Origin of the sequence: Hymenobacter daecheongensis DSM 21074 (assembly GCF_900141805.1) — a bacterium.
Classification (GTDB): domain Bacteria; phylum Bacteroidota; class Bacteroidia; order Cytophagales; family Hymenobacteraceae; genus Hymenobacter; species Hymenobacter daecheongensis.
Genome location: NZ_FQYN01000004.1, coordinates 115,344 through 562,990, shown reverse-complemented (window position 1 = coordinate 562,990; position 447,647 = coordinate 115,344). Strand labels below are relative to the sequence as shown.

Genomic DNA, 447,647 nt, shown 5'->3' with positions numbered 1-447,647 from the left:
CCCGCTATGACAAAACCGTCGTTTCCTTTCTCGCCTTTTGGCATGTTGCCGCTGCCATCGACTGGCTCCGGTAATAATTGTCCTCACACTCTAGCGCTGGGAACATTATTGAAGCTGCATCTGCCTCGGCATCAGTGTAATCACAACCAAGCCTTATTTTCCTTGAAATCAACCGGGTACATGTTGATGTACTGCACGATGCGCGGGTAGGTGCCGCGGTTGGGGCTGCTGCCGTGGGGCAGCAAGTGGTGCCAGATTACGAAGTCGCCGGCCTGGGCGGCAATGGGCACGGCCCGCGCGTCGAGGTTCACCCGGCGCGGGTCGGTGCCGGCGGGCAGGGCGGCCAGCCAGCCTTCCAGCTCGCGGTGGAAGCCGGGCACGCAGCAGAACGCGCCCTGCTCGGCGGAGGTGTCGCAGAGGTAGAGCAGGCCTTGGGTGCCGAAGTGGAAAGGCGGTTCCAGACTCACATCCCAGTGCAGATGGGGGCCCTGGAAAGGAAGATTTCGAGTTTCGGGCGGGTTGAAGCTGGTGCGGTCAGTGGTCGTCCACAGGTCGGCCGTTTGCCAGAGCTGAGCAAAGGCCTTCTGAATACGGGCCGCCTGACGGTTGGCCCGCAGGGTAGGGTGGTGGTAGAAGTTCATCATGATGCCCTGGCCAATGGGCTGTTCGTACCAGGTTGCCGGCTCGTGCGGGTCCATGCCCAGCTCGTTCCACACGGCCTGCTCCGTAGCCTGCGCCTGTTCCCGCGGTACTGCCCCGCGCACGATGACGTAGCCGTTTTCGGCCCAAAACCGCAGGTCGTCGGGGCTCAGCACGTCGGCGCTGGTTTCCAGAATGCGCAAATGCTCCCGAAGCGCGGGGCTGTAGGGCTGCCCGGTGAAGAGACTGTTAAGCCGTTCCACCTGGTGCGGGTCGAGCCAGCCGCTATTCCTAGCCAGAATCCATTGCTCAAACTCCTCGAAGCTGGGGGTGACCTGCAACAGGTAGCGTAGCGTTTCTTGCAGCGGTAGGCCCAGCCCGTTCAGCAGAATATTATCGAAGCGCCAGTCGGTTTCGGCGGGCTCAGTAGCCTGTCCGGCCCGCTGGGCTAGTTGCTGCGCCCAGAAGCGCTTCAGGTGCCGGACACCAAGCTGACCCGTTTCTGCGGAGCTGACGGGAGTGGAAAGGAGGAATTCGCCCATTGGCTTTTCGTAGGAGTGGTTGCAGGCTGAGGCGGGGTGCTTCGGCAGAGCAAGTTATTGAAATATGGGCGTCGAAAGCTTGTTTGCTGAGTGTTGGAGCCTGTTTTTTCGGCGTGAATAGAGCCCTGGCGCTGGGGCTGGCTTGTGGCTGGTCTTGGGACTAAAAATTCGGCTGGCCACCGACCCGCAGTCTCCCGGCCACCGGCAGAAACAGCCGTTGCAGTCCGGCCTGACCGTTTGGCTAGGCAGCCAACAAGTGGGCAGGCTGAGCGGCTCTGGCGGCAGTAGTGAGCGGAAAAGCAGGAAATTCCTAGGTTGCGGCCCCGGTACGCTCTCTTGGCTGTCAGGCCCGCCGGAGTGGTGTTCTTCCCTTATCTCATGACCAAGTTACTCGCTGTGTGGCTGCGTTTGGCAATGCTCGGGCTGCTCTGCGGCCTGCTGGGGCGGCCCGGTGCGGTAGCCCAGCCCGCTCCCACGCTCACGTTTCGCACGCTTTCCAGCGCCCACGGACTATCGGAAAACAGCGTGCACTGCATGGCGCAGGACCGGCGCGGCTTTCTGTGGCTGGGCACCCAGGATGGCCTGAGCCGCTACGACGGCACCCAATTTCGCGTATTCCGCCACGATCCGCAGCAGCTGGGCAGCCTGAGCAGCAACTACGTTCTGGCCCTGGCCCTCGACCAGCAGGGGCGGCTGTGGGTGGGCACCGGTGGCGGCCTGGGCTGCTATAATCCCCTCACCGAACGCTTCCGCACCTTTCTGCACCACCCCGACAGCAGCGGCAGCCTCGCCGATAACTTCGTGCGGGCCGTATTCGGCGACCGGCAGGGGCGGCTGTGGGTAGGCACCGAAGGCGGCCTGCAGCGTTTCGACCCCCAGACCGGCCGGTTTCAGCTTTTCCGCCCCCGGCCCGCTCCCCCGCAGGACGCCCACCTCAACTCCATCCGCGCCATTGCCCAGGACCGGCAGGGGCGGCTGTGGGTGGGTACGGGGGCGGGCCAGCTCAGTCAGGTGAACCCGGCCGCGGGCACCCTGGAGCCCGCGGCCCGCTGGGTGGCCGGCAGTGCCATCACGGCGCTGTGCGCCGATACCCGCGGCGGCTTGTTGTGGGTGGGCACCGAAGCCCACGGCCTCGCCCTGCTGCCCGCCGACGGCGGTGCGCCGCGCTTTTTTCGGCCCCAGCCCCAGGTGCCGGCGAGTTTGCCCGGCAACATGGTGCGGGCCATCTGGCAGGATGCGCGGGGCCGGCTCTGGGTGGGCACCAACAACGGGTTGGCCCGCTATGAGCCCGTTACGGCTTCTTTCTATACTAGTCGGCACCAGCCTGGTGTGCCCCAGTCGCTGGCCGACGACGTGGTGCTGAGCCTGTTTCAGGACCGCTCGGGGCTGCTGTGGGCGGGCACCGAAGGCGGCCTGAGCACCTTTGAGGGCCGGCCCGGCGCTTTCCGGCCAGTGCCCGGCGCTGGCCCCGCGGCCGGCCCGGTGTGGGCGGTGAGCGAAGACCGGCAGGGCCGCGTGTGGGTGGGCACCGAAACCGCCGGGCTGGTGTGCTACGACCCGGCCACCAACCGCAGCACCCGGTTTCGGCACGACCCGCAAGACCCCGGTAGCCTGAGCGAAGACTTCGTGCGGGCGCTGTGCTTCGATGCGCGGGGCCGCCTCTGGATTGGCACCCAAAGTCAGGGCCTCGACTGCCTGGAGCCTGGGGCCAGCCGCTTCCGCCACTACCGGCACGCGGCCGGCCAGCCCAGCTCCCTCGCCGACGACTTCATCCGCTCCATTTCCTCCGACCGTCAGGGCCACCTCTGGATTGGCACCGAAGGCGGCCTGACGCGCCTGGAGCCCGACGCGGGGCGCTTCACCACGTTTCGGCAGCGGCCCAACGACCCGCGCAGCCTCAGCAACAACTTCGTGCGGGCCGTGCTCCAGGACCGGCGCGGGCAACTGTGGGTAGGCACCGGCGGCGGCGGGCTCTGCCGCTTCAATCCCGTTACCGGCCGGTTCACCACGTTCCGGGCCGATGCCCGCGTGCCTGGCGGCCTGAGCAGCAACTTTGTGCGCTGCCTGCTGGAAGACCACGCGGGCCGGCTCTGGGTGGGCACCGAGGGCGGCGGCCTGTGCCGCCTCGATGATGCCGCGGCCGGCCGCTTCACCACGTTCCGCGAGACCCAGGGCTTGCCCAACGACGTGGTGTATGGCATTGTGGAAGATGAGCAGCATACGCTGTGGCTTTCCACCAACGAGGGCCTGGCCCGCTTCCGGCCCGCCACTGGCCAGTTTCACACCTTCGACGTGCGCGACGGCCTGCCCCACAACGAGTTCAATGCCGGCGCGTACGGCCGGGGCCACGACGGGCAGCTGTATTTTGGGGGGCAGATGGGGCTGGTGCGCTTCTGGCCCGCGGCCGTGCGCACCAATGCCGTGCCGCCGGTGGTAGTGCTCACCGGGTTTCGCAAGTTCAACCAGCCCGTGGCCCTGGATACCAGCATCACGGAGCGGCGCAGCGTGGTGCTGGGGCCCAAAGACTACTTCTTCTCGCTCCAGTTTGCGGCGCTCGATTTTCGGCTGCCCGACAAGAACCGCTACGCCTATAGGCTCGAAAACTTCGACCCTGACTGGGTGCAGGCCGGGGCCCGGCACGAGGCCACCTACACCAACCTCGACCCCGGCACCTACACGTTTCGGGTGCGGGCCGCCAACAACGACGGCGTATGGAACCCGCGCGGGGCGGCGCTGGTGGTGGTGGTGCAGCCGCCGTGGTATGGCACCTGGTGGTTCCGCATATTGGCCAGTTGGACGGTGTTTGGGGTACTGTTTCTGCTGTACCAGCTGCGCATCCGGCAGGTGCTGGCCCTGGAGCAGGTGCGTCACAACATTGCCCGCGACCTGCACGACGACATGGGCTCCACGCTCAGCAGCATTTCCATTCTGAGCCAGATTGCCCGCAACCACCAGCGCCAGCACCGCCCCGAGCAGGCCGCGGCCGTGCTGGAGCAGATCGGGGAAAGCTCGCACCGAATGCTGGATGCCATGGACGACATCGTGTGGACCATCAATCCCGCTCACGACTCGCTGGCCGACGTGATGGCCCGCATGCGCGGCTTTGCCTCCGATGTGCTCGAAGTCCGCGGCATCGACCTGCACTTCCGCACCGACCCCTCGGTGGCGGGCCTGAAGCTGACGATGCGGGCCCGCCGGGAGTTTTTTCTGCTGTTTAAAGAAGCCGTGAATAACCTCGCCAAATACGCGCAGTGCCAGCAGGCCACCATTGCCCTGACCTACGAGCAGCGCCGCCTCGTGCTGCTGGTGCAGGACGACGGCATCGGCTTCGACCCTGCCGGCCCGGCCCAGGGCGGGGGCAATGGCCTGACCAACATGCACGCCCGCGCCGCCGCCCTGCACGGGCAGCTCACCATTTGCACCGCGCCCGGTCAGGGCACCACGCTACGCCTGAGCATTCCGCTGAAAAGCTAGCCCGTGGGCCTGTAGATCGGTTTTTTCGCCCTGCCAACCGCGCTGCTCCCCTTGGCCGCGTCACATCATCATGTGACGTTAGGCGGCCGGATAAACCCGTAACTTAAAGCGTTTTACCGGCCTTTTATTCTGCTTATGCCCACTCCGACGCGCGTGCTGCTGTATGAAGACAACCCGGACCTGCGCGCCAGCCTGAGCCAGCTGCTGGCCGGCTCGCCGGACTTGCAGGTGGTAGGAGCGCTGGGGCATTGCCGGCAGGCCGTGGCCGATGTGGAGCGCCTCGCGCCCGATGTCATTCTGATGGATATCGACATGCCCGGCATGACGGGTATTGAGGGCTTGCGCCGCATCAAAGCCGTTGCGCCCCAGGTAAATGTGGTGATGCTGACTGTGTTCGAGGACAATGACCGGGTGTTTGAGGCCATCTGCGCCGGGGCCGATGGCTACCTGCTCAAGAAAACGTCGCCCATCCGGCTGCTCGATGCCATTGGGGAAGTGCGGCTGGGCGGGGCCCCCATGACCCCCGGTATTGCCCGGCAGGTGTTGCGCCTGTTTCCGCGCTCCAAAGCCCCAGTGCTGGCCAATGAAGAGCCCGTGGGCCACCTGAGCGCCCGCGAGCAGGAAGTATTGGGCCTGCTGGTGGAGGGCTACAGCTACAAGATGATTGCTGCCGACCGCGGTATCAGCATCGACACGGTGCGCTCCCACATCAAAAAAATCTACGAGAAGCTGCACGTGCGCTCCATGACCGAAGCCGTGTCCAAAGCGCTGCGCCAGGGCCTCACCTGAGGTACGGTTGAGATTGTCACATCATCATGTGATTGTGCCAGCCCGGATAAAAGCGCACCTTTAGTACGACCAATGACCCCGGCGGCTCCGCTTCGGCGGACGGTATCCGGAGTCACTGGATTTCCCGCCAATCGTCTGTCGCCATGCCCAAGCCGCGCCGCCAATTGCTCTTGATGATGATGGGACTCTGGCTCACCGGCCGTCCGGCCCTGGCCTGAGCCCGTCGCTCTCAGCCCTGCCGCTGCTCCGCAATTTCCGCGTACGCGCTGCCCCGGTATTGCCCGACAGGCACTCCGCCCGCCCCCGGCCCGCATAGGCCGAAGGCGGGCGGTTTTTTGGACTAACCCGACGGTTATCCTTCGCAGGCGTACGCCAGATGAAGGATGACCGTCGGGGAAATTTAGTGCCCTCTCCCGCCTCCTAAGCCTTTGAATAGTCTATCTTCGGTTTCTGAAGACCGATTACACTGCCGCGCTATGCAGATTCTGCACAAAACTCCCCTCGATCAGCTTTTCGTACTCGACATTGAAACGGTGCCCTGCGTGGGCTGCCACGATGAGCTGAACGACATGCTGCGGCTGCTGTGGGAGCACAAATGCCACGCGCTGCGCCGCGAAAAAGGCTGGACTTCCAACCGCACCGACGTGGAAGAAATGCCTTCGTATCTGGAAGCCGCCACGCTGTTTGAGCAGGCCGGTATTTATGCCGAATTTGGCCGCGTGGTGTGTATTTCGGTGGGTTGCTTCACCTTCGATAAGCAGGAGGAGCAGTGGCGCTTCCGGGTAAAAAGCTTCGCCGACCACGACGAGCCGACCATGCTGCGCGAGTTTTCGGCGCTGCTGGCTCGCAAGCCCAACTTCCTGCTCTGCGCCCACAACGGCAAGGAATTCGACTTCCCGTACCTGGGCCGCCGTCTGCTCATCAACGGCCTGCCGCTGCCCCCGCAGCTCGATATTGCCGGCCGCAAGCCCTGGGAAGTAGCCCACATCGACACGATGGAGCTGTGGAAATTCGGCGACCGGAAATCGTACACGTCACTGTCACTTCTGGCAGCCATGTTCAACATTCCGACCCCCAAAGACGACATCACTGGTGCCGACGTGGCGCGAGTATATTACACGGATAAGGATCTGCCCCGCATCGTCCACTATTGCCAGAAAGATATTATCACCACGGCCCGGCTGGTGCAGAAATTCCGGGGCGAAGTGCCGTTTGGCGATGACGCGGTGATTTATTCCGATGCGGTAGGGGCCATGATGCGGCGGGTGTAGAGCCGACTTGATAACTCCAATTGCGTAGTAGAAGAGGCGAGCCCCAGCGGGGCGGCATATCGGTAGATAATCGGGAGCAAGCAAGGCCCAAAGCCCCAGCGGGGCGACACAATCTGTCCAACGATTGGTGTCGCCTCGCTGGAGCTTTCGCATGAATTATCTACTTCTTCCTACCGATATGTCGCCCCGCTGGGGGTTTGGGCCTCGCTTGTTCCTGGTTGAGGTTTGCTAAACAGCCTCACAAGCTCCCGGAAGCTGGCCAGCCAGCCACTGCTTCGGCCACTTGGGTTGGCTATGGTGTTGGCTGTCATCTGTTTCTATTGCAAGAAATAATCTGTGGCCTATTTCGAATCATATTATTATTTATTTAAAAATTAGTATTATTACTTAAACGTACACGTGTAAACCTTACAGATATGCAAGAGAACCTGCTGGAAGAAGTTGAAACGTACTTTACGGCTGATACCGTAAGTCAGGCTAGCGCCGTGGTGGGAGAGAATGAGCGGGGAGTTGGGAGAGCTTTGGCTAAGATCATTCCGCTGGTTCTGAGCACTTTCATCGACCGGGCCGAGCGGCCGGGCGGCGTGGAAGCCCTCTGGACGCTGGCTGACGAAGCCACCGATTACGGCGGCTTCCAGGAGCTGCTCACCGCCGACCGCCTCAAGCGCCGCACCGAGCTGATGCGCGGGCTGCTGGGCGAAGACTACGCGCCTACCGTGCGCCGCCTCGCCGAGGCGGCCCGACTGAAATCATCGTCGGTGGAGAGCTTGCTCAGCATGGCGGCGCAGGCCGTATTGCAGAGCCTGGGCACCTACGCCCACGAAAAAGCCCTGAGTGCCGACGACCTGTTTGCGTGGCTGGAAGGGCAGAAAGCCAGCATCATGAGTGCGCTGGCGCTGAATACTGCTCCGGCCGCGGTTCCTGGGCCCGCCCCGGTGCCGTCGCCCTTTGTTCGCCCGGCTGGGCCTGTGCCGCCCGCGGCGGCCGCGCCCGCGCCTGCCCCCGTGCCCGCCACCGACTGGGCCAGCACCACGGGAGCTAATCCGTATTATCCGCCGGCGGCGGGCTCAGCTTACCCAACCGTAACGCTACGGTGGATGCTGCTGCTGCTGCTCATCATGGCCGGAGCCGTGCTGGAGTATCTTTTCGTGCGAAACCGCCTGAGCAACAACGCCGCGGAAACCCCCGCGGCGGCACTAGCCGCGCCGGCTCCGGCCGCGCCCCGGCCCGTGCCTACCGCCGGCGCGGGCACCGAGGGCCGCTACGATGCCAGCAGCGGCAACTACATCTACGACCCCGGCCGGCCCATCAACCTCACGCTCATCGATGGCACCACCCAAACGGTAGGCGTAAACTCGACCGAAAATCGGCTATATACCTTCCTAGCCGATCAGTCCATCCAGGTTGATTCCATCAACCGCACCAAGGGCTGGATTAACTTCGACCGGGTGTACTTCGATGCCAAAAAAGCTACGCTCACCGATGAGTCGCGCAGCCAACTGCGCAACGTGGCCAGCATTCTGAAAAGCTTCCCGACGGCCCGCGTCAAGATCGGGGGCTACACGGATATTACGGGCAATGTGCTGGCTAATCTGAAGCTGAGCGAAGCCCGCGCCAACGCCGCTATGGCCGAGCTGGTGGCCATGGGCATCGACCTGAACCGCGTGGAAGCCAAAGGCTACGGCGGCAAGCACGGCGTAGCCGACAACGCCACGCCCGTGGGCCGCGCCCTGAACCGCCGCATCAGCATCCGCGTGACGCGAAAGTGAGCTGTTGGGGCGTTTTCCTGGTGAAAACCTGGTAAACCCGGTCATGCTGAGCAAAGTCGAAGCATCTCTACCGCTTCGTGAAGTTACTAATCAGCCGAAGCGGTAGAGATGCTTCGACAAGCTCAGTAGGACGTGCCTACATTCTATTGAAAACGAAGAAAGAGCGGCTTGCGGGCCGCTCTTTCTTCGTTTATCAGGTTTTGGCCAGTGCCTACATCACCTCGCTCAGCAGGCCCGGCATGATGCCCAGCACGAACGTCAGCACGGCCAGCACTACCAGAATGAACGACTGGAACGGACTGACGGCAACCGGCTCCGTCATGTCTTCTTCCGCTGGGCGCATGTACATGGCAATGACGGGGCGCAGGTAGTAATAAATGCTCACCATCGACATGAGCAGAGCGAAAATCACCAGGCCGGTGTAGCCCTTGTCCATGGCCGCGCCGAAGATGAAGAACTTGCCGAAGAAACCCCCGGTGAGCGGAATACCCGCCAGCGAGAGCATGGCTACCGTAAACACGAAAGCCAGCAGCGGATTGGTCTTAGCCAGGCCGTTGAAGCTGGCGTAGTCCTCGCGCTGGCGCTGGTCTGATACCAATTTTAGCACCCCAAAAGCGGCCACGGTAGCCACCGAGTAGGCCAGGGAGTAGAAGAAGATGCCGTTGGCGGATAGCTTGCCGTTCAGGGCCACCAGGCCGATGAACAGGTAGCCGGCGTGGGAGATGCTGGAATAAGCCAGCATCCGCTTGATGCTAGTCTGGGCCACCGCGCCCACGTTGCCGACGAGCAGCGTGAGCACCGTAATGGCCATAATGGTCGGAATCCAGAAGCTTTCGGCCCCGCCAAAAGCCACCATCAGCAGCTTGAAGAAAGCGGCGAAACCGGCGGTTTTCACCACCGTGCTCATGAAGGCGGTGAAGAACGTGGGCGTGCCCTCGTACACGTCGGGCGTCCAGTAGTGGAAGGGCGCGGCCGATACTTTGAAGCTGATGCCGATGAACATCAGCAGCATGCCGATGTAGAGCATAGGGCGGAAGGAGGCGTTGGCGGGCTGCACCACGGCCCCGGCAATGTCGATCAGGCTAAACGCGCCGGTAGCGCCATACACTAGAGCGATGCCGAAAAGCAGGATGCCGGTGGCGAAGGAGCCCATCAGGAAGTACTTCAGCGCGGCCTCGTTGGAGCGCACGTTGCGCTTGTCGGAGCCGGCCACCACGTACATCGACACGCTCAGGATTTCGATACCCACGAACAGCATCAGCAGGTTGTCGTAGCTAACCATCATGATGGCGCCCACGAGCGAGAACAGCAGCAGGGAGTAGTACTCGGCCAGGTTTTCCTGGCCGTCGCGCACGTATTTCTGGGAGAAGGGAATCAGCAGCAGCGTCGTCAGGGTCACGATGCCGGTGAAGGCCACCGAGTACCGGTCGATGGTGAGCATGTTGCTGAAGTAGGAGTGTGGGGCGGCATTCCAGTCGTAAAGGTTGGCCCCGAACACGAGGGCCAGGATGACCATGGCGGCCGGCAGCAGAATCTTGTTGGAGCGCAGAAAGCCCAGGAACAGATTGATGATACCAAAGACGGAGAGCAGAATGATAGAAGTCATGTTCTGGGTGACCCCTCCCCCCGGCCCCCTCCCCAAAAGGGAGGGGGAGCCAGACGAATGTGGGCGTTAGATTAGGTATCTAAGCTCTTGCTTGATGAGCTGCTTTGCAGCTAGGACCAGGAAAGAGACAGGCAGGAGTGGTAATCTAAGCCCCTCCCTTTTGGGGAGGGGTTGGGGAGGGGTTTTTAACGGTTGACTATCGTCATGATCTGCATGATGGCCGGCTCGGAGATGCGCAGGAACGTGCCGGGGAACAGGCCGATCCAGAACACCATCAGAATGAGAGGCACCAGCACGGCCAGCTCGGAGCCGGTCAGATCCTTGATGGTGGCGGTGAACTGGGTGTCGGGGCCGAGCATCACGCGCTGGAACATGCGCAGCAGGTACACCGCGCCCAGGATGATGGTGACACCGGCCACGGCGCCCATCCAGTGGTTGTACTGGTACACGCCGCCCAGCAGCAGGAACTCACCCACGAACCCGGCCGTGAGAGGCAGGGCCACGGTGCTGAGCAACAGCACCAGGAAGGTGACGGACAGGGCCGGCGTGTTTTTGGTCAGGCCGCCCAGCTCGGAGATGTCGCGGGTGCCGGTGCGGCGCTGGATGATGTCGGCAATGAAGAACATGCCCACCACGTTCACGCCGTGGGCCAGCATCTGAATCACGGTGCCCTGCAGGCCCATCATCGTGAGGGAGAACACGCCGGCCGCCATCAGTCCCACGTGGGAGAGGGAGGAGTAGGCAATCAGGCGCTTCACGTCGCGCTGGCGGATGGCGATGATAGCGCCGTAGATGATGCCGATAATGCAGAGCACCATCACCAGCGGGCCCCAGTGGCTCACGCCTTTCGGCACGATGGGCAAGAGCCAGCGCAGGCAGCCGTAGATGCCCATTTTCAGCATGATACCCGAGAGCAGCATCGTAGCCGGCGTCGGCGACTCGGTGTAGGTGTCGGGCTGCCAGGTGTGGAAGGGGAAGATGGGCATCTTCACGGCGAAGGCCGCGAAAATCAGCCAGAACACCCAGGCCTGCTGGTCGGAGCTGAGCGTGAGGTTGTAGAAGGCGATGATGTCGGAGGAGCGGACCGCGCCGTGGATGCCGGTCTGGAAGTAGAGGTACACGAAGGCGGCCAGCATGAACAGCGAGCCGATGATGGTGTACAGGAAGAACTTAAACGTGACGGCAATGCGGCGCTCCGAGCCCCAGACGCCGGCCAGGAAGTAAATCGGAATCAGGGCCACTTCCCAGAAGAAGTAGAACAGGAAGGCGTCCAGCGACACGAATACGCCAATCAGGCCGGTCTGCATAAACAGAATCAGGGCGTAGAAGGCCGAGGCGTTGGGGTAGTCGTGGCGGAAGGAAGCCAGGATGATGAGCGGTACCAGGAAGGCCGTCAGCAGCACCAGCACCAGGCTCAGCCCGTCCATGCCGACGTGGAAGTTGATACCCGCCGAGGCCACCCAGGGCAGGTTGACTTCGAACTGCGTCTGCGCGGTGACCTGCGACAGGACGGCGGCGTACACCGCCACCACGAATTCGACCAGCGCCGCGCCCAGGGCCATTACGCGGGCCGCATTGCCCTTGGCAAAGTGCAGCAGCAGGGCCGCCGCGACGGGAAAGAGTAGGAGAAAGACAGTCAGCATGTAGAAAATCTAGTTGCACGCGAGCCAGGATGCTGCGGGCACTGCAGAGTGGCCCGTAACGGCCGGGTTATTTTTCGATTACGATGACCTTAGGGCCGGCCAGCTCCTTTTGCCGGTCGGCAAACGGCATTCCGTTGGTGGTGACAAAGTCTGAAACGGCCTGCTCATTCAGGGTGCCATTGGCGAAGAGTTGCCCTTTCGCGACTTTCCGCGCCACATCGATGGCCCTCAGGTGCAGCGTGGTAGGAAAAGGCGTTTCCGCTTTGGTGCCGGAGGCCAAGAACACGTACTGCAGATACAACACGCGGCCATCAGGATGGGAGGCGCTCATTTCGGCCGGGTCCACGAACTCTAGCTGTTTCACAGCCACCTGCCGCTTACCGTCCAAGGACTTGAGGTAGTATACGCACTGCGTATCCATGATGCGGCAGCCGTCCTGCTCAATCAGTGCGTATTTGGCACCGTCCAGCAGAACGGCCTCATCCTTCACCTCGATTTTCTGCTTCTGCGCGAGGACAGTGTTGGTCAATGCTAGCAGTAACAGCAGCGTAAGAAAGCTTTTCATAAGTCAAGTATTACAGCCACACCAGATTCAACCCCAGAATCAGCACGATGCCGACGACCATCAGGATCAGGTAGAGGCCGACGTAGCCGGTTTGCACGTAGCGCAACAGCTGCCCGCCGCCGAGCGTGACGCGGCCGAAGCCGTTCACGATTGGGTCGATGATGCCCTGCTCCACGAAGCGGTACAAACCCGTCGAGAGCCACATGACGGGGCGCACGAACAGGGCGTTGTACAGTTCGTCGATGTAGTATTTGTGGTACACCAGGCTTTCGGGGGCGGAGCGTTGGGCGTCGTCCGCGGCCGGGCGCACCTTGCGGCTCACGTACTGCACGTAGGCGAACAGAATGCCCAGCACGCCGGCCGCTACCGACAGGCCGATGAGCATCAGCTCGGTGCCGTGGTCCAGCTCGGTTTTAAAGGCCTCGGGGTTCAGGCGCTGGGAGTAGGTGAAGAGCGGGGCGAGGTAGTCGGCCAAGTAGTGCTTGCCCACGAACATCGGCGCACCCATGAAGCCGCCCACGGCCGCCAGAATGGCCAGCACAATCAGCGGCAGCGTCATGCTAGCCGGCGACTCGTGCAGGTGGTGCTGCTGCTCCTCGGTGCCCCGAAACTCGCCGAAGAAGGTCAGGAACAGCAGGCGGAACATGTAGAAGGCCGTCAGGAAGGCCGTCAGCAGGCCCATGCCCCAGAGAATCTTGTTGTGCTGGAAGGCGTGCTCCAGGATTTCATCCTTGGAAAAGAAGCCCGAAAACGGCGGGATGCCCGAAATGGCCAGGCAGCCGATGAGGAACGTGAGGAAGGTAATCGGCAGCGCCTTGCGCAGGCCGCCCATGCGGCGGATGTCCTGCTCGTTGCTCATGGCGTGGATTACGGAACCCGCGCCCAGGAACATCAGGGCCTTGAAGAAGGCGTGGGTGAGTACGTGAAACAGCGAAGTGCTGTAGCCCATCACGCCCAAAGCCAGGAACATGTAACCGAGTTGGGATACCGTGGAGTAGGCCAGTACTTTCTTAATGTCGTTCTGGGCGAGGCCGATGGTGGCGGCAAACAGGGCGGTGATGCCGCCAATCCAGGCTACCACGTTCAGCGTGTCGGGGGCCAGGGTGAAGAGTACGTTGGCGCGCAGCACCATGTAGATACCGGCCGTTACCATCGTCGCGGCGTGAATCAGGGCCGAAACCGGGGTGGGGCCGGCCATGGCGTCGGGCAGCCAGGTGTAGAGCGGCAGCTGGGCCGACTTGCCCATCGCGCCCACGAACAGCAACAGGGTAATGGCCGTCACCACGCCCGTCCCGATCTGCAGGGTGCTGGCCTTGTGGAACACCTCGGCGTACTGCACCGAATCAAAAGTCAGGTAGATCAGGAAGATGCCCAGCAGGAAGCCCAGGTCGCCGACGCGGTTGATGATGAAGGCTTTCTTGGCGGCGTTGTTATTGCCGTGGTCCTTGTTCCAGAACCCGATGAGCAGGTAGGAGCACAGCCCCACGCCTTCCCAGCCGATGAACAGAATCACGAAGTTGGCCCCCAGCACCAGCACCAGCATGCTGAACACGAACAGGTTCAGGAAGGCGAAGAACTTGCCCACGTTCTCGTCGTGGTGCATGTAGCCGATGCTGTAGACGTGAATCAGGAAGCCCACGCCCGTGACCAGCAGCAGCATAATCAGGCTGAGCTGGTCAATCTGGTAGGAGAAGGGAATCTGCAGGGTGCCGACCGAAATCCAGTCGAACAGGTGGACTGTGTACTGGTACTGGAAGGTGGCGAACAGGTACACCGAAATCAGGAAGGAGCCCAGCACCATCAGCGAGCCGATGGCCCCGGCCACGGTGCCGGAGAGCTTCTTGTTGAGCAGCCCGTTGAGCAGGAAGCCCAGAAACGGCAGCAGCGGAATCAGGACGTACAGCAGCGTGGAGTAAGGGGCGCTGGCCGCGGGGATTACAGTTTCTTGCATAGAGAGTATGCTAAAAGAAAGCCGTCTGTCATCCTGAGCTTGCGAAGGACCTTATCGCGCAGGAACGAGTCGTTGTTACGTCCGTCGTTCTACTGGGATAAGGTCCTTCGCTTTGCTCAGGACGACAAACGAGTTATCATTACCACTTAAGGCGGTTGAGCAGGTTGACGTCGGTGTTCTGGAAGTTGCGGTAAATCATCACGATGATGCCCAGACCGACCGACACTTCGGCGGCGGCCACGGCCATGATGAAGAACACGAAAATCTGCCCGTTGGGGTCGGAGCGGTAGGCCGAGAAGGCCGTCAGCAGCACGTTCACTGCGTTGAGCATCAGCTCCACGCACATGAAGATGATGATGGCGTTGCGCCGGGTCAGCACGCCCGTGACGCCGATGGCAAATAGCGCCGTGGCGAAGTACACGTAATACTCCAGCGGGACGGTGCGAATGACTTCCGGGATGGTCTGTTCCATGCAGTGGGGTCAGCGGACAAGGCAAAGACGCCCAACCAAAGGTTTGGCTGGCGTTTATTAGCTGGCAAAGGTAGCCAGACTATCGGGAAATCCATACCCGCAGCCTCACCCCCGGCCCCTCTCCGTGGGAGAGGGGCGCCGGACACTCCGCCAGCGCGCGAAGCTTGGGCTTCGCGCTTACCGCTTTGGCAATGAATTGCGCTAGAAAAACCTGTTATCGACACGGCTGTGGATGCGGTAAGCAAGCCCTAGGCTTGCGCCGGAAATCGTCAGGCTCCCCTTTCCTTGGGAGAGGGGCCGGGGGTGAGGCCCCACCGAAAATATTTTAAAGTATTTTTCGGCCTTCCGCGTCTGGTTATCCAGAATGGAAGCACTTGCATTACCCACCTTACCCTTAGGCTCGATGCGCGGACAGGACCAGCAGATTCAAGCCGCCGTGCAGGAACAGCGCGGCCGGCTGCTGGCCTTCATCCGCCGCCGCGTGCCCGACCCCGCCGACGCCGAAGACATTCTGCAGGATGTGTTCGGGGAGCTGGTCGAAAGTTACCGGATGCTCAAGCCCGTGGAAAAAGTGGCCTCCTGGCTATTCCGCGTGGCCCGCAACCGCATCACCGACCTCTACCGCAAGAAGAAGACGGCCTCGCTGGAGGAAGAAATGCTCCGCTACGCCGACGACAACGAGGAAGGCGCCCTGCTGCTGGCCGACGTGCTGCCCGCCGCCGACGACGCCCCCGAAAACCGCCTGCTCCGCGAAACCCTCATGGAAGCCCTGGCCGAAGCGCTGGAGGAACTGCCCAAAAACCAGCGCGACGTGTTCGTGTGGCACGAGCTGGAGGGCAAGACGTTCAAGGAACTGGCCGAGGAAACCGGGGTGCCGCTCAAAACCCTGATTTCGCGCAAGCACTACGCCGTCCAGCACCTGCGCCAGCGCCTGCAAGTGCTCTACAACAACCTGTTCACGGACTAAAGGTCGTTGCGAGCAAAGCGAATAAAGCAGAGACGAAGCAATCCGTCCTCTGAAATGTGAATAGCTTCCTTTCCGCACCAAGCCCTAACGTTGGCGCTTACCAAGTACACAACCTTCAGCTCATTGTCCAGGACGGATTGCTTCGGCTTACGCCTCGCAATGACCTGTTAATATCTCAACGACATGAATCCTAAACCCTGGCCGCTGCGCGTCCTCAAATTCCTTCTCCTCGGTATCCTGTTCGTGGCCGTCATGGGCTTCGTCACGATGCGCCTGTGGAACTGGCTGGTGCCCGACCTGTTCCACGGCCCCGTCCTCACCTTCTGGCAGACCCTGGGTTTGCTGCTGCTCACCCGCCTGCTCACCGGCTTCCGCGGGGGTGGGGGGCGCCCGGGCTTCAGCCGCAAGTGGCAACAGCACAAAAACGACTGGAAGCAGCGCATGGAATCCCGCCTGGCCGGCATGACACCGGAGGAGCAGGAGAAATTTCGCCAGAAGATGCGCGCCAGCTGCGGCCCGCCCTGGATGCGGCGCTCAGCCCCCGAAACGGCTTTTAACACGCAAGCCGAGTAAAACGAGAAGCGGCTCCTGAAGAATCAGGAGCCGCTTTTTAGTTGAGCTTCTATCTGGTCAATAATCGTCGGGTCAGGGGAAGTTATTAGTGCCCGGCCATCCGACGCGCTATCAGGAACGGCCAACTCCAGGTTCCAACCAAAATTATCCAACGCTCGGTAGCGGGCGGTGGGGACCAAATCGGTAGCCTTGAATTTTAGGGTTGCCGACTTATGAAAAACAGCGTAGCAGCCCTGGCTGTCCCAGAGGTCAATCAGGTCGAGGAAGTCGGCCCTGGTGGTGGTGAAGTCCAGTCGAAACGATTTTAGCACAAGAGGCTTGACAAGTGGCCCAGACTGTACTGTCGCCTGGATTGACTCAGGGTTGCGGTAGTGCGTGAAGTTTTCAACCGTCACGTTGTCAAAGCCCAGGCTGGCAGCCAACCGGATGGTTTCCCGCGGGCACTCGAATACCTCCAGAGTAAAGTAGCGGCCGGCAATAGTGTTCTGAATCATTTTCTATGGCTGATTGGTGAGGCCCTGAGGTAATGCAAAGAACAAAAAAAGCGGCGCCTGATGCTTCAGACGCCGCTTTCGGTACTATGGGAAGTTGCCGGAGGCTAGAAGTTCCGCTCCCCGGTTTCGCGCTTGGCCAGCATCACCGCGCCGACCATGGCGGCCAGGAACAGCACCGAGGCCAGCTCGAAGGGCAGCAGGTACTTGGTGTAGAGAATCATCCCTAGCTGGCTGACCATCCCGATCTGCGAGTCGAAGGCCGGGGCGTTGTAGGTGGTGCCGGGGTGCACGTCGCGCAGGGCGGCCACCATCACCAGCAGCAGGGAACCCCCGGCCACGGCCGCGGCTACCTTGGCCAGCATCGGCTTGTGGGGCTCCGTGTCGGCGTTCAGGTTCAGGAACATGATGACGAACAGGAACAGCACCATGATGGCCCCGGCGTAGACGATGATGTTGACGGCGGCCAGAAACTGGGCGTTCAGAATCAGGTAGTGCCCCGAGAGCGAGAAGAACGTCAGGATCAGGAACAGCACGCTGTGCACCGGGTTTTTGGCCAGCACCACGCCCAGGGCCGCAAACAGCGCCACGAACGACAGGAAGAAAAACAGGGAAGGAGAAGAAGCCATTGGCGGAAAGCTAAGAAAGCTGGGTGAGCTAGAAAACTAGTTCCCCTCCTTCTTTAAGGAGGGGAGTTGACGGGCTACTTAAAATCAGGCTGGGCCATGCGCTGGGCCAGGGCCGCGGCCTGCTCGGGGGTGAGCTGGATGCCGCGCTTAGAGCGGGCGTCGGGCGACACGGGCTCCACGAGGCGGTCTTTGCCGTAGATGAACTCGTCGCGCTCGAAGCGGGGCGGGGCCATCTTGTCGGCCTGCAGGTACACGGCTGCTTTCGGGCAGGCTTCTTCGCAGAGGCCGCAGAAGATGCAGCGCAGCATGTTGATTTCGTAGCTGACGGCGTATTTCTCCTCGCGGTACAGGTTTTCCTCGCCTTTTTTCCGCTCGCCGGCCACCATCGTAATGGCTTCGGCGGGGCAGGCCACGGCGCAGAGGCCGCAGGCGGTGCACCGCTCCCGGCCTATTTCGTCGCGCTTGAGCACGTGCAGGCCGCGGAAGATGGGGGAGAAGGGCCGCTGTTCCTCGGGGTAGCGCACAGTCACCTGCTTCTTGGTCGCGGCCCGGAAGAAGTGTCGCATGGTGATGCTCAGACCCTGGAAAATGGCCGGCAGGTAGGCCCGCTCGGCCAGCGTCATGGGCTTGGCCTCCAGCTTTTTCGCTCTATTGCTTAAGGACTGCATATGTTCTGTTACTTAATGATACCGCCCAGAATCAGGCCGCCGGTGAGCAGGATGTTGAAGATGGCCAGCGGAATCAGGATGGTCCAGCCCAGGCGCATCAGCTGGTCGTAGCGGAAGCGGGGCAGGGTCCAGCGCACCCACATAAAGAAGAAGATGAAGGCGAAGATTTTGCCGAACAAGCCCAGCAGGCCGAGTACGGAAATCAGGTTCTGGGCCGACATCAGCTCCCAGCCCTGGCTGTTCACGAACCAGTCGCGCAGCTCGTACTGAAAGGGAAAGTTGAAGCCGCCGAAGTACAGCACGCTCATCACGGCCGAGGCCACGAACACGTTGACGTACTCGGCGAACAAGTACAAACCCATCTTCATGGAGCTGTACTCGGTGTGGTAGCCGCCCACCAGCTCGGTTTCGCACTCGGGCAAATCGAAGGGCGTGCGGTTGGTTTCGGCGAAGGCGCAGACCAGGAAGATGATAAAGCCCAGGGGCTGCTTGACGATGTTCCAGAAGTGCCACTCGCCCGCGGCCGACTGCTGCAAGGTGATTTCGCGTAGGCTCAGCGTGCCCGAAATCATCAGCACGGCAATCAGGGCCAGGCCCATGGCCAGCTCGTAGCTGATGTTCTGGGAGCCGGCCCGGATGGCGCCGAGCAGGGAGAACTTGTTGTTGGAAGCCCAGCCGCCAATCATCACCCCGTACACGCCCAGCGACACGATGCCGAACACCCACAGCATGCCGATGTTGACCTCGATGCCCTGCAGGTTGAACACGTTGTTGCCGAACTGAATCACGTTGCCGAACGGAATTACTGCCGACGACATCAGGGCCGTAATCATGGCCAGGCAGGGGCCCATAATGAACAGGGCCTTGTTGGCTCCGGCCGGAAAGAATTCTTCTTTGGTAAACAGCTTCACGGCATCGGCCAGCGGCTGGAGCAGGCCAAAGGGCCCGGCCCGGTCCGGCCCCACGCGGTCCTGCAGAAAGGCGGCAATGACGCGCTCCGCGTAGGTGCAATAGGTCGCAATCAGCAGGGAAACGCCGAACACGACGAGGATAACAATGGATTGCCAGCCGAGGGTTGGTAGTTCTATCATTTGAGTTGTCAGTTGCGAGTTGCCAGTTGCCAGTATTCAACGAGAGGCGTTGCCTAACTGGCAACTGGCAACTCGCAACTGGCAACTGAAACTAATTGCCGAGGCGCATGGGAGGGTTCTGTTCCAGGTCGCGGACCGAGCTTTCGGGCAGGTCGGCAATAACCTGGGCGTTGAGCACGGGCAGCTCGTAGTGGTTGGCCGAGATGACCGAGGAACGGTCGATGTGGGCGGGGCCTTCGATGGTCCAGTCGGCGGTTTCCTTCTTGTCGAAGCGGCAGGTGTTGCAGATCCACTCCTTTACCTCGCCGTACTGGTCCTTGCGGGCCGTCACGCGCATCACGTCCTTGCCCTTGTACCAGAGCACCACCTTGCCGCAGCACTTCGGGTTCTCGCACTGGCGGTGGGCGTTAACGGGCTTGGTAAACCACACCCGCTGCTTGAAGCGGAAGGTTTTATCGGTCAGCGCGCCCACCGGGCACACGTCGATGACGTTGCCGCTAAACTCGTTGTCGATGATATTCTCGATGTAGGTGCCGATTTCGGCGGCGTCGCCGCGGCCCAGCACGCCGTGCACGCGCTGCTCGGTGAGCTGGTCGGCGGTGTACACGCAGCGGTAGCACAGGATGCAGCGCGTCATGTGCAGTTGAATCAGCGGCCCGATGTCGATTTTGTCGAAGGTGCGGCGCTCCTCCTCGTAGCGGGTAGTGCTCACCCCGTGCTCGAAGGCGAAGTTCTGCAAATCACACTCCCCGGCCTGGTCGCACACGGGGCAGTCCAGGGGGTGGTTGATGAGCAGCATCTCCACGATGCCCTTGCGCACGTCGAGCACCTGCTGGGAAGTCGTATTCTCGACCACCATGCCGTCCTGCACCGGCGTCACGCACGAGGCCACGAGCTTGGGCATGGGGCGCGGGTCTTTGGCCGAGCCGGCCGCCACGCGCACCAGGCAGGCGCGGCACTTGCCGCCCGAGCCTTTCAGCGGCGTGTAATAGCACATGGCCGGGGGCACGATGCTGCCGCCGATGGTGCGGGCCGCGTTGAGGATGGTGGTTCCGTCCGGAACTTCCACCTCGATGCCGTCGAAAGTTATTTTAGCCATTTAGGTTTTGCTCTTTAATGTCGTCTGTCATGCTGAGCGAAGCCGAAGCATCTCGCGTGCTGACGTATGGTTAGTAATCTGACGAGGCCAAGCGAGATGCTTCGGCTTCGCTTTGCTACGCTCAGCATGACGTTCTTTTTACAAAACGGTCTGCCGCTAGGCCAGCACTGCTTTGCCCGGATACACTGCGCCGGGGCGGGTGGCTTCCTGGGGGTGGCGGATGTGCCATTCGAACTCGTCGCGGAAGTGGCGGATGGCGGCTGAGACGGGCCAGGCGGCCGCTTCGCCCAGCGGGCAGATGGTGTTGCCCTCGATCTGCTTGGCCACGCTGGCCAGCACGTCGATGTCGCGCTCCGTGCCGTGGCCGTGCTCGATGCGGTGCAGGATTTTCTCCAGCCAGCCCGTGCCCTCGCGGCAGGGCGAGCATTGCCCGCACGACTCGTGGTGGTAGAAGCGGGAGAAGTTCCAGGTGTTGCGCACGATGCAGGTCGTCTCGTCCATGGCAATGAAGCCGCCGGAGCCCAGCATGGTACCAGTTACGAACCCGCCGTCCGACAACGACTCGTAGGTCATCAGGCGAGGCTCGCCGGCGGCAGTTTTCAGGATCAATTCCTTGGGCAGAATCGGCACCGAGGAACCACCGGCTACTACGGCTTTCAGGTCGCGGCCCTTCCAGATGCCGCCGCAGTACTCATCGGAGTAGATGAACTCCTCGACCGGCACGCCCAACTCGATTTCGTAGATGCCGGGCTTATTGAGGTGGCCGCAGGCCGAAATCAGCTTGGTGCCGGTGCTCTTGCCCACGCCAATCTTGGCGTACTCGTCGCCGCCGTCGTTGACGATAACCGGCACGGCCGCAATAGACTCGACGTTGTTCACTACTGTGGGGCGGGCGTAGAGGCCCGACACGGCGGGGAACGGGGGCTTGTTGCGCGGGTTGCCGCGCTTGCCTTCCAGGGATTCCAGCAGGGCGGTTTCCTCGCCGCAGATGTAGGCGCCGCCGCCGGGGTGCACGTACAGATCCAGGTCGTAGCCCGAGCCCAGGATGTTCTTACCCAGGAAACCGGCCGCGTACGCCTCCGCAATGGCCTTTTCCAGGATGCGCAGCACGTAGAGCAGCTCGCCGCGGATGTAGATGTACGAGGTATTCGCGCCCAGCGCGTAGGAGCTCGTAATCATGCCCTCGATGAGCAGGTGGGGCAGCTTCGACATCAACTGCCGGTCCTTGAAGGTGCCCGGCTCCGACTCGTCGGCGTTGCAGACTAGATAGCGCGGCACGCCCTCGGGCTTGGCCAGGAAGCTCCACTTCAGGCCCGTGGGGAAGCCGGCGCCGCCGCGGCCCCGCAGGCCCGACTTCTTCACCTCTTCCACCACCTCGTCGGGGGTCATGGTTTTGATGGCCTTCTCCACCGAGCGGTAGCCGCCGTGCTTGCGGTACACCTCGATGGTGTCGATGCCTTCAACGTTGATATGTTCGGTCAGCAGTTTGCGTCCCATAGTGTCTGAGCGGTTAGCTGGTGGCGTTAGCCGTTGTATTTAGCTTCCAGTTCGGCGAGGCGCCGTTCAAAGTCAGCGTTAGTCTGCTGTTGCTGCCCCAGCGTCTTGTTAAGCGAGTAGGTCATCAGCTGCCGATCCTCCTGGCTTTCCCGACGCATGTCTGTCATCAGGGAAGTCATGAATTCCATGTTTTTCCGGCTTTCGTCCTGCAGGGTGTTGAACATGCTGTTCACGTGCTCCTGTTGTTTAACAACAACTGAAGCAACCCGAGTCAGCGTTTGATTCATCTGACGAATGTCTTCTTTCATCTCGTGCATCTCAATGAGAATTTCCGAGACAATCAGCGGCAGGTCCTTGTTCCGGTCTTCCATGGCAGCAACAGCAAGCGGTTAATTGTTGGCTAGGGCGTTGGGCAGGCCGGTTTCCTCCCAGGGCAGGGCGGGCCGGTGCACCATGTTGCGCAGCTCCGAGAGCATGGCATTCACCGATTCCTCGGTGTCGAGCTGCTCGTAGTATTTCTCGCGCACCTGCACCACGGGGGCGAAGCCGCAAGCGGCCAGGCATTCCACCTCTTTCAGGGTGAACAGGCCGTCGGCCGAAGGACCTTCGCCGACTTTGGCGCCGGTGATGCGCTCCAGCTCCAGGGTCAGCTCGTCGGAACCGCGCAGCTGGCAGGGCCCCGTGCGGCAGATTTCCAGCACGTGCTTGCCCACCGGCTTGAGGTTGAACATAGTGTAGAAGGTCGAAACCTCGTACACCTCGATGGGCTTCACGCCCAGCACCTCGGCCACCAGGTCCTGCACCTCGGGCGCCACCCAGCCGCCGAATTCGGCCTGGGCAATGTGCAGCACCGGCAGCATGGCCGACTTGCGGCGCTCCGCCGGGTACTGCTTACAGATACGGTCTATTTCAGCCTTGGCCGCCTCCGAGAACTGCGGTTTCTGAATCGATTCGGTTGGTAGGCTCATAGAGCAGAGGAATTTAAAAGTTGCCGCAGCCGCTCGCGCAAAACGGGAACGTCCTGGCGGATGACCTGCCACAAGGCTTTTTCGTCAATCATGTCGTAGTCATGCACGAGAATGTGCCGCAGCCCAATAATCTTTCGCCACTCAATCCCGGTTTGCTCCTGGCGAAACGCCGGCGTGAGCTTGCTGGCAGCTTCGCCAATAATCTCAGCGAGCTTTATGAAGGCAAATAAGCGAAAGTCGCCATCCGGCAGCATACCGCCGGGCAGCGACTGGTAAGCTTGGATTATCTGGTCGGCGGCGTCCAGCATATGCTCCAGCCGCTGTCGGTCGCTAAGCGGCTTTCTCATAGATGGGGTGTAAGTCAGATTGAATTTCGCGGGCAAAGCGGCTGGTGGGCTTCAGGCCAGATACTACGTCCACTTTCTTGCCTAAAAGCTCAGCCAGATATTCGCGCCAGAGATAAAAATCCAGGGCATCGAGCTTCTCATAATCCAGCTCCACCAGCAAATCTACGTCACTTGCCTCATCAGCCTCGCCGCGGGCGTAGGAGCCAAAAAGGTACGCTTTCAGCACGGGCTGCGTGCTGAAAAACGTCCGGATGGCTTCTAGTTCCTGGTCGGTGAGGTACATGGTTGACTACGGATTACGCGTCCAGCTCGCCGGCAATAACATTCATCGACGACAGGGTTACGATGGCGTCGGAGAGGCTGCTGCCCACCACCATTTCGGGGTAGGCCTGGTAGTAGATGAAGCAGGGACGGCGGAAATGCAGGCGGTAGGGCGTGCGGCCCCCGTCCGAGACGAGGTAGAAGCCCAGCTCGCCATTGCCGCCCTCCACGGAGTGGTACACTTCACCTACCGGCGCTTCAATCTCCCCCATGATGATCTTGAAGTGGTAGATCAGGGCCTCCATGTTCTTGTACACGGCCTGCTTGGGGGGCAGGTAGTAGTGCGGGGCATCGGCGTGGAAGGGGCCCTCGGGCAGGTTTTCCAGGGCCTGGTTGATAATGCGCAGGCTCTGCCAGATTTCCTCGTTGCGCACCATGAACCTGTCGTAGGTGTCGCCCTTGGTGCCCACGGGGATTTCAAACTCGAAGTCCTCGTAGCTGGAGTAGGGGTTCATGGCCCGCACATCGTAGTCGACGCCGGCGGCGCGCAGGTTGGGGCCGGTGAAGCCGTAGTTCAGGGCTTTTTCCGCCGTAATCGGGCCCACGTTCACCACGCGGTCCATGAAGATGCGGTTGCGGTTGAACATCGACTCAAACTCCTTCATCACCGCGGGGAAGGTTTTGAGCCAGTCGCGCAGCTTCTGGATGGCAACATCCGAAAAGTCGCGCTCCATGCCGCCCACGCGGCCCATGTTGGTGGTGAGGCGGGCGCCGCAGATTTCCTCGTAAATCTCGTAGACCTTCTCGCGCTCCTGGAACACGTAGAGGAAGCCGGTGAAGGCTCCGGTGTCCACGCCCAGAATCGAGTTGCAGATCAGATGGTCGGTGATGCGGGCCAACTCCATGGCAATGACACGCATGTACTGGGCACGCTTGGGCACGGTCACACCGAGCAGCTTCTCCACCGTCATGTGCCAGCCCATGTTGTTGATGGGACTGGAACAGTAGTTCATCCGGTCCGTCAGGGGCGTAATCTGGTAGAAGGGCCGGCGCTCGGCAATCTTCTCGAAGGCCCGGTGGATGTAGCCGATGGTGGGCACGCCGGAAATGATCCGCTCCCCGTCCATTTGCAGGATGTTCTGGAAAATGCCGTGCGTGGCCGGGTGCGTCGGGCCCAGGTTCAGGGTCGTCAGCTCCTGCGAGAAGTCGTTGAGCGTCGGAATCAGGCCGCTGTGCTGCTGCTGCTCCTTCGCCTCCTGAACGATTTTGTGGGTGCCTTCCAGCGTGTCGTTTACTGCCATATCAGTGTTGTCATCCTGAGCTTGCGAAGGACCTTATCACGTCCGCGCCGCATCGATTAGAGAATCTGACAAAAGCAGCGGTGATAAGGTGCTTCCTTCGTCAGCATGACAAATAGTTATCGTCCGAAGAAAAGGTCGGTTTTGTCTTCGCGGGTACCGTCTTCCAGCGCATATTCGCGGCGCATGGGGTGGTAGTCCATGTCCTCCACATTCAGAATGCGGATCAGGTTGGGGTGGCCCGTGAAGATGATGCCGTAGAAGTCGTAGGCCTCGCGCTCCATCCAGTTGGCGGTGGCGTAGAGGTCCGTCAGCGTGGGCACCACCGGGTCGGCAATGGGGAAGAAGATCTTCAGGCGCAGGCGCAGGTTGTGTACCATGCTGTGCAGATGGTACACCATGCCCAGCTCCTGGCCCTCGTTTTCGGGGTAATGGATACCGCACATCGTGGTCAGAAAATTGAGCTGCAGCTCCTGATCCTGCTGCAGGCCGGCGATGATGTCGTGCAGCCGCTCCCGGGTAGTGGTGGCCGTCAGCAGGCCGTAAGGCTCCTCCACGTCGGTAAACGCGTCGGTGCCGAACAGGCGGTGCAGCAGCGCGAGCAGCTGGGCGTTCTTGGCCGCCTGCGGGTCCTGGATGGCGGCCGTTTCCTGCGCGGCAGCCGATTCTTCGGTGTTTTCAGCCATTCTTTTTGGAGGAGCTAGGAGCTAGAAGCTGGGAGTTAGAATGAAAAGGATGGCAGAACAAATTCTAACTCCCAGCTTCTAGCTCCTAGCTCCTTACTTAATGTTGTAAGAAGCCAGCAGCGCCTGGTACTCGGGGGCGTTGCGGCGGCGGATGGATTCGGTGCGGGCCAGATCCTGCACGCGCATCAGGCCGTCGAGCACCTGCTCGGGGCGGGGCGGGCAGCCGGGCACGTACACATCCACCGGGATGATCCGGTCGATGCCCTGCAGCACGGAGTAGGAGTCGAAGATGCCGCCGGAGCAGGCGCAGGCGCCCATGGCCAGCACCCAGCGGGGCTCGGCCATCTGCTCGTACACCTGCTTCACGATGGGCGCCATCTTCTTGGCGATGGTGCCCATCACCATCAGTAGGTCTGCCTGCCGGGGCGAGAAGCTGGGGCGCTCGGAGCCGAAGCGGGAAATGTCGTAGTGGGAGCCCATGGTGGCCATGAACTCGATGCCGCAGCAGGAGGTAGCAAACGGCAGGGGCCAGAGCGAGTTGGCCCGGGCCATGCCCACCACCGACTCCAGGGAAGTGGCAAAGAAGCCCGCGCCTTCCACGCCGTCGGGCGCGTCCACCATCTTTATTTCAGGAACACGAATATCACTCATCGGAAGTAGCAGTTTGGAGGGGAGAAAGTCCCCGATTCCGAACACCGGCCAGCCGGCAAAGGTTTGGGCAATTTGAACTTAGGCGTGGGTGCCGGTCCACTTCAGAATGCCCTTTTTGATGACGTAGGCGAAACCCGCCATCAGTAGGGTCAGGAACACAATCATCTGCACGAAGCCGTCCCAGCCCAGGGTGCGGAAGTTCACGGCCCAAGGATACATGAAGATGACCTCCACGTCGAAAAGCACGAACAGAATGGCGGTCAGGAAGTATTTAATCGAAATCGGGGTGCGGGCGTTGCCCACCGACTCGATACCGCACTCAAACGAGGCGTCCTTCACCGTGCTCTGCCGCTTGGGGCCCACGAGGTGGGACACAATCATGGCGAAGGCAACGAAGGCAATGGCCAAGCCGAACTGGACTACAATGGGCAGAAAATCAACCGGCTGGTAATTGGTGGCTACGGCGAGAAGCATACGATTCAGCAGTTAAGAGCCCATTGGAATGGGCATTGACGGGCAAAGGTAGCGCCTGTGGGGTTGGGAACAAAGGTTACGAGCGGTAGGGGGCGTAATGGCGTATATTTGGACAAATTAGCTTTTGGCCCTATGTCGCAGACCCAATCGCCGCCCCGGCTTTATACCGTCGAAGAGTACCAGGCTTTGGAGGAAGCATCCGAGCAGCGCCACGAGTATTTCGAGGGCGAAGTTTTCGCCATGTCGGGGGCTTCCGCCACGCACCATACCATCCGGCAGAATTGCGTCATCAGCCTTCGGACTTCTCTACGAGGCCGGGGTTGCAAAGTGTATGACGAGGGAATGCAGCTGGCTGTGGCAGAAGGTCGCTACTACACTTATCCGGACGTAATGGTGACCTGCCACCCGGAGGACGTGAATGAGGAGCGCATCATGCGCCATCCGGTACTCATCATCGAAATTCTGTCGCCGTCTACGGCCGACCACGACCGGAGCTGGAAGTTCAACCAGTACAAGCAGTTACCTTCGTTGCAGCACTACGTGCTGGTGTCGCAGCACACCTGCTTGGTGGAGTGGTTCCGGCGGGAGCCCAGCGGCGTGTGGTCCTTCACCCCGCTGGGGGAGCTGACGGATACGCTGGAAATTCCGGAACTAGCTATTTCACTGCGGGTAGCGGATGTTTATGATGAAATCAGCATCACGCCGATGCGGGCACAGCCGCCGGGGGAGTTGTAGCAAAATTGGCCGTCATGCTGCATCTACCGTCTGCCTGATGAAGTATTTATACAGTTGAAATTATGATTTACACGAAAAGACGTTTTGCTGCTGAATTGCTAGCAGAACTTGAGCGTGACTTGGCAGAGGCAGAGCCGCCGTTTTCGGTTGTGAGGTTAGCGCGCTGGGCGTCAACAAAATTTCTCAATTACCAGGGACGCTGTGAAAAGGACTTGGAGGATAAGATAATGACCATCGAACTGATGGAAGAAGGTCCCGAGTTCGAGCTTACTATAGATGAAATAAGGCAGCTTGCTAAAGAAATGTTGTGATGAAAATTATCATCGAAGGTAACTTAATCAACACCATTGATGATTTCTACGGCCAGATTGAGAAACACCTCATTATAGGTGAATGTCCTTGGGGCCGAAATCTGGATTCGTTAGATGAAATTGTACTGTATAGCTTCAACTATACAGATGACCCAAGCTTAAATGTGACCGAAATTCTGTGGTCAGATTCTGCTCTGTCGGCACAAAGGCTAAATCGAGGAGAACAGCACAATCTATTCTATATTTTAACTGAAATGCTAAGTAGTAATGAGGAAATCAAGCTCATTTTGGAGTAGCAGGAATCGGCTGATTCCAACGAAGCGGTAGAGATGCTTCGGCAAGCTCAGCATGACGTTCTGTTTGAAATAAAAAAGCCGCCCCGGAATCCCGGAGCGGCCTTTTCGTTCATGCGGCGCGGACGAGCCGCGAAGCGGAGCTTCGCGTTACAGGCCCTTGTCCCGGTTCAGATCCTCGGCCGGAGCCGAGCCCAGGAAGGGGTAGCGGTAGTCCGTGACGGGCACGAAGGTTTCCTTGATGGCGCGCGGCGACACCCAGCGCAGCAGGTTCAGCATCGAGCCGGCCTTGTCGTTGGTGCCGGAGGCCCGGGCCCCGCCGAAGGGCTGCTGGCCGACCACGGCGCCGGTGGGCTTGTCGTTGATGTAGAAGTTGCCGGCCGCGTGCACCAGCGCCTTGGAGGCCTGGTCGATGGCGTAGCGGTCCTGGGCGAAGATGGCACCAGTCAGGGCGTAGGGCGAGGTCGTGTCCACCAGGGTCAGCACCTCGTCGAACTTGGCGGCGTCGTAGATGTGGACCGTGACGACGGGGCCGAACAGCTCCTCGCACATGGTCACGTACTTCGGGTCCTTGGCCACGATGACGGTGGGCTCGATGAAGTAGCCCTTCGACTTGTCGTAGCCGCCGCCGGCCACGATTTCGGCGTTCGGGTCAGCCTTGGCTTCGTCGATGTACTTGGCCAGCTTGTCGAAGGATTTCTCGTCGATAACGGCGTTGATGAAGTTGGAGAAGTCCTCCACGTCGCCCATCTTGAACGAGGCCAGGTCTTCCTTCACGTAGCCCAGTATTTCGTCGGCCAGGTTGCTGGGCAGGTACACCCGTGAGGCGGCCGAGCATTTCTGGCCCTGGTACTCAAACGCGCCCCGGCTGATGCCCACGGCCACGGCCTTGGCGTGGGCCGAGGGGTGAGCCAGGATGAAGTCCTTGCCGCCGGTTTCGCCCACGATGCGCGGGTAGCTCTTATAGGAGGAAATGTTGTCGCCGATGGCTTTCCAGATACCATTGAACACGCCCGTGGAGCCGGTGAAGTGGATGCCGGCAAAGTCGCGGTGCCGGAAGATAACGTCGCCGGCGGTGGGGCCGCTGACATATACCAGGTTGATAACGCCATCAGGTACGCCGGCCTCCTTGAACAGCTCCATCAGCACCTGGGCCGAGTAGATCTGGGTGTTGGAGGGCTTCCATACCACCACGTTGCCCATCATGGCGGCCGAGGAGGGCAGGTTGCCGGCAATGGAGGTGAAGTTGAAGGGCGTGAGGGCAAATACGAAGCCTTCCAGCGGGCGGTGCTCCAGGCGGTTCCACATGCCGGGCAGGCTTTCGGGCTGCTGCTGGTAGATCTGCTGCATGAAGTGCACGTTGAACCGGAAGAAGTCGATCAGCTCGCAGGCCGCGTCGATTTCGGCCTGGAAGCAGTTCTTGCTCTGGCCCAGCATGGTGGCCGCGTTGATCCGGGCGCGGTAGGGGCCGGCCAGCAGGTCGGCGGCTTTCAGGAAGATGGCCGCACGGTGCTCCCAGGGCATTTCGGCCCAGAGTGGGCGGGCGGCCAGGGCCGCGTCGATGGCCTGCTGCACATGGCTGGCGTCGCCCTCATGAAACTGGCCCAGCACGTGCTGGTGGTCGTGGGGCGGGGTGATGTTCTTTTTCTTGCCGGTGCGGATTTCCTGCCCACCGATGTGCATCGGAATGTCGCGCTGCTGCTGCTTCAGTTCCTTGAGCATCTTGTGCAGCCCCACCCGCTCGGGCGAGTTGGGCGCGTAGCCCTTCACGGGCTCGTTGATCGGGGCGGGGACGTTGAAAAAGCCGTTAGCCATGAGTTGGGTTTTGGGTGTTGGTTTTTCGTTTTTGGGAGGGGGTAGGGCAAAGGTATCGACCAGATTCGGGAATGATGCCGCTAATGGGTTAATATAGAGTATTCGTCTCTGCCAACAGGTGCCCTACCGCTGTTAGGGTGCTTGTCGTCTCCGCCGACAGGTACCCTAACAGCGGTAGGGTAGCATGCAACTCCGTCGACAGGCACCCTAACACAGGTAAGGCAGCATGCAGCTCCGTCGACAGGCACCCTAACAGCGGTAAGGCAGCATGCGCCTCCGCCCACAGGCACTCTACCTCCATTAGGGTGCCTTACCGGCAACAGTAAGGGGCGGGTCACGACAGCCCCGCCAGCAGCGTCCGCACCTGCTGCTCCAACTCGGCGCGGGAGCCGCGGTTGTGCAGCACGGCCGCGAACTGCTCGTAGGTATCCATCACGGTTTCGCTGGGGTGGGTGTCGTCGCGGGTGCCGTCGCCCTGCTGCTTCAGCGGGTCGCCTTCCACGCGCAGCATCAGCCCGCCCCGGTTCAGGATGGGCTGGGCTTCGTTGGGGAAGCGCACATCGGGAATGATAACGAACTGATCCGGCGGCAGGCGGGCGAAAAAGGCCTGCACCCAGATTTCGTAGTTCCAGGCCCGTAGCGCCGCGCCCACCTGTTGCAGCATCTCGCCGCGCGTGCGGCCAAAGGCGGGCAGCAACTCAGTTTTGCCGGCCTGGGTGTAGTAAGGAGCCACAGCCTCGCCGGCCAGTGTGGCGCACACGGCTTTTATGGCATCGCCGAAGGACATAATCTGCCAGTGGCGCTCAGGCTGCAGCTGCTGAATGAGGCGGGCCACCGTGTCTTTGCCGCTGCCGCGCTTACCAGAAATGCCGAGTAGTTGAATCATAGTCGGGCAAAGGTCGGCAGATGCGGGAATGCGTGCGCCAGCCTGCGCGAATATTTTAGAACGCTACAAAAACGCCTTCAGCTCGCTCAAACAGCTGATTTCGTACGTCACGTCGGCGAAGTGGCGGCGCTTGTCGGGGTTAAAGTACACCTGGTCGATGCCGGCGTTGTAGGCACCCAGCACGTCGCATTCGAGGTTGTCGCCGATCATCAGGCTCTCGTCGGCGTTGGCGCCGGTGCAGCGCAGGGCGTGCTCAAACATGCGCCGGTCGGGCTTTAAAAAGCCGCTGTGCTCGGAGGTAATGACTTCCTGGAAGTAGTCGGTGAGGTTGGAGGATGTGAGCTTGATGTGCTGAACATCCTGAAAGCCGTTGGTGATGAGGTGCAGCGTGTACCGCTCGCGCAGATAGGCCAGCACCTCGTGGGTAAAGGGAAATACGGCCGACTTGCGGGGCAAAATAGCGGTAAAATCCTCCGAAATGGTGGCCGGTACTTCACTTTCGGGCACGCCCAGCTTGGCCAGCGTGCGCACAAACCGCACCTCGCGCAGCTGCCGCTGGCTGATTTTGTTGGCCTGATACAGCCGCCACAGCGCATGATTGATACGGCTGTACACGCCAATGAACTCATCGGCCGTGAAGGTACCGTGGCGCCCCAGCGTGTGCTGCTCAAACAGGTGGCGTAGCGTCTCATCGGCGTTCTTCTCGAAATCCCACAGGGTATGGTCGAGGTCGAAGAAGAGGTGGCGGTAGGTTTTCAATTAAAAATTGAGAATTAAGAATTAAAAATTCGATTGTGGCGGTGGTCCACGAAGCAGTGGCTACCTAAACTGACAACTGACACCTCACAGCGCCAGCCGCTCCACCACGCGGCCCGCGCCGATGTGCTCCTGCACCAGCTCGGCGGCATCGGCGGGCTTCACTTTGCCATAAAACGTGCCTTCGGGATAGATGACCAGCGCCGCGCCGGGGCCTTTTTTGCAGTGTTTGCACACATCCAGGCAGTTGCAGGTCTGCACGCGGGCCTGGTGCTTTTTGCCGCCCGTCACGAAGTTTTTCAGGCCCTGCTTTTTCAGGGCAATTTTCAGCGCTTTGGCTACGTCGCTGCCCACTTCGGTTTTCTGATTGTTGCAAACGAAAATGTGGTAGGCAAGCGGCATGGCAGGCACAAGAAGAAAGCGCCTCAGGCGAGGCCAGTGAAACAAAGCAGCGGCCGGTGCCGCCTTAGCGCGACGGATTAGGGCTGCCGGTCCAGCGGCGATTCTGGAGCTTATAGGCCGCTAACTCCCGATTCGACCACAGGGTTTGGTAAATCTGCTGGTCGCGCACCAGCTGCGGGTCTTTTTCCATCAGGCTCAGCAGTTGCTGCACCAGGTCCAGGGCTTCGTCCTTCAGGTAGTAAAACATCCAGTTGTCGAGGCGGCGGAAGTTCACCAGCCCGGCATTTTTCAAGTACAATAATTGCCGGGAGGTTTTTGTTTGGGTGAAATCGAGCACCTGCTCCAGGTCGGAGATGCACATTTCCTGGTTGCGCCACAGCAGATGCAGGATGCGCACGCGCGACTCATCGCCGAACGCTTTGAATAATTGCTGACCAAATGCAACGGTGAAGTGTTTTAGGCGCATCTGTTGTCTGGAAGGCGGGGGCGAGGGTGCTGGCCGCAACAAATTTACACCAAGCCGGGCTTCAGCCCCCAAAGTGCCGTATTATTGTCATCTGTAATGCTCCGTATGCCTGTCAATCTTCGTTTTCGCCCCTTTTGGCTGCCGCTGCTGGTGCTTGTTGTCGGTTGGCTGAGCAGCGGACCTGCGGCCCACGCCCAGGGCCAGCGCCGGGTGGTGCAGTTCACCGGCATCGTGGCCACCGGCGACAGCCTGCTGGGCGTGCCGGGAGCCACCATCTTCGTGCCCAAAGCCGGCCGCGGCACCGCCACCAATGCCTACGGCTACTTCTCGCTGCCCGTGCTCACCGGCGACAGCATCGTGATTCGCTCCTTGGGCTACCGCAACCAGACCGTGGTGATTCCGGCCGCCTACCCGCGCCAGAGCTACTCCGTAATTGTGCAGCTAAAGGAAGATGCCACGGTGCTGCCCGAAGTGCGCATTTTCCCCTACATGACCGAAAAGGCCTTCAAGCAGGCCTTTCTGGCCCTGCGCCTGCCCACCGAGCGCGGCTCCAGCGCCGCTGAAAACCTGAGCGGGGACATCATGCGCCGCATGTTCCACAACCTGCCCGTGACCAGCATGGGCAACTACCGCCAGACCATGCAAAACCAACAATACAACCAGGACCGCCGCATGGGCACTGCCCCCACGCCCCAAACCAACAACCCGCTGCTAAACCCCTTCAGCTGGCTACAGCTGATAAATCAGGTGAAAAGCGGCGAGTTTAAGAAGAAAGAAGGCGTGGATTATTAAGAAACCCGCTGTCATTGCGAGGACGAAGGACGAAGCAATCCGTCCTCTGAAATGTAAAAAGCTCTGTTGACCTAAAAAGCCCTGACGTATGCCCTGCGTCAGGGCTTTCTGGTTAATCAGGGCTCAGCTCATTGTCCAAGACGGATTGCTTCGGCTTACGCCTCGCAAGGACAGGACCGCTTTTGCTACCCAATGCCGAAAGATTCGTACCAGTCAACATTCAGCCTTTAACCCTCAACATTCCCTCAGAATGGATACGAATCTTCCGGTTTCCGCGCAGCCGCGCGTCGTGATTGTGGGCTGCGGCTTTGGCGGGCTGCGGCTGGCCAAGGCCCTGCGCCACGCGCCGGTGCAGGTCGTGGTCATCGACCGCAATAATTACCATAATTTCCAGCCCCTGCTATACCAGGTGGCTACCGGAGCCCTGGAGGCCGACAGCATTGCCTACCCCATCCGCAAGATTTTTGCCGGCCAGCCGAATTTCTTCTACCGCATGGCCGACGTGCAGCGCGTAGACACGGCCCGCAACACGGTGCACACCAGCGTGGGCGACATTCGCTACGACCATCTGGTGCTGGCCACCGGCTCGCTCACCAATTTCTTCGGCATAGAGAGCCTGGAGAAAAACGCCATGCAGATTAAGAGCATCCCGAACTCGCTAAACCTGCGCAGCTTCATCTTCCAGAATTTTGAAAAAGCCCTGCTCACCGCCGACCCCGCCGAAAAGCAGGCGCTGCTGAACATTGTGGTAGTCGGCGGCGGCCCGACGGGCGTGGAAATCAGCGGCTCGCTGGCTGAGATGCGAAAGCACGTTTTGCCCAAAGACTACCCCGAGCTGGACCTGCGCCAGATGAAAATTATTCTGGTGGAAGCGGGCAAGGAATTGCTCGGGCCCATGTCGGTGAAGTCGCAGCAGGATGCTTTGCGCTACATGCAGGAGCTGGGCGTGGAGGTGCGGCTGAATACGTCCATCAAGCGGTTTGAGAACTGCCGGGCGTATTATTCGGATACTGAGTTCATTCCGACCGAAAACCTGATCTGGGCGGCCGGTGTGAACGGGGCCGAGGTGCCCGGCCTGCCCACCGAAGTGGTGGCCCGCAACAAGCGCATCACCGTGAATGCCTGGAACCAGGTGGAAGGCCTGCCCAACGTGTTTGCCATCGGCGACGTGGCCAACATGGTGACCGAAGAAATGCCCCGCGGTCTGCCCATGCTGGCGCCCGTGGCCCAGCAGCAGGCCGATTTGTTGGCCAAAAACCTGCAGCGCCTACTCCAGGGCCAGCCGCCCGAGCCCTTCGTGTACAACAACAAGGGCGTGATGGCCATCGTGAGCCGCAACAAGGCCGTAGTCGATTTGCCGGGCAACGTGCATTTCAACGGCTTCTTCGGCTGGCTCACCTGGCTGTTTGTGCACCTGATGACGCTGGTGGGCTTCCGCAACAAAGTGGTGGCCTTCATCGACTGGGCCTTCAGCTACTTCAGCTCCGATCAGGCCCTGCGCCTCATCATCCGCCCCTTCAGCCGCCGCGACGTGAAAGACGACCAGGGCAAAAAGAAAGCCGAGCACAACACGGCCACGCCGGAGTACAACCCCACGCCGCCGGCTATACAAGTGAGATAGTGAAATGGTGAGATAGTGAGTTTGATGTTCGATCTGCGCATCTGGCGCAAGCGGCGCAGATCGAACATCAAACTCACTATCTCACCATTTCACTATCTCACTTAAAGCGCATACTCCGCCAGCGCCTTGCCGATATCGTGGATGCTTTGGTTGTCGCGGAAGGTTTTGCTGAGGGGCTCGGTCTGGCCGCGCACCCAGATTTTCAGCTCCGCGTCGAGGTCGAAGTGGCCGGTGGTTTCCATGCTGAACCGCTCGATGCTACGGTACGGAATGCTCAGGATTTCCTTCTTGCTGCCCGTCAGGCCCTGCTTATCCACCAGAATCAGGCGCTTGGTGGTGAAGATGATCTGGTCGCGGAGGATGGCGTAGGCTTTTTCCACCCGCTCATCGGCGGCCAGCAGGCGCGCCAAGTCGTTTTGCGTTTCCTGAATGTCGTTGGCGGAAGCATTGCCGAGAAGTGCGTCGAGGAGGCCCATGGGATGCAGGTGTGAGTGAGGAGCCAAGCTACGGAAATCTATTCTGGCAGAAATGCCGAACAGGACGATACACTCGAAGCTCCTTGCTGAAGGTATCGGGGGGCCTCGTAGGCTAAGGCAGAAGGCGAGCAGGCCACCGGAATTTCAGTAGATCCGGGCTGATACTGGAAATAAAATAGCTGTCCTCGCTTCTCGGCCGGCAATATCGCCGCATACAGGATAACGACGTTTCGGTAGGTTCTGAATTTAATTGCTGAGCCAGTAAGTGCCGGGCCGGCATCGCCCCGAAAGTCAACCGGCTTTCCGATAGCCTGCTGGGAAGTCGTATCAACCTGCACCAAATAAGCCCCGTCGCAGGTGGTGCCCAGCAGGGTTCCGCTCACACAGGGCAGGGTGGGTAGCTGAGCTTTTTTGCAGCCGGCGAACCCGACACTAAGCAGTAACGAAATCAGCAGTAATTTTTTCATACGAGAGAAACGAATAGGTGTGTTATGTCAAAGGTAGAGTCGGCCCCATTGACTTGCGTTGCAAGGTGCCTTATAAAAAAAACAGCCGGACCAACGGGCCCGGCTGTTCCAATATAGATATACCCCCTGCTTTAGTTTGTGCCGCCGCCTACGCTGCTGCCGGACTTCTGCTCCTGCTTCTGCACGGCGCTTTGCTGCTGCATAGGGTTGGGCTGGGGCTGCTGCTGGCGCTCAAACAACTCGAAGCGCGAGGGCGCGGGCCGCTGCGGGTAGGCATTGTTGGAGAGGTCCGTGTCGGCCGTTTCCAGGTAGGGGTCCAGCACAAAGCTCACCACAGGCTGCTCGGTGATGAACACTTTGGTGACGCGCTCATTGTTTTTGCGCCAGATTTCGGCCGGAATGTTCACCACTTCCTGCTTGCCGTCGGCGTAAGTCATCTGCACCACCACGGGCATTACCAGGCCGCCCACGTTGCGCAGGTTCATTTCGTAGAAGTTCAGGCCGGCCTTCAGGCGCTGCTGCTGGGTGGGCGTGAGCTTGCTCACGTACTGCTGGTAGCGGGCCTTGTCGGCGTCGGTAGTGGCGGTGGGGTCGTACGTGTTGTAGAAGTCCTTCAGGTCGGGCTTCACGTCCACCAGGGTTTTCTGGATGTCCTGCAGATTGCGCTGCTGCGAGAGGGTTTTGGGCTCGGCGTTCAGCATTTCGCGCTTGCGGGCGTTTTCAATTTCGGGGTTCTTCGAGTCCACGGAGTACCATTTCATGCCTTCGATGCTGAGGTCGGAGCGGTCGGTGGTGTAGAACCAGCCGCGCCAGAACCAGTCAAGGTCGGTGCCGGAGGCATCTTCCATCGTGCGGAAAAAGTCGGCGGGCTCGGGGTGCTTGTAGGCCCAGCGCTGGGCGTAGGTTTTGAAGGCGTGGTCGAAAAGCTGGCGGCCCAGAATGGTTTCGCGCAGGATGTTCAGGCCGGTGGCGGGCTTGGAATACGCATTGGGCCCAAACTGCAGCACCGACTCCGAGTTGGTCATAATCGGGGTCTGCAGGCTCTTGTCGGTCTTCATATAGTCCACGATGTTCTTGGGCTCCCCGCGCTGGGAAGGGTAGCCCCGCTCCCACTCCTGCTCGGTGAGGTACTGCACGAAGGTGTTCAGGCCCTCATCCATCCACGACCACTGCCGCTCGTCGGAGTTGATGATCATGGGGAAGAAGTTGTGGCCCACCTCGTGGATAATCACCGAAATCATCCCGTATTTCCGGTCGGCCGAGTAGGTGCCGTCCTTCTCGGGCCGGCCGCCGTTGAAGCACAGCATCGGGTATTCCATGCCGCCCACCGGCCCGTGCACCGAAATGGCCACGGGGTAGGCGTAGGGAATCGTGAACTTGGAGTAGGTCTTGATGGTGTGGGCCACCACTTCGGTCGAATACTTGCCCCAGAGCGGGTTGCCCTCTTTGGGGTAGTAACTCATACACAGCACCGGCACGCCGCTCTGCTTGATGCCCATGGCATCCCAGATAAATTTGCGCGACGAGGCCCAGGCGAAGTCGCGCACGTTTTTGGCGGCGTAAGTCCAGGTTTTGGTGCCCTTGGCGCGGCTTTTCTCAGCCTGCTCGGCTTCCTGCTGGGTCACGATGAGCACGGGCTTGTTGGCCCCGTCGGCCTGGGCCAGGCGCTTGCGCTGGGTGGCCGTCAGCACTTGGTCGGGGTTCTGCAGGGTGCCGGTAGCGCCCACGATATGGTCGGCGGGGGCGGTGATGCTCACACGGTAGTCGCCGAAGGGCAGGGTGAACTCGCCGGTGCCCAGAAACTGCTTGTGCTGCCAGCCCTGGTTGTCGGAGTACACCGCCATGCGGGGATAGAACTGCGCGATTTCGTAGAGGTAATTCTTGTCGTCGGGGAAAAACTCGTAGCCCGAGCGCTGGTTGATTTTGAGCTGGTCGTTGATGTTGTAGTGCCAGGCAATGCTGAACGTGACGGCCTGCTTTGGCCGCAGCGGCGTGGGCAAATCAATGCGCATCATGGTGTGGTTCACCACGTAGGGCAAGGCCTTGCCGCCCTTCATGCTCACCTTCTCAATCTTGAAGCCGCCATCGAAGTCGGAATTCATCAGGAAATCCAGGGCCTGAAAGGTCATTTTCTCCTGCAGGGAGTTCACCTTCGTGGCCGTGGTGATGGAGTTTTTGTCGAGAATATTCTGGTCGAGCTGCACCCAGAGGTAGGTCAGCACGTCGGGCGAGAGGTTGGTGTAGGTGATGTCCTCGGAGCCCGTAATGGCCTGCTTCTCGTCATCCAGCTTCACGCGGATGTTGTAGTCGGCGCGCTGCTGCCAGTAGTCGGACCCGGGAGCACCGGAGGCCGTGCGGTAGGAGTTGGGCGTGGGCAGCGTGGTGCCGAGCTGGGCAAATTTGTCGGTGCCGGAATTCGTGGTTTGGGCCCGCAGCGGCGCGGCGGCCATTCCCACGAGGCCCGCGGCCAGGAGAAGATGTTTCAGCATATCGAAAGGAAAGTAAGAAGCAAAGCAGACAGCCGGCAATTTACACAATGCCCGGCTGCCGGAAACCAGGGACACGAACAAGCCCGCAACGCTGCACGCGGCCGCGTAATTCCTCAGCCCGCCGTAAGATTTTGCAGCAGCAAGACCGCCGCAATGCCCCCGGCGGCCCCGCTCATCACCAGCACCCAGCTGCGGCGCGTGGCTCCCAGCAGCCGCAGCACCCCGAAGCCAGTGAGCAGAATAAAGGCCACAATCAGTAGCTGACCCAGCTCTACGCCCACATTGAAGGCCAGCAACTCCAGCACCGGCCGGCTCTGGCGCCCCAGCAACTCGCGCAGGTAGCTGGAAAAGCCCAGCCCATGAATCAGCCCAAAGCCGGCCGCCAGCAGATTGGGGCCGGTCAGTACCAGCGTTGGCCGTTTCGGCTCGGCTTCGGGCTGGCCGGCCCGGCGCAGGTTGAGGCCCGCGGTGAGCAGGATGGTAATGGGAATCAGCACCTCAATCAGCGCCGGGCTGTAGTGCACCACGCCCAGCGTGGCCAGCGCCAGCGTGAGTGAGTGGCCCACCGTGAAGCTGGTGACCAGTGCCACAACCCGCCGCCAGTCGGAGGCCACGTAGGGCGCGCACAGGGCCAGCAGAAACACGAGGTGGTCGTAGGCCTGCAGGTTGAAGATGTGGAAGAAGCCGAGCTGGAGGTAGATCTGAAAAACGGACATGGGGCAAAGCTACCCAGAGCCGGGAGAAGTATATTGCGGTCTAAACCGTGCGCTACTTACTGCTGCCCTTATGCCCCGATTTATCCTCTGCTGCGGCCTGCTGCTAAGCCTGGCCGGCGTTTGCCGCGCCCAGACCGCCCCGGTTCCCGCCGCCAGCCTTCCGGCCGCCCCCGCCGCCCCCGTCTACACCCGCGCTGATTCGCTGGATGCCGTTTCGGCTCTGTTTGCTATGAAACGGGCGGGTGGCCGCTGGCCGCTGCTGCTGGCCCTGCCCGGTCTGCGCCTCATGGCCGGCACCCAGCGCGACTACAACGTGTATACCGGTCATTGGGAGGAAACACCGGCATCCGGGGCCGCCGTGGCCGCCGGCCTGGGCCTGATGTGCGCAGGCCTCACGTTCATGCTGGTGCGCAACAGCACCTACAGTATGCTCACGCTGCTGGATTTGCAAACGGCCCACGCGGATGGAAAATCATTACCGCCGGCCTACCGGGCGCAGCTACGCCCGAGGCATTTTGCCAAAGCAGCTAAGTGGCGCGGGAAATATACCCGCAAAGCCGCCCGCTACTCCCGCTAAAGACGACGCCAGCATTTACCTGAGCCAATCAGAATTTGGCCCGCACGATGGCAAACCGCGGCGCGGTGCTTTGGTACGGATACAGCACGTACGCATCGGAAGCTCGGCGGGTGATGGTGGTCGGGCTCACGGCTCCGGTGGCGAAGCTGCCCGTGGCGCTGGCGCTAACCCAAGCCGTGGTGGTGGCCAGCCGGAACACCGTGCTCTGGCTGCCCGAAACCACTAGCAGCGTCTGCGGATCGAGCAGCAGTAACCCATCGGCCCCCACCAGGCTTTGGGCGATGGTCACGGTGGTGAAGCCGGTGGGGTTGCTCAGGGGTACTTTGAACAGGGTGCCGTCGTTGGATTTGGCCACCAGCAGGTAGCCATCGGGGTGAAACACGATGCCGTTCAGCCCGAAGCCCGTGCCGCCACTGAGCCGCGGGTCTTCCAGAAATACCGTAGCCGTACCCTGCGCATCCACTTTGTAAATAATGGGCGAAAGGCTGTCGGTGATGTAGCAGTTGCCTTGCGCATCCACGGCAATGTCGTTGGCGAAATGGTTCAGGCCGGGTCGCAGTCCGCCCAGGTCGATGTAGGAGGTCAGGCTGCCGGTGGTTGGGTTGAAAATGGCCAGCGCGGCCAGCTTGCGCAGGGTAGCCGGGGTGGTGCGGCTGGCATTGGCCCCGTTGTCCGACACGGCCGCCAGCAGGCGGTTGCGCGTGGCATCGAGGTTCAGGCCAACGGTGGAAACCAGGCGCGGGTCGTCGGGAAAGGCAGTGTAAGTGCTGTCGTCCTGCACCGTGCCAAGGCGCCCGCGGGTGCGGGAGCTGACTATAAACCGCTTATTGGCCTCATCGTACTGAATGCCTTCGGGGTGCAGGGCCGCCTGCGGAACTGTGATTTTTTCGGGCAGCGTCACGGGCGGCGCGGCTGGGTCGTCATTGTCATCGGAGCAACTGGAGAGCAAGCTGGCCGTGGCCAGCAGTGCCAGGCAGACAAAGCGGCCCAAGCGGGACGGTAAAGGTTGAGCGTTAGGAGCGTAGCACATGGTCGGAGAGATTTTAGATGATCGTAGTGCGCGAATCAAGAAATACGCGCCGCCGCCGGAATAGATTGAAAGCGAGAGGATGGGGGTGGTGTAACATTATGGCACTTCGCCGGTGGCTTCCAGGCGGATGCCGGTCTCGTGCAGGCGCTGCTGAAGCTGGATACCTATGCTACGGTATGAGCACTCTTTTGGGTAAACGGCGTTATCTTGCTGTACCCTTAACCAGCGTACTGCCATGTCATCTGCTTCTTCGTGCCAGCCCACCAAACTCAATCCCATCCAAGTCAGCCTGCTTCACCTGTTTGAGCGTGGCATGAGTGAGGAAGAAACTTTGCAGCTGAAACGACTTATGGTCAAGTCCTATTTAGAAATTATGCGCCAGGAAGCGGGGCGCATCGACGATGAGCGGGGCTACACTGCCGAAGATTACGAGCAGATGCTGAACGAGCCGTCCTGATGCGGCGGGCTGTCATCGACACCCATTGTCTGGTGGCTTCAGTTGGCCCCAACAGTCCCTTTCGGGCGCTCTATGACTTATTCGCTGCCGAGGCATTCGAGTGGGTAGTCAGCAATGAGATTTTAACGGAGTACGACGAAATCATGACGCGCCGCTATTCGCCGCTCACCGCCGCTCACCGCCGCGGCCGTGCTCAATGTCCTGGCTTTTGCGCCCAACACGTACCGACAGGAAGCCTACTACAAGTGGCAGCTGGTGACCGAAGACCCCGACGACAATAAGTTTGTGGGCGTAGCCGTCGCGGCGGGTGCCGATTTTTTGGTTTCTAATGACCGTCACTTTCAACTCTTGCACGAATTGCCGTTTCCCAGAGTGCCGCTCGTCAGTTTTCAGGAGTTTTTAGCTTCCTTCTAGCTTTCGCTGATAACAAAAAAGCCCCGTCGGCACAACGCCAGCGGGGCTTTCCTATTATCATTAGGGTCCCCTCTCCCCAAGGAGAGGGGCCGGGGGTGAGGTCACCCCACGGCCGGAATCTCCACGTTATTAAACCGAATACCGCCGTTTTCCAGTACAGCTTCCACCACCGCATCCTTACTCACGCGGCCCGACAGAATGTCCTTGCTCAGCTCGTTGAGCACCAGGCGCTGAATGACGCGCTTCAGGGGCCGGGCGCCGAACTGCGGGTCGAAGCCCTGCTCGCCGAGGAAGTCGAGCACCTCGTCGGTGGCTTCCAGGCGGATGCCGGCTTCTTCCAGCCGCTGCTGAATCTGGCGGAACTGGATGTCCACGATCTTGCGGATTTCCTTGCGCTTGAGGGGCTGGAACATCACGATTTCGTCGATGCGGTTCAGGAACTCGGGGCGCATGTGCTGCTTGAGCCGCTCGATGACTTCCTCGCGGGTGCGGTCCACCACTTCGTCGTGGTTGTATTCATTCAGCTCCTTGAAGTTCTTTTGAATGATGTCGGCCCCGGTGTTGGAGGTCATGATGATGATGGTGTTCTTGAAGTTGGCCACCCGACCCTTGTTGTCGGTGAGGCGGCCGTCGTCGAGCACCTGGAGCAGGATGTTGAACACGTCGGGGTGGGCCTTCTCGATTTCATCGAGCAGAATCACCGAGTAAGGCTTGCGGCGCACGGCCTCGGTCAGCTGCCCGCCCTCGTCGTAGCCCACGTAGCCGGGAGGCGCCCCAATCAAGCGCGACACGGCGTGGCGCTCCTGGTACTCGCTCATGTCGATGCGGACCATGCTGTTCTCGTCGTTGAACAGGTACTCGGCCAGGGCCTTGGCCAGCTCGGTTTTGCCCACGCCGGTGGTGCCCAGGAAGATAAACGAGCCTATCGGCCGCTTGGGGTCCTGCAGCCCGGCTCGGGAACGGCGCACGGCATCCGAAATGGCCGCAATGGCTTCACTCTGCCCGGCCACGCGCTTACCCAGCTCTTGCTCCAAATTCAGCAGCTTCTCGCGGTCCGACTGCAACATCTTGCTCACCGGAATGCCGGTCCACTTGGCCACCACTTCGGCAATGCTTTCGGCCGTCACCACTTCTTGGAGCATGGTGCCGCCCGCCTCGTTGGCGTTGGCCTCGTCCTGAAGCTGCTTCAGCTTCGCCTCGGCTTCCTGAATCTTGCCGTAGCGCAATTCGGCTACGCGGCCATAGTCGCCCTGGCGCTCGGCCTGCTCGGCTTCGAGCTTGAACTTCTCGATGGCCTCCTTCTGCTCCTGAATGCCGGTGAGCACCGATTTCTCGTTTTCCCACTGGGCCTTGAGCGTGTCGCGCTTAGCGGTCAGCTCACTCAGGTCTTTGGTCAGCACATTTTCGCGCTCGTGGTTTTCCTCCCGGCGGATGGCCTCGCGCTCAATCTCCAGCTGCATGATGCGGCGCTGGATTTCGTCCAGCTCCACGGGCATGGAGTTCAACTCGATGCGCAGCTTGGCCGCCGCCTCGTCCATTAGGTCGATAGCCTTGTCAGGCAAAAACCGGTCGGTGATGTAGCGGCTGCTCAGCTCCACGGCGGCAATTACGGCGTCGTCGGTGATACGCACGCCGTGGTGCAGCTCGTACTTCTCCTTGATGCCGCGCATGATGCTGATGGCGTCCTCGATGCTGGGCTCATCCACCATCACGGCCTGAAAGCGGCGCTCCAGGGCCTTGTCCTTCTCGATGTACTTCTGGTACTCCTTGAGCGTGGTGGCGCCGATGGCGTGCAGCTCACCCCGGGCCAGGGCGGGCTTAAGCAGGTTGGCCGCGTCCATGGCGCCCTCGCCGCCGCCGCCGGCCCCAATGAGCGTGTGCATCTCGTCGATGAACAGAATGATCTGACCTTCGGAGTCGGTGACTTCCTTGATAACGGACTTGAGGCGCTCCTCAAACTCGCCCTTGTACTTGGCCCCGGCAATGAGCAGGCCCATGTCGAGCGACATAATGATCTTGTCCTTGAGGTTTTCGGGCACGTCGCCGGTCACGATGCGCTGGGCCAGGCCCTCCACAATGGCAGTTTTGCCCACGCCGGGCTCGCCGAGCAGGACGGGGTTGTTCTTAGTGCGCCGGGAGAGAATCTGCAGGACGCGACGGATTTCCTCGTCGCGGCCGATAACCGGGTCCATCTTGCCGGTGCGCACCTGCTCGTTGAGGTTGCGGGCGTAGCGGTTGAGGCTCTGGTACTGGTCCTCAGCAGTCTGGCTCGTGACTTTGCGGCCCCCGCGCAGCTCCTTGATGGCAGCTTTCAGGTCCTTCTCGTTGAAGCCGGTGTCCTTGAGCAGCGTGCCCACGGCGTCCTTGCCGCCGAGCAGCCCGAGCAGCAGGTGCTCTACCGACACATACTCGTCCTCAAACTCCTTGAGGAAGTTGTTAGCCCGCTGCAGGGCCGCGTTGGCGTCGTTGGAAAGATATGGGGAGCCCCCGCTCACCTTGGGGTAAGCCGCGACAATAGAATCGAGGCGGGGCGTAAGGATGTTGAGGTTGACGCCGAGCTTGTTGGCCAGAAACGACAGCACGTTCTCGTCGCTCTGGAAGAGGCCCTTGAGCAGGTGGCCCGTTTCGATGGCCTGCTGCTGGTTGGCGCCGGCAATTTCAGTGGCCTTTTGCACGGCCTCCTGCGCCTTGATGGTGAAATTATTAAAGTTCATAGCTGCTAAGTCTTGAGTGAGCCTTCGGGTTAGGAGGGTCTACGCAAGGCACAGCAAACGGGGTGCGAGAGGGGATTTGCTGACGTTTTGGCGGTATATGCGGGATTTAATCAGCTTTTTATGCTATTATGTCAATAAATAGCTGGTGTTATGAAGTGCATTTTTACAACTCTTTTGCTGGTATGGCTTCGTCGAATGTCACAGATTTCAAGAATCGATTCCGATCTTGGACTGTATCAACTGTTTCAGGAAGACGGTATGCACATGCCAGCAAGTAAATATTGTCTCCGCGCCAGAGATAAATGAAATCTAAGTAAGCAGGCTGATTTCGTACTTCGTCAACGAAACTGAAGCGCACCGCCCGAGCAGGGGCATTAGCAAAAAGAGTATTGCTCTGGGCTATTAATTTCATGTCAAAGCCCTTTAACGCTTTTGTTTGAGAACGTAGAATGCGGTTAAATGATTTATTAAGAGATTCTACAGTAACGGTATTAGTGGATGAGTATTTAGGCGAGTAACGTAGATCGACGCTGCCAACTACTAATACAATGTTTTCTGTTTCGGTTGTAAATATTTTTGTTCCAGGATCCTTCTTGTCTAATTCAGGCGATGTTTTGTAAGGTAACTGCACTAGTAACTGGTCATCAATGCGCGTATTGACCCATTGGGTAATTGCCCACTGAGCAGTGCTAAGGAATGGGGTTGTCCATAGTAATATGAACAATAGCAGTCGAGGGAGGAACATATAGTCTTTAACTAAAACGCTAAACGTACTCTGTTTGCTTCAACCAACGCGAGCTTGTAGTTCGTGACCAGCGATGAGGCGTACCTCCACTGAGGCGAAGTGACAAGCTACGGAAGAACAAGTTTGGCTGCAAGCGGCGCATATGTTGGTAAGCAGGAGTTTTCATCAAGTATAGTGCGCTAAACTCGCACCAAGACTATTTCCAGCCTCGGCGGCGAATTAATACAGTTCTCCAACTGAACACTGCTTCGCTCCGTGAGTTACGCGGAATACGGATGAAAAGCGCTGCTGCAAGCCGGCAAGTCCGCACTCAAACCGCCCCCGCCATTGTCTGCCGCAGCCACTGATACAGTCGGTCCACGTCGGCTTTCTTGAACAGCTCCGTACCGGGATTCATGGTGGCCGCTGTGCCGCAGGCCACGCCCAGCCGGGCCATTTCGCGGATGGCGAAGCCCGTAGACAGGCCGTAGACCATGCCCGCCACCATACTGTCGCCGGCTCCTACGGTACTACGCTTTTTCACGGCCGGGGCCGGCACGTAGTCCGTCAGCTCTTTGGTGACCACGCACGCGCCCCGCGGCCCCAATGACACCACCACGATTTCGGCCTGGCCCTGCTGCACCAGTTGCCGGGCTGCCTGGGTGGCGCCCGCCGTGTCCAGCTCCTCGGCGCCGGTCAGCTTGCTTAGCTCACCCACGTTGGGCTTGGCCAGATACACGCCTTCGGCCAGCACCTGCTGCAGAGCCGGCCCCGAGGTATCGATGATGACCTTCGTGCCGGCGGCTTTGGCGGCCCGCACCACCTGCACCAGAAAATCAGGCTCGACGCCGGGCGGCAGGCTGCCGCTGATGACGAGGAAATCGGGGGCGGTGGGCAGGCTTTGTAGCGTACTTAGCACCTGCTGCTGCTCCTGGTCCGAGAGTGGCGTGCCGGGCATCCCGAAGCGGTATTGCTGGCCGTTGGAGGCATCGACCACGATGAAGTTCTCACGGGTGTGGCCCGCGGTTTCTACCGCGCGCTGCGCAATGTGCTCCTGCGTGAGCAGCTCACGCAGCAAAGTTCCGGCAGGTCCGCCGGCCGGAAAAATAGCCAGCGAATCGGCCCCCATCCGCTTCAGCGCCCTGGATACGTTGATGCCCCCGCCGCCGGGCTCGAACTTGGGAGCCGCGCACCGCAGCTTCTGATCGGGAATGATCTGGTCGGCGGTGGTGCTTTTATCAACGGCCGGGTTCAGCGTGAGCGTGACTATCGTCTTCATGGAGCAAAAGCAGGAGAGAGGAACTGACACACTACGCAGGGCCGGCCTATTGCGGCATCTACTGCTTTGCTACTTTCTGCGCATACACCTTGCCGTTCATTTCCGTGCGCAGTAGATAGATACCCGCTGCCCACGCCCCGGTGGGGATGTAGAAACTGCCGCCGCCGGCCGCCTGCACCACCACCGGCATCCGGCGGCCGCGGGCATCGGTCACGCTCAGATGGCCGGGCCGCAGGTTGGTGCCAGCTGGCAGCATCAGGCGAGTAGTGAAGGGGTTCGGGTAGCTGGCCGGCGTGATGGTCGGCGTGGCACTGGCCGTAGCCAGCGGCGTGCTGAGGCGGCTAAGGCGGAAGCGCCGCACAAAGCGCCACACTTCGCGGCTGGCGCTGATGTCGCGGTTGGTGACGCCGGTGGTGAAGGCCGAGCCGGGCCAAGTGTGGCCGCCCCCGATGATGCGGTAGTGTTCTACCACGCTGCCATTGCGCCCACCACTCCACACCGACCGCTCGGCCGTGCTGCCGTCGGTGGTGTTGGTATCGGGCACCGGCGTGACCACCGGGGTGGGCAGGCAGCCGTTGAACTGCACCCAGTAGTTGAGTACCGTTGGGATGGGCAGAAACAGGAAGTTGCCGTTGTAGGGAACGGTGCCATCGGCGGTGCCATGAATTTCGAGGATGGGCATAGGGTGCTGGGGCGCGAAGGCATTCAGCCGGCTCTGCACGATGCTGCCCGTGACCGAGGCCACCGCCGCGATGCGCCCGCTCAGCCGCCCGGCCAGCTCGTAGCTCATGAAGCCGCCATTGCTCATGCCGGTGCTATAAATTCGGTCATTATCGATGTTGTACGTCAGCTTCAGGCTGTCGATGAGAGCCGAGAGAAAGGCGACGTCGTCGATACCCGGACCGGGAGGCGCAAACGTGTTCCAGGACCGGGTTCCACTACCATCTGCCACGCCATTCGGGTGCACTACGAGGAAGTTGGCCGTGTCGGCAATGGCGCGAAAGTCGCCGTAGTTTTCCTGCTCCAGGTTATTGGAGCCGTAGCCATGCAGGTTGAACAGCAGCGGCACGGCGGTAGTGGGGCGGTAGGCCGCCGGCACATACAGCCGGTAGTCGCGGCGCAGCCCGCCACTCCGGATGCTGCCCTGCACGGTGGTCTGGGCCTGGGTCTGCGGCCCGCAAAGCGTGAGCAGGGCAAAAAGAGCCAGGGTGGTTCGGAGCCAGGTAGTCATGGGCGTTTGGTAAGAGGTGAGGCAACAGCGCCGCAAAGTAGCAGTTAGTGGCTATACGGTTTGGAAGTGGTGGCTCGAAAGGGTGGCACCCGCAAAAAAGGGCTTCCGGCCAGCGTGGCGGAAGCCCTTTCAGGAAATGCAAAACATGGCCGCAAGGCCGCTGGCCAAGCTATTGCTTCGAGTACTGCTCGTAGCGTACGGGGGTCTTTTTCTTGTCCTTTTTGCGGCCAATCACGGCCCCGGCGGCGGCTCCGGTTACGCCACCGATTACCGCGCCTTTCGTGCCGCCTATTACGGCTCCGCCCACAGCCCCCACGCCGGTGCCGATGGCCGCGCCTTTGGCTTTGCCGCTCCAGCCTTTCTTAGCCGGCTGGGTAGTCTGGGCCTGAGCAGTTTCGGGGGCTAGGGTAGCGCTGAGCAGCAAAACCGTGGAAAACAGGGCTACATATCCTTTGAGCGTTTTCATAACGTCTGAGTTTAGAATGAAAAAAACAGGGAGTTGGGATTTTAACGCAGGACAAATCCGGTAGGTTGTAAGCAAGAGCAACCTAGTTGCCGGGGCTCCGACATAGTACAACTAGGGCAGCGTGGCATGGGCCAAAAAAAGCGGCCAGCTATGGAGCTGGCCGCTTTCTGAAGTACTGACCCGAAGGTCAATGGGTTACTTTCTCCGTACCGGAGCCTTTTTCACCGGGGCTTTCTTCACCGGAGCTGCTTTCACGGGGGCGGCAGGAATTTCCGGGGCTGGGCCATACTTGGTTTCGGCAGGGTTCGGGTCACCGGGCAGGTACACGTCGAACTCTACGCGGCGGTTGATGGCGCGACCCGACTCCTTGGCGTTGTCGGCAATCGGCTTGGTTTCGCCGTAGCCATGCGACACAATCCGGTCGGCGGGGATACCTTTGCTGAGCATGTAGGTGCGGGCCGAGGCGGCGCGGGCATCCGACAGACGCAGGTTGTACGCATCGTCGCCTTTGTTATCGGCGTGGGCCGAAATACCCAGCGAGTAGTCAGGATAGGCGTTCAGAATCTCTACCAGACCATTCAGCGTCGGGAACGAAATCGGCTTCAGCGTCGCTTTATCGAATTCGAACTGGATGTATTTGGTGGCTTCCTGGAGCTTCTTCTTCTCCTCCACTTTCATTTCGGGGCAGCCTTTGTTCGAGGCTGGGCCGGCACGATCTGGGCAGCGGTCCTGGTAATCTGGAACACCATCACCGTCACGGTCGAGTGGGCAGCCGCTGGCATCTACCGAAACACCAGCCGGGGTGCCGGGGCACTTGTCGTTGGCATCGGTCACGCCATCGTTATCAGCATCTGGGCAGCCTTTCAGCTCCGCCTTGCCGGGGGTATCGGGGCAGGCGTCGTCGCCGTCGCGCACACCATCACCGTCGCGGTCGGGGCAGCCTTCCAGCGCCGCCAGGCCTTTCTCGGTGGGGCACTTATCCTGATAATCCGGAACACCGTCGGCGTCGCCATCAAGTGGGCAGCCATTGGCATCTACGGCTACGCCCGTGGGGGTGCCGGGGCATTTGTCCTTTTTATCACTTACACCGTCGCCGTCGGTATCAATGGTTTTACCCAAGTTGAAGGTAAGACCGGCCGAATGTTGCAGGTAGCGGTCGTTGATGTTGCCTTTTTCCGTGATGCCGTCCACTTGGTCGGTGGTGGCATAGTGCTGGCTGGTTTCTACGAAAACAGCCACGGCTGGCGAAAACTGGAACGTGATACCGGCCGCGCCTTTCAGATCCCAGGCGTACAGGTCACGGTTGTCGGGCGCACCGCCACCCACTTTGAAGCGGTCGGTGCTGGCGAAGAATACGCCGGGGGTCAGGCTCAGGTAAGGAGCAATGACGGCGTCCTCTTTAAAGGCCCAGCCGTTGTTCAGCTTCAGCTTCACGGGAATGCCGATGTTCACCACATTGGCCCGGAAGCCGCTGAAGTTGAAATCCGTGTTTTTGGGTGGATTGCCCGAGAAGGCCATTTCGCCGTAGCTCATGTCCAGACCCAAATCGACGCCCGGCGTCACGTAGCGGTTTATGCGCAGGCCGGCACCGAACTCAATCTTGTCGCTCTTGAACCATTCGGAACCCAGGTCGCCGTGGTACTGCCAGGTAGTACCATAGAGGCTGATGCCCGTTTTTCGCTCGGAGCTTTGTGCTTGCCCCGTGTGGGGCAGGGCAGCCACCAACGCCAGCCCGAGCCCGAGGGCCTTCGTAGCGGATGTAAGAGGTAGTTTCATATGGAACGGGGGTTAAAAGTTTGACTCAATCCGTATTGAATCGAGCCTATATACCTTGCCCCGTACTATAAGGTTGTTGTGAAATGAGGGTTCGGCAGCAATACCCGGCCGGCCCAGGAACTTTTTCACCCGACCTGTTCCGCTAGGCTAATGCGCAGGGAATCGGACGTGAAATGCCTGCCTTGCGCAGTATTTATTTGTGGATAATAGTGTGAATGATAATGCCTTAGTGGCAAACACGGCGGGCTTTGAAAATATGAATTTTGCTTTTCGCGCTCCTGTCGAGCTAGGGTAAGCGGGCCGAAATCAGGTAGGCTTTATAGCCCAGCTCAAGCGCGGAAATAAGGTGTATCAAGTTCCGGTTTCCGACTGAAAAAGCGTTTCAGCTGGAGGTTTTTCAGCACCAGCCAGCCGAGGTATGTCGCCACGGCACGGCCAAAAAAAGAAGCCTTTCCGGATCCGGAAAGGCTTCTGACGGCTAAGCTACCGGCCACCCGGACTCCGACTAACCGAAAAAGTAGTTAAGCAGGCAGCTGCTCGTGAAACGCAATTTCCGCCACCGGCTTGCGCTGTCGGGCGGCCTTTTCCCGGCTCAGAAACGGCTCTTCCAGCTGCTCGGCCTCGCCCTGGTAGCCCAGCGCAATCATCACGACGGGCTGCAGGCTTGCGGGCAAATCGAAAGCTGCCTGGGCTTTGGCGCGGTCGAAGCCGCCGATGAAGTGGCCGTGCAGGCCCAGGGCCGTGGCTTCCAGAATCAGGTTGCCGTTGGCCAGGCCCAGGTCGTGGAGGGCCGCCCCGTTGGGGGTGCCGTTGTCGTAGTGGGTTTTGGCCAAGGCCAGCACCAGCACGGCGGCGTTGCGGGCCCAGGGCTGGTTGCCGGGCATTAGGCAATCGACTAGTTTTTGGAAGGCTTCGGTGTCGGTGCGGTGGGCGTAGAGGTAGCGCCAGGGCTGCTCGTTCATGGCGCTGGCGGCCCAGGAAGCGGCTTCAAAAAGCTGACTCACCGCTTCGGGCGCTACGGGCGTGGGCGCAAAGGAGCGCGGGCTCCAGCGGCTGCGAATCAGGTCGTGGACGGGGTAGGTAGTGGGGGCGGTTTTCATCAAGCGCTGCTTTTACTGCATTAGGGCCGCCGGTTTGGCCCGGCGAAAATGTGCGGGCTACGGTCGGCGGTGGTAGTTGATATATGTACATACATTGATAGCGCTGAAAAGTTCAAACATGCCTTCCCACTAGGGCTGAGAAGCTGGCCCAGCATGCGTGGCCGGAGGGCGGGTAGCAAGCAACATTGGCCGCCAAAGCCCGTCAGTTGACACACTCGGCCAGATCCCGCGCCGGCCAATAGCAACCAATGCGTAATTTGCCCTTCCTTTCACTCTCTTCTCCCCATTAAAAGTTGTTTATGCTCAGAATTCTCACGCGGAAAATGGCCGCGGCGGTCGTGCTTTTCCAGCTGCTATTCGTGGGGGCCGCCTCCGCCCAGTTCGGGCCCGGCACCCAATGGACCAAAGACGGCAACGGCTACATGAAGGCCGACAACGACGAAATCGTACAGCTCGACGCCCGTGATGGCACCAAGCGCACGGTGCTGGTCAGCAAGGCCCAGCTGACGCCCCAGGGCCAAACCGCACCGCTGGAAGTGCGCCGCTTCTCGCTCTCCGACGACGGCCAGAAAGTCCTCATTCATACCAACACCAAAAAAGTATGGCGCTACGACACCCGCGGCGACTACTGGGTGTATGACACGGCCGCCAAAACCCTGAAGCAGCTCGGCAAGGGCCGCCCGGAATCGTCGCTGATGTTCGCCAAATTCTCGCCCAACGGCCAGCAGGTGGCCTACGTGAGCGAGCATAATATTTACGTGGAAGACCTGGCCGGCAGCACCATCCGGCCCCTGACCACCGATGGCACCCGCACGCTCATCAACGGTACCTTCGACTGGGTATATGAGGAGGAGCTGGACTGCCGCGACGGTTTCCGCTGGGCCCCCAATGGCCAGAGCATTGCCTACTGGCAGCTCGATGCGGCTAAAACCAAAAACTACCTCATGCTGAACACCACCGACTCGCTGTACCCGTTCACGGTGCCGGTAGAGTACCCCGTGGTGGGCGAGGACCCCAGCATGGCCCGCATCGGGGTGGTGCCCGTGCAGGGCGGCGCTACCACTTGGATGAAGATTCCGGGGGATGCCGTGCAGCACTACCTGCCCCGTATGGAGTGGGCCAACAACTCCTCGGAGCTGATTGTGCAGCAGCTGAACCGCCGCCAGAACGAAAGCAAAATCATGCTTTGCACCGCCGCTACCGGCGAGGTGAAGCCTGTGCACAGCGAAACGGAGAAGGCCTGGATTGATGCCAAAAGCGAAGCTGTGGGCTGGGACTGGATTGAGGGCGGCAAGCGCTTTATCTGGCTTAGCGAGAAAGACGGCTGGCGCCACATTTACACCATCGACCGCAAGGGCCAGGAGAAGCTGCTCACCAAGGGCAACTACGACGTAATCAGCGTAAGCCTGATTGACGAGAAGAACGGCACGATTTACTTCATGGCCTCGCCGGACAATGCCACCCAGAGCTACCTCTACAAAGTGGCCCTGAAAGGCGGCAAAGCCGAGCGCGTGACACCGAAAGAGCTGGCCGGCTCGCACAGCTACGACATTTCGCCCAACGGCCGCCTGGCCCTGCACAACTTCTCCAACAGCACCACTTACCCGGTGGCCGATGTGGTGTCGTTGCCCGAGCATAAGCGCCTGAGCGGCGGCGAGGTGTCGGAGCGGGCCAAGAGCATCAAGCTGCCCAAGCCGGAGTTCTTCCAGGTGAAAACTGAGGACGGTATTACGATGGACGGCTGGATGGTGAAGCCCACCAACTTCGACCCCGCCAAGAAATACCCCATCGTGTTCTACGTGTACGGCGAGCCCGCCAGCCAGACGGTGGTAGACCGTTTCGGCACGGGCTTCAACCGCCTGTATGCGGGCAGCATGGCCGATGACGGCTACATCTACGCCTCCGTGGAAGGTCGTGGCGCGCCCGCCCCGAAAGGCCGCGAGTGGCGCAAATCCATCTACCACAACATCGGCAAAATCAACATCCGCGACCAGGCGATGGCGGCCAAGGAGCTGCTGAAGCGCCATGCCTTCATCGACACCAGCCGCGTGGCCGTGTGGGGCTGGAGCGGCGGCGGGTCCAGCACGCTGAACCTGCTGTTTCAGTACCCGCAGATCTACAAAACCGGCGTTTCCATTGCCGCCGTCGACAATCAGCTCAACTACGACAACATCTACCAGGAGCGCTACATGGGGCTGCTGCCCGAAGACAAGCACCACTTTGTGGATAACTCGCCCCTGAACTACGCCAAAAACCTGCGCGGCAACCTGCTGCTCATCCACGGCACCGGCGACGACAACGTGCACTACAACAACGCCGAGCAGATGATCAATGAGCTTGTCAAGCACAACAAGCCCTTCCAGATGATGGCCTACCCGAACCGTACGCACAGCATCTCGGAAGGCGAAGGTACCAGCCGCCACCTGGCCACCACCTTCACCCAATTCCTAAAAGAGCACTGCCCACCCGGCGCCCGCTAAAATATCAGTGAATTAAGAGAAAAAGCCCTTCGGAATGCTCCGAAGGGCTTTTTCTCTTAATTCACTGATACAAGACTTACGCAAAAGGTCGGTTTTTAAGCCCCAGCGGGGCGGCATGTCGGTAGTAGCCAAAGCCGCTGAAAGACCAGAGCCCCAGCGGGACGGCACCTATCGTTGAACGAAGGTGTCGCCCCGCTGGGGCTTCGACCGCTTTTGCCCGTTACTGCTACCGATATGCCGCCCCGCTGGGGCTAGCTTTTGCCGCGGTTGCGTAAATGCTATAATAAAAGAAACTCGCGGGTTCCTACTGCTTCACCACCCGGCGCACGGCCAGCACGCGGCTTTCAGCGCTCAGCCAGTGCAGCAGATACAGCCCGGCGGGCAGCTCCGCTACGGACATCGAGGCTTCGCCGGCTACCACCAACTCCCGCACCACGCGGCCGGTGGCATCGAGCAGGCACAGCCGGCGGGCAGCCGGCACGGCGGAAACGGTTAGGGTCTGCGTGGCCGGGTTAGGAAAAACCTGGGCGGCGGCCTGGGCAATGGCGTTTTGGGTGGCCAGCGGGCGGCACTGCATAGCGGCCATCAGGTAGCGCCAGAGTTCGGTGTCGAAGGAGGAAACGGCCAGGCGCGGACTATCGGCCGAATTGCCCTGGCGCACCACCACCAGCCCCAGGCTGGGCACCACGTAGATTTTCTGGTCGTTTTTGCCCAGCGCGGCAACAAGGTCGGCGGGGGCGGTGGGAATGAGCGGGCCGGAAAAAACGGTTTGCTGGGGGCCAGGCAGCTGGTAGGAGCTTTGGCCATTGAGCCACCACAGGTAGCCGTAGCTGCGGTTCAGCGGCTGCGAAGGCGTGGTCATCTGCCGGAAATATGCCGTGTCGCGCAGAATGGCGGCACCGTTCCAGGTGCCACGGGCCAGGGCCAGCAGGCCAAAGCGGGCCATGTCGCGGGCCCGGCTGTAGTAGATGCCGTTGGCCCACGCCCCGCTCATACCAATGCGGGAGGCCAGGCGCTGGTTGGTGAACTGATTGATGGCGAGGCCACTGGCCTGGGCCACCACATCCAGCAACCGCCGGTAGGGACCGGTGTGGTAAGCCCAGCGGGTGCCGGCATCGGTGCGGTAGAGCAGGCAGCCGGGGGAGGTGCTTTCGTTGTCGCAGGGCGCGGGCGGCGTGTCGTCGAGGCCGGTGGTCATGGTGAGCTGGTGGCGCAGCGTGATGCGGCCTTCCTTGCGCGCGGGGGCCGAAGTCCAGCCCCGGCCCAGCGTGCGCGAGGTGCTGTCGGTGAGGCTGAGCAGGCTTTCCTGCTGCGCAATGCCCACCAACATGGCCGTCAGTGATTTGCCCGCTGAAGCCCAGTAATGCACCGAATCTTGGGTGTAGGTGCCGTAGTAGCGCTCCAGCACCAGCCGGCCATCTTTGAGCACGATAAACGACTTGGTGTGCTTGCGGCCCAGAAAATTATAGAGCGAATCGAGCTGAGGCTGGCACCAACCCAGACTCTGGGGCGTGGTGGTGGCCCAGGTGCCGACCGCCGGCGGGGGCGGAAAATACAGCGTTTGCTGGGCTTGGGCAGTGCCTGCCAATAGCCCAGCCAGCAACAGAAAGGAAAGTAGAGCGTGTTTCATGGAGCCGCAAAGTAAGGAGGTGCTGGCTTGGACTACGGCCGGGCCTCGGCGTTTAATCCGGCCGCTGGAACAGTGGTGTGTAGAGCCATTCCGCGTGTGTTTTTCGCACGGTTGATGCGGCCGTAGTACCTTGCGGCCGTCGTTGCCATGAGCCAGTCTGCCTCTCCCATCATCTCCCGCCTCGCGCCCACGCCCAGCGGCTTTCTGCACTTGGGCAATGCCGTCAACTTTGTATTGACCTGGCTGCTCACCCGCCGCGCCCACGGCAAGCTACACCTGCGCATCGACGACCTGGACCGCGCCCGCCTGCGCCCGCAGTACCTGGAAAACATCTTCCGCACCATCGAATGGCTCGGCCTCGACTACGACCACGGCCCCGCCGGCCCCGCCGATTTTGAGCAAAACTATTCGCAGCTCCACCACCTGCCCGCGTACGAACTGGCGCTCCAACGGCTGGCCCAGGTGCCCGGCCTGCTCTACGCCAGCACCCGCTCCCGCACCAGCCCCGCCGAAACCGAAGTGCCCTTCGATACGCCCGGTGCCGCCTGGCGCGCGCGGGTGCCGCCGGCCCTGGAAATTCGCTTCCTGGATGCCTGGCAGGGCGAAACTGTAGTGCCGCTGGGCCAGCAAATGCCTGATTTTGTGGTGCGCAAAAAGGACGGCATTGCCGCCTATCAGTTGGCTTCTATCATCGACGATTTGCGCCTGGGCACTACGCTCATCGTGCGCGGCCTCGACCTGCAGGCCAGCACCGCCGCCCAGCTCTGGCTGGCCCGGCAACTCCCCGAAACCGCCGCGTTCAATGCCCACCGCATCCGCTTCCATCACCATCCGCTGCTCACCGGTCCCGATGGCCTGAAGCTTTCCAAGTCGCAGCAGCAGCCATTGGCGCGGGGTATCATGGGCGATGCGGCTTCGCCCCGGCCGGTGTATGCTGCGGTGGCGCGGCTGCTAGGGCTGCCCGCGGCGGCGGGCGAGTCGTTGGGGGCGCTGCGCGAGGCGTTTGAGGCGGTGAATCAGTAGAAAGAAGGTGTCATGCTGAGCTTGTCGAAGCATCTCGCGTGCTGATGTCAGATTAGTAATCCGAAGTCAGCACGCGAGATGCTTCGACAAGCTCAGCATGACGTTCTTTTTCAAAGCGCTAATGCACATTACCGTAGCTCCTTTTTGAATTCCTCGGCCCAATGATCGGCCAAGCGGGTGGGCTCGGGCAGCTTGTAGCCGCGCAGGCAGGCCAGCGTGAGGCGGGTGGCCGTGGCTTGGTCGCAGCGGTGGCCGGGACTCACGAACAGCGGCAGCACCTTGTCTTTCGAGCGAATGACTTCGCCCAGCACCTCGCCGCTTTTATCCAAAAGCAAGCTGGTGCTGCCTTTGGCATGGCCCGGCTCCTGATACGCGCCGGTCAGCTTCTGCTTGGCCACGCCGAAGGTGGGCATATCGAGCAGTACGCCTATGTGGGCGGCAATGCCCATGCGCCGCGGATGCGCGATGCCGTGCCCGTCTACCATGATAATATCGGGCTTCTGCCGGAGCTTTTCGTAGGCTTTCAGCACATTCGGCGCTTCGCGAAACGAGAGCAGGCCCGGAATGTAGGGCACCTCCACCGGCCCTGCGTGCCACACCTTCTCCACCACTTCCAGCGACGGAAACCGCAGTAGCACCACCACCGATAGAATGGTTTCGGGCGTCGGAAACGACGAGTCGCAGCCGGCAATGAAGGCCGGCTCGTGGCCCAGCGGCAGCAGGCGCACGTGGCTGCGCATTTCCTGCTGCACCTGGGTCAGCTCGCGCACGATCAGCGGATCGGCCGGCGGGTGGTAGGGGCGGTACATAAGTGAGATGGTGAGATAGTGAAATGGTGAGTTGATGTTCGGGCGGCGCGAGCGGGGCACAAAAAAGCCTCGCCGCCTGCTATACGGGCAGGGGCGAGGCTTTGCGATACGGAAAGACGAACGGCTTAGGCTATTTCGGTCGGGGCAAGCTGAGCTGATTCGGCCGCTGCTGCCTGCAGCCGCGCCCGCCACCGCGGATACAGCAGCAATTGCGCCTGAATAACGGCCCAGGCCAGAATCATCGGTACTGCCTTGAGCTTGTACACGTCGAAATAGGCGTGGCGGAGGGCGGGCGGGTTCAGGTCGGTGGCGGAGAGAGTGGTGAAGATGAGCACCAGCGCAAACAGGGCCCAGCCCAGCCGCGTGCCGCGCCCGTACCAAATAAACCAGAACATGAACCCCGCCACGGCAATAATAAACGTGGGTGACTCGGCCATCTGATTGAATATCACTACAAAAATCAGGATGGAGGCCACGTAGAGGCGGCGGTAGTCGGCCTCGCGCCAGAAGCGGAACCAGACCAGCGGAGCCAGCAGCAGCAACATTCCAATTGCCTGCACCACGCCCTTAGCCGTGGGAGCCACCCCAAACCAGCTTTCGAGCACGCCCATCAGCGAGAGCTGAATGCCCGTGGCCGACTCGCGCACCACGGCCAACCAGTCCTGGTAAATCATCCGGAAATTCGGCCACGACACCACCAGCAGCGGCGTGAAAGCCAGCAGCGCCAGCCAGGCAAAGGCCACCGCGCCGTTGCGGATGGGCTGCGGGTAAAACAGGAAAATCAGCCCGATGCCGATGCCGTAGATTTTGATGAGCGCCGCCAGGGCCACGCACAGCCCGGCCCAGCTATATTTCTCGTTTTCCAGATTGATGTAGGTCCACAGCATCAGGCCCACCAATAGGCAGTTGGCCTGGCTGTTGTGCAGGGCCGTCATCATATCGATGAGGCAGAGCAGCAGAAACAGCAGCTGCCGGCGCACATCCGGAAACAGGCGACGCGCGGCGGTGTAGAACACGACATTGTTCAGCGCATTCCAGAGCAGCAGGCCCAGCCAGTCGGGCAACACGGCAAACGGGGCCATAAACAGCGCGAAAGCCGGGCTGTACTTATAGATTTCGTTGAAGTTGTCGGGCATCGGCTGATAGAGCGTTTGGCCCTTCAGCAGCAGGAAAAATGGGTCAACGAACGTGCGGTAGTTGTGGTAGGAAAACTGGCCCTTGAAGTAGTGCTGAAACGAGACAACGATGGTAAGCACCACGTACAACCCCAGCACCAGGCGCGGGTTGAGCAGAATTCGCTGAATTCGGGGGGAAAGCATAGGCGGAAAGCAGGCAAGGATAAATTCGGACCGAAAGTACGCGGAAAAATGGCCGGCTCACGTACCGGCTCCGTACCGGCGCTAACCCCGCGTCGGGTGCCTGCGTTAGCAGCAGCAGTCCTTTCCTCGCTACGCTACCCACCCCGGCCCGCCGCTATGAAAAAACCCGAACAGCCCGCCGCCACCGGCGCCGGCCCCCTTTTTGAGCGCATCTACTGTATCGATATTGCCGCGCCGCGCCTCACGGCCCGGCAGCTGATGCAGCACATCAAATGCAACGTAGAGCACTACTCGCCTGATCTGCTGGCCGAGTTTGAGAAGACCAAGGGCCACCCCAATGGCCTGGAGAAAGGCGACGAGTTCAGCATCAAAATTCTGGGCCCCTGGAACGGCACCGTGCGCGTGACCGAAACCGCCGACGACCACTTCGAGTTGATTACGCTCGAAAACCACCCCGAAGCCGGCCGCATCCGCTTCAGCCTGCGCGAGCTGCCGGCCGGCGAGAAAGGCCGCCTGCGCTTCGAGATTCACTCTTGGGCCCGCTCCCGCGACGGCCTGGTGGCCTTCACCTACGACACGCTGGGCATTGGCAAAACCGTGCAACAGCAGACCTGGGAGCTATTTTGTGCCAAAGTGGCCGAAGAAAGCGGCGGCCAGGCCGTAGGGCCGGTAAGTGTGGAAACCATAAAGCACGACGATGCCAATCCCGACCAGTAGCCCGCTACCCGTCGCCGCCACGGCGCCGCCGCTCTGGGAAGTGCAGAAGGCCCGCCTCGAAGCCTTCGGCAAGGCCAAGGTTAATTTCGACCTGGAGCGCGTGAGTGAGTACACCGCCGAAACCGGCTGGCGCATCGACGACTACGACACCGAGCTGCCCGCCGAAGCCCCCGGCCCGCCCGCCGAAAACGGCCCCTGGCGGGCCGCCCAGCAGATTTTGCGGGCCTACACCTTCCCGCCTTCCGATCTGATAACCGGCATTTTCGTGCCCGACGCGCCCCTAGAGGAGCGCACCATGGTGCTGCGGGCGCAGTTTCTGTTCTTCACCTTCTGGTTCGGCGTGCGCATCGGCGGCGTGACGGATGAGACGCGCCGTCTGCCCGACGGCACCCAGGAGCAGGTGTGGGGCTACAACTACCGCACCCTCGAAGGCCACTTCGAGCGGGGCCAGATTGAGTTTACGGTGCACAAAAACCTAGGCACCGGCCGGGTCACGTTTCACATTCACGCTTTTTCGCAGGTGGGCCGCATCCGCAACCCGTTCTACTGGCTGGGCTTCAAGCTGTTTGGGCGCATTCTGCAGCGCCGCTTCGCCCACCAGTCATTGGAGCGGATGCGGGCGCAGGTAGAGGCGGCGCTACGCACCGGCACGCCGCCCCCGCCGGCCGCCGCAAACCTTCGGGCCGAGGCTGGGTTATCCTGATTCGCTTTCTTTTTACCTAACACCCCTGACCATGATTCCAGCCAAAGGCTACGCGGCCCCCGCCGTGCACGCGCCCCTCGAACCCTTTTCCTTCGAGCGCCGCGACGTGGGCCCGCACGATGTTCAGATCGAAATTCTGTTTTGCGGCGTGTGCCATTCCGACCTGCACCAGGTGCGCGACGAATGGGGCGGCGCCATGTTCCCGATGGTGCCCGGCCACGAAATAGTAGGCCGCGTGGTGCGCGTCGGCAACCATGTGAAGAGCTTCCAGGCCGGCGAGCTGGCCGGCGTGGGCTGCATGGTCGACTCTTGCCGCACCTGCCCCAGCTGCCAGGAAAACCTGGAGCAGTACTGCGAAGTGGGCTTTACGGGCACCTACGCGGGCATCGAGAAAGAAACCGGCAAGTCCACGCAGGGCGGCTATTCCAACCAGATTGTGGTAAACGAGCATTTCGTGCTCAAAATATCGGAGAAGCTGGCTTTGGAGCGGGTGGCACCGCTGCTGTGCGCCGGCATCACCACCTACTCGCCGCTGCGGCAGTGGAAAGTGGGCGCCGGCGACCGGGTAGCAGTGATGGGCCTGGGTGGCCTGGGCCACATGGCCGTGAAGCTGGCCGCCGCCATGGGTGCCGAAGTAACCGTGCTCAGCACCTCGCCTAATAAGGAAGCCGATGCCAAAAAGCTGGGGGCCCACAAGTTTGTGGTGACCAAAGACGAGGCCCAGCTGAAAAGCGTGACCAACTACTTCGACTTCATCATCAACACCGTATCGGCCCCGCTGGACCTGGGCCTGTATGTGAACCTGCTCCGCCGCGACGGCACCATGATTCTGCTCGGTGTGCCGCCCGAAGCCCCGCAGCTGCACGCCTTCAACCTGATTGCCAAGCGCCGCCGCGTGGCCGGCTCGCTCATCGGTGGCATAGAGGAAACCCAGGAAATGCTGGATTTCTGCGCCGAGCACAACATCATGTCCGACGTGGAAGTTATTCCGATCAGCCAAATCAACGAGGCGTATGAGCGGATGCTGAAAGGCGACGTGCACTACCGTTTCGTGATTGATATGGCCACGCTGTAGCCTCACCCCCGGCCCCTCTCCTCGGGAGAGGGGCCGGGGGTGAGGCTCCGTTACTCCTCCTCATACGGAAAGCTGAACGCGCCCGTCATCGTAAACCGCCGCGCCCCGCGGCCCGATTCGCAGACCTGGCAGTGGTAGGAGCCGGTCAGCACTTTGCGCACGGTGTCCACGGCCGTTATTTTCACCAGACCGGGGTTGTCGGGGCACGATTTGGAGTAGGCCGCCACCTGCTGGTAGCGGTAAGAGGCGTCGCGGTTGTGGCCGCTCAGGATTTCCTGGAAGGCGTAGGTGCCGGGGGTTAGCGGAAACCGGTCGATGAGGATGGTGAGGCCTTCACCGTCGGGGTCGTTGGCCCGGATGATGTTCAGACGCAACGTGTGGTTGGTGCCCACGAAAATGCGCGAGCCCAGCGTGTCGGTAGCAATGGGCAAACCGTTGATGCGCAGCGAAATAGTAGCCGGCGGCGAAGCAGGGCGCGGGCCCGCGCTAAAGCCCAGCAGGGCCGTCAGCAGCAGCCCGAAAAAAAGAGCGGAGACAAGGAAACGGGCAGGCATGGCGGAGAAAACAGGAAAGCGTGAGGTGAATGCCGGAGCCGCCTAAAAATCAGGCCGAAAAATCTTCCCGACAGTACTCCGGCTTACCGCCGAATTTACCGCCATTCTTTCAAACAAAAAACCGCCCGGACTGCTGGTCCGGGCGGTTTTTTGTTTGAAATGACGACCACCGAAATTTACCGCCGGCTGAACACGTACGGGTCTTGTTCCACGTAGTCGTTGGCCTGCAGCTGCACGGAGGTTACCTTGCCGCCTTCCACTTTGAACACGGCCGGCTGCACCCCAAACACGAGGTTGGAATAGGTGCAGCGGAACTCGTTGCCGTCCATGTAGTCGAGCGTGGCGGTGAGGCCGGGATGGGTGGGGAAGCGCACCAGGAGCTGCTGCTTGTTTTTGGGCGCGATGATGATGGAGCCAAACAATGCATTTTCAAAGTTGCCGGTGTAGGCTTCAGGCTTCATTGGCAGCTTGGCTTTCTTGCTCACCCGCGCGTCCAGCTTCTTGGTGGGGTTGTCGACGAGGCGGGCGGCTTTGGCCCGCTTCAGGAAAAACGCGCTGCGGTCGGCGTAGGGCACGCCCAGATAGCTGTCCAGAATCTGGTAGCGCAGGGCCTCGAAGAAGCTCTGGTTGTCGTTGTTGGTCAGAATGGCGATGCCCAGGCCTTCTTCGGGCACAAAGCACACGTTGCTGACCTGCCCGGAGGCCCCACCGGTGTGCCAGAATACCTGCTTGCCGTTGTAGTCGGTGCTGAGCACGCCCAGGCCGTAGGTGGTGAAGTGCGTGGGCAGCACCGGCGACTTGCGGGCGCTGAGTACGGTGTTGGCGTCGCGGGTTTTGCGCAGCACACTCCACGGCAGCACGCGCTGGCCCTGGTAGCGACCCGAATCGAGCTGAAACTGCAGCCACTTGGCCAGATCCGTCACGTTGGAGGTCATGCTGGCGCAGGGGCCCATGTTGTCCCAGTTGTCGAAGGGCACCGGGGCCAGCGGGCCGAAGGTATTGGAGTAAGCCAGCGCGTGGTTGGGCTGCTGCTCAAAGCCCTGCGAGTTCATGCTCGTGCTGCTCATGCCCAGCGGCCGCAGAATGTTCTGGCGCACATATTCTTCCCAGCTGGTGCCGCCCGTAGCGGCCGGAATCACCTGGCCGGCGGCCACGAAACCGGAGTTGCAGTAGCCGTACTCGCGGCGAAACTGGCCGCCGGGCTTCATCAGCCGCATCCGGTAGATGATGTCTTCGCGGCTCAGATTGGAGTTGAAAAAGGAAAAGTCGCCTTGGAAGGTTTTGAAGCCGAAGTGGTGGCCCATCAGGTCGCGCACCGTCACGAGGCGGGAGGCGGCCGAGTCGTAGAGCTGGAAGCCGGGCAGGTACTTGCTGGCCCGCTCGTCGAGCGAAATCTTCTTTTGCTCGTCGAGGTGGGCCAGGGCGGTGCCGGTGAAGAGCTTGGTGTTGGAGGCAATCATGAACAGCGTGTTGGCATCCACGGGCTCGGGCTTGCCCACGGCCCGCACGCCGTAGCCCTTGCTGACCACCACTTTGCCGTTTTTGACCACCACAATGGCCAGACCAGGCACTTCCCATTGCCGCAGGCCGCGCTGCACGTAGCTGTCGAGGCTATCGGTGAGGAAGCGGTTGGGGGTGGCCGCCGTTTGCGCCGCCGCCGGCTGGGCCAGCGCCAGCAGCAAGCCGCCCAGGCCGCCGGCCGATTTCAGTAAAAAAGAACGCATTTATCAGGAAAAAAATGTGGGAAACGGAATAGTTGAAGCTGTTTGGAGAGTCAAAAAATCTGTCATCCTTCATCTAGCGTACGCTTGCGAAGGACCTTATAACGCCATAGCGAGTTGTATCAACCAGTTGTCGTTCTTTCTACCGTGATAAGGCCCTGCGCAAGCGTACGCCAGATGAAGGATGACAAAAGGGCGCACTAGTCGCCCCCATTTATCATATCCGATACGATGCCTTTGTTTTTGGTAGACTCGGCCCACACCACGCCCGCCACATGCAGCACGATGAAGGCAATAATCAGGTACATGGTGAAGTTGTGCACTTCTTCCACCGTGTGCTCCAGCTTTTCCAGTACTTCAAAATCATCGGCATACACCAGCATCAGGCCCGTGGTCACCATCACCGTCAGCATCAGGTAGAAAGCCAGGTAAGAATACTTCACTACCAGCGAGTGGCGCACGTCGCGCAGGTCGGTGCCCTGCTGGCGAAACAGCTGCCGCGCCGTGCGCAGCTTGACGGAAAAGCGCTGCCGCCCGCGCTGAAAAAATTCCAGCACCACCCGATACAGCAGCAGAAACGCCAGCGTGACGCCCAGGTAAATGTGCCAGTCCCAGATGCGGTGCGAGATGATGCGCGTGAGGCCGCGCACCTGCTCCCGGCTCATCGTTACGCCTTCTTTCTGCAGCACCTGCTGAAACTCCGGCCCCACGGTCTTCATCTTCAGAATCACGAACAGAAACAGAATGGTGATGAGCAGACCCGAAATAACGGCCGCGCTGCCCCAGTGCCAGAGGCGCAGGCTGAGCGAGTTTTTGCGGTCGGCGCGGTCGGCGGCGGCGGTGACGGGGGCAGTCGGGGAGGGCATGGCCAGAAGGATATTTCGGGTTTAGAACAGGAAGAAGAATCAGACGCGCGGCAAGTTACGGCAGTGGTTTCTACTACTCACTGTTCGCTATGCGGTGCGCCCTGGGTACTGCCCCAACGCCCGTTCCAGGCAATCCATGGCTTTATGCAGCTCATCGGCGTTGCGCACGTAGGCCAGGCGCGCTTCCTGCCGGCCCAGGCCAGGCGTGGCATAGAAGCCGGCGGCAGGCGAAATCATCAGCGTCTGGCCCTCGTGCTGAAACGCTTCCAGCAGCCACTGCGCGAAGCGGGCTGTATCGTCCACGGGCAGGCGCACCATCACGTAGAAGGCCCCGCTGGGCACCGGGCACGTCACGCCGGGCATGGCTTGCAGCCGCGCCACCAGCACGTTGCGGCGGTGCAGGTATTCAGCCTTGGTGCCGTCGAAATAGGTGGCGGGCAGCGCGGTGGCGGCCTCGCCCAGCAGCTGCGCCAGCCCCGGCGGACTCACCCGCATCTGGGCAAACTTCAGCGCCGCTTCCTGCACGGCCTTATTCCTGGTCACCAACGCCCCGATGCGGGCCCCGCAGGCGCTGTAGCGCTTCGAGATGGTGTCCAGCAGCACCACATGCTGCTCCAGTCCGGCCAGGTGCAGGGCACTCACGTAGGGCGCATCGTAGCAAAACTCCCGGTAGGCCTCATCCGAGAGCAGAAACAGCTGGCGGCGCAGGCACAGGTCGCGCAGCTGCTCCAGCTCGGCGCGGCTATATACGTAGCCGGTCGGGTTGTTGGGGTTGCAGATCAGAATGGCCTTGGTGCGCGGCGTCAGCAGGCGCTCCATCTCGGCAATGGGCGGCAGCGCGTAGCCCTGTTCAATATGCGATGTGATGGGCACGATGTGCACGCCCGCGGCCACCGCAAACGACGGATACGCGCCGTAGAACGGCTCCGGCACCAGCACCTCGTCGCCGGGGTTGAGGCAGGAAAGCAGGGCAAACAGGATGGCCTCGCTGCCGCCCGCCGTCACCAGAATATCCTCGGCCACCACGTCGATACCCACGCCCTGGTAGTAGCCGGCCAGCTTGCGGCGGTAGGAGTCGTGGCCGGCGCTAGGACTGTATTCCAGCACCCGGATATCGGCCTGCTGCACGGCAGCCAGCACCGAAGGCGGCGTTTCGATATCGGGCTGGCCGATGTTGAGGTGATGCACGATAACGCCGCGCCGCTTGGCCGCATCGGCAAAAGGAGTGAGCTTACGAAAAGGCGACCAGGGCATAGCTTGCCCGCGCCGGGATGCTTCTAACATAACGCGCAAGATACGCCCAAGCGGGCCAGCGAAGCCCTTTTAAGCGGCGTTATTTGTCTGCACCCCGCCAACAACTCCCCATCCGCCCGGTTTTCAGCCCATGACCCCAACTTATCCTGACCTCCCCGAAGTATGGCTGCGCGGCCCGCTGCCCGACTATTCGCCGCTGCTGCTGCCCGTGGCCCACGCTCTGCTGCAGGCCCGCGAAGAGCTGACGGCACTGCTGGCTGACTTTCCCGACCACCTGCTCTGGCATAAGCCCGCCGGGCTGGCCTCGCCCGGCTTTCACCTGCAGCACCTCACCGGCGTGCTCGACCGCCTAACCACCTACGCCCGCGCCGAAAGCCTGACACCCGCCCAGATCGAATATCTGCGGGCCGAAGGGCAGGGCAGCACCGCGCCCGGCACTACGGCCGCGCTGGTGCAGGCCTTCCACCAGCAGGTAGAGCGCACCCTGGGCCAGTTGCGCCAAACACCCAAAGCCACCCTCACCGAGCGGCGCGGCGTGGGTCGGGCGCAGCTACCTTCTACCGTGCTGGGGCTGCTGGTGCACGCCGCCGAACACACCATGCGCCACCTCGGCCAGCTCCTCGTGACGGTGCGCGTGCTGCGGGCAGAAGCAGACCGTTACGCCTGAAACAGCTTCTTCTCGGCCCAGAACGTGCCAAACGGCACCACCGATACTACCAGCGCCAGCAGCGCCTTGCGCCACGACCAGCCCAGCTCCAGACTCACCTGCACCACCAGCAGCACATACAGGACGAACAAGACCCCGTGCGCCATGCCCACCACGCGCACCGCTTCCGGCAGGCCGGCTGCGTACTTCAGCGGCATGGCAATGCCCAGCAGGACCAGAAACGACACTCCTTCCAGAAACCCGACGGCCCGCAGGCGACCCAAAGAAGTGCGGAGCAAAGTAGCAAGCATAAAAACGGAGCTAAATGAAGCCGCAAGATACGGCCCTGCCGACCCATTATCTGCGTTTCGGATGGGGGCGGGTCCAAGCTCAGCCTAACACTACGGCTCATGTCGCCGTAAACCCCGCCAGAATTCACTTAACCTGTTCTATCTCATGAATCAACCACAGCAACCTACCCGCCCCACGCAGGAAGACAACTACGGTCAGTCCTACACTTCTTCCACTACTGAAAACGGCTCCCTGTTGAACAAAGCCGGCCAGCTGCTCAGCAAAGGCAGCATGGGCGACCTGCTCGGCAAGCTCAGCACCACCCAGAAAGTACTCGGCGGCGCCCTGCTCGTATTTGGCGTGAGCAAGCTGCTCAGTGGCAACAAAGCCGGCAAAGCGGCCAAAGCCAGCAACGGCCAGCAGGCTGACACCCTCAACGAGCTGCTCTACTTCGTGAATGACCGGGTAGAGGGCTACCAGCGCGCCGCGGCCGAAAGCAAAGATCCCCAGCTCAGCGGCTACTACAAGCAGCTGGTGAGCCAGAGCCAGCAGTTCGCCAACGAGCTGAACGGCTACCTGCGCCAGCAGGGCCACGAGCGCCAGACCAGCACCACCGCCAAAGGCAAGCTCTACCGCGGCTGGATGGATGCCAAAGCCGCCATCACCGGCTTCGACGAAAGCGCCATCCTGGGCTCCAATATCTACGGCGAGGAGTGGGCCCTGAAAGCCTACGAAGACGCCCTCGACGACCATACCCTCACCGGCGCCATGCGCCAGGCCGTGGAGCGCCAGTCTGCGCAGTCGCAGAAAACCTACCGCGAGCTGCAGAAGCTACAAGCCAAACAGCCCGCTTAAGCAGCGCCAGGCTAATCGATACAAAAACAGGGCACCCGCAGCCGGGTGCCCTGTTTTTGTGTTCTGGCGGAGCCAATTAGGCGCTATTCCGCGTTCAGGCCCTGCAGGCGGTTGGCATCATCATACAGCGGCAATGCCCCCGATACGCGCCCCAGCATTTTGCTGCGCCACTGCTGGCCCAGCGCCGGGCACGCGGCCAGCGCGGCCGAGAGCGTCAGGTCGTCGCGCAGCTCATATTTCACGCTGTTAGCCCGCGCTACCGGCCATTCCGGGTAGGGCCGCTGCGTAAGCTGCAGGCTGTCGGTGGGGGCTACGTGGCCGGGCTGCAGCACGCGCATATACCAGCCGGTACGGCCCGAATCCTGCAGCCACTTGGGTAGCAGCGGCTGCTGCCAGCGCAGCCCCAGTTGGTAGCAGGGCGAGCGGGGCTGCGTGATTTGCACCACCGCTTCGCCCAGCCGGAATACGTCGCCGATGCAGACATCGTGCTCCGTAGCGGGGCCGGCCAGGGTCAGATTTTCGCCGAAGCTGCCGGGCGGCAGTGCGTGCCCCAGGCGTTCGGCCCAGTGCGGATAATGCCCGCCCGGATACACGCACAGCGCCTGATCGGGTCCGCCGTGCACTTTCGGGTGGGCCTGCGCATCACCTTCCAGATTCAGCGCATCCAGCCAGATGGCATCCTGCACGGCGGTTTTGCGAATGGCCGATACCCACGTCCGGGCCAGCTGGGTAGGCGCGTCGGGCGTGCCCAATGATTCGGGGCGGCCTACCAGCAGGGCAGCCAGGGGCAGCGTGAGCGCAGGGACAGAAGTCATGGTGGCGAAAAGGAAAGTTGCGAAGCGGATAAGCAGTTAGGCGGCGCGGCACCCGCGTCCACTGTTTTATTGTAGCACTAGCGCCCGCTCATCGGCGACTGGGCCAAGCTGCACTACACGCGCGTCCACTGTTTTATTGTAGCATCAGCGCGGGCCCGGTGCGCTCCAGCAGCACGGCCGGCTCGCCGTGGTAGGTGGTACGGGCATACTCGCGGTAGCCAAACTTCTCGGCCACGCGGCGGGAGGCCGCGTTTTCGGGATTCATCAGGCACACGGTGCGGGCTCCCTGAAAATGCGCGTCGCCCCAGGTCAGTACGGCCGTCACGGCCTCGGTGGCGTAGCCCTGCCCGTGGGTGGCCGCATCCAGTACCCAGCCAATTTCGGGCGCTTCGCCAATGGGCGGCTCTATGGTGCGCTTGCGGTCTACGAAGCCCACGGAGCCGATGTAGCGACCGGTGGCTTTTTCCTCCACGGCCCAGAAGCCGAAGCCCCGCAGCGTCCAGTGGCCGGCGCTACGCATCAGCGTGGCCCACACGTCCTCCTCGCTCAGGGGCTTGCCGGTGAGGTAGCGGTAGAACTCGGGCTGCTGAAACATGGCCACGAAGGCGGGCATATCCGCGGGCGAGTAGCCGCGCAGCCACAGGCGGGCGGTTTCGAGCACGGGCACGGGGTAGTTTGGGGTAGGGGTGGGGGCCGACATTGGATAACCGCAAAAGGAAGAAAGCGGAAAGTAACGGATAGAAAGAATAAGGTGGCGCGCTGATGCCTCCGGGGGGCCGGTTCTTTTCTTTAATTTTAGGCGGTAAGCTATTTCCCGCCCCTCGCTATGCCTGATTTCCACGCCGTGGCGGCCGCTACGCTCGCCGACTACAAGCCCTTTCTGCGCAAGTTTCACGACACCGCCGACAGCGTGTATGAGCTGCTGTTTGCCGAGCTGCAGCCGGTAAGCTACCAGAAAGGCGAGCTGATTGTGCGCGAAGGCAGCGTGGAGCGCGACCTGTACTTTGTATACGAAGGGGTGCAGATTGCCTACTTCAACAATGATGGCAAGGAGCACGTGGTGTCGTTTTCGTACCCGCCGTCGCTGGCCGGGATTCCGGATTCGTTTCTCAACCAGAACCCGTCGCAGTACGCCATTCGGGCCCTGACGGCGAGCCGGCTGGGGTGCGTATCGTTTCAGCGGCTAAACGAGTTGTTCGACCAGTCGCAGCAGCTCGAGCGCCTGTTTCGCAAGATGGTGGAAGCTAAGTTTGTAGGGCTGGCCGAGCGGCACCGCGAGTTTCACGCGTGCAGCATCGATGAGCGCTTTATCCGGTTCACGCAGCGCAGTGCCCCTTTATTTCAGCTTGTGCCGCACAAATACATTGCAAGCTACCTGCACATCGACCCCACCAATTTCAGCAAGCTGTATAACTCTATCCGCATCTGAAAACTTGGTGTGAACCAACTTTTGATCGGGCGGCGGTGGCTTGATTTGCACCATGAAAACCGCCGTGTCCGTTGCCGCTCCTTATTGTTCCGAGTTTAAAGATCCGGCCCGGGCCGAGGCATTCTTGGGGCGTTGGGTGCAGCAGGTGGAGGCCTTGAACGGCTGCCAGTATGGGCGCCTGACGGTGCCCTCGCTGCTGGGCCCAACGGTGGTGTGGACTCTGAATGCTGAGCAGACCGACTGGCCGGCAGTGGTAATATTTCCCGGCTTCCGCACCGTGAGCCTGTTTTGGGACCTGGACAACAATCTGGCCCCGCTGAAGCAGAAGTACCGGCTTTTTCTGATTGACGTGAACGGGCAGCCCTGCCTGAGCCACGGCGCCACGCCCGCCGTGAAAGGCGACGGCTACGGCCACTGGGCCGCCGACCTGCTGCGCCAGCTGGGGCTGGCAAAGGCGCACGTTCTGGGTGCCTCGTTTGGCGGCTTGCTGGCACTAAAGCTAAGCCAGGTAGCGCCCGAGCTGGTCGATAAGGTGGTGCTGCTGAATCCGGGGTGTCTGCAGTCTTTTTCGCTGGGGTGGCGCAACCTCTACTACAATCTGCTGCCCCTGCTACGGCCTACCATGGGCCACGTGCTGACCTTCCTGGACGCGGCCGTATTCTGCCCGCCTCACCACCAGCTTTCCGCGCCCGCCCGGCAGCTGCTGGCCGACTTCGAGCTGTTTGCCATCCGCGAATACCGCGACCGGACCCCAAAACCCTACGCTATGCCTCCCGCGGAGCTGGCGCGGGTGACGGCGGCGGTGTATCTATTGGTAGGCGAGCATGACTTGCTGTTTCCCTACCAAAAGTCGGTGGCCGTGGCGCGGCAGCACTTGCGGGGGCTGCGCGGTGTCCAGACATTTCCCCACACCGGCCACGGCATTGAAACGTCGCGGGAGGCGCTTATGGCGGTGGCAGCGCTACTGGAGTAGCGGCCTGCACCGGCCCGCGGCTGGCGCGCCAGCACCACTTTTGGGCCGCGCAAGCAGCCCGGCTGCCCACTACGCAGCCAGTAGCGGCGGCTCGCACCTGTCTTTGCGAAGCCACAATGCCGCTGCTTTTGTCCCTGCTTTGGTATACTATTTGGGAAAAGCGCGGCTACTCCTTCCATCCTTGCCGCCTTATTTCATGAAGCACCCGCTACGCCTGTCCATCTTCGCCGCTGCCGCATTGCTGGCCTCCTGCACCCGTAAAAACGAAGACCTGCCCGCGCCGGCGCCGGCTCCCGATCAGGGCTACGTCCGTATCGTGAATACGCTGTCGGTGGGGCCGTCGGCTACCCTGCAGCAGGGCGATATCCGGCTGGTACTGGCCGATAAGGAAGTGGGGCCGGCCGCCGCGCCCGGCACGGCGGCTCCCTATCAGGCCATCACGGTGGGCACTTATTTTACCAAGATTATGCTGCCTTACCCGCCGAGCCTGGGCACGAACTGGGTGCAGCTTCCCCAATTCAGTGTTGCTAAAAACCAGCGGTATTCCTTGTTCACCTACGGCTCGGGCTTTATGAGCACGTCGGTGCGGGTAGTGCCCGAGCTGCCCGCGCTGCCGGCGGCCGTGGCCGGCAAAGCATCAGTGCGGGTGCTCAATATCGCCGCTCAAGCCACGGACCTGCGCGTGGCGGAGGGGCAGCCCGCCGCGCCACTGTTCGCGGCCGTCGCCTGGGGCGCCATCACGGACTATCAGGCCGTAGAGGCCCGTGCCTACACGCTGCAGGCCACCCGCACCAACGGCAATCAGGCCCAGCTGTTCACCCAGACGGTTGCCTTGCAGCCCGGCAAAGCCTACACGCTGGTGCTGCGCGGCAGCTCCGACCCCGACGCCGTAGCGCCCGAGAAAGTAGCGTTCGACGTAGTCCTCGACCAATAACCTCGCCCCCGCGCCCGGCAGCGGAGTTGGCGCCAACCCGCCCCACGGCTGGCCGCAGCTGTGCCGCGCACCAGCACGAGCCGAATGGGGCTAACCCCAGGCCACTAGCAGTCCTCGCAGGGCAAAACCAGATGGTTTTAGGCTGCGAGGCGCCGGAACAGAGCAAAAGCATTTGGTTTTGCCCTGCGGGAATGCCCCGGAGCTCAAAAACATTTGTTTCCAAGCTCCGGGGAGTTCCACCCGGCCCAAAAACAATTGGTTTTAGGCTGAATAGAACTCCCCGGAGCTTGGAAACCATTGGTTCTAAGCAGATGCGACAGTAGCCGCGGCAGTATTCGTCCGGTTGCCGGCTATCGGGGGCTGGCGCGAGTTTAGCGCCGCGTAACTCGTGCCGGTTCCTGCCGGGAGGCTGCGCCTCCCCCGCCCGAACGATAACGCCGCCCGGATTTCTCCAGGCGGAGCGGTTTCATGTTTGCTGCGTTGCGGCAGTAGAGGTACAACCTCCACCTCACGGCTGGTCACGAGTTACGGCTGCGCCCAAACTCGCGCCAGTTGGGGGCGGGGCAGAAGGGCCGGCGGCGCGGGGACTCGCGGGCAATACGCTTGAGAATGGATATGAGGCGCTTTGTCTATATATTATGAGCGGATATTTCGCTCGTCGCTATGGCCAAACAAAAGAACGGAGAAACCCAGGCTGCGCTGTCGCTGGAAGAGTTGGAGAAAACCAAGCTGGCCGCTGAAATCAGCAAGCTGGAAGCCGAGCGTCGAAAGCTGGACGCCGACAACCAGGAAGTGCAGAAGCGGCTCGATGCGGCGTGGTATGCCAACCTGGGGTTTCTGCAAACTCTCATCTCGGGGGTGTTGGGACTGGGCGCTTTTCTGGGCTTGTTTAAGTTGGTGCTGGAGCCGGTTTTCAGAACCGAGAATATTGAGGCCACCCTGCAGATTGCGGAGAAAAAGCGGGAGAACCATAAAAAAACGCTGGAAATAGATTCGCTTACCAAAAACATCAAGCAGGCAAAAATCAATCTGCTACTATTGGAGAAAAAAATCACGAATCAGAGGGCGGAGCTGGGTGCAATAAGCAGGTCGCTGGCCACCGAAAAGGACAATCTGCTGATCAGTGAAAAAAGAGCCACTGTTATTGATGGCAATCTAAAGCTGAAGCAGCAGCAGCTAAAGCAGAAGGAAGTAGATCTGAAGGTGCTGAAAAGCGGTTTTGACCATGATATAAATCTCCTGACTGATATGCTGGTCTACATGACTGGAAATAGTAATATCAGGACAGTTGATTCTGATTTTCAACTGCGGTTTGGTACCGTATTCTTTGAATATGATAAGAAAAATATACCAATGCAAGAGGTGCCAAAGTTACAAGCCCTGCTGCGGATACTGCAGGATAATCCCTCGTTCAAGGTACAGCTGAAAGCTTCATTCGCCCAAGGCGTTACGAAAGAGTATGCGCAGAATATATCAGAAGTTTTAGCTGAATCAATTAAGAAGTATTTGTCAGCAAAAGGCATAGAGCGGGACAGGATTGTTAGCATAAGCTATGGATCAAGCTCCGCGTTCTTCGATTTCAGCAACTACCGGATCGTGAAGCCTAGCCAGCTATTGCCCTTCAATCGTAGCGTTGAGCTTTTAATCGTGCTGCCGTAGCTCCGTGCAGTTGCTCGGCTGTGCCGAGTGACTTTCTACGAGGAGCGGCTGCGCCGCGAGCATCCCACGCCGTTTGGATTCGTTCACGCGGCGCGGTTCAATTCGTAGCGCAGCTGCTCAAAGCGTAGGTGTCACTCGGCACAGCCGAGCGACTGCGGGGGACATGGCTTTATATGTTGTCTAGTAATTGTTGAAGCTCGGAATACTCGGGTTTATCAAGAATATCTAAATCATTGTTCGTAGACAGCTTGATAAGTTCTCTGCATTTCCTAACTCTGTTCACCATAGGAATAATAATGCTATTGCTATGGTTGATAAACTGATAAATATCTGAAACGCTTGTAGGTAACTTATACCCTTTGTCACCACTACTGCTACTGGCTACTAAGACGCCTGCATCACGCAATTTTCCAACAATAGAAGTTCTGAAATATAGTTCGGTTAGTCGAGGTTCCCTGCCAGCATTCAAATGGTTGATAAGTTCTTTTGTAGGTACAAAACCTTGTTTAAGATAAGACCTTTGATAGAATAATAATAGTTTGAGAAACGAAATTTGTTCGCTGTCACCCGGGTTAGTTATCTGCTTATTTTCGATAAAGTCTATGGCATATCTTAGACTTAAATTGGCGATATTTTCATCAAATACTTTCTTTTCGTCTTCTTCAATGGGATAGTATTTTAAATCTTTATAGCTTGGTGGGAATTCGTTAATACTCGATATTTGATGTCTTATAGAACTAAGGAAGACAGATGTGTCGAATCCTTTATTAGCATACCTTTTCTTCTGATTCTCGTCGTAGTGGTGTCCTATTGTGCCAGCTATAAAGTCAGCTATTTGTATCATTATATTTTGCTCACTGTTTTCAAGGTCGAAATAAGACCCATGAAATAGGTCGCGAATATGATTTTTCTTTACATACTCCTTGAACTCTCTCATGTAGTCATTAGACCCGTGTTCATCTACAACCAATGTCAAATTAGGTAATGTTCTGTATAACTCTTTATAGACAAGGCCATTTATAAATTTGTGGAATGATGCTTTATGTTTGAATCCTTCACTATATAAAGTTCTTTTGTCAACAGCAACAGCAAATATTTGAATATCCATTCTGCCTATCTCATCTAGGATGAGAAGGCGGCGCTTGTAATTAGTAGCAACATTCTTAGACTTTATTTCGCCTGTCTGAAAGTGCTTTCTCCTTATCTCTTCTGCTTGTACTTCCAATAAGCCAAGATCATGCTTATTGACAATGATGCTAGCAACAATGAAATGCGTACTCTGTCTCTCAAAGTCAAACGAAGTGTTTCCGTATTCGTCTGCGAAGGCTATCGGTTGTTTCATAATATTGTAGGTTAGAAAAGCAAAACCCCGCGCCAGCCAAAGCCAACGCGGGGTTTCCGTTGATTAAGCAACCACCAAGCTACTACATCCGGGCGATAACCTCATCCCCGAACTCCGAGCATTTCAGCAGCGTGGCGCCTTCCATCTGGCGCTCGAAGTCGTAGGTGACGCGCTTGGCGGCGATGGCGGCTTCGATGCCTTTGTAGATCAGGTCGGCGGCTTCCTGCCAGCCCAGGTGCTCCAGCATCATGGCGCCGGAGAGAATCACCGAGCCGGGGTTTACCTTGTCCTGATTGGCGTACTTGGGCGCGGTGCCGTGGGTGGCCTCGAATATGGCGTGGCCGGTGAGGTAGTTGATGTTGGCCCCCGGCGCGATGCCGATACCGCCCACAATGGCGGCCAGCGCGTCGGAGATGTAGTCGCCGTTCAGGTTCAGGGTGGCTACCACCGAGTACTCGGCGGGGCGGAGCAGAATCTGCTGCAGGAAGGCATCGGCAATGCTGTCCTTGATGAGCAGCTTGCCGCCGTCGAGGGCCGCCTTTTGCTGGGCATCGGCCACTTCCTGGCCCTGCTTGGCCAGCGTGCGGTCATACTGGCTCCAGGTGTACACTTTGTCGCCAAACTCGCGCTCGGCCAGCTCGTAGCCCCAGGTTTTGAAGGCCCCTTCGGTGAACTTCATGATGTTGCCCTTGTGCACGATGGTCACCGAGGGCTTCTTGTGCAGCAGCGCATACTTGATAGCCGCGCGAATCAGCCGCTCGGTGCCTTCCTTGCTCACCGGCTTAATGCCGAACGAAGACGACTCGGGGAAGCGGATTTTCTTCACGCCCATCTCATCCTGCAGGAATTCGAGCATTTTCTGAGCCTGCGGCGTACCGTTCATGTACTCGATGCCGGCGTAGATATCCTCCGTGTTTTCGCGGAAGATGACCATATCCGTCAGGTCGGGGCGCTTCACGGGCGAGGGCACACCCTCGAACCAGCGCACGGGGCGCACGCAGGCATACAGGTCCAGCTCCTGGCGCAGGGCCACGTTCAGGCTCCGGATGCCGCCGCCCACAGGCGTAGTCAGGGGGCCTTTGATGCCCACCAGGTACTCGCGGAAGGCTTCCAAGGTATCATTGGGCAGCCAGTTGCCGGTCTGCTTATAGGACTTTTCGCCGGCCATCACCTCTTTCCACATCAGTTTCCGCTGCCCGCCGTAGGCCTTGGCCACGGCAGCATCGAATACGCGCACGGAAGCCGCCCAAATATCCGGCCCCGTCCCATCGCCTTCAATGAAAGGAATTACGGGCGTATTCGGCACACTCAGCTTGCCGTTCTTGATGGTGATTTTCTGTTCTGCCATTGTTAAAAAGGTGCCAGTGGTTAGTTGACAGTTATTAGTGTTTGGGTTGATTTTGAAGGATTGTTCTGCCGGTCGCCTCACCCCCTAGCCCCCTCTCCTAAGGAGAGGGGGAACTAGTTCTAGACTTCTCTAGAAGTGGTTTTTCTAGTTTTTAGAACTAGTCCCCCCTCTCCCAAGGAGAGGGGGTTAGGGGGTGAGGTCCTTCGTTGAACATTTAATAGCCGAAAATCTCTTTCAGCGTGAGTTGGCGGAGCTGGCCGTACTTGGCCAGCTCCTTGAAATTAAGACGGTCTTTGGAGCCGATAACCAGAATCGTCTGGTTCTGGCCCTTGATTTTGGCCTGCTGAAACTGGCGCAGCTGGTCGAAGGTGAGGTTGGGGGCCTGCTCATACACATCCTTGCGCAGGTCGTAGTCGAGGCCGAGGCGACGGGCGCGCTCGTAGCTGAAGAGAATATCGGCCTTGGTGATGCGCTCGGTGGCAATGCTGTTGCGGATGGCATCCTTGGCAATCTGCAGGTTGGCCTCGGCCACGGGCATATCCGTGAGCAGGGCCGTCATGCCGGCCATCGCCTCGGGCACCTTATCACTCTGCGCCCCGATGTAGGACAGGATGTAGTTGGAGCGGCCCAGCTTGCTGGCATTGGCGTAGCTGGAGGAAACCGCATACGCCAGCGCCTTCGACTCGCGCAACTCCTGAAACACGATACCGCCCATGCCGCTGCCGAAATACTCGTTATACACGCTCACCGTGGGCACCAGCTTCCGGTCATACACATCGCCCTTGGTCAGAAACAGGATTTCGGCCTGCACCATGTTGTAGTCCACCCAATACACCTGGCGGGAGTTGATGGGCTGCTCGGCGAAGTCCTTGTCGGCGGGCACGGGCAGCAGTTGGGCGGGGGCGCGGTGGTTGGTGTTGAGCACCGTTGTCAGGCCATCCGTGGGGCGCGGGCCATAGTACAGCACGCGGTGCTGGTAGCTGGTCAGCTTTTTGGTGAGGGCGGTGAGGTCCTGGGGCTTTAGCTCTTTGAGCTGCTTCTCGCTCAGCTGGCTGGTGAGGGGATTTTTGGGGCCGTACTTGGCGTAGTTCACCATTGCCTGCTGCAGGATTACCTGCTTGTTGAGCTTGGCATCCTGGCGGGCTTTGAGCGTACCGGCCACCATGTCTTTCAGGGCGGCGGCATCCGGCTTGGGGTTGGCCAGCAGGCTTTCAAACAACTGCAGAGCCGGCTCGAAATTCTGGTCCAGCCCGCTCAGGCTCACGAATATCCGGTCGGGCCCGCTGCTCACACCGAAGGAGCAGCCCAGCTTGTAGAACTCCTGCTGAAGCTGCGCGGCCGTGTACTTATCGGTGCCCAGATACTGCAGGTAGTCGGCGGCCAGGCCCAGCTTGGGGTCGTTGTTCGTGCCCATATCGAGCACGTAGTACAGGTTGAAGAGCTTATTTTCGGTGTTCTGGGTGTAGAAAACCGGCACGCCGGAAGCCAGCTTCAGCTCCTGAATATCCTTCTTGTAATCGACGAACACCGGCTGCAGCTCGGGCGCTTTCCGGCTGGTTACTTCCTTGTAGAAGGTCGAGGCCGCGTCGCGGTTCACGGGCACCGGCGTAATGGCGGGCTTCACCACCTTGGCGGCCGTCAGGTCTTTGCCGGTGCGCTTGTAGACGAGGGCGTAGTTCGGGCCGTAGTTTTTGCGGGCAAAATCCACCACTTCGGCCTTCGTAATCTTGCCGAACTCCTCGTACTGGCCCAAAAAGTCCCGCCAGTTTTCGCGGGCCACGAAGGCGGCCACAAATGCGCCGGCGCGGGCCTCGTTGCTCTCGTAGCTTTTGGTGCGCTGCAGCTGCTCGTTGTTGATGATGGCCGGAATCAGCCAATCAGGAAACCTGCCCTGCTTGATTTCCTCCAGCTGAGCCAGCAGCAAATCGCGCACCTGCGCCAGGCTCTGGCCCTGGCGGGCCGTGCCATACAGCACGTGCGTGGAGTAGTCGTTGTTGACATCAGCGAAGCTGGTGGCCTGCAGCACCTTCTGCTGCTGGTTCAGGTTCAGATCGATCAGCCCAGCCTGGCCGTTGGTCAGGATCTTGTCGATCATGCGCACCAGCAGCGCCTCGTGGGTGGTGGTGCCCGGAAAGCGGAAGCCCAGCAGCACATTCTCCGCATCCGGCCCCAACACTTCCTTCACGATGGGCGCCGTGATGGGGGCTTCCTGCGGGGGCGTAAACGCGGGCACCGGCCGGCTGGGCAGCTGGCCAAAATACCGGTCGATAACGCGGATGGTCTGGTCGTAGTCCAGGTCGCCGCTCAGGCACAGGGCCACATTGTTGGGCCCGTAGTACTGCTGGAAGTACTTTTTAATCTCCGTGATGGACGGATTCTGCAGGTGCGGAATCGTGCCGATGGTGGTCTGGGTGCCGTAGGGGTGCCGCGGGTAGAGGCTGGCATTCAGCGCCTCGTAGGCTTTGCTGAAGTCGCTGTCGAGGGTGCGGTTTTTTTCCTCATACACCGCTTCCAGCTCGGTATGAAACAGGCGCGGCACCAACTCGCCCAGTCGCTCGCTCTGCACGGCAGCCCACTTTTCCAGTTGGTTGGCCGGAATATCTTCCTGATACACCGTCTGCTCCACCGAAGTGTAGGCGTTGGAGCCCTTGCCCCCGATGGCGCCCATCAGCTTATCGTACTCGTTAGCCACCGCATACTTAGCGGCCACGCCCGAAATGGAGTCAATCTGGTGGTAGAGCCGCTTGCGCTCGGTCAGGTCGGTTTTGCTGCGGTATACTTCGTAGAGCGCCTCAATCTTGTCCAGCTCGGGCTTTTCGGCGGCCCAATTCTGGGTTCCCAGCCGCGAGGTGCCCTTGAACACCATGTGCTCCAGATAGTGCGCCAGGCCGGTGGCCGTGGCCGGGTCGTTTTTGGAGCCCGCCCGCACGGCCAAATATGTTTGGATGCGCGGCGCGTCCTTGTAGTCAGACAGATAAACCGTCAGGCCGTTGGCAAGGGTATAAATCCGGGCCTTGAGCGGGTCGCCGGCCACGGTTTCGTACTTGTATTCCTTGGGCTGAGTGGGAGCCACCGTGGTGCCCGGAGCAGCGGCAGTGCCCGAAACCGCAGGCTTGCTGGTCTGACACTGGGTAAGGCTGAATACTGCCAACGCCGGAAATAAAAGCAGAAATGGTTTTTTCACGGGAGGTCCGGGCGGCATTCAGAGCGAGGCAATAAGGACCAAAGATAGGCGGCTGGTATGGCAATAAAAAACGCCGCCGGCCCCGTTTGACCCCGGTTCCGGCGCGAAGTGGAAAATTTTCTTTATAGGAGGGCCGGAAAGCCGGCAGTCAGCGACCAGAACGTCATTGCGAGCCTGTCGAGGAATCTCGCGTGCAGTCGTTGCTAAGGTATCTGTCATCCTGAGCTTGCGAAGGACCTTATGCCAGTTGAACGGCCATCATGACAGCGATTCGCGCTATCGTGATAAGGTCCTTCGCAAGCTCAGGATGACAGTCACTTTGGTAGCGAAGCGGGAAAGATGCTTCGACAAGCGGACGCCAGATTGAGCATGACGCTCTTTTTGGCAATGGTGCAGCCCCTAATCAGTATCCAATCCCAACTGCTGCTTCATCACCGCGAGCATCGGGAATTTCTCCATCAGGTACTCCATCTTGTCGGAGGAAGTGTAGAGCTTGCGGCCGGTATCGATGCGCTCCACCACTTCGGCCTGCACATTGAGGCGGGGGTAGCCGGTGCGGCGGCGCAGCTCGCCGAGAAAACCCGCCCGGAACTCGTTGAACTGGTCTTCCTGAATCGGGTTGTCCACGCGCAGCACAATCAGGTGCTGCTCGTTGGCCTGGAAGGGGCGGTTCAGGATGGTGTACTCGCTCAGGCTGTGGTCTTTGCGCTCCTGGGTCAGCTCAGCCCAAACGCGTTGCAGCAGGGCCTCATCGATGGCGGGCAGGCCGGTGGCGGGGCCGCTGGATTCGGCTTCGGCCGGGGCTTTGCCGGCGGCGGCCTGCTGCTCGCGCTGGGCCTGCATCTCCTTCAGACTGCCCAGCCCCGGCAGCTTGGTGCCCAGGCTGATGGGCTTGGGCGCGGCTATGCCCGGGCGGGGCGGCAGCGGCGCGGCCGTCACGGCGGGCTGGCCCGGCTCGTGCCCGGCAATGCTGGGCCTTCCGATTTCGACGTGCGGCACCGTGTCGCGCATTTGCCGGGTGGTGGGCACTTCCGTAGAGGCCTCATCCTCAATGCTGGGCGTGTCGTGCAGCTCTTCTACACCGCTTTCGATGGGCACAATTGGCTCCGGGTCGGCGGGAGCGGAGGAAATGCTAAGTTTTGAAGGTTGAATGTTGGATGGGACGGGAGTCTGGGCCGCCGCGCTGCCGCCATTTGGCCCGTAAGCTGCCGCAGCCTCCGCGGTGCCGTTGGTGCTGAGCAGGCCGTTGGCAGCCGGGGCAGTGGCTCCGTTGGGGGCGGCGGCCGGCGCTACACTAGTTTTTTTTTTCGCCTCGCCGTTGCTGGTCGAGGCGGCGGGGCCGGCGGTCAGGTCGCGGGCAAACTGCACGGCCCCGTTCAGGTAGGCCAGCTTCATCAGCATCAGCTCGACGTGCAGGCGCTGGTTTTTGGCCTGCTTGAATTCCCGGTCGCACTGGCTGACCAGGTTCAGGGCCGAGAGCAGGAAGGCCAACGGCGCGGCCTGGGCCTGCTGCACGTAGCGCGCCCGGATGCCATCCGACACTTCCAGCAGCTGCACCGTAATCGGGTCTTTGCACACCAGCAGGCCGCGCAGGTGCTCGGCGGCGCCCACCACGAAGTTGTGCAGGTCGAAGCCGTTCTGCATCACTTCATCCAGCAGCAGCAGCGTGGCGCTCAGGTTTTCGCTGAGCAGCGCGTCAATCAGGCGGAAATAGTACTCGTAGTCCAGAATATGCAGGTTCTGCACTACGTCCTTGTAGGTCAGATTGTGGCCCGAGAAGGTCACCATCTGGTCGAACATGCTCAGCGCGTCGCGCAGGCCGCCGTCGGCCTTCTGGGCCAGCAGGTGCAGCGCGTCGTCTTCGGCCCCTATTTTCTCCTGCGTCGCTACAAAGCGCAGGTGCCCCCGAATGTCGTCGACCCGAATCCGGTTGAAGTCGAAAATCTGGCAGCGGGAGAGAATGGTGGGGATAATCTTGTGCCGCTCGGTGGTAGCCAGAATAAAGATGGCGTAGGACGGCGGCTCTTCCAGCGTCTTGAGAAAGGCGTTGAAGGCCGCATTCGAGAGCATGTGCACCTCGTCGATGATATACACCTTGAAGCGGCCCTGCTGCGGGGCGTAGCGCACCTGCTCCACCAGGCTGCGGATGTCCTCCACCGAGTTGTTGGAGGCCGCATCCAGCTCATGCACGTTGAAGGAGGCGTTTTCCTGAAAGGCTCGGCAGGAGCTGCACTGCCCGCAGGCTTCCAGTTCGAAGGGCGTGTTATCGGGGTCCGGGGCCTGGTGCAGGGCGGCGGGCACGATGTCGGGCCGGGCTTGCAGCAGCTCCGACACCTTGCGGCCTTGGCGCACGTGCTCCTCCACGAACTCGCAGTTGATGGTTTTGGCCAGAATGCGGGCGCAGGTGGTTTTGCCCACCCCGCGCGGGCCGCAAAACAGGAAGGCCTGGGCCAGGTGCTTGCTGACAATGGCGTTTTGCAGCGTGGTAGTCACGTGCTGCTGCCCCACCACGCTCCGGAACGTGGCAGGACGGTATTTGCGGGCCGAAACGACGAAATTTTCCATACTCCTTCCGGCAAAGATACCCCGAAAAGCCGGGCTTTGGAAGGGAACAAACCCGGGGTTTCCGAACGTTATTGCCCCGGATTGCGTACATTCGCACCCCGCCGCCGCTGGCAGCGGGAATCGTTCTTTACCATTTGGGGCTGACCGGAATTGACAGCTTGCGCAAGTCGCGAGTAAGCGTGCCAGGAGTTGAGTGGATCTCCTGTAAAAAAATCATTCGAACAATAACTGGCGAGTATAGCTACGCCATGGCTGCCTAGTCTAGGTACTAAGCACTGTCATCGTCCCGCATCCGTTCTCTTTTACACGGGTGAGCACGGGGCGTCGTAAGTAGAAGATAGTCAGTGAGGAGGTGTGACTCGCTGGCGAAACCCAACTGCATCTAAGGGGACTCTACGGGCCTGATGCGCGCCCGGAGTACCATGAAAATTCAAGCGTAGATACGCACGTAGAAGGCTCGTCGGTTTCCTTGTCTGGACCAGGGTTCGAATCCCTGCAGCTCCACTTTTTACCTTTTCAAAACCCCGTCTGGCTTCGCGCCGGGCGGGGTTTTGTTTTTTTAGGCTGGTTGTTGAGCTGATTGATTTTCAAGATTTTACAGGTGTTCTGTGCTTTAATAAGAACGTCCTGCTAAGCTTGTCGAAGCATCTCTACCACGCTGTTTGAGTAGTAACCTAACGAAGCGGTAGAGATGCTTCGAATGCGCTCAGCAGGACGTTCTTATTTCTGGGGGCATCCTGAAACCCTCCGCTGCACAGGGCAAAAAGCACAGCGGCCAAAACCAACGCTACATCGTTCGGTTTGCATATTCGTCTGCCTTACCTCTCTTCCCCATTCTATGTTTTTTCGATTTACCCTCCTGCTGGGCTTGTGGCTGAGCAGTGCGGCGGCGCTGGCGCAGGCCACGGGCAGCATCACCGGCATCGTGCGCGACCGGGCCACCCAGCAAACCCTGCCCGGCGTGACGGTGGTGCTGGAAGGTACGCAGCTGGGCACCGGTACCGATGCCACCGGCCGCTACCGCCTCACGGGCATCCCCACGGGCAGCTACAACCTGCGGGCCAGCTTCATTGGCTACGCGCCGCTGCTGCGGGCCAACGTACAGGTAAACAGCGGCAACGCCAACATCATCGACCTGGAGCTGAGCGCCGACGCGCAGCAGCTGGGCGAGGTGCAGGTGACGGCCAACCGCGCCACCCGCGTGGCCACGGCCGAAACGCCCCTGAGCGTGCAGCGCATCAATACCGAGGAAATAAAGAGCAACCCCGGCGGCAACTTCGACATCTCGAAGGTGATACAGACGCTGCCCGGCGTGGGCGGCGGCGGCACGGGCGGCACCTCCGGCTTCCGCAACGACATTATCATTCGGGGCGGGGCGCCTAATGAAAACGTGTACTACCTCGACGGCATCGAGGTGCCCATCATCAACCACTTCCAGACCCAGGGCAGCGCGGGCGGGCCCACGGGCATTCTGAACGTGAGCTTCATTGAGGACGTGACGCTAAGCACTTCGGCCTTCAATGCCCGCTACGACAATGCCCTGAGTTCGGTGCTGCAGTTCCGGCAGCGCGAGGGCAACCCCGACCGGCTGCAGGGCAACCTGCGCACCTCGGCTACCGAAGTGGCCGGCACGCTGGAAGGCCCGCTCACCAAAAACACCACCTTTCTGGCCTCGGCCCGGCGCTCGTATCTGCAGCTTCTGTTCAAGGCCCTCGACCTGCCTATCCGGCCCGACTACTGGGATTTTCAGTACAAAACCACCACCCGGCTCGGGGCCAAAACCACTCTTACCAGCCTGGGCATCGGGGCCATCGACCACTTTGAGGTGGGCGTGCCCAAAAAGTCGTCGCCCGAAAAGGAGATTATTCTGCGCCAGAACCCCACCGTCGATCAGTGGAACTACACCGTGGGCGTAGCGCTGCGCCGGCTGCTGGGACAGGGCTTTCTGAATGTGGCCCTGAGCCGCACGCAGCTGTACAACAAGCTAGATCAGTTTCAGGACGGTGTGGCCGGCGACGAGAGCCGGCGCATTCTGCTCACCCGCTCGGGCGAGACGGAAAACAAGCTGCGCGCCGACGTGAACGGCACCCAGGGCCGCTGGCAGTACAGCTACGGCGCGGTGGGCCAGTACGTGCAATATGACAACCGTTTCTTCAACCGCGTACGCCGGCCCGTGCTCGATACCCAGGGCCAGGTGTTGCAGCCCGGTGTGGATGTGCGCTTCCAGAGTGACCTCGATTTCTTCCGCTTCGGCGCGTTTGGGCAGCTCACCCGCGCCTTTCTGCCCGGCGACCGGCTGACGCTCTCGGCCGGCCTGCGCACCGATGGCAACTCCTTCACTGAGGGCGGGGCCAACCTGGCCCGCACGTTGTCGCCGCGCGTGTCGGCTTCGTATGCGCTGCTGCCCGAGGTGAACTTGAACGCCTCGGTGGGCCGCTACTACAAGATTCCGCCCAGCACGCTACTTGGCTTCCGCGACGAGGCCGGCAACCCGGTCAATCAGGGCAACCGCTACATCCGCTCCGACCACTATGTGGCGGGTGTGGAGTGGCTGCCGCTGCCGGCCACGCGCTTCACCCTGGAAGGTTTCTACAAGAAATACGCCCATTACCCCGTGTCGGTGCGCGACGGGCTGAGCCTGGCCAACCTAGGCGGCGATTTCGCGGCCCTCGGCAATGAGGCTGTGACCAGTACGGGCCGGGGCCGGGCCTATGGGCTGGAGTTCTTTTTTCAGCAGAAGCTGACCCGCAAAGTATTCGCGGTGGCGTCGCTTACGGGCTTTCGCTCCGAGTTTACGGGGCGCACCGGGCAGTACCGGCCGTCGGCCTGGGATTCGCGCCTGCTGGCCTCGGCGCTGCTGGGGCGCAAGTTCAATCGGGGCTGGGAAATGGGCTTCAAATACCGCTTAGCCGGCGGCTCGCCCTACACGCCCTACAACCTGGCCGCCTCTCAGGCCAGCTACCTCACCACGGGTCGCGGCGTGCTCGATTTTGAGCAGCTGAACACGCGGCGCTTGGGCAGCTTTCAGCAATTCGACTTCCGCCTGGATAAGCGCCTGAACTGGCGGCGACTGTCATTGGATCTGTTTCTGGACGTGCAGAATGCCTTCGTGCTACGCAACCCCGCCCTGCCCGAGTACACCTTCCAGCGCCTGCCCGACAACTCCGGCTTTGCCACCACCGACGGCCAGCCCATCCGCCCCGACGGGGTCAACGCCGTGCCGGTGCTGCTCGATAACAATGACCCCAGCGTGACCCCGACGATTGGGTTTATTCTGGAATTCTGACCGCGGCCGTCCTGGGATGCCTCTGGGTGAGCCTGGATCTGGTGGTCCGGCCTCTCGCGCCAACCCTACGCCCCGCGTGGGCGGTGCCGCCGGGCTGCCAGCGACCAGATGCCGCCCGCCAGCACCGCCAGCGCTACCCCAATCACCGCGGCTTTCGGTACGGTTGGGGCCGCCGCTTTTCGTGGCTCGCGTCGGGCAATGTCGGCATCGGTGAAGGCGTGGCGGCCGGTAGCGGCCAGAATCAGGCGCGTGGCTTCTTCGGGTTGGTCCCACTGCGGAAAGTGGCCGCAGTTTTCGAACCAGTACAGACGCGCATCGGGAAATTTTTTCAGCGCCAGCTTCGCCTGGCCGGGCAGACACACGCGGTCCTGCCGCCCCCAGCCGATAACCAGCGGCTCGCGGATGCTGCCTTTGGGCGCGGGCTTCTGCACCTCGCCGTGGGCCAGCCGGTCCAGCAGCTCCTCGAAAACCGGGGTGGTGCCAAACGTGCGCATTTCCTCCACCGCCTGCGCCGAATCGACGGCCCAGGGCCGGGCCGAAAACTGCGGCAGCAGCACCGTGCGGCCCACTGCCGAGCCGGCCAGCGCGGGCATCACGGGCTGCAGGGCCTTCACGAGCTTCTCCGAAACGGCCACGGAATGGTAGAAAAACGGAATTTCCCAGCCTTGCCAGAAGCCGCCGGGGTCCAGCGATACCACCGCGCCGAGCACGCCGCCGCGCCGGGCCAGCTCCAGTACCAGCCGCGCGCCCATGGAGCTGCCTACGGCATCGATGCCAAGCAAATCGTGCTGGGTGAGAAAGGCGGTGAGGGCATCGGCGAAGGTGCCGATGGAGTTTTCGCCGGGCAGCGGCGGCGTGGCCCCGTGGCCGGGCAAATCGATGGCTACCACGTCGCGCTCGGCGGCCAGCGCGTCGATAACAGTATTCCAGGAGCGCCAGCTGCCGCCGATGCCGTGTACGAGCAGGAGGGGGCGGCCGGTGCCGCGGCGGACGTGGTGCAGATTCATAGACCGAGGGTTGGTAATTGACAGGGACAGAATCAACGTACGCTAAAGGATGAAATCTGGCTGGTAATCTGAGCGGGTATTGAGCTGCCGCCAACGGCCTTAACTCCGCATACCGTATTTTCGGGCCTTCCGCACTTTCGCCCGCTACCTGCTATTGCTTATGAACTACCCTCGTCTCGCCACCGGGCTGCTGCTGGCTTCTTCGCTGCTTAGCGCCTGCAAAACGCAGAAAATGCCGGCTTCTACTGATTCCGCTTCCGCTCCCGCTCTCGCGCCGCTGGTGTGGCAGTCGGGGGCCTATAGCGTGTACCGCGACAGTGTGGTGCAGGGCCGCTACGTGGCCCGCGCCCGGTCGCGCACGCACCTCACTTCAAACTACCAGAGCCCGGCCAACGAGTTTCAGAGCCCGCAGGTGAGCTTCAAGTTCAGCCTCAACGGCAAGGACAACGAGATGCAGCCCGGCCAGGACCACGTATTCGTGGCCCTGCCCCAGGACGGCCAGCCGCTCGAAACGTCGGTTATCGTATTCGGGCAGCAGTATGTGGATAAAACCCCGGTGCCGGCCAATACCTACCTGGCCCCGAACACGCCGCTGCGCATCCGGCTGGATTTGCGGCCCGTGCTGGCGGCGTTTAAGGCCAAGGGCTTTTACCAGCTCTACAATGGTCAGAAGCTCTACAAAGACGACTTCAAGCACGTTTTTGTGGCCGGCAACACCACACCGCTGAGCTGGGATTTTGACAACCTCATCAACAAGCCCCAGCTAGAGCTGAAAGACCCCGACGGCGACGGAATCTACGAGGCCACGGTAGTGCTCAATGCTCATTCGGACCAGAAAACTACCCTGGGCGAGTGGCAGGCCAGCCTGGATGTGGCAGACCTGCCCCAGCTGGCGTCGGATTTTCCGATGCTTGATGCGCTGTATAATCTGGCGCTGGAAGAAGCCAAGCGGGCCGTGGAGCCCGATGGCACCTTCCGTACCGGCAAGGAGTGGGCTGGCGTCTGGACGCGCGACATCAGCTACAGCATCATTCTGGCCCAGGCCCTGCTGCAGCCCGAAGCGGCTAAAACCAGCCTGCTGCGCAAGGTGAGCCCGGCTGGCCGCATCGTGCAGGATACCGGCACCGGCGGCGCGTATCCGTGCTCCACCGACCGCATCATCTGGGCTACGGCGGCCTGGGAAATCTACCTGACCACCGGCGACGAGCAGTGGCTGCGCAAGGTGTTCCCGATCATCAAAGCGTCTATTGAGGATGATGAGCACAACGCCTACGATGCCACCACCGGCCTGGTGCGCGGCGAATCGTCGTTTCTGGACTGGCGCGAGCAGACCTACCCGAAGTGGATGCAGCCTGCCGATATTTACCAGAGCCAGAACCTGGGCACCAATGCCGCCCACTATCAGGGCAACTGCGTGCTGGCCCTAATGGCCGCGCAGCTGGGCGAGGCCGCCGTGGCCCGCCAGGCCCAAACCCGCGCCAACCGCATCAAGGCCGGCATCAACCAGCACCTGTGGCTCGAAGAAAAGGGCTACTACGCCCAATACCGCTACGGCCGCCTGTTTCCGGTGCTTTCGCCCAAGAGCGAGGCCCTGGGCGAGGCGCTTACGGTGCTGTTTGGCGCTACCGAAGGCACCCGCGCCCAGACGGTGGTAGCCCGCACGCCCGTCATGGACTTCGGCATTCCCTGCATCTACCCGCAGATTTCGGGCATTCCGCCCTACCATAATAACGCCGTGTGGCCCTTTGTGCAGAGCTACTGGGGGCTGGCGGCCGCCAAAGTCGGCAATGAAACGGCCTTTATGGAGAGCCTGATGGCCGTGGCCCGCCCGGCGGCGCTGTTCCTCACCGACAAGGAAAACTTCGTGGCCTCCAACGGCGACTTCGCCGGCACCCAGATCAACAGTAGCAACATGCTCTGGAGCCTTTCGGGCACGCTGGGGCTGGTGTATAAGGGGCTGTTCGGGATGGATTTTCAGGCCGACCGGCTCGTGTTTCAGCCCTTCGTGCCGCAGGCTTTGCGAGGCCCCCGCACGCTCAGCAACTTCCGGTATCGGCAGGCCGTGCTCAGCATCGAAATGACTGGTTTCGGCCACGGCATCCGCCGCATCACGCTCGATGGCCAGGTGCTGCCCGAGGCCGCCGTGCCCGCTACGCTCACCGGCCCGCACAGCATCCGCATCGAGTTGAGCAATGACGTGCCGGCGGCGGCCGCGCAAAACAAAGTGGCCCACCACGTAGCCCCCATGACGCCAGCCGTGCGCTACGCCGCCGACCGCCTGAGCTGGGCCGCCGTGGAGGGGGCCAAAGCCTACCAGGTGCTGCGCAATGGCCAGTTTGCGGCCCGCACCACCGAAACCAGCTACGCCGTGCCCGCGCCCACCGCCTACACCGAATACCAGGTGCTGGCCCTGGACACTGAGGGCTACGAAAGCTTTGCCAGTGAGCCCCTGCCCATGCTGGCCGAGCCGTTTCAGTTGACTTACGAGCTGGAAAAAGCCGCGCCCAAATCCGGCAAGCCCTACAAAGGCTACACCGGCGCGGGCTTCGTCGAAATCAGCAAAACGCTGAACCGCACCATTGCGCTGAAAGTGCAGGTGCCCGCGGCCGGCCTCTACGCCCTCGATTTTCGCTACGCCAACGGCAACGGCCCCATCAACACCAGCAACAAGTGCGCCCTGCGCACACTGCGGCGCGGGGCGGAAGTGCTGGGCTCCGTGGTGCTGCCCCAGCGCGGCGTGGACGAGTGGTCGGACTGGGGCTTCTCCAACCCGATTCTGACCCGCTTGGAAAAAGGCTCTCAGACGCTGCAGCTGACTTTTGACGCTGAAAACGAGAACATGAACGGCGACGTGAACCAGGCCATGCTCGACTACCTGCGCCTGACGCGGGTGCAGTAGCCGAGTCCTGCGTTCAGGTAGTACCTTTAGGCCAACCCACGGCGCTATCAGCGGCGGGCGCTTGTAGTCTGGCCGATAACTCCCAAATTCGCTTTCCAGAACCCACCCTTCATTCCTTTCTATGTCAGCACCAACCCTTACCGGCCTGCGCGCCGGCGTCCTGCACGGCGACGAAGTTCAATCCCTGTTCCGGTACGCCAAGGCCAACGCCTTTGCCCTGCCCGCCGTGAACGTGACGGGCACCAACACCGTGAATGCGGTGCTCGAAACGGCCAAGGCCGTGAACTCGCCGGTGATGATTCAGTTCTCCAACGGCGGGGCGCAGTTCTACGCCGGTAAGTCGCTGCCCAACGACAAGCAGCAGGCCAGCATCGCCGGCGCTATTTCCGGGGCCCAGCACGTGCACCTCATGGCCGAGCTGTACGATGTGCCCGTGGTGCTGCACACCGACCACGCCGCCAAGAAGCTGCTGCCCTGGATTGATGGCCTGCTCGATGCCGGCGAGAAGCACTTCGCCCAATACGGCCAGCCGCTCTACAGCTCCCACATGCTCGACCTCTCGGAGGAGCCGATTGAGGAGAACATCGAAATCTGCAAGCGCTACCTGGAGCGCATGGCCAAAATCGGCATGACGCTGGAAATCGAGCTGGGCGTGACCGGCGGCGAGGAAGACGGCGTGGACAACTCCGATGTGGACAGCTCCAAGCTCTACACCCAGCCCGAGGAAGTGGCTTACGCCTACGAGCAACTCAGCGCCATCAGCCCGCGCTTTACCATTGCGGCGGCCTTCGGCAACGTGCACGGCGTGTACAAGCCCGGCAACGTGAAGCTGCAGCCCAAGATTCTGCACAACTCCCAGGAGTTCCTGCGCCAGAAGCACAATATCCAGGAGGCGCTGCCCATCGACTTCGTGTTCCACGGCGGCTCGGGCTCTTCGCAGGAAGAAATCCGCGAGGCTATTTCGTACGGGGCCATCAAGATGAACCTCGATACCGACCTGCAGTGGGCCTTCTGGCAGGGCATCAAGGATAATTACGTGAAAAACGAAGGCTTCCTGCAAGGCCAGATCGGCAACCCCACCGGCGCCGACTCGCCCAACAAGAAGTACTACGACCCGCGCGTGTGGCTGCGCAAGGGCGAGGAAACCTTCGTGGCGCGCCTCAAGCAGGCCTTCGAAGACCTCAATGCCGTGAACCGCCGGCCCTAATCCGGGAGAGTTGATTTTAAACAAGAAGCCCGCTTACAGCTCTGTAAGCGGGCTTCTTGTTTAAAATATTGTTCCTATTCGACTTTGGGGCGGCCAGCGCCGTATAAAGCGCTGGTTTGCAATAATTTCATTTTTTCACTTCATTTTACAATCCAGGCTATGAAAACGAAAATCAAGCTGCTCGCTGTTCTGCTTTTCGCCGCTGGTGCCGCTCAGGCCCAAACCACGCCCACCTCGCCCCAGCAGTCCGGCAGCATGAACCAGACCACCGTGCCGCCCACCAACCCCACCACGACTACCAATCCCGGCACCATCAATCAGCGCCCCACCGAGCAGGGCACGATGAACCAAGGCACGAATCAGGGCACAATGAACCAGGGAACCATGGATCAGTCGACCCGCGAGCCGCGCAGCACCACGGACATGAGCACGACGCAAACCCAAACCACGGAGCGCAGAACCGTGGGCCAGGGCACCGAGCGCCGGAAGATGAACACCACCAACCGCACCACCCGCAAGCGCAACACCCAGCGGACCACCACCACGCCGAGCCCGCGCTAGGTAACGCATTCATCAATCCATAAAAAAACCGCCTGCAGCTATGCAGGCGGTTTTTTTATGGATTATAGAGTCGGCCGACTACTTGCCTTTGACAGCCTGCAAATCGCCAGCGAGGCGCAGGAGCAGGTCGCCGAGGGCACGGAGGGCTTTCTGCTGGTCGGCGGGCGCCTGGAAGGCGTGCTGATTGGTCTGGGTGCCCAGCAGGCTGAGCGAGGAGCCGATGGCCGGCCCGTTGAGCTTGCTTGCCGTGAGCAGCGACTGCAGCGTGCCAATTTCGCGGGCAATATCCTGCAGGCCCGGAATGCCGCTCTGCAGAAACTCCTGCTGCCAGGCTTCGGTGTTATCCATTGCCGCGCTCAGGGGCAGGGCCGTGAGGCCGTTCTGCAGGGCTTTCACGGTTTCGTTCAGGCGGTCAACGCCGGTGGTTTCAGTTGCCATTAGGAAAGAAAAAGGGTGATGATGGAAGAGGAATCAGGAAAGGGAAGCGGCTTCGGCGGCCACCAGCTGCAGCTCGCGCAGCACCCCAATGGCGCGGCAAGCGCTGGCCTCCTTGTCTTTTATTTCGAGCATGATATCTACGTCGAGGCCGTGCAGGTGGGTGAGAAACTCGCGGAACAGGGTTTCTTCCAGCGTGCTGGTGTGCTTACCTTTCCGCTCGCCGGGCTGCTGCGAGCTGTAGTCCATCATCAGCACGCCGTCGTGAGTGGGGTGCCAGGTGGCGGCGGCCTGGCGCAGGGCCTCGGCCATCGGCTCGCCGTGGTTCAGGCATTCGTGGTGAAAGTTGTCGAACAGCACGGGGATGCCCACTGCTTCGTGCACGCGCCGGCAGTCGTGCAGGCTGAAGAGGCGGTCATCGTTTTCAATCACCAGCCGGCGGCGCACGGCTTCGGGCAAGGTGTGGTAGGTGGCAATGAAGCGGGCAATGGCCGCGTCCCGGTCGCCATACAGCCCGCCCACATGGATCTGCAGCTTGGCCGTGCTGTCCATCTCCATCAGATCGAGCATGGTGCCTTGGTAAATCAGCTCCTCTATACTGCGCTGCACGATATCCGGGTTGGGCGAGTTCAGCACCACAAACTGGTCGGGGTGCAACGACACGCGCATATTCTCGGCCCGGATGTAGTCGCCGATGGCCCGGAACTCCGCCGCGAAGCGCGTCTGCCAGGGAAAGGTATTGATGGGGTGCGAGCCGAAGGGCACGATGCCGGAGCCGATGCGGAAGAAGCGCAGCCCGTGGGCCACATTGTATTCCAGAATGCGCTGCAGGCAGGCCAGGTTGCCAGCCACGGTAGTCTCAACCCGCTCCGCCGAGTAGGAAGCCAGCCGAAACGTGGAAGCAGCAGAACAGTCGAGCGACTCGTTGACGCAGGGATAGCCAATTTTCATGCTCCCGCTTACGGAAAAAAAGGTGATTTAGTGACTTAGTGATTTAGTGAGTTTGGTGTTTTGCTAGCGCAAGTGGCGCAAACAGAACGTCAAACTCACTAAATCGCTAAGTCACTAAATCACTCATAGCCCTTGTTGTCCTTGAAGTTGCGGTTGTATTTGCGGCGGGCTTTTTCGGCTTCCAGGGCTTTATTTTCGGCTTCAATCTCGGCCATCTTGCGGCGCTCCTGGCCGGCGCGCGAAAACTGCTCGTAGATCAGGCTGAGTGGGCTGGCCAGTGTGGGCACGGGTAGTCGCGGGGCAATGGTATCGATGGGGAACAGCGGCCTGGGTGCGGGCGGCCGGCGCACCACGTTGGCAGAAGGAGCCGGCCGCCGCATGTTGCGCAGGGCGCGGTTTATCTGGGTGCGGTCGGGACGGTCTTCCTGAATGCGCACTTCACCCAGCTGAATACTGTCGCGCACCATATAAATCTGCACGATGATTTGGGAAAGGCCCGTGCGGTTCAGGGGCAGGCGCTGGGGCTTGAAGCCCACGGCCCGGAACATAAGCGTGTCGGTATTGGCCACGTCGATGGTGAAGTCGCCCTCGCTGTTGGCCATCGTGCCTCTGGGGGTGCCCTGCACCAGCACCGCCGCGCCGGCAATGGGCCGGCGGCCCGCCAGCGTAGAAATAGTGCCCGATACGCGCACCTGCGCGGAGGCCACCGCCGTGGGCAGCAACAGCGCCAGCACAAAGAAAAACCGGAAAAAAACGGAACGGGACCCGGAAAGAGACAAACCAATCATCAGAGGAAAACTAAACGCCGCGGCGTGCAAGGTAGCCAACTCTTGAGCCAAAAAAAGCCCACACCGTTGCAGGCGCGGGCTCTTTCCTAATGCATTGGCCGAATTTAGAAGCGCTTCACCGTCCGCTCGCCGTCGGCATCAATCTTCACCTTGGTGCCGTCGGCCCGCTTGATTTTGATGTCGCCGTCTTTCTCCACTTTCCGCTTCGAGCCGTCGGTGTACTTCACTTTGTGGCTGTCGTCGTCGTTTTCCAGCTTTTTCACCGCTTTGCGCGGGCCGCTGGTGCGCACGCGGCTCACAGGGGCCGGCGCGGCCGTAGTGGTGGTCGTCGTCGTGACCGTCACGGGCTCGGGGTCGCCGCTCACGTAGCGCTCATCGGCGTAGTTGAGGCGGTTGGTTTCGTACTGGCGGTACTTGTCGGGGCTGTTCAGGGCGGTGCGCAGGTCGTTATCGGCCTGCACGTTCACGGCGCGGGCGGCGGCGTAGCGGCCGGCCGTGTCGGTGGCATACTGCTGGTTGAGGTTGCCCAGGTTGCGGGCGCGGTTGTAATACACGGTGCGTACTTTGGTCACCACCACCGAGTCGGTCAGGCTCATGTCGTTGGCAAAGCGGTTGGCAATGCGGTCAGCGCGGTCCTGGTAGTCGGCATCGGCATTGTTCACCACGATGGCCGTGTCGCCGGCCGTGGGGGCCGTAGTAGTCGTGGTGGTGGTTTCGACTTTTTTATCCTGGGTGCACGCGGCGGTAGTCAGGGCACCGGCAGCGGCGGTCAGCAGAATCAGGGGGAAGTTTTTCATTGAAAAAAGAAAATAGGTGCGGCCGGATATAGACTTCCGGCAATGACCCCTATACGGCGCGGCTCCGGCTGCGGTTATCGGACCCCGGAGGCAATAAAAAGCCCGTTTCCGAAAGGAAACGGGCTTTTTTAATCAGCTTACGGCGAAGCCGGAATACCTATTCCGTCTTCGACTTATTGCCCTCGGCATCTTTGACTTTCGTCTTGCCGTTGTCTTTCATCTTGATTTTGCTGCCGTCTTCGGCTTTGGCTTTCATCTTGGTCACGCCGGCATCGGTGCCGCTGGCCATGTTCGAGTTGTCCGACGAGGTCATGTTATCCGAAGAGCTCATGCCCGACGACGAGCCCATGCTGCCAGTGCTATCCATACCTGAAGTAGACGACGACATGGCGTCGTTGTCCAAGTAGCGGTCCTCGTAGTAATCCTGGCGGCTCGACTCGTAGGCCGAATACTGGGTGGGGTCGGTGAAAACGGTTTTCAGCTCTTTGTCCGTATCCATGTACACGGTGCGCATGGCGGCGGCGCGGCCGGTGGTGTCGGTAGCGTATTTGCTTTGCAGATCGCCGAAGCGCTTTTCGCGGTTGTAGTACACGGTGCGCACCTTGGTGCGGGTGGCATCGTCGAGCTTCATTTTGGCGGCCATATCGGCGGCAATCCGGTCGGCGCGGCTGTTGTAGGCCTCATCGGTATAGGCCGGCGTGGTGGTGGTCGTGGTGGTCGTGGTGGTGGTCATGCCGCCGTCGGTGGTGGTATCGACGGTTTTTTCCTGCGAGCAGGAAGCCATAGCCAGCGTAGCCGCACAGGACAGAAACAGGAGGGAAGTTTTCATGGTCAGGGGGATGGTTGAAAGAGGAAATACTCCAAAAATCAATGATGGCGCATATACGGGTCTGATATTATTGCGGTTACCTTTTGCTCTGCATCGAATGCAAAAAGCCTTTCCATTGTGCAATGGAAAGGCTTTTTAGGAAAAGGCAAAAACGGCGCGCCTAGGCCCGGCGCAGCTCAAAAACGGTGATTTCGGGCAGGAAGCCCACCCGCCCCGGATAGCCGATAAAGCCCAGGCCGGTATTCACGTACAAGTGCTGTCGGCCCTGCTGATACAGGCCGGCCCACTGCTTGTATACATACTGCACGGGGCTCCACTTAAAGCCCGGCAGATTCACGCCGAACTGCATGCCGTGGGTGTGCCCCGAGAGCGTAAGGTCAATATCCGGGTATTCCAGCACCTGCGCCTCCCAGTGCGAAGGGTCGTGCGAGAGCAGGATTTTGAAGGCCGCGTCGCCGCTGCCGGCGTGGGCCTGGGCCAGGTTGCCATACTTTGGAAAGCGCATCTGCGCGCCCCAGTTCTGCACGCCCAGCACCGCTATCCGGTCGCCGTTGCGCTCAATGTGGTGGCTTTCATCCAGCAGCAATTGCCAGCCTATTTTGGCGTGGTTCTGCTTCAGGCGGTCCAGGTTGGCGGTTTTGGCCGCCGCGCCGCCCTGGGCGCTCCAGTCCACATAGTCGGCGTAGTCGTGGTTGCCCAGAATGGAATAAATCGGATGCTTCGACCGGATTTTGGCCAGCGTCTCGATGTGCGGCTCCACTTCGGTGGCAATGTTGTTGACCAAGTCGCCGGTCATAAACACCACGTCGGCGTTCTGCTTGTTGATGAGCGCCACGGCACGTTCCAGGGGCTCGGGGTTGGCATTGAAAGAGCCGGTATGCAGGTCCGAAATCTGGAGCAGCTTGAAGCCGTCGAAGGAAGCGGGCAGGTTCGGGAATTTCAGCACCACGCGCTTCACTTGGTAGTCGGTAGCGCCCTTGGCCATGCCCCAGAGCAGCGAGGTGAAGGGAATGGCGGCCATGGCCAGCCCCAGCCGGCTAATGAACTGACTGCGCGAAATGCCGGGGCTGCCGTCGGAGCCGACGGGCGCGGGCTGGTCGCCAAATTTGCTGATGGCATAGCGCACCAATCGCCCCGCGTCATCCAGCAGCAGAAACAACACCACCACCAGCTTCGACACAAACAGCACCAGGATGGCGCTGGTGAGGTAGGTGCGTAACGCCGTGGGCGGCGTGCCGCGCGACACGGCCATCCAGGCAATGCCCAGCAGCGAAATGAGGGTGAGCAGCCAGTAGCCGCCCGAAATGAAGCGTTGGATGGTAGCCGAAGCGCCCTGGCTAACGGTGCGCACGGCCTGAAACACGTACCAATCGATGCCTAACAAAAGCGCCACAAACACGGCGCTGGTGATGATTCTTTGCATAACTAGGGAAGAAACTACTCCGGCGGGCGTAAGTTTTGGTCGCCGCCGGCTACTTTACCAGACGAACAGCGCCCGGCTTTACTTTATCCGCTACGCCCTGCAACACCAATACCAGATGAAATCGTTTGACAATCTGTCCGAAGAATTACCGGTTCCTACGCCTTATCAAACCCCTGCCAGCTTCAGCATCAAGAGCTGGGCTGAGGAGGACCGGCCCCGCGAAAAGCTGATGCAGAAGGGCCGCACCGCCCTTTCTGAGGCCGAGCTGCTGGCCATTCTGCTGGGCTCGGGCACCGCCAAGCTCTCCGCCGTAGATGTGGCCAAGCTGATTCTGGCCGCCGTGCAGAACGACCTCAACGAGCTGGCCCGCCTCTCGCTCAAAGATCTGATGCGCCACAAAGGCATCGGCGAGGCCAAAGCCATTACCATTATCGCAGCGCTGGAACTGGGCCGCCGCCGTAAGGAAACCGCCGCCGCCGCCCGCGTCACCATCACCTGCTCCCGCGACATTTATAGCGCCGTGCGCCCGCACTTGCAGGATTTGCCCCACGAGGAGTTCTGGGTGATTTTGCTGAACCGCGCCAACGTGGTGATGCGCAAAGTCAGCATCAGCAGCGGCGGCGTAGCCGGCACCGTGGCCGACCCGAAGCTGATTTTTAAAGAAGCCCTGGAACAGCTGGCCAGCAGCATTATTCTGGTGCACAACCACCCCAGCGGCAACCGCAGCCCCTCGGCCGCCGATATTGCCCTCACCCGCAAGCTCAAGGAAGCCGGCCAGTTCCTGGATCTGCCGGTGCTCGACCACCTGATCTATACCGACCTGGGCTACTACAGCTTCGCCGACGAAGGCATTCTGTAGAAATGTTGAATTTTGAGGGTTGAATCGTTTGTCATCCTGAGCTTGCGAAGGACCTTATGGAATTAGAACGGGATTTGTAACAACGACTCGTTCTAATCCCATAAGGTCCTTCGCAAGCTCAGGATGACAAACGATTCACCATTTAACATCCAACATTTAACATTCCCCAAGTTGCGTATCAACCCCAAGCTTCTCCTCGCTTTCGGCCTTTTGGTCATTTTCGGCTACTTCCTGCAAGATCTGGTGCTGGGCAACAACCAGTTTGCCGCCGGCATCAACAAGATCCGCAAGGAGAAAAACGACTCGTTTCGCCGCGCCAAAAATTCGCCCCTCACCGCCGAGCAGCGCGACCAGTTCGACAGCCTGCGCTACTTCCTGCCCGACAAAAGCTACGTGGTAGATGCCCGGCTGGAGCGCTCCACCAAGGGCGAAACCGTTCAGATTCCGCTCACCGACGGCAAAACCGAAACCTACCTGCGCTGGGGCCAGGCCAGATTTGAGCTGAACGGCACTCCGCAGCAGCTCACCGTATTGCTCAAGCTCGACGACCAGGACGGCAAGCTCTTCCTGGCCTTCACCGACAAAACCAACGGCTTCGCTACTTACGGCGGCGGCCGTTACCTCGACGTGGCCCCGCCGCCGCCCGGCGAAGACGAGGTAACGCTGGACTTCAACCAGGCCTATAACCCTTATTGCGCCTACGGGGGCAGCTTCGCCTGCCCCGTGCCCCCCCAGGAAAACCGCCTAGCTGTGGAAGTGAAAGCCGGTGAGAAAAGCTTCCCCGAAACCGACCACACCGGGCACAAGCATTAAGGGCGCTGGCCTGACCAATCGGACCGTCATGCCGGGCGCCGCCAGAGTATGGAGGTTCGATTGATATATGGGCTCAGGTCGTCGTTTTCGCCGCCCGCCCGATTCCGTACCTTTGTTTCCTCTGCCGGCCATGCTGCTGGCAATCTGCAACTGGCAACTCAACCATGAAAATATCCCTCGACTGGCTCCGCACGCTTATTCCTGCCCACCAACCCGCCGAGGAAATCGGTAAGCTGCTCACCGGCTCGGGGCTGGAAGTGGAAGGCATTGAGGAGCTGGAAAGCATCCGCGGCGGTCTGCGCGGCCTGGTGCTGGGCACCGTGCTGACCTGCGAAAAGCACCCCGACGCCGACAAGCTCAGCCTGACCACTGTGGATGTGGGCGACGGCACGCCCCGCCAGATTGTGTGCGGCGCCGCCAATGTGCGGGCCGGCCTGAAAGTAGTAGTGGCTCTGGAAGGCGCGCAGCTCTACCCCGCGCAGGGCGAGCCGTTCAAGATCAAGAAGTCCAAAATCCGGGGCGCAGCGTCGGAGGGCATGATCTGCGCCGAGGACGAAATCGGGCTGGGCACCTCGCACGCCGGCATTATGGAGCTGGACACCGACCTGCCCAACGGCACCCCCGCCGCCGACTACTTCGGCCTGGGCTCCGATTCGGTCTTCGAAATCGGCCTCACGCCCAACCGCGCCGACGCGGCCTCCCACTACGGCGTGGCCCGCGAGCTGCGCGCCCTGCTGCGCCAGCCCTGCCACCTGCCCGACATCAGTCACTTCCACGCTCCGGCCACGGCGGAGCGGAATATTGCCGTTGAGATTCAGGACCAGGAAGCCAACCCGCGCTACGCCGGTCTGCTGCTCGAAAACGTGCAAGTGGGCCCGTCGCCGGAGTGGCTGCAGCGCCGCCTGCGCAGCATCGGCCTGTCGCCCATCAACAACGTGGTGGACGCAACCAACTTCGTGCTTCACGAGCTGGGGCAGCCCCTGCACGCCTTCGACGCCGACCAGATTACGGGCCAGAAGATTATCGTGAAGCGGGCCGCGGAAGGGGAGAAGTTCACCACCCTCGACGGCACCGAGCGCACCCTGAAAGCCGCCGATTTGGTTATTGCCGACGCGAATGGCACGCCGATGGCCTTGGCCGGCGTGTTCGGCGGCCAGACCTCGGGCGTAACGGATGCCACCACGCGCGTGTTTCTGGAAAGCGCCTACTTCCAGCCCGCCACCGTGCGCAAGTCGGCGCAGGTGCACCAGCTCAAAACTGACGCTTCCTTCCGCTTCGAGCGCGGCACCGACCCGCACATGGTGCCCGTGGCCCTGAAGCGCGCCGCTTTGCTGCTGCAGGAAGTAGCCGGCGCTGTTGCGGCTGCGCCTATCGTTGATGAGTACCCGAACCACATTGGCCACACGGCCGTGCGGCTGCGCCTGCCCCGCGTCGAGCGGCTGGTGGGCCAGTTCATTGCCCCGGAGCGCATCCGCCAGATTCTCACCGACCTCGACATTCTTATTTCGGAGGAAAACGAGGACGCAGCCGGCCACGCCGAATGGATTTTGTCTGTTCCGCCCCACAAGGTGGACGTGACCCGCGAGGCCGATGTGATTGAGGAAATCCTGCGCATTTACGGCTACAACCACGTGGCTCTGCGCCCCCACAACTCGGCTTCGTATCTGGCCAAGTTCCCAAACCCCGACCCGGAAGTGGTGCGCCAGAACACGGCCCGCCTGCTCAGCGGCCAGGGCTTCTCCGAAATCATTACCAACTCCCTTACCAACTCGCTCTACTTCGAGAAGGCCGGCGAGAAAAACGAGGAGCTGGTGCCGATTCTGAACTACAACAGCGCCGACCTGAATGTCATGCGCCCCACCATGCTGCATTCGGGTCTGGAGGTGATTCGCTACAACGTGAACCGCCGCCAGCGCGACCTGAGGCTCTACGAGTTCGGCAAAACCTACCACCGCGCCGCTGACGGTAAGTACTCGGAGAAGAATAAGCTCGTCCTCTACCTCACCGGCAACACCGCCCCCGAAACCTGGCAGCAGAAATCCGATAAGGCGACCTACCACCAGCTGGCCGGGGCCGTGCAGCAGGTGCTGGCCTCGCTGGGTTTCCCGCAACCGATGTCGCAGCCGGTGCAGCACGCCTACCTGGCCGGCGGCCTCACGCTGCTGGCCCAGAATCAGCCCGTAGCGCAGCTCGGGGCCGTGTCTGGGGCCGTGCTCAAGCGCCTCGACGTAAGCCAGCCCGTGTGGTACGCCGAGCTGGACTGGGACTGGCTGGTGAAGAAGTACAAAAACACCCTCACGGCCCGCGAGCTGCCCAAGTTCCCCGAGGTGCGCCGCGACCTGTCACTGGTCGTCGATAAAACCGTCACCTTCGACCAGCTCCGCCAGATTGCCCAGCGCACCGAGAAAAAGCTGCTGCAAAGCCTGAACGTATTCGACGTGTACGAGGGCGAAAACCTGGGCGCGGGCAAGAAGTCCTACTCCGTGAGCTTCACCCTCCAGGATGCCACCCAAACCCTCACCGAGCAGGCCATCGACTCGGTGATGCAGCGCCTGATCCAGCAGTTCGAGCAGCAGGCCGGGGCGGTTATTCGGCGGTAGTCCAAAGGAATCTGTCATCCTGAGCTTGCGAAGGACCTTATCACGTTCGAACGAGTCGTTCGAACGTGATAAGGTCCTTCGCAAGCTCAGGATGACAGATCATGTCCAGCGAGGTGCCTCAGTCCCTGGCTTGATGCGCCACATGCTCGGAATGACATTCAACGGAAGGCAATCTGCATTCCGCCCCCGGAAGGTTAAAGCGCAACTTTAAGCGCGAAGTACTATAGCCCGTAACTTCGTCTTACATTAGCCTCAAAATATTTCCTCTCCGATGGCCTCTTCCCAGCAGCTTGCCCAACTAGACCGTCTCGAACGACAAGTCACGTCGTTAGTGGCTGCCTATCAGGGGCTGCGCGAGGATTTGGCCGATGCCAACACCACCATTCAGCAGCTGCGCGCCGACGTGCGCGACCGGGAGCGGCAGCTCAAGGATTTCCAGAATCAGGAGAATATCGCTAAACTTGTCAATACCATAGCAGGGGAACCTGCCAACGCAAACGAGCTGAAACTTCGCCTCAACGAATATATCCGCGAAATAGATAAGTGCCTTGCCTATTTGAGAGAATAGCCACCATCAACCCTTACGACACCTGCTCCGATGAGCGAACTTTCCATCAAAATCCGCATTGCCGACCGGGATTACCCGATGCGGGTGGCCCCGCAGGAGGAGGAGCGCCTGCGCCTGGCGGGCCGCCTGCTGGGCGAGCGGATCAAGGAATTTCGCGAGCAGTACGGCATTCAGGACAAGCAGGATCTGCTGGCCATGATTGCCTTGTCCACCATGGCTGACGGCCTGAAGGTCAGCAAGGAAAAGGACGGCACCGATGCCGCGCTGACCGAACGCCTCGCGCGTTTGGACGAGCTGCTTTCGGGGGTGGTGCTCGGCTAAGGCGCCGGGCGCTGGCATAGGTTTCAGACTCGAATCGGGTGGGGCAAGCGGCTCCGTCCTTCGTTCGTCGTCGGCAAAATTCCCGTGTTATGGTTTCTTCCCCACCTTCAAAAACCATAGCTCATGCCCGACATTTTGTATATCATCCTGGCCGCCGTGCTTGCCCTTGGGGTTGGCATTGTGGTGGGGCGCCGGCTGGCCGGCAAGGTCAACCTTGACCACGAATCCGACGCCAAAGCCCGCGCCCAACTCATCCTCCAGGAGGCCGAAGCCCAGGCCACCCGCACCCGCGACGAGCGGATTCAGCAGTCGAAAGACAAGTTTCGCCAGCTCAAAAACGAATTTGAGCAGGACAGCAAGCGCCAGAAACAGGAGCTCGACGCCGAGTTGACCCAGCGCCGCCAGGGCGTGGTAGAGCAGGAGCAGAGCATCAAGCAGCTCACCCTCACCACCCAGCGCCAGCTGGAGCAGCTCCAGAAAAAGGAGCAGGACCTCGACGCCCTGCGCGAAAAGCTCCAGAACGACTCGGCCCAGCAGCGCGAGCGGCTCGATGCCCAGGAAGAAAAGCGCCGAGCCACTCTGGAAACCCAGTTGGCTAAGCTTCAGCAACGCGAGCAGGAAGTAGAAGAGGAGCTGGAAAGCACCCGCGAGGCCCTTCACGCCCAGCTCAGCCAGGTGCAGCACCAGCTCGAAACAATTTCGGGCCTGACCGCCGCCGAAGCCCGCGAGCAGTTGGTGGAGTCGCTCAAGAACGAAGCCCAGATTCAGGCCTCATCCTACATCAAGGACGTGGTGGCCCAGGCCAAGCTTTCGGCCACCAAGGACGCCAAGAAAGTGGTGCTCGAAACCATTCAGCGCACCGCCGCCGAGCATGCCATCGAAAACTGCGTGTCGATTTTCAACATTGAATCCGACGACGTAAAAGGCAAGATTATTGGCCGTGAGGGTCGCAACATCCGCGCCCTGGAAGCCGCTACCGGCGTCGAAATCATTGTGGACGATACACCTGAGGCCATCATCATCTCCGGCTTCGACCCGGTGCGCCGCGAGGTGGCGCGTTTGTCGCTGCACCTGCTGGTGAAGGACGGCCGCATTCACCCGGCCCGCATCGAGGAAATCGTGGCCAAAACCCGCAAGAACATCGACGAGGAAATCGTCGAAATCGGCGAGCGGACCATCATTGACCTGGGCATTCACGGCCTGCACCCCGAGCTGATTAAGATGGTGGGCCGGATGCGCTTCCGCTCCTCCTACGGCCAGAACCTGCTCCAGCACTCGCGCGAAGTAGCTAATCTCTGCGCCACGATGGCCGCCGAAATGGGCCTCGACGTGAAGAAAGCCAAGCGCGCCGGCTTGCTCCACGACATCGGCAAGGTGAGCACCGAGGAGCCCGAGCTTCCCCACGCCATCCTGGGCATGGAGATGGCCAAGAAGTATAAGGAGCACCCCGACGTGGTCAACGCCATCGGCGCCCACCACGACGAAATTGAGATGACGGCCATGATTTCGCCGCTCGTGCAGGCCTGCGACGCCATTTCGGGCTCCCGCCCCGGTGCCCGCCGCGAGATGATGGAAAGCTACATCAAGCGCCTCAAGCAGCTCGAAGAAACCGCCGTGGGCTTTGCCGGCGTGCTGCAGTGCTACGCCATCCAGGCCGGCCGCGAGCTGCGCGTGATGGTGAATGCCGACAACGTAACCGACGAGCGCGCCCAGGAGCTGAGCTACGAAATCTCGCAGAAAATCGAGAAGGAAATGCAGTATCCCGGCCAGATTAAAATTACCGTGATTCGCGAAATGCGGGCGGTGGCCTACGCGAAGTAAGCGCCTGTATTCGGAATTCAAACAGCCCCCGCAATGGAAGTTGCGGGGGCTGTTTGCGTTTATTTCGGGATGTTGCTGGCGCGAGTTTAGCGCAGCGTAACTCGTGCCTTTTCATGCCATGAGGATGCGCCTAATCCGCTGTAACGATACAGTTGTTAACTATTGGCGCGGCTCCAGTTTGCCGCATTGCGGCAATGGAGGTACACACTTTATATAATAGCTGGTCACGAGTTATGCTGCGCTAGACTCGCGCCAGTTAGCCATTTTTCTATTCATTAATGTCTTCAAATATTAACTTATTTTCTGTTTTGCTTATTGATATTCTTCTAAATGTAGGTGCGTAACCTTGTCGCCCGCTTGGTTTAAAGTATTCTCTAATGTATGATTTGTCGGTTTCATAAATTTGAACAATTTTTGGCCCGAAATACCTATTGTCGTTCTGGTAAAGCAGGTCTTCGATGGAGTTGTTTTTGGATTTATGGCTTTTCGATTTTTTAATCTCATTTATTATTTGTTGCCTATCACGCGCCGATATTTTTAACGTAAAGGTATGGTAGTAATCACCTATCGCGAACATCGATTCGTTTTCCACTAAAGTAAATTCATCTATCAACTTAACTTCTTGTTCTTCTACCAATTTTCTGGCGTCGTTCTTTGTGAAAAATTGGTCTTCAAATACGATAAAAAATGTAATAGCTAGTGCTGATATTGCATAAATTGCTGTTAAATATTTTGCTGTTTTTGGATATCCAAGCTTTTTCGGAATGAAATAAGTCAACACCGCGGGTGTTATTGCTATTGCGAGAAAAATAATTATTAAAATTCCTATAAACGTGAGTGCTTCCAATGCCTTTCGGTTAATGTGATTTTGTCCTGAAATGCCCTATAGTATCAGCGTTTTGTCTATTAAAAACAGAAGCAAAATTCCATTAATTCATCATTATTGCGTTAATAAACGGTAGCAATACAATCACTATTAGCCTTGCTGTCATTAATGCTCAAAACAAATAAAAAAGCCCTGGGGCCTGTGCCCTTTTACTTCTTTAGTTCCACCCCTGGTCGTCCCAAGATACTATCCTCGTCGTCGCTGCAGACTGGTTTTAACGAGAACTCACCCCTTCACCCACCGCGCCTGCCGCCACGCCTGCTGCTGCTCGGCATCCAGAAACGTCCAGGCCACGAAGCGGCTTTTCTTCTGGCCCTGGGCCATGTCGATGGTGCGTACTTCGTAGGCTTTGGCCCATTGCAGTTCTTTGTAGATGCCGGGCAGGGTGGTTTTCTTCGAGATGAGCGAGGTGAACCAGAAGCCCTGGGTCGGAATCTGGGCGCTTTCCTGCACCATGCGGCGCACGAAGGCTTCCTCGCCGCCGGGATACCACAGCTCGCCGGGCTGGCCGCCGAAGTTCAGGTTGGGCGCCGGCTTGGTGCCGTGCTTTACGCCCAGGTTGTGCTGCTTGCGGCGGTTGTCGGCCGAGGCTTCGGCCAGCGAGGCGTAGAAGGGCGGGTTGCAGAGCGTGAGGTCGAACTGCTCGCGGGGCTTTAGGATGCCGTGCAGAATGTGGCGCGAGTCGGGCTGCTGGCGCAGGTCGATGTTGCCGGTCAGGGCCGGGTTGGCTCCCACAATGGCTTTGGCGGTGCGCAGCGCCACCGCATCGGTATCGGAGCCCACGAAGTGCCAGCCGTACTGCTGGTGGCCGATGATGGGGTAGATGCAGTTGGCCCCCACGCCCACATCGAGCACGCGCACGGACTTGCCGCGCGGCACCTGGCCTTCATTTACGGAGGCCAATAAATCGGCGAGGTAGTGGATGTAGTCGGCGCGGCCGGGGATGGGCGGGCAGAGGTAGTTGGCCGGAATATCCCAGTGCTCGATGCCGTAGAACTGCTTCAGCAGCGCCCGGTTTAGCATCCGCACCGCGGCCGGGTCGCCGAAATCTACCGATTCGGTGCCGTAGGCGTTGGGAGCCACGAAGGGCTTCAGCGCCGGCAGGGCCTGCACCAGCTGCGCGAAATCGTAGCGGCCCTGGTGGGCGTTGCGCGGGTGCAGAGTGGAGTTTTCGGGGGCGGTATCCGGGGTTTTGGCAGTCATGGCGCGGGAAATGGGCGAAGCGAAATACAAACATAGCGGAAGCCCGCCGAAGCGGCTTCGGCAGCGGGCGCGGCGGGGCCGTATCTTGCGCCCGGCGGCCAGGGTGCCGCTTTCTTTTCGCTTCTATTTGGTTGGCATGAGCTTACTCACCGTTTCCGGTATCCAGTTGCAGGAAAAAGGCCGCGTGGTGCTGCACGACATCAGCTTTGCGCAGCAGCCGGGCCAAAAGCTGGCCCTGGCCGCCGAAACCGGCGCCGGCAAAAGCACGCTGCTGCAAATAATAGCCGGCCTTATCCAGCCCGACAGCGGCGAAGTGCGCTTTGCGGGGGCGCGGGTAAAAGGACCGCAGGAGCAGCTGGTGCCGGGCCACGCGGGCATTGCCTACCTCTCGCAGCACTTCGAGCTGCCGAAGTTTCTGCGTGTGGAGCAGGTGCTGCACTACGCCAACCGCCAAGCGGACGACGAGGCGAGGCGCGTGTATGAAGTGTGCCGCATCGGCCACCTGGGTGCACGCCGCACCGATCAGCTTTCCGGCGGCGAGCGGCAGCGCATTGCCCTGGCCCGCCTGCTGCTGGCCGGCCCGCGCCTGCTGCTGCTCGACGAGCCCTACTCCAACCTGGACCGGGTGCACCGGCAACTGCTCAAATCGGTGGTGCGCGACCTGGGCGAGCAGCTGGCCATCACCTGCCTGCTGGTGTCGCACGACCCGGCCGACACGCTTTCCTGGGCCGATGAGATTCTGGTGCTCAAGCAAGGCCGGCTCATCCAGCAGGATACGCCCGAGCGCATCTACCGCCACCCGACGGATGCCTACACGGCTGGCCTGTTCGGCGACTACTCGGTGCTGAAAGGCGCTGATGCGAAGGCGCTGGCCAAAGCCGCCGGCCGGAAGCTACAAGGCCCCGAAATGCTGGTGCGGCCGGAAGAATTTCGCCTGAACTTTGATGGCGAAGGCCGGGCCGGCCGGGTTAAGGAAGTGCGGTTTTTAGGGAGTTATTACGAGGTAGATGTGGCCCTTGCTCACAGCCAGATTACGGCCCGCATCAGCAGCGCCGCTGGGTTGGTGCGGGGCGCGAAGGTGGCGGTTTCGCTTACTGATACTAATATAGTTCTGTCATCCTGAGCAAAGCGAAGGACCTTATGGAAGTTGAACGGTCATTGTAACAACGTCTCGTTCTACTCCCATAAGGTCCTTCGCTTTGCTCAGGATGACAGGTAGCTTGGCAACGTCAGCACGCGAGATTCCTCGGCTTTGCTCGGAATGACGTTCTGTTGCACCCTACTCCGGCTCTTGCAGCTTCGCAAACACGTTGTTTATACCCTCGGCCCAGGTCGGGTGGGCGATAATCATGTTTTGCAACTGCGGATATTTCAGCCGGCCCATCATAATCAGCTGGAACATCGTCATCAGCTCCCCGCCCTCGGCGCAGAAGATGGCGGCCCCCAGAATCCGGTCCTGGCTGTCGACGAGCACTTTCCAGAAGCCGGTGGTGCGGCCCGTTTCCCGCGCCCGCCCGATGGTGCGCACCGGCATTTTGGCCACGCGGTACGGGATTTTCTGCGCCTGGGCCTGCTCCTCGCTCAGTCCGATGCGGCCCAGCTGCGGGTCGGTGAAAACGGTGTAGGGCAGGGGGCGCTGCCGGGCCGAGCGGCGCTTGCCGTGCAGCAGCGCGTCGCGCACCACGCGGTAGTCGTCGTAGCTGAGGTGGGTGAACTGCGGGCCGGCGTGCACGTCGCCGAGGGCGTAGATGCCGCGCACGTTGGTTTCTAAGCTGCTGTTTACCCGGATATAGCCTTTTTCGTCGGTTTTGATGCCGGCTTTGCTCAGGTCCAGCTTGTCGGAATTGGGGGTGCGGCCGGTGGCGATGAGCAGGTGGGAGCCGTGCAGCCGCCGCTCGCCAGCCGGCGTGTGGGCCGATATGGTAAGCTGCCCGGCCGCATTCCGCGACACGCGCCGCGCCTCAGCTCCCAGCACCAGCTCCACGCCCTCGGCCGCCAACACTTCCTGCATGGCGGCGCACACGTCGTCGTCCTCGCGCTCCAGCAGCTTTTTTCCCGACTCAATGATAGTGACGCGGCTGCCGAATCGCCGGAACATCTGCCCGAACTCCATCCCGATGTAGCCGCCGCCCAGAATGAGCAGGTGCTCGGGCAGTTCTTGCAGGTCGAGCAGCTCGGTGGTGGTGAGGTAGGGCACGGCCTCCAGCCCCGCTAGCGGCGGAATGGCCGGGCGCGTGCCGGTATTGATGAAGATGAGCGGCGCTTCAATCTCCCGCTCGTCGCCTTCCACCAAGGTCACACGCACCGAGTGCGGGCCGGTGAAGGCGGCGTGGCCGTGCAGCACCGTGATGCCGGGGTGCTCCTGGGTGAGGTTGCTGCGCACGCCGGCGCGGGAATGCTGCACCAAAGCTTCCTTGCGGGCAATGATGGCCGGAAAATCAACTTCCGGCTCCTGGGCGCGGATGCCGTACTCGGCGGCGGTGCGGATGTGGTGGGCCCGCTCGGCGGCGGCCAGCAGGGCCTTGGTGGGCGAGCAGCCGTAGTTGACGCAGGAACCGCCCAAGTGGTTTTCTTCCACCAGCACCACCCGCCGGCCCGCATCGGCCAGGGCCGTGGCCAGTGGGTTTCCGGCCTGGCCGGAGCCAATAATCAGCGCATCGTAGGAAAAAGTAGGCATAAAAAGCAGAAATTGGCGGGGGAAGCAGAGTTGGGCGGGTTGCTGGTGAAGGCTCGTCCAAGACTGAACATCATGCTTCGACTTAGCGCAGCATGAGGGTGCATACGGCCGGCTTACGCGGGCGGCTGTCCACTAAAACGGTTCTGCTTTCGTTTTGCCCCTACACTTTTCCCCGGCTGCTGCCTATGCGAGTTCTGGTTCGCCTTGTTCTGCTTCCTTTTTTGCCGGCGCTGGCGGGCTGCGCGTCGCTGTATTTTCCGCCGCCGCCCCAGGCCCCGCTGCTCACTCAGAAGGGCGAGTTCAGCGGCGGCCTGCACACCAATTTCAGCAGCAATACGGCCCTGCAGGGCGCCTACGCCCTCGGCGACCATGTGGGCGTGCTGGGCAGCGCCTCGTTTCTACACTCCAATAAAAAGCAGTCCTTCTTCGGCAAGAAAACCAACCGCGAGTTCGTTGACCACGACTTTGGCGAGCTGGGCATGGGCTACTTCACCCGGCTGAAGGACCAGCGCGTTATCGAGTTCTATGGCGGCTACGGCCTGGGCCACACCAAGCGCACCGAAAGCAGCGAAAACGTGACCACCCAAACGCTGGAAGGCAACCTGGAAAAGTATTTCTTCCAGGTAAACTACAGCAAGAAGGAAAGCAAAACTCTGCACCTGTTCGGCCGCGACTTCCCCATGTCGTATGGCGCGGCCATGCGGGCCAGTTACGTGCAGCTCTACAATTTCACCCTCAACGGCCAGCCCCACGCCCCGGAAAGCAACATCTTTTTCGAGCCCATTACCTTCACCCGCATTCAGGCCCTGGGACCCATTCAGCTGCAGTTCATCAGCGGCAGCAATTTCGGCCTGCGCCATCGCAAGTATCTGAAAGCCGCCAACTCAGTATTCCAGTTCGGCATTGTGGTGAACCTGGGCGGGCAGGAGGGCAGGCGGTAAGGGGGAAGGCCAAAGCTAGACACCAGAACGGGGTCATGCTGAGCTTGTCGAAGCATCTCTCCCGCTTCGTTGCAACCTCACCCCCGACCCCTCTCCATAAGAGAGGGGAGCCGGACGAAGCGGGCGAGATGCTTCGACAGGCTCAGCATGACCTAGTTCTTTTAGTTCTCTAAAAGCCCCTACACAAAGAAAGCCCCGACGCATGTCGGGGCTTTCTTTGTGTAAAGCAGCGGCCCACCGAAAAAGAGCCGCGCCGCGTTTAGGCGCTTATTCCAGTACCACCTTGCGCGACAGCACGCTGCCGTTGGCCTCCACCTGCACGGTGTAGAGGCCGGCGGCCAGCCCGCGGGTGCTCAGGGTCAGCTCCGCGTTCTGGGCGGAAAGCGGCTGCTGCCGGATCAGCTGGCCCATCGTATTCAGCAGGCGCACCTGGCCGCTGGTGCCCTGGGGCAGGCGCACCGTGAGCTGGCCCGTGTGGCTGGGCGACGGGAACACCGACCACTCGGGCGCGGTGATGGCAGCGGCCGCGCCGGTGGTCACACTGGTGTTGGTGGCGCAGATGCTGAACAGGCCCAGCGCATCATTGGGCTGGTAGGTGTGCACGCGCACGTAGTAGGTGGTTGAAGGTGTCAGGCTGGTCAGGTCAAGGGCGGGGGCTGCCACGTTGGAAGTATTGCCCACGCAGCGGATGTTGATAAATGGCCCGCTGCAGGTGCCCGATGTGCTGCGCATGCCCTGCACGATGCTGGCCGCGCCGCCACTCACCAGGATTCGGACGGCCGTGCTGGTCGGCCCCGTAGCGGCGGTCGTGATGCTATACCACACGTCGCGCGGCGAGATATTGGCCCCGAAGCAGGCGCTGGCCGATACGGCCGGGTTAGCCACGGTAGCGCCGTAGCTGCTGGCCGCTATGGCCCGGCAAGCCGTTGGGTTCACCGTCAGGACCTGAGCCGTGCACGGCTCGTCGTTAGACGGCACGGTGGTGAAGGCAATCGGGCCCACGTTCGGGCTCAGGCCGGTGCCGGTGCAGTTCTGCTGCACGTAGAACTGGTAGAGCGTGGCCGGGGTCAGGTTCGTCAGCGAAACCGGCGAAGTGGCGTTGGTGATGGTCGTGCCGCCGGTGGCGGGGTTGAAGCCGTCGGGGCCATAGATGAGCGTGACCGGGCCGGTTCCATTGGCCGTGAACGACAGCGTGGCGGTGGTGCTGGTGATGGCCGTAGCGGTGAGGCCGCTCGGGGCCGGGCAGGCCGAAGGAGCCGCGATGGTGATGGTGAAGTCCTTGGTTTCGCCCAGGCCAAACGTAGTGCAGGCATCGCCGGAGCCATTGTTGGAGCCCGAGGAGCGGCTGCGCAGGCGCATGGTGGTAGTGCCCAGCAGGGCCGTGGCCTGAATGGGCACGTTTACGGTGCTCGGCACGCCGCCCGTGGCGCTGGTGGTCACCTGCGTCCACTCCGAGGCATCGAACACAAAATCTTGGTTAAAGTCAATCCAGACCGAAACGCTGGTGCTGCCGGCGGCGCTCACGCTGAGCGGGTAGGTGCTGCCGCGCTGTACGGTGCCGGTGTTGCTGCCCGTGGCCGGATAGCTGGTGTAGGCGTTGCCGCCCGTCACGGTGCAGGTCAGGCCGGTGGCGTTCAGGCTGGTGCCCTGCACATTCACGGCCGTGAAGCCATTGGTGCCGCAGCTGCCGCCCAGCGTGCTCACGCAGTAGCCCGAAAGCGTGGTGAAGGAAGCCGTGGCCGCCGCCGAAGTCTGGCTGCCGCAGCTGGCCGTCACCGATACGCTGTAGGCGCTGCCCGTCTGCAAACCCGTGAGGATGGTAGAAGTAGCCGGCGCAGTCACATTCACCGTCTGCGCCGCGCCGCCGGTGCGCTGATACGTGACGGTATAGCCAGTGGTATTCACGCGGCCCTGAAAGCTGATCTGAGCCGAGTTGGCGCTGATGTTGCTGACGGTGAGGCTGGTGGGCGGCTCGCAGGTGCTCGTGGTGGGCGGGGCGAAGGTGTACGTCTGGCCCGCCGCGGGCATCGTGACGATGTTGGTGGTTTCGGTGGTGCTGCTGGCCGTGGGAGACGCCGAGAGGTTGTTCAGGCTCAGAAATGGCGACGGCGTGGTGCCGGAAACGCTGCCGGCCAGCCCGACGGAGGCCCCCAGGCTGGGGCCGGCCGCCGGCGCGGCGGCAGTAGGCTGGTAGATATACTCCACGCGGTTGGAGCCCTCATACAGCTTCACCTGGAAGGAAAGGCTGGGACTACCGGCCTGGAAGCTCCATTTCCAGTCTTTCCACTCGAAGGTGAACACGCGGTTCGGGGCCGTGCCACTGGTTTCGTAACTGGCCCGCGAGGTAGCCGCGTCGCCCGAAAGGTCGTCCCAGAGCGGGGCCAGCAGGGGCTTTTCGGAAGCGCCCGCCGTGGTAGCCAGCGTGTTGCCCACGTTGTAGGTAGCGCTGGGGTTAAACGACAGAAAGCCGTTGGAGCAGGCTTTCACGCTCGTATAGGTCATGCCATCGAACACGAACGTGAAGCCCAGCGGCAGCATCGTAGGCGAGACGGCATCGTCGGTGCGCAGCGCCGCTACGTTGGTGGCCGTGGCGGGCAGCGGCACGAACGTGCCGGCCGAAGGCGCAAAGGTGTAGGCCGAAATCTGGGCCTGCACCGGGCCAGCCAGCAGCCAGCCGCCCAGCAGCGGCAGCACCGCCCGCGACACGCGTTGGCAGGAGCGAGTGAGTAAAGAAGGAAGCATAGGCGGAAAAAGGTGGAAAAGGTGGAAAGGAAACGGGTACGTAAAAATACAATTTCCTTTCGATCTGTGCCGCCTTCTTCCTCAAATGCCGTCTTGTCTGAAATAGGTCGGCTCCAGTGCCTCCAACGCGCCCCCGGCGGCGCGGATACGCCGGCTTTTTGGGCTGCTTCCTGCCCGAGGCAGAAGCGCCCGTTTCATCTGCTGCTATTGGCCCCGTGCCTAGTTTTCCAGTTCCAGCAGTACCACCGTATCAAAAGCCTGCACGGAGCGGCCCTGAAAAGCGTGGACTCCTTCGCGCTTGTAAGGAAAATGCGGGGCCCAGCGCATCCAGGTATTGGCCACGTAGCCGGCCGGACTCTGGCGCAGCTTGGGAAACTCGTCGTAGGGAGTCCAGATAGTCGTTGTGTCAGTTCCTCTGCGAGTCAGAATGTATGGTTTTGCAACTGTAGTGCCGTCCTTTTTCGTTTTGCGGCGCTGCACGAAGCGGTGTTTTAAAAAGACCTCATCCGCTAGAGTGGTCATTCCTTCAATGACCACATACACGCCGGCCTTCGGTAGCTGAAGCTGCTCCGGCCGCAAATTGAGGCGCAGTTGAGTCCGGCGCTTCGGGATAGAATCGGGTGGGGAGATGAGCAGCGGCCGCGCCGCCAGGGCCGGGCCCAGCAGTTCGGTCCCTCGCCCGGCCGCGTGCAGGCTGATCTGCAGGCGGCCGGCCGTGAAGCGCCGGTGCAGCGGTATGGTCAGCGCCTTGAGCGTGTATTCTCTGGCTGTATCAGGCGAAGCCAACCAGATTACGCAACGCACGCCAGGAGTCAGTGGCCGGACCCCGGAAATATATTTTCCATGGAAAGTGCCAATTATCTGGGTGCTGACCCGACCATGAACAGCTACTTCCGGCAGGGCCACCACCCGGGGCGCAGGCCCCGGCGCTTGCTGCGCCTGGCTCCTCAACGACAGCAGCAGGCCCAGGACGAAAGAAGATAAATGTCTCATCAGAGGTAGAGTGGAAATAAAGCAACCCAGAAAATTGAAAGAGCGCCTGGAAGCGGTTTAAATCAGCGCCGGGCAATAGCGGGCCGAAATAGCAACTTAAAAAGGCGACCCCCACCATCGGGAGCCGCCTTTCAAAAGAGTAGCGCAAAAGCGTTGGAATCACTTGCCGCCCAGCACGCGCAGCATGGTTTCGCCAATCTCGGCGGGCGAATCCACTACGTGGATGCCGCACTCGCGCATGATAGCCATTTTGGTCACAAACATGTCATTGCTAATCTAGATATGTAATTAGGAAACTCCCGAATCAGGTAAGGAGGAGGGCTGTATGGTAGGAACTGAGACACTTGATGTCTGCTTTTGAAGCAAGGCATTGATGTGTACTGTCACGTAAGAGCGGGATGGGAACAAACCCATACGCGCCCAGGCTCGCTGCACACCATGGTTCTGAATTTGAGTAGTGGCTCGTACTTTTTTCAGACCTCGGTCCCACATATATTGCTTAGTATGATTAAGTAGGTCTACGTATATATTTTTTGCTGCAATATTTGGGCGCGCTCCAAATATAATTCCCTCTCCGTAAGTGGAATGTACTTGGTTAGTCGTGTAGGCAACAGCTTGGCCATCGAGATAAAATAGAAAGCAGATTCGCTCGTCGCTGGGCTCTAAGCAGCTAAGTGCCCATTCTTTGTATCCTGCAAGCACTAACTCAGGGTCAAACAAAGGGTTGCTATTGTAATGAGAGCGGTAGTCTTTGAAACTAAGGTTAATTAATTCATCCAGCACTTCTGTATCAGCGAAGGTGGCACGGTGTATCTCGAGGCGAGTGTTTCGAAGCGGTTGGGCTGGATATTCTCGCAGGTCACCGTCAAATGAAACTAGCGTGTCGGCTACTACCACAGGAAACGGAAGCATGCTTAACTGATGCAACTGATGTTGCTGACTCGTAGGTAACCGGAAGATAGCAACATCTGCTTTCTCTTCTACGATGGTGCGAAGTACTTCATAAGGTTCTAGTTTAGTGAAGGAGCCACGAAGAATGCGTAGATTAAATCGAGAGCTCTCTAAGGGGCTGTATTCTAGGGACATGCAGAGGAAAAAAAGAGCAGAAAAAGAAATAAGTTTATTTGCAAAGCACAAGTATATATGTTTCTAGTCATAAATCAAACTACTGGTAAGTAAAAAGAATACTATTAATTCCTATCTTTTATATCATCTATTTTGAAGTGTTGGCACCGGTTTCTTCTCGTATTATGTAAAGCGGCCTATTCTTAACTCCATCGAATGTTCGACTAACATACAAGCCAACCAGACCCATTGCGCCCAATAGCAGCCCTCCCAACAGCCATATGCTAAGCAGCGTAAACTTCATTAGCCACAAAGTAGAGTTGCTAGTACCAAACACTTGCCCATATAATAGCCCAGTTGTACCCAACAGCGCTCCTACCACAATGACTCCGCCCAACTTTACCAACAGACGGAGAGGCTTGTCACTGTATGATAAGATAACCATGAAAGCTAACCGTAACAACTGGCCGAAGCTATAGCTACTCTGGCCTCGCTCACGGGCCGCATGCTGCACATTTAGGCTTCCTTGCCGAAAGCCCAGCCATCGTACCTGTAGAGGAAAAGCCCGAATTGGTTCGCGGAGCAACTGTAAAGCGACCACTACCCGGTGGTGAAAGATCCCAAAGTTGCCTGTAGTTGGGTCATGTTGTGGCCCTCCGAGCCAAGCCAACGCGCGGTGAAAAACTCTACCGGTCAGTTGTTTGGTAGCTGTATCCTGCCGATTAACGCGCCGGCCGAAAACTATATCCAACTCGTGAGACTGGGCGTAAGCGTACAGATTCGGTATTTCCTCGGGGACATCCTGCAGGTCACAGTCCATTACTACTACCCACTCACCCACAGCCCGGTCCAAACCTGCGGTAATAGCTGCGTGCTGTCCGAAGTTACGGCTCAGATTCAATCCCAGCACTTGCGAATCGGTAGCAGCTAACGACTCTATCACTGTCCAACTCCCGTCAGGGCTATTATCGTTTACAAGAATAAGCTGGTAGTTACTCGTCAAATTGGCAAGGGCTGTAGTAAGCCGTTGATGTAGCGTCGTTAAAGTCCCAACACAGCCGTAAACTGGTATTACAACCGATATATGAGGCAAGCTATTGGTGGGTGAGCTGCACATTGGCAAGATATTCATTGGGCTATTAGCAAAAAGAGCCCCGTCTAGGTGGCGGGGCTCTTTTTCGGAAAGCTAAAAATAAACGCGTTGGAATTACTTGCCGCCTAGCACGCGCAGCATGGTTTCGCCAATCTCGGCGGGCGAATCCACTACGTGGATGCCGCACTCGCGCATAATGGCCATTTTGGCTGCCGCCGTGTCGTCGGCACCACCTACGATGGCACCGGCGTGGCCCATGCGGCGGCCGGGAGGGGCCGTCTGACCAGCGATGAAGCCGACAACGGGCTTCTTGTTGCCGGTTTCCTTGATCCAGCGGGCTGCTTCGGCTTCCATGCCGCCGCCGATTTCACCGATCATTACAATGCCCTCGGTTTCGGGGTCGTTCATGAGCAGCTCCACGGCTTCCTTGGTGGTCGTCCCGATGATAGGGTCGCCGCCGATGCCGATGGCCGTGGTCTGGCCCAGGCCGGCTTTGGTGAGCTGGTCTACGGCCTCATACGTCAGCGTGCCCGACTTGGAAACGATGCCGATTTTGCCTTTGGTGAAGATGAAGCCGGGCATGATGCCCACTTTGCACTCGCCGGCAGTCATCACGCCGGGGCAGTTCGGCCCGATCATGCGCACACCTTCGCGGCCTTTCAGGTATTCCTTCACCGCAATCATATCCTTGGTCGGAATGCCTTCGGTGATGGTGATGATGACTTTGATACCGGCATCAGCGGCTTCCATAATGGCATCGGCGGCGAAGGCCGGCGGCACGAAAATGATGCTGGTGTCGGCCCCGGCCTGCTCTACGGCCTCGGCCACGGTGTTGAATACGGGGCGCTCCAGGTGCTGGGTGCCGCCTTTGCCGGGCGTTACGCCGCCCACCACGTTGGTGCCGTACTCAATCATCTGCTGGGCGTGAAACGAGCCTTCGGAGCCCGTAAAACCCTGCACAATCACTTTGGAATCCTTGTTGACCAGAACGCTCATTCGGGGAGAGATTAGAGGATATTATCGGTTTGGGGTGGGAGTCAGTGGGCCTCAGGGGCTACCGGTGTGCAAAAGTAGGGTTTTTTGGGGCGCGGGCAAGGTGCGGCCGAAGCCGCACCCCCGGCCCCTCTCCGAAGGGAGAGGGGAGCCACGGCAGCGCAGACGTTGCGGGGGCGTCGGCTTTTGCCTCCGACCCCGCCCCTGGTGGCGGAGTGTGAAAATGCTCCAGAAGACAAAAGCTAACGGCGGCAAATCCGTCGGCTTTTATTTGTTCGCGCCAACAGGCTCCTCTCTCCCTTCGGAGAGGGGGCGGAAGTGAGGCGCGTGGGGCAGGGCTGAGGCCAAATCCGTATCTTTGCGGTCCTCTTACCCAAACATTACCTTCTCTCTCATGTATCTGAACAACATCGTTGAGGCCATTGGCAACACTCCGCTGGTGAAGCTCAACAAGGTCGCGGACGGCATCAAAGGCACCGTGCTGGCCAAGGTGGAATATTTCAACCCCGGCAACTCGGTGAAGGACCGGATGGCCCTGAAGATGATTGAAGATGCCGAAAAAGCGGGTCTGCTGAAGCCCGGCGGCACCATCATCGAAGGCACCAGCGGCAACACGGGCATGGGCCTGGCGCTGGGTGCCATTGCCAAAGGCTATAAGTGCATCTTCGTTATCAGCGACAAGCAGAGCAAGGAGAAGTGCGACATTCTGCGGGCCGTGGGCGCGCAGGTGGTGGTGTGCCCCGTCGATGTGGCGCCCGAAGATCCGCGCTCTTATTATTCGGTGGCCAAGCGCCTGAGCGAGGAAACACCTAACTCGTTCTATCCCAATCAGTACGACAATATGTCGAACACGGCGGCGCACTACGAGGGCACCGGCCCCGAAATCTGGAAGCAGACCGAGGGAACCATCACGCATTTGGCCTGCGGCGTGGGCACCGGCGGCACCATCTGTGGCACCGCCAAGTATCTGAAAGAGCAGAACCCGAACGTGTTTTCGCTGGGCTTGGATACCTACGGCTCCGTTTTCAAGAAGTATAAGGAGACGGGCATTTTCGACGAGAATGAAATCTATCCTTATAAAACTGAGGGGATTGGAGAGGACATTCTGCCGAAAAATGTTAATTTTGACCTCATCGATTTGTTCATTAAAGTAACTGACCAGGATGCGGCCGTGATGACGCGGCGGCTGGCCAAAGAAGAAGGTCTGTTCGTGGGCTGGTCATGCGGCTCGGCGGTGCATGGCGCTCTGGAATACGCCAAAGAACACCTGAAAGAGGAAGACGTGATGGTCATTATTCTGCCCGACCACGGCACGCGCTACCTCGGCAAAATTTATAACGACGACTGGATGCGCGAGCAGGGCTGGCTCTAGCATTTTCGTCTCCGGCCCCGCAAGGCCATCTTTACGCCTCTTAACTGACCCTGACTATGTCCAAGAAGCTGCGCAACGTGGTGCTGGTGGATGACAACGAAACCACCAGTTTCCTCAACAATCGTCTGCTGAGCCGCCTGGACGTGGCCGACCGGGTATACACGTTCACCCGCGCCGAGCAGGCCTACGATTTTCTGTGGGGCAGTGGCGACAACGAAGGCTCGATGGCCCTGGATGTGCCCCAGCTGGTGTTCGTGGATCTGAAAATGCCCGGCATGGATGGCTTCGAGTTTCTGGAGCAATACAGCCAGCTGCCCGAAACAGTGAAGGAAAAAACCGTGCTGGCCGTACTCACAACCTCCATGCACTCGGCCGATACAGCCCGCGTGGCCAAGTTTGCCGGTGTGGAATACCTGGCCAAGCCGCTGACGGAAGAGAAGATGCAGAAGCTGCTGAAGAAGCGTTTTGTGGAAAACTGAGTTGAATCCTGAGTTTCAGGCAAAAAGCCCGTTGCAAATGCTTGCAGCGGGCTTTCTTGTGTTTTGAGCACTACCAAAACACCTGTCATCCTGAGCAAAGCGAAGGACCTTCTTCACTTAGGTGACGAATGCTTTTCAATGAGCAAAGCCCTTTGCCGCTGCTATGGCAAAAGAGCGTTATGCGTTGAACGGAGGTCGCAGTAAACTATTAGGAAGGTCCTTCGCAAGCTCAGGATGACAGATAAGTAGTTGAAGCTTACACTACCGCGTCCACGAACTGAAACGCTTCGCCGTCGAACAGGCCTTTGTCGCTCAGCTTCAGGCTTGGAATAACGAGCAGAGCCATGAAGGAAAGCGTCATGAAGGGCGCGCCGAGCGGGCTGCCCAGGTGCTTAGCCAGGGCATCGGCGGCGGCGTAGGCTTCGGCCACGTGGTAGCCGGGCTGATCCGACATGAGGCCCGCCACGGGCAGCGGCAGCAGAATTTCCTCGCCGTTAGCGCCCACGGCGGCCAGTCCGCCTTTAGCCTCTATCACCAGGTTCACGGCGCGGGCCAGGCTCGCGTCGTCGCAGCCCACGGCGGTTATGTTGTGCGAATCGTGGCCTACGCTGCTGGCCAATGCTCCCACTTGCAGCCCAAAGCCCTGGATGAAGGCCACGGCCGGCGCGGCTGCCGCGTAGCGGTTTACTACCGTGAGCTTAAGTATATCCTGCGTCACATTGGGCACCACGAGGCCGTTTTCGATGGTAGCCGGCAAATCGTGGCGAGCGGTGATGAGCTGGCCGTCGAAGCACTCGATGACGCGCACGGTAGCCGTGGCGTTTGGTGCTTTTAGCTCGAAATCCTGGGCCGCCACGGGCCGGGCGTGGAAGTTATTGATGACCGGGCAGGGCACCGACGGAATGCGGGTTTCGCCGTTTTCAGCCACCAGCACACCATCGAGGTAGGTCTGGCGCACCCGGAAATCCTGGAGGTTATCTACCACGATGAAGTCGGCGGGGTCGCCTTCGCGCAGCAGGCCCACGGGCAGCTTATAGTGCAGCACCGGGTTCAGGCAGGCCACGCGCAGCACTTTCAGCACGTCTTGGCCCCGACCCACGGCCCGCTGCACCAGCTGGTTGATGTGGCCCAGCACCAGCGTATCGGGGTGCTTGTCGTCGGAGCAGAACATCAGATGTTCATAGTGCTCGGGCAGCAGGTCGATGAGGGCGTCGAAGTTGCGGGCCGCGGAGCCTTCCCGGATCAGGATTTGCATGCCCACGGCCAGCTTGTCGAGGGCTTCTTCGGCCGTGAAGCACTCGTGGTCGGTGCTGATGCCAGCTTCGGCGTAGCGCCGGGCATCGGCGCCGCGCAGGCCGGGGGCGTGACCATCTACGGGGCGGCCGTAACGCTGGGCCAGGGCAATTTTCTCCATCACTTCTGCGTCGCGGTGCAGCACGCCGGGCCAGTTCATCATCTCGGCCAAGTAGCCGATGGTCGGGTTTTGAAACAGCTGCTCGATATCCTGGGCCGAAATGGTGGCCCCGGCGGTTTCAAACGGGGTGGCCGGCACGCACGAGGGCGCCCCAAAGCAGAACTTAAACGGCACGCTCCGGCCGCTTTCCAGCATGTACTCCACGCCCGCCACGCCCAGCACGTTCCCAATTTCGTGCGGATCGGACACGGTAGCCACGGTGCCGTGCGTCACGGCCAGCCGGGCAAACTCGGCGGGCACCAGCAACGAGCTTTCCACGTGCACGTGCGCATCCACGAAGCCGGGCAGGGCGTAGGGCAGGGTGGGGTCGGGGGCGGTGGTTTTATCAAGCTCGACCGTACGAATCCGGCCCGCTGCCACGTGGATCGTGCCGGGGGTTATGGTGTTGGCAAACAGATTGATAACATTGGCGCGCAGGCTGAATTCGGCGGGCATGAGGCAAAGGGAAAGAAGGCGAAAGGTTGAGATTGGTCGGGTGCGAACGGGTAAAGAACCGTATATTTGCCGAAAATCTGAGCCGGTGAGAAAGATTATGACCTTGCTATTGGCCACCCTGATAGCCGGCTCCGGCCTGGCCTCTACGGGCTGTGCGCGGCGGACGGCCCAGCAGAAAAAAACGACTTCCTATAAGCGCAAAGCCAAATTCGGGAAAGCGCCCTGCCCCTGCGACAGCCACTAAGCCCGGCTACCGCTTTTTTTCCTGTTTTCTCTTTCGCTTCGCCTGCTCTGCCCGTTTGTGAACTACTGCCGCGCCGCTGCCTCCGTATTCTGCCCTTGCCTGCTGGCCGCGCTGCTGCTGCTGGCCGGGCGCGGCGTCGGGCAGGGGCGGGCCGCGTTCATCGCGCCGGGCTCTTATGATAAGTACACCCGCGACCCTACGCTGCGCTACGAGCCCGGCAGCCACCCCGGCACCTTCCGCGGCCTCGATGGGCAGTGGCACCCGGTGCAGATAGCCGGCTGGCTCACCGACCGGGTATATATGAATGAAACCGGCGACTACTACCGTGCCTTTTCGCCCGAGGACATGACCGCCTTCGTGGACAGCTACGCCGATACGGTAGTCACCGTGGCCGGGCTGCCGCCGGGTAAGCTGGGCCGCTTTTCGGCGGTTTTTGGGCGGCAGAAGTTCCGCGGGGCCGGCATGCAGCTGGTGGATGTGACCGATGAAGCCCGCTCTTTGCTTGACCTGCTCATCATGCCGCACCGCCTCGTGATTCGCAAAGATGCCGCCGGCTGGCTGCTGGTGCCCCGGCAGAAAGCCGCTTTCCGGCAGTTGATGCTGGTATTGCTGGCCGACGACCCCGCGCTGGTGGCCGAGCTGCGGGCTGGCCGCACGGGCCGCCGCCACCTGCCGCGCCTGCTGGCCCAATACGCCGATACGCGCACCACGCGCTTTCTTCAAACCGCCGCCCAACCGCGCCCCTGACCGACCGTTCGCCTATGGCTCCTGAAAATCCTCTTGCCGCCCTGCGCGCCGCCGCCGAAGCCGTGCGCCACCAGCTGCAGGTAAACAGCTACGATGCCGCCGCCGTGCAGCGGCTCGATGACCTTATCGAAGCCCAGCGCCCCGCCATTACGGATGCCGAGCGCGAGGGTGTGATTAAGGCGCTGGGCTGCTTTCTGGGCCAGTGTATGGTGGAAACGTACCAGGGCACCTGGGCCGCCGGGCCCGATGGCACCACCGGCATCGGCATTCGGGGCGACCATTTTTTCAATCCGTTCTACCGCGTGTCGCAGCAGCTGGCGCAGGGGCCGGCGGAGTCGGTGGCGGCGTTTTTTGCGAGTATTCCTGCCCGGCTGGCCTCGGAGCCCCGGCGTAAAACCTGGATCTAGTGTCTGCTTCGAGCCCTTCTGCGCCCTCCCAGTTTGCTATGAGAAAAATCGTCATTGCCATCGACGGCTACTCTTCGTGCGGCAAGAGCACTACGGCCAAAGCCGTGGCCGCCGAGCTGGGCTACGCCTACATCGACACCGGGGCCATGTACCGGGCCGTGACGCTGTACTTATTGGAGCGCGACATTGCCTTCGACGACTTGCCCCGCATCGAGCAGGCCCTGCACGACATTCACATTGCCTTCAAGCGCAACCGCAAAACCGGCCGCAACGAGCTGTGCCTCGACGGCGTGATTCGGGAGGATGAAATTCGGCAGATGCGCATTTCCAACTCCGTGAGCGAGGTTTCCGTGATTCCGGCCGTGCGCCACACGCTGGTGCGCCAGCAGCAGCGTATGGGCCGCAAGCGCGGCGTGGTGATGGACGGCCGCGACATCGGCACCACCGTGTTTCCCGATGCCGAGGTGAAGGTGTTCATGACCGCCGACGTGCTCACCCGCGCCCAGCGCCGGCAGCAGGAGCTGGCCCTGAAAAATGAGCACTTCGAGCTGGAGGAAATAGCCGAAAACCTGCGCAAGCGCGACTACATCGACTCGACGCGCACCGAAAGCCCATTGCGCCGCGCCCCCGACGCGGTGCTGCTCGACACCACCCACATGGTGATTGACGAGCAGGTCGATTTTGTACTGGAGCGGGTTTCGGCCAGTTTATTTTCGCTGGCGGCGCTGGGCAATGACCAGAATGGCAGTGAGGCGGTTGTATAAGAATCAGGGCGCGAAACTTGCTGTCGGCTTCGCGTTCCGTTTGTTGAGAAAGAGCCCATGAACGTCACTATCGATAAGAATTCCGGCTATTGCTTCGGCGTCGAGTTTGCCATTCAGATGGCAGAAGACGAGCTGGCGCAGGATGAAACCCTGTACTGCCTCGGCGACATTGTGCACAACCGCATGGAAGTGGAGCGCCTGCACGCCCAGGGCCTGCGCATCATTGACCGCGCGCAGCTGGAAACCCTGCACGACTGCAAGGTGCTGATTCGGGCGCACGGCGAGCCGCCGGAAACCTACGCGCTGGCCCTGCGCAACAACATTGAGCTGATTGATGCCTCGTGCCCGGTGGTGCTCAAGCTCCAGAACCGCGTGAAGCACGCCTTCGATGCCAGCCAACGCCAGAATGGCCAGATCGTCATTTATGGGCAGCCCGGCCACGCCGAAGTGGCCGGCCTCACGGGCCAGACCGGCAACCGCGCCATCATTGTGATGACCGAGGCCGACCTGGACCAGATCGACTTCAGCCGGCCCGTCACGCTATTCAGTCAGACCACCAAAAGTACCGCCGGCTTTTACCACATGAAGCAGGTGATAGAGGAGCGCATTGCTGCCGCCGGGGGCGAGCTGGCTTCGTTTGATGCCAACGACAGCATCTGCCGGCAGGTGAGCAACCGCGAGCCGGCCCTGGCCAAATTTGCCGTGCTGCACGATGTCATCATCTTCGTGAGCGGGCGCAAAAGCTCCAACGGCAAAGCCCTGTTCACTGTGGTAAATCAGCACAACTCGCGCAGCTACTTTATTGAAAACGAGGAGGAGCTGCAGGACGAGTGGTTCGAAAACGCTGCCAGCGTGGGCATTTGCGGCGCCACCAGCACGCCCATGTGGCTCATGCAGCGCGTCGCCGACCGCATTGAGCAGGTGCCGGCCGGGGCGTAGCGCCGGCTCCGGGCGTAGGACCGCACCCCCGAATATTCGTTATTTGCCCGGCCGGTTTCGGCCGGGCATTCTTTTTGGCTTTTTCGGTGATGCGCAAGGTTTTCAACTACTTTCTCAGCGGCTTTCTGGTGGTGGCTCCCGCCGGCCTCACGGTCTACATTCTGTTTGCCTTCGTTAGCTGGCTCGATAATCTGTTTGATCTGCAGCTCAATGGCAGCCATATTCCCGGCCTGGGCCTGCTGCTGGTGGCCCTCATGGTGACGATGGTGGGCTTCATCACCAAGTCGTTTATGGTGCGGCCCTTCCTGATTCTGGCCGAGCGGGTGCTGCACCGCACGCCGCTGGTCAGCATCATCTATTCCAGCATCAAAGACCTGTTCGATGCCTTCGTGGGCGACAATCAGAAGTTCAACCGGCCCGTGCTGGTGCGCCTCAATGCCGCCGACCAGTGCTACAAGATGGGCTTCGTGACCCAAAGCTCAATGCCCACCATTCCGCGCGCCGCCCTCATGGCTGTGTACTTTCCGCACTCCTACAATTTCTCCGGCGAGCTGCTGTTGGTGCCCGAAGAAAACGTCACGTTCCTGGAGCTGCCCAGCAGCGAGGTAATGAAGTTCATCGTGTCAGGCGGCGTGTCGAAGCTGTAGGGTAGGGGTTGTCTGATTGGAGCTGTCATCCTGAGCTTGCGGAGGACCTCTTTCGCTTCGTTGTGAAGAAAAGAACGGGTCATGCTGAGCTTGTCGAAGCATCTCTGCCGCTTCGTTGCAATGCCAATCAAACGGCGTGGTAGAGATGCTTCGACAAGCTCAGCATGACAATACTCTGGCAGTAGAGGTCCTTCACTTCGCTCAGTAGAACAGATGACACAACGATGCCCCACCCGATGAAAACCCAGCTCCACTACCGCCGCTACGGCACCGGCCCTCGCGTTATCCTCGCGTTTCACGGCTACGGGCAGAGCGAAAGCCACTGGCGCGGGCTGGCGGCCGGCCTGGGGGCCAACGAAGTCAGCCTCTACGCCTTCGACCTGTTTTACCACGGCCATAGCAAGCTGGCCAAAGCCGATGCGCCGCTAAGCAAAAAGCGGCTGAGCGAGCTTATACAGGCGTTTTTGGCTGAGCACGACATCCCCACGTTCAGCCTGCTGGCCTTCAGCATGGGAGCCAAGTTTGCCCTCACGGCGGCCGAGCAGCTGTCGGAGTGCGTGGAGCGGCTCTGGCTGATTGCGCCCGACGGAATCCGCACCCAGTTCTGGTATTCGCTGGCGACTTATCCGCCCTGGATGCGCGGGGTGCTGGGGCGGGCCGTGCTGCGCCCCCAGCGCCTGCTGCGCTTTATCGACACGCTGGCCCGCCGCCGCCTCGTGGATGCCGGGCTGGTGCGCTTCGCCCAGTGGCAGCTCGACAGCCGCGAAAAGCGCCTGCGCGTGTACCGCAGCTGGGTCGGCTTCCGCCACCTGATCTTTGATTTGCGCAAACTGGCCGCCGCCCTGAACCGCCGCCCCACGCCGGTTACGTTTTTTCTGGGCAAATACGACCGGGTAATCCCCCACGCGGGCCTGCAGGAGTTTATCGGCTCCCTGAAAAACGCCCAAACCATACTGCTGGAAGCCGGCCACGCCGGCCTGATTCAGGAAGTAGCCGCGTATCTGCGGCAGCACCCGGCAAAGATGCGGGAGTAACAGCCTGTCATTGCGAGGACGAAGGACGAAGCAATCCGTCCTCTGAAATGTAGAAAGCCCTATTGACATACAAAGCCCTGACGCACGCATATGTCAGGGCTTTTCTGTTTACAAAGTTTGGCTCATTGTCCGGGACAGCTTGCTTCGTCCTTCGTCCTCGCAATGACAGGCTGCATGGCGCATTTGCCGCCGCTTCATCCTGCCTATTGAACGCTTCACCCGCAAAGGTTGCAGCTTGGGAATATTAGGCTTGGGAAATGTAATAGCTTGCTTTACTTTTAACCATTGCCAACCCCCAAACACCCAACCCCATGGAAGCTGCCAGCACCAACCGCGACCCGGAGCTGTGGCGCACGGCCAAAGCCCGCGCCAAGTTTAAATCGCACCTGTTCACTTATCTCGCCGTCAATACCCTGCTGTGGGTTATCTGGGCCCTTACCAACAGCTACACCGGCTGGCAAGGCCACGGCCGCCACATCAACATTCCCTGGCCCATCTGGCCGACAGTATTCTGGGGCTTCGGGGTGCTGATGAACGGCATTCGGGTGTACAGCAGCTTCGGCAGCCAGCTGTCGGAGCGCGAATATGAGCGCCTGGTGCGCGAGCGGGACGGCCGCTGAGTTTCAAAGAGTTTATGCTCAACAGCACGACAGCTATTCCTGCGTTGTGGGCATGTTATGAAACCTGAATGGCAGAACAGCCGCGTAGCAGCGACAGACTTGTAGCATCCAAAGACGGAAAAAGAACAAAGCCGCGTAGCGGTGACAGCGCCGTTCGAGCGTTTCTGTCACCGCTACGCGGCTTTTGAATCAGTTCATGCGCGATTCTCTACAAACCTGTCGCCGCTACGCGGCTGTTCTGCCATTTGCGTTATGCGGCAAAAGCTACCGCCACCACGGCACCTGCGGCAGCGGCCCGGCGGCCAGCATGACGGGCTGCCCGAGTTGGGGCGTAGTCATGGGGAGGCGGAGGCGGGCGGCTTCGGCGGTGGCACGCCGGATGGGGTCGTCCCAGGCATGGTTGGCCTCCGTGAAAGCGCCCCAGTGCACCGGCAGCAACACTTTGGCCCGCACATCGAGGCTGGCCTGCACGGTTTGCTCAGGCATCATATGGATTTCGGCCCACTGGCGGTCGTACTGGCCGCACTCCATCAGGGCCAGGTCGAAGGGGCCGTGGCGCTGGCCGATGGTGCTAAAGTGCGGCCCGTAGCCGCCGTCGCCGCTGTAGAAAATGCGCTTGGTGGCCGATTTTATTACCCACGAACTCCAGGAAGTGGAATTGCGGTTGGTGAGGCCCCGCCCGGAAAAGTGCCGCGCCGGGGTGCTGATGATGGTTAGGCCCGGCAATTGTACTGAGTCGTTCCAGTCCAGCTCGTGTACTTTTTCGGGGGCCACGCCCCAGGCCAGCAGGTGCGCCCCCACGCCCAACGGCACGTAGAAATTAGCCGTTTTATCCTTCAGCCGCCGGATGCTTTGGTAGTCGAGGTGGTCGTAGTGGTCGTGCGAAATCAGCACCGCATCAATAGGCGGCAGCTTTTCGGCCGTAATGGGCAATACGGGATTGTAGCGGTTGGGCGTGAGCCAGGAAATGGGGCCCATATCCACGCTTAGCATGGGGTCGAGCAGGATATTGCGGCCGGCAATTTCGACCAGGCTAGCCGAATGGCCGAACCACGTTACGCGCACCAGATCGGCGGTTTTCCGGGTGATGGTCAGGGAATCGAGAGGCTGCATGGGCAGGGGCGCGGCGGGATTTTTATGCGGCACTTTCTCGAACAGAAAGCGCCACAATGCGGCCACGGTGCTGCCGCCGGTCATGAGAGTGGTGGGCACCAGGTTCCGGAACTCGCCATCCTCGTAATGGCCTGAGCGGGCGTAGGCCAGCTTCTGCGCTTTGGTGGGTTTGCCGCCCAATTCCGGGCTCAGGTTGGCAAAGGCCACGCCCGCTACCAGCACCAGAGCCAGCAGGCTAAGGGCCAGCCGGCCCACGATTTTGAGTGATGTGCGCATAATAAGTGAAGATGAGGGCGAAACCGCCGCTGGCTACCCAGACGAACTGATACGGCAAATATTTTAGGCCGTGCGAGCTGTAGCGCGAAAACCCGTTTCGCAACGAGCAAAGCGAGTATCCGGACCAGTGTAGTTCCAACTACTCGCTTTGCTCGTCGCGAAACGGACTTTCGCGCTACGGGGCACGCAACCTTCAACCCGCGGGCCGGGTTTGAGGCAGTATGATGCGCCGTCTCGTTCCCCTCGCTTTTCTCGCGCCGCTGGCGTTCGGTTTCACCACCGAAACCCCGCTGGCCGCCGCCGATGCCAATCTGAGCAAAATCAAGTTGCCCGCCGGCTTCACCATCAGCTACTTCGCCCAGGGCGTGAAAAGTGCCCGCGCGCTGGCCGTGGGGCCCGATGGCACCGTGTACGTGGGCACCAAAGACGACAAAGTATACGCCTTGCCCGACCGCAATAAGGACGGCCGCGCGGATGAGGTCGTCACCCTGGCCACCGGCCTGAAAGCGCCTAATGGCGTGGCCTTGCGCAACGGGGCGCTATACGTGGCCGAGATAAATCGCATCATCCGCTACGATAACATTGCTCAGCGCCTGCGACAGAAGCCCAAGCCCGTAGTGGTGTATGATAAGCTGCCCAATAAGGACTGGCACGGCTACCGCTACATTGCCTTCGGCCCCGATGGCAAGCTCTACGTGCCGGTGGGCGCGCCCTGCAACTCCTGCGAGCCCGAAGAGCCGATTTTCGGCACCATCAACCGCCTGAATGCCGATGGCAGCGGCTTTGAAACCATTGCCAAAGGCGTGCGCAACACCGTGGGCTTCGACTGGAGCCCCGTGGATAAGGCTCTTTGGTTCACCGACAACGGCCGCGACATGCTCGGCGACAACCTGCCTGCCGACGAGCTGAACCGCCTGCCCGCGCCCGGCCTGCACTTTGGCTTCCCGTATTTCTTCGCCGGCGACGTGGCCGATCCGCAGCTCAGCCAGGGCAAAGACGCCGCCACCTACACCCGGCCCGCCCGCAAGCTGGGCCCGCACGTGGCGGCGCTGGGCATGAAATTCTACACCGGCCGGCAGTTTCCGGCGCAGTACCGCAACCAGATTTTCATTCCCGAGCATGGCTCCTGGAACCGCAGCAGCAAAATCGGCTACCGCATCATGCTCGTGAAGCTTGATGCCAGCGGCAAGCAGGCCACCAGCTACGAAACCTTCGCCGAGGGCTGGCTGCAGGGCCAGAAAAGCTGGGGCCGCCCCGTGTGCCTGCTCCAGCTCCCCGACGGCTCCCTGCTCGTCTCCGACGACCAGAACGACGCCGTGTATAGGATTAGTTACAAAGGGTAGCCTGTCATTGCGAGGACGAAGGACGAAGCAATCCGTCCTCTGAAATGTAAAAAGCCCTTTTTTACTGCAAAGCCCTGACGTATGCGTTATGTCGGGGCTTTCTGTTTAACCAAGGCTCAACTCATTGTCCAGGACGGATTGCTTCGCCTTGCTCGCAATGACAGTTGTCCTCCTATATTGCCTGCTATAATGAAAAAACAGCGTATTCCGAAGCGGGTAGTGGGGCGGCGCGAGCTGGTGGATTTTCCGCAGCTCAACCTGTGGGGCGTGGAGGCGAAGGTGGATACCGGCGCTTTCACGGGGGCCCTGCACTGCTCCAATATTCATGTGGAGGCGCTGCCCGATGGGCGAAGCGTGCTGCGCGTGCTGCTGCTCGATGAGGAGCACCCCAAATTCGACGGCTGCCCGTTGGAATTTGCCGAATTCACGTTGCGCGACATCAAAAGCTCCAACGGCGAGGTGCAGGAACGCTACGTTATCCGCACCGTTATCCGGCTGTTCGGCGAAGACTTCGACACCGAATTTTCCCTCTCCGACCGCTCCGATATGCGCTACCCGGTGCTCATCGGGCGGCTGCTGCTGCGGCGCGGGCGGTTTGTGGTCGATGTGAGCCGGCGCAACGCTTCCTACCGTTTTTTGAACGCGCCCCGGCCGCGGCCTTAGCCGCATTGCGTACTTTTACCCCGCACTGCTGCTCCTCACCCTCCACCACTCCAAGCACCCCTTTCCATGAAACTGGCGATTTTGTCGCGTGAGCCGAAGCTGTATTCCACTTCCCGCCTGGTGGAGGCGGCCCGGCTGCGGGGCCACGATGTGGTGGTCATCGACCATCTGAAATGCAACCTGGTGCTCGAAAAGGGCTCCCCCGGCATCGTGTATCAGGATGCCCGGCTGGGGCCGGTTGATGCCATTATTCCGCGCATCGGGGCCTCGGCCACGTTCTACGGCACGGCCGTGGTGCGGCAGTTTGAGATGATGAAGGTGAAAACGGCCGTCGAAAGCCAGGCCATCATCCGCTCGCGCGACAAGCTGCGCTCGATGCAGATTCTGAGCCGCGCCGGCGTGGGCATGCCCAAAACGGCCTTCACCAACTACTCCAACGAGGTGACGGAGCTGATTGACCTGGTGGGTGGCGCGCCCGTCATCATCAAGCTGCTCGAAGGCACGCAGGGTCTGGGCGTGGTGCTGGCCGAGTCGGCCAAGGCCGCGCAGTCGGTGATTGAGGCGTTTCACAACCTGAAAGCCCGCATCATCGTGCAGGAATTCATTGCCGAGAGCAAAGGAGCCGACCTGCGGGCCTTTGTGGTGAACGGCGAAGTGGTGGGGGCCATGAAGCGGCAGGGCAAGGAGGGCGAGTTTCGCTCGAACCTGCACCGCGGCGGCAGCGGCACCCTCGTCAAGCTAAGCCGGGCCGAAAAAGCCGCCGCCCTGCTGGCCACCAAAGCCCTGGGCCTGGGCATTGCGGGCGTGGATATGCTGCAGAGCAAGCGCGGCCCGCTGGTGCTGGAAGTAAATTCGTCGCCGGGCCTGGAGGGCATCGAGAAGGCCACCGGGCTGGACATTGCCGGCAAAATAATCGAGTATACCGAGCAGCTCACCAAGCGCAAATCGAAGCCAGCCGGGGCCGCCACGGTGCCGGCCGCCGCTCCCATGCCCGATAGCCAGTCGGATGTGCCGTCGTAGCGCAAGCCCGGCCGGCCTGGGGTGGGCAGCTTTTCTTCGCTAATCATTCGTTTGCCGGGGTTGGCCTTAGCTACCTGGCAACGGGCTTTTCTTACGGTTTTCCTTTTTTGCTCTGCTGTTAATGCTTGCAATTCGTCGCATTCTAAGTTTGCTGCTGTTTGCCGCTCCCGTAGTGGCCGCGGCGCAGCCGGCGGCTCCCGCCCTGGCCCCAGTAGCGTCTTTGTCGCTGGCCGAGCAGGTCAGCGAGTTTTTCACCCACCTGCTCGACCCCACCGGGTTTCCGGCCCGCTGGCACTGCGGGCGCTGGACCGATTTTCACGGCTGGCTCTACATCGGGTCCGACTTCGCCATCTGGGCCGCCTACTTCATCATCCCGCTGCTGCTGATCTACTTCATCCGGCAGCGCGGCGACGTGCCCTTCAACCGCCTGTTCTGGCTGTTTGGGCTGTTCATTGCGGCCTGCGGCGCCACGCACCTGCTCGATGCCGTTATCTTCTGGGTGCCGCTGTACCGGCTCAGCGGGCTGGTGCGCCTAATTACGGCGGTGGCCTCGTGGGGCACCGTGCTGGCCCTCTACCGGGTGCTGCCCCAGGCGCTGCTGCTGCGCACGCCCACTCAGCTCGAAGAAGTGGTGCGGCAGCGCACCCAGGCGCTGGCTGAAGTGAATGAGCAGCTGCAGAGTGCCTACAACGACCTGGAGGCCAAAATCTCTTTCCGCACCCTCGATTTGGAGCACGAAGTACAGGCGCTGCGCCTGGAAAATGAGCGTCTGCGGCAGCAGGCCGGCTAGTTGGCTTTTGCCGCTTACCTTCATTAACCGTCTGACTAGTAACCTGCCCGTGGCCGACGATCCGCAATTGTACGACGTGAACCTGCTCGACTGCCCGGACGGGTGGTTTGGCGGCGCGTGGCAGGTGCGGACCCGCAGCCTGGGCCCGCCCACCATTTTCAGCCAGGCGGCCGAGCTGCACCTGCACCCCAACCCCGCCCGCCTGGAGCTGCTCGATCAGGCCAGACACCAGCACTCCGGGCACTGGGCCGTGGAGCGCGACCCAATACTGAAGCGGCCTTACCTGACCCTGGAGGCCGCCGGCGAGCAGACCCGCGCCCTGATTACCCGGCTGCGCCGCTCGTCGCAGGGCCAGTACGCCAGCCTGACGCTCTATCTGCAAAGTGGCACCGAGCTGATTCTGGATCTGCTGCCCACGCCGTAGCTTAGTCTGGGTTGCTCCCGGCGCAGTCAGGTGCCGGCGTTGCATTTCAAGGTTTCACCCAAAACTGCCGCCTGTTCTCATGCCCCACGCCAGCCCTACCGACATCTGCCTGAACGGCCTGACCATCCGGCCCGGCGAGCGGGTGCTCACGCGGCTGGTGATTTCGCGGCTGCCCTCCGGCACCGTCATTGATGTGCCGGTGCACGTATTTCGCTCCACTCAGCCCGGCCCCACGGTGCTGTTGCTGGCCGGCATGCACGGCGACGAGGTGAACGGCATTGAAACGATCCGGCGCATGGTGCGGCGCAACTTGTTGCAGCCCCTGCGCGGCACCATCATCGCCATTCCCATTCTCAACATCTACGGCTTTCTCAATTTCAGCCGCGAGGTGCCCGATGGCAAAGACGTAAACCGCAGCTTTCCGGGTCACCCGCGCGGCTCGCTGGCCAGCCGCGTGGCCCACCGCTTCATGCGCGAAATAATGCCGCTGGTTGATTGTGGCATCGATTTTCATACCGGCGGCGCGGCCCGCTCCAACATGCCCCAGGTGCGCTGCCTGCTCGGCCACCCCGATACCGACGCGCTGGCCCAGGCGTTCGGGGCTCCGTTTACGCTGCACGCGGCGCTGCGGCCCGGCTCGTTGCGCGAGGCGGCTTTTCAGCAGCAGAAAACCATTATCGTGTACGAGGCCGGCGAGTCGTTGCGGCTGGATGAGGCGGGCATTGAAATGGCCATTGCGGGCACGTTTCGGGTGCTGCACCACCTGCAGATGGTGGCCGAGGCGGCCCCGCCCGCCCGGCCCACCATTGTGTGCCTGCGCCATACGTGGTTGCGGGCCAAGTTCGCGGGCATCTTCCGCAGCCACGTCCAGAACGGCGACTTTCTGGAAAAGGGCCAGGTGTATGGCAGCGTAGCCGACCCCTACGGCGAGCACGCCGTGCGGCTGGAGTCGCCGGTGTCGGGCTACATCATCGGGCTAAACCACATGCCGGTGGTGAACCAGGGCGACGCGCTGCTGCACGTGGGCCTCACCGACCCCAAGCCCGCGCGCGTAGAGCGCAGCCCGCCGTTTCAGGAGAAGCCCGGCGGCCCCCCGGAGGCTGACCTCGACGAGCAAGTGGAGGACGACGACCCGCAGCCGTAAGATATTGCACGCGGTAAAGACGCGAAGGGTCGCGTCTTTACCGCGTTCTGAGCAGTTTGCTGGGTCGGAACTATCCGCCTGCCAATAGGTAGGCATCCCTGAAAAAAGCAGGAAGGGTGCCTATCCAGTTAGGTAGGCACCCCTGGCAAAAGTAAGAGGACTGCCTACCTGTCGGGCTGAGTTCCTGCTGCGACGCGCGCCGTTCGGTGGGGCCTCTCGCTGCACGGTGTGGAGACGCATAGTTGCGTCTCGTCGTCCGCACCGTTCAATGGGTTCGTTCAACGACGAGACGCAACTATGCGTCTCTACCTCGTGCAATTGACCATTGCCTTAACTACCCCAGGCCATGCCCGAAACCTTCCTGATCGAAACGCCGCGGCTGCGGCTGCGCACGTTCCAGCTTGCCGATGTGGCAGCGTTTGCGGCGTACCGGGCCGCGCCGGAAGTAGCCCGGTTTCAGAGCTGGGAGCCGTACTCGTATGCCCAGGCCGCCGACTTCGTGGCGGCGCAGGCTGGCCAGCCTATTCCGGCCCCGCCGGGCACCTGGGTACAGATCGGCATTGCCCTGGCCGCTACCAACGAGCTGGTGGGCGACTGCGCCCTGTGCCTGGCCGCCGATGAGCCGCGGCAGGGCGAAATCGGCATCACGCTGGCCCCGGCCTGGCAGGGGAGGGGCTACGCGGCCGAAGCCTTGCGCGGGCTATTCGCTCACTGCTTCGAGACGCTGGGGCTGCATCGGCTAATAGCCGTTACTGATTGCGAGAATGTGGCCTCGGTGCGGCTGCTGGGCAGCGTGGGGATGCGGCGGGAGGCCCACTTTCGGCAGAATATCTGGTTTAAAGGTGCCTGGGGCGACGAATATGTGTATGCGCTGCTGCGCGAAGAATGGCCGATAAAATAGCGGCAAAACCACCGTGCCGGCCAATAGCCTGCCGCTTTTTGCGTTTCTTTGGCCCGCCCTTGCCGGGCGGTTTCTCTTTTCTCTCTTTTTCCTTCGAATGAACAATCCCCTGCGCCTGATCATCGACGCGGTACTCGTGGTGGCCGTGGCCGTCCTGTTTTACCTGCATTTTTCTTCCCGCCCCGCCGTTGCGCCCGCCGCCGTGGCGCGGCCCGTGGTGGTGAAAGCCGCCACCGACACCACCGAGGCCGAGCTGGCCGCTCCGGAAACCGCCGTAGCCGTGGCCGACACCGACAAAGTGGCTTACGTGGAATCGGGCAAGCTGCTGGATGGCTACAAGGGCATGCAGGCCGCCCGCCGCGCCTTCGAGGCCAAAGCCAAAGGTTGGGAGCAGCAGAACAACAACCTAGTGCGCAGCTTCCAGACGGCCGTGCAGCAGTACCAGAAGCAGGCCGAAAGCATGAGCCCCGAGCAGCGCGCCGCCACCGAGCAGAAGCTGCAGGCCCAGCAGCAGCAGTCGGGCCAGGCCCAGGAAAAGCTGCAGCGCCAGGCCCAGGAAGAAGAAGCCAAAATGACCCAGCAGGTGCTGGAGCGCATCAATAAGCAGGTGGAAGCCTACGGCAAAGCCAACGGCTACAAGCTGATTCTGATTGCTGCGCCCAGCGGCACCATCGCCTATGGCCGCAAGGATATCGACATCACCGGCCGGGTGCTGAAGCACCTGAACGACGAGTATAGTGCCAAAAAGTAAGCCTGCGGGCGCGTGAAAACCGGAAAGCCGGCCGTTTTGGAAAACGGTCGGCTTTTTTGTGGCCGGCCGGGCGGGAGCAGCCAACCTTTTCCGGAACTTGCGCCTCTTTAGAGGCGACATACCAAACCCCGGCCGGCCGGCGTTGGGGCATAGCTTTCAACTACTTCCCTGCCTGATTTCTCTCTCCAATTTCCCTTTATATGATTCGATGTTTCCGCGCTTTTTTATTCGGGAGTCTGCTGCTGGCGGCCTCGGCGGGCCGGGCCCAGCAGGCCGGTAAGTTCACCATCAGCGGCTACGTGCGCGACCAGGCCACCGGCGAAAACCTGATTGGCGTGGCCGTGGTGAACCCCGGCACGGGCCAGGGCACGGCCACCAACACCTACGGCTTCTACACCCTCACGCTGCCCGCTTCCGCCGATTCGGTGCGGCTGCTGGTGTCGTATCTGGGCTACGAGCGGGCCCGCCTCGCGGTGAAGGCGGAGCGCAACGTGAGCCACACATTCCAATTGCGGGCCAGCAGCAGTGAGCTGGGCAACGTGGAAATAGTGGGCAGCAAAGAGGAAAAAATTGCCCAGAGCACCCGCATGGGCACCATCAACGTGCCCATCACCCAGATAAAGCTGCTGCCCGCCCTGCTCGGCGAAACCGACGTGCTGAAGGTGCTGCAGCTGTTGCCCGGCGTGCAGAGCGGCGGCGAGGGCCAGAGCGGCCTCTACGTGCGCGGCGGCTCGCCCGACCAGAACCTGGTGCTGCTCGACGGCACGCCCGTGTACAACGCCGCCCACCTGTTCGGCTTCTTCTCGGTGTTCAATGCCGATGCCATCAACAACGTGGAGCTGATAAAAGGCGGCTTTCCGGCGCGGTACGGTGGGCGGCTGTCGTCGGTGCTGGATATTTCGATGAAGGAGGGCAACATGAAGGAATTTCACGGCGAGGGCGCCGTGGGCATTGTGGCCTCCAAGCTGACTTTGGAAGGTCCTATCAAGAAGGATACCGCCTCGTTCATCATCTCGGCCCGCCGCACCTACCTCGATATTCTGGCCCGCCCGCTGATTGCCGCCGCCGCCGCTTCGGAAGGGGCGGAGGCCACCATCGGCTACTTTTTTCATGACCTGAACGGTAAGCTGAACTGGAAGCTCGGCAGCCGCGACCGGCTCTACCTGAGCGCCTACACCGGCTACGACAAGTTCTACGCCCGCACCAAAGACAACTTCAACGATGACGAGTACAGCAAGCTGAACTCGGGCCTGGGCTGGGGCAACCTGACCTCGGCGCTGCGCTGGAACCACGTGGTGAACGACCAGCTGTTTATGAACACGCACTTCACCTACAGCAAGTACCAGTTCAACGTGGGCATCACGCAGGAAGACCGCCGCCGCGACGGCGGCCCCAACGGCCAGCTGCGCACGGATAAGTTTGACCTGCGCTACCTGTCCAACATCCGCGACCTGAGCCTGAAAACCGATCTGGACTACGTGCCCTCGCCCGACCACTACATCCGGTTTGGCGGCCAATACATTCTGCACTCGTTCCGGCCCGGTGCCTTGCAGGCCAAAGACAACAGCAACCCCGAAAACGACCTGAAATCGGGGGAGCAGAAGCTGGGCAGCGAGGCCGGGCTCTACGCCGAAGACGACTACCGTCTCACCGACCGCCTGAAGGTGAACGGCGGCCTGCGCCTGAACGGCTTCTTGGTCGATAATAAGCTGTATCCGTCGCTGGAGCCGCGGCTGGCGGCCCGCTACCTGCTCACGGAGGACTGGTCGCTGAAAGCCGCTTACGCCCGCACCACGCAGTATATTCACCTGCTCACCAATAGCGGCATCGGCCTGCCCACCGACCTGTGGGTGCCCGCCACGGCCAAGGTGAAGCCGCAGCGGGCCCAGCAGATCAGCATTGGGGCGGCCCGCAATCTGCGCTTCAAAGATGAGGACTATGAGCTGAGCTTCGAGAGCTACTACAAGCCCATGCAGAACCTGATTGAGTACCGCGAGGGCGCCAGCTTCCTGGGCACTACCGACAATAAGTGGGAAGACAAGGTGACCAGCGGCAAAGGCTGGGCCTACGGGGCCGAGCTGTTTTTGCAAAAGAAATCGGGTCGCACCACGGGCTGGGTGGGCTACACGCTGGCCTGGAGCAAGCGCCGCTTCCCCGAGCTGAATCAGGGCCGTATCTACCCCTACAAATACGACCGGCGCCACGATATGTCGGTGGTGGTCATTCACACCTTCACGCCCACCATCACGCTGTCGGGCACCTGGGTATACGGCACCGGCAATGCCACCACGCTTTCGGAAGGGCGCTTCAACCTGGGCCAGGGCGGCCAGTATGAGGACTACGGCCCGCGCAACAGCTACCGCATGCGCGCCTACCACCGCCTCGACCTCGACCTGAGCCACACCAAGAAAAAGCGCTGGGGCGAAGTGGTGAACAGCTTCAGCCTGTATAATGCCTACAGCCGCCGCAACCCCTACTACCTCTACTTCCAGCAGGGCTATCAGGACTCGAATGGCAACGTGCAGCAGAAACCCAGCTACCGGCAGGTGTCGCTGTTTCCGATTATCCCTTCGTTCAGCAAGAGCTTCAAATTCTAGCCTATGAAAACGCCTACATATCTGTACCCGAAGGTGAAAAGCCTGCTGGCCCTGCTGCCGGCGCTGGCGCTGCTGCCCGGCTGCGAAACCGTGGTAGACCTACCCGAGCCGCCCCACACGCCGCGCATTGCCCTGCAATACACGCTCAGCAACACGCCGCCACCGCCCGCCAACCCGAACCCCAACGGGTCGTCGTACTACTACGATATCACCACCAGCCGGCAGCTGTTTGTGAGCAACAGCCAGCGCATCTTTGATACCAAATATCTGGAGGGCCGCGACGATGCCACGGTGGAAATCCGGAATGAGCAGGGCGCGGTGGTGGAGCGCTTCAAGCCCGCCGACCGGAATCAGGTGCAATCCTACGGGCCCGGCTCGTACGTGCCCACCATGGGCCTGCTGGGCCAGCCGGGCAAAACCTACACCCTGCGGGCCGCGCTGCCGGGCTTCGAAACCGTGGAAAGCACTCTCACCATGCCCGCCGCCCCGGTGATAGAAAGCGCCACCTTCGCGCCCCGCACCAGCGGCAGCGGCCAGTCGAACCAGACGCGGGGCCGCCTGCTGGTGACGCTGACCGACAACCCCGCCACCACCGACTACTACCTGGCCTTCGCCCGCGTGCTCGACAAGCAGGGCCGGCCCGGCAACTGGTCGCCGGTGCAGCTGGACTACGAAAGCGAAACCAGCGACTTTGAGGTGGGTACGTTTCAACTCTCCAACACCGGCTCCTACCGCGGCTACGAAATTTACCCCTACGCCGACACAAACGTGAACGGGCAGCGCTTCTCGCTCAACTCCAACGTGAGCTTCTACGCGCAGTCTTATTGCCCGCCGAACCAGTCCAACTGCCCGGAGGTGGGTTACCTGGAAGTTTTCATCAGCGCCATCACTGCCGATGCGTACAACTTCTACCAGTCGCAGCGGCGCTACAACGATGCCGACGGCAACCCCTTCGCCGAGCCCGCGCCGCTGTCGTCCAACATCAAGCCCGGCTACGGTCTGTTTGGCGGGGCCACGGATGCCACGTACCGCATCAAGCTGTTTTAGGGGCAACGCGGCGCGTTGTCAGCTCTGCAAAAGTCTTTCTCACGGGTGCGTCCACGTATTCCAAGCAGACAAAGAAAAACCCGGCCAGTCGGCCGGGTTTTTCTTTGTTCGCCTCATACGGAGCCTACTCCCGCACTAGGCGTTTTACCACGGTGCCTTCTGCCGCCCGCACCCGCATGGAGTAGACGCCTACCGGCAGCTTGCTCATGTCAAGCTGCTGGCGGAGAACTCCCCGGCGTGGCCGGCCGCTCAGCTCCTGCACCGCCTGGCCCAGCGTATTGTGCACGGTGATCTGCACGGCTTCCTGCTCCCGTAGGCCCGTCAGCTCCAGCGTGGCCGTATGGGTGGTGGGGTTCGGATACAGCTTGGCCGCGGCATCCAGCGCACTGCCCGCGGTGGCCGTAGGGCGGCTCACAATTCGGAGGTAGAAGCGCTGGCCGGTGTAGCTGGGCACCATCTGGAAGGCGTAAACCGAATCCACCAGCAGATTCTGCTGCTGCCTCAGCACCCGGTCTTCCAGAAATACCTCCGTGCCGGCGGGCAGATTGAGCATCTGGCCCGCGTTGAGCGTGTGCTGCCCGGCTTTGCTCACACGCACTCCCAGCGGAATACTGGCTGCCGCCGCCAGGCTGGGCAGGCCGTTGATGCTCAGGCCATCGGCATCGGCAATGCTCCACAGCGAGGGAATGCCGCTGCCGTTGAGCTGCACCTTGTAGGCATCGTGGTTGGGGCGGAAGTCGAGGCCGGCGTTCGGGTCGAAGTACAGCACCGTCTCATCGCCCTGGCCGAGGTCGTTGCGCACGTGCAGCCGCACGATGGGCCGCACCGCCGCCGTTGCGCGACCATTGCTGCCCCGGTTGAAAACCGGGCTGATGTAGGTGGTGTGCCGTACGTCGTTGGTCATGCTCAGAGTGGCCGTGGGCGCAGTGGCGCGCAGGAAAAAGCCCTGCATGGGGGCCAGGTCCTTGGTGCCGCCGTTCTGCCCGATGCCGTCGATGTAGCTGCTGTAGGTGCCGGTATATTTGCCCGAGGGCACGAACACATACAGTGCCTTATCGACTCCCGCTGCCGCGGGCACCTTGTCCCAGTCGATGGGGGCGGGGTAGGGGTTGCCGGCCAGGTTCCAGCCCGAGCCGGTTTGCCCGCCCCTGGTCATGGCGAAGCTGACCGCGCCGTTGCCCAGCGTGCCGCTCACGTCCACCGTCGTGGTCGGCTCGGTCTGAACGGTGTAGCCCTGGCCCGGCACCAGATTGTCGGTGGCCAGCGGCACCATCCAGCCCTGGCTGAACAGGTTCGTTGCCGTCGAGTTCAGGCGGCTTTCGTCGTACTTGAAGAACGTGGGAAAGGGCGTCACGGTATTGCCCTGGGTGTTGTAGTCCGGGTTCAGGTTGAAGCCGGAAACATCATCGGCAAACTCCTGCACGGTGGCCGTGCCCAGCTGCATCGGCGACGAATAGTGCCGGTAGCCCTGCGTGCCGGCCCCGGTGATGAACCGCTCCATGGTGCTGCGGCCCGTCACGGTGCCGCCCCCGATGGGGTTCACCACCATGGCCGTGCCGGTCGCATCCGAGAGCAGCGTCAGGTTGCCGTTGGAAGCCAGATTGCCGCTGGTCAGCGTGAGCAGGTGCCGCAGGCGCAGCGGGGTCTGGAGCGTTACGCCGGCGGGGTTGCTCACCGTCAGATCGAAGAGGCGGAAGGATGAGCCGCTGACGGTTTGGGCCGTGCTGCCGGAGCAGAGCAGCGTGCCATTGTTGGCGTTCAGGGTGCCGTTGTTCACCAGGTTGCCCAGCAGCGTCAGCGAGCCATTCAGCGTGCAGGTTGCCCCGTTGGCTATGGTCAGGTGGAGGGCCGTGGGCACGGGGCCACCAACTCCGAGCACCGGATACGTCGTCATGCCGGCCGGAATCAGAATGCTGCTCGCGCTGGTCGGTACGGTGCCGCAGCTCCAGTTGGCGGGGTCAAACCAGCTGTTGTTTACAGCGCCGCTCCAGGTGAAGGTGCCGGCCGCCGTCAGCACCAGATCGGTCCCGTTGTCGGTTCCGATGGTAGCGGGCCCACTGCCCACCACCCGAATCCGGTAGCCGGTGCCGGCCGCGGTGCCGGCCGGAATAAGCGCCGCAATGGTGCCGGTGGTGGTGCCCGTAAGGGTGCCGATGCTGACCGGGCTGCCGCTAAACACGCCCGTGGCCGAGGAAAGCTGGGCCGTGAAGACGTTGCCGGCCGTGAAGCCGGTAGCGGTGAAGGGCACACTCAGCGCGGTGCCCGCGCAGTAGCTGCCCGCCAGGCTACCCGTCTGAATACTGGCCACCGTCACCGGCGGGTTCACCACTACTGTAGTAATGACCGTGGTAGTGCAGCCATTCAGCGTAATTGTTACCTGATAGTCGCCCGCGTTGGCCGCCGTGGCCCCGCTGATGGTCTGGTTCGGCCCGGTAGCCGAGTAGTTGTTCGGTCCGGTCCAGGCGTAGGTCGCGCCGCTGATGCCGGTGGCCGTCAGCGAGATGCTGGACCCCGTAGCAACGGGCGAGTTGGAGCCGGCGGAGGCCGTAGTCAGGTTCGTGACGACCAGAGCCCCGCTGCTGTTGCTTACCAGCACCGGATTGCTGCTCACCAGCTGAATGCGGTAGCCGCTGCCGGCCGGCGTGGTGGCCGGAATGGTTGCGCTCAGCGTGCCAGCAACCGCCGCCGTCACGCTGACAGAGCCGATGACGGGGCTGCCGGCCGAAAACGCGCCATTAGCATCCGAAAGCACCGCCGAAATGGTATTGCCCGCATTGAAGGCCGGGCCGGCCGCCGTGTAGCTGAGCTGGTAGCTGGTTCCCGCGCACAGCGGCCCGCTCACCGGACTCAAGTTCAGCGTCGTAACCGGGGCTACCGGCGTGACGAGCACCCGTACCGAGGCAGAATCCGTGCAGCCCGCCGCGTTGGTAATGAAGAGCCGGTAGCGGCCCGACTGCGTCGTTTGGGCGTTGGTCAGCTGGGGGTTCTGCTGGGTGCTGATGGTGCCGGTGAAGCCGCCCGGGGGCGTAAAGGTCCAGGCATAGCTGTTGCCGGCCACGGCCGGGCCGCCCTGCAGCTGAATGGTGCTGCCGGCCGTCACCGGCGAGTTGCTGCCTACCGTTACCGTAGGCAGGGCATTCACCGTCAGGTCGGAGCCGTTGTCGTTGCTGACGATGGTGGCCGGGTTGGAGCCTACCAGCCGGATGCGGTAGCCGGCTCCCACTGCCGTGGTGCGCGGCAAGGTAGCCGTTACGGCCCCGCTGCCCAGGCCGCTGAAGCTCGCCGTGCCCAATAGCTCAGGGCTGGCAAAGGAGCCGCTGGCATCCGAAAGCTGGGCGCTGATGACGTTGCCGGCCGGAAAAGCATTGCCCGATACGCTGAACGACAGCGACCGGGGCGTGGCCGGACACAGCGGCCCCGTCAGCGGCTGCAGCGTCAGCAGCGGGTCGGTCGAAGGCTGCACCGTAACGTCCACAAAGCTCGAATACGAGCAGCTGCCCAGCGTTACGGTCACGTTGAAGCGGTTCACGCCGGGGTTGGTGGCGCTGGCCAGGGTCGGGCTCTGCTGCGTCGAGCTGAAGCCGAGCGGCCCGCTCCAGCTATAGGTAGCTCTCGCGTAGATTGGTGCCACCGTCAGGTTAATCGGGCTGCCATTAGCCACCGTAGCCGGGCCGGTGGCCTGACTTACCGGGGTCGTGTTGATAGTCAGGTTCACGCCGTTGTCGGCTCCTGTTACGGCCGGGTTCGAGGCTACCACCCGCACCCGGTAGCCGGTGCCGGCCGGCGTATTGAGCGGAATAGTGCCGCTCAGCGTGCCGCCATTGGCAGTAGAGCCGCTCAGCGTGCCCAGCAAGGGGGCGTTGGCCGCAAAAACCCCGCTGGCATCCGAGAGCTGGAAGTTGAACACGTTGCCGGTGCCAAAGTCCGCTACCCGGGTGCTGAAGGGCACCGTCATGGTCTGGCCAGCGCAGATGGTGCTCTGCGCTACGGTGCCCGTGGCAATGGCCGACGGATAGTTGTAGCTCTGCGCCGAGCAGGCCGTGCCGCCGGGCGTCGTCACGCAGATCTGGCCCGACGAGCCCCCAGCCGGGGCCGCTACGGTCAGGCTGGTGGGTGTGTTGTTGGTAATGGCCCCCGCGGCCACGCCGTTGAAGCGCACCAGCGTCGCCCCGTTCAGATCGGTGCCCGTGATGGTGACTGCCGTGCCGGCCGGGCCGCCCGCGGGCGTGAAGCTGGTGATGGTGGGGCCCATGCAGTTGAAATAGAACACCCCGGCATTGGTCATCTGAATGCCCTGCGAAATGGTGGGCAGCCGCAGCCGAAGCCGGATGCCGCGCACGTTGTTCTGCACCGTGGCCAAGGTGCGGGTCACGAGCACCGGAGCCGTCTGGTTGGCTGCCAGCGTGGCCTGGAAGTTATCTATCCTGGTCCAGGTAGTCAGGTTGCCCGAGGTTTCAATCTCCAGCGTGTAGTTCACGGCCGTGCCGTTCACATTCCGCAGGTTGAGCTGCACTTCGGAGATGGGCAGCAGCGCCGACCCCAGATCGGCCTGGGCGTAGTAATTATCCAGGAAGGTGGAGGAGCCGCTGGTGCCCACCACGCCGCCGTTGAAAATAGCTTCCGACACGCCGCCGCCCAGGCCGCTGCCGGTGTATCTGGTGGCGGGCAGGCCGGCGGCCATATTGGTGGCGCTGGCGCAGCCGCTTTTCGTGAAGCTGCGGTTCAGCACCTGGCTCCAGCCCCCGGTTGCGCTGCGCACGCGAACAAACAGCCGGTGCGGACCATCCGTAAGGCCGCTCAGATCAGCCAGCATATTCAGGCTGGGCAGGCTGGTCGCCGGAGTCGCAATCGGAATGTCGGTGGCGCTGCCGTAGCCGGGGTCGGTATCCACGTAATACTCCGCCTTGTTCAGGTTCGGAATGGTTGCCACCGTCGGGTCGTCCACGTAGAAAATGCGGCTCTGGGTATGGCTCCACCGGCCATTCACGTCGCGGGAGCGGTAGAACAGCGTATGGAAGCCCACCGGCAACGAGCCCAGGCCTACGGCGAAGGTTACGCCCGTGGCATTGGTAACGCTGCCCCCGATTGCCACGCTGGTGCCATTGCCGTAGCCAGGGTCGGTATCGACGAAATATTCTACCGCGGCCAGGTTGGCGGGTGGGGTGATAGTCGTCGCGGCCGGTTCTACATAGAAAATCTGGCGGTAGGTATGGCTCCACCGCCCGTTCACGTCGCGGGAGCGAACGGAAAGGGTGTGAAACCCGGCGGGCACGCTGCCCAAATTTGCGGTGAAGGCCACGCCGGCGGCGTTGGTACTGCCCCCGGTGATGGCCACGGCCGTTCCGCCGCCGTAGCCGGGGTCCCCATCGATGAAGTATTCGGCCCCGGCCAGGGCCGGTACCGGCCCGGTCGTTGTCGCGGCCGGCTCCTTGTACAGAATCTGGCGGTAGGTATGGCTCCAGTTGTTGGCCCCCGCCCTGGAGCGGATGGAGATGGTGTGGAAGCCCGGCGTAAGCGGGTCCAGCGAAGCCGTGAAGGCCAGGCTGCTGAGCGTGGTGCCCGGCGTGGCCGACAGCGTCAGGGCCGTGCCCTGGCCGTAGCCGGGGTCAGCGTCGAAGAAATACTCCACCCGGTCGAAATTGGGTGGAACCTGGGCGTAGAGCGGCACGAGCGGTGCCGCCACGGCTGCTATCAGCATCACCAGCATAAGCCGGCAACGCTGCATTAGGCGCGGGAAGTCCATCAGAAAAAAGGAAGGAAGCCGGAGCCCACCCTAATTATTGGACCGGGTGCTGATGGTGGCGTTGAGCGTATTGCCCGACACCGACTGGTTGAACTGGTAAATGGTCGGCACGCTCGGAATGCCCGCAATGCGGTAAGGATTCGGCCCGCCAAAAGCTCCCAGGCTCGCGCCATTATCGCCGGTACCGATGGCCGGGTTCGGGGCCGCTTTCAGCTGGAAAGCCCCATCTGTGGAGGCCGTGCCGCCCACGAACATGGCGCTGGGCGAGATGTTCTGCTGGTTGCCGTTGGCAGTGCCAAATGCGGCATTGCCGCTGATGTTGTAGCTGTAGGAGTTGTTGCGCGGGTTGAAGTTGGCACCAGTGCTAGTGTAGGTCATTATATTGTTCTTGATAACGGCGTTATCAAGATTGATACCCGAGAAACTGTTGCCCGCCAAGTTGCCAATGACATTATGAGCGATGATGATGTCGCTCATACCAGTATACTGACCTGAAGAGCCAAGGCCACCGATAATGATGTTATTGGAGATGTTGACGTTGCTGACGGTATTGGGGCTGCTAGGGTAGATGTTCAGACTGGCTTCAAAATAGTTATGCCTGATTATGGTGTTGCTGATCGTAGCAGTAGCTCCCGTCTGACCATTATAGCCGATGTAGGTAGTCGATATTCTGTTACGCTCTACTATCACGTCATTCGCTACCACGGAAAGGGTGCTATTGATATAACAGCCCATAATGCGCGAGCTGGCGCTGCCGGTATTGAAGGTAACCACCCCTGTTATTGATTCCTTGTCGGTCAGCTGCAGCCCCGGATTCTGGTCCAGGAAATAGCCACTGCCGATAATAGTCAGCCGCTTGGTACAATTCAGGTTGCCATACGTAAGGTCCGTCGGCTCCAGGTAGATAAAGTCGCCGTTGCTGGCTGCATCGTGGGCAGCCTGCAGGGTGGTATAGATGTTGGCCCCGGTGATACCGGAATTGTTGCAGCGGCGGGTGGTCTGGGCCTGGGTGGTGAGGGCCGTAGCGCCCATGAGCAGCAGAGCGAGCAGGGAACAGAAGAGGTTTTTCATAGATGCTGGCAGAAAAGGTTGAAGAGGAAAGCCGAAAGAGTAGGGGGTAGGGCGCGCTATCAGCGCCGGCGCAGGCGGCGCAAACCATAAGCCGCGCCCGCCGCCAAAAGCAGCGAGACACCGCCATCGATGGGCACGTTTTCCGCGTTGGGGCCGGGGCCGCCGTCGCCGGGGGCCTGCGCCTGGGCCAGGCCGGCCGCACCCAGACACAGAGCGGCCAACACCACAGCTCGTCGGCACTGCCGAGCAAACTGCGGGAGCAGTAGATGATTTTTCATGCGTTGGGAGGGTTAGGTGAAAAAGCGGAACTCCGGCAGGCTCATTTCTTGGAGCAGGCAGGCTAAGCACAGTATAAAATATAACGATTGCAATATTAAATTTGACTATTATTAATAATGGTGCAAATTCAGTGGTAGCACTTAGTAGTTGGGCCGTTGCCATCCGTACTGGCCCGTAGTGGTGCATCCGTACCAGCACGGACGAAAAAAAGCCCGGCCGGAGCATCGCTCCAGCCGGGCCTAAGAAGAAGTAGTAAGGAAGTAGCCGGATAGTGGTCCGGCCAGAATGAAATTCGTTAGAACGTGAAGCGCAGGCTCACGGCAGCATCGTTGTAGAAGCCGGTGTAGCCGTTAAACACTTCGAAGAAAGGCTTGTAATCGACGCCTACCACGAAAGGCAGGTCCTGCAGCTTGTACTCCAGGCCCAGAATCAGGTCGGCCCCTACGGCAATGTAGGATTCCTCGTCGTAGCGGTAGTCGCGGATGACGTAGATGTCGCCCTTGCGGCCTTTGTAGTAGTAGCGCTGATCGGCGAAGTAGTAGCGGCCCTGATAGGAACCCGCGTGGAAGCCGGCCCCGTAGTAGAACTGCAGGCCTTTCACGTCGGCCACGCTCTTATGCTTCTCGCCCAGCAGGGTGAGGCGCACACCTTTGGCTTTGTACTCCGTCGTGACCAGGGCTTCCAGCGCCACGCCGTTTTTGCCGCTCAAAAAGTGCTTGATGGTAAGCCCCGAGGAGTAGCCGCCGCCGCGCAGACCAATGCCCGTGCCGTAGCCCGAACTGCTGCCACCGCCGCCACTGCTCTTCTTTTTAGATTGGGCGTTAGCCGCCAGGCCTGGCAGCAGGAGGAGCAAAAAGAGAAAAGGAAAACAAAAACGCTTCATAAGCCAACTGCTGGTAAGAGAAATGAGAAGTAGGACAAAAGTAAGCAACTCCCACTAAACCTTGCGCATCGGCGCGTGGGCCGCCGCTATTTCATCGGACAAATGCACGCGCACGCCGCCGCCATCGTCTTCGGCAGCCAGCAGCATGGCGCGGGCCACCGTGGCGGCCGGCACCGCCCGGTATTTGCGCAGCGGCCCCACCAGCACGGGGTTCAGCAGCCGCAGCAAAACGGCGGCAAACTGCTCGCCGCTCCGCTTTTCGCCCCGCTCGCCGAGCAGCAGCGACGGCCGAAAAATATGGATGGCCCGAAACGGTGTCTGGCGCACGGCCTTTTCCATCTCGCCCTTCACATGGTTGTAATAGATGCGCGAGTCCGAATCGGCCCCCATCGACGACACGACCATGAACTGCGCCGCGAAGTTGGCGGCCGTCACGGCGGCCAGCTTCACCACATATAAGTAATCGACCTTGTAAAAAGCCGTTTTGGAGCCCGCCTGCCGCATGGTAGTGCCCAGGCAGCAAAACACGTCGTCGGCAATCAAAGACAGGCGGTGCTCCTCCAGGCAGTCCAGCTCCAGCACGCGCTGCTCCAGCTTGGGGTGCACGTGCGGCACGGGGCGGCGGCCTACGGCAATGACTTTGGAATAGCGGTCGGAAGCCAGGAGCAGGGGCAGCAGCTGGCTGCCAATCAGGCCGCTGGCTCCGGCAATGAGAGCGGTTTTGTTGAGTTTCATAGGTGCGCTGGTGCGGAGTAGGCGGGCCGGCCGAAAAGCAGCCAGCCCGACAGTTGCATACGCAGGAATGCCGCCCAGGAATGAAACCGGAGCCCAAGAATTCAGTTTGGGCTATTCTCCGCTCAGCAGCCGCGTTTCGGTAGGCAGCAGCTGCACCAGACCGCGCTTGTAGAGCGTGCCCAAGGCCTTTTTGAACACTTTCTTGCTCATGCCCAGGCGGCGGTAAATATCGTCCGGCTCGCTTTTGTCAGAAAGCGGGAGCGTGCCGCCGCCGGTGCGCAGGGCCGCTAGCAGCGTGTCGGCGGCATCGAGAGCTTCGTCGTAGCCGGCCTTCTGCAGGCTGATGTCGAGCTTGCCATCGGGGCGCACCTGACGCACGTAGCCGGTGGGCGTGTCGCCCAGGCGCAGCGGCCGGAATACTTCGTTATGGTACAGCAAACCCTGGTACAGGCCATCCACAATCACCTTGTAGCCCAGGTCGGTTTCATCGGCCACAAACAGGGCCACCGCGTCGCCGGCCTGGCCGGGAAAGGGGGCATCGGGCAGATACCGCTCCCACTTGGCGCTGGCCACGATGCGGTCGGAGGTGTCGTCGAGATACACGAAAATCGTCACGCGCTGGCCGGGGCGCAGGTCGCGGTGCTGGTTGCGGTAGGGCAGCAGCAGGTCTTTTTCCAGCCCCCACTCCAGAAAAGCGCCCACCTGCGACACATCGCGCACGGTGAGGGCGGCAAACTGGTTTACGCGGGCCAGCGGCTCCAGGGTGGTGGCAATGAGGCGGTCTTCGGAATCACGGTACACGAACACGCGCAGCCGGTCGCCGATCTGGGTGCCTTCAGGCACGTATTTGCCCGGCAGCAGCAGGTCGCCGTCATCGGAGGTGAGGTAGAGGCCGAAGTCCACCGCGCGGGCTACTTCCAGTTCGTTAAAATCGCCGAGCGCAAGCATGAGGTGAAGTTGTGAGATTGTAAAATTGTGATTTGGGACAGGCAAAGGTAACCTTAAAGCCAGCCTGTCCTGCTACGCTCGGCGAAGGACCTCCTCCACTTCGTTGTCAACATAATTGCCATTGCAGTAGAGGTCCTTCGCTGAGCGCAGGAGTACAGCCAACTTCACCCTTCACAATTTCACCACCCTACTCATACCGCGCCGTGCCGGGCTGGTCGAAGCTGAAGTCGCTGAAATCATAGTAAGGGCGGGCGCTTTCGAAGATGCGGATGCCGTTGGGCGAGTTCTGGCCGCGCGGATAGAAGCCCAGCAGAATCTGCACCGTGCGGATGGCGGTGTACTCGTTGCGGAAGCGCAGGCCCAGGCCCACGCCGCTGTAGGGCGTTTGGCGGAAGGGCAGCTCGCGACCGGGCCTGGTGGCCAGCCAGGCCGCATCCAGAAAGCCCACGGCCGCCATGCGGAAGCCCAGCAGCGACACAGGCGTAAACACGGTGGCCTCGTAGTTAATCACAAACCGGCTGGTGCCGCGCAGGTCGGTTTCGGGCTGAAAGCCGCGCAGGCCCCGCTCGCCATCAATGGCCAGCAGCTGCTCGCCGGGGCGCCGGTTGAAGCCGATGACGGAGCGGTTCCAGAAGAAGTGCCGCCACTGCCAGTTGCCGGTGTGGTAGAGGCGGGTGAAGTAGAGCAGCTCGGTGCGCAGCAGGCCCTGCTGCCAGTCGTTGTCGCGGGTGCGCACGTAGCTGCCAAACTCGCCGCTGAGGTACAGGTAGCCGCTGCGCACGCTGTAGCCGGCCGTGGAGGCCCGCAGGGCGTAGTAGCGGCGGTTGTCTAAGGAGTTGCGCTCGTAGCCGGCCGTCAGGCTCAGGAGCGAGCCGGCGGGCACGTCTTCGGTGCGGCCGAAGCCGAACAAATATTTGTCTTTGTAGTAGCGGCGCACGCTGTAGCCCACGGTGCCCAGCATCAGCATATTATCGACAAAGCCCGGGTCGGGGCGCACCAGAAAATCGGTGTTGATGGTGCGGGCCGACACGATGAGGCGCCCGGGGTTTTCGTAGCCCAGGTCGTAGCTGCGCAGGTGCAGGGCGCGGCCCACCCACACATCCTGCACGTTGTAGCGCAGGGGCTCAAACACGTAGGGCTCGCCGGGGGCGGGCACGGCAATGGTTATGCCCCTATCAATCATGTTGAAGGAGGCCGCGCCGGCGTATTTGGTATTCACCGAATAAAACCCGCGTGCCGCCGACAGGCCGGTTTCGCGGTACTGGTACGTGTTGCGGTAGGTGGCCTGGGCATTCACGAAGTGGCGAAACGGCACCACGTAGCTGCCTTCGTAGCTCCAGCTCTGGGGCTCGGTGCGGCCGTATTCCAGGCGGTTGCGAAACTGGTGGCCCTGGCCCAGAAAGTTCACGTCGCGCAGGGCCACCACGCCGGCTCCCACATCGCGCAGCTGAATGGAGCCGCCGATGCTGAACAGGTCTTTGGTAATGATCTGAATATCGACGCTGTCCTGGTTGGTGGTGGCCTCGTTCACAAACACGCGGGCATCCAGAATCTCAGGCGTTTGGCGCAGCAGACGCTCCGACTCGGCCAGGGCCTGGGGCTGCAGCTCCTCGCCCAGCCGAAACAGCAGCACCTGCCGCACCCGCGTGCGCACGGTTTTGATGTGCAGGGCGTTGGCGCTCTTTTCCAGGATGTTTTTGGGCTGCCGTAGCGGGTCGCTGATGCTGTAGCCGAAAGCATCGAGCGTGCTGATGCTGATGGTTCGGATGACCTTGTAGTTGTGCTGGTCGAACTGCCGGTCGAGTAGCTGGGCATCGAGGCCGGCGCGGTCTTCGCTGCGGGCCGTGAAGTTGAAGATGGCCGAAGCGGCCTTGCCGGCAATGGTTTTGCGGCGGGTATAGTTTTTCAGGCCCAGCAGCACTTTTTCCTCATCGAAGCGGCGGCGCAGCGAGTCGCGGCGCGTTTCGGGCTGGGTGCGGGCCGAGTCGGTGATGACGGGCCGGGTAGGCTGCTGCGCCCGCGCCGCGCCGGCCATGCATAGCAGCGCGGCTACCAGCCGGCAGCAGCGTCGGAGCAACGAAGCAGGACCAAGGCGAAACATCATCAAAAATACCCAACACAACGGCCACGCGGCAAGTGCAACCACGGCGGCCGGAACGATAAGCCGCAAGGTACGATTTGCCGGCCCGCAGCCGCAAGCGCTGGTAGGGCGCTTGCCTGTCATCCTGAGCAGAGCGAAGGACCTTCCGCACAGTTTACTGCTCCTGTCTTTCAACGCACAAAGCCCTTTGCCACGCGAGATAGTAAAGGGCTCTGCTCATTTCAAAAGGTTTGTTACCTAACGGAGGAAGGTCCTTCGCTCTGCTCAGGATGACAGTTCTTTTGGCGACACCATTTTACGGCGACTCAACCAAATATCTCATCCGCACAAGAAACTTTTCCTAAAAAAATTAGCTTAACAATAGGTTGCTAAATCCAAACCAGGCAACTATTTTTAAGCCGTAAACAGCGCCAGATGAACGAGCGGATTCAGGAAAAGCTAAGTATATTAGCCGATGCGGCCAAGTACGACGTGTCGTGCTCGAGCAGCGGGGGCAAGCGCAAAAACGAGAACCGCGGCCTGGGCAATGCCGAGGGCATGGGCATCTGCCACAGCTACACCGAAGACGGCCGCTGCGTGAGTCTGCTCAAGATTCTGCTTACCAACCACTGCATCTTCGACTGCGCCTACTGCGTGTCGCGCCGCTCCAATGACGTGAAGCGCGCCGCCTTCACCGTGGACGAAGTAGTGGACCTGACCATGAACTTCTACCGCCGTAACTACATCGAGGGCCTGTTCCTGAGCAGCGGCATCTTCTCCTCGCCTGACTACACGATGGAGCGCCTGGTGCGCATTGTGAAAAAGCTGCGCACCGAGCACAAATTCAACGGCTACATTCACGTGAAAGCTATTCCGGGTGCTTCCGAGGAGCTGATTTCGGAGGCCGCGCTGTATGCCGACCGCCTGAGCGTGAACATTGAGCTGCCCTCGGAAATGGCGCTGCAGAACCTCGCGCCCGAGAAAAACTACCAGGAGATTCTGACCCCGATGGCCCAGATTCGAGACGGAATCCGGCAGAATAAGGAGGAAAAGGCATTGTTCAAGAAAGTGCCGCAGTTTGCCACCGCCGGCCAGAGCACCCAGCTGATTGTAGGCGCTTCGGCGGAAACTGACCACCAGATCATCCAGCTCACGGACTCGCTCTACAAAGGCTACGGACTGAAGCGTGTGTACTACTCCGGCTACATTCCCATCACCGACGATGCCCGCCTGCCCCAGCTCACGCAGCCGCCCATCATCCGGGAGCACCGCCTCTACCAGACCGATTGGCTCATGCGCTTCTACGGCTTCGAGGCCGACGAAATCCTGGACCCCGCGCATCCCTACCTCGACCTCGAAATTGACCCCAAGCTGGCCTGGGCCCTGCGCAACCGCCACGTTTTCCCGGTCGACGTGAATACTGCCGACTACGAGATGATTCTGCGTATTCCCGGCGTGGGGGCGCGGTCGGCCAAGCGCATTGTGGCGGCCCGGCGCTTCACCACGCTCACCCTGGATCATCTGCACAAGTTCGGGGTGGTGCTGAAACGGGCCAAGTTCTTCCTCACCTGCCGCGGTCAGGCCCTCGAAGCCCGTGACCTCGACGAGCAGGCCATCCGCCGCCAGATTCTGTTCGGCGCGGGCTCCGTCCGCTCCGCCCTCGTCACCCAGCAGCTCGATTTATTCGCCCAAGCGGGGTGATGTGCTGATGTGCTGGTGAGATGATGTGTCAATGGACACACCGCCGCTCTGAGATTGAACCAGAAGCCCACTAAAGCACCAGCCGAAAGCCAACAATAGCACATTACCCCATCAGCACATAAGCACATCAAAAAATCAACACATCGATCTTATGAACATCTCTCATCGCGCCGCCGACGCGCCGGCCGCTTCTGCTGAAACGAACAAATCCGGGAAGGTGGCCCGCATGGCATGCTGCTGCAAGCTGGCCGATCTGCTGCCGCTGGTGCAGCTGATGCATGCTGCCGCTCGCGCCGAAGCAGAAGCGCGGCAGCGGCGGGCGGCTTAGCGCCGCAGGTCGGGTAAAAGGGCCGGCCAGGAGCAGCGAGTTGCGTACCTAATGGCGCGCTTATTAGCGGGGCCTGTTGCTGCCGCGGAAGCGGGAGAAGGGCCGCCTTTTTTGGCGGGGGTGGGGTGGTGAAAGTGAGTGTAAGAAAAGTGGTTGCTCCTGCCGAATCGGTGGGTGAGCAACCACTTTTTTTTGCGCCTTTTCAGGCCGTGCCGAAGAGCAAAACAGGTGACCGGTGAGCGTACTGTCGGGCTCAAGAGCGGATTTACACTACTTTGTTTAGGGCATCAAATAGGCCACCCGGCTGGGCTGGCGCAGGTGTATACACTTACGGCACACGGTTTCAAAAAGGCTTCTGAGAGGTTACAAATCAATTAAATAAGCTTTGCTCTGCCGCTGAGATGTACTGGCTGCCGAATCGGCTATACGGTATGCACACAACAATCGGAGGCCGGAGCGGTGGCTTCCTGCTGCCGGGCCGGCTGCTTCGCTGACGGTGCAGCGAGAGAGCCGCGAGGCGGTGCCCGCTTTTTTTTCCTCGACCCAATTTTTTTTCTCACCCTTATTTTTTCCTCCCCAATCCATGAAAAAAAACAGCTACAATTTCCTGCCGTGCGCTGCCGCCGCCCGGGGCCTGTGGGCCCTGCTGGCGCTGCTGCTTTTCGGCAGCCCGCTGTGGGCTGCTGCCCCCGTCCGCCAGCTGCCGGCCGGCGTACTGGCCGACTACTGCTTCAACACGCCGAACTACTCCTTCAAGGCCGAAACCACCGGGCCCAATGTGACCTTCACCTTCAGTCCGGTGGGGGCGACAGCGGGCGGCAACCTGGCAATTATCTACATCCGCGAGGGCTCGGCCGGGGCTTACGCCGGCTACAATATGGTGAAGAATGCCGTCGGCGACTTCGTGCTCACCAGAGCCATTGCCACCGGAGTCGTGCTGAGCGTGTATTTTACGTATGAAGTAGGAGCCGGCGGGCCGCAGCAAAACTCGGCCGCTACTCCGCACAGCTACACGGTGGGCACCAACTGTCTGGTATCGGCCTCCAACGTGCCTCCCACGGTGAGCATGACCGCGCCGACGGCCAGCGGGGCAGTTTTCGCCGCGCCGGCCACCATCGTCCTCGCGGCCAATGCCGCCGACTCGGATGGCACGATTGCCAAAGTGGAATTTTTCCAGGGCACCACGCTGCTGGGGCAGGACCTCACGGCACCTTACACCTATACTTGGACGGGCGTGATAGGCGATACGTACTCGCTGACGGCCAAAGCCACCGACAATGGCAACGCCAACACCACCTCGACCCCGGTTTCGGTGCTGGTGCAGAGCGCCGACGGCTACTGCGCCACCCGCCCCGACTACGCCTATTCGGCCGTCACGACAGGCGCTAACGTGACCTTCACCTTTCACCCGATTGGCGCCACTGCCGGCGGCAATCTGGCCATTGTGTTCATTCGCGAAGGTTCCATTGGGGCTTATCCGGGCTACACGATGGTGAAAAACGCGGTGGGCGACTTCACGTTCACCAAAGCCATCGGCAGCGGCACCATCACGAGCGTGTATTTCACCTACGAGATTGGCCCCGGCGGACCGCAGCAAACCTCGGTGAGCAACCCGCACAGCTACACCGTGGGCACCAGCTGCCGCATTTCCGGCACCACTGCCACGGCCGGCCCCATGCTCACCACGCCGCTAAGCCTTGCGCCCAACCCCGGCCAAGACCGCACCCAGATCCGGTTTGCACCCACCATGGCCGGCCCTTATCAGGTCACGCTTTCCGATGTGAGGGGCCGTCAGGTTGCGGTTGTGGGAGCGGGCAAGGCCAGTGCGGGGCAGCAGCTTGTGCTCCCGCTGAGCCTGCAGCAGCTGGCCAACGGAATCTACCTCGTGCAGCTCCTGACCGGCCAGGGCGTAGCCACGCAGCGGCTGGTCGTTAATCGGTAAGATTACCGCAGCAAAACGCCGGCAGGGCTCCTGCCGGCGTTTTTGGGGTTCGGCTGCAGCCTGCGGGCCGGAGCGGGCAAAGCGTGCCCGAACTCCGACGGCGGCCGTGCGTATCGAATGGTTGTTTTGCTTCCGTATGAAACCAATTCGTCGCCCGGCCAGCTCCGTGGGTGCTGCTGCCCACCGCCCGGCTGCCCCGTTGCTCACCGCGCCCCCACTCGACTACACCTACGACGGCTCTTTTGAGGGGCTGCTGTCGGTGCTGTTTGCCGTGTACGACCGCCGGGCCGCGCCCAACAGTATTCAGCCAGTAGGCGCGGCGCAGGGTGGCTTGTTTGCGCAGCCCGTATTCATCGATACCCACGAAGCCACCGCCGCCCGCGTGTGGGAGGGCCTGCTGCGCCACCTCGACGAGGAAGCCCGTACGCGGCTGTTTCACACGTTTCTGAGTGAGGATGCCGACCGGGAAATGCTCATTTTCCGCTACGCCGATCTGGCCATGCGCTCGGCTCAGGATATTTCGGAAAACTACGCCGACGATACCGTGCGTCGCATTCAGCGCCTAGCCCAGCAGATGTACCGCGAAAAGCACCGCATGGAAGCCTTCGTGCGCTTCGAGAAAACCCAGGACGGCCTGTTTCACGCCACCATCGAGCCCGATTTCGACGTGCTGCCGCTTATCGCGCCGCACTTCACCAAGCGCTATGCTGACCAGCGCTGGCTGATCTTCGACAAGCGCCGCCGCTACGGCCTGTACTACGACCTGACGCGCACCGACGTAGTGCAGTTTGAAGCCAACACGCCGCAGCGCAATACCGATATATCCGCCACCGTGCTCGACGAGCGGGAGCCGCTGTTTCGGCTGCTCTGGCAGTCGTATTTCGACCACGTAAACATCCCGGAGCGCAAAAACATAAAGCTGCACCGTCGCCACATGCCGCTGCGCTATTGGAAGTATCTGAGCGAAAAGCAGCCCCGGGAGCAGCGGTTCGAGCCCATCAAAAACAAGCGGCCGGTGCGGCCGGAGGGGCCGCTGCTGCCGCCAGCCGGCGCGGCCGATGCGGAAACCGAAGCCGGAAATGGCTAATTTGCGGCCATACATTCCTCTTCCCTTTTCTGCTTTCTATGGGTACGACACTCGTTTTCGGTGGGGCCGGCCAGCTGGGCCAATGCCTGCAGCACGTTGCGCAGGAGCGCCAGCTTACCAGCCTCGTTTTTCTGCCCGAAGCGCAGGCCAATATCCTGAACGTAGACACGCTGACGGCCGTTTTTGCCCGGCACCAACCCACCTACGTTATCAACTGCGCCGCCTACACGGCCGTGGATAAGGCCGAAGACGAAGTGGACCTAGCCCGGGGCGTAAACCGCGACGGCGTGGAAAACCTAGCGCGGCTATGCGCCGCCCACGGCAGCACGCTCATCCATATTTCCACCGATTTCGTGTTTGCGGGCACCGGCAACCAGCCCCTGGTAGAAACCGACGAGGCCGCGCCCATCAGCATCTACGGCCTCACCAAGCTGGAAGGTGAACAGGTGATTCCGGCCCATACGAGCCGTTTTTTCATTCTGCGCACCAGCTGGCTGTATTCCGAATACGCCAACAACTTCGTGAAAACGATGCTCCGGTTTGGCAAGGAGCGAGAGGAACTGCGCGTCATCTGGGACCAGCTTGGTACGCCCACCTACGCCATCGACTTGGCCGGCTGTATCCTGACCATCATCGAAAGCCAGAATCAGGCATTTGGCCTCTATCACTATAGCAACGAAGGCGTTACGTCGTGGTACGATTTCGCCAAGGCCATCTTCGAGCTGAGCCATACGCCGGTACGCACGCTGCCCATCCGCACCGCCGAATATCCCACCAAAGCCACCCGCCCCGCCTTCTCGGTGATGGACAAAACCAAAGCTAAAACCAAGCTCCAGGTAGCCATTCCGCACTGGCGCGACAGTTTGCAGGTGTGCCTGGGGCGGTTGGAAGCGTAGTGCGCCTGCTTCCCTGGTTTAGGATAGCCGACAGCGCGCAGGCCTGCCTTTAGTTTTCAGGGCTGGGCTGGCGGGCCTCATTGCCGGGGGCCTGCTGGCCATCCGACGCCCGAAGCTCGTTGGGCTTATCGGCAGTATCGTTGGCTCCGCCAAGGCCAGCGGCATACTGGAACCCGATGACACTCTTCTCAGCGACTGGGTTTTCGGGGCTGTTGCCGGGCGCGGCGGGTGCCGGAACGCTGCTGGCGGGCTGGGCCAGAGGGTTAGCCGGTTGGAGCGGAGCACTGACGGATATTTCTATTGGAATAGATAACGTCAGCGTCGTTGGATTCTCAGGCGTGGTTGCAGCGGCCACGCTGCCGGGTTGCGCGTGGGTGGGTTGAATAGCGGCAGCGGTTGGCGCAGGCCCGGCGGCAGCAACGGGAATGGTGATGACGGCCGCAATCGGGGCTGCCTGGGCAGTCGGAAGCGGAGCGGCGGCGGCAACCGGAGCTGGCTGTGCGGCCGCAATGGGGGCGGGTGCAGCGGCTGCCGTGGGAGCCGGGTTAGCCTGCGCAGCCGGGATGGCACCAGCCTCAGCGGTTGGCGCAGGATTGGAGGCGGCAATCGGCTCCTGATTTGGATTTTGGTCCTGGGGAGCCTGATTGTCAGCCAGCGGCGTAGAAGAAGATTGCGTATTCATTGGGAAGGGGGGGGAAGGATGAAAAACAAACGGGCCAAGCCCGACCGTACTGTTCTCGATACATCAAGCGCAAACAGCTGTTGCTGTCTCTGGTAGCACGCACGAGGCATTTTCACCAACCCCGTTACCTTCTGGTCCTTATTCGGTCAACATTCCGCCAACACCCTCCAACACCCTCCCTTCGCCTACCGGGCAGAATATCTATTTAGTATATATAAAGATATATAAATCGGTTAATAAAAGTTTCTTTTTCAGATTTGGGTCAGTGTCAAAAACGGTTGAGCCGTTACGGCACCAAGCCAGCGTCTGCGTCACTATTGCGCCAACGCTTGTAATGGTCTGGCATGTGCTCGTGAGTCAGCGGTGGGCTCCGGGTGTCGGCACGAAGGGGCAAGCGTAGTGGAAAGAACGACAGTAGCGGGCCGCAATGGCCGGCTTCCGCCGCTGCTTTCAGCGAGGCAAGCTAATGGGGCCGCAGGCACTGCCGCCGCGCTACCCTGCCGCGTACTGCTTTTTATACAGTCCCGGCGTCACGCCTTCGTATTGCTTGAACAGCTTCTGAAAATAAGCCGTGTTGTTGAAGCCGGCCCGAAAACATACGTCGGCCACGGTGCTGAGCGGATGGCGCAGTAGGCGCTTGGCTTCCGTGAGGCGCTCCTGAATGATGTATTCGATGGGCGTGAGGCCCAGCTCGCGCTTGAAGACCCGGAAGAATGTGGCCTTGCTCATGCAGGCCAGCTCCGAGAGCTTTTCCACGGTGAGCTGCTCGGTGAGGTGCTGCTTGATGTAGTGCACCACGTGCGCGAAGCGGTGGGAGGTGAGGTGCTGCTGGTAGTTATGGAAAATGAGTTGTCGGGCCTGCGTCTGCATGAGGCGCACCAGCATTTCCTGAATGGTGAAGTTGGCCAGCACATCCTTCACGCGGCCCGTGTCGCGGGAGAGCTGCACGAGGCGCTCCAGCGTGCCGGTCAGCTCGGGTGTGTTCTGGAAGTGGGCGTGGTCGGTGGTGGTGTCCAGGTGCCAGGGCAGGTGCTCTTCGGCGCGGGGCTGCTGCTCGTTGAGCAGGTCAATGGTCTGGCGGATGGTATCGGTGGGAATGGCCACGGCCAGGCACTGCGTGGGGTTGGTGGCATCGGCCTCGGGGAAGTCGATAACCATCGTTTGGTCCTGCCCCACTATCACCGACTCGCCCGGCAGATATGCAAAGGCCGGGCGGCCGGGTAGGTGCATCACTTTTTTGCCGCGCAGCATGGTGGTCAGCACCAGATTGCCCATACTGAGCGGCACCTGATGGGCCATTTGGTGCGTTTCAAACACATTCAGCTCAAAGGCTTCTAGGCTGTATACCGTACGGTTTTCGACCAGCGTGGAAAGCTGGGCCGGAGCGTGCAGGGGCAGCGCAGTGGGCAGATGAGCGGCTGGCATGGGCGGTAGGTTTGGGCGGCGAGGATAGGCAGGGACGAAAAGCCTGTTCATAAGGTAGTAAGTACTCACCAAAGTTGCGACAATAGGCTGCTTTTGTGCGACGATAAGAGAGCTGTTGAACGTGGGAAGGAGCCTAGCTTGGGCTAGTCAAAACGTCTGTATTTCCCACCTTCAAACTACCCTTCATGGAAACCCTGGAAAGCACCTCTACGCTGGTAGCCCGGCCCAAATTCAAGTCGCACTACGACAACTTTATCGGGGGCAAGTGGGTGGCTCCGGTGAAGGGCCAGTACTTCGAAAACCCTTCACCTATTGATGGCAAGGCGTTTTGCAAAGTGGCCCGCAGTACCAAGGAAGACATTGAGCTGGCCCTCGATGCCGCCCACGAAGCCTTCAAAACCTGGGGCAAAGCCTCGGCCACCACGCGCAGCAACGTGCTGCTGAAAATTGCCGACATCATGGAGGCCAACCTGGCCCACTTGGCGGCCGTCGAAACGGTGGAAAACGGCAAAGCCATCCGCGAAACCATGGCCGCCGACCTGCCGCTGGCCATCGACCACTTCCGGTACTTCGCCGGCGTGATTCGGGCCGAGGAAGGCTCGGCCACCGAGCTGAACGAAACCACTTTATCCTTGGTGATTCAGGAGCCGCTGGGCGTGGTGGGGCAGATTATTCCGTGGAACTTCCCGCTGCTGATGGCCACCTGGAAAATGGCTCCCGCCTTGGCCGCCGGCTGCTGCATCGTGGTGAAGCCGGCCGAGCAAACGCCCGCCAGCATCATGGTTCTCATGGAGATGATTCAGGACATTGTGCCCGCCGGTGTGATTAACGTGGTGAATGGCTTCGGGCTGGAAGCCGGCAAGCCGCTGGCCAGCAACAAGCGCGTGCAGAAAGTGGCCTTCACCGGCGAAACCACCACCGGCCGCCTCATTCTGCAATACGCCGCCGAAAATATCATCCCCGTGACGATGGAGCTGGGCGGCAAATCGCCCAATATCTTCACCAAATCGGTGATGGACCACGACGACGATTTCCTGGATAAGTGTCTGGAAGGCGCAGCTATGTTTGCCCTGAACCAAGGCGAAATCTGCACCTGCCCCTCGCGCCTGCTCATTCATGAGGATATCTACGATGCCTTTATGCCCCGCCTGATTGAGCGGGTGAAAGCCATCAAGCTCGGCCACCCCCTCGACCCCAGCACCATGATGGGGGCGCAGGCCAGCAACGACCAGTACGAGAAAATTCTGAGCTACCTGGAAATCGGGAAGGCCGAAGGCGCCGAGGTGCTGACCGGCGGCGAAGCGCACCGCGACCATGAGCATGACGAGCTGACCGACGGCTACTACATTCAGCCTACCATCTTCCGGGGGCACAACAAAATGCGGATTTTCCAGGAGGAAATTTTCGGCCCGGTGCTGTCGGTCACTACGTTCAAAGACAACGAGGAGGCCATTGAGCTGGCCAATGACACGCTTTACGGCCTCGGGGCCGGCCTCTGGAGCCGCGACGCCCACGAGCTGTACACGATGCCTCGCGCCATTCAGGCCGGCCGCGTGTGGGTGAACTGCTACCACGACTACCCCGCCGGGGCTCCGTTCGGCGGCTACAAAGCCTCCGGCTTTGGCCGCGAAAACCACAAGATGATGCTGGCCCACTACCGCCAGACCAAAAACATGCTCATTAGCTACAGCCAGCAGAAACTGGGCTTTTTTTAGGCAAGTGGTGAAGTTGTAAAAAAACGCCTGTCATCCTGAGCTTGCGAAGGACCTTGTGCCAGCTGAACGACCATCGTTGTCACGACCCGTTCTTGCCTGATAAGGTCCTTCGCAAGCTCAGGATGACAGGCGTTTTTTTACAACTCCACAACCCCACAACCTCACAACTTCACCATCTCACCTATGCCCACTCCCCGCGTCCTCGCCACGCCCGCCGCCGAAGCCACCATCGACCTGCTGCGCGATGAAAACGGCCCGCTCATGTTCCATCAGAGCGGGGGCTGCTGCGACGGGTCGTCGCCGATGTGCTTTGCTAAGGGCGAGTTTCGTATTGGCGGCAACGACGTGTGGCTGGGCCAGATCCACGGCTGCGACTTTTTTATGAGCACCTCGCAGTTTGAGTACTGGCAGCACACCCAGCTCACCGTAGACGTAACCAAGGGTCGGGGAGCCAGCTTTTCGCTGGAAATCCCACTCGGCGTGCGGTTCCTGATTCGCTCCCGGCTCTTTACGGAGGCTGAATCCAAAGACATGGCACCGGTGATGCAGGGCGAGGAGTATCTGGAGCAGCAGGCGTAGCAGTATTTTAGGGCGTCCTGCTGAGCTTGTCGAAGCATCTCTCCCGCTTCGATAAGTTACCATTGCAACGAAGCGGGAGAGATGCTTCGACAAGCTCAGCAGGACATTCGTAATTAATTCAGACAGCTTCTAAGAGGCGCAGTATGCCGTGCCGCCTCGCCCCGTGTTTGGCCGTACTGCCTGCTATGCTCACTACTCCGCTACTACAAGTGAAAGACAGCTTCAGCCTGACCGGCCTGGGCGTGCTGTTGCTAGCCGAAGTAACCACGGCTGCCCTGGCACGGCTCGATTTGCATACCGTATGGCCCGTGCGGCTGGTATTGCCCGATGGCCGGCAGGAAAACGCCACGGCCAGCGTGGAGGAAATAACCCGGCCCACCGAGGTTGGCGCGGCTGATACCCCGGCGCGGGCGTTGCTGCTCACGCATGAGGGTGCGGCGCTGGTGCCGGCCGGCACCCAGGTGTTTCTAGTGCCACCAGCGGAAACGTAAAAGCCCGGCACGCGGGAGGCGCACCGGGCTTTTAGCAAGCAAAAGCAGCGTATCTGATTATCTCACCCGCACCGGTAGCCCTTCGAGCTGGGCGTAGCTGAGTTTCCAGACACCTTTGGGGTTTTTCTTCCAGAGTAAGATGAAGTTGCCTTCACCCTGGCCCATGGGCACGCCGGGCGAAGTCGGAATCACGTCCACGTTGTAGGTACCGCCTTCGTAGGCCGTCTGGGCATCGGTGGCGGAGCTGGCCACGTTCAGGCGCAGGTTGGAGATGGTGCCCATCGTTTCGCGCACCCAGCGGTTCGATACTTCCGAGCGGCCCTGAAAATGGGTGGCACCCTGCAGAAAATGCACGTCGTCGGCAAACATGGTATCGAGCTGGATGGCGTTTTTGCTGTTCCAGGCACTGATAAACTGCTGATTGAGCGCCTGCGCCGTCACCGTTGGAGTGGCCGGGTCGGCGGTCTTGGTGCAGGAAGTGGCAAGGGCGGCTGAAAGAGGCAAAATCCAGAGGAAGGACTTCATAGAACCAGGTTTTGGTGAACGATGGAAAAGAATTTCGCCGACCCCGGCGCAGGGCTGGAGTCGGCGAAAGTAAGAGAAATCCGGACTTACCAGCTTTTTCTACGCACTTCCGAAGTGCCGTAGGCACTGTTCCGGTCGCCATACGACTCGTTGGGCAGGTAGCCGGCGGCTACGGGGCCATTGCTGGCGGTCAGCATCATCGGGGTGGTGGTGGCGGCAAAGCCATTGGCCATCATTGGGTATTGTTGCTGCTGCTTGGCCTGGGCCAGCTCTGCTTTACGCTCGGCGGCCGCTACGCGGCGGGCCAAAGCAGCCCGCTCAGCCCGCTCATTCGCGGCCCGGTTGGCGGCAGCCCGCTCAATGGCCGCCAGACGGGCGGCTTCCTTGCGGCGGTTATCAGTGCGCTTGCCAATGGCATAGCCTACGCCCGCCCCAGCCACGCCGCCTACCACGCCACCCACGGCGCGGTTGCGCTTATGAATGAGGGCTCCGGCCGCCGCGCCGCCCAGGCCCCCAATCAGGGTGCCTTTGGCCTGCGGGCTCCACTTCTTTCTTTCCTGAGCCTGGGCCACATCACCGAAAACGGCGGTGAAAATCATAACCAACGCGAGAATCCAACTGAACTTTTTCATGGCTAAATCTTTAGGGTTTAAGCTACTGGATGGTCAGTGATACGGGGATATTGGCAAGCACCGTGCCAACCCAGCCCCACCGGCAGCGCGGTGTGGCCAGCATATACGGGTTTTGCTATGCAGAAAGTTCCGCGCTACGGGTAGCGCCCGGCTTTTGACAGGTGGTTCACTAACAGGTTTTTAGTGCTTTCAGCCAGGCCAGGCCAAGTTGGTTTGCCTTGGCCGACGTAGCGGCTGCGCGGGTTGCTGAAATAGCAAATACGCTGCTGGCACCCGCGTGGGCCGCTACAGCTCCGTTACTGTCACCCGCACATCGGTGTTGCGGCCGTGGTCGTCGGCGCAGGATATTTTGAGTTGGCCGGGTGGTGGCCGGAAGAAAATCCGCTCAGTAGCTGGTGCCACCCGCAGAAAACGGTCATTAACGTACCAATACACCTGGCGCACTTCGCCGTCGGTGGTGCAGCTGAGCAGGAGTTGCTGCTGCTCGCCCTTATTGAGCACGTATTCCGCATTAGCCAGCGGCGAAGTGATGCCTGGGGCCTGCTCCCGCCCGCCCCGCACCCGCTGGCACGCCGGATTGTGCGGTGGCCGCTGCCGATACGGAATCCCTTGCGCCGCCCTGAACGCCACTACCTCGGGCAGCAGCTCCGGGTACAGCGCCCGCCGAAACCCCGCGGCCGGCGCACAGGCCCGGCAAAACGCAAACTGCCCGTCGGCCGAAAGCAGCACCTCGCGCTGGTGCTGGCAGCGCTGGGCGGTAGAAATGCCGGGCAGGAAATAGTCGATGAGCTGATTGGGGCAGTTTTCGCCGGGCGGCAAGCCGGTTTCAGTGCACACCAGTCGGAAATCGAGGCTGGCCGGGGGCTGAAACCAGTTGTTGGGCGAGTTGTAGGCCAGCGTATTGAACAGGTCGAAGAGCAGGGGCGTAGCCACATCGGAGCCAGTGAGGGCGGGGCTGCCCTGCCCGCTGAAATTGCCCACCCACACGCCGATAGTGTACTCCTTATTATATCCGATGCTCCAGGCATCGCGGCGGCCATAGCTGGTGCCGGTTTTCCAGGCTATTTTGGGCAGCCGGATGCTGGTTTCGTAGCCCACCGGCAAATCGGGGCGGGTGAGTTGGGCCAGGATGTCGGTGATGAGAAAAGCGGAAGCCTCGGAAAATAGCTGTGAATCCTGAATTGATTCTACCGGCTGCTTTTGCTTCCGATTTTCAGAGCGGACTCCATTCTCACTTCTCAAGTCTTCATTTTTACCTGCGAAGCGCAGCGGCGCGTATTGGCCGCCAGCGGCCAGCGTCACATATAGGTTGGTCAGCTCTTCCAGCGTAGCCCCGCAGCCGCCCAGGATGGTGCTCAGGCCCAGACGGGGCGCGTCGCGGGCTACGCGCCGGAAGCCGGCCGCCCGCAGCTTATCCGTGAAGGTAGGCACGCCCAGCTCCGACAGCACCCGCACGGCCGGAATGTTGAGCGAATAGGCTAGGGCACGGTCCAGAGGCACTTCGCCGTGGCAGCGCTTGTCGAAATTTTCGGGTTGGTAGCCGGCAAAGTTGGTGGGCACATCGGGCAGCAGCCTCTTGGGCGTCACGAGGCCCTTATCCAGCGCCAGCGCGTAGAGCAGCGGCTTGAGCGTGCTGCCCGGCGAGCGTACGGCCCGGATGCCATCGTTCTGGCCCTTATTCAGCGCATCCCGGAAATCAGCGGAGCCCACGTACGCTTCCACGGCTCGGGTGCGGTTATTAATTACCAGCACGGCAGCGTTGCTGATGCCCAGCGGCTGCAGACGGCGCACGTAGTTGCGGGTCAGGTCTTCGGCCTTGGCCTGCTTGCCGCGCTGCAGCGTGGAGGCGATGATGGCCTGACCCGGAAACTGCCGCACCAGCCGCCGGGCCAGGTGCGGGGCCAGCGCGGGGGCCGCTTGGCGGCGCGCGGCCAGGGGCTCGAGCAGCGCATCGGCAATGGCCTGCCGCGAAAAAGCCCCCTGCTGCCCCAGCCGCCGCAGCCAGCGGTTCCGCTCGCGCACGATAGCCGCGTTGTGCTGCCCCAGCACCAGCCCCCGCGGCCGGTTCGGGATGATGGCCAGCGTCACGGTCTGGGCTAGGGATAGGTAATCGGGTGGCTGCTGGAAATACAGCAGCGCCGCCGACTTCACCCCTTCGATATTGCCTCCGTAAGGCACCAGATTCAGGTATAGCTGCAGAATCTCAGCTTTGCTGTAGTGGGCCTCCAATTGCACCGCTCGCAGCATTTCCAGCAGCTTATTGGGCCAGGTGCGCTCTTTGGGTTCCAGCAGCCGCGCCACCTGCATGGTAATAGTGCTGGCTCCGGTGGTGCGGCCCGCGCCAAAAGCATTGCGGCCCGCCGCCTTGAGAATAGCCAGCGGATTGATGCCGAAATGGTAGTAGAAGTAGCGGTCTTCCTTGGCAAGGATGATCTGGCGTAGTGCGGGCGTTATTTCGCGCAACTCCGTTTTCATCCGCCACTTCTGCGTCGGGTTCAGAAAAGTGTGCAGCACCGTGCCATCGGCCGCCAGCACGATAGGGGAGTAGCGCGGCGCGGGCGGCAGCGGAAAAAGCCGATCCAACAGGCCGCCCAAGCCACCAAGCAGCAATACCAGCCAGAGGAAAGGCGCAAGGCGACGCATGGCAGAAAGAGAAAGTCGGGACGCTGAGAAAGTCAGCTTGGGGGTGCCGCAAGGTACATATTCGGTACTGCCAGTTTTAGCATCCTCATGTTAGCTAATGTATCTCAATGACCGATGAGGCATAACGGCAGCGTTGTGACTCAGTTGCTGAGATGGCTCGTGGATACAGTGTTCAAGTAAGCAGAACGGTAATTATAGAACAACCTTTTGCTCACAAGGTGGTTGACATATATCGATTTAGGCTATTGCATTATAGCTCCTCAAAGCTCACGGCTATTTATATGTTGCATACTCATTTGTTAAAAATGTTTTAAAAAAAGACAGTTTTTTTGTTCTATCTGGTTTTATGAATAATACACCTCTTTGTTATAAATTGCCCTCAGACTTTCACCTTTTTCATTACCAACCCCATTCTGCATGAAAAAAATCGTACTCATGAGTTTCTTACTCATGCTCACTCTGCTGCAGCAGGTGACAGCCCAAAACCGGAACATCTCCGGGCGGGTAACAGACCGCCAGTCGGGCGATGGCCTGCCAGGGGTTACGGTCTTGTTGAAAGGCACAACTAATGGCGTGTCAACTAATTCGGACGGCAGCTTTACTTTGAGCGCCCCTGCCGAAGGCGGTACACTCGTGTTCAGCTCCGTAGGTTACTTGCCTTCAGAGCGGCAGATTGGCAACGAAACCCAGATTAATATTGGGTTGTCGACTGATTCCAAACAGCTTAGCGAAGTTGTCGTGACGGCTTTTGGTCGTGAGCAGGAGAAAAAAGCCTTGGGCTTCTCCGTGTCGGAAGTGAAATCGCAGGAGCTGACGCAGGCGCGCTCGACCAACGTGGTAAACTCGCTGACGGCGAAAGTGGCTGGCGTGCGCGTGCAGGGTTCTAGCGGTATGGTGGGTGCCTCGTCCAACATCTTCATCCGCGGCATGACGACTTTCACGGGCAGCAACCAGCCCTTGTTCGTGGTAGATGGTATTCCAATTGACAACGGTGGGGGCACCAATGCACTGCAACAAGGCGTCGCCAACTCCAACCGGGCCATCGACCTGAACCAGGATGACATTGAATCGGTGTCTATTCTGAAAGGCCCTGCCGCCGCCGTGCTGTATGGCTCGCGGGCTGCTTCGGGCGCTGTGGTTATCACCACCAAGAAGGGAGCTACCCTGGGGACCAAAAAACAGTCGATTACCTTCAGCTCCAACTATAACATCGTTAAAGTTGGTCGTACGCCGGACTATCAGAACGAATTTGCCCAGGGCAACTCGGGCGTATTCGGGCCGATAACCCAGATGTCGTGGGGACCCCGCGTAACGGGCCAGACGGTGAAAAACTTCCGTGGCGAGGATGAGGTGCTGAGCATCAATCCTGACAACGTAACCAGCATCTTCAAAACCGGCTCAAACTTCCAGAACAACGTGTCGCTGTCGGGCGCTACCGAGCGCACCCGTTACTATGCTTCCTATGGCAACCTGCACGAAGTTGGCATTCTGGACAACAACGACCTGAAGCGCAACACGGTTACCTTCAACGGCAACGCCCAACTGACCAACAAGCTGCGCACGGGCACCAACGTCATTTTTTCGAACAGCGTATCGAAGCGCACCATTCAGGGCAACTCGCTGGCAAACCCGTTCTTCCACTCGTGGGTGCTGCCCCGCTCGTTCGATGTATTCAAATATCCGTTTGAGCAGCCGAGCGGCGGCCAGCAGAACGCCCAGGTGGTTGGTACATTCACTACAAACAACACGTTCTTCGGGGCCAGCGACAACCCGTTGTGGTCGATCAAAAACAACACCTATGACGACGAGACAAACCGTATCGTAGGCAACGTCAGCATTGGCTACGACTTCACCGACTGGCTCTCGCTGGATTACAAGCTCGGCACGGATACCTATTCACAGCAGTTTAAGTATGTGAATGCCCGCGACAGCCGCGGCATCACCGTAACGTATGGCGGGGGCGGCTCCTTTGTAGGCAACATCCAGGATGAAACCTACAACCGCCGCGAAATCAGCTCCTACCTCACGCTGAATATCCGGCGCGATATTTCGGAAAACTTCAACGCGCGCCTGTTGCTGGGCAACGAAATCAACCAGCGCCGCACCGACGGGCTGGTAGTAGTGGGCTCCGATATTCAGGTACGCGGCTTCAACAACATTTCGAACACGAAAAACTACACGCCGTTCGCCGAAAAAACCTCCCGTCGCCTGATTGGGGTATATGGTGATCTGCAGCTGGGCTTCAAAAACTTCGCCTTCCTGAACCTGTCGGGTCGGAATGACTATTCCTCTACCTTCAGCAAAAACAAGCGCAGCTACTTCTACCCCGGTGCTTCGGCCAGCATCGTTCTTAGCGACGCTATTCCTATGCTGAAGGAAAACAGCGTGCTGGATCAGTTCAAAATTCGGGCAGCTGCTGCCCAGGTAGGCCGCGAAGCCCCAGTATATGGCACCAACACGACTTACCAGACCACGAGCGTGACCGATGGTTTCGGCCCGGCCATCAACTACCCGTTCCTGAACCAAGTCGGTCTGACCTACAACAACGTGGGGGGTAACATTGACCTCGGACCCGAATTTACGACCAGCTACGAAGCCGGCGCCGATCTGAATTTCTTCAAAGGCCGCTTGGGCATTGAGGCTACCTATTACGTTCAGAAGAGCAAGGATATCATTTTCGCCGTGCCCTTCTCGGCCACGTCGGGTTTCACCAGTGTGAACCGCAACATCGGTACTGCCGAAGCGCGCGGTATTGAGCTGATGATCAGCAGCACCCCCATCAAGGCGGGTAGCTTCACCTACAGCAACTCCTTCAACTACTCGCGCGTGCGCAACAAAGTGTTGGAGCTGGCTCCCGGTGTCACCTTCATTCAGCTCGGTGGCTTCACCACGCCCGGCACGCGCCTGATTGCCGGCCAGCCCTACGGTGTACTGTTCGGCTCGAAATTCCTGCGTCAGAACGGCGACTCCGGTCCCCTGCTGCTGAACGCACAGGGCCGTACGCAGCAACAGCCGGATAACGGCGTTATCGGGGATCCTAACCCGGACTGGACGGGTGGTATTACCAACAACTTTGCCTACAAAGGTTTGACGCTGAGCACGCTGCTGGATGTTCGCGTAGGCGGAGACATCGTATCGCGCAATGTGTTCGACTTGCGCCGCAACGGGGCAGCAAAGGAAACCGGCGACCGGACCCGTACCTACATCATTGATGGCGTAATCAAGCAGGCCGACGGCACCTTCGCTCCTAACAACGTGCAGGTGACGGCCGAAAACTACTTCACCGATCTGTGGGGCTCGGGCCCTTACGAATTCGCTGTGTTCGACGGCTCCTGGTTGCGTCTGCGCGAAGTGGCGCTGAACTACTCTTTGCCCAAGACGCTCACCGACAAAACTTTCTTCGGTGCCGTAGAATTGGGTCTGAATGCCCGCAACCTCTTCCTGTATGCCCCCAACATTCCGCACATCGATCCGGAAGTAAATACCACAGGCGTCAGCAACTCGCAAGGGTTTGAGTTCAACTCCCTGCCCCAGTCGAAGATGTACGGCGGCTCTATTCGCCTTACTTTCTAATACCTTTAGTTCTTTAACTGAATGAAGACTTTTCGTTTTGCAAAATACATCGTCCTGACCAGCGCCCTGGGCCTTCTAGGTTCCTGCGACAGCTTCCTGGACGTGAACGACAACCCTAACGCCGTGGTGTCGGCTCCTGCGAGCAATGCGCTGGTGGCCTCTCAAACGGCGCTGGGGTTCCTGTCCGGCTCCGACCTGCACCGCTATAGCTCCATCATCGTCCAGCAGTTTTCGGGGCAGGGCGGCAGCGCCAACCAGGTGGTGCAGTATGACCGCGGCGTGATTACGGGCACAGACGTGAACAACGTATTCCGTACCACCATCTACGCGGCGGCGTTGGCAGACATGCAGCAGCTGATCAACGTGAATCAGGCGAGTAGCCCGGTTTACGCCGGCATCGCCAAAATCATGCAGGGCTATCTGTATGGCATTACCGTAGACTGCTTCGGCGATATCCCTTATACCGAAGCGCTGAAGTTTGCCGCCAACGGCAGCCCGAAATATGACAAGTCGGAGGACGTGTACAAAAGCCTAATCGTGCTGATTGACGCTGGTATCGACGACCTGAAGAAGCCGAGTGCGCTGGTGCCCGGCGCCGATGACCTAATCTACGGTGGCAACTTGGCACGGTGGGAGCAGTTTGCCAACACGCTGAAAATGCGCCTGTATGTGCATTATTACCCCAAGTTTCCGCAGGAGGCTACCAAAGGCATTGGCGACCTGCTGACGGCCAAGGCGCCCGTTATGACGAGCATTGCCGACAACTTCCAGCTGCGTTTTGAGACGGTCGTGGGCAAAACCAATCCTATCGACCAATTCGAACGGTCGCGTCCCAACCAGATATTCCCAAGCGCTACGCTGGTAAGTATCATGAATACTAAGGTGGACCCTCGCCGGCCTTCCTACTTCACCGAGTTTGGGGGCGCCGGCCAATACACCGGTGCGGCCAGCGGAACCGGCGGAACCGGGGCTCCCAGCACGAGTTTCTCGCGCATGAATACCTATATCCGCGGGGCCCGCACAGGTACCGGTCTGCAGGATTACGACGGTTCGGCTCCCATCCGCATGGTTACCTATGCGGAATACCAGTTCATCCTAGCCGAGTATTATGGCCGCACCGGCAACCTGGCTAGTGCCAAGACCGCCTTCGAGGCCGGTATCACGGCTTCCATGGACATGGCAGGGGTAGCCGCCGCTGCCCGCACGGCCTACATCGCCGCCCGCCCCGCGCTGACGGCTTCCAACTACCTGCAGCAGATTATTGAGGAAAAATATGTAGCCAGCCTTGGCGTAGTTGCTGAGCCTTGGACGGACTATCGTCGCACCGGCTTCCCGCAGCTGCCCTTGCCCTCTACCAGTCAGGTATCGGCCATTTTGCGCATCCTACCCTATTCTGATGCCGACCGGGCCGCTAATCCTGCCAACACGCCCCTGCGTGCTGACCTGACCGTTCCATCCGTGTTCTGGGATCCGGGCAAGTAAGGTGTTTCATTCGCGGCAAGCAGCGCGTCATGCGGTGCCCTTGCCCGGTTTTCTCTTTGTTTTAACAATTCTCCATGAAAAAGACTCTTTCTCATTTCCTGCTACTTTTCGTCGTCGTGCTGCTGATGGCTGGCTGCAAGAAGGATGAGCCGGAATATACCGTAGCCCCAAAGTCATCAATCATCTTCGATGACAATATTGACAAGGTCACGGCTGACTACAAAAAGGCGGGTAATCTGGTGCTTAAAGTTGGCATCAATGGCCCGGCCACCAGTGTGCGCATCACCAGCTCATATAGCGTAGGCTCTACCCCCAAAACCAAGGATCTGAACTCTTTCCCAGTAGTAGATGGGGCTGCAACCGTAAACATTCCTGCGGTCAGCGTGCGCAACACGGCGGATGGCGAACTGGTGGGAGCTACCTCCAACGCTACTACGCGCCCTCCCAATACCTACGTTCTCATCGTTGACGCCGTGAACCCAGATGGCAGCACCGATCGGCGCTATTTCACGACTGTTATCGTGCAATAAGTGGTAAGTGCCCCCGAACCTGTTTCGGGAAAACGTAAAATATCCCGGCTGCTGTAGCAGCCGGGATATTTTTTTGTAATCTGAGCAGTGGCTTCTACTTCACTTGCTTCACCGCACCCGCACCACGCCGGCCCCCGAATACGAATGGTAATCCGCGTTATACATAGCATCCGCACTCACCGGGCCCAGGCGGAAGGTGCCTTTCGACACGGCCCGGGCCACGTAGTAGAACGACTTGGGCGCGATGGTGGCGGTGGTGAACAGGTTGAGACGGTCGTCGCGCAGGTCGAGGTAGTCGGGGGTGGCGGCGTCTTTGGCCCAGGTCAGGTCGCGGACGGCCCCGATGCGCGGGTTTTCGATTTCGAGGCCGGCGGGGAGCAGGTCGGTGATGGCCACGTTCTTTACGTCCCCGGCCGCGTCGGCGCTCTGGATAGTGATTTTGACCACTACCAGGTCGTTTTGGCGGAACGTGGGGGAGCCGACGGAGTTGCCGTTGCGGTTGAGAAACTGGCGGCGCACGCGCAGGAAGCTGTCTTCCTCGCGCACGGTGTTGACGGGCGAAACGCCCTCGGTTTCCCAGAAGTAGTAGAGGCTGCCGGTGCCGGCCGTACGCAGGGCTAGCCGGCGGTTGGCTACGTTGTTTACCGTGAGGTCTTTGCCTAAGAAGTCGCCGATTTTCTGCGCGTCGGCTATGATGCCGGCCGTGACGGTGCTGCCGGCATTCTGGCGGGCTACTTTGCCCAGGGCCAGGAGCGAAAAGGCCCGCTCCTGGGTGTTGAGCCAGCGGGCGGCTTTCACCTGACGGCTGAGCTGGCGGGCCATGCGGGGCACCAGGGGGCTAGCGGGGTCGGCTTCGAGCAGGGCGTTCAGCGCCAGGGCCAGGTCGCGGACGGGGGAGGAGAACGAGCCGTCGAAGGCGCGGCGAGCGGCGGTTTCGGTGAAGGTGGTGGGCAGCAGGTCGCGGAAGCCGCGCTGGTTGCCGCCCACGGCCTGGGCGGCGGCCAGCAGGAACCTAGAATCCTGGGCCAGCAGCTGGCGGTTGGCCTTGTAGTAGTTCAGGGCCACGGCATCCTGGCGGCCGGCCAGGGCCAGCACGTACACCGAGTAGGCAATTTCCTTCTTGGCAATGACCTTGCGGCGGGCCAGGTTATTCACGTCGAAGTAGTCGTATTCCTCGGTTTCGCGGCGGCGGGTGCGGGCCTGCAGGTATTGCAGGGTTTTGTCGAGGGTACTCTTGTTCACCTCGAAGCCGGCGCGTTGGGCTTCGAGCAGGAAGTGGGCGGCGTAGGCAGTGGCCCACCAGTTGTCGTAATCACCGCCGGGCCAGTAGCTCAGGCTGCCGTTGTAGAGCTGCTGGGCCTCGATTTTACGGATGGCCTCCTGCACGTTGTAGTTGGGGTTGTATCTGGTGCTTAGTGCCTGGTGCCTGGTGCCTGGACTTTTTTGCTGCAGGGTGAAAGCTAAATCACCGTAGTAGAGCTGGGGGAAGGCGGCCGATACGGTTTGCTCCAGGCAGCCGTAGGGGTACTGGAGCAGGTAGCGCAGATCTTTGGCAAACTCCGTCATCGGCGAGCGGCTCACCACCAGCTGGCTGCGCAGGGTGGCGGGCAGGAAGTCGGTTTTCAGGTTCAGGCTCTGGGCGCTTCCGCCTTTCACTACGCCCGAGCCGGTGACTTTTTGCAGGGGAGAGGCCGGGCGAACGGGTATCTCGATGGTTTCGGTGAAGACTTCAAAAGCCTGACTGCCTTCGTCTGCGGGATTAAAAGCAGCAACTTTGACATTGATAGTAGCATTCCCAATTTGCTGTTTGGCCTTGAACCGTAAACGAATTTGTCCTTCTGTATTCGGGCTAAGAGTTACTGTGGGAACAATTTCTGCAGTGTGGCCGCCCACTATAATTGTCTTGGCAATTGATTCTAATGATCCGTCAACCAAGGGCTTCACATCTAATCTTATCCTTTTCCCCGTTGTATTCGTCAGCGTCACAGGTACGTCAATCGTGTCGCCGGGGCTGAGGAAGCGAGGGAGGCTGGTGCTGATGACCACCGGGTCAGCCACGCGCATGGTTTGCTCAGCGCTGCCGAAAGCGTCGCCTTTGTAGGCCACAGCCATCACGCGCACGGCCCCGCTGAACTGCGGAATCCGCACCCGGTAGCGCACTTTGCCGTTGGCGTCGGCGCGGAGCACGCCGCTCCATTTGGCCAGCAGCTGCACCCGGCGCGAAGGCACGGGCGTGGTGCGGCGGGCGAGGTCGGCACCGTCGCCGCCGGAGGAGCTGGTGCCCAACTCGGGCAGCAGGAAAGGGTACACGTCGTAGGCCGTCACTTCCAGGGCGCGCTTCTGGTAGAAGTAGCCGTAGGGGTCGGGCGTGCGGTAGTCCTTCATCTGCAGAATGCCCTCATCTACCATAGCGAAGGTGACCGACGCGCCGGGCGCGGTGCTGGCCTCGATGGTCTGCCAGGTCTGGGAGCGGCTCTGAGCGGGCACCTTCAGCGCGAGGGGCAGGCGGGTGCCGGGCTTTTCCACCGTCAGCGGCACGAAGCCCCGCGCCACGGTGAGCGGCAGGCGGTTGTCGGTGATGGCGCGAATGGCGGTGGCCGTCACGTAGGTGGTGGGGACATGATTCCCGCGAATCGGAATGCTCACCCGCGCCGACTTCTGGTCAGTGGTCACATAGAAATGGTCGAGCACCTTATCCCGCTCCACCGTGATGAGCACGCGGCCGGGGAAGGGCGTTTTGAGCAGCAGGTGGGCCACGTCGCCGGGCTGGTACTTCGCCTTGTCGGCCTCAATGGTGACTTCGCCTTCGTTGTTCACCTCGAAGGCATTGCTTGGCGTGTCGCCGTAGCCGTAGGCGTAGAAGCGGCCGGCCACGTAGGTGGCCGCGCCCGGCCGGGCCACGCGCACCTCGTACTCGCCGGAGGAAGCGGGCGTGAAATCCAGGCTGGTTTCAGTACCGATGGTGCGGCGCTGGGTAAGAATCAGTTGCTCGCGCTTCTGCGAGTTGTACACGTAGCGGCCGCCCTGGCGCTCAATCACGGTTTCCCACAGCAGGCGTACCACCTTGATTTCGGCGCTGGCGCTGGTGGGCTGGCCGTTCGGGGTGAGGGCCACGACGCGCAGGGGCAGGGACTGACGGGTGCTCACCAGCTCGGGCAGGCGCTGTAGGCCGAACAGTACCGGCTGGGTTTGCACCTCAAAGGTGGCGAGGCGGTTTACGGGTCGGCCGCTTTCATCGAATACGGTGGCGAAGGCTGCACCTTCCAGCGTGCCCAGATCCTGGTAGTCGGGTACGGCGTAGGTGGCGGTGCCGCGGCCGGTGGCGTCGGTGGTGCCCTCGCGGGTGGTTTTCTCGAAGCGGTCGGCCAGGGAAGTAGCTTCTTCCGCGCCGTAGGTCCGGGGGCGGTTGTCGCCGCTGCTGATGCGAAAGTCGTAGCCGGGGTAGTTTTTGGGGTTGAAAGGCTTTTCCTTGAGCGAGAATTCCACCTCAAACTTCCGGTCGGCGGCGGGCGGGCCGAACAGGTTCAGGGCCGTGATAGTCGCGGAAACCACGCCGCCGGGGCGCACCACGGCGGGCGCGGCCTTCACCGTCACCTTCAGGCGGTCGGGGATAAACTCCTCCACCGAGATTTTGCGCGAAGTCAGCAGCACGTCGTTGCCGGTCAGCACTTCCAGGGTGTAGAGGCCAGTCATCACGGCGGGCGGCAGAATAAAGCGCGACTCAAACGCGCCTTCGGCGGAAAGCTGCCGACGCAGGCTGGCGTATTCCTTGCCGGTGGGCAGCAGCAGGCGGATTTTCACCGGCAGCCCGGCCGGCGGAGCCTGCCAGCTTTCGGTGCGCACCACGGTGTTGGTCCGGATCGTGTCGCCGGGGCGGTATAGGTCCCGGTCGCCGTAGAGGAAAGCCTGGTAGCGGGCGGCATTGCTCTGTAGCCCGCCCACGTCGAAGCGCGAGGTTTCGACCCGGCTGGTGGGCAGGTTCAGGAAGGTGAAGTCGGCTTCATGCTGGGCCGTGACCATACTCAGGCGGAAGCGGCTGGTGGCGGCGGTGCTGTCGAACACGGCCACGCCGGCGCGGTTGGTGGTGCCGCTGCTGATTACCTGGTTGTTAGCGCTGACGAAGCGCACGTTCACCCCGGCCAGCGGCTGAGCGGTGCGAATCGAGTTGGCAAATACCAGCGTGCGGCCGGCCTGGCCCTGCTTCACGATCAGGCCGATGTCAGACACCGCCACGAGCTTGCTCACCTGCAGCCACTGCCGCTCGGTGTCCTGCACTTTCACCACGTAAAGGCCCTTCATCGGGCCGGTGAACTCCAGGTCTTTCAAACTCAGGTTCAGCAGGCGCAGGCCGTTTTCCTTGGGCAAACCGGCCACGGAATACGTGCGCTCAGTCAGCACGCTGCCGAGCTGCTCCACATCGTAGTAGCGGTACGACTTGTCCTCGTACTCGCCCCCGTCGCCTTCGCCGCCTTCCTCACCGTCGGCATCGTAGCCGTACTGCTGGCCGCCGCGCAGCAGCTGCTGGATGTTGTTGGCGTAGACTTTGGCGATGGTGACCTGCACCTTTTCGACCTCGGCGATGCGCACGCCCAGGTTGCGGGTGCCCAGCGCGTCGAGGTACAGGGCCTTGTCGCCGTTGGCAAAGCTGATGGTGGGCCGCTCGTCCACGAAGGAGGCGGTCTGGGTGAAGGGCTCGGCCAGGCTGCCGCCCAAGGTGCCCCGCAGCCCGCCGCGCAAACTGATCTGGTATGTCTTGTCCACGTTGAAGCCGCCTTTAAGCACAAAGCCGCTTTCCAGGGCCTCCACCGCGTAGTCCACGGCCGGCGACACGGTGAGCAGGGCCGGAATTTCGGCAGCCGATACGGGCTGGTTGGTGAGCACCGTAATCACCGGGTTGCCCTCAACGATGGCGGCCACCACCTCGCGCACCAGCAGGGTCTGCTGGTCGGGCACGGCTACCTGGGCGGTAAGGGGGCGGGTGGTTGCCTGGCCGGAGCCGGCCGGGCGCAGGCCGGGAGCCAGCTCCAGCGTGATGGGGGAGCCGGGGCGCACGTCCTGGGTAAGGGCCACGCCCACGATACTGTCGGCTTCGGCCCCAACGACCTCAAAAGCTACGGGTCGGCCGTCCTGGGTTACGCGCAGCAGGGGCTGCACGTCGGCGGGCTTCACGGCGTAGTTGAACAGCAGGTTGGCCTGCAGCTCGGCCGAGCCCGCTACCCGCCGGCTCTGGCTCCAGAACAATTGCGGGTCATGCATCCGCAGGGCCGGGGTGTGAAACTTGGGTTTACTCAGCTTCGGCTCACTTTTCAGCTTCAGGGCGGCCAGTGCCACCGGCTGCCACTGTGCCCGAAACGCCGTGGCGGGCCGGAAGGGCTCGACCGGGGAGAAGGTCAGCTCCCGCTCACTGGTCCATTTAAACTTGCCACGCACGGCGGGCTCAAAGCGCACGTACTGCAGCGTATCCCAGCGGCTGACCCGGCCCGCGCCCACGGGCTCGTCGAAGGCAAACGTGATGTTCTGGTAGGGGCTGATTTCCTCGCCGTCCGCAGAGTCGGAGCCAGCGTTGTCGGACCGGGAGCAGGCGCCTAGCAGTGTCAGCAGCACCAGCAGGGGCAGGCGGGATAAGCGGAACGATATCATACAGCTAGGCAGGAAGAGGAGGTATTCCGGAAGGTATGGAAAAAGGGAATTGCCGCCGAACTCCGGCCGGTAGAACCGCTCGGCAGTAATCGGAACAATGTCGCGCCGGCATCGAATTAGCACCGCGCACCATTAAGGCTCCAGTTAATTCCCTTGCCAGGCTACCAGCAGATTTTTCGTGAGACTTGATGGTGTCCATTTCTACTGTTGAGCTACTGCGTATCCTACTACAGCAACGGAATAATGAAAGCGGCTGAAAATAAGCTGATTGACAAATAGTCATATTAAAAAAATTATAATCATAGAGTATTGAAAAATAGCAAGACGGTATAATGTTTATAAAAGAAAACAAGTATACTAAGGGTGTCTAATCTCGCTTCTATCGTCTTAAAATGGATATTTATCGAAAAAACTTGTAAAGCAGTAAGGAGCTGGCGTACTTTGCGGATAAGGTGTTTTCCTGATTTCTTAATATTTCCTATTCTTTGCTAACAGCATGAAAAAACTGCGACTTTTCTCTCTGCTTATTTTGCTGGTTTGCGGCTTTGCGCCTACCCAAAGTCGGGCGCAGACCAACGAGCTGGCGGCCGTTACCGGCACCATTCTGACGGAGCAAGGTACCCCGCTGGCGGGCGCTTCCATGGCGGCCATTCACCTGCCCACCGGTGTGCGCCGCATAGCCCTCACCGACGCCCTGGGGCACTTCGACCTCAATACTCTGCTCACGGGCGGGCCCTACGTGCTGCAGATCACGCAGGCCGGGTTTCGCTCCCAAGTCGTGAGCAACATGTTTTTGAAAGCCGGCCAGCCGGTGAACCTCAACTTCGCGCTGGTGCCCGACGTGGTGGCCGTAGGTACGCGCCGTGCCGACCGCACCGAGCAGGATGCCGTGGCTCCCGTGGATGTAATTGACATGCGCGAGCTGGCCCTCACGGCCCCGCGCACCGACAACACCCAGCTGCTGAACTACGTGGTGCCCTCCTTCAACTCGAACCGCGAAACCTCGGCCGACGGCGGCGACCATGTGGACGGCTTCAACCTGCGCGGCCTGGGCATCGACCAGGTGCTGGTGCTCGTGAATGGCCACCGCCGCCATGCCTCGGGGCTGATAAACCTGCTCGGTAGCCGCGGCCTGGGCAGCTCGCCCACCGATCTGAATACGATTTCTGCCAATGCCCTCGACCGGGCAGAGATTCTGCGCGACGGCGCGGCGGCCCAGTACGGCTCCGATGCCATTGCGGGCGTAATGAACTTCACCCTGAAAAACGACAACCACGGTGGCAACGTGCTGGTGAACAACGGGATTCATAGCTCGGGCCTGGGTTATAACACCACCCTAAGCCTGAACAAGGGCCTGAAGCTGGGCAAGCAGGGCTTCCTGAACCTGACCGGCGAGGCCGACTACCGCGGCTATACCACCAGCCCGCAGTATAGCCGCGACCTGAAATCGTGGCCCATATTTTCGGACGAGAAAGCCCGGGAGGATTCCTTTCTGCTCGCCAATCGCAAAACCAGCCTCGACTACCGCCAGCGCAACGGCGATGCCCGCATGCTGAACTACCGGGGCGTGTACAACGCCGGCGTGCAGCTGTCGGAAAAGACTCGGTTCTACTCCTTTGGTACTTATAATTTCCGGCGGGGCCAGGCGGTGGCTCCGTGGGTGCTGCCCTACTCCAATCCGGCCGACCTGAGCGACCGGGCGGGGTTCAGTCTGGGCTACCAGCCCAACATCAATACCCGCATCAATGATGGCTCTGCCGTGGCGGGCCTCGAGCTGAAGCTGGGCCAGTGGAGCCTCGACCTGAGCCAGAGCGCCGCCGCCAACCGCATGCTCTACGACCTGAGCAACACGCTGAACCCGTCGTTGGGCACGGCTTCGCCCACTACCTTTAAGGCCGGTGGCCAGCGGCTCACCCAGTTCGTGACCAACGCCACCTTCACGCGCCTGTTTGATAAGATGCTGGCGGGCACCAACGTGGCACTCGGCGGCGAATTTCGCACCGATGGCTACAAGATTATTGCGGGCGAAGACGCTTCGTGGAAAGACTACGAGCGGGGCGCGGCCGGCGCTTCGGGCGGCTCGCAGGGCTTTATCGGCTTCGACCCCACCTCGGCCGCTTCGGGCACCGGCAGCCGCCGCAATGTGGCCGGCTTCCTGGACGTAGAAGCCGACGTGACCAAGCGCTGGACCGTGGACGGGGCCGTGCGCTTCGAGAACTACTCCGACTTTGGCTCGGCCTTCATCTACAAAGCCAACACCCGCCTGCGCCTGGCCGACTGGCTGGCCCTGCGCGGCGGCTACAACACCGGCTTCCGGGCTCCGTCGCAGGCGCAGCAGGTGTATAGCCAGCTCACGCTGCTGCCTACGGCCAACGGCACCACGTACTCAGGCATTTTCAACAACCAGAGCAGCATTGCCAAAGTGGCGGGCATTGGCCGGCTCAAGGCCGAAACCTCACGCAACCTGAGCGCCGGCTTCGTGGTGAATCCTACGCAGGAGCTGTCGTTGGCCATTGATGCCTACCGCATTGATATTGATGACCGCATCAGCCTCACCAACACGTTTGCCGAAGGTATTTCGACCTCGCTCGATGCCGCGCTGCAGCAGGCCAACACAACCAGCGTGCAGTTTTTTGCCAACTCGGTAAACACCCGCACCCGCGGCCTGGACGTGGTGACCCGCTACAGCAAGCTGCTGGGCCGCGGTACCCTGCGCACGGCCCTGGCGGCCAACTTCAACGAAACCCGACTGCGCAGCCTGCAGGTGCCGGCGCTGTTTCAGGGCATTCAGAATGACAAGCTGGCCGGCAACGACTTTATTGGCCAGCGCGAGCTGTCGTTGCTGACTATGGGCAGCCCCCGCAGCAAAATGATAGCTACGCTGGGCTATGAGGGCAACAAGCTGGGCGGGCAGGTGCGCGCCACGCGCTTCGGGCAGGTATCGTTCTATGATTTCAACTTCAACGGTCTGGAAGAAGGCTCGTCGTACCTGATTTTCCGGCCCAAAACCTCCATTGATCTGCTGCTGACCTACAAGGCCACCAAGGGCCTGCTGCTGGCGGCCGGGGCCCAAAACGTGTTCAGCGTGCGCCCCGACGACATCAACACCGCCGCCGACAACGGCCACGCGCCCGATGGCGTGCCCGCGCCCCACAACCGCAGCCGCACTGCCGCCAACGCCTACCTCTCTGATAAGTACGGCTACAACATCAGCCTGCCCTATGACCATGATATTCTGCCCTACCAAATGGTGCAAACGGGTCTGAACGGGGCATTTTTCTACCTAAAGGCCTCCTACACGTTCGGGCTGTAGGGCTGCCGGTTCCGGCCGACTGACCCGCCTCAGCTCTCTCGCCTTTTGAGGCCGCCTCCGGGCAGATGGCACGCTGCCGTCTGCCCGTTGGTGGCTCTGGCCGGGCGGTTTCAGCGGAGCCAATTAGGTAACAAAACCCTGAAACACATTTTTTCTGGCGCTATTTCCTTCTACTTATGTACACCTCTACGCTTCGCCTGTTCCGCTTGCTGAGCGGTTTTGTTATCTGTTTGCTGCTAACCCCGGCCGCGGCCGCCGCCACGCCCTCTGCCGGGGAGGTGCCGCTGCCTTACCGCGCGGAAGAAGTCACGTTTACCAACCTCACCCTCAACGCCCGGCTGAGCGGAATGCTGACCGTGCCACCAGGGACGGGGCCGTTTCCGACGGTGCTGCTGCTCAGCGACAGCGGCCCGCAGGACCGCGACGGTACGGTGGGCGACTTTGCCCCGCTGGGCCTGCTGGCCGATTACCTCACCCGGCGCGGCATGGCCGTACTACGCTTCGACGACCGGGGCGCGGGCAAATCCGTTGGCCCGGCGGCTACTACCACCGCCGAGCTGGTCAGTGATGCCCAGGCGGCGCTGAACTACCTGCGCACCCGCCCCGAAACCGACCTGGCGCACCTGGGGCTGGTGGGGCACGGCGAGGGCGGCAACGTGGCGCTGCTGGCCGCCGCGCAGCCGTTGTCGCCGGTCTTCGTGGTGGCGCTGGCTGCCAGTGGCCTGCCGGGCCAGGAGCTGGTGCTGCAGCAGCAGGCCGCCACGCTGCGCCTCGTGGGCTCCGATGCGGCCCAGATTGAGGTGGCCACCAAGCGCCAGCAGGCGCTGCTCGAAATCATCCGGCAGACGCCCGACAATGCCCAGGCTCAGGCCATTGTGGCCAATATTCTGAAGCAGAACAACGCGGCCGTGGATGATGCCACGGCCCAGTCGAGCGCGGCTGAAATGACCTCTGCCCGCTACCGCTATTTTCTGGCTTTCAACCCCCTAGAGAAGCTGACGACCATCAATTGCCCGGTGCTGCTGCTCAACGGCACCGCCGACCTCACCATCGACGCGGACGCGAACCTGGGGGCGCTCAGCAGAGGGCTGAAGCTGAACAAGAATGTAACCGTGAAGAAGCTGGCCGGCGTAAATCACCTCTTCCAGGCCGACCCGGCCAAGTGGCCGGTGGTGGGCGGCCAGCCTCAGCCGACTTTCTCGCCCGAAGCCCAGGAAGCCATCCGGCAGTGGGTGATGGATCAGGTAAAGAAATAGGCAACCTTTATGGCGATGTCCAAACTCCTACTCCTGGCCTTGATCCTGGCGGCTCCCGGCCTCGCGGCGCAGCAGATACCGGCTGAAACCTCTGCTTACCGACCCTATAAAGCCTCGCTGGGTATCCTGGCCAATCCGCGCGTTATTGGCTTGCAGGTCGAGGCCCGGCTGCTGCGGCATTTCGGAGTGCGCGCGGCCGGCCTGCAGGTGTTCGATGCCAATCAGCGCCAGAACGAGTTCAGCGCCGGCGGCCTAGGCCTGCTCACGTTCTACATTCCGCTGAAAAATCAGCGCCTGGAGCCGGTGCTGGGCCTGGGCGGCGTGTATTCGCTCTACCACTGGGATGTGGGCCACCATCGCGGCAACCTGCACGACGTGAACCTGGGCGGCGGCGCGGGCCTGAACCTGCGCTTCAGCAACAACTTCCGGGCGGGCTTCAATGTGCTGGCCGCCAACGGCTTTCGGGCTGACTATGTGGAGGGCGCCATGCGCGTCGTTGGGCGGCGGCTGCTAATCATGCCCGCGCTGTCGCTGGACGTGCTGCTGTAGCATATCCTGAACCGAACCCCAAGAAAAAGCCCCGGCTACCGAAATAGCTGGGGCTTATCTTGTAGCGGTGGTCCCGAAACTAGGGGTTCACGTGCTTCAGCTTCAGGCGGCGACGCTCCTGCGCCTGCTTTACGCGGCGGTGCAGGGCTTCCTGGGCAGTTTCAACCCGCTCGGCGGCAGGGGCCGTCGTGTTGGCGGCAGTGGTGGTCTTGGTCGACATAGGAAAAAAAGTAAGTTCTGACCCAAAGATACGGTTCTCCGCCACATCCGGATACTGCGCGGCGGGCACTTGGCGGCTATTGTCCGGGCGAATACGTTCTTTCGGCGTGCTGGCGCACGTCTTCGGGGTAAAACAGCACCTCTTTAAAATTCTCCTCGCAGTAGAGCGCAGCCTGATCCAAGAAATGGGGCGAATCCGGATGGCTGCTCACGCCGCCCGTGAGTACCGAGCGCGCCCGCACGCGCGGCCCAAACTCGACCACGGCAATGAAGCTGTTGCCCACGTTGCCGTAGCGCTTTTTGGTGCCGGGATAGGTGCGCGAGCCGTAGGCCGCCAACGAGCCCCACGCCGACGACGCAAACGCCACCGGCAGGCTGGGCTGCCGGTCATCAAAGGTTTCCTGAATGCGACCCGTCAGGCGCTGGTAGCGGTTTATTTCGCCCCAGGGCAGGCGCCAAGTGCCAAAGTCGCGGGTCAGCTCGGCCAGCACGGCGGCTAGGGCCGTGCGCTTCTCCTGGGCGGTGGTGTGCTGCAGGGTGAAGGCATTGTAGCTGAGCTGGCTGAAAACCTGGTCGGGGGCGGCGCGGGGGCGGGCCAGCTGCTGGAGCTTTTCGGCCCAGTGAATGGCCAGCGTCTGAGCCACGGAGGCTTTGGCGTAGCATCGGTTCCAATTGCGCAGCAGCGCCACGGCTTCTGCCTCGTCCGGAGCCGGGGCGGGGGCGGCTTCGTAAGCGGCCAGCAGCGGCGGCAGCAGGTCGTCGAAGGCCGTGAGGTAGGGGTCTTTGGCGGCGGCAATGAGCGTGTCGAGGGTGAAGGCGGCTTTCTTCCGGGTGAGCACGCGCACGGCGTTCAGGCCGCGGTAGTTTTCGGCATCCGGGGCCATATAGGCGGGATATTTGGCCCGGTCGGGGCTGCTGCCGGGGCCGGCCACGGTGAAGGGCGTGGCGTTGCAGTTCTGCAGGAAGCTGCTGGCCGGGTTGCGCACCTGCACTATCTCGTCCACGTTGTGCAAGCCGCGCCACTCGGTGGCGGGGTTGCTGCCGTCCACGGGCTCGTCCCAGTTGAAGCGCGGGTCGCGGCGGGGCATAAAGTTGCCGTGCCAGTAGGCAATGGTGCCCTTACTATCGGCAAAAACCGTGTTGTTGGAGGCGTTGCCGTTGAGCTTCATCACTTCCCGAAAGCTGGCGTAATCAGTAGCCTTGGTGCGCAGATACGATTGCTCCAGCGCCTCCAGCGGCGTATCCATCATGCGCACCGTCACCCAATGGGCGTCGTCTTTCTGGCCCACCACCGGGCCGTGGTGGGTGCGGTAGGTGGTAAAGTCGCGGCGCAGCAACTGGCCGTCTTTGCGGTAGGCCAATGCAACCTTCCCCACCTGCACCGGCCGCCGCTGCTTGCCGTAGCGGTATACGAAGCCGGTTTTGGTCTTCTCAATGGTTTCCAGATACTCATCCATCGAGTCGGCGTAGCTGGAGGTGTGCATCCAGCCGCAGTGCTCATTGAAGCCCTGATAGATGAAAAACTGGCCCCAGGTGACGGCCCCGTAGGCGTTCAGGCCGGCGGCGCTGGTCATCTGCACCTCGGGCCGGAAGTAGAATGAGGTGTGCGGGTTGATGAGCAGCAGCGCGTGGCCACTGGCGCTACGCTGCGGGGCAATGGCGAAGCCGTTGGAGCCCGTCGGCTCGCGGTCCTGCTTCTCGAAGTCGGTATGGAGCCAGGAGCTGGACTTTTTCTGGCTGTAAAATGCCTTCAGCCGCTCCACCGACACCACGCTGATATTGCCCCCGATGCTGCCCTCGCTAAACATGAGCGGCATCCAGGGCCGGAAGCGGCGCAGCAGCCGGGGCTGCACGGTGGGGTGGGAGTAGAGGTAGAAGTTGGTGCCGGCAGCGAAGGCATCGAGCAGCTGCCGCATCCAGGCGGGGCTTTTTTGGTAGATACTGATAGCCTGGGTGCTATCCATGAACAGGCGGGCGCGCAGATCCTCATACAGCGCCGCCTCGCCCTCCACCTCCGCCCGCCGCCCGATGGCGGTAATGTAATTGTCCTCCACGCGGGCAAAGTCGTCTTCGCACTGGGCGTAGAGCAGGCCAAACACCGCGTCGGCGTCGGTTTTGCCGCTTACGTGCGGCACGCCCCAGGTGTCGCGCACGATGGTGACCTGCCGGGCCTGCTGCTGCCAGCCGGCTATTTCGGCCAGGGTGAAGGCCTGGGCGCGGGCACTGAAGCCAGCCGTGAGGGCGAGCAGAACGAGAAGGAGCCGCATCGGAGTGGGATAAGTCAGATTCAGGGCCTAATGTAGCGCACCGCCACGGCTTTGCCGCCATCGGAGGGGCGAGTGGCCGCCTGACTGCGTACACGGACCTGGGCCGGTTATTTTTACCGGCGCGGCCCCGGTTTTTTATCGTTTGTCATCCTGAGCCTGCGAAGGACCTTATGCCAGTTTAACGACATTCGTTGCAACGACTCGTGCTGTCGTAACAAGGTCCTTCGCAAGCTCAGGATGACAGACGAGGGGGAATTATTAAACAGCTTCTTTGCCTTATGCTTTCCCACCAGCACGAAATCTTCCTCGAAGTAGCCCGGCTGCTTAGCTTCACCAAGGCCAGCCAGGCGCTGTTCGTGAGCCAGTCGGCGGTGAGCAAGCAGGTAAAGGCGCTGGAGGAATACTACAAAACCGGCCTGTTTGAGCGCCTCGGCAACAGCATTCTGCTCACGCCGGCCGGCGAGTTGCTCTACCGCAAGCTGCTGCTGGCCAAGCAACTCCAGCACGAGCTGCACCAGGAGTTCACCACGCTCAGCCCCACGTTTTCGCCCCAGGTCCACATGATCATCGGGGCCAGCACCACCATTTCGCTCTACGTAATTCCGCCGGTGCTTTCGGCCTATCTGGGCAAGTTTCCCAACACCCAGCTCACGCTCAAAAACCGCAACAGCGAGAACATCCTCAAAGCCCTGCTCGACCACGAAATCGACCTGGGCATTATCGAGGGCATTCATAAAGTGAGCAACGTAACCTACACCCCGCTGCTCACCGACGAGGTGGTGGCCGTGTGTTCGGCCCGCAACCCGCTAAATAAGAAAGAGTTGCGGGCCCAAGAGCTACTGGAAGTGCCCGTGGCCCTGCGCGAAACCGGCTCGGGCACGCTGGCCGTGCTGGAAGAGGCGCTGGCCGAAAAGCACATCCGCCTCACCGATCTGCGGGTGAAAGTGCGGCTGGGCGGCACCGAGGCTCTCAAAAACTTCGTGCGTGTAGACACCTGCCTGGCCTTTTTGCCCCGGCAGGCCGTGATGAAGGAGCTGGCCTCCGGCGAGCTGGTCGAAGTGCCGCTGCCCGACCTGAACCTGGTGCGTCACTTCGATTTTGTGCAGCGCAAGGGCACCGAAAACAACATGCCCTACCGGGAGTTCGTCCAGTTTGCCCGTCGTCATTATGCCAAACCGGCATAGGCTATTCCGAATCACCATCTGATTTGGGAATAGGCTTGGCGCCGTTTCGCGTTCAAGCTACACTATGAACGCTATCCTCGAATCCGTATCCCGCCTGCAGGCCCTGCACTGCTCCGTGTGTGGCACGCCTCACTCTGCCTTCGCCCTGCAGCGGGTTTCCGCCTGCTGCCAGATGCCGCTGCTGGCCGACTACGACCTGCACGAGCCCCTGTCGCGCGCCGGCATTCGCGCCACCGATGGCACTATGTGGCGCTACCGGGCCGTGCTGCCCCTTTTCAACGACGAGAATCAAGTCAGCCTGGGCGAAGGCTTCACGCCCATTCTGGATCTGAAAAACCTGGCTGGCCGCTACAATCTGCAGGCGCTGGTGCTCAAAGACGAAGGCCAGAACCCCACCGGCTCCTTCAAGGCCCGCGGGCTGAGCATGGCTATTTCCAAAGCCAAAGAGCTGGGCGTGCAGGGCTGCATCATCCCGACGGCCGGCAATGCGGGCGTGGCGATGGCGGCCTACTGCGCCAAAGCCGGGATGCGGGCCGTGGTGGCCATGCCCCGGCACACGCCCCAGGCCTTCAAGGAGGAATGCTACTGGTACGGGGCCGAAGTGCAGCTCATCGACGGCCTGATCAACGACTGCGCCGCTTGGGTGCGCCAAGCCAATGCCGATGGTGAATTGCTCGACGTATCGACCCTGAAGGAGCCCTACCGCATTGAGGGCAAGAAAACCATGGGCTACGAAATTGCCGAGCAGCTGAACTGGCAGCTGCCCGATGTTATTCTGTATCCGGCCGGCGGCGGCACCGGCCTTATCGGCATCTGGAAAGCTTTTCGGGAGATGAAAGCGTTGGGTTGGCTGGCCGCCGATGTGAAGCTGCCCCGCATGGTGGCCGTGCAGGCCGCCAGCTGCTGCCCGCTGGTCGAAACCTACCGGGGCCGGCAGGCCAATGCCCACCAATATGTGGGCCGGCCCACCATTGCCAATGGCCTGGCCGTGCCCCGCCCGCTGGGCGAATTGCTGATGCTGGACGTGCTGCGCGAGTCCGAAGGCACCGCCATCAGCATCACCGATGCCGAGATGGTGGAGGGCATGCGCGAGCTGGCCCGCCTCGAAGGCTTGTTTGTGGCCCCCGAGGGCGCAGCCGTCTGGATGGCGGCCCGGCAGCTGCTGGCCGCCGGCTGGCTGCGGCCCGAGGAGCAGATTCTGCTGCTGAACACGGGCTCGGGGCAGAAATATATGGCGAACGTAGAGGGGCAGCACGGATAGCCGGGGGCGGTTGTTGCCCGTGTCCGGCACCGCGGCTATTCAGCCGGGCTTCCTTACTTTGCGCTTATGAACGTGTTAATTGTGGAAGATGACCGCGCCCTGGCCCGGGAGCTGGGGCTGTTTCTGTACGATGAGCACTACCACTGCGACTTTGCCCGCACGGGCCGCGAAGCCTCGGAAAAGCTTTTCGTGAACGAATACGACTTCGTGCTGCTCGATTTGAGTCTGCCCGACCAGGACGGACTGGCGCTGCTGGCCCAGGCCCGGCGCGAGCGGAATCAGCAGGCGTCCATCATCATTCTGAGCGCCCGCGGCTCCGTAGATGACCGCATCAACGGCCTCAACCTGGGCGCCGATGACTACCTGCCCAAACCGTATTCGCTGCTGGAGCTTAGCTCGCGGATGCTGGCCGTGACGCGGCGCAAGCACGGCGTGGTGCAGGATGTGCTGCCCTTCGGCGGCTTCACGCTGCACCTGGCCGACCGCAGCCTGCGCTACGGCGCGCAGCCGCTGGTGCTCACGCGCAAAGAATTCGACCTGCTGCACTACCTGCTGCTGCACCGCGGCAAGGTGCTCACGCGCCTGCAGCTGAGCGAGCATATCTGGGGCGGCTCGGTGAATGAAAGCGCCGACCACGACTCCAACTACATCGACGTGCACATCAAAAACGTGCGCAAGAAGCTCGCCGCCCACGATCCGGCCCACGAGTGGATCGAAACCGTGCGCGGCATCGGCTACCGGCTGCGGCCCGACCCCACACCCGAAACCGGGGCCGCGCCGGCCGCTACGTCCCCAGCGTGAAGCTCCAGCAAAAGCTGATTCTGCTCAGCGTACTTTCCAAGGCCCTGATGGCGGCCGTGCTGCTGCTGGCCCTGCCCTGGGTGGCGCAGGGACTGGTGCTGCGCCACACCGATGCCGCCCTGCGCGCCGAGCTGCGCCAGGTGCAGCGCCGCATCGGGCAGGTGGGCATCGAGGAGTTTCTGGACCGGCCGTCGCGGCAGGGCCGCACCCACTACGACTTGCTGCAGGACGAATTTATTGCCCTGCAGCCCAGCGCCGCGCTGGTGGCCGATACCATTGGCACGTTTCCGCGCCGGCAGCAGGGGCAGCTGGTCGATTTTCGGGTGCTGCGTCACGGCGGGTTCTATCAAGGGCGGCCCTACATCTACGAAATCGGCAAGAGCATTGCCTCGCTGGAGGAAGTGTATGAGCTGCTGCGCACGCTGGCGGCCTACGTGCTGGCGTTTGCGGTGCTGCCCACGCTGCTGTTTGAGCTGGGCGTGATTCGGCACCTGCTGCGGCCCGTCGACTACATTGTGGAGCGCCTGCGGGCCGTGCGCGGGCCCGTGCCGCCCGCACTGCCGCCGCTGCGCACTACCACTTCCGATTTTCAGTACCTCGATGCCAGCATCCAGCAGATGCTGCTCAAGATTCAGTCGGTGTTTGAGCAGGAGCGCCAGTTCATTGCCAATGCCTCGCACGAGCTGCTGACCCCGATTTCGGTGCTGCAAAACCGCTTCGAGAATATGCTGCGGGCCGAAATTCTGCCCGAAGAAGCCGAAGCCCAGCTCGTGGCTTCGCAGAAAACCCTGCACCGCCTCACGGCCACGCTGCGCACGCTGCTGCTCATTTCACGGGTCGAAAACCACCAGTTTGCGCTGGCGGAGCGCGTTCCGGTGGCCGAGGTGCTGGCCGAGGTAGTAGAGGAGCTGGAGGACCGCATCGGGGAGATGCTGCTGCGGGTGGAATGGCAGCTGGCCGGCGAGCCGGTGCTGGCGCCGGCCAACCGCCCGTTGGTATTCACGCTCTTTTCCAACCTGCTCAGCAACGCGGTGAAGTACAATGAGCTGGGCGGCCTGATTGCGCTGCACGGCCAGCCGCTGCCGGATGGGGCCTATGAGCTGCGCATCCGCAACACCGGCAAACCCATTGCCCCGGAGCATCTGGCCCACGTTTTCGAGCGGTTCCGCCGCTTCGACACCGACGCCGCCGAGGGCTACGGGCTGGGCTTGACGGTGGTACACAGCATTGCGCAGCTGCACGGCATTGGCTTCGGCATCAGCTCCGAGGCCGGGCGCGGCACGGAGTTCAGCCTGCGGCTGCCCGCGCCGGCCTAGCGCCGGCCGCTGCGCGCCGAAAGCACCCGACTGCGCCCCGCCAAATTGCCGGTATCTTTGCGGCCGGCCGCCTTTTTGCCGCCTCCCGACGTTCCTGCCGTATGCGTATTCTGCACGTTTTGTCTGCCAATTTCTTTGCCGGCTCGGTGAGCTACGCGGTGCATCTGGCCGAGGCCCACCGGGCCCAGGGCCACACAGTGACGATGGTATCGGATAGGGCCACGCTGCCTACGGGGGCGCGGTGCGTGCAGGCGCCCATCAGCAACCGGCGGCACGGGCAGCGGCTGCGCAACATCCGGCTGCTGCGCCAACTGGTGCGCCAGGAGCAGATTGATGTGGTGCACGCCCACTCGCGGGCGGCCAGCTGGGTGGCGTATTTTGCTCTAAAAGGCACCGGCGTGCCCCTGGTGAGCACCGTGCACGGCCGCCAGCATCTGCACGCCTCCACCAGCCTTTTCGATGTGTATGGCGACAAGGTAATTGCCATTTGCGCCAACCTGAAAACACATCTGGTGGAAGAGGTGAAGATGGCCGCGCCGAAAATCGTGCTGCTGCCCAACGGCATCGACTTCGGCGCGGAGCTGGCTACGAACCAGGCGAAAACGCCCAATGCCGAACCCGCGCCGCCGCGGATTTCCTTTATCGGCCGCTTCAATGGGGGCAAGGGCGAGCGGGCCGCACAGCTGCTGCAGCAGGTGTTTCCGGCGCTCCTTTCCGAATTTCCGGCGCTCCGGCTGGCTCTCATCGGCGGCGAGCTAGAGCACCTGCCCGAGGCCGGCAAAGCTGCCCTGCAAGCGCTGCAGGCGCAGTTTGGCAGCCGTATTGAAGTGGTGGGTTTCACGGAGGATATTCCCGGCTGGCTGCATAAATCGTCGCTGGTAATTGGGGCCGGGCGCGTGGCCATTGAGGCGCTGGGGGCCGGCGTACCGGTGCTGGCACTGGGCGAAGCTGCTTACGCGGGCCTCGTAACGCCGGAAACCTACGAAGCCGCCGCCGCTTCCAACTTCGGCGACATCTCCGCCCGGCTGCAGCCCACTTCCGAAGTAGACTACGCCGCCCTGCTAACCGAAGCCCGCGCCGCGCTGGCCGCGCCCCGGCCCGTGCCCGCCGCCCTGCAGCAGCAGGTGCGCACCGACTACAGCCTGAGCTACATTGCCGCCCAGGTGCTGAGCGTGTACCGCAGCGCCCGTATGCAGAAGGCCCGCCCCGGCTTCCTGCCGATTCTGATGTACCACAAAATCCCGACCGAGCCGCTGCAAACCAAGCATCGGATTTTCGTGACGGCCGAAAACTTCGAGAAGCACCTGCGCTATTTCCAAAGCCGGGGCTTCACGCCCATTACTTTCAAAGATTACCTCGCCTTTGCCAACGGCGACCAGCCCCTGCGCGACTTTCCCGCCCGCCCCATCATCCTCACCTTCGACGACGGCTACACCGACAACTACACCAACCTGCTGCCCCTGATGCAGCGCTACGGCTACCGCGGCGTCATCTACCTGCTCGGCGACGCGGCCGTGCGCTACAACTTCTGGGATGCCGACTCCGACCCCACCGAGCCGCGCTGCGAGATTATGTCGGAGGACGAAAAGCGGGCTTTCGTGACGGCGGGCTGGGAAATCGGGGCGCATACGCTCACGCACGTCAACCTCACCACGCTGCCCCCGGCCCAGGCCGCCCACGAAATCCGGGCGAGCAAAAATGCGCTGGAGCGCACGCTCGGCACCGAAGTCGTCTCCTTCGCCTACCCCTACGGCAGCGTCAATGAGCCGCTAAAAAAGCTGGTGCAGCAGGCCGGCTTCACCTTCGGCGTCGCCACCGACACGGGCGGTATGCACCTCGAAGACGACCATTTCCAGATCTTCCGCGTGAACATTTTCCCGGAAGAAACCCCCGGTACATTGTTCAAAAAAACCGCCCCCTGGTACCGAAAATACTACCGCTTCAAGCGGGGGAAATAGTGAGATAGTGAGATGGTGAAATAGTGAGTTTGATGTTCGATTTGCGCAACATGCGCCAGCTGCGCAAATCGAACATCAAACTCACTATTTCACCATCTCACTATCTCACTATTCGGTACTCGCTTGTTCATCACCTGGAACCAGAGTGGGGGCAGGGTGGCCAGGAGCATCATGCCGGGGTAGCCGGTGGGCATTTGGGGGCTTTGGGGCTGCAGGCGCAGGGTTTGGTAGGGGCGGCTGGCCTGGTAGTGGTGGTCGGAGTGGCGGGTGAGTTCGTAGAGCAGGATGCGGCCGAAGGCGTGCTCCGAGTTCCAGGAGTGCCAGGGCTGCACCCGCTCGTAGATGCCGGTAGCGGTGCGGCGGCGCAGCAGGCCGTAGTGCTCCACGTAGTTCACGAGCTGGAAGAGGATAATGCCCACGGCGCACGCGCCCAGCCACCCCAGCAGACCCGCCAGCCCAAATACCGCCCCCACGGCCAGCATCAGCAGCAATTGGTACAGCTGAAACCGCAGCATCTGGTTGTGCCCCGACCACCACGCCCGGCCCTGCTGACGTAGGCGGGCGGCCTCTAGGTGCCAGGCGCCGCGGTATTCGCCCGCCACAGCCCGGACCAGAAACCGGAAAAAGGGTTCGTTGAAGCGGGCGGTGGCGGGATCCAGCGGCGTGGCCACGTGCCGGTGGTGGCCGCGGTTGTGCTCGATGTAGAAATGCAGGTAGAGCGTGCTCAGCAGCAGCAGATGGGCCAGCGTGCGCTCGGTGGCAGAAACCCGGTGGCCCAGCTCGTGCGCCACATTAATGCCCAGCGCCCCGCAGCAGATACCCATGCTGAATACCATGCCCCCGTATTCCCAGTCGGTGCGTTCGGAGTGGGTGAAAACGTACAGGAAAATGCCCAGCAGGCCGTATTGCAGTCCTACGTTCAGGTATAGTAGCCCATCAAAAAAGCCGCGCCGCAGGCGCGGGGCCTCGTCCTCGGCAGAGGCAGGGCGAGGCGGGAAAAGCCACTCCAGCAGCGGAATCAGGCCGAACACGTAGGCGGGCGTGAGCCAGGCCCACGCGCCGCCCCACCAGAAGCCGGCTAGGGCCGTCAGCGGCACAGTATAGGCCAGAAGGTAGCGCAGATCACGCAGGACAGAGGCCATGAAAACGGGCAACAGCGTGGAAGTAAAATGCTTAAAGCAAGATACTCACTTCCGCAGCTTAATTCCAGCATTGGGTGACTACTCGGATAGCTGGATAGGAAGAGGATGGTGAACGTGAAGTTGGCTCATCATGAAAACGGCATCAATTATAAGGGTATGTTTGAAGGAATACTACTAAAGAATTAGAAATGGGCTTACAGAAATAGGGTATGTAAGTATAAAATGCACACGTTTTTCTATATTCACCCTAGATAACAAAAGGCATCACTATGAGCACAACGGAAACTTTACCGGCGCGTCGTTTCGGCTACAGTGCCTTCCTGCTGCTGGGTCTGGTTGGGTTGAGTCTGGCGGCCGCTTTCATAGAAATGCCGCATCCGGCCGCCGCCCCCGGCTCGCTGAATGCCGCCGATGTGGCCTGGATGCTCACCGCTACCGCCTTCGTGCTGATTATGACGCCCGGCCTGTCGTTTTTCTACGGCGGCATGGTGCGGCCCAAAAACGTCATCAGCACCATGCTGCAGAGCTTCGTGGCCCTGGGCGTTATCACGCTGGTGTGGTATTTCGTGGGCTTTTCGCTGGCCTACGGCACCAGCTGGCGCGGCCTGATTGGCAATCCGCTCACGTTTGGGCTGCTACGCAATGTGGGTACGGCTCCGCATCCGGTATTGTCGCCGGGCATCCCGTTCATTCTGTTCTTCGCGTTTCAGCTCAAATTTGCCGTTATCACGCCGGCGCTCATCACCGGCTCGTTTGCCGAGCGGGTGCGCTTTAAGGGCTATCTGGCCTTTATGGTGCTGTTTTGCCTGTTTATCTACTGCCCGCTGGCGCACTGGACCTGGCACCCCGACGGCTTTCTGCGGCGCTGGGGCGTGCTCGATTTTGCGGGCGGCACGGTGGTGCATATCTCGGCCGGCATTGCGGCGCTGGCGGGGGCGCTGGTGCTGGGGCCGCGCGTGGGTGGGGCCAGCCGGCAGCCCTTTGCAACCCCCAATGTGCCCTACGTGCTGCTGGGCACCGGCCTGCTCTGGTTTGGCTGGTTTGGGTTCAATGCCGGCTCGGCGCTGGGAGCCAATGCGCTGGCCGCCCAAGCCTTCGTGACCACCAACCTGGCCTCGGCGGCGGCCCTCATTGCCTGGATGCTGGTGGAGCTGGCCCGCGGCGGCAAGCCCACGGCCGTTGGTGCCTGCATCGGGGCCGTGGTAGGGCTGGTGGCCATCACGCCGGCCGCCGGCTACGTCTCGTATGGTCAGAGCATTCTAATTGGGGTGGTGGCGGCGCTTATCAGTCAGGCGGCTGTGCACTGGCAGACCAGCTACACCAACATCGACGACACGCTCGACGTGTTTCCCTGCCACGGGCTGGGCGGCATTGTGGGCATGCTGCTCACGGGCGTATTTGCCGAAAGCGGCGGCTTGATTCACGGTACGGCCACGCTGTTTGGCTACCACGTGCTGGGCCTGCTTATCGTGGTGGTTTATTCCTTTCTGGGCTCGTGGGCGCTGCTCAAAATCACGGATTCCTGCTTCGGTCTGCGCGTAAAGGCCACCGACGAGGAGCGCGGCCTCGACCTAAGCCAGCACGCCGAATCCACCTACCACACCGACGAAGAATTTGAGCACTCCTACCGCAAGGAGCCTACCCCGGCGCAGGGCTGAGCGGGAAGGTTTTTTGAAGCTGATGCAGGCCAAAGCGCTACGGGCAAAGCAATGCAAAGCCGCGTAGCGGTGACAGGTTTGTAGAAAATAGAGGAAGGAGAAGGAACAAGCCGCGTAGCGGCGACAGAACCGCCCGAACGACTCTGTCACCGCTACGCGGCTTTGTTTCTTTCTACGATTGGTCTCTACAAACCTGCCGCCGCGCTGCGGCTGTTCCGCCATCTACTCGCCCATCTTGCTCAGAAAAAACGAGGCCAGAAAGCCCAGCACCGTAATCAGGCCGGTGAAGTTGTGGGCAGTTTCGAAGGCTTCCGGAATCATCGTGTCGGCAATCATGGCCAGCACGGCTCCGGCGGCAATGGCGGTGGTGGCGGCCACTACCTGGGGCGAAAATTGGCTGAACACCGTGTAGCCCACCAACGACGACACGCCCGAAACAAGCGCAATGCCGCCCCAGAGCAGCAGTACATAGCGGGCCGAGCGGCCGGCCTTGCGCATACCGGCCGCGCTGGAAAGCCCCTCCGGCAGGTTCGACATAAAAATGGCCGTTACGGCCACCACGCTCACCGCCCCACCCGCCAGCATACTCAGGCCAATAACGATACTCTCCGGAATGCCGTCGAGCAGGGCCCCGATGGCCAGGGCCATGCCGTTGTCGTCGCCGGCCTCGGTGCCTTCCTTCTGGCCCTGCTGCACCTGCCCGCGCTCCACGCGCTGATGCTCGCCGGAGCGTTTGCGGTGCTTGGCCCCGGCGCGGGCCAGCAGCCAGTTGGCCAGCGTGTAGGCCACGGCCCCGCCCACAAAGCCCAGCGCCGTGGCATGGAGGCCGCCTTTGTGGTAGGCCTCCTCCATCAGCTCCAGGGAAAGCGTGGAAATAAGAACGCCACTGCCGAAGGCCATAATGGCCGCAATCAGGCGCTGCGGCACGTGGGCGAAGTAGCCCAGCGCGGCCCCCAGCAGCAGCGCCGAGCCCGAAACCAGGCCCCAGAAGCCCGCCAGGGCCCAGGTAGGAAATGTCATGCGGAAATAAAAAACGGGTGAAAAACCAGACTGCGCCCTTATACGTGGCCGCCGCCCGGGGTTGCGCCGTCGCGCGTCAGGGCAGGGGTTGGTGGCGGGCCAGCACGGCGTGCAGCGTGGCATCGTCTATGCCGGCCAGTGCCACTTTCTTGAAGGGGGCGGTGTGCCCGCTCAGCAGCGTCACGCTGGCTTTGCTTAGGCCAAACACCGCGGCCAGATAGGCCAGTAGGCAGGCGTTGGCCTTGCCATCGTGGGCGGGGGCTTGCAGGCGCACCGTCACGGTGCCGTCGGGCGCTACCAGCAGCTAGTTGGCGCGGGCGTTGGGTTTGGCTTTGAGGTGCAGTACGGCCACGCGGGCTTAGGCTGGGTCGTTGTAAGCATCATACACGTTCCAGGCCCAGATAACGAAGGGCACAACGAGCGTCCAAGCCAGCAGAAAGCCCACCACGCCGCCCACGGCCCAGATCAGAAACGCTTTGATAAATTGTCCTTTGATAAGCTGCCCCAGGCCGGGAATGAAAAAGGAAAGCAGTGCCGGTAATCCGTAGGTAGGTTTCATGCAGTGAATTAGTGGAGTTGTGAGGTGGTGGAGTTGTGAAGTGGTGAAGTTGCGGAGTGGTGAAGCCTGTCATTGCGAGGACGAAGGACGAAGCAATCCATCCTCTCAAATGTACCCAACTCCTTTTCACTGCAAAGCCCTGACGCAAGGCATACGTCAGGGCTTTTTGCTGAAATAAGGATTAGCTCATTGTCCAGGACGGATTGCTTCGCTTTGCTCGCAATGACAGGCTTCACCACTCCGCAACTTCACCACTTCACAACTTCACCACTCCTCCCAGCCGGGCCTGCCCGAACGGGCACTGGTCCAGCACCACGCAGCGGCCGCAGGCGGGCGTATGGAAGTAGCAGCACTTCTGACCGTGGTACATGAAGGCCTCGTGGTGGTCGTATACCTGCTGCGCGTCCCAGTCGGGTGGGAGCAGGGCTTCGAGCAGCTTATGGGCCGGTCCTTCGCCCACTTTGGGGCCGATGAGCCCCAGGCGCTGCGCCACGCGGTGGTGGTGGCTATCGACGGGCATGGCCGCGATGCGCAGGGTGCTGAACAGCAGCGTGGCGGCGCTGGTTTTAGGCCCCACGCCCGAAATGGATTCCAGCCAGGCCCGGGCCTCGGCCACGGGCATATCGGCCAGAAAATCGAGGGTGCAGGGGCCGCCGCACCGCTCACCGATTTCGCGCAGCACGGCCTGCAGGCGCGGCGCTTTCTGCTCGGGCCAAGTGCAGGGGCTGATGGCGGCCTCCACCTCGGCCGTGGGCGCGTCGCGCACCGCGTCCCAGGTGGGGAAGCGGGCGCGCAGCTGCTGGTAGGCGCGGTGCGAATCGGCGTTTTTGGTGCGGTGCGAAAGTAGAGAGCTAATCAGCTCACTCAACGCATCCAGCTCATTGAAAAACCGGAACGGGGCTCCGTACTGGGCGCAGAGGCGCTCGTGCACCAGCAGAGCCTTGGCCTGAAGCGTAGCAAAATCGGCTAGGGTAGGAGTGGGGGAGGCAGGCATGGTAGGCGCTTACGCAACTCCGCCCGCTCGGGGTTATGGCCGAAGCGGGGCAAAGAAAAGCGCCCAACCCACCAGCTACTTCAGCAGCTGCTCCAGCAGGCTGATGCTGTCCACCATATCGGTGCTGGTTTCAAAGTCCAGCGGCTTGAGAATGTAGCCGTGCACGCCCAGGTTCTGGGCGCTGAGCCGGTCCACATCCATGGCCGAGGTGGTGATAATGAACACCGGAATGTCGCGCAACGCCTCGTGGGCGCGGATTTCGGCCAGGAACTCGTGCCCGTTCATTTTGGGCATGTTCAGATCCAGCAGAATCACCTCGGGCAGCGGGCTGATGGGCTCCGCGCCGTTGCGGCCCAGCAGCAGATCCAGCGCCTCCAGGCCGTTGAAGGCGGTGTAGAGCTTGTGCGGAATACTGAATTTCTCGAAGGACTTCTGCACGGTCATCGTGTCAAAAAAGTCGTCTTCAACCAGCAGGGCAGAGCGCATAGAACGGGGAACGGAAGGTGGAGAGAACAGCAGCCGGGGCTAACACAAAGCGGGCCGCAAAGCCGGCGCTACGCCACTTTGTCATTGGCCGCCGCTTTAGGCCAGGTAAAGATAAAGGCCGCGCCTTGCCCCACGGCCGAGTTGACGCGCATGGAGCCCTTCTGCTCGTCGATGATCTTCTTGACGATGCTGAGCCCGATGCCGGTGCTTTCAGCCGTGTGCCGGTCGCGCAGGGTCTGAAACATCAGAAAAATCTTTTCGTGGTACTCCGGCGCGATGCCCGGCCCGTCGTCGGCTACGGTGAATTCATAGTCCTTCTTGCCTTCGTGGCAGCGCACCGTGATGGTGCCCGTGCCCAGGTGGTGGTACTTCACGGCATTGCTGAACAGGTTGGTGAACACCTGCTGCAAACTCAGCCGGTCGGTCAGCAGCGTGGGCAGCGGGTCGGCAATGGTGACCTGAAACGCGGCGGGTACCACCATTTCCGTCACCTCGCTCACCAGCTGCTGCACATCTACCTGCTCTATCTTCTGCCCGGTGCGCCCGATGCGGGCGTAGGCCAGCAGGCCGTTGATCAGGTCTTCGAGGCGGGCCAGGCGGCCCTTCATCATGTCGAGGTACTGGCGCAGCTGCGGGCTTATTTCGGCGCTCAGCTCATCATCAATCCACTTCACGATGGTCATCACGCCCCGTAGCGGCGCTTTCAGATCGTGCGAGGCCACGTAGGCAAACTGATCCAGCTCCTTATTGCGGTTTTCGAGGGCCCCGAAGCTTTCGTCCAGCCGCTGCGTCATGCGGTTGAGCAGGCCGGCCAGGTTGCCCAGGCTATCCTGCTCTTTGTCCTTGATCTTCACCTTGTAGTCGCCGGCCAGCACCTGCGCGGCCAGGTGCTCCACTATCTCAATGCGGCGGGCCGTTTCCTGGTTGGTGAGCACCAGCTGCGCCTGCAGCTGCTCATTGGCCGTCAGCTCGCGCGAAATCTTGAAAAACAGCCACAGCGTAATCAGAATAGCCAGCACCGCCGACACAATGATGGTGATGGGCGCAATGGTTTCGTAGAGCGTCTGCTGGCGGTTGCGCTCGGTTAGCAGCGCCATTTCATTGCTCTTGATGCGCTCAAACAACCCATTGATGGCTCGCATCGTCTGGCGGCCGGTATCCAGAATGGTGCGCATCGACGACGGCGTGAGGGCCTGGCGGGGCCGGATGAGCGTCTGCATATTGGCAAACTGCCGCAGCACGAGCACCTGCATCGAGTCCAGCCGCTCTATCTGGGCCGGATTGTCGGCCGTGAGCTGCGCGAGCCGGCGGAAGCTCTGCTCCACTTTCTGGCGCGAAGACCCGTAGTTCTGCAGATAATCCGCATCGTTGGTGAGCAGATAGCCGCGCACCCGCCACTCGGCTTCGCGCACCTGCGAGGTGAGATGCTCGGCCGCCTGCAGCACCTGGTAGGTGTGCTCCACCATTTTGGTATGCACGGTAAGCTGCCGGATGCTGCGGTATGAAACGATGGACGTGAGCAGCAGCACCGCCGCCGCCACGGCAAAGCCCAGCAGGATTTTCGTGTTGAGTTTTAGACGCATAGATGACAAACCTACGGGCTTGGCCGCACATACGCTAACCGGCGCACCGCCCGCCCGGTGCCCTGCGTATCTTCGTGCCCGTTCCAGCCTTCCCTCTGCCATGCCCGCCGCCCCCGACAGCATCACCAGTCCCCAGAATCCGCGCATCAAGAACCTGCTCAAGCTCCAGCAGAAGTCGTCGGAGCGCCGCCAGCAGAACCTCACCATCATTGAGGGGCACCGCGAGCTGACCATTGCGCACCAGGCCGGCGTGGCGGTGCAGGCGCTGTTCGTGTGCCCCGAGCTGGCCACCGATGCCCAGCTACGGGAGCTGGAAACCCTGTTTGGCGCGCTTCCGGAGCGGTTTTCGGTGTCGAAAGCCGTGTTTGAGAAAGTGGCCTACCGCGAAGGCTCCGACGGCGTGCTGGCCCTGGTGCGCCCCCCGCACCGCACGCTCTCCGACCTCGATTTGCCCCCAAACCCGCTGCTGCTGGTGCTGGAAGCCGTGGAGAAGCCCGGCAACCTGGGGGCCATCCTACGAACCGCCGACGCCGCCCAGGCCGATGCCGTCATCATCTGCGACCCGCGCACCGACCTCTACAACCCCAACGCCATCCGCTCCAGCATCGGCTGTATTTTCACGGTGCCCACCGTGGCCACCACCCGCCAGGAGCTGCTGGCCTGGTGCGCCGAAAAGGGCATCCGCACCTACGCCGCCGCTCTCACGCCCCAAGCCCGCCCCTACACCCAGCTCGACTTCCGCGGCCCCACGGCCTTCGTGATGGGCACCGAAGCCGACGGCCTCACGCCCGAGCTGCGCGAAGCCTGCTACCAGACCATCATCATCCCGATGGCCGGCTACATCGACTCGCTCAACGTGAGCACCGCCACGGCCATTCTCACGTTTGAGGCCGTGCGGCAGCGGGGCTAAAATCGCACCGTCGCCGACAGATTGATGACGCGCCCTTCCACCGGGGCCCAGAGCTGTGGGAAGTCGGGGTTGAGGCGCGAGCCCAGTACCACGGCTTCGCGGCGCGTCTGACGGTAGTCGATGAGGTTTTCGCCGTTGAGCACGAGCGTGAGCGGGCCCTGGGTATAGCGCGCCAGCCCGGCCAGAATGGGGTAGCCCGGCGTGCGGCGGCCATCAGAAAGATACTGCTGCCCCGTGTAGCTGGCCTCAATACCCAAGGCAAAATGCTCGGAAAACTCCTGCGTAGCCACGGCGGCCAGCTTGTGGCGCGCGGCCAGCTCCACGTTAGGATGCACGGCGTCGTAGCGGCGGCGGGCATAGGTGAAGACGTAGCCCAGGTACAGCTCGGTTTCGTCGGCGCGCAGGCGCACGTAGGTTTCAAAGCCCTGGCTGACTACCGGCCGGGCCGCGTTGTACCAGGCCAGCGGCACCATGCCGGGCGTGGCGGCGGCATCGGGCAGCACCAGCGGCGCGTTGAGGCGGGTGTAGAAAAACGACTGGTTCAGGTTCAGCGTGAGCGTAGGCGAGAAGCTGCGCTGGTAGTTTACGTCCCAGTTCAGCCCCGTAGAGCGCTCCGCTTTCAACCCTATCAGCGGCTGAATCTGCGGGTAGTCGCGCTCATCCAGCTCATTTACGAACGGCACCGGCACGCGGTAGCCCAGGCCGCCGTTCAGGCGCGAGGTCACGGTTTCGGAGAAGCGGTAGAGCAGCGCCAGGCGCGGCAGCAGAAACGTGCCGTACTGGTTGTGATGGTCGAGGCGCAGACCGCCCTGCACCGTCAGCTGGGCCACGGGCTGCCAGTCGTCCTGCACGAAGCCGCCCACGGTGGCGTAGGTATAGCGGCCGGCCGGCAGCGCCGAAGGGCCATCCTGGGGGCGCAGCTGCTCGCCGTTGAAGTTCAGCCCGGCCACCACCGTGTGCTGCCCGCCCAGCCGGTGCAGGTAGCTCAGCTCCGAGAAATACGACAGCTGCCGCGCCCGAAAATCCACGGTGTTAGTGCGCACGCGCCGCCCGAAGCTGCTAAGCGTGCCTTTCACCGTGAGGCCACCGCCCATCACGCTGTCCTGCGTGTACACCACATCGGCGGTGTGGCGCTGCATTTTGTTGGTCACGAAATACTGGTGCAGGGCATCGGAGCCTTCGCGCACCACGCGCTGGTCGCCACCCTGGCGGTCTTCCACAGTACCGGTATAGCCCACGGCCAGCTGCCCCAGCCGGTTGGGGTAGAAAAACAGGCGCGGGTGCACCGTGAGGCTACGCAGGCGCGGCACATCCGTGAAACCGTCGCCGTCCACGTCCACGTCCTGCTGGCGGGTGCCGCCCGCAAACAGCGTGTAGCCCGCTTTTTGAGTGCGGCCCGAGAAAAAGCCGTTGAGGTTGCTTTCGCGCAGCGTGCTTTGGTTGAGCGTGATGCTGTGCTCGGCGTGGCCCAGCCGGGGCTGCTTGCTCACCAGATTCACGAGGCCCGCAATGGCGCCGCCCCCGTACAGCGTGCTCGACGAGCCCTTGATCAGCTCAATCTGGCGCAGATCCAGGGGCGGCACCTGCAGAATCCCGAACGAGCCGGCGTAGCCCCCGAACAGCGGCAGCCCGTCGCGCAGCATCTGCGAGTAGCGCCCCTGCAAGCCCTGTATGCGCAGGTCGGCGTTGCCGGTAGTAGGTTGGGTGGGCTGAATCTGGGTGCCGGCAATGTCGCCGAGCAGGGAGGCAATGTTGCCGGGCTTGATGGCGTTTTCTTCCTGCAGCTCCTCCTCGCCCAGCACCTCCACCCGCGTGGGCAGGTCTTCGATGCGGGAGTTGGTGCGCGTGCTGGTCACTACCACCTCATCAAGCGCATTGGCCGACGGGGCCAGCAGTACCAGCAGCGGCCCACCCGTTTGGGGCAGCGCCACGCGCACTGTGGTGGCCCGGTAGCCCAGGTAGCTGAGAACCAGCTCCGCCGTAGGGCCCGCTACGTTGTCGATGGTGAGCAGGCCCTGGCCGTTGGTGGTGGCGCCCTGGGTGGTGCCCCGCACCACTCCGCTCACGCCCGGCAACGCTTGGCGGGTGGCGGAGTCGCGCACCACGGCCCGTAGCGTATGTTGCGCCCAGGCCGCCGGTGCGCAAATTAGAAAACCAAGCAGGAGCAGAAAACGCATACGCATAGGGTGTAAAGCAACGCCGACCCACATGAAGATATCTTGAAGTCGTGCCGGCCGCGTTGCTGCGGGACTTTGCTACGTACCACAGGCTGAAACATCTTTATTTCAGGCTAAAATACTTCTCATGATGAACTTCGAGCACCGTACTTTTCATATCCAAGGCCGCGTGCAGGGCGTGTTTTTCCGGCAGAGCGCCCGCCAGCAGGCCCAGGCGCTGGGCCTCACCGGCTACGCCCGCAACAACTCCGACGGCAGCGTAACCATCGAAGCGGAAGGTCCGCCCGAAGCGCTGGCGACCCTGGAAGCCTGGTGCTACCACGGCCCGCCCGCGGCCCGCGTAGAGCAGGTGGCGGTAGAAAAGGGGCCGGTGGTAGGCTTCTCAGGGTTTGAGGTGCGCCGCTGAGCCGGCAGCTGGCGCGGCATTCTGGGCTGGCACTGGCAGCGGCTCATCATCATTCAAAATGAAATATTGCGGCTATGAATAAAGGATTTCTGACCAACGTGCTCCGCCGGGCCGGCCTGATGCACGCCGCCGACCGGGCCCGCTACGCTCTGCTGCGCTTCCGCAACCGCCGGCCCAACCAGGCTTTCCGTGCCGCCAACCCCGCCGTGGCGCTGCCGCCGGACTATCTGATGTACGAGTCCTTCCAGCTCAACTACCGCAAATACTACGAAGGCGGCCGCGAAACCGCCCAGTGGGTGCGCGACCACCTGGCCCGCCATCTGCCGCTGCACGACCAGCATATCCTCGACTGGGGCTGCGGCCCGGCCCGCGTCATCCGCCACCTGCCCGCGGTAGTAGGCCACGGCTGCCGCTACACCGGCACCGACTACAACGCCCGCTCCATCGAATGGTGTCGGCAGCATCTGCCCGGTATCCAGTTCCTGCTCAACGGCATCGACCCGCCCCTGCAGGCCGCCGCCGACACGTTTGATGCCGTGTACGGTATTTCCATCTTCACCCACCTCTCGGCCCAGGGCCACCAACGCTGGTACGATGAGCTGCTGCGCGTGACGCGGCCCGGCGGCGTGCTGCTGTTCACCACCCACGGGGCCGCCTTCCGCGCCATCATGACCGCCGCGGAGCGGGCCGCTTTCGACGCCGACCAGCTCGTGATTCGCAGCAACGTGGACGAGGGCCACCGCGTGTTTGCCGCCTTCCAGCCCACGGAGTATCTGCAGACGCTATTCGGTCGGCACTGCGAGGTGCTGGAGCACCTTCCCGGCGAGCGGCAGGGCAGCGCCGCCAGCCAGGATGTATGGCTGCTGCGCAAGCGGTAGCGGCCTGCCGCGCCAAAAAAAGCCCCGGACCCAGGGCCGCCTTTGCTGCGCTCTGGGTCCGGGGCACGGGAATTTGTTTGTCAGGAAGCTAGCCGGCTTTCTTATAAACCACTTTCTCCAGGTTTTCGAGCCGCTGCCGCAGCTCCCGGACCTCGGTTTTCTGCGTGGTTTAGGCGGTTTGTACCCGGTCGTAGCGGTCCGTCTGCCGGTTCATGGCATCGAGCACGGCCGTGGTCATGTTGTTGAAGATACTGACTATCTGCTCATGCTGCATCTTCTGCGTCTGCTGCATCTGCTGTTGCGTTTGTAGCATCTGCTCCTGCGTCTGCTGTACTCTATCCAGCGTAATCAGAATATCAGCTACCACTTCGGGCAGGTCACGCTTGTTGCGATTTTCAGAATCCATAGGGGAGAAGACAACAGATTGGTAAGCGAAGATACGCAAACAGCTTCGCTGCCGATACTTCCACCAACGAACAAAGGGGCGCAGCTTTCGCCGCGCCCCTTTGTTCGTTGAAAAGCGAATTTCAAAGACTAGTCGATCTTCTTAGCATAGCGCAGACGCTCGTTTTCGTCGAGCAGAATTTTGCGCATCCGCACCGATTTCGGCGTTACTTCCAGGTACTCATCCTTCTGGATGTATTCCATGGCTTCTTCCAGCGAGAACTGGCGCTTGGGCACAATTTTCACGTTGTCATCCGTGCCCGAGGCGCGCATGTTCGTGAGCTTCTTGCCTTTCTGGATGTTGATGGTCAAATCGTTCGGGCGGGTGTGCTCGCCGATAACCTGGCCGGCGTATACTTCCTCACCCGGATCCACGAAGAACTCGCCGCGGTCCTGCATCTTATCGATGGTGTACGCGGTGCCGGCACCCGTATCCATCGAAATCAGCGAGCCGGAGATACGGCCGGGAATCACGCCCTTGTAGGGCTCGTACGAAGCGAAGCGGTGGTTCATGATGGCCTCACCAGCGGTAGCCGTCAGCACGTTGTTGCGCAGCCCGATCAAACCACGAGCGGGGATGTTGAACTCCAGGTGCTGCAGGTCGCCTTTCGGCTCCATAATGGTCAATTCACCCTTGCGCATCGTCACCAGCTCAATCACCTTGCCCGCGGTTTCCTCCGGTACGTCCACTACCAAGTGCTCGATGGGCTCGGTGCGGTTGCCGTTGTCGTCCTCACGGAACAGCACCTGCGGCTGACCAACCTGCAGCTCAAACCCTTCGCGACGCATCGTCTCGATGAGGACTGACAAGTGCAGAATACCGCGGCCGTATACGAGGAACGTATCTTCCTTATCGGTTTCCTTGACGCGCAGCGCCAGGTTTTTCTCGGTTTCCTTGAACAGCCGGTCGCGCAGGTGGCGCGAGGTAACGAACTTGCCTTCCTTGCCGAAGAACGGCGAGTTGTTGATGGTGAACAGCATGTTCATCGTCGGCTCGTCGATGCTGATAACGGCCAGTCCCTCGGGGTTTTCGGCATCGGCGATGGTGTCGCCAATGTCGAAGCCCTCGATGCCGGTCACGGCGCAGATTTCGCCCGAGCTAACTTCGGAGACCTTGTTGCGGCCCAGGCCTTCGAATACCTGCAGCTCCTTGATCTTCACCTTCTTAATGGTGCCGTCGCGCTTCACCAGGCTCATGTTGGCGCCTTCCTTCAGCGTGCCGCGGTGCACCCGGCCAATGGCGATACGGCCCACAAACGACGAGTAGTCAAGCGAGGTAACCTGCATCTGGGGCGTGCCGTCCAGGGTAGGAGCGGGCGGAATGGAAGCCACAACGGCATCCAGCAGCGGGATAATGTTATCGGTTTTGACTTTCCAGTCGGTGCTCATCCAGCCTTGCTTGCTGGAGCCATACAGGGTCACGAAGTCCAGCTGGTCTTCGTTGGCTCCGAGGTTGAACATGAGGTCGAAAACCTGCTCGTGCACCTCATCGGGGCGGCAGTTTTCCTTGTCCACTTTATTCACCACCACAATCGGCTTCAGGCCCAGATCGATGGCTTTGCCCAGCACGAAACGGGTCTGGGGCATGGCACCTTCGAAGGCATCCACGAGCAGCAGTACGCCGTCGGCCATCTTCAGTACGCGCTCCACCTCGCCGCCGAAGTCGGCGTGACCAGGCGTGTCGATGATGTTGATTTTAACGTCCTTATAGCGAACCGATACGTTCTTGGAGACGATGGTGATGCCTCGCTCACGCTCCAGGTCGTTGTTGTCCAGGATCAGGTCGTCGAAGTGCTGATGCTCATCGAACAGCTTCGAGGCGTGAATGATTTTGTCCACGAGCGTGGTCTTGCCGTGGTCAACGTGCGCAATGATTGCGATATTCCGAATGTTCTGCATACAAAGGTTTTTCCGGGCGCAAAGGTACGGAATGTTTGGCGCAATAGCCCGCGCGACCAAAATGATAACTTCCTGAAACTGAAACGCACCGGCGAAAAAGAACCGAACCCTGCGCCGGCCGCGTATGTTTGGGCAGCAACGCCGGCTGCTTTGCCGGCCCCGATTCCTGACCTAACCCGCTTCCCGCACATGCGCTCTTCCCTGCTGATTCTGCTTTTATCGACCCTGACCCTGGGTACGGCCTGCTCCCAGAAGCGCCAGGCCGTGGCTCAGGAAAAGCCCCAGGCCCCTACCAAGCCCACCGCCGCCGCAAAAGCTTACCCCAAGCCCCAGGTCGTGACCGGCCGGCCCGACGAGTTTCCGATCCGGAAAACCGATGCCCAGTGGAAAGCTCAGCTTACGCCGGCTCAGTATTTCATTCTGCGCCAGCAGGGCACCGAGCGGCCTTTCGCCAACAAATACCACGACAACCACGCCAAGGGCAACTACTACTGCGCCGCCGACCACAACCTACTGTTCTCGTCCGAAACCAAGTTTGAGTCGGGCACTGGCTGGCCCAGCTTCTGGGCTCCGGCCACCGACAGCAGCCTGAAAGTAACGGCCGATAATACGTTGGGTATGAGCCGCGACGAGATAGTGTGCGCCAAATGCGGCGGCCACCTCGGCCACGTCTTCGACGACGGCCCCAAGCCCACCGGTCAGCGCTACTGCATGGACTCGGATGCCATGATTTTCGAGAAAAAGTAGCCGGGTTTCCGCCCCCGGTGCGGGCCTGCCGACAGCAAGTTGTCGGCAGGCCCTTTTGTAAGCCCGCTGGTCACTGCCGAACTTTGTGGGGTCCTTTTGAGCTTGTATCTTCTCACCAACCGCGAACCGGCCGGTTCGCCCGCGCCCATGCCTTCCACCGACCCCATCCAGACCCTGCACGAACAGCTGGCCCCGGCCCGCGAACAGCTCATTTCGCACAGCGTATACCAGGGCCTGCACTCCCTGGCCGACCTGCGCCAGTTCATGGAGTACCACGTATTTGCCGTCTGGGACTTCATGTCCTTGCTCAAGTGCCTGCAGCGCGACCTGACCTGCGTGACGGTGCCGTGGGTGCCGCGCGGCAACCCGGCCACGCGCCGCCTCATCAACGAAATCGTGTTGGAAGAGGAAACCGATGTGGACCAGCACGGTCAGCCTGCCAGCCATTTCGAGCTGTATATCAGGGCAATGGAAGAATGCGGGGCCGATACGCAGCCCATCCATCGGTTGCTCGATGCGCTATCGGTGGGCGAGTCGGTGGAGCAGGCGCTGCTGAAGGCTGATGCGCCGTATGCCGTGCAGCAGTTTGTGCTCAGCACGTTCAGCATTATCAATTCGGGCAAGCCCCATGCCGTAGCTGCCGCCTTCACGTTTGGCCGCGAAGACGTAATTCCGGATATGTTCCGCCACCTCATTGCTGACCTGCGCCAGCGCTTTCCCGGCCAACTCGATACGTTCACCTACTACCTTGACCGCCACATTCAGCTGGACGAGGAAGTGCACACGCCGCTGGCCGAGCAGATGGTGCGCGAGCTGTGCGGCCAGGATGACCAGCGCTGGACCGACTGCCGCGACGTGGCCGCCCGCTGCATGCAGGCTCGTGTGGGTCTCTGGAACGGCATCCGCCAGACGCTGAGCGCGGCGGTGCCGACGGCGCGATAATCCAACTTCCGCCCGGCGATGCGCGTTGTACCAGGGCGGCCCCGGCTTTGGGGCTGCTTTGGTTCTCTACCGATGAAAAACCGTCTTTTTGCCCCCGTTTTGGGCTTGCTGCTGACCGCCTGCACCACCTCGCAGGAAACTACCGCTGAAGTAGACCGCGCCCCGGTGCCCAACACCATCCGCTCCGATGCCGACCGCCAGGCCGCTTACAATAGCAATGCCGGGGCCGGCGGCTCGGTGCCCGATGCCACGCCCGGCCGGGTAAGGCTGGGTGAGCAGGCCAGCGGCACCAACGCCCGCAAGCGCGTCGAAACCCTGAACACCAACGACCCCAACAACACCACGCCCGAAACCCGCCTGCGCCGCCTCAACAACGCCCCCGCCGATACGCTACGCCGGCCCTGAACGCACACGGCCCGCCCCTTCAGCAGAAGGAGCGGGCCGGTTTATTCGGGTAGTCAGGTACCGGTTTAGCTTACGTCGCTGGCGTTATTGGTGTCGGTGGCAGCAGTGCCGGCGGTGCCATTCACGGCTTTAGCCGGGGCCGGGCGCTTGCCGGCGGCAGTGGCAGCGGGCCGGCTGCGGTTGCGGCTGGCAGGAGCAGCCGAAGCCGCTGGTTTGGCGGCAGCGGCGGGCCGGGCTTTGCTGGCGGCACCATTGACCGTGGCAGCGGCGGGCTTGGCGGCGGGGCGCGGTGCTGGTCTTCTGGCCGGGGCCGGGGCAGCAGTGGTTTCCGTCGAGATGCTGTCGGAGGCGGCGGGGGTGCCGCTTTCGTAGTTGCGCACTATCGTGTGCAGCGCTTGCTCAAACATGCGCTCCGTGTCCACGTCCAAGCGGCGGGTGGCGTCTTTCACCACTTCCTTCAACTTGGCCTTGGTTTCTTTGCGAATGCGCTTCACTACTTCCGAGATGCGGCCGTCCAGCTCTTTCTGCAGCTGCTTGGCGGCGGCTTTGAGCGACTTCTTCTGATCCGACTTTTTATCGGCCTGCACGGAGGTCATCGTGTCGGAAGCGCGGGAAGCGGCTTTGGCGGCTTTGCGCTGGGCTTTCTGAGCCGGATCTTTTTTGGCCTTTTTTTCCGGCTTGTCCTGGGCGTCTTTTTTCATGGTATGGAAAGGTTGGGGAGAAAGGATCAGGAAAAGGAGGTTGATGGGCGCGCTTATATTCAAATATAGAGCAATTCATTCCTGAAACGATACCAACCATTTTTTGGCTGGGCATTTCCTGCTTTTTCGCCGTTTCTTTGCGGTTTAACTCCCGATTTTTTGCGCCGGAATTCGGTTTTTCCGCGCTATTTCTTCTGTTTTTTCTTCGCTCATGCAAGCTGTTCCTCAACGCTATACCGTCACGGCGGCGCTGCCCTACGCCAATGGCCCGGTGCATATCGGCCACCTGGCCGGCGTGTACCTGCCCGCCGATATTTATGTGCGCTACCTGCGGGCCCAGGGCCGCGACGTGAAATTTATCTGTGGCTCCGACGAGCACGGCGTGCCCATCACCATCCGGGCCCAGAAGGAAGGCATCACGCCCCAGCAGGTGGTGGATAAGTACCACGCCATCATCCGCGACTCGTTCCAGGATTTCGGCGTGTCGTTCGATATTTATTCGCGCACGTCCTCCCAAACGCACAGCGAAGTGGCCAGCGGCTTTTTCAAGAAGCTGTATGCGGAAGGCAAGTTCATTGAGCAGACCTCCAAGCAGTATTATGACGAGAAAGCCGACCAGTTTCTGGCCGACCGCTACATCGTGGGCACCTGTCCCAACTGCGGCAACGAGAATGCCTACGGCGACCAGTGCGAGAAATGCGGCTCCTCATTGAGCCCCACCGAGCTGATTTCGCCCCGCTCCATGCTTTCGGGCAACCAGCCCGTGCTGCGCGAAACCAAGCACTGGTATCTGCCCCTCGACCAATACGAGCCCTGGCTGCGCGAGTGGATTGTGGAAGGCCACAAAGCCGACTGGAAAGCCAACGTGTACGGGCAGTGCAAATCCTGGATCGACCAGGGCCTGCACCCGCGCGCCGTGACCCGCGACCTGGACTGGGGCGTGCCCGTGCCGGTGGCCGGGGCCGAGGGCAAAGTGCTCTACGTATGGTTTGATGCGCCCATCGGCTACATCTCGGCCACCAAAGACCTGCTGCCCGACACTTGGGAAACTTACTGGAAAGACGCCGGCACCAAGCTGGTGCACTTCATCGGCAAAGACAACATCGTGTTCCACTGCATCATCTTCCCCACGATGCTCAAGGCCCACGGCGACTACATCCTGCCCGACAACGTGCCCGCCAACGAGTTCCTGAACCTGGAAGGCGACAAGATTTCTACCTCGCGCAACTGGGCCGTGTGGCTGCACGAATACCTGCAGGATTTTCCCGGCAAGGCCGACGTGCTGCGCTACGTGCTCTGCGCCAACGCCCCCGAAAACAAGGACAACGACTTCACCTGGAAGGACTTTCAGGCCCGCAACAACAATGAGCTGGTGGCCAACCTGGGCAACTTCGTGAACCGCGCCGTGGTGCTTACCCACAAGTTTTACGATGGAAAAGTGCCGGCTGCGGCCGAGCTGCAGGACATTGACCGGGAAGTGCTGGCCCAGCTGGCCGAATTCCCCCAGCGCATCGGCGAGCTGATCGAAAACTACCGCTTCCGCGACGCGCTGAACGAGCTGATGAACCTGACCCGCGCCGGCAACAAGTACCTGGCCGAAACCGAGCCCTGGAAGCTCATCAAAACCGACGAGGCCCGCACTGCCACCGTCATGCACATTGCCCTGCAATTGGCCGCTGGCTTGGTCACGCTGCTGGAGCCCTTCCTGCCTACCGCCGCCGCCACGCTGGGCACCATGCTGCGCCTGGAAAAAGGCCCCTGGCAAGCTGCCGGCCGCCCCGACGCGCTGCCCGCCGGCCACGAAATAGGAGCCGCCGCACTGCTCTTCGACAAAATCGAGGATGCCACCGTGGAAGCCCAGGTGCAGAAGCTGCTCGATACGAAGAAAGCCAACGAAATGGCTGCTGCCGTAGCCGCGCCTGCCAAGGATGACGTGAGCTTCGAGCAGTTCCAGACCATGGACCTGCGCATCGGCACCATCGTGGCGGCCGAGAAAGTGGCCAAAACCAAGAAGCTACTCAAACTCTCCGTAGACCTCGGCTTCGACGAGCCGCGCACCATCGTGTCGGGCATCGCCGAGCACTTTTTGCCCGAAGCCCTCATCGGCCAGCAGGTGCAGGTACTGCTGAACTTGGCCCCCCGCGAAATCAAGGGGATTCAGAGCCAGGGGATGCTGCTGATGGCCGAAAACGCCGATGGCGTGCTGTCGCTGATGCAGCCCAGCAGCCCCGTACGGCCGGGTTCAGGCGTGGCGTAGCAATAGACCTGAGACTTTGAGACATACGAAGTGAGACTTTCGTGCTGGCGACCCATTGGCGTCGTCGGCACAGAAGTCTCACTTCTTTATTTCACGTTCACCACGTTCATGGCCCGCTCCACGCCCAGGGCGCCGAAGGCCAGCACGGCCTCGGCGGCCTTTTCCAGGCGGGCTTCCAGGTCAATCTTCTCATCAGCGGAGAAAGGACTGAGCACGTAGTCGACCTGCCGGCCCTTGCTGAAGCTGGAGTCGATGCCGAAGCGCAGGCGGGCGTATTCGTCGGTGCCCAGGGTTTCTTGGATGTGCTTGAGGCCGTTCTGGCCGCCGGCCGAGCCTTTGGCCTTCAGGCGTAGCTTGCCGTAGGGCAGGGCCAGGTCGTCGGTGACCACCAGCATATTTTCCTTGGTCAGCTTCAGGGCGCTCAGCCAGTGGGCGGCGGCCTTGCCGCTCAGGTTCATGTAGGTGGTGGGCTTCACCAGCACGTAGGTTTTGCCCTTGGCCTTGATTTCGGTGGTGAAGGCGTGGCGGCCCAGCTCCCAGGGCACCGCGTCATGCTTGCGGGCCAGGTAGTCGCCCACCATGAACCCCACGTTGTGGCGGGTATCGGCGTATTCGGGGCCAATGTTGCCCAGGCAGAGCACTAGAAACTTGCTCACGGATTTTTGGGATTAGACGGATTCCACGGATTTGGTAGCTGGCAAAGGCGCTTAGCGCACAGGCCGCAAAAAAGCCGCCCCAAAGTTGGGGCGGCTTTCGGTATAACGCAGGGGGTTCGTGCACAAAATCCGAAAAATCCGCGCGAATCCGTGGTCTTACTTGTCGGCGTTCAGGGTGCCTTTCAGCGCGCGTGGGATGGCCACGGTGGCAATTGGCGACGCGACGTTGGTCAGGATGGTATAGCCTTTTGGCTCTACTTGGCCCACTTTCACCGATTTGCCCAGCTCCAGACCACCAATGTTTACTTCAACGTAGTCGGGCAGGTTCTCGGGCAGCGCCTTCACCTTCACTTTGCGCAGCTTGCTTACCAGCTTGCCACCGGCCAGCACGCCCGGCGAAACGCCGATGTACTTCACGGGAATATCCATCTTCACTTCTTTGCCTTCTTCCAGCTGGAGGAAGTCAACGTGCAGCAGCATTTCATTCACGGGGTGGAACTGAGCGTCCTGCACGATAGCGCGGTACAGCGTGCCTTCCACGTTCAGATCAACGATGTGGGCTTCGGGCGTGTATAGCAGTTCGCGGAAGAGGATAGCGGGAGTCGAGAAGTGAACCTGCTCGGCACCACCGTACAATACGCACGGTACATACGAGTCAAGACGCAACGCTTTGGCATCCTTCTTACCGAGATTCGCTCTTTTAAACCCTACAATCTCGAGGCTTTTCATAAGCTTGTGTTTTTGAGAAAATGAAGATGTGAAATCCGCCCCGGCTGAAAATCAGCCCAAAACGGGCCGCAAAGATAGGGAACCCACGGTAGAGTTGCTAGCGCCGGCTGGTTATAAAGCCCGGCGGCTCTTTCTTTGGAGCAAAGAAACGTGCGCCCCGCAGCCGGCCAGGCTGGCCTGTTTCAGAGGCAAACCTCCTACATTTAAGCATCCTTCCCCTTAATCTGCCCCGCATGAAAAGATGTACGCCGCTTATCTGGCTGCTCACGCTCTGTAGCCTGTCGCTCTTTGCCCAAACGCCCGCCCCGCCCGCTACTTACCCCAAAGAGCACTACACCAAGCAGGAAATCTACATCACCATGCGCGACGGCGTGAAGCTGTTCACGGCCATTTACTCGCCCAAAGATGCCGGGGCCGGGAAGAAATATCCCATCATGATGCAGCGCACCTGCTATAGCGTGGCGCCCTACGGCGCGGGCAACTATCCCGCCCGCCTCGGCCCCTCCGAAACCATGATGAAGCAGGGCTACATCTTCGTGTATCAGGATGTGCGCGGGCGCTGGAAAAGCCAGGGCACCTGGACCAACATGACGCCCGTGCTGGACAAAAAACAGGGCAAAAAGGACGTGGACGAAGGCTCCGACACGTTTGATACTATCGACTGGCTGGTGAAAAAAGTGGCCCACAACAATGGCCGCGTGGGCCAGTGGGGTATTTCCTACCCCGGCTTCTACACCGCCGCTGGCATCCTCTCCAACCACCCCGCGCTGAAAGCCTCCTCGCCCCAGGCCCCGGTTTCCGACTTTTTCTTCGACGACTTCCACCACAACGGCGCCTTTCTGCAGTCCTACCTGTTTACCTACCCGGTGTTCGGGGTGCAGAAGCAGGATACTACCAGCAAGTCGTGGTATGATGCGAGCTTCATCAAGCCCGCCACCAAAGACGGCTACCAGTTTATGCTGGATATGGGCCCGCTGAAGAACGTGGACAAGTACTACGGCGACAATTTCTTCTGGCAGGAAACCGTCAATCACCCCAATTACGACGCGTTCTGGAAGCAGCGCGGCCTGCCTGAGCATTACAAAGCCGGCGTGAAGCCCGCCGTGATGACCGTAGGCGGCTGGTTTGATGCCGAAGACCTGCGCGGCCCGCTTTCCATTTACAAAACCATCGAGCAGAAAAGCCCCGGTACCTACAATACGCTCGTCATGGGCCCGTTCGGGCACGGCCGCTGGTCGCGCGAAACCGGCCACACGCTGCACAGCAACGTGTATTTCGGCGACAGCATCGCCACGTTCTACCAGCGCAACATCGAGGCGAAATTCTTCGCCCACTTCCTGAAAGGCAACGGCGATAAGAACTCCGGCCTGCCCGAAGCCTACCTGTTCGACACGGGCAACAAGCGCTGGGAAACCTTCCCGCAGTGGCCCGCCGCCACGGCCACGCACCAGAAGCTCTACCTCAGCGCCAACGGCAAGCTCGACGCCCAGCCCGCCGCCACGCCCGGCGCCCTGAGCTTCGTGAGCGACCCGCTCAAGCCCGTACCCTACACCGACGACCTGACCACCACCATGGGCTTCACGCCATTCAACTACATGAGCGAAGACCAGCGCTTCGCTGGCCGCCGCCCCGATGTGCTCGTGTACCAGACCGATATATTGGCCAATGACGTGACGCTTGGCGGCGAAATCATGGCCAAGCTGCAAGTAGCCACCACCGGCACCGATGCCGACTGGGTGGTGAAGCTCATCGACGTGTATCCGCCCGACGAGGCCAACCATGCCTACCTGCCCAACAAGAACATCATGCTCAGCAACTACTGGCAGATGGTGCGCTCCGAGGTGATGCCCGCCCGTTTCCGCCACAGCTTCGAGAAGCCCGAGCCGCTGGTCGCCAACGAGAAAACCGCCGTCGATTTCCGCTTGCAGGACGTGTTGCACACCTTCAAGAAAGGCCACCGCATTATGGTGCAGGTGCAAAGCACCTGGTTCCCCTTAATTGCCCGCAACCCCCAGACCTTCGTTGAAAACCCCTACAAAGCCAACGAAAGCGACTACGTGAAAGCCACCCACAGCGTCTTCGGCGACAGTTTCCTGGACGTGGAAGTGCTGCCGACTATTGTGAAATAACCGCTCTGCCTCGGCAGTAAAAAGGCCGCTCAACCATCCGGTTGAGCGGCCTTTTTACTGCTCAAATCATAACGACGACGCCAAAAATATGTAAGCTTATTGTCCAGTCATTCGACTAACATAGAGCCGGACAATAAACCGCATAATCAGTATAATCAACGTACTGCCGGCCAGTCCCAGCAGCAAGCGCATAAAGTTGGGCTTAAATGGGCCAGCTGGAAATGACCAGCTCAGGGTAGCAAAAAATAAAAAAACTATCAGAGCCCCGCCCGCAACGGCTGATATGGAATGTACAGGAGCAGGCAGGGTAGAAAAGTCCATGCGGCTCTATACAAACAGCGAGCTTATGCTCTCGTGCGACACCACATTGTGAATGGCGCGGGCAAACAAGCTAGCCAGTGATACTACTTTCACCTTTGGGTTTTCCTCACGTAGCGCAATTGTGTCGCACACAATCAACTCTTCCAGCACCGAGTTGCGGATTCGCTCGTGGGCCGGGCCACTGAGCACGGCGTGCGTAATCACGGCTCGCACCGACTTGGCCCCGCGCTCCATTAGCAGCTCGGCGGCCTTGCAGATGGTGCCGGCCGTGTCCACAATGTCATCCACCAGCACCACATTCATGCCCGTCACGTCGCCAATTACTTGCATGGAGGCAATTTCGTTGGCCCGCAGGCGCATCTTGTCGCACACCACTATTTCGGCCCCGAACTTCTTGGCAAAGGCCCGCGTGCGCACCACGCCGCCCACGTCGGGCGAGGCGAAGATGAGGTTGTCCAGGTTCAATGACTTGATGTATGGGGCCGTCACGGTGGCCCCATCCAGATGATCGACGGGAATATCGAAGAAGCCCTGAATCTGGCCTGCGTGCAGGTCGCAGGTCATCAGGCGGTCGGTGCCCACGCTCTGAATGAAGTCGGCCACTACTTTGGCCCCGATGCTCACGCGGGGCTTGTCTTTGCGGTCTTGGCGGGCGTAGCCGTAGTAGGGCATCACCACGGTCACGGAGGCGGCCGAGGCGCGCTTGGCGGCGTCCACCATCAGCATCAGCTCCATCAGGTTTTCGGCCGGCGGGTTGGTGCTTTGAATCAGGAACACGGCGCAGCCCCGCACGCTTTCGTTGAAGCTGGGGCCCAACTCCTTATCGGCAAAGCGCTGGATGCTCAGGTCGCCGAGGGGCTGGCCGTAGGCGGCCGCAATTTTTTCACCGAGTTCGTGAGAAGCATTTCCCGCGAAGATTTTAACACGCTGTGACATGGCAAAGGGGAGAAGGATGAATCACTGATGGATCACAGATGACGCAGAGCATGCGCTGATTCCGCTGATTGAGGGCGGGTTTTTTGAGCGGTTGGTGAAATCAGCGTAGAATCAGCGGCATTAGTGGTGCAAAAAGCGAAAGGCGCCGATTCTTCCGGGGAGGAAGCATCAGCGCCTTTCGCGTTACTCGAGAGTTGTCCGACCAGGGCTCGAACCTGGACTTTCTTGAATCAAAATCAAGCGTGTTGCCAGTTACACCATCGGACAAAAAACCAAACCAGTGTGCTGTTTGGGTGTGCAAATGTACTACCGGAATTATGGGAGGCAAATTTTCAGGCAAAAATTTTTCCAACATTTTTTCTGGTCCCAGATGAATAAAGCCCTTTAAACGGGCTTTAAGAGCTGATTTTCAGCCCGCGAGGTTGTTGGAAAACGTCGGCAAATCTTTCCCCCGAAGGAGCTTTGGCAAAGCGGGGATTAAGCCGTAGTTTTGCGCCCTGAAAACGTTGCACCATTTACTATAAAGACCCGCAATGGCGAATAACGGCAAAATCACCCAGGTAATCGGTCCCGTTGTGGACGTGAGCTTCGCTGGTGAAAACACCAAGCTTCCTAACATCCTCGACGCACTGCAGGTAACCAAAGACAATGGCCAGGTGGTCATTCTCGAGTGCCAGCAGCACCTGGGCGAAGACCGTGTGCGCACCATCGCCATGGACTCGACCGAGGGCCTGACCCGCGGCGCCGTGGTTATCGACCTGGGCTCGCCCATCTCGATGCCGACCGGCGACGGCGTAAAAGGTCGTCTGTTCAATGTAATCGGCCACGCCATCGACGGCATTCCGCAGCCTAAGAGCGCCGGGGCCATGTCGATTCACCGTCAGCCGCCACCCTTCGAGGATCTGGCCACGTCGTCGGAAATCCTGTACACGGGTATCAAAGTAATCGACCTGCTCGCTCCCTATGTAAAGGGTGGTAAGATCGGTCTGTTCGGTGGTGCCGGGGTGGGCAAAACCGTACTCATCATGGAGCTGGTAAACAACATCGCCAAGGCTTACGAAGGTCTGTCGGTGTTTGCCGGCGTGGGCGAGCGTACCCGCGAGGGCAACGACCTGCTGCGCGAATTCATCGAGTCGGACATCATCCGCTACGGCGCCGACTTCAAGCACTCGATGGAAGCTGGTGGCTGGGATTTGTCGAAAGTCGACGAAACTGAGCTGGCCAAGTCGCAGGCCACGCTGGTGTTCGGTCAGATGAACGAGCCTCCGGGAGCCCGCGCCCGCGTTGCCCTGTCGGGCCTCACCATTGCGGAGAACTTCCGCGACGGCGACGGCACCGGTGCCGGCCGCGACATCCTGTTCTTCATCGACAACATTTTCCGCTTCACTCAGGCGGGTTCAGAAGTATCAGCTCTGCTGGGCCGGATGCCGTCGGCCGTAGGTTACCAGCCCACGCTGGCCACCGAGATGGGTGCCATGCAGGAGCGGATTACCTCCACCAAGCGCGGTTCCATCACGTCGGTACAGGCCGTATATGTGCCTGCCGATGACTTGACGGACCCGGCTCCGGCCAACACCTTCGCTCACCTTGACGCCACGACCGTACTGTCGCGGAAGATTGCCGAGCTGGGTATCTACCCCGCCGTGGATCCGCTGGACTCCACCTCGCGCATTCTCTCCATTGAGGTGCTGGGGGCCGAGCACTACAACACCGCCCAGCGCGTGAAGGAGATTCTGCAGCGCTATAAAGAGCTGCAGGACATCATCGCCATCCTCGGTATGGACGAGTTGAGCGAAGAGGACAAGCAGGTTGTAAACCGCGCCCGCCGGGTGCAGCGCTTCCTGTCGCAGCCCTTCTTCGTGGCTGAGCAGTTCACCGGCCTGGCCGGCGTACTGGTTGATATCAAGGACACCATCAAAGGCTTCAACGCCATTATCGACGGTACCTACGACCACCTGCCCGAGTCGGCTTTCAACCTGGTCGGCACCATCGAGGATGCCGTAGCCAAAGGTGCCAAGCTGATGGCCGAAGCCAAATAAATTTGATGTGCTAATGTGTTGACTGGTTGATGTGCTGATTCGTAATTGCTCTTTGGGGCGATGATTAATCAGCACATCAGCACATCAACTCATCTAATAATCAACCCATGCATTTAGAAATCATCACGCCGGACCGGCAAGTGTTTGCGGGCGAGGTTACGTCGGCGCAGTTTCCCGGCACCGATGGGCTGTTTGAGGTGCTCAACAACCACGCGCCGCTCATCAGCGCCCTGAAAGCCGGTGATATTACGGTGATGGGTGCCGCAGGCCGGGAGGCGTTCCACATTGCCGGTGGCGTGGTGGAAGTGCTCCGCAACAACGTAATTGTACTGGCAGAAGGCGTTGTGGCCTAAACCATCTTTTTCTTCTTTGGAAAAGCCTTTCCTTTGCCGGGAAAGGCTTTTTTGCTTTTTCACGCAGGGTAGCGCCGTGGCTAATCGCAGGGTTTCGCGGTGGGCCATTGACCGACACTGCGCTACCCTGCGGTTTTACACTCCGAGACACTGCGCGAAATCTATCCATGACTATCAAGCCCAAAATCACCCCGATCTACCAGACTTCGGTTTTCAAATTCGACGACCTGAATGAGCTGGAGCAGTATTTCGGGGAGCCCGGCAGCCGCTACCTCTACTCGCGCAACGGCAACCCGAACTCCGATGAGCTGGCCGATAAGGTGAATGAGCTGGAAGGCGGCGCGGGCGCCATTGCTACCGGCTCGGGCATGGCCGCTATCTTCGCCGCCATTGCCGCCCTCTGCCAGGCTGGCGACCATGTCCTGTGCGCCGCCGATATCTACGGCGGCTCCTCGGCGCTGCTGAATGCCGAGCTGAGCCGCATGGGCATTGTGGTAACGTATGTTCCCTTCGAGCAGCTCTACGACTTAGCGCAGTTTGTGCAGCCTACCACACGGCTGCTGCTGGCCGAAACTATCAGCAACCCGCTGTTGCGCGTGGCCGACCTGCGCCGCCTGGCTGCTGAGTGCCACGTCCACGGCCTGAAGCTGGTGGTGGACAACACGTTTGCCTCGCCCGTTATCACGCGTCCCTTAGCGCTAGGCGCCGATATCGTGCTGCACAGCGTGACCAAGTACATCAGCGGCCACAGCGACGTGACGGCCGGCGTGGTAGTGGCGGCCGATGCGGAAGTGGCGGCCCGGCTTAAGCAGATTGGGGTGTTTTATGGGCTTACGTTGAGCCCGATGGAGAGCTGGCTGGCTGTGCGCGGGCTCAAAACATTGCGGATTCGGATGCGCGAGCACAGCTACAATGCGTTGGTCGTTGCTCAATTTCTGGCGGCCCACCCCAGGGTGCGGCAAGTGAATTATCCGGGGCTGGAGACGCACCCGCAGCACGCACTGGCGCTGGAGCAGGGCGCGGGGCAGTTCGGGGGTATGCTGTCGTTTCTGCTGGAGGATGACGCGGAGGTGGTGAACGGCTTCATGCGGCGCAGCCAGCGGTTCCCGTTTGCGCCCTCCCTGGCGGGTGTCGATTCGTCGCTGTCGTATCCGTTGGGCACGTCGCACCGCTCGCTCACGGTGGAGCAGCAGGCGGCGCTGGGTATCACGGTAGGGCTGGTGCGGCTGAGCGTGGGCATTGAGCCGGTGGAGGAGCTGCTGGCCGATCTGGCGCAGGCGCTGAGTTAACGCAGCTAGTAATATTATTAGTAGATTTATTGTACTTCCCAGTCAATCAGTGTGGCAGCTTTTTCTCTGCTAAAACAGCGCACCTCATTTAAATCCGTAAGCCCTGTGACTGAGTGAGGCTGATCTTGCTTTTCTGACAATATTTTCAGGCATTCACATGAATATGCTACCGTACAAGAAAATAAGAGGCAGCATCGCACTGATCTTATGCCTCAGTTGCGTGACTATAACGCAGCCAGCTAGCGCACAGGTCCCGCTACCCATTAGTTGGGTATCGGGCGCACGCAATACGCTGGGGCGCAGTGAGGCCCAGGGCGTCGGTATCGGCGATAGGCTTTATGTGATGGGGGGCTTCTACAATAGCAACTACGAGGTGACGCGACGTTGTGAGGTTTACCAGGCGACTACCGATTCCTGGAGCCCCATGGCCGATATGCCCGAGGGAATCACGCACTCGGGCACGGCCGAAGATGGGGTGAACCTATACTTTGCGGGCGGCTACGTAGGCCAGCATCCGGGCCCTATCACCGACCATGTGTGGCGGTATCATATTCCTACCAATACCTGGAATGCCTTTGTACCTCTGCCCGCGGCTCGTGGCGCGGGTATGGTAGTTCGCCTGGGGCGTGAGCTGCATTTTTTCGGCGGGGCCGTGCGCATTGGTGATGTAGTGCAGCGGGATGCCCCCGAGCACTGGGCCTTGAATCTTGATGCGGCGGCTCCCACCTGGATACTACGGGCTCCTATGCCCATCGCCACCAACCATCTGGGCGGCGTGGCCCTCAATGGAAAATTGTACGCTATGGGCGGGCAGCTGCTCGGCGACGAATCCTTTGGCAACCAGAGCACGCTGTTTGAGTATGACCCGGCTACTAATGCCTGGACGGCGCGGGCGAATATGCCCCGCGCCGTAGGGCATATCACCAATTCCGTTTTTACCCTCAACAATCGTATAGTGGTAGTGGGGGGGCGGCTAAATGGGGCAATACTGTCAGCCCATATGATGGAATACAATCCTGGCACCAACAGTTGGCGCGACCTCACCCCGCTTCCTACGGGCCTACTGTCGCCGGTAGCGGCCGTGGTAGCGGGGCGGCTGGTGGTAAACGGTGGCGATGACGGCACGTCGCCGGCCATTACTACTACCTGGCGCTCGGGTGCGGTGCTGGCGACTCGGGCAGCGCAGTATAATCCGGCGCGTTTAGAACTGTGGCCCAATCCAGTGGTTGGGCAAACGGTACAACTGCAGCTCGATACGCCGCTGGCTGGCCCATGCAAAGTGCAGATAGCTGATGCGCTGGGGCGCGTGCGGCAAACGCTGATGCTGACAAAAAGCCGGGGCGCCATTATTCATCCCGTGGCTTTAGGACTGCAATCAGGTGTATACACTGTGCTTGTAGAGCAACAGGAATATTACGCGGTGCGCAAGCTTGTAGTGCCGTAGCCCGTTCCCTCAAACTGTCTTTAATTATGTTTTCAGCCGGCCGATATCTGCTACTGAGTGTAGCTCTGCTTCTGGTAGGGTGCACTGAAAAAAATCCAGCCCCCGTTCCTGCTCCGGCGGTGCCACCAACCCCGGCTATATTGGTCTTTTATAAAACCGGTGGGTACTATCATCCCTCCATACCAGTGGGGTTGCGGGCCATTCAGCAACTGGGCCGGGACAATGGCTTTCGGGTAGACACAACCAATGCCGCGCCGCGCTTCCGACTTGATACGTTGCGCAAATACAAGGCGGTAGTGTTTCTCAGCACCACGCAGGAAGTGTTGAATCCTGCTCAGCAGTCCGCTTTTGAACAGTATATCCGTCTGGGTCGTGGCTTCGTCGGGGTGCATGCCGCCACCGATACTGAATACGACTGGCCCTGGTACAACGGCTTGGTGGGGGCCTATTTCAACGGGCACCCGGCCATTCAGCAGGCTACTGTGCAGGTGACTGATAATGTGCATGCCTCCACCAGCTTTCTGCCCGCCCGCTGGGTGCGCACCGACGAGTGGTACAATTTCCAGCGGTTGGCTCCCGACCTGCGCATATTGGCTACACTGGACGAAACGACCTACACGGGCGGTACTCACAGCCCCGGTACTCATCCCATTGCCTGGTATCACACCTATGAGGGCGGCCGAGCTTTTTATACGGCTGGCGGACACACGGATGACAGCTTCCGCGAACCGCTCTTCCTGCGTCATCTGCTGGGAGGTATCACCTATGCAATGGGCGAATAAATGGGCTACCTCACTTCATTAGCCCCTGCAGCTTCTCCCGCAAATCCTTATCGTCGGGATTGAGGCGCAGGGCGGTTTGGTAGGCCCCGATGGCGCGGGGCGTGTCGCCCTTCACCGCGTACAGGTCGCCCCAGCGGGCGTGCACTACGGCCGACTGCGGAAACTGCTCCAGCGCCAGGCCCAGCAAGCCCTCGATGGCGGGCCAGCCGGCGGCACCGCGCGGGTAGAGGTCGTAGGCCATGTAGGTGAGTTGGTACTCATTCAGCTTCATGGCGCGGTAGCCGGCCACGGCTTCGGGCACGCGGCCCAGGCGCAGCAACTCGTTGGGCAGCAGCTGCTCGGGGCGCAGGCGGGGCATGGCGGGCACCGGCCCCACGCCCAGCATCCGGAAGCCAGTTGTCTGCCCGGCTGCGTTTCGCTCAAACACGCCGGTCAGGGCGAAATCGGTGAAGGCGACGGTATCGGGGGCAATGGGGTAGGTGAGGATTGCGGGGCCGCCGTTGATGGATTCGACCAGATGACTGCCCTGCACCCGGAACTCTACCACCTCATCGGGGCCGCGCTGGTAGCGGCCGGCGTAGGCGGCCAGGGCTGGCGCGGGCGTAGCGGCGGGCTGAATGGCTGGGGGCAGAAAGTCGGGCCAGCCGTACACTTTCGCCACGGCCCGGCGCAACTCCTTGCCCAGCTCGGCCGCGCCGCCGTCGTTGTTCATCATAATTACCACGCCGTTGCCGCCCGTTACGCTGCCGAGGGCGTAGGCCAGGAAGCCCGCATTCACGCCGGTGTGCTCGAAGTAGCGGCTGGCCTCATCGGTTTTATCGGCCCGCTGCAGCAGAAACGGGCCCAAGGCCATTTGCTCGCGGTAGGTGCCGAGGGATACTTCGGCTTGGGGCGTGAGCATCTCGCGCGCCGTGGTCTGCGTCAGCACTTTGCCCTTGCCGCGGTAGGCCTGCTGCACCTCAATCAGGAAGCGGGCCACGTCGGTGGGGGTGGCGTAGAGGCCGGCCGGGGCCTGCTGCGGATACAGGTAGGGCATGCCTTTGAACCAAGCATTGGCCGAATACGCCCAGGCCGCCCGGGGCTGCAGAGCCGGGGGCAGAGGCTGGGCAAAGGTGGCCCCGGTCATCTTCAGGGGCCGGAACAGCAGGCTTTCCGTGAGGGGCACGAAGTCCTGGCCGGTGGCATCGGTGAGGGCCAGCTGGGCCACCAGGTAGCCGCCGCCGGAATACTGGAAGCCGGTGCCGGGCAGTCGGTTTACCACTACCGGGCGGGATTCGGCCCGGGGCTGGCCGCTGAGGATATCGACCACGGAGGGCAGCGGCCCCTTGCCCGGCACAAACCCCCAGTACGACGACTGGCTGGTGCCGCCCTGGTGGCTCAGCAGCAGCCGCAGCGTGACGGGCCGGGTGCGGGTAAAGTCATTCTCGGCCAGCTTCCAGGATTTCAGATATGTGTTGATGGGCGCATCCAGGCTGAGCCGGCCCTGCTGCACCAGCGCCATAGCCGCGCCGGCCGCCACGAGCTTGGAGATGGAGCCGGCCGAGAACAGCGTGGCCGGCGTGACGGGCGTGCGGGCCGTGGTATCGGCCCAGCCGTAGGCTTTCACCCATTCCACCTTGTAGTCATGAATCACGGCGATGCTCAAGCCGGGCACGCGGTGGTATTTCATGCGCTCGGCCAGGTTCCAGCCCGCCAGGCCCTGCACGGGCACGTAGGGCAGCAGGCTGTTTTCGACCTGCTGAATGCGGGCCGCCACGGTGCGGGGCAGGGGTGGCACTGGGGTTGAGGGTTGGGCGAGGGCGGGGCAGAGGCCGCCCAGCAGCAGCGAAAGGCAAAGGAACAGGCGCATGGGCTGAAGAGTTAGTGTGCCCCAAACCTAGCCGGGAGCCGCTACCGAGTCGTCCCAACGGGTAGGATGGTACTTCTTTTGGTACTCTTTGGGCGTGACGCCGGTCTTTTCCTTGAATACGCGGTTGAAAGTGGTCTTCGAGTTGAAGCCCGCTTCCAGGGCCAGGGCCAGTACCGTGAGCCGCCGGGCATCGTCGGTGAGCAGGCGGCGCTTCACTTCGGCCAGCCGGTAGCCGTTCACCAGGTCGTGAAACGACTGGCCCAGCCCGGCGTTCAGCAGCTGCGACACAGTGTTGGGGGTGAGACTCAGGTGCTGAGCCAGCGCGTCGAGGGTCAGCTCCGGATTGCGGAACAGCTCCTCCTGCTCCAGCGCCTGCACCACGCGAGCCAGCTGCGCCGCATCGGGGGGCAAGGCCGGCGCGGTAGCCACCGGCGGTGGTGGCGCCGGGGGGCCTTCGGCCGGCGCCGGCTCCGGCGCAGGAGTCGGCAGCAGCACCCGGCGGCTGCGGTCGTGGAGCCAGGCCAGCAGCGCCAGCCCATACACCAGCCCCGGCAGCACCAGGCTACTCAGATAGAACCGCGGAGCCCCGGCCGGCAGATACCAGGAGTTCACCAGCGGGTCGAGGGCCACCAGGCCGTAGAACCCGGCCAGCCCCAGCAGCAACCGACGCAGCCTGCGGGCCGGCGAACCCGCCCCGGCCAGCGTGCCCAGTGCCAGCCGCAGATACACCAGCATCGAGAGCACTGCCCCGTAGTGCTCCAGGTAGCGCGTCACGGGCTTATGCACTTCCAGCCAGAACCACGTTTTCGTATCGAAAGACTGCAGCGAGACGAGCACATAAAACAGCGCCTGTCCGGCCCCCGGCACGAGGTGCCGCCAGCCCACTGCCCGCTGCGGGGCGTAGCGGGCCCGCACGTAGGCCAGCAGCAGCGGGCCGAAGCTCCAGGAGAAAAACAGTGGCGTGAAGTACAGCCAGCGGTTGCGGTAATACACGCCCGAGCGGCTCAGAAAGTAGTCGATTACCTGCAGCGTGAGGCCCAGCAGCAGCAGGCCCAGCCACTTGCCGGCGGCCATGCGGGGCCGGGCCAACAGCAGATACGCCGCCGTGGTGAGGCCCTGCACAATGCAGAACAGCTGAAAGACAACGGCGAAATCGACGTGGACGAACATAGGCGGAAGCGGCCGGCGGCCGGGTTACCTAAAGGTACAAGTCGGTGGGCAAGTTGTTTGGGGCTGGCAGCTGGTGAGCCAGTACTGCTCTATTTTGTTTTAAAGTTGCCAAACTAACTGGTAACCCAACCACGTAGCGGCGGCAGAAACGCCCGAACGGTTTCTGTCACCGCTACGCGGCTTTGTTCTTCGTGCTCGCTGATTTTCTACAAACCTGTCATTGCTACGCGTCTATCGTGCACTTTGGATTAGCCACGCAACCCTTCGCGTACGGCCTCGGCCACGCGGCGCAGGTCGGCTTCCGTCATGGCGGTGCCGCTGGGCAGGCACAGGCCACGGGCGAAGAGGTCGGCGCAGACGTGGCCGCCGTACATGGGCGCCGTGGCAAACAGGGGCTGCAGGTGCAGGGGTTTCCAGAGCGGGCGGCTTTCGATGTTGCGAGTTTCGAGGTGCTGGCGCAAGGTTTCGGGGGTGGTGGCGGTTTCCTGCGGGTCGAGCAGGATGGTGGTGAGCCAGCGGTTCGAGCGGCTGCCGGCGGGCTCGTGGGCTAGGGCCACGCGCAGGCCGGGCAGCCCGGCCAGGTGCTCCCGATACCAGGCAAAAATCTCGCGGCGGCGCTTCACCCGCTCCTCCAGCAGCTCCATCTGCCCCCGGCCGATGCCGGCTAGTATGTTGCTCAGACGGTAGTTGTAGCCCACTTGCGAGTGCTGGTAGTGGGGCGCGTCGTCCTTGGCCTGGGTGGCCAGAAAGCGGGTGCGCTGGGCCAGCTCGGCGTCGTTGGTGACGAGGGCCCCGCCGCCGCTGGTGGTCAGAATCTTGTTGCCGTTGAAGGAAAATACGCCCACTTTGCCGAAGCTCCCCAGCGGCTGCTGCTGAAAGCGGGAGCCCAGCGCCTCGGCCGCGTCTTCGAGCACTAGTAGGCCATATTCCGTGGCAATGGCCAGGATTTCGTCCAGCCGGGCCGGCATTCCATACAGATGCACCAGCAGCAGCGCCTTAGGCTTGCGGCCCTGGGTGATTCGGTCCTCAATGGCCTCGCGCAGGCGCTCGGGGCACATATTCCAGGTGTCGGCCTCGCTATCTACGAAAACCGGCGTGGCTCCCAGGTAGAGAATGGGGTTGGCTGTGGCCACGAAGGTGAACGACGGGCACAGCACCTCGTCGCCGGGTCCCACGCCCAGCAGAATCAGCCCCAGGTGAATGGCGGCCGTGCCCGACGACAGCGCCACGCAGTGCGCCGCCGCCGTCGCCGCGCAGATATCGGCCTCGAAACCCGCCAGATTGGGCCCGGCCGGCGCCACCCAGTTGTCCTCCACGGCCTTGTGCACATAGTTCAACTCGTGCCGCCCCAAGTGAGGCGGCGAGAGGTAAAGACGGTCGTAATCCTGGCTACGCATTGGGGAATAATTAAAAATTGAGAATTGAGAATTAAAAATGAAGGCAGGGTGGCACGGGGCCATTCACATAGCGACCAGGAATTTTAATTCTTCATTTTTAATTCTTCATTTTTAATTGCTCTGGCCGGCACACCCACGGCAGTGCAGCCGGCAGGCAGGTCGCGCACGGCCACGGCCCCGGCCCCCACAATGGCGCCGGCCCCCACGCGCACCCGGTTGATAACGGTGGCATTGGTGCCCAGGTACACGGCCGGTTCCAGGTGGGCCTCGCCGCCCACGTTGGCGTGGGGCATCAGAGAGCAGAAATCTTCCAGCACGGCATCGTGGCCGATGGTGCAGCCCAGGTTCAGCAATACGTGGCGACCCAGGCGAATATCGGTGGTGAGAATGCAGCCCTGCGCGATGATGCAGCCGGCCCCGAAGTGCAGGTGCTGGTAGGGTGCGTGCGCCACCGTGGGGTGAATGAGGGTGGGAAAGGCCAGATGCGGCGAAGTGAGGCGGCCCACCACGGCGGCGCGGGCGCGGCTGCTGCCCACGGCCACCACCACGTACAGGCGCTCGGTGGTGGCGTTCAGGTCGGCTACGGTGCCCAAGTAGAGCAGGCTCGGGGGCGCGTCGGGGGCAGGGCGCTGGTCGTCGTAGCAGCCCAGCAGGTTCCAGGTGGGCTGGTGGTCGTTGAGCTGCTGCACCAGTACCCGCACCTCGCGGCCCAGGCCGCCGGCCCCTACAATCACTAATGGCTGGAGTGGCGTGTCGTCTTCGTCATGGTAGTCCGAAAAGAAAAGCTGGGTCATATAGGCGTATTCGGGGAGGAAAAAGGGGAAGAGCCGCGGAAGGCTTCGGTGGTGGCCTGGCCGGGCGCACTGATGCCCCGCGCACTGAGCACGCGCCGCACCGTGCGCCCCAGAATCCGCAGATCCAGGGCCAACGACAGGTTGTCGACGTACCATACGTCGTATATAAATTTCTGCTCCCAGGAAATGGCGTTGCGCCCGTTCACCTGCGCCCAGCCCGTGATGCCGGGCTTCACCAAGTGGCGGCGAGCCTGCTCGGGCGAGTAGAGTGGCAAGTATTGGGGCAGCAGCGGCCGCGGCCCCACTAGGCTGATATCGCCGCGCAGCACGTTCCAGAGCTGGGGCAGCTCGTCCACAGAGGTGGCCCGCAGCCAGCGGCCCAGGCGCGTGAGCCGGTCCGCGTCGGGGAGCAGCTGGCCGTGGGCATCGCGGGCATTGGTCATGGTCTGGAGCTTGTAGAGCGGAAAAAGTGCGCCGTGGTGGCCGGGCCGGAGCTGCCGAAACAGCACCGCGCCCCGGTTTTGCACGGCCAGCGCCCCGGCTGCCAGCAGCAGCAGCGGCAGCGTGAGCACGGCCAGCGGCAGGGCCAGCAGCACATCCAGCAGGCGCTTGCCCCAGGCGGCATACCAGTGGGCGGGGTGGGAGTTCGACATACGCTACAGACCGGGCCAGCAGATGGTGGCCAGCGTCAAAAATATCCTTTTTATGTGGTCAACGCCGTAGCTTGCGGCTTCGGTCGGCCGCGGCGCTGCTTTTGGCGGGTGGGCGGCCCGATTGTTTTTCGCCAGCTGCCGTCTATGCTCGTCTTTCCAAACGCCAAACTCAACCTGGGTCTTTACGTCACGGGCCAGCGCCCCGATGGGTTCCGCAACCTCGAATCGGTGTTTGTGCCGCTGCCCTGGTGCGATGCGCTGGAAATGCTGCCCGCCGCCGAAAACCAGCTTACCCTTACCGGCATCCCCATTCCCGGCGACCCGGCCACCAACCTCTGCTGGCGGGCCTACGAGCTGCTGAAAGCTGATTTCAACCTGCCGCCTATTCACATGCACCTGCACAAAGTGGTGCCCATCGGGGCCGGACTGGGCGGCGGCTCCGCCGATGCGGCCTTCGCCCTGCGGGCGCTGAATGAGCTTTTTGACCTGCAACTTGCCATGGAAACGCTAGAAAATTACGCCCGCCGCCTGGGCTCCGACTGCGCGTTTTTTATTAAGAATAAGCCCGTACTGGCCCACGAAAAAGGTGACGTTTTCCAGCCCATTGATTTGAACCTGACCGGCACGGCCTGCAAAGTCATCTACCCCGGCCTGCACATCGGCACCGCCGAAGCCTACGCCCGCGTGGTGCCCCGCCCGCCCCGCCACAACCTGCGCCAGAGCCTGGCCCAGCCTATGGAAACCTGGCGCGAAACCGTGAGTAATGACTTTGAAGAGGCCTTGAGCTCGGTGTATTCGGTACTGGCGGAGCTGAAGCAAGCGCTGTACGCGGCGGGCGCGGCCTATGCGAGCCTGTCGGGCTCGGGCTCGGCGGTGTACGGGCTGTTTCCGGGCCGGGAATTGCCGCCCACTATGCCGCTGGACGGGAAGTATCTGGTGTGGGACGGTCTGCTGTAGCCGCTGGCGCTATACCACCGCCTCGGCCGGCTCGGGCTTGCGGCGGCGGCGCTGCATCCATTGGTCGAGCACGGGGTGAATGAGCACGCTGAACAGAATCACGACCGTGCCCAGGTAGAAGCCCAGTGACATTTTCTCCTCGCTCCCGAAAATCAAAACGGCCAGCACGATGCCGTAGACGGGCTCTAGGTTGATGGTCAGGTTCACCACGAAAGCCGACAGGCGCTTCATCAGCTCCACCGACGAGGAAAACGCATACACCGTGCACACGCCCGCCAGCACGCTCAGCCACAGCCAGTCGTAGCTGTGCAGGGCGAGGTGCAGGCCCTGGCCGTTGGTGAAGTAGCGGCTATACACCGGGAAAAACAGCGCGATGCTGAGGCAGGCGCCGGCCATTTCGTACATCGAAAGCCGTAAGGGCGCGTGGCGCTTCACCAGCTGCGAGTTCAGCACGCTAAACAACGCCGACAGCCCCGCCGACAGAATGGCCACCAGCAGCCCCGCCAGCTGGTCCAGCTCCGCCCTCGATACCAGATACAGCCCTACCATCGTGAGCAGGCCCAGAAAAACCTCGTAGGCCCGCACCCGCCGCCACAGCAGCAGGGGCTCCAGCAGGGAGGTCCACAAAGCCAGCGTGGCCATGCCCGCCAAACACACGCTGACGGAGGAAAGCCGCGCCGCCAGAAAGAATGTAATCCAGTGTGCGGCCACCAACGCCCCCACGCCCAGCAGGCGCAGCGCATCGGCCGCCGGCACGCGCCAGCCCTGATTGCGCAGCGTGAGCAGCAAAGCTAGCCCCACGGAGGCCAGCAGCGTGCGCCAAAACACCAGCTCCACCGGCGGCACCGAAATCAGCTTCCCCAGAATGGCCGTGAAGCCCCAGAGCAGAACAATAAAGTGCAGGCGCAGATAGTCTTTGAGCATGGGGCAGTTGGTGATTTAGCGACTTAGTGATTTAGTGAGTTTGATGTTCGGTTTGCGCGTAATGTGCCACTTGCGCCAAACACACAACCCGAACATCAAACTCACTAAATCACTAAGTCACCAACTCACCATTATTGAGGCACGAAACGATACAGCGCCGCGCCGATGAAGGTGAACACGATGCTGGGCACCCAGGCGGCCAGCATCGGCGACATGTCGCCGACCTGGGCCAGGTTGCGGCTCAGAATCACGAAGATGATGAAGATGAAAGCTAGCACGAAGCCCAGCGCAATCTGCCCGCCCACGCCGGCCCGCGACTTGCGCGCGCTCAGCACCACGCCGATGGTGGTCAGAATAAAAATGGCGTACGGATAGGCGTAGCGCTCATATTTTTCGCTCAGATAAATCTGCGTGTCGTCGGCCCCGCGCTCTATTTTCTGCTTGATGTAGCGGTTCAGCTCGGGCAGCGTGAGGGTTTCGGAGAGGCGGTAGGTGCTGGCAAAGTCCTTCGGAAACAGATTCAGCGTGGTGTCGCGGGCGGGCACGGTTTGCAGGGTTTCCTGCGGGCCTTTGAAGGTGCGCACCAGCTGGGGCGTGAGGTGCCAGGCCCGGCGCGTAGAGTCCCAGCTTATGACATCGGCCGTCAGGCGGCGCCGGAGCTTGGTGCCTTCAATGGTTTCCAGCGCAAACTTGTAGCCGGTGTTGCTACTGTTGTCGTAGCTCTCCATGTACACGTAGCTCTTCGGCCCGATCTTGATGTGAATGTTGCGGGCATCGTAGCGAAACGGGTTTTTAATGTACTTCTTCTCAAAAGCCACCCGCGTTTTGTTGGCCTGCGGAATGCCCCAGCCCGTAAGGCCGAACGTGACGACGCTAATCACGGCCGCGCCCATCCAGTAGGGCAGCAGCAGCCGCTTAAAGCTCACGCCACTGGCCAGAATGGCCACGATTTCGGTGCGCGCCGCCAGCCGGGCCGTCACGAAAACCACGGAGATAAACACCGTAATCGGCGAAAGCAGATTGGCGTAGTACGGAAACAGATTGATGTAATACTCCGAAATAATCTGGCCCGCCGACAGGTTGTGCTGAATGAAGTCGTCGTTTTTCTCCGTGAAGTCAATCACGCAGATAACGGCCACCAGCACCACCACCACGAAGAAAAACGAGGTGAGGAATTTCTGGATAATGTATTTATCGAGCAGCTTCATGAATAATGTGTCATTGCGAGGAGGAACGACGAAGCAATCCGTCCTCTCAAATGTAGAAAGCCCTGTTAACCTATAAAGCTCTGGCTTGGCGCATACATCAGGGCTTTTTGCTTAATCAAGGCGCAGTTCATTGCTCAGGACGGATTGCTTCGTCGTTCCTCCTCGCAATGACAAGGCTACTTACAGCCTCGTCATCACCTGCTTCACCATCTTTTCCTTCCACTCCCGGAACGTGCCGGCTACGATTTGCTCGCGGGCCTGCTTCACCAGCCAGAGGTAAAACGACAGGTTGTGAATGGAGGCAATCTGCGGGCCCAGCATTTCCTGGCTCTGGAACAGGTGCCGCACGTAGGAGCGCGAGTAGAACGTGCTGACGTAGCCGCCCAGCGTGGCGTCAATCGGCTCGAAATCCAGTTGCCATTTCTTGTTGGTGATGTTGATGATGCCCTGCGTGGTAAACAGCATCCCGTTGCGGGCGTTGCGGGTCGGCATCACGCAGTCGAACATATCCACGCCCAACGCAATATTTTCCAGAATATTGGCTGGCGTGCCCACGCCCATCAGGTAGCGGGGCTTGTCTTTGGGCAGGATGTCGCACACCAACTCGGTCATCTCATACATCTGCTCGGCCGGCTCGCCCACGCTCAGGCCCCCAATGGCGTTGCCCTCGCGCCCCTGCTCGGCCACAAACTCCGCCGACTTCACCCGCAGATCCTTGAACGTACTGCCCTGCACAATCGGAAACAGCGTTTGCGCGTAGCCGTAGTGGCCCTCGGTGCTGTCGAAGCGCTGAATGCAGCGCTTCAGCCAGCGGTGCGTCATGTCCAAAGAGCGGCTGGCGTAGTCGTACTCGCAGGGCCAGGGCGTACACTCGTCAAACGCCATGATGATGTCGGCCCCGATGGTGCGCTGAATATCCATCACGCCCTCGGGCGAAAACAGGTGCGACGAGCCATCGATGTGGGAGCGAAACTTCACGCCTTCCTCCTTGATTTTGCGCGTGCCGCTGAGCGAATACACCTGATACCCGCCCGAATCGGTGAGGATGGGCCGGTCCCAGCCATTGAACTTGTGCAGGCCACCGGCGGCACGCAGCACGTCCAGGCCGGGGCGCAGGTAGAGGTGGTACGTGTTGCCAAGAATAATCTGGGCCTGCACGTCGTGGGTCAGGTCGCGCTGCTGCACAGCTTTCACGGTGCCGGCCGTGCCCACGGGCATGAAAATAGGCGTCTCGATGGCCCCGTGCGCGGTATGCACTACGCCGGCGCGGGCTTTGGTTTGCGGATCGTGAGCGACGAGGTCGAAGGTCATGCGGGAAGAAGCTAGGAGCTGGAAGCTAGGAGCCAGGAGGTGGAAGAAAAGCGGCTGCCTGTGCGCATTGCCTCCTAACTTCTAGCTCCTAGCTCCTGGCTCCTCAGAACAAAGGTACTCGCCCCATCCCGAATGCCTACTTTTGCTTGCCCAATCCTTCCCCGCGCGTGTTGCCGTTTCTGTTTTCTCCCCTTCTGTGGCTGCTTGCAGCGTGCGTGCTGGTGCAGCTGTTCTATGCGGGCTACTACTTTCTGCCCTTCGCCCGCCGCCCCCAGGAGCCGGATGCCGACCCGGAGGCCGCCGATGCCCAGCCCGTATCGGTGCTGGTGTGCGCCCACAACGAGCTGCCCAACCTGCGCCGCCTGCTGCCGCTGCTGCTTCAGCAGCAGTACGCGCCCGGCTTCGAGGTCATCCTCATCGACGACCGCTCCGGCGACGACACCTACCTCTACGTGCAGCAGCTCACCCAATATTATCCCAACGTGCGCCTCGTCTCCGTCGACCGCACGCCCGACGGACTTTCGCCCAAAAAATACGCCCTCACGCTCGGCATCAAAACCGCCCGCTACCCGCGCCTGCTCTTCACCGATGCCGACTGCATTCCGGCCACCGCGCACTGGATCAGCCAGATGCAGCAGGGCTTTGCCGCACCCGCCGCGCTGGTGCTGGGCTACTCGGCCTACGCCCCCGAACCGGGCTTTCTGAATAAGCTCATCCGGTTTGAAACCTTGCTGACCGCCATGCAGTATTTGTCGTTCGCGTGGCGCGGCCGGCCCTACATGGGCGTGGGCCGCAACCTGGCCTACACGCAGGCCTGCTTTCTGGCCACCAAAGGCTTCGCCTCGCACATCCGCAGCCTCGGCGGCGACGATGACTTGTTTGTGCAGGATGCCGTGCGCCACGGGCAGCGCGTGGCGGTGCGGGCCGAGCCCGCCGCCCACACTCTCAGCGAAGCCGCCCCGACGTGGAGCGCGTGGTGGCGGCAGAAACGTCGGCATCTGTCGGCTGGCAAAAGCTACCGCCTGGCCGACCGGCTGCGGATTGGAACCTTTGTTGGTGCTAATCTGCTTTTTTATTTCACTACGGCTGCGGTTCTGCTGTTTTCCCAACCCGATTGGGTATCTTTGGCCGTTTTGTGGGGCGTGCGAACGGTAATACTTTGTGCCACTTACGCAACGCTCGGCCGTCGGCTCGATGACCAGCTGCCGGTAGTTTGGTTACCCGTGCTCGACGTTGTTTATTTTTTTTACTATCTCGCTTTGGGAATTTCGCTGTTCCTTCACCGCAACCTCCGATGGAAGTAAACAATCAGGAAATTCAGAAACAGTTTTCGGCCAAGGCCAAGCACGATTTTAAGCTGATTCGGGCTGCTGTAGAGCACAACGACGAGAAGGCCTACGCCGAGCTGATGCACATCTACAAAAAGCCGGTGTATCATGTGGTGCTCAAGATGGTTCGCAACCAGGATGATGCAGAAGATCTGACCATTGAGGCCTTCGCCAAAGCGTTTCGGAACCTGCACAAGTTCAACCCGGAATATGCCTTCAGCACCTGGCTGTTCCGCATTGCCACCAACAATTGCATTGATTTTATTCGCAAGAATAAAATCAAGACGATGTCTATCGACTCGGCCATCAAGATTGACAACGGCGACGAAATCACCATCGATTTCCGTGACCATAATCTGAACCCGCAGGAGACGGCCATCAAAAACCAGAAGATCGAAATCATGCAGCACGTCGTGTCGCGGCTGCCGGATAAATACCAGCGCCTGGTCACGCTGCGCTACTTCGATGAGCTGAGCTACGAGGAAATTGCCACCGAGCTGAAAGCCCCCCTCGGCACCGTGAAAGCCCAGCTGCACCGCGCCCGCGAGTTGCTCTATGACATGGTGAAAAACAAGAAGCACATTATTTAATGTGCTGATTTGCTGATTGTTTGATTTGCTGATGAAAAAGCCCCGACGCGAGTCGGGGCTTTTTTTTGTGTTCGCCGGCCACCGGCTGGCCGGCTGGCGCAAGTCTGAAGCCGCAGGCGTGACTTGCAGCCGCCCGCACGAGGCAAGTCTCCAGACTTGCGGAGCCGGAGCAGGGCGAGCCGTGTGCGAAACAGCTGCAAAACCGCTCGTTCAACAGTCGTCAGTCTGGAGACTGACCTCGTGCGGGCGGCTGGAAGTCCATTGCGCTGCGCTCCATTTAAGACTTCCGCCAGTCGCGCTTTCGCCAGCCGCGGCCTACTATCTTTGCCCCAATGGATATTCTCGCCCGCTACTTCCCCGACCTCACCGACCAGCAGCAGCGCCACTTTCAGCGCCTCGAAACCGAGTTTCGCGGCTGGAATGAGCGCCTGAACCTGGTGGCCCGCACCGATGTAGACAACCTGACCGAGCGTCACTTTCTGCACTCGCTGGGCATTGCCAAAGTGGTGCAGTTTGCGCCCGGCACCGCGGTGCTCGATGTGGGCACGGGCGGCGGCCTGCCCGGCCTGCCACTGGCCATTCTGTTTCCGGAAGTGAAGTTTCACCTCGTCGACAGCATCGGCAAAAAGATTCATGCCGTGCAGGAAATGGCCGCCGCGCTGGGCCTGCACAACGTGACGGCCGAGCAGATCCGGGCCGAGCAGCTGCGCACCAAATACGACTACATCGTGAGCCGCGCCGTGGCCCGCCTGGCCACCTTCCACACCTGGATTGCGCACCGCTACAAGCCCCAAGCCACCGGCGGCCTCTACTACCTGAAAGGCGGCGACCTGACCGAAGAAATCGAGGAATCGGGTCTGAAAGCCACGATTTTCGATTTGAGCGACTACTTCGAAGAGGAGTTTTTCGAAACTAAGAAAGTAGTGTTCGTCCCTGTCACGCACTAAAAATAACCCTGTCATTGCGAGCAAAGCGAAGCAATCCGTCCTCTGAAATGTAGAAAGCTCTGTTGACCTAGGAAGCCCTGACGCAAGCATACGTCAGGGCTTTCTGTTTAATCAAGGCTTAGCTCATTGTCCAGGACGGATTGCTTCGTCGTCCCTGCTCGCAATGACAAGTTTTACGCCGGCACTTCCGCCGTCAGAAACTCTACGGCGCGGCGCTCGGAATAGTATTCGCCATCGGGTGTGCCCTCGGCGAAGCCGACGTGGCCGCCTTCGGGTGGGGTTTCCAGAAACACGAAGCTGCTTTGCGCCGCCAGATCCCGCGGGAAGCAGGAGGGCGGCAAAAACGGGTCGTTTTCGGCATTTACCAGCAACGTCGGGATGCGGATGTTGGCCAGGTACCGCCCCGAACTGGCATGTTCGTAGTAATCATCAGCCGATTTGAAGCCGTGCATGGGCGCGGTGAAACGGTCGTCGAACTGCGGAAAGTCGCTCAGCTCGTCCAGGTCCAGCACATCTACCTGGCCGGGCAGCAGCTCGGCCTTCTGCCGCATCTTCGCCCGCAGCGACTTCAAAAAACGGTACAGATAGATGCGGTTTTCGGGCCGGGAAATCTGGTGGGAGCTGGATTTCAGATCCGTTGGCACCGAAAACACAGCGGCCCGCTCTACCTGCTTCGGCACGCGGTCGGGGTTTTCGCCCAGGTACTTCAGCGTCACGTTGCCACCCGCGCTGAAGCCGGTGAGGTATACGTGCTGGTAGGGGCCGGTGCCCAGCGCGTGGCGCACCACAAAGTCGAGGTCGTCGGTGTCACCGAGGTGGTAGGAGCGAAGCAAGCGGTTCATTTCGCCGCTGCAGCTGCGGTAGTTCCAGGCTAGCGCATCGAAGCCGACCTTGTTCAGGGCCCGCACCATGCCGCGCACGTAGGGCCGGCCGGCATCACCCTCCAGCCCGTGCGACACGATAGCCAGCGTATCGGATTTGGTATGCGGCAGGCGCGACCAGTCGAGGTCGAGAAAGTCGCCATCCTCGGTTTCGACCCGCTCGCGCTGGTATTGCACGTCGGGCACGGAGCGCCACAGGCTGGGCACAATGGTTTGCACATGGCCGTTGAACATATAGAACGGCGGCTGATAAGCGGATTTAGCTACGAGTGGCATGGCTGAAAGAACAAGCGCGAAATCATGCTGAATATACCATACTCTCGGCTTGCATACTATTGTTTGGCAACCTCATTTTTCAGCGGCAAGTTTCCGGTAGAGCTTATTCCGGGGCCGCCTGCAGCCTGATAAGCGCCAAATACAGCGCCACGCCGGCCGCCACGCCTGCCGAAAGACCAAAGGCTACTGCCGGCCCAAACGTGTGCCACACGTAGCCGGTAAAAATGCTGGCTACCAGAGCGGCCAGGCTGCCCAGCCCGGCAAAGGTGCCCAGCGCCGCGCCCGTGTCCGCCTGCGCGCACAGGTTGCTGACCCAGGCCTTGCTCACACCTTCGGTGGCTGCCGCATACAGCCCATATAGCCCAAACAGCAGCCCAAATGCCCATATTTCCTGCGCGATGACCATGCCAGCATATACGGCACCAAACAGCAGCAACCCACCTGCCAGCAGCCGGCGCGGCCCCAGCCGGTCGGAGAGGGAGCCGGCCGGGAAAGCCGCCAGCGCATAAATCAGGTTGTAGAAGATGTAGAGCCCGATAACGGTAGCATCGGGCAGCCCGCGCTGCCGGGCCAGCAGCAGCAGAAAGGCATCGGAGCTATTGAACAGGGCAAACACCAGCAACCCGCCTACCACCTGCCGGTAGGCCGCCGGGGCCTGTTTCCAGTAGCCGAAAGAGGCCCAGAAAGGCAGTACGGGCCGGTTGGAAGCCATCCGCGGCTTTTCGCGCACCAGCAGCGTGACGAAAATAGCCGCTAGGCCGGGCAGAAAAGCCAGCACGAACAGCAGCCGATAGTCGCCGGGGCGCAGGGCCAGCCAGAGCAGGGCTACGGCTGGCCCCAGCACGGCCCCGAGCGTATCGAGGGAGCGGTGGAAGCCGAACACGCGGCCTTTGGTTGCGGGCGTGGTTTCGTCGGAGAGCAGCGCGTCGCGGGCCCCGGTGCGCAGACCCTTGCCCAGCCGGTCGGTGGTGCGGGCCAAGAACACCCACCACGGCGCGGCCAGCACGGCCAACATGGGTTTGGAAAGGGCGCTGAGCCCGTAGCCCCACTGCACAAACGGCAGCCGCCGCCCCAGCCGGTCCGACCATTGCCCGAAGTACCCTTTGCTCAACCCCGCCGTGGCTTCGGCCACGCCCTCCAGCACCCCAATAAGCACCACCGAAAAGCCGATGCTGCGCAGATACAGCGGCATCACCGGGTAGAGCATTTCGCTGGCCAGATCGGTGAACAGGCTGACCAGCGAGAGTAGCCAGATAGTGCGGGTGAGGTATTTCATGCGAAGGGGTGCCGGAAGGAAACGGGGAAATAACGCATTTCCAACCGGTAGTGCTTTCGCGCCATCTGTCATCCTGAGCCCAGCGAAGGACCTTATCAGGTCAGAACGAGTCGTTGTTACGCTTGTCGTTCTTACCCCATAAGGTCCTTCGCTGGGCTCAGGATGACAAGGAAGAGAGCCACAGGATTTTCGGGGTGAACCATTTGGTATTTCCAGTCAAAGCCTTACCTTTGCCACCCCAACTGAATACAAAACCGAGCAGAACGTCAATTTTACCATCCTCATGGCAAATCATAAGTCGGCCCTCAAGCGCATCCGTTCCAACGAAGCGAAGCGCGTGTTGAACCGTTACCAGGCTAAATCCACCCGCACCGCCATCAAAAAGCTGCGTGCTACCACCGATGCTACGGCTGCTCAGGAGCTGCTGAAGAAAGTGTCGTCGATGCTGGACCGTCTGGCTAAGAAGAACATCATCCACAAGAACAAAGCCGCCAACAACAAATCGAAGCTGGCTAAGTTCGTATCGTCGCTGGCTGCTTAGGCACCCATCTGACCGATCTGCTCTTTTATAGAAAAGGCTCCGTGCGCAAGCGCGGAGCCTTTTCACGTTTGCTTGGCGCGGCCAGATTATTTGCTACCTTTTCCCGGTCATATCCATTCATCCTTTCATTTTTCGTATGAAACAACTCTACCAATTCCTGCTAGTGTGCATTTGCCTAAGCAGCCTGCCCGCCCAGGCCCAAAACTGGCGGCCCTTCCGCCCCAACGGCGACGTGCACGCCTTTCGCAACGCCGCCGCCGACACCGTACTGACGCTCCGCCTGGATTCCGCCGCCGTACAGGGCACCGACTCGGTGTATTATTTCAACCGCATCATGCGGCGCAGCAACAGTTTCAGCTGGCGTAAGTCCGTCAACAACCAGTTTGGCCGACAGCTACGCTACAATGTGGCCCAACGCACCTACGTGCTGTTTTGGAACGGCGGAACCACTCCCGTCGGCACGCTGGACGTGGCGCTGGTGCTGAAGCCCTTCGTGCCCGTAGGCACCAGCTGGACCAGTGCCAATACCGATGTGGGCATGCCTACCACGCTGCTTTCGCGCGGCATCAGCCAAATTGATGGGGTCACGGACTCCATTGCTACGTTCCGCGTGGGCAGCAGCCTGACGGTAGTGCTGAGCAAAAACAACGGACTGGTATCGGCTCCGCAGGACCTGCGCATCGGGAGCCCCGCGCCCCGAATGCTAACCTTGGCCCGCCGCCCCGACGCGGCCGGCCGCAGCTACTACAACCCACTGACCTTGGTTGATTTGCAGGTGGGGGACGAACTGGGATATGAGTTTGAGCCGGTTAACCATTCTGGCCTGCCTTGTTACCGCGGTTGGCTGTTGCGTCGCGTGCTGAGCCGTCAGATCACGGCTGACAGCATCATTTATACTTTCCGCCAGCAAGAGCGAACAAATTACTTCAATCCCCCAGGCTGCTTTAATAGTGGCTCAACTATGTCTCCCGTGTCGGTAATTCGCATTTCGGCCTCGCGGCGCACAGGACAATGGGTCAGTAGCAGTAGCATTCTTAAGTTGAATTACACTACCCTGCTGGCCTATGAGTACCGGCAAGAGGCCCCAATCGGATCTGCTGTCACGATGGGCCAACCAGTTGTAACAAACCGGGTAGCAGGTCTCTGTGGTACCCCCGTAAAGCTGGTGCAAACGAGACTATACCGCAACGGTGGAACTGCGAATGAATACCGACCGGGGCTTGATATGCTTGCCTGGGGTAGCGCGACCGGTGAGGCAGTCGGTGTCATGGCACAATACGAGCATTACCTCACCTATTATCAGCGCACCGTCAACGGCACCCCGCAAACCTGCGGCAACCGCACCGAGTTTGCCACCCTGCTGCCGGTGAAGGCCGCGCGGGCCGCTGCCACCTTCCGGCTGCATCCCAACCCGGCCCCGGCCGCCGCTACGCTCACGCTGGCCCAGCCGGCCCGCGCCGCTACCACCGTACGCCTCATCGACGGGATGGGCCGCATCGTGCACACGCAGCCGCTGCCGGCCGGCCAAACCACCGCCACGCTGGCCCTGCAGGGCCTGGCAACGGGCCTCTACATTGTGGAAGTGCAGGCCCCCGGCGAAGCGGCGCAACACCTGCGCCTGGAGCATCAGCAATAGCCATACTACGACAAGCAGCTAAAGCAAAAAGGCCGTCTGATGATTCAGACGGCCTTTTTCTTGGCAGGAGCCTACGCGGTGCTAGGCTACGCTTACCTTCACCATATTGGCGTGGCCCTTATCGAGAATCGGCATGGAGCCGGTGTTGATGAACACGTCGCCGGGGGCGAGGTGGCCGGTGGTGGTGAGGATGTATTTGATGTCCGACACGGTATTGTCAGTGCTCACCAGGCGGTCGTAGTAGAAGCCGCGCACGCCCCATACCAGACTGAGGGCCGTGAGCAGGGCGCGGTTGTCGGTGAAGATGAATATGTTGGCCTTGGGGCGGTACTTGGCAATCTGGAAGGCCGTGTAGCCGCGGTGCGTGGTGCCGGTAATGGCTTTGGCCCCTGTGTTTTTGGCCAAGTGGCAGGCCGCCGACAGCAGACTGTCGACCATGAACGTGGGGGCAGTGGCATCAATCGGGAACCAATGGTGAAACAGGCTGCTGGTGCGCGTTTCCACGCTCAGAATGGTGCCCACCATCGAGCGGATAACCTCGGCCGGGTACGCGCCCACGGCGGTTTCGGCCGAAAGCATCAGCGCGTCAGCACCGTCCATCACGGCGTTGGCCACGTCGCTGGTTTCGGCGCGAGTGGGGCGGGGGGCCGTAATCATGCTTTCCATCATCTGGGTGGCCACAATCACGGGCTTGCCTACCTTGTTGCACTTCTCGATGATGAGCTTCTGGGCCATCGGCACTTCTTCCATCTTCACCTCCACGCCTAGGTCGCCGCGGGCCACCATTACGGCATCCGTAATGGCAATGATTTCGTCAAGGTTTTTGAGGCCTTCCGGCGTTTCGATCTTAGCGATGACGCGAGTGGTTTTGCCGGCCTCGGCAATGAGGCGCTTGATGAAGCGAATGTCATCGGCGCGGCGGGCAAACGACAGCGCCACCCAGTCCACATCGTGCTCCAGACCAAACTTGAGGTCCTCGATGTCCTTCTCCGTCATGGCCGGGGCCGAGACTTCCGAGTCGGGCAGGTTGATGCCTTTGCGGGGCTTCACGAGGCCACCATAAATCACTTCCACGTCCACTTCCTGGTCGCGGTCGGTGGCCAGTACTTTCAACTCAATCTTGCCGTCGTCGATGAGGATCATGTCGCCGGGCTTCACGTCGCGGGCCAAGCCCAGATAAATCGTGCTCAGGCGCGTGGCCGTGCTGATTTCCTTCTCGCCGCACACCAGCTTGATCTTGTCGCCGCGCTTGATTTCGACGCCGCCGCCTTCTACCTCACCGAGGCGAATCTTGGGGCCCTGCAAATCCTGGAGCAGGCCCACGTTGGTGCGCATGTCCTTATTCAGCCGCCGCACCGTGTTGATTACGGACAGGTGATCTTCGTAGGAGCCGTGCGAGAAGTTGAGCCGAAACACGTCTACGCCCTCGCGCATCAGCGTGCCTAGGCTTTCGTAGGTGTTGGAGGCCGGCCCGACGGTGGCCACGATTTTGGTTTTATTGAAGTGCGGACGAGGTTCCATAGGCGAGTAGCACCGAGGCTAGGCAGGGTGAAATGAGGAAAAATCAAAGTAAACCGGACGGGTTGTGCAATCGTTTCGCCTGTTTGGAGGCGGACGTTACAGTCCTCAAAAGAGCAAGTTTTCTTTGAATTTCAACGAATTCGGGTCGAATTGGCAGGCATACTGCACCTCCGGCAGCCGCGTCAGTTGCTCCAGCAGTTCCTCCGGGGCCAGCGCTCCGTAGCCGTTGCTGACCTGAATCAGGTAGTCGTATTCCTTGATGTCGGGGGCCAGAAAGGGCTTTTTGAGCGGCGAGGGGTCCACGGAGCGGTTGCGGAACAGGCGCAGCGACAGGTTCTCGGTGGCGTGCAGGTAGTTGCTGATAACCAGCCGCCCCTGGGCCAGCAGATCGTAGATCAGGTCTTGCTGCTTCACCAGGCGCAGGCGTAGCGTGCTGTTCAGCGTCCAGGCCAGCTTGTGCTCCCGGCTCGACGAGACGATGCCGAACAGGTCGAAGTCACAATCGTACTCTACGTCGAGCGTTAGCGTTTTCATAAGCGGGCTACCAAAGCGGGGAGGGCAAAACTACGCACACCGGCGGCCGGTTGAAACCCGGCGGCCCCAAATCTTATACCCGCAAGATTCGGGCGGCTCGGTTTGACAATGTTAGGGAAGTTAGTGTTATTTGTGCCTAGTTTTCCCCAAACCCCCACGGAAATGTCTGAAATTGCAGAAAAAGTAAAAGCCATTATCATTGATAAGCTTGGTGTTGAGGCTTCGGAAGTAACGCCGGAAGCATCGTTCACGAATGATCTGGGTGCTGATTCCCTGGATACCGTTGAGCTGATCATGGAATTCGAAAAGGAATTCAACGTATCCATTCCAGACGACCAGGCCGAGAACATCGCCACCGTGGGTCAGGCCATCAGCTACCTGGAAGAGCACGCTAAGTAAGCTTTTGCGTCTTTCTACCCCCATTTAGTGCTTACCGGCCGGCTCGCCGCCGGCCGTTTTGCTTTTCTATCAGTCTCCCAATCGCCTATGTCTCTTCGGAGAGTTGTTGTGACCGGCCTTGGTGCCATTACCCCGCTGGGCAAGACCGTCGCCGAATATTGGGACGGGCTGGCTGCCGGGGTGAGCGGTGCCGCGCCCATCACCCGTTTCGACGCCAGCAAGTTCAAAACCCGCTTTGCCTGCGAGGTCAAAAACTACAACCCGGACGATTACTTCCCCACCAAGGAAGGCCGGAAGATGGATTTGTTCACCCAGTTCGCCGTCATTGCCTCCGATGAGGCTATCAAAGACGCCGGCCTGCTGGAAGGCGTGAACAAGGACCGCGTCGGCGTCATCTGGGGCTCCGGTATCGGGGGGCTGAAAACCTTCCAGGACGAGTGCTTCAACTTCGCCAAAGGCGACGGCACGCCCCGCTACAACCCGTTCTTCATTCCGAAAATGATTGCCGACTCCTCGTCGGGCAACATTTCGATCAAGAACGGCTTCCGCGGCCCCAACTTCGTGACCACCTCGGCCTGCGCTTCATCGTCCGACGCCATCGTGGCGGCCTACAACTACATACGCTTGGGGATGGCCGATGTGGCCGTGACCGGCGGCTCGGAAGCAGCCATCACCGAGGCCGGCGTGGGCGGATTCAACGCCCTGAAGGCCATGAGTGAGCGTAACGGCGACCCCGAAGCAGGCTCGCGGCCCTACGACAAGGACCGGGATGGCTTCGTGCTGGGCGAAGGGGCCGGGGCGCTGGTGCTCGAAGACTACGAGCACGCCAAAGCCCGCGGCGCGAAGATCTACGCCGAAATTATCGGCGGCGGCCTCTCATCGGATGCTTACCACATCACCGCTCCCGACCCTACGGGTGAAGGCGTGGTGCTGGTGATGCAGAACGCGCTGCGCGATGCCGGCATCAGCCCCGAAGACGTGGACTACATCAACACCCACGGCACGAGCACGCCGCTGGGCGACGGGGCCGAAATCAAAGCCATTCAGAAGGTATTTGGTGAGCATGCCTACAACCTCAACATCAGCTCGACCAAAAGCATGACCGGGCACCTGCTCGGCGGCGCGGGCGGCATTGAGGCGGTGGCCAGCATTCTGGCCATTCAGCACGGCGTGGTGCCGCCCACCATCAACCACTTCACCGACGACCCCGAACTGGACGCGCGCCTGAACTTCACGTTCAATGAGGCCCAGAAGCGCGAGGTGAACGTGGCGATGAGCAACACCTTCGGGTTTGGCGGCCACAACACGTCGGTGGTCTTCCGCAAGTTCACCGAATAATGATTCGTCCGGGGCAGCCGTTGCCGCTTTTCGGCTTTTTCCGGCGGTTGCTGGGACACGACAGAGCGTTTCGGCAAGCCATTGCCACGGTAACCGGCCGCACGCCTGATAACGTGCGGCTTTACCATTTGGCGTTCACCCATTCGTCCATCGTGCGGCAGCAGGGCGACACGGGCCGGCACCAGAGCAATGAGCGGCTGGAGTTTCTGGGCGATGCCGTGCTGGGGGCCGTGGTGGCGGAGTATCTGTTTCGCAAGTTCCCCTACGAGCAGGAAGGCTTTCTCACGGAGCTGCGCTCCCGCATCGTGAACCGCGAGAGCCTGAATCATCTGGCCCTGAAAATCGGGCTGGACAAACTCGTGCAACTGGACCCCGCGCAGGGCCGCGCCGCCCGCTCGCGCTCCGTAAACGGCAACGCGCTGGAGGCGCTGGTGGGCGCCGTGTACCTCGATCAGGGCTACAAAGCTGCCCGCAAATTCGTGCTGGGCCGGCTGATCAAGCCCTTCGTGGATGTGAAATCCCTGACTGAAACCACCACCAACTTCAAGAGCAAGCTCATTGAGTGGGCGCAGCGCAACGGCAAAGCCATTCGCTACGACCTGACCGGCGAGGCGCGCTCGGGCGGGGTGATGGAGTTTTCGGCCACCGTGGTGCTGGATGAAGAAGCCATTGCCACAGGCATGGGCCTCAGTAAAAAACAAGCCGAACAGCTGGCCGCCGAGCGCGCCCTCACGGCCCTGGGAATATAAGAACACTGCGCCCTCTGCGTCTCTTCCGCGTCCTCTGCGGGCTAAAATCGTAACAACGACTTAGCCCGCAGAGGACGCGGAAGAGACGCAGAGGGCGCAGTGTTCGGACAACCCAAGTCGGGGAAATGGAGTTGTTTTGCAAAACCAATTCATCTCCGTGAATCATGCGAATAGCCGGCGCTGCCCTCAACCAGATACCGTTTGACTGGAACCACAACCTGCGCACCATCCGTGAGGCCATTGAGCAGGCCAAAGCGGCCGGCGTGGAGCTGCTGTGTCTGCCGGAGCTATGCCTGACGGGCTACGGGTGCGAGGATCTGTTTCTGAGCGACTGGCTGCCCGAGTCGGCGCTGGCGCATTTGCAGCAGATCCGGCCCTGGACCAACGGCATTCTGGTGTGCGTGGGCCTGCCCATCCGCTTGAACCACCGCACCTACAACACGGCCGCCGTGCTGCGCGACGGCGAAATTCTGGGCTTCGCGGCCAAGCAGTTTCTGGCTAATGACGGCGTACACTACGAGCCGCGCTGGTTTACCTCCTGGCGGGCCGGCGAAACGGGCACTGTGGCCTGGGAAGGGCAGCAGTGGCCCATCGGCGACCTGGTATTTGAACACCAGGGCGTCCGGTTCGGCTTTGAAATCTGTGAGGATGCGTGGCGGCCCGACGACGAGCGGCCCGCCTGCCGCCTCATGGGGCGGGTAGATTTGATTGTGAATCCGTCGGCCAGCCACTTTGCCATGAGCAAAACCGACGTGCGCTACAACCTGGTGCTGAATGCCTCGCGCAACTTCCGCTGCACCTACCTCTACGCCAACCTGCTCGGCAACGAGGCCGGCCGCATGATCTACGACGGCGAAATTCTGGTAGCCCGCAACGGCCATCTGCTGCTGCGCAACCAGCTGCTGAGCTTCAAGGAAGTGGACATGGAGTGCGTAGACGTTGATTTTCAAGCCGATCTGCCGCTGGTGGAAACCATTGCGCCGCTGCCCGTGCCCGACGAATACCGTGAGCTGAATCAGGCGCTGAGTCTGGCCTTGTTCGACTATCTGCGCAAGGCCCGCAGCCGGGGCTTCGTGCTGAGCCTGAGCGGCGGGGCTGACTCGTGCATGTGCGCCGTGGGCGTGGCCGAAATGGTGCGCTTGGGCGTGGCCGAGCTGGGCGTAGAGGAGTTTAAGCGGCGGAGTGGATGCTTTGAGGCTGCTAAAGACGTAGTGCAGCAAACCGGAGCCGGCGGCGCCGCTTTGCAAAAAACGGAAGCTGCTCCAGCGGCGCTCAGCTCCACTGGCCTCAGCGAAAACCAGCAGCTGGTACGCCACCTGCTCACCTGCGCGTACCAGGGCACCGTCAACTCGTCGGATGATACTTATACCTCGGCCAAAGAGTTGGCTGATTCGCTGGGGGCCGTGTTTTTCAACTGGGAAATTGACCAGGAAGTGACCGGCTACGTGGGCAAGATTGAGCACGCGCTGGGCCGGCCACTGACCTGGCAGACCGACGACCTGGCCCTGCAGAACATTCAGGCGCGGGTGAGGGCCCCCGGTATCTGGATGCTGGCCAACGTGCTCAACTGCCTGCTGCTGACGACCTCCAACCGCTCGGAAGCCTCCGTGGGCTACTGCACCATGGACGGCGACACGGCCGGCAGCATCTCGCCCATTGCGGGCGTGGATAAGGACTTCGTGAAAAAGTGGCTGCGCTGGGCCGAAACCGAGCTGGGCTACCCCGGCCTGCGCCACGTGAATGCCCTGCAGCCCACCGCCGAGCTGCGCCCCCTGGAAGACAAGCAGACCGACGAGCGGGACCTGATGCCTTACGTGCTGCTCAACCGCATCGAGCGGCTGGCCTTCTACAACCGCCTCAGCCCCGCGCAGGTGCTGGCTACGCTGGTGGCCGAGGAAAAGGGCTACGAACCCGAGCAGCTCAAAACGTACGTGCGACGCTTCTACACCCTCTGGAGCCGCAACCAGTGGAAGCGCGAGCGGTACGCCCCGGCCTTCCACCTCGACGACTACAATGTGGACCCGCGCTCCTGGCTGCGCTTCCCGATCCTGAGCGGCGGCTTTCAGCAGGAATTAAACGCGCTGTAGCGTCCCGCCTCCACCTACTACGCCGCGTCTGCAAACCGTTACCTTTACCGCTGCACCCGAAATAACTCCCTATGGTTTCTTTGCTTGCTTACATTACCTGGACCGCCGACCCGGTCATCGCCCACATTGGCCCGCTGACGCTGCGCTGGTACGGGCTGCTGTTCATGTCGGGCTTCGTGATTGGCACCTTCGTGCTGTCGCACATTTATAAGTCGGAGCGGGTGTCGCCGCGCTGGGTCGATGTGATTACCATTTATATGCTCATCGGCACGGTGGTGGGGGCGCGGCTGGGGCACTGCTTGTTCTATGATCCACAGTACTACCTGGCGCACCCGCTCGATATTCTCAAGATATGGGAAGGCGGGCTGGCCAGCCACGGCGCGACCATCGGTATTCTGCTGGCCTGCTGGCTGTTTGCCCGCAACAACAAGTTCGACTACCTCTGGGTGCTCGACCGGATTGTGATTGTGGTGGCCATTGGCGGGGCGCTGATCCGGACCGGCAACCTGTTCAACTCCGAGATTATCGGTAAGCAGACCGATGTGCCGTGGGCCTTCAAGTTTGCCCGCTACAATGAGATTCACCACGAGCTGACCAACATTCCGAACGAGCTGCGCCACCCCACGCAGGTGTATGAGGCGCTGTTTTGCGTGGTGCTGCTAATCCTTCTTTACACGCTCTGGAACCGCACCAAGGACCGCACGCCGCGCGGGCTGCTGTTTGGTTTGTTTGTAGTGCTGCTCTTCACGCAACGCTTTCTGGGCGAGTACCTGAAAGTAGACCAGGGCGAATGGGACCGGAAGATGCTGGAGCTTACGCACATGAACCTGGGTCAGCTGCTCAGCCTCCCGCTGATTCTGGTCGGAATCTGGGTGCTCTGGCAAGCCGGCAAGAACCCCGATAATCCCTACGGCTACGCGCCCCGGGACCTGGATGAGCCCGTGCCGCGGAAAGACTCTGTTGTCAAAGTGAAATAGAAAAAGGCCCGCTGTGCAGCGGGCCTTTTTTGTGGGGAACGGTGTAGAGACGCATACTTGCGTCTTGGCATTGAACGACAGGTGCAGTCTGAACAATATCAGCAATGCCGAGACGTAACTATGCGTCTCTACAGTCGTGCTTACTGTGGAATTTTATACTGATACAAAAAGCCTTCCTCGGTGCTGATCATCAGCGTCTGGTCGTCGAGAAAAACCGCGCCTTCGGTCTGGCCGGCACCTTTCAGGGAGAAGCGGCGGGGCGTGGCTTTTAGGGCTGAGGCCAGGTCGCTGCCGTCCAAAATAAACAGTTCTTCGCGGCCCAGCAGGGCCAGGCGCTGGCCGTTGGGGCTGAGGCTGGCATCGGTCACTTCGCCCGGAATGCTAAGGCTGGTGAGCAGGCGGGCGGTCTGGTCGCCGGGCTGATCGGGGAGGGTATACACCTTGCTGGTGCGCTGCTGAGCCCGGTCCTTGGTGAAGAGGTAGAGCTTGCCGGCGTGCCAGATAGAGGCTTCGCAGTCGAAGTTACGCTCCTTCTTACCCGGCGGGAAGGCCCGCTGGTCGGCGTAGGCGAACCTGATTTTGGTGGTTTCCGAGGTGCCGGGGTTGAGGCGGTAGATGGCCAGGTCGCGGCGGGAGCTGTTGTTGTTGCCCGCGTCGGTGATGAACAGCGTGCCTTTATCGTCCTGGGCCAGGCTTTCCCAGTCTACGTTGGTGAACGGGAGCTGGGAGCGTTCCAGCAGGCGGCCGGTCATGTCCACTTTATAGAGCAATGGCTCGTTACCGGCATCAGCGTGGGTGTAGAAAGTGCCGGCGGTGTTGGCGCGGGCCAGGCCGGAGCTTTCCGTCACTTTGCTCATCTCGCCTACTTTCTGCAGGCCGGGCACCAGCTCTTCGGTCAGGTCGTCGGCTTTATCCTTGTTTTTCTTGCCCTTTCCGGGTTTGTCGTCACTCTGGGCATCGGTGCAGCTGCCCAAAACGAGGACACTCAGAAGGGTGGTGGAAGCAAAAATATGGCGCATAAGGAGCGGCTATGGTGCAAAAAAAGCTGCCCCGGCCCGCGAGGCGGAGGCAGCAGCGAGAACTGGCGTGTACGCAAAAAACCGCCTTCAGGGTACGGGGTCGTAGCCGTGGCCGCCCCAGGGGTGGCAGCGCCCGATGCGGCGCAGGGCCAGCCAGCCGCCCCGCCACGGCCCGTATTTGTGCAGCGCCTGGGCCGCGTAGGCCGAGCACGTAGGCTGAAAACGGCAGCTGGGCGGCGTGAGCGGCGAAATCAGCTTCTGGTAAATCCAGATCAGGGCCAGAAAGAATTGCCGGAAGAGAAAGGACATTGGGGGAGGTAAAATAGAGGGATTGGAGCGACTGGCGGAAGTCTGAAGCCGCAGGCGCGACTTCCGGCCGGACGCACGAGGCAAGTTTCCAGACTTGCGGCACGGGAAGCGAACAGGTGATTTGCGAAATATAAGCGAGCTGCTCGTTCAACGGTCGTCAGTCTGGAGACTTGCCGCGTGTAGTTGGCTGGAAGTCGCATTGCGCTGCGCTCCATTTCAGACTTCCGTCAGCGGTGTTGCCAACAACTCGCGGCCAGTTCGTAAGTTTGATCTTTGAATCAGACAACAGCCGCTGGCTGCAAATCCTTTCCACTTACCCCCAAATTCCCATGCTAAAACTGAACTGGCTTACCCTGGCGCTGCTGGCCGTGCTGCTGCTGCCCGGCGCTGCCCGCGCCGACGAAGGAATGTGGCTGCCGCTCTACGTGAAGCGCCTCAACCACGCCGACATGCAGAAAAAAGGCCTCAAGCTGACGGCCGAAGAAATTTACGACGTTAACAACGCCTCGCTCAAAGATGCCATCGTGCAGCTGGGCGGCTTCTGCACCGGCGAGTTTGTGAGCAGCCGCGGGCTGATGCTCTCGAACCACCACTGCGGCTACGACGCGCTGCAAAGCCACAGCACCCCCGAAAAGAATATCCTCCAGGACGGATTTTTTGCCGCCACGCCCGCCGATGAAAAAACCAACCCCGGCCTGTTCGTGGATATTCTGGTGCGCATGGAAGACGTGGGCGCCAAAGTGCTGGAGGGCGTGACGCCCCAAATGAGTGAGCAGGAGCGCACGGCCCTGGTGCAGAAGCACCAGAAGGAAATAGCCGATGCCGCCAAGGAAAACGGCCAGTACGTGGCCTACGTGCGCGATTTTTTCGCCGGCAACGAATACTACCTCTTCGTGTACCAGCGCTTCGGCGACGTGCGCCTGGTGGGCGCGCCGCCGGAAGCGGTGGGTAAATTCGGCGGCGACACCGACAACTGGATGTGGCCCCGCCACACTGGCGACTTCTCCATGTTCCGCGTGTACGCTTCCAAAGACAACAAGCCCACCACCGGGCCGATGACCGATAACGTGCCCTACCAGCCCAAAAAGCACCTTTCGGTAAGCCTGCAGGGCGTGAGCGAGGGCGACTTCGCCATGGTGTTCGGCTTTCCGGGCCGCACCCAGCGCTTCCTGCCCGCCGCCGGCCTGCAGCTGACGCTGGACCAGAGCAACCCCGCCCGCGTGAAGCTGCGCGACAAGCGCCTCAAGCTGTGGAAGGAAGACATGGACCAGAGCCCCGACATCCGGTTGAAATACGCTTCTAAGTACGCCGGCATCGCCAACTACTGGAAGTACTACCTGGGTCAGAACGAGGGCATGAAGCGCCTGAAAACGGTGGAGGCCAAGCAAACCGAAGAGGCCGCCCTGGCCCAGTGGATTGCCGCTGACCCCGCCCGCACCCAGCTTTACGGCGCGGCCCTGAACGACATCAACCAGAGCTACACCGGCCTGCGCGAGTACAACCTGACCAGCGTGTACCTCAACGAGGCCGCCTTCGGCAACGAGCTGACGGCCTTCGCCGCCCGGATGCTGCCGCTCTACACGCTGCTGAAAGACCCCAAAGCCGACCCCGCCGCCGTGAAAAAAGCCACCGCCGACCTGAAAGAGCCGGTGGAAGAGTTCTTCAAAGACTACAATGTAGCCACCGATAAAAAGGTGTACGCGGCCCTCATGCAGATGTACTACACCGATGTGCCCAAGGCTCAGCACCCGGAGATTTTCCGCACCGTGGAGAAGCAGTACGGCGGCTCGCTGAAGAAGTACGCCGACTACGTGTTTGCCAACAGCTTCCTGACCTCGAAAGCCAAAGTGGAAGCCTTCCTGGCCAAGCCGACTTTGGCCCAGCTGGAAAAAGATCCGGCCTTCGCCACCATGAACTCGGTGTATACCAACTACACCCAGAACATTCTGCCCAAGCAGCAGGCTTTCCAGGCCCCACTGGGCCGCGCCAACCGCGCCTACGTGGCCGCGTTGCGGGCCAAGAATACCGACAAGGTGTACTCGCCCGACGCTAACTCCACGCTGCGCCTGAGCTACGGCACTGTGCGCCCCTACAACGGCCGCGACGCCATCCAGTACGACTACAAAACCACCGCTCAGGGCATTCTGGAGAAGGAAGATGCCACGAACCCCGAGTTTGCGGTGCCCGTCAAGGAGCTGGCCCTGCTCAAGGCCAAGGACTACGGCCGCTTCGCCGACAAGAACGGCCAGCTGCCCGTGGCCTTCATTACGGATAACGACATCACCGGCGGCAACTCCGGCTCGCCCGTCATCAACGGCCGCGGCGAGCTGATCGGCATTGCCTTCGACGGCAACTGGGAAGCCATGACCGGCGACCTGGCCTACGACCCGAACCTGAAGCGCTGCATCAACGTGGATATCCGCTACGTGCTCTGGTGCATCGAGAAGCTGGGCGGGGCCAAGAGCCTGGTCGATGAAATGACCATCGTGAATAACGGCCCGAACCCCGGCGTGGGCCCGGCCGGCAGCGGCGCGGCCATGCTCGGCGAGATGAGCGACGTGGAAAAGATGAAAGTGAAGTCGGCTGATGGCGGCAAAACCAAAGTCAAAAAGAAGAAAGAGAAAGAAGCAGCCGGCGCGGGCATGTAAGCCCCCGTTCCAGCACCACGCTACCAAAGCGCCCCGGTATCGGAAGATGCCGGGGCACTTTTTTGTGCAGAAGCATTGTGAGGAATAAAACAGCGGCTGGACCACTGTCCGCATTACCAATGTCACTGCCGCGAAAGGCAAAAATAGTCGTGGCTAAGCGCAACAAATTTTGGCGGTTGCAGTCCTGCATAAGACTAGTCGCACGTTTTTCTGCTCTCCCATGAAACACGGTTTACTCGCCCTCTTCAGCCTGCTGCTGGTTGGCCTGACTGCCCCGAGCCGGGCCCAGAATCCAGTTTCGCTCACTACCGTGGCCCCGGCCAGCGGCCCGGCGGGCACTACCATCACCCTGACGGGCAGTGGCTTTGCGGCTACGGCAGCGCAGAATGCGGTGTTTGTGGGGCGGGTGCGGGCTACGCTCACGGCGGCCAGCGCCACCCAGCTTAGCGCCACGGTGCCCGCCGGCGCTAGGTCGCCCAGCATCATCACCGTGATTAATACGGCCACGGGCCGGCAAGCCAGCACCGCCGCGTTCCGGCTCACGTTTGCCGGGGCGCTGAACACGGCCACTTACCAGCGCACCGACTACCCGGCCGCCAGCAACGTGAACGATGTGGCCGGGGCCGACGTGAATGCCGATGGCCTGGTGGATATTCTGACGGCCAGCGGGGCCGCGGCCACCGGCGGCAGCAGCGTGACGCTGCTGCTGAATGGCGCGGCCGGGCAGTTTCAGCCGCCTATTCAGCTGCTCGGAGGCTTTCTGCCCAGCCAGCTGGAGGTAGCCGACCTCAACAGCGACGGCCGGCCCGACCTGGTGGTGGGCAATGCTGGCAGCCTGGATATATCGGTGCTGCTGGGCAGCGCGGGCGGCGGGTTTGCCTCAGCACAGAATCCGGATTTGGGCGGACTGCGGTTGGCCGATGGCACCACCGGCCTGCGCACGCTGCGCGTGGCCGATGCCGACAACGACGGTCTGCCAGACATCGTTTTCATTTCCAAGGTCAACATTGCTTCCAACAGCGGGCCGCTGCAGTGGCTGCGCAACACGGGCAGCGGCTTCCAGCTGCAGCCCGCGCCCGGCGGCCCCAATACCAATGAGGCGCTGGCGGTGGGCGACTTCAACCAGGATGGACTGACTGACCTGCTGGGTATCAATAGCAGTGGCCTCACGGTGCTGCTGCGCAATGCGGCCAATACCGGCTTCAATGCCCCAGAAACCACCGCGCTGTCGCTGATTCAGTACCGGCTGGCGGTGGCCGACTTCGACGACGATGGCCGCACCGACGTGCTGATTCTGCGCTCCGCCAGCTCGTCGCAGGGCGGCTACGACTTGCTGCTGTACGAGCGGGCCGCCTCGGGCACGGCGTTTCAGGGCGTGCAGATATTCTCTTCGCAGCTGGCCACCAGCGGCTCCATCAACCGCTCCCTGACCGCGGCAGATGCCGACGGCGACGGCCGCCTGGACATTCTGGTGACGGATGGGGCGCGGCTGTCGGTGTGGCGCAACGTGGGCGGCAGCTTCAATCAGCCCGTGAGCTTTGCCAATCCCAGCGGCACGCGCCAGGCCCTGGCCGGCGACTTCGACGGCGACGGCCGCACCGATATCGTGACGACCACTGCCACTAATGATCTGCTTTCACTCTACCGCTACAACCCCGCCGCCAACCCCAACCAGAACAATCCGCCCACTCTCAATGCCCTCGCCGACCTGACGCTGAGCGAAGATGCCGGTCCGCAAACCGTGGCCCTGAGCGGCATCAGCAACGGCGGCGATGCCGGGCAGAGCGTCACGCTCACCGTCCGCAGCTCCGACCCCGCGCTGATTCCCCCGCCGACCATCAGCTACTTCAGCCCCACCACCACCGGCACGCTGCGCTTCCAGCCCGCCCCCGATGCGTTCGGCACCTGCACCATCACCGTAACGGCCTCCGACGGGCAGCCCCAGAACGGCACCATCAGCCGCACGTTCACCGTCAGCATCGCGCCCCTGAACGACGCGCCCACGCTGGACGCGGTGCCCGATGTCATCATCACCCAGGCTGCCACTAGCCAGATTGCGGTGGCTTTGTCGGGCATCACTTCGGGCGCAGCCAATGAAAATCAGACGCTGACGCTGGCCGCCTCGGTATCGTTGGCGGGCGGCGGGGCCATTTCCAACGGCAGCTTCACCTATACCAGCCCGGCCACTACCGGGCAGTACGTGCTGCCGGTCGCCGCATTGCAGCCCGGCCTCTACGCCACCGTCACGCTCACCGTGAACGACGGGCAGGCCATCAGCAACAGCTTCAGCCGCACCTTCCGGATATTCTACCAGCCCGGCAGCGCGGCCGGCCCGCCCACCCTCGACCCCATCGCTGACCGCACCGCCGACCGCAGCCTGACGAGCCAGCTGCCCGTGCCACTCACCGGCATTACCGACGGCGACCCTGGCCAGACGCTGCCGCTCACCGTCACGGCCGTCAGTTCCGATGCGGGCCTGGTGGCTGTGGGGCCGGTAAGCTACACCAGCCCCGCCAGCACCGGCAGCCTGCCCTACACCATCAGCGCCACGCGCGGCGGCACGGTCGTTATCAGCCTTACGGTAAGCAACGGCCAAAGCACGAATGGCACCATCACGCGCACGTTCCGCGTCACGGTGCCGCCGGTGCTCAGTACCGCCACGGCCGCCGGCCAGCTCCCGGCCACCTGGCTGCAGCTCTACCCGAACCCCGCGCCGGCGGGGCGGTTCTGGCTGGAAGCCCCGGCCGCCGGTCCCGCCGACGTGACCGTGGCTGACCTGGCCGGGCGCGTGGTGTGGCAGCAGTGGGTGGCTTCGCTGCAGAAGCCGCAGCTGCTGCAGCTGCCGGCCGGCCCCGCGGGCGTGTACGTGGTGAAAGTGCGAACCGCGGAGGGTGTAGCCATACGGCGCGTGCTGGTGGAGTAGCCGCCGGCTGCGCTGCCAATCATCCATGAAAAAAGCTCTTTCACTGCCCGTGAAAGAGCTTTTTTATGCACCACGGGAGAGGTGATAGGTAAAATAAATTGCTGACTTCGCGAAGAATATATTACAGTTTATTGCCGGGAAAATGCTAGCATTGTATTGGTGTCCTTATTCGCAAAATCTGCTCTGCTGCTTATGCTGAAACGCTACGTTATTCTGATTTCTTTATTCGCGCTTTCTTATTCGGCCCAAGCCCAGGGCAACGGCCCCGGCATTCGTGGGGCGCGGGCCGCGGCGCTGGGCAATGCCTCCGTGGCGCTGGCCGATGGCTGGGCCATGGGCAACAACGTGGCCGGCCTGGGCCAGCTCACCGAGGCTTTCGGGGGCGTGTATGCCGAAAACCGCTTCCTTATTCGGGCCCTGAGCAATGCTGTGCTGACTGCCGCGCTGCCGCTGGGCCGCCTGCCCAACAGCGGCAAGGCCCGCAACGGCGTGGTGGGCGTGGAAGTGCAGCGCTTCGGCGACAAGCTCTACTCCGAGCAGCGCATCGGTACGGGCTACGGCTACAAGGGCGGCCTGTTCAGCCTCGGGGCGCGGGTCGATGTGCTGCAGGTCAGCATTGAGGGGCTGGGCAGCCGCCGGGCGGTGGCCGCCTCGCTGGGCGGGCAGGCCGAAGTAGTGCCGCGCCGGCTGTTTTTCGGGGCGTACATCTACAATATCAACCAGGCGAAGCTGGCCCGCTACGACGACGAGCGGGTGCCCACGGTGCTAAAAGCCGGCCTCTCGTATCAGCCCGCCGAAAAGGTGCGGCTGAATGTGGAAACCGAGAAGGACGTGGACCAGGCCGCCGACTTCAAGGCCGGGCTCGAATACCAGGCCGTGGAGGCGCTGGCGGTGCGGGCCGGGTTTACGTCGCTAAGCCAGCAGACCAGCGGCGGCGTGGGCCTGCGGGCCGGCGTGTTCCGGCTCGACTACGCGGCCGTGTGGCAGAGCCGGCTGGGCCTGAGCCAGCACCTGAGCGTGAGCCTGCAACGCCCCAAAGCCCAATGAAGCGCCGCTATCTGCTGGCCCTGCCGCTGCTGTGGCTGCTGGCCGCGCCCCGCGCCCGCGCCCAGGAATACGTGCGCCCCGCGGCCGACCTCGACCGGCTGGTGCAGGAGCTGTTTGCCGAAATCCAGAGCGACCAGGTGCCCTACGAGGACCTCTACGAAACGCTGCTCCAGTACTACCAGACCCCGCTCAACCTGAACACGGCCAGCCGCGAGGAGCTGCGCGGCTTGCTGCTGCTCTCCGAAGCCCAGATTTCCAACCTGCTCGACCACCGGCAGCAGCGCGGCAGCCTCATTAGCCTGTATGAGCTGCAGAGCGTGGCCGGCTTCGATCTGCGCACCATCTACCGCGTGGCTCCTTTTGTGGCAGTGCAGACCAATGCCAGCGGCAGCCGGGGCTCCCTCTGGCAGCGCATTGCCCGCGAAGAAAACAACGCCCTGTTTGTGCGCTACGAGCGGGTGGTGCAGCAGCGCCAGGGCTACACGCCCACCGACAGCACCCGCAGCGGCGGCCTGAGCAGCCGCTACCTCGGCTCGCCCGATAAGTTGATGGTGCGCTACCGCGTCAGCCACGCCCGCGACTTCAGCCTGGGCCTCACGGCCGAAAAGGATGCCGGCGAGCAATTTGCCTGGAACCCCGCCCAGCGCCGCTACGGGGCCGACTTCTACTCCGCTCACTTTCTGCTGCAGGAGCGCGGCCGGCTTAAAACCCTGGCCCTCGGCGACTACCAATTGCAGTTCGGGCAGGGGCTGCTGCTCTCGTCGGGGCTGCAGGTGGGGAAGGGGGCCGAAACCATCACCACCATCCGGCGCAGCAGCCTGGGCGTGCGGGCCTACTCCTCCTTGCTCGAAAGCACGTTTTTTCGGGGCGCGGCGGCCACGGTGGCCCTCGCGCCCACCATCCGGGCCACGGCCTTCGTCTCGCGCAAGCGGGCCGATGCCAACGTGCAGTCGGCCACCGACTCGCTGGCGCAGTTCGATGAGTTTTCCTCGGGTGTGCTGCTCACCGGCTTCCACCGCACGGCCAGCGAGCTGGCCAACCGGCAGGTACTGCGCGAAACCATCGGGGGCGGCAACGTGAGCTACGTGAGCCGCAGCGGCCATTTCAGCGCGGGCCTCACGGCCGTCAATACGCATTTCGACAAGCCCCTGCAGCGGCAGCCGGAGCTGTACAACCGCTACGAGTTCCGGGGCCGCGACAACCTGGGCGTGGGGGCGCACTACAGCTACGTGGTGCGCAACCTACTGCTGTTTGGCGAAACCGCCCGCTCTACCGGCGGCGGCCTGGGCACGGTGAACGGCGTGTTGGCCAGCTTGGCCACCAACGTGGATGCCTCGCTGCTCTACCGCCACTATAGCCCCGATTTCCACACGCTCTACGGCAACGCCCTGAGCGAAAACACCCGCAACATCAACGAAAGCGGCCTGTATGCGGGGCTGAAAGTGCGTCCTATTGCCCGCTGGGAGCTGTCGGCCTACTACGACCAGTTCTGGTTTCCGTGGCTGAAGTACCAGGTGTCGGCCCCCTCGCAGGGCCACGACTGGCTGGTGCGGTTGGCCTTCACGCCGTCCAAAACCAGCCTGCTCTACGCCCAGTTGCGCACCCGCGTGAAGGAGTATGATGCCAGCCCCGCCGACCCCGGCCGCCTGGTGCCGCTGCCGGTGCCCACCACGCGTCAAAGCCTGCTGCTGTTTTATGATACCAGCCCCACGCTGGCCCTGAGCCTACGCACCCGCCTGCAGGGCACCCGCTACCGCGAAGACGGCGGCCCGCTGCGCACCGGCTACGTGCTGGCCCAGGATGCCAGCGTAGCGCTGGGCCGCGCCCTCAAGCTAAGCGGCCGCTACGCCCTCTTCGACACCGACGACTACGACACCCGCCAGTACGTGTTCGAGCAGGACGTGCTCTACGCCTTTTCCATTCCGGCCCTCTCCGGCCAGGGCACGCGCCTCTATGCCATTGCGGAGGTGAAATGCACCCGCCACCTCACGCTATGGCTGCGCTACGCCGAAACCCACTACCGCCACCAGCAAACCATCGGCTCCGGCCTAGAGGAAATTCAGGGCCCGCGCCGCGGCGAAGTGAAAGCGCAGGCGCGGTATCGGTTTTAGCGAGGGTGAATGGCGCGTAGGCCGACGTTGGCGCGCCGTCTTCTGTCATCCTGAGCTTGCGAAGGACCTTGTGCCAGTCGAACAAGTCGGTAGTATCACCTCGAACGTGATAAGGTCCTTCGCAAGCTCAGGATGACAGAGGGCGGACACATCACCCCAATCACCACTCTCCCAAGAAAAGCCACACAAAAAAAGGGCGGCTCCGCACGGAGCCGCCCTTTTCGGGTATAAGCGCGAAAGCCGCTTATTGCTTCATCAGGCGCGTTACGGCCGTGCCGTTGGGCAGGTCGAGGTGCAGCTGATAGACGCCGGTGTTCAGCTTGCTCAGGTCGAGCGAATGCTGAAGGGCGGCGGCACCTTTCACGAGGGTTTCGGTGGCTACCGTGCGGCCCAGCGCATCGGTCACGCGCAACGTAATGTTGCCGCGCTGACCGTTGTCCACGTTCACCTTGAAGATGCCCGTGCTGGGGTTCGGATACACTTCGATGCCTTTCAGCAATTCCGTGTTGCGGTTGCTCAGTACCGTGGCCTCAGTGGTGTAGGCCGAGCAGCCGATGGCGTTGCAGGCCCGCACGCGGTAGTAGTAGCGGCCGCTGGTGGTCACGCGGTCCACGGTGTTCGTCTCGTTGGCTCCCGTGGTGCTCACCAGCTGGAAGTTGGTGTTCGTGTTGAAGGAGCGCTCCAGCTGGAAGCTGGTTTCGTTGCCCGAGTTATCGGCCCACAGAATGACGTTCTCCGTGCCGCCGTTCGTGAACGTGCCGGGCAGAACCGACAGCGACGAAGGAGCCGCCGGTACATCGCCGATGGTGCACAGCTCCAGGCTCCAGCCCGTGAGCGTGCCGCCGTTGCCGGCCGTGTTGTCCGTGATGCGCAGCGTCCAGCTGCCGTTGGGCTGGTCCGTAATCAGCGCGGCCAGCGGGTTGGCGGGGCGGTAGGTGGTGCCGGTGGTGAGGGGGCAGGCCAGGGCCGCGGCGGCCGCGTCGTCGAAGCTCAGGCTCAGGTTGCTGGTGCCGGGGCAGGCCCGCGAAAACAGCACCACCGAGCGGCCGGCGGGGTTGGTCAGGCTGATTTCCAGCTCGCTTACGTCGGGATGGTTGATAGCCAGGTTGCGCAGACGCACTCCCACCACCCGGTCGGAGCTGGCTACGTTGATGATGGAAGTAACGCTCGCATTGGCGCTGGGCAGAATAACGCGCGGCACCTGCGTGGCCACAATGGTATTGCAAACCTCCAGACCAGTCTGGAACTGCGTGGCGGCCGAGAACGGTGTGGTGCCGCAGGGGCTCACGGCCCGCACGCGCCAGAAGTAGGTGGCATTGGCCGTCAGGGCGGTGGTAGGCGTGAAGCCCGTGCCGATGATGTTGGCCTGCGTCAATACGATGTTGGTGAAAGCGGCGTCAGTGGCTACCTGCACCTCGTAGCTGACGGCATCAGCCAGGGCATTCCAGGTGAAGCGGGGCCGGGTAGACGTGCGATTCGGACCAACCGGACCAACGGGCGCGGGGGCTACCGTAGAAGCCTGGCGCACCACAATCTGCATGGGCTGCGTCTGCGTAACGCTGCCGCTGGTGCCTACTAGGTTGATAACGTAGGTACCCGAAGCCGTGGCGGCGCTGGCCGTCACCGTCACCTGAGTGCTGCTGCCGGTGTTCACCGTAGCATTGGCGTAAGAAACCGTGAGGCCCGTAGGCAGGTTGGCCGCCGACAGCGCAACCGCGCCGCTGAAGCCCTGCAGCTGACCTACCGCTACGTTGAACGTAGTGGTGCTGCCGGCGCACACGTTGGGCAGCGCGGCATTGCCGGCCACGCTGGGCGTGAGGAAGAACGTGGGAGCCGTGGCGGCGCGGAGCGAGAAGTTCTGGTTCGAGATATCGAAGAAGATATTGCCCGAAGCCTGCACCTTGATGCGGGCCGTAGATGAGCTGGCCAGCGTGGCGGGCAGCGTCAGGGTCTGCACGCCGTCGTTGGGCGTGTTGGCCAGCAGCGTGGTAGGGTAGGTGCGGCCGCCGTCGGTAGAGAGCATAATGTCCACGTTGGCCGCGTTAACGGGGGCCGCGGTAGTATTGGCCACGTCCCAGCGCACTTCCTGCGGTGTACCGGCCAGCCACGAAATGATGGAGCCCGAAGTGTTCGGGTAGGTAGCCACAAACGGGCCGGCCGTCGAAACCACGGCCACGTTCATCGAGTCGTAGTCCACGCCGCCGCCGTTCACGCGGTTGTCGCGGGCCACGAGGCGGAAAATCAGCTTGCGGGCGTACGTGGGCAGTTGCTCCCCGATGGTGTCGGTATTGGTAATCAGGTTGTAGATCTTGGGGAAGGTGCGCGAAGGCGAAGCCGTGGGCGAGTACATCCGGAAAATCGGCGCATCACCTACTGGTACGCTAGGAGAACCGGCGGCCCCCAGGTTGTACTGCTCCCACGAGTAGGTCAGCGGATCGGTATCGGTGGCCGAGCCGGTGAGGGTGAACGGGGTGCGGTAGGGAATGGCGTAGTTGGCTCCGGCATTTACTACGGGTACCACGTTGTTGGTCGCCGTCACCACGCCGCAGTTGCCCGCGCCGGTGATGTGAGCCACGATCTGGTCGAAGCTGCGCGAATGGAAGTACGGAATGCTGTTGTTAGCTAGGTCCTGCGGGGCACAGATGCCGGCATAGGCCATGATGCTGACCCCGGAACCCGGCTCGTAGGCCGATGTGGCGGCGCGGTTGCCGCCGGCGCAGTTCCCGGTGCTGCTGTTGAAGGTATGGTCGCCGCCGAACTGGTGGCCGACCTCGTGGGCTACGTAGTCAATATCGAAGGCATCGCCGACGGGGTTGGGCAGGCCCGTTACGCCGCCAGCCTTGTTGGTGAGGCAGACCGAAGGCTTATAGGCCACGCCGCCGCCACCCGTGCTGAACACGTGGCCAATGTCGTAGTTGGAGAAGCCGATAATGGAGTTGACGGTGCTGATGTTCTGCGTCAGCATAGCCGAGCCGCTGTTGTTGGTGTAGGGGTCAGAGCTGCCGTTCAGGTAGATGAGCTGGTCGGTATTGGCTACCAATACCAGGCGTACGGCCACTTCCTGCTCATACACGCCATCCACGCGGTTCACGGAGGTCACCATTTTGGCCAGCGTGAGCGGCACGGTGGCGGCCGCCGGGGCGCACACGGCCGCGGCATACTCGCCGGTGCAGGCCAGGGCCATGCGGTAGGTGCGCAGCTGGGTGCCGTTGGGCACGCGCGGCAGCGTGGCCGGCTGGGGCACGCCCACGTCCTGGGCATCGGTATTAAGGCAGGTAAACCCTTTCTGGTTCATAGCCTGCTTATCGAACACTACATAGTGCTCGGTGTCGCCGTTGGCCGTAGGGTCGATGTAGACCGTGCGGCCGGCCTGCATAATCATGGCGTGGAAGCCGGCGGGCGTCACGTCGAGACGGGCAGTGGCGGCGGGGTTGTCGATGCCCTGCGCCGCGTAGGTTTTGATGCTGGGGTACTTGGCGGCCAGCGCCGGCGCCATCACGGGCACTTCCACCACGCGGAAGCGCTGGGAGGTGCCGTCGGGCATTGGCAGCGAAACTACCGTGGCCGAGTTGCGGGCCCCGGCTCCCTGCTCGGTGGGGGCCTGCGCCAGGGTGGCGCGCATAGCCTCCAGCTGCACCGAAATGGGGCGGTACTGACTGATACGGGCCATGGTCTGGCGGGCCGCGGGCGCGGTCTGCGCATCATCGGCCCACAGCACGCGCTGCGCGGTGGCGCTGTGCGGTGCTCCGGCCGCCGCGAACAACAGGCCGCCCAACAGGGCTGGCTGCCATGTACGCACTGCCTTCGTAAAGCTTGAAATCATACTGAGTGAGAAAAGGAGGAGGGTGGAAGGAAAATTCAAGTCAATTGCAGCCCTAAGATAAAAGCTTTTTCTCCTGCTTTTCGCTTTGGCAACAGGATTATTCGTTGGCTATTGGCTTGTACTCATCGCACTGGCCTGCCCGGCACCTCAAAGGGCTGTTTGCTGCCCGCCGGCAGCAGGGCCTTATCGAAGCAGATATAATGGCGCGTGTCGCCAGCCCGGTAAGGCTCAAGCAGATAGGTGCGGCCTGCGCATACCAACATAGCCCGCAGGCCGGCCGGCGTAGTCTCCAGGCGCACATAGTCGGCCGGGGCCGCTACCGCATGGCCGGCGTAGGTGCGCAGCTCGGGGTATTTGGCGGCCAGCGCCGGAGCCATTACACCACTGAGGCACAGCTGGAAAGCCGGCCAGGTGCCGTTGGGCAGCGGCAGCAGCACGGTGGGGCCGCTGCTGGCGTCGGCGCGGGCCAGCTCCTTTTGGAGGCCGGCCAAATCGAGCCGAAACACCCGGTAGCGCGTGGGAGCCAGCCGGGGCTTGCCCAGGCGGCGGGCCTCGGCGGCGGGCACCTCGCGCCAGAAGTTGAGCGTGGCCGGCTGGCTCAGCGCCGTGGCGAAAGCGGGCACCGAAGCCGAAACGGCGGGAGCAGAGGCGGGCAAAAAGCCGCTCAGCAGCGCGGCCAGGGCAGGAAGCAGGGAAGAAACCATAGTAGCAGAGGGTGAAGGCCCCGGCCGGCAGTGACCGGGGCAGGCGGGGAAGATGCGATTATCCGGCCAGAATTCCAGCTGGGCAAGCGCCTGTGGAGAGTAGCGCGAAAATCGGTTCCGCGCAGCGCGGTGCGCGCGTGGGTGGCCCTGCGCGACTTCGATACTCGCTTCGCTCGTCGCGAAACGGATTTTCGCGCTACTCTTTCGCTAGAAAGTGTGGACAGTCATCGGAGCCAATCGAGGACGGCCAGCAGGCGGGCGACGGCCAAAAAGGAGGAGGCGGTTTTCTCGTAGCGGGTGGCAAAGGCGCTTCCCGTGCTTCTTTGCCCAGTTAGTAGCGCAACCCCTTTATGTTATATATATAATAATTTGAATATAAATATTTATCTACTTATTTTCACCTATTCAAGACGTCTACTAGCGCGTGTTCGCCAGTTCAGCCCCTAACGCATGCCTGCCTGCCGCGCTCGTTGTTCGCACCTTTTCCAGTTGGGCCTGTTCCGGTGCCGCTTGCGCGTCGACGGCAAAGCCAAAACCCGGCAGCGGGCTGTTGCCCGGCAGGCCCCCCGGGCAGGCCCTTAGGGGCAATTCCACCCTTGCGTTTCGCGCGGCCGGGGCCCTTTGCCTGAACAAGAGCTTGCTGCGGTAGCCGACACGGCGCTGCCAACGCTTTTGTCGCAGTTGGTTTTCATCCACATTCTCAGTATTTCGCCATGGATTTCTTGTACTTGTTACGTTTTTTGGTTGGGCTGCTGGCCCCGGTTAGTCCTGGCCGGCTCGGCCGACGCGCGGCGCTGCTGTTGTTGCTGGCCAGCTTGGTCACCGGCACACAGGCGCAGCACCCAGCTTCTTTCTTCCAGGCCGACGCAGCCGCTCGCTCCGCCGCCTCGCCGCTGGCCCGCGCCCTGTTTCACTCCCGGGCCCTGACCCTGGACGTGGCCGGCCTGCGCGCCGCCTTGGCCACTGCCCCGCGCGAAACCCAGGCCAGCGCGGCGCCGTTGGTGCTGGCGCTGCCGCTGCCCGATGGCCGCACCGGCCGCTTTGCTATCCGCGAAGCACAGGTGATGGCGCCCGCGCTGGCGGCCCAGTTCCCGGCAATCAAAACCTACGCTGGCACCGGCCTCGACGACGCGTCGGCCTCGGTGCGGCTCGACCTCACGCCCCAGGGCTTCCACGCCCAGGTGCTGACGGCCGACGGCAAGAGCTTCTACATCGACCCGGTGACCCGGACCGATGCCGGGCAGTACCTCGCCTTTTACACCAACGACATGGACCGCGCGGCCGCGGGCCCGGCCATGACCTGCGGCTTCGCGCCCAGCGCCGCCGAACTCAAGGCCAGCGAGGCCCGGGTGGCCGCGTACGCCCGCTCGGCCGCGGCTCTGGCGAGCGGGCCCGTGCTGAAAACGTACCGCCTGGCCATGGCCGCCACCGGCGAGTACACGACCTTCCACGGGGGCACGGTGGCCTCGGCGCTGGCCGCCATCGTCACGAGCGTGAACCGCGTGGTGGGCGTGTACGAAAAGGAGCTGGCCGTGCGCCTCGTGTTAGTGGCCAACACTGACCTGTTGATATACACCAATGCGGCCACCGACCCGTACGCCAACACCAGCGGCGACCTGGCGGCCAACGTGGCCACCATCAACTCCGTCATCGGCTCGGCGAACTACGACATCGGCCACTTGTATGGGACGGGCGGCGGCGGCGTGGCCGGCCTGGGCGTGGTGTGCGGGGCCAGCAAGGCCCGCGGCCTGACCGGCTCGTCCAGCCCCGTGGGCGACGCGTTCGACATCGACTACGTGGCCCACGAGATAGGACACCAGTTCAGCGGCAACCACCCCTTCAACGGCAACGGCGGCAGCTGCTCCGGCGGCAACCGCAACGCCAGCACGGCGTGGGAGCCCGGTTCGGGCTCGACCATCATGGCCTACGCCGGCATCTGCGGCGCGGCCAACAACCTGCAGCCCAACTCCGACGCCACGTTTCACACGGGCAACTACCAGGAAATGCGCGCCTTTATCAGCGGTACCACCTGCGGAACGAGCACGGCCACCGGCAACACGGCGCCGGTGGTGGCGGCCCCGGCCAGCGGCCTGACGCTGCCCGGGGGCACGCCCTTCAAGCTCACGGCCACGGCCACCGACGCGGAGGGCGACGCGCTGACCTACTCGTGGGAAGAAATGGACCTGGGGCCGCAACAGTCGCCCACAGCGCCCCAAGTGGCGGGCCAGAACGTGCCCTTGTTTCGCTCCTTCAACCCCACGGCCAGTGGCACGCGCTACTTCCCGCGCCTGAACGAGCTGGTGAACAACACCACCCTGATTGGCGAGCGGCTGCCCACGGTGACGCGCACGCTGAAATTCCGCTGCACGGCCCGCGACGCGCACAGCGGCCCGGCCGGCGTGATTGGCGGCGTGGATTACTCGGCCTTCGTGAACCTGAACGTGAGCAGCGCCGCTGGGCCCTTCGTGGTGACGGCCCCCAACACGGCCGTGACCTGGACCGGAGGCACGTCCCAGACCGTGACTTGGGACGTGGCCGGCACAACGGCGGCCCCGGTAAGCTGCGCCCTGGTGAACCTGCGTCTGAGCCTCGACGGCGGCCTGACGTACCCCACGCTGCTGGCCGCCAACGAAGCCAACGACGGCTCGGCCGTGGTGGTAGCGCCCAGCTTTGCTGGCACCCAGACCCAGGTCCGCGTCATGGTGGAAGCGGCCGACAACTACTTCTTCGACATCTCGAACGCCAACTTCACCATCACCCCGGCTCCTCTCACCCTGAGCAGCCTCTCGCCCAACAGCGGCGTGGCGGGCACGGTCGTGACGCTGACGGGGACCGGCTTCACCGGGGCCACCGGCATTAGCTTCAACGGCACGGCCGCGGCTACTTTCTCGGTCACGAATGCCACCACGGCCACGGCCACCGTGCCGGCGGGCGCCACCACGGGCAACGTGACCCTCACCACGCCCGTCGGCACCTCCAACGGCGTCCTCTTCACGGTCTGCGCTCCGCAGGCCATTGCCCAGGATGCCACGGTGGCGCTTGATGGGACGGGCAACGTCAGCATCACGGCGGCCACGGTGAACAACGGCTCGACGGCCAACTGCGGCTTCGCGGCGGGCGGCGGGCTGAGCGTGTCGCCCAGCGCGTTTACCTGCGCCAACCTGGGTCCGAATTCCGTGACCCTGACGGTGACGGATGCCCAGGGCAATACCAGCTCGGCGACGGCGACGGTTACGGTGCTGGGCACCATTCCCACTCCGGGCATTGCCGTCACGCCCGCGACGAGCGTCTTCACCGGCGGCATCCCCACGAACCTATACCTGGGCTACGGGCCGCGAAGCGCCACGCTCACCGCGTCGGAACTCGGCAGTGCAGTCGGCGTGACCTATGCCTGGAGCCCGGCCACGAACCTGAGCAACGCGAACAGCGCCAACCCCGTGTTCACGCCTACTCTGCCCGGCACGTTCACCTTCACCGTCACGGCCACCAGCTCCTCGGGCTGCACGGCCACGGCCAGCGTCACGCTCAAGGTGGTTGACGTGCGCTGCGGCAGCAAAAACGATAAGGTGCTGGTGTGCCACAACGGCAACCAACTCTGCATCGCGCCCAATGGCGTGAGAGACCACCTGACCGACCACCCTAGCGACCGGCTCGGGGCCTGCCCCGGCTTGTCGGCTCGCGTGGCATCTTCGGCGGATGCCACGGGCAGCGCCAACGAGCTGGCCGTGTACCCAAACCCGACCGGGAGTCAAGCCACCGTGTCGTTCCGGGCCCCGCTTGATGGCCACGCCCAAGTCGTGGTCTACAACGCGCTGGGCCAGCGCGTGGCGGCCCTCTATGACGGAGAGGTAAGCGGCGGGCAGCAGTACGCATTCGTGCTCGACGGCCAGCCGCTGACCTCCGGTCTGTATTATTGCCGCCTTGTGGTGAACGGCAAAGCTGAGATGCAGCGCCTGATTATCGCACGGTAAAAGCCGGTGGCTCAACTTTTAAGTAAACCCGGCAGGCATTCCCTGCCGGGTTTTTGCCGTACCGTCCGTTTGAGTAAGCTCAACTACGTCCCCTAGAGCCGGTTGTGCACTGCTACGCCGAAACGCGGTTTATCAAAAGCATCCCAACGCATTAAAGCGTGTTTGAGAATTGCGCAAAACCCGTTTACGTCATGCTGAGCTTGTCAAAGCATCTCTACCCTTCGTTGCAATGCCAACCAAACGGCGTGGTAGAGATGCTTCGACTTCGCTCAGCATGACGTTCGGAATTAATTCAAACACGCTCTTAGAAGCTCGCTACGACACACAGGGCCGATTTTGGTACTGAGCTATCCTTGTTTCTGCTGTAACTAGTCACAAAAAAGGTCTCAGTTGCGCAAAAAGTGCATAGCTGACTCTCGTTTCACGCCACCCCGGCCACTCGCGGCTTCGGTAGGCCCCACACCAGATACCCCAGCGCCAGCAGCGTGCAGCCCGTGCTCAGGGCGTGCACATAAGGCAGATGGGCGGCCACGTTGCCGAAAATCCAGCCGGCCAGCAGGGCACCCAGCCCGATGCCGGCTTCGAGGGCAATGTACATGGTGGCCACGGCCCGGCCGCGCCGCTCGGGGTGGCTCAGGTCGATGGTCCAGGCGTAGAGCGTGGGCGAGTTCAGGCCCGAGGCAATGCCGAACAGCAGCGCCGCCCCCAGAAACACCGCCTTGGAGGCTGCCAGCGTGAGCAGCAGCAGCGACGTGGCCAGCAGCACCGTAGACACGCGCAATACCGGCACCCGGCCGTAGCGGTCGGAGGCGCGGCCGGCCACGAGGCGCACCAGCAGCGAGGCCAGCGTGAAGCAGGTGAAAAACAACCCTTTCTCGGCCGCCTTCAGCCCCAGCGCCTGGCTCTGGTCGGGTATCACGGTGAGGATGGCCCCGAACGGAAACAGGCACAGCAGCGTGACCAGCGCCGGTCCGAACACCTGCGGCTCCAGCACCTCGTGCCAGTTGAGGCGCAGCAGGTGCCAGCGAAAGCGCTGCCGCTGCCCGGCGGGTAGGGTTTCCGTCATGGTGCCCTGCACGGCCAGGCTTAGCAGCGCCAGGCCCGAGGAGGCATAGAATAGCGTATCGAGCGAGGTAGCGGCCGTGATGTAGGGCCCCAGCGCCGGCCCGGCGGCCATGCCCAAAGAGCCCGCCACGCCCAGCAGCCCCATGGCCTCGCCGCGGCGCTCATACGGAATGATATCGGCAATGAAGGCGGCCGTGCCGGTGGGCTTGAAGCCGGTGCTGAAGCCGTGCAGCAGCCGCAGCAGCAGAAACCCGCCCACCGTCGTGACCCAGGGGTAGAAAAAGCCGCACACGAAGCAGATCAGCGACCCGAACACCATCACCGGAATGCGCCCTACAGTATCGGCCAGCTTGCCGCTGAAAGGCCGCGAAAGGCCCGCCGTGAGCGTGAAGGAAGCAATGATGAAGCCCTTGTACTCGGCCCCGCCCAGCCGCGTGAGAAAGTCGGGCAGCTCGGGCAGGAGCATGTTGAAGCTCATAAAAAACAGGAACGAGCTCAGGCACATCAGCCAGAAGCCCGCCGTATAGACCTTGCTTTTGAAAAGGGGCATGGAAGCAGCAGCGCGGGTAAGCGCGGCAAAGGTCGGCAGAAATTGCGGGCAGCGGGAAGGGAGGTGGGCCAGTAACGCGAAACCGCCACGCTATAGGCCATACGCCCTAAATTCCTGCGCTTCTCCGGTTGGTGCCCAGGTCGTCAGGCTCCCCTCTCCCTAAGGAGAGGGGCCGGGGGTGAGGTCCCCCGAGGCCGCGCTAGGTACAGTTCTCTGCAAACCGGCCCGAGGGCTTACACGACCTGTTTCTCAACTGCCCCCAGCCGGGCCGCCCGCAGCCAGCTTTGCGCCTGCGCCATATCGCCGAACATGCGCATCTGCAGCCGCCCGCCGATGCCCAGGTGCATGGCCTCGGCGGAGTGGGCGGCCAGCGAGTCGGGGCTGGCGACGTGGGCGAAGTGGGTGAGGCCCTGCTCGGCGGCGCGGTTGGCCCAGTTGGTCACGATCCACTCCACGGCATGGTCCCAGGGGCCAATCACCCGGCGGTTGTCGTTGAGCAGGCAGGAGCAGGCGTGCTCGCGCAGCGGCAGCAGGCAGGCATCGGCCCCGGCAATGATGCCGGTGTAGGTCTGGTAACCGATCCAGTCGTTGTAGACCCACTGGTTGGCCGCATCGTAGTCGATGGTCAGGTAGACTTTGCCGAAACCGTTGGTTAGCTGTGTGGGCATGGTGGGGGGAAGGGAAGGTGAGGCTATCCGAAGCCGGCCAGACCATGAGTGGGCGTAGCAGCGCTGCCGATAAAGCTAACGAAGGTTAGGAGAAATACCAGAACATCTGCAGGAAGTGCCACGCCGCCGCTGCTGCCGGCGTGGCGTGGCGCATCTGGGCCAGCCGAAAAGCCCAAAAAAAGCCCCGCAACGGCAGCGCCGGCGGGGCTTTGTAGGAGAGGCTGTTGAGAAAGTCGATAAAAGGTCATTCTTCGGCGGCGCTCGGAAGGGGGAGCTGGCTCTGGCTTAGACGACTGCCCAACCAGCTTCACCGGACTGAGCCGCTGGCCTTACGCGGGCAGCGTGGCCCGGTGCGCCGCAATGCCGTCCTTAATGGCCGTGAGCGTGGCTACCTGGGCCTCCACCTGCGCCGCATCCACGTCGGCCAGGAAGCGAGCCAGGCCGGTGGCGAGGCGGTTGCGCTTGATGAGGCGGGTTTGCTGCACGAGCAGGGCTGCCCGCTCGTCGGTGGTGGTTTCGAGCAGCTCGGCATCGATGCCAGCGGTGGCCAGCAGGATATCGGCCGAGGCTATCTTGGAATTCACTTTGGCCAGCTGCGCGGCCGTGCTGGTTTTGGTGCGGGTGGCGCGCTGGTCGGCCACGTCGCCCACCACCTCGCGGGCATTGAAGGTGTTGAGCTCAAACTCAATTTCGGCAGTAGCTGCGTCGCAGGTAGCGCGGTCGGTAAGGGATGAAAAATCGAGGGCCATACGGGTTGAAAAAATAAGAGGTGGGAAAAAGGAATGTTCTGCCCCTGAACGCCACCTCCGGCGCCTTAGTATGTAGCGGCCCAAAGGTTTAGGCGCCCGCCCCACCGGTCGCTTCCGCCAGGGTGGCTAGCTCGGCGGTGAGGGCCGCCACCCGCGCCCGCAGCAGGTGCCAGCGCGTGCTGGCCTCGGGCGGCAGCGGCCGGGCCTGGCGCGTCAGCCAGCCGCTGAGCCAGGCCTGCCGCTCGGCCTCCGCCGCCGTGGCCGGGGCAGAAGCTGCCGCTTCTTGCTGCAAGGCCGGCAGCGCCTGCGCCCAGTGCCCGGCCACCCGGCCCCGCTCCTCCAGGGCCGCCAGCTCCCGGCCGAAACGGGCCAACTGCTGCTGGCACACGCGCCGCCGAAAATCCAGCTCCGCTGCCTCGGGGGCGGGCATTCCGGGCGGCAGCGGGGCGGCCGGCACATCGGCCGGCGGCAACTGCTGCATCAGTGGCAGTAGGGCCTGCAGTAGGTTGGTGGTGAGGGTCCGCCGGCCGGTTTCTATCGACCGGATAAGGGCGGGACTAGCCCCCAGATAAAGCGCCAACGCTTCCTGGTCGAGCCCAAACCATGTCCGCAGGCGGACTAACAGGTTGGTTGCGGTACGGGAGCGGCGCGGCATACGGGGTTGTACAAGTATTTCCGGTTTTGCGAGAATTCTTGTACAGTAACGTGGGGCGGGGTGTACAAGTATTTTTTGGATTTGGGGAATAGTTGTACAAGGTAGGGTGAGGAAGCGGCTGGGCACGAAGAAGCCCCAGCGGCGGGGGCGGCTGGGGCTTCTTTTGGTGGCGCTGTAGCTTATGTAGATATTTTCTCTGCTACCGTCTGAACAACTCGACATTGGTAGCTTGCTGAGCTCCTAGATTGTGTGGCCGGCTGGAATAAAGACAGACTTGGCTGCTGCGCGTGTAGTTGACTATAGGAATACCGGATGAGGCGCGCTCTTCCTTGGATGGCGCTGTGGGCGCGGCGGCTACCGAGTGTATCAGGTGCGGGTGACCGGCGAGGATAACCCGGCGTTACCGGCTGATTTCCGGCGGCAGCTGCTGGCTTTTCTAGAGGAGGAGTTGGCTGTGGTGGCCTGCTCGGCACAGGACGCACACGAGCAGGCCGGACTGGTACAGCAGCTACGCTTCAGCGGGCATATAGTGCGCTACTAATAGTGCGCTACTATGGGAACGGAGCAGAGCACTTTGATGAGCGGTTCTGACAAGGCTATTAAATGATAGTTGCTGTCTCCGCTTCACATTCTTTCTTCCACCTTTCATAGTGTTTTTGCATCTGTTCTGGTTTTCCCCCTTTGGGACTACCACCAGCATTGAGTTGGTTGATAATTTCCTGTGCTTCCTTTACCCGATCTGTCTTCCAGGCGAATTGGCTTGTCAAGTAAGCTCCAGCTGTGTCGGAATCAATAGGTGAATCATATTTGTGCAGCGTCATCAGGTAGGTAACTGTAACTGATTCGTTGCTATGGCTACGAAGGCTTTTATCCTTAGCTACAAATTCGTTCAGATCACTTAATGCATATTTGGTTATACAGGAGGGTTGGGGGTATGGAGTGACAGGTAGCGGATTGTTCCTTAGTTCCCGAGGATCCCATGTTTTGACCCATTTTTCTAGTTGGTGGGGAACCCAAGACACAGCAACAATCGCTACTACTGAACTGTACCCTTCAACCAGGAAAATTTCATCAGAGTCTAGCCCACAGGTAATAACAACTTCAGAAGATAAATTATTCCCACCACGATAGGTGGTAAGTGCTTCTGTCTTAATCAGTGGCTCAGAGGGATTGAATTTGAAACCGCCTTTGGTCGCAGACTTAATCTGATTAGGTGTAAATACTCCAACAAGTAGATCGTATATTTCCTTTTTAGGAGTTAGTAATACAATTTTCTTAATATCGGAATTGTCTTTGGCTATTATTAGTGCTGCTGCAACTGCTCTCTTGTATGCATCAGCATCGTTACCTGTGGCATTTAGATATAATCTGAGTTTGCTCATATTTCAGGTTATTACGGTTTGTTAAGGACTAGTTGTTGGAAACTTGGTCGTGCTGAATTTTAACTCTCAATTTATCTTTTAAGTCAGCAAAGCTCAGGTCTATAATGAGAATATCATTTACAATTTTATCTCCGTATGCCCCTATGGTTTTGAGTGTTATACGTGATTTGCTCTCACCGTAATAAGAAACATAGGCAATCGAGTCCAATGCAATTAGGGCAGGACGAAATTGGCTGGCAGGACCAGCATCGCTGGATTTGGTGGAGAATTCAATAAAGCCTTTCATGGTGGCGGTAGTTGGTGAAGAGTGAGTTTATTGCTCAATTGGCATTGATGCGCGCAAGTTAAGTATGTCTTCGAGGCGGCCGAAAGCAGTTGCTCTATATGGGGTGCTTACTCCTTCTACGATGCTGATAGCGCCCGGAATGGCACTGAACTGATCTGCTGTCGTGATGAACCTGCCTGAGTAGTTGATAAGTGATTCAATCTCTGTCGATGTAGGCTCGGTTAAAACAAACGTATTAACCAGCTCACTACACAGGCCCTGACTGGCTACTTGCTTGACTGGGAAAACGTAGTTATAAGCGGTAACACCATCTATTGTAGTATAATCGACCTTGGTAGAAGGGAACATAATGCCATCAACATCTTTGTTTTTAGTTACATACTGAAGTAGTAGCTGAGGAATTATGTACTCAGGCTTGAATGTGCCGTGTATCTCCTTTGTCCGAATTGAACAAGCTATGGTCAAAGGAAAAAGAAGTAGATATCTCAACATGTAGACGATATTCACAGATGGTACGAATTCAGCCGCTTCTAGGTCAGCTTGAAGATCGTCCAGCCGTTGGATCTTGACTACCCGTAATGGCCTTGTGGTTCTGAATTGACTGAAGTAGAGGTCTTTAATAGGGGCTTGATTAAATTCTTCCCAGCACACATAAACTGAGCTGCCTAAATATAAAGCCGGAAGTCCTGGTATACTATAGCGGCTGGTAGCTACCAAATGTCGGTTCTCAAAGGGATTATGAAACAGATCTTGGCGCTTCATTCTTCTGCCGTTACTCAAACGTGTGCGATAGAATCTGCTGGTTGCAGGAATGGTTGCGACAAGTGTTGTTTGAGTAAACCCGGCATGATCCAGTGACTGGTCGAATACTCTACTGGCTTCTCGCAGATCACCACGGTAGTAGCATTGAACAGCGGTCATTATACCAGTGGCAAGAAATTGAATCTTGTTATCGAGGGTGTATGACTCGTTTTTGCCAAAATCCAACGTGTTTAGAATATTATCAGTGTAATCTTTGAGGTGTGATGAATAGTATGCAAGATACTGGTTTATTCGTTTCTCTAGAAAGCATGGAAAATATATATCATTGGAATTTTGGCTGATGGGAATTTCGAATTCCGTATCTGATAGGAGGCCTATTATTTTTTTGTATTCTGTTGCGTTGAGATGCATATATTTGTTTGTTGTTTTGAATTATCTCCACACCTTCGCAGTGGATGCATTGTAAAAGTATACAGCCAGAGGTTTCTTGCGGTTCCTTTGGTCAGCAAGGCTTTTTGCTGCTCTCACAATTTCCTGATTTGTAGCATTATCTATATCACCGTAGATACTTATAAATAACTGCTTTACGTTGCTTTGTGGTATCATATTGAGAATATGGCTGTCATTGACAGCGAGAGAATGGCCATATATAAACAGCGAACCTCCTATGTTTGAGATGCTCCGAAGACCCCTAGAGAGATAATTACTGTGATTTATTTTAATAACCTTCTCTATGCTCTTTCCTTCGGAAACAAATAAGGGGAACAAATTATTATCTAATGCTGATCTGATCTGATCTATTAGTTTTATTCCTGTATTTATCCAAGTGTATTTTTTGAGTTTGTCTTCTGCATCAAAAAGATGCAACGCGCCGTGTAGATAATATGTGTTCTGACTATTTGTTTTATTAATGTCTCAAGTGACGTATTCCTCTTTGCCGCTATCATGTGTTCTGAATCCATCATCAGCAGTGGTTGTCTTTTTCGCTTCTGTATGCATCATAGTCCAATATAGTAGTAGATCATAATTCAGGGTATATATATTGTTGAAATGATTGATAAAATTCCTGCAATTTTCGTATTCCTCCTCTGTGATTTCGGAAGGTAGTGTAGGGTGAGTAGAAGCAATAGCATTGACGAGTATATTTTTTAATTCATTGGCATCATTATCGATTTGCTGTATTAATAACTTTTCTGAAGGTGCATATATCTTTAATACTTCACTTGCTTGGCGCAGATGCCGCATGACAATCTCAAAATCTTTTGTGTTCAAATGTGTGAACAAGCTTTGAGCATAAATGCTTAATGAGGTGAAATCTGCTTGTTTAAAGAGTGATTCGTATGTGAATATCTGACTTCGGCAAGCAATGCTAAATCCGTTTCCTGTCAATAGATGACGATTGCCGTTACCTGTTGATAGCCTGATAGCTTCTTGAAATGTAATGATTTCGTCGGCCATTGAAAATATTTTTGTAGTAAATTGTATGGCTGCGAAAAGCGTGTCGCAGCCTTAATACGTGAAAAATGGGTAATACAACTTCGTGAGAAGCCAAAATAGCATCTCAATGGGCAAATCAAGCTGTAATGAATAGGTAGTAGAGAGAGCGGGCGAGACAGAAGCTAGTCAAGACTGGCAACTCCGGAGCAAGCTAAATATTTCTTGGGATAGTATATACGACTTGGAAATATATTATTCCTATTACCCTTTAGCCGCCCCAGCATCGGCGGGGCCCATCGGGTGCTAAGTGTTCCGGCTGTCTATTGGCCTAGGCTTGTAGGAAGCCATCAGATTATCAGTCAAAACGTTTTTGGACTCTAAATTTTCACAGAGAATCGTTTTGGTCGATTTGATAACCTTTAACCCGGCCAAGATAAGCACATTCCCCAACTCCCCCTGCCAAAACGGCCACTCCCCAACTCCGGCCCGAAGTGTGCCGTAGCCCCGGCCTATGGCTCGTTCCGATTCCTTCTTTGCCGCGATGTCCGCTAAAAAGCCCCAGCCCGACGGCAAGCCCGCCGTTTCGGTGCGGGAGCGGTTTTCGGCGCTCAAAAACCTCCCGGAATTTCTGGGCCTGATCTGGCAAACCAGCCCGACCCTCACCCTCGGCAACGTGGCGCTGCGGCTGCTGCGGGCGGCGCTGCCGGTGGCTATGCTCTACGTGGGCCAACTCATTCTCGACACGGTGGTGCAGCTCAGCCGCCAGCCCGCCCAGGAGCGCCTGCTCACGCCGGTGTTCACGCTGGTAGCGCTGGAATTCGGCCTCGCCATTGCCTCCGATGCCCTGGGCCGCGGTGTGGCCCTGCTCGATTCGCTGCTCGGCGACCTGTTTGCCAACCGCACCTCCGTGCGCCTGATGGAGCACGCCGCCGAGCTGGATCTGGATCAGTTCGAGGACAGCACGTTCTACGACAAGCTCGAACGGGCCCGCCGCCAGACTCTCTCGCGCACCGTGCTCATGGCCCAGGTGCTCAGCCAGGCCCAGGATGCCATTACGATGGCTTTTCTGGCCGTGGGGCTGGTGGCCTTCAACCCCTGGCTGCTGCTGTTGCTGCTGGTGGCCGTCATTCCGGCGTTTCTGGGCGAGTCGCACTTCAATGAGCGCAGCTACTCGCTGGTGCACGGCTGGACGCCCGAGCGGCGCGAGCTGGACTACCTGCGCCAGACCGGCGCTTCCGACGAAACGGCCAAGGAAGTCAAGATTTTTGGCCTCTCGCCGTTTCTCATCGAGCGGTTTCGGCTGCTGTCGGATGAGTTTTACCGCAAGAACAAAGACCTCGTGATCCGGCGGGCGGGCTGGGGCACGTTCTTCGCCGGAGTGGGCGCTACGGGCTACTACGCGGCCTATGTCTACATCATCACGCAGGCCGTGCGCGGGCAGATTTCCATTGGCCAGCTCACGTTTCTGGCCGGCTCCTTCGCCCGGATGCGGGGCCTGCTCGAAGGCATCCTGAGCCGCTTCAGCTCCGTGGCCGATGGGGCGCTGTACCTCCAGGATTTCTTCGATTTCTTCCACCTCAAGCCCCGCATCATCCGCGACGAAACCCACGTGGTGCGCCCGTTTCCGCACCCGATCCGGGAAGGTTTCCGGTTCGAAAACGTGGGCTTCAAGTACCGCAACGCCGAAAAGTGGGCGCTGCGCAACCTGAATTTCGAGCTGCTGGCCGGCGAGAAGCTGGCGCTGGTGGGCGAAAACGGCGCCGGCAAAACCACGCTCGTCAAACTGCTCGCCCGCCTCTACGACCCCACCGAGGGCCGCATCCTGCTCGACGGCCACGACCTGCGCGAGTACGACCCGGCCGAGCTGCGCCAGGAAATCGGGGTCATCTTCCAGGATTTCGTGCGCTTCCAGCTTTCGGCGGGCCAAAACCTGGCCGTGGGCCGCATCGAGGAGAAGGACAACCAGGGCCGCATCGAATCGGCTGCCGCCCAGAGTCTGGCCGATACGGTGGTGCAGAAGCTGCCCAACGGCTACGACCAGATCATCGGCCGCCGCTTCGCCGGGGGCGTGGACCTGAGCGGGGGCGAGTGGCAGAAGATAGCCCTGGGCCGCGCCTACATGCGCGATGCCCAGCTGCTCATCCTCGACGAGCCCACCGCCGCCCTCGATGCCCGCGCCGAGCACCAGGTATTCCAACGCTTCGCCGAGCTGACCCAGGGCAAAACCGCCATTCTCATCTCGCACCGCTTCAGCACCGTGCGCATGGCCAACCGCATTCTGGTGATTGAGAACGGGCAGTTCGTGGAAATCGGCTCGCACGAGGAACTGCTGGCCAAGGGCGGGCGCTACGCCGAGCTGTTTGCCCTGCAGGCCGCCGGCTACCGGTAGCGTTCTGGCGAGGTCGGCCTCCGCGTGGGCCTCACCCCCTAGCCCCCTCTCCGAAAAGGAGAGGGGAAACTAGCTCTAAATTCTAGGGCAAGTAAATGTAGTTCAACGAAGTAGATTTGGATCTGGCGTCAGGCTCCCCCTCTCCTTTTCGGAGAGGGGCCGGGGGGTGAGGCCCACGCACAGAACGACCACCCAAGAACGTAACGGCTCCGGAGCCAGGAGGTGAGGCGCAACGAATACGCCAGTTGACGGCTGCTTATGGCTGACCACTTGGAGCCAGGGTCGGCGCTAAAAGAAGCTACTGCCAGCCCGAAAGGCCGCTAAGACAAAATTTTGCACAGATTTTGGGCTGACTATCAGGCGGTAGCGTACGAGTATGTTGTAACTTGAAAGGAAGGTTTCACTTACTGCGCCTCGTATGAAATTGTCCGTTACGCTCTGGTTATCGTTGGCGCTGGCCTTGTCCGGCTGCTTTGCCTCGCGCGAGGCCCGCATCGAGTCCGATTACAGCTACTCCGGCAACTTTCGCCGCTACCGAACCTACGAATTCGTGACCGGCAGTGGCCTGTCGGCCGACACGAGCAAAGTAGGCGAAATCACGCGCGACGCCATCCGCACCCGCATGAAGATTCAGGGCTACCGCGCCGCCCGCAACCGCCCCGATCTGCTGGTTATCTTCCGCCTGTTTGAGGGCGACATGGCTTTTCGGGGCTACGAGCAGGACGATATCACGCGCTGGGTAAACAACGGGCAGGTGGAAGACGAAGACACGCCCAAGGAAGAGCGCAAAGGCTACCAGCCCGTGCGCATGATCTTGGCCGAAGGCACGCTGCTCATCACGCTGGTCGACAACCGCACCAACCGCGCCGTCTGGAACGGCTACGCTTCCGGCGTCACGGTGCCGCCCGGCCCCCAGGGCGAGGTGGTCATTCGCCGCTCCGTGCGCTCCATCTTCGACCAGTACCGCGTGTTTACCGAAGGCTATCTGAACGGCACGGAAGGGCAGGGCACGCAGAACTAACGGCTCAGTTGGTCGCGCTCAGCAGCTGTTTGTGTGTAGAGACGCATACTTGCGTCTCATCGTTGAACGACAAGCGTTGAACAAACCCGTTGAACGACGCGGCCGACGAGACGCAAGTATGCGTCTCTACACCGTTCTAATGGTCTGAAAAATTATCCCCATTAGCTTCTCAGCCGGCGTTGCGCACCCCAATCAGCTCCGCGGCCACACTGATGGCAATTTCTTCCGGCGTGCGGCTGTTTATCGGCACGCCGATGGGGGCGTGTACCCGCGCCAGGGCTTCCTCCGCGCCGCCGGAATTTCGCAACGAATTCATCAGCTCCGCAATCTTGGCCCTGCTGCCCATCAGCCCCAGATATTTCACCCGGTGGTGCAGCAGCTGGCGTAGCGCCACCTCATCGGGCCGGTAGCCGAAGGTCATAATGACGATGTATTGGTTCGGGCCCTCCGGAATTTCCCGCGCCAGCGTGTCGTAGGGCACCGTGCGCTTGTGGTGAGCGTAGGGATTTTGGGCCAGCGTGTTCAGGTCGGGCCGGTCGTCGAGCACCGTTAGTTCAAAATCCAGCGTAGCCAGAATGCGCGACAGGGCCAGTGCCACATGCCCGCCCCCCACAATGGTCACCTGGTCGCGGAAGCCGAGACGCTCGGTGTAGCGCCAGTCGGGGCCTTCGTCGTAAGTGAAGCTGGGCGTTTCGGGCGTGGCCGGGCGCACTTGCAGACCCGCTTCGGAAAGCGTGAAGCAGGTGGCAGAAAGCTGCTCCAGCGCGGCAATACAGCCTTCCACGGCTGGCAAATCAGTTAGCTGCAGGGGAAAGAGCAGCACCACCTGTTCGCCGGAGCAAATCATACCGGAACGGTCGGTGGGTGCCTCGCGGCGGTGAATCTGGGGCCGCCGCACGATGCTGGTATCCGCCTCGCGCAGCCGGGCCCGGGCCAGGTCCACGAACTTATGCTCCATAATGCCGCCGCCGATGGAGCCGGCGGTGTCCTCATCCAGCCCCACGCTCATCTTGAACCCCTGCCGGCCGGGGCTGCTGCCGTGGCTGCTGAGCACGCACAGCAGCGCCACCGGCTGCCCGGCCCGCAGCCGGGCGGCGGCGTGCTGCCACACAAGCAGGTCGCGGGGGCGCGCAGCGGAAGAGGAAAGCGGATTTTGCACTGGAAAAAGGATGCTCAACGATAAAGAACAGTCAAAAAAAGAACGTCATGCTGAGCGCAGCCAAGGCATCTCGCGCGCTGATGTTGTTGGAAAAAGGGCGTCATGCTGAGCTTGTCGAAGCATCTCTACCGCTGACTTCAAAATGGTAACCTAAGTCCCTCCCTTTTGGGGAGGGGTTGGGGAGGGGTCCAACGTAGCGGGAGAGATGCTTCGGCCTCGTTCAGCATGATGTGCCTTTTCCAGCAACATCAGCACGCGAGATGCCTTGGCTGCGCTCGGCATGACGTTCTATCAAATCACGCTACGCCTCGGCCGAAACTGCTACCGGCACTGCCGCCGCCACCGCCGCCGGGTACAGATTCAGCAACACCTTCTCCGGCGTAATCGGGGCCGAAAAGTCTGCCAGGTGGCCGGGGCGGAAGGCCCGGATGGCGTCGCGCACTGCGAAGTAGGCCCCGATACCGTACATCAGCGGCGGCTCGCCCACGGCTTTGGAGCGCAGAATGGCCCGCGGATGGCCCGGCGTATCCAGAAAATGCACCGGCATGTGCTGCGGCACGGAATACAGGTCCGGGATTTTGTAGCTGTTGAGCGAGTTGGTGAGCAGGCGGCCTTCCTCGTTGAAAATCAGCTCCTCCAGCGTCATCCAGCCGATGCCCTGCACCGCGCCGCCCTCAATCTGGCCCTGGTCGATGGCCGGGTTCATGCTCTCGCCGAAATCGTGCACGATCTGCACCGCGTCGAAGGTGTAGGTGCCGCGCAGGCAGTCCACGGTCACGGTGGTGTAGGCCGTGCCGTACACGTGGTAGGCGAAAGGGTAGCCCTGGTTGGTGGTGGGGTCAAAATGCAGGTCGGGGGTGGCGTAGTGGGCGTTTTCGGTCAGACTCACGCGCTTCCAGTAGGCTGAGGAAACCAGCTTTTCCCAGTTCGTATCGGCCGCCACGCCGGCGGCCAGCACCTGCTCGTTGTGGATTTCGAGGCCTTCGTAGTTGAGCGTGTACTCGGTGCAGGCGTGGCGCAGCAGCCGCTCGCGCAGGGCGGCGCAGGCCAGCTGGGTGGCTTTGCCGTTGAGGTCGGCGGTGGCGCTGGCGGCGGAAGGGGAGGTGTTGGCCACCCGCGTGGTATTGGTGCTCTCCACCTTAATGCGGTTGGGCGAAATGCCCAAAGTCTGGGCCGCTACCTGGGCTATTTTGGTGTTCACACCCTGGCCCATTTCCACCGCGCCGGTGCTCACGCCCACGGTGCCATCGGTGTAGATGTGCACCAGGGCCCGGGCCTGGTTCATGGGCGTTTTGGTGAAGGAAATGCCAAAGCAGATCGGCATCACCGACAAGCCTTTTTTAAACTGCTCATTCCCGGCGTTGAAAGCCGCTACCTCGGCCCGGCTTTTCTCCAGGTCGTAAATCTTATCGGCCGTGTCCCAGCTCAGCTCGGCGTTGCACATCTCGGCCGGCTGCCGGTACGAGAACAGGTCGCCCTCGCGCAGCAGGTTCCGCCGCTGAATAGCACTGGCCGGCACGCCCAGTGCCTCGGCCGCCTTCACGATAGCCGACTCCATCACGAACATGCCCTGCGGCCCGCCGAAGCCCCGGAAGGCCGTATTGGGCGGCAGATTGGTGCGGCAGCTGTAGGCCGTGGCCGTCACATTGGGGATAAAATACGTGTTGGTCGCGTGGAAAAGCGTGCGCTCCAGCACGGCCGGCGACAGGTCGGCGGCGGCCCCGGCGTTCTGGTAAAACGTGACTTCGTAGGCCAGAATGCGCAGGTCGGCAGCGAGGCCGATGCGGAAATCAGAAGAGTAGGGGTGGCGCTTGCCGGTCATGCGCATGTCGGCCATGCGGTCCAGCACCAGCTTCACGGGCCGGCGCACCACGTAGGCGCCCAGCGCGGCCAATGCGCCCCAAGTCGTGGCCTGGTCTTCCTTGCCGCCAAAGCCGCCGCCGAGGCGCGTCACATCTACCTCAATCTGGTGCATGCCGATGCCCAGCACGTGTGCCGTGTGGCGTTGCACGGCCGTCGGGCCCTGGGTAGAGGAAATGATGCGCACGCCGCCCATCTCCGTCGGGTAGGCATAGGCGCCCTGGGTTTCGATGTACAGATGCTCCTGCCCGCCCGATTCGGCTACACCCTCAAAAACGTGCGCACATTGGCTCCAGGTCGCCGCCGAGTCGCCCATGCGGAAGGTGCGCGGCGGCACGATCAGCTCGCCTTGTGCCGCCGCCACCCGCGGATCGGTGATGATGGGCAGCGGCTCGATTTCGGCCTTGATGAACGCCAGCGCGGCCAGCGCCTGATGCTCGGTTTCGGCCAGCACCAGCGCCACCGGCTGCCCCCGGAAATGCACGTGTTCCTCGGCCAGCAGCGGCTCATCGGGCACGATGCCGCCAATCTGGTTTTCGCCGGGAATATCCTGGGCCGTGAGGATGCGCACCACGCCGGGCTGCGCCAGCGCCGCCTCAAAGTCGAGACTCAGCAGCCGGCCGTGCGCCACCGGCGACTCAAACACGGCCGCGTGCAGCGTGCCCCGCTGGGTCGGAATGTCGTCTACGTACTGGGATTCGCCGCGCACGTGGCGCACCGGGTCGAGGTGGTTCATGGTGGGGGTATTCGGAGAGAGAGGAGGATGGGCTTGGGGTGGCCGCTATTCTCAATGTTATTTCACAACTGGGCTTGTGGTTTTTCGTCGGTCATTTGCCGTTTGTCATCCTGAGCCTGCGAAGGACCTTATGGGATGAGAACGAGTCGTTATTAAGCAGGTCGTTCTATTGTGATAAGGTCCTTCGCAAGCTCAGGATGACAGACGGCAAATGACCGACGACGAAAAAACTACACCAGCTCCCGCAGCGCAATTCGCTCGGGGAAAAACCGCAGAAAATGCGCGAACAGCAGCTGCCGCAACAGCAGCCGCTTGTACTCCGCCGTGCCTCGGGCATCACTGATCGGGCTGATTTCCGTCTGCATCACGGCATTGGCCGCCGCCAACGTTTCGGCGCTGATTTCCTTGCCGGCCAGAAAAGCCGAGGTGTTGGTCAGGAATAGCGGAATGGGCCCCACACCGCCCGCTGAGAGTCGGGCTTCCTGGACAAAGCCATTCTCAGCCCGCACCCAGGCGGCCGAGTTCACGCTGGCAATATCCAGGTGGGTGCGCTTGCTGACTTTCTCAAAATTGAAAAAATCGGTCGACGCGGGAGCCGGAAAGGTGATTTCCACCAGCTGCTCGTCGGCTTCCTTGGTGAGGGTTTTGTAGCCCCGGTACAGCTCGCGCAATGGCAATTCGCGGCGCTGCTTCGCCGCCGTTTCCAGCGTGATGCTAGCATCGAGGGCCAGGAAGAAAATGGTCAAATCGCCGATAGGGGAAGCGTTGACGAAGTTGCCGGCCACGGTGCCCATGTTGCGGATCGGCGTGCTCGATACCAGCTTCAGGTAGTCCGGCAGGCGCGGAAACAGCTGCTGCATGAGTGGTGAGTCGCGCAGGTTTTCGGCGGTGGCAGCGGCGCCCAGCACCACGCGGCCGTCGGCTTCCTGGCGGATGCCGCGCAGGTGGGCCTGGTCGTACACCAGCTGCACCGGCACAGCGCGGATGTGTTCCGGGCGCTGCACCAGCAGGTCGGTGCCGCCGCCCAGAATTTGGTTTCGGGCTTCTGGTTTCTGGTTGTTGGCTTCGTTCTCGGCCTGCAACTCGGTTTGTAACGCTTGGAGCCTGGTCGGAATATCCTTGAAATAAGCGGGCACAAACTGCTGCTCGCTGAGCCAGCTCACCACGTTTTCGGCGGGGCGGGCGGCCAGCTGATCCGTGAGCAGCGCCGTGGCCCGCTCCAACGATTTGTAGCCCGTGCAGCGACAGATATTGCCATCAATGGCGGCCAGGCCGCTTTCCGACGTGGCCGGCTTGTGGCTCAGCGCGTGCCCCGTGAGCGACATTACGAAGCCTACGGTGCAGAAGCCGCACTGCGAGCCGCCTTCCTGCACAATGGCCTGCTGCACCGGCGTGAGCGTGCCCGCGGCGGCATTAATGCCTTCCACCGTCACGATGTGCTTGCCGTGGGCATTGCCCAGCGGCGTGAGGCAGGAAGTCATGGACTGGTAGCGAATACCCTGGCCATCGGGCTGCAGCTCGCCGACCAGCACGGTGCAGGCCCCGCAGTCGCCCTCGCGGCAACCGATTTTGGTGCCGGTCAGGTGCTGGTTGTAGCGCACGAAGTCAAGCAGGGTGCTGCCGGCCGGCTGGTCAGTACGGATGCGTTGGTTGTTGAGGTAAAAGTGAAGCATGCGGCGGGTGGAATTTCAAAGCAGGGCGTTCAAGTTAACAAAAAAGTAACATTGCCTTGCGCCGCTACCTCTGACTGGGCATTGATTTATGGGCAAATTCAGCTCGTATAGCTGTTTTGCCCTGCTATTTCATCGACCAACGCCCACAAAAAGCCCGGCCATCCTTGAGCGGACAGCCGGGCCGGAACGAGCGGGCAAAACCTGCTTATTTCTTGAGGTTGGGAATGCGGAACTGCAGGCCGATGGATGGAATAAATGTGAAGCCTTTCAGCTTGGCTGTCTGGTTGTTGAGCAGCTGATACGTGCCGTAGTTTTGATAATACATAGCAAACGCTGGAATAACGTAGGCGTAGCGGTAGCCAATCTTGACGTTGGCAAAGGCCCCGTATGAGGAAAAGTCGCGCTTCTGCTCGGGCAGCGTGGGCAACAGCTCCGTATTGGAACCGGATTTATAAATATTGCGCGGGTCAAAGCCGTAGCGCAAGAACGTGTGGGTATACACCGCGCCGAAGGAAATGGCCCCGACTTCCTCTTCCTGCCCAAAGGAGCGGCTGAATACCACCGGCACCAGCACGTCCTGGCGGTTGGCGCGAAAGCGCAGCAGCCCATCAATATCATCCAGGTAGGGGATGCTCGGCAGCTTGGCTCTTTGGGTAGCAAACTGCAGCCCGATGCTACCGTACAGGCTGCCAGCGGCCCCGCCGGGGCTTTCGGGCGTGCCGGTAGTGCCCATAAATTGGTACATGGCATCGAAAACGTGGGAGCCGAAGGCGTACTTGTAGCCCACGTCGAGGCGCGGCAAAGCGCCGTAGCGCACGTACAGGTCGGCGGCGGGCTGCACCGGGTCGATAACGTAGGCCAGCGCGGCCACCTGGAGCTTGTCCACCAGTTCGCTGTACTGCACTTTGTCCTGGCTGCTGAGCTGCGAGGCGGCTTCCTTCACCGCCGCACCGGTTTTGCCGATGGTTTCCGTCGGGATATTAAAGGCCTGATTGCCGCCCACCCGAAACTCGCCCCGCGGCGTGACTTTGCCCGAGCTGGTGATGGCGCGCGGGGCCATGCAGCTGGTAGTGAACAGCGTAGCCACGGCGGCCAGTACGGAAGCGGAAGAAAAAGAAGGGAGCCGTTTCATGGGAGAAAAGCGGAAAGAAGCCAGGAATAGAAGAGCCGGAGTGCGCGGCCCAAACACTAAAATCAGGCCGAAAGTACGGTGCCCGGCCGTAGAAGCTGCCGGCGCGGCCGCAAAACGGGCGCTGGTCGGCGCCGCCCGCCGCGGCACCGGAAAGCAGCTACGGTTGTGCTAATACCCGGCCTCGTCTTGCGTCTTTTCCGTTACTTGCATCAGCATTGCGCTTAGTACTCCCCTCATGATCAGCAGCGAACGAAACAAGGTACTTGTCGATGGAAGTGTCTTCTATCAGACCCGCTACCATATTACCCAGCTGCTGGAGCTGGCCGAAATGTATCTGCTGGTGGAAGTATCGCCCCTGGGTATTCTGTATAACGACAACGTGACGGCCATTTCGCCCGCTGGCGAGCTGCTGTGGAAGGCGCAGGTGCTGCCCTCGGTTTCCGGGGCCGTAGATAACCCGTATATGAGTGTGCGCGAAACCGAGGGGCAGCTGTGGGCCAGCAACTGGCTGGGCTGGGCCGTGCAGCTGGACCCGGCCAACGGCCATATTCTCCAAAAAGTCTGGACCAAATGAACATTCTGTATGGCGTGCCCGGCGAAGGGCTGGGCCACGCGACGCGCAGCAAAGTCGTTATCGGGCATTTGCTGAGCCAGGGCCACCATGTATGCGTGGTGAGCAGCGCCCGCGCCTATCAGATGCTGGCGGCCAACTTTCCGGGCCGCGTGCACGAAATTCGGGGCTTCCATCTGGCCTATAAAAACCTCACCGTGTCGAAATCGCGCACGGCGGCCCTCACGCTACGCACGGCCCCCGAGAACCTGCGCGTCAACTTCGCCAAGTACCGCGAGCTGCTCTGCGACTTCACTCCCGAACTGGTCATTTCCGACTTCGAGTCGTTCAGCTACCTGTTTGCCAAATGGCGCCGGCTGCCCGTTGTTAGCATCGATAACATGCAGATTATCAGCCGCACGGCGCTGGATGTGGCAGTGCCGCGGCAGGAGCGGGGCAACCTGAATCTGGCCCGCCAGATTGTGCGGGCCAAGCTGCCGCGCAGCCGCCATTATCTTATTAGCACCTTCTTTGCGCTGCCCGTCACCCGGCCCGCTACAACGCTGGTGCCGCCCATCATCCGGCCCGAAATTCTGGCCGCCAGGCCCACTACTGGCGGGCATGTGCTGGTGTACCAATCGGCTACCAACCAGAAGGACCTGGTGCCGATGCTGCAAAGCCTGCCGGGGCAGGAATTCCGGGTGTATGGCTTTAATAAGGAAGAAAGCCACGGCAACGTGCAGTTGCGGACTTTCAGCGAGCAGGGCTTCATTGACGACCTGGCCAGCGCCCGCGCCGTGGTTACGAACGGCGGCTTTTCCCTCATCAGCGAAGCCGTGTACCTGCACAAGCCCATCTGTGCCATCCCGATTCCGGCCCAGTTCGAGCAATTCCTCAACGCCGCCGAAGTGGAGAAGCTAGGCTACGGCCGCCATTTCGAGGCCCTCACCGCCGACAACCTCAAAGCCTTCCTCTACGACCTGAGCGGCTTCGAAAAAGCCCTTAGTACCTATACCCAGCAAGGCAACGACGAGCTATTCGCCCAGCTGGACAAGCTGCTCATTTGTTAGTTGACAGTTGCTAGTTGTCAGTGTTGAATTGCCCCTGAACGAACTGACAACTAACAACTAGCAACTGTCAACTAACGACTGAATACTGGCAACTTCCTATCTTGGCTCACCCATGAGCCAACTCGCCTTCCGCCGTTTTGCCGTTGCCGCCGCCGCAGGCTGCCTGAGTTCCGTCGTTGTTTCCTGCGCCTCGCGGCCCACCGCCAGCACCCTGGCCTCAACCAATAAGTTTGCTGACGCTACGCTGCGCCAGATTGCCACGGCCCAGGATGAGCGCGCCACCGCCGCGCTGCTGCCCTTTCTGGAGCGCCCCGAGGCTGGCTACCGCCGCGAAGCCGCCCTGGCCTTCGCCTCGGTGCAGGACAAAGCCGCTACCGCCGCCCTCAGCGCCCGTCTCGCCGACGCCGACATACTGGTGCGCCGGGCCGCCGCCTATGCCCTCGGCCAAACCACCGACTCGACCGCCGAAAACGCCCTGCGTCAGCGCATCAGCATCGAAGCCGATGCTACTACCCGCCGCTACGTGCTGGAAGCGCTGGGCAAATGCACCTCCCGCGCCGGCCTGAGCACGCTCACCAAGCTGCCCGCCGCCCTGGCCACCGATACCGCCGCGGTGGCCGGGCAGGCCTGGGGCCTGTACCGCGCCGGGCTGCGCGGCCTCACCTCCGAGGCCGCCGTGGCCCGCGTGGTGCAGCTGCTGGGCAAAAGCAATCCGTATAGTGCCCGCTTGGCCGCCGCCAATGCGCTGGCCCGCACCCGCGGCCTCAACCTGACGCCCTACGCCGCCGCCATCGGCACCGCTGCCCAGACCGATACCCGCTACGAGGTGCGCAGTGCCGCGGCTGCTTCCCTGAGCAAGGCCGCGCAGGCCGCCACCGTGCCCGCCACGTTGGTCACTCTCATCCGCCGCGACCCCGACTACCGGGTGCGGCTCAGTGCGCTGCGGGCCGTGTCGGCGGCCCAGTATGCGCCGCTGAAAGAAGCCGCCTGGGAGGCCCTCACCGATGCCCACGAGCAGGTGGCCCTCACGGCCGCCGAGTTTTTTCTGGCCCATGCCAAGGGCGAGCCGGGCGCGGGGCTGCTGGAAAAAGCCAATAAGCTCACGCCCTGGCGGGTGCGGGCCACGCTGCTGGCCGCCGCCCTCCGGCAGGGCGGCGAGCAGCAGGCCGCCATCCGCACGGCCGTGCAGCAGCGGTACTTAGCCGCCGCCGACCCGTATGAAAAAGGCTATCTGCTAAAAGCGCTGGGCGAAGATCCGGCCGCTTACGACTTCGTTTCCCAGGCCACGTTTCTGGCCGGGCAGCCCGTCGTCATTGGCACATATGGCATAGAGGCGCTGGTGTCCATGCGCAGCCATCCGGCGTTTCCAGCGGAGCTGCAGCCGGCCTTTGCCCTGCTGCTCCAGCGCGCCATCGGCACCGGCGACGTGGCGCTGATGGGCACGGCCGCCGAAGCCCTGCGCAACCCCAAGCTGGATATGCGCCGCCTGTTTGCCAACACCGTGTTTCTGCGCCAGGCCCGCGACAAGCTCCTGCTGCCCCGCGACCTGGAAGCGTGGCAGTCGCTGCAGCAAACCATTGATTTTATGGAGAATATTCCGGCCGTGCCGCTGCCGGTGGCCAAAGCCGCCACGCACCCCATAGACTGGGGCGTGGTGCAGGGCATTCCGGCCGGGCAGCGCGCCATTGTGCACACCGGTAAGGGCGATATCACCTTCCGGCTGCTGGTGGAAGAAGCGCCCGGCTCGGTGGTCAGCTTCGTGCAGCTGGTGCGCCAGGGCTTCTATAATGGCAAGAATTTCCACCGCGTGGTGCCCAACTTCGTGGCCCAGGGCGGCTGTCCCCGCGGCGACGGTTGGGGCAGCTCCGACTACAATCTGCGCTCCGAATTCGCTGATCTGCACTACGGCGCGGGAGCCGTGGGCCTGGCTTCGGCCGGCAAAGACACTGAAAGCTGCCAGTGGTTCATCACCCACGCCCCCACGCCCCACCTCGACGGCCGCTACACCATTTTCGCCCAGGTCGTCAGCGGGATGGACGTAGTGAGTCGCCTCGAAATCGGCGACCGAATTGAGCGGATTGAGTTGGTGCGGTAATAGCCGCCTGCTGGTCCGATAAATGAAAAAGGTCAACTCTCCGATGAGAGCTGACCTTTTCACGTTTCATAGCTTACGCCTTACGCGTCTTCGCGGCCATGTACCTGCGCGGGGGGCGAGGTGGCTTCCACGGCGCTGAAGGCTTCCAGAATCTTGTAGGTGTGCGAGGCGTTCTTCGGCACCACCCACGAGTTGCCGGCTTCGAGCAACACCATCTGGCCTTCGCTGTGAAACTCGGCCCGGCCGCTGAGCACGTAGCCCACGGTTTCATAAGGCCGGGTAACGGCCGGTTTGGCTTCGCCAGGCTGCTCGTTTTCCCACAGGCGCATGGCCACATGAATGCCGGAGGCCAGGTATTTTTCGCCGTCTTTACCCTTGGGCGAATGTTTGGAATCTACTTTGGTGATGGTGGTATCGGCCATTGGAAAGGTAATTTGGAAGTGGAAAAAGGAGCGGTGTCGTACTGAGTTCTGACTTCCTAACGCAAGGCAGCGCCGGCCGGTTGTGCTTGGGCGCCATCCAAACCTTCGGGCCGGCGACGGGTTGCTGAATACTGTGCCACTGCTATCTTGCCGGCGCAAGGCGAGGCATTGCCCGCAGTTTCTCTGACCCCCAGTTTCATGCAAGCTGCTTTCATTCAGGCCCTGGCCCAGGCCCACCAGCAGGCCCCAGCCCCGCTGCCGGCCCCGGCCTTCTGCCAGCTCGCCGATCAGCTGCTGGCACTACTTTTCCCGGAGCGCAGCACCCGGCCGCTGACCAGCGCTCCCGAAATAGAGGCCCAGCTAAGCGCCTGGCAGGCCGAATTTGCCAGCTTACTCCGCGCTGTGCTGCCGCCGCCGCAAGCCGATGCCGTGGCCGCTACCTGCCTGGAGCGCCTGCCGCGGCTGCGCGAAGCTCTGCTGCAGGATGCCGCCGCCATCGTGGCCGCCGACCCGGCCGCGCAGGGCCTCACGGAAGTCATCAGCACGTATCCGGGTTTCTACGCCATTGCCCTGCACCGGCTGGCGCACGCGCTGGGGCAGCAGCAGGTGCCGCGCGTGCCCCGCCTGCTCAGCGAATACGCTCACACCCGTACCGGCATCGACATTCACCCTGGTGCCCGTATCGGCCCCTCGTTCTGCATCGACCACGGCACGGGCCTCGTCATCGGCGAAACGGCCATCATCGGGGCCTACGTGCAGATTTTTCAGGGCGTCACGCTGGGGGCGCTGAGCGTGGCCAAGCACTTGGCCAACCAGAAGCGCCACCCCACCATCGAAGACCACGTGGTCATTTATGCCGGAGCCACCATCCTGGGCGGCAGCACGGTGGTAGGCAGCCACAGCATCATCGGGGGAAATGTCTGGCTCACCGAAAGCGTGCCGTCCCATTCCCGCGTCTACCACCGCGCCCAGATCCACGTAACCCGCACCGAAGACCCCACCGCCGACTTTGCCTTTTCCATTTGACAAATGGTGAGTTAGTGAATTAGCGAGTTGGTGAGTGTGATGTTCGGCCCGCGCCACCTGCGTAAGTCGCACGTAAAACTTCCTAACTCAAAAACTCACCAATTCACTAAGTCACTAATTCACCATTATGAAAGCCAACACCATCCTCGATACCATTGGCAACACGCCGCTGCTACGTATCAACCGCCTCTTTGCCCAACGCCCCGACGTGGAAGTATGGGTGAAGATGGAGCGCGCCAACCCCGGCGGCAGCATCAAAGACCGCATTGCCCTGGCCATGATTGAGCAGGCCGAAAAAGACGGCTTGCTAACGCCCGACAGCCTGATTGTGGAGCCCACCTCCGGCAACACCGGCGTGGGCCTGGCGATGGTGGCCGCCGTGAAAGGCTACAAGCTCACGCTGGTTATGCCCGAATCCATGTCGATTGAGCGCCGCCGCCTGATGGCTGCCTACGGGGCCAACCTGGAGCTAACGCCCCGCGAAAAAGGCATGAAGGGTGCCATTGAAAAAGCCCACGAAATAGTGCGCGATACGCCCGGCGCTTGGCTGCCCATGCAGTTCGAGAATCCCGCCAACATCCGCATTCATGCCGAAACCACCGCCCAGGAAATCCTGCGCGACGCGCCCGGGGGCTTCGATTTTCACATTACCGGCGTGGGCACCGGCGGCCATATCACGGCCGTGACGGAAGTGCTCAAGCCGCATTTTCCGGCCATGAAAACCTTTGCCGTGGAGCCCGAGCTGTCGCCCGTCATCAGCGGCGGCGCGCCCGGACCGCACCCCATTCAGGGCATCGGCGCGGGCTTTATTCCCGTCAACCTGCACACCAACATCCTGGATGGCACCATCCACATCAGCCAGCAGGAAGCCTTCGATATGGCCCGCCGCGCTGCCCGCGAGGAAGGTATGTTCGTGGGCGTGTCGTCGGGGGCTTCGCTGGCTGCCATCGCCAAAAAGCTGCCCGAAATGCCCCAGGGCAGCCGTGTGCTCACCTTCTGCTACGACACCGGCGAACGATACCTATCGGTAGAAGGCCTGTTCGTCTAAAACCATGGATTCGTCCGGATTTTTTGGATTTCACGGATTTTGTGGACGGCGTGAATTTCTGTTCAGTCAGCAATTAACAAGAAAGGCCACCCAGATGGGTGGCCTTTCTTGCTTCCGGACTCTGTTAGAAAAAGGTTGCGCCGTCCACAAAATCCGTGAAATCCGAAAAATCCGCGCTAATCCGTGGTCCAAAAAAAAGCCTGACCGGTGGGTCAGGCTTTTTGAAACGGGAGTGGAGAATATCGGAGTCGAACCGATGACCTCTTGCATGCCATGCAAGCGCTCTAGCCAGCTGAGCTAATCCCCCGTTTGGTGTAGTACCATCCGCCGGTTGCGTTTGGTTTGACAAAAGTACGGCGCGATTTCGTTTTGGCAAGCCCCAGCGTGAAATTTTTCATAACCCCTTCATAGCTAACCCAAAAAAATATCGAGGCAGATTAACTTTTCGTTACGGAATGGCTGTTGGTAAGGACCTGCTCGGGATAAAATGAATTAACCCCTTATATTTGAACCACCATTCTTCCTCTCAACATGAAACACACGTTCCTCACTTTACTGGTCGGCTTGGCACTTGCCTCATGCTCAGAAATCAATACGGATCCTGCTCCCGTGCGGGCCACTCGTACGGTGCAGACGGCGACGCTTACGTACAGCCTTTCGGCCAAGCCAACTGCGGCTACCGACACGGCGTTGGTGAATCCTAAACTGGAGATTTACACGTATCCGGTCACGACGAACGAAGACGGTTCAACCACTACTCCAAACGTAACCGGCACGTTGCTCAGAACCATTACCGACTTTTCGTCGCCCCAACCTATCACACTCATCACCGCTCCTGTAACCGTGACCGATGGCGTTGCTAGTCCGTTGGGTCTGCGTATGGTGTTCAGCAGCAGCAACCGGCCGGGCCGCCGGTCAGGTGCTTTGTCGCAGCGCATGTCTGCATCGCTGTTGGTAAATGGCACGCAGCGGGCTACGTTCACGTTTCAGGGCACCAACTTCGCCCGCACATTTACGCCCGCCAACGGCGGCCCATTCGTTTCCACTTTCAGCACAAACATCGGCGGCTATTCCTTCTAGACTACCGCTGCCACGTAGCTTTTCTTATTCGCAAAACGCCGGCCTACAGAAGTAGGCCGGCGTTTTTGTTTGTGCAAAATCCGGGGTTAGCTAACCGTGTGATACTGCCCGATAGACTTCCGGGTGGTGCTTTAGAAGTGCTACCGATATTCTATTGATTCCCGGGCTTGTGGTGCAGCATCTGAGTTTGAACAAGGCAGCAAGTACTCTGATGCGTCAGCGCTTTCCAATAAGAGGGCCGGTTGCGGCAAGCTGTTACCATCATTGGCTCTGATGAATTACCCCAACGATGACCAGCGCGACGGGTAGAAAGCGTCGTCGGACTGACGGATGCGCTGGCCATGAATCCGTTGCGCCCTTACCCGGCCTACCGGGTGGGCGAGCCAGGATGCAAGGCATCTGATAGAAAGGCTTTTCAATAAAAAAGGGTGCAGGAGAAACCTCCCGCACCCTTTTCGATAATTCCGCTCGGCTGCTCTAGTTGAACAAGTAACGCAGGCCAAGCTGGATGCGCCAGCGTGAGCCTTCTCCCGTGTTGTAGCGGTCGGTGGCCGTCAGCGGTACCCCCGGCGTTACCGTTACCGTGCCGTCGGAGTTTACCACGCGCTGCGGATCGGTGAGGTAGTTGTAGTTGAACTCCGGGCGGCCATCGGCAGCGAAAGTGAAGTTCTGCCCCGTGGCGGCTAGCAGTGCCTGCCGGTTAGGAGCCTGCGAAACACCCCAGTTTTTGTTGAGCAGGTTGCCGATGTTGAAGACATCGACGCTGAACTGCAAGGTGTTGCGATTTTCACCCAGGTCAGTGAAGATATCCTGCAACAGACGGGCATCTACGAAAGCAGCCCAAGGCGTTACGGCCCCGTTGCGCTCTGCGTACTCACCCCGACGCTTGCTCAGGTACTTGTCCTGGCTGATGTAGGCATCTAGGTCAGCCCACTGCTGGGCGGCGGTGTATACCACTTGCTGCGGCGTGCCAGCCAGATACGTCCGGTCGCGCAGTATAATGTCGGCCTGGGTGCGGGGCACGAAGAGCAGGTCGTTGGTATTGTTGAAGTCGCCGTTCAGGTCGTTGTTGTAGGTATACGAGTAGCGGAAGCCGGGACCCGCATCGAAGAAGGCCGAAACGGTAGTGCCCAGGTGGTTCAGATACTCCTTACGGTACGAGAACGAGCCGATTATGCGGTGCTGCTGCAGGAAGTTGGAGTAGCTGAGAATCTCCTCGTTGGGGTCAGCGCTGATCTGCCGGTCACGCCAGATGGAGTTGGCAATCGAGCCGCCGTCGTTTACTGAGCGGGCATCGGCATAGTTGTAGGCCAGGCTGGCCGAAATACCGCTGGCGAAGGTCTTCTGCAGCTGAGTAGTCAGCGTGTACGAGTAGCCTTTGTTGGTATTCTTCATCACAATGGCACCACCGGTAGCCACGTTCGAGTTGATCTGGGCCAGGCGCGTAGTCAGCGAGGTAGGGCTGCGGTAGATGAGGCGGTTATCGGCTCCACTCAAGCGCAGCTGCGACTCCGGCAGGTTGGCGTTTACGTGGTATACCGCGTTGATGTCCTTCGTGTAGATACCTTCCAGAGTCAGCACCACATCACCGGGCAGACGCTGGTCGAGCGCCAGGTTGGTGCGCCATACCTGCGGGAATTTGAAATCACGCTCCGTTACGGCAATGTCGTAGCTGCCACCTACTGGCAGGCCAGCTGGTACGTTGCGGTAGGCATCAACATTGGAAGTGAAAGGAATTGGAACACCCAACGCCGGGTTGGTAGCCGCAACATCGGAAGAAGGCTGCACGGTGTAGCCACCGAACAATACACCGTTGTTGGAAGCCTGGTTGGAAATCCACACGTAAGGCACACGACCCGTGAAGACACCCGTACCACCGCGCAGCTGCGTCTTCTGGTCGTTGTTCACGTCCCAGTTGAAGCCCACCCGCGGCGACCACAGCAGCTGGCTTTTCTGCAGCTGATCCGTGAAGATCTTCTCGCCGCCACGGAACGTCTGCTCAGCAACCGTTGTGTTGCGGGCAATGTCGGTATTCACCACCGGCACATCCACGCGCACGCCGCCGGTCAGCTTCAGGTTCGTCAGCACGTTGAATTCGTCCTGCGCATAGAAGCCCAGCTGGTAAGCCTTGATATCAGCGAAGTTGAAATCGGTGACAGGCTTACCATCACGCAGCGAGTACTGCACCTGATAGGTAGAAGCCGCGCGACCATCGGGAGCGAAGGCATTCGGCGTAAGAGCGCCGGTGTTGGGGTTGTAATCGGCCCCAGCCCCGCGGTAGAAGTCGGCCAGCGAAGCATAGCGGTAGCGGCCGTAGTAGTTCGGGGCGAAACCGTTGCGGAACTTGTAGAATTCGTTGTAAGTACCCAGCGTTATTACGTGCTTACCTACGCCATACGTCAGGTTGTCGGAAAACTGCCACGTGTCGGTGTTCAGAACGTTGTTGGCCGAGAAAGGCTCGTAGCCGAACGACGTGAAAGCCTGACCGGCGCCGTTTTCAATATCAACCAGCGGGAAAATACCGCCGCTGCTCTCGCGGAAGTCGCGACCCCGGGTGTAGCCCACCTGCAGGCTGTTCGACAAGCTGCTGGTGATGGACGAGTTCAGCTCGCCGATGTACGAATCCAGGTTGTTGTTGATGCGGTAGTAAGCAGCCAGGAAAGGCAGGTTGGTATTTGTCGGGCCACGGCCGTTGGCTGGGGCACCCGAGGTGCTTGGCGGTACGTCGCGGTAAGAGCGGAAGTACGAATACTTCAGGTTGAAGGTGTTTTTCTGGTTGATGTTCCAGTCCAGCTTACCCGAAAGCTTGTTGCTGAAGGTTTTTAGCTGGTAGCCTTCGAAAGGACCAGTTTCGTAGTTGTAGTTGGTACGCAGAAAGTCGGACAGCTGCGTGAGCTGGGCGGCACCAGCGGCCGACGTGTTGGAGCCAGCACCGGGGGCTGGGGTTTCGCCGGGGCGGTTGGCCACGAATACCGTTCCGCCGGTGCCGGCCGGCGGATCGTCGCGCCGCTCACCCTCTAGGCTCACAAAGAAGAAGAGCTTGTCTTTAATGATCGGGCCACCCAAGCGGCCACCGATTTGCCACAGGCTGAAATCCTGAAACTTCTGATCCAGGTCGCGCACTTTGCTGCCTACCAAGTCGTTGTTGCGACGGAAAGCATAAGCCGAACCCGAGAATTTGTTGGTGCCGGAGCGCGTAATGGCGTTGATGCCCGCACCGGTGAAAGCGCCTTGGCGCACATCGTAAGGAGCCAAGTTTACCTGAATTTCCTGGATAGCATCCAGCGAAATCGGCTGCGAGTTGGCTTGACCGCCAATGGTAGACGACAGACCGAACGAGTTGTTGAACACCGCCCCGTCGATAGTTACGTTGTTGAAGTTGCCGTTGCGGCCCCCGAAGCTCTGACCGCCGTTGCTCTGGGGCGTGAGACGGGTGAAGTCGTTGAACGAGCGGCTCAGCGTGGGCAAACGCTCAATCTGCTCGCGCTGAATGTTAGTAGCAGCACCCGTCCGGTCGGAGTTGATAACTGGGTCGCGCCGGCCCGAGATGGTTACCCCCGACAGTTCCGTAGTAGCCTCACTCAGGTTGATATCCAGCCGCAGATTCTGCCCCAGCGTCAGGAAAATGCCTTCGCGGGCAGCATCCTTGTAGCCAATGAATGTAATGCGCACGGTGTAAGGACCACCTACGCGCATGTTCTGGATGTTGAAACGGCCTTCCGAATTGGTAGGTGCCACATACTGCGTGTTCGTCGGGGTATGCACGGCAATTACCGTAGCCCCCGGCAGCCCGGCACCAGCCTTGTCGGTGATGATACCGTTCATGGCTGATGTGGTTACCTGGCTCCATGCTACCTGCGCCGACAGCAGCGTCAGCACCAGTAGCAAGAAATGGCGTAAACGTAAGTGTTTCATAAGTGGGAAAAATGGTGAGAAAAGAGGGTGCTCTGCTTTAAGCGCCGCGAAATTAAGGACGAGTTCGGGGACGCTCATTACCGAATCGTTACTATTGACGGCAGCCCTTAGGATGAGGCGTGCCATGCCGCTTTCTACCCCCCAAAGGTAGTAGGTAAATTCACAATAGGGGCCGTACCGCCTTGATAAAGCGGCTTAAGTAATAATCACTTTCCAGACTATTTTCCACTACTCCCAACGAGCTGGAAGAGTGGATGAACTGCACGCTTTCGGGGCCGGCTTCCGTCACAAGTCCCACGTGCGTGATGGCACTGCTACCCGGCGAGGCCCCGAAAAATACCAAATCCCCGGCCTGCAGATTCTGCGGCTTCACGGGCGTGCCCCACACGGCCTGTTCGTTGGAAGAGCGCGGAATCTGGACGTTGATGGCAGCGAAAGAGTTGAAAAGCAGCCCCGAGCAATCCATGCCCAGGCGCGTGGTGCCGCCATACCGGTAAGGGGTGCCCTGAAAGGAGCGGGCCGTCTGAATGACCGTGGCCAGATCCTGCCGGATGGTGGCCGGGCTGGAGCGGCGCTTCACCACGATTTTCGATTTGCCGGCGGGCACTTTGGCTTTGGCCTTCGCTTTGCCGGCCCCGCCGCGGCGGCGCTCAGCCGCCTTCATGCGCGCTATGTCGCGGGCCGAATAATAGCGGCCATTGCGCTGGTTGAGCTTTTTAGAGCCGTTGCAGCTGCCCAGCCACACCAGCATACCCAGCAGTAGCAGCGGCAGCCAACGCCGCCACTGCCCCGAATGCCGTACCTTCGTTATGTGTTCCCGCATCGGCACAAAGATACGTTCCCTGTTCATTCTGACCCGCTATATATGGATTTCCAAGCCCTGACTCCCGAACTGGTCATTGCCTTCGAGGCCATTGTAGGCCCCGAGCATGTGCTCACAGCCCAGCGCACTGAGGCCACCGCCTACGCCGACTTTGGCCGCGACCATACCGAAGATTTTCACTTCGCTCCCGATGTGGTGCTGCGCCCAGCCAACGCCGACGAGATAAGCCGTATTGTGCGTCTGTGTCACGAAAACCACCTGCCCATCACGCCCCGCGGGGCCGGCACCGGCCTGAGCGGCGGGGCTTTGCCAGTCCACCACGGCGTGGTGCTCAGCACCGAGCGTCTGAATAAGATTATCGAAATAGACGAGCGCAACCTGCAGGCCACCGTAGAGCCGGGGGTTGTCAACGAGGTGTTTCAGAATGCGGTGAAGGAAGTGGGGCTTTTTTATCCGCCCGATCCGGCCAGCAAGGGCAGCTGCTTTCTGGGCGGCAACTTGGCGCACAGCAGCGGCGGCCCCAAAGCCGTGAAATACGGCACCACCCGCGACTACGTACTGAACCTGCAAGTGGTGCTGCCCACCGGCGACATCATCTGGACGGCCGCCAATACGCTCAAAAACTCCACCGGCTACAACCTCACCCAACTCATGGTGGGCTCCGAGGGCACGCTGGGCATTATCACGAAGGTGGTTTTCCGACTGCTGCCCTACCCGCAACACAATATTCTAATGCTGGTGCCCTTTCGGCAGGAAGAACAGGCCGCCGAAGCCGTATCGGCCGTGTTCCGGGCCGGCATCATTCCTTCCGGCATGGAGTTCATGGAGCGCGAAGCCATTGCCTGGTCCTCCGACTATCTGAAAATCCCGCTCACGCTACCCGCCGATATCCGAGCCCACCTGCTCATCGAACTCGACGGCCAGGATCTGGATCAGCTTTATAAGGAGGCCGAGCAGGTGTATGGTGTGTTGGAGAAGTACGATGTGGACGAAATCCTGCTGGCCGACAACGCCACGCAGAAAGACGAGTTGTGGAAAATCCGCCGCAACATCGGCAACTCCGTGCGCTACAATTCAGTGTATAAAGAGGAGGACACCGTGGTGCCTCGCGCCGAGTTGCCCACCTTGTTAAAGGGCGTAAAAGAAATCGGGCAGCGCTACGGCTTCAAAAGCGTCTGCTACGGCCACGCCGGCGACGGCAACCTGCACGTCAACATCATCCGCGGCAACCTTGACGACGACATGTGGAACGTGGGCCTGCGCCAGCCCATTGCAGAAATCTTTGAGCTGTGCGTGAAGCTGGGCGGCACCATTAGCGGGGAGCACGGCATCGGGCTGGTGCAGAAGGGTTATATCGGCATTGCCCTCAAAGAAGCCAACCTGAACCTGATGCGCGGCATTAAGCAAGTGTTCGACCCGCACGGAATTATGAATCCGGGCAAGATCTTCTAAACCACGGATTGACGCGGATTCTTCGGATTTCACGGATTTTGTAGACGGCGCTAACAGCAGCTCAGTAGCCCGATAAGACGCGAATACAAAAAGGCCACCCAACAGGGTGGCCTTTTTTGGTCTGGAGAGCCGTCCACAAAATCCGTGAAATCCGGAGAATCCGCGCCAATCCGTGGTTATTGCTCTCCCTTCAGCTTATCCTCCCCACCGTACGGTGTACCGGCCGTAATATCGCCGCGCAAACCGCCCTGCGATACGCCGGGGCCGCTGCTAGGCTGCTGCGAAGTCGTTGTGTTAGTGTCAGGATTCTGGTTTGCGGTGCTGCCGGTAGCAGGCTGACCGTTACCAGTAATAACGCTGGCCTGCTCGCCCACCGGGCCAGCCAACTCGCTTACTTTGGCTACGTACTGGCGCTTGGCCTCTTCTTCGCTCACGCCTTTAAACTTGCTCCACGAGTCCCACTGCGCTTGCGACATGCCGGGCGTGCCGCTTGGGTTGTCGGGCGAGTCGTCGCCTACGGTTTCGCCTTTGGTGTCGTGGTCGCCTTCGGTGGCTTGCTTATAAAGGCCGTAAAGTTCGGTCATGTGGGCGGCGGCCTTGTCGCCGGGCAGGCCATCGACGCGCGATACGGCCATTTCAAATTGCTGCTGTAAGTCCATTTGCTGCTGAAGGTCCATCGTCGGAAGCTGATTAAACGTGAAAAACGAAAGGGATTCCCTCGGGTGTACTATCGTGGCACGGCTTTGGTTGCGGGGGCGGCCCGCTACTTTTTTGGGACGATAGTCCGTAGAGTTCGTACTTTTGCCCGCTAATTATGTGTGGAATCACCGGAATATTCGCCTTCACCGACGCTGGCCGCAGTTCGCTCGCCGCGTTGCAAGCCTCTACCGACGCCATTGTCAGCCGCGGACCCGATTCGCAGGGGCACTTCGTGTACGATAATTGTGGCTTGGGCTTCCGCCGTCTGGCTATCCTCGACCTCTCGGCCGACGGCAACCAGCCGATGACCGACGAGTCGGGACGCTACACCATCGTTTTCAACGGCGAGATTTTCAACTTCCGCGAGCTGCGCCAGAAGCTGGTCAAAAAAGGCCACACGTTCCGCTCCCAGACCGATACCGAGGTCATTTTGAAGCTGTATATCAGCGAAGGCCGGGGCTTTTTGAAGAAGCTCAACGGCTTTTTCGGACTGGCTATCTATGATAAGGAGGAGGACTCGCTGTTTATCGCCCGCGACCGGATGGGGGAGAAGCCCCTGCTCGTGTACCGCGACGAGGACAAGATGTTCTTCGCCTCCGAGATGAAGTCACTGCTGGCGCTGGGCGTGCCCCGCAAGCTCGACTACGTGGCCCTGAGCCAGTATCTGCAACTCAACTACATTCCCGGCCCCGCCACCATTTTCAAGGGCGTGAAGAAATTGCTGCCCGGCCACTACCTCTATGTGAAGGGCGGCAAAGTGGTGGGCAAGCGCTGGTACAAGATTCCGTACGACGCGAAGAAGACCGATAAAAACAAGCTTAGCTACGAGCAGCAGCAGAAAAAGCTGGTCGAGCTGCTCGACGATGCCACCGCCCGCCGCCTCGTGGCCGATGTGCCCGTGGGCGCGTTTCTGAGCGGCGGCATCGATAGCAGCGTTATTGTGGCCTTGGCCTCGCGCCACACCCAGCACCTGAACACGTTCAGCATTGGCTACCGCGACGAGCCGTTCTTCGACGAAACCAAGTACGCCAAGCTGGTAGCTGAGCGCTACAACACCAACCACACGGTTTTCTCGCTCACCAACCAGGATCTGTACGACCACATCTTTGACGTGCTCGACTACATCGACGAGCCTTTTGCTGATTCTTCGGCGCTGGCCGTTTACATCCTTAGCAAGCGCACCCGCGAAAAGGCCACGGTAGCGCTTTCCGGCGACGGGGCCGACGAAATGTTTGCCGGCTACAACAAGCACATGGGCGAGTTTCAGGTGCGGCAGGGCGGTTTCAAGGCCGAAGCCGTAACGGGCCTGAACCTGCTCTGGGACGTGCTGCCCAAGTCGCGCAATTCCTTCCTGGGCAACAAAGTGCGGCAGTTTCAGCGCTTTTCGCGCGGCATGCTCAGTGGCCCCAAAGACCGCTACTGGGACTGGGCCAGCTTTGTGAGCGAGAAAGATGCCCGCAACCTGCTCAGCCCCGCCTCACGCCGCAAAATCGGCAAGAAGCTGGCCGACAAGCGCCGCCGCGATATTCTGGAAAACCTGCACACCGACGGCGACCTAAACGAAGTGCTGCTCACCGACATGAACCTGGTGCTGCCCTACGACATGCTCACCAAGGTCGACTTGATGAGCATGGCCAACTCCCTGGAGGTGCGCCCCCCGTTCCTGGACCCCAACGTGGTCAACTTCGCTTTCTCTATTCCCGTTACCAGTAAAATCGACGCGAATATGAAGAAGCGCATCGTGCAGGATGCCTTCCGTCCCATGCTGCCCGAAGAGCTTTACAAGCGCCCTAAGCACGGTTTCGAGGTGCCCCTGTTGAAGTGGTTCCGCAACGAGCTGCGCCCGCTCATTGAAGACGACCTACTTTCCGATGCCTTCATCGAAGCGCAGGGAGTATTCAGCGTCGATGCCATCCGGGCCCTCAAAGCCCAGCTTTTCTCCCGCAACCCCGGCGACGTGCATGCCCGCATCTGGGCGCTCATCGTGTTTCAGTGGTGGTGGAAAAAGTATATGCTGCACGCCTAACCTAAGCGTGTTACACTCCTTCATCCCTTGTTTCCTTTCCTTGATGGCTTCCCCTGCTAGCTCTTCCGCCCCAAACGTTCAATTTCGGACTCTTTCCATCGTTATTCCGGTTTACAACGAAGCTCGCACAATCCACCAGATTTTGGACTTGCTGCGCGATTTAAAGCTGACCAATGACATTCAAAAGGAAATTATTCTGGTTAATGACTGTTCCTCCGATAATTCTTCGGAAGTAATAAATAATTACATAGCTCAGAATCCGGCAATGGGGCTGCGTTTGCTGCAGCACACCGTCAACCAGGGAAAAGGAGCGGCTTTGCATACCGGTATCCGTGAGGCTACCGGCGACTACGTTATCATTCAGGATGCCGACCTGGAATATGATCCGGAGGAGTACAACCTTCTCATCAAGCCAATCCTCAAGGGCTTTGCCGACGTCGTGTTCGGCTCGCGCTTCATGGGCGGAAATCCCCACCGCATCCTCTTCTTTTGGCACAGCCTGGGCAACCAGATGCTTACTTTTCTAAGCAATATGTGCACCGACCTGAATCTGACGGACATGGAAACATGCTACAAATTGTTTCGGCGCGACATTATTCAGGGACTGAAACTGGAGGAAAACCGATTTGGATTTGAGCCCGAAGTCACGGCTAAGGTGTCGCGCGTAAAAGACGTGCGCATTTACGAGGTGGGCATCAGCTACTACGGCCGCACCTACGCCGAAGGCAAGAAGATCGGCTGGCGCGATGGATTCCGGGCCATTTACTGCATTGTGAAGTACGGTCTGTTGGGCCGTTAGACCGGGACAATTCCATCCTATTGCGCTGACTGGTTGGCGTGCCTCCTGTATGAAATTCGTCAAATACCTAATCTGTATTCTGTTTCTCGTAACCCTGGTCGGTGGTATTGGCTTTACGCTCATTTCGCGGGCGGCGCTCCTGGAGCTGCTGATCCAGCGGGGTGGCCTAGCGGCATACGCCGACAAACTCAACGGGCTGCTGACCGACAGCCTGTTGTTCAAAGCAAAGTTAGGCGTGGGTGTTGTGCTGGTAGGGCTAGGGCTGATGACCGCCGCCGTGTGGCGCTTTTGGTCCCGCATCGAGCTATACCTGCGCACCGTGGGCCAGCAAGCGGTGGGCCTGAGCACCTACTTGACCAGCGTGCTCCAGACCTGGACGTTTGGGCAGCGCTTGGTGGTGTTCGGGCTCTTTTTCGCCCTTACCTTTTTGCTGTTCTACTGCGCCTCGACCATTCCCTTCATCTACGACGAGCTCTACACATACATTGCTTTCAGCTCCCGCGGGCCGGCTATTGCCTTGGTGTTTTATCCGTTTCCCAACAACCACGTGCTGGTTTCGGTGCTGGCTGGGGTTATGCTCAAGCTTGTCGGCTCGGTGGCTTTCGGCATGCGGGCCGTTACCATCCTGGCCAGCATGCTGCTGTATTGGGTGCTGTTTGTGGGCCTGCAGCGCGTGAGCCGGCCGGCGGTGGTCCTCACGGCGCTGGTGTTCTTCTTCGGCCTCGATATGGTGGTGCTCTACAGCTTTATGGCCCGGGGCTACACCATTATTCTACTCTGCACGGCCGTCAGCTTCTGCCTGATTCCCGAGCTGCTCAAAGCCCGGAGCCGCTACCGGGAGCTGAGCTGGCTGCTGCTGGGTTTGGTTTCCGTCATCGGTATGGCCGCCATTCCCACCTACGTGTATTGCTTTGCCAGCATCATGGCCACGCTGGGGATTTACTCGCTGCTCACGCGCCAGCCCAAGCAGCCCAAGATGCTGCACTTGGTGGCGCTGGGTTTGCTGGTGGTCGTCGGCGTAGTGGCCTTCTATACCCCGCTGATTGCCGTTTCGGGCTTGTCGGCCCTTATCAAGAATAAGTACGTGCTGCCGATTTCCCGGGGCGAGGTGCTGCACAAGATGCTGCCCGCTATGGGCGACCTGACCTACGCTTTCTTCACTTTCAAGGCGCTGGGCTGGTTCTGGCTGCTGGCCTTGGCGCTGGGCGCGGTGGCCTTTTGGCGCCGCCGCACCGCCGGGCAGCTGCCCCGGCCGCTGGTGGTGCTCAGCCTGCTGATGCTGGTGCTGCCCATGTTCTTTATGCTGGCGCAGTCGGTGGTGCCGTATGAGCGGTGCTGGCAATACCTGGCCGTGCCGCTGGCCTATTTGCTGGCCATAGCCCTGGAATCGGGGCTGGCTGGTTTCGGTCAGGCGGTGGGCTTCCGCCGCTTAGCGGGGCCCGTGCTGGTGCTCTTCGCGCTGGGACTCACGGTGCTCAGCGTCCGGGGCTTTTACCAGAAGCTCTACATCAACGAAAGCCATTCTTTTTCTTACCGCCGCGTTGGGGAGCTGCTCACCGAGCAGGGCTTCCGCCTGAACCTGGCCCAGCCGCCGGTGTACTTGGTCGACAGCTTCCTGGCCGATGGCAACGTAGAATACGACTTTACCACCCAGCACCGGCCCACCAAGCGCCTGCGCCTGGACGTAACGCCCACGCTGCTCGACTCCCTCACCGGCCCCGCGTTGGTAGTCCACGACAAGCATTTCGGCACCGACCCCGCCGGCTATCTGAAGAACCACCCGGCGCAGACGCTCTACGATGATGCGCACGCGACGGTATTTTTAGTAAACTCGGCGGCAGTTAAACCCTAGCTGCTTGCTTTTGCCGGGCCCTGTGCCCGTTTTTCCTCAGTCTCCCATTGAAATATATTTCAAACTCTCTCCGCATATGAAAATCGCAGTAGTAGGTACCGGCTATGTAGGGCTGGTAACCGGCACGTGCTTCGCCGAGGTCGGAATTGATGTAACCTGCATTGATATTGACCAGAAAAAGATTGACAACCTGCACAAGGGGATTCTGCCAATCTATGAGCCCGGTCTGGAAGAAATGGTGAGCCGCAACGTCGAGAAAGGACGCCTGCACTTCTCTACCAACCTGGCCGAGGGCATCAAGGACGCCGACGTGGCCTTTATTGCCGTAGGCACGCCTCCCGGCGAAGATGGCTCGGCCGATTTGAAATACGTGCTGGCCGTAGCCCGGGGCATCGGCGAAAACATGAACAACTACGGCGTTATCGTAACCAAGAGCACGGTGCCGGTGGGCACGGCCGCCAAGGTGCGCACCGAAATCGAGCAGGCCCTGGCCAAGCGCGGCGTCAACATCGAGTTCGACGTAGCTTCCAACCCCGAGTTCCTCAAGGAAGGCGCCGCCATCGACGACTTCCTCAAGCCCGACCGTATCGTGGTGGGTGTGGCTTCGGCCCGCGCCGAGGAGGTAATGAGCAAGCTCTACAAGCCCTTTTTGCTCAACGGCCACCCGATTATCTTCATGGATATTCCGTCGGCTGAGATGACGAAATACGCCGCCAACTCCATGCTGGCGACCAAGATTTCGTTTATGAACGACATTGCCAACCTCTGCGAAATCATGGGCGCCGACGTGAACATGGTGCGCAAAGGCATCGGCTCCGACGCCCGCATCGGCACCAAGTTCATTTACCCCGGCATCGGCTACGGCGGCTCCTGCTTCCCCAAAGACGTGAAGGCCCTGATTAAGACGGCCGCCGAAAACGGCTACCAGATGCAGGTGCTCAAGGCCGTGGAAAGCGTGAACGAAGCCCAGAAGGAAGTGTTGTTCGACAAAGTATACAAGCACTTCGGCGGCGATTTGAAAGGCAAGAAGATGGCCGTATGGGGGCTGTCGTTCAAGCCCAAAACCGACGACATGCGCGAGGCGCCCTCGGTGGTTATCATCGACAAGCTGCTCGACGCGGGCTGCATCGTTTCGGCCTACGACCCGGTGGCCATGGAAGAAGCCAAGCACCAGTTGCAGGACCGTATCACCTACGCCAAGGACGAATTCGCGGCCATCATCGATGCCGACGCCCTGCTGGTTGTAACCGAGTGGCCCGACTTCCGCTCGCCCAACTTCGAGGTGGTAGCCCGCCTGATGAAGCAGAAAGCCATTTTCGACGGCCGTAACATCTACGATGCCAAGGAGTTGCACGAGGCTGGCTTCACCTACCACTGCATCGGTATCCGTACCGACCACAAGGAACCAGTGGCTTAGTTGCTGGTTGTTGGTTGCTAGTTGTTGGCTGTCAGTTGTTAGGTTTTTAATAACGCTAACAGCTGACAGCCAACAGCTAACAACCAACAACTAATAACTGACAACCAACAACTAACGACAACGAACATGTCTGATAAAAAACGAATTCTGATTACCGGCGGTGCGGGCTTTCTGGGCTCCCACCTCTGCGACCGGTTCCTGAAGGAAGGCTACCATGTCATTGCCATGGACAACCTGATTACCGGCGACCTGGCCAACATCGAGCACCTGTTTGGCCGGGAGGACTTCGAGTTCCACCACGCCGACGTGTCGAAGTTTGTGTTCGTGCCCGGCAAGCTGGACTATATCCTGCACTTCGCCTCGCCCGCTTCGCCTATCGACTATCTGAAGATTCCGATTCAGACGTTGAAAGTTGGCTCGCTCGGCACCCACAACCTGCTGGGCCTGGCCCGCGTGAAAGGCGCCCGCATGCTGATTGCTAGCACCTCGGAAGTGTACGGCGACCCCGAGATTCACCCCCAGGTGGAGGAGTACTTCGGCAACGTAAACCCCGTGGGTCCGCGCGGCTGCTACGACGAGGCCAAGCGCTTCCAGGAAGCCATTACGATGGCCTACCACAACCACCACGGCCTGGAGACGCGCATCGTGCGCATCTTCAACACCTACGGCCCGCGTATGCGCCTCAACGACGGCCGCGTGTTGCCGGCATTCCTGAGCCAGGCCCTGCGCGGCGAGAACCTGACCGTATTCGGCGACGGCAGCCAGACCCGCTCGTTCTGCTACGTGGATGATCTGATTGAGGGCATCTACCGCCTGCTGCTGAGCGACTACGCTTTGCCCGTGAACATCGGCAACCCCGACGAAATCACCATCAAGGAGTTCGGTGAGGAAATTGCCAAGCTCATGAACGTGGAGTTCAAGCCCACCTACCAGGAGCTGCCCCAGAACGACCCGATGAAGCGCAAGCCGGACATCACCAAGGCCAAGGAAATCCTGGGCTGGGAGCCGCAGGTAGACCGCGCCGAAGGTCTGCGTCGCACCCTGGAGTACTTCAAGGAGCATGTGCAAGTAGCCGCCGCCGGGCAGGTCAACAACACTCCTCGCTCGTTCTAAGCTGGTTTCGCCGCGTATGCAAAAGCCGCACTTAATTGAGTTTCCCAAGCTGGGCGCTTCCGACATCGGCTACATTTCCGTGGGCGAGGCCAACGGGCTGATTCCGTTCACGGTGGAGCGGACGTTCTGGACGTATTTCACGCCGGAAAGCATCGTGCGGGGCCGGCACGCGCATCACGCCACCGAGCAGGTGCTGATTGCCGTGGCCGGCCGCATCATCGTGACCACCGAAATGCCCGACGGCGAAATCAGCACTTTCGTGCTGGAGTCGCCGCACGTGGGCGTGTACGTGCCGCCCAATGCGTGGCACACCATGCAGTACTCGCACACGGCCGTGCAGCTGGTGTTTGCCTCCACGCGCTACAACGAGCAGGACTATATCCGGCAGTACGAAAACTTCCGCCAGGTATGGGGCCACAAGTAAACGCCGAGCTGGTAGCGGCCCGGGCCGAAAAGCTGTTTTTCTATTCGCCCTACAACTTCCTGCGCCAGCTCGACGCGGCCACCCAGCAACGCCTGTTCGGCACCGGGCTGGCCGCCGGCTACGCCGCCGACCCAAACCATCGGGTGTTCGAGTTTGCGCAGAAAGGCGCTACCGTTCAGTTTTTGTACGCCTTTCTGCCCTGGGATACTGATTTTTTCCAGGCTCCGGTGTACAAAGTGTTTACCGCTCTCTTCGCTAATGACACCCCGGCTTCCGTGCTGGCGGCGGCCGGTGCCGCTTTCCGTCGGCAGCTGGGGCAGGAGGGAGCCGCCTACTGCTTTGCCGAGCTGCCCGCCGAAGACACCCGCGTGGCCCAGGCCCTGGGCGACGCGGGCTGGCGGCTGGTGGAAACCCGCCTGACGTATTTCCACGATGCCGTAGCCACGTTTGAGCAGCCCGAATACGCGGTGCGCTCGGCCCGCCCGGACGAAGCCGCCGCTGTTGGCAGCATCTCGGCGGCGGCCCGCAACGAGTACGACCGGTTTCACGCCGACCAGTGGTTCAGCGGCGACAAAGGGGACCAGTTTCTGGACCGCTACGCCTCGGCGGCCGTGGAAGGCTACTGCGACGACGTACTGGTGCCCGCCGAGCCCGGCTTGCCCGTTGACTCGTTTCTGGCCATCAGCGACCTGAAGGCACACGGCGTTAGTTTGGGTTCCGGCTTTTCGCGCGTGGTGCTCACGGCCGTGGGGCCGCTCAATCGGGGCTGGCACCTGAAGCTGGTGTCGGAAACCGTGCGGCGGGCCCGGCGCCAGGGCGCTGAGTACGTGCTGATGACCACCCAGGCGACCAACCGGGCCGTATTTCGGACCTGCGAAAAATTGAATTTTAAAGTCGGCGGGTGCGGCCACGTGCTGGCGTGCTCCCATTTCAACTAGTTCGTTATGAAAGTTCCTTTTCTTTCCTTTACTCCCCAAAATCAGGCGGTTCGCACCCAGGTGCTGGACGCTATGAGCCAGGTGTTTGACTCGCAGTGGTACGTGCTGGGCGAGGCCGTTAAGCAGTTTGAAGCTGAGTACGCCCGCTTTTCTACCACTACCGAGTGCATTGGGGTTGCCAACGGGCTGGACGCGCTGCACCTGGCCCTCAAAGCCCTCGAAGTGAAGGAAGGAGACGAGGTAATCGTGCCCTCCAACACCTACATTGCTACCTGGCTGGCTATTTCCTTCGTGGGCGCCACGCCCATTCCGGTGGAGCCCAACCCGACGACCTACAACCTGGACCCGGCCCTGCTGGAGGCGGCCATTACGCCCCGCACCCGCGCCATCATGCCAGTGCATCTGTACGGCCAGGCCTGCGAGATGGGCGCCATCATGGAAATTGCCCAGCGCCACAACCTGTACGTCATTGAAGACAATGCCCAGTCGCAGGGCGCGGCCTACGCCGGCGGCATCACCGGCAGCTTCGGCCACCTGAACGCTACGAGCTTTTACCCCGGCAAAAACCTGGGTGCCCTCGGCGACGCCGGGGCCGTGACCACCAACGACGCCGAGTTGGCCAAGAAGGTGCGGACCCTGCGCAACTACGGCTCCCAGCAGAAATACTACAACGAAGTTATCGGCCACAACTCCCGCCTCGACGAATTGCAGGCCGCCGTGCTGAGCGCCAAGCTGCCCAAGCTGATGGAGTGGACCGGGCAGCGCCAGGAAGTGGCCGCGCTGTACAACGAGCAGCTGGCCGGTATTCCCGACCTGCACCTGCCGGCCGTAGCGCCGGGTGCTACCCACGTGTATCACCTGTATGTGGTGCGCACCAGCCAGCGCGACGAGCTGCAGAAGTACCTCACCGAACAGGGCATCGGCACGCTGATTCACTACCCGATTCCGCCCCATCTGCAGGAAGCCTACCGCTTCATGAATTTCAAGGCCGGCGACTTCCCCATTGCCGAAGAGCTGGCTACTACCTGCCTGAGCTTGCCCATGTGGCCCGGCATGACGCCCGAGCACGTGACGCAGGTCAGCAGTCATATCCGCACTTTCCTCCGCCGCTAATTCTTTCCTTCGGGCTCCTTTATCCTCTTTTATGCAAGTTTCTGACCCCGTTGTCAGCTCTCCCGCGGTTGACTCGCGCGTGCGGGGCGGATGGCTGCTGGCGCTGGCCGCGGCTATTCTGCCCTTCCTGCTGCTGGCTTACTACAATTACCCCAGCATCCACGACGACTACGCCAACTCCAACCGGATTATTCGCCTGGGCCGCATGCAGTTCATCCGCGACCTGTATGCCAACTGGACGGGGCGCTACACGGAGCTTGCCTTAAAGGCGTATCTGGACCCGTTGTCGTACCAGCAAACCGAGCTGCTGGCCCGGATTCAGCCTATTGCCATCATTTCCCTGCTGGCGCTGGGTGCTTTCACGTTCTTCCGGGTGCTGCTGCGCGGGGCCCGTACCTCGGTGGTGCTGGCCTGCGCGCTGCTCCTGACGGTGCTGTACCTGAACGGCTTCGAAATGGCCGGGGCCGCTTTCTACTGGTTCGGGGGCTACACCTCCTACACGGCCGGGGTTATTGCCAGCCTGTTTGCCTTTGCCGGCTTGGTGGGCCTGCACCGCTACCAGGGCCGCCCGGCCGCGCAGCTGGTTTGCCTGCTGGGCGGCGTCCTGTTTAGTGTAATAGCCATTGGCGCCTATGATGTGTCGATGATGGCCATCTGCTGGGTGCTGGGCAGCGCCGCAGCCCTGGCTTTGCTGATGAAGCACCCGGGCAAGTGGTGGTTTGTGGCGTTGTTTGCGCTGGCAATGATTGGCGCTTTCTTCGCCGTTACCGCGCCCGGCAACCAGGTGCGCGCCACTATGGAAGGTCGTAACCTGGGCCAGATTATCAAAAGCCCTCAGGTTGTCGTTATCCTTGTCAAAAGCTTCTACTTCGCCCTCACGCAAAGCATTTCCTGGGCCAATAGCCTGCTGCTGCTGCTGGGCAGCGTGCTGCTGGCCGGCCTGCTGACCCGGGTGCGTAGCGCCGTAATCTTCGACCTGAGCCGTCTGCACCCCGCGCTGCTGGCCCTGTGGCTGCTGGGGGGCATGGCAGCCATGATTTTCCCGTCGACGCTGGTTTACCAAACGGTGTGGCCTCACAGCTGGCAGTGCGTGTACTTCTACTTTATGGTCGGCTGGGTGTGGCTGCTGGCCACGGTTTTTGCCCGCTACGCTGCCCAGTCGGAAGTGCTGCGGGCCCTGAGCAGCCCCACCGGCTGGCGCCTGACGGCTTTGGCCTTTTTCGGGCTGTGCTTTTTGTCCAGCGCCAGCAACACCCACATGGCTTTCCTGGACGTGGCCACCAAAGCCCCCGAGCACTACGCCCGCGTGCGGCAGCGGGAGCGGTTTCTGAAAAATGAAGCTGCCCGCCAGGCCCAGGTTACCGAAATGCGGCCCCTATACAGCAACGAGGACGCCTACCGGGCCCCTGGTGTGCTCTACACCTACGACTTTAACAACGACGACGCCTCGCAGTACGCCATTTACTACGGGGTCGACAGCGTGGTTGTAAAACCCAACCCCTACCATCCGTAGCCCCGATTTCAGTTTGGCGGCCCCCGAAGTCTGGGGCCGCCGCGCGGCTTTAATCAATTCCCACCCTACCTTTGCCGAACAAGCAGCTGATTGCTCCCTGTTCTGCCGTTTCTATGCCCAAGCTCTCCGTTATCATTCCCTGTTACTACAACGAAGGCAACATTCCGGTTACGGCCCAGGCCCTGATTGAGAATGAAGCCGGCTTTCCCGCCGATGTCACCTTCGAATACGTGATGGTCGATGACGGCTCCGGCGACAATACGATGCGGGAGCTGCTGCGCTTCCGCAGCCAGTATCCTGATAAGGTGCAGGTGGTGGAGTTGGTGAGCAACGTGGGCTCCTACAACGCCATTGCCGCCGGTATGACCCACGCCACCGGCGACTGTATGGCTATCATCACGGCCGACATGCAGGACCCGCCCGAGCTGATGGTGCAGATGTACGAGTACTGGCTTAAAGGCTTCAAGCTCGTTATCGGCAACCGGCAGGACCGCGAAGAAACCGGTCTGCAGAAGTGGTTTGCCCAGCTTTTTCATAAGATTATGAAGAAGGTGGCGTTGTCCAATATCCCGGACGGCGGCTTCGACTTCGTGTTTTTCGACCGGCAGGTGTGCGACGAAGTGGTGCGGCTGAAGGAGCGCAACAGCAACATTTTCTACCTGATGGTGTGGCTGGGCTTCACCTACGTCAACATTCCGTACGTGCGCCGCAAGCGCGAAATCGGCAAGTCGCGCTGGACGCTGTCGAAGAAGATCAAGCTCTTCATCGACTCCATTCTGTCCTTCTCGTTTTTCCCCATCCGCCTGATTTCAATTCTGGGCATGATGCTGGGCGGCATAGCCATGGTGTACGGCCTCTACATCCTGATCATGAAGGCTCTGGGCCACATCAACGCCGCCGGCTGGACTACGCTGATGGTCGTCGTGCTCTTCGTGTCGGCTTTCCAGATGGTGGCGCTGGGCATCATTGGCGAGTACGTGTGGCGCGGCCTCGACGCGGCCCGGCAACGGCCGCTCTACGTGGTGAAAAACGTGCATCAGTAGCCATAGTTAGGCAATACCCTGACTGATACTAAGTTACTTACGGACTGAACTGCTTATAGAGAAATTTTACGAACGCCAAGTAAGCGTGTAGGGGTGCTTCGATGCTGCTAAAGTATCTTAACATCCATATGTTTGCACTGACATTCTGAGATTTTGTCTATTCAGCCCGCGTATTCTTCTGCCGCAATCCGCTTTAGTCCCCATCTGGAGGCTATGCGCGGTTTTGCCGCCCTGCTGGTCGTTTGGCATCATTACGTCAGCTTTCCTAAAACGCTCGATCCGAACTATACGCCCACGGGTTTCTGGGCGTATCTGGCGCCGTCGCACTTCAGCGTCCTGATTTTCTTCGTGCTGTCGGGCTACGTAATCGGGCTCACCAACCAGCCGCCGCTCACGGCCCAAACCATCCGGGGCTACGTGCGCAAGCGGTTTGTGCGGCTCTACCCAATTTATGTCGTTTGCATGCTGCTGGCCGTACTGGTGGGGTGGGGCGTGGGCTATTCCTGGGCAGTTATCCTGGGTAATCTGGCCCTGCTGCAAATTCTGCTGGTGCCCGTTATTGCCGAAAACGCGCCGTCCTGGTCATTGCACTTCGAGGTGCTGTACTATGCCCTCTTCATCCCGATTTCGTTTTTCCGGATTCACCCGGTAGTGGCGGCGCTGGCGGCCTTTGCGGTAGCAATTGCCAACGTGCTGCTGTTTCCCGCGCATCCGCTGCTGTCCTCCTACGGGTTCGGCTTTACGTTCTGGCTGACCGGGCTCATCCTGGCCCGCTACGCTGGCCGCCTACCCCACCGGCAGCACTCGTATCAGCTGCTGCTGGCAGTGCTGCTGATATTTACCAGCTTTCAGGCCTTCAACGCGCCGACGGCCATCCTGCAGCGCCTCACGGCGGTGGTAGCCGGCAACCGGCTGGAGTTCCTGCCCGGCGGCGACACGTTTACCACCATTCTCTCGTTTTACGACTTGGCCTGGCTGCCCTACGCCGTGCTGGGCATCATCGTATTTGCGCACAAGGGCTTCCGGCACCAGAAAGTGGTGCTGGGCCTGCTGCTGCTGGTGCCGGCCTTTACCGCGCGGCACATACTTGCCGCCTGGCCGTCGTTCGACGTGGCCGCCTACGGCCTACCAAGCCTGTGCTACGGGCTGGGCCTGCTGCTGCTGCTGCACGACTTTGCCTGGGTCGAGCGGCTGGCAAAACCCGTAATCGGGGGGCTGGCCCGCATCGGCACCCTTTCCTACGGCCTCTACATCGTTCACTTCCCATTTATGCTGCTGGCCATGCGCCTGAGCTTTTTTTCCGGGTCGGCCTTCACGTTCTGGGTGCGGTTTGCAGTGGCCGTGGGCGCGTCGCTGCTGACGGCGTATGTGCTGGAAAAGAAATTCCAGCCCTGGGTAAAAGCCCGCTTGCTGTAGCTCAGTACTTTGCCCCACCGCTAGGCAAACCCGAACGGAAATTCCTACCTTTGCGCCCTCCGGCCGGACCGTATTTCCCTGAAAAGTACAGTCCCATCAGGCTTATTTCTTGCCTGCCAACGGCGGCGGCAGTACCGGGCTAGGTGTAGAGGCCCGGCGTCACTCTTTCAAAGAAACGAATGAAAATCAAGGGTATAGAGTACGATAATGTGGTGGCTAACTTCGCCCAGGAAACCTGGGAGGATGATTCCAACTTCGAGCAGGAGTACATGGGCAACATCATTGCCAACCTCCATACCCTGCTCGGGGCCGAGGCGAAAGACTATATCATTCTGATTTACTCGCACCTGTGGATTGCGAAGGATAACCGCTACGACTTCATCGCCCAGCACGGCGACACCAAGAAGATCGTGGTTCTCTACCTCTCCGACGAAGACCCCAGCAGCCCGCTGCCGGATGAGCTGATGTCGAAGAAGGTTTTTGCCGTGTTCAAGACCTCCCTGGTGAAGGATGGTCCTTACCCAAACCTGTATAAGTTTCCGCTGGGCTACGCGGCGTCTACCAAGCACCGGCCCGTTACGGAAATCAATACCCGGAAGACAAACGTGTACTTCTCCGGCGCTCTGCACAATACCCGCCTGCCGCTGTTCAAGAACTTTACCTTTTTCCGGGCCCTGCCGCAGTGGTACTGGATTCGGGTATTTCACCAATTCAAGAAGTACGTTCCGCACAACTACAACGGGCATTACCCCGATTCCCACATTCAGTTCAACAAGGGCGGCTTCCGCTCGGGTATGACGCCCGATAAATATACGGAGCTGCTCTACAACTCCAAAATCGTACTGTGCCCCACCGGCATTCTGAGCCAAGAAACCCTGCGGCACTACGAAGCCATGCGGGCGGGCTGCATCGTTATCTCCGACCCGCTGCCCGATACGTTCTACTACACCGGCTCGCCCATGATTATCATGCACGACTGGAGCAAGCTGGATGCGCTGGTTAAGGATTTGCTAGGCAACCCGCAGAGAATGTCCGAAATTCAGCAAAAAACCCTGGCTTGGTGGAAGGATGTGTGCTCGGAAGAAGCCGTGGCCCAGTACATGCTCGACACGCTACGGCGGCAGCCGAAGCCAAGGGCCGCGGCCACTGCTCAGTAGCCTTACGCCTCGCTTTTCGCGTCTGGAGCTAGGTTGGTAAAGCACTGAACGTCTGAATGTACCGCCGCCGCGCTTGCCTTGGAAGCAGGCGCGGCGGTGTGCGGTAGGGTAGGAGCCCAAAACCGGCTTAAGGGATAATTGTGTACCTTTGTGGCTTCGTCGCGTTTCAGGCAAGGTGCGACTGTCGGACTTCAGAACAGGTGTTGCTGAAGACAATTGATTTGCATGAATACTGGAATAATTAAATATAGCCTGTCAAGTATTATATACTACCTGACTGCGGCCGAGCGGCAGAAGGTGGTTTGGATGTTCTTGCTGCTGATATTGTCTTCCCTGCTGGATGTCGTGGGTTTGGCTGCTTTGGTACCCGTGATGATGCTGGCCGCCGAGCCCGGCGGTATTCATAAGAACAAGTACATCGACTGGCTGTACCAGGCGCTCAACTTCCAGTCGGAAAAGTCGTTCCTGCTGTTCCTGATCATCGCCATTATGGCCTTTTTCCTGCTGAAAAACGCTTTTTCAGTTTGGATAAACTATCTGCAGACCAAGTTTACGGCTGCCGTGGGCCTGTCTATCATCCGCACCCAGCTGGATAAGTACCTGAACTTCCCCTTCTGGCACTTCACCGACCTGGGCTCGGCCAGCCTGATCAACAGCTCTCTGCAGGTGCCGAGCACCTACGTGAACATGATTATCCGGCCCCTGTTTATCTTCTTTTCGGAGCTGACGGTGGTGCTGGTTATCGTCGTCGGCATACTGGTGTATCAGCCCATGCTGCTCGGTATTCTGCTATTTGTGCTGCTGCCTACCACTTTGCTCACGTACCGGGCGCTGCGGGTTCGTTCTCAGAGTATCGGCAACCGCATTAATGAGCTGAATCCAATTTCCATTTCCACCATCACCGACCTGTTTACCGGCTTTGTGGAGCTGCGCCTGGCTGATAAGCAAACCCGGTTTCGCAACAAGCTGCTCGATAGCCAGAAGGAAATTCGCAAGTTGGATGCTGAAGCGTACTTATATACGCTGCTGCCGCTGCGCATTATTGAGATGGTCGCCATTTTCGGGGTGCTGACCATCTTTTTGTACGCCCTCTTTATTGCCAACGACTCCACCAGCCTGGTGGCCCTGGTGGGCTTGTTTGCCGCTGCCGCCTACCGCCTGATGCCGTCGGTGAACCGGATGTTGATGTCGATGGTGCAGCTCAAGCAAAGCCAGTACACCATTGAGAACCTGGAAAACTTCCGCACCGAGGAATACGACCAGAAGCTGAGCGCCAACCAGCAGCCGCTGCCGTTCACCGAATCCATTGCCTTCCATAACGTGTCCTTCACGTTCCCCAACGACGATGAGCCGGTGCTGCGCGGCATTTCGCTGACGGTCAAGAAGGGTGAGAAAATCGGCTTTATCGGCAGCTCGGGCTCGGGCAAAACCACGCTGATGAACATTCTGCTGCGCTTCTATACCGAGCAGCAGGGCAATATCCTCGTGGACGGCCAGCCCCTGACGCCCGACCACATCAAGGCCTGGCACAGCATCATCGGCTACGTCAAGCAGGACACGTTCCTGATGCAGGCTTCCATCCGGGACAACATCACGCTGGGCGAAACCCAGGTGGATGAGGAGCGGCTACGCTACGCCGTGGAGCAAGCCTCTTTGCAGGCATTTGTGCAAGGCCTGCCCGAGGGGCTCGATACTTTCATTGGGGAGCGTGGCTCCAAGCTCTCGGGTGGGCAGCGCCAGCGTATCGGCATTGCCCGCGCCCTGTATAAGCGCACCGAAATCCTGGTGCTGGACGAGGCCACCAGTGCCCTCGACAACGAAACGGAGCGGGAAGTAAACGAGGCTATCAACAAGCTCTCGAAAACCGACATTACCATTCTCATCATTGCCCACCGCATCACCACGCTGCGTGAGTGCGACCGAATCTACGAGTTGGGCAAAGGCCAGATCGTGGCGCAACACCAGTACGCCGAATTAGCGCAAAGCATCGTATAAGCGTTTCCTGCCTGCTGCTCGCTACCCTCGTTTTCTAACCTGATTTACATGAATATCAACGTCACGAAGTCCTTTTTGCCACCGCTGGAAGACTATGTTGAATATCTGACCGGCATTTGGGACCGAGTACACCTGACCAACGCCGGGCCGCTGGTAGTGGAGCTGGAAAAGCAGCTGCGGGAGTACCTGGGAGTCAAGCACCTGTTTTTCGTCAACAACGGCACCATCGCGCTGCAGATTGCCATTAAGGCGCTGGAGCTGAAAGGGGAAGTCCTGACGACGCCGTTTTCCTACGTGGCCACCACTTCCAGCCTGGTGTGGGAAGGCTGCAAGCCGGTCTTCGTCGATATTGACCCCGAGACGCTGTGCATTGATCCGGCCTTGCTAGAAGCCGCTATTACGCCCCGCACGGTGGCTATTATGGCTACCCACGTGTATGGCAACCCCTGCGACGTGGAGGCCATTGAGGAAATTGCCAAGCGCCACAACCTGCGGGTGATTTATGACGCGGCCCACGCTTTCGGCGTGACCTACAAGGAGAATTCGGTGCTGAACTACGGCGACATCTCGACGCTGAGCTTTCACGCCACCAAGCTGTTTCATACCGTGGAAGGCGGCGCTATCGTTACCGATAACGATGAGTTGGCCCACAAGATCAGCTACATGCGCAACTTCGGCCACAACGGCCCGGAGGCGTTCTGGGGCGTGGGCGTGAACGGAAAAAGCTCGGAGTTTCACGCCGCCATGGGTTTGTGCGTGCTGCCCCGGGTCGATGACCTGATCCGGCGGCGCCGCGAAATCAGTGAGCGGTACGACCGGCTCCTGGCCGATACGCCCCTAGTGCGGCCCCGTATTCACGACCACACGCGCTACAACTACTCGTACTACCCCACGCTGCTGCCGTCGGAAGAAGTGCTGTTGCAGGTGCGCGACGCCCTCAACGCCGAGGACATCACGCCCCGCCGCTATTTCTACCCCTCGCTGAACACGCTCGACTACACCGACAAGCAGCCCGCGCCGGTGTCGGAGAGTGCCTCGGTGCGCGCCCTGTGCCTGCCGCTGTACTACGACCTGAGCGACGAGGACGTCGACCGGGTGTGCGCGGTTATCCGCGGGGTATTTGCCCCAACCACGTCCACCACAGCCCGGGTATAATGGTTATCGTCGGCGCAAAAGGCTTTGCCAAAGAGGTACTGGAGATTTTCAGCCAGCAACAGGATCTGGAAGGCATCTACTTCTACGATGATGTCTCCCAGGATTTGCCCGAGGCGCTGTATGGTCGGTTTCCGGTGCTGAAAACCCCCGCCGACGCGGCCCGGATATTCGCCCAGGACCCGCGCTTCGTGCTGGGTGTGGGCAATCCGAAAGTGCGCCGTAAGCTGGCCCAGAAGATGACCGAGTTGGGCGGGCAGCTCTGCTCGTCGGTGTCGCCCCACGCCTTTATCGGCGCCTTCAACAACACGATTGGCACCGGTGTGAACATCATGACCGGCTCGATTCTGACCAACGACGTGGTGGTAGGCGAGGGCGTGCTGATCAACCTGAACTGCACCGTGGGCCACGACAACGTGCTGGGTGACTACTGCGAGCTGTCGCCGGGCGTGCATTTGTCGGGCAACGTAACCATCGGCAAGGAAGTCGTTATCGGGACCGGGGCCGTGCTGCTGCCCGGCGTCAGCATCGGCGACAACTCCATTATCGGGGCCGGCTCGGTGGTAAACCGCGACGTGGAAAGCAACGTCATAGCCGTGGGCATTCCGGCCAAAGTCATCAAAACGCTGAGCTAGCCTGACCGGGCTACGCCGCCGCCAGCCTGCTGATTCCGGGTTCTTCTCGCCTCCGCTACCCAAGCAGCGCCGGCCATTTACTGGTTTTTCTTACCTCTTCCCCGCATGCCTAAAGTAAGCGTCTGCTGCCTCACGTACAACCACGAGCGTTTTTTGCGGCAAGCCATTGAGTCGGTGCTCATGCAGGAAACCGACTTCGAGGTGGAGATGGTAATCGGGGAAGACTGCTCGACCGACGGCACCCGGGCCATTGTGGAAGAGTACCAGCGGCGCTACCCCAAGCAGATCAAGGGCTTGCTACCCACCAAAAACCTGGGCGTGATGCCCAACCTGGTCGAAACGCTCAAGGCCTGCACGGGCGAGTACATTGCCCTGCTCGACGGCGACGACTACTGGACCGACCCCCAAAAGCTGGCCCTGCAGGTGCAGATCCTGGACAGCCGCCCCGACATTGCCCTGTGCATTCACGACGCGGAATCCTTTTCCGATGACGCTTCTTACCGCGGGCAGCTCTACAGCCAGGAATTTCCCGACGTGCTGTCGGCCGACCGGCCCGTGATGTACCAGCAGGAAGTAGTGGAAAAAGGCTGGGGCATCCCGACCGCCTCCATGCTGTTTCGCAGCTCGGCTTTGCAGATTCCCGACTGGTTTGTGGGCGTATACAGCGGCGACTATACCATGCAGCTGCTCGTAACCCAGCACGGCAATATTTACTACCTGCCGCGGGTCATGTCGCGCTACCGGGTGCACGCGGGCGGCATCTCGCAGATTGCCAACCGCACCAAAAGCGTTGCCTTTATCAGCAAGCGGATCTTTGAGCTGACCCACTTCCAGAAGCTGCTGCCCAAGTATGCCGAGCGCTACGACGGCTACCTGCAGTACTGGTATTTTGAGCGCAGCCTGGCGTTGCGACAGAATAAAGAGGCCGCCAAAGGCTGGCTGGATTACGTGCGCGCCATTACCATCAGTCCCCAGCTGTTTCGCAAATGGCTGTTTCGCACTCCCGCCAAGTAGGGTAACAACTGCCCGGCGCGCCTACCTTTATCTTACCTGCTTTCGGCCAATCATCCTGCTATGCCCCCTGCTGACCTTGCCCAACCCGGTGTAACGCTGCTCATCTGCACCCACAACGGTGCCGCCCGCCTGGCCGAAGTGCTGCGCTACGTGGCTGCCCAGCAGGTAAGCGCCGGAGTAGCCTGGGAAGTGCTGCTCATCAGCAATGCCTCGCAGGACGACACGCTGGCCGTGGCCCACCGCCTGGGGCAGGAGCTGCTGCCGGCCGGCGTGGCCTACCGCGTGCTAGACGAGCCCAAGCCCGGCAAGGAAAACGCCCTGGTGCGGGGCCTGAACGAAGCCCGCTACGAAGCCGTGGCCATCGTGGACGACGACAACCTGCTGGCCCCCGACTACACCCAGATTGCGCACGAAGTAATGCAGGCCCATCCCGAAATCGGGGTGCTGGGGGCCTGCGCCGAAGGTGGCTTCGAAGTGCCGCCGCCCGCCTGGTTTAAGGAGGTGCAGGGCGTGTATGCCATCGGCCCGCAGAACGGCGGCGTGAGCGGGCCGTATCCCGACAAGCAAGGCTTCGTGTATGGCGCGGGCTCGGTGGTGCGCCGCTCGGGCTGGCTGAAGCTGCGGCAGCACGGCTTTCACTTTCTGACCCAGGTGCAGCGCGGCAAAGTGCTGGCCGGCGGCGAGGATATCGAGTTGGGCGAGGCCCTGCGCCTGGCCGGCTACCAGCTCTGGTACGACGAGCGGCTGCGCTTCCGGCACTTCATGTACCGCAACCGCCTGACCTGGGACTACCTGCTGCGCATTGGCCCCGGCGCGCCCTCGGCTTTGCTGATTCATACCGTGTACTTCTTCGTGTCCCGCTATCCTGATTTGAGTGCCGCCGGTTTCCGCCTGCGCTATGCCAAGCACCTGGTGTGGCTGGCCACCGAGCTGGCCCGGCAGGCCGGTACCGTGGCCACGGTGTGGCAACAGGCGCCGGGCGAGGGAGAAATGGCTAAATTTAAGGCTCTGCGTCAGCTGCATAACTTTCGGGTTTCACTTGCCGGCGTGGGAGAGGCCCAGCGGCTTTTCGGCGAAGTTCGGGCCCTGCAGCAGCGCCTGGCGCAATCATCTACCTCACCCAGCGGTTTATAGCGTATGTCACTTCTTAGTCGGGTCCGTAATAAAGTCAGCGAGGAGCTCTACCAGCGCCGCCGCCGCCGCGAGCAGCAGCAGCTGCAAAACCGCGACTTCACCGTTATTTCCAACGACTGCTGGGGGGCCGAGGTCTACAAGCATTTCGAGCTGCCGTTTAACACGCCTTTTATCGGGCTGATGCTGATGGCGCCCGACTACATTGAGCTGCTGCGCAACCCCAGGCACTACCTGAGCCAGCCGCTGGTGTTCCAGGAAAGGTCGCGCTACGACACCATCAACGAGCTGCAGAAAACCCACAAGCACCCGTTTCCCGTGGCCACGCTCGGCGACAAGGTGGAGCTGCAGTTTCTGCACTACCACACCCAGGAAGAAGCCGCCGAGAAGTGGCCCCGCCGGGTGGCCCGCATCAACTGGGACAACCTGCGGGTGAAGTTCGACGGCAGCAAGGATTTTGCCACGCCCGAGTTGGTGCGCGAGTTTGCCGCGCTGCCGTATCAGCAGCTGCTGCTGCTGGAAAAGCCCTTGGCCGGCGTGCCCCAGGGCGTGGTCGTGCCCGACTACACCACCAACGGTATGGAGCTGTTCCGCCGCTCGTTGTCCCATTTCGATTTGCTGGGCTGGATTGAGCCTAAAACCGCTTAGTTTCCCGCTTTCACCTGAACTATCTGCCTATGTCGCCCCGCGTTTCGGTTTTGGTGCCGGTGTATAATGTCGAAGCCTACATTCAGGAAACCCTGCGCAGCCTGCTCAACCAAACGTTCCAGGATTTCGAAATCGTGGTCATCAACGACCGGTCGACGGACCGGACGGCCGAGCGGGTACAGGCTCTGAACGACCCGCGCATTCGCCTCTTTACCAATGCCGTTAACCTGGGCCGGGCCGGCACCGACAACTACGGCATGACCCTGGTGCAGGGCGAGCTGGTGGCCAAGATGGATGGCGACGACCTCTGCCACCCCGAGCGCCTGGCCCGGCAGGTTGCCTACCTGGACGCTCACCCCGAAGTAGACGTGGTGGGCAGCTGGGTGCAGTGCTTCGGGGCGGGCCAGATGCTGTTCGAGTACCCGGCCCAGCCCGCCGACACCCGGGCCCAGATGGTGTTCAACATGACCATCGGCAACCCCTCGGTGATGCTGCGCGCCAGCTTGTGGCGCGAAGAGGGCCTGCGTTACGACGATCAGCTGCGCCAAACCGAGGACTACGACTTCTTCGGCCGCTACCTGCCCCAGCTCACCATTGCCAACCTGCCCGAGGCCCTGATTCAGTACCGCGTGCTGGCCCATAGCGTGCGGCCCGCCGTGTATGAGGAGCGCCTGCGCGTGGCTCACCAGATTCGGGAGCGGCTGCTCACTACGTTTGGCGTGCCGCACTCCGAGCGCGAGCTGCACGTGCACAACACCATTTCCCACCATCCCTTTCAGCTCGGCGACATTACCCTGGCTGAGGTGCACGACTGGCTCTGGAAAATTCACGTCAGCAATGAGCAGAGCGGCTTTGCCGAGCCGGCGGCCATGCTGCGGGCCGTGGCCGAGCGGTGGTTTCTGACCTGCTACCTCAACCCCGACCGGACCCACAACTCCTGGCGCGAGTACTACCGCCAGCCCCTGGCCCGGCACTACAAGCCCTCGACCCGCTTATTCGCTAAATTTGCGGTCAAAAATTTCGTGCTGTGCCATATCCAGCGCCGCTAGCTTCGCCTTTCCTGCATGAGTTCTTCCCCGCGCAAAAATATCCTGTTGCTAATTCCCCAGCTCACCTACGGCGGGGCCGAGCGGGTTTTTCACGACCACGGCCAGGAGCTGGCCAAGCACCACCGGGTAATCGAGTGCGTGTTCGACAGCGGCACCGAAGTAGCTTTCCCGACCCAGAATACCCTGGTGGCTCTCGACGTGCCGGCCGGCGCCGGTATCGTGGGCAAGCTGGGCACGTTTATCAAGCGGATTCAGCGGGTAAAGCAGCTCAAGCGCGAGTACAGCGTTGACGTCTGCATCAGCCATTTGGAAGGGGCCGACTACCTGAACCTGCTCAGCAAGGGCCCCGAGCAGGTGCTGCTGTGCATTCACAACTCCAAGCGCCACGACCCCAATATCCGCGGGGCCCTGGGCTGGCTGCGCCGCTGGGTGCTGATGCCTTGGCTTTACCGCTCGGCCAGCTACATCGTGCCCGTGAGCCGCGACTTGCGTCAGGAGCTGATTGATACCTTCGGCCTGGCTCCCGATAAAGTGGTAACCATCAATAACTTCTTTGACGTGGAAGGTATTCGGCGGCGCAGTCAGGAGCCGCTGCCGGCGGCTACCGAGGCGCTGTTTGCCGACCACCCCGTGCTGATTACGGCCGGCCGCCTGGCCCGCGAGAAAAACCAGAAAGCCCTCATCGACGTGCTGCACGCCCTGCGCGCCCAGGGCCAAACGGCACCTAAGCTGGCCTTGCTCGGCGACGGCCCGCTGCGCGCCGACGTAATTCAGCGCTGCCAGGAGCTGGGCTTGCGCAGCTGGCAGGTGTGGGACGAGCAGCCCCTCAGCCCCGACTTCGACGTGTACTTCTTCGGCTTTCAGGCCAACCCCTTCCAGTACATTGCCCGGGCCCGGGTGTCGCTTTTGTGCTCGGCCACCGAGGGCTTCCCGATGGCGCTGTGCGAGGCCATGGCGTGCGGCGTGCCGGTAGCTTCTACCGACTGCCCTACCGGCCCCCGCGAAATTCTGGCGCCCCAAACGCCCGCCGCGCAGTATGCCGCCACGCCCGAGTGGGCCGAGTTCGGCGTGCTGCTGCCGCTGCTGGCCGAAGGCACGCTGGCGCAGGTAGCGCCCGTGTGGGCGGCCACGCTGACCGCGCTGCTGGCTGACCCCGCCAGGACCCAGCACTACCGCACCCAGGCCCTGACTCGGGTGCAGAGCTTTGGCCCCGCGCCCATTATGCAGCAGTGGCAATCCTTACTCCAACAAGCCTAATATGCCTACGCGCCACGTTATCATCTACGTTTACAATAGCTGTGACGACCCACTGTTCAAGGGCAACCTGCTGCTGCTGCTAGAGCACGTAGGCCGGCAGCAGTCCGATCTGCGCCTGCACCTGATTACGTACGAGCAGGTGGAATACACCCTCACGCCCGCCCAGCAGGAGCAGCGCCGCCAGGACTTCGCCCGCTTCAACATGTTATGGTACCCGCTAACTTGGCATTCGGGCAGCTTCAAACTGCTCAAGAAAGCCTACGATCTGCTGGTCGGAATCTTTCTGGTGCTGAAGCTCAAGCTCAAGTTCGGGGCCCGCTCGGTGGTGTCGCTCGGCACGGTCAGCGGCAGCTTCGCCTTTCTGATTGCCAAGCTCTTCGGCCTGCGCTACTACGGTTACCAATACGAGCCGCACAGCGAGTTTATGCTCGACTGCCACATCTGGCCCGCCAGTAGCCCGGCCTACCGGGGCCTTAACTATCTGGAGCGTCTCAGCGGCATGCACGCCACTATTCTCTCCACCGGCACGGTGCACATGATGCGCCGCCTAGAGCAGTGGGGCAGCAAAGCCAAAATATATAAGCTGCCCAGTTGCGTAGATGAAACCAAAATCTACTATCGGCCGCAGGGGCGGGAGCGGGTGCGCACCAAATACCGCATTCCCGCCGCCCAGCAGGTAATTCTCTACCTGGGCAAGTTTGGCGGTATCTATTACGATCGGGAAATTGCCGAACTGTTCGTTACCTTTCATCAGCGCAACCCGGCGCTGTTTTTCCTGATTGTGTCGCCCGACCCGGCCGAGCATATTACCGGCCTGATGCAGGCTGCCGGCCTGCCCGCCGACCGCTACACCGTCACGCGCAGCCCCTACGAGCAGGTGCAGGACTACATTGCCGCCGCCGACTTCGGCATCGTGGCCGTACCGTCGTTACCGTCCCAGCGGTTCCGCTCCCCAATTAAGGTGGGCGAATACCTGTGCTGCGGGCTGCCGTACCTAGTGTGCGCGGGCGTATCGGAAGACGACTTGGTAGCCGAGAAGAACGGTGTGGGCGTCGTGATACAGGAGTTCAGCCCGGCGGAGGCTAACCGGGTGTTTCCGCAAGTGGAGCGGCTGCTGGCCGAAGAAAAAACCGTCCTGCGGGCACGCTGTCGCGCTGCCGGCATTGCCTACCGCGGCATGAGCCAGTATTTGCCCACGGCCGACGAAATATTTACTCAGTTGTAGAATCTGTTTGTGCTACCAGCTAGGCTGCTAAGCCCGGCTGGGGGCTAGTTGCCGGCGTAGCCAGTCCCAGCTTTTTACCAGCGGCACCCCGGCCAGGCATAGAATAACGGTATCGGCCTGCAATAGGTAGCGGATTTCGAGGTGGCGCACCAAGAAGCACAGAAACAGGTACAGGAAGGCGAAAAAGAAGGTGATGGGCCAGGTAGCGCGGCGGTGGCGCAGCAGAAAGGCCCCAGCCACGCCTAGCAGCAGCAGCACGCTGCGGTAGCCAAAAAGTAGGGCGGCCAGCTGGCCCGTGCTGCCTTCGCGCTGCAGCCGGCTCTTGAAGAAAGCCCGCTGCAGATTCAGCAATGGCACGCGGGTGTGGTACTGCACCGGAAACCGCCGCCGATATGAGCTTCTAAGGGCATCGAAGCCGGCGGCCACTTCCGCGTTGCAGTTGGTAGGCAGCGCATAGCGCCGCTCGTGGTGCCAGTTGTAGAAACCGGTGCCGCACTGCTGTGCCTGCCGGATAAGTGCTTGCAGCTGCCTGGCTTCGGCGCTGTCGGCCAGCACGCCGGCGGGCAGGGGCGGTAGCGGGGTGCGGCCGGCAATGCCGTTGAGGTAAGGGTCGGAGTCGGTGGTCCAGGCATAAATCCACTGCCGGGCGCTGATGACATCTTCCGCGTACCGCTCGTAGCCCGCGTTCAGCGTTTTGACCGGAATAAAGCGGTGCTGCCCAACGTAGTTGCGCAGCGGCCAGCCGAGGTAGATCATCATAAAGCCGGCGGTAACTACCACGCTCAGGCGTACAGAGTGCCAGCTCAGGCCCTTGGTGGCATACACCCAGAAAAAGGCGCCCAGAATAAGAATGCCCAGGTATTCGCGCACCATAAACGAGATGCCCACCAGCACGCCTGCCGCCAGCGCCGAGCGGGGTGCCGAGGGCTGGGTGGCCAGCCACCAGAACACGAGGATGGTCATGAACGTGGCCAAGGCTTCGGAGCCGGAGATGGTGAGCCACACGATGATGAACGGGTAGCCCGCGTAGAGCAGGCCCGAAACCCAGGCTGCCCGGATATCCTGCGTAATGGCGCGTGTGGTGGCATACACGAGGTAGATAGCCGCCGTATCGAGCAGAATCTGGGTGAAGGCTACGGCCTGGTACACGTAGTGCTTGCCAAACAGCAGATAATGCCCGCCCCAGAAAAAGGGAAAGCCCGGCAGCCGGCCGAAGGCCGCATCCGGCGTGTTGGGGTCGAAGGTGTAAGTTCCCAGCTCCAGCAGGTTGACGAAACTCTGGGTAAACGAGTGGGAGTCGTTGTTGGTAAATGGGCTTTTGCCCTGGTAATACAGCGCCGCGCCCACCCACAGAAACAGCAGCCGCAACGCCAGGCCGCCCAGCAGCAGCGCCGGCAGCACGTAAGGGGCAAAGCAGCGGTAGGCAGACGGCGCGGCAACCTGGGGTTGAACGGGTTTATTCACCGGAAACGGGGAGGTTGGCCGCGGGAAAAACGGCCGGGGACTTTTGCGTATCCTGGTAAAAGCCCAGAATGAGCTGATTCACGAAGTCCTGGTCCTCATCCTTCAGCTCGTAGTACAGCGGTAGGCGCAGTAGGCAGTCGGTGTAGTGGTCGGAGTGGGGCAGGGGGCGGCCGTCGTGCTTATCGGCGTAGAAAGAGCTGGTATGCAGCGAGAGGTAGTGAAAAACCGGCTGCACGTTTTCCGTTCGCATCAGCTCAATCAGTGCCGTGCGCTCGGCCAGGCTCCGGCATACCAAGTAAAACATGTGCCCGTTGTTGGTGGCGTAGTCGGGTATCGCGGGCAGCTGCACACCCACGGCCAGCAAAGGGCTCAGGGCCTGGTAGTACCGCTCCCAAATATGAGTGCGCTTGCTTTGAATGTCGGCCATATTCTCAAGCTGCGCCCAGAGGAAGGCCGCAATGATATCGGACGGCAGGAAGGAGGAGCCGTAATCAACCCAGCCGTACTTATCGATTTCACCGCGGAAGAACGAGCTGCGGTTGGTGCCTTTCTCCCGGATAATCTCGGCCCGGGTAAAGAAGCGCAAGTCGTTGATAGCCAGCATGCCGCCTTCCCCGGAAATGATGTTCTTGGTTTCGTGGAAGGAAAACGCCGCCAGGTGCCCGATGGTACCCAGCTGCCGGCCCTTGTAGAAGCTGTCGATAGCCTGGGCGGCGTCCTCAATCACGAAAAGGTTGTGCCGGTTGGCAATTTCCATGATGGGGTCCAGGTCGCAGGCAATGCCGGCGTAGTGCACCGGCACGATGGCCCGGGTGCGCGGCGTAATCAGGGCCTCTATCTGGGCCGGGTCCATATTGGGGTTCAGAGCGGTGCTGTCGGCAAAGACGATGGTGGCACCCCGCAGCACAAACGCGTTGGGCGTCGAGACAAACGTATACGAGGGCATGATGACCTCGTCGCCGGGCACGATATCGAGCAGCATCGCCGCCATTTCCAGCGCATCGGTGCAGGAAGTAGTCAGCAGCACTTTCTTGAAGCCCAGTTCCTGCTCAAAGAACCGGTGGCAGCGCTTGGTAAACATTCCATCCCCTGATATTTTGCCCGAGCGCACCGCTTCCTCAATGTAGCGCGTCTCGTTGCCAGACAGATATGGTTTGTTGAAGGGAATATGAGTGGGATACATACAATCGGAAAAGCTGCTGGGTGTGGCAACAAGCTAAGGTAAGAGGTTCTGGAATGGTAAGCGGGGCGGCAGCTCTACTGATTGGTACTTATTCCAACCAGATGTGGTAAGTGTGGTACAGAAATTCCCGGTGAAATCCGCACCGCTCATACATCCGGCAGGCGGCCTCATTGTCGAGCTGGGTAACCACCTCCAGCTCCCGGAAGCCCCAGGCGTGAGTGCGCTGCCGAGCGGCCTGAATGAGTTTGGCCCCGATGCCCAGGCCGCGCATCGGCGCATCCACGGCCAGCAGGTCGATATTAACCCGGTTGTGCTTGATGCCCAGCGTAGCCAGGCCGGTGGCTTCCGCGTCGGGCTGGGGCTGGTATACCAGCACTTCGCGCGCCCGGGCTCCGCTCACCGAGTTTTCGATCCAGCGCGAATACAGCCGCTCATACACGTCGGGCGCGAAGCCGGGGTCGAGCCGGTAGCGGGAAAAGCAGCCGCTCTGAATGGCCAGCGAGTAAAGCTGCGGGGTAAGCCGGCTGGTGCTGCTAACCCCGGCGGGTACGTCCGGCGCCGTGGGCACGGCCATCAGGTAGGTTACCTTGCGGTCGACGAGCAGGGCGCCCACGGCCGCGGCCACGGCCAGGGCTTGCTCGTTGTGCGGCTCAATAAACCAGTAGAGCAGCCGCACCTGCTGCTGCCGGGCCTCGGCTATCAGGCGCCGCACTGCCGCCAGCTCCGCCGACGCTGGCCGTAGCTCGGCCACTTTGTAGCCGAAAAGATCAGTATCCCAGGGTAACAGTTCCAGCCCTGTACTCATAATAGCGGCGGTATTTTCTTTAATGAACCCATCCGGGCGCCGGACGCAATTTTGACATTCTCCGCTGTCAAAATAATCTCAAAGTTAGAAGTAATTGCACTAGCAATGGCTACGATTCCTGGCCAAAAGTCGTTCGGCAGGGGCGTGGCCCGGCGGTTAGACTGGCATCTAGTACCTTTGCCAGCCAAAACGCACCAGTCTCATTCTGCGTTAGTGTCGGCGTATGCACATCTTATTTCTGGTTCCTTACCCTCCCGGCAAAGCGCCCTCCCAGCGGTTCCGGTTCGAGCAGTATCTTCATTTCCTCCCCGAAGCCGATCATACTTACCAGTTAGAGTCCTTTATTTCCGAGGAAATTTGGGCTATTCTCTACAAGCCCGGCCACGGCCTGACCAAGGCTCTGGGCATCATTGGCGGCTTTTTGCGCCGCTTGCTGCTGCTGGCTGCCGTGCCCAAGGCCGACTTCGTCTTCATTCACCGCGAGGCCTCGCCCATTGGGCCGCCCGTCTTCGAGTGGATTATTGCCAAGCTCTTCGGTAAGCGCATCGTCTACGATTTCGACGACGCCATCTGGATTCCCAACACCTCGGCGGCCAACAGCATCGTGGCTGGCGTGAAGTGGCACCACAAGGTGGGCAGCATCTGCCGCTGGGCCTATAAAATCAGCTGCGGCAACAGCTACCTGCGCGACTATGCCCGGCAGTTCAACCCCAACGCCGTGGTCAACCCGACGACCATCGACACGGTGAACCTGCACAACCAGGTTAAGGACCAGCGCACCGATAAGCTCGTTATCGGCTGGACGGGCACGCACTCCACCATGAAGTACCTGGAGCAGGTGGTGCCGGTGCTGGCCCGCCTGGAGCAGCACTACGACTTCGAGTTTCGGGTGATTTCCAACCAGGAGCCCCAGCTGCCGCTCCGCTCCCTGGGCTTCCGGCCCTGGCGCAAAGACACCGAAATAGCCGATCTGCTGACGTTCAACGTGGGCCTGATGCCCTTGGAAGACGACCCCTGGGCCAAGGGCAAGTGCGCCTTCAAGGCCCTGCAGTACATGGCCTTAGGCGTGCCCGCCCTGGTGTCGCCGGTGGGCATGAACAGCGAAGTGGTAACCGAAGGCGTAGATGGCTACATCTGCGCCACGCCCGAGCAGTGGTACAACGGGCTCGAAAAGCTGCTGCGCGACCATGAGTTGCGCACCCGCTTCGGTCAGGCGGCCCGCGCTACCATCGAGGCCCGCTTCTCGGTGCTGGCAAACCGGGACAATTTCTTGGCATTGTTTGCCTGAAACTGCATGATGTAGAGCGCCGCCAGATAAAACGGCATCAGCGGAATCTTGTAGCGCACCAGCGTGCCGAAGTTGCCGCTGTTGGTGCCCACACCGATGGCAAAGACAATGGCGAAGAGAAAGCAGAACGACACCAGCGGCGTGCCGGCAATCTGCTTGAAGCTCTTGAAAATCCCGGTTCGGTAGAACATCATCACCGTGAGGTAGATAAACATCGTGGCCTCAATGGCGGAAAGCAGCATTACCGGGTTGCGGGCCTCAAACAGGAACGGGCGGAACAGGGATACGGCCACGGCCTGCGGCGCTACGGTTACAATGCTACCCAAGCTACCGTCGATGGTGCCTATGTTATAGGCAGAGCCCTGGTCTTTGGTCAGACCATATAGGTATTCCTGGTTGATTTTAGTACGCTCTCCAATCTTATCAACCGCAAAACGCTCGTCTTCAGAGGTCAGATTGGTAGCCCCCAGGTATCCTGCCCCCACGCCAAGCAGCAAGAAGAATGGCTTCAGAATGGTACGTAGAGTGGCGCTTTTGATGCGGCGATTGTTTTCAATAACCACCCACAGCAAAGCCGGCGGCATGAAGGACAACAGGATGTAAACCTTCACTGTAATCAGCACATAAGCTCCCAATAAGCCCACAGTAGCCGAAAATAGGATGTTGCGCTTCAACACGGCCGCGTGGTAAAAGCCGTAAAATACCCACCCCAGAGCCCCGATACACAGGGAGTCTTTCATAATTCCGGAGCCCCAGAAAAACACCGACGGCAGAAAGAAAACCGCTATTGCCAAGCGTTTGTACAGTAGCGGATAAGCTCGGATAAAGGTGAGATACATGGCCCACATACCACTAAAGCTGAGACCCGCAAAAACCAGCGCAATGACCGAATAGGTGTTAAAGCTCAACAACGATGCCACGGCCGCTATCCGAATGACAAAGTACTCGGTAGTAGATTTGTACCAGTACATCGTGCCAGTGTAGGGGGCCGTTATCGGATCAAACTCGCCATGGGCGAAGATCAGTTTGATAGCTGCTGTCGGCGACTCACCGAAGGCACGGTAGATAATGTCCACGTGCCGGGTGTAGTTGAACGTGTCGCCGCCACCGTAATAAAACTGATAGACGAGGCCTAAAGCAATGGCTCCTAAGAACTTAACTGATAGGGCCGGGATAAAATATTTGCGAGTGAAGATATTGGTCACCCGCGGGCGCACAGCATAAGCAATAGCATAGAAAAAGGCCAGGTATATCGGGGTCAAAAATAAGTCCTTCAGCTCCATAAATTCCGCGCGTAAAGGCTGCTACCTCTTATTTTTCTTCAGATACGCCTTGGCCTCGCGGTAGTATTCCGACTTCTTCTCCGACTTGTCTTCTACTACTGCGTAATAGCGCCGGGCATTTTTTATGTCTTTCTCCTTGTCGGCAATGCGGGCCAGGTTGAAGTGAGAATATACGTAGAATCCGCCGTTTATCTCGTTCGTGCTTTCGGCGAAGACAATGCTGCGCAGATAGTAATCTTTGGCTTTGGCCAAATCCTTATACTTGTATTGCATCAGCCAGCCCAGAAAATAGGTGGCGTAGCGGCCGCTAATGGCTTCGTAGCCCGGCATTCCGCGGTTGAGCTTTTCCAGAATGTCGCGGCTGGTGCGCTCACACTCGGGAAACAGTCCCTCGTTGAAGCAGAGCAGGGCATAGAACCGCTGAAAATAGCCGTTGTCGGGGTAGGTGGTGGCCATGTAGCGGGCCACGGGCATAGAAGCAGCCGGATTGTTTTCCTCGTTGTTGAGGATGCGCATCAGGAAGAACTTGGCTTCCGGACCCGTATAGAAGCCATTGTCAGCCACGCTTTTGAGCTGTTGCAGCCCTAGCTGCTTGTTGCCACGCGGAAAAAACAGCATCACCGGTCGTAGCAGCGGGTAGTTATCCGCAATCCAGACCTGGTAGTAGTTGAACAGAGCCTGGCCGAACAGAAACTCCGGGCTCAAGCCGTTAGCTTCCTTGCTCTTATCGAGGTAATCGAGGGCGCGCTTGCTGCTCACGGTGGCTTTGCGCCAGTTGTGGCGCTCGGCGTTCAGGCGAGCATCGAAGCCGTAGGCGGCTGAAAGGAAAAAACAGGCTTCGTAGTTTTTATTGTCGGCTTCGTAGAGACGTTCCCCTTTGGTGATGGCCGTGTCCATGTAGGCGAAGAAAATCTTATCGTACTCCTTCGTCTGTACGTTGGTAGGGGCTATTTTCCACCAGTTGCTCAGCCCCAGCAGAAAGTAGGGCAAAGGGTGAGTGGGGTAGCGGCGGCGCAGAGAACGAAATTGCCGCTCCGCTTTGTCATACTTGAAATTGTACAGATTCTGCACTGCCCCATCAAGCTCTGTCTGAATGTCTTTATCGAGCAGCAGCCAGCCTTTGGTATCCACCGCGTTGGGCGCTACATCCACGTTCTGCAAATCAATATTGCGGATGGGCGAGGTTTTTCGGGCCGTATCGGGCTGTTGCGCCCGCACCAGGATTGGCAGACAGGCAAGCAACAGGACAAAACAGAGTTTTCGGATCATGTGAGCATCTGATTGCGGCAAGGTGGGCAGTGTTAGCCGCGCACAAGCCACCCAATGGGAAAGCTAAAGTATGACTTTTATCCTAGATTTGGACCGATCAACAAGCCAATATGGACCTGCTGCGCACCTTATGCCACTTGGCGGCCCCGGCCGGCAATGAGGCTCCAATGACCGAATTTCTGCTAAACTACATTCGGCAGCAGCAGGACAGCTGGCAGGTGCAGCCGCGGGTGCTGGCCGGAGAGCAGTTTCAGGATTGTATTATTCTTGTTTTTGGTACGCCGCGTACGGCGGTATTTGCTCACATCGACAGCATTGGATTTACGGTACGCTACGGCCGGCAGTTGGTTCGCATCGGCGGCCCCCGCGCCGAAACCGGCTACCGTCTGGTGGGGCAGGATGCGCAAGGCGAAATCGACTGCACGCTGCTGGTTGACGAAGAAACCGGCGAACTGAGCTATGAGTTCAGCCGCGACATTGAGCGCGGCACAGAGCTTACTTTTCGCTGCGACTTCCGCGAAACCGCCGACACTGTGCAATCGTGCTACCTCGATAACCGCTTGGGCGTGTGGAATGCCCTGCGCCTGGCTGAAACCCTCGAAAATGGCATTATCGCCTTTAGCTGCTGGGAAGAGCACGGCGGCGGCTCAGTGGCGTATCTGGCCAAATATATCTACGAGCAGTACGGCGTGCGGCAGGCCCTGATTTCGGACATCACCTGGGTGACGGAGGGCGTACGGGCCGGCGCGGGCGTGGCCATCTCACTGCGCGACTCGCTTATTCCGCGCCGCTCCTATATAGAGCGCATCCGAGCCATTGCGCGTGCCGCCGGCATTCCGCACCAGCTGGAGGTGGAAGGCAGTGGCGGCTCCGATGCCAAAGAACTGCAGCACGGTGCCCAGCCCTGGGATTGGTGCTTCATTGGGGCCCCCGAAGACCACGTGCACTCGCCTAATGAGCTGGTAGCCAAAGTAGATATCGACAGCATGCTGACCTTGTACCAGGTACTGCTGCGGGAGCTGTAAAGCTGAACAGGAAGCCGTTGGTAAGCTGTCGGTACAGGGTTGCTACTACTGAAGTGGAAAATGGGTCGTAAGTTTGACCTTCCAAATTCTTCAGCCGTGAAATCAATTCTAATAACCGGTGGGGCTGGGTTTGTAGGTTCGGCCTTAGCCCTGCAGTTCAAACAGGCGTATCCCGACTGCCACATCATTGCCTTCGACAACCTGAAGCGGCGTGGTTCTGAGCTGAACCTGCCCCGTCTGCGGGAGGCCGGCATCGAGTTCGTGCATGGTGATATCCGCACCAAAGAGGATTTTGCCGTGCTGCCCGCCGTTGAGGCCGTTATTGAGGCTTCTGCCGAGCCTTCGGTATTGGCCGGCCTCACGTCCGCTCCCGATTATCTGATCAATACCAACCTTGGGGGGACGGTGAATTGTCTCAACTATGCCCGGCAGCACGACGCAGCTTTTGTATTCCTCTCGACCAGCCGTATTTACCCCATCAACCAAATAGACCGCATCCAGCTGGAGGAGGCCGAAACCCGGTTTGAGGTAAGCGCTGAGCAGCCTTTCGGGGGCATTTCGCCCAAAGGACTCGCCGAAGAGTTTCCGCTGGAAGGCTACCGCTCCCTGTACGGTGCTACCAAACTTTGCTCGGAGTATCTGATTCAAGAATATCACCATTTCTACAACATGCGCACGGTAATCAACCGTTGCGGCGTGCTCACCGGGCCCTGGCAGATGGGCAAAGTCGATCAGGGCGTGATTGTCCTGTGGGTGGCGCGGCACTTCTGGCAGCAGCAACTGGGCTACTTCGGCTTCGGGGGCACGGGCAAGCAGGTGCGCGACATTCTGCACGTCGACGACCTGTTTGACTTGGTGAACTACCAGCTGCAGAACTTGGCGCAGGTGAACGGCAAAACGCTGAACGTGGGGGGAGGGTACGACATCAGCGTGAGCCTGCAGGAGCTGACGGCCATTTGTCAGCGCGTGACAGGCAATGTGGTGCCCATCGTGTCGCAGGCCGAAAACCGCCAGGCCGATATTGCTTTATACTTAACCGATAATACCCGCGTTACGGAGCTTACCGGCTGGTCGCCGAAACGCTCGGTAGAGCAGATCGTGACCGATGTATACCACTGGCTGCGGGAAAACGAAACTCAACTAAAGCCGATTCTGGGCTGAAATCAAAATCTGTAGCGTATGAAAGTAGCACTCATCACCGGGGCGGGGGGCCTGATTGGTAGTGAAGCCGTCGAGTTTTTCGCCGACAAGTTTGACATTGTGGTCGGTATCGACAACAACATGCGCAGCTATTTCTTCGGCGAGCAGGCCTCGACCGACTGGAACCGGGCCCGGCTGCAGGAGCATTTTGCCAACTACCGGCATTATACCGCCGATATTCGGGACCTGAGCGCCCTAGAGGCAATCTTCCGCGAATACGGTGCCGATATTGCCCTCATCGTGCACACAGCTGCCCAGCCCAGTCACGATTGGGCCGCCCGGGAGCCATTCACTGATTTCTCCGTGAATGCCACCGGCACGCTTAATATGTTGGAACTCACGCGCCAGCACGCGCCGGAAGCGGTGTTTATCTTCACCTCTACCAACAAGGTATATGGCGACAATCCGAATTTTCTGCCGCTGGTAGAGTTAGAAACCCGTTGGGAAATCGACCAGAACCACCCTTATTTCGAGCGCGGCATTGATGAGAAGATGAGCATCGACCACACCACGCACTCACTGTTTGGCGCATCTAAAGTGGCCGCCGACGTGCTGGTGCAGGAATACGGGCGGTATTTTGGTATGAAAACCGCCGTGTTCCGCGGAGGGTGCCTCACCGGCCCGCGCCATTCGGGGGCCCAGCTCCATGGCTTTCTCTCCTATTTGATGAAGTGCGCCATCACGGGCCAGCATTATACCGTGTTTGGCTACAAGGGCAAGCAGGTACGCGACAATATTCACTCCCACGACCTGGTGAACATGTTCTGGCACTTCTACCAGCAGCCCCGCACGGGTGGTGAGGTGTACAACGCCGGGGGCGGCCGCTTTGCCAACTGCTCGATGCAGGAGGCCATTGTGCTGTGTGAGAAAATCACGGAGAACAAAATGAACTACTCGTACTCAGAGCAGAACCGCATCGGCGACCATATCTGGTACGTGTCCGATGTGAGCCGCTTTGAGCAGCACTATCCAGGCTGGCAGTTTAAATATGATCTTACGAGCACGCTGACGCAGATTTTCAACGAATTGCGCGAGCGTCAACCAGTATGAAGCTGAGCGTTGTTATTCCGGCTTATAATGAAGAGGAAAGCATCGGAGAAACCCTGCGTACCCTCTACACCAAGCTGGTGCAGGAGCAGATCGACCACGAAATAGTGGTGACTAACGATAACTCGAAGGATAATACCCTGGGCCAGCTGCAGCTGCTGGCCCAGGAAATTCCGACCCTGAGCTATTATACCAACCCCGGCCCCAACGGCTTTGGCTATGCCGTGCGCTATGGCTTGGAGCGCTACCAGGGCGACTGCGTGGCCGTGATGATGGCCGACCTCTCCGATGACCCTGACGACTTGGTGCGCTACTATCATAAGCTGCAGGAAGGCTACGACTGCGTATTTGGCAGCCGCTGGGTGAAAGGCGGTCGGGTGGTTGATTACCCAGTACATAAAAAGTACATCAACCGCCTTGCCAACGGCATAGTCAAGACGCTGTTCCAGTTGAAATATAATGATTGCACCAACGCTTTCAAGCTCTACAGTCGGCACACGATAGAAGGGCTAAAGCCTTTTCTGGCCCCGCACTTCAACCTGACGCTGGAACTACCACTAAAGGCCATCGTGCGCGGCTATAGCTACGCGGTGGTACCCAACTCCTGGACGAACAGGAAGTACGGCGAGTCGAAGCTGAAAATCAAGGAGATGGGTAGCCGATACTTCTTCATTATGATGTACTGCCTGATCGAGAAATACTTCTCCCGGGGCGATTTCCATAAGGCGCGGCTGACGGCGCACAAGAGCTAATGACCATCATACAAGCGCGTGAGCGCTGGTTGGCTTGGCTGGCCAGCGCTCGTTTGTTTCGGGTGCTACTGGTCCTTAATCTCTTAGCTACGGTAGTAGTCGTAATGGCTACGTTTCATACTATCACCGGTGACCAAAATACCTACCTGGGCTATGCCGAAGGGCTGCTGCATGGCCGCTATTCTTACTGGTATTTTCTGCCGGAATATGTGCCCGATACCTTCCGCAACCCTGGGTACCCACTGTTTTTGTTTCTGCTGCGGCTGGTAGGAGCCCAGGACATGGGCGTGCGGTTGGTGCAGATTGGTTTATACCTGCTCACGGTGGGTATTATGCTCAAGCTGGCCGCCCGCTGCGAGCCACGGAGCCAGTCGTGGCTGGTGCGCAACCTGCTGCTGCTGCTGCTGCTGCCCAACGTGCAGCTGGCCTATTTCGCGGCCGTCATTTTTCCCGAAGTGCTGGTTGCCTTTCTACTGGCAGTATACGGGTACGTAGCGCTTGCTTGGCCCATCGGCACATGGCGGCGCACGCTAGTGCTGGCGCTGCTGGCGGCCTTAATCTTTCAAACTCGGCCCATCTTTATCCTTTTTCCGGGCGTGCAGTTGGCGCTAGATTTCTGGCAAACCTGGCGCAAATCCGCATTTCCGTGGCTGCAGGCACTGGCGCTGCTCGGGCTATTTGTAGCCAGCATGCTGCCTTACGCTCTATGGAACTACCGGCACCACGGCGTGCTGAAGCCAACTTCGCTGGAGGGTGGAGCCGGGGTGATGCAAATTGGCTTCTGGGCCTTACGGATGCCTGGCTACCACGAGCAACGCTATTGGGGCAACACAATGGGAGAGGAGCTGATGTCTTTCACGGACCCAGCCGCCGTGCCCGGCCATATTGCTGCTTTCAACCATGAATGGGACGTAATTGATGCGCAGATCAAACCTTTGCTGACTGATCGTGACCGACGTAACCTACGCTTAATGGCGGAAAACAAGGATAATCTGTTTCTTACATACAGCACAGCTTACACACTAAAACGCGAGAAACTGCTGATGCAGGCTAACCTAGCCAATATCCGGCGGGAGCCTGGCTACTATCTCAAGACTCGTCTTTATACATTGGTTAGGCTTTGGGTCACGGGTGTGCAGTTGAATGCGTGGAGAAAAGCAGCTACGCCAGTAGCTAAGATTAAAGTAGTATATCCGGCATTGGTCAGCGCTACTACTTTTCTATTGGCACTCGTGAGCATTACATGGACTCTGATGCGGCGTTCAATCCTTTTTAGGAGTAATATTTGGTACTTTTCATTAGCTCTGGTAATATATTTTGGCTTGGTTCATCTGCCATTCGCAATCCAAGCCCGATACACAGTTCCTGTGCGCCTATGGTTATTTCTAGCAACGGCTATTTCATGCTCAGCTTGGCTAATAAAATATAATACGATGAAGACAAATAGGCAGCTTGGATAAAGCTCTGCTAAGCCAGACCGAGCCCACTGATTCGTTTCGGCAGGCCCGGTTGCGTTAGGATGCGCGGGCCGGTGGGAAGAAGAAGATAAAGGAAAGACTATGTTTTGCTTTAAGAAGTTGGGGATTAGCGAAGAAGCTCTATTTTACCGACCTGAACGCTCTTTCTCCTCACTCCAAAACCCTCATTTCCCACCGCTTCTATGATGAATATTCTTTACGTAGCACCCGGGCTGGGCATTCTGGCTCTCGTTTACACGTGGCTGCGCTCCGGATGGGTTTCCCGTCAGGATGCCGGCGACGACCGCATGAAAACCATTGCCGGCTACATTGCCGATGGGGCCATTGCCTTCCTGAAGGCGGAGTACAAAGTATTGGTGTTTTTCGCCCTCATTGCCAGCGCTTTTCTGTTTTACCTTGGCAGCACGGGTGAAAATTCCAGCCCCGTCATCGTCATTGCCTTTCTAATCGGGGCGGTTTTCTCGGCTTTGGCCGGGTATATCGGGATGAAGATTGCCACCAAAGCCAACGTGCGCACCGCCCAGGCGGCCCGCACCAGCCTGAGCCAAGCCCTGAACGTGTCGTTTTCGGGCGGCTCGGTGATGGGTATGGGCGTGGCCGGGCTGGCGGTATTGGGACTTGGCTCGCTGTTCATCGTGTTCTACCAAATGTTTGTGGTGAGCAAGGGCGGCACGGCCAACGGCGCGGATATGGAAAAGGCGCTGGAGGTGCTCACCGGCTTCTCGCTGGGGGCCGAAAGCATTGCCCTGTTTGCCCGCGTGGGTGGCGGCATCTACACCAAAGCCGCCGACGTGGGGGCCGACCTGGTGGGCAAAGTAGAAGCCGGAATCCCCGAGGATGACCCCCGCAACCCCGCAACCATCGCCGATAATGTGGGCGACAACGTGGGCGACGTGGCCGGCATGGGTGCCGACTTATTTGGCTCGTATGTAGCTACCATTCTGGCTACTATGGTGCTGGGCCGCGAAGTGTCAACTCCCACCGATCAGTTCAACGGCCTTTCGCCCATTCTGCTGCCTATGGTCATTGCCGGCGTGGGCATCGTGGCCTCGCTCATCGGCATTCTGATGGTGCGCGTGAAGGAGGGCGGCAACGTGCAGGCGGCCCTCAACTTCGGCAACTACGTGTCGGTAGCCGTGTCGGCGGTAGCGTCCTACTTCATTATCCGCTGGATGCTGCCCCCCGGCGACCTGGTCATCGGGCGGGCCGGGGCGGTGGCCTTCACTGCGATGGATGTGTTCTACGCCGTGGTCGTGGGCTTGGTGGTGGGCACCTTGATGAGCATCATCACCGAGTACTATACGGCTATGGGCAAGCGGCCCGTGCTCAGCATTGTGAAGCAGAGTAGCACCGGCCACGCCACCACAGTTATCGGCGGCTTGTCGGTGGGCATGGAATCTACGGTGCTGCCCATTCTGGTGCTGGCGGCCGGCATTGTGCTGTCGTTCCGGTTTGCGGGCCTCTACGGCGTGGCCATTGCCGCCGCCGGCATGATGGCTACCACCGCCATGCAGCTGGCCATCGATGCCTTCGGCCCCATTGCCGACAACGCCGGCGGCATAGCCGAAATGAGCGAGCTGCCAAAAGAAGTGCGCGAGCGGACCGACATTCTGGATGCCGTGGGCAACACCACGGCCGCCACCGGCAAAGGCTTTGCCATTGCCTCGGCGGCCCTCACCTCGCTGGCTCTGTTTGCCGCCTTCATGGGTACGGCCAATATCAGCGTCATCGACATCAGCCACGCCGATGTGCTGGCGGGGCTGTTCGTGGGGGCCATGATTCCGTTCATCTTCTCCGGGCTGGCCATTGCGGCCGTGGGGCGGGCAGCTATGGCGATGGTGCAGGAAGTGCGCCGGCAGTTCCGCGAAATCCCCGGCATCATGGAAGGCACCGGCCGGCCCGAGTACGAGAAGTGCGTAGCCATTTCCACCCAGGCCGCCATCCGCGAAATGATGCTGCCGGGGGCCATTGCCCTCATCGTGCCCATCATTGTGGGCTTCACGATGGGGCCCGAAGTGCTGGGCGGCGTGCTGGCCGGCGTCACGGTTTCGGGGGTGCTGATGGCCATTTTCCAGAGCAACGCCGGCGGGGCCTGGGACAACGCCAAGAAGAGCTTCGAGAAAGGCGTGATAATTGACGGGACCATGCACTACAAGGGCTCCGACGCCCACAAAGCTTCCGTGACCGGCGACACCGTGGGCGACCCGTTCAAGGATACGTCCGGCCCGAGCATGAACATTCTCATTAAGCTCATGTCCATCGTGTCGTTGGTGATTGCGCCCCACATTGCGGCTCCCGAGCGTGGCCTGGCCCAGACCGAAGCCCCGCGCCGCGAGCTGGCACTGCGGCCCGTGGTACAGGAAGCACCCGCCGCTGCCCCCGCCCGCACCGTGCTGCTGCCGGCTACCGCCCGGCGCTAGTCCGGGCCGCTGTTGGCTGGCAAAGAGCTGCCTCTCCGCGCCGGAGGGGCAGCTTTTTTGTACTACCTTTGAGCCACCCATTCGCTTAGCGGACCAACCTCAACTGGATGCCTCAAGCCACTATTTCCCTGCACGACAAGCAGTTTGCCCCGTATCTGCCGGCCCGGCAAATCGCGGACTCCATTCGGGAGCTGGCCGTGCGCCTCAACCAGGATTATGCCGGCCGGCAGCCCCTGTTCGTGGCTGTGCTCAATGGCTCGTTCATGTTTGCCTCCGACCTGCTGAAGGAGCTAAGCATTCCCTGCGAAGTGGCATTTATCCGCGTGAGCTCCTACCAGGGCACCAGCAGCACGGGTCAGGTGCAGGAGATTATGGGCCTGACGGAAGACGTGCAGGGCCGCGACCTGATCATTGTGGAAGACATCGTGGATACGGGCCACACCATGCAGGCGCTGCTGGCCACGCTGAACGCCCGAAATCCGGCTTCCCTGGCCGTTGCTACGCTGTTTCTGAAGCCCGAATGCCTGCAGCACGAGCTGGATATCCGCTACGTGGGTATGGAAATTCCCAACGACTTTATCGTGGGTTTCGGGCTCGATTATGATGGACTGGGCCGCAACTACCCGGATGTGTACAAAGCTGTTTAACCGCCATCGGCAGCCCAAGTAAGCTGTTCACCGTAAGGGGTGGTTTGGTGCCGATTTGTTATCTTTCCCAACTTCCCCTGCACTTTTCTTCTCCGCGAAACGCCTCGCTCTATGCTCAATATCGTGCTCTTCGGCCCGCCCGGCGCCGGCAAAGGAACGCAAAGCCAGAAACTCATTGCCCGCTACAATCTGGTGCACCTCTCTACCGGCGACCTGCTGCGCTCCCAGATTACGCAGGGAACGGAGCTGGGCCTGCGGGCCAAAAAACTCATGGATGAAGGCCTGCTGGTGCCCGACGAGGTCGTCATTGGCATGATTGAGAGCCAGCTGGCCAACAATACTACCGCCGCCGGCTTCATCTTCGACGGCTTTCCGCGCACCGTGCCCCAGGCCCAGAGCCTCGATGCCCTCACCCAGCGCTACGACACCGGCGTGAGTTGCATGATTGCGCTGGAAGTGGCCGAGGAAGAGTTGGTGAAGCGCCTGCTGGAGCGCGGCAAAACCAGCGGCCGCCCCGACGACCAGAACGAGGAAAAAATCCGCAAGCGCGTGAAGGTGTACAACACCGAAACCGCGCAGGTGGCTGGCTATTATGCTGAGCAGCAGAAGTTTCACTCTCTGAATGGCATCGGTGTGATTGACGACATCTTCGGCCAGATCTGCGGCATCATCGACCGGCACCAGCCCGCTTCGTCGGTAGCCAGCAATCCCGCCGCCGCTACCGACGAAGTAAAAGCGTAACTTTGCGGCTGCTACCCCTTGAGGTAGTGGCAGAAACACCCTCTGTCATCCTGACGAAGGAAGGACCTTATCACGGCAGAACGACCCTCGTACACACGACTCGTTCTCACAGGATAAGGTCCTTCCTTCGTCAGGATGACAGTCCTTTTTCAGACAACTCAGTTAAGAAAGCCGAATTCTGAACCCCAATTCTTAATTCCTAATTCTTAATTCTTAATTCCTTCCCGTGGCTTCCAATAACTTCATCGACTACGTCAAAATCAACTGCCGCTCCGGCAACGGGGGCGCGGGCTCGGCTCACTTCTTCCGCGCCAAAGGCCTGCCCAACGGCGGCCCCGACGGCGGCGACGGCGGGCGCGGCGGCCACATCATCCTGGAAGGCAACTCTCAGCTCTGGACCTTGCTGCACCTGCAATACCAGAAGCACCAGTTTGCCGAAAACGGCACCAACGGCGGCGAGGCCCTCTGCACCGGGGCCCAGGGCAAGGATATTATCATCCAGGTGCCGCTGGGCACCATTGCCCGCAATGCCGAAACGGGGGAGAAGAAGGTCGAGATAACCGAGCACGGCCAACGCATCATTCTCACGCCCGGCGGGCGCGGCGGCCTGGGCAACGACCACTTCAAATCGGCCACCAACCAAGCCCCCACCTACGCCCAGCCCGGCGAGCCCGGCATCGACGAGCTGGTGATTCTGGAGCTGAAGCTGCTGGCTGATGTGGGCCTGGTGGGCTTCCCGAACGCGGGCAAAAGTACGCTGCTGTCGGTGGTTTCGGCGGCCAAGCCTAAGATTGCCGACTACGCTTTTACCACGCTGACGCCCAACCTGGGTGTGGTGGCCTACCGCGACTACAAGTCGTTCGTGATGGCCGATATTCCCGGCATCATCGAGGGTGCGGCCGAAGGGCGGGGGCTGGGTATTCGCTTCTTGAAGCACATTGAGCGCAACTCCATCCTGCTGTTCCTGATTTCGGTGGACAGCAATGACATTGCCGACGAGTACGAGATTCTGCTCAGCGAATTGCGCCAGTTCAACCCCGAGCTGCTGGAGAAAAAGCGCTTGCTGGCCATCACCAAGGCCGATTTGATTGACGACGAGCTGGAAGCCGAGATGCGCGCCACGCTGCCCACGGATCTGCCTACCGTCTTCATTTCCAGCCTGACCAACAAGAATATCATGCCGTTGAAGGACATGATCTGGCAGGCGCTGAATGCGAAAGATTAGGGAGCTGTCATTGCGAGCAAAGCGAAGCAATCCGTCCTGGACAATGTGCTCAGCTTTATTTCAGCAGAAAGCCCTGACGTATACATTGCGTTAGGGCTTTGTGGATTGACAGGGCTTTTTACACTTCAGAGGACGGATTGCTTCGCTTTGCTCGCAATGACAGGGGTTTCGCCTCGTGCTCTTCGTGCCAAACTGACAGCCAAACCTCCTTTGGCAAACTCCTTGCGCCCGTGGGGTAGCCCAACGGCAACTCCCGTGAAAAACCCATTCCGACGAATATTTACGAAAATGGCTGACGATACCACTCTGCCCCAGGACGACAATCTGTCCGTTGACCCCACGCACTCGGCTGGCGAATTGCCGGAAGACCCCAACGCGCCCGACATGGGTACGCCCGAGGGCCTCGATGGCGGCGCTCCGAAAACGGAAGCCACCAAAACCGATGCTGAGCTGGCGGAGTTGAAAGACAAGTACCTGCGCCTGGCTGCCGAGTTCGACAACTACAAGCGCCGCACCACCAAGGAGCGCACCGACCTGTTCAAAACCGCCAACCAGGAGTTGATGGTGGCCCTGCTGCCCGTGCTCGACGACTTTGAGCGGGCCCGCAATGCCACCCAGGCTACTAACGATGCTGATGCTGTGCGCGAAAGCATCGAAATAATTCAGACCAAGCTGAACAAAACGCTGCAGCAGAAAGGTTTGACCCCCATGGAAGCCAAGGGCGGGGCCTTCGATGCAGACTTGCACGAGGCCATCACCCAGATTCCGGCCCCTTCGGAAGAGTTGAAAGGTAAAATCGTGGATGAGGTGGAGAAAGGATACTACCTCGGCGACAGAGTAATCCGGCACGCGAAAGTGGTGCTGGGACAGTAGAGAAAAAAGTTTGTCATCCTGAGCAGAGCGAAGGACCTTATCACGCCAGAACAAGTCGTTGGTACAACGGTCGTTCAACTGGCATAAGGTCCTTCGCAAGCTCAGGATGACAGTTAGTAACCATACGAATGGCAACGAAGCGAGATTATTACGAGGTGTTGGGCGTGGCCAAAACCGCGTCGGGGGAAGAAATTAAGAAGGCGTACCGCAAGGTGGCCATCAAGTTTCACCCCGATAAAAACCCCGACGACCCTACGGCCGAGGACAAGTTCAAGGAAGCCGCCGAGGCCTACGAAATCCTGTCCAACGACGACAAGCGGGCCCGCTACGACCGGTTTGGGCACCAGAGCGGCAACGGCGGCGGGGCGCAGAACATGGAGGACATCTTCTCGCAGTTCGGCGACATCTTCGGCGGCGGCGGCTTCGAGGGCTTCTTCGGGGGCCAGGGCCGCGGCGGTCAGGGCGGCCGGCGCGTGAAAAAGGGCTCCAACCTGCGCATCAAGCTCAAGCTCGACTTAGAGGAAGTAGCCAACGGCGTGGAGAAGAAAATTAAGGTGAAGCGCTACGTGGCCTGCCAGCCCTGCTCGGGCACCGGCGCCAAAAACGGCACCGACCTGAAAGACTGCGGCACCTGCCACGGCCAGGGCCAGGTGAAGCGCGTGGTGAACACCATGCTGGGCCAGATGGTGAGCGCCAGCACCTGCCCCACCTGCCACGGCGAAGGCAAAATAGTGAGTAGCAAGTGCGACACCTGCCACGGCGAAGGCCGGCAGCTGCACGAGGAGGTTATTCCGATCAACATTCCGGCCGGCGTGGCCGAGGGAATGCAGCTGAGCATGAACGGCAAAGGCAACTACCCCGAGCGCGGCGGCATGCCCGGCGACCTGCTCATCCAGATTGAGGAGGAGCCGCACGAGCTGCTGAAGCGCGACGGCAACAACATCATGTTCGAGCAGTACATCTCATTCGTGGATGCCGCTTTGGGAGCCAGCATTGAGGTGCCAACTATTGAGGGCAAAGTGAAGATTAAAGTAGATCCTGGCACCCAGCCGGGCAAAATCCTGCGCCTGCGCGGCAAGGGCATCAAAGACCTGAACGGCTACGGCCGCGGCGACCAGCTCATCCACCTCAGCGTCTGGACGCCGAAGAACGTGAGCAGTGAGGAGCGGGAGTTGCTCGAAAAGCTGCGCAATGCTCAGAACTTCACGCCTAACCCCGGTAAAAATGAGAAGGGCTTCTTCGAGAAAGTGAAGGAGTATTTCCAGTAAAAACCACGGATTCGTCCGGATTTATCGGATTACACGGATTTTGTGAACAGATACAGAGCCCGCTTTCCTTTGGGAGAGCGGGCTTTTTTGTGTTTTGGTCAGCACATGAAAAAGCCCGCCTTTTCAAAGAAAAGCGGGCTTTTGGAGATTTAGCCTCGGGTCTTTTGGGCTAGTTTTTCACCACGCGCTTGGCAATGGTGCCTTCGGCGGCGTGCAGGCGCACGGTGTAGAGGCCGGCGGGCAGCGCGCTCAGGTTCAGCTCGTGCCGGATGGTGCCCTGGCGGGGCTGCAGAGTCAGGGTTTGCACTACCTGGCCCAGCGTGTTCAGCACTTCGGTGCGCACGGTGCCTTGCTCGCGCAGCCCGGCGATGCTAAGCGTGGCGGCGCTGAGCGTTGGGTTAGGGTAGAGGGCCGCCGCGGCTTCCAGCTCCGTAGCCCGCCGGGTGGCCAGCGTGATGAAGTTGGAGTAGGTAGTCAAACGGTCGTTGACGTAAGCATTGCGTTGCGTATCGTACTCCTGCTCCACTCTGCGGCGCACCTGGTTGCCAGCGGTATAGGAGAGCAGAGCGCGGCTGGCGTGGTCGATAACCCAGGCATTGTTGGTCCATATCTCACCTTGGTGTAGGATTTCATTCCCAAGGTTGTCATACGTGTAGGTGTGGCGGTCGTCGTTGAGCCACACGTTTGGCGCCACCAACTCCTGGCCTATGCTCACGTAGCTGCCGTTGGGCTGGTAGGTGAAGGTGGTTCGGTAGTCTTCGCCCCAGGTGCTGGTAGCCGGATCCCATTGCTGCTGCTCATAATAAGCGGGCAGCAGCTTGGCCCAGTTGTACCAAACTACATTACGAACCCGGTAGTCATTCACGTAAACTCCATTATCCCACTCCTGCCCGGTGAACTCCGTCCACTGATTGCTGGCATTGACGGTGTAGGTAGTGCGGTAGTCAGGCTCCCAGATGCTGGTAGTGGTATTCAGCGTTTCGCTCACCTCGGTGAGGATTGCGCCGGCCGGATTGTAGGTTCTGGTACTGCGGTAGCCGTAGCGCGTCAGCCAGGCGTTATTACGCCATTCCTGATCCAAGTACAGCGTTTCGCGCCCGTTGGCATCGTAGGCTTGTTGAATGCGGTAGCTGTTCACGTAGGCCGAGCCGTTCCAGTTCTGTTCCAGCTCCTCGGTTACCAGTCCCTGCGTGTTGTAAGTCAGCAGCGTCTTTCCGTAAGGAGTGTTCGTAGCCGAATCGGTGCTGATGATTTGGGTAACGCGACCCTGGACATTGTAAGTATTGGTCAGCGTAGTGGCACCGCCCCAACGAGCAGATGCTAGATCCCAATAATACTCGATGCTACGGCCGGGCACAGTGACCGATGCAATGCCCGCCGCGCGGGCAGCCTGCTCAAGGCCGGAACCAGCGTGGTGGTGGGCCTGATCGAACAGGGCTTTGGTGGCGTGGGCCGGCTTGTGGCTTTGCGCGGTGCCGCTCAGGGCAGCCGTGAGCAGTGCGGCCGTGAGGGTCAGAGGTAAAAAGTGTTTCATAAAAACAGCAAATGATAAGGTGAAAGCCAAATGTATTCAAAAAAACAGGTATCGTTATGTGGTTTATAGGAATATTTAAAAGATAACAGCCTTTGTAATCAAGGCTGCCTGAGCGTCTGCTTCCTTCAGGAAGGCAGACTTCTTTTTGTGGGGTATTTCTCCAAATTTGGGGAAATACCCCACAAGCCTAGTGGCGGGCCGTGGGCTAGCGGGTGCTGGCGGCGGTGGGGCGGGCTTGTCTGGCGGCGCGGTCGGCTCTGGATTTCAAGAAGATGAACACCAGGGAAAGCAACAGCAGCACGCCAGCTGCCCAGATAGCCCAACGGCGGCGCTGGGCCTGGCCGAGCAGCCACATGGCGGCGCTCAGGCAGCCCCAGAGGCCCGCTGCCAGGTAGTTTTGAGAAAACAGCTTGAGCAATGCCAGCAGCAGGAAGATGCCCGGCAACAGGAGGGCTCCGGCATCGCGGGGCTTGAGAGACTGGGGATTGAAGAAGGCGGCCATGTTGAACTCAGAATGAGAAAAGAGAAATGCTGCCGCAAAATGGCAGCAGTTGCCCGTACTTGGTGCTGCGCACGGGGCCGGCGGCAGAAAAAAAGCCGCCAGACTGTAATGCAGCCGGCCGGCGGCCGATATATGTAGAGAACTTGCCGCCTTTATGAGCCCTGCTGCCGCGCCCGCCCCCGATTTTCTTGCCGTCATCAATGCCAACCAGGGCATTCTGCACCGCATCTGCCGGCTCTACTGCCCAGATGCCGATGACCGGCAGGATCTGTATCAGGAAATTGTGCTGCAGCTCTGGCAGTCCTGGCCGCGCTACCAGCCCACGGCTAAAGTCAGTACCTGGCTCTACCGCGTGGCGCTGAACGTGGCCATCAGCAACTTGCGCCAGCGCACCCGGCGGCCGGTGCCCGAGCGGTTTGGCGCGGTGCCGCCCGAGGTGGCCCCGCCACCCGACCCCGGCCCCGATGCCGACGACCTGGCCCAACTCTACCAGGCCATCGGGCGGCTTTCCGACGTGGAAAAGGCCTTTGTGCTGCTGTATCTGGAAGAGCGCACCTACGAGGAAATGGCCGATATCCTCGGCATTACGCAGAACAATGTGCGGGTGAAAATGCACCGCGCGCAGGACAAGCTTCGTCAACTCTTAACCCAAGCCGCCTGATGGAACTCGATGACTTTCGCCGCCAGTGGCAGCAGCAGCCCGCCCCAGGTGGCGCGCCGCACAACGAAGACGCCTTGCGGGCTTTGCTGGCCCAATGCTCCGGTACGCCGGTGGCCCGGATGCTCCACAATGCCCGAACCGAAATCATTGCCACCGCCGTGAGCCTGGGTATCGGGGCGACCTTGGTGCTGCTGGTGGGTATCCAGCGGCTCCAGCCGTTTGGGCTGCTGCTGCTGGGTACGGCGGTGTTGACGGGCTACGACTACTACCACAAGCGGCGGCTCCTGCGCGAGCTGCCCGCGGCTACCGGCGGCCTGCGCAGCCACATAGCGCGGCAGCTACAAAGCCTGCGCGGCGTGCTGCGCCTCAATTATCGTTTCACGATGGCCACGCTCCTCATCACGATAGGCTTCCTGCTGACTTTCGCCTACACGCAGCTGCCGCAGCTGTTTCTGGGCGATGCCCGGACGCTGGGGCAGCGCGGCCTGTGGCTGGTGCTCACGGTGCTGGCCTCCGGGCTCATCACGCACTGGCTGATTCGGTGGACGCTGCAGCAGCAGTATGGCCGGCACCTCGACCAGCTGGAAACTGCCCTGCGCGAGCTGGAAGAAACTCCCTAGGCCCATTCGGTGGCCTTTTTCGCTCATCCAATCCCGGTAATTCGCCGGTTGGGTAAGATTTCCGTGCCTTGTTTAACTGGTTCCTGTAATATTACACCCCACGACCAATTCTTTCCGCTGTGAGCAACATTCTACAAGCCATTGATGTGCACAAGGCCTACGCCGCGCACGTCGCCCTCAACGGCGTCAGCCTGGACATTCCGGAGGGCAGCATTTTCGGGCTGCTCGGTCCCAATGGAGCCGGCAAAACGTCGCTGATTCGCATCATCACCCAGATTACGGCCGCCGACTCAGGCGAAATCCGCTTCCGGGGCGAGCGGCTCAATCCCTCGCACATTGGCCAGATCGGCTACTTGCCCGAGGAGCGGGGGCTGTATAAGAAGATGAAGGTGGGCGAGCAGCTGCTGTATTTGGCCCAGCTCAAGGGCCTGAGCAAGGCCGATGCCACCCAGCGCATCAAGGGCTGGATCGATCGGCTGGACCTGCGCCCGTGGGTGAGCAAGAACGTGGAAGACCTCTCGAAGGGGATGCAGCAGAAGGTGCAGTTCATTGCTACCGTGCTGCACGAGCCCAGCCTGATTATCCTCGACGAGCCGTTTTCGGGCTTCGACCCCATCAACGCCAACCTTATCAAAGATGAGATTCTGGAGCTGCGCCAGCGCGGGGCCACCATCATCTTTAGCACCCACCGCATGGAATCGGTGGAGGAGATGTGCGACAACATTGCCCTGATCAACCGCTCCCGCAAGGTGCTCGACGGCTCGGTGCGCGACATCAAGGACGCCTTCAAAACCCGCACCTACGAGGTGGAAGGCAAAGGCAGGCTGATGGTCATTCACCCCGATTTTGAGGTGCTGGAGCACAAAGAGCGCGAAAACGACCATTTCTACAACCGCATCCGGCTTCACCATGGCACCACCCCCAACGACCTGCTGCGCTACCTGATCGGCAATGTGGAAATCCACGCTTTCCGCGAGCAGATACCGAGCATCAATGACATCTTCATCAGAAGAGTGCAGGAAACAATGCCAGAAACCCTGACCGAGCAGGAGCTGGCCGTGAAAAGCTAAAGAAGCTAAGAGGCTAGAAAGCTAGGAAGCTAGCTCCCCTCCTTTTTTCAAGGAGGGGTAGGGGGTGGTTCAATCGTTGAACGGTGACTAGCTCTAATTTTCTAGCTCTAGCTGACCACCCCGCCCTTCGGGCACCCCTCCTTGAAAAAAGGAGGGGAACTAGGAAATAGCCCTAGCCTAAGAAATAACAAAGACCCCAAGTCCTCACCAACCATGGATAAAATCTGGCTTATCATTCAGCGCGAATACCTCACGCGGGTGCGCAAAAAGAGCTTTCTGGTCATTTCATTGCTGGCCCCGCTGCTGCTGGCCGGCACCACGCTGGGCATTGCCAAGCTGAGTATGCCGTCGTCGGCCGATGAGGTGGCCGTGTACGATGCCAGCGGGCTGAACCTGCTGACCCAGCTGGTAGCTACCGACGAGGTGCGCTTCGTGCCGGCCGTGGGGGCCTCGCCGGCGGCTGCCACGGCGGCGTTCAAAAAGGCCAAGCCCAAGCAGGCCGCGCTGCTGGTATTTCCCGCCGACTTCTCGCTCGATGCCAACCAGGGCGTGCAGCTGCTGGCCGACGGCAACGTGAGCCTGAACCGGCAGCAAAACATTCGCAAAGCCGTGAACAAGGCCATTAGTGAGCTGAAGCTGACCCGCTCCGGCCTCACCCGCGCCACCATCGACAACCTGAAGGCCGACGTGGAGCTGTCGGCCGTGGACCTGACCCAAAAAGGGGGCCAGAAAAATAACGTGGGCGCTACCACGGCGGCGGCTTATTTCCTGTCCATTCTGGTGTATATGTTCATTTTCATCTACGGCGTGCAGGTGATGCGCGGCGTGGCGGAGGAAAAAACCAACCGCATCATGGAAGTGATGATGTCGTCGGTGAAGCCGTTTCAGCTGATGATGGGCAAGATTCTGGGCATTGCGGCGGTGGTGCTCACGCAGTTCGGCATCTGGCTGATTCTCTCCTACAGCATCACCACGCTGGTGGCACCGCTGCTGATGAAGCCCGCCAAAACACCCGTGACTACCGCCGCGGCCGCGGCCAACACCACCAATGCGGAGGTAGCAGCGGCTCCGGCCGCCGATGCGCCGGCCGTGGCAGCCCCGCGGCCCGGCACCGCGCCCAACCTGTGGAGCGTGCTGGACGGCCTGCCCATCGGGAGCATCATCGGGGGCTTCCTGTTCTTCTTTTTGGGTGGCTACTTGCTCTACTCGTCCATGTTTGCCGCCATCGGCGCGGCCGTCGATGACCAGACCGATGCGCAGCAGTTCATGTTCCCGGTCACCATTCCGCTGATTCTGAGCTACATTGTGAGCATCAACGTCATCATCAACGGCGACCCGAACGGCCCGCTGGCTTTCTGGCTGTCCATGATACCGTTCACGTCGCCCATTGCCATGGTGATGCGCCTGCCGTTTGGGGTGCCGGCCTGGCAGCTGCTGCTGTCGGGGGCGCTGCTGGTGGGTGGGTTTATTTTCACCACCTGGGTAGCCAGCCGCATCTACCGCGTGGGCGTGCTGATGTACGGCAAGAAAGTGACCTACGCCGAGCTGTCGCGCTGGATGTTTTATAAGGGCTGAAACCCGCGCAAACCCTATCCCGAAAGCCCCGATGCCGTCCGGCGTCGGGGCTTTTGGCGTTAAAGCGGTTGCTTTCTTTGTTGTCCGAAACGAATTGCGTCGCCTTGCTTGCCATGACCAAAAAACACCTGCTGCCGCTGCTGCTCCTGCTGCTCGGCTTCCGCGCCGACGACCGGCCGGCTTACCGCCTCTTCAGCGCCGCCGGCCGGCCCGTGCGCTACGAAAAAATGCTCAACGTGCTGGCCAAGGCCGATGTGGTGTTTTTCGGCGAGCAGCACAACGACCCCATCGCGCACTGGCTGGCGCTGCAGCTCACCGAAGACCTGCTGCGCCTGCGGCAGGGCCAGTTGGTACTGGGCCTGGAAATGTTTGAGCGCGACGTGCAGCCCCTCGTCGATCAGTACACCACCGGCGAGCTGGCGGCCCCGGCGTTTGAGGCCCAAAGCCGCCCCTGGCCCAACTACGCCACCGACTACAAGCCGCTGCTGGAGCTGGCCCGGCAGCAGAAGTTTCGGGTGGTGGGCACCAATGTGCCGCGCCGCTACGCCGCGCTGGTAGCCAAGGGCAGCCTCGCGGCCCTCGATACGCTGGCGGCCCCCGCCAAAGCCTGGCTGGCCCCGCTGCCTCTCACCGTCGATTATGACCTGCCCGGCTACCGCAACATGGCCAGGATGTTCGGCTCTGATGCCACCCACGCGGCCAGCGTGCGGCAGATTATTCAGGCCCAGGCCCTCAAAGATGCCACGATGGCCCACTTCCTGAATCAGGCCCGGCCCGCCGGCCACCTGCTGCTGCACCTCAACGGCAGCTACCACTCCGACAACCACGACGGCATTCTGGACTATCTGCGCCAAGTCAATCCATCGTTGAAGGTGCTGACCATCAGCGTGGTTTTGCAGGAGCAGCTGAACCAACTGGATGAAGAGAACCGGCCGAAAGCTGACTTCGTGCTGGTAGTGCCCTCGGACATGACCAAAACTTACTGACCGACTGCCAGGCCCGACGTGCTTCTGCGTGCCGGGTGCAGTTGGTGCCCGAGGTGCGCTAGTAGCTCACAAACGGCATTTTGTGCACAAACTCCCGGCTTTCTACCTGCTGCAGAATGAAGTTGGCCAAATCGGCGCGGCCGATGCTGGTGCTGGCATTCACGCCTACCCAGCCTACGCGGTATTGCCCGCGCGCCGGTTCGTTGGTGAGGCGCGGACCGCGCACTACTTGCCAGTCGAGGCCGCTGGCCCGCAGCACGTCGGCGTGGCCCTGGGCGTCGTGCAGCACCTGGGGCACAGCCAGCCGCATGATGCCGCGAATGAGTTTATCGGCCAGCTTGGGGTGGTCTTCGGCGTAGGGCAGGCCCCCGCCCGACAGGCTGATGATACGGCGCAGCCCGTAATGCTGCATGGCCTTCACAATGTTGGCCGTGCCGCGCGTCTGCACGTCGGGCGGTGAGCCTTTGACCTGTCCAAACAGGCTTACGACCAGATCGGTGTCGCGGATGGTGTTTTCAACGGCGTTCAGGTCGAGCACATCACCCGGCACGATGGTGAGCTGGGGGGAGCGTTGCGGAATCTTGGCCGCATCGCGCGCCAGGGCCTGCACGTGGTAGCCCTTAGCCAGCGCCAGGGTAAGAAATTTTTGGCCGGTCTGGCCGGAGGCACCGAAAAGGGCAATGCGTTTCATCAGCAGAACAGAAGCATGAGGGGAAATCCGGACAAAGAACGCTAGCTTCGAAGGGTAGAGTTGCCCGCCGGGCACTAACCTGCACGTAAGTTATGGACGCCAATCATCTGACGATAACGCCGCGCTGCCCCATTCGCACCACTCTGGAGCTGGTGGGCGGCAAGTGGCGCCTGCTGGTGCTGCACCAGCTGCACCCGGTCCCGTGCCGCTTCAGCGCGCTGAAAAGCCGGCTGCCCGACATTAGCGAGAAGGTGCTGGTGCAGGAGCTGCGGCAGCTCGCGCAGGCGGGCCTGGTAGTGCGCCGCGCCTACGGCGAAGTGCCGCCCCGAGTCGAGTATGCGCTTACGCCGCTGGGCGAGCAGGCGCTGCCGCTGATCGGAGCCATTGCGAGTTTCGGCCAGCACTATCTTTCCGCGTTGCTGATGGAAACCGAGGCCGCCCCAGCCGCGTCGTAACCCGGCCAGTTGATTCCATTTCTTGCGGCCGGCCGCCGGCCGCCATTTCTTTCTTCGTGCTTCGTATGCTTTCCACCCAAAACCTGACCGCCCTGCCCGATGAGCTGGCCTTGCAGCGTATCTGCAAAGCCCTGGCCGTGCTCGATGCCATCATCTCGCCCGAGGAAGAATACCGCTACCACACCTACGATGCGCATTGGGGAGAAGGGGAGGAGGTATTTGAGCTGAACGATGGGGAGGGCGACCAGATGCTGGTGCTGTTCGCGCCCGAGGGAGCAGTCATCAATGGCTATGCCGACGGCCTCGACGAGGTAGATAAAGCCGAGCTGACGCCCGCCCTGCCCCGGCCCTTCCACGAGTTTATGCTCGGGGAGCCCGTCAGCTCCATCGGCACCACCTTCTGCCTCTGGACGCTGGGGGCCGGCCCCTGGCAGCCGGGGCCGGGCGCTTCAATCGAGGATGGCTCCGATGAGCTGCTATACATTCTGGACGGCCATCCGCGCACGTATGTGGCGTGGGCGCAGGAATACTTCGAGGCCGAAACTTTCCATCCGGCGGGACTGCCGCTCACCACCGTGGCGCAGCTGTACTACGGCGAAACCCTGACCAAACCGATGGTGCTGGCCCTGGTGAAGCACATTGCCGACTGGGAGCAGCTGCGCCGCGACCTGGACGAAATCAACTACCCCTACGACTTTGACTAGCGCCCTGCCATGCGTCCTGCCGCCCCGGTTTTTATGCTCCTGCTACTCCTGCTGCTGCCGTGGGCGCGGGCGCAGGAAGCCCGGCAGTTTGCGTTCAGCGTGGTGCCGCTGGGCGTGAAGGGCGGACTGGCGGAAGGCAACCTGTCGGCGTATCTGGTAGCCCCGGCGGGCGCGGCTGCCTACGTCTGCCTGGACGCGGGCAGCCTGCGCCAGGGCGTAGAAAAGGCCATTGGGTATGGTGCGCTGGCCGGGCCGGCCAGCGCGGTGCTCCGCACCGGCATCAAGGCCTACCTCATTTCCCACGCCCACCTCGACCACGTGGCCGGCCTGCTCCTGAATGCCCCCGACGACCTGCCCAAGCCCATTTTCGGCCTCGTCGATTGTCTGCAAACCATTCAGCGCGACTACTTCAACGGGCGGGCCTGGCCCAACTTCGGCAGCAGTGGCAACCCGCCTGTGCTGGGCAAATACGCGTTTCGTCCTCTGTCGCCCGGCCTGGAAACTGCCATCGACCATACGGGCTTGAGCGTGCGGGCCTTTCCGCTTAGCCACGGCCGCCCCTACCAGAGCGCCGCCTTTCTGCTGCGCAGCCGACAAAGCTACCTGCTTTACCTCGGCGACACCGGAGCCGATGCTGTGGAGCAGGGCCACCACCTGCGGGCCGTGTGGCAGCAGGTGGCCCCGCTGGTGCGGGCCGGCCAGTTGAAGGCTATTTTTATCGAAGCATCTTACCCCAATGCTCAACCCACCACGCAGCTCTTTGGCCACCTCACGCCCGCGTTGCTACTGAGCGAGCTGGCCGCTCTGAGCCAGCTTACGGGCGTGGCGGCCCTGCGCGGCCTGCCGGTGGTCGTCACGCACGGCAAGCCCGCACCCGGCAGCGAAGCCGCCATCAAACGGCAGCTGATGGCAGCCAATACGCTTGGTTTGCGGCTTATTTTCCCTGAACAGGGCCGGCTGCTGCAGTTTTAGCTGCCTCCGTGCTCACCCTAAAAATGTCCTGCCTTTGCCGGCCCGCTAACGGGTTAGCGCTGGCTGACTACTGGAGCCGACCAGCAGCATCGTTGGCAATGAAGCATGAAAGCGGAGCTGAGTTCGATATAAGCGCTTGAAAAAGAGGTGAACAACTTCCAGAATTGTGGTCAATGGGAGAGGCCCAAGTGGTGAAACTAGCCATTCAGGGAGCGGAAAGCATGGTTGACCTAAATAAGCAGCAGCCGCAGCTTGGCTTCGATAGTTTTGAGCTTCCAACTCTTCCGCTCCTAACACCCTATTTGCCATGCCCGTTGCTTCGTCCCGCTTCTGCTACTGCCTATGTTCTTCGCTACTGCTGCTACTGCTCGCGCTGCCTCCGCTTTCGGTCCGGGCCCAACAGCCCGCCACCAGCCCGGCTGTCCGGGCCACGGCCTACACGCGCTACCTCACGCAGGTCTTGCGCCTGCAGCCGCACCAATACGCGCCGCTGTATCGCTGCACGCTGCGCAGCTTTGCCGCGCAGGATTCGCTCGCGGCTCAGGGTTCGTTGCCCGCGTTTCTGACTGGGGCTGAGCAGTACTATGCCGCGGCCGTGCAGCCTTTGCTGACGCCCGGCCAATACAGCGCCTTTGTCCTGCTCCGCGAGCGGCAGCCAGCCGACTCGTCACGCCAGCCGATGGCGGTGCGGCGTTAGCTGCTTGGCCCGCTCAGGCTGATTGCTATGGCTCCTGCATCAGCCCCAGCCCCGGCCTTCCTAGCCAAGGCCGCGTATCTTGCCAGCGCTATTACTCCGCTGCCATGCGCTACCGCCAGTCCACCGTCGCCGATATTCCCCAGCTCATGCAGGTGCGCCTGGCCGTGCGCGAAAACGTGCTTTCTGACCCCACGCGCGTGCCGGCTACCGCCTACACCGACTACCTCACCCGCCGCGGCCTGGGCTGGGTGGCCGAAGAGGCCGGACGCATCGTCGGTTTCGCCATCGCCGACCTCGTGGACCACAGCATCTGGGCCCTGTTCGTGCATCCCGACTTCGCCGGGCAGGGCCTTGGCAAAAGGCTGCACGACCTGCTGCTGGACTGGTATTTCCGGCAAACTCTGCACCCGATCTGGCTCAGCACCGCGCCTGGCACCCGCGCCGAAGAATTTTATCGCCGCCAGGGCTGGCAGGAAACGGGGCGGACGGAAAGCGGAGAGGTGCGGTTTGAGCGAGCTATATGAGCTAGCGGCGACAGAAACAGCTACGTGCGGCTAATAAAATGCACTTTTGGTCTTTCTCCTGCTTGTGTGCGTTTAGGTCATTATTCTGCTCCGGACCATTGCCAAATTGCTGTATGTATAAACTGCTGTTTTTGCTCGTTGTAGCGGGTTTACCCCAGGCCCACGCCCAAACCGTCCATTCTCCGAGCAATAAGCTCACGCTGAATTTCCGCCTGAGCGCGGCCGGGGAACCCACCTACCAGCTGCAATACGGCACCAAAACCGTAGTAAAGCCCAGCCGGCTTGGTGTATTGCTCCAAGGCCAGCCCAGCCTCGATGCCGGCTTCACCATCGCCCAAATTGATTCCAGCCGGCACGACGATACCTGGCAGCCGGTGTGGGGCGAGGTCAAAAGCATCCGCAACCACTACCAGGAGCTGGCCGTCACGCTGACGCAGGCTGCCAGCCAGGGCCGCCGGCTGGTGCTGCGCTTCCGGCTGTATGACGACGGCCTGGGCTTCCGCTACGAGTTTCCCGAGCAGCCCGGCCTCACCTATTTCACGGTGCAAAACGAGCGCACGGAGTTCAACCTGCCCGCCGACCACCAGGCCTTCTGGATTCCCGGCGACTACGACTCCAACGAGTACACCTACAGCACCACCCGCCTGAGCGCGGTGAACAGCGCCAACATCGAGGCCATTCAGCTCAAATCGGCCCCGCAGCGGGTGCAGACGCCGCTCATGCTCAAGTCCGACGACGGGCTATACGTGAACATCCACGAGGCAGCGCTGGTGAATTATCCGGCCATGATGCTGAACGTGAACCCGCAAACCTTCGGCCTCAGCAGCCAGCTCGTGCCCGATGCCGTGGGCAACAAAGCCTACCTGCAAACGCCCGAGCATACGCCCTGGCGCACCATTGTAGTGAGCGACAAGGCCGCCGACGTGCTGGCCAGTAAGCTTATTCTTAACCTCAACGAACCCACCAAGCTCACCGAAACCAGCTGGATAAAGCCCCAGAAGTTCGTGGGCGTGTGGTGGGAGATGCACGTGAACAAGGCCAGCTGGAACTACTCGGATGCCAGCAACATCAAGCTCGCCGGCACCGACTGGAATGCGCTGAAACCCAACGGCCACCACGGGGCCAACACCGCCAACGTGAAGCGCTACATCGACTTTGCCGCCAAATATGGCCTGCAAAGCGTGCTAGTGGAGGGCTGGAACGTGGGCTGGGAAGACTGGTTCGGCAACTGGAAAGAGGAAGTATTCGACTTCGTGACGCCCTACCCGGATTTCGCCGTGGCCGAGCTGCAGCAGTACGCCGCCGCCAAGGGTGTGAAGCTGATGATGCACCACGAAACCAGCTCCTCCGTGACCAACTACGAGCGCCGCCAGGACGAAGCCTACCGCTTCATGAAAGCGCACGACTACGAGTCCGTGAAAACCGGCTACGTGGGCCGCATCATCCCGCGCGGCGAGCACCACGACGGCCAGTGGATGGTGAATCACTACAACCGCACGGCCCAGAAAACCGCCGAAAGCCGCCTGATGGTGGATATGCACGAGGCCGTGCGCCCCACCGGCCTGCATCGCACCTACCCCAACTGGCTGGCTTCAGAAGCCGCCCGCGGCAATGAGTTCAACGCCTGGAGCAGCGGCAATCCGCCCGAGCACGAAACCATTCTGCCCTTCACCCGCCTCATGGGCGGCCCCATGGACTACACCCCCGGCATCTTCCAGATCAAGCTTGAGGACTGGAACCCCGAGCGCAACAAGGGCAAGCAGGTGCACACCACGCTGGCCAAGCAGCTGGCCCTCTACGTGACCATGTACAGCCCGCTACAAATGGCCGCCGACCTGCCCGAAGCCTACGAAAAGCACCTCGATGCCTTCCGCTTCATCCAGGACGTGCCCGTGGACTGGGACGACACCCGCATTCTGCTGGCCGAGCCCGGCGACTACATCACCACTGCCCGCAAGGCCAAGGGCAAGGACGAATGGTATCTGGGCAGCATCACCGACGAAAACGCCCGCCCGCAAACCGTGAAGCTGGATTTTCTAACCCCCGGCCAGCTATACGAAGCCATAATTTACGCCGATGCCAAAGGAGCCAGCTGGGACAAGAATCCGATGGCTTACCAGATTCGGAAGCAGAAAGTGACCAGTAAGTCGGTACTGAAGCTGCAGCTGGCGGCTGGAGGCGGAGCAGCGGTGAGTTTTAAGCCGGAGAATCGGTAAACCTCTAGGAATAGTGTCATGCTGAGCTTGTCGAAGCATCTCTACTGCTTCGTTGGATTACCATTGCAACAAAACAGTAGAGATGCTTCGGCAAGCTCAGCATGACGCCCCCAAACAAAAAAGCTCTGGTCTCGCGACCAGAGCTTTTTTGTTTCACAAAGTATCTTTCAGAAACCGCGCGGAAAACTCGGTATTCACGCCCAGCCTAATTTCCGCATCACACTTTCCCGCAAGACTTTCGGACTGCCTTGAGCTTCTTTCATCAGCAAGCCCATACCCAAATCTTCCTTTTCGTCCTCCGAAAGCACTTTAGCCACAATGTTCATCTTCTTGAGCATTGCCGTAAGCAGTTGTAATTCGGATTCAGAGGCCGGAGTAATCAGCAGAGAATTCATGGGCTAATTGTTAGCTCTGAGTCAGCAGAATCTGCGAAAAATCAGCGGAATCAGTGATTTACGCCGAAAACGACGTGCCGCAGCCGCAGGTGCTCTTGGCCTGGGGGTTGTTGAAGACGAAGCCGCGGGCATTCAGGCCGTCCTGAAAGTCGACTTCCATGCCCAGCACGTACATGGCGTGCTTCTTATCCATGATGAGCTTCAGGCCGTCGAGGTCGTATACCTCGTCGTTGTCCTTGGCTTTGTCGAAGCCGAGGAGGTAGCTCATGCCCGAGCAGCCGCCGCCCTGCACGCCGATGCGCAGGCCGTAGTCCTGGGGTACTTTCTTGTCTTCGATGATATTTCTGACCTCTACCAGAGCGCCCGGCGTGAGGGTGATGGGAGCGGTTTTAGTCGAAACGGCGGTGGCCATAGTGCTTTCGGAGTTAGAAGAGTAGAGGGGCAAAGATACGAAGCCGGGGGCACACGCCGTTTGCTCCGACCCGTACACAACAGCGCGGCCGGCCCGGCGGTTCACCGATTATTTCCCGCCATATTTCCCGACCTTCGCTTCGCCCAAATGCCCTTTTTAGCCCGCATGGATACTACCGCCTACGTTTTCGACCTGCTCAAAATCATTCTGCCCGCCCTTATCGTGGCCGGCTCCATCTTCTACCTCATCCAGCAATATCTGGAGAAGGAGCAGCAGCGCCGCCTGATCGAAATGCGGCTGCAAACCTCGAAGGAAACGCTGCCCCTGCGCCTGCAGGCCTACGAGCGGGTGACGCTGCTGCTGGAGCGCATCACCCCCAACAACCTGCTGGTGCGCCTGAGCAGTGCCGGCCTCACCGCCCCCGACTACCACCGCATGCTGGTTTCCGAAATCCGGGCCGAGTTTGAGCACAACCTCAGCCAGCAGCTCTACATGAGCCCCGATGTTTGGGACCAGGTGAAATCGGCCAAGGAAACCATTCTGACGATGGTGAACAAGGCCTACCACACCCTGCCCACGCCCCAGCAGGCCCGCGGCACCGAGCTGGCCAAGCGCATTCTGGAAAACCTGATGACCGACGAAGCCGACCCCACCGCGCGGGCGCTGAACGCCGTGAAGCGCGAAGCTGCGGGGTTGTTTTAGACCTGTCATTGCGAGCGAAGTGAAGCAATCCGTCTTGGACAATGCGCTAAGCTTTGTAAACAGAAAAGCCCTGACGTATGCATACGTCAGGGCTTTGTGGTGAAAAGGAGCTTTTTACATTTCAGAGGACGGATTGCTTCGCGTTGCTCGCAATGACAGTTAAGCCGTGGTCAAAACCGCATCGATGGCGCGCTGGTAGCAGGCCTCGTACAGCGGCAGAATCTTACCTACTTCAAACTCCTCGGCGCGGGCGCGGGCGGCTTCCTTGAAGCGGGGCAGGTTCTCCTCTTCCAGCACGTAGAGGGCGTTTTTAACCATATCAGTTACGTCGCCGATTTCGCTGATCATGCCCGTCACGCCGTGTAGGTTCAACTCCGGAATGCCGCCGGCGTTGGTGCTGATAACCGGCACTTCGCAAGCCATGGCTTCCAGCGCAGCCAGGCCGAAGCTTTCCTTTTCCGAAGGCATCAGAAACAGGTCGGCGATGCTGAGGACTTCCTCCACGGCTTCGAGCTTGCCCAGAAAGCGGATATCGTCGCAGAAGCCGATGTCGCGGCAGAGCTTCTCGATGCGGGGCCGGTCGGGGCCGTCGCCCACGAGCAGGAGCTTGGCCGGAATCTGGCGGCGCACGCCGGCGAAGATGTTCACCACATCGTCCACGCGCTTCACTGAGCGGAAGTTGCTGGTGTGCACCAGCAACTTCTCGCCGTTGGGCGCAATGGCAGCCTTGAAGTGGCCCTTGTTCTGCTTTTTGAAGCGCTCCAGGTTGATGAAGTTTGGAATCACCTCAATGTCCTTCTCAATGGCGAAGTACTCGTAGGTTTCCTTGCGCAGATCCGCCGAAACGGCCGTCACGCCGTCCGATTGGTTGATGCTGAACGTGACCACCGGCTCGTAGCTGGCATCTTTGCCCACTAGCGTAATATCGGTGCCGTGCAGGGTGGTGATGACCGGAATGGTGAGGCCTTTGGTGCGCAGAATCTGCTTGGCCATGTAGGCCGCCGAGGCGTGCGGAATGGCGTAGTGCACGTGCAGCACGTCGAGCTTCTCGTTCTGCACGATATCCACCATTTTCGAGGCCAACGCCAGCTCGTAGGGCGGAAACTGGAACAGCGGATAGGGAGGAATATAGACCTCGTGGTAGAACAGGTTCTCGTTGAAGAAATCGAGCCGGACGGGCTGGCTGTAGGTGATGAAATGGACCCGGTGGCCCTTCAGCGCCAGCGCTTTACCTAGCTCGGTGGCCACCACACCGGAGCCGCCAAAGGTGGGATAACAGACAATTCCGATGTTCATGGCAGGGGGGTGGGCGAGGGGCACGGGCAGGGGAGAGGGGAAAACAAAAATTGGCGGTAAGTCATCTGGTCCAGATGCCTCACCGCCAATTGCAGGTCAGGAGAAAACGAGGGCGAAACAACAGATCATGACTTGACCAAAGACTTGTAGATAACGTCGTGGATGCGCGTACGGATGTTGTACTGGCGCAGTTTGTTGTTGCCACCGTCGGGGTACACCCGATTGGAAAGAAAGATATAGAGGATTTTGTTTTCCGGGTCCATCCACACGCAGGTGCCCGTGAAGCCGGTGTGCCCAAAGGTACTGGCCGGCGACAGATTCGAAGTCGGGCCCTCGGGCTTTTCGGGGTTGCCGTGGTCCCAGCCCAGGCCGCGGCGGTTGCCAGCCACCTGGGTGCGGGCAAACTCCGTAACGACCGGCGTCTGGAAGTAGCGGTGGCCACCGTAGCGGCCGTTCTGCAGATCCATCTGCATCAGGATGGCCAGGTCGTTGGCATTGGCAAACAAGCCCGCGTGGCCGGCCACACCGCCCATCAAGGCAGCCGTCTGGTCATGCACGGTGCCCTGGAGCTGGGCTTTGCGGTAGTAGGTGTCGTTTTCGGTGGGCGCGATGCAGTCTTTGGAGAAGCATTCCAGCGGGTTATACTTCATCGAAGCCAGGCCCAGCGGGGCATAAAACGTCTTCTGCAGAAACTGGTCGATGGGCTGGTTGAGCAGCTTTTCGCTCACCCGCTTCAGAATCATGAAGCTCAGGTCGCTGTATTCGATGGGGTATTTGCCCTTTATTTTGGGCAGCAGGCTGGAGCGCACAATCCAGGTCCAGACCGAGTCGTTCACGGCCTTGGTGCTGAACGTGCCGGGCACTACCTCGTTGGGGAATTCGTCGGAGCGGGTGCTGGCGTAGAACGTGGGCTTGAGGCCGTTGCGGGTCACGGTCCGCTCCCAGGTCGGGATGCCGGGCTTGAGGCCGGCCTGGTGCAGCAGCACGTCGCGCACGGTCATGTCGCGCTTGTTGGAGGTGCGCAGCTCGGGCAGGTAGTCGGCTACTTTCGCATCGAGGCTGAGCTTGCCCTGGTCCTTCAGGTACATCACTGCCTGCAGCGTACCGGCCACTTTGGTCACCGAAGCCAGGTCGTAAATCGTGCTGCTCGACACCTGCTGCGACTTATCGTAGGTGGAGTAGCCGTAGCTTTTATCAAACACCACGGCCCCGTCTTTGGCCACCAGCACCTGGCAGCCCGGCGCCGCCGCATATGCCACCGATTCCAGCGCAATGTTGTCGATCTGGGCCAGCACTTTCGAGTCCAGGCCCTCGCTTTCCGGCGTAGCGTAGCGCAGGCGGCGGAAATCCGGGGTGGGCAGGCCCGTGCCGGCCTTCAGCGTCGGCGACACCGTGACGGGCAGCTGGCCCTTGGCCGGCAGCGCCCCAAACAGCACTTGCGGCACCACCAGCTGCGAGGCGTAGTTGTCTTCGTAGCCGCACACCAGCGTGCGGGCATCTTCCAGGTATTTCAGCGCGTAAGCATTGCCCATGGCCACCACCACGGTTTTCAGCTTCGGGTTGGCCTGCAATTGCTTGATGAATTTCAGCGTACCGTCGCCGAGGCCGTAGTTGTGGGCCGGCGTGTTGTTCATGCCGTGCAGGCTCACCACCACCACGTTATAAGGCGTCAGCCGGCTTTCTATGCGCTGAAAAGTAGAGTCCGGCGCGTAGCGGTTAGCCACCGAATACACCGGCCCGCTCTGATACTTGTTCATGATGGTGGCATAGGTGCCACCGGCCGGCGTGCCCACCGTAACGGAGGCAATGCGCAGGGTATCAAGGCGGTGGAAGGGCAGAATGTCGTCCTGGTTTTTCACCACCGTCACGGCGTGCTCATAAATCTGCTGTTGCACGGTGCGGCTCAGCGGCCGGTTCAGGTTTTCCACCAGGTTGGGCACATCCACGGGCTGGTAGCGGTTGAGGCCGGCCCAGTACTTGGCCCGCAGAATCTTACGCACGCGGGCATCGATGTCTTCCTGCGTGATTTTGCCCGCCGCCACCGCTTCCCGAATACGCTGCAGGCCCAACGGCACATCTTCCGAAAACAGCAGTACATCGTTGCCCGCAATCAGGGCCAGCGCGTCCAGCTCGCCGGGCTTATACAGGTTCGATACGCTCTTCATGTTCAGCGCATCGGTGAAAACCAGCCCTTTATAGCTCATCTTCTCCTTCAGCAGTCCCGTCACGAGGCTGCGCGAGAGGGTCGTGGTCTGGGTCTTGATGGTATCGAACAGCGGCATGTAGAGGTGGGCCACCATCACGCCCATCACCCCGGCCTCAAACGACTTTTGAAACGGATACAGGTCCACGTTGGTCAAGCGGGCCATGTCGGTGTTCACCACCGGCAGCGCCACGTGCGAGTCCACATCCGTGTCGCCATGACCGGGAAAGTGCTTAGCTACGGCCATAATGCCATGATCCTGCAGCCCCCGGATGTAGGCCACGCCGCGCTTGGAAACCTGCTCCTTGTTCTCGCCAAACGAGCGGTTGCCAATCACCGGATTGTCGGGGTTAGAATTGACGTCGATAACCGGCGAAAAGCTCACGTGCACGCCCAACGTCTTGAGCTTGAGGGCAATTTCGCGGCCCATCTGGTACACGTACTGCTCATCGTCCATGGCCCCGAGGGTCATGGCTTTGGCGAAGTGCATGCTGGAGTCGAGGCGCATATCGAGGCCCCATTCGGCGTCCATGGCCACCAGCAGCGGTACTTTAGCCAGGGCCTGGTAGCGGTTGGCCAGCACGGCCTGGCGCTTGGGGCCGCCCTGCAGAAACATCACGCCGCCCACGCCATAGGTGCGCACCATCTCGTCGATGTGTTGGGCGTGTTTTTTATCCTTATTGGAATACGCGGCCACCATAAACAGCTGGCCCAGACGCTGGTCGGGCGTGAGGGAGCTGAATACGCTGTCGACCCAGGTTTGCTCGGCCACCGACATCGGCCGTCCGCCCCGGTCGCGGGGAGCTGCCGAGGTGATGACCAGGCCCGTTACGGCCAGCAGAAGCAATAAAAGTCTAATCCGAAAATCCTTGAGCATCGGCTCTTATGGTAGCGTCGTGAGGTTGAATCAGAGCGGAAATAGCCCTACTTTTGCATGCCTTGGAAGGGAGGTTTTCAGCCGGGTTGGCCGCCTGTATTGCGGGCCTTGCGCCCCTCGCCTCTGCCTCCTATAACGCGCCGGATTGGAATTTCGTCCGTTGCTAAGCACACTAAAGTTGGCCGCAAACTTACGGAGAAATTCCCGGCACGGCACCCCAGTTGGCGTTGGCGGGTCAATTTTTCGGCGGCTAACCTCTTCATAATCAACTTCAGTAACGTGCCCGATGGCGGATGTGATTCAGTTGCTGCCCGAGTACCTGGCCAATCAGATTGCGGCGGGCGAGGTGGTGCAGCGCCCGGCCTCGGTGGTGAAAGAGCTGCTCGAAAACGCCGTGGACGCGGGCGCTACCCAGGTGCAGCTCATCGTGAAGGACGCCGGCAAGCAGCTCGTGCAGATTGTGGACAACGGCACGGGCATGAGCCCTACCGACGCCCGGATGAGTCTGGAGCGACACGCTACCAGCAAGATTCGTTCCACCGAAGATTTGTTCCGCATCCGCACGCTGGGCTTCCGCGGCGAGGCGCTGGCCTCCATTGCGGCCGTGGCCCAGGTAGAGCTGCGCACCAAAAAGCGCGACCAGGACACCGGTACGCTGCTGCTCGTTGAAGGCTCGCAGATTACCAGCCAGCAGCCCGTGGCCTGCCCCGACGGCACCAGCATTGCGGTAAAAAATCTGTTCTTCAACGTGCCGGCCCGGCGCAATTTTCTGAAAACCAACGCTGTGGAGATGCGCCACATCCTGGACGAGTTCCAGCATGTAGCCTTAGCCAATCCGCAGATCACCTTCTCGCTCTACCAAAACGACCTGGAGGTGTTCAACCTGCCGGCCGGCCGGCTCAGCCAGCGCATCGTGGCGCTGCTGGGCAATGGCTATAAGGAGCAGCTGGCCGCCTGCGAAGAAGTAACGCCGTTTATCACCGTAAAGGGCTTTATCGGAAAGCCGGAGTCGGCCAAGAAGAGTAGGGGCGACCAGTTTTTCTTCGTCAACAACCGCTTCATCCGCTCGGCTTACCTCAACCACGCCGTGCTGGCCGCCTACGAGGGCCTGCTGCCCCGCGACACGCACCCGTTCTACGTGCTGTTTCTGGAGCTGGACCCCAAGGCCATCGACATCAACGTGCACCCCACGAAGACGGAAATCAAGTTCGAGGACGAGAAAACCGTGTACGCCATCGTGCGGGCCGCTGTGAAGCAGAGCCTGGGCATTCACAACATGGCCCCGTCGCTGGACTTTGAGGGCGACGTGAACTTCGCGCCCATTCAGCCGCTGCGCTCCTCGGCCGGGGCCAACTCCTTCACCGACGACTTCCGGCCCGATGCGCTGGCTTCGGCTGCCGCCCGCGCCGCCGCGCCCAAAGGCAAGGACGAGCCCGCGCACCCGCGTAGCGCCGCCGGCAATGCGCCCGCCCGCCCCACCGAGCAGGCCAAGCGCGACCTGGAAGAGTTTTACCGCTCCCTGGGCCAGACCGTGGTGCCCGACCTGCCCGCCACGGCGCCGCAGATTCCGGATTTTGGCGAAGAAAAAACTACGCTGCCCGCCGCCGTGCCGCCAACTCCGGCCGCGCCGGAGCTGCCGTTGCGCGAGGCCACCGGCGGCCCCGGCAGCCGCGTGATTCAGGTAAACCAGCAGTATCTATTAGTGCCGGTAAAGTCGGGGGTGATGCTGATTGACCAGGTGGCGGCCCGCGAAAGAATCCTGTACGAGCAGTACGTGCAGGGCCTGGAGCGCGAAAGCGTCGGGGCCCAGACGCTGCTGTTTCCGCGCACCGTCACCTTCACGCCCCAGGATTTTGCAGTGCTGCGCGAAGTGGCCGACGATCTGCACGCGCTGGGCTTCCGCTTCGCTGAGTTTGGGCCTAATACCATTGCCGTGGAAGGCCTGCCCGCCGATGTGCCCAACCGCGACGAAAAAGAGCTGCTGGAAGGTCTCATCGAGCAATTCCGGACCCACGCCGGCCCCGTGCGCCTGGAGCGGCGCGAAAAAGTGGCCCGCGCCCTGGCCCGCCGCGTGGCCGGCACCAGCGACAGCGCCCGCCTCTCCGATCAGGAAATGGCCGCGCTGGTGGATCGGCTTTTTGCCTGTGCCGTGCCCGGCTACACCCCCGACGGCCGCCGCACGCTGGTGCTGCTGGAGCTTAGCCAGCTCCAGGACTTTTTCCGTAAGCCCTAGCGCCCGCGCCGCTTTTGCGTAGACCCAGCGGCGGCGGCCGCTCCTTTCTTCCCGCGTACTTTCCCTCGCGCTACTCTGCCCTTCATGTTCAATCTGACCCCCACGGTTCGTACGCTGCTTTTTATCAACATCGGCGTTTTTATTCTGCAGACGCAACTGGCCAGCCGGATGAATTTTCTGGCCCTGTTTCCCGTCGAGTCGGCCTTTTTTCAGCCCTGGCAGTTCGTCACGTACATGTTTATGCACGGCGGGCTGGGCCACATCTTCTCCAATATGTTCGGCCTGATTTCCTTCGGCCCGCTGCTGGAGCAGCGCTGGGGCGCCAACCGCTTTCTGGCCTTCTGGTTGATTTGTGGCGTGGGGGCGGGCGTGCTGTATTCGGGGGTACGGTATTATGAAATCAACCGCATGCGGCAGGATATCGAGGTGTTCCGGCAAGATCCTTCCGATGTACACCTGCAGGATTTTGTGGAGAATAATATGAAGGAGTACGCCGATGCCTTCGCGCCCGTCGTGCGCCAGCTCCACGCCACCCCCGACGACCAGCAGCTCGTTCAGGGCGCCCTCACCTCGTTGGAGGATATGTACGCCCGCGGCCTCAACTCGCCCATGCTGGGTGCTTCCGGGGCCTTGTTCGGTATTCTGTTCGCCTTCGCCTACCTGTTTCCGAATACCGAATTGATGCTCCTATTCTTTCCGTTTCCCATCAAGGCCAAGTACTTTGTGGCCATGTATGCGTTGTATGAGCTGTACAGCGGCGTACACCGCACGCCCGGCGACAATGTGGCGCACTTCGCCCACTTGGGCGGAATGTTGATCGGGTTTATCCTGTTGAAAATCTGGGAGCGAGGCCGCGCCCGGTTCTACTGAGTTTCTGCCCCATGAGTATCGTAAACGACATCCGCACCGCCTTCAGCCGCCGCGACAACGCGCTGAACCAGCTGCTGCTGATCAACGTCCTGGTGTTTGTCTTTCTGGTGCTGGTGAAAGCCGTTTTGTGGCTTTCCGGCTTCCAGCCCTACTTCGCCAACGTGCTGCGGCAGTTCGTGCTGCCCTCCGATCTGCCCGCGCTGCTGCGCCACCCCTGGACGCTGCTCACCTACGCCTTCACCCACGAGGGCTTCTTCCACATCTTTTTCAACCTGCTGAACCTGTACTGGTTCGGGGCGCTGGTGCGCGAATACCTCGGCGACCGGCGGCTGGTGAGCCTCTACATTCTGGGCGCGCTGGTGGGCGGAGTCGTGTTCGTGCTGGCCTTTAATTTGCTGCCGGTGCTGCGGCCGGCCGTGGGCACGCCGCTGCTGGGCGCCTCGGCCGGAGTCACGGCCATCGTAATGGCCGCCGCCACGCTGCTGCCCGAATATACGTTCAGCCTGTTTCTGATCGGGCCGGTGCGCATCAAGTATATCGCCGCCTTCGTCATTCTGATTTCGGTCATTGCCATCAATCAGGGCAATCCGGGCGGCGGCATTGCCCACATCGGCGGGGCGCTGCTGGGCTTCTTATTCATCCGGCAGCTGCAGGCGGGCCGCGACCTGGGCCGCCCCGTGCTGGCCATCGGCGACTGGGTGGGCAACCTGGTTTCGGGCCGCCCCAACCTGCGCGTATCGCACCGCAGCCGCCCCGCCGAAGCCCCCACCGCCACCCGCAAAACCGCCCCCATCAAACCCGAACAGGAAGAAATCGACGGCATCCTAGACAAGATTTCCCGCTCCGGCTACGAGAGTCTGTCGAAAGAAGAAAAGCAGAAGCTGTTCAAAGCCAGCCAGAAGTAAAAGAGGGCGGGTTGGCCCATAAGAAGAACGTCATTCCGAGCGAAGCCGAGGAATCTCGCGTGCAGTCGTTGCCAAAGTAACTGTCATCCTGAGCTTGCGAAGGACCTTATGCCAGTTGAACGAATATCGTAACAACGATTTGCTCAGCCGTGATAAGGTCTTTCGCAAGCGTACGCCAGATGAAGGATGACAAAATAGAAAAGGGCCGCCCTGCGTAGCAGAGCGGCCCTTTTCTGTGGGATGAAGTGCTGATTTAAACAGCAGCCGTCATTTTATCCAGTGCATCCATTACTTCCTTCACGTGGCCGCGCGACGTTTCCAGCAGCGCCTTCTCGTCGTCGTTCAGCTGCAGCTCAATTACTTTTTCAATACCGTTGCGGCCCAGAATCACCGGAGCGCCGAGGTACACGTTGTCCATGCCGTACTCGCCTTCCAGCTTGATGCACACGGGGAACACGCGGCGCTGGTCGCGCACGATGGCTTCCACCATCTGCGCAGCGGCCGCGCCAGGCGCATACCAGGCCGAGGTACCCATCAGCTTCACCAGCTCGCCACCACCGTTGGTGGTGCGCAGCACGATGGCATCCAGGGTTGCTTTGTCAATCAGCTCCGTAACGGGGATGCCGCCCACGGTGGTGTAGCGGGGCAGGGGCACCATCGTGTCGCCGTGGCCGCCCATGAGCACAGCCTGAATGTCTTTCGGGCTCACGTTCAGGGCCTCGGCCAAAAAGGCGCGGTAGCGGGCCGTATCGAGGATGCCGGCCATGCCGAATACCTTCTCGCGAGGCAGGCCGGAGGTGAGGTGGGCCTGGTAGGTCATCACGTCGAGCGGGTTGCTGACAATGATAATAATGGCGTTGGGCGAGTATTTCACCACCTGCTCCGTCACCGATTTCACGATGCCGGCATTGGTCGAAATCAGGTCGTCGCGGGTCATGCCGGGCTTGCGGGGCAGGCCGGAGGTAATCACCACCACGTCGGAGTTGGCGGTGCGGCTGTAGTCGTTGGTGACGCCCACGGTGCGGGAGTCGTAGCCGATAATGGGGGCTTTCTGCCAGATATCCAGAGCTTTGCCTTCGGCGAATCCTTCCTTGATATCAACGAGGACGATTTCGTTGGCAATTTCGCGGGTGGCCAATACATCGGCGCAGGTAGCGCCCACATTGCCAGCTCCAACAACGGTTACTTTCATCGGGTGGAAAATTGAGTTTGAAGAGTTAGAATCGGAGCCGTAAAGCTAAGGAGAAGCGAGGAGTTAGGAGCCAGAAGTTAGGAGAAGTGAATGGCCCCAGCAGGAAACTTTACTTCTAGCTCCTAACTCCTAGCTCCTAGCTCCTCAAAAACAGCTACATCCGCTTCACCACCAGCACCCGCTGGGTTTCCTCCGTCACTTTAAACCGCTCATCGGGCCGGAAGCCGACGACCCAGGCAATCTTACCATCACCCGAAACCAGCACCCACACGCTGCTTTTGAGGTTGAGCGGCACCTTCTGGTCGATGAGGAAGTCGGAGAGGAGCTTTTTGCCCTTCATGCCGATGGGCATAAACCAGTCGCCTTCCTGCCAGGGGCGTACCGTGAGCGGGAATTTGAGCTTATCGGCATCCAGCGCGGCCACGGCTTTGCCCTTGGGCACGTCGAAGCCGGCGGCCTCGGCCAGATCCAGGCGCAGGTGCAACCCGTCGATTTTGAGCACTTCCTGCCCGGCCATTATCTGGTGGGTGCCGAACTTGGTGAGGTTGCGGCGGGTGATGACCAGCTGCTCCCGGTCCTTTACCAGCAGGTGCGTCGGCGACTCGAAGCGGCGGCCCGAGGGCGCATGGAACGCGGCCACAATGTCCTTCACTACTAAATAGGAGAAGCCGAACGGCCGCAACATCTCGTGCAGCACCAGCGCCGTGGCGGCCGTAGCCTGCAGGGTGGCAATGTTCAGGTACGTCACTTCAGCCTCCTCGTGCTGGGCGGCGCGGGCCGTATCGGCCACGTAGCGGCGCACGATTTCCTCGGCCCCGCCCACGCGCTCGGCGGTGATTTGCAGGGTGTGGTCGAGGTTGGGATTTATTTCGCGCAGCACGGGCAGCACGTCGTGGCGGAGGCGGTTGCGCTGGTAGAGGGTGCTGTCGTTGGAGGCATCTTCGCGCCAGATCAGGTGGTTTTCTACCAGGTAGTCGTACAGGTCGCCTTTGGCCATGCCCAGCAGGGGGCGCACCACGCGGCCGTTTTTGGGCCGGATGCCGTGCAGGCCGGCCAAGCCGGTGCCGTGGGTGAGGTTGAGCAGCATCGTTTCGGCCGCGTCGCGCTGGTGGTGAGCGGTGGCAATGTAGTCGAGCCCTTGGGTCTGGCGCAGACGCTCAAACCACTCGTAGCGCAGCGTGCGGGCCGCCATCTGCGTCGAAATGCCTTCCTGCTCGGCAAAAGCCTTAGTCTGGAAAAACTCGGCGAAGTAGGGCACCTCGTACTTCTTGGCCAGCTTGCGCACGAATTCCTCGTCGGCATCGGCCTCCTGGCCCCGCAGGCCGAAATGGCAGTGGGCAATGGCAAAGGGCACCGCCAGCCGGTGCAGCACATCGGCCAGCACCACCGAGTCCATGCCGCCGCTCACGGCCACCAATAGCTGATCGGTAGGGGCGAAAAGCTCGTTTTCCTGAATGTATTGGCGGACGCGGTCAAGCATGGGAGTTGGGAGCTAGGAGTTGAGAGCTAGGAGGTAGAAGCTAAGGCTAGGTCTAAGCTCCCCTCCTTTTTTCAAGGAGGGGTTGGGGGTGGTTCCGTCGTTGAACGGTTTTTTTAGAGCTAATTAATCGTTCAACGACTTCCTAGCTCTAGCTGACCACCCCGCCCTTCGGGCACCCCTCCTTGAAAAAAGGAGGGGAACTAACTCCTGACTCCTAGCTCCTAACTTCTAGCTCCTCAAAAAATGCACTACAATGCAAAGATGGGCGTTACCGGCGGGCCTTCCGTACCTTTGCTGTGAAATGCCGTCGATAAAGTCACTTTTTCTGTTTCTGGCCGCGCTGCTGCCCCTGGTTTCCGTGGCGCAGCAACGGCCCCGGCCCACGTCGGCCGCCCCGCAAAAAGGCCAGCGCATCCAGCTGCTGCCCGGCACCCGCGAGCTGGTGGGGGGCACCTTCAATGGAGTTGAAATCCGCAAGCTGCTAGGCAACGTGAGCTTCAAGCAGGAAAACACTTTCCTCTACTGCGACTCGGCCTACCAGTACCTCGACCGCAATGCCATTGAGGCCTTCAGCAACGTGCGCATCGTCGACAACGATACCGTGACCATCACCGGCGACCGGGGCACCTACGACGGCGACACCCGCAAGGCCCGCATGACCGGCAACGTGACCATGCGCGACCCCCGCATGACCCTCACCACCCAGGTGCTCGACTACGACCTGAGCAAAAATCTGGCGTACTACAGCACCGGCGGCCACCTCGTAGACCCCGAAAACACGCTCGACAGCCAGTACGGCTACTACAATACCACCAGCAAGGTGTTCAGCTTCAAGCGCGACGTGCACCTGGTGACCAAGGAAAACGACATCACCACCGACACGCTGCAGTATAACACGCTGAGCAAGATTGCCTATTTCTTCGGCCCCACGCGCATCAAGGGTAAGCAGGGCAGCATCTACGCCGAAAATGGGTCATACAACACCGTGACCAAGGTTTCCAACTTCCAGCGCAACGCCAAGATTGAAACGCCGAGCTACCTGCTGGGCGGCGACAAGCTGGTGTATGACGAGGTGCGGCAGTACGGCGTGGCTACCGGCCACGTCTCGATGACTTCCAAGAAGGACAACATTGTGCTGCGCGGCGACGTGGGCCGGTACTGGCGGGCGCTGGGCCGCACCAAAGTGTACGGCAGCAGCCCCGTGATGCGCAACATCTCCGACGGCGATACGCTCTACCTGGCCGCCGACACGCTGGTGAGCGTGGAAGGCCGCCCGCCCCGCAACACGGCCGGCGTGCTGTATGCCTACCCGCGGGTGAAGATTTTCCGCAAAGACCTGCAGGGCCGCTGCGACTCGCTGACCTACGACCGCCAGGATTCCATCATCTACCTCAACAAGCAGCCGATGCTGTGGGCCGATAAAAACCAGCTCACCGCCGACAGCATGGACCTGCGCCAGCGCAAGGGTAAGATTGACCAGATGCGCCTGTACGCCAACTCGTTCATCATTGGCGAAGACACGCTGCTGAACTACAACCAGGTGAAAGGCCGCAACATGGTGGCCTACTTTGTAGATAGTAAAATAAAAAAAGTGAACGTGCTTGGCAACGCCGAGAGCCTCTACTTTGCTCTTGATGGCGACACGGCCCTGACGGGCATGAATCGCGCCGTGAGTGCCAACATGGCCCTGCGCTTTGCCGACAATAAGCTCGAATCCATTACCTACCTCACCAACGCCGATGCCAGCTTCATTCCACCGCACGAGCTGAAGGACCCCGACCGCCGGCTGAAGGACTTCCGCTGGCGGCCCACGGAACGGCCCACGCGCCGTCTGGTGTTGGGCAAGCACTTCGCCCTACCCACCAAAGCCAAAAAGCCGAAGGCCCGCCCCAGATCGAAACCCAAAACCACGACGACCAGACCAAAGGCTGTGAAACGGGCCGCTCCGGCCAAAGCTGCCCCCGCAACGCCCCGGCCTAAGGCCCGCTAGCCCCACCCGGCCCCACCTTTGATTCGGCTTCGCAATCCGCTACCTTTGCGCCCCTTATGCTGCACTTTCGCCCTGCCTTTTTTATTCTATTCCTGAGCACGTTGCTGCTGGCGTCGTGCACGGGCTACCAGAAGCTGCTCAAAAGCAGCGACGTGACCAAGAAGTACGAAGCCGCGGTGCAGTACTACGACAAAGGCGACTTTTTCAAAGCTGGTACCCTGCTCGAAGACTTGGTGCCCTTGCTTAAAGGCCGCCCCGAGGCCGAAAAAGCCCAGTTCTACTTCGCCAACACCAACTACCAGCAGCGCAACTACGTGCTGAGCGCCTACTACTTCAAGGCCTTTGCCGACACGTATCCGAACTCCATCTACACGGAGGAGGCAGGGTTTCTGTACGCCAAATCCCTGTTCCGCGACTCGCCCGAGTTTGAGCTGGACCAGACTAACACCTACACCGCCATCGAGGCCATTCAGGATTTTCTGAACCGCTACGCGGAAAGCAAGTTCCGGCCCGAGGCGGAAAGTATGTCGCTGGAGCTGCAGAAAAAGCTGGAAAACAAGGCATTTGAAAGCGCCCGTCTGTATTATCAGGTGCGCTACTACCAGTCGGCCGTCACGGCGTTTACCTCGTTTCAGCAACAGTTTCCGTCCTCGGCCTACAACGAGCAGGCCGCGTTTCTGAAGCTAAGTGCGCAGTATAGCCTGGCCAAGGAAAGCGTGCCCGAAAAGCAGCTGGAACGCTACCGCGAGGTGATTCCGTTCTACCAGTTCCTGCTCGACACGTATCCGCAGAGCAAGAACCTGAAGGAAGCCGAAACCATGTACGTGGCCGCCCAGGCCGAAATTGCCAAGCTAAAGCCCGCCGGCACGGCCGCTAATTAATGTGCTGATTTTTTGATGTGCTGATGTGCTGATTTTTCAATGTGAGAATGTCCTGAGTGAAAAAAGGAACGTCAGCACATTAACACATAAGCACATTAGCACATTAAAGAATCAGCACATCAGCACATTAACAAATCAGCACATCAACATCATGAAAACTCCGAACAACGTATCCGCCTCCATCGTGACCCGCAACATGTCGGATTTTGCCGCTACAACCGGCAATGTGTACGAGTCGCTGGCTATCATCTCGAAGCGGGCCAACCAGATTTCCGTGAAGCTGAAGGAAGAGCTGAACGGCAAGCTGGCCGAGTTTGCCACCACCGTGGACAACCTGGAGGAAGTATTTGAAAACCGCGAGCAGATCGAAATCAGCAAGCACTACGAGCGCCTGCCCAAGCCTACCAACCTCGCCATCGAGGAGTTTCTGGAAGGCAAAGTCTACTTCAGCACGCCGTCGGAGTTCGACGAGAACGGCAACCTGCGCGTAGTCGAGTAAGCTGCTGATGCCGCTACAGGGCCGCCGGATTTTGCTGGGAGTATGCGGCAGCATTGCCGCATACAAAGCCGCCATGCTGGTGCGTCTGTTGGTGAAGGCCGGGGCCGAGGTGCAAGTCATTCTGACGGCCTCGGCCTCGGCCTTTGTTACGCCCCTCACGCTGGGCACGCTGTCGAAAAAGCCGGTCCTGACGGGCTTTCTGAAAGACGAAACCGCTGGCGAGTGGCACAACCACGTGCAGCTGGGCCTGTGGGCCGATGCGCTGCTGATTGCGCCGGCCAGCGCCAACACGGTGGCCCAGTTGGCCAACGGCCATTGCCCCAACCTGCTGGCGGCCGTGTACCTCTCGGCCCGCTGCCCGGTATTTTTGGCCCCCGCCATGGACCTGGATATGTACGCGCACCCGGCCGTGACGGAAAACTTCGCGCGCCTGCGCCGCTTCGGCAACCACGTCCTCGACTCGCCGGCCGGCGAGTTGGCCAGCGGCCTCTCCGGCCCCGGTCGGATGCTGGAGCCGGAAGACATTGTGGCCGAACTGGAGCGGTTCTTTACCAACGGCAAATAATGGTGTGTCATGCTGAGCTTGTCGAAGCATCTCTACCGCTTCGTCTGAATAGTATTGCAACGAAGCGGTAGAGATGCTTCGACAAGCTCAGCATGACCCGTTCTGCTATTACTTATTCTGCTTATGCGCGTCCTAATCACCGCCGGCCCCACCTACGAACCGCTGGACCCCGTGCGGTTTATTGGCAACCACAGCACCGGCAAAATGGGCTACGCGCTGGCCGAAGCCTTTGCCGAGCAGGGCGCCGAGGTAACGCTCATCAGCGGCCCCACTAACCTGCCCGACCCGGCGAGTCCGCGCATCCGCACCACCCGCGTGGAAACGGCCGACCAGATGTATGCCGCCGCCGCCGCTGTTGCTCATGAGGCGGATGTGTGGATTTTTGCGGCGGCCGTGGCCGATTATAAGCCGCGGGAAGCAGCCCTGAATAAGATTAAGAAGGACGGTGATACGCTTACGCTGGAGCTGGTAAAGAACGTGGACATTGCCGCCACGCTGGGCCGTACGAAGCGGGCTGAACAATTTTCCGTGGGTTTTGCGTTGGAGACAAACAACGAGGAAGCCCACGCTCTGGACAAGCTGCGCCGCAAGAATTTCGACCTGGTGGTGCTCAACTCCCTGCGCGACCCCGGCGCGGGCTTCCGCCACGATACCAACAAAGTGACCCTGCTGGAAGCCGGCGGCCAAACGACTATCTTTGAGTTGAAGCCGAAAGCCGAAGTGGCCCACGATATTGTCCGAACCGTATTTGCCCGCCTGCCTTACCGAGATGCGTAAACTTCTGACTCCGCTGCTGTTTCTGCTCGCGCTGGCTGCCCGGCCGGCCCGCGCGCAGGAGCTTGATGCCCAGGTGGTGGTGACCACCGAAAACGTGACCGTATCGGACCGCCAGCTCATTCAGCAGATGCAGAATGACATGCAGACGTTTCTCAACAACCGGCCCTTTACCAGTCAGACCTACCGGCCCGATGAGCGCATCAACTGCCGCCTGTTTGTGGGCATCAACCGCATTCCGGAGAATGGGTTGTACGAGGCCACGGCCCGCATCGTAACCACGCGGCCGGTGTATGGCACGGGCTACGAGACGAATATGCTGTCGTTTGTGGACCGCAGCTGGGTGTTCCGCTACAACCCGCAAACCCCGATTGACTACTCCGAAAACGCCTTTGTGGGCAATCTGTCGTCGCTGCTGAGCTTCTACGCCTACCTCATTATCGGCATGGATCAGGACAGCTTCGCACGGCTGGGCGGCTCGCCGTACTACGACCGGGCGCGGAACATTCTCAACAACGCCGCCTCGCAGAGCACCACCAACGAAGTAGACAAGGGCTGGAAAGACACGGAGGCCAGCAACCGCTACTGGCTGCTCAACAACCTGCAGGACCCGCAGCTGGAAGGGCTGCGTTCGGGCAGCTACGCCTACTACCGCCAGGGGCTGGATATCTTCATCGAGAAGCCCGACGAGGCCCGGACCAGCATTTTCACGGCCCTGCAGGGCGTGCAGCAGGCGGCCGTGCGCCGGCCCGGCACGCTGCTGGCCCGCTCGTTTTTCACGGCCAAAGCCGACGAAATAGCCAACATCTTCCGCACCACCCAGGATGTGCAGCAGAAGCAACAGGTGGTGACAATGATGAGCGAGGTGGACCCGACAAACTCGGCCAAGTACCAGGGCATGCTGAAATAGGCAGCGCCCCGGCCGGCCCGCTCACAAACGAAAGCCCCGACTGAAGATCTTCGGTTGGGGCTTTCATTTGTGAGCGGGCCAGCGCAAGGAGGGCGCTACGCGGTGGCAGTTGCTGGCTTGGCGCGCTTTTTCGCGGCGGCCGGGGCTTGCAGCAGGGCCGTGCGGAAGTAGGCCTGGCAGCGGGCCTCGTCGCGCGGAAACTGGGCGGCCACCAGCTTCGCTGCGTCGGTGAGGCGCAGGGTGAGGTCCTGGCGGTGGGTGGTGGCGGCGGCGCGGGCCTTGTCGTGCTGCTCGTCGCCGGAGCCGGTACCGGCGCGCCCGGCCTTAAAGGCCTGGTAGAAGCCGGCGTAGCGGGCTAGGGCTTTGGCGTGGGTAGTGGCGGCCTGGGCGGCGCGGGCAAAGAGCAGATCGGCGGTGAGCAAGGTGGCCTGGGTGTACTCCTTGCGGCCGTTGGGGAAGAAGTCGGTGCGGATGGCGGGCGTCTTCTGGCTTTTGTAGTCGAGCAGAGCTTTGTCGGCTTCAAGCTGGTGCTGCAAATCGGCCAGGGCGCCCCACATCTGCTGGGCGCCGGTGCGGCGCTGGCTGGTGCCGGCATCGGCCTGCGTGATGGCCCCGAACAGGGCGGTATAGTAAGTAGTCAGGTCGGCGATGACCGCGGCGAAGACCCCGTCGGGGTTGTCGAGGGTGAGGCGCTGGAGTACGTCGAGCGCGAATTTCTGCAGGCGCGGCAGCGTCACGTCGCGGGTAGCGAAATAGTCGGGGGCGAAAAACGGGGTAGGATCTAACATGGATAGGGGGTAGGCCAGGGAAGAGTGGGAGCAGGTAAGCAGCTGGCGTACCGTAACGGTACGGATTTTCACACCGGAAAAAAACTCTCGGCCAGTTCGGTCCCCGGCGGTAGGGCAGTGGGCGGTTGTGCCGCCTGGCCCGCTGAGCTGGGTAGGGCGGCTTTCCTTGCCGCCGCCGCCTTATGGCGCAACTGCTCACGCTAGGCCCGTAGCCAGCGCGTCAGGCGCGGAAAGGTTTCGGGCGTGGTCAGGCCCATCCAGACCAGCAAGGGCAGGCCTATGAAGCAGTTTTGGCGGTAGTTATCCAGAATCCAGGCACTCTGGCCGTGGTAGCCCGAGGGGTGAAAGACCACTTCGGGCGGCAGATTCAGGGCCTGGCAGGCGGCATACGACCAGAGCATGACGGCCATCTCGTCGCCTTCGCGCTCGGGCTGCGACTCGACTACGTTGCCATGCAAGGCGGCCCGCTCGGCGGCGGGAGTCAGGGCCAGATGGCCGGCTTCGTGGAGCACGTCGCCGGGGTACTGCAGGCGGGCGGGGTCGATGAGCAGCCGGCCGCCGTCGATGCGCAGGCCGGGCAGAAAGCAGGCGCCGTGCAGGCGGACTTGCTCCGTTTCAATCCCAATGCCGGTCAGAAAGGCCCGCATAGGGGCCAGCAGGGGCGAAGCGGGGCGGGCACGGAACAGGCGCGGCGGCGTCGCGGCGCGGGTAGCGAGGTAGTTGGGGGCGAAAACGGGGATAGGGTCTAACACAGATAGGGGTAGGCCAGGGAAGAACAGAGCGAAGGTAAGCAGCTGGTGTACCATAACGGTACAGGTTTTCACGCCGGAAAAAACTTTCGGCCGGTCCGCTCCCCGGCGGTAGGGCAGCGGGCAGCTGCGCTGCCTGGCTCCTTCACCCGGTTAGGCATGCTTGCAACGTAGCTGCAGAGCACCCTAACCCGGTTAGGCACGCTTGCAAGCCAGCTGCCTGGCACCCTACCAGTGGTAGGCACGCTCGCCGCTCGTCCGCAAAGCACCCTAACTCGGGTAGGCACGCTTGCAGCGCAGCCGCAGGGCCCCCTAACTCAGGTAGGCTGACTTTCGGCCCCGGCGCGGGGCCGCCTACCGCCGGTAGCCGCCGCCAGCAGGCGGCCAGCTGGCAGCAGTGCCAGGGGTAAGTTTTGCTGCGCTGCGGGCTCTTGTGCAGGGAGCAAAATGGGCAACCTGGTCGGGTATAATTTCAAGTAACATTGTGAAATAGAAGTTTATTCCTCAATTTTGTCCTATGCTGTAGCAGAACGCTACTCCCTGCCCTGCCTCACCCATCCTATTGCTTACTGTGTTTTAATTCAGGCCACCTAGTCTTGGTTACCTGCTGTTCTATCCTGTCCTTTTATCGCCCTTTGCTCAAACGTAGCTACCACCTTTATCCGGTTGTACCAAGTCCTAATTGTTGCCTGTCTCTGACTGGCTTGTTCCCGGGCTTGCTGCCACGAATAGACCAGAAGGGGTAGCCATGCAGCCCGTTAGCTGTCGGGCTGCATGGCTACCCCTTCTGCGCTTGCTCTCATCCACAGCAGCCCGCTGACCAGTCTTTTTTGCCACTTATCTCTTTGCCCCACTCATTTTCTGCATGGAACAACCCTCTACTCAACCCTTGTCTGCTGCCGCTCAGCCCCGCCTGGCCTCGCGGCGGCATTGGCTCAAAGGCCTGGGCGCCCTGATGGGCACCGGCCTGCTGACGGCCCCTGCCACCCTGCTGGCCGCTCCGGTGGCCCCGGCAGCCGCCTCGGCCCTGGTGGGCGGCGATGAATACATTGGTATGGTCAAGATGCTGGCCACGGCCACCCTGCCCCAGGGCTGGGCCCACTGCGACGGGCGCCACTTGCCCACCGGCCAATACCCGGCACTGTTTGCCATGCTGGGCACGCTCTACGGCGGCGACGGCGAAAACACCTTTGCCCTGCCCAAGCTGGCCGGACCGGACCGGCTGCCGGACGGCAGAGTCTTCGCCATTAAGATAGCTAACGCGCCGGCTACGACTGGCGACGGTATCACCCTGCGCCTGGCCCATCACCGCCGTCCCCGAACCGCCCGCGCCGTCTGAGCGGCTGATTCCGGCCACCTCCGGGCGCTTTTCCTGACCTAAGCTTTCTTTCTTCTCTCTTCTTCTCCCACTTTTTTTCCTCCTCACTATGGATGAGTACATCGGTGTCGTTAAACTGTTTGCAGGCACCTTCGCGCCCCAGGGCTGGGCTTTCTGCAACGGCCAGATTCTACCCATTGCCCAATATTCCGCGCTGTTTTCTCTTCTGGGCACCACCTACGGCGGCAACGGCGTGCAGACGTTCGCCCTGCCCAACCTGCAGGGCCGCGTGGCGGTAGGGCAAGGCACCGGACCCAGTCTGCCGCAGGTAGCCCTGGGCCAAACGGGTGGAGCCAACAGCGTGACGCTGACCACCGCGCAGCTGCCCGCCCACACCCACACCCAGCAATTCTCGACCGGCACGGCCAATACGACGACGCCGGGCTCCGGCGTGATGCTGGCCAAGCCCAGCGCCGCGGTCGACAACTCCGGTGACAGCGTAACGGCCAACATCTACGGTCCGGCTACTACCGTCACGCCGGGTTCCCCATCGGCCATTGGCATCACGGGCAACAACCAGCCCGTGAGCGTGCTGCAGCCCTACCTGGGGTTGAGCTACATCATCTGCCTGGAAGGCCTCTACCCGGCGCGCAGCTAATTCCTGCGCGGGAGAGCAGCCCCACGCCTCACCCACCGGGGCGCGGGGCTGCTCTCCCGCGTTGCTGCTGCCCCCTGGGGCAGCCTTATCCGCCTATCAGCTAGTTAGCTCCGGTTGCGCAGCCGCCCAGCCCAGAGCCCGCTACTAGTCACCCCGCTCTTCCGGGCGGGCCCTGGCCCTGCTTACTGGTTGTCGCCACTCCGCAGCTTGCCTTAGTCAATTCCCCTTCACCAGTCATACTTCACCCTTCCTCTTTCCACTTTATGGAAAATAGTTATTCAGTAGCATCCCCTCCGGCTGCTCTGCTCACGGATGTGGGCAAATCCTGGAACCGGCTGCGGACCCGCCTGCTGGTCCTGCTGCTGGTTCTGCTCGGCCCCGTGGGCAGTCAGGCCCAGGTCAGCCAGCCAGCCCGGCGCGGGCAGGCCGCCGTCACCTACAGCCTGCAGGGCGACCGGGGCCTGGCGGCGCTCACCTTCGGCTCCCGTCGCCTGTTTGTGGACCTCGACAAAGACGGCGACAAAGACGTCTTTTACCAGACCGGCAACACGTCCGGCTCGGGCTTCCGGGTTCAGCTCAACAGCGCCGGCACCTTTGGGGCGGCCATTGTCGCCAACGATGCCACGGGCACCTTCAGCAGCGGCCCGCTCAGCGGCATCACCTTCACCCAGCTTTCCCCTCCCGGCATTGAGGTAGTGGACCTGGACAACGATGGCGACGAAGACCTGGTGGAATACCAGAACAGCACTACTCCGCGCCTGCTTCGCAACAATGGCGATGCCACCTTCACGGCGGTAGACATCACCAGCTTACCAGCCATCAGCTTTGGCGTCCGCCACCTGTTCGTGGACCTGAACAACGACGGGGCCCCGGACATTCTGTACCAGACCGGCAACACGTCCGGCTCGGGCTTCCGGGTGCAGCTCAACAACGGCAACGGCACCTTCGCGGCCGTCATTGCGGCCAACGATGCCACGGGCACCTTCAGCAGCGGCCCGCTCAGCGGCATTGCCTTCACCCAGCTCCTGCAACCTTCGCTGACGACTTCCGACCTGGACGACGACGGCGACGAGGACCTGGTGGATTATCAGAGCAACACCGCGCCCCGCCTGCTGCGCAACAACGGCAACAGCACGTATACTGCCAGCACCATCAGCAGCCTGCCCTCCATCACGTTTGGCGCGCGCTTCCTGCTGCTTGACATTGAGTCGGATGGAGACCAGGACATTCTCTATCAGACGGGCAATACGGCCAACACCGGTATCCGCCTGCAGCTCAACAACGGCGACGGCACCTTCGCGGCCGTCATTGCCGCCAACGATGGCACCGGCACCTTTAGCAGCGGCCCGCTCAGCGGCCAGTCGTTCAGCCAGATTACGGTCACGGCCATCGTTCCGGTCGACTACGACGTGGATGGCGATGCTGACCTGGTGGAATTCCTCAACGCCACCACCCCCCGCTCCCTGCGCCAGGACGCTACCCGGCCGCAGCTGGCCAGCACCGCCCCGGCCGACAACGCTACGGGCGTAAGCCCGAGCACCAACCTCGTGCTGACCTTCGACCGCAGCGTGGTGAAGGGCAACGGCAACCTGTATCTGGTGCGTACCTCCGACAACGTGGTAGTGGAAACGGTGGCCGTAGGGGCCGGCAACATTACCGGCTCGGGCACCACCTGGACCTACGACCCCACCATTACGCTGGCCAACACGACCAGCTACGCCGTGCGGGCCGACGAGGAAATCTTTATCGACGCCGATGGACGGACGTTTGTCGGCATCTTCGACAACACGACCTATAACTTCACCACCGGGGTACTGGCCGTAGCGCCTACGGTGACCACGGCGGCCGCCACTACCATCGCCCCCACCAGCGCCACGCTGGGCGGTAACGTGACCGCCGACGGCGGCGCGACGGTCACGGAGCGCGGCGTGGTGTACGTAGCCGGCACCGGCACGCCCACCACCAGCAACACTAAGGTGCAGATCGGGACGGGCACAGGCAGCTTCTCGCAAACCATTACGGGCCTGACCGCCAGCACCCAGTACACGGTGCGGGCTTACGCCATCAACTCGGCGGGCACCAGCTACGGCAGCAATATCACCTTCACCACGTCGGCGGTACTGGCTATTACCCCAGCCAGCCAGACGAACGTTTCCTGTTTCGGCGGCAGTAACGGGGCCGCCAGCGTCAACACGGCCACTGGCGGCGTAGCGCCCTACACCTACAACTGGACGCCCGGCAACCCCACCGGCGACGGCACCACCTCGGTCACCGGCCTCACGGCCGGAACCTGGACCGTGACCGTGACCGACGCCACGAACGCCACGGCTACGCAGTCCTTCACCATCACCCAGCCCCCGGCACTGGCTGTTACCCCAGCCAGCCAGACGAACATTTCCTGCTTCGGCGGCAGCAACGGGGCCGCCAGCATTAATCTTCCCACTGGCGGCGTGGGCGGCTACACCTACAACTGGACGCCCGGCAACCCCACCGGCGACGGCACCCGCTCGGTTACCGGCCTCACGGCCGGCACCTGGACCGTGACCGTGACCGATGCCAATAGCTGCACGGCCACGCAGTCCTTCACCATCACCCAGCCGGCTTCGGCCGTGAACGGCACGACGGTGGTAACCAACGTAGCCTGCTTCGGCGGCAGCAACGGCGCCATCAACCTGACGCCCACCGGCGGCGTGGGCGGCTACACCTTCCTGTGGAACAACGGGGCGACCACCGAAGACCGTACCGGCCTGACGGCGGGCACCTACTCGGTGACCATCACCGACGCCAACAGCTGTACCCGCACCATCAGCGGCATCACCATCACCCAGCCGGCCTCGCCCCTGGCCACCACCGGCTCGCAGACTAACGTGACGACCAATGGCGGCAGCGACGGCACGGCCACCGTGAGTGTGAGCGGCGGCACTTCGCCCTACACCTACTCCTGGAGCCCGAGCGGCGGCACCGGAGCCACGGCCTCGGGCCTGACAGCCGGCACCTACACCGTGACCGTGACCGACGCCAACGGCTGCACCACCACGCGCAGCTTCACCATCACCCAGCCCACCACGGCCACGGTGGTGTCGGTCACGCGCCTGAATCCTTCGCCCACGGCGACGGCCCAGGTGAGCTACCGGGTCGTCTTTTCGGGCAGCGTGAGCGGCGTAACGGTGAGCAATTTCTCGCTGACGACGACTGGCATTAGCGGGGCTGCGGTGAGCAGCGCGAGCGGCTCGGGCACCACCTACACGGTGGTAGTGAACACCGGCACCGGCGATGGCACCCTGCGCCTGAACGTGGACAACAGCACGGGCGTTTCGCCTACGGTAACCGGCTTGCCCTACACCAGCGGTGAGCAATACACCATCACCAAGAGCTTCGCGGCGGCTCCCACCCTGCGCATTCAGGCCGCGGGCAGTGCCAGCGGCAACGGCGACGTGACGGCCTTCGTGGACGTGGTGCAGGTGCTGCAAAGCGGCACCAGTACCGTGGTGGCCAACGGCCTGCAAAACGGCAGCTTCGAAAGCAACAACGTGGCGCCTAGCGGCTTCAAGAAGACGGCCGACGGCGTAGTGGCCGCGCCCTGGAGCTTCACCGGCACGTCCGGCGTGGCGCGCTACGGCAGCCCCTTCGACTCCCAAGTCGCTGGCAAGCCCCAGCCCCTGCCGCCTAACGGCGACGCGGTGGCCCTGATACAGAGCGCCGGCGACAACAACGCCAGCGTCTCGCAGAACCTGGCCGTGCCCACGGGCAGCTACCAGGTGAGCTTCCAGACCATCCAGCGCTACTACACCGCAGTCGACCAGCGGCTGAACGTGTTCGTGAACGACGTATTCGTGGGAAATATTCAGCCCAACAATACCCCCACCTACGAGTCCTTCACCTCAGCCCCGTTCAGCGTGACGGCCCCGGCCCTGACGGCCACCGTGAGTACCACCTCGGCCAGCCCCACCAGCACGTCGCCCATTCCCTTCACGGTGAGCTTCTCGCAAAGCGTGGGCACCACCTTCACGGCTTCGGACGTGACGGTAGCGGGCGGCACGCTGACCAGCGGCAGCTTCGCGGGTAGCGGCAGCGGCCCCTATTCCTTCACCGTGACGCCTACCGGCGCGGGTAGCGTATCGGTAAGCCTGGCCGCCAATGTGGCCCTGGATGCCAACAACACCGGCAACGCGGCCAGCAACGCGGTGAGCGTGCAGTACGTAGCGCCCACCATTGTGGTGAACCCAGCCTCGCTGCCCAACGGCACGGTAGCCGCGGCCTACAGCCAAACCCTGAGCGCCTCGGGCGGTACGGCACCCTATAGCTTTGCCATCACGGCCGGTACCTTGCCCACGGGCCTGACGCTGGCTGCCAACGGGACGCTCTCGGGCACGCCTGCGGCCAGTGGCACGTTCAACTTCACCGTGACGGCCACCGACGCCTCGGGCACCCCGGGTCCGTTCAGTGGGTCGCGCGCCTATTCGCTCACCATCGGCGCCCAGCCGGTGACGGCAGCCCCGGTGGTTACCACGCCGGCCAACGGCCAGCCCCTCAACACCACCACGCCGACCTACTCGGGCACGGCTCCGGCCAACAGCATCGTGACGGTGTATGTAGACGGCAGCAGCATCGGCACGACCACGGCCAATGCCAGCGGCAACTTCAGCCTGACCCAGCCCACGGCCCTGAGCCAAGGTAGCCACACAGTGTACGCCACGGCCCAGACCAGCGGCTCGACCGTCAGTGCCAACTCGAACACGAACACCTTCACCGTGGATACGGTGCGGCCCAGCGTGGCTATCAGTTCTTCGGCGGGTGCCAGCAGCGGCAGCACCGCCACTTCGCCGATTCCCTTCACGGTGACCTTCTCGGAGAACGTAACGGGATTTGTTGCCGGTGATGTGACCGTAACCAACGGCACGATTACCGGTAGCATCGTTAACGGCACCAGCCCCGGCTCCATTTATACTTTCACCGTGACACCGGCCGGCAACGGCATAGTAACGGTGAGCGTGCCGGCTAACGTGGCCCAGGATGCAGCCAGCAACTTCAACACGGCTGCTTCGTCCTTCTCCATCACCTACACCGCTGTAGTGACGGCCACGAGCTGGACGGGCGCGGTGAGCTCCGACTGGTTTACGGCCGCCAACTGGAGCAGCGGCGTGCCCACCACCACGGTGGACGCCACCATCCCGGCCGCGGCCCCGAACATGCCCGGCATCTCGGCCAGCACGGCCACGGCCAAGGCGCTGACGTTGAACCCGGGCTCGACGCTCACGCAGACCGGCGGCACCCTAAACATTACCGCCAACCTGACCAACAGCGGCACCTTCCAGCCCACGGGCGGCACGGTGTCGCTGGGTTCGACTACGCTGGCCAGCATTCTGGGCAGCGGCAACACCCGCTTCTGGAACCTGACGGTAGGGGCCAGCGGCGCGCAGTTGAGCACCTCGGCCAACACCTCGGTGCAGCGCTTGCTCACGCTCAACGGCAACTTCGTTACCAACGGCAACCCATTCACGCTCGAGTCGAATGCCTCGGCCACGGCGATGGTCGTGAACAGCGGTGGCAGCGTGGTCGGCACGGCCACTATGCAGCGTTACATTGATCCGAGCCTGAACGCGGGCCTGGGCTACCGCCACTACAGCTCGCCGGTGCAGAGTACCACCGTTAGTGACCTGGCCACCGCCGGCTTCTCGCCCGTGGTCAACAGCGCCTACAACACGCAGGGCAATACCGTCACCCCGTTCCCGACCGTGTATGGCTACGACGAGGCCCGCATCACGGGTGCCTCGGCCGCTACGCAGACCTTCGAGCAGGGTTACTTCTCGCCCACGGCCCTCACCGATGCCCTGGCCGTAGGCCGCGGCTACACGGTTAATATTGGGGCCAGCGAGAAGGTGGACCTGACTGGTACGCTCAACACCGGTGCCGTATCCGTCGGAGCCCTGTCGCGCGGCCCTGAGGCCAACGCGGGCTGGCAGTTGCTGGGCAACCCCTATCCGGCCCCGCTGGACTGGAGTGTGGCCCGTGCCGGCCTACCCACGGGCGTGCAGGATGCCATTTACGTGTACAAGTCTGCGGACCAGTACAACGGCACCTACCAGACCTATGTGAACGGCGTGGGCTCGCTGCCTAGCGGGCTGGTGCCCGCCATGCAGGGCTTCTTCCTGCGCGTGAGCCAGAACGTGCCCGCGTTCAGCTTCCAGAATGCCTGGCGCGCGACTACCTACCAGAACCCGACCTTTAACCGCAGTACGGCCGATACTCGCCCGCTGGTGCAGCTGGATCTGGTTTCGGCCCAGGGCACGCACGAGCCGGCCTTCGTCTACTTTGAGCAAGGCGCTACCGCTGGCTTCGACGCCCGCTTCGACGCCGAGAAGCTGGCCAACCCGACGGGCCTGAACCTGTCCTCGTCAGCCGCTGGCCTCAACCTGGCCGTCAACGGACTGCCGGCGCAGAATGCCGCCACGGTGGTGCCGCTGGCCGTAGGCGTGCCCACGACGGGCACCTACTCGCTGCAGGCGGCCAGCCTAGCCAACCTGGGCACCACCAGCGTGTACCTGCACGACGCGGTGACGGGCCAGCAGATCGACCTGCGCCAGCAGCCGAGCTACGCCTTCTCCGCCTCCAACGCGGCGCTGATTACCAGCCGCTTCTCGCTGCGCTTCGGGGCCCTGGCCCCCACGGCCACCAAGGGCAGCCTGACGGCGGCCAGCGTGAGCTTGTATCCAAACCCGGCTCATCGCAGCTTCACGTTGAGCCTGCCGGCCGTAGCGGGTGCTTCTCAGGCCACGCTCACGCTTTATAACGTGCTGGGCCAGCCCGTGCGTACCACTAGCGTAGCACTGCCCGCCGCCGGCGTGCAAACCATCATGGACGTGCAGGGCCTGCCCCTGGGCGTGTATGTGTTGCGCATCCAGGCCGGTAGCAGCACCATCACCAAGTCGGTGGTGGTGGACTAGTCCGCTGGAGCCCAGGCCGGGCGACGACGACGCGTTGTCGTTGTCGCCCGGCCTTCCGGCGCGGCTTTTCCCTTCTTTCTTATGAATACTGATATGAACCGACTTCTCCTTTTGCTTTTTCTGATTGGCCTGGGCCTGCTGACGACCCCAGCAGCCCGGGCGCAGGGCCCCGGCCTGGGCGGTCCCGCGCCAGCGGCCACCAATGTTCCCCTCGACGGCGGGGCCTCCCTGCTGCTAGCCGGCGGCTTGGCTTTGGGCCTGCGCCGGCTCCGCCGGAAATAATATCCTAACCACCAGCACTTGGTGGTTGGCATGTACTTGTATGCCTGCGGTAAGTCCCCCTGTCAGTTGACAGGGGGACTTTTTTGTGGGTAGCTGTTCAGAAAGTCACTAGAACGGCATTCTGGATTTGAGTCAGAAGACTTCCTGACCAGCACTATATAAGTGCCCTGCTATTCAAAAGGCAAAGCCCCTCCTAATTTGGAGGAGTGCTTTTTGCTAAATGGCTTGGATGCTGGTTGTGGTTTAAAGGGGAATGACTAATTTTATTAGTCGAAATGCCTCTGGAAGCATTGAAAGGGCAAAATCAGCTGTTTTAACAGCTTTTGCCTGTTTATCAGACGTATGATTTCCGCTAACTGACGCGCCATGCTGGTTGATCTTCGCATAAATAATTACGCCCTTATTGAGCAGCTGGAGCTTCGGCCCTCGGCGCTGCTGAACATCATCACCGGCGAAACCGGGGCCGGCAAATCCATCATGCTCGGGGCCATTGGGCTGCTGCTGGGCAACCGCGCCGACTCGAAGATGCTGTTTGACACGCAGCGCAAGTGCGTGATTGAGGGCCAGTTCGATATTTCGACTTATCACCTCCAGGACATTTTCGAGTCGGAGGACCTGGACTATGACGCGCAGTGCATTCTGCGCCGCGAAATAAGCCCCACGGGCAAATCCAGAGCCTTTGTGAACGATACGCCCGTAACGCTGGACGCGCTGCGGAAGATCGGGGCCAACCTGATGGACATTCACTCCCAGCACGATACGCTGCTGCTGGGCGATGCCGTATTTCAGCTCAATCTGCTTGATCTGTACGCGGGGCTGGTGCCGGCGCGGGCGCAGTACAGCAATGCCTATCGGCAGTACCGGAAGCTGGAAGCCGACCTGAAAGGGCTGGAAAACCAGGTGGTGCAGGCTAACAAGGAGCTGGACTACCAGAGCTTTCTGCTGAGCGAATTGGAAGAAGCCCGCCTCGACGATGAGGACCAGGACGCGCTGGAGCAGGAGGTGAAGCAGCTGGAGCACGCGGAGGAAATCAAATACAAGCTGACCCAGGCGTTCCAGAGCCTGAGCGAGAGTGAGTATTGCGCCACCGGCAGCATGAAGGAGGCCGCCACCATGCTGGGCCAGATTTCGAGCTACGCCGATCAGTTTAAAACCCTGAAAGCCCGCCTCGACAGCTGCCTGATTGAGCTGCACGACATTGCCGACGAAGTGGAAGCCGCCGAGCGCCGTACCGAAGGCGACCCGGCCCGCATCGACGAGCTGCAGGGCCGCCTGAATGTGCTCTACAACCTGCAGCGCAAGCACCAGGTGCGCGACACGGCCGACCTGATAGAAGTGCGCGACGAGCTGCGGCAGAAAGTGGGTTCGGTGCTGAACCTGGATAAGGAGATAACGCGGCTGCGCAAAGATGCCGAAGGAGCCTTGGCTACGGTGCGGCGGCAGGGCGGCAAGCTGTCGGAGAGCCGGCAGAAGTCGTTTCCGAAGTTTGAGAAAGAGCTGGGCGGGTTGCTGGCCGAGCTGGGCATGCCGCACGCCCGCATTGTGGTGCAGCACACGGTAGGCGAGCCCACCGCCAGCGGACTTGATGTTATCAGCATCCTGTTTACGGCCAATAAAGGAGCCCAGCCCCAGACGCTGAGCAAGGCCGCGTCGGGCGGCGAATTCTCGCGCCTGATGCTGTGCATCAAGTACATGCTGGCCGACAAAACCGCGCTGCCCACCATCGTATTCGATGAAATAGACACCGGTATTTCGGGGGAAATTGCGGTGAAAGTAGGCCGCATGATGCAGCAGATGGCTAAAAAGCACCAGCTTATCGCCATTTCGCACTTGCCCCAGATGGCCGCCGCCGGCGACGTGCACTACTTCGTGTATAAGGAAGACCGCGCCGACCGCACCGTGAGCCGCATCCGGGAGCTGAGCACGGAGGAGCGCATCCGCGAAATTGCCCACATGATTGCGGGAGCCAAACCCAGCGAAAACGCCCTGCAAAGCGCCCGCGAGCTGCTGGCTTTGCGCGGGGAAGAGGTGGCGGCGTAGGGCAAGCAGAACGGGTCATGCTGAGCTTGTCGAAGCATCTCTACCACTTTGTCTGAATAGCATTGCAACGGAAGCGGTAGAGATGCTTCGACAAGCTCAGCATGACCCGTTCTTGTTTTTTTTGCTCTTTTGTAGCTCGAACTCCAAACTCACCAACTTACCATATGTCCAATAACCTACTCGCTGGCAAAGTCGGCATCATCTCCGGGGCGCTCGATGAAAAGTCCATTGCCTGGAAAGTGGCTCTGAAAGCCCACGCCGAGGGGGCGCGCTTCGTGCTGACCAATGCCCCGCTGGCCATGCGCATGGGCGAAATCAACAAGCTCGCCGAACAGTGCGAGGCCCTTATCATTCCGGCCGATGCTACGTCGATGGAAGACCTGGAAAAGCTGTTTTCGGGCGCGCAGGAGCACTTGGGCGGCAAGCTCGACTTCGTGCTGCACAGCATTGGCATGAGCACCAACATCCGGAAGGGCAAGCACTACGGCGAGCTGAACTACGAGTGGTTCCAGAAGACGCTGGACGTGTCGGCGCTGTCGTTTCATAAGATGCTGGCCGTGGCCGAGAAGCTGGACGCTATGAACGAGTGGGGCTCGGTGGTGGCCTTGTCGTACATCGCCGCCCAGCGCGTATTCCCCGACTACACGGACATGTCGCAGGCCAAAGCGGTGCTCGAAAGCATTGCCCGCAACTACGGCTACCGCTTCGGCAAGCTGAAAAAGGTGCGCGTGAACACCATCTCGCAGTCGCCGACCAAAACCACGGCCGGCACCGGCGTGGGCGGCTTCGACGCTTTCTACGACTACGCCGACAAGATGTCGCCGCTGGGCAACGCGCCAGCCGAAGCCTGCGCCGACTACTGCATCAGCCTCTTTTCGGACCTGACGCGCTACGTGACCATGCAAAACCTGCTGCACGACGGCGGCTTCAGCAGCACCGGCATCTCGGAAGATATCGTGGAGACGATGACTAAGCTGCACTCGTAGAGCGACTCTTTGTGCCTATCCAAAAACACGAAGCCTGCCCAAAATTGGGCAGGCTTCGTGTTTTTGGATAACTCAGGCTGCGGACTGTGCGGTCAAGCCCCGGAGGGGCGGTATATCGGTAGTAAAACCGCTTAGCTTCTGTTCTCGAAGCCCCGGCGGGGCGACACCAATCGTTGAACTGGTTGTGTCGCCCCGCTGGGGCTTTTCCGGTTTCTAAACACTGCTTTTGCTATCGATATTTCGCCCCACTGGGGCTTAACCGTGTAACCTGCCGCTTAGGCTAGGTAGACAATGATTCCACTCACCGCCCCTTCACCCCCGGATACAGCTCCGGCACCGGGTCGCTCTGCACAAACTCTTTGGTGCGCACGTTCAGCATAGTCAGCCGGCCGCCGTAGCCTGCGCCCTGGTCGATATTCCACACATTGGCCTGCTGGCGCGGCACGGCGCTTTCGGGCCAGGTGGGCGTGTGGCCGATGTAGCATTCGGTGTAGCCCAGCGCCTCCCAGCCATTGAGCCACAGCTCCCGCGTCCAGAGCAGCTCGGCGGGCTTTTGCTGGCTGATGGGCTGGGTGGGGTCGTAGCCGGCGTGGAGGTAAAGGTTGTTGGCCTCGTCTTCGAAATAGAGTAGCTGCCGGCCGAAAAAGGCGCTTTGGTGGCGGCTAAGCTGCTCCTGAGGGCCACGCTGGTAGGCCTCGTAGGTGGCTTGGCCGCCCTGGCTGAGCCAAGTTGGGCTTAGCTTCGCCGGAGGGAGGCGTGAGGTCAGCCATTCGGCCGTCCACCAGTCGTGGTTGCCCTGCACCCAAATGCTGTTCGGAATGCTGAGCAGGCGCTCGACGCACTCGGGCGTATCGGGCCAGCCGTCGGCTACGTCGCCGAGCTGGATGAGGCGGTCGAGGCCGGGGCGGAAGGGGCTGCGCGCCAGCACCTGCTCCAGCGCCCGAAAAGCACCATGAATATCGCCGAGAACGTACGTTTCCATACAATGCTTACGAAATAAAACCGCTTCGGAGCCGGGGCTGCGAAGCGGTTTTGTGGGATTTAATGCTGGCGGGCCGGGTTGCTACTCCGCTTCGGCTGCCACTTCTTCGGTCTGGGTGGTAGCCTCGTAGGTATCGGCATACTTGAAATCATCGAGCCAATAGGCCGAGCTGACGACTTCAAACACCAGCACGTTTGCTTTCCGGCTCACCTCACGGAGCTGCCAGATGATGTCTTTGGCTTCGGGGAAGCTGGTGCCGGCCAGCTGCTCGCCGAACAGGCGTTTGAGCAGCGTATTGTCGGGCATTCCCTGGGCCAGCAAGCGCAGCAGCGGGGCTTCGGGCTGAGTGCTGAACATGGTCAGATCGTCGGGCGCTTCGGCCGTGAGCTGCACCTGAAACCGTACGGCTTCGGCACGCGGAAATTTGCCGTTATAAGCTTCGTAGAGCAGCTGCGTGGCCTTGAAAAAGCCCTGATGCTGACTCAACTCGGGGTTTTCTTCCCACAACTTTTCGGTTAACATGTTGTGCGCCAGGTTCTGGATTTGGCCGGCATTGAGCTGCTCGGCAAACAGATACTCCAGCACCAGCTCGGCGGCTTCGGTGGGTTCCAGGTCGGTGAGGGCCATCTGGCACATGGCTTTCAGCTCAGTCGGGTCGAGGGCCTCGGGGTTGTCGAAGCTCATTTTGTGCAGTAGCGCCACATAATCCTGGTTTTGCCAGGAGTCGGGCAGCTCGCTGAGCGAATCGAAGGAAAGGCGTTCTACGGTGAATTTGGTCATGACTGGGGTTCTACTGGTTTTTGGGCGTTGCTGGAGCCCGCGAAAACACGGCGGAAGTGCACCGCGCGGACCTGTTTACGGTGGCGATGCTTCAACGCGCACAAACAGTCCAACATTATTGAAGAAAGGCCGCCGGCCGCGCCGCTCACCAGCGCCGGAACAGCTCACCGCAGCAGCTGATACACGGTGATGAGGGCAATGACAGCCATCAGGCCAGTGTAAATCACTTTGGTATACCGGGCCAGCCAGTTGGGCAGGTAAATGGCGAAGTTGTCCTGACGGGCGGCGGTGTACTTGCGGGCCAGGAGCGTGAGCGGGCACACGAAGCGGAAAAGCAGCAGCGTGAGTCCTTCCAGCGCCACCAGCCCGAAGCCCAGCCATAGCCGCCAGTCGAGCCGGCCCGTAAGCGCCGCGTAGAGCATGTAGAAAATCACGCCGTTGAAAAATAGCCAAATCAGCGTGTGCAGGGCTTTTATCAGCCGCAAAGTGGTAGCGCGGGTCACGGCAGTGAGGGTTGCGTCTTGCAAAATTATACTACGAGCCAGCCGCCGCGCCAAGCAAAAATTTAGGCCTTGCCGTGTATTTTTGAGCGGTATCAACAGCTACTCACGCCCTTCCTTCTCGCTTTTCTCCTTATCGTATGCCCCTATTTCGCCCCGCCATCTCCCCGCTGCTCCGCGCCACGCCCGTGGCTATGGGCATACTGCTCACGGTAGGCACGGCCCACGCCCAGCTCACGCTGGACATCACCATTCCCGCCAATACGCCGGCCTCCGATGGCGTATACGTGGCCGGCACGTTCAACAACTGGCAGCACGGCGTGAGCGGCTACTGGCTTGCTAAGCAGCCCAACGGCCACTACACCCTCACGCTGCCCACCACGGTGCGGGGCCCGGTGGAGTTCAAATTCACCCGTGGCGATTGGACCAGGGTAGAAGCCGAGCAGAATAATAACAGCACGCCTAACCGCAGCTTCACCATTTCGGCTACCGGCGCAGCCACGTATTCCGGCAGCATTCCGCGCTGGGTCGATTTGCCCATGCCCACCGCCACCGCTGCCGTCCGACAAGCGGCCCCGACTTTTGACGTCTTTCCCAACCCAGCCTCGGCCCGGCAGCCGCTCACCGTGCGACTCACGGCGGGCCGCCCCGCTGCCGGGGCTGCCGTAGAGCTGCTCGACGCCACCGGGCGCCGCGTTCTGCAGGCCCCGCTCCAAAACGGCACCGCCCACCTCAATACGCACGCCCTGCCCGCCGGCCTGTACCGGGTACGGCTGGGAGCCGCTTCGCGCGCCTGGCTGAAGCTGTAGTGTGTGTTTAGGATTTCGGCAGGATGGCTAGAACGTCTCGTCGTTGAACCAGCCCGCCCGAGCCGCGCGGACGACGAGACGCAACTATGCGTCTCTACGCCGTTCTGCCAATTTTCTGAATAGCTTCATAAGAAAGGCAGGCTGCGCAGAGCTGAAGCAGATTTTCTCGTCGGCGAACTTCTGCCCGAGCTGGCCGAAGGGATTGACGAGTTTCTTGCGCAGCAGCACAGCGCCCTGTGCGAAGGCCGCGTAGGACAGCTGTTACGTCGGCTGGCGGGGCCGCCGAAGCCAGTAAGAGTCGTTTAATTATTACCGGCCAGCTTGCGCACAATGCTTTTGGGCATCGCCAGTGAGAACGTCAGCACCGGACTGGTGGTGCGGCGTTTGCGGCGCTCATCCAGGTTTTTCAGCTTGTCCTGGTCTTTCGAGAGGAGGATGGCGGCGTAGTCTTTGGCGGCATTCAGGGCGGCGGGCAGCGTCACGCGCACCGTCAGTTCCGAGCTTTCGGAGCCGCCCGATTCGGCTGCCAGTCGGGTTTGGGCGTGTCCGGTGCGGATAAGCAGCAGCGCGGCCAGCAGAATAGTAGATTTTAGGCGCGATAAAGGCATTGAATGCATAATTAACGCCTAAAGATGCTACTATAAAACAGCTTCCCCTAGCGCTGAGTCAAACAAACCACTGCCCGCCGGCCAATTTGAGCATACTACGGCGGCCGTGCGCACCCGCGTGTCGGCGCGGCAGCTGGTGCCGGGCCGCTTTTTGGTAGTGGTAAAAGAATGTAGTTCAGGAATAGTGAATTAAATGTGGAAGCGCATGACAACGGGCCGGTCAGGCTTGTATATTTTTGCGCATGAAGCAAGTTTATCCTGTTTTACTTCTATTCACCATCCTCTTCGGAACTACTGCAGCGCCGGCCCAAAGTCCGCAGACTGCCGGCCTGAAGCAGGCGCTGGCCCGCGCCACCACCGATACCACCCGCGTACTGCTGCTGGCCGATATCAGCGCCTCCTACCGCTACTCCCGCTTCGACTCGGTGATGCATTACGCCTGGCGCGGGCTGAACCTGGCCCAGCGCATCAAATACCGGAAAGGGGAGGGGCGCTGCCTGTCGCGCATCGGCATTCTGATGAGCGAGCGGGGCAATCTGCCCCAGGCCCTGCGCATCGACCTCGACGCGCTGCAGCTCAACCAGGCCAGCCGCGACTGGGAAGGCACGGCCCGCACGCTAAATCAGACCGGCCTGCTCTACCATGCTTTGGAGGACTACCGCCCCGCGCTGGGCTATTTTTTCCGGGCCAAAAAAATATATGAAACCCACCGGGTGCCCGACGACTCGCAGATCATCAGCGTGCTCACCAACATCGGTGCGGGCTACGAAGGCCTGCACCAGCTCGATTCGGCCGCTTATTTCCTGAACCGAGCCTGGGAGCTTACCAGCCGCTCGCGCAACGTGCACCAGAGCCCGTGGGGAAATCCGGCTCCTTATGTGCTGCGTGAATTAGGACTGTTGCAGGCTAAGCTGGGCCACAACGAGGAAGCCCTGCGCTACTACCGGCGCAGCGCCCAGGCCGCCGTGCCCGAAAACGACCTGCGCAGCGCCTGCCGCGCCTACCAGTATATGGCGGAGCTGTTCCGCACGCGCCAGCAGTCCGATTCGAGCATCTACTACGCCCGCAAAGCCTTGGTGCTGGGGCAGCAGCTGCCTTTTGTGATTGGGGTGGTGCGCACCAGCAGCCTGCTGAACGATGCCTTTCAGGCGCGGCAGCAGCCCGACAGCGCCCTGAAATACATGCGCATCATGCTCACGGCCCAGGATAGCCTCTATAATCCGCAGCGCATCAAGCAGCTCGATGCCATTGGCTTTGCCGAGCAGCAGCGGCTGCGGCAGCTGGAAGAGGCTCAGCTTCAGTATGCTACTCAGGTGCGTACTTACGCGCTGCTGGCGGGCACGGCCTTTCTGCTGCTGGCGGCGCTGCTGCTCTGGCGCAACAACCGGCAGAAGCGCACAGCTAACCGGCACCTACAGGAGCTGAATGAGCAGATTATGCTGCAAAAGGCCGAGCTGACTACCCAGCGCGACAACCTGGCCCGCACGCTGCTGGAGTTGAAAGCCACCCAGAGCCAGCTGGTGCTGCGCGAGAAAATGGCCTCGCTGGGCGAGCTGATGGCGGGTGTGGCCCACGAGATACAAATGCCCACACACGCCATTAAAGATTTGGCGGGCATCAGCGTCAGTCTTTGTCAGGAACTGAGCGAGGAGCTGGCGAAAGGCACTTTCTCCATCGACGACCTGGAACTCATGGACGAGATGCTGCGCAACTTGAGCCAGTATCAGGCGAAGATCGGGCAGCACAGTCAGCGGGCCGAATCCATTGTGCGCGGCATGCTGGAATATTCCGGCAACAGCCCCGGCCCCCGGCAGCCCACCGATCTGAATACGCTGGCCGAAGACTACCTGCGCCTCACCTACCACGACCTAAGGGCCAAAAGCCGCCATTTCAACGCCGCCCTGCTGCCCCAGCTCGATCCGGCCGTGGGCCTGGTCGATGTGGTGCGTCAGGATCTGGGCCGGGCGCTGGTCAGCCTGTTTGCCAATGCCATGCAGGCCGTGCAGCAGCGGCAGCGCCTGGGCGAAGAAGACTACGTGCCCCAGGTAATGCTCAGCACGAAGCGCGCCGCGCAGCACATCGAAATAAGAGTGCGCAACAACGGGCTTAGCCTGACGGAAGAAGCCCGCGCCAACGTCTTCCAGCGCGTTTTTACCCCGCAGCCCGAGGGAGAAACCAACAGCCTCAGCCTAGCCCTGAGCTACGACATCATCAAAGGCCACGGCGGCACGCTCACCCTGGAGCCTTCCACCGACGGCTTCACCGAGTTCCTGATTACGCTGCCGGTGCGCGGCTAGTGCGGGCACTCTTGCCGGGCCGGGTTGCCTACCCTAGCTTCTGCTTAAAGAGCTTCAATGTCCGGTCCCAGGCCAGTTTGGCCACTTCCGCGTTGTAGCGGGCGGGCGAGGTATCGTTGTTGAAAGCGTGGTTGGCTCCCTCGTATATATACAGCTCATAGGGTTTGCGGGCGGCTTGCAGGGCGGCTTCGTAGGCCGGAATGCCAGCATTCACCCGCTCATCGAGGCCGCCGTAGTGCAGCAGCAGCGCCGCTTTGATGCGGGGCACGTCTTCGGCTTTGGGCTGGCGGCCATAGTAGGCCACGGCCGCATCGAGCTGCGGATCGTGTACGGCCAGCTCGTTGGCCAGGGCCCCGCCCCAGCAGAAGCCCACGCAGCCGGTGCGGCCGTTGCAGTCGGGGCGCTGGCGCAGATAGGTGAGGGCGGCGAGGTAGCTGTTCAGGTTTTTTACCATATCCAGCTTGCCGATCAGCTCGCGGCCCTCGTCCTCATTGGCCGGCGTGCCGCCCGCGCCGGAAAGCGCATCCACGCCCAGAGCCAGGTAGCCCGCCTGCGCCACCCGCCGCGTCACATCTTTGATGTGGGGCGTGAGGCCGCGGTTTTCGTGAATGACAACCACCGCGCCGCGCTTTTTCCGGCCTTTCGGATGCGCCAGATACCCCTTCATCGTCAGGCCGTCGCCGGGCCAGGTCACTTCTTCGGTCAGCAGGTTGTTGCTCTTCTCATCGGTAGTGGTGGCCTGGGCATAGCCGGGTTCCAGCACCGCCAGCGCCGTGAGGGCCAGGGTCAGGCCGCCGGTCAGCTTTACCAACTGCTCCATAAATTCCTTGCGGGAAAGCGGGCGGTGGGTGTACTCGTCGAAAAGATTGATGATGCGCTGATCCATAGGGCGAAAGCTGGGCTGGGAACAAAAGCAGGATTGAAAGATAGCACGAAAAGCCGCGCTGCTAGGCCAGGCCGGGGCTCACGCCAAAAGCGGCTCAGTGCGCAGTCGTTGGCTGGTCGTCTTCCCCAATGTACAGTTCTTCTTTGGGCGGAAACAGATTGCGCACCAGCTTTTCGAGGCGGTGGCGGGTGTTTTTGAGTCGCTTCTTCACCGGCACGGCCCGAAAGTCGAACTGCGCCAAGGCGGCTACATCCTGCGCCACGGTGCGCCGCGTGAGGTGCGACTCCAGCAAAAACGCCCCAATGTGCTCGTTCCATTCGTCCTTATTGCTCCAGTAGTGCCCGATATAGGGCCGCGCCGCCTGCAGCCCGAAGGTTTCGGCCAGCGCCACCGACAGCGCAAACTGCTCGATCAGGCGCGGGGTCACCTGCTGCCGGCTCAGCTCGTCGCAGATGCGCAGGGCCAGCGCAATGGCCTCCGGTCCGCGCTGCGCCGGAATGCCCACCACGCCCGCATTCCACATCAGGTGTTGGGCCGTGAGGGCCACGCCGCCGTAGGTTTTGCCTTGGGTCTGGGCCCACATCAGCTTTTCCGTTTTGCTGCCCAGAGCCGAAAGCGCCCCTTCTGGCTCGTGCATAAGGGCCGTGCCCTGCCGCAACGTGTCGTGCAGGGCGCTGAACGAGCCGTGCAGAAACGTATCGGAATCCAGGTACAGAATAGGGGTGGCGGGAAACTGCCGGGCCACGTATTCCAGCGCTTTTAGCTTGATGCGCCAGAAAAAGTTGTACTCGCCCTTCCATTCCTGCAGGGTTTTCTCGTCCACCGGCAGCACCGTCACGGAGTCGGCCAGGTGGCGGTAGAAGGCCGGCGCGTCCGTCACGACGGTGATGCTGGTGAGGCCGGCGCGGTGCTCCAGAAAGGTTAGAATGGAGAAATTGGCCTGGAAGTGGTTCTTGATGTTGGAGCCAAATACCAGATACAGCAGATTCATGGGCGCGGAGTAAGGCGGAAAAGGGCAGGAGCGGAGGCTAGGCCGAGGATTATTCGGCTTCGCGGTTCACCGCATCCATCGTGAAGGCCGGTACGCAGATCGACCAGTATTCCACCTCCGCGTCGAACGGGTTGGAGTAGCGCACCCGCGCCCCGGCCTTGATCAGCAGCGACTCGCCCGGCCCCAGCTCAATAACGTCGCCATCAACTTCGAACCGCTTCCGACCCCGCACCACAATGGTGATTTCGTCGAATTCCGGCTGCTGATGCGGCTCGCTCCAGTGCGCAGGAGCCACCATGTGCGCCACGCTGTACTGCTCGGTCTGGGTACTGGCCCAGCCAATGTGCTCCTCAATGAGCTTGCCATCGGTGGTGGGCACGCGGAAGGGATTCTGCTGGCGGAAGTAGCGTTTTTCGGACATCGGTAGCTGGAAAAGTTAGTTGGTTTTGGAATCCGGGCACAGGCCTTGGCTGAAGGACGTGACCCCGGCGTTGGTGGCCACGCAGGCATTGGCGTAGGTCTTGCCGTCGCAGCCGCACACGGGCGTGTAGTCCATCGTGCACAGCGCATCCTTCCGGATTTTGCCGGCATCGATGCACGAAACCCCGGCGGCGGGAGCCGGGCCCGATGCGCAGCTCGCGAGCAGCAAAGGCAGCAGCAGCAGCGCCGCGAAGATGGATTTTGGCATGGCAGAAAGCAGTGAGTGTGCCCCTAACAACGTAAAGGTAGCAGCGTCGGGTTAGGCCGCGGCACGTCATATCTTGTTCCAGCTATTTTTTAGCTTGCTGCCATAACCCCGGCCGCCCCGCTTCGTATAGGCAGGCAGATCTGGCAACCTGACGGCCCAGCTTCGGCCTACCTAAGGCCCGGCTGCCCGCCCCGCGGTGCCGCTCTACCCTCACCCCGTTTTATCATTCACCCTTCTCTCCCTCAACACCATGTCCTATCACGAAGAAGACAACTCCGGTAAAATCCTTCTTGCTGTTCTTGCTGGCGCTGGTGCCGGTATCATTGCCGGTATGCTCATGGCTCCCGACAAAGGAGCTGCTACCCGCGAAAACCTGAAAAACGCCGCCACCAAATACAGCGGCACGCTCGGCGACCAGCTGTCGAAGTATGGCGAAGAGCTGGACTCGAAGTTCAAAGGCTACATGAGCAAGCTCGAAGATATGGGCATCACCGGTGCCGGTAGCAGCCTGAACATGAAAGGCGACTGGAACGAAGGCAAAGGCAAGCTGAAGCAGCAGTTCGCGCAGCTCACCGACGAAGACCTCGACTACACCGAAGGCAAAGGCGACGAGCTGGTAGGCCGCCTGCAGCAGAAGCTGGGCAAAGCCAAAAGCGAAGTCGTGAAAATGCTCAACGACCTGTAAGCCAATTCGCTTGCTAACGCAAAAAGCGGCCTTCTTTCTCCGGAAAGAAGGCCGCTTTTTGCGTATAACATTCGTCCGCGCAAAGCCGTTAGCATCAGAAGTCCGACACCGCGTCGGCGGTTTGCCACCTTTTCATCTACCTCACTTCTATGAAAGACGACAACGGTAAAGTCATTCTGTCTTTGTTGGCCGGGGCTACCGCCGGCATCGTAGCCGGCCTGCTGCTGGCTCCCGAAACCGGCGACCAGACGCGGGCCGGGCTCAAAAAATCGGCGTCTAAGTGGGGCGATGACCTCAGCAAGCTGCTCAAAGCCAATCTGGGCAAACTCAACGACCTGACGGGCGCGACGACTAGCAGCACCGACCAGCAGCAGTCCCGCTCCGCCGCCGACGACCTGCTCACCTCCATGACCAGCCAGGACCGCCCCAACCCCGCCACCAGTCCCGACCGTGACGACAACGACTCGGACTACGACGGCATGGCTGGCGACACGCGCCACACCGGTGCCAAAGGGTATGGCCGCTCACTTTGAAAAAAGCTTGAAAAAAGTTGCTGCGCGCTGTAACTTTCTCGCCGTCTTGGCGTTAGTCATTATACATCGCGCTTGAAAGAAAGTCGGAGATGCCGTTAAAGTAAAATTGCCGACAGTAGGAGCTTCTGGTTGAAAAGGTTTTTTTGTTTCAGTCAGTAAAATCAGACTCGTCCATCGCACACTTCTTTAGCGTCCCCCGATTGGAAGGGTAAGCGCGCTGTAAAAAAGAAAAGCCTCTCACGACTTCCGTGGGAGGCTTTTCGATTTTCAGGGCCATCAAAGCCCCAATGCATACTGGTTACGCTTCCGGCTTGGGTGCATTCTCCGACTTGGTGAACTCCGGCTTCATCTGCGGGAAGAACAGCACGTCCTGAATCGAGTTGGAATTGGTCATAATCATGCTCAGGCGGTCAATACCGATGCCCAGGCCGGCCGTGGGCGGCATGCCGTACTCCAGGGCTCGCAGGAAGTCCTCGTCGAGCACCATCGCCTCGGTGTCGCCGCGCTTGCCCAGCTCCAGCTGGTCCTCGAAGCGCTGGCGCTGGTCAATTGGGTCGTTCAGCTCGGAGAAGGCATTGCAGATTTCCTTGCCGTTGCAAATCGCCTCAAACCGCTCCACCAGGCCCGGCTTCGAGCGGTGCTTCTTGGCCAGCGGCGACATCTCCACCGGATAATCGGTGATGAACGTGGGCTGAATCAGCTTTGGCTCCACATGCTCGCCGAATATCTCGTCGATGATCTTGGCTTTGCCCATGCTAGGGTCCAGTCCGACGTGCAACTGTTTAGCGGCCTCGCGCAGGCCGGCTTCGTCGAGGTCCGAAATATCCACGCCGGTGAAGTGCTGAATGGATTCGGCCATCGTGAAGCGCTTCCAGGGGCGCTGGAAGTTGATGAGGTTTTCGCCCACCTGCACCTCGGTCTGGCCGTGCAGAGCCATGGCCACGCGCTCCACCATTTCCTCCACCAGGTCCATCATCCAGTAGTAGTCTTTGTAGGCTACGTACAGCTCCATTTGGGTGAACTCGGGGTTGTGAAACCGCGACATGCCCTCGTTGCGGAAGTCCTTCGAGAATTCGTACACGCCATCGAAGCCGCCCACGATGAGGCGCTTGAGGTACAGCTCGTTGGCAATGCGCAGATACAGCGTCATGTCCAGCGTGTTGTGGTGCGTGGTGAAGGGGCGGGCCGCCGCGCCGCCGTAGAGCGGCTGCAGAATCGGGGTTTCTACTTCCAGGTAGCCTTTGTCGTTCAGGTAATTGCGCATGGCCTGCACCAGCTGCGTGCGCTTCACAAACGTGTCGCGCACGTGCGGGTTCACCACTAAGTCCACGTAGCGCTGGCGGTAGCGGGCCTCGGGGTCGGTGAAGGCATCGTAGGTTTTCTTCTCGCCGGTAGCCTCATCCACGGCCTCGCGCACCACGGGCAGCGGGTGTAGGGCTTTGCTCAAAAGCACCAATTCCTTTACGTGAATGGATGTTTCGCCTACCTGCGTTTTGAACACGTAGCCTTTCACCCCGATAAAGTCGCCCAGATCGAGCAGCTTCTTGAACACGGCGTTATACAGCGTCTTGTCCTCACCGGGGCAGATTTCGTCGCGGTTCACGTATAGCTGAATGCGGCCCGAGGCGTCCATCAACTCCGCAAACGACGCCTTGCCCATCACCCGCACCGACATCAGCCGGCCCGCCAGGCTTACTTCCTGGAAGTTGTTCAGCTCCGGGTGGTAGTTGTCCTGAATCTCCTTGGCATAGAAGTTCACGTCGAACAGCTCGGAAGGGTAGGGGTCGATGCCAAGCTTACGAAGCTCATCAAGCTTGCTACGACGTATTTGCTCCTGTTCGCTGAGGTGCTGCATGGGAATGGGCTTAGAAAAGGCCGCGGTGGCCGGGAAAGTCAAGCCGCAAAAATAGTCTGATTCGGGCAGTGTAGCCCCACCCGCACTGTAAAAACACAAAAAGCGCTGCTCCAATGGAGCAGCGCTTAGGTCTATAGGCAGTAGTGCGTTAGAAAGAAGCGGCGGCGGGCCGCGTTAAGCCGCAATGCTCATCTGCTGCGGCGGCTCTTGGCCCGTGAGCTGCGGCGCTACGCGGGTGCGCAGGCGCTCAGCCACGAAAGTGTGCTGCAGGTGCTTCGGCAGCTCATCTACCAGCTGCTGGTAGCGCTCCAGCCCCAGGGCTTTGGCAATGTAGGTTTCGTGAATGCCGTTGAGGTAACTCACAATGTTGAGCAGCGACTGATGGAACAGCTTGAAGTCAATCTCGGCCTCCACGTAGCGCTCAATCTCGCGGCTGGTCTGCGAGATGCGCAGGCGGCCCAGCAAGTCGAAGATGGTGGTGTAGCCTAGCCGCCACGTAATCTGCTGCCAGTGCGAGGCCGTCCACTTGTCCAGCACCTTGCCGGTTTTCTGGCTGCGCAGGGCGGTGTTGGGGTTGCCCTGCACCTGCTGGCGCGTCCACTGGGCCTTCATCTTGCGCGTGGTGCGCAGAAACTGGCCAATCTGGGCCTGGGCCTCAATCTCCTTGCCGGCAATGTGCAGCCCCGCCTTATAGCCCGCCAGCGGCAGCCGATGAATGCTGAAGTCGCCGTAGGCCCCGGCCGCGTAGAACGATACCGGCCGCGGATAGGCGTTGCGCACCACCAGCCGCCCCACTTCGCGCCGCACCAGCGACGGATTGTTGGAGCGCACACCCGTGGTATACAGGAAGCCCTGCAACCCCGACAAGATGCTGTGGTACGCCTGCGGAAACGTCCAGTGCAAGGCGTTGCGCAGGTACTCCTCGTCGCCCAGCTCGGCCGTGGCCCGCAGCGCGTACTCGGTACTCCAGCACGAGTGCAGCAGCTTGGTAATGGCCTGCACGTCGGTGTCGGTCAGCTCGGCCTGGTGCGCCCGGAAAAAGGGCAGGTGCTGCAGGCCGCCGGTCGCGTCATCATTCTCCTGAATGTGGTAGTTGATGGCAAAGAAATAGTTGAGAAAAACCTGGGCGGGAATGGATTTGCGCCACGTTTCCTCAGCTTGCTTCTGCTCGTCCGTCACGAGCGGGAAGATGTTGTTCTCAGTTGTCGTTGTCATGCTAAGTAAACAGCGCAAGACTAATTAGAGTTGCACTGTTTGCTAAAAATATTCGCCATATTTATGCGTATTTAATGGACTGAAAATGAGAAATTTATAAAAATTAAATCGATTTTAATTTCGCCCGTTTAGCACGGCTGTTTACTAAAATGGTTGGGTGCCGGGAATAGAACAAAAGAAAAGCCCCTGCGCCAGCGCGGCGCAGGGGCTTTCCGGAAGCCTCGTTGTCTAAATCAGCTGCTACAGCTGGTCTTTGATAACCGAAATGGCTTCGTGCAGCGTGATATCCTTTTTCAGGTTTTTGGTGAAGCGTGAGGCCCGGTTGACCTGCACCGTATCGGTGCCCAGCTGCCGCACATCGGCCATAAGGGGCGCAATGTCTAGAGGCGTGGTGGCTTTCTGCACGGCTTCATACTTAGCCGATTCGGCTTTAGCCTGCTCCTGCTCCACCCGGAACTTCGCCAGGTTCAACGATACCATTGTATCGTCTTTGCGCTTGCGCATGCGCTGCACCATCTCGTTCATCAGCTTAAAGCTGGGGCTGCTGGCTACGCGGCTCTGGCTGGCGGTGCGGAGCTTATCGTAGCCGGGCGAGTTGTTCCAGGCACGGTAGCGGGCGGGCGTAATCTCATCCCACTTCAGCGGGTAATCCGACTCTCTTTCGCCCTGGTCGAGGTAGCTGTATGCATCGGGCAAGATGATGTCCGGCACCACGCCTTTGAACTGCGTAGAGCCGCCGTTGATGCGGTAGAATTTCTGCGTGGTCAGCTTCAGCGAGCCAAAGGGCTTCAGCGAACCAAAGTCGCTCAGCATATCGTCCAGATCAACGACGCGCTGCACGGTGCCTTTGCCGTAAGTGCTGGCCGAGCCCACAATCACGCCGCGCTTGTAGTCCTGAATAGCGGCGGCCAGAATCTCGGAAGCCGAGGCGCTGTACTTATTTACCAACACCACCAGCGGGCCGGAGTACTGCACGCGTGGGTCACGGTCGTTGAGGATGCTGGGCGAGCCCTGGCCCGAGCGCACCTGAACCACCGGGCCGCTATCCACAAACAAACCGGTCATATCTACCGCATCCTGCAGAGAACCACCGCCGTTAAAGCGCAGGTCGAGCACTACACCCTGCACATTTTCCTTGGTCAGCTTCTCCAATTCTTTCTTCACGTCGTCTGCCGAGCTACGACCGCCGTTGTCGTTAAAGTCGGCGTAGAAGCTGGGTAGCCGCAGGTAACCGATTTTTTTGCCGCCCTCGTTCACGATGGCAGACTTAGCAAATGTTTCCTCAATCACGACCACATCGCGAATAATCGGGATAATCTTCGTGCTGGCATCGGGCTTCTTCACCGTAAGGCGTACCTCCGTGCCTTTCTTGCCCCGAATCAAAACGATGGCCTTGTCTAGGCGCCAGCCTTCTACTGATACCGGCTCCTCAGCTCCTTGAGCTACGCGCAGAATAATATCGCCGGCTTTCAGCTCGCCCTGACGGTACGAAGCGCTGCCCGGCACAATATCCGCTACCTTGATCTGGCCGTCCTTCTCCTGCAAAGTGGCACCGATGCCCTCGAAGCGGCCCGTCATGGCTTGGTCAAATGCTTCTTTATCGCGGGGAGCGAAATATTGAGTGTGCGGGTCGTATGTGTTGGCAATCACATCGGCATATGTTGCCAGCCGCTCATTGGCATCGGTCTGCTTGAGGTCTTTGAACTGGTCATCGAAATACTTCAGCACGCGCTTGCGGGCCTCAGCTTCTATCTCAGTGGGGGTAAGGACGGAGGCGCTAATCACGGATGCCGAAGGCTTGGCCGATACTGAGGCCAGCGGTTTATCCTTCTTCTTGGCCTGCTCATCCATTATCTCCGACATGCGGATGAGGGTCTGATACTTCAGGTATTTGCGCCAGTCTTCCCGTTGTGCGGCAGCATTGGCCGCAAAAACCATTTTATCGGGCTCGGTTTCAAACGACTCCTGCACGGAGAAGTCAAAGGGCTTGGAAAGAAGGTCGCGGTAGAGCGCCTGTACATCATCGGTGCGCTGCAGAATGAGCTTGGTGCTCAAGTCCAGCAACTCGTGAGTACCACGCCTTACCTGGTCGTCTACGTCGAACTGGTATTTGCGCAGCTGCTCCACATCCGACTGAAGCAGAAATTTCTTGTTGTAATCCAGGCGCTTTAGGCCCAGATCAAACACGCGCTTAGAGAAATTGTCGTCAATTTTTTCGGGTTGGTAATGCGCGGCGCTCAACCCCTGGAGCATTGCCTTGATGAGCACCTCATCTTTCTGAGGAGAGCCGCTGCTATCGTTGCGCCGATACAGCTTATAGGATGCCAGTACGAATACTACCAACACCAACGAGGCATACAGGCCTATTTTCAGGCGGGGAGAAGACATGGAATCGGAATGAAATGGAGGAAAATCAAATGTAAGCAAAAGCCGCACTCAGGCTACGCATCTGCCTGCAAGACGGTTTTTTCAGAAACATACAGCGACCTAAAATAAGTCCCCGCCGAATATTTCTGTTGCTATAAGGCGCAAACAAACCCGCGAAGGTTGCACGTGCAAAGCGCCGGCCAGCCGCTTAGTTTCCTAAGCGCCTCTGCCAGCGCCAACGCTCAACCGCATCCGGCTCGAAACAGCTGCGGGAAACTATAGAACCGAAAAATAAAAAGGCCTCCTCAATGAAGAGAAGGCCTTTTTGGGAAGCTACTTAAAGCTTAAATCGACTAGTAGCGACGAACCCGGTCACCATTGCTGGCGCGGAACTCATCTTCGAAGTACTTAGCGTCTTCGGCGTTGCGGGGCTTCACGCCCATCACGATGCCACCGTTTTTGATGTCGTTTTCGTACTCAGCAGCATGCTCCTCGGGGATGCCCGAGCCTACCAGAGCGCCTACCAGGCCACCCGTGAGGCCACCGGCACCAGCGCCAGCCAGAGCGGCTGCGATAGGGCCAGCGATAATCAGGCCCAGGCCGGGCAGAGCTACCGAAGTACCGATGGCAGCAATGGCACCGATGATAGCACCAGCCGTGCCACCAATGGCCGAGCCTACGCCGGCACCTTCCATAGCTTTGTCGCCCAGGTCGGTATCAGGCGTGTTGTCGCCGAAATGCGTTTTGCGCGTCTCGTCCGACATGAGCAGGTTTACGTCGTCTTTGCCATAGCCACGCGAAGAGAGCGACTGGTAAGCGCGCTCAGCGCTCTGACGGTCACGGAACGAACTGGTCAGCATGCCCGAACCGGAAGCATTGCGGTAGGGCTCACCCGTTACAGCGTGAGCAGCTTCGTCGGCAGCATTCTGCACGGCATCAATGCCGCGGCCTACTACTGCACCAGCGGTGCCAGCTACAGCAGCTCCTTTAGCAGTAGCGCTGAAGTCGTCGCCGTCTTTGTTTACGCCCGTACCAGCATTGTAGCTAGTGCCCTGGTTGCTGGAGCTAGAGCTGTTGCCCATACCAGTACCGGTGTTGGAAGTGCCGTAGTTAGAGCCTGCGCCAGTACCGGTGTTCTGCGGGTTGTTCGGATCGTTGGTGTTCATAGGAGGAATTGGTTGAGTGGGGAAAGAGAAGTTGAGGGTAAGAAGCGAAGCAGGAGCCGGTCTAAACCAGAGTGCTTCAGCTTCGAGGTCCTTAACGTGTCCTTCCGAATGGGGTTACAAAAAATCCCCGGACCAACCAAATTTTAATCCTGCCTATTTCCCTTGAATTATGCCAACCTACTCATTCAGAACGCTGAGCGAATTGCTGATAATTCTGCTCATCCTGCCAGAACGCCCGACACTCGCGCCGTAGCGTTTTGAGAAACTCGGGATCTTGCTTGAGCGTGCGCCATTCGCCCAGGCCGAGCCGCTCGCACATTTTGTAGAAGTTGTCGCCCTGGCCTTTCGAGCCTTCTACTTTCACCAAGCAGCTCAAAATAGGCCGGCCGGCCCAGTACTCGCTTTCCGACAGCTCCGCCAGCAATTCATTGAGGCGGGATTTTTCGTGGGAGATTTCCAGATTGAGGCCTAGTTCGGCTTCCTGCACCAGATTCAGGTAGCTGGTAGTGCCCACCTGATGGCGGGCAAAGCGGATAAGATGGTTGCGGACTCGTCCGTTCATTGAGCAGGCGGCGTGGGAAATGGAGGCGGAAATTAGCAAAAAAAAAGCCCACTGCCCCGGATGGAGGTTCCGAAGCAGCGGGCCGCAGCTAGCCAAAATTATGCCGGGGCTGTAAAACGCTATTTCTGAGCCTTTCGGCGAGCCATTTCTTTTTGGATGAGCAGGAATTCGCGGCTGCTCTGGCCGGCAATGGCGGTGTTCTCATCGGCGCGGCGCAACAGGTAGGGCATCACGGCCTCTACAGGGCCGTAGGGCACGTATTTGGCCGTGTTGTAGCCCGCGTTGGCGAGGTTGTAGCTCAGGTTGTCACTCATGCCGTAGAGCTGGGCAAACCAGATGCGCGGGTCGCCGGGGCGCAGGTGAAACTCCTGCATCAACTCGGTAAGCAGCAGGGAACTATCCTCGTTGTGGGTGCCGGCGCAGATGCTGATGCGGTCGGCGTGGGCCACGCAATAGCGCAGAGACTCGTTATAGAGGTCGTCGGTGGCCTGCTTGCTGGGGTTGATGGGGTTTTGGTAGCCGCGCTGGGTGGCGGTGCGGGCTTCCTTCTCCATATACGCGCCGCGCACCAGCTTGCCGCCGAGGAAATACTGGCCTTTCACGGCATCATCGTAGGCCTGCTTGATGGCATCGAGACGGTCGTGGCGGTAGAGCTGGTAGGTGTTCCAGACGATGGCCGCTTCCTTATTATACTTGGCCATCATCTCGTAGGCCAGGGTGTCGATGGTTTCCTGAAACCAGCTTTCCTCCGCATCTACAAATACGCGCACGCCATACTGGTGGGCGCGGGCGCAAATAGCTTCCACGCGGGCGCGGGCGCGGTCGTAGCTGACCTGCTCGGCGGCGCTGAGGGGCTTGCCGGCCTGCACTTTTTCCAGCAGGGCGCTGTCGGCTACGCCAGTCACTTTAAACACGGAAAAGGGGATGTGCGTGGAGCGGTGGGCCATATCGATGGTGGCCAGAATCTCGTCGCGGGTGTGGTCGAAGCTTTGCTCGCTGCCTTCGCCTTCCACCGAATAGTCGAGAATAGTGCCGATCTGGTAGCGGCCCAGCTCCTCAATGACGGGTAGGCATTCCTGAATGGTTTCACCGCCGCAGAACTGCTCGAAGATGGTTTTCTTAATCAGGAACTTGACCGGCAGCTTCCATTTCAGAGCCGTCTTCATCAGGCCGCCGCCCATCTTTACCAAGCCATTGTTGTTCATGGCGGCGAACAAGGCGTACATCTGGCGCAGCTCCGCATCCGATTTGGAGGCGAAGGCTACGGCCGTGTCGTTGAAGGAAATGGGTCGAGCTTGGGTTAATGCCATGCGGGTGGGTAGCTTTGGGCGGCTGTTTGGGTGGGCGAAGATAAAGGTTAAACATCGTTTTGACCGGCGTAGTTACTCTGCCGGCCGGCTTTCTTGCGCTGCCTGGCTTGCCTGTTGTGCGGGCGTTTGGCCAAGCTCTCTTCCTTCCTCTGTTTCTTCTACTTCCCACATGGAAATTCCGTTGGCTATCGATACGTTTTTCACCCGCCTACTGGCCGTCAAAGGCCAGCCGCTGCTTATTGCCGGGCCCTGCAGCGCCGAAACCGAAGAGCAGCTGCTGGCCACTGCCGCCGGGGTGAAGGCGCTGGGGAAAATTGACCTGTTCCGGGCCGGCATTTGGAAGCCGCGCACCCGGCCCGGCTCCTTCGAGGGCGTGGGCGCGGTGGGGCTGAAATGGCTGCAGCGGGTGCGCACCGAAGTGGGCCTGCCGGTGGCGGTGGAAGTGGCCACACCGCGCCACGTAGAAGAGGCGCTGGCTCACGGCGTGGACGTCCTCTGGATTGGGGCCCGCACCACCGTAAACCCCTTCGCGGTGCAGGATTTGGCCGATGCGCTGGCCGGGACCGGCGTGCCGGTGATGGTGAAAAACCCCGTGAATCCCGACGTGGCGCTATGGGCTGGCGCGCTGGAACGAATGGAGCGGGCCGGCATTCACGATCTGGCCGCTATTCACCGGGGTTTCAGCACGTTTGCGCCCTCGCGCTACCGCAATGCGCCCACCTGGCAGCTGGCCATTGAGTTGAAAACCCGCTTTCCGCACATTCCGCTCATCTGCGACCCCAGCCATATCGGCGGCCGCCGCGACCTGCTGCTGCCCATCGCCCAGAAAGCCCTCGATCTGGACTACGATGGCCTGATGATCGAAACCCACCCCGACCCCGACCACGCCCTCAGCGACGCTGAGCAGCAAGTGACCCCGCCGCGCCTGGGTGAGATTCTGAGCGAGCTGAAGTATCGCCGCCGCTCCTCCGACGATGCCGACTACCTGAACAAAGCTGAAGAGCTGCGCCAGAAAATGGACGTGGCCGACCGCGAAATTCTGGAAGCCCTGGCCCGCCGCATGGCCCTGGTGGAGGAGCTGGCCGGCTATAAGAAGGCCAACGACGTGAAAATATTGCAGCTGGACCGCTGGAACGAGATTTTCGCCTCGCGGCAGCAATGGGCCGGCCAGTTGCGCGTGAATGAGAAATTCGTGGCCGAACTGTATAAGCTGATTCACTTGGAAAGCATCCGCAAGCAAACCGAGATAATGCAGCGGCCGGCGTAAGCCCGGCGCTACTTCCCCGCAAGCCTTACCTTCGCGTATGTCTGATTCCAACCTGTTTATTGGGCCGCCAAGCCTGCCGGCGCTGGCCGAGCTGCTGCGGCAGCCCGCCGTGAGCTACGTGCTGGTGGTGGCCGATGCCAACACCGCCCGGCTGTGCTACCCATTGCTGAAACCCTATTTGCCTGAAGCGCACGGGCTGGTCGAAATTCCGGCCGGTGAGGAATACAAAACCCTGGCGACCTGCGACACCATCTGGTGCCACCTCACCGAGAAGCGGGCCGACCGGTTTGCGGTGGTTGTGAACCTAGGCGGGGGCGTAGTTACGGATCTGGGCGGCTTCAGCGCGGCCGTGTACAAGCGCGGGCTGCGCTTCGTGCAGGTGCCCACCACGCTGCTGGCGCAAGTCGATGCCAGCGTGGGCGGCAAAACCGGCGTCGATTTTATGGGCTTTAAGAATCAGCTGGGCGTGTTTCAGGAACCGGCCGGCGTATTCATTGAGCCGCAGTTTCTGACCACGCTTGACGCGCGCCAGCTCAAATCCGGCTACGCCGAAATCGTGAAGCACTGGCTGATTGCCGATGCCGCCGCCTTCGAAACCCAGCGCCACCAGGGGCTGTTCGTGGAGGACTGGACGCCGGTCATCCGCGAATCGGTAGCAACCAAGCAGCGAATTGTGGCCGCCGACCCCTTGGAAAGCGGACTGCGCAAAGTGCTCAACTTCGGCCACACCGTGGGCCATGCCCTGGAAAGCTACTTGTTGCTGCAGCCCGGCCGCGAAGTGCTGCATGGCGAGGCCATAGCGGCCGGTATGGTGTGCGAAAGCTGGATTTCACGCCAGCGCGGCCTGCTTTCTGACTTGGAGCTGGACCGCATCGAAACATTCCTGTTTTCGATTTACGACAAAATTCAGTTCGTAACCCTCGAAACCGACGGCATTGCCGAACTGGCGTTGCAGGATAAAAAGAACAGCGGCACCACCATCAACTGCACGCTGCTTGAAGGCATCGGCCACGCCATCTATGACCAGCCCGTGACCTTGGCCGAACTGGCTGATTCGCTGCGCTACTATCACCGGCTTTAGTCAGAGGGTAATACCAACTGTCATTGCGAGGACGCAGGACGAAGCAATCCGTCCTCTGAAATGTACACAGCCCTTTTTCAGTAGAAAACCCCGGCACAAGGACTACATCAGGGCTTTACAGGTTAACAAGGCTTTCTGCGTTTATCAAGACGGATTGCTTCGTCCTCCGTCCTCGCAATGACAGGCTCTTGTTGCCCCCAGTATTCACGCTTAACCCTTCCGCTTATCAACGCTTCCTCCGCTTCTCTGCTAGTACGCTGGCCCGGTGGGCCGCTTCGGGGCATTGCCCAGCTGCCCGCTTCCAAAAGTGAAAGCAACCGCGCCCTCATCATTCAGGCGTTGGCCGGGGGCGGCGAGTTGGAAAACCTGTCGGATGCTAACGACACCCAGCTAATGCAACGCTTATTGGCTGACCAGCAGGCTGCAGTGTTTGATGCCGAAGATGCCGGCACTGTGATGCGGTTTCTGACGGCCTACCTGGCCGTGATGGGCCGGCCGGCGCAGCTAGTCGGGACGGCCCGCATGTACCAGCGGCCCATTGGCGTTTTGGTGGATGCATTGCGCCAGTTGGGGGCCAGCATTGAGTACGTGGGTGAAGAAGGCTACCCGCCGCTGAAGCTGAACGGCTGGGCTCCGGCCCTCAGCTCCGATGAGCCCGACGAGCTGACCGTGCGCGGCGACATCAGCAGCCAGTATATCTCCGCTTTGCTGATGATCGGGCCGGTGCTGCCCGCCGGCCTGCGCCTGTGGCTGACCGGTAAAGTGGGTTCGCGCCCCTACATTCGGATGACACAGAGCCTGATGCAGCACTTCGGGGCCACCTGCCGCGACCTGGGCACGGTGCTGGAAGTGCGCCCCGGTGCCTATCAGCCCGCCGATTATACGATTGAGTCGGATTGGTCGGCGGCGAGCTACTGGTATGCCATGGTGGCGCTGGGGCCGGCGGGCTCCACTATCATTCTGCCCGGCCTGCGCGAGCAGTCCTGGCAGGGCGACCAGGCCATTGTGGGCATCATGGACCAGCTGGGCGTCGCCACCGAATTCTTCCCCGATGGCGTGCAGCTCACCCAAAAACTGCCTGCCGCAGCCGTAGAGCAGGATTTCTCCGACTGCCCCGACCTGGCCCAAACCGTGGCCGTAGTAGCCGCCGCCCTCGGCGTACCCGTTGTCATGACGGGGCTGGAAAGCCTGCGCATCAAGGAAACCGACCGGATTCTGGCCCTGCAAACCGAGTTGGCTAAGTTCGGCGGCAGCATGACGGAGGAAGGGGAGGAGCGGTTTGTGGTGCGGTCCGCCGATTTTCAGGTGAGCGGCCAGACCGTCGAAACCTACCACGACCACCGCATGGCCATGGCCTTCGCGCCGCTGGCGCTGCGCGGCCCGCTCACAGTGCAGGCCCCGGAAGTGGTGCGCAAGTCGTACCCGCGGTTTTGGAAGGAATTGGAGCGAGCCGGCTTCGCCATCGAAAATCAGTAGAAGCTACGGCTGCAGCGTGCGGAAGTAAGCCGCCGAATGCTGCAGTCGGCTACCGTACCAGCTAAATAGCTCCCCATCCACAATCTGAATGCGGGCCTGGGGGCAAAGAGCTTGAAATTCGGCCACGTGCTTTTCGGCAAATGGGTACGGCTCCGACGACAGCAAAATGACTTCGGGCGCGGCGGCGGCGAGCTGCTCCGCCGTGATTTCAGGGTAGCGCGTTTGGTTAGCAAAGGCATTGGCAAAACCCGCCCGGCGTAATAAATCATCGATAAAAGTACCGCTAGCGGCGACCATGTAGGGCTTGTGCCAGATGAAATAAGCGGCTGAGCGGAGCGGCAAAATCGATGGCAGCTTCGCGAAGGAGGCGTCGATGCTGGCCGCCAACTGGCGGGCCTTCTCGGGCTCACCCACCACCATGCCCACCTGCCGGATCATGCGCAGGGCGTCATCCAGCGTGGCAATGTCGCTCATCCAGACCGGATACTTCGCCGCCAACTGCTCGATTCCATCCTGGTAGTTTTCCTCCTTGTTGCCCAGAATCAAATCGGGCTTCAGCTCGTCGATCTTGTCGAAAAGAAAATTTTTCGTGCCCCCAATAACAACTGCTTTTTCCCGCGCCTGTGCCGGATGGATGCAAAATTTGGTGACGCCCACCACCCGCTCCCCCAGGCCCAGATCAAACAGTAGCTCCGTCTGGGAAGGCACCAGCGACACAATGCGCCGCGGCGGATACGGCACCGCCACGCGCCGCCCCATCTGGTCGGTGACGGTGAGGGGCGGGAAAACGGGAGGGAGGTTCATGCGATTTTTTTATAGCTGTCATCCTGAGCAAAGCGAAGGACCTTGTCAGGGTTGAGCGCGTCGTTAGTACGATAGACGTTCAACCCTGACAAGGTCCTTCGCTTTGCTCAGGATGACAGTTGACTTTGGTTACTTAAAATACCGGAAATCGTGGCCGTCCTCAATGCGCAGCAAGGCTTCGTAGATCAGCTTGGTCACGTTCTCTACGTCGTCCCGGTGCACGGTTTCAACGGTGGTGTGCATGTATTTCAGTGGCAAGGAAATGAGCGCCGCGGCCACGCCGGAACCGGAATAAGCGAAGGCGTCGGTATCGGTGCCGGTGGCGCGGGTGGCGGCGGCGCGCTGAAACGGAATGGCCGATAGCTCTGCCGTTTCGATGATCAGGTCGCGCAGGTTGTTTTGCACGGCCGGGCCGTAGGTAATCACGGGGCCTTTGCCGCAGGCAATGTCGCCGGCCGTTTTTTTCTCATACATCGGCGACTGGCTGTCGTGCGTCACGTCGGTGATGATGGCCACGTCGGGGTTTATGCGGTGGGCAATCATCTCGGCCCCGCGCAGCCCGATTTCTTCCTGCACCGCATTCACGATGTAGAGCCCAAAAGGCAGCTTCTTATCGTTTTCCTTCAGCATCCGGGCCACTTCGGCAATCATGAAGCCGCCGATACGGTTGTCCAGCGCCCGGCCCACGTAAAACTTGTCGTTGAGCACCATAAACTCGTCCTCAAACGTGACGACGGAGCCGACGTGAATGCCCATTTCCTCCACTTCCTCCTTCGAGGCCGCACCACAGTCCAGATAAATCGTTTCGATGGTGGGTGCTTTATCCAGCTCCACTTTCCGAACGTGAATGGCAGGCCAGCCGAACACGGCCTTCACCACGCCCTTCGCGGTGTGGATATTCACCCGCTTGGACGGGGCCACCAGTGCATCGGAGCCGCCGTTGCGGCGCAGGTACAGGTAGCCTTCCTTCGTGATATAATTAACGAAGTAGCTGATTTCGTCGGCGTGAGCCTCAATGACCACTTTGTACTTGGCCTCCGGGTTGATAACGCCCACCACCGTGCCATACGTATCCACAAAATACTCGTCGATATACGGCTTCAGGTAGTCGAGCCACAGTTTCTGGCCCTCTTTCTCGAAGCCGGTCGGGGAGGGGTTGTTGAGGTACTTCTGGAGGAAGTCGAAGCTTTCAGGGCGCATTCGGGTCAGGATTAACTAAGCGGCAATCTGCCAGTTCACAATTTCAACTTGGACTCCACGCTGCTCGGCGTTTTTAGCTTCCTGCAGCAGTTGATCGGTTACGTCTAGGCTAAGCGAATAATCCCCACAACAGTCGCACACCAACGCCGGAACCTGGCGAAAGATCGTTACCCGGTCATTTTTGGTAAAGGTGACCGTAGTATGCCCGGCAACCATGTCGCCGGCCCGGCAAGTCAGGCATTTGCTCATAGAGAAGACAGCTTTTTAGTGAAATCGTCGGACCAAATTTTTGGATCTGGTTGATAAACGGTAATCAACGCGCAATGGTGCGTACTGGCATCGTGCCCAACCAGTAAGTGAATGGGGCGGCCGTGCGGAAATGCCAGCAACAAAAAGCTCGGCAGTGGCTCATCATTAAGATACTCAATTATAACTTGTCCGTTGAGTAAGACAAATTCTACTTCGGCCCTTGAAATGTCCCGCTCATACATGCGTTGCGCCGCGTGGGCTTTCACCTCTACGCTCCGACAGTTGAACATAGAAGCCTACAGCGGAATATTGCCGTGCTTCTTGCGCGGCAGCACGTCCACTTTATTTTCGAGCATTTTGAAAGCCCGAATCAGCTTCTGCCGGGTCTGCGAGGGCAGAATCACCTCGTCCACGAAGCCGCGGTGAGCGGCGCGGTATGGCGTGGCGAATTTCTTTTGGTACTCATCCACTTTCTCCGCCAGCTTCGCCTCGGGGTCTTCGGCGGTGGCTATTTCGCGCTTAAAGATGATTTCAGCCGCACCCTTAGCCCCCATCACGGCAATTTCGGCCGTGGGCCAAGCGTAGTTCATATCGGCCCCGATGTGCTTGGAGTTCATCACGTCATACGCTCCGCCGTAGGCTTTGCGCGTAATAACGGTGATACGCGGCACAGTGGCTTCGCAAAAGGCGTAGAGCAGCTTGGCCCCGTTGGTGATGATGCCGCGCCATTCCTGGTCGGTGCCGGGCAGGAAGCCGGGCACGTCTTCCAGCACCAGCAGCGGGATGTTGAATGAGTCGCAGAATCGCACGAAACGGGCCGCTTTGGTGCTGGCATTAATATCAAGCACGCCCGCCAGCACCGCCGGCTGGTTGCCTACAATACCGATGCTACGGCCGCCGAGGCGGGCAAAACCTACCACGATATTCTCGCCGAAATTCTTGTGGACTTCCAGGAACGTGTCGGTGTCGATGATGCCGTCAATCACCTCGCGGATGTCGTAGGGCTGGTTCGGGTTTTCGGGAATGATGGTATCCAGAGCTGGCCGCGATTCGTCGCCCGCGGCCTCGTAGGGCAGCATAGGGGCTGTTTCCTCGCAGTTCTGGGGCATGTAGCTCAGCAGCTGCTTCACGTTGGTGATGCAGGCCACTTCATTGGCACACGAAAAGTGCGTCACGCCGCTCTTGGTGGAGTGGGTGCTGGCCCCACCCAACTCCTCGCTGGTTACGTTTTCGTGGGTCACGGTTTTCACCACGTTCGGCCCCGTCACGAACATATAGCTCGTGTTTTCCACCATCAGTACGAAGTCCGTGATGGCCGGCGAATACACCGCGCCGCCCGCGCACGGCCCCATGATGGCCGAAAGCTGCGGCACAACGCCCGAAGCCAGCGTATTCTTATAAAAGATATCGGCATAGCCGCCCAGGCTTACCACGCCTTCCTGGATCCGGGCCCCGCCCGAATCATTCAGCCCAATCACCGGGGCCCCGTTCTTCATGGCCAGGTCCATGATCTTGACGATTTTCTCGGCGTGCGTTTCGCTCAAAGAGCCGCCAAAAACCGTGAAATCCTGGGAGAAAACGTACACTAAGCGGCCATTCACGGTGCCGTAGCCTGTCACCACGCCGTCGCCGAGGTAGTACTCCTTGTCGAGCCCGAAATCCTTGGAACGGTGCATCACAAACTTGCCGATTTCCTCAAACGAGCCTTCGTCCATCAGCAGGTCAATCCGCTCGCGGGCCGTGAGCTTGCCTTTTTTGTGCTGCGCCTCAATACGGCTCTGGCCGCCGCCGAGCAGGGCCTCCTGGTTTTTACGGTCGAGAATTTCGGTTTTGCTCAGTTGGGCGTCAGCGTGCGGATCGGACATTGGGTGGGCTTAAGGAAGTCAGGTTAGCTACTTAAAGTCAGGGTGTCAAAGGTAACGTACCAGTAAAGAAAAGCCGCACCGAAATTTCGGGGCGGCATAAGCGGGTTCGGGGGCTCCCGACCGATCAGAAACTCACGTCTTCGTACAGTTCCGGCATGGCCAGCTCAGTGCTCACGCTGGGCAGCGTTACGGTGCCGGCCGGATCCAGAATCTCCGTAAAGGTCCACTGGCCGGTTGCGGTGCGCGAATACAGTTCGGCCCGGATGCTGCGCGAGTCGATTAGCAGGTAGTCCCGAACCGATTCGATGCTGCGGTAGCGCATAAACTTGCCGCTCCGGTCGTAGTCGGAAGTTGAGTCGGAAAGTACTTCAATGATAACTACCGGATTAAGCAGCAGATCCATTTTGCCATTCTTCAGGATTTCCGGCTGCCCGCAAACCACTAGTACGTCGGGGTAAAGGTAAGTCCCGGTGAGGGGTATATGCACCCGCATGTCACTGTTATGCGGCCGGCAGCCCTTGCCCCGTAGCGCGTTTCGGAGCAGGCCGAAAGCGTTGCCCGCAATGGTATTATGCGGCAGCGAGGCGCCCGACATAGCCTGCACGTCATACATGCCCAACATATCGGGGTGGCCCCACGGATAAATCTGGCCGTCTACGAATTCGTGCTTGAACTCGGAAGCGAATTCCATGGCCAGATATTCCTCTTCCGTATAGCGGCGTTTGCGCGGTGATTCCATAGAAAACGGGCGTTTCCCAAAAATACAAAAAAGGCCGGCTCCTTTGCGGAACCGGCCTTTTTACTTGTTAAAAAACGATTTATTCGCCTTTCTTCTTATTGTCTGTTGGCTCGTCGTCCGTCGGCTCGGGAGCTTCTTCGGGCCGCTCATCGCTGGCCAGATTCTGCTTTTCGCCGCTTTTCGAAACAGCGAAGGTTAATTCCTCAGCTCCTTCAGCAAAATCGGCAGTGATAACGTCACCCTGCACGATTTCGGCTTTCAGAATTTCCTCGGCAATCGGGTCTTCGATATACTTCTGGATGGCCCGGTTCAGCGGACGCGCGCCGTATTTGGGGTCGTAGCCTTTCTCGGCCACGAAATCCTTGGCGGCTTCTGTCAGCTCCACCTTGTAGCCCAGCGTCTGAATGCGCGAGAGCAGCTTGGCCAGCGAAATGTCGATGATCTTGTGAATATCCTTCTTCTCCAATGAGTTGAAGACAATCACGTCGTCCAAACGGTTGAGGAACTCGGGCGAGAAGGTCTTTTTCAGGGCATTGGTGATGGTGCCCTTCATCATATCATCCATGTTATCGACGCGAGTTTTGGTCCCGAAGCCGATACCAGCGCCGAAGTCCTGCAAGTCACGGGCTCCGATATTGGAGGTCATGATGATGATGGTGTTGCGGAAGTCCACCTTGCGGCCCAGGCCATCAGTCAGAATACCGTCGTCGAGCACTTGCAAAAGCAGGTTGTATACGTCGGGGTGGGCCTTTTCAATCTCGTCGAGCAGGATGACCGAGTAGGGCTTGCGGCGGATTTTCTCCGTCAGCTGGCCGCCCTCTTCGTAGCCCACGTAGCCGGGAGGTGCGCCCACCAGGCGCGATACGCTGAATTTCTCCATGTACTCGCTCATATCGATGCGGACGAGCGAGTCTTCCTTATCGAACAAGTAAGTAGCCAGCACCTTAGCCAGCTCCGTCTTGCCCACACCCGTCGGGCCCAGGAACACGAACGAGCCGATGGGCTTTTTCGGGTCTTTCAGGCCCACGCGGGTACGCTGGATGGCTTTCACCAGCTGCTTGATGGCTTTGTCCTGCCCGATTACGCGGCCCTGTAGCTCTTCGCCCATGTTGAGCAGCTTCTGGCTTTCGTTCTGGGCTACGCGTACCACCGGAATGCCGGTCATCATGGCAATAACCTCGGCCACGTTTTCCTCTTTCACCGTGTAGCGCTTCTTCTTGGTCTCATCCTCCCAATTTTTCTTGGCGGTGTCGAGCTGCTCCAACAGCTTCTTTTCCTTATCGCGAAGCTGGGCGGCTTCCTCGTATTTCTGCGATTTTACCACCCGGTTTTTCTCCGTCTTGATGTTCTCAATGCTCTCTTCGAGCTTGAGGATATCCTCGGGCACCACGATGTTGTTGATGTGCACGCGGGCTCCGGCCTCATCGAGAATATCGATGGCCTTATCGGGCAGGAACCGGTCCGACATGTAGCGGTCCGACAGCTTCACGCAGGCTTCAATAGCCTTGTCGGTGTACACTACGTGGTGGTGGTCCTGGTATTTGTCCTTGATGTTGTGCAGGATTTCGATGGTTTCCTCCGGCGTAGTGGGGTCCACCATCACCATCTGGAACCGGCGAGCCAGGGCACCGTCTTTCTCGATATACTGCCGGTACTCATCCAGCGTAGTAGCGCCAATGCATTGAATCTCGCCGCGGGCCAGTGCCGGCTTGAACATGTTGGATGCATCGAGCGAGCCCGAAGCGCCGCCGGCACCCACAATCGTGTGCAGCTCATCAATGAACAGAATCACGTCGGGCGACTTTTCCAGCTCGTTCATCACGGCCTTCATGCGCTCCTCAAACTGCCCGCGGTACTTAGTACCCGCCACCAGCGAGGCCAAATCCAGCGTAACCACGCGCTTGCCGAACAGCACCCGCGAAACCTTCTTCTGGATGATGCGCAGGGCGAGGCCTTCGGCAATGGCCGTTTTACCAACGCCGGGCTCCCCAATCAGAATCGGGTTGTTTTTCTTGCGGCGGCTCAGGATCTGAGCTACGCGCTCAATCTCCTTTTCGCGACCCACGATGGGGTCGAGCTTGTCGTCCTCAGCCAGCTTGGTCAGGTCGCGGCCAAAGTTGTCGAGCACGGGCGTGCGCGACTTTTCGCCGGGCTTTTTCGGGGCCGAGGAACTGCCAGCGCCGCTTTTGCCAGCGCCGCCGCCAAAGAGGCGGTCGTTATCATCGTCGTCGGTGTCGGGGGCGCGGTCGGTGGGGGCAGTGTTGCCGTGGTAGTCCAGCGAGTCGCGAACGGCTTCGTAGTTCACGTTGAATTTGCTGAGAATTTGGGACGAAATGTTGTCTTCATCGCGCAAAATCGAGAGCAGCAGATGTTCGGTGCCGATGATTTCGCTTTTAAAGATTTTAGCCTCCAGGTAGGTGATCTTGAGGACTTTCTCGGTCTGTTTGGTCAGCGGGATGGAGCCAGTGATGCTCGTGCCTTGCGTGGCCGTGTTGCGGGTGGCTTGCTCAAGGGCGTATTTCAGCTCTTCTACCGATACGCCCAGCTTTTTGAGCAAACCAATAGCAGTGCCTTCCCCTTCGCGAATCATGCCCAGCAACAGATGTTCGGTACCGATATAGTCGTGTCCGAGCCGGATGGCCTCTTCCCGGCTCAGGGAGATGACCTCCTTGACTCGATTTGAGAATTTAGCTTCCATGCAGATAAGGTAGTGAAGAAAAATGGAACCCCGCAAAGGCCATTTGGGGCGGTTTGGCGGGTTGGGCCGATGTAGACTGAAAACAGGCTGAGTCGGGCGAAGGTTCGAGGCTACCGTAGTGCTACGTAAGAAAACTGCCGGCGGCCGGACCCTGCATAAAAAGCAGGTCTAAGATGCTGAGGCCCGGTACAAAATCTTTACCAAACGTCTGCGGATAGGGCTGGAGGCGACCAAGGCCGGACGTAGTGTCAGGTTCGGGGACGACCGGGGCTTTCGGAGTCAGCCAATTGCGCCGGTCTTGGAGGGGGAGCGGGTAAGAAGCGTGGTATTCGGTGGTGAACTCTACGGGAATGGCCAGGCGCAGGCAGCGCAAATAAAAGTGCAGCAGCGTCAGGTTCAGGTCGAAAAGCAGCGGCGGCTTCTGCAGGTAGATATCGTGCAGATAGTCGGCGTAATACTCAAAGTACGGCGTGCCGCCGTAGGCGGTTTGCAGGCTGCGCCAATGCGTGTGCACCCAGTTCTGGCGGTAGTCGATTTCGAGGGCGGCGGTCAGCACTTTGTCGCTCCGGTTGCCATTTACCACGGGCACCGTGAGCGGCTTCACGCCCTGGGCCGTCAGGATCAGGCAGCGGTTGCGGTAGGTTTGCTTGTGGTAGTGCTCTTGGCGCTCCAGCCACAGCGCATCGGCTCCGGCCAGCGCGGCAAAGAACGTGGTGGGCGGATTGTATTGGGACTCAAATAGAACAGGCATTGGAAGGCGAAAAAGGCGGAAGCGCCGCTGCGGGGGCTCCCGACGGCGGAGCGTGATGTTAGCGGAATCCGGTGGGATAATCGCAAAAAAGCCCCGCTACCGCTCCGCCTGCCCATCACCAGACCTTTTGGCAAGAACAAGGCGAGTGAGTTTGCACTTTATTGTATAAAATAGGTTAAAATCGAATGTTTCTTGCGGTAGAAACGGCGTTTGCTGAACCAAATGCCAGCAGAGCCGGCTTTGCCTGGTAGGTCCCATTTAACTCTTTCTGCTACCCACCGATGCGTTTACTTACTGCCTTTTTCGGGCTCTTGCTGAGCCTGGTTGCTCTTACCGTGGAAGCTGCCACGCCGCCGCTACTGGTGCTCGACGTAGCGCGCTTCCGCAACGAAGATCAGTCGGTGAAGGGCGGAATACTGGAGATTTATGCCACCGTGCCGGGGCAGGGACTCACGTACAAGCGTCGCGGACCCAAAGTATTTCAGGCCGCCGCCACGCTCACGCTGGAAGTGCTGTATCCGGATGGGACGGCCGCGTATCAGGAAGTAGTTACGCTGAAGCCGCCGGTGCTCAGCGACACGAGCAACCTGAAAAACCCGATCAGCTTTCAGAAGCGCATTGCCCTGCCCGATGGCACCTACACGCTGCGTGGCCAGGTGCGCGACCAGTACCGCGCCGGCCGCGTGGTAGTAGTGGACATGCCGCTGGTGCTCGAATCGAAGTCGAAAGCGCCCGTGATCAGCAACATTGTGCTGCTGGCGCGCCCGGCTTCCAAAACGCTGGATCAAAGCAACTTTATCCGAGGCAGCTATAGCCTGACGCGGGCCCCCGGCGGCCTGTACGCCCGCGGAGCCGACCGGCTTTTTTTCTACGCCGAACTCTACAATGCCGCTCCTGACCAGCCGGTGCAGCTGCGCTACAAAGTGCGGCCGGTAGCGGGCACGAAGGATATTCTGAGCACTACGGCCACCGCCACCGGCCTGACGGGCCGCAGCACGCCGCTCATCGGCGACTTGGACATCAGCAAGCTGCCGGCGGGCGAGTATACGCTGACGGTGGAAGCCCGCGATGCGAAAAATAAGCTACTTTCGGCCCAAACGACCCGCCTGCGCCGTAATCCGGCTGAGTATGCCCCGGCCGGCGCGGCGCTGCCCCGATGAGTTCACCCCGTAAGTATCCCTGGTTTTATCGTCCGCTGGAATGGCTGCTGCTGGGTCTGGCGCACCTGCCTTTCAGCGTGTTGTATTTGCTGGCCGATGGCATATATCTGCTGCTGGCCTACGTTATCCGGTATCGGGAGCGGGTGGTGCTGGAAAACCTGCGAAACTCGTTTCCGGAGAAGGCCGAGGCAGAGATTCGGCAGATAGCCCGGAAGTTTTACCGCCATTTTGCCGAGGTGATGGTGGAAACGCTGAAGCTGGCCGTGCTGACTCCGGCCGAGCTGAAGCGGCGGGTGCTGTTTCGCAACCCTGAGGTGATGGAGCGCTGGTTTGCGCAGGGCCGCGCGGTGCTGGGCCTCAGCTCGCACGCCGGCAACTGGGAATGGGTGCTCACCTCGGGGGCCGCGTGGCTCTCAGCCCAGGCCGATGGCGTGTATAAGCCGCTGTCGAACCCGTTTTTTGAGGATTTCATGTACCGGCTGCGCACCCGCACCGGGGCCGGCCTGATTCCGATGCGCGAAACGTTGCGCAATCTGCTGCGCCACCGCGGCCAGCCCCGCGTGGTCAGCCTGCTTTCCGACCAGGCCGCTGGTCCCGAGGACCAGCCGTACTGGACAAACTTCCTGCACCAGGATTCGGGCTTCTACACCAGCGCCGACCGGCTGGCTCCGCAGTTTCACTTCCCGGTTATCTACGTCAGCATCCGGCGGCAGCGGCGGGGCTACTACGAAATCGTGCTAACGGAGCTATACAATGGCGACGCGCCGCTGGAGCCCGGCAAATTCGCCATCACCGAATCCTTCGTGCGCCACCTGGAGCACGACATCCGCCTCTTCCCTAGCGACTACCTCTGGACGCATCGGCGCTGGAAGCATAAACGGTGAGATAGGGAGATAGTGAAATGGTGAGTTAGTGAGTTTGATGTTCGGCTTGCGCAAATGGCGCATTTAGCGCAGATCGAACATCAAACTCACTAACTCACCATTTCACTATCTCCCTATCTCCCTATCTCACTGCCTACAGATACTGCTCAATATCGCCGGCACCCTGACGGATTAGCTCGAAGTCGTCGTTGGTGCAGTCGATGACGGTGCTGGCGATGTTATGGCCGTAGCCGCCGTCGATAACTAGATCGACTAAGGGGCGGTATTTCTCGAAAATCAGGTCGGGGTCGGTGGTGTACTCGAGCAGTTCGTCGTCGTCGCGGATGGAGGTAGTGATGATGGGATTGCCCAGTTCGCGGACCAGGCCCAGGCAGATATTGTGGTCGGGCACGCGGATGCCGACGGTTTTGCGCTTCACGCCGCCGTAGCGCGGGGCTTTGGGGCTGGCCTCAAAAATGAAGGTGAAGGGGCCAGGCAGGGCTTTTTTCAGCACCTTATACACCGGCGTAGTAATGCCGTGGGCGTAGTCGGAGATGTGCGACAGATCGGAGCAGATGAAGGACAGATTAGCCTTGTCGGGGTGCACGCCTTTGATGCGGCAGAGCTTTTCCACGGCCTTGGCATTGTGAATGTCGCAGCCCAGGCCATAAATCGTATCGGTCGGATAGATGATGACCCCGCCTTTGCGCAGCACTTCCACCGCTTGCAGCAAACGATTCTGGGGCGGATTTTCGGGGTGAATACGGAGCAGCGTAGCAGACATAGGCACAGGCAGATGGAGGGTGAAACAAGACCGCCGCGGGCGGCAACGAGGCAAGGTAACAAGCCCGTCATACAACTGCCACTCATTCGCGGATTTTGCCCGTGGGGTTACGAATTGATTTGCGCCGGACCAATAAAAAAGCTCTGACTATACAGTCAGAGCTTTTTTTGAGAAGGTTGGAATACTTTATTTTTTCACGAAAGCCCGCGTTACCGAACCCGCTTTGGTGGTGAAGCGCACGGCATAAACGCCGGCTTTCAGCGAAGCCACGTTCAGTGCCACGGTTTCCTGCGTGGCCGTCAGCTGCTGCACGCGCTGGCCCAGCATGTTCATGATTTCGATGCTCGCGCCCCGGCCCTCGGCCCCTACGCGCAGTGTGAGGGTGGTAGCGGCGGGGTTAGGGTAGAGGCTGATGCCCTGGGCAAAAGCCGGCTCGTGGGCGGCCGTGACGACGGCAATGTCGCTGGCGCGGCGCACGACCAGCTGGTAGCCTTCGGTGAAGGGCGTGGTGCCGTCGAACTGGCCGCCGAGGCCGGTGGCCGAGAACGGGCCGGTGGGCGCGGGCATGTTGTAGGCCGTGGTGCCGCGGTTGATGCGCAGCTGATACGTAGTGCCGGCAGCGGTGCGCACGTCCACGTTGTAGCCGGCGGCGGTGGAGGTGGTGGTCCATTGCGTAGGATCAACGGAGGTGAGGGGGCCGGCCACGCGCACCAGCTCCGACTCATCGTTTTCGGTCAGAGGGCCGGTGAGGAGACGGGGCTGATACATGCGGCGGGCGGTGCCGGCCGGCGTGATGCTGGTGAGCGTGAGCTGGGTGAGGCCGTTGAACTGGCTCACGGTGCCCGTCACCTGCACCGAGTCGCCCTCGGTCAGCACGATGGCGGGGGTGCCGATATTAGCCGAAGCAAAGATGCCTACGCCGCCCGTAGGGTCAATAATCGACATCTGGTAGCCGGCGGTGCGCAGGTTGGTGCCATAAATGGTGCCCCGCACCGTAACGGCGGTGCCCAGGCGCGTTGGTACGCCAGTCGCATCATTGACGGTAACGGCCGCAATAGTCGAAATCGTCGGGTTGTTCGGCGTGTCGTTGTCCTGAATGGTGAGCGTGTAGGTGCCTGTGGAGGCCGTGGCGCTACCGGCCGGCAGCACGTTCTGCAGCTTCAGAATCACGGTTTCGTCGGCTTCAGCCACCGCGTCGTCTGCAATGGTCACGGTCACGTTGCGGGTGGTGGTGGAGTTGGCGGGGAATGTGACGGTCTGGGTGGTATAGGTGTAGTCGGCGGGCGAAGTGGCGGTGCCAGCCGGCGTGGCCAGCACTACATCTACGCTGATGGCTTGGGCACTGCTGTTGCTGATGGTAACAGGAACGGTGGCCGTGCCGGCGTTTTCGAGCACCGAGCCACTGGCCGCGCCGAAGGCCACGGTAGGCGTAGAGCCGCCCGTGGCGGCGCTCACCACGCCGAAAGTGCGCACATTATCTATGCGCCAACTGCCGGTGGCGGCCTCCGCGTTGTAGCCGTAGAGGCGAAACTCTACCGGCGTGGTGACGTTGCCGAAGGCCGGCGGCAGGTCAATGCGCTTGTTGACGCGCGTGTCGGGGTTATCGGGCACGGTCACGGTGGCTAGGTTGGCCGCGAAGTTGTCGAGGCTGGAGCGCAGGGCCCAGGTGATGATGCCGGTGTTGGAGCGGCGCTCATCCAGCACCACGCTGTCGAGGCGCATTTTGAAGCCGGCTCCGGGCTGCACCGAGAAGCTGAAATAATCGGTGGCATCGAGGGCGGCCATGCTCCAGTCGGTGGCGGCAAACGTGCCGGCACCCGCCGAGGCCGTAACGCCCGCGCCGCGCGCCATGGGGCTGAACGTAGCGTTGGCCGGCTGCGCATCAACGGGGAAAGTGACTTCGTTGCCCGCGGCATTGGCAAACGAATAGGTGGCCAGCGGGGCCTGCGCCTGCGCGACCGTTGCGCTCAGCCCGAGGCCAAGGGCCACGGCCAGCCGGCGCAGGAGGGGAGTAGCGTAAGATTTTGACATGAGCTAAAAAAGAATGGGTGAAAGACAGAGAGAAATAGTTTACTACCCGCGAAAAACGGTGCGCGGGTGAGCCGGCCACCTGGTCACGGCTGGGTAAAACTAAGCAAACCCTGTCGTCTGCCCAACCCGGCGCAGCTGGCGCGCGGGCTGCGCCAGTCGCTGCCAGGTGGGCGGGGCGGCGGCGCAGCAATTGAAAAAAGCAGGTGAGAGGCAGAACGTGTACTTTTGACGCCGGTTCGGGCTTTCCGGGCCGGTGGCGGGCCTGTTTGGGCAGCCTACTGTTATCTTTTCGCTACTTCTTTCTCCTGCTCTTTTCGCAATGTCCAAACCGTATCGTCCCGAGGCCAAGGCCAAAGCTGTCCGTCGGCGCAACCGTTTCGCGGCCGTCACGGCTGTGCTGGGGGTCATGTTTGTCAGCTTCTCCTACTATTTCTACCAGGTTTTCTTCACGCCCAACGTCGAAACCAAAGGCCGCCCCACCTACGTGCTCATCCGCAAAGGCCAGAGCTACAAGGCCGTGATGGACTCCATTGATGCCACCAACGTCATCGTAGACCGGCTTTCGTTCCGCTTCGTGGCCAAGCTCATGAAGTATAATAAGTTGGTGAAGCCGGGCCGCTACGAGCTGAAGGATGGCTACACCAACCGCCAGCTCATCACCGATCTGCGGGCCGGCCGCCAGTCGCCGCTCAAGCTCACGTTTCAGAACATCCGCCTGCGCGACGAACTGGCCCGTAAGCTCAGCACCGCCATTGATACCCGCCCCGGCCAGTTCGACAGCCTGCTGAGCAGCCCCGCGTACACCAAAAGCCTGGGCTTCGATACCACGAACATCATGACGATGTTCATTCCGAATACCTATGAGCTGTACTGGAACTCCTCGGCCGACAACCTCATGCAGCGCATGAAAAAGGAGTACGAAAAATTCTGGACCCCCGCCCGCGATGCCAAGCGCAAAGCCCTGAACCTGAGCCGCGCCGAGGTCAGCACGCTGGCCAGCATCGTGGAGGCCGAGCAGCAGCAGCACGCCGACGAGCGGCCCCGCGTGGCGGGCGTGTACCTCAACCGCATCCGGCGTGGCATGAAGCTGCAGGCCGACCCCACGGTGGTGTATGCCAACAACGACTTCACCATCAAGCGCGTGCTGAACGTACACCTGCAGAAAGATTCGCCCTACAACACGTATAAGTATGCCGGCCTGCCGCCCGGCCCCATCAACCTGCCCAGCATTGCCAGCATTGACGCGGTGCTGAACCCCGAGCAGCATCAGTACCTCTACTTCTGCGCCAAAGAAGATTTCAGCGGCTACCACGCCTTCGCCCGCAACGAGCAGGAGCACCTGGTGAATGCGCGGCGCTACCAGGCAGCGCTGAGCCGGGCCGGCATTATGAAGTAATTATGGCGTGCAACTATGCAACTACAAACAATTAAGAGAATTGAAAAAATACACACGGCACTGTTGCTCCTGTTGAGTGTCTTTAGTGTGTATTGCTGGATGTATTGCTTTTATCAGTCAGAATATTATCATGGTGATGGGTTTGGGAACTTGCCTGCAGATGCCCCCAACTTTATGCACATCATCAAAAATTATTCTTGTTTGGCGGTATTCGCGTCAGTGTTGATAGCGACAGTGTGGATGCCTTTTGCGGGCCTTACTATCTGGTATGCCCCGACTATACGCCGCCGCTTATTGTTTGGTGGAATAATGCTTATCACCGCATTGTTTTACGCGGTTAGCTTTTTCTTCTTTGGATTTGGATACATCTGCTAGTGAGTCGCAGCCCAAATTTTTCTGCTTTCTAACTGTACCATCTTCCATGTACTCCCACGACACCCAGATCCGCGTGCGCTACGCCGAAACCGACCAGATGGGCTACGTCTATCATGGCAACTATGCGGCGTTTTTTGAAGTGGCCCGCACCGAGGCCTTCCGCCAGCTCGGCATCCGCTACAAAGACCTGGAAGCGGATGGCGTAGGCATGCCGGTGGGCGAAATCCGCACCCGTTTCCGCCGCCCCGCCCGCTACGACGACCTGCTTACGGTGCGCCTGCTGCTGAAGCAGCCCGCCGACGGCTCGCGGGTGCTGTTTGAGTACGAAATCTACAACGAGGCGCAGGAATTGCTCACCGAAGGCCACACCTTGATGGTGTTCGTGAGCACCGCTACCGGCCGCCCCGTGCCCATTCCCACCGATATTCAGGCCAAGCTGGCCCCGTATTTTTCCGAGGAGGAAATCACCAGCCCGCTCACACCGCCCGCCCCCAAGCCTTCCGATGACTCGCCCGCGCCGGCCGCGTTTATCAAGGGCGGTGAGTGATTTTAAATTCATCTGTCATCCTGAGCTTGCGAAGGACCTTATCACGGCAGAACGAGTCTTTGTTTCGCTTGTCGTTCTACCCTGATAAGGTCCTTCGCAAGCTCAGGATGACAGGAAAAAAACAATATTAAAAAATGCACCTGCCCGTTCGCCGCTACCATCTGCCCGATGTGCGCCGCCGGCGCTCCTACCGCAAGTTCATCGTGTGGCTGAAGCAGCTGCGCTTTGCCGGCGGCCGGGCCTCGGTGTACGACGTGGTGGACCGCATGATTCAGGAGCTGAAGCTGGACAGCATCACCAAGCGGGCCAGCTACATGTCGTTCAATCTGACGGTGGCCCTGTTTCCGACCATCATCTTCCTCTTCACCCTGATTCCCTACATTCCGATACCCAACCTGAACATAGATATCCTGCAGTTCCTGAGCGACTTGATGCCGCGGGAGCTGTACGTGGCCACCGCATCTACCATTGAGGATATCGTGAACATTCCGCACGGCGGGCTGCTCTCGTTCGGTTTCGGTACGGCGCTGGTGCTCAGCTCCAACGGCATCATGGCTCTGCTCGATGCCTTTGAGAAAAAGTACCCGTGGTTCAAGCACCGCACGTATTTCCGCAAGCGCGTCATTGCCACGGTGCTCACCATTGTGCTGTCATTGGTGCTGCTGTTTGCCATTGCGGGCATCTTTTTCGGCACCTATATCATCGATGCGCTGGTGTATTATGAAATCGTGCCCGAGTCGCTCACGGCTCAGTTGATCAGCATCCTGAAATACGGCTCAGTGGTGGGCCTGTTTCTGCTCACCACCTGCCTGATTTACTACTACGTGCCGCCGGTGCATGACAAGTGGCCGTTTGTATCGGCCGGGGCCATTGTGGCCACGCTGCTCATCTTCCTGGTTTCCTTCCTGTTTATCCTCTACGTCAAGATTTTCGACTCCTACAACCACTTCTATGGCTCCATCGGAGCGCTGGTGGGCTTCATGGTCTGGCTCGATTTCGTGTGCATGACGCTGATTTTGGGCTTCGAAGTAAACGTGAGCATCGATGCCGTGACGGGGCGGCTGAAAAAGTCGGTAAGGGCATAAGCATGAAGCCCTAACGGCGGCCCCAGCCACCCGCAAAGCAGCCGGCCGGCCGAGAAAGTTGAAAAATTTGCGGCCATCGGCTTGCGCCACCCGAAAAGCCCTGCTACTTTTGCCGTCCCTAAACCACTCAGTTTAGTACCCAGAGAGGTGGCAGAGTGGTCGAATGCGACGGATTCGAAATCCGTTATACCTGCAAGGGTATCGGGGGTTCGAATCCCCCCCTCTCTACAGCCGGCTTCTTCTTTCGCGGGAAGAAGCTGGTTTTTAGTTTTACGCGAGCCGAGTCAGAGAGCTGGCAGAGTGGTCGATTGCGGCGGTCTTGAAAACCGTTGAGGGTTAAACCTCCGGGGGTTCGAATCCCTCGCTCTCTACAAGAAAAAGCCCCGTTTGCACATCGCAAACGGGGCTTTTTCGTTACGGCCGGCCGCTAGCCGCCGCGTGCTGCTGCCTACCTGATCTGCTGGCCAGCTCCCGGCCGCTGAAGCAGCCCGCGGCTGAGCTTCCTGCTTTTGTTTGCCTAAATTGGGTACTCTATGACACGGTGTCCCGAATTTCTTGCTCCGCAGTGCAGCCAGCCGGTGCCTGCGCGTGCCTGCCTGCTCAGCGCCTTGTTTTGGCTGCTGGGCGTGGTGGCCGGTCTGGCGGCTCCTACCGAGGATACGCTGCGCATCCGGCCAAACGTAAATGAGCTGTACGTTTCCACGGCTTCCTACAGCGTGCTGGAAGATCCCTCGGGTCGCCTGACGCTGCGCGATATTCTTCAGCCGCGCTACAATGCCGGCTTTCTGCCGGGCAATCTGACTTCGGGCGGTAAGCCCTCCGGCAACATTGAGCACACCCGCTCGGCCTACTGGCTGCGGATTCGGGTGCGCAACGAGGCTCCGGATCAGAATCACTGGTTTCTGGAGATGTTCGACTCGCACATCAACGACCTGACCTTTTACCGGGCCGATGCGCAGGGCACCTACCACGGCGTGCGCACCGGAGCCGACCTGCCCTTCGCATCGCGGCCCTTTGCCTACAAAAACTTCCTGTTCAGCCTGCAAGTGCGGCCCGGCCAGACGCATACCTACTATCTGCGGCTGAAGTCGGACTCCAAAACCAGCTTTCTGGGGCGGCTGCGCAATGAATCCATGCTGGCCGCGCACTTTCAGAGCGAATACGGGCTGCTGGGCGGCTTCTATGGCGTGCTGCTGATTATGGTGGTGTACAACCTGTTCATCTTTCTCTTCATTGGCGAGCGAACCTACCTGCGCTACGTGCTGTACGTGCTCAGCTGCAGCCTCTTGTTCCTGTCGGAAGACGGGCTGGGCTTTGAATACCTGTGGCCCCGGCTGCCCTGGCTGAATCAGGTGGTGAATGCGGGAGCCCCCATTCTGCTGCTGGTCACGTTCAGCTACTACGCCCGTCATTTTCTGGATGCCCCGCAGCGCCTGCCCCACTTCGACCCGTGGGTGCGGGCCGTGGTGCTGCTGAGCGCGGGCCTGCTATTGCTGGACACGCTGTTCGTTAAATCCGGCTTCAGCTTCTGGCTGTATCTGCTGCCCTACGGGATGCTGTATTATGCCGCCTTGCTGGTGTACCGGCAGGGCTTTCGGGCGGCCCGCTTCTTCCTGATTGCGCAGGCACTGGTAGCGGTGAGCTTGTTATTTCTGATTACCAGAAAGTTAGGGGTTGACTTTATCAATACGCCGTTCACGGTGTACAGCATGAACGTGGCGTTTGTAGTGGAAGTGGCGGTACTTTCCTACGCGCTGGGGGAGAAGATCAAGGCCATCAAGGATGCCACCATCCGGACGCAGGAGCGGCTGGTGAAGCAGCTCCACAAAAAGCACCAGGCCCAGGACCGGCTGGTAGAGCAGCTGCGGCAAAACCAGGAGCTGAAGGACCAGCTCAACTCGGAGCTGGAGGAACAGGTGGCGCGGCGCACCGAGAAGCTGCGGCTGCAGAGCGAAACCATTGCGGCCCAGAACCGCGAGTTGCAGCAGGCCAACGGGCTGCTGGCCCTGCAGTCGGCCGCCATCAGCAAGCTCAATGGCGAGCTGCAGCACGATTTGCAGCAGGTGCAGACGGCGCGGGTGCTGTCCAAGGAAGTGGATTTTGGCGAGTTCAGCCAGATTTACCCCGACAAGGATGCCTGCCTGCGCTACCTGGCCGATCTGAAGTGGGCCGCCGGCTACCGCTGCCGCAAGTGCGGCCACGAGAAATACTGCGATGCCCGCGAGCCGCACGCCCGCCGCTGCACCAAGTGCCGCTACGTAGAGTCGGCGACGGCCTATACGATGCTGCAGAAGTGCAAGTTCTCCATCATCAAGGCCTTTTATGCGGTGTTCCTGATTTACACCCACAAGGGCAGCTACTCGTCACAGGAACTCTCGCGGGTGCTGGAGCTGCGGCAGGGCACCTGCTGGAGTTTCAGCCAGAAAGTGACCGAAGCCATGCGCCGCCGCCGGCAGGCCGCCGGCTACGACGAGCACGAAGGCTGGACCCACATTCTGCTGGATGCCACCGGCACCTCGGAAGAAGACCAGCCCATCCTGCAGACCGAACATTCGTGAGAAGGGAAGGTTGGCTCTGCTGGTATCAGTTTATTTGAAAAAAAAGCGTCTGTCCAGACGCTTTTTTTGATTGTTTTTTAGCCGTTGGCTCAACGGCGATGGGAGCGGAGTAAATATGCCGATTTCAGTATAAATGCCCCATTTGTGCGTGTGATGTAAGTGTGTAGGCGAAATGTGAAGTATGTGAAAAAATGGCTCTAATGGCCTGATAGGATGGTTTTTGTGGTTGCGTTTCCCGTAGAAGGATTGATACATTTGGGTCTCAACCTCCGCTCCATGGCCCCATCCAATCCCACCCTCCGCGCTTTGATGCGCGTACCTGGCTTCCGCGTATCCAACTCTGCGCCCTGCTCCGTGCGGGTAGTGCGGACGCTGCTCGTAGCTGCCGCCCTGGGATGCTGGAGCAGCTGCCAGCGCCCCGCCAGTACCGGCGTGGCGACGGCCCCCACGGCGCTGTCCATACCGGCTGCAACCGGTGCGGCTGGTCGCGCCGCACTGCCGCCGGCAGTAGTGAGTGAGCGGGTGGCCGCGTTGCTGGCCCAGATGACGCTGGAGGAGAAGATCGGGCAGATGACGCAACTGGCCAACACGGTCATCAACCCCAGCGGCGTGCAGCGCGACGTAGCTCTGGACTCGGCCAAGCTGGTGCCGCTGATCCGGGATTTTCATGTCGGCTCTTTCCTGAACGGGGAAGCCGTGCCCGCCGCACAGTGGGTGAAATACTCGGCGGCGCTGCAGCGCATTGCCATGCGCGAGTCGCGCCTGCACATCCCCATCATCTATGGCATCGACCATATGCACGGGGCCAGCTACGTGGCCGGCACGGCCATTTTTCCGCACAATATCAACCTGGGGGCCACCTTCAACCCCGACTTTGCCCGCCAGATGGCCCGCGCCACGGTGCTCGAATCGGCGGACCTGGGGCACCACTGGGTGTTTGCACCGGTGCTAGACCTAGGCGTGAATGCCTACTGGCCCCGCTTCTACGAAACCTACGGCGAAGACCCGCTGGTAGCCGCCACCATGGGCGCGGCCTTCGTGCACGAGCTGCAGGAAAACAAGGAAATTCTGCCCTACAAGGTGGCCGGCTGCGGCAAGCATTTCATCGGCTACTCCGACCCGCGCAACGGCTGGGACCGGACCAATGCCATGATTTCGGACCAGCGGCTGGAGGAGTTTTTCCGGCCCTCGTTTCAGGCCGCCATCGATGCGGGCCTGCAGACGATGATGATCAACAGCGGGGAAATCAACGGGGAACCGGTGCATACCTCCCGCCGCATTCTGACCGATCTGCTGCGCACCAAGATGGGTTTCAAGGGCGTGGCCGTTACCGACTGGGAAGACATTATCCGCCTCGTGCGCATCCAAAAAACGGCCCCCAACGAGAAGGAAGCCACGTTTATGGCCATTGATGCCGGCGTGGACATGGCCATGACGCCCTACACGACCACCTTTTGCCGCTACGTGAAAGAGCTGGTGCAGGAAGGCCGCCTCAGCGAGGAGCGCATCAACCTGTCGGCGGGCCGGGTGCTGCAGCTAAAGGTGGATCTGGGCTTGTTTGAGAACCCCATGCCGCGCACCGACCGCCTCAGCCGCGTGGGCGACCCGGCGCTGAAACAGCAAACCGTGGAAGCGGCCCGCGAGTCCATTGTGCTGCTGAAAAATGAGGCCAACGTGCTGCCTCTGGCTCCCGGCAAAGTCCGGCGGCTTCTGGTGGTGGGCCCCTCGGCCGACTCCCGCGCCAACCTGGCCGGCGGCTGGACCCTGGCCTGGCAGGGCCGCCCCGAAGCCGAATACCCGAAAGAAGTACTGACCCTGTACGCCGCCCTGCGGCGCGAATACCCCAATGCTCAGGTGGAAACGCTGCCCTACCGCGACGCGGCCGGCAAGCCGCTGCTGAGCAGCATTTCGGCCGCCGCCCGCCGGGCCGATGCCGTGGTGCTGGCCTTGGGTGAGCGGCCCTACACCGAAGGCCTGGGCAACACCAGCGACCTGACCCTGCCCGAAGACCAGCAGCAACTGGTGCGCGCGGCCCAGGCCAGCGGTAAGCCCACGGTGCTGGTCGTGATTGGCGGCCGGCCCAGCATTATTCGGTCGGTGGCCGAGAAGTCGGCGGCGGTGCTGTGGGCGGGGCTGCCGGGCTTCGGCGGCGGGCAAGCCCTGGCCGAAATCATCAGTGGCAAGGTAAATCCGAGCGGGAAGCTGCCGTTCACGTACCCGCAGTTTGCCGGCCATATCTCGCCCTATCATCATGATAACAACGAGAACAGTCTGGAGCTGAGCGACTTCGGGGCGGGCTTTGAAAACCGCGGCCCGAAATACAAGAGTACCATGCTCACCGACTTCGGCCAGGGCCTGAGCTACACCACCTACCGCTACGCCACGCTCCAGCTCAGCGACTCCGTGGTGAATAACAACGGCCGGGTGCGGGCCACCGTGCGCGTGACCAACACCGGAACCCGCGCTGGCAAAGAGGCCGTGCTGTGGTTTCTGACCGATGAGGTCGGCCGCATTACTCGTCCCGTGCGCCTGCTCAAGCACTTCGAGAAGCGCGAGCTGCAGGCCGGCGAAAGCCGCGAAATGGTCTTTGAAATCAACCCTGCCCAGCACCTGAGCTACCCCAACGCCGAGGGCCAGGCCCAACTGGAAGACGGCTACTTCACCCTGCGCGTGGGCGACCAGTCGGCGCGGTTCCGCTACGTGGGCGCTACGGCTTCCACCGCGCCCGCGTCTGGCCAGAGCGCCGCCGGCTCCCGATAAAATTAGCTGGCAACCAGTATCTTACCGTTGGTCGGGCGCTGCGCTGCTTTCCCCTCATCTGCCCCACATTTCCAAATTCCTACCCATGACCCCAACTAATTACTCGCGCGGCGTGCTGCGGCACGCCTGGCTGCTGGCCGCCTGTAGTCTGCCCGCGCTGGCCGCGCCGGCGCTGGCGGGCGGGTCGGTGCCGCCGCTGGCGGTGGCTGGCCTCCGTGTAGTAGCCGATGTGCCCGTTTCCGGGCGCGTGACCCAGGCCAACGGCGAGGGCCTGCCCGGCGTGACCATCATCGTGAAAGGCACCACCATTGGTACTTCTTCCAATGCGGATGGCGGCTTTTCGCTGTCGGTGCCCGAAGGTAGTACGCTGGTATTCAGCTACGTGGGCTACGTGCGCAAAGAGGTAGCCCTGACCGGCGCCACCAGCAGCCTGACCGTGATGCTGCAGGAAGATGCCAAGGCGCTGAGCGAAGTGGTGGTGGTGGGCTACGGCACCCAGGAGCGCACCAGCGTGACCGGGGCCGTGTCGTCGGTATCGGGCAAGGACATTGCCTCGCAGCCGGTTTCGGACCCCACGCAGGCCCTGCAAGGCCGGGCAGCGGGCGTAACGGTGACCCAGAACTCGGGCGCGCCGGGCGGTGCGGGCGGCACCTCGGTGCGGGTGCGCGGCATCACCTCGGCCGGCAACAACTCGCCGCTGTACGTGATTGACGGCTACCCGCTGCCTTCGAGCGATGCTAACGGCAACGGCGTGGAAAACCAGCTGAACGCCATCAACCCCAGCGACATCGAGAGCATTGATGTGCTGAAGGATGCTTCGGCCACGGCCATCTATGGTCTGCGGGCTGCCAACGGCGTGGTTATCATCACCACGAAGCGCGGCAAGGCGGGCACGGCTACGGTCAATCTGGATGCGTACATGGGCATTCAGAGGGTGTGGCGCAAGCTGAGTCTGCTGAACGCTGAGGAATACGCGGTAATCAATAACGAAAGCCGCATTGCCAAAGGCGACGCGCTGCTGCCCCAGCTCCGCGACCCCAAAGCCCTGGGCGAGGGCACTAACTGGCAGGATCAGGTATTCCGGCAGGCCTCCATTCAGAGCTACAATCTGTCGGCCACGGGCGGCAGCGATAAGGCCCGCTATGCCGTGTCGGGCGGCTATTTCAAGCAGGACGGCACCATCATCGGCTCGACCTTCGAGCGGTTTACACTGCGGGCCAACGGCGACGTGCAGCTGAACAAGATCCTGAAAATCGGCAACAGCATCTCGCTCACCCACCTCACCGACCGGCAGGTGGATACCGGCGGCAGCGAGTTTGGGGTGCTCAGCAACGTGCTCCAGATTCCGGCCACGCTGCCCGTGTACAACTTCGACGGCACTTGGTATGAGCCCGGTCTGGGCGACGGCTACGTGGAGCCGAACCCCGTGCTGCAGGCGCTCATCACCAACTCCAAATTCACCCGCAACCGCGCCCTGACCACGTTTTTTGCCGAGCTGGAGCCGCTCAAAGGCCTCCGCTTCCGCACCAACGTGGGCGCCGACCTGATTTTCGACAATGGCAACGCCTTCACGCCCTCGCTGGGGCCCAACTCGCCGCGCAATGCGCCGGGCACGGCCAGCGCCACGGCCTTCAACAACTACAACCCCAGCTACCTGATTGAGAATACGCTGAGCTACGACCGCACCATCGGCGAGCAGCACCAGCTCACGCTGCTGGTGGGGCAATCGGCGCAGCAGTTTACATACAGCACCATCTTCGCGGGCCGAGCCGGTTATTCAAGCAACACGCTGCAGCAGATTGATAACGGCCCCATCAATGCGCTGCTCGGCAACGGCGGCTTCGTGAGTGCGCCCGACCGGCTGGCCAGCTACTTCGGCCGCGCCAACTACGAGTTCGGGGGCAAATACCTGTTTGCTGCCACCGCCCGCTACGATGGCAGTTCGGCTTTCGCGCCGGGCCGCAAGTTCGGCTTCTTCCCCGGCGTATCGGCGGGCTGGCGGCTGAGCGAGGAAAGTTTCATCAAGGATATCAGCCTGATTAGCAACCTGAAGGTGCGAGCCGGCTGGGGCCGCGTGGGCAACCCGCTCAACGCGGGTCGCTTCGCCTACCTGGCCAATATCAACTCCGGCATCACTTATCCATTTGGCCCCACCAGCGCGCAGGGCACCCAGAACATCGTGACGGGGGCCGCGCCCACCAAGCTGCAAAACCCGGATCTGCAGTGGGAAATCAACGAGCAGACCAACGTGGGCATTGATGTGGGCATTCTGCAGAACCGCGTGGAAGCCACGCTGGACCTGTATAACCGCCGCTCGCCCAACCTGATCAGCCTGGTGCCGCCGGCCAAAACCTCGGGCACCTACGAGCCGGTGAATACCAACGCCATCGACTCGTATAACCGCGGCCTGGACCTCTCGGTGACCACGCGCAACCTGACCGGGGCCAACAACGGCCCGACCTGGACGACTTCGCTGGTGTTTTCCACCTACAAGAGCCAGATCGACAAGCTCGGCGTGGCCGTGCCCTTCAACGGGCTGGCCGACCGCAACGGCAACGCCATTGTGCGCTACGACCAGGGCCAGCCCTTCGGCTCGTTCTACGGCTACGTGGCCGATGGCCTGTTTCAGACTGCGGAAGACGTGGCCGGCCACGCCAGCCAGCCCGGCGCGGCTCCCGGCGATATTCGCTTCCGGGACCTGAACGGCGACAACGTCATCAACGACTTGGACCGCGACTTCATCGGCGACCCCAACCCGAGCTTCAACTACGGCATCACCAATACGGTGGCCTGGCGCGGCTTCGATTTGAGCGTGTTTCTGCAGGGCTCGCAGGGCAACGACGTGTATAACCTGAACCGCTTCTACACCGAAGGCGGCCTGACCACCAACGGCAACTCCAGCACCCGCGTGCTGAAGCGCTGGACCGGCCCCGGCACCAGCAACGACGTGCCCCGCGCCATTGCCGGCGACCCGAACCTGAACCTGCGCATCTCCAGCTACTTCGTGGAAGACGGCTCCTACATGCGCATCAAGCTGCTCACCGTGGGCTACACCATTCCCAAAACCATCCTTAGCCGCGTGGCCGCCCAGAGCCTGCGCCTGTATGTGAGCAGCCAGAATCTGCTGACCCTGACCGAGTACATGGGCTTCGACCCCGAAGTAGGCCCCGGTGGGGTTGATCGGGGCGTGTACCCACAGTCGCGCGTGTTTCTGGCGGGCCTGAACATCGGTTTCTAAGCCGGCTGCGCCCGTTTCGCTGCTTTTTCCCACCCCAGCTTTTTCTTCCCACCATGCCCTCGACTACCCACAAAGCCGCCGGTACTCTGCTGGCCCTGAGCCTGCTGCTCAGCGGCTGCGGCAAAGATTTCCTCGACGTGAGCCCTACCAACTCCGTGACGGATGAGAACTTCTACCAGAATGAAACCGACGCCATTCAGGCCGTGAATGCCGCGTATGCCGAGCTGAGCCGCGGCGGCCAGTACAACTACGCCCTGTGGGGCATCGGCGACATCATGTCGGACAACTCGACCACCGGCGGCGGGGGCGGGGGCGACGGCATTGAGGAGCAGCAGCTCGACTTCTTCAACATTCCGGCCAGCAACCCCATGACCACGCGCCTGTGGAATGGCTGCTACGTGGGCATTGGCCGCGCCAACTTGGTGCTGGCCCGCGTGCCGGGCATCGTAAACATGCGGGCTGACATTCGGAAGCGCTGCCTGGGCGAGGCGCAGTTTCTGCGCGCCAAGTACTACTTCGACCTGGTGCGGGCCTACGGCGACGTGCCGCTCATCATCACGCCTCCCACCAAAACCGAGGACTCGCAGGCCCCGCGCACGCCCGCCGACCAGGTATATGCCCAGATCATAACGGACCTGAAGGCCGCCGCCGACGCGCTGGACGACGCCTACTCCGGCGACGACCTGGGCCGGGCCACCAAATGGGCTGCCAAGGGCCTGCTGGCCAAAGTGTATCTCACCCAGGGCAACCTGCCCGAAGCCGCCGCCCAGGCCCGCGCCGTAATTGCGGGCAGCGGCAAAAGCCTGTGGGCCGACTACGGCGACAACTTCAAGCTGGCCAACGAAAACGGCAAGGAGTCGCTGTTTGAGGTGCAGTATATAAATGGTAAGAACGAATACATCTTCGACGGGCTGGGCTTCGTGGGCAACGAGTTTTTCGGCCCGCGCGGCCAGAAGCTAACCCCCCAGGGCGGCTACGGCTTCAACGTACCCGAGCAGGAGTTTGTGCAGGGCTACGAAAACGGCGACAAGCGCCGCGACGTGACCATCTGGAAGCCCGGCGACGTGTATCCGGCCGGCTCCGCCACCGACGCGCAGCCGGCTTCGCTGCAGGGCTCACCCTTCGGCTACAACTGCAAGAAGTGGTTTGTGGGCAAAACCAACACCCGCGTGTGGGACTCGCCCCTGAACTTTCCGGTGCTGCGCCTGGCCGAAGTGTACCTGATTCTGGCCGAGGCGGCCGGCCCCACGGTGGGGCCGGACGGCGGCCTCGAAGCCATCAACAAAGTGCGCCGCCGCGCCTTCGGGCTGCCCATCGATGCGCCTTCCACCCGCGACCTGACGGTCAATACGCCCAACTTCAAGCAGGCCGTGATTCGGGAGCGGCGCTACGAGCTGGCCTTCGAGGACGACCGGTGGTTTGACCTGAAGCGCACCGGCGACCTGCTGACGCTGCCCGCGCTGCAGGCCAAGGGCGTGAAAAGCTTCAACCTGCTGCTGCCCATTCCGCAGACCGAGCGCGACGCCAACCCCAACCTGACGCAGAACCCCGGCTACTAACGCCGCCGCTCATTTCTCCGCTGCTTTTAACGACCAAGGATATGAAGGTTTTTTTGCGCAATGCCGCCGGGCTGCTCCTGCTGGGCCCGCTGCTGTTTGCTTCCTGTAAGAAAGAAGACGATTTCAATACGCTGAGCGGGGAGGTGCCCACGTCCGACTTCACGGTGGAGCTGAATACCAGCCAGTTTCCGATAGTGGCCACCTTCACCAGCACCACGCCCAACGCCTTTCTCTACCAGTGGAACTTCGGCGACTCGCCGGAGCTGGGCAGGGGCGAGAAAGTGACGCACACCTACAAAGTGGCTGGGGCCGTGACCGTGCGCCTGACCACCGCCGGTGCGGGCGGCACGGGCACCACGGCCGCCAAGGAAATCAATATCCCCTCGGCCTGCCCCAACGCCGCCTATGCCGTGCTGACGGCCTGCGCGGGCTCGGGCGCCACCACCTGGACGCTCTCCACTCAGCCCCGCGCCATCGTGCGGTTGGCGGCCAATGGCACGGAGCTGTCGGCTTCGGCCGCGCCGCTGCCGGCCTGCCAGGCCGATGACCAGTTTTCCTTCGCCAGCACCTTTAGCTACAGCTACGACGCGGGGCCCGGGACCTACGCCAACGGCGCGTGCGGCCCGGCCCGCACCGCCAACTCCGACTTCATCTATCGGCCCAACGGAGCGCTGGGCCAGATTGTGCTCCAGGGCAAAGGCAGCTTCATTGGCCTGCCCGACTCGGTGGTGAACAAAACCTATGACATTCTGGAAGCCACGCCCACCCGGCTGCGCCTGCAGGGCACCCACCCCGATGGCACCAAGACCATTACCACCTACATGCCCCAGCTCTCGCAGCTCGACCGCGCCAAGCAGTTGCTCACCGGCGGCTCGTCGCGCACCTGGGTGCTCGATAATACCAAGGCCGCGACCATCGTGGTAGGCCCCAGCGATGCCGACCCAACCGGCTACTACGCCGGCGGGGCCCTCGGCTCATTGCCGCCCTGCCAGGCCGACGACGAGTACACCTTCACCACGGCCAACGTCTTCACCTACGATGCCAAGGGCCAGACTTTCGTGGCCGGTAATCCGGGCTCGTGCCAGGCACCGCAGTCGGGCACTTCGTCCTTCACTTTCACCGCCGCTTCGGGCGCGGGCATTGCCCAGATCGAGCTGACGCCTCCCGCGTTTATCGGCATCACCGACCACGCCAACAACAAGTACCGCATTCTGGAAATCAATGACCAGACCATGCTGCTGCGCGTGGGCCCACCCACGGGCGGCGTGGTGCACACCATGAAGCTGCGGGTGAAGTAAGCCCGCCGCTGTTTTCTCTACTCTGTTTTCCCCTCTTCTGCATGAAAAATTTCCTGTCATTTCCCCGCTTCCGGCTCAGGCCCGTGCTGGGCCTGGCCCTGACGCTGGGCTTGCTCAACTGCACCAAAGACCCGGAAAAGGTGCTGCCGCCCGCCCCGGCCCCGTCGGCCCCCGTGACCGGCAACGAGGAAGCCCGCGACTACAGCGCCTACACTGACCTGGCCTGGAGCGACGAGTTCAACGGCGCGCTGCTCGACGACACCAAATGGACCTATGAGATAAAGGATGTCTGGTTCAACGACGAGCTGCAGGCGACCACCAACTCGGCCAAAAACCTGTTCCTCAGCAACGGCCTGCTCAACATTCAGGCCCAGAAGGAGCGCTACAACAACCGCGACTACACCTCGGCCCGCATCATTACGAAGGGCAAGAAGGACTTCGGCTTTGGCCGGCTCGATGTGCGCGCCAAGCTGCCCAAGGGCAAAGGCATCTGGCCCGCCATCTGGATGCTGGGCTCGAACGACGGCGTGGTAAGCTGGCCGGCCTGCGGCGAAATCGACATTATGGAGCTGCGCGGCAGCCAGCCCAACGTCAACATCAGCACCCTGCACTTCGGCACTTCGGTGGCTGACCACCGCGAGAAAACCACCACCAAAGCTCTGGCCAGCGGCGACTTCTCCGACGACTTTCACACCTTCACCCTGATCCGGAGCAAGGACAAGATGCGCTTCTATCTGGACGGCGAGCTGTACTTCACCGTCACGCCCAGCGACGTGTCGCCTTATCCCTTCAACAACCTGTTCTACGTGATTCTGAACGTGGCCGTGGGCGGCAAGTTTGATGGTGACCCCGACGCCAGCACCGTATTCCCGCAGCGGATGCAGGTGGAGTCGGTGAAGTTCTACAACTACAAATAGCCGAAAAATCAGGCCCTGACACCGGCCCGGCAGTGGGAAAAGGCCGGGCCGGTGGGAGGGCCACCAACGCGGAAAAGTCGCGCTGGGGTGGGTGCGGGCCGGGCTGCCGTGTGGGTGGCTGCCCGGCCGCGCCCGCCGAGCGCAACGGGCCGCCGGGCCCGGTTACACGCCCGGTTTTCGCTCCCGCAACCGACGTTTCTCCCATTTCTTTCCCATCAGTTCCCACCTTTTAATCCTTTTTAGTATGCACAACTTTACCCGGAAGCTTATCCTGCTCGGGGCCCTGGCGGCCTTTGGTCAGACGGCCGTAGCGCAGGTGCTCTACGAAAACTTTGAAACCGTACGGCGCGTTTCGTACCCCTTCGTGAGTGGCGTATTCACGCAGAACCAGGCCAACCCGGCCAGCAATGCCGTGAACAGCAGCCCCACCGTGGGCAAATACGTGCGGGCCGCCTCGCAGCCGTTCGATGTCATCGTAATTAATCCGCTGGCTCCGCGGCTGGCCGATGCCACGCCTTACCTGAACGGCACGAAGAAGATTACCATGAAAATGTACAGCCCCGCCGCTGGCCGGGCCGTGCAGATTGTGGTGCAGGACAAAACCAAATCGGCCACGGGCTACCCCAACGGCAACTTGGGCGGCACCTTCGATGCCGTAACGACCGTAGCCAACGCCTGGGAGACGCTCACCTTCACCTATACGGCCGGGGCCGGCGGCACCTTCGACCCCACCGTGCGGCCCACCGATGCTGACCAGCTGGTAATGCTCATTGAGCCCAACACGGCCAGCGGCGCTACCTACCACTTCGACGACCTGATGGGCCCCGAGCTGGTAGCCGCCGCGCCGGTGGTAGATCAGCTCTATGACAACTTCGAAAACGTGCGGCAGCTGAACTACGTGCGCAGCAAAACCAGCGGCGGCTTCAACTCCGATACGGTGAACAATGCCCCTTCGGCGGCCAACAACAGCGCCCGCGTGGGCCGCTACACCCGTAGCACCGCCCAGTTCGACGTGCTGGTGGCGCGCCCCAAGCAGCGCCCCGCCGATGTTTCGGCCTACCTGACCAATGCCAAGCAGATGACCATGAAGGTGTTCAGCCCGGCGGCCGGCATTCAGTTTCAGATTACGATGCAGGACTCGACCCGTGCCGGCGCCACCAACTACCCGCTGGGCCGCCACTCCGAGTACATTGCCGTTACTTCGGCCGTTAATGCCTGGGAAACGCTGGTGTTCAACAACATCAGCCGCCCCGACGCTACCATTTCCTCGACTTCGGTGAATGAGCTGGTGCTGCTTATCGCGCCCAACACTTTCGACAAGCGCCGCGTGTACCTCGACGACTGGTACGGCCCCACGCTGCTGAACACCACGGCCACCACGGCGGCCCGCCTGGCCGGGGCCGAGCTGGCTCCGTGCTGGCCCAACCCCGCCACCAACCACACCAGCCTGAGCTTCTCGCTGAGCAAGCCCGCCGCCGTCACGCTGGCCGTGTACGATGCCCAGGGCCGTCGCGTGGCTGTGCCGCTGGAGCAGCAGCTCCGGCAGGCCGGCACCCACACGGTTTCGCTGCCTACCGCTGCGCTGGCGGCCGGTCTGTATCATTGTCGGCTGGAGCTGAACGGCCGTGCCGTGAGCCAGGCGCTGAGCATTGTGCGCTAAAAAGCCCGCTGCCTAAGCTCTTATAGTACCCGTGCCGGCCGATCATGCAGCGGCTGCCGGGGTTTTGAGGCCGGTTTCGTGACCCCAGTGGCCAACGAACCGGCCTCTTTTCGTAGTATAGCACTTACAAATCGGCTTTCCGCCCTCATCTTCCTCAACTTATGGCGCTCATAACCTCCCAGCCCCGTAGCGGCTCTGCCCCAGCCCCGGCCGAAGCCCCCGGTGCTTCGCCTTCCTATACCTCCGCGCTGGCCTCGCTCACGGTGCTGTTCTTCATGATGGGCTTCATCACCTGTCTGAACGACATTCTGATTCCGTACCTAAAGGGCTTGTTCACGCTGAGCTACGCCAAGGTGAACCTGGTGAACTTCTGCTTTTTCGGGGCCTACTTCGTGATGGGCGTGCCGGCCGGGCAGGTGGTGAAGCGGCTGGGCTACAAAAAAGGCATGCTGCTGGGCTTTCTGATTGCGGCTGTGGGCTGCTTTCTGTTTTATCCGGCCGCTGAAAGTCGCACGTTCGAGCTGTTTCTGGGGGCGTTGTTTGTGCTGGCTACCGGCATCGTAACGCTACAGGTGGCCGGCAACCCCTACGTATCCATCCTGGGCCCGCCCGAAACGGCTTCGTCGCGCCTCACCCTCACCCAGGCATTCAACTCGCTGGCTACGTTTATCGCGCCCATTCTGGGCTCCTGGCTTATTCTGTCGCACCTGCCCGACCTGAAAACGCTCACCCCGGCCCAAACCGCCAATCTCGACGTGACGGCCGTGCAGAACCTGTACCTGGGAATCGGGGTCGTGCTGGTCCTCATCAGCCTGGTGCTGAGCTTTCTGAAGCTGCCTCACATTGCCCACGAGCCCGCCCCGGCCGGCGACACCACCAAGGCCTGGCACTACCGCCACCTGCTGCTGGGCCTGGTAGGAATTTTCTGCTACGTTGGGGCTGAAGTGGCCATCGGCTCCCACATTGTGAGCTACCTGGGCCAGTCGGAGGTGATGAACATGGCTGCCCGCGACGCGGGCGTGCAGGTAGCCTTCTACTGGGGCGGGGCCATGGTGGGCCGCTTTCTGGGCATCGGGGTACTGCGCAACTTCAAGCCCGGCCGGGTACTGGCTTTCAATGCTCTCGTGTCCATTCTGCTGGTGCTGATTTCGGTGAATACCACCGGCGTGGTGGCCATGTGGAGTCTGCTGGCCGTGGGGCTGATGAACTCGATTATGTTCCCGGTCATCTTCACGCTGGCCGTGGCCGGACTGGGCCGGCATACCGAAGATGCGTCGGGGCTGCTGTCGGCGGCCATTGTGGGCGGGGCCATCATTCCGCCGCTGTTCGGCCTCATTGCCGATAGCCAGAGCGGTGGGGGCGGGGTGCATGCGCTGCGGCTGGCCTTTGTGCTGCCCATGCTGTGCTACGCCTACATTGTGTGGTATGGCCTGCGCGGCAGCCGCCGCCAGGCATAGACGCTCAACCTGCTCGTAGCGCGCAAATCCGTTGCGCGACGAGCGAAGCGAGTATCCGGGGCCGCGCGGTTCCGCCCACTCGCTTCGCTCGTCGCGCAACGGATTTTCGCGCTATGGGCCATCTCCGTCGTGCTGCCGCTTACAACTCCGGTTCAGCTTTCGGCGTACATCAACGGCCTTCGCCACCCGACACCGTAGTCCCGCCCGCAGGCGCTATCAGTACATGCTCAAATGGTTTCTGTGCGGCGTGGCGGCTCTGCTGCTCTTCCCGCTGTCTTCTTCCGGCTACTCGGTGCTCACGCATCAAGCCAATATTGACTCGACCTGGAAAAAGTGCCTGCTGCCGCTGCTGCAAAGCCGCTACCCCGGCGCTACGCCCGAGCAGCTCCGCGAGGCCAAAAGCTACGCCTACGGCGGCGCTATCATCCAGGATATGGGCTTCTACCCGTTCGGCTCCACGCTCTTCACCAACCTGACTCACTACGTACGCAGCGGCGACTTCGTGCGCAATCTGCTGGAAGAAGCCCAGGACCGTAACGAGTTTGCTTTCGCCCTGGGGGCGCTGGGCCACTACGCCGCCGATATCAGTGGGCACCCTGAAGGCACCAACAAGGCTATGGCCTCGGTGTATCCGGAGCTGGCGGCTAAGTTCGGTAAGGTCATTACCTACGATGAGGCCCCCAAGCAGCACACCCAACTGGAGTTTGCCTTCGATGTGGTGCAGGTGGCGGCCGGCCGCTACCGCACCGAGGACTACCACAGCTACATTGGCTTTCAGGTGAGCAAGCCGGTGCTGGAGCGGGCCTTCGAGAAAACCTACGGCCTGAAGCTGGGCCAGGTAATCGTGAATGTGGACCTGAGCATCAGCAGCTACCGCTTCGCCGTGAGCCAGCTGATTCCGACGGCCACCCGCGCCGCATGGCAGAGCCAGCGCAAGGAAATCCGGGCGCTGAGCCCCCAGGTGCGGCGGCGCGAGTTTGTGTATGCCCAAAGCCCACGCAAGTACCGCAAGGAGTTCGGCAGCAGCTACGACCGGCCCGGCTTCGGGGCCCGCATCCTGTCGCTGGCCGTGCGGGTGCTGCCCAAAATCGGGCTGCTCAAGCCCTTCGCCTTCAAGCTGCCCACCCCCGAAGCGCAGGCCTTGTTCAAGGCCAGCTTCAAGCAGGTGCTCACGAGCTACTGCACCCTGCTCGAACAGGTGAAGCCCGGCACAACCCCGCGCCTGGCCAACACGGACTTCGACACGGGCCACCAAACGAAAGCCGGTGAATACCCGCTGGCCGATAGAACCTACGGTGAGTGGCTGCGCAAGCTCTCCAAAGCAAAGTTTGAGGGCATCAGCGCCCCTTTAAAGCAGAATATACTCGCCTTTTACAGCGATGCTCCGAAGCAGCCGCTGGATGAGGAGGAGAAGGAAGCCAGCACGATAAAGGAAACCCAGCAGGCCCTGGCCGAGCTAAAGGCGCTGCCGGTGCGGTAGGCAGACCTCACCCCCGGCCCCTCTCCTTGGGGAGAGGGGAGCCTAATGGCGCAGATGCCGTGAAGCCGTCGGATTTCGTTTCTATTCCTGACCCCTGACAATGAATGTATCAGAACAAAAAAGCCCTTTGCTGCAAAGCAAAGGGCTTTTTTTGTCGCTGCCGTCAGGCTCCCCTCTCCCCAAGGAGAGGGGCCGGGGGTGAGGCCCGCTACCGCACCAGCCCGCCGCTCAGCCGGCGCAGCGCGGTTTCGGCCTGCTTGGCCTGAAAGCGGATGTCGAGCAGGCGGGTTTCGGCATCGAGCTGGGTGCGTTGGGCCTCGCGCAGCACCAGGGGCGTGAGCAGGCCCAGGCGGTAGCGCTCCAGGGCAATGGCCACATTCTGGCGGGCCAGCAAGATGTTGGCCTCTTCCAGCTCCAGCAGCCGCAGCCGGTTCTGGTAGCGGGCGTAGGCCTGCTCGGCGTCGGCTGCGAGCTGCAGTTGGGTCTGGCTGAGCTGAAGCTGGCTCTGCTCTTCGCCCACGCGGGCGTTTTGCTCCAGGCGGCGGCGGTTGAAGCCGTCGAAAATGGGCACGGAGGCCACCACGCCGTAGTTCAGGCCGTAGGTGCGGCCGGTGTTGGTCACGAGCTGAGTGCCGAAGAAGGCCGCGCCGTTCACGTTGCGGTTCAGGCCGTAGCCCGAGGTGAGGCCCACCTGCGGCAGGCGCGAGGCCCGCACCAGCCGGCGGTCGAGAGTAGCTACTTCGGTGGCGGCTTTGGCCTGCTGCAGGCGCGGGTTGTTCTGCAGGATGGCCTGGGTGATGGTGGCCTGGTCCAGGTCGCGGGCCACCACGATGGAGTCGGCGGGGCGGAAGTCGAGGCGGGGGCTGCGGCCGAGCAGGGTGTTGAGGTTGATTTTGGCCGTGGTCAGGGCTTCCTGCTGCTGAATCAGGGCCGACTGGTCGGCGTTGTAGTCTACGCGGGCGGTCAGCACTTCCACCTTGGCGCTCACGCCCACGTCCACGCGGGCCTGGGTCAGGTCGATGCGGGCCTGCCCGATCTTGAGGGCTTCCTCGATAGACTGAATCCGGCCCGCCTCGCGCACTACGGCAAAGTAGGCGTCGGTGATGCTGGCCACGGTTTCTTCCAGCGTAGCGCGGGTCAGCAGGCGCTGGCTCTCGCTGAGCGCCTGGAGCCGGTCGTAGGCAATGAACATTCCCAGGCCGTCGAAGATGGTCCAGGTGGCGGCCACGTTGGCATTCAGAAAGTTGGATTGGGCCCCGCTGGCCGTGCTGGGCTCGGGCCGCGCCGACGACTCCTGACGCACGTTGTTCAGGGTGAAGGAGCGGGTCAGGTTGCCGTTCACGGTGGGCAGCTGGCCGGCGTTGCCGCGGGTCACGTTGTTGCCGGCAATCTGCTCATCGGTGCGGGCCAGGCGGATATTGTAGTTGTTTTCCAGCCCGATGCGGATAGCTTCGGCCAGCGTGAGCGGCGCGGCCGGGGTTACCGTGGCCGGCCGCGCTGGCTGGGGCTTGGCCTGGGGCTGCTGGGCCAACGCTGGTAGGGGTAGGGCCAGCAGCGCGGCACTCGAAAAACGAAGGAGATAAGCTGAAAACTGCATTCGGGAATTAAATCGGAACGTCATGCTGAGCTTGCCGACGCATCTCTACTGCCAAAGTAAAATCAATTACTACTGCAGTAGAGATGCTTCGGCAAGCTCAGCATGACGTTCCATTTATAGTTGTTTTTACGCCGTTACGGCCTCTTGTGGCTCAGCTTCATCCTGCTTTTTACCGTGCTTTTTTGCCGTAGCGAAATACGAGTACATCACCGGCACTACGTAGAGCGTGAGCCCCGTGGCGAAGAACAGCCCGCCCACCACGCCGATGCCCATGGCGCGGCGGCTCAAGGCACCCACGCCGGTAGCAATGGCAATGGGCAGAATGCCCAGGATGGCGCACAGGCTCGTCATCAGGATGGGGCGGAAGCGGGCGGTGGCCCCCTCCACCAGGCCGGTCATGTAGTCCACGCCCTGCTCCACGCGCTGGTTGGCGAATTCCACGATGAGGATGCCGTTCTTGGTCACCAGCCCCACCAGCATGATGATACCGATCTGCGAAAACAGGTTCAGCGTCTGGTTGAAATACCACAAACTCAGCAGTGCCCCGCTCAGGGCCAGCGGCACCGTTACCATAATAATGATGGGGTCGCGGAAGCTCTCGAACTGCGCGGCCAGCACCAGATAAATCAGCACCAGGGCCAGGCCGAAGGCGAAAACCAGCGAGGAGGAGCTTTCCTGGAAGTCGCGGGAGGCCCCGGCCAACTCGGTGGAAAAGGTGTCGTCCAGGCTCTTATCGGCAATGCTTTGCATGGCTGCGATGCCGTCGCCAAGGGTTTTGCCGGGAGCCAGGGAGGCCGAGAACGTGGCCGAGTTGTAGCGGTTGAAGCGGTAGAGCTGGGGCGGGGTGCTGCTTTCCGTGAGCCGGATTACGTTGTCGAGCTGCACGAGCTGGCCCAGGTTATTCTTCACCGACAGCAGGCGCACGTCCAGGGGCTGGTTGCGGTCTTCGCGGGCCACCTGCCCGATAATCTGGTACTGCTTACCATCCCGAATAAAGTAGCCGAAGCGTTGCCCGCTCAGGCCCGACTGCAGCGTCTGGCTGATGCTCTGCACGCTCACGCCCAGGCTCTGGGCCTTCTCCCGGTCGATGTTGACGCGCAGCTCGGGCTTGTTGAATTTCAGGTTCACGTCCACGAACTGGAAGGTAGGATCCTGGCGTGCGGCATCCAGAAATTTGGGTACGGCCTCGCGCAGCTTCTCAAAGTCCTGGGTCTGCACCACGAACTGCACGGGCAGGCCACCCCCGCCCGAGCCGATGCTCTGATCCTGCGAAATGGAGGTGCGGGCCGCCGTGAGGCGCTTCACGCCCGCGCTCAGCGCATCCGAAACCTGCTGCTGGGAGCGGGGGCGCTGGTCGGCTTCCACCAGCAGCACGCGGGCAATGCCGGAGTTGGAGCCGCCGCCAAAGCCCGGCGAGGTGACCGTGAACACGCTGCTCAGGTTATCGGGGCCGGTCGAGTCGACAGCCAGCTTGGTAATCTGGGCCATGTAGGCGTCCATGAACTCAAACGACGCGCCCTCGGGGCCAGTGGCATTCACGTTCACGCGGCTGCGGTCTTCCACCGGGGCCAGCTCCGAGGGCAGGGTTTTCATGAAAAACCAGATGCCCACGCCCGTGCCCGCCACCACCAGCCAGGCCAGCCAGCGGTTGCGCAGAAAGGTCTGCAAACTGTCCTGATAGCCCCCGATCAGGCGCTCAAAAAACGGCTCCGTCTTGCGGTAAAACCAGTTGTGCTTCTCCTGCCGCTTCAGCAGAACCGAGCACATCATCGGCGTCAACGTCAGCGACACAAACGCCGAAATCAGCACCGAGCCGGCCACCACAATGCCGAACTCGCGGAACAGCCGGCCCGTGATGCCGGTGAGAAACACCACCGGCAGAAACACCGCCGCCAGCACCACCGTGGTGCTGATAACGGCCATCAGAATTTCCTCCGAGCCCTTAATGGCGGCCGTTTTGGGGTCTTCGCCTTCCTCGATGCGCGAATAGATGTTCTCCAGCACCACAATGGCATCGTCCACCACCAGCCCGATAGCCAGCACGATGGCCAGCAGCGTCAGCACGTTGATGGAGAAGTCGAGCAGGTACATCACGAAGAAAATACCAACCAGGGACACTGGAATGGCCACCACCGGAATGAGCGTGGAGCGCCAGTCGCGCAAAAACAGGAAGATGATGACCACCACCAGCACGAAGGCCTCGATGATGGTGTGCTCCACCTCCGTGATGGAGCTGCGGATGAACACCGAGTTGTCGAGGGCGGGGCGCAGCTCCAGGTCTTTGGGCAAGTCCTTGCCGTAGAGCTTGATGCGCTTGTTGAACTCGTCGGCAATGTCGATCTGGTTGGAGCCGGGCTGCGGAATCACGGCTAGGGCCACGCCCGGCACGCCGTTCACCCGGAAGATGGTCTGGTCGTTTTCCGGGTACAGCTCGGCGTAGCCGATGTCGGAGAGGCGCACCAGGGAGGCAGCATCCTTGCGGATAATCAGGTTGTTGAAGTCGGCCACCGAAGTGAGGCGGCCCATGGTGCGCAGGGTGAGCTGGGTGTTCTGTCCCTGCACCGAGCCGCTGGGCAGCTCCACGTTTTCGCGGGTGAGGGCGGCCTGCACGTCCACGGGACTCACGCCCAGGGCCGCGAGCTTCACGGGGTCCATCCACAGGCGCATGGAGTACTTCCGCTCGCCGAACACCCGGATTTCCGACACGCCCGGAATGGTCTGCAGGCGCTCCTTGAGCACGTTGTTGGCGTAGTCGGTCAGCTCCAGCAGGGTACGCTTGTTCGAGCCGAGGTAGGTGATGACAATAGGCTGGGAGTCGGCGTTGGCCTTGCTCACGATGGGCGGGTCGATGTCGCGCGGCAGGCGGCCCTGGGCTCCGGATACCTTGTCGCGCACGTCGTTGGCGGCGGTTTCCAGGTCGGCGTCGAGGTCAAACTCTACCGTAATCTGGGTGCGGCCGTCGCGGGAGTTGGAGGTCAGGTTCTTGATGCCGGCAATGCCGTTCAGGGCTTCCTCCAGCGGCTCTGTCACCTGCCCCTGCATGACGTCGGCCGAGGCCCCCGTGTAGCTGGCCGACACGGTAATGATAGGCGGGTCCACGCTCGGGTATTCGCGGATGCTGAGGTAGCGAAACCCAATCACGCCGAAAATGACGATAACCAAGCTCATCACAATGGCGAGGACCGGGCGGTTTATGCTGGTGCTGGATAAGCTCATATGGTTGGTTGTCAGAACGAAGCTCCCCTCCTCAGAGGAGGAGGGGACGCCGTGCCGAAGGCGCGGCTGGGGTGGTTGACTCGTTGCTGATGTTGTTTATCGTGGATGATAGCGGGTTGACTAGAAAGAAAGCAGCTGGCGCGGGCAGGACTTTTTGCGGTTATTAATGTCTTGTTCAACCAAACAACATCAGCAACGAGTCAACCACCCCAGCGTCGGCTGCGCCGCCGCGTCCCCTCCTCCTCTGAGGAGGGGAGCTTCGTTCTGGCTTACTTGGTGGCCTTAACAGCGTCGCCCGGCTTCACCTGCAGAATACCGGTCCGAATGACGGAATCCCCCACGGCCAGGCCGTCGATAATCTGAATCACCTTATCGGAGCGCACCCCAATCTTCACTTTCTTCGGCACCATTTTGCCGCCTTTCACGGTGTACACGCTGTAGCCGCTGGCCTCCGGAATCACGGCCTCGGTGGGCACCTGCAGGGCATCCGCCGATTCGCCGAGCTGCAGGTTTACTTTTACGAACGCGCCGGGGCGCAGCTCATTGTTGGTATTGGCGAAGCGGGCCCGCACCGGCTGGGTGCGGCTCACCGGGTCGATGCGCGGGTCGAGGGCGTACACTTTGGCTTCGTACTTCTTGCTGGTGCCCTCGTCGGTGATGACTACTACGTCGCCCACGCGCACTTTGGCGGCGAAGCGGCCGGGCACGGCAAAGTCAATTTTCACCGGCCGCACGCGGGAGAGGGTGGTTATCTCGGTGCCGGGGCTCACGTAGGTGCCCACCGTGGCGGTGGTCAGGCCCAGCACGCCATCAAACGGGGCCCGCACGTAGGCCTTGTCCAGCGAGGCCTGCAGCGCCCGCAGATCCGACTGCGCCGTGAGCAGCTGGTTGTTGGCCTGCTCGTATTCCTGGGCGCTGATGTATTCCTTGGCCAGCAGAGTGCGCTGGCGCTTTTCCTGGTCGCGGAACAGCTTTATATTATACTGCTGCTTGCTGATGGCGGCCTGGGCCTCGTCGGCATTAATGCTCAGCAGCAGCTGCCCCCTGCGCACCGGCTGGCCTTCCCGAATGCTGAGGCTGGTGATTTTGCCCGACAGCTCGCTCTTGATTACTACCGACTCCTCAGCCAGCACCGAGCCAGTAGCGGCTACTTCATCGGCGAGGCTGGTGGGCTTCACCACGTATACCTGCACGGCCAGCTTGGGCCCGCCACCCTTGCCGCCGGGGCCACCAGGGCCCCCTTTGCCGCCGCCCGCCCCGCCCTTGCCGCCCCCTTTGGCGTCCGCATTGGGAGAAGGAAAATACTTCATCTTCACAAACACCAGCCCGGCCAAAACGGCCAGCGTGAGGACTATCCATAGGATGCGGCGGCTGGTGCTGGTCGGAGTTTCTGTCACTTCTATTGCTTCTCGCTCTTGTTCCTGGGTGTGCATACGTTGAGGATATTTCGACCTAAAGCCGCCGCTCGGTAGGGGTAGGGTAACGAGTAACAACGCCGATCAGGCGCTTTGAGTTTACGTCGGCCCGATGGGTGCGGGTCGGCATGGGGGTAAGACACCAAAAAAGCCCATGGGTTGCAACTTCGCCGGCCGCGCAAAAAGCCCGGCCGGCCAGTTGGCCAACCGGGCTTCGGTATGATGGCGGTGCCTGGGCACGGCCGAGCAATCTACAGGGCTTTCTGGTTGATGTAGCCTTTCGCCAGGTTGTTGAGCTTGGTATCGGCGGCCTGCTCCTCGCTCAGCGACTCGTGCAGCAGCTTGGCGGCCTCGGCCTGGCCCACGCGCTGGGCGTAGTGCGCCGCCGTGCCGTAGCCCGAAATTTCGTAGTGCTCCACGCGCTGGGCCGAGGCAATGAGGCCTGCGTCCTTCACTTCGTCGGTAGCATCCTCATGAATCATGTCGGTGCCTTCCTTCAACAGGCCCTTCATAGCCTGGCACTCGTGGCCGGTGAGGCTGATGTCGAGCAGCTTGCCGATTTTCTCCAGCCGGGCTACCTGGTTTTTGGTTTCCTCCAGATGGCTTTGGAAGGCTTTTTTCAGGCCCGCGTCCTTGGCTTTGTCGGCCATATCGGGCAGTACTTTCAGTAGCTGGTTTTCAGCGCTGTACAGGTCCTTTAGCTGTTCGTGAAACAGGTCGTCGAGGGTGGTGAGTTTATCCGAGAAAATGCCCATGATGCGGATGAGGTTAAGGATGGAAATGACAGAACCTCGATACGTGCCCGCCGGTGCGGGCGTTGCGGCCGGGCTTGGCCCGCGCCGGCCAGATGCCTACCTTTCCCGCGCCTTTTCCCGCCTCTTTTGCCCATGAGCCTGCCCCGCAACCCCACCGAAGCCCACCGCAATTTTTTCGCGGAAGTCCATGAAGTAGTGCGCCTGGTGCCGGCCGGCCGCGTGACCACCTACGGGGCCATTGCCCACTACCTCGGCGCGCGGCACGGCGCCCGCATGGTGGGCTGGGCCATGATGGCGGCCCACACCGCCGACGCCTACGTGCCCGCTCACCGCGTCATCAACCGCCTGGGCCTGCTCACCGGCCGCCACCACTTCGCCACGCCCACCGCCATGCAGCAGGCCCTCGAAGCCGAAGGCGTACAGGTAGTGGACGACGAAGTGCAGGACTTCAAAAAGCGGTTCTGGGACCCGGCCACGGAGCTGGAGTAGCAGCAACTATTTGCACTACTCTGCGGGCATGAAAAACGGTCATGCTGAGCTTGCCGAAGCATCTCTACCGCTTCGTTGTAATGCTAATCAAGCGGCATGGTAGAGATGCTTCGACAAGCTCAGCATGACCGTTCTTGTTCCAACAACGTCAGTACGCGAGATGCCTCGGCTTCGCTCGGCATGACGTTCCAACGAAGCACATGCCCTTTACGGCTTGCGGCGCATCTTTTTCACGTAAAACTCGCCTTCCTTGCCTGGCACTACCGACAGCACTGGCTTAGCGGCCTCGGTCTTGGCTTCCAGGTCCACGTAGGTATTCAGGCCGAAGACCGGAATGAAGCTGAGGCACGCCGCCTCACCGCCCGGCAGGCACAGGGAAATTTCGCGGGTCTTGCTGGTCCACGGAATCGACACGAAGTCGTTGGGCGGCAGCGCGGCCAGCTCCCGGCCGTCCAGCTGCACGCTCACGGGCGCTTTCAGGCCGCCCGGTCGCCGGTATACTACCACGGTAGCCGTATCGTGCTGGGCCAGGTGGTCGAGGTAAGCAAAATCTGACACTCGTCCCGTGGCCATATCTAGGGTGTACTGCTGCCGCTCGCCGCTGGTCGAAACCGAAGCAATGACTGCCCCTGCTGCCCCGCCCAGCACGGCCGCTGTGCTCACCGCGCCGGGGTCAGCTACGGCGCGGGCATCGAAGGTAAAATCCTGGCCGGCGAGCTGGAGCGGGTAGAAGTGGCGCTGCCGCAGAATGTAGGCCTGCTCGCCGTCGGAAAAGCCCCACACGTCGCGTAGCGGCTCCCGTGCCGTGCCCACGGGCGTGTAGGCTTCCACCTCGTAGGTGCCCTGCCAGCCGGCGGCGGTGCGGGGCTTTTTTTCCACTACCAGCGCGGGCGCGGCCACGGGTTTGTTGTTGCGAAAGTCGAGGAAAGTGCGGTAGATGCCCTTCGGCGGCGGGGTGGCCGCCAAAATGGCGTACGTGTAGGGAGCCGGTTTGCGGCCCCCGCGGTTGCGCATCTGCTCCTCGGTAAGCACAGTAGCGGTTTTCAGCCGCTGGCTCCAGTCCAGCGCATTGAGCTGGGCGCAGGCCCGCTGCACGCAGGCCACAATGTGGTCGTCGTGACGGGCTGTGGTTTCCAGGCCCTTGCTTTCCTCGTGCTCAATGAAGCGCTGCACCACGTAGTAGCTGCCGTCGGCCTGCTGTTGCACAAAATCAACATCTACATCAGCCGTGGCTTTCTCCGAGGTGGCTTTGGTCTGCTCATCAATGCGCAGCTCGTGCACCCGCATGATAACCGGGCGGCTGCTTGGCCGGGGCGGCAGCTGCACCTGCAGCCAGCCGCCCAGCCCTTCGCGCACGCCGCCCGCCAGGTTGGCCGGCACCCGGATGTTGCCCATACCCACCTGCACCCACCCAATACCCAAGTGCTGTGCCCGCAGATCCACCACTTCCGTGACGTGAAACGTGGGCTTGTCGAGCACCAGCTTCTGCTCGCGCAGGTCTACCTGATGAATGGCCATCTGGGCGTGGGCCGGCGGGGCCGCGAACAACAACAGCAGAAGTAAGGAGCGTAGCGTCATGAGGGAAGCGGATAACAAGCGGTAAAAACGCGGAAAAGGGCTCTGGCCAGAGCTGGCAGCAACCGGTAGCCGGGCCAGAGCCCGCCCGGCAGCCAATCTCAAAGATACGTGCCCTGCCCGCCCCGCACAAACCCGCCGGCCGGGCTTTCCGGCTATTTGCCAATGTCCTATCTTTGCTTAGCGCAAACGCTGCAATCCTCATTGTAC

At 60.8% G+C, this 447,647-nt stretch carries 370 protein-coding genes, 4 tRNA genes, 1 other RNA gene and 3 pseudogenes; 201 read left to right on the top strand and 177 right to left on the bottom strand.

Going from position 1 to position 447,647, the window contains the following annotated elements; translation table 11 throughout:
• Positions 1-140: 140 nt before the first annotated feature.
• Positions 141-1,181: a phytanoyl-CoA dioxygenase family protein gene (locus BUB62_RS10550; RefSeq protein WP_073109652.1), complete on the bottom strand. Its 1,041-nt coding sequence runs from the start codon at positions 1,179-1,181 to the stop codon at positions 141-143.
• 378 nt (positions 1,182-1,559) lie between these two features.
• Between BUB62_RS10550 and BUB62_RS10545 the strand changes: the two genes are divergently transcribed.
• The 4 genes from BUB62_RS10545 (at position 1,560) to BUB62_RS10530 (ending at position 8,484) form a co-directional block, all read left to right on the top strand.
• A complete protein-coding gene (locus tag BUB62_RS10545) occupies positions 1,560-4,655 on the top strand; it encodes a sensor histidine kinase (RefSeq protein WP_073109649.1) in 3,096 nt (1,031 codons plus the stop codon).
• A gap of 135 nt (positions 4,656-4,790) precedes the next feature.
• Entirely contained in the window at positions 4,791-5,444 is a 654-nt protein-coding gene (locus tag BUB62_RS10540; protein ID WP_073109647.1) for a response regulator, read from the top strand.
• A gap of 476 nt (positions 5,445-5,920) precedes the next feature.
• A complete protein-coding gene (locus tag BUB62_RS10535) occupies positions 5,921-6,715 on the top strand; it encodes a 3'-5' exonuclease (RefSeq protein WP_084538982.1) in 795 nt (264 codons plus the stop codon).
• A 416-nt stretch (positions 6,716-7,131) separates the two neighbouring features.
• Positions 7,132-8,484, top strand: coding sequence for an OmpA family protein (locus tag BUB62_RS10530; protein WP_073109646.1), 1,353 nt, complete (start codon positions 7,132-7,134; stop codon positions 8,482-8,484).
• Between the two features lie 211 nt (positions 8,485-8,695).
• On the opposite strand, the gene BUB62_RS10525 is transcribed toward BUB62_RS10530, so the two are convergent.
• From BUB62_RS10525 to nuoK, 5 genes are all read right to left on the bottom strand, one after another.
• Positions 8,696-10,090 (bottom strand): NADH-quinone oxidoreductase subunit N, encoded by a 1,395-nt coding sequence (locus tag BUB62_RS10525; RefSeq protein WP_073109643.1) that lies wholly within the window; start codon positions 10,088-10,090, stop codon positions 8,696-8,698.
• A 185-nt stretch (positions 10,091-10,275) separates the two neighbouring features.
• Positions 10,276-11,733, bottom strand: a complete 1,458-nt coding sequence (locus BUB62_RS10520; protein ID WP_073109642.1) for a complex I subunit 4 family protein — start codon at positions 11,731-11,733, stop codon at positions 10,276-10,278.
• Positions 11,734-11,800: 67 nt separating this feature from the next.
• Positions 11,801-12,298, bottom strand: coding sequence for a hypothetical protein (locus tag BUB62_RS10515; protein ID WP_073109640.1), 498 nt, complete (start codon positions 12,296-12,298; stop codon positions 11,801-11,803).
• A gap of 10 nt (positions 12,299-12,308) precedes the next feature.
• Complete coding sequence (gene nuoL, locus BUB62_RS10510; protein ID WP_073109638.1) at positions 12,309-14,249, bottom strand: NADH-quinone oxidoreductase subunit L; 1,941 nt, start codon at positions 14,247-14,249, stop codon at positions 12,309-12,311.
• Between the two features lie 139 nt (positions 14,250-14,388).
• Positions 14,389-14,721 carry an NADH-quinone oxidoreductase subunit NuoK gene (nuoK, locus tag BUB62_RS10505; protein ID WP_073109636.1) on the bottom strand — a complete coding sequence of 111 codons (333 nt, stop codon included), beginning with the start codon at positions 14,719-14,721 and terminating at the stop codon, positions 14,389-14,391.
• Positions 14,722-15,124: 403 nt separating this feature from the next.
• Here nuoK and BUB62_RS10500 point away from each other — a divergent pair, with 403 nt between their 5' ends.
• The gene (locus BUB62_RS10500; RefSeq protein ID WP_084538981.1) at positions 15,125-15,688 is read left to right on the top strand and encodes an RNA polymerase sigma factor; all 564 of its coding nucleotides are present in this window, start codon (positions 15,125-15,127) and stop codon (positions 15,686-15,688) included.
• 183 nt (positions 15,689-15,871) lie between these two features.
• Positions 15,872-16,261, top strand: a complete 390-nt coding sequence (locus tag BUB62_RS10495) for a hypothetical protein (RefSeq protein ID WP_073109633.1) — start codon at positions 15,872-15,874, stop codon at positions 16,259-16,261.
• Between the two features lie 23 nt (positions 16,262-16,284).
• On the opposite strand, the gene BUB62_RS10490 is transcribed toward BUB62_RS10495, so the two are convergent.
• From BUB62_RS10490 to BUB62_RS10425, 14 genes are all read right to left on the bottom strand, one after another.
• Positions 16,285-16,755, bottom strand: a complete 471-nt coding sequence (locus BUB62_RS10490; protein ID WP_073109631.1) for a hypothetical protein — start codon at positions 16,753-16,755, stop codon at positions 16,285-16,287.
• A 104-nt stretch (positions 16,756-16,859) separates the two neighbouring features.
• Complete coding sequence (locus tag BUB62_RS10485) at positions 16,860-17,381, bottom strand: NADH-quinone oxidoreductase subunit J family protein (RefSeq protein ID WP_073109629.1); 522 nt, start codon at positions 17,379-17,381, stop codon at positions 16,860-16,862.
• 74 nt (positions 17,382-17,455) lie between these two features.
• Positions 17,456-18,049 (bottom strand): NuoI/complex I 23 kDa subunit family protein, encoded by a 594-nt coding sequence (locus BUB62_RS10480; RefSeq protein ID WP_073109627.1) that lies wholly within the window; start codon positions 18,047-18,049, stop codon positions 17,456-17,458.
• A gap of 8 nt (positions 18,050-18,057) precedes the next feature.
• A complete protein-coding gene (nuoH, locus tag BUB62_RS10475; protein WP_073109626.1) occupies positions 18,058-19,140 on the bottom strand; it encodes an NADH-quinone oxidoreductase subunit NuoH in 1,083 nt (360 codons plus the stop codon).
• A 91-nt stretch (positions 19,141-19,231) separates the two neighbouring features.
• A complete protein-coding gene (locus tag BUB62_RS10470; RefSeq protein ID WP_073109624.1) occupies positions 19,232-20,239 on the bottom strand; it encodes an NADH-quinone oxidoreductase subunit G in 1,008 nt (335 codons plus the stop codon).
• Between the two features lie 156 nt (positions 20,240-20,395).
• A complete protein-coding gene (gene nuoF / locus BUB62_RS10465; protein ID WP_073109622.1) occupies positions 20,396-21,736 on the bottom strand; it encodes an NADH-quinone oxidoreductase subunit NuoF in 1,341 nt (446 codons plus the stop codon).
• A 26-nt stretch (positions 21,737-21,762) separates the two neighbouring features.
• A complete protein-coding gene (locus BUB62_RS10460) occupies positions 21,763-22,107 on the bottom strand; it encodes a hypothetical protein (RefSeq protein WP_073109621.1) in 345 nt (114 codons plus the stop codon).
• An 18-nt stretch (positions 22,108-22,125) separates the two neighbouring features.
• Positions 22,126-22,704, bottom strand: a complete 579-nt coding sequence (locus BUB62_RS10455) for an NADH-quinone oxidoreductase subunit NuoE family protein (RefSeq protein ID WP_073109619.1) — start codon at positions 22,702-22,704, stop codon at positions 22,126-22,128.
• Positions 22,701-23,051, bottom strand: coding sequence for a HepT-like ribonuclease domain-containing protein (locus tag BUB62_RS10450; RefSeq protein ID WP_073109617.1), 351 nt, complete (start codon positions 23,049-23,051; stop codon positions 22,701-22,703). Before BUB62_RS10450 ends, BUB62_RS10455 begins: the two co-directional genes overlap by 4 nt.
• Positions 23,035-23,334, bottom strand: coding sequence for a nucleotidyltransferase family protein (locus BUB62_RS10445; RefSeq protein ID WP_073109616.1), 300 nt, complete (start codon positions 23,332-23,334; stop codon positions 23,035-23,037). Before BUB62_RS10445 ends, BUB62_RS10450 begins: the two co-directional genes overlap by 17 nt.
• A gap of 13 nt (positions 23,335-23,347) precedes the next feature.
• Complete coding sequence (locus tag BUB62_RS10440) at positions 23,348-24,613, bottom strand: NADH-quinone oxidoreductase subunit D (protein WP_084538980.1); 1,266 nt, start codon at positions 24,611-24,613, stop codon at positions 23,348-23,350.
• Positions 24,614-24,729: 116 nt separating this feature from the next.
• The gene (locus tag BUB62_RS10435) at positions 24,730-25,296 is read right to left on the bottom strand and encodes an NADH-quinone oxidoreductase subunit C (RefSeq protein WP_084538979.1); all 567 of its coding nucleotides are present in this window, start codon (positions 25,294-25,296) and stop codon (positions 24,730-24,732) included.
• A 93-nt stretch (positions 25,297-25,389) separates the two neighbouring features.
• Positions 25,390-25,947, bottom strand: coding sequence for an NADH-quinone oxidoreductase subunit B (locus BUB62_RS10430; RefSeq protein WP_073109614.1), 558 nt, complete (start codon positions 25,945-25,947; stop codon positions 25,390-25,392).
• A 78-nt stretch (positions 25,948-26,025) separates the two neighbouring features.
• Complete coding sequence (locus BUB62_RS10425) at positions 26,026-26,421, bottom strand: NADH-quinone oxidoreductase subunit A (RefSeq protein ID WP_073109613.1); 396 nt, start codon at positions 26,419-26,421, stop codon at positions 26,026-26,028.
• A gap of 132 nt (positions 26,422-26,553) precedes the next feature.
• Between BUB62_RS10425 and BUB62_RS10420 the strand changes: the two genes are divergently transcribed.
• The 3 genes from BUB62_RS10420 to BUB62_RS10410 all read left to right on the top strand — a co-directional run bounded on the left by BUB62_RS10420 (position 26,554) and on the right by BUB62_RS10410 (position 27,763).
• The gene (locus tag BUB62_RS10420; RefSeq protein WP_073109611.1) at positions 26,554-27,156 is read left to right on the top strand and encodes a Uma2 family endonuclease; all 603 of its coding nucleotides are present in this window, start codon (positions 26,554-26,556) and stop codon (positions 27,154-27,156) included.
• 62 nt (positions 27,157-27,218) lie between these two features.
• Entirely contained in the window at positions 27,219-27,467 is a 249-nt protein-coding gene (locus BUB62_RS10415) for a hypothetical protein (RefSeq protein ID WP_143164106.1), read from the top strand.
• Positions 27,467-27,763 carry a barstar family protein gene (locus tag BUB62_RS10410; protein WP_073109608.1) on the top strand — a complete coding sequence of 99 codons (297 nt, stop codon included), beginning with the start codon at positions 27,467-27,469 and terminating at the stop codon, positions 27,761-27,763. The genes BUB62_RS10415 and BUB62_RS10410 overlap by 1 nt, the downstream gene beginning before the upstream one ends.
• A 147-nt stretch (positions 27,764-27,910) precedes the next feature.
• Here the strand turns inward: BUB62_RS10410 and pruA are convergent, their stop codons facing one another.
• The 5 genes from pruA to BUB62_RS10380 form a co-directional block, all read right to left on the bottom strand.
• Entirely contained in the window at positions 27,911-29,575 is a 1,665-nt protein-coding gene (gene pruA / locus BUB62_RS10405) for an L-glutamate gamma-semialdehyde dehydrogenase (protein ID WP_073109606.1), read from the bottom strand.
• 334 nt (positions 29,576-29,909) lie between these two features.
• Positions 29,910-30,461 carry a nucleoside/nucleotide kinase family protein gene (locus BUB62_RS10395; RefSeq protein ID WP_073109603.1) on the bottom strand — a complete coding sequence of 184 codons (552 nt, stop codon included), beginning with the start codon at positions 30,459-30,461 and terminating at the stop codon, positions 29,910-29,912.
• Between the two features lie 63 nt (positions 30,462-30,524).
• Complete coding sequence (locus BUB62_RS10390; protein WP_073109602.1) at positions 30,525-31,220, bottom strand: YjjG family noncanonical pyrimidine nucleotidase; 696 nt, start codon at positions 31,218-31,220, stop codon at positions 30,525-30,527.
• An 84-nt stretch (positions 31,221-31,304) separates the two neighbouring features.
• Positions 31,305-31,619, bottom strand: a complete 315-nt coding sequence (locus BUB62_RS10385) for a (2Fe-2S) ferredoxin domain-containing protein (RefSeq protein ID WP_073109600.1) — start codon at positions 31,617-31,619, stop codon at positions 31,305-31,307.
• A gap of 64 nt (positions 31,620-31,683) precedes the next feature.
• Positions 31,684-32,085 carry an ArsR/SmtB family transcription factor gene (locus tag BUB62_RS10380; RefSeq protein WP_073109598.1) on the bottom strand — a complete coding sequence of 134 codons (402 nt, stop codon included), beginning with the start codon at positions 32,083-32,085 and terminating at the stop codon, positions 31,684-31,686.
• A 105-nt stretch (positions 32,086-32,190) separates the two neighbouring features.
• Between BUB62_RS10380 and BUB62_RS10375 the strand changes: the two genes are divergently transcribed.
• Together BUB62_RS10375 and BUB62_RS10370 are read left to right on the top strand one after the other, a co-directional pair.
• A complete protein-coding gene (locus tag BUB62_RS10375; RefSeq protein WP_159437441.1) occupies positions 32,191-32,877 on the top strand; it encodes a carboxypeptidase-like regulatory domain-containing protein in 687 nt (228 codons plus the stop codon).
• A 250-nt stretch (positions 32,878-33,127) separates the two neighbouring features.
• Positions 33,128-34,498 (top strand): NAD(P)/FAD-dependent oxidoreductase, encoded by a 1,371-nt coding sequence (locus BUB62_RS10370; protein ID WP_073109596.1) that lies wholly within the window; start codon positions 33,128-33,130, stop codon positions 34,496-34,498.
• Positions 34,499-34,599: 101 nt separating this feature from the next.
• Here BUB62_RS10370 and BUB62_RS10365 read toward each other — a convergent pair whose 3' ends face one another.
• From BUB62_RS10365 to BUB62_RS10350, 4 genes are all read right to left on the bottom strand, one after another.
• Complete coding sequence (locus BUB62_RS10365) at positions 34,600-34,974, bottom strand: PH domain-containing protein (protein WP_073109594.1); 375 nt, start codon at positions 34,972-34,974, stop codon at positions 34,600-34,602.
• Between the two features lie 38 nt (positions 34,975-35,012).
• Positions 35,013-35,441 carry a hypothetical protein gene (locus BUB62_RS10360; RefSeq protein WP_073109591.1) on the bottom strand — a complete coding sequence of 143 codons (429 nt, stop codon included), beginning with the start codon at positions 35,439-35,441 and terminating at the stop codon, positions 35,013-35,015.
• Positions 35,442-35,572: 131 nt separating this feature from the next.
• Positions 35,573-37,930, bottom strand: a complete 2,358-nt coding sequence (locus tag BUB62_RS10355) for a M1 family metallopeptidase (RefSeq protein ID WP_073109588.1) — start codon at positions 37,928-37,930, stop codon at positions 35,573-35,575.
• Positions 37,931-38,043: 113 nt separating this feature from the next.
• Positions 38,044-38,646 carry a HupE/UreJ family protein gene (locus BUB62_RS10350; protein ID WP_073109584.1) on the bottom strand — a complete coding sequence of 201 codons (603 nt, stop codon included), beginning with the start codon at positions 38,644-38,646 and terminating at the stop codon, positions 38,044-38,046.
• 70 nt (positions 38,647-38,716) lie between these two features.
• On the opposite strand from BUB62_RS10350, the gene BUB62_RS10345 reads away from it, so the two are divergent.
• Positions 38,717-39,223, top strand: coding sequence for a hypothetical protein (locus BUB62_RS10345; RefSeq protein ID WP_073109582.1), 507 nt, complete (start codon positions 38,717-38,719; stop codon positions 39,221-39,223).
• A gap of 28 nt (positions 39,224-39,251) precedes the next feature.
• Here BUB62_RS10345 and BUB62_RS10340 read toward each other — a convergent pair whose 3' ends face one another.
• Entirely contained in the window at positions 39,252-40,214 is a 963-nt protein-coding gene (locus tag BUB62_RS10340) for an SMP-30/gluconolactonase/LRE family protein (RefSeq protein WP_073109579.1), read from the bottom strand.
• A 274-nt stretch (positions 40,215-40,488) separates the two neighbouring features.
• Between BUB62_RS10340 and BUB62_RS10335 the strand changes: the two genes are divergently transcribed.
• From BUB62_RS10335 to BUB62_RS19580, 3 genes are read left to right on the top strand one after another with little or no spacing between them, the layout of a single operon-like run.
• Positions 40,489-40,710, top strand: coding sequence for a hypothetical protein (locus BUB62_RS10335; protein ID WP_073109576.1), 222 nt, complete (start codon positions 40,489-40,491; stop codon positions 40,708-40,710).
• Positions 40,710-40,991, top strand: coding sequence for a PIN domain-containing protein (locus tag BUB62_RS19800; RefSeq protein ID WP_394333420.1), 282 nt, complete (start codon positions 40,710-40,712; stop codon positions 40,989-40,991). Before BUB62_RS10335 ends, BUB62_RS19800 begins: the two co-directional genes overlap by 1 nt.
• Positions 40,900-41,124: a PIN domain-containing protein gene (locus tag BUB62_RS19580; RefSeq protein WP_234988670.1), complete on the top strand. Its 225-nt coding sequence runs from the start codon at positions 40,900-40,902 to the stop codon at positions 41,122-41,124. Before BUB62_RS19800 ends, BUB62_RS19580 begins: the two co-directional genes overlap by 92 nt.
• 101 nt (positions 41,125-41,225) lie before the next feature.
• Here BUB62_RS19580 and clpB read toward each other — a convergent pair whose 3' ends face one another.
• The 7 genes from clpB to BUB62_RS10300 form a co-directional block, all read right to left on the bottom strand.
• Positions 41,226-43,838: an ATP-dependent chaperone ClpB gene (gene clpB, locus BUB62_RS10325; RefSeq protein ID WP_073109575.1), complete on the bottom strand. Its 2,613-nt coding sequence runs from the start codon at positions 43,836-43,838 to the stop codon at positions 41,226-41,228.
• 163 nt (positions 43,839-44,001) lie between these two features.
• The gene (locus BUB62_RS19010) at positions 44,002-44,583 is read right to left on the bottom strand and encodes a hypothetical protein (protein ID WP_143164105.1); all 582 of its coding nucleotides are present in this window, start codon (positions 44,581-44,583) and stop codon (positions 44,002-44,004) included.
• Positions 44,584-44,893: 310 nt separating this feature from the next.
• Positions 44,894-45,841: a 1-phosphofructokinase family hexose kinase gene (locus BUB62_RS10320; protein ID WP_073109572.1), complete on the bottom strand. Its 948-nt coding sequence runs from the start codon at positions 45,839-45,841 to the stop codon at positions 44,894-44,896.
• A 58-nt stretch (positions 45,842-45,899) separates the two neighbouring features.
• Positions 45,900-47,072, bottom strand: coding sequence for an extracellular catalytic domain type 1 short-chain-length polyhydroxyalkanoate depolymerase (locus BUB62_RS10315; RefSeq protein ID WP_073109569.1), 1,173 nt, complete (start codon positions 47,070-47,072; stop codon positions 45,900-45,902).
• 169 nt (positions 47,073-47,241) lie between these two features.
• On the bottom strand, positions 47,242-47,538 hold the full coding sequence (locus BUB62_RS10310; RefSeq protein ID WP_073109566.1) for a YMGG-like glycine zipper-containing protein: 297 nt from the start codon (positions 47,536-47,538) through the stop codon (positions 47,242-47,244).
• A 195-nt stretch (positions 47,539-47,733) separates the two neighbouring features.
• The gene (locus BUB62_RS19735) at positions 47,734-49,314 is read right to left on the bottom strand and encodes an OmpA family protein (RefSeq protein WP_084538976.1); all 1,581 of its coding nucleotides are present in this window, start codon (positions 49,312-49,314) and stop codon (positions 47,734-47,736) included.
• Between the two features lie 521 nt (positions 49,315-49,835).
• Complete coding sequence (locus tag BUB62_RS10300; protein WP_073109563.1) at positions 49,836-50,414, bottom strand: nitroreductase family protein; 579 nt, start codon at positions 50,412-50,414, stop codon at positions 49,836-49,838.
• 299 nt (positions 50,415-50,713) lie between these two features.
• Between BUB62_RS10300 and BUB62_RS10295 the strand changes: the two genes are divergently transcribed.
• Positions 50,714-52,894 carry a S9 family peptidase gene (locus BUB62_RS10295; RefSeq protein ID WP_234988669.1) on the top strand — a complete coding sequence of 727 codons (2,181 nt, stop codon included), beginning with the start codon at positions 50,714-50,716 and terminating at the stop codon, positions 52,892-52,894.
• A gap of 304 nt (positions 52,895-53,198) precedes the next feature.
• On the opposite strand, the gene BUB62_RS10290 is transcribed toward BUB62_RS10295, so the two are convergent.
• Positions 53,199-54,524, bottom strand: coding sequence for a serine hydrolase domain-containing protein (locus tag BUB62_RS10290; RefSeq protein WP_073109560.1), 1,326 nt, complete (start codon positions 54,522-54,524; stop codon positions 53,199-53,201).
• 147 nt (positions 54,525-54,671) lie between these two features.
• On the opposite strand from BUB62_RS10290, the gene BUB62_RS10285 reads away from it, so the two are divergent.
• Positions 54,672-55,547, top strand: a complete 876-nt coding sequence (locus BUB62_RS10285) for a glutamate--tRNA ligase family protein (RefSeq protein ID WP_073109557.1) — start codon at positions 54,672-54,674, stop codon at positions 55,545-55,547.
• Between the two features lie 128 nt (positions 55,548-55,675).
• Here BUB62_RS10285 and nfi read toward each other — a convergent pair whose 3' ends face one another.
• Positions 55,676-56,356, bottom strand: coding sequence for a deoxyribonuclease V (gene nfi / locus BUB62_RS10280; protein ID WP_073109553.1), 681 nt, complete (start codon positions 56,354-56,356; stop codon positions 55,676-55,678).
• Between the two features lie 125 nt (positions 56,357-56,481).
• Positions 56,482-57,675, bottom strand: coding sequence for a glycosyltransferase family 87 protein (locus tag BUB62_RS10275; protein ID WP_073109551.1), 1,194 nt, complete (start codon positions 57,673-57,675; stop codon positions 56,482-56,484).
• A gap of 156 nt (positions 57,676-57,831) precedes the next feature.
• On the opposite strand from BUB62_RS10275, the gene BUB62_RS10270 reads away from it, so the two are divergent.
• The 3 genes from BUB62_RS10270 to BUB62_RS10260 are packed head-to-tail and all read left to right on the top strand — an operon-like array spanning position 57,832 to position 60,170.
• Positions 57,832-58,392 carry a DUF1990 family protein gene (locus tag BUB62_RS10270; protein WP_073109549.1) on the top strand — a complete coding sequence of 187 codons (561 nt, stop codon included), beginning with the start codon at positions 57,832-57,834 and terminating at the stop codon, positions 58,390-58,392.
• A complete protein-coding gene (locus BUB62_RS10265; protein ID WP_084538975.1) occupies positions 58,373-59,095 on the top strand; it encodes a DUF1990 domain-containing protein in 723 nt (240 codons plus the stop codon). The genes BUB62_RS10270 and BUB62_RS10265 overlap by 20 nt, the downstream gene beginning before the upstream one ends.
• Positions 59,096-59,126: 31 nt before the next feature.
• The gene (locus BUB62_RS10260; protein ID WP_073109546.1) at positions 59,127-60,170 is read left to right on the top strand and encodes an NAD(P)-dependent alcohol dehydrogenase; all 1,044 of its coding nucleotides are present in this window, start codon (positions 59,127-59,129) and stop codon (positions 60,168-60,170) included.
• A 50-nt stretch (positions 60,171-60,220) separates the two neighbouring features.
• On the opposite strand, the gene BUB62_RS10255 is transcribed toward BUB62_RS10260, so the two are convergent.
• The 4 genes from BUB62_RS10255 to BUB62_RS10240 form a co-directional block, all read right to left on the bottom strand.
• Positions 60,221-60,724: a hypothetical protein gene (locus BUB62_RS10255; RefSeq protein WP_073109544.1), complete on the bottom strand. Its 504-nt coding sequence runs from the start codon at positions 60,722-60,724 to the stop codon at positions 60,221-60,223.
• A 176-nt stretch (positions 60,725-60,900) separates the two neighbouring features.
• On the bottom strand, positions 60,901-62,448 hold the full coding sequence (locus tag BUB62_RS10250; protein WP_073109541.1) for a serine hydrolase domain-containing protein: 1,548 nt from the start codon (positions 62,446-62,448) through the stop codon (positions 60,901-60,903).
• Positions 62,449-62,645: 197 nt separating this feature from the next.
• Positions 62,646-63,311 carry a cytochrome b/b6 domain-containing protein gene (locus BUB62_RS10245; protein ID WP_073109539.1) on the bottom strand — a complete coding sequence of 222 codons (666 nt, stop codon included), beginning with the start codon at positions 63,309-63,311 and terminating at the stop codon, positions 62,646-62,648.
• Between the two features lie 87 nt (positions 63,312-63,398).
• Positions 63,399-64,595 (bottom strand): pyridoxal phosphate-dependent aminotransferase, encoded by a 1,197-nt coding sequence (locus tag BUB62_RS10240; RefSeq protein WP_073109536.1) that lies wholly within the window; start codon positions 64,593-64,595, stop codon positions 63,399-63,401.
• A 100-nt stretch (positions 64,596-64,695) separates the two neighbouring features.
• On the opposite strand from BUB62_RS10240, the gene BUB62_RS10235 reads away from it, so the two are divergent.
• A complete protein-coding gene (locus tag BUB62_RS10235) occupies positions 64,696-65,232 on the top strand; it encodes a DinB family protein (protein ID WP_073109533.1) in 537 nt (178 codons plus the stop codon).
• Here BUB62_RS10235 and BUB62_RS10230 read toward each other — a convergent pair.
• A complete protein-coding gene (locus BUB62_RS10230; protein WP_073109530.1) occupies positions 65,223-65,522 on the bottom strand; it encodes a DUF3817 domain-containing protein in 300 nt (99 codons plus the stop codon). The genes BUB62_RS10235 and BUB62_RS10230 overlap by 10 nt on opposite strands.
• Positions 65,523-65,667: 145 nt before the next feature.
• On the opposite strand from BUB62_RS10230, the gene BUB62_RS10225 reads away from it, so the two are divergent.
• The gene (locus tag BUB62_RS10225; RefSeq protein ID WP_084538974.1) at positions 65,668-66,357 is read left to right on the top strand and encodes a ferritin-like domain-containing protein; all 690 of its coding nucleotides are present in this window, start codon (positions 65,668-65,670) and stop codon (positions 66,355-66,357) included.
• Between the two features lie 83 nt (positions 66,358-66,440).
• Here BUB62_RS10225 and BUB62_RS10220 read toward each other — a convergent pair whose 3' ends face one another.
• Entirely contained in the window at positions 66,441-67,172 is a 732-nt protein-coding gene (locus BUB62_RS10220; RefSeq protein WP_073109528.1) for an MOSC domain-containing protein, read from the bottom strand.
• A 133-nt stretch (positions 67,173-67,305) separates the two neighbouring features.
• On the bottom strand, positions 67,306-67,872 hold the full coding sequence (locus BUB62_RS10215) for a GNAT family N-acetyltransferase (protein ID WP_073109525.1): 567 nt from the start codon (positions 67,870-67,872) through the stop codon (positions 67,306-67,308).
• A 126-nt stretch (positions 67,873-67,998) separates the two neighbouring features.
• On the opposite strand from BUB62_RS10215, the gene BUB62_RS10210 reads away from it, so the two are divergent.
• The 4 genes from BUB62_RS10210 (at position 67,999) to BUB62_RS10195 (ending at position 72,167) form a co-directional block, all read left to right on the top strand.
• Entirely contained in the window at positions 67,999-68,601 is a 603-nt protein-coding gene (locus BUB62_RS10210; protein ID WP_084538973.1) for a Crp/Fnr family transcriptional regulator, read from the top strand.
• Between the two features lie 52 nt (positions 68,602-68,653).
• Positions 68,654-69,574, top strand: a complete 921-nt coding sequence (locus BUB62_RS10205; protein ID WP_073109521.1) for an alpha/beta fold hydrolase — start codon at positions 68,654-68,656, stop codon at positions 69,572-69,574.
• A 196-nt stretch (positions 69,575-69,770) separates the two neighbouring features.
• Entirely contained in the window at positions 69,771-70,508 is a 738-nt protein-coding gene (locus BUB62_RS10200) for a DUF4397 domain-containing protein (RefSeq protein ID WP_073109518.1), read from the top strand.
• A 663-nt stretch (positions 70,509-71,171) separates the two neighbouring features.
• Positions 71,172-72,167 carry an OmpA family protein gene (locus tag BUB62_RS10195; RefSeq protein WP_073109515.1) on the top strand — a complete coding sequence of 332 codons (996 nt, stop codon included), beginning with the start codon at positions 71,172-71,174 and terminating at the stop codon, positions 72,165-72,167.
• Between the two features lie 169 nt (positions 72,168-72,336).
• On the opposite strand, the gene BUB62_RS10190 is transcribed toward BUB62_RS10195, so the two are convergent.
• The 4 genes from BUB62_RS10190 to dnaX form a co-directional block, all read right to left on the bottom strand.
• Entirely contained in the window at positions 72,337-73,509 is a 1,173-nt protein-coding gene (locus tag BUB62_RS10190; protein ID WP_073109512.1) for a DUF3800 domain-containing protein, read from the bottom strand.
• 82 nt (positions 73,510-73,591) lie between these two features.
• A complete protein-coding gene (icd, locus tag BUB62_RS10185; RefSeq protein ID WP_073109509.1) occupies positions 73,592-74,857 on the bottom strand; it encodes an NADP-dependent isocitrate dehydrogenase in 1,266 nt (421 codons plus the stop codon).
• Positions 74,858-75,071: 214 nt separating this feature from the next.
• Entirely contained in the window at positions 75,072-78,041 is a 2,970-nt protein-coding gene (locus BUB62_RS10180; RefSeq protein WP_234988668.1) for a M16 family metallopeptidase, read from the bottom strand.
• A gap of 399 nt (positions 78,042-78,440) precedes the next feature.
• On the bottom strand, positions 78,441-80,606 hold the full coding sequence (gene dnaX, locus BUB62_RS10175) for a DNA polymerase III subunit gamma/tau (RefSeq protein ID WP_073109506.1): 2,166 nt from the start codon (positions 80,604-80,606) through the stop codon (positions 78,441-78,443).
• Positions 80,607-80,742: 136 nt separating this feature from the next.
• Between dnaX and ssrA the strand changes: the two genes are divergently transcribed.
• Positions 80,743-81,113: a transfer-messenger RNA gene (ssrA, locus tag BUB62_RS10170) on the top strand.
• Between the two features lie 331 nt (positions 81,114-81,444).
• Positions 81,445-83,892 carry a TonB-dependent receptor gene (locus BUB62_RS10165; protein WP_073109502.1) on the top strand — a complete coding sequence of 816 codons (2,448 nt, stop codon included), beginning with the start codon at positions 81,445-81,447 and terminating at the stop codon, positions 83,890-83,892.
• A 65-nt stretch (positions 83,893-83,957) separates the two neighbouring features.
• Here BUB62_RS10165 and BUB62_RS10160 read toward each other — a convergent pair whose 3' ends face one another.
• Positions 83,958-84,899 (bottom strand): alpha/beta fold hydrolase, encoded by a 942-nt coding sequence (locus tag BUB62_RS10160; protein WP_073109499.1) that lies wholly within the window; start codon positions 84,897-84,899, stop codon positions 83,958-83,960.
• A 160-nt stretch (positions 84,900-85,059) separates the two neighbouring features.
• Between BUB62_RS10160 and BUB62_RS10155 the strand changes: the two genes are divergently transcribed.
• The 3 genes from BUB62_RS10155 to BUB62_RS10145 all read left to right on the top strand — a co-directional run bounded on the left by BUB62_RS10155 (position 85,060) and on the right by BUB62_RS10145 (position 89,566).
• Positions 85,060-87,798, top strand: a complete 2,739-nt coding sequence (locus BUB62_RS10155) for an alpha-L-rhamnosidase-related protein (protein WP_073109496.1) — start codon at positions 85,060-85,062, stop codon at positions 87,796-87,798.
• A gap of 121 nt (positions 87,799-87,919) precedes the next feature.
• Entirely contained in the window at positions 87,920-89,005 is a 1,086-nt protein-coding gene (fbaA, locus tag BUB62_RS10150) for a class II fructose-bisphosphate aldolase (RefSeq protein WP_073109493.1), read from the top strand.
• 159 nt (positions 89,006-89,164) lie between these two features.
• Positions 89,165-89,566, top strand: coding sequence for a hypothetical protein (locus BUB62_RS10145; protein ID WP_073109490.1), 402 nt, complete (start codon positions 89,165-89,167; stop codon positions 89,564-89,566).
• Between the two features lie 78 nt (positions 89,567-89,644).
• Here the strand turns inward: BUB62_RS10145 and BUB62_RS10140 are convergent, their stop codons facing one another.
• The 6 genes from BUB62_RS10140 to BUB62_RS10115 form a co-directional block, all read right to left on the bottom strand.
• On the bottom strand, positions 89,645-90,004 hold the full coding sequence (locus tag BUB62_RS10140) for a hypothetical protein (protein ID WP_073109487.1): 360 nt from the start codon (positions 90,002-90,004) through the stop codon (positions 89,645-89,647).
• 33 nt (positions 90,005-90,037) lie between these two features.
• Positions 90,038-90,952: a UV DNA damage repair endonuclease UvsE gene (gene uvsE / locus BUB62_RS10135; protein WP_073109485.1), complete on the bottom strand. Its 915-nt coding sequence runs from the start codon at positions 90,950-90,952 to the stop codon at positions 90,038-90,040.
• Positions 90,953-91,071: 119 nt separating this feature from the next.
• A complete protein-coding gene (locus tag BUB62_RS10130) occupies positions 91,072-91,740 on the bottom strand; it encodes a carboxypeptidase-like regulatory domain-containing protein (protein WP_084538972.1) in 669 nt (222 codons plus the stop codon).
• 104 nt (positions 91,741-91,844) lie between these two features.
• Entirely contained in the window at positions 91,845-92,537 is a 693-nt protein-coding gene (locus tag BUB62_RS10125) for a hypothetical protein (protein WP_073109480.1), read from the bottom strand.
• Between the two features lie 157 nt (positions 92,538-92,694).
• Entirely contained in the window at positions 92,695-93,366 is a 672-nt protein-coding gene (locus BUB62_RS10120) for a hypothetical protein (protein WP_073109477.1), read from the bottom strand.
• 160 nt (positions 93,367-93,526) lie between these two features.
• Positions 93,527-94,789, bottom strand: coding sequence for a metallophosphoesterase (locus BUB62_RS10115; protein WP_073109474.1), 1,263 nt, complete (start codon positions 94,787-94,789; stop codon positions 93,527-93,529).
• A 115-nt stretch (positions 94,790-94,904) separates the two neighbouring features.
• Between BUB62_RS10115 and radC the strand changes: the two genes are divergently transcribed.
• From radC to rny, 6 genes are all read left to right on the top strand, one after another.
• A complete protein-coding gene (radC, locus tag BUB62_RS10110; protein ID WP_073109472.1) occupies positions 94,905-95,648 on the top strand; it encodes a RadC family protein in 744 nt (247 codons plus the stop codon).
• Positions 95,649-95,819: 171 nt separating this feature from the next.
• Positions 95,820-96,461 (top strand): DUF1684 domain-containing protein, encoded by a 642-nt coding sequence (locus BUB62_RS10105; RefSeq protein ID WP_073109469.1) that lies wholly within the window; start codon positions 95,820-95,822, stop codon positions 96,459-96,461.
• 164 nt (positions 96,462-96,625) lie between these two features.
• Complete coding sequence (gene pheT, locus BUB62_RS10100) at positions 96,626-99,061, top strand: phenylalanine--tRNA ligase subunit beta (protein WP_073109467.1); 2,436 nt, start codon at positions 96,626-96,628, stop codon at positions 99,059-99,061.
• A 271-nt stretch (positions 99,062-99,332) separates the two neighbouring features.
• On the top strand, positions 99,333-99,629 hold the full coding sequence (locus tag BUB62_RS10095; protein WP_073109464.1) for a hypothetical protein: 297 nt from the start codon (positions 99,333-99,335) through the stop codon (positions 99,627-99,629).
• Between the two features lie 30 nt (positions 99,630-99,659).
• The gene (locus BUB62_RS10090; protein WP_073109462.1) at positions 99,660-99,950 is read left to right on the top strand and encodes a cell division protein ZapA; all 291 of its coding nucleotides are present in this window, start codon (positions 99,660-99,662) and stop codon (positions 99,948-99,950) included.
• 123 nt (positions 99,951-100,073) lie between these two features.
• The gene (gene rny / locus BUB62_RS10085) at positions 100,074-101,771 is read left to right on the top strand and encodes a ribonuclease Y (protein ID WP_073109459.1); all 1,698 of its coding nucleotides are present in this window, start codon (positions 100,074-100,076) and stop codon (positions 101,769-101,771) included.
• A gap of 268 nt (positions 101,772-102,039) precedes the next feature.
• Here the strand turns inward: rny and BUB62_RS10080 are convergent, their stop codons facing one another.
• Both BUB62_RS10080 and rlmF read right to left on the bottom strand, forming a co-directional pair.
• Positions 102,040-102,618 (bottom strand): hypothetical protein, encoded by a 579-nt coding sequence (locus BUB62_RS10080; RefSeq protein ID WP_073109456.1) that lies wholly within the window; start codon positions 102,616-102,618, stop codon positions 102,040-102,042.
• A 264-nt stretch (positions 102,619-102,882) separates the two neighbouring features.
• A complete protein-coding gene (gene rlmF / locus BUB62_RS10075; RefSeq protein WP_073109453.1) occupies positions 102,883-103,860 on the bottom strand; it encodes a 23S rRNA (adenine(1618)-N(6))-methyltransferase RlmF in 978 nt (325 codons plus the stop codon).
• A 136-nt stretch (positions 103,861-103,996) separates the two neighbouring features.
• Between rlmF and BUB62_RS10070 the strand changes: the two genes are divergently transcribed.
• Positions 103,997-104,983, top strand: coding sequence for an ABC transporter ATP-binding protein (locus BUB62_RS10070; RefSeq protein WP_073109450.1), 987 nt, complete (start codon positions 103,997-103,999; stop codon positions 104,981-104,983).
• Between the two features lie 156 nt (positions 104,984-105,139).
• Here BUB62_RS10070 and BUB62_RS10065 read toward each other — a convergent pair whose 3' ends face one another.
• Positions 105,140-106,537 (bottom strand): mercuric reductase, encoded by a 1,398-nt coding sequence (locus BUB62_RS10065; protein ID WP_073109447.1) that lies wholly within the window; start codon positions 106,535-106,537, stop codon positions 105,140-105,142.
• Positions 106,538-106,722: 185 nt separating this feature from the next.
• Here BUB62_RS10065 and BUB62_RS10060 point away from each other — a divergent pair, with 185 nt between their 5' ends.
• On the top strand, positions 106,723-107,478 hold the full coding sequence (locus tag BUB62_RS10060; protein ID WP_073109445.1) for a flagellar basal body L-ring protein FlgH: 756 nt from the start codon (positions 106,723-106,725) through the stop codon (positions 107,476-107,478).
• Between the two features lie 267 nt (positions 107,479-107,745).
• Here the strand turns inward: BUB62_RS10060 and BUB62_RS10055 are convergent, their stop codons facing one another.
• Both BUB62_RS10055 and BUB62_RS10050 read right to left on the bottom strand, forming a co-directional pair.
• Complete coding sequence (locus BUB62_RS10055) at positions 107,746-110,220, bottom strand: fibronectin type III domain-containing protein (protein ID WP_084538969.1); 2,475 nt, start codon at positions 110,218-110,220, stop codon at positions 107,746-107,748.
• A gap of 219 nt (positions 110,221-110,439) precedes the next feature.
• Positions 110,440-111,006 carry a hypothetical protein gene (locus BUB62_RS10050; RefSeq protein WP_073109441.1) on the bottom strand — a complete coding sequence of 189 codons (567 nt, stop codon included), beginning with the start codon at positions 111,004-111,006 and terminating at the stop codon, positions 110,440-110,442.
• A gap of 57 nt (positions 111,007-111,063) precedes the next feature.
• Between BUB62_RS10050 and BUB62_RS19310 the strand changes: the two genes are divergently transcribed.
• Positions 111,064-111,204, top strand: coding sequence for a hypothetical protein (locus tag BUB62_RS19310; RefSeq protein ID WP_159437440.1), 141 nt, complete (start codon positions 111,064-111,066; stop codon positions 111,202-111,204).
• A gap of 168 nt (positions 111,205-111,372) precedes the next feature.
• Here BUB62_RS19310 and BUB62_RS19005 read toward each other — a convergent pair.
• From BUB62_RS19005 to sucD, 4 genes and pseudogenes are all read right to left on the bottom strand, one after another.
• Positions 111,373-111,471, bottom strand: a pseudogene (locus BUB62_RS19005) (succinate--CoA ligase subunit alpha); the annotation flags it as partial.
• Between the two features lie 30 nt (positions 111,472-111,501).
• Positions 111,502-112,299, bottom strand: coding sequence for a GNAT family protein (locus BUB62_RS19000; RefSeq protein WP_143164104.1), 798 nt, complete (start codon positions 112,297-112,299; stop codon positions 111,502-111,504).
• A gap of 127 nt (positions 112,300-112,426) precedes the next feature.
• A complete protein-coding gene (locus BUB62_RS10045) occupies positions 112,427-113,395 on the bottom strand; it encodes a glycosyltransferase family 2 protein (RefSeq protein WP_073109715.1) in 969 nt (322 codons plus the stop codon).
• A 90-nt stretch (positions 113,396-113,485) separates the two neighbouring features.
• Complete coding sequence (sucD, locus tag BUB62_RS10040) at positions 113,486-114,367, bottom strand: succinate--CoA ligase subunit alpha (protein WP_073109438.1); 882 nt, start codon at positions 114,365-114,367, stop codon at positions 113,486-113,488.
• Positions 114,368-114,758: 391 nt separating this feature from the next.
• Here sucD and BUB62_RS10035 point away from each other — a divergent pair.
• Positions 114,759-115,733 (top strand): annotated as a pseudogene (locus BUB62_RS10035) (PLP-dependent cysteine synthase family protein); the annotation flags it as partial.
• Between the two features lie 59 nt (positions 115,734-115,792).
• Entirely contained in the window at positions 115,793-116,215 is a 423-nt protein-coding gene (locus BUB62_RS10030) for a response regulator (protein ID WP_073109433.1), read from the top strand.
• A 256-nt stretch (positions 116,216-116,471) separates the two neighbouring features.
• Here BUB62_RS10030 and ade read toward each other — a convergent pair whose 3' ends face one another.
• Positions 116,472-118,124, bottom strand: a complete 1,653-nt coding sequence (gene ade / locus BUB62_RS10025; RefSeq protein ID WP_073109431.1) for an adenine deaminase — start codon at positions 118,122-118,124, stop codon at positions 116,472-116,474.
• Positions 118,125-118,425: 301 nt separating this feature from the next.
• Between ade and BUB62_RS10020 the strand changes: the two genes are divergently transcribed.
• From BUB62_RS10020 to BUB62_RS09990, 7 genes are all read left to right on the top strand, one after another.
• Positions 118,426-119,115, top strand: a complete 690-nt coding sequence (locus BUB62_RS10020; protein WP_073109428.1) for a hypothetical protein — start codon at positions 118,426-118,428, stop codon at positions 119,113-119,115.
• 14 nt (positions 119,116-119,129) lie between these two features.
• On the top strand, positions 119,130-119,522 hold the full coding sequence (locus BUB62_RS10015; RefSeq protein ID WP_073109426.1) for a hypothetical protein: 393 nt from the start codon (positions 119,130-119,132) through the stop codon (positions 119,520-119,522).
• A gap of 38 nt (positions 119,523-119,560) precedes the next feature.
• Positions 119,561-120,286 (top strand): (d)CMP kinase, encoded by a 726-nt coding sequence (cmk, locus tag BUB62_RS10010; RefSeq protein WP_073109424.1) that lies wholly within the window; start codon positions 119,561-119,563, stop codon positions 120,284-120,286.
• Between the two features lie 57 nt (positions 120,287-120,343).
• Positions 120,344-121,225 carry a 4-hydroxy-3-methylbut-2-enyl diphosphate reductase gene (locus BUB62_RS10005; RefSeq protein ID WP_073109421.1) on the top strand — a complete coding sequence of 294 codons (882 nt, stop codon included), beginning with the start codon at positions 120,344-120,346 and terminating at the stop codon, positions 121,223-121,225.
• Positions 121,226-121,314: 89 nt separating this feature from the next.
• Positions 121,315-121,872 (top strand): DUF502 domain-containing protein, encoded by a 558-nt coding sequence (locus BUB62_RS10000; RefSeq protein ID WP_073109712.1) that lies wholly within the window; start codon positions 121,315-121,317, stop codon positions 121,870-121,872.
• Between the two features lie 236 nt (positions 121,873-122,108).
• On the top strand, positions 122,109-122,906 hold the full coding sequence (locus tag BUB62_RS09995; protein ID WP_159437439.1) for an alpha/beta fold hydrolase: 798 nt from the start codon (positions 122,109-122,111) through the stop codon (positions 122,904-122,906).
• 311 nt (positions 122,907-123,217) lie between these two features.
• Positions 123,218-123,526: a 2TM domain-containing protein gene (locus BUB62_RS09990; protein WP_073109417.1), complete on the top strand. Its 309-nt coding sequence runs from the start codon at positions 123,218-123,220 to the stop codon at positions 123,524-123,526.
• Between the two features lie 264 nt (positions 123,527-123,790).
• Here the strand turns inward: BUB62_RS09990 and BUB62_RS09985 are convergent, their stop codons facing one another.
• Positions 123,791-124,915, bottom strand: coding sequence for an MBL fold metallo-hydrolase (locus BUB62_RS09985; protein ID WP_073109415.1), 1,125 nt, complete (start codon positions 124,913-124,915; stop codon positions 123,791-123,793).
• A 224-nt stretch (positions 124,916-125,139) separates the two neighbouring features.
• On the opposite strand from BUB62_RS09985, the gene BUB62_RS09980 reads away from it, so the two are divergent.
• The 10 genes from BUB62_RS09980 (at position 125,140) to BUB62_RS09935 (ending at position 135,595) form a co-directional block, all read left to right on the top strand.
• Positions 125,140-126,258 (top strand): PQQ-dependent sugar dehydrogenase, encoded by a 1,119-nt coding sequence (locus BUB62_RS09980; protein WP_234988667.1) that lies wholly within the window; start codon positions 125,140-125,142, stop codon positions 126,256-126,258.
• Positions 126,259-126,447: 189 nt separating this feature from the next.
• Positions 126,448-126,921 carry an ATP-dependent zinc protease family protein gene (locus BUB62_RS09975; protein ID WP_073109411.1) on the top strand — a complete coding sequence of 158 codons (474 nt, stop codon included), beginning with the start codon at positions 126,448-126,450 and terminating at the stop codon, positions 126,919-126,921.
• A gap of 66 nt (positions 126,922-126,987) precedes the next feature.
• The gene (gene rimK, locus BUB62_RS09970; RefSeq protein WP_084538968.1) at positions 126,988-127,941 is read left to right on the top strand and encodes a 30S ribosomal protein S6--L-glutamate ligase; all 954 of its coding nucleotides are present in this window, start codon (positions 126,988-126,990) and stop codon (positions 127,939-127,941) included.
• A gap of 121 nt (positions 127,942-128,062) precedes the next feature.
• Positions 128,063-128,731, top strand: coding sequence for an OmpH family outer membrane protein (locus tag BUB62_RS09965; protein ID WP_143164103.1), 669 nt, complete (start codon positions 128,063-128,065; stop codon positions 128,729-128,731).
• Positions 128,732-128,738: 7 nt separating this feature from the next.
• A complete protein-coding gene (locus BUB62_RS09960) occupies positions 128,739-129,155 on the top strand; it encodes a hypothetical protein (protein WP_073109406.1) in 417 nt (138 codons plus the stop codon).
• 79 nt (positions 129,156-129,234) lie between these two features.
• Positions 129,235-130,299, top strand: coding sequence for a succinylglutamate desuccinylase/aspartoacylase family protein (locus BUB62_RS09955; RefSeq protein ID WP_073109404.1), 1,065 nt, complete (start codon positions 129,235-129,237; stop codon positions 130,297-130,299).
• A 346-nt stretch (positions 130,300-130,645) separates the two neighbouring features.
• Positions 130,646-131,200, top strand: a complete 555-nt coding sequence (locus BUB62_RS09950; RefSeq protein WP_073109402.1) for a GNAT family N-acetyltransferase — start codon at positions 130,646-130,648, stop codon at positions 131,198-131,200.
• 97 nt (positions 131,201-131,297) lie between these two features.
• Positions 131,298-131,951 (top strand): OmpH/Skp family outer membrane protein, encoded by a 654-nt coding sequence (locus BUB62_RS09945; protein WP_073109401.1) that lies wholly within the window; start codon positions 131,298-131,300, stop codon positions 131,949-131,951.
• 200 nt (positions 131,952-132,151) lie between these two features.
• Positions 132,152-134,548: a TonB-dependent receptor gene (locus tag BUB62_RS09940; protein ID WP_073109398.1), complete on the top strand. Its 2,397-nt coding sequence runs from the start codon at positions 132,152-132,154 to the stop codon at positions 134,546-134,548.
• Between the two features lie 3 nt (positions 134,549-134,551).
• Positions 134,552-135,595, top strand: a complete 1,044-nt coding sequence (locus BUB62_RS09935) for a DUF4249 domain-containing protein (RefSeq protein WP_073109397.1) — start codon at positions 134,552-134,554, stop codon at positions 135,593-135,595.
• A 124-nt stretch (positions 135,596-135,719) separates the two neighbouring features.
• Here BUB62_RS09935 and BUB62_RS09930 read toward each other — a convergent pair whose 3' ends face one another.
• The 7 genes from BUB62_RS09930 to BUB62_RS09900 form a co-directional block, all read right to left on the bottom strand.
• Positions 135,720-141,293 carry a T9SS type A sorting domain-containing protein gene (locus BUB62_RS09930; protein ID WP_159437438.1) on the bottom strand — a complete coding sequence of 1,858 codons (5,574 nt, stop codon included), beginning with the start codon at positions 141,291-141,293 and terminating at the stop codon, positions 135,720-135,722.
• Between the two features lie 75 nt (positions 141,294-141,368).
• Positions 141,369-142,409 (bottom strand): hypothetical protein, encoded by a 1,041-nt coding sequence (locus BUB62_RS09925; protein WP_073109393.1) that lies wholly within the window; start codon positions 142,407-142,409, stop codon positions 141,369-141,371.
• Positions 142,410-142,468: 59 nt separating this feature from the next.
• A complete protein-coding gene (locus BUB62_RS09920; RefSeq protein WP_073109392.1) occupies positions 142,469-142,687 on the bottom strand; it encodes a PID-CTERM protein-sorting domain-containing protein in 219 nt (72 codons plus the stop codon).
• A 296-nt stretch (positions 142,688-142,983) separates the two neighbouring features.
• On the bottom strand, positions 142,984-143,541 hold the full coding sequence (locus BUB62_RS09915) for a hypothetical protein (protein WP_084538967.1): 558 nt from the start codon (positions 143,539-143,541) through the stop codon (positions 142,984-142,986).
• A gap of 84 nt (positions 143,542-143,625) precedes the next feature.
• Positions 143,626-144,306, bottom strand: a complete 681-nt coding sequence (locus BUB62_RS09910) for an NAD-dependent epimerase/dehydratase family protein (RefSeq protein WP_073109387.1) — start codon at positions 144,304-144,306, stop codon at positions 143,626-143,628.
• A gap of 111 nt (positions 144,307-144,417) precedes the next feature.
• Positions 144,418-145,254: a CvfB family protein gene (locus BUB62_RS09905; RefSeq protein WP_073109386.1), complete on the bottom strand. Its 837-nt coding sequence runs from the start codon at positions 145,252-145,254 to the stop codon at positions 144,418-144,420.
• Between the two features lie 187 nt (positions 145,255-145,441).
• Positions 145,442-147,358 (bottom strand): BamA/TamA family outer membrane protein, encoded by a 1,917-nt coding sequence (locus tag BUB62_RS09900; RefSeq protein ID WP_143164101.1) that lies wholly within the window; start codon positions 147,356-147,358, stop codon positions 145,442-145,444.
• Between the two features lie 411 nt (positions 147,359-147,769).
• On the opposite strand from BUB62_RS09900, the gene BUB62_RS09895 reads away from it, so the two are divergent.
• The 5 genes from BUB62_RS09895 (at position 147,770) to rfbD (ending at position 153,288) form a co-directional block, all read left to right on the top strand.
• Positions 147,770-149,035: a putative DNA modification/repair radical SAM protein gene (locus tag BUB62_RS09895; protein ID WP_073109384.1), complete on the top strand. Its 1,266-nt coding sequence runs from the start codon at positions 147,770-147,772 to the stop codon at positions 149,033-149,035.
• Between the two features lie 151 nt (positions 149,036-149,186).
• A complete protein-coding gene (locus BUB62_RS19305) occupies positions 149,187-149,363 on the top strand; it encodes a hypothetical protein (protein ID WP_159437437.1) in 177 nt (58 codons plus the stop codon).
• A 583-nt stretch (positions 149,364-149,946) separates the two neighbouring features.
• Positions 149,947-151,305: an Ig-like domain-containing protein gene (locus BUB62_RS09890; protein WP_073109383.1), complete on the top strand. Its 1,359-nt coding sequence runs from the start codon at positions 149,947-149,949 to the stop codon at positions 151,303-151,305.
• 136 nt (positions 151,306-151,441) lie between these two features.
• The gene (locus BUB62_RS09885; RefSeq protein WP_073109382.1) at positions 151,442-152,392 is read left to right on the top strand and encodes a TIGR03915 family putative DNA repair protein; all 951 of its coding nucleotides are present in this window, start codon (positions 151,442-151,444) and stop codon (positions 152,390-152,392) included.
• A gap of 38 nt (positions 152,393-152,430) precedes the next feature.
• Positions 152,431-153,288: a dTDP-4-dehydrorhamnose reductase gene (rfbD, locus tag BUB62_RS09880; RefSeq protein ID WP_073109379.1), complete on the top strand. Its 858-nt coding sequence runs from the start codon at positions 152,431-152,433 to the stop codon at positions 153,286-153,288.
• 49 nt (positions 153,289-153,337) lie between these two features.
• Here the strand turns inward: rfbD and BUB62_RS09875 are convergent, their stop codons facing one another.
• Positions 153,338-153,970 (bottom strand): hypothetical protein, encoded by a 633-nt coding sequence (locus BUB62_RS09875; protein WP_073109375.1) that lies wholly within the window; start codon positions 153,968-153,970, stop codon positions 153,338-153,340.
• A 492-nt stretch (positions 153,971-154,462) separates the two neighbouring features.
• Positions 154,463-155,395 carry an AraC family transcriptional regulator gene (locus BUB62_RS09870; RefSeq protein ID WP_073109372.1) on the bottom strand — a complete coding sequence of 311 codons (933 nt, stop codon included), beginning with the start codon at positions 155,393-155,395 and terminating at the stop codon, positions 154,463-154,465.
• A 185-nt stretch (positions 155,396-155,580) separates the two neighbouring features.
• On the opposite strand from BUB62_RS09870, the gene BUB62_RS09865 reads away from it, so the two are divergent.
• The 3 genes from BUB62_RS09865 to BUB62_RS09855 all read left to right on the top strand — a co-directional run bounded on the left by BUB62_RS09865 (position 155,581) and on the right by BUB62_RS09855 (position 158,180).
• Positions 155,581-157,110: an aldehyde dehydrogenase family protein gene (locus BUB62_RS09865; RefSeq protein ID WP_073109369.1), complete on the top strand. Its 1,530-nt coding sequence runs from the start codon at positions 155,581-155,583 to the stop codon at positions 157,108-157,110.
• Positions 157,111-157,293: 183 nt separating this feature from the next.
• Complete coding sequence (locus tag BUB62_RS09860) at positions 157,294-157,689, top strand: DUF779 domain-containing protein (protein ID WP_073109366.1); 396 nt, start codon at positions 157,294-157,296, stop codon at positions 157,687-157,689.
• Between the two features lie 185 nt (positions 157,690-157,874).
• Positions 157,875-158,180 (top strand): hypothetical protein, encoded by a 306-nt coding sequence (locus tag BUB62_RS09855; protein ID WP_143164100.1) that lies wholly within the window; start codon positions 157,875-157,877, stop codon positions 158,178-158,180.
• A 57-nt stretch (positions 158,181-158,237) separates the two neighbouring features.
• Here BUB62_RS09855 and BUB62_RS09850 read toward each other — a convergent pair whose 3' ends face one another.
• From BUB62_RS09850 to pbpC, 3 genes are all read right to left on the bottom strand, one after another.
• Positions 158,238-158,705 (bottom strand): YybH family protein, encoded by a 468-nt coding sequence (locus BUB62_RS09850; protein WP_073109360.1) that lies wholly within the window; start codon positions 158,703-158,705, stop codon positions 158,238-158,240.
• 86 nt (positions 158,706-158,791) lie between these two features.
• On the bottom strand, positions 158,792-159,304 hold the full coding sequence (locus BUB62_RS09845; protein ID WP_234988666.1) for a glycine zipper 2TM domain-containing protein: 513 nt from the start codon (positions 159,302-159,304) through the stop codon (positions 158,792-158,794).
• Between the two features lie 318 nt (positions 159,305-159,622).
• Positions 159,623-161,980, bottom strand: a complete 2,358-nt coding sequence (pbpC, locus tag BUB62_RS09840) for a penicillin-binding protein 1C (protein WP_073109353.1) — start codon at positions 161,978-161,980, stop codon at positions 159,623-159,625.
• A 417-nt stretch (positions 161,981-162,397) separates the two neighbouring features.
• Between pbpC and BUB62_RS09835 the strand changes: the two genes are divergently transcribed.
• From BUB62_RS09835 to BUB62_RS09825, 3 genes are all read left to right on the top strand, one after another.
• On the top strand, positions 162,398-165,553 hold the full coding sequence (locus tag BUB62_RS09835) for a SusC/RagA family TonB-linked outer membrane protein (RefSeq protein ID WP_073109350.1): 3,156 nt from the start codon (positions 162,398-162,400) through the stop codon (positions 165,551-165,553).
• 21 nt (positions 165,554-165,574) lie between these two features.
• Entirely contained in the window at positions 165,575-167,035 is a 1,461-nt protein-coding gene (locus BUB62_RS09830; RefSeq protein WP_073109349.1) for a SusD/RagB family nutrient-binding outer membrane lipoprotein, read from the top strand.
• A 74-nt stretch (positions 167,036-167,109) separates the two neighbouring features.
• On the top strand, positions 167,110-167,565 hold the full coding sequence (locus BUB62_RS09825; RefSeq protein ID WP_143164099.1) for a hypothetical protein: 456 nt from the start codon (positions 167,110-167,112) through the stop codon (positions 167,563-167,565).
• 108 nt (positions 167,566-167,673) lie between these two features.
• Here the strand turns inward: BUB62_RS09825 and BUB62_RS09820 are convergent, their stop codons facing one another.
• Entirely contained in the window at positions 167,674-173,205 is a 5,532-nt protein-coding gene (locus BUB62_RS09820; protein WP_073109336.1) for an alpha-2-macroglobulin family protein, read from the bottom strand.
• A gap of 496 nt (positions 173,206-173,701) precedes the next feature.
• On the opposite strand from BUB62_RS09820, the gene BUB62_RS09815 reads away from it, so the two are divergent.
• The 3 genes from BUB62_RS09815 to BUB62_RS09805 all read left to right on the top strand — a co-directional run bounded on the left by BUB62_RS09815 (position 173,702) and on the right by BUB62_RS09805 (position 178,323).
• Positions 173,702-176,518 carry a TonB-dependent receptor gene (locus BUB62_RS09815; protein ID WP_073109333.1) on the top strand — a complete coding sequence of 939 codons (2,817 nt, stop codon included), beginning with the start codon at positions 173,702-173,704 and terminating at the stop codon, positions 176,516-176,518.
• 176 nt (positions 176,519-176,694) lie between these two features.
• A complete protein-coding gene (locus BUB62_RS09810) occupies positions 176,695-177,774 on the top strand; it encodes an alpha/beta hydrolase family protein (protein WP_073109330.1) in 1,080 nt (359 codons plus the stop codon).
• 15 nt (positions 177,775-177,789) lie between these two features.
• A complete protein-coding gene (locus BUB62_RS09805; protein WP_073109328.1) occupies positions 177,790-178,323 on the top strand; it encodes a hypothetical protein in 534 nt (177 codons plus the stop codon).
• A gap of 79 nt (positions 178,324-178,402) precedes the next feature.
• Here the strand turns inward: BUB62_RS09805 and BUB62_RS19300 are convergent, their stop codons facing one another.
• Together BUB62_RS19300 and BUB62_RS09800 are read right to left on the bottom strand one after the other, a co-directional pair.
• Positions 178,403-178,543 carry a hypothetical protein gene (locus BUB62_RS19300; RefSeq protein WP_159437435.1) on the bottom strand — a complete coding sequence of 47 codons (141 nt, stop codon included), beginning with the start codon at positions 178,541-178,543 and terminating at the stop codon, positions 178,403-178,405.
• A 76-nt stretch (positions 178,544-178,619) separates the two neighbouring features.
• A complete protein-coding gene (locus BUB62_RS09800) occupies positions 178,620-180,809 on the bottom strand; it encodes a penicillin acylase family protein (RefSeq protein ID WP_073109326.1) in 2,190 nt (729 codons plus the stop codon).
• Between the two features lie 278 nt (positions 180,810-181,087).
• On the opposite strand from BUB62_RS09800, the gene BUB62_RS09795 reads away from it, so the two are divergent.
• The 5 genes from BUB62_RS09795 to BUB62_RS09775 all read left to right on the top strand — a co-directional run bounded on the left by BUB62_RS09795 (position 181,088) and on the right by BUB62_RS09775 (position 187,329).
• The gene (locus tag BUB62_RS09795) at positions 181,088-181,993 is read left to right on the top strand and encodes a LysR family transcriptional regulator (protein ID WP_073109313.1); all 906 of its coding nucleotides are present in this window, start codon (positions 181,088-181,090) and stop codon (positions 181,991-181,993) included.
• Between the two features lie 64 nt (positions 181,994-182,057).
• On the top strand, positions 182,058-183,254 hold the full coding sequence (locus BUB62_RS09790; RefSeq protein ID WP_073109312.1) for a threonine synthase: 1,197 nt from the start codon (positions 182,058-182,060) through the stop codon (positions 183,252-183,254).
• Positions 183,255-183,320: 66 nt separating this feature from the next.
• Complete coding sequence (locus BUB62_RS09785; protein ID WP_073109311.1) at positions 183,321-184,055, top strand: response regulator transcription factor; 735 nt, start codon at positions 183,321-183,323, stop codon at positions 184,053-184,055.
• Positions 184,052-185,371: a sensor histidine kinase gene (locus BUB62_RS09780; protein WP_073109310.1), complete on the top strand. Its 1,320-nt coding sequence runs from the start codon at positions 184,052-184,054 to the stop codon at positions 185,369-185,371. The genes BUB62_RS09785 and BUB62_RS09780 overlap by 4 nt, the downstream gene beginning before the upstream one ends.
• Positions 185,372-185,490: 119 nt before the next feature.
• On the top strand, positions 185,491-187,329 hold the full coding sequence (locus tag BUB62_RS09775; protein WP_159437434.1) for a polysaccharide deacetylase family protein: 1,839 nt from the start codon (positions 185,491-185,493) through the stop codon (positions 187,327-187,329).
• 89 nt (positions 187,330-187,418) lie between these two features.
• Here the strand turns inward: BUB62_RS09775 and BUB62_RS09770 are convergent, their stop codons facing one another.
• Positions 187,419-188,471 (bottom strand): alkane 1-monooxygenase, encoded by a 1,053-nt coding sequence (locus BUB62_RS09770; protein WP_200799914.1) that lies wholly within the window; start codon positions 188,469-188,471, stop codon positions 187,419-187,421.
• 269 nt (positions 188,472-188,740) lie between these two features.
• On the opposite strand from BUB62_RS09770, the gene BUB62_RS09765 reads away from it, so the two are divergent.
• Positions 188,741-190,129, top strand: coding sequence for an ammonium transporter (locus tag BUB62_RS09765; protein WP_073109308.1), 1,389 nt, complete (start codon positions 188,741-188,743; stop codon positions 190,127-190,129).
• A gap of 222 nt (positions 190,130-190,351) precedes the next feature.
• Here the strand turns inward: BUB62_RS09765 and BUB62_RS09760 are convergent, their stop codons facing one another.
• The 6 genes from BUB62_RS09760 to BUB62_RS09735 form a co-directional block, all read right to left on the bottom strand.
• Positions 190,352-191,149 (bottom strand): ZIP family metal transporter, encoded by a 798-nt coding sequence (locus tag BUB62_RS09760; RefSeq protein WP_073109307.1) that lies wholly within the window; start codon positions 191,147-191,149, stop codon positions 190,352-190,354.
• A gap of 76 nt (positions 191,150-191,225) precedes the next feature.
• On the bottom strand, positions 191,226-191,429 hold the full coding sequence (locus BUB62_RS09755; RefSeq protein WP_262490505.1) for a DUF167 domain-containing protein: 204 nt from the start codon (positions 191,427-191,429) through the stop codon (positions 191,226-191,228).
• A 78-nt stretch (positions 191,430-191,507) separates the two neighbouring features.
• Positions 191,508-191,708 carry a hypothetical protein gene (locus BUB62_RS09750; protein WP_073109306.1) on the bottom strand — a complete coding sequence of 67 codons (201 nt, stop codon included), beginning with the start codon at positions 191,706-191,708 and terminating at the stop codon, positions 191,508-191,510.
• A 256-nt stretch (positions 191,709-191,964) separates the two neighbouring features.
• Complete coding sequence (locus BUB62_RS09745) at positions 191,965-192,702, bottom strand: endonuclease III domain-containing protein (RefSeq protein WP_073109305.1); 738 nt, start codon at positions 192,700-192,702, stop codon at positions 191,965-191,967.
• Positions 192,703-192,777: 75 nt separating this feature from the next.
• Positions 192,778-193,188 (bottom strand): response regulator, encoded by a 411-nt coding sequence (locus BUB62_RS09740; RefSeq protein ID WP_073109304.1) that lies wholly within the window; start codon positions 193,186-193,188, stop codon positions 192,778-192,780.
• A 68-nt stretch (positions 193,189-193,256) separates the two neighbouring features.
• A complete protein-coding gene (locus BUB62_RS09735) occupies positions 193,257-194,771 on the bottom strand; it encodes a sensor histidine kinase (protein WP_073109303.1) in 1,515 nt (504 codons plus the stop codon).
• 100 nt (positions 194,772-194,871) lie between these two features.
• On the opposite strand from BUB62_RS09735, the gene BUB62_RS09730 reads away from it, so the two are divergent.
• Entirely contained in the window at positions 194,872-195,681 is an 810-nt protein-coding gene (locus BUB62_RS09730) for a TrmH family RNA methyltransferase (protein WP_073109301.1), read from the top strand.
• On the opposite strand, the gene BUB62_RS09725 is transcribed toward BUB62_RS09730, so the two are convergent.
• Positions 195,678-197,858 (bottom strand): TonB-dependent receptor, encoded by a 2,181-nt coding sequence (locus BUB62_RS09725; RefSeq protein WP_073109298.1) that lies wholly within the window; start codon positions 197,856-197,858, stop codon positions 195,678-195,680. The genes BUB62_RS09730 and BUB62_RS09725 overlap by 4 nt on opposite strands.
• A gap of 127 nt (positions 197,859-197,985) precedes the next feature.
• On the opposite strand from BUB62_RS09725, the gene BUB62_RS09720 reads away from it, so the two are divergent.
• Positions 197,986-198,264 (top strand): acylphosphatase, encoded by a 279-nt coding sequence (locus tag BUB62_RS09720; protein ID WP_073109295.1) that lies wholly within the window; start codon positions 197,986-197,988, stop codon positions 198,262-198,264.
• A 74-nt stretch (positions 198,265-198,338) separates the two neighbouring features.
• Complete coding sequence (locus BUB62_RS09715; protein WP_073109292.1) at positions 198,339-199,142, top strand: class I SAM-dependent methyltransferase; 804 nt, start codon at positions 198,339-198,341, stop codon at positions 199,140-199,142.
• 169 nt (positions 199,143-199,311) lie between these two features.
• Here the strand turns inward: BUB62_RS09715 and BUB62_RS09710 are convergent, their stop codons facing one another.
• Together BUB62_RS09710 and typA are read right to left on the bottom strand one after the other, a co-directional pair.
• Positions 199,312-199,548: a hypothetical protein gene (locus BUB62_RS09710; protein ID WP_073109289.1), complete on the bottom strand. Its 237-nt coding sequence runs from the start codon at positions 199,546-199,548 to the stop codon at positions 199,312-199,314.
• A 128-nt stretch (positions 199,549-199,676) separates the two neighbouring features.
• Positions 199,677-201,485 (bottom strand): translational GTPase TypA, encoded by a 1,809-nt coding sequence (gene typA, locus BUB62_RS09705; RefSeq protein WP_073109286.1) that lies wholly within the window; start codon positions 201,483-201,485, stop codon positions 199,677-199,679.
• A 189-nt stretch (positions 201,486-201,674) separates the two neighbouring features.
• Between typA and msrB the strand changes: the two genes are divergently transcribed.
• From msrB to BUB62_RS09690, 3 genes are all read left to right on the top strand, one after another.
• On the top strand, positions 201,675-202,232 hold the full coding sequence (gene msrB, locus BUB62_RS09700; RefSeq protein WP_073109283.1) for a peptide-methionine (R)-S-oxide reductase MsrB: 558 nt from the start codon (positions 201,675-201,677) through the stop codon (positions 202,230-202,232).
• Between the two features lie 147 nt (positions 202,233-202,379).
• A complete protein-coding gene (locus BUB62_RS09695; protein WP_073109707.1) occupies positions 202,380-203,174 on the top strand; it encodes a DUF3050 domain-containing protein in 795 nt (264 codons plus the stop codon).
• Between the two features lie 72 nt (positions 203,175-203,246).
• The gene (locus BUB62_RS09690) at positions 203,247-203,579 is read left to right on the top strand and encodes a hypothetical protein (protein ID WP_143164098.1); all 333 of its coding nucleotides are present in this window, start codon (positions 203,247-203,249) and stop codon (positions 203,577-203,579) included.
• Between the two features lie 65 nt (positions 203,580-203,644).
• Here the strand turns inward: BUB62_RS09690 and BUB62_RS09685 are convergent, their stop codons facing one another.
• Entirely contained in the window at positions 203,645-204,280 is a 636-nt protein-coding gene (locus BUB62_RS09685; RefSeq protein ID WP_073109278.1) for a hypothetical protein, read from the bottom strand.
• Between the two features lie 211 nt (positions 204,281-204,491).
• On the opposite strand from BUB62_RS09685, the gene metG reads away from it, so the two are divergent.
• Entirely contained in the window at positions 204,492-206,537 is a 2,046-nt protein-coding gene (gene metG, locus BUB62_RS09680; protein ID WP_073109275.1) for a methionine--tRNA ligase, read from the top strand.
• An 86-nt stretch (positions 206,538-206,623) separates the two neighbouring features.
• Here metG and pth read toward each other — a convergent pair whose 3' ends face one another.
• Positions 206,624-207,193 (bottom strand): aminoacyl-tRNA hydrolase, encoded by a 570-nt coding sequence (gene pth, locus BUB62_RS09675; RefSeq protein ID WP_073109272.1) that lies wholly within the window; start codon positions 207,191-207,193, stop codon positions 206,624-206,626.
• 156 nt (positions 207,194-207,349) lie between these two features.
• On the bottom strand, positions 207,350-207,922 hold the full coding sequence (locus BUB62_RS09670; RefSeq protein WP_073109269.1) for a 50S ribosomal protein L25/general stress protein Ctc: 573 nt from the start codon (positions 207,920-207,922) through the stop codon (positions 207,350-207,352).
• A 233-nt stretch (positions 207,923-208,155) separates the two neighbouring features.
• On the opposite strand from BUB62_RS09670, the gene BUB62_RS09665 reads away from it, so the two are divergent.
• Positions 208,156-210,051, top strand: a complete 1,896-nt coding sequence (locus tag BUB62_RS09665; protein ID WP_073109266.1) for a CocE/NonD family hydrolase — start codon at positions 208,156-208,158, stop codon at positions 210,049-210,051.
• 327 nt (positions 210,052-210,378) lie between these two features.
• Here BUB62_RS09665 and BUB62_RS09660 read toward each other — a convergent pair whose 3' ends face one another.
• A complete protein-coding gene (locus BUB62_RS09660; protein WP_073109264.1) occupies positions 210,379-211,308 on the bottom strand; it encodes a ribose-phosphate pyrophosphokinase in 930 nt (309 codons plus the stop codon).
• Between the two features lie 194 nt (positions 211,309-211,502).
• Positions 211,503-211,575, bottom strand: a tRNA-Gln gene (locus BUB62_RS09655).
• Between the two features lie 266 nt (positions 211,576-211,841).
• Between BUB62_RS09655 and atpD the strand changes: the two genes are divergently transcribed.
• The 5 genes from atpD to BUB62_RS09630 all read left to right on the top strand — a co-directional run bounded on the left by atpD (position 211,842) and on the right by BUB62_RS09630 (position 217,215).
• Positions 211,842-213,347 (top strand): F0F1 ATP synthase subunit beta, encoded by a 1,506-nt coding sequence (gene atpD, locus BUB62_RS09650; protein WP_073109261.1) that lies wholly within the window; start codon positions 211,842-211,844, stop codon positions 213,345-213,347.
• Positions 213,348-213,454: 107 nt separating this feature from the next.
• Positions 213,455-213,700, top strand: coding sequence for an ATP synthase F1 subunit epsilon (atpC, locus tag BUB62_RS09645; RefSeq protein WP_073109259.1), 246 nt, complete (start codon positions 213,455-213,457; stop codon positions 213,698-213,700).
• Between the two features lie 167 nt (positions 213,701-213,867).
• Positions 213,868-214,989 carry a trans-sulfuration enzyme family protein gene (locus tag BUB62_RS09640; protein ID WP_073109256.1) on the top strand — a complete coding sequence of 374 codons (1,122 nt, stop codon included), beginning with the start codon at positions 213,868-213,870 and terminating at the stop codon, positions 214,987-214,989.
• Between the two features lie 157 nt (positions 214,990-215,146).
• Positions 215,147-216,433 carry a T9SS C-terminal target domain-containing protein gene (locus tag BUB62_RS09635; protein WP_073109254.1) on the top strand — a complete coding sequence of 429 codons (1,287 nt, stop codon included), beginning with the start codon at positions 215,147-215,149 and terminating at the stop codon, positions 216,431-216,433.
• 140 nt (positions 216,434-216,573) lie between these two features.
• The gene (locus tag BUB62_RS09630) at positions 216,574-217,215 is read left to right on the top strand and encodes a ThuA domain-containing protein (protein ID WP_234988664.1); all 642 of its coding nucleotides are present in this window, start codon (positions 216,574-216,576) and stop codon (positions 217,213-217,215) included.
• 10 nt (positions 217,216-217,225) lie between these two features.
• On the opposite strand, the gene BUB62_RS09625 is transcribed toward BUB62_RS09630, so the two are convergent.
• The 5 genes from BUB62_RS09625 to BUB62_RS09605 all read right to left on the bottom strand — a co-directional run bounded on the left by BUB62_RS09625 (position 217,226) and on the right by BUB62_RS09605 (position 223,078).
• The gene (locus BUB62_RS09625) at positions 217,226-219,064 is read right to left on the bottom strand and encodes a serine hydrolase domain-containing protein (RefSeq protein ID WP_073109251.1); all 1,839 of its coding nucleotides are present in this window, start codon (positions 219,062-219,064) and stop codon (positions 217,226-217,228) included.
• 27 nt (positions 219,065-219,091) lie between these two features.
• The gene (locus tag BUB62_RS09620; RefSeq protein ID WP_073109249.1) at positions 219,092-220,234 is read right to left on the bottom strand and encodes a helix-turn-helix domain-containing protein; all 1,143 of its coding nucleotides are present in this window, start codon (positions 220,232-220,234) and stop codon (positions 219,092-219,094) included.
• A gap of 248 nt (positions 220,235-220,482) precedes the next feature.
• On the bottom strand, positions 220,483-221,631 hold the full coding sequence (locus BUB62_RS09615) for a DegT/DnrJ/EryC1/StrS family aminotransferase (RefSeq protein WP_073109247.1): 1,149 nt from the start codon (positions 221,629-221,631) through the stop codon (positions 220,483-220,485).
• An 83-nt stretch (positions 221,632-221,714) separates the two neighbouring features.
• Positions 221,715-222,425 carry a NeuD/PglB/VioB family sugar acetyltransferase gene (locus BUB62_RS09610; RefSeq protein WP_073109245.1) on the bottom strand — a complete coding sequence of 237 codons (711 nt, stop codon included), beginning with the start codon at positions 222,423-222,425 and terminating at the stop codon, positions 221,715-221,717.
• A complete protein-coding gene (locus BUB62_RS09605; RefSeq protein WP_073109243.1) occupies positions 222,422-223,078 on the bottom strand; it encodes a sugar transferase in 657 nt (218 codons plus the stop codon). Before BUB62_RS09605 ends, BUB62_RS09610 begins: the two co-directional genes overlap by 4 nt.
• 144 nt (positions 223,079-223,222) lie before the next feature.
• On the opposite strand from BUB62_RS09605, the gene ispE reads away from it, so the two are divergent.
• Positions 223,223-224,035: a 4-(cytidine 5'-diphospho)-2-C-methyl-D-erythritol kinase gene (gene ispE / locus BUB62_RS09600; protein ID WP_073109240.1), complete on the top strand. Its 813-nt coding sequence runs from the start codon at positions 223,223-223,225 to the stop codon at positions 224,033-224,035.
• Between the two features lie 9 nt (positions 224,036-224,044).
• Here ispE and BUB62_RS09595 read toward each other — a convergent pair whose 3' ends face one another.
• From BUB62_RS09595 to tgt, 3 genes are all read right to left on the bottom strand, one after another.
• Positions 224,045-224,959 carry a DMT family transporter gene (locus BUB62_RS09595; RefSeq protein ID WP_073109238.1) on the bottom strand — a complete coding sequence of 305 codons (915 nt, stop codon included), beginning with the start codon at positions 224,957-224,959 and terminating at the stop codon, positions 224,045-224,047.
• A gap of 131 nt (positions 224,960-225,090) precedes the next feature.
• Positions 225,091-226,167: an LptF/LptG family permease gene (locus BUB62_RS09590; protein ID WP_073109235.1), complete on the bottom strand. Its 1,077-nt coding sequence runs from the start codon at positions 226,165-226,167 to the stop codon at positions 225,091-225,093.
• A gap of 180 nt (positions 226,168-226,347) precedes the next feature.
• Entirely contained in the window at positions 226,348-227,478 is a 1,131-nt protein-coding gene (gene tgt, locus BUB62_RS09585; protein WP_073109233.1) for a tRNA guanosine(34) transglycosylase Tgt, read from the bottom strand.
• 146 nt (positions 227,479-227,624) lie between these two features.
• On the opposite strand from tgt, the gene BUB62_RS09580 reads away from it, so the two are divergent.
• The 3 genes from BUB62_RS09580 (at position 227,625) to rsmG (ending at position 230,343) form a co-directional block, all read left to right on the top strand.
• Positions 227,625-228,782 carry a glycosyltransferase gene (locus tag BUB62_RS09580; RefSeq protein WP_159437431.1) on the top strand — a complete coding sequence of 386 codons (1,158 nt, stop codon included), beginning with the start codon at positions 227,625-227,627 and terminating at the stop codon, positions 228,780-228,782.
• Positions 228,773-229,396, top strand: a complete 624-nt coding sequence (locus tag BUB62_RS09575; protein ID WP_073109228.1) for an RNA polymerase sigma factor — start codon at positions 228,773-228,775, stop codon at positions 229,394-229,396. Before BUB62_RS09580 ends, BUB62_RS09575 begins: the two co-directional genes overlap by 10 nt.
• 332 nt (positions 229,397-229,728) lie before the next feature.
• Complete coding sequence (rsmG, locus tag BUB62_RS09570; protein WP_073109226.1) at positions 229,729-230,343, top strand: 16S rRNA (guanine(527)-N(7))-methyltransferase RsmG; 615 nt, start codon at positions 229,729-229,731, stop codon at positions 230,341-230,343.
• Between the two features lie 173 nt (positions 230,344-230,516).
• Here the strand turns inward: rsmG and BUB62_RS09565 are convergent, their stop codons facing one another.
• Positions 230,517-231,500, bottom strand: a complete 984-nt coding sequence (locus BUB62_RS09565) for a YheT family hydrolase (RefSeq protein ID WP_073109223.1) — start codon at positions 231,498-231,500, stop codon at positions 230,517-230,519.
• Between the two features lie 103 nt (positions 231,501-231,603).
• Complete coding sequence (locus BUB62_RS09560) at positions 231,604-232,776, bottom strand: MFS transporter (protein ID WP_073109222.1); 1,173 nt, start codon at positions 232,774-232,776, stop codon at positions 231,604-231,606.
• Positions 232,777-233,059: 283 nt separating this feature from the next.
• Between BUB62_RS09560 and rpsT the strand changes: the two genes are divergently transcribed.
• Positions 233,060-233,317: a 30S ribosomal protein S20 gene (gene rpsT, locus BUB62_RS09555; RefSeq protein WP_073109221.1), complete on the top strand. Its 258-nt coding sequence runs from the start codon at positions 233,060-233,062 to the stop codon at positions 233,315-233,317.
• 136 nt (positions 233,318-233,453) lie between these two features.
• Positions 233,454-234,953 (top strand): T9SS type A sorting domain-containing protein, encoded by a 1,500-nt coding sequence (locus BUB62_RS09550; RefSeq protein ID WP_073109219.1) that lies wholly within the window; start codon positions 233,454-233,456, stop codon positions 234,951-234,953.
• 81 nt (positions 234,954-235,034) lie between these two features.
• Here the strand turns inward: BUB62_RS09550 and pyk are convergent, their stop codons facing one another.
• Both pyk and BUB62_RS09540 read right to left on the bottom strand, forming a co-directional pair.
• Positions 235,035-236,474: a pyruvate kinase gene (pyk, locus tag BUB62_RS09545; protein ID WP_073109218.1), complete on the bottom strand. Its 1,440-nt coding sequence runs from the start codon at positions 236,472-236,474 to the stop codon at positions 235,035-235,037.
• A 105-nt stretch (positions 236,475-236,579) separates the two neighbouring features.
• Positions 236,580-237,008 carry an IPExxxVDY family protein gene (locus tag BUB62_RS09540; RefSeq protein ID WP_073109217.1) on the bottom strand — a complete coding sequence of 143 codons (429 nt, stop codon included), beginning with the start codon at positions 237,006-237,008 and terminating at the stop codon, positions 236,580-236,582.
• A gap of 162 nt (positions 237,009-237,170) precedes the next feature.
• Between BUB62_RS09540 and BUB62_RS09535 the strand changes: the two genes are divergently transcribed.
• The 5 genes from BUB62_RS09535 (at position 237,171) to lgt (ending at position 242,558) form a co-directional block, all read left to right on the top strand.
• A complete protein-coding gene (locus tag BUB62_RS09535) occupies positions 237,171-237,407 on the top strand; it encodes an acyl carrier protein (protein ID WP_073109216.1) in 237 nt (78 codons plus the stop codon).
• Positions 237,408-237,494: 87 nt separating this feature from the next.
• Positions 237,495-238,745, top strand: coding sequence for a beta-ketoacyl-ACP synthase II (fabF, locus tag BUB62_RS09530; RefSeq protein ID WP_073109213.1), 1,251 nt, complete (start codon positions 237,495-237,497; stop codon positions 238,743-238,745).
• Positions 238,745-239,494 carry a ribonuclease III gene (rnc, locus tag BUB62_RS09525; RefSeq protein ID WP_073109211.1) on the top strand — a complete coding sequence of 250 codons (750 nt, stop codon included), beginning with the start codon at positions 238,745-238,747 and terminating at the stop codon, positions 239,492-239,494. The genes fabF and rnc overlap by 1 nt, the downstream gene beginning before the upstream one ends.
• A 164-nt stretch (positions 239,495-239,658) precedes the next feature.
• The gene (nadE, locus tag BUB62_RS09520) at positions 239,659-241,581 is read left to right on the top strand and encodes an NAD(+) synthase (protein WP_073109209.1); all 1,923 of its coding nucleotides are present in this window, start codon (positions 239,659-239,661) and stop codon (positions 241,579-241,581) included.
• Between the two features lie 71 nt (positions 241,582-241,652).
• Positions 241,653-242,558 (top strand): prolipoprotein diacylglyceryl transferase, encoded by a 906-nt coding sequence (gene lgt / locus BUB62_RS09515; protein ID WP_200799913.1) that lies wholly within the window; start codon positions 241,653-241,655, stop codon positions 242,556-242,558.
• Between the two features lie 140 nt (positions 242,559-242,698).
• On the opposite strand, the gene BUB62_RS09510 is transcribed toward lgt, so the two are convergent.
• A complete protein-coding gene (locus BUB62_RS09510; protein ID WP_073109207.1) occupies positions 242,699-243,577 on the bottom strand; it encodes a hypothetical protein in 879 nt (292 codons plus the stop codon).
• A gap of 87 nt (positions 243,578-243,664) precedes the next feature.
• On the bottom strand, positions 243,665-243,886 hold the full coding sequence (gene yidD, locus BUB62_RS09505) for a membrane protein insertion efficiency factor YidD (protein ID WP_073109204.1): 222 nt from the start codon (positions 243,884-243,886) through the stop codon (positions 243,665-243,667).
• A 329-nt stretch (positions 243,887-244,215) separates the two neighbouring features.
• Here yidD and BUB62_RS09500 point away from each other — a divergent pair, with 329 nt between their 5' ends.
• The 4 genes from BUB62_RS09500 to BUB62_RS09485 all read left to right on the top strand — a co-directional run bounded on the left by BUB62_RS09500 (position 244,216) and on the right by BUB62_RS09485 (position 252,615).
• Positions 244,216-246,534 carry a S46 family peptidase gene (locus BUB62_RS09500; protein WP_084538990.1) on the top strand — a complete coding sequence of 773 codons (2,319 nt, stop codon included), beginning with the start codon at positions 244,216-244,218 and terminating at the stop codon, positions 246,532-246,534.
• A gap of 220 nt (positions 246,535-246,754) precedes the next feature.
• Positions 246,755-249,457: an FG-GAP-like repeat-containing protein gene (locus BUB62_RS09495; RefSeq protein WP_073109202.1), complete on the top strand. Its 2,703-nt coding sequence runs from the start codon at positions 246,755-246,757 to the stop codon at positions 249,455-249,457.
• Positions 249,458-249,649: 192 nt separating this feature from the next.
• A complete protein-coding gene (locus tag BUB62_RS09490; RefSeq protein ID WP_073109200.1) occupies positions 249,650-250,504 on the top strand; it encodes a hypothetical protein in 855 nt (284 codons plus the stop codon).
• Complete coding sequence (locus BUB62_RS09485) at positions 250,501-252,615, top strand: helix-hairpin-helix domain-containing protein (protein ID WP_073109198.1); 2,115 nt, start codon at positions 250,501-250,503, stop codon at positions 252,613-252,615. The genes BUB62_RS09490 and BUB62_RS09485 overlap by 4 nt, the downstream gene beginning before the upstream one ends.
• Before the next feature lie 244 nt (positions 252,616-252,859).
• Here the strand turns inward: BUB62_RS09485 and BUB62_RS09480 are convergent, their stop codons facing one another.
• The gene (locus BUB62_RS09480; RefSeq protein WP_073109195.1) at positions 252,860-256,438 is read right to left on the bottom strand and encodes a reprolysin-like metallopeptidase; all 3,579 of its coding nucleotides are present in this window, start codon (positions 256,436-256,438) and stop codon (positions 252,860-252,862) included.
• 122 nt (positions 256,439-256,560) lie between these two features.
• Positions 256,561-257,142, bottom strand: coding sequence for a hypothetical protein (locus BUB62_RS09475; protein WP_073109192.1), 582 nt, complete (start codon positions 257,140-257,142; stop codon positions 256,561-256,563).
• A gap of 713 nt (positions 257,143-257,855) precedes the next feature.
• Here BUB62_RS09475 and BUB62_RS09470 point away from each other — a divergent pair.
• Positions 257,856-261,113: a reprolysin-like metallopeptidase gene (locus tag BUB62_RS09470; RefSeq protein WP_084538961.1), complete on the top strand. Its 3,258-nt coding sequence runs from the start codon at positions 257,856-257,858 to the stop codon at positions 261,111-261,113.
• Between the two features lie 421 nt (positions 261,114-261,534).
• Here BUB62_RS09470 and BUB62_RS09465 read toward each other — a convergent pair whose 3' ends face one another.
• From BUB62_RS09465 to BUB62_RS19550, 8 genes and pseudogenes are all read right to left on the bottom strand, one after another.
• Entirely contained in the window at positions 261,535-262,728 is a 1,194-nt protein-coding gene (locus tag BUB62_RS09465) for an MFS transporter (protein WP_084538960.1), read from the bottom strand.
• A gap of 233 nt (positions 262,729-262,961) precedes the next feature.
• Positions 262,962-263,396 (bottom strand): hypothetical protein, encoded by a 435-nt coding sequence (locus BUB62_RS09460; RefSeq protein WP_073109186.1) that lies wholly within the window; start codon positions 263,394-263,396, stop codon positions 262,962-262,964.
• A 329-nt stretch (positions 263,397-263,725) separates the two neighbouring features.
• Positions 263,726-264,145, bottom strand: a complete 420-nt coding sequence (locus BUB62_RS09455; RefSeq protein ID WP_073109184.1) for a hypothetical protein — start codon at positions 264,143-264,145, stop codon at positions 263,726-263,728.
• Positions 264,146-264,233: 88 nt separating this feature from the next.
• On the bottom strand, positions 264,234-264,800 hold the full coding sequence (locus BUB62_RS09450; protein ID WP_143164097.1) for a helix-turn-helix domain-containing protein: 567 nt from the start codon (positions 264,798-264,800) through the stop codon (positions 264,234-264,236).
• Positions 264,801-265,399: 599 nt separating this feature from the next.
• Positions 265,400-266,182 (bottom strand): hypothetical protein, encoded by a 783-nt coding sequence (locus tag BUB62_RS18990; protein WP_143164096.1) that lies wholly within the window; start codon positions 266,180-266,182, stop codon positions 265,400-265,402.
• Positions 266,183-266,210: 28 nt separating this feature from the next.
• On the bottom strand, positions 266,211-266,468 hold the full coding sequence (locus tag BUB62_RS09440; protein ID WP_073109176.1) for a hypothetical protein: 258 nt from the start codon (positions 266,466-266,468) through the stop codon (positions 266,211-266,213).
• A 27-nt stretch (positions 266,469-266,495) separates the two neighbouring features.
• Positions 266,496-267,641, bottom strand: coding sequence for an RES domain-containing protein (locus tag BUB62_RS09435; RefSeq protein ID WP_073109173.1), 1,146 nt, complete (start codon positions 267,639-267,641; stop codon positions 266,496-266,498).
• A 21-nt stretch (positions 267,642-267,662) separates the two neighbouring features.
• A pseudogene (locus BUB62_RS19550) lies at positions 267,663-268,688 on the bottom strand (DUF4917 family protein).
• Between the two features lie 490 nt (positions 268,689-269,178).
• Between BUB62_RS19550 and BUB62_RS09425 the strand changes: the two are divergent.
• Together BUB62_RS09425 and BUB62_RS09420 are read left to right on the top strand one after the other, a co-directional pair.
• Entirely contained in the window at positions 269,179-271,056 is a 1,878-nt protein-coding gene (locus tag BUB62_RS09425) for an ABC transporter ATP-binding protein (protein WP_084538959.1), read from the top strand.
• Between the two features lie 418 nt (positions 271,057-271,474).
• Complete coding sequence (locus BUB62_RS09420; RefSeq protein WP_084538958.1) at positions 271,475-272,077, top strand: DUF4136 domain-containing protein; 603 nt, start codon at positions 271,475-271,477, stop codon at positions 272,075-272,077.
• A gap of 169 nt (positions 272,078-272,246) precedes the next feature.
• Here BUB62_RS09420 and BUB62_RS09415 read toward each other — a convergent pair whose 3' ends face one another.
• The 4 genes from BUB62_RS09415 to BUB62_RS09400 all read right to left on the bottom strand — a co-directional run bounded on the left by BUB62_RS09415 (position 272,247) and on the right by BUB62_RS09400 (position 278,637).
• Positions 272,247-273,236: an XdhC family protein gene (locus BUB62_RS09415; protein ID WP_234988663.1), complete on the bottom strand. Its 990-nt coding sequence runs from the start codon at positions 273,234-273,236 to the stop codon at positions 272,247-272,249.
• 301 nt (positions 273,237-273,537) lie between these two features.
• Positions 273,538-275,832: a xanthine dehydrogenase molybdopterin binding subunit gene (locus tag BUB62_RS09410; RefSeq protein ID WP_073109165.1), complete on the bottom strand. Its 2,295-nt coding sequence runs from the start codon at positions 275,830-275,832 to the stop codon at positions 273,538-273,540.
• A gap of 230 nt (positions 275,833-276,062) precedes the next feature.
• Positions 276,063-277,505 carry an FAD binding domain-containing protein gene (locus tag BUB62_RS09405; protein WP_073109162.1) on the bottom strand — a complete coding sequence of 481 codons (1,443 nt, stop codon included), beginning with the start codon at positions 277,503-277,505 and terminating at the stop codon, positions 276,063-276,065.
• Positions 277,506-277,710: 205 nt separating this feature from the next.
• Positions 277,711-278,637 (bottom strand): hypothetical protein, encoded by a 927-nt coding sequence (locus tag BUB62_RS09400; RefSeq protein WP_073109159.1) that lies wholly within the window; start codon positions 278,635-278,637, stop codon positions 277,711-277,713.
• 235 nt (positions 278,638-278,872) lie between these two features.
• Between BUB62_RS09400 and BUB62_RS09395 the strand changes: the two genes are divergently transcribed.
• From BUB62_RS09395 to BUB62_RS19295, 3 genes are all read left to right on the top strand, one after another.
• Positions 278,873-279,211 (top strand): DUF7957 family protein, encoded by a 339-nt coding sequence (locus BUB62_RS09395; RefSeq protein WP_073109156.1) that lies wholly within the window; start codon positions 278,873-278,875, stop codon positions 279,209-279,211.
• Positions 279,208-280,257 (top strand): MJ1255/VC2487 family glycosyltransferase, encoded by a 1,050-nt coding sequence (locus BUB62_RS09390; protein WP_073109155.1) that lies wholly within the window; start codon positions 279,208-279,210, stop codon positions 280,255-280,257. The genes BUB62_RS09395 and BUB62_RS09390 overlap by 4 nt, the downstream gene beginning before the upstream one ends.
• 112 nt (positions 280,258-280,369) lie before the next feature.
• Positions 280,370-282,352 (top strand): peptidylprolyl isomerase, encoded by a 1,983-nt coding sequence (locus BUB62_RS19295; protein ID WP_073109152.1) that lies wholly within the window; start codon positions 280,370-280,372, stop codon positions 282,350-282,352.
• An 80-nt stretch (positions 282,353-282,432) separates the two neighbouring features.
• Here the strand turns inward: BUB62_RS19295 and BUB62_RS09380 are convergent, their stop codons facing one another.
• The gene (locus BUB62_RS09380; protein ID WP_073109150.1) at positions 282,433-282,774 is read right to left on the bottom strand and encodes a cupin domain-containing protein; all 342 of its coding nucleotides are present in this window, start codon (positions 282,772-282,774) and stop codon (positions 282,433-282,435) included.
• Positions 282,775-282,972: 198 nt separating this feature from the next.
• On the opposite strand from BUB62_RS09380, the gene BUB62_RS09375 reads away from it, so the two are divergent.
• Positions 282,973-283,800 (top strand): serine O-acetyltransferase, encoded by an 828-nt coding sequence (locus BUB62_RS09375; RefSeq protein WP_073109148.1) that lies wholly within the window; start codon positions 282,973-282,975, stop codon positions 283,798-283,800.
• 127 nt (positions 283,801-283,927) lie between these two features.
• Positions 283,928-284,848 (top strand): cysteine synthase A, encoded by a 921-nt coding sequence (gene cysK, locus BUB62_RS09370; protein ID WP_073109145.1) that lies wholly within the window; start codon positions 283,928-283,930, stop codon positions 284,846-284,848.
• Positions 284,849-285,081: 233 nt separating this feature from the next.
• On the opposite strand, the gene BUB62_RS09365 is transcribed toward cysK, so the two are convergent.
• Positions 285,082-285,155 (bottom strand) — tRNA-Ala (locus BUB62_RS09365).
• Positions 285,156-285,379: 224 nt separating this feature from the next.
• On the opposite strand from BUB62_RS09365, the gene BUB62_RS18980 reads away from it, so the two are divergent.
• A complete protein-coding gene (locus tag BUB62_RS18980) occupies positions 285,380-285,928 on the top strand; it encodes a hypothetical protein (protein WP_143164095.1) in 549 nt (182 codons plus the stop codon).
• A 477-nt stretch (positions 285,929-286,405) separates the two neighbouring features.
• Here BUB62_RS18980 and BUB62_RS09355 read toward each other — a convergent pair whose 3' ends face one another.
• Together BUB62_RS09355 and BUB62_RS09350 are read right to left on the bottom strand one after the other, a co-directional pair.
• Positions 286,406-289,843 (bottom strand): TonB-dependent receptor, encoded by a 3,438-nt coding sequence (locus BUB62_RS09355; protein WP_073109141.1) that lies wholly within the window; start codon positions 289,841-289,843, stop codon positions 286,406-286,408.
• Between the two features lie 160 nt (positions 289,844-290,003).
• Positions 290,004-290,666, bottom strand: coding sequence for a C40 family peptidase (locus BUB62_RS09350; protein WP_234988662.1), 663 nt, complete (start codon positions 290,664-290,666; stop codon positions 290,004-290,006).
• A gap of 42 nt (positions 290,667-290,708) precedes the next feature.
• Between BUB62_RS09350 and BUB62_RS09345 the strand changes: the two genes are divergently transcribed.
• Positions 290,709-292,118 (top strand): FAD-binding oxidoreductase, encoded by a 1,410-nt coding sequence (locus tag BUB62_RS09345; RefSeq protein ID WP_073109139.1) that lies wholly within the window; start codon positions 290,709-290,711, stop codon positions 292,116-292,118.
• 176 nt (positions 292,119-292,294) lie between these two features.
• On the opposite strand, the gene BUB62_RS09340 is transcribed toward BUB62_RS09345, so the two are convergent.
• Positions 292,295-292,795 (bottom strand): acyl-CoA-binding protein, encoded by a 501-nt coding sequence (locus BUB62_RS09340; RefSeq protein WP_073109136.1) that lies wholly within the window; start codon positions 292,793-292,795, stop codon positions 292,295-292,297.
• A gap of 137 nt (positions 292,796-292,932) precedes the next feature.
• On the opposite strand from BUB62_RS09340, the gene asnB reads away from it, so the two are divergent.
• From asnB to BUB62_RS09235, 21 genes are all read left to right on the top strand, one after another.
• Entirely contained in the window at positions 292,933-294,843 is a 1,911-nt protein-coding gene (gene asnB / locus BUB62_RS09335; protein WP_073109135.1) for an asparagine synthase (glutamine-hydrolyzing), read from the top strand.
• A 43-nt stretch (positions 294,844-294,886) separates the two neighbouring features.
• Entirely contained in the window at positions 294,887-295,642 is a 756-nt protein-coding gene (locus tag BUB62_RS09330; protein WP_073109132.1) for a glycosyltransferase family 2 protein, read from the top strand.
• A 49-nt stretch (positions 295,643-295,691) separates the two neighbouring features.
• Positions 295,692-297,494 carry a hypothetical protein gene (locus tag BUB62_RS09325; protein ID WP_073109130.1) on the top strand — a complete coding sequence of 601 codons (1,803 nt, stop codon included), beginning with the start codon at positions 295,692-295,694 and terminating at the stop codon, positions 297,492-297,494.
• Positions 297,495-297,570: 76 nt separating this feature from the next.
• Positions 297,571-298,911, top strand: coding sequence for a UDP-glucose dehydrogenase family protein (locus BUB62_RS09320; RefSeq protein WP_073109127.1), 1,341 nt, complete (start codon positions 297,571-297,573; stop codon positions 298,909-298,911).
• Positions 298,912-299,037: 126 nt separating this feature from the next.
• Positions 299,038-300,024, top strand: coding sequence for a UDP-glucuronic acid decarboxylase family protein (locus BUB62_RS09315; protein ID WP_073109125.1), 987 nt, complete (start codon positions 299,038-299,040; stop codon positions 300,022-300,024).
• Between the two features lie 16 nt (positions 300,025-300,040).
• A complete protein-coding gene (locus BUB62_RS09310) occupies positions 300,041-300,448 on the top strand; it encodes a sugar 3,4-ketoisomerase (protein ID WP_073109123.1) in 408 nt (135 codons plus the stop codon).
• Entirely contained in the window at positions 300,433-301,386 is a 954-nt protein-coding gene (locus BUB62_RS09305; protein WP_073109121.1) for a GNAT family protein, read from the top strand. Before BUB62_RS09310 ends, BUB62_RS09305 begins: the two co-directional genes overlap by 16 nt.
• Positions 301,387-301,392: 6 nt before the next feature.
• The gene (locus BUB62_RS09300; RefSeq protein WP_073109118.1) at positions 301,393-302,499 is read left to right on the top strand and encodes a DegT/DnrJ/EryC1/StrS family aminotransferase; all 1,107 of its coding nucleotides are present in this window, start codon (positions 301,393-301,395) and stop codon (positions 302,497-302,499) included.
• 31 nt (positions 302,500-302,530) lie between these two features.
• Positions 302,531-304,012, top strand: coding sequence for a DUF6056 family protein (locus tag BUB62_RS09295; RefSeq protein WP_073109116.1), 1,482 nt, complete (start codon positions 302,531-302,533; stop codon positions 304,010-304,012).
• A gap of 113 nt (positions 304,013-304,125) precedes the next feature.
• Positions 304,126-305,055, top strand: a complete 930-nt coding sequence (locus BUB62_RS09290) for a glycosyltransferase family 2 protein (protein WP_073109113.1) — start codon at positions 304,126-304,128, stop codon at positions 305,053-305,055.
• A gap of 213 nt (positions 305,056-305,268) precedes the next feature.
• Entirely contained in the window at positions 305,269-306,471 is a 1,203-nt protein-coding gene (locus BUB62_RS09285; protein ID WP_073109111.1) for an acyltransferase family protein, read from the top strand.
• A 179-nt stretch (positions 306,472-306,650) separates the two neighbouring features.
• Entirely contained in the window at positions 306,651-307,628 is a 978-nt protein-coding gene (locus BUB62_RS09280; RefSeq protein WP_073109109.1) for a glycosyltransferase, read from the top strand.
• 324 nt (positions 307,629-307,952) lie between these two features.
• Positions 307,953-309,623 (top strand): ABC transporter ATP-binding protein, encoded by a 1,671-nt coding sequence (locus tag BUB62_RS09275; RefSeq protein ID WP_159437430.1) that lies wholly within the window; start codon positions 307,953-307,955, stop codon positions 309,621-309,623.
• A 48-nt stretch (positions 309,624-309,671) separates the two neighbouring features.
• Entirely contained in the window at positions 309,672-310,778 is a 1,107-nt protein-coding gene (locus BUB62_RS09270; RefSeq protein WP_073109105.1) for a DegT/DnrJ/EryC1/StrS family aminotransferase, read from the top strand.
• Positions 310,778-311,410: an acetyltransferase gene (locus BUB62_RS09265; protein WP_073109103.1), complete on the top strand. Its 633-nt coding sequence runs from the start codon at positions 310,778-310,780 to the stop codon at positions 311,408-311,410. Before BUB62_RS09270 ends, BUB62_RS09265 begins: the two co-directional genes overlap by 1 nt.
• Before the next feature lie 105 nt (positions 311,411-311,515).
• A complete protein-coding gene (locus BUB62_RS09260; protein WP_073109100.1) occupies positions 311,516-312,424 on the top strand; it encodes a glycosyltransferase in 909 nt (302 codons plus the stop codon).
• 60 nt (positions 312,425-312,484) lie between these two features.
• Complete coding sequence (locus BUB62_RS09255) at positions 312,485-313,558, top strand: glycosyltransferase (protein WP_073109098.1); 1,074 nt, start codon at positions 312,485-312,487, stop codon at positions 313,556-313,558.
• 3 nt (positions 313,559-313,561) lie between these two features.
• Entirely contained in the window at positions 313,562-314,203 is a 642-nt protein-coding gene (locus BUB62_RS09250) for a DUF1919 domain-containing protein (RefSeq protein ID WP_073109095.1), read from the top strand.
• Positions 314,204-314,232: 29 nt separating this feature from the next.
• Complete coding sequence (locus BUB62_RS09245) at positions 314,233-315,252, top strand: glycosyltransferase family 2 protein (protein WP_073109093.1); 1,020 nt, start codon at positions 314,233-314,235, stop codon at positions 315,250-315,252.
• A gap of 15 nt (positions 315,253-315,267) precedes the next feature.
• A complete protein-coding gene (locus tag BUB62_RS09240; protein WP_073109091.1) occupies positions 315,268-316,509 on the top strand; it encodes a glycosyltransferase in 1,242 nt (413 codons plus the stop codon).
• Between the two features lies 1 nt (position 316,510).
• A complete protein-coding gene (locus BUB62_RS09235; protein WP_073109088.1) occupies positions 316,511-317,734 on the top strand; it encodes a glycosyltransferase family protein in 1,224 nt (407 codons plus the stop codon).
• A gap of 27 nt (positions 317,735-317,761) precedes the next feature.
• Here BUB62_RS09235 and BUB62_RS09230 read toward each other — a convergent pair whose 3' ends face one another.
• From BUB62_RS09230 to BUB62_RS09220, 3 genes are all read right to left on the bottom strand, one after another.
• Positions 317,762-319,198: a glycosyltransferase family 39 protein gene (locus tag BUB62_RS09230; protein WP_073109085.1), complete on the bottom strand. Its 1,437-nt coding sequence runs from the start codon at positions 319,196-319,198 to the stop codon at positions 317,762-317,764.
• Positions 319,191-320,381: a dTDP-4-amino-4,6-dideoxygalactose transaminase gene (gene rffA, locus BUB62_RS09225; RefSeq protein WP_073109083.1), complete on the bottom strand. Its 1,191-nt coding sequence runs from the start codon at positions 320,379-320,381 to the stop codon at positions 319,191-319,193. The genes BUB62_RS09230 and rffA overlap by 8 nt, the downstream gene beginning before the upstream one ends.
• 88 nt (positions 320,382-320,469) lie before the next feature.
• Positions 320,470-321,186 (bottom strand): GNAT family N-acetyltransferase, encoded by a 717-nt coding sequence (locus BUB62_RS09220; RefSeq protein WP_084538954.1) that lies wholly within the window; start codon positions 321,184-321,186, stop codon positions 320,470-320,472.
• Between the two features lie 223 nt (positions 321,187-321,409).
• On the opposite strand from BUB62_RS09220, the gene BUB62_RS09215 reads away from it, so the two are divergent.
• Positions 321,410-322,474, top strand: coding sequence for a glycosyltransferase family 4 protein (locus BUB62_RS09215; RefSeq protein WP_073109077.1), 1,065 nt, complete (start codon positions 321,410-321,412; stop codon positions 322,472-322,474).
• Here the strand turns inward: BUB62_RS09215 and BUB62_RS09210 are convergent.
• Positions 322,396-323,757, bottom strand: coding sequence for a hypothetical protein (locus BUB62_RS09210; RefSeq protein WP_073109074.1), 1,362 nt, complete (start codon positions 323,755-323,757; stop codon positions 322,396-322,398). The genes BUB62_RS09215 and BUB62_RS09210 overlap by 79 nt on opposite strands.
• Before the next feature lie 21 nt (positions 323,758-323,778).
• Positions 323,779-324,999, bottom strand: a complete 1,221-nt coding sequence (locus tag BUB62_RS09205; RefSeq protein WP_234988661.1) for a tol-pal system protein YbgF — start codon at positions 324,997-324,999, stop codon at positions 323,779-323,781.
• A 137-nt stretch (positions 325,000-325,136) separates the two neighbouring features.
• On the opposite strand from BUB62_RS09205, the gene BUB62_RS09200 reads away from it, so the two are divergent.
• From BUB62_RS09200 to dnaJ, 11 genes are all read left to right on the top strand, one after another.
• Positions 325,137-326,051, top strand: a complete 915-nt coding sequence (locus BUB62_RS09200) for a M20/M25/M40 family metallo-hydrolase (protein ID WP_073109072.1) — start codon at positions 325,137-325,139, stop codon at positions 326,049-326,051.
• A 96-nt stretch (positions 326,052-326,147) separates the two neighbouring features.
• On the top strand, positions 326,148-327,212 hold the full coding sequence (locus tag BUB62_RS09195; RefSeq protein WP_234988660.1) for an NAD-dependent epimerase/dehydratase family protein: 1,065 nt from the start codon (positions 326,148-326,150) through the stop codon (positions 327,210-327,212).
• An 18-nt stretch (positions 327,213-327,230) separates the two neighbouring features.
• Positions 327,231-328,301 (top strand): NAD-dependent epimerase/dehydratase family protein, encoded by a 1,071-nt coding sequence (locus tag BUB62_RS09190; protein ID WP_073109065.1) that lies wholly within the window; start codon positions 327,231-327,233, stop codon positions 328,299-328,301.
• Positions 328,298-329,050 (top strand): glycosyltransferase family 2 protein, encoded by a 753-nt coding sequence (locus BUB62_RS09185; protein WP_073109062.1) that lies wholly within the window; start codon positions 328,298-328,300, stop codon positions 329,048-329,050. Before BUB62_RS09190 ends, BUB62_RS09185 begins: the two co-directional genes overlap by 4 nt.
• Positions 329,050-330,510 (top strand): hypothetical protein, encoded by a 1,461-nt coding sequence (locus tag BUB62_RS09180; RefSeq protein ID WP_073109059.1) that lies wholly within the window; start codon positions 329,050-329,052, stop codon positions 330,508-330,510. The genes BUB62_RS09185 and BUB62_RS09180 overlap by 1 nt, the downstream gene beginning before the upstream one ends.
• Positions 330,511-330,710: 200 nt before the next feature.
• Positions 330,711-332,948: a sodium-translocating pyrophosphatase gene (locus BUB62_RS09175; RefSeq protein WP_073109056.1), complete on the top strand. Its 2,238-nt coding sequence runs from the start codon at positions 330,711-330,713 to the stop codon at positions 332,946-332,948.
• 107 nt (positions 332,949-333,055) lie between these two features.
• A complete protein-coding gene (gene hpt, locus BUB62_RS09170; RefSeq protein ID WP_073109053.1) occupies positions 333,056-333,595 on the top strand; it encodes a hypoxanthine phosphoribosyltransferase in 540 nt (179 codons plus the stop codon).
• A gap of 111 nt (positions 333,596-333,706) precedes the next feature.
• A complete protein-coding gene (locus tag BUB62_RS09165) occupies positions 333,707-334,336 on the top strand; it encodes an adenylate kinase (protein WP_073109050.1) in 630 nt (209 codons plus the stop codon).
• 226 nt (positions 334,337-334,562) lie between these two features.
• Positions 334,563-335,561 carry a GTPase ObgE gene (gene obgE / locus BUB62_RS09160; protein WP_073109047.1) on the top strand — a complete coding sequence of 333 codons (999 nt, stop codon included), beginning with the start codon at positions 334,563-334,565 and terminating at the stop codon, positions 335,559-335,561.
• 288 nt (positions 335,562-335,849) lie between these two features.
• A complete protein-coding gene (locus BUB62_RS09155; RefSeq protein WP_073109044.1) occupies positions 335,850-336,434 on the top strand; it encodes a nucleotide exchange factor GrpE in 585 nt (194 codons plus the stop codon).
• A gap of 128 nt (positions 336,435-336,562) precedes the next feature.
• Positions 336,563-337,702: a molecular chaperone DnaJ gene (gene dnaJ, locus BUB62_RS09150; protein ID WP_073109043.1), complete on the top strand. Its 1,140-nt coding sequence runs from the start codon at positions 336,563-336,565 to the stop codon at positions 337,700-337,702.
• Positions 337,703-337,871: 169 nt separating this feature from the next.
• Here dnaJ and BUB62_RS09145 read toward each other — a convergent pair whose 3' ends face one another.
• Together BUB62_RS09145 and BUB62_RS09140 are read right to left on the bottom strand one after the other, a co-directional pair.
• Entirely contained in the window at positions 337,872-339,236 is a 1,365-nt protein-coding gene (locus tag BUB62_RS09145) for a T9SS type A sorting domain-containing protein (protein ID WP_073109041.1), read from the bottom strand.
• 205 nt (positions 339,237-339,441) lie between these two features.
• The gene (locus BUB62_RS09140) at positions 339,442-339,738 is read right to left on the bottom strand and encodes a hypothetical protein (RefSeq protein WP_073109038.1); all 297 of its coding nucleotides are present in this window, start codon (positions 339,736-339,738) and stop codon (positions 339,442-339,444) included.
• 154 nt (positions 339,739-339,892) lie between these two features.
• On the opposite strand from BUB62_RS09140, the gene BUB62_RS09135 reads away from it, so the two are divergent.
• The 5 genes from BUB62_RS09135 (at position 339,893) to BUB62_RS09115 (ending at position 344,650) form a co-directional block, all read left to right on the top strand.
• The gene (locus tag BUB62_RS09135; RefSeq protein ID WP_073109035.1) at positions 339,893-340,399 is read left to right on the top strand and encodes an RNA polymerase sigma factor; all 507 of its coding nucleotides are present in this window, start codon (positions 339,893-339,895) and stop codon (positions 340,397-340,399) included.
• On the top strand, positions 340,399-341,019 hold the full coding sequence (locus BUB62_RS09130) for a hypothetical protein (RefSeq protein WP_073109031.1): 621 nt from the start codon (positions 340,399-340,401) through the stop codon (positions 341,017-341,019). The genes BUB62_RS09135 and BUB62_RS09130 overlap by 1 nt, the downstream gene beginning before the upstream one ends.
• Before the next feature lie 119 nt (positions 341,020-341,138).
• A complete protein-coding gene (locus tag BUB62_RS09125) occupies positions 341,139-342,089 on the top strand; it encodes an ABC transporter ATP-binding protein (RefSeq protein ID WP_073109028.1) in 951 nt (316 codons plus the stop codon).
• Between the two features lie 213 nt (positions 342,090-342,302).
• Entirely contained in the window at positions 342,303-343,664 is a 1,362-nt protein-coding gene (locus BUB62_RS09120) for an ABC transporter permease (protein ID WP_073109025.1), read from the top strand.
• 113 nt (positions 343,665-343,777) lie between these two features.
• A complete protein-coding gene (locus BUB62_RS09115; RefSeq protein WP_073109022.1) occupies positions 343,778-344,650 on the top strand; it encodes a ChaN family lipoprotein in 873 nt (290 codons plus the stop codon).
• Between the two features lie 58 nt (positions 344,651-344,708).
• Here BUB62_RS09115 and BUB62_RS09110 read toward each other — a convergent pair whose 3' ends face one another.
• Positions 344,709-345,341: an NAD(P)-dependent oxidoreductase gene (locus BUB62_RS09110; protein ID WP_073109009.1), complete on the bottom strand. Its 633-nt coding sequence runs from the start codon at positions 345,339-345,341 to the stop codon at positions 344,709-344,711.
• A gap of 92 nt (positions 345,342-345,433) precedes the next feature.
• Between BUB62_RS09110 and BUB62_RS09105 the strand changes: the two genes are divergently transcribed.
• The 6 genes from BUB62_RS09105 to BUB62_RS09080 all read left to right on the top strand — a co-directional run bounded on the left by BUB62_RS09105 (position 345,434) and on the right by BUB62_RS09080 (position 350,909).
• Complete coding sequence (locus BUB62_RS09105; protein ID WP_073109006.1) at positions 345,434-345,796, top strand: winged helix-turn-helix transcriptional regulator; 363 nt, start codon at positions 345,434-345,436, stop codon at positions 345,794-345,796.
• A gap of 65 nt (positions 345,797-345,861) precedes the next feature.
• Positions 345,862-346,500 (top strand): hypothetical protein, encoded by a 639-nt coding sequence (locus BUB62_RS09100; protein ID WP_073109004.1) that lies wholly within the window; start codon positions 345,862-345,864, stop codon positions 346,498-346,500.
• A gap of 33 nt (positions 346,501-346,533) precedes the next feature.
• The gene (locus tag BUB62_RS09095) at positions 346,534-347,472 is read left to right on the top strand and encodes an MBL fold metallo-hydrolase (protein ID WP_200799910.1); all 939 of its coding nucleotides are present in this window, start codon (positions 346,534-346,536) and stop codon (positions 347,470-347,472) included.
• 307 nt (positions 347,473-347,779) lie between these two features.
• Positions 347,780-348,169 (top strand): hypothetical protein, encoded by a 390-nt coding sequence (locus BUB62_RS09090; protein ID WP_073108998.1) that lies wholly within the window; start codon positions 347,780-347,782, stop codon positions 348,167-348,169.
• Positions 348,170-348,273: 104 nt separating this feature from the next.
• Entirely contained in the window at positions 348,274-348,693 is a 420-nt protein-coding gene (locus BUB62_RS09085) for a GNAT family N-acetyltransferase (RefSeq protein ID WP_073108995.1), read from the top strand.
• A 113-nt stretch (positions 348,694-348,806) separates the two neighbouring features.
• The gene (locus tag BUB62_RS09080; RefSeq protein WP_073108992.1) at positions 348,807-350,909 is read left to right on the top strand and encodes a glycoside hydrolase family 97 protein; all 2,103 of its coding nucleotides are present in this window, start codon (positions 348,807-348,809) and stop codon (positions 350,907-350,909) included.
• 194 nt (positions 350,910-351,103) lie between these two features.
• Here the strand turns inward: BUB62_RS09080 and BUB62_RS09075 are convergent, their stop codons facing one another.
• Positions 351,104-351,304 carry a hypothetical protein gene (locus BUB62_RS09075; protein ID WP_073108989.1) on the bottom strand — a complete coding sequence of 67 codons (201 nt, stop codon included), beginning with the start codon at positions 351,302-351,304 and terminating at the stop codon, positions 351,104-351,106.
• 58 nt (positions 351,305-351,362) lie between these two features.
• Positions 351,363-351,716, bottom strand: coding sequence for a HesB/IscA family protein (locus BUB62_RS09070; protein WP_073108987.1), 354 nt, complete (start codon positions 351,714-351,716; stop codon positions 351,363-351,365).
• A gap of 165 nt (positions 351,717-351,881) precedes the next feature.
• Here BUB62_RS09070 and BUB62_RS09065 point away from each other — a divergent pair, with 165 nt between their 5' ends.
• Entirely contained in the window at positions 351,882-352,418 is a 537-nt protein-coding gene (locus BUB62_RS09065) for a DUF7935 family protein (RefSeq protein WP_073109690.1), read from the top strand.
• Between the two features lie 159 nt (positions 352,419-352,577).
• On the opposite strand, the gene bshA is transcribed toward BUB62_RS09065, so the two are convergent.
• Together bshA and BUB62_RS09055 are read right to left on the bottom strand one after the other, a co-directional pair.
• Positions 352,578-353,714 carry an N-acetyl-alpha-D-glucosaminyl L-malate synthase BshA gene (gene bshA, locus BUB62_RS09060; protein WP_073108984.1) on the bottom strand — a complete coding sequence of 379 codons (1,137 nt, stop codon included), beginning with the start codon at positions 353,712-353,714 and terminating at the stop codon, positions 352,578-352,580.
• Between the two features lie 125 nt (positions 353,715-353,839).
• Positions 353,840-356,794, bottom strand: a complete 2,955-nt coding sequence (locus tag BUB62_RS09055; RefSeq protein ID WP_073108982.1) for a serine hydrolase domain-containing protein — start codon at positions 356,792-356,794, stop codon at positions 353,840-353,842.
• A 286-nt stretch (positions 356,795-357,080) separates the two neighbouring features.
• On the opposite strand from BUB62_RS09055, the gene mutL reads away from it, so the two are divergent.
• The 3 genes from mutL to BUB62_RS09040 all read left to right on the top strand — a co-directional run bounded on the left by mutL (position 357,081) and on the right by BUB62_RS09040 (position 360,802).
• Positions 357,081-359,027, top strand: a complete 1,947-nt coding sequence (gene mutL, locus BUB62_RS09050) for a DNA mismatch repair endonuclease MutL (protein ID WP_073108979.1) — start codon at positions 357,081-357,083, stop codon at positions 359,025-359,027.
• An 84-nt stretch (positions 359,028-359,111) separates the two neighbouring features.
• On the top strand, positions 359,112-359,897 hold the full coding sequence (locus BUB62_RS09045; RefSeq protein ID WP_073108977.1) for a rhomboid family intramembrane serine protease: 786 nt from the start codon (positions 359,112-359,114) through the stop codon (positions 359,895-359,897).
• An 11-nt stretch (positions 359,898-359,908) separates the two neighbouring features.
• Positions 359,909-360,802, top strand: coding sequence for a rhomboid family intramembrane serine protease (locus BUB62_RS09040; RefSeq protein ID WP_073108975.1), 894 nt, complete (start codon positions 359,909-359,911; stop codon positions 360,800-360,802).
• A gap of 253 nt (positions 360,803-361,055) precedes the next feature.
• Here the strand turns inward: BUB62_RS09040 and mdh are convergent, their stop codons facing one another.
• Positions 361,056-361,994, bottom strand: a complete 939-nt coding sequence (gene mdh / locus BUB62_RS09035; protein ID WP_073108973.1) for a malate dehydrogenase — start codon at positions 361,992-361,994, stop codon at positions 361,056-361,058.
• 154 nt (positions 361,995-362,148) lie between these two features.
• Positions 362,149-363,474 carry a tRNA lysidine(34) synthetase TilS gene (gene tilS / locus BUB62_RS09030; RefSeq protein WP_073108970.1) on the bottom strand — a complete coding sequence of 442 codons (1,326 nt, stop codon included), beginning with the start codon at positions 363,472-363,474 and terminating at the stop codon, positions 362,149-362,151.
• A gap of 301 nt (positions 363,475-363,775) precedes the next feature.
• Between tilS and BUB62_RS09025 the strand changes: the two genes are divergently transcribed.
• The 6 genes from BUB62_RS09025 (at position 363,776) to porD (ending at position 369,093) form a co-directional block, all read left to right on the top strand.
• Positions 363,776-365,464 (top strand): OstA-like protein, encoded by a 1,689-nt coding sequence (locus tag BUB62_RS09025; RefSeq protein ID WP_073108968.1) that lies wholly within the window; start codon positions 363,776-363,778, stop codon positions 365,462-365,464.
• Positions 365,465-365,520: 56 nt separating this feature from the next.
• The gene (locus tag BUB62_RS09020; RefSeq protein WP_073108965.1) at positions 365,521-366,345 is read left to right on the top strand and encodes an outer membrane protein assembly factor BamD; all 825 of its coding nucleotides are present in this window, start codon (positions 365,521-365,523) and stop codon (positions 366,343-366,345) included.
• A gap of 151 nt (positions 366,346-366,496) precedes the next feature.
• Positions 366,497-366,844: a DNA-directed RNA polymerase subunit omega gene (locus BUB62_RS09015; RefSeq protein ID WP_073108963.1), complete on the top strand. Its 348-nt coding sequence runs from the start codon at positions 366,497-366,499 to the stop codon at positions 366,842-366,844.
• A 7-nt stretch (positions 366,845-366,851) separates the two neighbouring features.
• Positions 366,852-367,409: a flavoprotein gene (locus BUB62_RS19795; protein ID WP_084538951.1), complete on the top strand. Its 558-nt coding sequence runs from the start codon at positions 366,852-366,854 to the stop codon at positions 367,407-367,409.
• A gap of 123 nt (positions 367,410-367,532) precedes the next feature.
• A complete protein-coding gene (locus BUB62_RS19790) occupies positions 367,533-368,186 on the top strand; it encodes a phosphopantothenoylcysteine decarboxylase domain-containing protein (RefSeq protein WP_084538950.1) in 654 nt (217 codons plus the stop codon).
• On the top strand, positions 368,179-369,093 hold the full coding sequence (gene porD, locus BUB62_RS09005; RefSeq protein WP_073108961.1) for a type IX secretion system protein PorD: 915 nt from the start codon (positions 368,179-368,181) through the stop codon (positions 369,091-369,093). Before BUB62_RS19790 ends, porD begins: the two co-directional genes overlap by 8 nt.
• Positions 369,094-369,188: 95 nt before the next feature.
• Here porD and BUB62_RS09000 read toward each other — a convergent pair whose 3' ends face one another.
• Entirely contained in the window at positions 369,189-369,881 is a 693-nt protein-coding gene (locus BUB62_RS09000; RefSeq protein WP_143164094.1) for a hypothetical protein, read from the bottom strand.
• A gap of 200 nt (positions 369,882-370,081) precedes the next feature.
• Positions 370,082-370,633 carry a hypothetical protein gene (locus tag BUB62_RS08995; protein WP_143164093.1) on the bottom strand — a complete coding sequence of 184 codons (552 nt, stop codon included), beginning with the start codon at positions 370,631-370,633 and terminating at the stop codon, positions 370,082-370,084.
• A gap of 886 nt (positions 370,634-371,519) precedes the next feature.
• Between BUB62_RS08995 and BUB62_RS19540 the strand changes: the two genes are divergently transcribed.
• The 6 genes from BUB62_RS19540 (at position 371,520) to BUB62_RS08965 (ending at position 382,858) form a co-directional block, all read left to right on the top strand.
• A complete protein-coding gene (locus BUB62_RS19540) occupies positions 371,520-371,969 on the top strand; it encodes a phage tail protein (protein ID WP_073108955.1) in 450 nt (149 codons plus the stop codon).
• Positions 371,970-372,057: 88 nt separating this feature from the next.
• A complete protein-coding gene (locus BUB62_RS08985; protein ID WP_073108952.1) occupies positions 372,058-372,606 on the top strand; it encodes a phage tail protein in 549 nt (182 codons plus the stop codon).
• A 263-nt stretch (positions 372,607-372,869) separates the two neighbouring features.
• Positions 372,870-379,550, top strand: a complete 6,681-nt coding sequence (locus BUB62_RS08980; RefSeq protein WP_084538949.1) for an FG-GAP-like repeat-containing protein — start codon at positions 372,870-372,872, stop codon at positions 379,548-379,550.
• Positions 379,551-379,643: 93 nt separating this feature from the next.
• Positions 379,644-379,832: a PID-CTERM protein-sorting domain-containing protein gene (locus BUB62_RS08975; RefSeq protein ID WP_073108948.1), complete on the top strand. Its 189-nt coding sequence runs from the start codon at positions 379,644-379,646 to the stop codon at positions 379,830-379,832.
• Between the two features lie 366 nt (positions 379,833-380,198).
• Positions 380,199-381,872 carry a DNA repair protein RecN gene (recN, locus tag BUB62_RS08970; protein ID WP_073108945.1) on the top strand — a complete coding sequence of 558 codons (1,674 nt, stop codon included), beginning with the start codon at positions 380,199-380,201 and terminating at the stop codon, positions 381,870-381,872.
• A 164-nt stretch (positions 381,873-382,036) separates the two neighbouring features.
• Positions 382,037-382,858, top strand: a complete 822-nt coding sequence (locus tag BUB62_RS08965; RefSeq protein ID WP_073108943.1) for an enoyl-ACP reductase FabI — start codon at positions 382,037-382,039, stop codon at positions 382,856-382,858.
• Between the two features lie 301 nt (positions 382,859-383,159).
• Here the strand turns inward: BUB62_RS08965 and BUB62_RS08960 are convergent, their stop codons facing one another.
• The 3 genes from BUB62_RS08960 to BUB62_RS08950 all read right to left on the bottom strand — a co-directional run bounded on the left by BUB62_RS08960 (position 383,160) and on the right by BUB62_RS08950 (position 385,147).
• Positions 383,160-383,840 carry a metallophosphoesterase gene (locus BUB62_RS08960; protein WP_073108941.1) on the bottom strand — a complete coding sequence of 227 codons (681 nt, stop codon included), beginning with the start codon at positions 383,838-383,840 and terminating at the stop codon, positions 383,160-383,162.
• Between the two features lie 81 nt (positions 383,841-383,921).
• A complete protein-coding gene (locus tag BUB62_RS08955; RefSeq protein WP_073108938.1) occupies positions 383,922-384,620 on the bottom strand; it encodes a hypothetical protein in 699 nt (232 codons plus the stop codon).
• A gap of 164 nt (positions 384,621-384,784) precedes the next feature.
• On the bottom strand, positions 384,785-385,147 hold the full coding sequence (locus BUB62_RS08950) for a hypothetical protein (RefSeq protein WP_234988659.1): 363 nt from the start codon (positions 385,145-385,147) through the stop codon (positions 384,785-384,787).
• 113 nt (positions 385,148-385,260) lie between these two features.
• Between BUB62_RS08950 and BUB62_RS08945 the strand changes: the two genes are divergently transcribed.
• Complete coding sequence (locus BUB62_RS08945) at positions 385,261-385,929, top strand: T9SS type A sorting domain-containing protein (protein WP_073108934.1); 669 nt, start codon at positions 385,261-385,263, stop codon at positions 385,927-385,929.
• A gap of 302 nt (positions 385,930-386,231) precedes the next feature.
• On the opposite strand, the gene BUB62_RS08940 is transcribed toward BUB62_RS08945, so the two are convergent.
• Entirely contained in the window at positions 386,232-386,537 is a 306-nt protein-coding gene (locus BUB62_RS08940) for a hypothetical protein (protein ID WP_073108930.1), read from the bottom strand.
• A 242-nt stretch (positions 386,538-386,779) separates the two neighbouring features.
• Between BUB62_RS08940 and BUB62_RS08935 the strand changes: the two genes are divergently transcribed.
• Positions 386,780-388,834, top strand: coding sequence for a tetratricopeptide repeat-containing sensor histidine kinase (locus BUB62_RS08935; RefSeq protein WP_073108929.1), 2,055 nt, complete (start codon positions 386,780-386,782; stop codon positions 388,832-388,834).
• A 28-nt stretch (positions 388,835-388,862) separates the two neighbouring features.
• Here the strand turns inward: BUB62_RS08935 and BUB62_RS08930 are convergent, their stop codons facing one another.
• From BUB62_RS08930 to BUB62_RS08915, 4 genes are all read right to left on the bottom strand, one after another.
• A complete protein-coding gene (locus BUB62_RS08930; protein ID WP_073108926.1) occupies positions 388,863-389,720 on the bottom strand; it encodes a dienelactone hydrolase family protein in 858 nt (285 codons plus the stop codon).
• A 94-nt stretch (positions 389,721-389,814) separates the two neighbouring features.
• A complete protein-coding gene (locus BUB62_RS08925; RefSeq protein WP_073108924.1) occupies positions 389,815-390,711 on the bottom strand; it encodes a hypothetical protein in 897 nt (298 codons plus the stop codon).
• A 49-nt stretch (positions 390,712-390,760) separates the two neighbouring features.
• Complete coding sequence (locus BUB62_RS08920; protein ID WP_073108923.1) at positions 390,761-391,132, bottom strand: cupin domain-containing protein; 372 nt, start codon at positions 391,130-391,132, stop codon at positions 390,761-390,763.
• Between the two features lie 15 nt (positions 391,133-391,147).
• On the bottom strand, positions 391,148-391,399 hold the full coding sequence (locus tag BUB62_RS08915; RefSeq protein WP_073108922.1) for a Kazal-type serine protease inhibitor domain-containing protein: 252 nt from the start codon (positions 391,397-391,399) through the stop codon (positions 391,148-391,150).
• Positions 391,400-391,649: 250 nt separating this feature from the next.
• Here BUB62_RS08915 and BUB62_RS19730 point away from each other — a divergent pair, with 250 nt between their 5' ends.
• Positions 391,650-392,084: a YtxH domain-containing protein gene (locus BUB62_RS19730; protein WP_073108920.1), complete on the top strand. Its 435-nt coding sequence runs from the start codon at positions 391,650-391,652 to the stop codon at positions 392,082-392,084.
• A gap of 149 nt (positions 392,085-392,233) precedes the next feature.
• Entirely contained in the window at positions 392,234-392,617 is a 384-nt protein-coding gene (locus BUB62_RS08905) for a YtxH domain-containing protein (protein WP_073108917.1), read from the top strand.
• A 298-nt stretch (positions 392,618-392,915) separates the two neighbouring features.
• On the opposite strand, the gene lysS is transcribed toward BUB62_RS08905, so the two are convergent.
• From lysS to BUB62_RS08875, 6 genes are all read right to left on the bottom strand, one after another.
• Complete coding sequence (lysS, locus tag BUB62_RS08900) at positions 392,916-394,472, bottom strand: lysine--tRNA ligase (protein ID WP_073109685.1); 1,557 nt, start codon at positions 394,470-394,472, stop codon at positions 392,916-392,918.
• A gap of 174 nt (positions 394,473-394,646) precedes the next feature.
• On the bottom strand, positions 394,647-395,687 hold the full coding sequence (locus BUB62_RS08895; RefSeq protein WP_073108915.1) for a hypothetical protein: 1,041 nt from the start codon (positions 395,685-395,687) through the stop codon (positions 394,647-394,649).
• A 240-nt stretch (positions 395,688-395,927) separates the two neighbouring features.
• Entirely contained in the window at positions 395,928-398,075 is a 2,148-nt protein-coding gene (locus BUB62_RS08890) for a carboxy terminal-processing peptidase (RefSeq protein ID WP_073108912.1), read from the bottom strand.
• 332 nt (positions 398,076-398,407) lie between these two features.
• On the bottom strand, positions 398,408-399,220 hold the full coding sequence (locus BUB62_RS19725; protein WP_317041378.1) for a hypothetical protein: 813 nt from the start codon (positions 399,218-399,220) through the stop codon (positions 398,408-398,410).
• Positions 399,221-399,401: 181 nt separating this feature from the next.
• Positions 399,402-399,782, bottom strand: coding sequence for a hypothetical protein (locus BUB62_RS08880; RefSeq protein ID WP_073108910.1), 381 nt, complete (start codon positions 399,780-399,782; stop codon positions 399,402-399,404).
• Between the two features lie 119 nt (positions 399,783-399,901).
• A complete protein-coding gene (locus BUB62_RS08875) occupies positions 399,902-401,092 on the bottom strand; it encodes a proline dehydrogenase family protein (RefSeq protein WP_073108907.1) in 1,191 nt (396 codons plus the stop codon).
• Between the two features lie 169 nt (positions 401,093-401,261).
• On the opposite strand from BUB62_RS08875, the gene BUB62_RS08870 reads away from it, so the two are divergent.
• The 3 genes from BUB62_RS08870 (at position 401,262) to BUB62_RS08860 (ending at position 404,916) form a co-directional block, all read left to right on the top strand.
• Positions 401,262-402,359 (top strand): chorismate mutase, encoded by a 1,098-nt coding sequence (locus BUB62_RS08870; RefSeq protein ID WP_073108906.1) that lies wholly within the window; start codon positions 401,262-401,264, stop codon positions 402,357-402,359.
• A 37-nt stretch (positions 402,360-402,396) separates the two neighbouring features.
• Entirely contained in the window at positions 402,397-403,440 is a 1,044-nt protein-coding gene (gene aroB, locus BUB62_RS08865; protein ID WP_073108903.1) for a 3-dehydroquinate synthase, read from the top strand.
• Positions 403,441-403,617: 177 nt separating this feature from the next.
• Positions 403,618-404,916, top strand: coding sequence for a 3-phosphoshikimate 1-carboxyvinyltransferase (locus BUB62_RS08860; RefSeq protein ID WP_084538948.1), 1,299 nt, complete (start codon positions 403,618-403,620; stop codon positions 404,914-404,916).
• Positions 404,917-404,919: 3 nt separating this feature from the next.
• Here the strand turns inward: BUB62_RS08860 and BUB62_RS08855 are convergent, their stop codons facing one another.
• The 8 genes from BUB62_RS08855 to BUB62_RS08820 form a co-directional block, all read right to left on the bottom strand.
• The gene (locus BUB62_RS08855; protein ID WP_073108901.1) at positions 404,920-405,720 is read right to left on the bottom strand and encodes an ABC transporter substrate-binding protein; all 801 of its coding nucleotides are present in this window, start codon (positions 405,718-405,720) and stop codon (positions 404,920-404,922) included.
• 129 nt (positions 405,721-405,849) lie between these two features.
• Positions 405,850-406,920, bottom strand: coding sequence for a M42 family metallopeptidase (locus tag BUB62_RS08850; RefSeq protein WP_073108899.1), 1,071 nt, complete (start codon positions 406,918-406,920; stop codon positions 405,850-405,852).
• A gap of 15 nt (positions 406,921-406,935) precedes the next feature.
• A complete protein-coding gene (locus tag BUB62_RS08845; RefSeq protein WP_073108896.1) occupies positions 406,936-407,169 on the bottom strand; it encodes a type II toxin-antitoxin system MqsA family antitoxin in 234 nt (77 codons plus the stop codon).
• Positions 407,166-407,459: a DUF4258 domain-containing protein gene (locus tag BUB62_RS19785; RefSeq protein WP_073108894.1), complete on the bottom strand. Its 294-nt coding sequence runs from the start codon at positions 407,457-407,459 to the stop codon at positions 407,166-407,168. The genes BUB62_RS08845 and BUB62_RS19785 overlap by 4 nt, the downstream gene beginning before the upstream one ends.
• A gap of 6 nt (positions 407,460-407,465) precedes the next feature.
• Complete coding sequence (locus BUB62_RS08835; RefSeq protein WP_073108893.1) at positions 407,466-409,034, bottom strand: acyl-CoA carboxylase subunit beta; 1,569 nt, start codon at positions 409,032-409,034, stop codon at positions 407,466-407,468.
• Between the two features lie 124 nt (positions 409,035-409,158).
• Entirely contained in the window at positions 409,159-409,773 is a 615-nt protein-coding gene (locus tag BUB62_RS08830; RefSeq protein ID WP_073108891.1) for a Uma2 family endonuclease, read from the bottom strand.
• Between the two features lie 79 nt (positions 409,774-409,852).
• Complete coding sequence (locus BUB62_RS08825) at positions 409,853-412,471, bottom strand: ATP-dependent Clp protease ATP-binding subunit (protein WP_073108889.1); 2,619 nt, start codon at positions 412,469-412,471, stop codon at positions 409,853-409,855.
• A 121-nt stretch (positions 412,472-412,592) separates the two neighbouring features.
• Positions 412,593-413,222, bottom strand: a complete 630-nt coding sequence (locus BUB62_RS08820; protein ID WP_073108887.1) for a WbqC family protein — start codon at positions 413,220-413,222, stop codon at positions 412,593-412,595.
• Between the two features lie 281 nt (positions 413,223-413,503).
• Here BUB62_RS08820 and BUB62_RS08815 point away from each other — a divergent pair, with 281 nt between their 5' ends.
• Both BUB62_RS08815 and BUB62_RS08810 read left to right on the top strand, forming a co-directional pair.
• Positions 413,504-414,382, top strand: coding sequence for a hypothetical protein (locus tag BUB62_RS08815; protein WP_143164092.1), 879 nt, complete (start codon positions 413,504-413,506; stop codon positions 414,380-414,382).
• A complete protein-coding gene (locus BUB62_RS08810; protein ID WP_073108883.1) occupies positions 414,379-415,266 on the top strand; it encodes a lysophospholipid acyltransferase family protein in 888 nt (295 codons plus the stop codon). The genes BUB62_RS08815 and BUB62_RS08810 overlap by 4 nt, the downstream gene beginning before the upstream one ends.
• 133 nt (positions 415,267-415,399) lie before the next feature.
• On the opposite strand, the gene BUB62_RS08805 is transcribed toward BUB62_RS08810, so the two are convergent.
• Both BUB62_RS08805 and BUB62_RS08800 read right to left on the bottom strand, forming a co-directional pair.
• On the bottom strand, positions 415,400-416,029 hold the full coding sequence (locus BUB62_RS08805) for an L-threonylcarbamoyladenylate synthase (RefSeq protein ID WP_073108880.1): 630 nt from the start codon (positions 416,027-416,029) through the stop codon (positions 415,400-415,402).
• 186 nt (positions 416,030-416,215) lie between these two features.
• Entirely contained in the window at positions 416,216-418,060 is a 1,845-nt protein-coding gene (locus BUB62_RS08800) for a T9SS type A sorting domain-containing protein (RefSeq protein WP_073108877.1), read from the bottom strand.
• A 319-nt stretch (positions 418,061-418,379) separates the two neighbouring features.
• Here BUB62_RS08800 and mltG point away from each other — a divergent pair, with 319 nt between their 5' ends.
• From mltG to BUB62_RS08725, 14 genes are all read left to right on the top strand, one after another.
• Entirely contained in the window at positions 418,380-419,456 is a 1,077-nt protein-coding gene (gene mltG, locus BUB62_RS08795) for an endolytic transglycosylase MltG (RefSeq protein ID WP_084538947.1), read from the top strand.
• 421 nt (positions 419,457-419,877) lie between these two features.
• A complete protein-coding gene (locus tag BUB62_RS08785) occupies positions 419,878-420,378 on the top strand; it encodes an acyl-CoA thioesterase (RefSeq protein WP_073108871.1) in 501 nt (166 codons plus the stop codon).
• 134 nt (positions 420,379-420,512) lie between these two features.
• Positions 420,513-421,463 (top strand): YihY/virulence factor BrkB family protein, encoded by a 951-nt coding sequence (locus BUB62_RS08780; protein WP_073108869.1) that lies wholly within the window; start codon positions 420,513-420,515, stop codon positions 421,461-421,463.
• A gap of 141 nt (positions 421,464-421,604) precedes the next feature.
• Positions 421,605-421,691, top strand: a tRNA-Ser gene (locus BUB62_RS08775).
• Positions 421,692-421,749: 58 nt separating this feature from the next.
• Positions 421,750-421,834: transfer RNA gene (locus tag BUB62_RS08770), tRNA-Ser, on the top strand.
• A gap of 162 nt (positions 421,835-421,996) precedes the next feature.
• A complete protein-coding gene (locus BUB62_RS08765) occupies positions 421,997-424,021 on the top strand; it encodes a 7TM diverse intracellular signaling domain-containing protein (protein WP_084538946.1) in 2,025 nt (674 codons plus the stop codon).
• Between the two features lie 276 nt (positions 424,022-424,297).
• Positions 424,298-426,781 (top strand): beta-glucosidase family protein, encoded by a 2,484-nt coding sequence (locus BUB62_RS08760; RefSeq protein ID WP_159437429.1) that lies wholly within the window; start codon positions 424,298-424,300, stop codon positions 426,779-426,781.
• An 85-nt stretch (positions 426,782-426,866) separates the two neighbouring features.
• Positions 426,867-430,019 (top strand): SusC/RagA family TonB-linked outer membrane protein, encoded by a 3,153-nt coding sequence (locus tag BUB62_RS08755; RefSeq protein ID WP_084538944.1) that lies wholly within the window; start codon positions 426,867-426,869, stop codon positions 430,017-430,019.
• A 53-nt stretch (positions 430,020-430,072) separates the two neighbouring features.
• The gene (locus BUB62_RS08750) at positions 430,073-431,578 is read left to right on the top strand and encodes a RagB/SusD family nutrient uptake outer membrane protein (RefSeq protein WP_073108862.1); all 1,506 of its coding nucleotides are present in this window, start codon (positions 430,073-430,075) and stop codon (positions 431,576-431,578) included.
• A gap of 41 nt (positions 431,579-431,619) precedes the next feature.
• Positions 431,620-432,876, top strand: coding sequence for a PKD domain-containing protein (locus tag BUB62_RS08745; protein WP_073108859.1), 1,257 nt, complete (start codon positions 431,620-431,622; stop codon positions 432,874-432,876).
• Positions 432,877-432,917: 41 nt separating this feature from the next.
• Positions 432,918-433,793: a glycoside hydrolase family 16 protein gene (locus tag BUB62_RS08740; RefSeq protein WP_073108856.1), complete on the top strand. Its 876-nt coding sequence runs from the start codon at positions 432,918-432,920 to the stop codon at positions 433,791-433,793.
• A 244-nt stretch (positions 433,794-434,037) separates the two neighbouring features.
• A complete protein-coding gene (locus tag BUB62_RS08735) occupies positions 434,038-435,453 on the top strand; it encodes a T9SS type A sorting domain-containing protein (RefSeq protein WP_073108853.1) in 1,416 nt (471 codons plus the stop codon).
• A gap of 161 nt (positions 435,454-435,614) precedes the next feature.
• Complete coding sequence (locus BUB62_RS08730; RefSeq protein ID WP_073108850.1) at positions 435,615-436,910, top strand: sugar MFS transporter; 1,296 nt, start codon at positions 435,615-435,617, stop codon at positions 436,908-436,910.
• 223 nt (positions 436,911-437,133) lie between these two features.
• Positions 437,134-438,390, top strand: coding sequence for a zinc dependent phospholipase C family protein (locus tag BUB62_RS08725; RefSeq protein WP_073108847.1), 1,257 nt, complete (start codon positions 437,134-437,136; stop codon positions 438,388-438,390).
• A gap of 208 nt (positions 438,391-438,598) precedes the next feature.
• On the opposite strand, the gene BUB62_RS08720 is transcribed toward BUB62_RS08725, so the two are convergent.
• The 4 genes from BUB62_RS08720 to BUB62_RS08705 all read right to left on the bottom strand — a co-directional run bounded on the left by BUB62_RS08720 (position 438,599) and on the right by BUB62_RS08705 (position 445,373).
• Positions 438,599-439,987 carry a TolC family protein gene (locus tag BUB62_RS08720; RefSeq protein ID WP_159437428.1) on the bottom strand — a complete coding sequence of 463 codons (1,389 nt, stop codon included), beginning with the start codon at positions 439,985-439,987 and terminating at the stop codon, positions 438,599-438,601.
• Between the two features lie 126 nt (positions 439,988-440,113).
• Positions 440,114-443,203, bottom strand: a complete 3,090-nt coding sequence (locus BUB62_RS08715) for an efflux RND transporter permease subunit (protein WP_073108841.1) — start codon at positions 443,201-443,203, stop codon at positions 440,114-440,116.
• Positions 443,204-443,472: 269 nt separating this feature from the next.
• Positions 443,473-444,636 (bottom strand): efflux RND transporter periplasmic adaptor subunit, encoded by a 1,164-nt coding sequence (locus BUB62_RS08710; protein WP_084538942.1) that lies wholly within the window; start codon positions 444,634-444,636, stop codon positions 443,473-443,475.
• 233 nt (positions 444,637-444,869) lie between these two features.
• Positions 444,870-445,373, bottom strand: coding sequence for a YciE/YciF ferroxidase family protein (locus BUB62_RS08705; RefSeq protein WP_073108834.1), 504 nt, complete (start codon positions 445,371-445,373; stop codon positions 444,870-444,872).
• Positions 445,374-445,505: 132 nt separating this feature from the next.
• Here BUB62_RS08705 and BUB62_RS08700 point away from each other — a divergent pair, with 132 nt between their 5' ends.
• Complete coding sequence (locus BUB62_RS08700; RefSeq protein ID WP_073108831.1) at positions 445,506-445,862, top strand: MGMT family protein; 357 nt, start codon at positions 445,506-445,508, stop codon at positions 445,860-445,862.
• Positions 445,863-446,069: 207 nt separating this feature from the next.
• On the opposite strand, the gene BUB62_RS19290 is transcribed toward BUB62_RS08700, so the two are convergent.
• A complete protein-coding gene (locus BUB62_RS19290) occupies positions 446,070-447,440 on the bottom strand; it encodes a hypothetical protein (RefSeq protein WP_073108828.1) in 1,371 nt (456 codons plus the stop codon).
• Between the last annotated feature and the right edge of the window lie 207 nt (positions 447,441-447,647).

Bases quoted from the DNA above. Each gene is read 5' to 3' on its own strand.
- BUB62_RS09465 (WP_084538960.1), bottom strand. From the start codon at position 262,728: ATGCCCCTTTTCAAAAGCAAGGTCTATACGGCGGGCTTCTGGCTGATG.
- pheT (WP_073109467.1), top strand. From the start codon at position 96,626: ATGAAAATATCCCTCGACTGGCTCCGCACGCTTATTCCTGCCCACCAA.
- BUB62_RS09990 (WP_073109417.1), top strand. From the start codon at position 123,218: ATGGAAGCTGCCAGCACCAACCGCGACCCGGAGCTGTGGCGCACGGCC.
- BUB62_RS10205 (WP_073109521.1), top strand. From the start codon at position 68,654: ATGAAAACCGCCGTGTCCGTTGCCGCTCCTTATTGTTCCGAGTTTAAA.
- BUB62_RS09090 (WP_073108998.1), top strand. From the start codon at position 347,780: ATGCCCGTTGCTTCGTCCCGCTTCTGCTACTGCCTATGTTCTTCGCTA.
- BUB62_RS10420 (WP_073109611.1), top strand. From the start codon at position 26,554: ATGTCGCAGACCCAATCGCCGCCCCGGCTTTATACCGTCGAAGAGTAC.
- BUB62_RS08710 (WP_084538942.1), bottom strand. From the start codon at position 444,636: ATGCACACCCAGGAACAAGAGCGAGAAGCAATAGAAGTGACAGAAACT.
- BUB62_RS10065 (WP_073109447.1), bottom strand. From the start codon at position 106,537: ATGCCTACTTTTTCCTACGATGCGCTGATTATTGGCTCCGGCCAGGCC.
- nuoL (WP_073109638.1), bottom strand. From the start codon at position 14,249: ATGCAAGAAACTGTAATCCCCGCGGCCAGCGCCCCTTACTCCACGCTG.
- BUB62_RS10190 (WP_073109512.1), bottom strand. From the start codon at position 73,509: ATGAAACAACCGATAGCCTTCGCAGACGAATACGGAAACACTTCGTTT.
- BUB62_RS09665 (WP_073109266.1), top strand. From the start codon at position 208,156: ATGAAAAGATGTACGCCGCTTATCTGGCTGCTCACGCTCTGTAGCCTG.
- BUB62_RS08880 (WP_073108910.1), bottom strand. From the start codon at position 399,782: ATGAACGGACGAGTCCGCAACCATCTTATCCGCTTTGCCCGCCATCAG.
- BUB62_RS09845 (WP_234988666.1), bottom strand. From the start codon at position 159,304: ATGATTTTCACCGCCGTTTTCGGTGATGTGGCCCAGGCTCAGGAAAGA.
- BUB62_RS09310 (WP_073109123.1), top strand. From the start codon at position 300,041: ATGCAAAAGCCGCACTTAATTGAGTTTCCCAAGCTGGGCGCTTCCGAC.
- BUB62_RS08985 (WP_073108952.1), top strand. From the start codon at position 372,058: ATGGATGAGTACATCGGTGTCGTTAAACTGTTTGCAGGCACCTTCGCG.
- BUB62_RS09875 (WP_073109375.1), bottom strand. From the start codon at position 153,970: ATGAATACGCAATCTTCTTCTACGCCGCTGGCTGACAATCAGGCTCCC.
- aroB (WP_073108903.1), top strand. From the start codon at position 402,397: ATGTCTGATTCCAACCTGTTTATTGGGCCGCCAAGCCTGCCGGCGCTG.
- BUB62_RS09850 (WP_073109360.1), bottom strand. From the start codon at position 158,705: ATGAAGTCCTTCCTCTGGATTTTGCCTCTTTCAGCCGCCCTTGCCACT.
- BUB62_RS09925 (WP_073109393.1), bottom strand. From the start codon at position 142,409: ATGAAAAACCTCTTCTGTTCCCTGCTCGCTCTGCTGCTCATGGGCGCT.
- BUB62_RS18990 (WP_143164096.1), bottom strand. From the start codon at position 266,182: ATGAGCAAACTCAGATTATATCTAAATGCCACAGGTAACGATGCTGAT.
- BUB62_RS10315 (WP_073109569.1), bottom strand. From the start codon at position 47,072: ATGACTACCTGGCTCCGAACCACCCTGGCTCTTTTTGCCCTGCTCACG.
- BUB62_RS09270 (WP_073109105.1), top strand. From the start codon at position 309,672: ATGAATATCAACGTCACGAAGTCCTTTTTGCCACCGCTGGAAGACTAT.
- rnc (WP_073109211.1), top strand. From the start codon at position 238,745: ATGATTCGTCCGGGGCAGCCGTTGCCGCTTTTCGGCTTTTTCCGGCGG.
- BUB62_RS09055 (WP_073108982.1), bottom strand. From the start codon at position 356,794: ATGCTCAAGGATTTTCGGATTAGACTTTTATTGCTTCTGCTGGCCGTA.
- BUB62_RS09735 (WP_073109303.1), bottom strand. From the start codon at position 194,771: ATGCGTCTAAAACTCAACACGAAAATCCTGCTGGGCTTTGCCGTGGCG.
- BUB62_RS10370 (WP_073109596.1), top strand. From the start codon at position 33,128: ATGGATACGAATCTTCCGGTTTCCGCGCAGCCGCGCGTCGTGATTGTG.
- BUB62_RS09450 (WP_143164097.1), bottom strand. From the start codon at position 264,800: ATGCCGCGCCGCTCCCGTACCGCAACCAACCTGTTAGTCCGCCTGCGG.
- BUB62_RS10335 (WP_073109576.1), top strand. From the start codon at position 40,489: ATGTCATCTGCTTCTTCGTGCCAGCCCACCAAACTCAATCCCATCCAA.
- BUB62_RS10550 (WP_073109652.1), bottom strand. From the start codon at position 1,181: ATGGGCGAATTCCTCCTTTCCACTCCCGTCAGCTCCGCAGAAACGGGT.
- BUB62_RS09120 (WP_073109025.1), top strand. From the start codon at position 342,303: ATGGATAAAATCTGGCTTATCATTCAGCGCGAATACCTCACGCGGGTG.
- BUB62_RS09295 (WP_073109116.1), top strand. From the start codon at position 302,531: ATGCAAGTTTCTGACCCCGTTGTCAGCTCTCCCGCGGTTGACTCGCGC.
- icd (WP_073109509.1), bottom strand. From the start codon at position 74,857: ATGGCAGAACAGAAAATCACCATCAAGAACGGCAAGCTGAGTGTGCCG.
- BUB62_RS10345 (WP_073109582.1), top strand. From the start codon at position 38,717: ATGCCCCGATTTATCCTCTGCTGCGGCCTGCTGCTAAGCCTGGCCGGC.
- BUB62_RS10470 (WP_073109624.1), bottom strand. From the start codon at position 20,239: ATGGCTAAAATAACTTTCGACGGCATCGAGGTGGAAGTTCCGGACGGA.
- BUB62_RS10125 (WP_073109480.1), bottom strand. From the start codon at position 92,537: ATGAAAAACTTCCCCCTGATTCTGCTGACCGCCGCTGCCGGTGCCCTG.
- BUB62_RS09595 (WP_073109238.1), bottom strand. From the start codon at position 224,959: ATGCTCAAAGACTATCTGCGCCTGCACTTTATTGTTCTGCTCTGGGGC.
- BUB62_RS09615 (WP_073109247.1), bottom strand. From the start codon at position 221,631: ATGCGTAGCCAGGATTACGACCGTCTTTACCTCTCGCCGCCTCACTTG.
- rpsT (WP_073109221.1), top strand. From the start codon at position 233,060: ATGGCAAATCATAAGTCGGCCCTCAAGCGCATCCGTTCCAACGAAGCG.
- pbpC (WP_073109353.1), bottom strand. From the start codon at position 161,980: ATGCGTCGCCTTGCGCCTTTCCTCTGGCTGGTATTGCTGCTTGGTGGC.
- BUB62_RS09145 (WP_073109041.1), bottom strand. From the start codon at position 339,236: ATGAAACACTTTTTACCTCTGACCCTCACGGCCGCACTGCTCACGGCT.
- BUB62_RS10145 (WP_073109490.1), top strand. From the start codon at position 89,165: ATGAAAACGAAAATCAAGCTGCTCGCTGTTCTGCTTTTCGCCGCTGGT.
- BUB62_RS09180 (WP_073109059.1), top strand. From the start codon at position 329,050: ATGACCATCATACAAGCGCGTGAGCGCTGGTTGGCTTGGCTGGCCAGC.
- rsmG (WP_073109226.1), top strand. From the start codon at position 229,729: ATGGATATTCTCGCCCGCTACTTCCCCGACCTCACCGACCAGCAGCAG.
- BUB62_RS10455 (WP_073109619.1), bottom strand. From the start codon at position 22,704: ATGAGCCTACCAACCGAATCGATTCAGAAACCGCAGTTCTCGGAGGCG.
- BUB62_RS09745 (WP_073109305.1), bottom strand. From the start codon at position 192,702: ATGCCTGCCTCCCCCACTCCTACCCTAGCCGATTTTGCTACGCTTCAG.
- porD (WP_073108961.1), top strand. From the start codon at position 368,179: ATGCGTAAACTTCTGACTCCGCTGCTGTTTCTGCTCGCGCTGGCTGCC.
- BUB62_RS09140 (WP_073109038.1), bottom strand. From the start codon at position 339,738: ATGGCCGCCTTCTTCAATCCCCAGTCTCTCAAGCCCCGCGATGCCGGA.
- BUB62_RS09440 (WP_073109176.1), bottom strand. From the start codon at position 266,468: ATGAAAGGCTTTATTGAATTCTCCACCAAATCCAGCGATGCTGGTCCT.
- BUB62_RS10395 (WP_073109603.1), bottom strand. From the start codon at position 30,461: ATGATTCAACTACTCGGCATTTCTGGTAAGCGCGGCAGCGGCAAAGAC.
- BUB62_RS09550 (WP_073109219.1), top strand. From the start codon at position 233,454: ATGAAACAACTCTACCAATTCCTGCTAGTGTGCATTTGCCTAAGCAGC.
- BUB62_RS09785 (WP_073109311.1), top strand. From the start codon at position 183,321: ATGAACGTGTTAATTGTGGAAGATGACCGCGCCCTGGCCCGGGAGCTG.
- BUB62_RS08855 (WP_073108901.1), bottom strand. From the start codon at position 405,720: ATGAACCTCCCTCCCGTTTTCCCGCCCCTCACCGTCACCGACCAGATG.
- BUB62_RS09490 (WP_073109200.1), top strand. From the start codon at position 249,650: ATGCTGAAACGCTACGTTATTCTGATTTCTTTATTCGCGCTTTCTTAT.
- BUB62_RS10160 (WP_073109499.1), bottom strand. From the start codon at position 84,899: ATGAATCTGCACCACGTCCGCCGCGGCACCGGCCGCCCCCTCCTGCTC.
- BUB62_RS08925 (WP_073108924.1), bottom strand. From the start codon at position 390,711: ATGAATCTGCTGTATCTGGTATTTGGCTCCAACATCAAGAACCACTTC.
- BUB62_RS08825 (WP_073108889.1), bottom strand. From the start codon at position 412,471: ATGGAAGCTAAATTCTCAAATCGAGTCAAGGAGGTCATCTCCCTGAGC.
- BUB62_RS10130 (WP_084538972.1), bottom strand. From the start codon at position 91,740: ATGATTGGTTTGTCTCTTTCCGGGTCCCGTTCCGTTTTTTTCCGGTTT.
- BUB62_RS10530 (WP_073109646.1), top strand. From the start codon at position 7,132: ATGCAAGAGAACCTGCTGGAAGAAGTTGAAACGTACTTTACGGCTGAT.
- BUB62_RS09375 (WP_073109148.1), top strand. From the start codon at position 282,973: ATGCAAGCTGCTTTCATTCAGGCCCTGGCCCAGGCCCACCAGCAGGCC.
- BUB62_RS09800 (WP_073109326.1), bottom strand. From the start codon at position 180,809: ATGCGGCTCCTTCTCGTTCTGCTCGCCCTCACGGCTGGCTTCAGTGCC.
- BUB62_RS09260 (WP_073109100.1), top strand. From the start codon at position 311,516: ATGCCTAAAGTAAGCGTCTGCTGCCTCACGTACAACCACGAGCGTTTT.
- BUB62_RS08960 (WP_073108941.1), bottom strand. From the start codon at position 383,840: ATGGAAACGTACGTTCTCGGCGATATTCATGGTGCTTTTCGGGCGCTG.
- BUB62_RS19295 (WP_073109152.1), top strand. From the start codon at position 280,370: ATGAGCCAACTCGCCTTCCGCCGTTTTGCCGTTGCCGCCGCCGCAGGC.
- BUB62_RS10090 (WP_073109462.1), top strand. From the start codon at position 99,660: ATGAGCGAACTTTCCATCAAAATCCGCATTGCCGACCGGGATTACCCG.
- rny (WP_073109459.1), top strand. From the start codon at position 100,074: ATGCCCGACATTTTGTATATCATCCTGGCCGCCGTGCTTGCCCTTGGG.
- BUB62_RS09065 (WP_073109690.1), top strand. From the start codon at position 351,882: ATGGATACTACCGCCTACGTTTTCGACCTGCTCAAAATCATTCTGCCC.
- BUB62_RS09165 (WP_073109050.1), top strand. From the start codon at position 333,707: ATGCTCAATATCGTGCTCTTCGGCCCGCCCGGCGCCGGCAAAGGAACG.
- BUB62_RS09025 (WP_073108968.1), top strand. From the start codon at position 363,776: ATGCCGTCGATAAAGTCACTTTTTCTGTTTCTGGCCGCGCTGCTGCCC.
- rffA (WP_073109083.1), bottom strand. From the start codon at position 320,381: ATGTATCCCACTCATATTCCCTTCAACAAACCATATCTGTCTGGCAAC.
- BUB62_RS10500 (WP_084538981.1), top strand. From the start codon at position 15,125: ATGCGCGGACAGGACCAGCAGATTCAAGCCGCCGTGCAGGAACAGCGC.
- BUB62_RS18980 (WP_143164095.1), top strand. From the start codon at position 285,380: ATGAAACACACGTTCCTCACTTTACTGGTCGGCTTGGCACTTGCCTCA.
- BUB62_RS09835 (WP_073109350.1), top strand. From the start codon at position 162,398: ATGAAAAAAATCGTACTCATGAGTTTCTTACTCATGCTCACTCTGCTG.
- BUB62_RS09220 (WP_084538954.1), bottom strand. From the start codon at position 321,186: ATGAGTACAGGGCTGGAACTGTTACCCTGGGATACTGATCTTTTCGGC.
- BUB62_RS09085 (WP_073108995.1), top strand. From the start codon at position 348,274: ATGCGCTACCGCCAGTCCACCGTCGCCGATATTCCCCAGCTCATGCAG.
- BUB62_RS09620 (WP_073109249.1), bottom strand. From the start codon at position 220,234: ATGTTCGTCCACGTCGATTTCGCCGTTGTCTTTCAGCTGTTCTGCATT.
- BUB62_RS08870 (WP_073108906.1), top strand. From the start codon at position 401,262: ATGGAAATTCCGTTGGCTATCGATACGTTTTTCACCCGCCTACTGGCC.
- tilS (WP_073108970.1), bottom strand. From the start codon at position 363,474: ATGCTTGACCGCGTCCGCCAATACATTCAGGAAAACGAGCTTTTCGCC.
- BUB62_RS10270 (WP_073109549.1), top strand. From the start codon at position 57,832: ATGAAAAAACCCGAACAGCCCGCCGCCACCGGCGCCGGCCCCCTTTTT.
- BUB62_RS09945 (WP_073109401.1), top strand. From the start codon at position 131,298: ATGAACAATCCCCTGCGCCTGATCATCGACGCGGTACTCGTGGTGGCC.
- mltG (WP_084538947.1), top strand. From the start codon at position 418,380: ATGTCCAAACCGTATCGTCCCGAGGCCAAGGCCAAAGCTGTCCGTCGG.
- BUB62_RS09640 (WP_073109256.1), top strand. From the start codon at position 213,868: ATGACTATCAAGCCCAAAATCACCCCGATCTACCAGACTTCGGTTTTC.
- BUB62_RS08820 (WP_073108887.1), bottom strand. From the start codon at position 413,222: ATGCCTGTTCTATTTGAGTCCCAATACAATCCGCCCACCACGTTCTTT.
- BUB62_RS08895 (WP_073108915.1), bottom strand. From the start codon at position 395,687: ATGACAACGACAACTGAGAACAACATCTTCCCGCTCGTGACGGACGAG.
- BUB62_RS10355 (WP_073109588.1), bottom strand. From the start codon at position 37,930: ATGCTGAAACATCTTCTCCTGGCCGCGGGCCTCGTGGGAATGGCCGCC.
- pruA (WP_073109606.1), bottom strand. From the start codon at position 29,575: ATGGCTAACGGCTTTTTCAACGTCCCCGCCCCGATCAACGAGCCCGTG.
- BUB62_RS09825 (WP_143164099.1), top strand. From the start codon at position 167,110: ATGAAAAAGACTCTTTCTCATTTCCTGCTACTTTTCGTCGTCGTGCTG.
- BUB62_RS09605 (WP_073109243.1), bottom strand. From the start codon at position 223,078: ATGTCGAACTCCCACCCCGCCCACTGGTATGCCGCCTGGGGCAAGCGC.
- BUB62_RS10115 (WP_073109474.1), bottom strand. From the start codon at position 94,789: ATGCAAAGAATCATCACCAGCGCCGTGTTTGTGGCGCTTTTGTTAGGC.
- BUB62_RS09830 (WP_073109349.1), top strand. From the start codon at position 165,575: ATGAAGACTTTTCGTTTTGCAAAATACATCGTCCTGACCAGCGCCCTG.
- BUB62_RS08750 (WP_073108862.1), top strand. From the start codon at position 430,073: ATGCCCTCGACTACCCACAAAGCCGCCGGTACTCTGCTGGCCCTGAGC.
- BUB62_RS08980 (WP_084538949.1), top strand. From the start codon at position 372,870: ATGGAAAATAGTTATTCAGTAGCATCCCCTCCGGCTGCTCTGCTCACG.
- BUB62_RS09710 (WP_073109289.1), bottom strand. From the start codon at position 199,548: ATGGATTCTGAAAATCGCAACAAGCGTGACCTGCCCGAAGTGGTAGCT.
- BUB62_RS08735 (WP_073108853.1), top strand. From the start codon at position 434,038: ATGCACAACTTTACCCGGAAGCTTATCCTGCTCGGGGCCCTGGCGGCC.
- BUB62_RS10320 (WP_073109572.1), bottom strand. From the start codon at position 45,841: ATGAAGACGATAGTCACGCTCACGCTGAACCCGGCCGTTGATAAAAGC.
- BUB62_RS09590 (WP_073109235.1), bottom strand. From the start codon at position 226,167: ATGAAGCTGCTCGATAAATACATTATCCAGAAATTCCTCACCTCGTTT.
- BUB62_RS09235 (WP_073109088.1), top strand. From the start codon at position 316,511: ATGCCTACGCGCCACGTTATCATCTACGTTTACAATAGCTGTGACGAC.
- BUB62_RS10000 (WP_073109712.1), top strand. From the start codon at position 121,315: ATGCGCAAGGTTTTCAACTACTTTCTCAGCGGCTTTCTGGTGGTGGCT.
- typA (WP_073109286.1), bottom strand. From the start codon at position 201,485: ATGCAGAACATTCGGAATATCGCAATCATTGCGCACGTTGACCACGGC.
- BUB62_RS08780 (WP_073108869.1), top strand. From the start codon at position 420,513: ATGCACCTGCCCGTTCGCCGCTACCATCTGCCCGATGTGCGCCGCCGG.
- BUB62_RS09390 (WP_073109155.1), top strand. From the start codon at position 279,208: ATGAACATTCTGTATGGCGTGCCCGGCGAAGGGCTGGGCCACGCGACG.
- rimK (WP_084538968.1), top strand. From the start codon at position 126,988: ATGAAACTGGCGATTTTGTCGCGTGAGCCGAAGCTGTATTCCACTTCC.
- BUB62_RS08760 (WP_159437429.1), top strand. From the start codon at position 424,298: ATGGCCCCATCCAATCCCACCCTCCGCGCTTTGATGCGCGTACCTGGC.
- BUB62_RS09095 (WP_200799910.1), top strand. From the start codon at position 346,534: ATGCTCCTGCTACTCCTGCTGCTGCCGTGGGCGCGGGCGCAGGAAGCC.
- BUB62_RS10460 (WP_073109621.1), bottom strand. From the start codon at position 22,107: ATGGAAGACCGGAACAAGGACCTGCCGCTGATTGTCTCGGAAATTCTC.
- BUB62_RS19725 (WP_317041378.1), bottom strand. From the start codon at position 399,220: ATGAACACCAACGATCCGAACAACCCGCAGAACACCGGTACTGGCGCA.
- BUB62_RS10295 (WP_234988669.1), top strand. From the start codon at position 50,714: ATGCTCAGAATTCTCACGCGGAAAATGGCCGCGGCGGTCGTGCTTTTC.
- BUB62_RS10120 (WP_073109477.1), bottom strand. From the start codon at position 93,366: ATGAAAACTTCCCTCCTGTTTCTGTCCTGTGCGGCTACGCTGGCTATG.
- nadE (WP_073109209.1), top strand. From the start codon at position 239,659: ATGCGAATAGCCGGCGCTGCCCTCAACCAGATACCGTTTGACTGGAAC.
- BUB62_RS10310 (WP_073109566.1), bottom strand. From the start codon at position 47,538: ATGAAAACGCTCAAAGGATATGTAGCCCTGTTTTCCACGGTTTTGCTG.
- BUB62_RS10215 (WP_073109525.1), bottom strand. From the start codon at position 67,872: ATGTCGGCCCCCACCCCTACCCCAAACTACCCCGTGCCCGTGCTCGAA.
- bshA (WP_073108984.1), bottom strand. From the start codon at position 353,714: ATGAACATCGGAATTGTCTGTTATCCCACCTTTGGCGGCTCCGGTGTG.
- clpB (WP_073109575.1), bottom strand. From the start codon at position 43,838: ATGAACTTTAATAATTTCACCATCAAGGCGCAGGAGGCCGTGCAAAAG.
- asnB (WP_073109135.1), top strand. From the start codon at position 292,933: ATGTGTGGAATCACCGGAATATTCGCCTTCACCGACGCTGGCCGCAGT.
- BUB62_RS08930 (WP_073108926.1), bottom strand. From the start codon at position 389,720: ATGGATCAGCGCATCATCAATCTTTTCGACGAGTACACCCACCGCCCG.
- BUB62_RS09610 (WP_073109245.1), bottom strand. From the start codon at position 222,425: ATGACCCAGCTTTTCTTTTCGGACTACCATGACGAAGACGACACGCCA.
- BUB62_RS09420 (WP_084538958.1), top strand. From the start codon at position 271,475: ATGAAATTGTCCGTTACGCTCTGGTTATCGTTGGCGCTGGCCTTGTCC.
- BUB62_RS10365 (WP_073109594.1), bottom strand. From the start codon at position 34,974: ATGGGCCTCCTCGACGCACTTCTCGGCAATGCTTCCGCCAACGACATT.
- tgt (WP_073109233.1), bottom strand. From the start codon at position 227,478: ATGACCTTCGACCTCGTCGCTCACGATCCGCAAACCAAAGCCCGCGCC.
- BUB62_RS09155 (WP_073109044.1), top strand. From the start codon at position 335,850: ATGGCTGACGATACCACTCTGCCCCAGGACGACAATCTGTCCGTTGAC.
- lgt (WP_200799913.1), top strand. From the start codon at position 241,653: ATGGTTTCTTTGCTTGCTTACATTACCTGGACCGCCGACCCGGTCATC.
- BUB62_RS10155 (WP_073109496.1), top strand. From the start codon at position 85,060: ATGAACTACCCTCGTCTCGCCACCGGGCTGCTGCTGGCTTCTTCGCTG.
- BUB62_RS09720 (WP_073109295.1), top strand. From the start codon at position 197,986: ATGATGAACTTCGAGCACCGTACTTTTCATATCCAAGGCCGCGTGCAG.
- BUB62_RS10220 (WP_073109528.1), bottom strand. From the start codon at position 67,172: ATGACTTCTGTCCCTGCGCTCACGCTGCCCCTGGCTGCCCTGCTGGTA.
- BUB62_RS10095 (WP_073109464.1), top strand. From the start codon at position 99,333: ATGGCCTCTTCCCAGCAGCTTGCCCAACTAGACCGTCTCGAACGACAA.
- sucD (WP_073109438.1), bottom strand. From the start codon at position 114,367: ATGAGCGTTCTGGTCAACAAGGATTCCAAAGTGATTGTGCAGGGTTTT.
- BUB62_RS09215 (WP_073109077.1), top strand. From the start codon at position 321,410: ATGCACATCTTATTTCTGGTTCCTTACCCTCCCGGCAAAGCGCCCTCC.
- BUB62_RS10445 (WP_073109616.1), bottom strand. From the start codon at position 23,334: ATGTACCTCACCGACCAGGAACTAGAAGCCATCCGGACGTTTTTCAGC.
- BUB62_RS09210 (WP_073109074.1), bottom strand. From the start codon at position 323,757: ATGGAGCTGAAGGACTTATTTTTGACCCCGATATACCTGGCCTTTTTC.
- BUB62_RS08785 (WP_073108871.1), top strand. From the start codon at position 419,878: ATGTACTCCCACGACACCCAGATCCGCGTGCGCTACGCCGAAACCGAC.
- BUB62_RS10540 (WP_073109647.1), top strand. From the start codon at position 4,791: ATGCCCACTCCGACGCGCGTGCTGCTGTATGAAGACAACCCGGACCTG.
- BUB62_RS09105 (WP_073109006.1), top strand. From the start codon at position 345,434: ATGGACGCCAATCATCTGACGATAACGCCGCGCTGCCCCATTCGCACC.
- BUB62_RS10070 (WP_073109450.1), top strand. From the start codon at position 103,997: ATGAGCTTACTCACCGTTTCCGGTATCCAGTTGCAGGAAAAAGGCCGC.
- BUB62_RS09320 (WP_073109127.1), top strand. From the start codon at position 297,571: ATGAAAATCGCAGTAGTAGGTACCGGCTATGTAGGGCTGGTAACCGGC.
- BUB62_RS10440 (WP_084538980.1), bottom strand. From the start codon at position 24,613: ATGGCAGTAAACGACACGCTGGAAGGCACCCACAAAATCGTTCAGGAG.
- BUB62_RS10495 (WP_073109633.1), top strand. From the start codon at position 15,872: ATGAATCCTAAACCCTGGCCGCTGCGCGTCCTCAAATTCCTTCTCCTC.
- BUB62_RS10520 (WP_073109642.1), bottom strand. From the start codon at position 11,733: ATGCTGACTGTCTTTCTCCTACTCTTTCCCGTCGCGGCGGCCCTGCTG.
- BUB62_RS10060 (WP_073109445.1), top strand. From the start codon at position 106,723: ATGCGAGTTCTGGTTCGCCTTGTTCTGCTTCCTTTTTTGCCGGCGCTG.
- BUB62_RS10480 (WP_073109627.1), bottom strand. From the start codon at position 18,049: ATGCAGTCCTTAAGCAATAGAGCGAAAAAGCTGGAGGCCAAGCCCATG.
- BUB62_RS09080 (WP_073108992.1), top strand. From the start codon at position 348,807: ATGTATAAACTGCTGTTTTTGCTCGTTGTAGCGGGTTTACCCCAGGCC.
- BUB62_RS10360 (WP_073109591.1), bottom strand. From the start codon at position 35,441: ATGAAAAAATTACTGCTGATTTCGTTACTGCTTAGTGTCGGGTTCGCC.
- BUB62_RS08850 (WP_073108899.1), bottom strand. From the start codon at position 406,920: ATGCGCCCTGAAAGCTTCGACTTCCTCCAGAAGTACCTCAACAACCCC.
- BUB62_RS09670 (WP_073109269.1), bottom strand. From the start codon at position 207,922: ATGAAAAGCCTCGAGATTGTAGGGTTTAAAAGAGCGAATCTCGGTAAG.
- BUB62_RS10385 (WP_073109600.1), bottom strand. From the start codon at position 31,619: ATGCCGCTTGCCTACCACATTTTCGTTTGCAACAATCAGAAAACCGAA.
- BUB62_RS09485 (WP_073109198.1), top strand. From the start codon at position 250,501: ATGAAGCGCCGCTATCTGCTGGCCCTGCCGCTGCTGTGGCTGCTGGCC.
- BUB62_RS09765 (WP_073109308.1), top strand. From the start codon at position 188,741: ATGAGCACAACGGAAACTTTACCGGCGCGTCGTTTCGGCTACAGTGCC.
- BUB62_RS10485 (WP_073109629.1), bottom strand. From the start codon at position 17,381: ATGGCTTCTTCTCCTTCCCTGTTTTTCTTCCTGTCGTTCGTGGCGCTG.
- BUB62_RS10410 (WP_073109608.1), top strand. From the start codon at position 27,467: ATGAAAATTATCATCGAAGGTAACTTAATCAACACCATTGATGATTTC.
- mdh (WP_073108973.1), bottom strand. From the start codon at position 361,994: ATGAAAGTAACCGTTGTTGGAGCTGGCAATGTGGGCGCTACCTGCGCC.
- BUB62_RS09040 (WP_073108975.1), top strand. From the start codon at position 359,909: ATGAGTATCGTAAACGACATCCGCACCGCCTTCAGCCGCCGCGACAAC.
- BUB62_RS09950 (WP_073109402.1), top strand. From the start codon at position 130,646: ATGCCCGAAACCTTCCTGATCGAAACGCCGCGGCTGCGGCTGCGCACG.
- BUB62_RS10055 (WP_084538969.1), bottom strand. From the start codon at position 110,220: ATGCTTCCTTCTTTACTCACTCGCTCCTGCCAACGCGTGTCGCGGGCG.
- BUB62_RS10245 (WP_073109539.1), bottom strand. From the start codon at position 63,311: ATGCCCTCCCCGACTGCCCCCGTCACCGCCGCCGCCGACCGCGCCGAC.
- BUB62_RS08965 (WP_073108943.1), top strand. From the start codon at position 382,037: ATGTCCAATAACCTACTCGCTGGCAAAGTCGGCATCATCTCCGGGGCG.
- BUB62_RS09855 (WP_143164100.1), top strand. From the start codon at position 157,875: ATGCTCACTACTCCGCTACTACAAGTGAAAGACAGCTTCAGCCTGACC.
- BUB62_RS09015 (WP_073108963.1), top strand. From the start codon at position 366,497: ATGAAAACTCCGAACAACGTATCCGCCTCCATCGTGACCCGCAACATG.
- BUB62_RS10260 (WP_073109546.1), top strand. From the start codon at position 59,127: ATGATTCCAGCCAAAGGCTACGCGGCCCCCGCCGTGCACGCGCCCCTC.
- uvsE (WP_073109485.1), bottom strand. From the start codon at position 90,952: ATGAAAATTGGCTATCCCTGCGTCAACGAGTCGCTCGACTGTTCTGCT.
- ispE (WP_073109240.1), top strand. From the start codon at position 223,223: ATGCTCGTCTTTCCAAACGCCAAACTCAACCTGGGTCTTTACGTCACG.
- BUB62_RS19300 (WP_159437435.1), bottom strand. From the start codon at position 178,543: ATGTCGACCAAGACCACCACTGCCGCCAACACGACGGCCCCTGCCGCC.
- fbaA (WP_073109493.1), top strand. From the start codon at position 87,920: ATGTCAGCACCAACCCTTACCGGCCTGCGCGCCGGCGTCCTGCACGGC.
- BUB62_RS09475 (WP_073109192.1), bottom strand. From the start codon at position 257,142: ATGGTTTCTTCCCTGCTTCCTGCCCTGGCCGCGCTGCTGAGCGGCTTT.
- BUB62_RS09790 (WP_073109312.1), top strand. From the start codon at position 182,058: ATGAACGCTATCCTCGAATCCGTATCCCGCCTGCAGGCCCTGCACTGC.
- BUB62_RS19000 (WP_143164104.1), bottom strand. From the start codon at position 112,299: ATGTCCCTAGAATACAGCCCCTTAGAGAGCTCTCGATTTAATCTACGC.
- BUB62_RS09245 (WP_073109093.1), top strand. From the start codon at position 314,233: ATGTCGCCCCGCGTTTCGGTTTTGGTGCCGGTGTATAATGTCGAAGCC.
- BUB62_RS10005 (WP_073109421.1), top strand. From the start codon at position 120,344: ATGAACGTCACTATCGATAAGAATTCCGGCTATTGCTTCGGCGTCGAG.
- BUB62_RS09340 (WP_073109136.1), bottom strand. From the start codon at position 292,795: ATGGACCTTCAGCAGCAAATGGACTTACAGCAGCAATTTGAAATGGCC.
- BUB62_RS09715 (WP_073109292.1), top strand. From the start codon at position 198,339: ATGAATAAAGGATTTCTGACCAACGTGCTCCGCCGGGCCGGCCTGATG.
- BUB62_RS08810 (WP_073108883.1), top strand. From the start codon at position 414,379: ATGAGTTCACCCCGTAAGTATCCCTGGTTTTATCGTCCGCTGGAATGG.
- BUB62_RS09725 (WP_073109298.1), bottom strand. From the start codon at position 197,858: ATGCGTTTTCTGCTCCTGCTTGGTTTTCTAATTTGCGCACCGGCGGCC.
- BUB62_RS10415 (WP_143164106.1), top strand. From the start codon at position 27,219: ATGATTTACACGAAAAGACGTTTTGCTGCTGAATTGCTAGCAGAACTT.
- BUB62_RS19800 (WP_394333420.1), top strand. From the start codon at position 40,710: ATGCGGCGGGCTGTCATCGACACCCATTGTCTGGTGGCTTCAGTTGGC.
- BUB62_RS19790 (WP_084538950.1), top strand. From the start codon at position 367,533: ATGCGCGTCCTAATCACCGCCGGCCCCACCTACGAACCGCTGGACCCC.
- BUB62_RS09315 (WP_073109125.1), top strand. From the start codon at position 299,038: ATGTCTGATAAAAAACGAATTCTGATTACCGGCGGTGCGGGCTTTCTG.
- BUB62_RS08705 (WP_073108834.1), bottom strand. From the start codon at position 445,373: ATGGGCATTTTCTCGGATAAACTCACCACCCTCGACGACCTGTTTCAC.
- yidD (WP_073109204.1), bottom strand. From the start codon at position 243,886: ATGTCCTTTCTCTTCCGGCAATTCTTTCTGGCCCTGATCTGGATTTAC.
- BUB62_RS10545 (WP_073109649.1), top strand. From the start codon at position 1,560: ATGACCAAGTTACTCGCTGTGTGGCTGCGTTTGGCAATGCTCGGGCTG.
- BUB62_RS09770 (WP_200799914.1), bottom strand. From the start codon at position 188,471: ATGGCCTCTGTCCTGCGTGATCTGCGCTACCTTCTGGCCTATACTGTG.
- BUB62_RS08875 (WP_073108907.1), bottom strand. From the start codon at position 401,092: ATGGCATTAACCCAAGCTCGACCCATTTCCTTCAACGACACGGCCGTA.
- BUB62_RS08830 (WP_073108891.1), bottom strand. From the start codon at position 409,773: ATGGAATCACCGCGCAAACGCCGCTATACGGAAGAGGAATATCTGGCC.
- BUB62_RS10265 (WP_084538975.1), top strand. From the start codon at position 58,373: ATGCCAATCCCGACCAGTAGCCCGCTACCCGTCGCCGCCACGGCGCCG.
- BUB62_RS10430 (WP_073109614.1), bottom strand. From the start codon at position 25,947: ATGAGTGATATTCGTGTTCCTGAAATAAAGATGGTGGACGCGCCCGAC.
- BUB62_RS09965 (WP_143164103.1), top strand. From the start codon at position 128,063: ATGCTTGCAATTCGTCGCATTCTAAGTTTGCTGCTGTTTGCCGCTCCC.
- BUB62_RS09895 (WP_073109384.1), top strand. From the start codon at position 147,770: ATGAACGAGCGGATTCAGGAAAAGCTAAGTATATTAGCCGATGCGGCC.
- cmk (WP_073109424.1), top strand. From the start codon at position 119,561: ATGAGAAAAATCGTCATTGCCATCGACGGCTACTCTTCGTGCGGCAAG.
- BUB62_RS10375 (WP_159437441.1), top strand. From the start codon at position 32,191: ATGCCTGTCAATCTTCGTTTTCGCCCCTTTTGGCTGCCGCTGCTGGTG.
- BUB62_RS10195 (WP_073109515.1), top strand. From the start codon at position 71,172: ATGGCCAAACAAAAGAACGGAGAAACCCAGGCTGCGCTGTCGCTGGAA.
- BUB62_RS08730 (WP_073108850.1), top strand. From the start codon at position 435,615: ATGGCGCTCATAACCTCCCAGCCCCGTAGCGGCTCTGCCCCAGCCCCG.
- BUB62_RS10535 (WP_084538982.1), top strand. From the start codon at position 5,921: ATGCAGATTCTGCACAAAACTCCCCTCGATCAGCTTTTCGTACTCGAC.
- BUB62_RS09980 (WP_234988667.1), top strand. From the start codon at position 125,140: ATGCGCCGTCTCGTTCCCCTCGCTTTTCTCGCGCCGCTGGCGTTCGGT.
- BUB62_RS09300 (WP_073109118.1), top strand. From the start codon at position 301,393: ATGAAAGTTCCTTTTCTTTCCTTTACTCCCCAAAATCAGGCGGTTCGC.
- BUB62_RS09540 (WP_073109217.1), bottom strand. From the start codon at position 237,008: ATGAAAACGCTAACGCTCGACGTAGAGTACGATTGTGACTTCGACCTG.
- BUB62_RS19290 (WP_073108828.1), bottom strand. From the start codon at position 447,440: ATGACGCTACGCTCCTTACTTCTGCTGTTGTTGTTCGCGGCCCCGCCG.
- cysK (WP_073109145.1), top strand. From the start codon at position 283,928: ATGAAAGCCAACACCATCCTCGATACCATTGGCAACACGCCGCTGCTA.
- lysS (WP_073109685.1), bottom strand. From the start codon at position 394,472: ATGCAGCACCTCAGCGAACAGGAGCAAATACGTCGTAGCAAGCTTGAT.
- BUB62_RS09575 (WP_073109228.1), top strand. From the start codon at position 228,773: ATGGAAGTAAACAATCAGGAAATTCAGAAACAGTTTTCGGCCAAGGCC.
- BUB62_RS09305 (WP_073109121.1), top strand. From the start codon at position 300,433: ATGGGGCCACAAGTAAACGCCGAGCTGGTAGCGGCCCGGGCCGAAAAG.
- BUB62_RS19730 (WP_073108920.1), top strand. From the start codon at position 391,650: ATGTCCTATCACGAAGAAGACAACTCCGGTAAAATCCTTCTTGCTGTT.
- BUB62_RS09185 (WP_073109062.1), top strand. From the start codon at position 328,298: ATGAAGCTGAGCGTTGTTATTCCGGCTTATAATGAAGAGGAAAGCATC.
- BUB62_RS08920 (WP_073108923.1), bottom strand. From the start codon at position 391,132: ATGTCCGAAAAACGCTACTTCCGCCAGCAGAATCCCTTCCGCGTGCCC.
- BUB62_RS09690 (WP_143164098.1), top strand. From the start codon at position 203,247: ATGAAAAACCGTCTTTTTGCCCCCGTTTTGGGCTTGCTGCTGACCGCC.
- BUB62_RS09135 (WP_073109035.1), top strand. From the start codon at position 339,893: ATGAGCCCTGCTGCCGCGCCCGCCCCCGATTTTCTTGCCGTCATCAAT.
- BUB62_RS08955 (WP_073108938.1), bottom strand. From the start codon at position 384,620: ATGACCAAATTCACCGTAGAACGCCTTTCCTTCGATTCGCTCAGCGAG.
- BUB62_RS09020 (WP_073108965.1), top strand. From the start codon at position 365,521: ATGCTGCACTTTCGCCCTGCCTTTTTTATTCTATTCCTGAGCACGTTG.
- radC (WP_073109472.1), top strand. From the start codon at position 94,905: ATGAAATCGTTTGACAATCTGTCCGAAGAATTACCGGTTCCTACGCCT.
- BUB62_RS10030 (WP_073109433.1), top strand. From the start codon at position 115,793: ATGTCCAAGAAGCTGCGCAACGTGGTGCTGGTGGATGACAACGAAACC.
- BUB62_RS10255 (WP_073109544.1), bottom strand. From the start codon at position 60,724: ATGCCTGCCCGTTTCCTTGTCTCCGCTCTTTTTTTCGGGCTGCTGCTG.
- BUB62_RS10450 (WP_073109617.1), bottom strand. From the start codon at position 23,051: ATGAGAAAGCCGCTTAGCGACCGACAGCGGCTGGAGCATATGCTGGAC.
- BUB62_RS09860 (WP_073109366.1), top strand. From the start codon at position 157,294: ATGCCCACTCCCCGCGTCCTCGCCACGCCCGCCGCCGAAGCCACCATC.
- BUB62_RS10515 (WP_073109640.1), bottom strand. From the start codon at position 12,298: ATGAAAAGCTTTCTTACGCTGCTGTTACTGCTAGCATTGACCAACACT.
- BUB62_RS09885 (WP_073109382.1), top strand. From the start codon at position 151,442: ATGAAACCAATTCGTCGCCCGGCCAGCTCCGTGGGTGCTGCTGCCCAC.
- BUB62_RS09660 (WP_073109264.1), bottom strand. From the start codon at position 211,308: ATGTCACAGCGTGTTAAAATCTTCGCGGGAAATGCTTCTCACGAACTC.
- BUB62_RS10275 (WP_073109551.1), bottom strand. From the start codon at position 57,675: ATGCTTTCCCCCCGAATTCAGCGAATTCTGCTCAACCCGCGCCTGGTG.
- BUB62_RS09995 (WP_159437439.1), top strand. From the start codon at position 122,109: ATGAAAACCCAGCTCCACTACCGCCGCTACGGCACCGGCCCTCGCGTT.
- rfbD (WP_073109379.1), top strand. From the start codon at position 152,431: ATGGGTACGACACTCGTTTTCGGTGGGGCCGGCCAGCTGGGCCAATGC.
- BUB62_RS09470 (WP_084538961.1), top strand. From the start codon at position 257,856: ATGGATTTCTTGTACTTGTTACGTTTTTTGGTTGGGCTGCTGGCCCCG.
- BUB62_RS10525 (WP_073109643.1), bottom strand. From the start codon at position 10,090: ATGACTTCTATCATTCTGCTCTCCGTCTTTGGTATCATCAATCTGTTC.
- BUB62_RS09500 (WP_084538990.1), top strand. From the start codon at position 244,216: ATGCTAAAACTGAACTGGCTTACCCTGGCGCTGCTGGCCGTGCTGCTG.
- BUB62_RS10350 (WP_073109584.1), bottom strand. From the start codon at position 38,646: ATGTCCGTTTTTCAGATCTACCTCCAGCTCGGCTTCTTCCACATCTTC.
- BUB62_RS09435 (WP_073109173.1), bottom strand. From the start codon at position 267,641: ATGCATCTCAACGCAACAGAATACAAAAAAATAATAGGCCTCCTATCA.
- BUB62_RS09865 (WP_073109369.1), top strand. From the start codon at position 155,581: ATGGAAACCCTGGAAAGCACCTCTACGCTGGTAGCCCGGCCCAAATTC.
- BUB62_RS10045 (WP_073109715.1), bottom strand. From the start codon at position 113,395: ATGTGCAGCTCACCCACCAATAGCTTGCCTCATATATCGGTTGTAATA.
- BUB62_RS08915 (WP_073108922.1), bottom strand. From the start codon at position 391,399: ATGCCAAAATCCATCTTCGCGGCGCTGCTGCTGCTGCCTTTGCTGCTC.
- BUB62_RS08715 (WP_073108841.1), bottom strand. From the start codon at position 443,203: ATGAGCTTATCCAGCACCAGCATAAACCGCCCGGTCCTCGCCATTGTG.
- BUB62_RS09330 (WP_073109132.1), top strand. From the start codon at position 294,887: ATGGCTTCCCCTGCTAGCTCTTCCGCCCCAAACGTTCAATTTCGGACT.
- BUB62_RS09495 (WP_073109202.1), top strand. From the start codon at position 246,755: ATGAAACACGGTTTACTCGCCCTCTTCAGCCTGCTGCTGGTTGGCCTG.
- BUB62_RS10300 (WP_073109563.1), bottom strand. From the start codon at position 50,414: ATGAAAACCGCCCCCACTACCTACCCCGTCCACGACCTGATTCGCAGC.
- BUB62_RS09345 (WP_073109139.1), top strand. From the start codon at position 290,709: ATGGATTTCCAAGCCCTGACTCCCGAACTGGTCATTGCCTTCGAGGCC.
- BUB62_RS10285 (WP_073109557.1), top strand. From the start codon at position 54,672: ATGAGCCAGTCTGCCTCTCCCATCATCTCCCGCCTCGCGCCCACGCCC.
- BUB62_RS10230 (WP_073109530.1), bottom strand. From the start codon at position 65,522: ATGCTTGCTACTTTGCTCCGCACTTCTTTGGGTCGCCTGCGGGCCGTC.
- BUB62_RS09805 (WP_073109328.1), top strand. From the start codon at position 177,790: ATGTCCAAACTCCTACTCCTGGCCTTGATCCTGGCGGCTCCCGGCCTC.
- BUB62_RS08800 (WP_073108877.1), bottom strand. From the start codon at position 418,060: ATGTCAAAATCTTACGCTACTCCCCTCCTGCGCCGGCTGGCCGTGGCC.
- BUB62_RS09075 (WP_073108989.1), bottom strand. From the start codon at position 351,304: ATGAATTCTCTGCTGATTACTCCGGCCTCTGAATCCGAATTACAACTG.
- BUB62_RS09100 (WP_073109004.1), top strand. From the start codon at position 345,862: ATGCTTTCCACCCAAAACCTGACCGCCCTGCCCGATGAGCTGGCCTTG.
- BUB62_RS19310 (WP_159437440.1), top strand. From the start codon at position 111,064: ATGGAAAGTGCCAATTATCTGGGTGCTGACCCGACCATGAACAGCTAC.
- recN (WP_073108945.1), top strand. From the start codon at position 380,199: ATGCTGGTTGATCTTCGCATAAATAATTACGCCCTTATTGAGCAGCTG.
- BUB62_RS08935 (WP_073108929.1), top strand. From the start codon at position 386,780: ATGAAGCAAGTTTATCCTGTTTTACTTCTATTCACCATCCTCTTCGGA.
- BUB62_RS09325 (WP_073109130.1), top strand. From the start codon at position 295,692: ATGAAATTCGTCAAATACCTAATCTGTATTCTGTTTCTCGTAACCCTG.
- BUB62_RS10290 (WP_073109560.1), bottom strand. From the start codon at position 54,524: ATGAAACACGCTCTACTTTCCTTTCTGTTGCTGGCTGGGCTATTGGCA.
- BUB62_RS09250 (WP_073109095.1), top strand. From the start codon at position 313,562: ATGTCACTTCTTAGTCGGGTCCGTAATAAAGTCAGCGAGGAGCTCTAC.
- BUB62_RS10200 (WP_073109518.1), top strand. From the start codon at position 69,771: ATGAAGCACCCGCTACGCCTGTCCATCTTCGCCGCTGCCGCATTGCTG.
- BUB62_RS08755 (WP_084538944.1), top strand. From the start codon at position 426,867: ATGACCCCAACTAATTACTCGCGCGGCGTGCTGCGGCACGCCTGGCTG.
- BUB62_RS08940 (WP_073108930.1), bottom strand. From the start codon at position 386,537: ATGCCTTTATCGCGCCTAAAATCTACTATTCTGCTGGCCGCGCTGCTG.
- BUB62_RS09750 (WP_073109306.1), bottom strand. From the start codon at position 191,708: ATGAAACCTACCTACGGATTACCGGCACTGCTTTCCTTTTTCATTCCC.
- BUB62_RS10235 (WP_073109533.1), top strand. From the start codon at position 64,696: ATGACCCCAACTTATCCTGACCTCCCCGAAGTATGGCTGCGCGGCCCG.
- BUB62_RS08835 (WP_073108893.1), bottom strand. From the start codon at position 409,034: ATGTCCGATCCGCACGCTGACGCCCAACTGAGCAAAACCGAAATTCTC.
- BUB62_RS10425 (WP_073109613.1), bottom strand. From the start codon at position 26,421: ATGCTTCTCGCCGTAGCCACCAATTACCAGCCGGTTGATTTTCTGCCC.
- BUB62_RS10225 (WP_084538974.1), top strand. From the start codon at position 65,668: ATGAATCAACCACAGCAACCTACCCGCCCCACGCAGGAAGACAACTAC.
- BUB62_RS08890 (WP_073108912.1), bottom strand. From the start codon at position 398,075: ATGTCTTCTCCCCGCCTGAAAATAGGCCTGTATGCCTCGTTGGTGTTG.
- BUB62_RS09175 (WP_073109056.1), top strand. From the start codon at position 330,711: ATGATGAATATTCTTTACGTAGCACCCGGGCTGGGCATTCTGGCTCTC.
- BUB62_RS09820 (WP_073109336.1), bottom strand. From the start codon at position 173,205: ATGATATCGTTCCGCTTATCCCGCCTGCCCCTGCTGGTGCTGCTGACA.
- BUB62_RS19795 (WP_084538951.1), top strand. From the start codon at position 366,852: ATGCCGCTACAGGGCCGCCGGATTTTGCTGGGAGTATGCGGCAGCATT.
- dnaJ (WP_073109043.1), top strand. From the start codon at position 336,563: ATGGCAACGAAGCGAGATTATTACGAGGTGTTGGGCGTGGCCAAAACC.
- BUB62_RS09130 (WP_073109031.1), top strand. From the start codon at position 340,399: ATGGAACTCGATGACTTTCGCCGCCAGTGGCAGCAGCAGCCCGCCCCA.
- BUB62_RS10015 (WP_073109426.1), top strand. From the start codon at position 119,130: ATGGCTCCTGAAAATCCTCTTGCCGCCCTGCGCGCCGCCGCCGAAGCC.
- ade (WP_073109431.1), bottom strand. From the start codon at position 118,124: ATGCCCGCCGAATTCAGCCTGCGCGCCAATGTTATCAATCTGTTTGCC.
- BUB62_RS09405 (WP_073109162.1), bottom strand. From the start codon at position 277,505: ATGCTTCACTTTTACCTCAACAACCAACGCATCCGTACTGACCAGCCG.
- BUB62_RS09255 (WP_073109098.1), top strand. From the start codon at position 312,485: ATGCCCCCTGCTGACCTTGCCCAACCCGGTGTAACGCTGCTCATCTGC.
- BUB62_RS09955 (WP_073109404.1), top strand. From the start codon at position 129,235: ATGCCCCACGCCAGCCCTACCGACATCTGCCTGAACGGCCTGACCATC.
- pyk (WP_073109218.1), bottom strand. From the start codon at position 236,474: ATGGAACCTCGTCCGCACTTCAATAAAACCAAAATCGTGGCCACCGTC.
- metG (WP_073109275.1), top strand. From the start codon at position 204,492: ATGCAAGCTGTTCCTCAACGCTATACCGTCACGGCGGCGCTGCCCTAC.
- BUB62_RS19785 (WP_073108894.1), bottom strand. From the start codon at position 407,459: ATGTTCAACTGTCGGAGCGTAGAGGTGAAAGCCCACGCGGCGCAACGC.
- nuoK (WP_073109636.1), bottom strand. From the start codon at position 14,721: ATGGAACAGACCATCCCGGAAGTCATTCGCACCGTCCCGCTGGAGTAT.
- BUB62_RS09535 (WP_073109216.1), top strand. From the start codon at position 237,171: ATGTCTGAAATTGCAGAAAAAGTAAAAGCCATTATCATTGATAAGCTT.
- BUB62_RS09265 (WP_073109103.1), top strand. From the start codon at position 310,778: ATGGTTATCGTCGGCGCAAAAGGCTTTGCCAAAGAGGTACTGGAGATT.
- BUB62_RS09635 (WP_073109254.1), top strand. From the start codon at position 215,147: ATGAATATGCTACCGTACAAGAAAATAAGAGGCAGCATCGCACTGATC.
- BUB62_RS09815 (WP_073109333.1), top strand. From the start codon at position 173,702: ATGAAAAAACTGCGACTTTTCTCTCTGCTTATTTTGCTGGTTTGCGGC.
- BUB62_RS10435 (WP_084538979.1), bottom strand. From the start codon at position 25,296: ATGGCTGAAAACACCGAAGAATCGGCTGCCGCGCAGGAAACGGCCGCC.
- BUB62_RS19735 (WP_084538976.1), bottom strand. From the start codon at position 49,314: ATGAAACTACCTCTTACATCCGCTACGAAGGCCCTCGGGCTCGGGCTG.
- msrB (WP_073109283.1), top strand. From the start codon at position 201,675: ATGCGCTCTTCCCTGCTGATTCTGCTTTTATCGACCCTGACCCTGGGT.
- BUB62_RS09070 (WP_073108987.1), bottom strand. From the start codon at position 351,716: ATGGCCACCGCCGTTTCGACTAAAACCGCTCCCATCACCCTCACGCCG.
- BUB62_RS09395 (WP_073109156.1), top strand. From the start codon at position 278,873: ATGATCAGCAGCGAACGAAACAAGGTACTTGTCGATGGAAGTGTCTTC.
- BUB62_RS09985 (WP_073109415.1), bottom strand. From the start codon at position 124,915: ATGCGCACATCACTCAAAATCGTGGGCCGGCTGGCCCTTAGCCTGCTG.
- BUB62_RS10210 (WP_084538973.1), top strand. From the start codon at position 67,999: ATGCCTGATTTCCACGCCGTGGCGGCCGCTACGCTCGCCGACTACAAG.
- BUB62_RS09760 (WP_073109307.1), bottom strand. From the start codon at position 191,149: ATGACATTTCCTACCTGGGCCCTGGCGGGCTTCTGGGGCCTGGTTTCG.
- BUB62_RS09935 (WP_073109397.1), top strand. From the start codon at position 134,552: ATGAAAACGCCTACATATCTGTACCCGAAGGTGAAAAGCCTGCTGGCC.
- BUB62_RS09905 (WP_073109386.1), bottom strand. From the start codon at position 145,254: ATGCTTGCGCTCGGCGATTTTAACGAACTGGAAGTAGCCCGCGCGGTG.
- BUB62_RS08845 (WP_073108896.1), bottom strand. From the start codon at position 407,169: ATGAGCAAATGCCTGACTTGCCGGGCCGGCGACATGGTTGCCGGGCAT.
- BUB62_RS09480 (WP_073109195.1), bottom strand. From the start codon at position 256,438: ATGATTTCAAGCTTTACGAAGGCAGTGCGTACATGGCAGCCAGCCCTG.
- BUB62_RS09000 (WP_143164094.1), bottom strand. From the start codon at position 369,881: ATGTTAGATCCTACCCCGTTTTTCGCCCCCGACTATTTCGCTACCCGC.
- mutL (WP_073108979.1), top strand. From the start codon at position 357,081: ATGGCGGATGTGATTCAGTTGCTGCCCGAGTACCTGGCCAATCAGATT.
- BUB62_RS08805 (WP_073108880.1), bottom strand. From the start codon at position 416,029: ATGTCTGCTACGCTGCTCCGTATTCACCCCGAAAATCCGCCCCAGAAT.
- BUB62_RS09350 (WP_234988662.1), bottom strand. From the start codon at position 290,666: ATGCGGGAACACATAACGAAGGTACGGCATTCGGGGCAGTGGCGGCGT.
- BUB62_RS09460 (WP_073109186.1), bottom strand. From the start codon at position 263,396: ATGCCCACACAGCTAACCAACGGTTTCGGCAAAGTCTACCTGACCATC.
- BUB62_RS09870 (WP_073109372.1), bottom strand. From the start codon at position 155,395: ATGCCAGCCGCTCATCTGCCCACTGCGCTGCCCCTGCACGCTCCGGCC.
- BUB62_RS09740 (WP_073109304.1), bottom strand. From the start codon at position 193,188: ATGCGCTCTGCCCTGCTGGTTGAAGACGACTTTTTTGACACGATGACC.
- BUB62_RS09795 (WP_073109313.1), top strand. From the start codon at position 181,088: ATGCTTTCCCACCAGCACGAAATCTTCCTCGAAGTAGCCCGGCTGCTT.
- BUB62_RS09565 (WP_073109223.1), bottom strand. From the start codon at position 231,500: ATGCCACTCGTAGCTAAATCCGCTTATCAGCCGCCGTTCTATATGTTC.
- BUB62_RS08905 (WP_073108917.1), top strand. From the start codon at position 392,234: ATGAAAGACGACAACGGTAAAGTCATTCTGTCTTTGTTGGCCGGGGCT.
- BUB62_RS08700 (WP_073108831.1), top strand. From the start codon at position 445,506: ATGAGCCTGCCCCGCAACCCCACCGAAGCCCACCGCAATTTTTTCGCG.
- BUB62_RS09355 (WP_073109141.1), bottom strand. From the start codon at position 289,843: ATGAAACACTTACGTTTACGCCATTTCTTGCTACTGGTGCTGACGCTG.
- BUB62_RS09940 (WP_073109398.1), top strand. From the start codon at position 132,152: ATGATTCGATGTTTCCGCGCTTTTTTATTCGGGAGTCTGCTGCTGGCG.
- BUB62_RS10490 (WP_073109631.1), bottom strand. From the start codon at position 16,755: ATGATTCAGAACACTATTGCCGGCCGCTACTTTACTCTGGAGGTATTC.
- nuoH (WP_073109626.1), bottom strand. From the start codon at position 19,140: ATGATAGAACTACCAACCCTCGGCTGGCAATCCATTGTTATCCTCGTC.
- BUB62_RS09045 (WP_073108977.1), top strand. From the start codon at position 359,112: ATGTTCAATCTGACCCCCACGGTTCGTACGCTGCTTTTTATCAACATC.
- BUB62_RS09510 (WP_073109207.1), bottom strand. From the start codon at position 243,577: ATGCGCCATATTTTTGCTTCCACCACCCTTCTGAGTGTCCTCGTTTTG.
- BUB62_RS09685 (WP_073109278.1), bottom strand. From the start codon at position 204,280: ATGAAAAAAGACGCCCAGGACAAGCCGGAAAAAAAGGCCAAAAAAGAT.
- BUB62_RS09890 (WP_073109383.1), top strand. From the start codon at position 149,947: ATGAAAAAAAACAGCTACAATTTCCTGCCGTGCGCTGCCGCCGCCCGG.
- BUB62_RS10140 (WP_073109487.1), bottom strand. From the start codon at position 90,004: ATGGCAACTGAAACCACCGGCGTTGACCGCCTGAACGAAACCGTGAAA.
- BUB62_RS09900 (WP_143164101.1), bottom strand. From the start codon at position 147,358: ATGATGTTTCGCCTTGGTCCTGCTTCGTTGCTCCGACGCTGCTGCCGG.
- BUB62_RS09695 (WP_073109707.1), top strand. From the start codon at position 202,380: ATGCCTTCCACCGACCCCATCCAGACCCTGCACGAACAGCTGGCCCCG.
- BUB62_RS08860 (WP_084538948.1), top strand. From the start codon at position 403,618: ATGACAGGCTCTTGTTGCCCCCAGTATTCACGCTTAACCCTTCCGCTT.
- BUB62_RS09410 (WP_073109165.1), bottom strand. From the start codon at position 275,832: ATGAACCACCTCGACCCGGTGCGCCACGTGCGCGGCGAATCCCAGTAC.
- BUB62_RS09810 (WP_073109330.1), top strand. From the start codon at position 176,695: ATGTACACCTCTACGCTTCGCCTGTTCCGCTTGCTGAGCGGTTTTGTT.
- BUB62_RS08765 (WP_084538946.1), top strand. From the start codon at position 421,997: ATGACACGGTGTCCCGAATTTCTTGCTCCGCAGTGCAGCCAGCCGGTG.
- BUB62_RS10165 (WP_073109502.1), top strand. From the start codon at position 81,445: ATGTTTTTTCGATTTACCCTCCTGCTGGGCTTGTGGCTGAGCAGTGCG.
- nfi (WP_073109553.1), bottom strand. From the start codon at position 56,356: ATGTACCGCCCCTACCACCCGCCGGCCGATCCGCTGATCGTGCGCGAG.
- BUB62_RS09930 (WP_159437438.1), bottom strand. From the start codon at position 141,293: ATGCTGATAGCAGCCGTGGCGGCACCGCTCGTGCCGCTCTACGCCCAG.
- BUB62_RS08815 (WP_143164092.1), top strand. From the start codon at position 413,504: ATGCGTTTACTTACTGCCTTTTTCGGGCTCTTGCTGAGCCTGGTTGCT.
- BUB62_RS09380 (WP_073109150.1), bottom strand. From the start codon at position 282,774: ATGGCCGATACCACCATCACCAAAGTAGATTCCAAACATTCGCCCAAG.
- BUB62_RS10240 (WP_073109536.1), bottom strand. From the start codon at position 64,595: ATGTTAGAAGCATCCCGGCGCGGGCAAGCTATGCCCTGGTCGCCTTTT.
- BUB62_RS09200 (WP_073109072.1), top strand. From the start codon at position 325,137: ATGGACCTGCTGCGCACCTTATGCCACTTGGCGGCCCCGGCCGGCAAT.
- BUB62_RS09910 (WP_073109387.1), bottom strand. From the start codon at position 144,306: ATGAAACTCAACAAAACCGCTCTCATTGCCGGAGCCAGCGGCCTGATT.
- rlmF (WP_073109453.1), bottom strand. From the start codon at position 103,860: ATGACTGCCAAAACCCCGGATACCGCCCCCGAAAACTCCACTCTGCAC.
- BUB62_RS10380 (WP_073109598.1), bottom strand. From the start codon at position 32,085: ATGCGCCTAAAACACTTCACCGTTGCATTTGGTCAGCAATTATTCAAA.
- BUB62_RS08725 (WP_073108847.1), top strand. From the start codon at position 437,134: ATGCTCAAATGGTTTCTGTGCGGCGTGGCGGCTCTGCTGCTCTTCCCG.
- nuoF (WP_073109622.1), bottom strand. From the start codon at position 21,736: ATGGGACGCAAACTGCTGACCGAACATATCAACGTTGAAGGCATCGAC.
- hpt (WP_073109053.1), top strand. From the start codon at position 333,056: ATGCCTCAAGCCACTATTTCCCTGCACGACAAGCAGTTTGCCCCGTAT.
- atpC (WP_073109259.1), top strand. From the start codon at position 213,455: ATGCATTTAGAAATCATCACGCCGGACCGGCAAGTGTTTGCGGGCGAG.
- BUB62_RS09290 (WP_073109113.1), top strand. From the start codon at position 304,126: ATGCCCAAGCTCTCCGTTATCATTCCCTGTTACTACAACGAAGGCAAC.
- fabF (WP_073109213.1), top strand. From the start codon at position 237,495: ATGTCTCTTCGGAGAGTTGTTGTGACCGGCCTTGGTGCCATTACCCCG.
- BUB62_RS08945 (WP_073108934.1), top strand. From the start codon at position 385,261: ATGCCCCTATTTCGCCCCGCCATCTCCCCGCTGCTCCGCGCCACGCCC.
- BUB62_RS08740 (WP_073108856.1), top strand. From the start codon at position 432,918: ATGAAAAATTTCCTGTCATTTCCCCGCTTCCGGCTCAGGCCCGTGCTG.
- BUB62_RS09920 (WP_073109392.1), bottom strand. From the start codon at position 142,687: ATGAAAAATCATCTACTGCTCCCGCAGTTTGCTCGGCAGTGCCGACGA.
- BUB62_RS09455 (WP_073109184.1), bottom strand. From the start codon at position 264,145: ATGGCCCTCGATTTTTCATCCCTTACCGACCGCGCTACCTGCGACGCA.
- BUB62_RS19010 (WP_143164105.1), bottom strand. From the start codon at position 44,583: ATGTTCCTCCCTCGACTGCTATTGTTCATATTACTATGGACAACCCCA.
- BUB62_RS09560 (WP_073109222.1), bottom strand. From the start codon at position 232,776: ATGAAATACCTCACCCGCACTATCTGGCTACTCTCGCTGGTCAGCCTG.
- BUB62_RS09425 (WP_084538959.1), top strand. From the start codon at position 269,179: ATGGCTCGTTCCGATTCCTTCTTTGCCGCGATGTCCGCTAAAAAGCCC.
- atpD (WP_073109261.1), top strand. From the start codon at position 211,842: ATGGCGAATAACGGCAAAATCACCCAGGTAATCGGTCCCGTTGTGGAC.
- dnaX (WP_073109506.1), bottom strand. From the start codon at position 80,606: ATGGAAAATTTCGTCGTTTCGGCCCGCAAATACCGTCCTGCCACGTTC.
- BUB62_RS09625 (WP_073109251.1), bottom strand. From the start codon at position 219,064: ATGCGCCTGTTCCTTTGCCTTTCGCTGCTGCTGGGCGGCCTCTGCCCC.
- BUB62_RS09280 (WP_073109109.1), top strand. From the start codon at position 306,651: ATGAAAATCAAGGGTATAGAGTACGATAATGTGGTGGCTAACTTCGCC.
- BUB62_RS09730 (WP_073109301.1), top strand. From the start codon at position 194,872: ATGCCCGCCGCCCCCGACAGCATCACCAGTCCCCAGAATCCGCGCATC.
- BUB62_RS09115 (WP_073109022.1), top strand. From the start codon at position 343,778: ATGACCAAAAAACACCTGCTGCCGCTGCTGCTCCTGCTGCTCGGCTTC.
- BUB62_RS08745 (WP_073108859.1), top strand. From the start codon at position 431,620: ATGAAGGTTTTTTTGCGCAATGCCGCCGGGCTGCTCCTGCTGGGCCCG.
- BUB62_RS08975 (WP_073108948.1), top strand. From the start codon at position 379,644: ATGAACCGACTTCTCCTTTTGCTTTTTCTGATTGGCCTGGGCCTGCTG.
- BUB62_RS09240 (WP_073109091.1), top strand. From the start codon at position 315,268: ATGAGTTCTTCCCCGCGCAAAAATATCCTGTTGCTAATTCCCCAGCTC.
- BUB62_RS10250 (WP_073109541.1), bottom strand. From the start codon at position 62,448: ATGCGTTCTTTTTTACTGAAATCGGCCGGCGGCCTGGGCGGCTTGCTG.
- BUB62_RS08720 (WP_159437428.1), bottom strand. From the start codon at position 439,987: ATGCAGTTTTCAGCTTATCTCCTTCGTTTTTCGAGTGCCGCGCTGCTG.
- BUB62_RS09190 (WP_073109065.1), top strand. From the start codon at position 327,231: ATGAAAGTAGCACTCATCACCGGGGCGGGGGGCCTGATTGGTAGTGAA.
- BUB62_RS19305 (WP_159437437.1), top strand. From the start codon at position 149,187: ATGAACATCTCTCATCGCGCCGCCGACGCGCCGGCCGCTTCTGCTGAA.
- BUB62_RS09285 (WP_073109111.1), top strand. From the start codon at position 305,269: ATGCGCGGTTTTGCCGCCCTGCTGGTCGTTTGGCATCATTACGTCAGC.
- BUB62_RS09110 (WP_073109009.1), bottom strand. From the start codon at position 345,341: ATGAAACGCATTGCCCTTTTCGGTGCCTCCGGCCAGACCGGCCAAAAA.
- BUB62_RS09400 (WP_073109159.1), bottom strand. From the start codon at position 278,637: ATGAAACGGCTCCCTTCTTTTTCTTCCGCTTCCGTACTGGCCGCCGTG.
- BUB62_RS09975 (WP_073109411.1), top strand. From the start codon at position 126,448: ATGAAAAAACAGCGTATTCCGAAGCGGGTAGTGGGGCGGCGCGAGCTG.